Origin of the sequence: Methylosinus sp. LW3, assembly GCF_000527115.1 — a bacterium.
Classification (GTDB): Bacteria; Pseudomonadota; Alphaproteobacteria; order Rhizobiales; family Beijerinckiaceae; genus Methylosinus.
Window position 1 is genome coordinate 1,692,591 of the sequence record NZ_AZUO01000001.1, and the last position, 441,338, is coordinate 2,133,928.

Annotated in this window: 431 protein-coding genes, 12 tRNA genes, 2 rRNA genes, 2 pseudogenes and 3 riboswitches (2 of these 450 cut by a window edge); of the genes and pseudogenes, 249 read left to right on the forward strand and 198 right to left on the reverse strand. The window is 65.2% G+C overall.

Features of this window, described 5'->3' with window-relative positions:
• The 3 genes from METLW3_RS0108520 to METLW3_RS0108530 form a co-directional block, all read left to right on the forward strand.
• Positions 1-1,421: ribosomal RNA gene (locus tag METLW3_RS0108520) — 23S ribosomal RNA — on the forward strand (it extends 1,433 nt beyond the left edge of the window).
• A gap of 84 nt (positions 1,422-1,505) precedes the next feature.
• A 5S ribosomal RNA gene (gene rrf / locus METLW3_RS0108525) occupies positions 1,506-1,620 on the forward strand.
• A gap of 140 nt (positions 1,621-1,760) precedes the next feature.
• Positions 1,761-1,837 (forward strand) — tRNA-Met (locus tag METLW3_RS0108530).
• 346 nt (positions 1,838-2,183) lie between these two features.
• Here METLW3_RS0108530 and METLW3_RS28770 read toward each other — a convergent pair.
• The gene (locus tag METLW3_RS28770; protein WP_245267264.1) at positions 2,184-2,351 is read right to left on the reverse strand and encodes a hypothetical protein; all 168 of its coding nucleotides are present in this window, start codon (positions 2,349-2,351) and stop codon (positions 2,184-2,186) included.
• A 105-nt stretch (positions 2,352-2,456) separates the two neighbouring features.
• Between METLW3_RS28770 and METLW3_RS0108540 the strand changes: the two genes are divergently transcribed.
• The 4 genes from METLW3_RS0108540 (at position 2,457) to METLW3_RS0108555 (ending at position 5,078) form a co-directional block, all read left to right on the forward strand.
• Positions 2,457-2,819 (forward strand): transposase, encoded by a 363-nt coding sequence (locus METLW3_RS0108540; protein ID WP_051465372.1) that lies wholly within the window; start codon positions 2,457-2,459, stop codon positions 2,817-2,819.
• Positions 2,816-3,163: an IS66 family insertion sequence element accessory protein TnpB gene (gene tnpB, locus METLW3_RS0108545; protein ID WP_024878662.1), complete on the forward strand. Its 348-nt coding sequence runs from the start codon at positions 2,816-2,818 to the stop codon at positions 3,161-3,163. Before METLW3_RS0108540 ends, tnpB begins: the two co-directional genes overlap by 4 nt.
• 68 nt (positions 3,164-3,231) lie before the next feature.
• Positions 3,232-4,842, forward strand: a complete 1,611-nt coding sequence (locus METLW3_RS0108550) for an IS66 family transposase (protein WP_024879523.1) — start codon at positions 3,232-3,234, stop codon at positions 4,840-4,842.
• A 2-nt stretch (positions 4,843-4,844) separates the two neighbouring features.
• Positions 4,845-5,078: a hypothetical protein gene (locus tag METLW3_RS0108555; protein WP_024878660.1), complete on the forward strand. Its 234-nt coding sequence runs from the start codon at positions 4,845-4,847 to the stop codon at positions 5,076-5,078.
• Between the two features lie 34 nt (positions 5,079-5,112).
• On the opposite strand, the gene METLW3_RS25360 is transcribed toward METLW3_RS0108555, so the two are convergent.
• The 3 genes from METLW3_RS25360 to METLW3_RS0108575 all read right to left on the reverse strand — a co-directional run bounded on the left by METLW3_RS25360 (position 5,113) and on the right by METLW3_RS0108575 (position 7,177).
• On the reverse strand, positions 5,113-5,907 hold the full coding sequence (locus METLW3_RS25360; protein ID WP_036308609.1) for a HEAT repeat domain-containing protein: 795 nt from the start codon (positions 5,905-5,907) through the stop codon (positions 5,113-5,115).
• A gap of 223 nt (positions 5,908-6,130) precedes the next feature.
• Positions 6,131-6,418, reverse strand: coding sequence for a DoxX family protein (locus METLW3_RS0108570; protein ID WP_024879524.1), 288 nt, complete (start codon positions 6,416-6,418; stop codon positions 6,131-6,133).
• A 60-nt stretch (positions 6,419-6,478) separates the two neighbouring features.
• Positions 6,479-7,177, reverse strand: coding sequence for a pirin family protein (locus METLW3_RS0108575; RefSeq protein WP_024879525.1), 699 nt, complete (start codon positions 7,175-7,177; stop codon positions 6,479-6,481).
• 111 nt (positions 7,178-7,288) lie between these two features.
• On the opposite strand from METLW3_RS0108575, the gene METLW3_RS0108580 reads away from it, so the two are divergent.
• A complete protein-coding gene (locus tag METLW3_RS0108580) occupies positions 7,289-8,218 on the forward strand; it encodes a LysR family transcriptional regulator (protein ID WP_024879526.1) in 930 nt (309 codons plus the stop codon).
• A 28-nt stretch (positions 8,219-8,246) separates the two neighbouring features.
• Here the strand turns inward: METLW3_RS0108580 and METLW3_RS25365 are convergent, their stop codons facing one another.
• The 9 genes from METLW3_RS25365 to METLW3_RS0108625 all read right to left on the reverse strand — a co-directional run bounded on the left by METLW3_RS25365 (position 8,247) and on the right by METLW3_RS0108625 (position 18,102).
• On the reverse strand, positions 8,247-10,292 hold the full coding sequence (locus METLW3_RS25365; RefSeq protein ID WP_024879527.1) for an amidohydrolase family protein: 2,046 nt from the start codon (positions 10,290-10,292) through the stop codon (positions 8,247-8,249).
• A 53-nt stretch (positions 10,293-10,345) separates the two neighbouring features.
• Complete coding sequence (locus METLW3_RS0108590; RefSeq protein WP_024879528.1) at positions 10,346-10,594, reverse strand: XapX domain-containing protein; 249 nt, start codon at positions 10,592-10,594, stop codon at positions 10,346-10,348.
• Positions 10,591-11,808: an MFS transporter gene (locus tag METLW3_RS0108595; protein ID WP_024879529.1), complete on the reverse strand. Its 1,218-nt coding sequence runs from the start codon at positions 11,806-11,808 to the stop codon at positions 10,591-10,593. The genes METLW3_RS0108590 and METLW3_RS0108595 overlap by 4 nt, the downstream gene beginning before the upstream one ends.
• 1 nt (position 11,809) lies before the next feature.
• Positions 11,810-12,490 carry a hydrolase gene (locus tag METLW3_RS0108600; protein WP_024879530.1) on the reverse strand — a complete coding sequence of 227 codons (681 nt, stop codon included), beginning with the start codon at positions 12,488-12,490 and terminating at the stop codon, positions 11,810-11,812.
• A 46-nt stretch (positions 12,491-12,536) separates the two neighbouring features.
• The gene (locus METLW3_RS0108605) at positions 12,537-13,358 is read right to left on the reverse strand and encodes an alpha/beta hydrolase (RefSeq protein ID WP_024879531.1); all 822 of its coding nucleotides are present in this window, start codon (positions 13,356-13,358) and stop codon (positions 12,537-12,539) included.
• A gap of 303 nt (positions 13,359-13,661) precedes the next feature.
• Entirely contained in the window at positions 13,662-14,969 is a 1,308-nt protein-coding gene (locus METLW3_RS0108610) for a PepSY-associated TM helix domain-containing protein (protein WP_024879532.1), read from the reverse strand.
• A 17-nt stretch (positions 14,970-14,986) separates the two neighbouring features.
• Positions 14,987-15,283 (reverse strand): TonB-dependent receptor, encoded by a 297-nt coding sequence (locus METLW3_RS0108615; RefSeq protein ID WP_198022756.1) that lies wholly within the window; start codon positions 15,281-15,283, stop codon positions 14,987-14,989.
• Positions 15,284-15,383: 100 nt separating this feature from the next.
• Positions 15,384-17,636 carry a TonB-dependent receptor gene (locus METLW3_RS0108620; RefSeq protein WP_024879534.1) on the reverse strand — a complete coding sequence of 751 codons (2,253 nt, stop codon included), beginning with the start codon at positions 17,634-17,636 and terminating at the stop codon, positions 15,384-15,386.
• Between the two features lie 73 nt (positions 17,637-17,709).
• Positions 17,710-18,102 (reverse strand): hypothetical protein, encoded by a 393-nt coding sequence (locus tag METLW3_RS0108625; protein ID WP_024879535.1) that lies wholly within the window; start codon positions 18,100-18,102, stop codon positions 17,710-17,712.
• 310 nt (positions 18,103-18,412) lie between these two features.
• Between METLW3_RS0108625 and METLW3_RS0108630 the strand changes: the two genes are divergently transcribed.
• Both METLW3_RS0108630 and METLW3_RS0108635 read left to right on the forward strand, forming a co-directional pair.
• Positions 18,413-19,090 carry a response regulator transcription factor gene (locus METLW3_RS0108630; protein WP_024879536.1) on the forward strand — a complete coding sequence of 226 codons (678 nt, stop codon included), beginning with the start codon at positions 18,413-18,415 and terminating at the stop codon, positions 19,088-19,090.
• Positions 19,087-20,457, forward strand: a complete 1,371-nt coding sequence (locus METLW3_RS0108635) for a HAMP domain-containing sensor histidine kinase (protein ID WP_024879537.1) — start codon at positions 19,087-19,089, stop codon at positions 20,455-20,457. Before METLW3_RS0108630 ends, METLW3_RS0108635 begins: the two co-directional genes overlap by 4 nt.
• 99 nt (positions 20,458-20,556) lie before the next feature.
• Here the strand turns inward: METLW3_RS0108635 and METLW3_RS26800 are convergent, their stop codons facing one another.
• Entirely contained in the window at positions 20,557-20,772 is a 216-nt protein-coding gene (locus tag METLW3_RS26800; RefSeq protein ID WP_024879538.1) for a hypothetical protein, read from the reverse strand.
• A 125-nt stretch (positions 20,773-20,897) separates the two neighbouring features.
• Here METLW3_RS26800 and METLW3_RS29065 point away from each other — a divergent pair.
• From METLW3_RS29065 to METLW3_RS0108650, 3 genes and pseudogenes are all read left to right on the forward strand, one after another.
• Positions 20,898-21,116 (forward strand): annotated as a pseudogene (locus METLW3_RS29065) (hypothetical protein); the annotation flags it as partial.
• The gene (locus METLW3_RS0108645) at positions 21,017-21,697 is read left to right on the forward strand and encodes a terminase TerL endonuclease subunit (RefSeq protein ID WP_051465395.1); all 681 of its coding nucleotides are present in this window, start codon (positions 21,017-21,019) and stop codon (positions 21,695-21,697) included. The pseudogene METLW3_RS29065 and the gene METLW3_RS0108645, both read left to right, overlap by 100 nt.
• Before the next feature lie 73 nt (positions 21,698-21,770).
• On the forward strand, positions 21,771-21,977 hold the full coding sequence (locus METLW3_RS0108650) for a hypothetical protein (protein WP_024879540.1): 207 nt from the start codon (positions 21,771-21,773) through the stop codon (positions 21,975-21,977).
• 153 nt (positions 21,978-22,130) lie between these two features.
• On the opposite strand, the gene METLW3_RS0108655 is transcribed toward METLW3_RS0108650, so the two are convergent.
• Both METLW3_RS0108655 and METLW3_RS0108660 read right to left on the reverse strand, forming a co-directional pair.
• A tRNA-Arg gene (locus tag METLW3_RS0108655) sits at positions 22,131-22,207 on the reverse strand.
• Between the two features lie 106 nt (positions 22,208-22,313).
• Positions 22,314-22,925, reverse strand: coding sequence for a PilZ domain-containing protein (locus METLW3_RS0108660; RefSeq protein WP_245267266.1), 612 nt, complete (start codon positions 22,923-22,925; stop codon positions 22,314-22,316).
• A gap of 244 nt (positions 22,926-23,169) precedes the next feature.
• Here METLW3_RS0108660 and crcB point away from each other — a divergent pair, with 244 nt between their 5' ends.
• The 24 genes from crcB (at position 23,170) to METLW3_RS0108780 (ending at position 44,295) form a co-directional block, all read left to right on the forward strand.
• The gene (gene crcB / locus METLW3_RS0108665; RefSeq protein WP_024879542.1) at positions 23,170-23,553 is read left to right on the forward strand and encodes a fluoride efflux transporter CrcB; all 384 of its coding nucleotides are present in this window, start codon (positions 23,170-23,172) and stop codon (positions 23,551-23,553) included.
• Complete coding sequence (locus METLW3_RS0108670; RefSeq protein WP_024879543.1) at positions 23,550-24,647, forward strand: RluA family pseudouridine synthase; 1,098 nt, start codon at positions 23,550-23,552, stop codon at positions 24,645-24,647. Before crcB ends, METLW3_RS0108670 begins: the two co-directional genes overlap by 4 nt.
• A 30-nt stretch (positions 24,648-24,677) precedes the next feature.
• Entirely contained in the window at positions 24,678-25,499 is an 822-nt protein-coding gene (locus METLW3_RS0108675; protein WP_024879544.1) for an ATP12 family protein, read from the forward strand.
• Positions 25,500-25,694: 195 nt separating this feature from the next.
• Positions 25,695-26,060, forward strand: coding sequence for an NADH-quinone oxidoreductase subunit A (locus METLW3_RS0108680; protein WP_018265968.1), 366 nt, complete (start codon positions 25,695-25,697; stop codon positions 26,058-26,060).
• A complete protein-coding gene (locus METLW3_RS0108685; RefSeq protein ID WP_018265967.1) occupies positions 26,051-26,635 on the forward strand; it encodes an NADH-quinone oxidoreductase subunit B in 585 nt (194 codons plus the stop codon). Before METLW3_RS0108680 ends, METLW3_RS0108685 begins: the two co-directional genes overlap by 10 nt.
• Positions 26,636-26,732: 97 nt before the next feature.
• Positions 26,733-27,335, forward strand: a complete 603-nt coding sequence (locus METLW3_RS0108690) for an NADH-quinone oxidoreductase subunit C (protein ID WP_024879545.1) — start codon at positions 26,733-26,735, stop codon at positions 27,333-27,335.
• A 49-nt stretch (positions 27,336-27,384) separates the two neighbouring features.
• Positions 27,385-27,774, forward strand: a complete 390-nt coding sequence (locus METLW3_RS0108695; protein ID WP_036308769.1) for a four helix bundle protein — start codon at positions 27,385-27,387, stop codon at positions 27,772-27,774.
• Positions 27,775-27,829: 55 nt separating this feature from the next.
• Positions 27,830-29,020: an NADH-quinone oxidoreductase subunit D gene (locus tag METLW3_RS0108700; protein ID WP_024879547.1), complete on the forward strand. Its 1,191-nt coding sequence runs from the start codon at positions 27,830-27,832 to the stop codon at positions 29,018-29,020.
• Positions 29,017-29,370 (forward strand): hypothetical protein, encoded by a 354-nt coding sequence (locus METLW3_RS0108705; protein ID WP_024879548.1) that lies wholly within the window; start codon positions 29,017-29,019, stop codon positions 29,368-29,370. The genes METLW3_RS0108700 and METLW3_RS0108705 overlap by 4 nt, the downstream gene beginning before the upstream one ends.
• A 4-nt stretch (positions 29,371-29,374) precedes the next feature.
• Positions 29,375-30,001 carry an NADH-quinone oxidoreductase subunit NuoE gene (nuoE, locus tag METLW3_RS0108710; RefSeq protein ID WP_024879549.1) on the forward strand — a complete coding sequence of 209 codons (627 nt, stop codon included), beginning with the start codon at positions 29,375-29,377 and terminating at the stop codon, positions 29,999-30,001.
• 7 nt (positions 30,002-30,008) lie between these two features.
• On the forward strand, positions 30,009-31,313 hold the full coding sequence (gene nuoF / locus METLW3_RS0108715) for an NADH-quinone oxidoreductase subunit NuoF (protein WP_024879550.1): 1,305 nt from the start codon (positions 30,009-30,011) through the stop codon (positions 31,311-31,313).
• A 9-nt stretch (positions 31,314-31,322) separates the two neighbouring features.
• Positions 31,323-33,386: an NADH-quinone oxidoreductase subunit NuoG gene (nuoG, locus tag METLW3_RS0108720; protein WP_024879551.1), complete on the forward strand. Its 2,064-nt coding sequence runs from the start codon at positions 31,323-31,325 to the stop codon at positions 33,384-33,386.
• 10 nt (positions 33,387-33,396) lie between these two features.
• Positions 33,397-34,416, forward strand: a complete 1,020-nt coding sequence (nuoH, locus tag METLW3_RS0108725) for an NADH-quinone oxidoreductase subunit NuoH (protein WP_024879552.1) — start codon at positions 33,397-33,399, stop codon at positions 34,414-34,416.
• A 12-nt stretch (positions 34,417-34,428) separates the two neighbouring features.
• The gene (nuoI, locus tag METLW3_RS0108730; protein ID WP_024879553.1) at positions 34,429-34,917 is read left to right on the forward strand and encodes an NADH-quinone oxidoreductase subunit NuoI; all 489 of its coding nucleotides are present in this window, start codon (positions 34,429-34,431) and stop codon (positions 34,915-34,917) included.
• Between the two features lie 49 nt (positions 34,918-34,966).
• Entirely contained in the window at positions 34,967-35,569 is a 603-nt protein-coding gene (locus METLW3_RS0108735) for an NADH-quinone oxidoreductase subunit J (protein ID WP_024879554.1), read from the forward strand.
• Positions 35,570-35,582: 13 nt separating this feature from the next.
• The gene (gene nuoK, locus METLW3_RS0108740) at positions 35,583-35,891 is read left to right on the forward strand and encodes an NADH-quinone oxidoreductase subunit NuoK (RefSeq protein ID WP_018265958.1); all 309 of its coding nucleotides are present in this window, start codon (positions 35,583-35,585) and stop codon (positions 35,889-35,891) included.
• A gap of 6 nt (positions 35,892-35,897) precedes the next feature.
• Positions 35,898-37,943 carry an NADH-quinone oxidoreductase subunit L gene (gene nuoL, locus METLW3_RS0108745; RefSeq protein WP_024879555.1) on the forward strand — a complete coding sequence of 682 codons (2,046 nt, stop codon included), beginning with the start codon at positions 35,898-35,900 and terminating at the stop codon, positions 37,941-37,943.
• Positions 37,943-39,454: an NADH-quinone oxidoreductase subunit M gene (locus tag METLW3_RS0108750; RefSeq protein WP_024879556.1), complete on the forward strand. Its 1,512-nt coding sequence runs from the start codon at positions 37,943-37,945 to the stop codon at positions 39,452-39,454. The genes nuoL and METLW3_RS0108750 overlap by 1 nt, the downstream gene beginning before the upstream one ends.
• Before the next feature lie 13 nt (positions 39,455-39,467).
• A complete protein-coding gene (gene nuoN / locus METLW3_RS0108755; protein WP_024879557.1) occupies positions 39,468-40,901 on the forward strand; it encodes an NADH-quinone oxidoreductase subunit NuoN in 1,434 nt (477 codons plus the stop codon).
• 5 nt (positions 40,902-40,906) lie between these two features.
• On the forward strand, positions 40,907-41,710 hold the full coding sequence (locus METLW3_RS0108760) for a biotin--[acetyl-CoA-carboxylase] ligase (RefSeq protein ID WP_024879558.1): 804 nt from the start codon (positions 40,907-40,909) through the stop codon (positions 41,708-41,710).
• Positions 41,707-43,377: a ribonuclease J gene (locus METLW3_RS0108765; protein ID WP_024879559.1), complete on the forward strand. Its 1,671-nt coding sequence runs from the start codon at positions 41,707-41,709 to the stop codon at positions 43,375-43,377. Before METLW3_RS0108760 ends, METLW3_RS0108765 begins: the two co-directional genes overlap by 4 nt.
• A gap of 40 nt (positions 43,378-43,417) precedes the next feature.
• On the forward strand, positions 43,418-43,822 hold the full coding sequence (gene mce, locus METLW3_RS0108770) for a methylmalonyl-CoA epimerase (protein ID WP_024879560.1): 405 nt from the start codon (positions 43,418-43,420) through the stop codon (positions 43,820-43,822).
• A gap of 47 nt (positions 43,823-43,869) precedes the next feature.
• A complete protein-coding gene (locus METLW3_RS0108775; protein WP_024879561.1) occupies positions 43,870-44,103 on the forward strand; it encodes a DUF1467 family protein in 234 nt (77 codons plus the stop codon).
• A gap of 116 nt (positions 44,104-44,219) precedes the next feature.
• A tRNA-Lys gene (locus METLW3_RS0108780) sits at positions 44,220-44,295 on the forward strand.
• A 126-nt stretch (positions 44,296-44,421) separates the two neighbouring features.
• On the opposite strand, the gene METLW3_RS28775 is transcribed toward METLW3_RS0108780, so the two are convergent.
• The 3 genes from METLW3_RS28775 to METLW3_RS0108795 form a co-directional block, all read right to left on the reverse strand.
• Complete coding sequence (locus tag METLW3_RS28775; RefSeq protein ID WP_024879562.1) at positions 44,422-44,673, reverse strand: hypothetical protein; 252 nt, start codon at positions 44,671-44,673, stop codon at positions 44,422-44,424.
• An 87-nt stretch (positions 44,674-44,760) separates the two neighbouring features.
• Positions 44,761-45,108 (reverse strand): hypothetical protein, encoded by a 348-nt coding sequence (locus tag METLW3_RS0108790; protein ID WP_024879563.1) that lies wholly within the window; start codon positions 45,106-45,108, stop codon positions 44,761-44,763.
• Between the two features lie 129 nt (positions 45,109-45,237).
• Positions 45,238-47,490 (reverse strand): hypothetical protein, encoded by a 2,253-nt coding sequence (locus METLW3_RS0108795; RefSeq protein ID WP_198022757.1) that lies wholly within the window; start codon positions 47,488-47,490, stop codon positions 45,238-45,240.
• 120 nt (positions 47,491-47,610) lie between these two features.
• Here METLW3_RS0108795 and METLW3_RS28780 point away from each other — a divergent pair, with 120 nt between their 5' ends.
• Positions 47,611-47,970 carry a hypothetical protein gene (locus tag METLW3_RS28780; RefSeq protein ID WP_198022758.1) on the forward strand — a complete coding sequence of 120 codons (360 nt, stop codon included), beginning with the start codon at positions 47,611-47,613 and terminating at the stop codon, positions 47,968-47,970.
• Positions 47,971-48,272: 302 nt separating this feature from the next.
• On the opposite strand, the gene METLW3_RS28180 is transcribed toward METLW3_RS28780, so the two are convergent.
• The 4 genes from METLW3_RS28180 to METLW3_RS0108825 form a co-directional block, all read right to left on the reverse strand.
• Complete coding sequence (locus METLW3_RS28180; protein WP_157516544.1) at positions 48,273-48,593, reverse strand: hypothetical protein; 321 nt, start codon at positions 48,591-48,593, stop codon at positions 48,273-48,275.
• A gap of 174 nt (positions 48,594-48,767) precedes the next feature.
• A complete protein-coding gene (locus METLW3_RS0108815; RefSeq protein WP_157516545.1) occupies positions 48,768-49,136 on the reverse strand; it encodes a hypothetical protein in 369 nt (122 codons plus the stop codon).
• 86 nt (positions 49,137-49,222) lie between these two features.
• Entirely contained in the window at positions 49,223-49,879 is a 657-nt protein-coding gene (locus METLW3_RS28185; RefSeq protein ID WP_157516546.1) for a hypothetical protein, read from the reverse strand.
• Positions 49,880-49,881: 2 nt separating this feature from the next.
• Positions 49,882-50,385, reverse strand: coding sequence for a hypothetical protein (locus tag METLW3_RS0108825; protein WP_024879570.1), 504 nt, complete (start codon positions 50,383-50,385; stop codon positions 49,882-49,884).
• A gap of 136 nt (positions 50,386-50,521) precedes the next feature.
• On the opposite strand from METLW3_RS0108825, the gene METLW3_RS0108830 reads away from it, so the two are divergent.
• The 3 genes from METLW3_RS0108830 to METLW3_RS0108840 are packed head-to-tail and all read left to right on the forward strand — an operon-like array spanning position 50,522 to position 51,458.
• On the forward strand, positions 50,522-50,971 hold the full coding sequence (locus METLW3_RS0108830; protein WP_157516547.1) for a hypothetical protein: 450 nt from the start codon (positions 50,522-50,524) through the stop codon (positions 50,969-50,971).
• The gene (locus METLW3_RS0108835) at positions 50,968-51,228 is read left to right on the forward strand and encodes a hypothetical protein (RefSeq protein WP_024879572.1); all 261 of its coding nucleotides are present in this window, start codon (positions 50,968-50,970) and stop codon (positions 51,226-51,228) included. The genes METLW3_RS0108830 and METLW3_RS0108835 overlap by 4 nt, the downstream gene beginning before the upstream one ends.
• Positions 51,225-51,458: a hypothetical protein gene (locus tag METLW3_RS0108840; RefSeq protein WP_024879573.1), complete on the forward strand. Its 234-nt coding sequence runs from the start codon at positions 51,225-51,227 to the stop codon at positions 51,456-51,458. Before METLW3_RS0108835 ends, METLW3_RS0108840 begins: the two co-directional genes overlap by 4 nt.
• Positions 51,459-52,135: 677 nt before the next feature.
• On the opposite strand, the gene METLW3_RS0108845 is transcribed toward METLW3_RS0108840, so the two are convergent.
• From METLW3_RS0108845 to METLW3_RS0108855, 3 genes are all read right to left on the reverse strand, one after another.
• Complete coding sequence (locus METLW3_RS0108845; protein ID WP_157516548.1) at positions 52,136-55,255, reverse strand: hypothetical protein; 3,120 nt, start codon at positions 55,253-55,255, stop codon at positions 52,136-52,138.
• On the reverse strand, positions 55,252-55,476 hold the full coding sequence (locus tag METLW3_RS0108850; protein ID WP_024879575.1) for a helix-turn-helix domain-containing protein: 225 nt from the start codon (positions 55,474-55,476) through the stop codon (positions 55,252-55,254). The genes METLW3_RS0108845 and METLW3_RS0108850 overlap by 4 nt, the downstream gene beginning before the upstream one ends.
• 173 nt (positions 55,477-55,649) lie before the next feature.
• Positions 55,650-56,909, reverse strand: a complete 1,260-nt coding sequence (locus tag METLW3_RS0108855; RefSeq protein WP_024879576.1) for a site-specific integrase — start codon at positions 56,907-56,909, stop codon at positions 55,650-55,652.
• Positions 56,910-58,027: 1,118 nt separating this feature from the next.
• On the opposite strand from METLW3_RS0108855, the gene METLW3_RS26805 reads away from it, so the two are divergent.
• The 4 genes from METLW3_RS26805 (at position 58,028) to ssb (ending at position 63,274) form a co-directional block, all read left to right on the forward strand.
• Positions 58,028-60,229, forward strand: coding sequence for an outer membrane beta-barrel protein (locus tag METLW3_RS26805; protein WP_024879578.1), 2,202 nt, complete (start codon positions 58,028-58,030; stop codon positions 60,227-60,229).
• Positions 60,230-60,491: 262 nt separating this feature from the next.
• Positions 60,492-61,226, forward strand: a complete 735-nt coding sequence (locus tag METLW3_RS0108885; RefSeq protein WP_024879579.1) for a class I SAM-dependent methyltransferase — start codon at positions 60,492-60,494, stop codon at positions 61,224-61,226.
• The gene (locus tag METLW3_RS0108890; protein WP_024879580.1) at positions 61,226-62,566 is read left to right on the forward strand and encodes an amino acid permease; all 1,341 of its coding nucleotides are present in this window, start codon (positions 61,226-61,228) and stop codon (positions 62,564-62,566) included. The genes METLW3_RS0108885 and METLW3_RS0108890 overlap by 1 nt, the downstream gene beginning before the upstream one ends.
• A gap of 180 nt (positions 62,567-62,746) precedes the next feature.
• Positions 62,747-63,274, forward strand: a complete 528-nt coding sequence (ssb, locus tag METLW3_RS0108895; protein ID WP_024879581.1) for a single-stranded DNA-binding protein — start codon at positions 62,747-62,749, stop codon at positions 63,272-63,274.
• Positions 63,275-63,368: 94 nt separating this feature from the next.
• On the opposite strand, the gene METLW3_RS0108900 is transcribed toward ssb, so the two are convergent.
• From METLW3_RS0108900 to METLW3_RS0108920, 5 genes and pseudogenes are all read right to left on the reverse strand, one after another.
• Positions 63,369-65,426 (reverse strand): YgiQ family radical SAM protein, encoded by a 2,058-nt coding sequence (locus tag METLW3_RS0108900; RefSeq protein WP_024879582.1) that lies wholly within the window; start codon positions 65,424-65,426, stop codon positions 63,369-63,371.
• 63 nt (positions 65,427-65,489) lie between these two features.
• A pseudogene (locus tag METLW3_RS25380) lies at positions 65,490-65,787 on the reverse strand (type II toxin-antitoxin system RelE/ParE family toxin).
• A gap of 17 nt (positions 65,788-65,804) precedes the next feature.
• Entirely contained in the window at positions 65,805-66,086 is a 282-nt protein-coding gene (locus METLW3_RS0108910; protein ID WP_024879583.1) for a type II toxin-antitoxin system ParD family antitoxin, read from the reverse strand.
• Between the two features lie 79 nt (positions 66,087-66,165).
• The gene (locus tag METLW3_RS0108915) at positions 66,166-66,564 is read right to left on the reverse strand and encodes a metalloregulator ArsR/SmtB family transcription factor (protein ID WP_024879584.1); all 399 of its coding nucleotides are present in this window, start codon (positions 66,562-66,564) and stop codon (positions 66,166-66,168) included.
• Positions 66,561-67,220: a peroxiredoxin gene (locus tag METLW3_RS0108920; protein ID WP_024879585.1), complete on the reverse strand. Its 660-nt coding sequence runs from the start codon at positions 67,218-67,220 to the stop codon at positions 66,561-66,563. Before METLW3_RS0108920 ends, METLW3_RS0108915 begins: the two co-directional genes overlap by 4 nt.
• A 90-nt stretch (positions 67,221-67,310) precedes the next feature.
• On the opposite strand from METLW3_RS0108920, the gene METLW3_RS0108925 reads away from it, so the two are divergent.
• From METLW3_RS0108925 to METLW3_RS0108945, 5 genes are read left to right on the forward strand one after another with little or no spacing between them, the layout of a single operon-like run.
• Positions 67,311-68,231, forward strand: a complete 921-nt coding sequence (locus tag METLW3_RS0108925; protein ID WP_024879586.1) for an MBL fold metallo-hydrolase — start codon at positions 67,311-67,313, stop codon at positions 68,229-68,231.
• Positions 68,231-68,662 (forward strand): YeeE/YedE thiosulfate transporter family protein, encoded by a 432-nt coding sequence (locus METLW3_RS0108930; RefSeq protein WP_024879587.1) that lies wholly within the window; start codon positions 68,231-68,233, stop codon positions 68,660-68,662. The genes METLW3_RS0108925 and METLW3_RS0108930 overlap by 1 nt, the downstream gene beginning before the upstream one ends.
• The gene (locus METLW3_RS0108935) at positions 68,656-69,114 is read left to right on the forward strand and encodes a YeeE/YedE family protein (protein WP_024879588.1); all 459 of its coding nucleotides are present in this window, start codon (positions 68,656-68,658) and stop codon (positions 69,112-69,114) included. Before METLW3_RS0108930 ends, METLW3_RS0108935 begins: the two co-directional genes overlap by 7 nt.
• On the forward strand, positions 69,111-71,084 hold the full coding sequence (locus tag METLW3_RS0108940) for a TIGR01244 family sulfur transferase (protein ID WP_084484815.1): 1,974 nt from the start codon (positions 69,111-69,113) through the stop codon (positions 71,082-71,084). Before METLW3_RS0108935 ends, METLW3_RS0108940 begins: the two co-directional genes overlap by 4 nt.
• 10 nt (positions 71,085-71,094) lie before the next feature.
• A complete protein-coding gene (locus tag METLW3_RS0108945; RefSeq protein WP_024879590.1) occupies positions 71,095-71,880 on the forward strand; it encodes a sulfite exporter TauE/SafE family protein in 786 nt (261 codons plus the stop codon).
• A 60-nt stretch (positions 71,881-71,940) separates the two neighbouring features.
• Here METLW3_RS0108945 and METLW3_RS0108950 read toward each other — a convergent pair whose 3' ends face one another.
• The 4 genes from METLW3_RS0108950 to ribA all read right to left on the reverse strand — a co-directional run bounded on the left by METLW3_RS0108950 (position 71,941) and on the right by ribA (position 80,750).
• Positions 71,941-75,144, reverse strand: a complete 3,204-nt coding sequence (locus tag METLW3_RS0108950) for an efflux RND transporter permease subunit (RefSeq protein WP_024879591.1) — start codon at positions 75,142-75,144, stop codon at positions 71,941-71,943.
• A complete protein-coding gene (locus METLW3_RS0108955; protein ID WP_024879592.1) occupies positions 75,141-78,239 on the reverse strand; it encodes an efflux RND transporter permease subunit in 3,099 nt (1,032 codons plus the stop codon). The genes METLW3_RS0108950 and METLW3_RS0108955 overlap by 4 nt, the downstream gene beginning before the upstream one ends.
• A gap of 10 nt (positions 78,240-78,249) precedes the next feature.
• Positions 78,250-79,503: an efflux RND transporter periplasmic adaptor subunit gene (locus METLW3_RS0108960; RefSeq protein ID WP_024879593.1), complete on the reverse strand. Its 1,254-nt coding sequence runs from the start codon at positions 79,501-79,503 to the stop codon at positions 78,250-78,252.
• Positions 79,504-79,643: 140 nt separating this feature from the next.
• Positions 79,644-80,750, reverse strand: coding sequence for a GTP cyclohydrolase II RibA (gene ribA, locus METLW3_RS0108965; protein ID WP_024879594.1), 1,107 nt, complete (start codon positions 80,748-80,750; stop codon positions 79,644-79,646).
• Positions 80,751-81,098: 348 nt separating this feature from the next.
• On the opposite strand from ribA, the gene METLW3_RS0108975 reads away from it, so the two are divergent.
• The 3 genes from METLW3_RS0108975 (at position 81,099) to METLW3_RS0108985 (ending at position 84,387) form a co-directional block, all read left to right on the forward strand.
• A complete protein-coding gene (locus METLW3_RS0108975) occupies positions 81,099-82,454 on the forward strand; it encodes an aryl-sulfate sulfotransferase (protein WP_036308774.1) in 1,356 nt (451 codons plus the stop codon).
• Between the two features lie 26 nt (positions 82,455-82,480).
• A complete protein-coding gene (locus METLW3_RS0108980) occupies positions 82,481-82,795 on the forward strand; it encodes an acylphosphatase (protein WP_036309437.1) in 315 nt (104 codons plus the stop codon).
• Between the two features lie 119 nt (positions 82,796-82,914).
• Entirely contained in the window at positions 82,915-84,387 is a 1,473-nt protein-coding gene (locus METLW3_RS0108985) for an MBL fold metallo-hydrolase (protein WP_024879597.1), read from the forward strand.
• Between the two features lie 95 nt (positions 84,388-84,482).
• Here the strand turns inward: METLW3_RS0108985 and METLW3_RS0108990 are convergent, their stop codons facing one another.
• The gene (locus METLW3_RS0108990) at positions 84,483-84,803 is read right to left on the reverse strand and encodes a hypothetical protein (RefSeq protein ID WP_024879598.1); all 321 of its coding nucleotides are present in this window, start codon (positions 84,801-84,803) and stop codon (positions 84,483-84,485) included.
• Positions 84,804-85,088: 285 nt separating this feature from the next.
• A complete protein-coding gene (locus METLW3_RS0108995; protein WP_036308775.1) occupies positions 85,089-85,961 on the reverse strand; it encodes a LysR family transcriptional regulator in 873 nt (290 codons plus the stop codon).
• Between the two features lie 122 nt (positions 85,962-86,083).
• On the opposite strand from METLW3_RS0108995, the gene METLW3_RS0109000 reads away from it, so the two are divergent.
• From METLW3_RS0109000 to METLW3_RS0109025, 6 genes are all read left to right on the forward strand, one after another.
• On the forward strand, positions 86,084-87,271 hold the full coding sequence (locus METLW3_RS0109000; protein WP_024879600.1) for a cupin domain-containing protein: 1,188 nt from the start codon (positions 86,084-86,086) through the stop codon (positions 87,269-87,271).
• A gap of 70 nt (positions 87,272-87,341) precedes the next feature.
• Positions 87,342-88,505, forward strand: coding sequence for a cupin domain-containing protein (locus tag METLW3_RS0109005; protein WP_024879601.1), 1,164 nt, complete (start codon positions 87,342-87,344; stop codon positions 88,503-88,505).
• Between the two features lie 81 nt (positions 88,506-88,586).
• Positions 88,587-89,435 (forward strand): bifunctional 5,10-methylenetetrahydrofolate dehydrogenase/5,10-methenyltetrahydrofolate cyclohydrolase, encoded by an 849-nt coding sequence (locus METLW3_RS0109010; RefSeq protein ID WP_024879602.1) that lies wholly within the window; start codon positions 88,587-88,589, stop codon positions 89,433-89,435.
• Between the two features lie 208 nt (positions 89,436-89,643).
• Complete coding sequence (locus tag METLW3_RS0109015; RefSeq protein WP_024879603.1) at positions 89,644-89,982, forward strand: Rieske 2Fe-2S domain-containing protein; 339 nt, start codon at positions 89,644-89,646, stop codon at positions 89,980-89,982.
• A 60-nt stretch (positions 89,983-90,042) separates the two neighbouring features.
• On the forward strand, positions 90,043-90,504 hold the full coding sequence (locus tag METLW3_RS0109020) for an SRPBCC domain-containing protein (protein WP_024879604.1): 462 nt from the start codon (positions 90,043-90,045) through the stop codon (positions 90,502-90,504).
• Between the two features lie 240 nt (positions 90,505-90,744).
• Complete coding sequence (locus METLW3_RS0109025) at positions 90,745-91,158, forward strand: hypothetical protein (protein ID WP_024879605.1); 414 nt, start codon at positions 90,745-90,747, stop codon at positions 91,156-91,158.
• Here METLW3_RS0109025 and METLW3_RS0109030 read toward each other — a convergent pair.
• On the reverse strand, positions 91,109-91,603 hold the full coding sequence (locus tag METLW3_RS0109030) for a hypothetical protein (RefSeq protein WP_024879606.1): 495 nt from the start codon (positions 91,601-91,603) through the stop codon (positions 91,109-91,111). The two genes, METLW3_RS0109025 and METLW3_RS0109030, sit on opposite strands and share 50 nt — an antisense overlap.
• Before the next feature lie 160 nt (positions 91,604-91,763).
• Between METLW3_RS0109030 and METLW3_RS0109035 the strand changes: the two genes are divergently transcribed.
• Complete coding sequence (locus METLW3_RS0109035) at positions 91,764-94,373, forward strand: HWE histidine kinase domain-containing protein (RefSeq protein ID WP_024879607.1); 2,610 nt, start codon at positions 91,764-91,766, stop codon at positions 94,371-94,373.
• A complete protein-coding gene (locus tag METLW3_RS26810; RefSeq protein WP_024879608.1) occupies positions 94,370-94,960 on the forward strand; it encodes a biliverdin-producing heme oxygenase in 591 nt (196 codons plus the stop codon). The genes METLW3_RS0109035 and METLW3_RS26810 overlap by 4 nt, the downstream gene beginning before the upstream one ends.
• A 7-nt stretch (positions 94,961-94,967) precedes the next feature.
• Here the strand turns inward: METLW3_RS26810 and METLW3_RS0109045 are convergent, their stop codons facing one another.
• Together METLW3_RS0109045 and METLW3_RS0109050 are read right to left on the reverse strand one after the other, a co-directional pair.
• A complete protein-coding gene (locus METLW3_RS0109045; protein ID WP_024879609.1) occupies positions 94,968-95,774 on the reverse strand; it encodes a cyclase family protein in 807 nt (268 codons plus the stop codon).
• Between the two features lie 83 nt (positions 95,775-95,857).
• Positions 95,858-96,556, reverse strand: a complete 699-nt coding sequence (locus METLW3_RS0109050) for an aquaporin (protein ID WP_024879610.1) — start codon at positions 96,554-96,556, stop codon at positions 95,858-95,860.
• A gap of 130 nt (positions 96,557-96,686) precedes the next feature.
• On the opposite strand from METLW3_RS0109050, the gene METLW3_RS0109055 reads away from it, so the two are divergent.
• The gene (locus METLW3_RS0109055) at positions 96,687-97,853 is read left to right on the forward strand and encodes an amidase (RefSeq protein WP_024879611.1); all 1,167 of its coding nucleotides are present in this window, start codon (positions 96,687-96,689) and stop codon (positions 97,851-97,853) included.
• Here the strand turns inward: METLW3_RS0109055 and METLW3_RS27495 are convergent.
• On the reverse strand, positions 97,738-98,184 hold the full coding sequence (locus METLW3_RS27495) for a helix-turn-helix domain-containing protein (RefSeq protein ID WP_134188239.1): 447 nt from the start codon (positions 98,182-98,184) through the stop codon (positions 97,738-97,740). The genes METLW3_RS0109055 and METLW3_RS27495 overlap by 116 nt on opposite strands.
• 128 nt (positions 98,185-98,312) lie before the next feature.
• On the opposite strand from METLW3_RS27495, the gene METLW3_RS0109065 reads away from it, so the two are divergent.
• A complete protein-coding gene (locus METLW3_RS0109065; protein WP_051465397.1) occupies positions 98,313-98,723 on the forward strand; it encodes an MAPEG family protein in 411 nt (136 codons plus the stop codon).
• Between the two features lie 99 nt (positions 98,724-98,822).
• On the opposite strand, the gene METLW3_RS0109070 is transcribed toward METLW3_RS0109065, so the two are convergent.
• The 7 genes from METLW3_RS0109070 to glmM all read right to left on the reverse strand — a co-directional run bounded on the left by METLW3_RS0109070 (position 98,823) and on the right by glmM (position 105,794).
• Positions 98,823-99,281: an arsenate reductase ArsC gene (locus METLW3_RS0109070; RefSeq protein WP_024879614.1), complete on the reverse strand. Its 459-nt coding sequence runs from the start codon at positions 99,279-99,281 to the stop codon at positions 98,823-98,825.
• 4 nt (positions 99,282-99,285) lie between these two features.
• Entirely contained in the window at positions 99,286-99,765 is a 480-nt protein-coding gene (locus METLW3_RS0109075) for a UPF0262 family protein (protein ID WP_024879615.1), read from the reverse strand.
• A 1-nt stretch (position 99,766) separates the two neighbouring features.
• On the reverse strand, positions 99,767-101,068 hold the full coding sequence (gene hisD, locus METLW3_RS0109080) for a histidinol dehydrogenase (RefSeq protein WP_024879616.1): 1,302 nt from the start codon (positions 101,066-101,068) through the stop codon (positions 99,767-99,769).
• A gap of 28 nt (positions 101,069-101,096) precedes the next feature.
• Positions 101,097-101,576, reverse strand: a complete 480-nt coding sequence (locus METLW3_RS0109085; protein ID WP_024879617.1) for a DUF2948 family protein — start codon at positions 101,574-101,576, stop codon at positions 101,097-101,099.
• Between the two features lie 101 nt (positions 101,577-101,677).
• Positions 101,678-103,252, reverse strand: coding sequence for an exodeoxyribonuclease VII large subunit (gene xseA, locus METLW3_RS0109090; protein WP_024879618.1), 1,575 nt, complete (start codon positions 103,250-103,252; stop codon positions 101,678-101,680).
• A gap of 142 nt (positions 103,253-103,394) precedes the next feature.
• Positions 103,395-104,252 (reverse strand): outer membrane beta-barrel protein, encoded by an 858-nt coding sequence (locus tag METLW3_RS0109095; protein WP_024879619.1) that lies wholly within the window; start codon positions 104,250-104,252, stop codon positions 103,395-103,397.
• Between the two features lie 192 nt (positions 104,253-104,444).
• On the reverse strand, positions 104,445-105,794 hold the full coding sequence (gene glmM / locus METLW3_RS0109100) for a phosphoglucosamine mutase (protein ID WP_024879620.1): 1,350 nt from the start codon (positions 105,792-105,794) through the stop codon (positions 104,445-104,447).
• A 297-nt stretch (positions 105,795-106,091) separates the two neighbouring features.
• Here glmM and arsC point away from each other — a divergent pair, with 297 nt between their 5' ends.
• The 3 genes from arsC to METLW3_RS28790 all read left to right on the forward strand — a co-directional run bounded on the left by arsC (position 106,092) and on the right by METLW3_RS28790 (position 107,039).
• Positions 106,092-106,442, forward strand: coding sequence for an arsenate reductase (glutaredoxin) (arsC, locus tag METLW3_RS0109105; RefSeq protein WP_024879621.1), 351 nt, complete (start codon positions 106,092-106,094; stop codon positions 106,440-106,442).
• A gap of 8 nt (positions 106,443-106,450) precedes the next feature.
• A complete protein-coding gene (locus METLW3_RS0109110) occupies positions 106,451-106,783 on the forward strand; it encodes a YnfA family protein (protein ID WP_026598430.1) in 333 nt (110 codons plus the stop codon).
• 109 nt (positions 106,784-106,892) lie between these two features.
• Entirely contained in the window at positions 106,893-107,039 is a 147-nt protein-coding gene (locus METLW3_RS28790) for a hypothetical protein (protein ID WP_157096409.1), read from the forward strand.
• Positions 107,040-107,109: 70 nt separating this feature from the next.
• Here the strand turns inward: METLW3_RS28790 and ftsH are convergent, their stop codons facing one another.
• The 3 genes from ftsH to ybgF form a co-directional block, all read right to left on the reverse strand.
• The gene (gene ftsH / locus METLW3_RS0109120; RefSeq protein WP_024879623.1) at positions 107,110-109,035 is read right to left on the reverse strand and encodes an ATP-dependent zinc metalloprotease FtsH; all 1,926 of its coding nucleotides are present in this window, start codon (positions 109,033-109,035) and stop codon (positions 107,110-107,112) included.
• A gap of 205 nt (positions 109,036-109,240) precedes the next feature.
• A complete protein-coding gene (gene tilS, locus METLW3_RS0109125; protein ID WP_024879624.1) occupies positions 109,241-110,251 on the reverse strand; it encodes a tRNA lysidine(34) synthetase TilS in 1,011 nt (336 codons plus the stop codon).
• Positions 110,252-110,260: 9 nt separating this feature from the next.
• Positions 110,261-111,376, reverse strand: a complete 1,116-nt coding sequence (gene ybgF / locus METLW3_RS25390) for a tol-pal system protein YbgF (RefSeq protein WP_157096390.1) — start codon at positions 111,374-111,376, stop codon at positions 110,261-110,263.
• Between the two features lie 199 nt (positions 111,377-111,575).
• On the opposite strand from ybgF, the gene METLW3_RS0109135 reads away from it, so the two are divergent.
• From METLW3_RS0109135 to METLW3_RS0109145, 3 genes are all read left to right on the forward strand, one after another.
• The gene (locus tag METLW3_RS0109135; protein ID WP_245267270.1) at positions 111,576-112,433 is read left to right on the forward strand and encodes a nuclease (SNase); all 858 of its coding nucleotides are present in this window, start codon (positions 111,576-111,578) and stop codon (positions 112,431-112,433) included.
• The gene (locus METLW3_RS0109140) at positions 112,378-113,916 is read left to right on the forward strand and encodes a M48 family metalloprotease (RefSeq protein WP_024879627.1); all 1,539 of its coding nucleotides are present in this window, start codon (positions 112,378-112,380) and stop codon (positions 113,914-113,916) included. Before METLW3_RS0109135 ends, METLW3_RS0109140 begins: the two co-directional genes overlap by 56 nt.
• A 199-nt stretch (positions 113,917-114,115) precedes the next feature.
• Positions 114,116-114,991 (forward strand): RNA polymerase factor sigma-32, encoded by an 876-nt coding sequence (locus METLW3_RS0109145; protein ID WP_024879628.1) that lies wholly within the window; start codon positions 114,116-114,118, stop codon positions 114,989-114,991.
• Between the two features lie 90 nt (positions 114,992-115,081).
• Here METLW3_RS0109145 and METLW3_RS0109150 read toward each other — a convergent pair whose 3' ends face one another.
• Positions 115,082-115,867 (reverse strand): CarD family transcriptional regulator, encoded by a 786-nt coding sequence (locus tag METLW3_RS0109150; protein WP_245267272.1) that lies wholly within the window; start codon positions 115,865-115,867, stop codon positions 115,082-115,084.
• 331 nt (positions 115,868-116,198) lie between these two features.
• Between METLW3_RS0109150 and METLW3_RS0109160 the strand changes: the two genes are divergently transcribed.
• Positions 116,199-116,783 (forward strand): hypothetical protein, encoded by a 585-nt coding sequence (locus METLW3_RS0109160; protein ID WP_024879631.1) that lies wholly within the window; start codon positions 116,199-116,201, stop codon positions 116,781-116,783.
• Between the two features lie 346 nt (positions 116,784-117,129).
• Here METLW3_RS0109160 and fdxA read toward each other — a convergent pair whose 3' ends face one another.
• On the reverse strand, positions 117,130-117,468 hold the full coding sequence (gene fdxA, locus METLW3_RS0109165) for a ferredoxin FdxA (RefSeq protein WP_018265898.1): 339 nt from the start codon (positions 117,466-117,468) through the stop codon (positions 117,130-117,132).
• Positions 117,469-117,581: 113 nt separating this feature from the next.
• Here fdxA and METLW3_RS0109170 point away from each other — a divergent pair, with 113 nt between their 5' ends.
• Positions 117,582-118,415: an RMD1 family protein gene (locus METLW3_RS0109170; RefSeq protein WP_018265897.1), complete on the forward strand. Its 834-nt coding sequence runs from the start codon at positions 117,582-117,584 to the stop codon at positions 118,413-118,415.
• 25 nt (positions 118,416-118,440) lie between these two features.
• Entirely contained in the window at positions 118,441-119,604 is a 1,164-nt protein-coding gene (locus METLW3_RS0109175) for an MFS transporter (protein WP_024879632.1), read from the forward strand.
• On the opposite strand, the gene miaA is transcribed toward METLW3_RS0109175, so the two are convergent.
• Entirely contained in the window at positions 119,591-120,514 is a 924-nt protein-coding gene (miaA, locus tag METLW3_RS0109180) for a tRNA (adenosine(37)-N6)-dimethylallyltransferase MiaA (RefSeq protein WP_024879633.1), read from the reverse strand. The genes METLW3_RS0109175 and miaA overlap by 14 nt on opposite strands.
• 29 nt (positions 120,515-120,543) lie before the next feature.
• Between miaA and serB the strand changes: the two genes are divergently transcribed.
• Positions 120,544-121,449 (forward strand): phosphoserine phosphatase SerB, encoded by a 906-nt coding sequence (gene serB, locus METLW3_RS0109185; protein ID WP_024879634.1) that lies wholly within the window; start codon positions 120,544-120,546, stop codon positions 121,447-121,449.
• Positions 121,450-121,453: 4 nt separating this feature from the next.
• Here serB and METLW3_RS0109190 read toward each other — a convergent pair whose 3' ends face one another.
• The 6 genes from METLW3_RS0109190 to METLW3_RS0109215 form a co-directional block, all read right to left on the reverse strand.
• Positions 121,454-122,614, reverse strand: coding sequence for a DUF3611 family protein (locus tag METLW3_RS0109190; RefSeq protein WP_024879635.1), 1,161 nt, complete (start codon positions 122,612-122,614; stop codon positions 121,454-121,456).
• 105 nt (positions 122,615-122,719) lie between these two features.
• The gene (locus METLW3_RS0109195; protein WP_024879636.1) at positions 122,720-124,225 is read right to left on the reverse strand and encodes a Do family serine endopeptidase; all 1,506 of its coding nucleotides are present in this window, start codon (positions 124,223-124,225) and stop codon (positions 122,720-122,722) included.
• 187 nt (positions 124,226-124,412) lie between these two features.
• Positions 124,413-125,333 carry a protease modulator HflC gene (hflC, locus tag METLW3_RS0109200; RefSeq protein ID WP_024879637.1) on the reverse strand — a complete coding sequence of 307 codons (921 nt, stop codon included), beginning with the start codon at positions 125,331-125,333 and terminating at the stop codon, positions 124,413-124,415.
• A complete protein-coding gene (gene hflK / locus METLW3_RS0109205; protein ID WP_024879638.1) occupies positions 125,330-126,451 on the reverse strand; it encodes an FtsH protease activity modulator HflK in 1,122 nt (373 codons plus the stop codon). Before hflK ends, hflC begins: the two co-directional genes overlap by 4 nt.
• 144 nt (positions 126,452-126,595) lie before the next feature.
• Positions 126,596-127,315: a FecR family protein gene (locus METLW3_RS25400; RefSeq protein WP_024879639.1), complete on the reverse strand. Its 720-nt coding sequence runs from the start codon at positions 127,313-127,315 to the stop codon at positions 126,596-126,598.
• A gap of 131 nt (positions 127,316-127,446) precedes the next feature.
• Positions 127,447-127,540 (reverse strand) — tRNA-Ser (locus tag METLW3_RS0109215).
• Between the two features lie 352 nt (positions 127,541-127,892).
• Between METLW3_RS0109215 and METLW3_RS0109220 the strand changes: the two genes are divergently transcribed.
• The gene (locus METLW3_RS0109220) at positions 127,893-128,744 is read left to right on the forward strand and encodes an outer membrane beta-barrel protein (RefSeq protein ID WP_024879640.1); all 852 of its coding nucleotides are present in this window, start codon (positions 127,893-127,895) and stop codon (positions 128,742-128,744) included.
• Positions 128,745-128,994: 250 nt separating this feature from the next.
• Here the strand turns inward: METLW3_RS0109220 and METLW3_RS0109225 are convergent, their stop codons facing one another.
• Together METLW3_RS0109225 and METLW3_RS0109230 are read right to left on the reverse strand one after the other, a co-directional pair.
• Entirely contained in the window at positions 128,995-130,248 is a 1,254-nt protein-coding gene (locus METLW3_RS0109225) for a glycosyltransferase family 1 protein (protein ID WP_024879641.1), read from the reverse strand.
• Between the two features lie 21 nt (positions 130,249-130,269).
• Positions 130,270-132,168, reverse strand: a complete 1,899-nt coding sequence (locus tag METLW3_RS0109230) for a glycosyltransferase family 2 protein (protein ID WP_024879642.1) — start codon at positions 132,166-132,168, stop codon at positions 130,270-130,272.
• A gap of 281 nt (positions 132,169-132,449) precedes the next feature.
• Between METLW3_RS0109230 and METLW3_RS0109235 the strand changes: the two genes are divergently transcribed.
• Positions 132,450-134,993, forward strand: coding sequence for a plasma-membrane proton-efflux P-type ATPase (locus tag METLW3_RS0109235; RefSeq protein ID WP_051465509.1), 2,544 nt, complete (start codon positions 132,450-132,452; stop codon positions 134,991-134,993).
• A 13-nt stretch (positions 134,994-135,006) separates the two neighbouring features.
• Positions 135,007-135,870, forward strand: a complete 864-nt coding sequence (locus METLW3_RS0109240) for a polyphosphate kinase 2 family protein (protein ID WP_024879644.1) — start codon at positions 135,007-135,009, stop codon at positions 135,868-135,870.
• An 18-nt stretch (positions 135,871-135,888) separates the two neighbouring features.
• On the opposite strand, the gene METLW3_RS0109245 is transcribed toward METLW3_RS0109240, so the two are convergent.
• Positions 135,889-136,167, reverse strand: a complete 279-nt coding sequence (locus tag METLW3_RS0109245) for a hypothetical protein (RefSeq protein WP_024879645.1) — start codon at positions 136,165-136,167, stop codon at positions 135,889-135,891.
• Positions 136,168-136,282: 115 nt separating this feature from the next.
• Complete coding sequence (locus METLW3_RS0109250; RefSeq protein ID WP_024879646.1) at positions 136,283-136,963, reverse strand: hypothetical protein; 681 nt, start codon at positions 136,961-136,963, stop codon at positions 136,283-136,285.
• A 348-nt stretch (positions 136,964-137,311) separates the two neighbouring features.
• Here METLW3_RS0109250 and METLW3_RS0109255 point away from each other — a divergent pair, with 348 nt between their 5' ends.
• From METLW3_RS0109255 to METLW3_RS0109315, 12 genes are all read left to right on the forward strand, one after another.
• Entirely contained in the window at positions 137,312-137,551 is a 240-nt protein-coding gene (locus tag METLW3_RS0109255) for a hypothetical protein (RefSeq protein ID WP_018265882.1), read from the forward strand.
• Positions 137,548-137,718 carry a hypothetical protein gene (locus METLW3_RS28190; RefSeq protein WP_157096101.1) on the forward strand — a complete coding sequence of 57 codons (171 nt, stop codon included), beginning with the start codon at positions 137,548-137,550 and terminating at the stop codon, positions 137,716-137,718. Before METLW3_RS0109255 ends, METLW3_RS28190 begins: the two co-directional genes overlap by 4 nt.
• Before the next feature lie 135 nt (positions 137,719-137,853).
• A complete protein-coding gene (locus tag METLW3_RS0109265; protein WP_198022759.1) occupies positions 137,854-139,065 on the forward strand; it encodes a tyrosine-type recombinase/integrase in 1,212 nt (403 codons plus the stop codon).
• Positions 139,065-139,454 carry a hypothetical protein gene (locus tag METLW3_RS0109270; protein WP_024879648.1) on the forward strand — a complete coding sequence of 130 codons (390 nt, stop codon included), beginning with the start codon at positions 139,065-139,067 and terminating at the stop codon, positions 139,452-139,454. Before METLW3_RS0109265 ends, METLW3_RS0109270 begins: the two co-directional genes overlap by 1 nt.
• Before the next feature lie 91 nt (positions 139,455-139,545).
• Positions 139,546-139,782 (forward strand): hypothetical protein, encoded by a 237-nt coding sequence (locus tag METLW3_RS0109275; protein WP_024879649.1) that lies wholly within the window; start codon positions 139,546-139,548, stop codon positions 139,780-139,782.
• Between the two features lie 260 nt (positions 139,783-140,042).
• Complete coding sequence (locus tag METLW3_RS0109285) at positions 140,043-140,477, forward strand: VRR-NUC domain-containing protein (protein WP_024879651.1); 435 nt, start codon at positions 140,043-140,045, stop codon at positions 140,475-140,477.
• A complete protein-coding gene (locus METLW3_RS0109290) occupies positions 140,474-141,589 on the forward strand; it encodes an AAA family ATPase (protein ID WP_024879652.1) in 1,116 nt (371 codons plus the stop codon). The genes METLW3_RS0109285 and METLW3_RS0109290 overlap by 4 nt, the downstream gene beginning before the upstream one ends.
• A gap of 462 nt (positions 141,590-142,051) precedes the next feature.
• On the forward strand, positions 142,052-142,450 hold the full coding sequence (locus METLW3_RS28195; protein WP_157096102.1) for a hypothetical protein: 399 nt from the start codon (positions 142,052-142,054) through the stop codon (positions 142,448-142,450).
• A gap of 16 nt (positions 142,451-142,466) precedes the next feature.
• A complete protein-coding gene (locus METLW3_RS0109300; protein WP_036308780.1) occupies positions 142,467-143,531 on the forward strand; it encodes a phage major capsid protein in 1,065 nt (354 codons plus the stop codon).
• Positions 143,528-143,893 carry a hypothetical protein gene (locus METLW3_RS0109305; RefSeq protein WP_024879654.1) on the forward strand — a complete coding sequence of 122 codons (366 nt, stop codon included), beginning with the start codon at positions 143,528-143,530 and terminating at the stop codon, positions 143,891-143,893. Before METLW3_RS0109300 ends, METLW3_RS0109305 begins: the two co-directional genes overlap by 4 nt.
• Positions 143,880-144,083, forward strand: coding sequence for a hypothetical protein (locus METLW3_RS28200; protein ID WP_157096104.1), 204 nt, complete (start codon positions 143,880-143,882; stop codon positions 144,081-144,083). The genes METLW3_RS0109305 and METLW3_RS28200 overlap by 14 nt, the downstream gene beginning before the upstream one ends.
• A gap of 483 nt (positions 144,084-144,566) precedes the next feature.
• Positions 144,567-146,693, forward strand: a complete 2,127-nt coding sequence (locus METLW3_RS0109315; RefSeq protein WP_157516549.1) for a hypothetical protein — start codon at positions 144,567-144,569, stop codon at positions 146,691-146,693.
• 78 nt (positions 146,694-146,771) lie between these two features.
• On the opposite strand, the gene METLW3_RS27500 is transcribed toward METLW3_RS0109315, so the two are convergent.
• Positions 146,772-146,972: a ribbon-helix-helix protein, CopG family gene (locus METLW3_RS27500; RefSeq protein WP_083967123.1), complete on the reverse strand. Its 201-nt coding sequence runs from the start codon at positions 146,970-146,972 to the stop codon at positions 146,772-146,774.
• A 109-nt stretch (positions 146,973-147,081) separates the two neighbouring features.
• On the opposite strand from METLW3_RS27500, the gene METLW3_RS0109325 reads away from it, so the two are divergent.
• Together METLW3_RS0109325 and METLW3_RS0109330 are read left to right on the forward strand one after the other, a co-directional pair.
• Positions 147,082-147,840 (forward strand): hypothetical protein, encoded by a 759-nt coding sequence (locus tag METLW3_RS0109325; RefSeq protein ID WP_024879657.1) that lies wholly within the window; start codon positions 147,082-147,084, stop codon positions 147,838-147,840.
• Positions 147,837-148,106 (forward strand): hypothetical protein, encoded by a 270-nt coding sequence (locus METLW3_RS0109330; RefSeq protein WP_024879658.1) that lies wholly within the window; start codon positions 147,837-147,839, stop codon positions 148,104-148,106. The genes METLW3_RS0109325 and METLW3_RS0109330 overlap by 4 nt, the downstream gene beginning before the upstream one ends.
• A gap of 238 nt (positions 148,107-148,344) precedes the next feature.
• Here METLW3_RS0109330 and METLW3_RS0109335 read toward each other — a convergent pair.
• Positions 148,345-148,420, reverse strand: a tRNA-Ala gene (locus tag METLW3_RS0109335).
• 237 nt (positions 148,421-148,657) lie between these two features.
• Between METLW3_RS0109335 and METLW3_RS0109340 the strand changes: the two genes are divergently transcribed.
• The 3 genes from METLW3_RS0109340 to METLW3_RS0109350 are packed head-to-tail and all read left to right on the forward strand — an operon-like array spanning position 148,658 to position 150,335.
• Positions 148,658-148,948 (forward strand): YggT family protein, encoded by a 291-nt coding sequence (locus METLW3_RS0109340; RefSeq protein ID WP_024879659.1) that lies wholly within the window; start codon positions 148,658-148,660, stop codon positions 148,946-148,948.
• A 1-nt stretch (position 148,949) separates the two neighbouring features.
• On the forward strand, positions 148,950-149,279 hold the full coding sequence (locus METLW3_RS0109345; protein ID WP_024879660.1) for a DUF167 family protein: 330 nt from the start codon (positions 148,950-148,952) through the stop codon (positions 149,277-149,279).
• A 3-nt stretch (positions 149,280-149,282) separates the two neighbouring features.
• Complete coding sequence (locus METLW3_RS0109350; protein WP_024879661.1) at positions 149,283-150,335, forward strand: MaoC family dehydratase; 1,053 nt, start codon at positions 149,283-149,285, stop codon at positions 150,333-150,335.
• Between the two features lie 73 nt (positions 150,336-150,408).
• On the opposite strand, the gene METLW3_RS0109355 is transcribed toward METLW3_RS0109350, so the two are convergent.
• Positions 150,409-150,609 (reverse strand): CsbD family protein, encoded by a 201-nt coding sequence (locus tag METLW3_RS0109355; RefSeq protein ID WP_024879662.1) that lies wholly within the window; start codon positions 150,607-150,609, stop codon positions 150,409-150,411.
• Between the two features lie 147 nt (positions 150,610-150,756).
• Here METLW3_RS0109355 and METLW3_RS0109360 point away from each other — a divergent pair, with 147 nt between their 5' ends.
• The 9 genes from METLW3_RS0109360 (at position 150,757) to METLW3_RS0109400 (ending at position 160,942) form a co-directional block, all read left to right on the forward strand.
• Positions 150,757-152,256 carry a peptidase S10 gene (locus tag METLW3_RS0109360; protein WP_024879663.1) on the forward strand — a complete coding sequence of 500 codons (1,500 nt, stop codon included), beginning with the start codon at positions 150,757-150,759 and terminating at the stop codon, positions 152,254-152,256.
• A 378-nt stretch (positions 152,257-152,634) separates the two neighbouring features.
• Entirely contained in the window at positions 152,635-155,139 is a 2,505-nt protein-coding gene (locus METLW3_RS0109365) for a TonB-dependent receptor (RefSeq protein ID WP_024879664.1), read from the forward strand.
• Between the two features lie 94 nt (positions 155,140-155,233).
• Positions 155,234-155,917 carry a Fe2+-dependent dioxygenase gene (locus tag METLW3_RS0109370; protein WP_024879665.1) on the forward strand — a complete coding sequence of 228 codons (684 nt, stop codon included), beginning with the start codon at positions 155,234-155,236 and terminating at the stop codon, positions 155,915-155,917.
• Positions 155,918-155,927: 10 nt separating this feature from the next.
• On the forward strand, positions 155,928-156,611 hold the full coding sequence (locus tag METLW3_RS0109375) for a Fe2+-dependent dioxygenase (RefSeq protein WP_024879666.1): 684 nt from the start codon (positions 155,928-155,930) through the stop codon (positions 156,609-156,611).
• Positions 156,608-157,402: a tonB-system energizer ExbB gene (exbB, locus tag METLW3_RS25405; RefSeq protein WP_064032330.1), complete on the forward strand. Its 795-nt coding sequence runs from the start codon at positions 156,608-156,610 to the stop codon at positions 157,400-157,402. Before METLW3_RS0109375 ends, exbB begins: the two co-directional genes overlap by 4 nt.
• 5 nt (positions 157,403-157,407) lie before the next feature.
• Positions 157,408-157,854 carry a TonB system transport protein ExbD gene (exbD, locus tag METLW3_RS0109385; RefSeq protein ID WP_024879668.1) on the forward strand — a complete coding sequence of 149 codons (447 nt, stop codon included), beginning with the start codon at positions 157,408-157,410 and terminating at the stop codon, positions 157,852-157,854.
• Positions 157,851-158,642, forward strand: coding sequence for a TonB family protein (locus METLW3_RS0109390; protein WP_024879669.1), 792 nt, complete (start codon positions 157,851-157,853; stop codon positions 158,640-158,642). The genes exbD and METLW3_RS0109390 overlap by 4 nt, the downstream gene beginning before the upstream one ends.
• Positions 158,643-158,705: 63 nt before the next feature.
• The gene (locus METLW3_RS0109395) at positions 158,706-160,166 is read left to right on the forward strand and encodes an amino acid permease (protein ID WP_051465398.1); all 1,461 of its coding nucleotides are present in this window, start codon (positions 158,706-158,708) and stop codon (positions 160,164-160,166) included.
• A 92-nt stretch (positions 160,167-160,258) separates the two neighbouring features.
• Entirely contained in the window at positions 160,259-160,942 is a 684-nt protein-coding gene (locus METLW3_RS0109400) for a sensor histidine kinase (protein WP_024879671.1), read from the forward strand.
• Positions 160,943-161,004: 62 nt separating this feature from the next.
• Here the strand turns inward: METLW3_RS0109400 and METLW3_RS0109405 are convergent, their stop codons facing one another.
• Genes METLW3_RS0109405 through METLW3_RS0109425 form a run of 5 tightly spaced genes read right to left on the reverse strand, consistent with a single transcriptional unit; the run spans position 161,005 to position 166,742 of the window.
• Complete coding sequence (locus METLW3_RS0109405) at positions 161,005-163,455, reverse strand: hypothetical protein (protein WP_051465399.1); 2,451 nt, start codon at positions 163,453-163,455, stop codon at positions 161,005-161,007.
• Positions 163,456-163,460: 5 nt separating this feature from the next.
• Positions 163,461-164,468: a DUF1839 family protein gene (locus METLW3_RS0109410; RefSeq protein WP_036308783.1), complete on the reverse strand. Its 1,008-nt coding sequence runs from the start codon at positions 164,466-164,468 to the stop codon at positions 163,461-163,463.
• The gene (locus tag METLW3_RS0109415) at positions 164,428-165,339 is read right to left on the reverse strand and encodes an amino acid--[acyl-carrier-protein] ligase (protein ID WP_024879674.1); all 912 of its coding nucleotides are present in this window, start codon (positions 165,337-165,339) and stop codon (positions 164,428-164,430) included. The genes METLW3_RS0109410 and METLW3_RS0109415 overlap by 41 nt, the downstream gene beginning before the upstream one ends.
• A gap of 3 nt (positions 165,340-165,342) precedes the next feature.
• Positions 165,343-166,500 (reverse strand): acyl-CoA dehydrogenase family protein, encoded by a 1,158-nt coding sequence (locus METLW3_RS0109420; protein ID WP_024879675.1) that lies wholly within the window; start codon positions 166,498-166,500, stop codon positions 165,343-165,345.
• On the reverse strand, positions 166,500-166,742 hold the full coding sequence (locus METLW3_RS0109425; RefSeq protein WP_024879676.1) for an acyl carrier protein: 243 nt from the start codon (positions 166,740-166,742) through the stop codon (positions 166,500-166,502). The genes METLW3_RS0109420 and METLW3_RS0109425 overlap by 1 nt, the downstream gene beginning before the upstream one ends.
• A gap of 451 nt (positions 166,743-167,193) precedes the next feature.
• Between METLW3_RS0109425 and METLW3_RS0109430 the strand changes: the two genes are divergently transcribed.
• Positions 167,194-169,305 carry a GumC family protein gene (locus METLW3_RS0109430; protein ID WP_064032331.1) on the forward strand — a complete coding sequence of 704 codons (2,112 nt, stop codon included), beginning with the start codon at positions 167,194-167,196 and terminating at the stop codon, positions 169,303-169,305.
• A 16-nt stretch (positions 169,306-169,321) separates the two neighbouring features.
• Here METLW3_RS0109430 and METLW3_RS0109435 read toward each other — a convergent pair whose 3' ends face one another.
• A complete protein-coding gene (locus tag METLW3_RS0109435) occupies positions 169,322-170,452 on the reverse strand; it encodes a glycosyltransferase (protein WP_024879678.1) in 1,131 nt (376 codons plus the stop codon).
• A gap of 78 nt (positions 170,453-170,530) precedes the next feature.
• On the reverse strand, positions 170,531-171,613 hold the full coding sequence (locus METLW3_RS0109440) for a polyamine ABC transporter substrate-binding protein (RefSeq protein WP_024879679.1): 1,083 nt from the start codon (positions 171,611-171,613) through the stop codon (positions 170,531-170,533).
• A gap of 112 nt (positions 171,614-171,725) precedes the next feature.
• On the opposite strand from METLW3_RS0109440, the gene METLW3_RS0109445 reads away from it, so the two are divergent.
• A complete protein-coding gene (locus METLW3_RS0109445) occupies positions 171,726-172,181 on the forward strand; it encodes an MmcB family DNA repair protein (protein ID WP_024879680.1) in 456 nt (151 codons plus the stop codon).
• A gap of 30 nt (positions 172,182-172,211) precedes the next feature.
• On the opposite strand, the gene METLW3_RS0109450 is transcribed toward METLW3_RS0109445, so the two are convergent.
• The 7 genes from METLW3_RS0109450 to yajC all read right to left on the reverse strand — a co-directional run bounded on the left by METLW3_RS0109450 (position 172,212) and on the right by yajC (position 178,556).
• Complete coding sequence (locus METLW3_RS0109450; RefSeq protein WP_024879681.1) at positions 172,212-172,811, reverse strand: ActR/PrrA/RegA family redox response regulator transcription factor; 600 nt, start codon at positions 172,809-172,811, stop codon at positions 172,212-172,214.
• A 37-nt stretch (positions 172,812-172,848) separates the two neighbouring features.
• Positions 172,849-174,228 carry an ActS/PrrB/RegB family redox-sensitive histidine kinase gene (locus METLW3_RS0109455; RefSeq protein WP_024879682.1) on the reverse strand — a complete coding sequence of 460 codons (1,380 nt, stop codon included), beginning with the start codon at positions 174,226-174,228 and terminating at the stop codon, positions 172,849-172,851.
• A 97-nt stretch (positions 174,229-174,325) separates the two neighbouring features.
• Complete coding sequence (locus METLW3_RS0109460; protein WP_024879683.1) at positions 174,326-175,204, reverse strand: squalene/phytoene synthase family protein; 879 nt, start codon at positions 175,202-175,204, stop codon at positions 174,326-174,328.
• 17 nt (positions 175,205-175,221) lie between these two features.
• A complete protein-coding gene (locus tag METLW3_RS0109465) occupies positions 175,222-175,602 on the reverse strand; it encodes an MTH938/NDUFAF3 family protein (RefSeq protein ID WP_024879684.1) in 381 nt (126 codons plus the stop codon).
• Complete coding sequence (secF, locus tag METLW3_RS0109470) at positions 175,602-176,576, reverse strand: protein translocase subunit SecF (RefSeq protein WP_024879685.1); 975 nt, start codon at positions 176,574-176,576, stop codon at positions 175,602-175,604. The genes METLW3_RS0109465 and secF overlap by 1 nt, the downstream gene beginning before the upstream one ends.
• An 11-nt stretch (positions 176,577-176,587) precedes the next feature.
• Entirely contained in the window at positions 176,588-178,177 is a 1,590-nt protein-coding gene (secD, locus tag METLW3_RS0109475; protein ID WP_024879686.1) for a protein translocase subunit SecD, read from the reverse strand.
• 88 nt (positions 178,178-178,265) lie between these two features.
• Complete coding sequence (yajC, locus tag METLW3_RS0109480; RefSeq protein ID WP_036290817.1) at positions 178,266-178,556, reverse strand: preprotein translocase subunit YajC; 291 nt, start codon at positions 178,554-178,556, stop codon at positions 178,266-178,268.
• Between the two features lie 433 nt (positions 178,557-178,989).
• Here yajC and METLW3_RS27505 point away from each other — a divergent pair, with 433 nt between their 5' ends.
• Entirely contained in the window at positions 178,990-179,394 is a 405-nt protein-coding gene (locus tag METLW3_RS27505; RefSeq protein WP_198022760.1) for a hypothetical protein, read from the forward strand.
• A 24-nt stretch (positions 179,395-179,418) separates the two neighbouring features.
• Here METLW3_RS27505 and argE read toward each other — a convergent pair whose 3' ends face one another.
• On the reverse strand, positions 179,419-180,591 hold the full coding sequence (argE, locus tag METLW3_RS0109490) for an acetylornithine deacetylase (protein ID WP_036308788.1): 1,173 nt from the start codon (positions 180,589-180,591) through the stop codon (positions 179,419-179,421).
• Between the two features lie 9 nt (positions 180,592-180,600).
• Positions 180,601-180,993 (reverse strand): Co2+/Mg2+ efflux protein ApaG, encoded by a 393-nt coding sequence (gene apaG, locus METLW3_RS0109495; RefSeq protein ID WP_024879690.1) that lies wholly within the window; start codon positions 180,991-180,993, stop codon positions 180,601-180,603.
• Between the two features lie 223 nt (positions 180,994-181,216).
• Between apaG and METLW3_RS0109500 the strand changes: the two genes are divergently transcribed.
• From METLW3_RS0109500 to METLW3_RS0109515, 4 genes are all read left to right on the forward strand, one after another.
• Positions 181,217-181,582, forward strand: coding sequence for a hypothetical protein (locus METLW3_RS0109500; RefSeq protein WP_157198934.1), 366 nt, complete (start codon positions 181,217-181,219; stop codon positions 181,580-181,582).
• A gap of 188 nt (positions 181,583-181,770) precedes the next feature.
• Positions 181,771-184,221 (forward strand): TonB-dependent receptor, encoded by a 2,451-nt coding sequence (locus METLW3_RS0109505; RefSeq protein WP_051465511.1) that lies wholly within the window; start codon positions 181,771-181,773, stop codon positions 184,219-184,221.
• 149 nt (positions 184,222-184,370) lie between these two features.
• On the forward strand, positions 184,371-184,766 hold the full coding sequence (locus tag METLW3_RS26815; protein ID WP_157516550.1) for a hypothetical protein: 396 nt from the start codon (positions 184,371-184,373) through the stop codon (positions 184,764-184,766).
• A 94-nt stretch (positions 184,767-184,860) separates the two neighbouring features.
• Positions 184,861-185,103: a hypothetical protein gene (locus tag METLW3_RS0109515; protein ID WP_157516551.1), complete on the forward strand. Its 243-nt coding sequence runs from the start codon at positions 184,861-184,863 to the stop codon at positions 185,101-185,103.
• A gap of 6 nt (positions 185,104-185,109) precedes the next feature.
• On the opposite strand, the gene METLW3_RS0109520 is transcribed toward METLW3_RS0109515, so the two are convergent.
• Positions 185,110-186,303 carry an O-succinylhomoserine sulfhydrylase gene (locus METLW3_RS0109520; protein ID WP_024879695.1) on the reverse strand — a complete coding sequence of 398 codons (1,194 nt, stop codon included), beginning with the start codon at positions 186,301-186,303 and terminating at the stop codon, positions 185,110-185,112.
• Positions 186,304-186,356: 53 nt separating this feature from the next.
• Positions 186,357-186,435, reverse strand: a riboswitch (SAM riboswitch).
• A gap of 158 nt (positions 186,436-186,593) precedes the next feature.
• On the opposite strand from METLW3_RS0109520, the gene METLW3_RS0109525 reads away from it, so the two are divergent.
• The 10 genes from METLW3_RS0109525 (at position 186,594) to METLW3_RS26820 (ending at position 194,613) form a co-directional block, all read left to right on the forward strand.
• A complete protein-coding gene (locus METLW3_RS0109525) occupies positions 186,594-187,694 on the forward strand; it encodes a 2'-deoxycytidine 5'-triphosphate deaminase (RefSeq protein ID WP_024879696.1) in 1,101 nt (366 codons plus the stop codon).
• Between the two features lie 32 nt (positions 187,695-187,726).
• Positions 187,727-188,083 carry a DUF3592 domain-containing protein gene (locus tag METLW3_RS0109530; RefSeq protein ID WP_024879697.1) on the forward strand — a complete coding sequence of 119 codons (357 nt, stop codon included), beginning with the start codon at positions 187,727-187,729 and terminating at the stop codon, positions 188,081-188,083.
• A 165-nt stretch (positions 188,084-188,248) separates the two neighbouring features.
• Positions 188,249-189,373: a 4Fe-4S dicluster domain-containing protein gene (locus METLW3_RS0109540; protein WP_036309458.1), complete on the forward strand. Its 1,125-nt coding sequence runs from the start codon at positions 188,249-188,251 to the stop codon at positions 189,371-189,373.
• On the forward strand, positions 189,370-189,834 hold the full coding sequence (locus tag METLW3_RS0109545) for a cyclic nucleotide-binding domain-containing protein (protein WP_198022761.1): 465 nt from the start codon (positions 189,370-189,372) through the stop codon (positions 189,832-189,834). Before METLW3_RS0109540 ends, METLW3_RS0109545 begins: the two co-directional genes overlap by 4 nt.
• Positions 189,818-190,669 (forward strand): FAD/NAD(P)-binding protein, encoded by an 852-nt coding sequence (locus tag METLW3_RS0109550; protein ID WP_024879700.1) that lies wholly within the window; start codon positions 189,818-189,820, stop codon positions 190,667-190,669. Before METLW3_RS0109545 ends, METLW3_RS0109550 begins: the two co-directional genes overlap by 17 nt.
• A 2-nt stretch (positions 190,670-190,671) precedes the next feature.
• Positions 190,672-191,466 (forward strand): oxidoreductase, encoded by a 795-nt coding sequence (locus tag METLW3_RS0109555; RefSeq protein ID WP_024879701.1) that lies wholly within the window; start codon positions 190,672-190,674, stop codon positions 191,464-191,466.
• Positions 191,456-192,748, forward strand: coding sequence for a Ni/Fe hydrogenase subunit alpha (locus METLW3_RS0109560; protein ID WP_024879702.1), 1,293 nt, complete (start codon positions 191,456-191,458; stop codon positions 192,746-192,748). Before METLW3_RS0109555 ends, METLW3_RS0109560 begins: the two co-directional genes overlap by 11 nt.
• 2 nt (positions 192,749-192,750) lie before the next feature.
• Positions 192,751-193,239, forward strand: coding sequence for a hydrogenase maturation protease (locus tag METLW3_RS0109565; protein ID WP_024879703.1), 489 nt, complete (start codon positions 192,751-192,753; stop codon positions 193,237-193,239).
• Between the two features lie 62 nt (positions 193,240-193,301).
• Positions 193,302-193,376: transfer RNA gene (locus tag METLW3_RS0109570), tRNA-Gly, on the forward strand.
• A 109-nt stretch (positions 193,377-193,485) separates the two neighbouring features.
• On the forward strand, positions 193,486-194,613 hold the full coding sequence (locus METLW3_RS26820) for a GGDEF domain-containing protein (protein ID WP_064032347.1): 1,128 nt from the start codon (positions 193,486-193,488) through the stop codon (positions 194,611-194,613).
• Between the two features lie 12 nt (positions 194,614-194,625).
• On the opposite strand, the gene ureG is transcribed toward METLW3_RS26820, so the two are convergent.
• The 13 genes from ureG to METLW3_RS0109640 form a co-directional block, all read right to left on the reverse strand.
• Positions 194,626-195,264 carry an urease accessory protein UreG gene (gene ureG / locus METLW3_RS0109580; protein WP_024879705.1) on the reverse strand — a complete coding sequence of 213 codons (639 nt, stop codon included), beginning with the start codon at positions 195,262-195,264 and terminating at the stop codon, positions 194,626-194,628.
• On the reverse strand, positions 195,261-196,004 hold the full coding sequence (locus METLW3_RS0109585; RefSeq protein WP_245267274.1) for an urease accessory UreF family protein: 744 nt from the start codon (positions 196,002-196,004) through the stop codon (positions 195,261-195,263). Before METLW3_RS0109585 ends, ureG begins: the two co-directional genes overlap by 4 nt.
• Positions 195,934-196,422 carry an urease accessory protein UreE gene (locus METLW3_RS0109590; protein ID WP_024879707.1) on the reverse strand — a complete coding sequence of 163 codons (489 nt, stop codon included), beginning with the start codon at positions 196,420-196,422 and terminating at the stop codon, positions 195,934-195,936. The genes METLW3_RS0109585 and METLW3_RS0109590 overlap by 71 nt, the downstream gene beginning before the upstream one ends.
• 10 nt (positions 196,423-196,432) lie before the next feature.
• Positions 196,433-198,145: an urease subunit alpha gene (gene ureC / locus METLW3_RS0109595; RefSeq protein ID WP_024879708.1), complete on the reverse strand. Its 1,713-nt coding sequence runs from the start codon at positions 198,143-198,145 to the stop codon at positions 196,433-196,435.
• A complete protein-coding gene (locus METLW3_RS0109600) occupies positions 198,135-198,458 on the reverse strand; it encodes an urease subunit beta (RefSeq protein WP_024879709.1) in 324 nt (107 codons plus the stop codon). Before METLW3_RS0109600 ends, ureC begins: the two co-directional genes overlap by 11 nt.
• Entirely contained in the window at positions 198,455-198,757 is a 303-nt protein-coding gene (locus tag METLW3_RS0109605) for an urease subunit gamma (protein WP_018265822.1), read from the reverse strand. The genes METLW3_RS0109600 and METLW3_RS0109605 overlap by 4 nt, the downstream gene beginning before the upstream one ends.
• A 107-nt stretch (positions 198,758-198,864) precedes the next feature.
• The gene (locus METLW3_RS0109610) at positions 198,865-199,608 is read right to left on the reverse strand and encodes an urease accessory protein UreD (RefSeq protein ID WP_024879710.1); all 744 of its coding nucleotides are present in this window, start codon (positions 199,606-199,608) and stop codon (positions 198,865-198,867) included.
• Between the two features lie 65 nt (positions 199,609-199,673).
• A complete protein-coding gene (gene urtE, locus METLW3_RS0109615) occupies positions 199,674-200,372 on the reverse strand; it encodes an urea ABC transporter ATP-binding subunit UrtE (RefSeq protein WP_024879711.1) in 699 nt (232 codons plus the stop codon).
• Positions 200,373-200,376: 4 nt separating this feature from the next.
• Positions 200,377-201,138 carry an urea ABC transporter ATP-binding protein UrtD gene (gene urtD / locus METLW3_RS0109620; RefSeq protein ID WP_024879712.1) on the reverse strand — a complete coding sequence of 254 codons (762 nt, stop codon included), beginning with the start codon at positions 201,136-201,138 and terminating at the stop codon, positions 200,377-200,379.
• Positions 201,135-202,256 (reverse strand): urea ABC transporter permease subunit UrtC, encoded by a 1,122-nt coding sequence (gene urtC / locus METLW3_RS0109625; protein WP_024879713.1) that lies wholly within the window; start codon positions 202,254-202,256, stop codon positions 201,135-201,137. Before urtC ends, urtD begins: the two co-directional genes overlap by 4 nt.
• Before the next feature lie 9 nt (positions 202,257-202,265).
• Positions 202,266-203,837, reverse strand: coding sequence for an urea ABC transporter permease subunit UrtB (urtB, locus tag METLW3_RS0109630; RefSeq protein WP_024879714.1), 1,572 nt, complete (start codon positions 203,835-203,837; stop codon positions 202,266-202,268).
• A 70-nt stretch (positions 203,838-203,907) separates the two neighbouring features.
• The gene (gene urtA / locus METLW3_RS0109635) at positions 203,908-205,182 is read right to left on the reverse strand and encodes an urea ABC transporter substrate-binding protein (protein WP_024879715.1); all 1,275 of its coding nucleotides are present in this window, start codon (positions 205,180-205,182) and stop codon (positions 203,908-203,910) included.
• Between the two features lie 36 nt (positions 205,183-205,218).
• Complete coding sequence (locus METLW3_RS0109640) at positions 205,219-206,412, reverse strand: hypothetical protein (protein WP_024879716.1); 1,194 nt, start codon at positions 206,410-206,412, stop codon at positions 205,219-205,221.
• Positions 206,413-206,588: 176 nt separating this feature from the next.
• On the opposite strand from METLW3_RS0109640, the gene METLW3_RS0109645 reads away from it, so the two are divergent.
• The 4 genes from METLW3_RS0109645 to METLW3_RS0109660 all read left to right on the forward strand — a co-directional run bounded on the left by METLW3_RS0109645 (position 206,589) and on the right by METLW3_RS0109660 (position 211,567).
• A complete protein-coding gene (locus METLW3_RS0109645; protein WP_024879717.1) occupies positions 206,589-206,930 on the forward strand; it encodes a hypothetical protein in 342 nt (113 codons plus the stop codon).
• Positions 206,931-206,959: 29 nt separating this feature from the next.
• Positions 206,960-210,331, forward strand: coding sequence for an ATP-binding protein (locus tag METLW3_RS0109650; protein ID WP_024879718.1), 3,372 nt, complete (start codon positions 206,960-206,962; stop codon positions 210,329-210,331).
• Complete coding sequence (locus METLW3_RS0109655; RefSeq protein WP_024879719.1) at positions 210,321-211,238, forward strand: DNA-binding response regulator; 918 nt, start codon at positions 210,321-210,323, stop codon at positions 211,236-211,238. The genes METLW3_RS0109650 and METLW3_RS0109655 overlap by 11 nt, the downstream gene beginning before the upstream one ends.
• Positions 211,239-211,354: 116 nt before the next feature.
• Positions 211,355-211,567, forward strand: coding sequence for a SlyX family protein (locus tag METLW3_RS0109660; protein ID WP_024879720.1), 213 nt, complete (start codon positions 211,355-211,357; stop codon positions 211,565-211,567).
• A gap of 40 nt (positions 211,568-211,607) precedes the next feature.
• Here METLW3_RS0109660 and METLW3_RS0109665 read toward each other — a convergent pair.
• Positions 211,608-211,692, reverse strand: a tRNA-Leu gene (locus tag METLW3_RS0109665).
• Between the two features lie 161 nt (positions 211,693-211,853).
• Between METLW3_RS0109665 and METLW3_RS0109670 the strand changes: the two genes are divergently transcribed.
• From METLW3_RS0109670 to METLW3_RS0109680, 3 genes are read left to right on the forward strand one after another with little or no spacing between them, the layout of a single operon-like run.
• Positions 211,854-212,435 carry a YqaA family protein gene (locus METLW3_RS0109670; protein WP_024879721.1) on the forward strand — a complete coding sequence of 194 codons (582 nt, stop codon included), beginning with the start codon at positions 211,854-211,856 and terminating at the stop codon, positions 212,433-212,435.
• Complete coding sequence (locus tag METLW3_RS0109675) at positions 212,432-212,929, forward strand: disulfide bond formation protein B (RefSeq protein WP_024879722.1); 498 nt, start codon at positions 212,432-212,434, stop codon at positions 212,927-212,929. The genes METLW3_RS0109670 and METLW3_RS0109675 overlap by 4 nt, the downstream gene beginning before the upstream one ends.
• Positions 212,930-212,988: 59 nt before the next feature.
• Complete coding sequence (locus METLW3_RS0109680) at positions 212,989-213,282, forward strand: hypothetical protein (RefSeq protein ID WP_024879723.1); 294 nt, start codon at positions 212,989-212,991, stop codon at positions 213,280-213,282.
• A 15-nt stretch (positions 213,283-213,297) separates the two neighbouring features.
• Here the strand turns inward: METLW3_RS0109680 and rlmN are convergent, their stop codons facing one another.
• Positions 213,298-214,464 (reverse strand): 23S rRNA (adenine(2503)-C(2))-methyltransferase RlmN, encoded by a 1,167-nt coding sequence (rlmN, locus tag METLW3_RS0109685; RefSeq protein WP_024879724.1) that lies wholly within the window; start codon positions 214,462-214,464, stop codon positions 213,298-213,300.
• An 83-nt stretch (positions 214,465-214,547) separates the two neighbouring features.
• Between rlmN and METLW3_RS0109690 the strand changes: the two genes are divergently transcribed.
• Both METLW3_RS0109690 and METLW3_RS25420 read left to right on the forward strand, forming a co-directional pair.
• Positions 214,548-215,864, forward strand: coding sequence for a glycosyltransferase (locus tag METLW3_RS0109690; RefSeq protein ID WP_024879725.1), 1,317 nt, complete (start codon positions 214,548-214,550; stop codon positions 215,862-215,864).
• A gap of 2 nt (positions 215,865-215,866) precedes the next feature.
• Positions 215,867-216,238 carry a protease inhibitor I42 family protein gene (locus METLW3_RS25420; RefSeq protein WP_024879726.1) on the forward strand — a complete coding sequence of 124 codons (372 nt, stop codon included), beginning with the start codon at positions 215,867-215,869 and terminating at the stop codon, positions 216,236-216,238.
• Here the strand turns inward: METLW3_RS25420 and METLW3_RS0109700 are convergent.
• Positions 216,235-217,104, reverse strand: a complete 870-nt coding sequence (locus METLW3_RS0109700; RefSeq protein ID WP_024879727.1) for a methyltransferase domain-containing protein — start codon at positions 217,102-217,104, stop codon at positions 216,235-216,237. The two genes, METLW3_RS25420 and METLW3_RS0109700, sit on opposite strands and share 4 nt — an antisense overlap.
• 235 nt (positions 217,105-217,339) lie before the next feature.
• Between METLW3_RS0109700 and METLW3_RS0109705 the strand changes: the two genes are divergently transcribed.
• From METLW3_RS0109705 to METLW3_RS0109720, 4 genes are all read left to right on the forward strand, one after another.
• Positions 217,340-217,873 carry a L,D-transpeptidase gene (locus tag METLW3_RS0109705; protein ID WP_024879728.1) on the forward strand — a complete coding sequence of 178 codons (534 nt, stop codon included), beginning with the start codon at positions 217,340-217,342 and terminating at the stop codon, positions 217,871-217,873.
• Positions 217,874-218,326: 453 nt separating this feature from the next.
• Complete coding sequence (locus METLW3_RS0109710; protein WP_024879729.1) at positions 218,327-218,830, forward strand: YbjN domain-containing protein; 504 nt, start codon at positions 218,327-218,329, stop codon at positions 218,828-218,830.
• 5 nt (positions 218,831-218,835) lie between these two features.
• Positions 218,836-219,660, forward strand: coding sequence for a pyrroline-5-carboxylate reductase (gene proC / locus METLW3_RS0109715; protein WP_024879730.1), 825 nt, complete (start codon positions 218,836-218,838; stop codon positions 219,658-219,660).
• A 98-nt stretch (positions 219,661-219,758) separates the two neighbouring features.
• Positions 219,759-220,583 carry a TetR family transcriptional regulator gene (locus tag METLW3_RS0109720; protein WP_024879731.1) on the forward strand — a complete coding sequence of 275 codons (825 nt, stop codon included), beginning with the start codon at positions 219,759-219,761 and terminating at the stop codon, positions 220,581-220,583.
• A 22-nt stretch (positions 220,584-220,605) separates the two neighbouring features.
• On the opposite strand, the gene METLW3_RS26825 is transcribed toward METLW3_RS0109720, so the two are convergent.
• The 3 genes from METLW3_RS26825 to METLW3_RS0109735 form a co-directional block, all read right to left on the reverse strand.
• Positions 220,606-223,101, reverse strand: coding sequence for an esterase-like activity of phytase family protein (locus METLW3_RS26825; RefSeq protein WP_198022762.1), 2,496 nt, complete (start codon positions 223,099-223,101; stop codon positions 220,606-220,608).
• A 131-nt stretch (positions 223,102-223,232) separates the two neighbouring features.
• Complete coding sequence (locus tag METLW3_RS0109730; protein WP_024879733.1) at positions 223,233-223,547, reverse strand: hypothetical protein; 315 nt, start codon at positions 223,545-223,547, stop codon at positions 223,233-223,235.
• 112 nt (positions 223,548-223,659) lie between these two features.
• Entirely contained in the window at positions 223,660-223,851 is a 192-nt protein-coding gene (locus tag METLW3_RS0109735) for a hypothetical protein (protein ID WP_024879734.1), read from the reverse strand.
• A 168-nt stretch (positions 223,852-224,019) separates the two neighbouring features.
• Between METLW3_RS0109735 and METLW3_RS0109740 the strand changes: the two genes are divergently transcribed.
• Together METLW3_RS0109740 and METLW3_RS0109745 are read left to right on the forward strand one after the other, a co-directional pair.
• Positions 224,020-224,709, forward strand: a complete 690-nt coding sequence (locus METLW3_RS0109740) for a dienelactone hydrolase family protein (RefSeq protein WP_024879735.1) — start codon at positions 224,020-224,022, stop codon at positions 224,707-224,709.
• 57 nt (positions 224,710-224,766) lie between these two features.
• On the forward strand, positions 224,767-224,979 hold the full coding sequence (locus METLW3_RS0109745; protein ID WP_018265794.1) for a hypothetical protein: 213 nt from the start codon (positions 224,767-224,769) through the stop codon (positions 224,977-224,979).
• Positions 224,980-224,982: 3 nt separating this feature from the next.
• On the opposite strand, the gene METLW3_RS0109750 is transcribed toward METLW3_RS0109745, so the two are convergent.
• The 3 genes from METLW3_RS0109750 to METLW3_RS0109760 are packed head-to-tail and all read right to left on the reverse strand — an operon-like array spanning position 224,983 to position 227,689.
• Positions 224,983-226,350, reverse strand: coding sequence for an ATP-binding protein (locus METLW3_RS0109750; RefSeq protein ID WP_024879736.1), 1,368 nt, complete (start codon positions 226,348-226,350; stop codon positions 224,983-224,985).
• Positions 226,347-227,126: a response regulator gene (locus tag METLW3_RS0109755; RefSeq protein WP_024879737.1), complete on the reverse strand. Its 780-nt coding sequence runs from the start codon at positions 227,124-227,126 to the stop codon at positions 226,347-226,349. Before METLW3_RS0109755 ends, METLW3_RS0109750 begins: the two co-directional genes overlap by 4 nt.
• Positions 227,123-227,689 (reverse strand): MarR family transcriptional regulator, encoded by a 567-nt coding sequence (locus METLW3_RS0109760; protein ID WP_024879738.1) that lies wholly within the window; start codon positions 227,687-227,689, stop codon positions 227,123-227,125. Before METLW3_RS0109760 ends, METLW3_RS0109755 begins: the two co-directional genes overlap by 4 nt.
• Before the next feature lie 255 nt (positions 227,690-227,944).
• On the opposite strand from METLW3_RS0109760, the gene METLW3_RS0109765 reads away from it, so the two are divergent.
• From METLW3_RS0109765 to METLW3_RS0109775, 3 genes are all read left to right on the forward strand, one after another.
• Positions 227,945-228,832: a branched-chain amino acid aminotransferase gene (locus METLW3_RS0109765; RefSeq protein ID WP_024879739.1), complete on the forward strand. Its 888-nt coding sequence runs from the start codon at positions 227,945-227,947 to the stop codon at positions 228,830-228,832.
• Between the two features lie 160 nt (positions 228,833-228,992).
• Positions 228,993-230,411, forward strand: a complete 1,419-nt coding sequence (locus METLW3_RS0109770) for a glutamate synthase subunit beta (protein ID WP_024879740.1) — start codon at positions 228,993-228,995, stop codon at positions 230,409-230,411.
• Positions 230,412-230,418: 7 nt separating this feature from the next.
• Positions 230,419-230,610, forward strand: coding sequence for a hypothetical protein (locus METLW3_RS0109775; protein WP_024879741.1), 192 nt, complete (start codon positions 230,419-230,421; stop codon positions 230,608-230,610).
• 62 nt (positions 230,611-230,672) lie between these two features.
• On the opposite strand, the gene METLW3_RS0109780 is transcribed toward METLW3_RS0109775, so the two are convergent.
• The 3 genes from METLW3_RS0109780 to METLW3_RS0109795 form a co-directional block, all read right to left on the reverse strand.
• Complete coding sequence (locus tag METLW3_RS0109780; protein ID WP_024879742.1) at positions 230,673-231,287, reverse strand: L,D-transpeptidase; 615 nt, start codon at positions 231,285-231,287, stop codon at positions 230,673-230,675.
• A gap of 159 nt (positions 231,288-231,446) precedes the next feature.
• Positions 231,447-232,838, reverse strand: a complete 1,392-nt coding sequence (locus tag METLW3_RS0109790) for an SGNH family hydrolase (RefSeq protein ID WP_024879743.1) — start codon at positions 232,836-232,838, stop codon at positions 231,447-231,449.
• Positions 232,839-232,906: 68 nt separating this feature from the next.
• Positions 232,907-233,476: a hypothetical protein gene (locus METLW3_RS0109795; RefSeq protein WP_348625814.1), complete on the reverse strand. Its 570-nt coding sequence runs from the start codon at positions 233,474-233,476 to the stop codon at positions 232,907-232,909.
• A gap of 145 nt (positions 233,477-233,621) precedes the next feature.
• On the opposite strand from METLW3_RS0109795, the gene METLW3_RS0109800 reads away from it, so the two are divergent.
• Positions 233,622-234,311, forward strand: coding sequence for a ribonuclease T2 (locus tag METLW3_RS0109800; protein WP_024879745.1), 690 nt, complete (start codon positions 233,622-233,624; stop codon positions 234,309-234,311).
• A gap of 3 nt (positions 234,312-234,314) precedes the next feature.
• Positions 234,315-235,166, forward strand: a complete 852-nt coding sequence (rlmJ, locus tag METLW3_RS0109805) for a 23S rRNA (adenine(2030)-N(6))-methyltransferase RlmJ (protein WP_024879746.1) — start codon at positions 234,315-234,317, stop codon at positions 235,164-235,166.
• 61 nt (positions 235,167-235,227) lie between these two features.
• Here the strand turns inward: rlmJ and METLW3_RS0109810 are convergent, their stop codons facing one another.
• A complete protein-coding gene (locus METLW3_RS0109810) occupies positions 235,228-235,776 on the reverse strand; it encodes a hypothetical protein (RefSeq protein ID WP_024879747.1) in 549 nt (182 codons plus the stop codon).
• A 34-nt stretch (positions 235,777-235,810) separates the two neighbouring features.
• The gene (ilvD, locus tag METLW3_RS0109815) at positions 235,811-237,655 is read right to left on the reverse strand and encodes a dihydroxy-acid dehydratase (RefSeq protein ID WP_024879748.1); all 1,845 of its coding nucleotides are present in this window, start codon (positions 237,653-237,655) and stop codon (positions 235,811-235,813) included.
• 125 nt (positions 237,656-237,780) lie between these two features.
• Between ilvD and METLW3_RS0109820 the strand changes: the two genes are divergently transcribed.
• Together METLW3_RS0109820 and METLW3_RS0109825 are read left to right on the forward strand one after the other, a co-directional pair.
• Positions 237,781-238,875 (forward strand): NAD(P)/FAD-dependent oxidoreductase, encoded by a 1,095-nt coding sequence (locus METLW3_RS0109820; protein WP_024879749.1) that lies wholly within the window; start codon positions 237,781-237,783, stop codon positions 238,873-238,875.
• A 124-nt stretch (positions 238,876-238,999) separates the two neighbouring features.
• Complete coding sequence (locus METLW3_RS0109825) at positions 239,000-240,397, forward strand: exopolysaccharide biosynthesis polyprenyl glycosylphosphotransferase (RefSeq protein ID WP_245267276.1); 1,398 nt, start codon at positions 239,000-239,002, stop codon at positions 240,395-240,397.
• 110 nt (positions 240,398-240,507) lie between these two features.
• Here the strand turns inward: METLW3_RS0109825 and METLW3_RS0109830 are convergent, their stop codons facing one another.
• The gene (locus METLW3_RS0109830) at positions 240,508-240,780 is read right to left on the reverse strand and encodes a hypothetical protein (protein ID WP_024879751.1); all 273 of its coding nucleotides are present in this window, start codon (positions 240,778-240,780) and stop codon (positions 240,508-240,510) included.
• A 382-nt stretch (positions 240,781-241,162) separates the two neighbouring features.
• Here METLW3_RS0109830 and METLW3_RS0109835 point away from each other — a divergent pair, with 382 nt between their 5' ends.
• Together METLW3_RS0109835 and METLW3_RS0109840 are read left to right on the forward strand one after the other, a co-directional pair.
• Positions 241,163-242,368, forward strand: coding sequence for a cyclopropane-fatty-acyl-phospholipid synthase family protein (locus tag METLW3_RS0109835; protein ID WP_024879752.1), 1,206 nt, complete (start codon positions 241,163-241,165; stop codon positions 242,366-242,368).
• Positions 242,369-242,378: 10 nt separating this feature from the next.
• Positions 242,379-242,948: a hypothetical protein gene (locus tag METLW3_RS0109840; RefSeq protein ID WP_024879753.1), complete on the forward strand. Its 570-nt coding sequence runs from the start codon at positions 242,379-242,381 to the stop codon at positions 242,946-242,948.
• A 102-nt stretch (positions 242,949-243,050) separates the two neighbouring features.
• On the opposite strand, the gene METLW3_RS0109845 is transcribed toward METLW3_RS0109840, so the two are convergent.
• Positions 243,051-246,680, reverse strand: coding sequence for a vitamin B12-dependent ribonucleotide reductase (locus METLW3_RS0109845; protein WP_024879754.1), 3,630 nt, complete (start codon positions 246,678-246,680; stop codon positions 243,051-243,053).
• A gap of 603 nt (positions 246,681-247,283) precedes the next feature.
• Here METLW3_RS0109845 and METLW3_RS0109850 point away from each other — a divergent pair.
• Together METLW3_RS0109850 and METLW3_RS0109855 are read left to right on the forward strand one after the other, a co-directional pair.
• The gene (locus METLW3_RS0109850; protein WP_024879755.1) at positions 247,284-247,829 is read left to right on the forward strand and encodes an SRPBCC family protein; all 546 of its coding nucleotides are present in this window, start codon (positions 247,284-247,286) and stop codon (positions 247,827-247,829) included.
• A complete protein-coding gene (locus METLW3_RS0109855) occupies positions 247,826-248,782 on the forward strand; it encodes a hypothetical protein (protein WP_024879756.1) in 957 nt (318 codons plus the stop codon). Before METLW3_RS0109850 ends, METLW3_RS0109855 begins: the two co-directional genes overlap by 4 nt.
• On the opposite strand, the gene METLW3_RS0109860 is transcribed toward METLW3_RS0109855, so the two are convergent.
• Both METLW3_RS0109860 and pstS read right to left on the reverse strand, forming a co-directional pair.
• Entirely contained in the window at positions 248,763-249,980 is a 1,218-nt protein-coding gene (locus METLW3_RS0109860; protein ID WP_024879757.1) for an FAD-dependent oxidoreductase, read from the reverse strand. The two genes, METLW3_RS0109855 and METLW3_RS0109860, sit on opposite strands and share 20 nt — an antisense overlap.
• A gap of 51 nt (positions 249,981-250,031) precedes the next feature.
• Positions 250,032-251,078, reverse strand: a complete 1,047-nt coding sequence (pstS, locus tag METLW3_RS0109865) for a phosphate ABC transporter substrate-binding protein PstS (protein ID WP_024879758.1) — start codon at positions 251,076-251,078, stop codon at positions 250,032-250,034.
• A 241-nt stretch (positions 251,079-251,319) separates the two neighbouring features.
• Here pstS and METLW3_RS0109870 point away from each other — a divergent pair, with 241 nt between their 5' ends.
• Together METLW3_RS0109870 and METLW3_RS26830 are read left to right on the forward strand one after the other, a co-directional pair.
• Complete coding sequence (locus tag METLW3_RS0109870; protein ID WP_024879759.1) at positions 251,320-251,727, forward strand: NADH:ubiquinone oxidoreductase subunit NDUFA12; 408 nt, start codon at positions 251,320-251,322, stop codon at positions 251,725-251,727.
• Between the two features lie 117 nt (positions 251,728-251,844).
• Positions 251,845-252,519: a DUF2155 domain-containing protein gene (locus METLW3_RS26830; protein ID WP_024879760.1), complete on the forward strand. Its 675-nt coding sequence runs from the start codon at positions 251,845-251,847 to the stop codon at positions 252,517-252,519.
• Here the strand turns inward: METLW3_RS26830 and aat are convergent.
• Together aat and METLW3_RS0109885 are read right to left on the reverse strand one after the other, a co-directional pair.
• Complete coding sequence (gene aat / locus METLW3_RS0109880; RefSeq protein WP_024879761.1) at positions 252,491-253,198, reverse strand: leucyl/phenylalanyl-tRNA--protein transferase; 708 nt, start codon at positions 253,196-253,198, stop codon at positions 252,491-252,493. The two genes, METLW3_RS26830 and aat, sit on opposite strands and share 29 nt — an antisense overlap.
• Before the next feature lie 234 nt (positions 253,199-253,432).
• On the reverse strand, positions 253,433-255,382 hold the full coding sequence (locus tag METLW3_RS0109885; protein ID WP_024879762.1) for a malonate decarboxylase subunit alpha: 1,950 nt from the start codon (positions 255,380-255,382) through the stop codon (positions 253,433-253,435).
• A gap of 349 nt (positions 255,383-255,731) precedes the next feature.
• On the opposite strand from METLW3_RS0109885, the gene METLW3_RS0109890 reads away from it, so the two are divergent.
• On the forward strand, positions 255,732-256,220 hold the full coding sequence (locus tag METLW3_RS0109890; RefSeq protein ID WP_024879763.1) for a cupin domain-containing protein: 489 nt from the start codon (positions 255,732-255,734) through the stop codon (positions 256,218-256,220).
• On the opposite strand, the gene METLW3_RS0109895 is transcribed toward METLW3_RS0109890, so the two are convergent.
• Positions 256,199-256,504, reverse strand: a complete 306-nt coding sequence (locus tag METLW3_RS0109895; RefSeq protein ID WP_024879764.1) for a hypothetical protein — start codon at positions 256,502-256,504, stop codon at positions 256,199-256,201. The genes METLW3_RS0109890 and METLW3_RS0109895 overlap by 22 nt on opposite strands.
• 26 nt (positions 256,505-256,530) lie before the next feature.
• Entirely contained in the window at positions 256,531-258,330 is a 1,800-nt protein-coding gene (mdoH, locus tag METLW3_RS0109900; protein WP_024879765.1) for a glucans biosynthesis glucosyltransferase MdoH, read from the reverse strand.
• Positions 258,331-258,457: 127 nt separating this feature from the next.
• Between mdoH and METLW3_RS0109905 the strand changes: the two genes are divergently transcribed.
• The 5 genes from METLW3_RS0109905 (at position 258,458) to METLW3_RS0109925 (ending at position 262,625) form a co-directional block, all read left to right on the forward strand.
• Positions 258,458-259,429, forward strand: coding sequence for a zinc-binding alcohol dehydrogenase (locus tag METLW3_RS0109905; protein ID WP_024879766.1), 972 nt, complete (start codon positions 258,458-258,460; stop codon positions 259,427-259,429).
• A 12-nt stretch (positions 259,430-259,441) separates the two neighbouring features.
• A complete protein-coding gene (locus METLW3_RS0109910; RefSeq protein WP_024879767.1) occupies positions 259,442-259,840 on the forward strand; it encodes a 6-carboxytetrahydropterin synthase in 399 nt (132 codons plus the stop codon).
• On the forward strand, positions 259,837-260,883 hold the full coding sequence (locus METLW3_RS0109915; RefSeq protein WP_024879768.1) for a glycosyltransferase family 4 protein: 1,047 nt from the start codon (positions 259,837-259,839) through the stop codon (positions 260,881-260,883). The genes METLW3_RS0109910 and METLW3_RS0109915 overlap by 4 nt, the downstream gene beginning before the upstream one ends.
• Complete coding sequence (locus METLW3_RS0109920; protein ID WP_024879769.1) at positions 260,880-261,722, forward strand: methyltransferase domain-containing protein; 843 nt, start codon at positions 260,880-260,882, stop codon at positions 261,720-261,722. The genes METLW3_RS0109915 and METLW3_RS0109920 overlap by 4 nt, the downstream gene beginning before the upstream one ends.
• Before the next feature lie 129 nt (positions 261,723-261,851).
• Complete coding sequence (locus METLW3_RS0109925) at positions 261,852-262,625, forward strand: DUF4261 domain-containing protein (protein WP_024879770.1); 774 nt, start codon at positions 261,852-261,854, stop codon at positions 262,623-262,625.
• A gap of 44 nt (positions 262,626-262,669) precedes the next feature.
• Here the strand turns inward: METLW3_RS0109925 and METLW3_RS0109930 are convergent, their stop codons facing one another.
• Positions 262,670-263,209, reverse strand: coding sequence for a cytochrome b (locus METLW3_RS0109930; RefSeq protein WP_024879771.1), 540 nt, complete (start codon positions 263,207-263,209; stop codon positions 262,670-262,672).
• A 625-nt stretch (positions 263,210-263,834) separates the two neighbouring features.
• On the opposite strand from METLW3_RS0109930, the gene METLW3_RS0109940 reads away from it, so the two are divergent.
• Positions 263,835-265,334 (forward strand): phosphomannomutase/phosphoglucomutase, encoded by a 1,500-nt coding sequence (locus tag METLW3_RS0109940; RefSeq protein WP_024879772.1) that lies wholly within the window; start codon positions 263,835-263,837, stop codon positions 265,332-265,334.
• 4 nt (positions 265,335-265,338) lie between these two features.
• On the opposite strand, the gene METLW3_RS0109945 is transcribed toward METLW3_RS0109940, so the two are convergent.
• From METLW3_RS0109945 to METLW3_RS0109955, 3 genes are all read right to left on the reverse strand, one after another.
• On the reverse strand, positions 265,339-266,094 hold the full coding sequence (locus tag METLW3_RS0109945; RefSeq protein ID WP_024879773.1) for a TadE/TadG family type IV pilus assembly protein: 756 nt from the start codon (positions 266,092-266,094) through the stop codon (positions 265,339-265,341).
• Positions 266,091-266,711 (reverse strand): TadE/TadG family type IV pilus assembly protein, encoded by a 621-nt coding sequence (locus METLW3_RS0109950; protein ID WP_024879774.1) that lies wholly within the window; start codon positions 266,709-266,711, stop codon positions 266,091-266,093. The genes METLW3_RS0109945 and METLW3_RS0109950 overlap by 4 nt, the downstream gene beginning before the upstream one ends.
• Before the next feature lie 88 nt (positions 266,712-266,799).
• Entirely contained in the window at positions 266,800-267,267 is a 468-nt protein-coding gene (locus METLW3_RS0109955) for a pilus assembly protein N-terminal domain-containing protein (RefSeq protein WP_024879775.1), read from the reverse strand.
• Between the two features lie 234 nt (positions 267,268-267,501).
• Here METLW3_RS0109955 and METLW3_RS0109960 point away from each other — a divergent pair, with 234 nt between their 5' ends.
• The 10 genes from METLW3_RS0109960 (at position 267,502) to METLW3_RS0110005 (ending at position 276,526) form a co-directional block, all read left to right on the forward strand.
• Positions 267,502-267,666 (forward strand): Flp family type IVb pilin, encoded by a 165-nt coding sequence (locus METLW3_RS0109960; protein ID WP_024879776.1) that lies wholly within the window; start codon positions 267,502-267,504, stop codon positions 267,664-267,666.
• Between the two features lie 142 nt (positions 267,667-267,808).
• Positions 267,809-267,973 (forward strand): Flp family type IVb pilin, encoded by a 165-nt coding sequence (locus METLW3_RS0109965; protein ID WP_024879777.1) that lies wholly within the window; start codon positions 267,809-267,811, stop codon positions 267,971-267,973.
• A 139-nt stretch (positions 267,974-268,112) separates the two neighbouring features.
• Positions 268,113-268,619: a prepilin peptidase gene (locus METLW3_RS0109970; protein WP_024879778.1), complete on the forward strand. Its 507-nt coding sequence runs from the start codon at positions 268,113-268,115 to the stop codon at positions 268,617-268,619.
• Positions 268,620-268,755: 136 nt separating this feature from the next.
• The gene (cpaB, locus tag METLW3_RS0109975; protein WP_024879779.1) at positions 268,756-269,544 is read left to right on the forward strand and encodes a Flp pilus assembly protein CpaB; all 789 of its coding nucleotides are present in this window, start codon (positions 268,756-268,758) and stop codon (positions 269,542-269,544) included.
• A gap of 31 nt (positions 269,545-269,575) precedes the next feature.
• Complete coding sequence (locus METLW3_RS0109980; protein WP_245267277.1) at positions 269,576-271,057, forward strand: type II and III secretion system protein family protein; 1,482 nt, start codon at positions 269,576-269,578, stop codon at positions 271,055-271,057.
• Between the two features lie 21 nt (positions 271,058-271,078).
• The gene (locus METLW3_RS0109985; protein ID WP_024879781.1) at positions 271,079-271,804 is read left to right on the forward strand and encodes a CpaD family pilus assembly protein; all 726 of its coding nucleotides are present in this window, start codon (positions 271,079-271,081) and stop codon (positions 271,802-271,804) included.
• Positions 271,804-273,057, forward strand: coding sequence for a hypothetical protein (locus METLW3_RS0109990; RefSeq protein WP_024879782.1), 1,254 nt, complete (start codon positions 271,804-271,806; stop codon positions 273,055-273,057). The genes METLW3_RS0109985 and METLW3_RS0109990 overlap by 1 nt, the downstream gene beginning before the upstream one ends.
• A gap of 32 nt (positions 273,058-273,089) precedes the next feature.
• Positions 273,090-274,529, forward strand: a complete 1,440-nt coding sequence (locus tag METLW3_RS0109995) for a CpaF family protein (RefSeq protein ID WP_024879783.1) — start codon at positions 273,090-273,092, stop codon at positions 274,527-274,529.
• A 16-nt stretch (positions 274,530-274,545) separates the two neighbouring features.
• On the forward strand, positions 274,546-275,517 hold the full coding sequence (locus METLW3_RS0110000; protein WP_024879784.1) for a type II secretion system F family protein: 972 nt from the start codon (positions 274,546-274,548) through the stop codon (positions 275,515-275,517).
• 37 nt (positions 275,518-275,554) lie between these two features.
• The gene (locus METLW3_RS0110005; protein ID WP_024879785.1) at positions 275,555-276,526 is read left to right on the forward strand and encodes a type II secretion system F family protein; all 972 of its coding nucleotides are present in this window, start codon (positions 275,555-275,557) and stop codon (positions 276,524-276,526) included.
• Here METLW3_RS0110005 and METLW3_RS0110010 read toward each other — a convergent pair.
• Both METLW3_RS0110010 and METLW3_RS0110015 read right to left on the reverse strand, forming a co-directional pair.
• Entirely contained in the window at positions 276,498-277,382 is an 885-nt protein-coding gene (locus METLW3_RS0110010; RefSeq protein ID WP_024879786.1) for a tetratricopeptide repeat protein, read from the reverse strand. The genes METLW3_RS0110005 and METLW3_RS0110010 overlap by 29 nt on opposite strands.
• A gap of 67 nt (positions 277,383-277,449) precedes the next feature.
• Positions 277,450-278,517, reverse strand: a complete 1,068-nt coding sequence (locus tag METLW3_RS0110015) for an FUSC family protein (protein WP_024879787.1) — start codon at positions 278,515-278,517, stop codon at positions 277,450-277,452.
• 87 nt (positions 278,518-278,604) lie between these two features.
• Between METLW3_RS0110015 and METLW3_RS0110020 the strand changes: the two genes are divergently transcribed.
• From METLW3_RS0110020 to METLW3_RS0110030, 3 genes are read left to right on the forward strand one after another with little or no spacing between them, the layout of a single operon-like run.
• Positions 278,605-279,999, forward strand: coding sequence for a leucyl aminopeptidase family protein (locus METLW3_RS0110020; protein WP_024879788.1), 1,395 nt, complete (start codon positions 278,605-278,607; stop codon positions 279,997-279,999).
• Positions 279,996-280,844, forward strand: a complete 849-nt coding sequence (locus tag METLW3_RS0110025; protein ID WP_024879789.1) for a C40 family peptidase — start codon at positions 279,996-279,998, stop codon at positions 280,842-280,844. Before METLW3_RS0110020 ends, METLW3_RS0110025 begins: the two co-directional genes overlap by 4 nt.
• Positions 280,841-281,302, forward strand: coding sequence for a MaoC family dehydratase (locus tag METLW3_RS0110030; RefSeq protein ID WP_024879790.1), 462 nt, complete (start codon positions 280,841-280,843; stop codon positions 281,300-281,302). Before METLW3_RS0110025 ends, METLW3_RS0110030 begins: the two co-directional genes overlap by 4 nt.
• Positions 281,303-281,327: 25 nt before the next feature.
• Here METLW3_RS0110030 and METLW3_RS0110035 read toward each other — a convergent pair whose 3' ends face one another.
• From METLW3_RS0110035 to METLW3_RS0110055, 5 genes are all read right to left on the reverse strand, one after another.
• The gene (locus tag METLW3_RS0110035; protein ID WP_024879791.1) at positions 281,328-282,110 is read right to left on the reverse strand and encodes a purine-nucleoside phosphorylase; all 783 of its coding nucleotides are present in this window, start codon (positions 282,108-282,110) and stop codon (positions 281,328-281,330) included.
• Between the two features lie 102 nt (positions 282,111-282,212).
• Complete coding sequence (locus tag METLW3_RS0110040; RefSeq protein WP_024879792.1) at positions 282,213-283,835, reverse strand: ABC transporter ATP-binding protein; 1,623 nt, start codon at positions 283,833-283,835, stop codon at positions 282,213-282,215.
• An 8-nt stretch (positions 283,836-283,843) separates the two neighbouring features.
• Positions 283,844-285,016 carry an ABC transporter permease gene (locus METLW3_RS0110045; protein WP_024879793.1) on the reverse strand — a complete coding sequence of 391 codons (1,173 nt, stop codon included), beginning with the start codon at positions 285,014-285,016 and terminating at the stop codon, positions 283,844-283,846.
• Between the two features lie 3 nt (positions 285,017-285,019).
• On the reverse strand, positions 285,020-286,129 hold the full coding sequence (locus tag METLW3_RS0110050; protein ID WP_024879794.1) for a microcin C ABC transporter permease YejB: 1,110 nt from the start codon (positions 286,127-286,129) through the stop codon (positions 285,020-285,022).
• Between the two features lie 6 nt (positions 286,130-286,135).
• The gene (locus METLW3_RS0110055) at positions 286,136-288,025 is read right to left on the reverse strand and encodes an extracellular solute-binding protein (RefSeq protein WP_245267283.1); all 1,890 of its coding nucleotides are present in this window, start codon (positions 288,023-288,025) and stop codon (positions 286,136-286,138) included.
• A gap of 309 nt (positions 288,026-288,334) precedes the next feature.
• Between METLW3_RS0110055 and METLW3_RS0110060 the strand changes: the two genes are divergently transcribed.
• Complete coding sequence (locus tag METLW3_RS0110060; protein ID WP_024879796.1) at positions 288,335-289,786, forward strand: NAD-dependent succinate-semialdehyde dehydrogenase; 1,452 nt, start codon at positions 288,335-288,337, stop codon at positions 289,784-289,786.
• Positions 289,787-289,791: 5 nt separating this feature from the next.
• On the opposite strand, the gene METLW3_RS0110065 is transcribed toward METLW3_RS0110060, so the two are convergent.
• A complete protein-coding gene (locus tag METLW3_RS0110065; protein ID WP_024879797.1) occupies positions 289,792-290,223 on the reverse strand; it encodes a cupin domain-containing protein in 432 nt (143 codons plus the stop codon).
• 137 nt (positions 290,224-290,360) lie between these two features.
• A riboswitch (cobalamin riboswitch) is annotated at positions 290,361-290,565 on the forward strand.
• Positions 290,566-290,675: 110 nt separating this feature from the next.
• Here METLW3_RS0110065 and METLW3_RS0110070 point away from each other — a divergent pair.
• The 3 genes from METLW3_RS0110070 to METLW3_RS0110080 are packed head-to-tail and all read left to right on the forward strand — an operon-like array spanning position 290,676 to position 293,875.
• Positions 290,676-292,700: a TonB-dependent receptor gene (locus METLW3_RS0110070; protein WP_024879798.1), complete on the forward strand. Its 2,025-nt coding sequence runs from the start codon at positions 290,676-290,678 to the stop codon at positions 292,698-292,700.
• 24 nt (positions 292,701-292,724) lie between these two features.
• Positions 292,725-293,288 (forward strand): hypothetical protein, encoded by a 564-nt coding sequence (locus METLW3_RS0110075; RefSeq protein WP_024879799.1) that lies wholly within the window; start codon positions 292,725-292,727, stop codon positions 293,286-293,288.
• 50 nt (positions 293,289-293,338) lie between these two features.
• A complete protein-coding gene (locus METLW3_RS0110080; protein WP_024879800.1) occupies positions 293,339-293,875 on the forward strand; it encodes a hypothetical protein in 537 nt (178 codons plus the stop codon).
• 74 nt (positions 293,876-293,949) lie between these two features.
• Here METLW3_RS0110080 and METLW3_RS0110085 read toward each other — a convergent pair whose 3' ends face one another.
• The 9 genes from METLW3_RS0110085 to METLW3_RS0110125 all read right to left on the reverse strand — a co-directional run bounded on the left by METLW3_RS0110085 (position 293,950) and on the right by METLW3_RS0110125 (position 301,124).
• Complete coding sequence (locus METLW3_RS0110085) at positions 293,950-294,903, reverse strand: hemolysin family protein (RefSeq protein WP_024879801.1); 954 nt, start codon at positions 294,901-294,903, stop codon at positions 293,950-293,952.
• Entirely contained in the window at positions 294,896-295,414 is a 519-nt protein-coding gene (gene ybeY / locus METLW3_RS0110090) for an rRNA maturation RNase YbeY (RefSeq protein WP_024879802.1), read from the reverse strand. Before ybeY ends, METLW3_RS0110085 begins: the two co-directional genes overlap by 8 nt.
• Entirely contained in the window at positions 295,411-296,457 is a 1,047-nt protein-coding gene (locus tag METLW3_RS0110095; RefSeq protein WP_024879803.1) for a PhoH family protein, read from the reverse strand. The genes ybeY and METLW3_RS0110095 overlap by 4 nt, the downstream gene beginning before the upstream one ends.
• Positions 296,454-297,836, reverse strand: a complete 1,383-nt coding sequence (gene miaB / locus METLW3_RS0110100; RefSeq protein WP_036308799.1) for a tRNA (N6-isopentenyl adenosine(37)-C2)-methylthiotransferase MiaB — start codon at positions 297,834-297,836, stop codon at positions 296,454-296,456. The genes METLW3_RS0110095 and miaB overlap by 4 nt, the downstream gene beginning before the upstream one ends.
• A 72-nt stretch (positions 297,837-297,908) precedes the next feature.
• Entirely contained in the window at positions 297,909-298,724 is an 816-nt protein-coding gene (locus METLW3_RS0110105) for a lysophospholipid acyltransferase family protein (protein WP_024879805.1), read from the reverse strand.
• 63 nt (positions 298,725-298,787) lie between these two features.
• Positions 298,788-299,279, reverse strand: a complete 492-nt coding sequence (locus tag METLW3_RS0110110) for a GNAT family N-acetyltransferase (RefSeq protein ID WP_024879806.1) — start codon at positions 299,277-299,279, stop codon at positions 298,788-298,790.
• Between the two features lie 11 nt (positions 299,280-299,290).
• A complete protein-coding gene (tsaB, locus tag METLW3_RS0110115) occupies positions 299,291-299,998 on the reverse strand; it encodes a tRNA (adenosine(37)-N6)-threonylcarbamoyltransferase complex dimerization subunit type 1 TsaB (protein ID WP_024879807.1) in 708 nt (235 codons plus the stop codon).
• A gap of 46 nt (positions 299,999-300,044) precedes the next feature.
• Positions 300,045-300,596: a NifU family protein gene (locus METLW3_RS0110120; protein ID WP_024879808.1), complete on the reverse strand. Its 552-nt coding sequence runs from the start codon at positions 300,594-300,596 to the stop codon at positions 300,045-300,047.
• A 90-nt stretch (positions 300,597-300,686) separates the two neighbouring features.
• Positions 300,687-301,124 carry a hypothetical protein gene (locus METLW3_RS0110125; protein ID WP_024879809.1) on the reverse strand — a complete coding sequence of 146 codons (438 nt, stop codon included), beginning with the start codon at positions 301,122-301,124 and terminating at the stop codon, positions 300,687-300,689.
• A gap of 317 nt (positions 301,125-301,441) precedes the next feature.
• Here METLW3_RS0110125 and fixJ point away from each other — a divergent pair, with 317 nt between their 5' ends.
• From fixJ to lpxB, 17 genes are all read left to right on the forward strand, one after another.
• Positions 301,442-302,140 (forward strand): response regulator FixJ, encoded by a 699-nt coding sequence (fixJ, locus tag METLW3_RS0110130; protein WP_024879810.1) that lies wholly within the window; start codon positions 301,442-301,444, stop codon positions 302,138-302,140.
• A gap of 324 nt (positions 302,141-302,464) precedes the next feature.
• The gene (locus METLW3_RS0110135) at positions 302,465-303,538 is read left to right on the forward strand and encodes a polysaccharide biosynthesis/export family protein (RefSeq protein ID WP_348625815.1); all 1,074 of its coding nucleotides are present in this window, start codon (positions 302,465-302,467) and stop codon (positions 303,536-303,538) included.
• 196 nt (positions 303,539-303,734) lie between these two features.
• A complete protein-coding gene (locus METLW3_RS0110140) occupies positions 303,735-304,487 on the forward strand; it encodes a CDP-alcohol phosphatidyltransferase family protein (RefSeq protein WP_036290830.1) in 753 nt (250 codons plus the stop codon).
• Between the two features lie 209 nt (positions 304,488-304,696).
• Positions 304,697-305,737 (forward strand): hopanoid-associated sugar epimerase, encoded by a 1,041-nt coding sequence (hpnA, locus tag METLW3_RS0110145; protein WP_348625816.1) that lies wholly within the window; start codon positions 304,697-304,699, stop codon positions 305,735-305,737.
• A 66-nt stretch (positions 305,738-305,803) separates the two neighbouring features.
• The gene (locus tag METLW3_RS0110150; RefSeq protein ID WP_024879814.1) at positions 305,804-306,142 is read left to right on the forward strand and encodes a hypothetical protein; all 339 of its coding nucleotides are present in this window, start codon (positions 305,804-305,806) and stop codon (positions 306,140-306,142) included.
• On the forward strand, positions 306,139-307,422 hold the full coding sequence (locus METLW3_RS0110155; protein ID WP_024879815.1) for a glycosyltransferase: 1,284 nt from the start codon (positions 306,139-306,141) through the stop codon (positions 307,420-307,422). The genes METLW3_RS0110150 and METLW3_RS0110155 overlap by 4 nt, the downstream gene beginning before the upstream one ends.
• A 95-nt stretch (positions 307,423-307,517) precedes the next feature.
• Positions 307,518-308,246 (forward strand): UMP kinase, encoded by a 729-nt coding sequence (pyrH, locus tag METLW3_RS0110160; protein ID WP_024879816.1) that lies wholly within the window; start codon positions 307,518-307,520, stop codon positions 308,244-308,246.
• 133 nt (positions 308,247-308,379) lie between these two features.
• On the forward strand, positions 308,380-308,940 hold the full coding sequence (gene frr / locus METLW3_RS0110165; protein ID WP_024879817.1) for a ribosome recycling factor: 561 nt from the start codon (positions 308,380-308,382) through the stop codon (positions 308,938-308,940).
• Between the two features lie 73 nt (positions 308,941-309,013).
• Positions 309,014-309,793, forward strand: coding sequence for an isoprenyl transferase (locus METLW3_RS0110170; protein WP_024879818.1), 780 nt, complete (start codon positions 309,014-309,016; stop codon positions 309,791-309,793).
• The gene (locus METLW3_RS0110175; RefSeq protein ID WP_024879819.1) at positions 309,790-310,656 is read left to right on the forward strand and encodes a CDP-archaeol synthase; all 867 of its coding nucleotides are present in this window, start codon (positions 309,790-309,792) and stop codon (positions 310,654-310,656) included. The genes METLW3_RS0110170 and METLW3_RS0110175 overlap by 4 nt, the downstream gene beginning before the upstream one ends.
• 10 nt (positions 310,657-310,666) lie before the next feature.
• Positions 310,667-311,911, forward strand: a complete 1,245-nt coding sequence (dxr, locus tag METLW3_RS0110180; protein WP_024879820.1) for a 1-deoxy-D-xylulose-5-phosphate reductoisomerase — start codon at positions 310,667-310,669, stop codon at positions 311,909-311,911.
• Positions 311,912-311,986: 75 nt separating this feature from the next.
• The gene (gene rseP / locus METLW3_RS0110185; RefSeq protein ID WP_024879821.1) at positions 311,987-313,129 is read left to right on the forward strand and encodes an RIP metalloprotease RseP; all 1,143 of its coding nucleotides are present in this window, start codon (positions 311,987-311,989) and stop codon (positions 313,127-313,129) included.
• A 351-nt stretch (positions 313,130-313,480) separates the two neighbouring features.
• The gene (gene bamA, locus METLW3_RS0110190; RefSeq protein WP_024879822.1) at positions 313,481-315,970 is read left to right on the forward strand and encodes an outer membrane protein assembly factor BamA; all 2,490 of its coding nucleotides are present in this window, start codon (positions 313,481-313,483) and stop codon (positions 315,968-315,970) included.
• Between the two features lie 177 nt (positions 315,971-316,147).
• Positions 316,148-317,191, forward strand: coding sequence for a UDP-3-O-(3-hydroxymyristoyl)glucosamine N-acyltransferase (lpxD, locus tag METLW3_RS0110195; protein WP_024879823.1), 1,044 nt, complete (start codon positions 316,148-316,150; stop codon positions 317,189-317,191).
• A gap of 77 nt (positions 317,192-317,268) precedes the next feature.
• Positions 317,269-317,730: a 3-hydroxyacyl-ACP dehydratase FabZ gene (gene fabZ, locus METLW3_RS0110200; RefSeq protein WP_024879824.1), complete on the forward strand. Its 462-nt coding sequence runs from the start codon at positions 317,269-317,271 to the stop codon at positions 317,728-317,730.
• A gap of 28 nt (positions 317,731-317,758) precedes the next feature.
• Positions 317,759-318,574 (forward strand): acyl-ACP--UDP-N-acetylglucosamine O-acyltransferase, encoded by an 816-nt coding sequence (gene lpxA, locus METLW3_RS0110205; RefSeq protein ID WP_024879825.1) that lies wholly within the window; start codon positions 317,759-317,761, stop codon positions 318,572-318,574.
• A gap of 22 nt (positions 318,575-318,596) precedes the next feature.
• Entirely contained in the window at positions 318,597-319,739 is a 1,143-nt protein-coding gene (gene lpxB, locus METLW3_RS0110210) for a lipid-A-disaccharide synthase (RefSeq protein ID WP_084484888.1), read from the forward strand.
• A gap of 213 nt (positions 319,740-319,952) precedes the next feature.
• On the opposite strand, the gene METLW3_RS0110215 is transcribed toward lpxB, so the two are convergent.
• From METLW3_RS0110215 to gltX, 5 genes are all read right to left on the reverse strand, one after another.
• Entirely contained in the window at positions 319,953-321,470 is a 1,518-nt protein-coding gene (locus tag METLW3_RS0110215) for a PAN domain-containing protein (protein WP_024879827.1), read from the reverse strand.
• A gap of 199 nt (positions 321,471-321,669) precedes the next feature.
• Positions 321,670-321,813, reverse strand: coding sequence for a hypothetical protein (locus METLW3_RS28795; protein WP_157096318.1), 144 nt, complete (start codon positions 321,811-321,813; stop codon positions 321,670-321,672).
• A gap of 67 nt (positions 321,814-321,880) precedes the next feature.
• The gene (locus METLW3_RS0110225; RefSeq protein WP_024879828.1) at positions 321,881-322,525 is read right to left on the reverse strand and encodes a hypothetical protein; all 645 of its coding nucleotides are present in this window, start codon (positions 322,523-322,525) and stop codon (positions 321,881-321,883) included.
• Between the two features lie 119 nt (positions 322,526-322,644).
• The gene (gltA, locus tag METLW3_RS0110230; RefSeq protein ID WP_024879829.1) at positions 322,645-323,931 is read right to left on the reverse strand and encodes a citrate synthase; all 1,287 of its coding nucleotides are present in this window, start codon (positions 323,929-323,931) and stop codon (positions 322,645-322,647) included.
• 350 nt (positions 323,932-324,281) lie between these two features.
• The gene (gene gltX, locus METLW3_RS0110235; RefSeq protein WP_024879830.1) at positions 324,282-325,700 is read right to left on the reverse strand and encodes a glutamate--tRNA ligase; all 1,419 of its coding nucleotides are present in this window, start codon (positions 325,698-325,700) and stop codon (positions 324,282-324,284) included.
• 353 nt (positions 325,701-326,053) lie between these two features.
• On the opposite strand from gltX, the gene METLW3_RS0110245 reads away from it, so the two are divergent.
• The 4 genes from METLW3_RS0110245 to METLW3_RS0110260 all read left to right on the forward strand — a co-directional run bounded on the left by METLW3_RS0110245 (position 326,054) and on the right by METLW3_RS0110260 (position 331,605).
• The gene (locus METLW3_RS0110245) at positions 326,054-328,051 is read left to right on the forward strand and encodes an SPFH domain-containing protein (RefSeq protein ID WP_024879832.1); all 1,998 of its coding nucleotides are present in this window, start codon (positions 326,054-326,056) and stop codon (positions 328,049-328,051) included.
• Positions 328,052-328,158: 107 nt separating this feature from the next.
• Positions 328,159-328,542 (forward strand): thioredoxin family protein, encoded by a 384-nt coding sequence (locus METLW3_RS0110250; RefSeq protein WP_024879833.1) that lies wholly within the window; start codon positions 328,159-328,161, stop codon positions 328,540-328,542.
• Positions 328,542-329,270: a cytochrome c biogenesis protein CcdA gene (locus tag METLW3_RS0110255; protein ID WP_024879834.1), complete on the forward strand. Its 729-nt coding sequence runs from the start codon at positions 328,542-328,544 to the stop codon at positions 329,268-329,270. Before METLW3_RS0110250 ends, METLW3_RS0110255 begins: the two co-directional genes overlap by 1 nt.
• A gap of 40 nt (positions 329,271-329,310) precedes the next feature.
• Positions 329,311-331,605, forward strand: coding sequence for a ComEC/Rec2 family competence protein (locus tag METLW3_RS0110260; RefSeq protein ID WP_245267284.1), 2,295 nt, complete (start codon positions 329,311-329,313; stop codon positions 331,603-331,605).
• Position 331,606: 1 nt separating this feature from the next.
• On the opposite strand, the gene METLW3_RS0110265 is transcribed toward METLW3_RS0110260, so the two are convergent.
• From METLW3_RS0110265 to METLW3_RS0110300, 8 genes are all read right to left on the reverse strand, one after another.
• Positions 331,607-332,488 (reverse strand): WcbI family polysaccharide biosynthesis putative acetyltransferase, encoded by an 882-nt coding sequence (locus METLW3_RS0110265; RefSeq protein WP_024879836.1) that lies wholly within the window; start codon positions 332,486-332,488, stop codon positions 331,607-331,609.
• Position 332,489: 1 nt separating this feature from the next.
• Positions 332,490-333,536 carry a GSCFA domain-containing protein gene (locus METLW3_RS0110270; RefSeq protein ID WP_024879837.1) on the reverse strand — a complete coding sequence of 349 codons (1,047 nt, stop codon included), beginning with the start codon at positions 333,534-333,536 and terminating at the stop codon, positions 332,490-332,492.
• 208 nt (positions 333,537-333,744) lie between these two features.
• The gene (locus METLW3_RS0110275) at positions 333,745-334,578 is read right to left on the reverse strand and encodes a DUF2865 domain-containing protein (protein WP_024879838.1); all 834 of its coding nucleotides are present in this window, start codon (positions 334,576-334,578) and stop codon (positions 333,745-333,747) included.
• Between the two features lie 171 nt (positions 334,579-334,749).
• Entirely contained in the window at positions 334,750-335,142 is a 393-nt protein-coding gene (locus tag METLW3_RS0110280) for a response regulator (RefSeq protein ID WP_245267285.1), read from the reverse strand.
• A 77-nt stretch (positions 335,143-335,219) separates the two neighbouring features.
• A complete protein-coding gene (locus METLW3_RS0110285) occupies positions 335,220-335,594 on the reverse strand; it encodes a DUF423 domain-containing protein (RefSeq protein WP_024879840.1) in 375 nt (124 codons plus the stop codon).
• 219 nt (positions 335,595-335,813) lie between these two features.
• The gene (locus METLW3_RS0110290) at positions 335,814-337,331 is read right to left on the reverse strand and encodes an undecaprenyl-phosphate glucose phosphotransferase (protein ID WP_024879841.1); all 1,518 of its coding nucleotides are present in this window, start codon (positions 337,329-337,331) and stop codon (positions 335,814-335,816) included.
• A gap of 16 nt (positions 337,332-337,347) precedes the next feature.
• On the reverse strand, positions 337,348-338,577 hold the full coding sequence (locus METLW3_RS0110295; RefSeq protein ID WP_024879842.1) for a glycosyltransferase family 4 protein: 1,230 nt from the start codon (positions 338,575-338,577) through the stop codon (positions 337,348-337,350).
• Between the two features lie 8 nt (positions 338,578-338,585).
• Complete coding sequence (locus METLW3_RS0110300; protein ID WP_024879843.1) at positions 338,586-339,155, reverse strand: polysaccharide biosynthesis/export family protein; 570 nt, start codon at positions 339,153-339,155, stop codon at positions 338,586-338,588.
• A gap of 249 nt (positions 339,156-339,404) precedes the next feature.
• Between METLW3_RS0110300 and METLW3_RS0110305 the strand changes: the two genes are divergently transcribed.
• The gene (locus METLW3_RS0110305; RefSeq protein WP_024879844.1) at positions 339,405-341,612 is read left to right on the forward strand and encodes an exopolysaccharide transport family protein; all 2,208 of its coding nucleotides are present in this window, start codon (positions 339,405-339,407) and stop codon (positions 341,610-341,612) included.
• A gap of 2 nt (positions 341,613-341,614) precedes the next feature.
• Here the strand turns inward: METLW3_RS0110305 and METLW3_RS0110310 are convergent, their stop codons facing one another.
• Complete coding sequence (locus tag METLW3_RS0110310; RefSeq protein ID WP_024879845.1) at positions 341,615-342,739, reverse strand: GNAT family N-acetyltransferase; 1,125 nt, start codon at positions 342,737-342,739, stop codon at positions 341,615-341,617.
• Positions 342,740-342,894: 155 nt separating this feature from the next.
• Between METLW3_RS0110310 and METLW3_RS0110320 the strand changes: the two genes are divergently transcribed.
• Entirely contained in the window at positions 342,895-343,950 is a 1,056-nt protein-coding gene (locus tag METLW3_RS0110320; protein WP_245267293.1) for a polysaccharide deacetylase family protein, read from the forward strand.
• A 27-nt stretch (positions 343,951-343,977) separates the two neighbouring features.
• Here METLW3_RS0110320 and METLW3_RS0110325 read toward each other — a convergent pair whose 3' ends face one another.
• Positions 343,978-344,424: a hypothetical protein gene (locus METLW3_RS0110325; protein WP_245267295.1), complete on the reverse strand. Its 447-nt coding sequence runs from the start codon at positions 344,422-344,424 to the stop codon at positions 343,978-343,980.
• Positions 344,425-344,641: 217 nt separating this feature from the next.
• On the opposite strand from METLW3_RS0110325, the gene METLW3_RS0110335 reads away from it, so the two are divergent.
• The gene (locus tag METLW3_RS0110335) at positions 344,642-345,340 is read left to right on the forward strand and encodes a hypothetical protein (RefSeq protein WP_024879849.1); all 699 of its coding nucleotides are present in this window, start codon (positions 344,642-344,644) and stop codon (positions 345,338-345,340) included.
• 76 nt (positions 345,341-345,416) lie between these two features.
• Here METLW3_RS0110335 and METLW3_RS0110340 read toward each other — a convergent pair whose 3' ends face one another.
• Positions 345,417-345,893, reverse strand: a complete 477-nt coding sequence (locus METLW3_RS0110340; RefSeq protein WP_024879850.1) for a helix-turn-helix domain-containing protein — start codon at positions 345,891-345,893, stop codon at positions 345,417-345,419.
• Between the two features lie 245 nt (positions 345,894-346,138).
• Between METLW3_RS0110340 and METLW3_RS0110345 the strand changes: the two genes are divergently transcribed.
• The 3 genes from METLW3_RS0110345 (at position 346,139) to METLW3_RS0110365 (ending at position 349,180) form a co-directional block, all read left to right on the forward strand.
• Entirely contained in the window at positions 346,139-346,702 is a 564-nt protein-coding gene (locus tag METLW3_RS0110345) for a hypothetical protein (RefSeq protein WP_024879851.1), read from the forward strand.
• A 68-nt stretch (positions 346,703-346,770) separates the two neighbouring features.
• Positions 346,771-347,382 carry a copper chaperone PCu(A)C gene (locus tag METLW3_RS0110350; protein WP_024879852.1) on the forward strand — a complete coding sequence of 204 codons (612 nt, stop codon included), beginning with the start codon at positions 346,771-346,773 and terminating at the stop codon, positions 347,380-347,382.
• Between the two features lie 415 nt (positions 347,383-347,797).
• Entirely contained in the window at positions 347,798-349,180 is a 1,383-nt protein-coding gene (locus METLW3_RS0110365; protein ID WP_024879853.1) for a glycosyltransferase family 1 protein, read from the forward strand.
• 5 nt (positions 349,181-349,185) lie between these two features.
• Here the strand turns inward: METLW3_RS0110365 and METLW3_RS0110370 are convergent, their stop codons facing one another.
• Both METLW3_RS0110370 and METLW3_RS0110375 read right to left on the reverse strand, forming a co-directional pair.
• On the reverse strand, positions 349,186-350,766 hold the full coding sequence (locus tag METLW3_RS0110370; RefSeq protein WP_024879854.1) for a glucan biosynthesis protein D: 1,581 nt from the start codon (positions 350,764-350,766) through the stop codon (positions 349,186-349,188).
• Between the two features lie 54 nt (positions 350,767-350,820).
• Positions 350,821-351,051, reverse strand: coding sequence for a hypothetical protein (locus METLW3_RS0110375; protein WP_024879855.1), 231 nt, complete (start codon positions 351,049-351,051; stop codon positions 350,821-350,823).
• A 205-nt stretch (positions 351,052-351,256) separates the two neighbouring features.
• On the opposite strand from METLW3_RS0110375, the gene METLW3_RS0110380 reads away from it, so the two are divergent.
• From METLW3_RS0110380 to METLW3_RS0110390, 3 genes are read left to right on the forward strand one after another with little or no spacing between them, the layout of a single operon-like run.
• Entirely contained in the window at positions 351,257-353,065 is a 1,809-nt protein-coding gene (locus METLW3_RS0110380; protein ID WP_024879856.1) for a trypsin-like peptidase domain-containing protein, read from the forward strand.
• A gap of 15 nt (positions 353,066-353,080) precedes the next feature.
• A complete protein-coding gene (locus METLW3_RS0110385; RefSeq protein WP_024879857.1) occupies positions 353,081-353,950 on the forward strand; it encodes a PP2C family serine/threonine-protein phosphatase in 870 nt (289 codons plus the stop codon).
• Positions 353,951-353,962: 12 nt separating this feature from the next.
• Positions 353,963-355,777 (forward strand): serine/threonine-protein kinase, encoded by a 1,815-nt coding sequence (locus tag METLW3_RS0110390; protein WP_024879858.1) that lies wholly within the window; start codon positions 353,963-353,965, stop codon positions 355,775-355,777.
• A 16-nt stretch (positions 355,778-355,793) separates the two neighbouring features.
• Here the strand turns inward: METLW3_RS0110390 and METLW3_RS0110395 are convergent, their stop codons facing one another.
• Both METLW3_RS0110395 and METLW3_RS0110400 read right to left on the reverse strand, forming a co-directional pair.
• The gene (locus tag METLW3_RS0110395) at positions 355,794-356,177 is read right to left on the reverse strand and encodes a hypothetical protein (protein ID WP_024879859.1); all 384 of its coding nucleotides are present in this window, start codon (positions 356,175-356,177) and stop codon (positions 355,794-355,796) included.
• 117 nt (positions 356,178-356,294) lie between these two features.
• The gene (locus tag METLW3_RS0110400) at positions 356,295-356,657 is read right to left on the reverse strand and encodes a hypothetical protein (protein ID WP_036308808.1); all 363 of its coding nucleotides are present in this window, start codon (positions 356,655-356,657) and stop codon (positions 356,295-356,297) included.
• Positions 356,658-356,934: 277 nt separating this feature from the next.
• Between METLW3_RS0110400 and METLW3_RS28800 the strand changes: the two genes are divergently transcribed.
• Positions 356,935-357,078 carry a hypothetical protein gene (locus METLW3_RS28800; protein ID WP_198022764.1) on the forward strand — a complete coding sequence of 48 codons (144 nt, stop codon included), beginning with the start codon at positions 356,935-356,937 and terminating at the stop codon, positions 357,076-357,078.
• Positions 357,079-357,137: 59 nt separating this feature from the next.
• Here the strand turns inward: METLW3_RS28800 and METLW3_RS0110415 are convergent, their stop codons facing one another.
• Positions 357,138-357,821 carry an outer membrane beta-barrel protein gene (locus tag METLW3_RS0110415; protein ID WP_245267298.1) on the reverse strand — a complete coding sequence of 228 codons (684 nt, stop codon included), beginning with the start codon at positions 357,819-357,821 and terminating at the stop codon, positions 357,138-357,140.
• Between the two features lie 390 nt (positions 357,822-358,211).
• Here METLW3_RS0110415 and METLW3_RS0110420 point away from each other — a divergent pair, with 390 nt between their 5' ends.
• The 3 genes from METLW3_RS0110420 to METLW3_RS29280 all read left to right on the forward strand — a co-directional run bounded on the left by METLW3_RS0110420 (position 358,212) and on the right by METLW3_RS29280 (position 361,399).
• On the forward strand, positions 358,212-358,985 hold the full coding sequence (locus METLW3_RS0110420) for an SDR family oxidoreductase (RefSeq protein WP_024879863.1): 774 nt from the start codon (positions 358,212-358,214) through the stop codon (positions 358,983-358,985).
• Between the two features lie 65 nt (positions 358,986-359,050).
• A complete protein-coding gene (recG, locus tag METLW3_RS0110425) occupies positions 359,051-361,153 on the forward strand; it encodes an ATP-dependent DNA helicase RecG (RefSeq protein WP_024879864.1) in 2,103 nt (700 codons plus the stop codon).
• Positions 361,154-361,264: 111 nt separating this feature from the next.
• A complete protein-coding gene (locus METLW3_RS29280; RefSeq protein WP_256388647.1) occupies positions 361,265-361,399 on the forward strand; it encodes a hypothetical protein in 135 nt (44 codons plus the stop codon).
• Positions 361,400-361,405: 6 nt separating this feature from the next.
• On the opposite strand, the gene METLW3_RS0110435 is transcribed toward METLW3_RS29280, so the two are convergent.
• Entirely contained in the window at positions 361,406-362,113 is a 708-nt protein-coding gene (locus tag METLW3_RS0110435) for a glutathione binding-like protein (RefSeq protein ID WP_024879865.1), read from the reverse strand.
• 29 nt (positions 362,114-362,142) lie between these two features.
• Positions 362,143-363,258 (reverse strand): PAS domain-containing sensor histidine kinase, encoded by a 1,116-nt coding sequence (locus METLW3_RS0110440; RefSeq protein ID WP_024879866.1) that lies wholly within the window; start codon positions 363,256-363,258, stop codon positions 362,143-362,145.
• 120 nt (positions 363,259-363,378) lie between these two features.
• Between METLW3_RS0110440 and METLW3_RS0110445 the strand changes: the two genes are divergently transcribed.
• Entirely contained in the window at positions 363,379-363,840 is a 462-nt protein-coding gene (locus tag METLW3_RS0110445) for a response regulator (RefSeq protein WP_018265133.1), read from the forward strand.
• Here METLW3_RS0110445 and METLW3_RS0110450 read toward each other — a convergent pair.
• On the reverse strand, positions 363,834-364,196 hold the full coding sequence (locus METLW3_RS0110450; protein ID WP_024879867.1) for a hypothetical protein: 363 nt from the start codon (positions 364,194-364,196) through the stop codon (positions 363,834-363,836). The two genes, METLW3_RS0110445 and METLW3_RS0110450, sit on opposite strands and share 7 nt — an antisense overlap.
• A 217-nt stretch (positions 364,197-364,413) precedes the next feature.
• Here METLW3_RS0110450 and METLW3_RS0110455 point away from each other — a divergent pair, with 217 nt between their 5' ends.
• Complete coding sequence (locus METLW3_RS0110455; protein ID WP_024879868.1) at positions 364,414-364,716, forward strand: DUF1153 domain-containing protein; 303 nt, start codon at positions 364,414-364,416, stop codon at positions 364,714-364,716.
• 4 nt (positions 364,717-364,720) lie between these two features.
• Here METLW3_RS0110455 and METLW3_RS0110460 read toward each other — a convergent pair whose 3' ends face one another.
• The 4 genes from METLW3_RS0110460 to erpA form a co-directional block, all read right to left on the reverse strand.
• Positions 364,721-365,047 carry a polyhydroxyalkanoic acid system family protein gene (locus METLW3_RS0110460; protein ID WP_024879869.1) on the reverse strand — a complete coding sequence of 109 codons (327 nt, stop codon included), beginning with the start codon at positions 365,045-365,047 and terminating at the stop codon, positions 364,721-364,723.
• A 65-nt stretch (positions 365,048-365,112) separates the two neighbouring features.
• A tRNA-Asn gene (locus METLW3_RS0110465) sits at positions 365,113-365,188 on the reverse strand.
• A 90-nt stretch (positions 365,189-365,278) separates the two neighbouring features.
• On the reverse strand, positions 365,279-366,175 hold the full coding sequence (locus METLW3_RS0110470; RefSeq protein ID WP_024879870.1) for a sugar kinase: 897 nt from the start codon (positions 366,173-366,175) through the stop codon (positions 365,279-365,281).
• A 39-nt stretch (positions 366,176-366,214) separates the two neighbouring features.
• Positions 366,215-366,559: an iron-sulfur cluster insertion protein ErpA gene (gene erpA, locus METLW3_RS0110475; protein WP_024879871.1), complete on the reverse strand. Its 345-nt coding sequence runs from the start codon at positions 366,557-366,559 to the stop codon at positions 366,215-366,217.
• 127 nt (positions 366,560-366,686) lie between these two features.
• On the opposite strand from erpA, the gene METLW3_RS0110480 reads away from it, so the two are divergent.
• The 17 genes from METLW3_RS0110480 to METLW3_RS0110560 all read left to right on the forward strand — a co-directional run bounded on the left by METLW3_RS0110480 (position 366,687) and on the right by METLW3_RS0110560 (position 383,195).
• Entirely contained in the window at positions 366,687-367,880 is a 1,194-nt protein-coding gene (locus METLW3_RS0110480) for a deoxyguanosinetriphosphate triphosphohydrolase (protein WP_024879872.1), read from the forward strand.
• Positions 367,881-368,142: 262 nt separating this feature from the next.
• A complete protein-coding gene (locus tag METLW3_RS0110485) occupies positions 368,143-368,364 on the forward strand; it encodes a hypothetical protein (protein ID WP_018265144.1) in 222 nt (73 codons plus the stop codon).
• A gap of 413 nt (positions 368,365-368,777) precedes the next feature.
• On the forward strand, positions 368,778-369,428 hold the full coding sequence (locus METLW3_RS26835; RefSeq protein WP_024879873.1) for a DUF1629 domain-containing protein: 651 nt from the start codon (positions 368,778-368,780) through the stop codon (positions 369,426-369,428).
• Between the two features lie 28 nt (positions 369,429-369,456).
• Positions 369,457-370,104 carry a DUF1629 domain-containing protein gene (locus METLW3_RS25440; RefSeq protein ID WP_024879874.1) on the forward strand — a complete coding sequence of 216 codons (648 nt, stop codon included), beginning with the start codon at positions 369,457-369,459 and terminating at the stop codon, positions 370,102-370,104.
• Positions 370,105-370,252: 148 nt separating this feature from the next.
• Complete coding sequence (argS, locus tag METLW3_RS0110500) at positions 370,253-372,031, forward strand: arginine--tRNA ligase (protein WP_024879875.1); 1,779 nt, start codon at positions 370,253-370,255, stop codon at positions 372,029-372,031.
• Between the two features lie 91 nt (positions 372,032-372,122).
• Complete coding sequence (locus METLW3_RS0110505; RefSeq protein WP_024879876.1) at positions 372,123-373,514, forward strand: SPOR domain-containing protein; 1,392 nt, start codon at positions 372,123-372,125, stop codon at positions 373,512-373,514.
• A gap of 16 nt (positions 373,515-373,530) precedes the next feature.
• Positions 373,531-374,538, forward strand: a complete 1,008-nt coding sequence (nagZ, locus tag METLW3_RS0110510; RefSeq protein WP_024879877.1) for a beta-N-acetylhexosaminidase — start codon at positions 373,531-373,533, stop codon at positions 374,536-374,538.
• Between the two features lie 59 nt (positions 374,539-374,597).
• Positions 374,598-375,431 carry a ScpA family protein gene (locus tag METLW3_RS0110515; RefSeq protein WP_024879878.1) on the forward strand — a complete coding sequence of 278 codons (834 nt, stop codon included), beginning with the start codon at positions 374,598-374,600 and terminating at the stop codon, positions 375,429-375,431.
• Between the two features lie 38 nt (positions 375,432-375,469).
• Positions 375,470-376,210, forward strand: coding sequence for an SMC-Scp complex subunit ScpB (gene scpB / locus METLW3_RS0110520; protein ID WP_024879879.1), 741 nt, complete (start codon positions 375,470-375,472; stop codon positions 376,208-376,210).
• Positions 376,211-376,380: 170 nt separating this feature from the next.
• Positions 376,381-376,629, forward strand: coding sequence for a twin-arginine translocase TatA/TatE family subunit (locus tag METLW3_RS0110525; RefSeq protein WP_024879880.1), 249 nt, complete (start codon positions 376,381-376,383; stop codon positions 376,627-376,629).
• Positions 376,630-376,674: 45 nt separating this feature from the next.
• On the forward strand, positions 376,675-377,103 hold the full coding sequence (locus METLW3_RS0110530; RefSeq protein WP_024879881.1) for a protein translocase TatA: 429 nt from the start codon (positions 376,675-376,677) through the stop codon (positions 377,101-377,103).
• Positions 377,100-377,882, forward strand: coding sequence for a twin-arginine translocase subunit TatC (gene tatC, locus METLW3_RS0110535; RefSeq protein WP_024879882.1), 783 nt, complete (start codon positions 377,100-377,102; stop codon positions 377,880-377,882). The genes METLW3_RS0110530 and tatC overlap by 4 nt, the downstream gene beginning before the upstream one ends.
• A 191-nt stretch (positions 377,883-378,073) precedes the next feature.
• The gene (gene serS / locus METLW3_RS0110540) at positions 378,074-379,393 is read left to right on the forward strand and encodes a serine--tRNA ligase (protein WP_024879883.1); all 1,320 of its coding nucleotides are present in this window, start codon (positions 378,074-378,076) and stop codon (positions 379,391-379,393) included.
• 204 nt (positions 379,394-379,597) lie between these two features.
• Complete coding sequence (gene surE / locus METLW3_RS0110545; protein ID WP_024879884.1) at positions 379,598-380,362, forward strand: 5'/3'-nucleotidase SurE; 765 nt, start codon at positions 379,598-379,600, stop codon at positions 380,360-380,362.
• A 7-nt stretch (positions 380,363-380,369) separates the two neighbouring features.
• Positions 380,370-381,056: a methyltransferase domain-containing protein gene (locus tag METLW3_RS0110550; RefSeq protein WP_024879885.1), complete on the forward strand. Its 687-nt coding sequence runs from the start codon at positions 380,370-380,372 to the stop codon at positions 381,054-381,056.
• 171 nt (positions 381,057-381,227) lie between these two features.
• Positions 381,228-382,760: a peptidoglycan DD-metalloendopeptidase family protein gene (locus METLW3_RS0110555; protein WP_051465514.1), complete on the forward strand. Its 1,533-nt coding sequence runs from the start codon at positions 381,228-381,230 to the stop codon at positions 382,758-382,760.
• A gap of 141 nt (positions 382,761-382,901) precedes the next feature.
• On the forward strand, positions 382,902-383,195 hold the full coding sequence (locus tag METLW3_RS0110560; RefSeq protein WP_024879887.1) for a hypothetical protein: 294 nt from the start codon (positions 382,902-382,904) through the stop codon (positions 383,193-383,195).
• Between the two features lie 8 nt (positions 383,196-383,203).
• Here METLW3_RS0110560 and METLW3_RS0110565 read toward each other — a convergent pair whose 3' ends face one another.
• Complete coding sequence (locus METLW3_RS0110565) at positions 383,204-384,307, reverse strand: peptidoglycan-binding domain-containing protein (protein ID WP_024879888.1); 1,104 nt, start codon at positions 384,305-384,307, stop codon at positions 383,204-383,206.
• Between the two features lie 188 nt (positions 384,308-384,495).
• Between METLW3_RS0110565 and METLW3_RS0110570 the strand changes: the two genes are divergently transcribed.
• The 5 genes from METLW3_RS0110570 (at position 384,496) to ppx (ending at position 390,712) form a co-directional block, all read left to right on the forward strand.
• Positions 384,496-385,065 carry a CDP-alcohol phosphatidyltransferase family protein gene (locus METLW3_RS0110570; protein ID WP_083967416.1) on the forward strand — a complete coding sequence of 190 codons (570 nt, stop codon included), beginning with the start codon at positions 384,496-384,498 and terminating at the stop codon, positions 385,063-385,065.
• Positions 385,052-386,197, forward strand: coding sequence for an AI-2E family transporter (locus METLW3_RS0110575; RefSeq protein WP_024879890.1), 1,146 nt, complete (start codon positions 385,052-385,054; stop codon positions 386,195-386,197). The genes METLW3_RS0110570 and METLW3_RS0110575 overlap by 14 nt, the downstream gene beginning before the upstream one ends.
• Before the next feature lie 4 nt (positions 386,198-386,201).
• A complete protein-coding gene (locus METLW3_RS0110580; RefSeq protein ID WP_024879891.1) occupies positions 386,202-386,894 on the forward strand; it encodes a DnaA/Hda family protein in 693 nt (230 codons plus the stop codon).
• 61 nt (positions 386,895-386,955) lie between these two features.
• Positions 386,956-389,187, forward strand: coding sequence for an RNA degradosome polyphosphate kinase (locus METLW3_RS0110585; RefSeq protein WP_024879892.1), 2,232 nt, complete (start codon positions 386,956-386,958; stop codon positions 389,185-389,187).
• Complete coding sequence (gene ppx / locus METLW3_RS0110590) at positions 389,177-390,712, forward strand: exopolyphosphatase (RefSeq protein ID WP_024879893.1); 1,536 nt, start codon at positions 389,177-389,179, stop codon at positions 390,710-390,712. Before METLW3_RS0110585 ends, ppx begins: the two co-directional genes overlap by 11 nt.
• A gap of 21 nt (positions 390,713-390,733) precedes the next feature.
• On the opposite strand, the gene METLW3_RS0110595 is transcribed toward ppx, so the two are convergent.
• Positions 390,734-391,138, reverse strand: a complete 405-nt coding sequence (locus tag METLW3_RS0110595) for a hypothetical protein (RefSeq protein ID WP_024879894.1) — start codon at positions 391,136-391,138, stop codon at positions 390,734-390,736.
• Positions 391,139-391,477: 339 nt separating this feature from the next.
• Positions 391,478-392,650: a ribonuclease D gene (gene rnd / locus METLW3_RS0110605; RefSeq protein WP_024879895.1), complete on the reverse strand. Its 1,173-nt coding sequence runs from the start codon at positions 392,648-392,650 to the stop codon at positions 391,478-391,480.
• A gap of 344 nt (positions 392,651-392,994) precedes the next feature.
• On the opposite strand from rnd, the gene METLW3_RS0110620 reads away from it, so the two are divergent.
• On the forward strand, positions 392,995-393,981 hold the full coding sequence (locus METLW3_RS0110620) for a tetratricopeptide repeat protein (protein ID WP_024879896.1): 987 nt from the start codon (positions 392,995-392,997) through the stop codon (positions 393,979-393,981).
• A 21-nt stretch (positions 393,982-394,002) separates the two neighbouring features.
• Here METLW3_RS0110620 and METLW3_RS0110625 read toward each other — a convergent pair whose 3' ends face one another.
• Positions 394,003-394,608: a DUF1826 domain-containing protein gene (locus tag METLW3_RS0110625; protein WP_024879897.1), complete on the reverse strand. Its 606-nt coding sequence runs from the start codon at positions 394,606-394,608 to the stop codon at positions 394,003-394,005.
• Positions 394,598-395,824, reverse strand: coding sequence for a zinc metallochaperone GTPase ZigA (zigA, locus tag METLW3_RS0110630; protein WP_024879898.1), 1,227 nt, complete (start codon positions 395,822-395,824; stop codon positions 394,598-394,600). Before zigA ends, METLW3_RS0110625 begins: the two co-directional genes overlap by 11 nt.
• 163 nt (positions 395,825-395,987) lie before the next feature.
• Between zigA and METLW3_RS0110635 the strand changes: the two genes are divergently transcribed.
• A complete protein-coding gene (locus tag METLW3_RS0110635) occupies positions 395,988-396,515 on the forward strand; it encodes a hypothetical protein (RefSeq protein ID WP_134188054.1) in 528 nt (175 codons plus the stop codon).
• Between the two features lie 229 nt (positions 396,516-396,744).
• Here METLW3_RS0110635 and METLW3_RS0110640 read toward each other — a convergent pair whose 3' ends face one another.
• Positions 396,745-397,230, reverse strand: coding sequence for a peroxiredoxin (locus METLW3_RS0110640; protein WP_245267299.1), 486 nt, complete (start codon positions 397,228-397,230; stop codon positions 396,745-396,747).
• A gap of 160 nt (positions 397,231-397,390) precedes the next feature.
• Between METLW3_RS0110640 and METLW3_RS0110645 the strand changes: the two genes are divergently transcribed.
• On the forward strand, positions 397,391-400,927 hold the full coding sequence (locus METLW3_RS0110645; RefSeq protein ID WP_245267300.1) for a DUF3971 domain-containing protein: 3,537 nt from the start codon (positions 397,391-397,393) through the stop codon (positions 400,925-400,927).
• Positions 400,928-401,207: 280 nt separating this feature from the next.
• On the opposite strand, the gene METLW3_RS0110655 is transcribed toward METLW3_RS0110645, so the two are convergent.
• Positions 401,208-401,444, reverse strand: coding sequence for a hypothetical protein (locus METLW3_RS0110655; protein WP_024879902.1), 237 nt, complete (start codon positions 401,442-401,444; stop codon positions 401,208-401,210).
• 32 nt (positions 401,445-401,476) lie between these two features.
• Positions 401,477-403,918 (reverse strand): TonB-dependent receptor, encoded by a 2,442-nt coding sequence (locus METLW3_RS0110660; protein WP_245267302.1) that lies wholly within the window; start codon positions 403,916-403,918, stop codon positions 401,477-401,479.
• 559 nt (positions 403,919-404,477) lie between these two features.
• Here METLW3_RS0110660 and METLW3_RS0110665 point away from each other — a divergent pair.
• On the forward strand, positions 404,478-404,789 hold the full coding sequence (locus METLW3_RS0110665; RefSeq protein ID WP_157516552.1) for a hypothetical protein: 312 nt from the start codon (positions 404,478-404,480) through the stop codon (positions 404,787-404,789).
• Positions 404,790-404,917: 128 nt separating this feature from the next.
• On the opposite strand, the gene tyrS is transcribed toward METLW3_RS0110665, so the two are convergent.
• Positions 404,918-406,195: a tyrosine--tRNA ligase gene (gene tyrS / locus METLW3_RS0110670; RefSeq protein ID WP_024879905.1), complete on the reverse strand. Its 1,278-nt coding sequence runs from the start codon at positions 406,193-406,195 to the stop codon at positions 404,918-404,920.
• A gap of 186 nt (positions 406,196-406,381) precedes the next feature.
• Between tyrS and METLW3_RS0110680 the strand changes: the two genes are divergently transcribed.
• Positions 406,382-407,116, forward strand: coding sequence for a hypothetical protein (locus tag METLW3_RS0110680; RefSeq protein ID WP_036308821.1), 735 nt, complete (start codon positions 406,382-406,384; stop codon positions 407,114-407,116).
• Here the strand turns inward: METLW3_RS0110680 and METLW3_RS28205 are convergent.
• The 3 genes from METLW3_RS28205 to proB all read right to left on the reverse strand — a co-directional run bounded on the left by METLW3_RS28205 (position 407,092) and on the right by proB (position 409,490).
• On the reverse strand, positions 407,092-407,430 hold the full coding sequence (locus METLW3_RS28205; protein ID WP_157096378.1) for a hypothetical protein: 339 nt from the start codon (positions 407,428-407,430) through the stop codon (positions 407,092-407,094). The genes METLW3_RS0110680 and METLW3_RS28205 overlap by 25 nt on opposite strands.
• Positions 407,431-407,441: 11 nt before the next feature.
• Positions 407,442-408,236 carry a DUF2076 domain-containing protein gene (locus tag METLW3_RS0110685; RefSeq protein WP_024879907.1) on the reverse strand — a complete coding sequence of 265 codons (795 nt, stop codon included), beginning with the start codon at positions 408,234-408,236 and terminating at the stop codon, positions 407,442-407,444.
• A 114-nt stretch (positions 408,237-408,350) separates the two neighbouring features.
• Positions 408,351-409,490, reverse strand: a complete 1,140-nt coding sequence (gene proB / locus METLW3_RS0110690) for a glutamate 5-kinase (protein WP_036308823.1) — start codon at positions 409,488-409,490, stop codon at positions 408,351-408,353.
• 174 nt (positions 409,491-409,664) lie between these two features.
• Here proB and METLW3_RS0110695 point away from each other — a divergent pair, with 174 nt between their 5' ends.
• Positions 409,665-410,501 (forward strand): hypothetical protein, encoded by an 837-nt coding sequence (locus METLW3_RS0110695; protein WP_024879909.1) that lies wholly within the window; start codon positions 409,665-409,667, stop codon positions 410,499-410,501.
• Positions 410,502-410,510: 9 nt separating this feature from the next.
• On the opposite strand, the gene METLW3_RS0110700 is transcribed toward METLW3_RS0110695, so the two are convergent.
• The 4 genes from METLW3_RS0110700 to pal form a co-directional block, all read right to left on the reverse strand.
• Entirely contained in the window at positions 410,511-411,176 is a 666-nt protein-coding gene (locus METLW3_RS0110700; RefSeq protein WP_245267304.1) for a DUF3142 domain-containing protein, read from the reverse strand.
• 53 nt (positions 411,177-411,229) lie between these two features.
• On the reverse strand, positions 411,230-413,338 hold the full coding sequence (locus tag METLW3_RS0110705) for a hypothetical protein (RefSeq protein WP_024879911.1): 2,109 nt from the start codon (positions 413,336-413,338) through the stop codon (positions 411,230-411,232).
• Positions 413,339-413,424: 86 nt separating this feature from the next.
• Positions 413,425-413,501, reverse strand: a tRNA-Trp gene (locus METLW3_RS0110710).
• 88 nt (positions 413,502-413,589) lie between these two features.
• Positions 413,590-414,108: a peptidoglycan-associated lipoprotein Pal gene (gene pal / locus METLW3_RS0110715; RefSeq protein WP_024879912.1), complete on the reverse strand. Its 519-nt coding sequence runs from the start codon at positions 414,106-414,108 to the stop codon at positions 413,590-413,592.
• A gap of 294 nt (positions 414,109-414,402) precedes the next feature.
• Here pal and METLW3_RS0110720 point away from each other — a divergent pair, with 294 nt between their 5' ends.
• On the forward strand, positions 414,403-415,059 hold the full coding sequence (locus METLW3_RS0110720; protein WP_024879913.1) for a hypothetical protein: 657 nt from the start codon (positions 414,403-414,405) through the stop codon (positions 415,057-415,059).
• On the opposite strand, the gene chrA is transcribed toward METLW3_RS0110720, so the two are convergent.
• Positions 415,052-416,293, reverse strand: coding sequence for a chromate efflux transporter (chrA, locus tag METLW3_RS0110725; RefSeq protein ID WP_024879914.1), 1,242 nt, complete (start codon positions 416,291-416,293; stop codon positions 415,052-415,054). The genes METLW3_RS0110720 and chrA overlap by 8 nt on opposite strands.
• A gap of 146 nt (positions 416,294-416,439) precedes the next feature.
• A riboswitch (Fluoride riboswitch) is annotated at positions 416,440-416,502 on the forward strand.
• Between the two features lie 226 nt (positions 416,503-416,728).
• Here chrA and METLW3_RS29070 point away from each other — a divergent pair.
• Together METLW3_RS29070 and METLW3_RS0110735 are read left to right on the forward strand one after the other, a co-directional pair.
• The gene (locus tag METLW3_RS29070; RefSeq protein WP_245267306.1) at positions 416,729-417,010 is read left to right on the forward strand and encodes a hypothetical protein; all 282 of its coding nucleotides are present in this window, start codon (positions 416,729-416,731) and stop codon (positions 417,008-417,010) included.
• 133 nt (positions 417,011-417,143) lie between these two features.
• Entirely contained in the window at positions 417,144-417,593 is a 450-nt protein-coding gene (locus tag METLW3_RS0110735; protein ID WP_024879915.1) for a hypothetical protein, read from the forward strand.
• Between the two features lie 12 nt (positions 417,594-417,605).
• Here METLW3_RS0110735 and METLW3_RS0110740 read toward each other — a convergent pair whose 3' ends face one another.
• From METLW3_RS0110740 to METLW3_RS0110760, 5 genes are all read right to left on the reverse strand, one after another.
• Positions 417,606-418,571, reverse strand: a complete 966-nt coding sequence (locus METLW3_RS0110740) for an alpha/beta hydrolase (protein WP_024879916.1) — start codon at positions 418,569-418,571, stop codon at positions 417,606-417,608.
• 95 nt (positions 418,572-418,666) lie between these two features.
• Positions 418,667-421,177 (reverse strand): TonB-dependent receptor, encoded by a 2,511-nt coding sequence (locus tag METLW3_RS25450; protein WP_245267307.1) that lies wholly within the window; start codon positions 421,175-421,177, stop codon positions 418,667-418,669.
• A 159-nt stretch (positions 421,178-421,336) separates the two neighbouring features.
• Positions 421,337-422,272, reverse strand: a complete 936-nt coding sequence (locus tag METLW3_RS0110750) for a FecR domain-containing protein (protein WP_024879918.1) — start codon at positions 422,270-422,272, stop codon at positions 421,337-421,339.
• Positions 422,273-422,344: 72 nt separating this feature from the next.
• Positions 422,345-422,845 carry an RNA polymerase sigma factor gene (locus METLW3_RS0110755; protein ID WP_024879919.1) on the reverse strand — a complete coding sequence of 167 codons (501 nt, stop codon included), beginning with the start codon at positions 422,843-422,845 and terminating at the stop codon, positions 422,345-422,347.
• Positions 422,846-422,941: 96 nt separating this feature from the next.
• On the reverse strand, positions 422,942-423,337 hold the full coding sequence (locus METLW3_RS0110760) for a hypothetical protein (protein WP_024879920.1): 396 nt from the start codon (positions 423,335-423,337) through the stop codon (positions 422,942-422,944).
• Positions 423,338-423,571: 234 nt separating this feature from the next.
• Between METLW3_RS0110760 and METLW3_RS0110765 the strand changes: the two genes are divergently transcribed.
• A complete protein-coding gene (locus METLW3_RS0110765) occupies positions 423,572-424,039 on the forward strand; it encodes an Hsp20 family protein (protein WP_024879921.1) in 468 nt (155 codons plus the stop codon).
• A gap of 67 nt (positions 424,040-424,106) precedes the next feature.
• On the opposite strand, the gene METLW3_RS0110770 is transcribed toward METLW3_RS0110765, so the two are convergent.
• Entirely contained in the window at positions 424,107-425,108 is a 1,002-nt protein-coding gene (locus METLW3_RS0110770; RefSeq protein WP_157516553.1) for a hypothetical protein, read from the reverse strand.
• A gap of 324 nt (positions 425,109-425,432) precedes the next feature.
• On the opposite strand from METLW3_RS0110770, the gene gltB reads away from it, so the two are divergent.
• The gene (gene gltB / locus METLW3_RS0110775; protein WP_024879923.1) at positions 425,433-430,094 is read left to right on the forward strand and encodes a glutamate synthase large subunit; all 4,662 of its coding nucleotides are present in this window, start codon (positions 425,433-425,435) and stop codon (positions 430,092-430,094) included.
• An 18-nt stretch (positions 430,095-430,112) separates the two neighbouring features.
• Here the strand turns inward: gltB and METLW3_RS0110780 are convergent, their stop codons facing one another.
• The 3 genes from METLW3_RS0110780 to METLW3_RS0110795 all read right to left on the reverse strand — a co-directional run bounded on the left by METLW3_RS0110780 (position 430,113) and on the right by METLW3_RS0110795 (position 433,417).
• A complete protein-coding gene (locus tag METLW3_RS0110780) occupies positions 430,113-431,015 on the reverse strand; it encodes a metallophosphoesterase (protein WP_024879924.1) in 903 nt (300 codons plus the stop codon).
• A 90-nt stretch (positions 431,016-431,105) separates the two neighbouring features.
• Positions 431,106-431,846, reverse strand: a complete 741-nt coding sequence (locus tag METLW3_RS0110785) for a hypothetical protein (protein ID WP_036308827.1) — start codon at positions 431,844-431,846, stop codon at positions 431,106-431,108.
• A 131-nt stretch (positions 431,847-431,977) separates the two neighbouring features.
• Positions 431,978-433,417 carry an aspartate aminotransferase family protein gene (locus tag METLW3_RS0110795; RefSeq protein WP_024879926.1) on the reverse strand — a complete coding sequence of 480 codons (1,440 nt, stop codon included), beginning with the start codon at positions 433,415-433,417 and terminating at the stop codon, positions 431,978-431,980.
• 553 nt (positions 433,418-433,970) lie between these two features.
• Here METLW3_RS0110795 and METLW3_RS0110805 point away from each other — a divergent pair.
• The 6 genes from METLW3_RS0110805 (at position 433,971) to METLW3_RS0110830 (ending at position 436,001) form a co-directional block, all read left to right on the forward strand.
• Positions 433,971-434,528, forward strand: coding sequence for a cold-shock protein (locus tag METLW3_RS0110805; RefSeq protein WP_036287755.1), 558 nt, complete (start codon positions 433,971-433,973; stop codon positions 434,526-434,528).
• Between the two features lie 58 nt (positions 434,529-434,586).
• Complete coding sequence (locus tag METLW3_RS0110810) at positions 434,587-435,162, forward strand: DUF192 domain-containing protein (protein WP_245267308.1); 576 nt, start codon at positions 434,587-434,589, stop codon at positions 435,160-435,162.
• Positions 435,163-435,255: 93 nt separating this feature from the next.
• Positions 435,256-435,332: transfer RNA gene (locus METLW3_RS0110815), tRNA-Pro, on the forward strand.
• Positions 435,333-435,407: 75 nt separating this feature from the next.
• Positions 435,408-435,719 (forward strand): ETC complex I subunit, encoded by a 312-nt coding sequence (locus METLW3_RS0110820; protein ID WP_024879930.1) that lies wholly within the window; start codon positions 435,408-435,410, stop codon positions 435,717-435,719.
• Positions 435,720-435,738: 19 nt separating this feature from the next.
• Positions 435,739-435,815 (forward strand) — tRNA-Arg (locus METLW3_RS0110825).
• Positions 435,816-435,924: 109 nt separating this feature from the next.
• A tRNA-Arg gene (locus METLW3_RS0110830) sits at positions 435,925-436,001 on the forward strand.
• A gap of 17 nt (positions 436,002-436,018) precedes the next feature.
• Here the strand turns inward: METLW3_RS0110830 and METLW3_RS0110835 are convergent.
• The 3 genes from METLW3_RS0110835 to METLW3_RS0110845 all read right to left on the reverse strand — a co-directional run bounded on the left by METLW3_RS0110835 (position 436,019) and on the right by METLW3_RS0110845 (position 439,302).
• Positions 436,019-437,503: an outer membrane beta-barrel protein gene (locus METLW3_RS0110835; protein WP_024879931.1), complete on the reverse strand. Its 1,485-nt coding sequence runs from the start codon at positions 437,501-437,503 to the stop codon at positions 436,019-436,021.
• Positions 437,504-437,642: 139 nt separating this feature from the next.
• Entirely contained in the window at positions 437,643-438,782 is a 1,140-nt protein-coding gene (gene zapE / locus METLW3_RS0110840; RefSeq protein ID WP_024879932.1) for a cell division protein ZapE, read from the reverse strand.
• A 22-nt stretch (positions 438,783-438,804) separates the two neighbouring features.
• A complete protein-coding gene (locus METLW3_RS0110845) occupies positions 438,805-439,302 on the reverse strand; it encodes an N-acetyltransferase (RefSeq protein ID WP_024879933.1) in 498 nt (165 codons plus the stop codon).
• 71 nt (positions 439,303-439,373) lie between these two features.
• On the opposite strand from METLW3_RS0110845, the gene METLW3_RS0110850 reads away from it, so the two are divergent.
• Together METLW3_RS0110850 and METLW3_RS0110855 are read left to right on the forward strand one after the other, a co-directional pair.
• Positions 439,374-439,934 carry a GNAT family N-acetyltransferase gene (locus METLW3_RS0110850; RefSeq protein WP_024879934.1) on the forward strand — a complete coding sequence of 187 codons (561 nt, stop codon included), beginning with the start codon at positions 439,374-439,376 and terminating at the stop codon, positions 439,932-439,934.
• A gap of 21 nt (positions 439,935-439,955) precedes the next feature.
• Positions 439,956-440,492 carry a GNAT family N-acetyltransferase gene (locus tag METLW3_RS0110855; RefSeq protein WP_024879935.1) on the forward strand — a complete coding sequence of 179 codons (537 nt, stop codon included), beginning with the start codon at positions 439,956-439,958 and terminating at the stop codon, positions 440,490-440,492.
• Here the strand turns inward: METLW3_RS0110855 and METLW3_RS0110860 are convergent.
• A complete protein-coding gene (locus tag METLW3_RS0110860) occupies positions 440,483-440,956 on the reverse strand; it encodes an NUDIX domain-containing protein (RefSeq protein ID WP_024879936.1) in 474 nt (157 codons plus the stop codon). The genes METLW3_RS0110855 and METLW3_RS0110860 overlap by 10 nt on opposite strands.
• A gap of 143 nt (positions 440,957-441,099) precedes the next feature.
• Here METLW3_RS0110860 and mbfA point away from each other — a divergent pair, with 143 nt between their 5' ends.
• Positions 441,100-441,338: the 5' end (the start) of an iron exporter MbfA gene (mbfA, locus tag METLW3_RS0110865; RefSeq protein WP_024879937.1), read on the forward strand. The gene runs 733 nt beyond the window's last position; the window shows 239 of its 972 coding nt (coding positions 1-239); it begins with the start codon at positions 441,100-441,102; its stop codon lies off the right edge, out of view.

A 441,338-nucleotide genomic window follows, 5' to 3' on the forward strand; every position in this document is an offset into this window, starting at 1 on the left:
GGGTTAGCCGGCCCCTAAGGCGAGGCCGAAAGGCGTAGTCGATGGGAACCACGTTAATAATCGTGGGCCAGCAGGTGGTGACGCGTGGGGTAAATCGTTCGGACTTACTGGATTGTCCGGGCGGTGAACCCGCGCCAGGAAATAGCCCCTGCATCAGACCGTACCCGAAACCGACACAGGTGGACAGGTAGAGTATACCAAGGCGCTTGAGAGAATGACGCTGAAGGAACTCGGCAATTTACCTCCGTAACTTCGGAATAAGGAGGCCTTCCGTTCGCGCAAGCGGGCGGGAGGGGCACAGACCAGGGGGTGGCAACTGTTTACCAAAAACACAGGGCTCTGCGAAATCGCAAGATGACGTATAGGGTCTGACGCCTGCCCGGTGCCGGAAGGTTAAGAGGAGGAGTGCAAGCTCTGAATTGAAGCCCCGGTAAACGGCGGCCGTAAATATAACGGTCCTAAGGTAGCGAAATTCCTTGTCGGGTAAGTTCCGACCTGCACGAATGGCGTAATGACTTCCCCGCTGTCTCCAGCGTCAGCTCAGTGAAATTGAATTCCCCGTGAAGATGCGGGGTTCCTGCGGTCAGACGGAAAGACCCCGTGCACCTTTACTGTAACTTTGCACTGGCATTCGTGTCGGCATGTGTAGGATAGGTGGTAGGCGTTGAAGCATGGGCGCCAGCTCGTGTGGAGCCACCCTTGAAATACCACCCTTATCGTCATGGATGTCTAACCGCGCTCCGTCATCCGGGGCCGGGACAGTGCATGGTAGGCAGTTTGACTGGGGCGGTCGCCTCCCAAAGAGTAACGGAGGCGCGCGATGGTGGGCTCAGAGCGGTCGGAAATCGCTCGTCGAGTGCAATGGCATAAGCCTGCCTGACTGCGAGACAGACAAGTCGAGCAGAGACGAAAGTCGGTCATAGTGATCCGGTGGTCCCTCGTGGAAGGGCCATCGCTCAACGGATAAAAGGTACGCCGGGGATAACAGGCTGATAACCCCCAAGAGTCCATATCGACGGGGTTGTTTGGCACCTCGATGTCGGCTCATCACATCCTGGGGCTGGAGAAGGTCCCAAGGGTTCGGCTGTTCGCCGATTAAAGTGGTACGTGAGCTGGGTTCAGAACGTCGTGAGACAGTTCGGTCCCTATCTGCCGTGGGTGTCGGAGAATTGAGAGGATTTGTCCCTAGTACGAGAGGACCGGGATGAACATACCTCTGGTGGACCTGTTGTGGCGCCAGCCGCAGTGCAGGGTAGCTATGTATGGACGGGATAACCGCTGAATGCATCTAAGCGGGAAACCCACCTCAAAACGAGTTCTCCCTCGAGAGCCGTGGAAGACGACCACGTCGATAGGCCGGGTGTGGAAGCGCGGCGACGCGCGGAGCTTACCGGTACTAATAGCTCGATCGGCTTGATCGTTCTCATTAATCCATGCCCATCTCCCCAAAGATGGCGCGATCGAAAGGCCAATCACAGTTTGCTTCAAAACTTGCCCTTTGCCGGCCTGGTGGCCTCGGCGGAGCGATCAGACCCGATCCCATCCCGAACTCGGCCGTCAAACGCTTCAGCGCCAATGGTACTATGTCTCAAGACCTGGGAGAGTAGGTCGTCGCCAGGCCTGCAAAGGGCAAAAAGTTTCCTTATCTACGATGTGCGAACGGGGAGTAGCGAAGAGCGAGTAGACGGTTTCTATTCGCCTTTCGCTACTCCCCTTTCTCGTCTTCGAGCCCTCTCCCACAAGAGGGCCGCCGTCCTTGGCGCGGGGTGGAGCAGCCCGGTAGCTCGTCAGGCTCATAACCTGAAGGTCACAGGTTCAAATCCTGTCCCCGCAACCAAGAACTCCTAAATAAGCAAAGCCGAACACGCCTTCCCGAGCGCGCCGCCGAATGCTGCGGCGCTCGATGTGGCCATGAGGCGTCCTCCCTCTCGTCTGCCGACGATCGCGTCCTCCCCTCCTCTTTCTCTGTCCGAATAGGTCGCTGCGCTCGCGAGTGCAGCAGCGTCGCGCTTGCCACGTGTTTCAAGGACAGGGCCGCTTTGGATGCGTGACTTTGGGCTCCAGCGCGACGCTGGTCGTCGAGGGTGATTGGGCGAAGGGTCAGTGTGCGCGCAGGGTAAATAGAGCGTTGATGAGCGCTTTATTTACCCTGCGTGATCTTCGTCGCGGGACGATTCGTTGCTTCAGCCTCGCGTGGCGCTCCCGAGCGCCTGTCCTTGTGCGGTAGGGAGCCTGACGGCGAATGCGCCGGGTCCGAGCAGAGCCTGCACGATCAAGAGCGCCGACCACAGCGCTGGAAACTCCCATCCGCCATTCGCATTGGAGAACAGCCAGCCATTGGGCAGATGCACGGTATCCCTACGCCGTGGGCCGCCTTTTCAAAATCGAGGGAATAGAGCGAAGCTGCGCAGCTAAGTCGGCTTTATGAGCGAGGCAAGCTGCACAGCATGGGTCGGATGACATTGATCACGGGCCGCGAGCGGCGGCGCCGATGGAGAGACGAGGACCGGACGCGGATATTGGCGGCGATCGCCGAGCCGGGCGCGGTGGTCGCCGATGTGGCGCGCCGTGAGGACGTTTGCACGAGCCTCGTCTACAAATGGCGGCGCGCAGCGCAGCGGGAGCAAAGCGCCGCTTTATGCGGATTTTCGCCGGTGATCATCGAGCCCGCGCCGCGAGTGGCGGCGTCACAGGAACACCCGCCGCAAGACGCCGCGGCCGGCGTCGTCGAGGTCGAGCTGAAGGACGTGCGTGTGAAGATCAGCGCCACGGCGCCGTCTTCCGTGATCGCCGCGACNTTGAAGGCGCTACGCTCATGATTCCATTGCCAGCTGGTTGCCGGGTCTGGATCGCGACCGGCCATACGGATATGCGACGCGGCATGCAGGGCTTGGCGCTTCAGGTTCAAGAGCAGTTGCAACGGGACCCTCACGCCGGCGACCTCTACATCTTCCGAGGACGCCGAGGCGATCTCGCGAAAATCCTTTGGCATGACGGGATCGGCCTGTCGCTCTACGCCAAGCGGCTCGACCGCGGAAAGTTCATCTGGCCCTCGGCGAGCGCGGGCGCCGTGTCGATTTCGGCTGCCCAGATGGCCTATATGCTCGAGGGAATTGATTGGCGAAATCCGCAATCGACATGGCGTCCAGCAAGCGCGGGATGAGCGAAAAAGCTGGGGTCGGACGCATTTTGGGGCGCCACAAATCGAAAGATTTGTGATTCACTCGCTATATGGACGCCGTCGGCAAAGCCCTGTTGGACGAAAACGCCGCACTGAGAGCCGAGCTCGCCGTCGCGCGCGCGAAGGCGTCGGAAGACATGGCGCTGATCGCCGCGCAAAAGCTTCAGATCGCCAAGCTGGAGCGCCAGATATACGGGCAGAAATCGGAGCGGTCGGCGCGTCTTCTCGAGCAATTGGCGCTCATGTTCGAAGAGCTGGAAGCGAGCGCGACGGAAGACGAGATCGCCGCGGAACAGGCGGTCGCGAAAACGACGACGGTCGCCGGCTTCACGCGCAAACGGCCGGATCGCAATACATTCCCGGAACATCTACCGCGCGAGCGCGTCATGATCGAGACGCCGACGAGCTGCGCCTGCTGTGGCGGCCAGCGCCTGCGCAAGCTCGGCGAAGACGTGACGCAGACATTGGAAACGACGCCGCGTCAGTGGAAAGTGATCGAGACCGTGCGGGAGAAGTTCTCCTGCCGGGACTGCGAGAAGATCACGCAGCCGCCCGCGCCATTCCATGTCGTTCCGCGCGGCTGGGCGGGGCCGAGCCTTTTGGCGATGATCGCTTTCGAGAAGTTCGGCCAGCATCAGCCTTTGAACCGTCAGGCGGAGCGTTATGCGCTCGAAGGTGCGCCGATCGCTTTGTCGACCATGGCTGATGCGATCGGCTCCATTTGCGCCGCGCTCGAGCCTCTGCGCCTTCTCATAGAAGAGCATGTTCTCTCTGCCGAGCGCCTGCATGGCGACGATACGATCGTGCCCGTGCTGGCGAAGGGCAAAACCGACACCGGCCGCTGCTGGGTCTATGTGCGCGACGATGCGCCCTTCGGCGGCGCCGGACCGCCCGCTGCGATTTTCTATTACTCGCGTGATCGCAAAGGCGAACATCCGCAGACCCATTTGGCGAACTACTTCGGCATTCTGCAAGCGGACGCCTATGACGGCTACAACAAGCTGTATGCAGCGGAGCGCAAGCCTGGTCCGATTCTCGAAGCGGCGTGTTGGGCGCACGCGCGGCGCCCGTTCTTCGTCATGGCCGATATCGATGCGAACGTTCGTCGTAAGGCGGCGGGAAAAAAGGAGATTCCACTGTCGCCGATCGCCATGGAGATCGTGCGCCGCATCGACGCGCTGTTCGAGATCGAGAGGTCGATCAACAGCAAGAGCGCGCAAGAACGCCTCGCCGTTCGCCGGGCGTCGAGCCGACCTCTCGTCGACGCGCTGGAAAGCTATATGCGCGAACAGCTCGCCAAGCTCTCGCGTGGACATGACCTCGCCAAAGCGATGCAATATATGCTGAAGCGATGGCCGGCCTTCACGCTGTTCCTCGACGACGGGCGCGTTTGCGTGTCGAACAATGCCGCCGAGCGTGGACTGCGCGGAATTGCTCTGGGACGAAAATCATGGCTGTTCTGCGGGTCTGATCGCGGAGGCGAGCGCGCCGCCGCCATGTATGGGCTCATCGTCACAGCGAAGATGAACGGCCTCGATCCGCAGGCCTGGCTCGCCGACGTCCTCGCGCGCATCGCCGCGCATCCGGCGCATCGGCTCGATGAATTGCTGCCGTGGAACTGGAGCCAGAAGGATAAAGCCGCGCCGGCGCTGGCGGCCTGACCATGCACGTCAACAAGGTCTCTCACGTCACGACCATCGATCGCATCGCTGCGCAGCTCGGCGAAAGTGTCGACTTCCTCCATGACGTCGCCAATGAAATGGAGCCCGAGGATGGCGTGATCTGGGTCTATGGCCTCGGCGACCTCGAGATCCTGGCCTTCACCGACTTCGGTGTCGAGAACCTCGTCGAGCTCATCAAAATCCACAAAGAGATGAAGTCGCACCGAGAGCGCTGACGCGAGGATCCTGCGTCCACGATGAGCGCTTGCTTTACGATTGCCTGTTCGGCAATTGCAGCAATCTCGCGAGCGCCTCGGAATCCATGTCGGGATCGACGCTGAAGCCGAGATATGATTTGGCGGCGTCCACGAAGAGTCCTTCGTGCTCGCCCGCCGCCGAGATTTCGGCGACCAAGTAAGGCACGACGCGGTCGTCGCGCCTGCGAGCCAAGCCATGGAGCGCCTCGGCTCTTACGAAGACGTCAGCGTCATTTACCCGTCGCAGCAGCGCATCCCGAATCTCGGGGCCGTCAATCGAAACGGTCTGGCCGATACTTGTGGCGGCCCAATCTCGCGCCCTTTCATATGGATCGTCCATCAACTCCAGCAGAGCGCCTACCGCCGCATCCGAAGTCGCACCACAGAGGGAGAACGCCACGCCGTGGCGGACGTCGTCGTCAGAATGGTTGCGCAGCCCGATCAGAGCACCCTCGCAACGACGGTTTCCGAGATGGCCAAAGGCGAACACAGTCGCTATCAAGACATCTCTGTCCTGTTCGCGGTGAATAATCTCGAGGAGGGCGTCGCAGCATTCCTCTGGAAAGGTGCGCGCGGGTGAGCCCAACTGGCCTAGAATGGTAACCCCGAGCCTTCGTGACTTCGGATCCCGCGCGCCAGACAGTGCGATCGCGGCGTCGACGACCTCTCTTGTCACCCGAGCTTCCAACACTGCTAAGGGATTACAAGTAGCACTCTTCCCGTCCTCATCATCGATCTGCGCCAATGAAGCCGCTATCAACTCTGCCGTTGAGCGACCGTCTCGCTTCATCTCCTCGAGCGTGCTCAAGAGCGCTGACCCCTTCAAAACCGTTCGAGTCTGCTAACTTACGACTTGGAGAACTGTCGCCCCGGGAAGCTTTGCTTGCGACGTCCTTGCGAAGTTGCCGCAAAACGCATTAACGAACTTCTGTCCTGGAGCAGGGAAGGCGCATTTTATACCGCCGCCAATGCAGCGTAAATGGCCCGCGCTGGCCGCTCCGCCGTCAGCGTCGAATACGTCGTCCTGCGGCCTACGGCGAATGCTTACGATGCACGATCAGCGCGCCGATCATCAGCGGAATGAGCGAGAGGGACACGAAGCGCGTGAAAACGCCGAAGATCAATGCGAGGCCTCCGCCGATTTCCGCGGCCACGACCACATAGGCGAGCAGCGATGGGTAGCCGAGCGATTCGAAGAATCGCGCCGTTCCAGGCAGAGTGAACACGAAAATTTTGAGAAGCCCATGCGCGAGAAACAGCGCGCCGAGGCTCACACGCAGCAGCAGAGCGGCGTAATCGGCGTTACGAACATTGGTCATTGTCTCGATCCTTTTGGTCATGTTTGCGATCGCGGCCGGCGCGCCGGCGCCGGCCTATGGTCATGCGGAGTCGACGAGAACGATCTCGCTGTCCTCCAGCGCTGTGACGCGTAGGATGTCGACATCGCTGATGGCGGCGCCGTCACGGGCGTTGACGCGCACATCGTCGATCCGCACGGCGCCGCTCGCCGGCACGAGATAGGCTTTGTGGTCGCGGCCGAGCGCATATTCCGCCGTCTCGCCGGTCCGGAGAGTCGCGCCGACGACGCGCGCCTCGGCGCGGATTGGCAGCGCGTCGCCGTCATTGTCGAAGCCGGAAGCGAGAGTGACGAAACGGCCCGAGCGCTCGCCCTTGGGAAAGGGGCGAGATCCCCAATCCGGCGCACCGCCGCGCGTCGTCGGCAAGATCCAGATCTGAAAGATCCGGGTGGTCTCATTATCGAGATTATATTCGGAATGGGCGATCCCTGAGCCCGCGCTCATCACCTGCACGTCGCCGGCCGCGGTGCGGCCCTTATTGCCGAGACTATCCTGATGCGTGATCGCGCCCTCGCGGACATAGGTTACGATTTCCATGTCGCGATGCGGATGCGTCGGAAAGCCGGAGTGCGGCGCGATCGTGTCGTCGTTCCAGACGCGCAGATTGCCCCAATGCATCCGCTCGGGATCGTGATAGCCGGCGAATGAGAAATGATGCTTGGCGTCGAGCCAGCCGTGATCGGCGCCGCCGAGGCTGTCGAAAGGTCTCAGTTCGATCATTGCAAATCTCCCGTCGCGTGATCGGTCGCTGTCGATGGAGCGGATTTAAGGGTTGCGCGCCTTTCTGTTCAGTCAGATAATTTTTGTCGAACTGTTCGAGAAAGTTGAAAAGTGAGCAATCCGGGCGCGCCCAGCCTCGACCAGCTGACCATCTTCCTGGCCATTGTCGACGCCGGCAGCTTCGCCGGCGCGGCGCGGCGGCTGAACCGCGCCGTCTCGGTGATCAGCTATGGAATCGCCAATCTCGAGGCGCAGCTCGGCATAGAGCTGTTCGAGCGCGAGGGAACGCGCAAGCCGCGGCTCACCGTGGCCGGGCGCGCGCTGCTGGCGGAGGCGCGGGCGATCTCGCGCGGCGTCGAGGATTTGCGCGCCAAGGTCAAGGGCCTGCTCGAGGGGCTGGAGGCGGAGGTCGATCTCGCCGTCGATGTGATGCTGCCGACGGAGCGGGTGGGAGCCGTGCTGCGGGAATTCGCGCAGCAATTTCCGACGGTGGCGCTGCAGCTGCATGTGGAGGCGCTCGGCGCGGTCACGGCGATGGTGCTGGACGGCGCGGCGATGATCGGCGTATCGGGTCCGCTCTCGCTCGGCGTCGAGGGGATAGAGAGCATCGCGGCCGGATCGATTGCGCTGATCCCGGTCACGGGTCCCGATCATCCGCTGGGGCGCATGGCGCGCATCCCGCCCGGCGCCGCACGCGAGCATACGCAGCTCGTGCTCACGGATCGCTCGCGCTTCACCGAGGGACGCGATTTCTCTGTGATCAGCCCGCGCAGCTGGCGGCTCGCCGATCTCGGCGCCAAGCACGCTTTGCTGCGCGAGGGCGTCGGCTGGGGCAACATGCCTTTGCATATGATCGCGAGCGATCTGGCGTCGGGCGCGCTGGTGCGGCTCGCCATGCCGGATCATCCGGGCGGCCTCTATCGCTTTTCGTGCATTTGGCGGCGTGAGGCTCCGCCGGGGCCGGCCGCCTCCTGGCTGGTCGATCGCTTCGTCGCGCTGGGCGCGGTCGATTCGCCGGTCGAAGGGCTGAGCGACGTTTGATCGGGATCTCATTCTCGAGAAAACCTCGTCAACCCTTTGCCGGCTCGCTCGATGCGGGATGAAGCGCGCAGAGGATGGTTCCAAGCAGGATCAGCGCTCCGGCCAGGAACAGCGGCGCCGCGAGACCGCTATGGACGACGAGAAACGCGCCGATTCCCGCGCCGAGAAAGATTGCCGCGACACTGCCCAGGCGCCGCGGCCAATTGGCGTTGGCGCCGCCGGCGAGCGGCGAATCCGCGGCGAGGCCGGTCAGCGTCAAGGTCAGAACGGTCGTGGTCAGATCGGGAATCTTCAGCTGCCGAATGGTCGCGTTGCGAAAACCCATGGCGACGGCGGTGAATGCGATGATCGCGTAAATCATTATCGTCGAGCGCGGGCTCGTGGCTTCCACGCCGAAGGCCATGACCGCGCTCGCCCAGATCAGTAATGCCTCGATGATCGCGGCCGCAGTCAGCCAGCGACGCAGCGGCAGGCCGGCGTGCGCGCGACCGATGCGTCCGGCGCCGAGCGCGCCTAGAAGAAAGGCGGAGAGGGCAACGAGATAGGGCGTGACCTCGAAGCCTGGCGCCCCCGTCGCGGCTAGGCCGAGGAAGACGATATTGCCGGTCATATTCGCGGTGAAGACCTTGCCGAGGCCGAGCACGCTGATCGCATCGACGAGGCCGGTCGTGACCTTGCGCGCGGGATAGAGCGTGAGGCCGCCGAGCGTCCTGCCGGTGACGAGCCAGGAGAGCGAAACCCATGGATTATAGCTTGCGACGCGCGTCGCATCGGTGCCCGCGCCGACCTTCAGGCCGGCGGCCATCATGCGTGTAATCGGCGGCGTCGCCTCCGCGGCTTTGGCGCCATAGCGCTCGACGAAATATTCGCCCTGAAACGCCATGCGATGCTGAACGGCGACGCCGCCGCCCAGAGCCGCTATGCGGTCGATGTTGCGCTCGCCGACTGTCTCGGCATGGTCGAAAAACCAATTCAAGCCCGCGAGCGGAATATCTTTGTCGACCTTCTCGAATACATCGAGCGCGCGGCCGATCGTCTCGTCATAGGTCGCATGGAGCCGCCAGGGCCATTTGCGTTCGGCGAGCAGGCGCACGACCGGCTCGAGATCGGCTTCCATGCTCGCCGGCATGTCGGGACGCTCGACGCGGAAGTCTTCGAAATCGGCCGCGGAATAGACCAGCATCTCGCCGGCGCCATTGTGGCGATAGAGATCGTCGCCATCGCCGGGCTTCACCTTCGTCGACCAATTCGCAAAATCGGCGAGTTCCTCCCTCGGCTTTTGCGTGAAGAGATTATAGGCGATGCGCAGCGTCAGCTCGCCGTCTCGATGCAGCGTCTCGATGATCTGGTAGTCGTCAGGATAATTCTGGAATCCGCCGCCGGCGTCGATGACGCTGGTGACGCCGAGCGAATTCAGCTCGCGCATGAAATGCCGGGTGGAATTCAGCTGATAATCATGCGGCAGCTTCGGACCCTTGGCCAGCGTCGAATAGAGAATCATGGCGTTGGGCCGAGCGAGCAGCAGTCCGGTCGGATTGCCGGTGGCGTCACGAACGATCTCGCCGCCCGGCGGATTCGGCGTGTCCTTCGTGTAGCCGACGACGCGCAGCGCCGCCGCGTTCAGCAAGGCCCGGTCATAGAGATGCAGAATGAACACCGGCGTCTCGGGCGCCGCGGCGTTGATCTCGTCCAGAGTCGGCAGGCGCTTCTCCGCGAATTGATGCTCGGTGAAGCCGCCGCCGACGCGCACCCATTGCGGCGGCGGCGTGTTCTCCGCCTGCTTTTTCAGCATCGCCATCGCATCGGCGAGAGTCGGCACGCCGTCCCAGCGCAGCTCCATATTATAGTTGAGCCCGCCGCGGATCACATGAATATGGCTGTCGATGAGGCCGGGCACGAGCCGCCTGCCGCCGGCGTCGATCACATCCGCGTCGGGCGCCGCCGCGCGTATCTCCGCCTCAGAGCCGACGGCCAGAAACTTGCCGTCGCGAATTGCGACGGCGCGGGCGACGGGATTGGCGCGATCGAGCGTCGTCACCTCGGCGTCGACGATGATGAGATCTTTGGCTTTCATTTCGAGCCTCCGGTGGCGCTAGCCTGTCATTGATGGATATCGACGCGTCCGCGTCAGCCGTCGCGGTCCCTATTCCTGGGGAGCGGCCCCAGAACATGCTGCGAGCAATCAAGGCGAATGAAGCTGGTGAGCTCGGCTCGATCGGCGGTCCGTTTGGCGATCGGAACGATCTGCTCGCCGAGCAATATTCCGGCGAGCCCGACGAGCGCGACGACTGGCGGCGCAGGGGAACGGACGCCGAGCAGGCTGTAGACGACGCCGATCAAAAGTCCGGCGCCGAGGGATAGGAGATAAGAGCTCATCGCGTTGGGCTTCCTGCTTCTCGAGAGAGTGACGGGCGCGGCGGGGCGCGAAGCTGAATAGCGAGCGCCGCGGCGCTGAACGCAGCTCCCAAGACGGCGACGGCCGGCCATTCGCCGAGCCGCCAAGCGATCATCGCGCTGAACGAGCCCCCCGCGCCGCCGAGGAACATGGTCGTCATGAACAGAGTGTTGAGCCGTCCGCGCGCTTCGGCGCGCAGCGCGTAGATCACATGCTGATTGGACACGAGCGCCGCCTGCATCGCGAAATCGAGCGCCATTACGCCAGCGATGAGTCCTGCAAGACCGCTCCAGAAGGCCATCGCCGCCCAGGAGGCCAGCGCCAGCGCGGCTCCCAGTCGAACGATCGTGGACGGTCCGCGCGCGTCGGCTATGCGTCCGGCGAGCGGCGCGGCGATGACGCCGATCGTTCCGACCACGCCGAACAAGCCCGCATCGGCGGCGCCGAGCCCGAGAGGCGGCGCCGCGAGCCGTAGCGCCAACACTGTCCAGAAGACGGAAAAAGCGGCAAACAGGAAAGCTTGCGTGAATGCTGCGCGCCGCAGCGCCGGCAGGTCGCGCCAGAGATGCCGCAGAGAGCCCATCAGCTCTGGATAAGCGAGGCGTAGCTCGCCACGCACATCCGGGAGAATCGCTTGGAGGGCGAGCGCCACCAGCAGCATCGCCGGAGACGCGGCGAGGAACATGGAGCGCCAGCCGAATTGTGCGGCGACGAATCCGGCGAGCGTGCGGCTCAGCAGCACGCCGAGCAGCAGTCCCGACATCACTGCGCCGATGGCGGCGCCCCGCCGCTGTGGGTGCGCGAGTTCCGCAGTGAGTGGAACGAGCTGCTGCGCGACACTCGCAGCGAAACCGACGAGCGCCGACGCGATGGCCAGCGTGAGCGCATCGGGCGCCGCGCCAGCCAAGACCAGCGCGATCGCAAGAAGCACGAATTCAGCGACGATCAGCCGCTTGCGCCGCGTGACGTCGCCGAGCGGCGTGAGCAGGAACAATCCCGACGCATAGCCGAGCTGCGTCAGCACCGGAACGCTCGTCGCCGCGCCAGGGCCCAGCGACGCCTCGATCAGGCCGAGCATCGGCTGGTTGTAATAAATATTGGCGACCGCGAGCCCGGTGGCCGCGGCGAGCGTGAGCAGCAAGCCGCGGCCGAGACGCTCTGCCGCGAACTCGTCAGAGCCGCCGAGCGCACCCATGCTAGATCGCCGGGACGGGCGCGAGAGTGAGGCCGTGCGAGACACGCTCCGGCGCCTTGTGCACCATCGTATAGGCGTAATCGACGCCCATGCCGTAAGCGCCGGAATGCTCCTTCACGATCGACATGACGGCGTCATAGGTTTCGCGCCGCGCCCAGTCGCGCTGCCATTCGAGCAGGACCTGCTGCCAGGTCACGGGCACGACGCCCGCCTGAATCATGCGCTGCATGGCGTAGTCATGCGCTTCCTTCGACGTGCCTCCGGAGGCGTCGGCGACCATGTAGATTTCATAGCCGCCTTCCAGCATGGCGCAGAGGGCGAAAGAATTGTTGCAGACCTCGGTCCACAGGCCCGAGACAACGACCTTCTTACGTCCATTCGCGGCCAGCGCGTCGCGGACCTTCTTATCGTCCCAGGAATTCATCGAGGTGCGCTCGAGGATCGGCGCCTCGGGGAAAACGGCGAGCAGCTCTGGATAGGTATGGCCGGAGAAGCTCTCCGTCTCGACGGTGGTGATCGTCGTCGGAATCGCGAACACCTTCGCCGATTTGGCGAGGGCTACCGCATTGTTCTTGAGCGCCTGCCGATCGATCGACTGAACCCCAAAGGCCATTTGCGGCTGGTGGTCGATGAAGATCAGCTGGCTGTTCTGCGGCGTCAGCAATTCGAGCTTAGCGGTCATGTCGTTCTCCAATTGTGGATTGCGGATTTGGGCGGCGCCTCGCGCGTCAGCGCTTGATGAACGCGAGCACGTCGTGATTGAATTTCTCTGGGTCGGTTTGGGCGAGGCCGTGCGATCCGCCTGGGTAGACGAGAAGCGCACCCTGCGGCGTCAATCGAACTGCTTTCTGCGCCGAAGCGACGAGCGGGACGATCTGATCGTCATCGCCGTGGATGAACAATGTGGGGATCGTCATCTTCGCGAGATCGGCCGAATAGTCGAGCTCGGAAAACTCGCGGATGCAATCATAGAGCCCCTTCAGCCCGCCCTCCATTCCTTGCAACCAGAAGGCGTCCTCGAGCCCGGCGCTGCGCTTCGCGCCATCTCGGTTATGGCCATAGAAAGGAACGGCGAGATCTTTGAAGAATTGCGATCGATTGCTCGCGACGCCGGCGCGGGTGCTGTCGAACACGTCCAACGGCAGACCTTCTGGATTGGAAGGCGAGGCGAGCATGATCGGCGGCACGGCGCCGACGAGCACGGCCTTTGCGACGGGGCCGACGCCATGGCGTCCGATGTAACGTGCGACCTCGCCGCCGCCGGTGGAATGCCCGACGAGAATGGCGTCGCGCAGCTCGAGGAGCTCGAGCAGCTCGGCGAGATCGTCCGCGTAGCGGTCCATCGTATTGCCGTCCCAGACCTGCTGGGAGCGGCCATGGCTGCGACGGTCGTGCGCCACGACGCGATAGCCGCGCATGCCGAAGAACAGCATTTGCCCTTCCCATGCGTCGGCCGTCAGCGGCCATCCATGCGAGAACACGATCGGCTGGCCGTCGCCGAAGCTCTTGTAAAAAATTTCTACGCCGTCGGATGCGGTGAAGTAGCTCATGCTCTCGGCTCCTCGGCTGCCGTGATCGGAGGCGCATTGCGGCTCATCGTGCGCCTCATTCAGAGAAATGCACGAGCCGTTCTGGCGATGCTTTCCTGGTCGCCTGCTTGAAAGACTAAGTCCGGCCGGCGCCTTGGTCTTGAACATTCGGCGTGGACTTATAACGATCGTGCTCGGCAGCTCGGCACGATCCCGACGTTCAGGTGCAGGCGGCGGTGCGATTACTCTTCGACGCTTTCAAGGCGATACGCGTTAGCGCGCAGCGGCGTCGGGGGCGCGCGATCGGAGGTCGAGCGCCCGCCGCTACGGCTTGCCCGGGCAGGGCTTGCGCCGGCCGGACGGCGCCGATTTGGCCGCTCTCTTCTTCCACCAGATATACACTCCCGTCACGGAGAGCATGGCGATGACCAGCCCCAGGATGCAGACGAAGATGCGATAGGGTAGGCCGAAGACGCGCGCCATATGCAGGGCGGTGAGCCAATTGGTGACGGTGTCGCCGCTGCGCAGCCCCGACGGCAGGCTCAGCGTCACCAGCTCGCCCGTATAGGCGTCGAAGAGAACGGAAGTCGTCGCAGTACGCTCGCCGATATCCCGGCTCGACCGTACGCGATATTGGATGAGGCCCTTGGCCGGCTTGTAGTAGAGCGCATCGGCGCGCTCGATGGAAAAGCCGCGCTCGCGCGCCTCATCGGCCATCAGCCGCTGGCCGACGGCCTGCGCCTCCTCCCATTCCAGCATTTTGCGCGCGTCCGTGCGCGGTGGCTGCGCGGGCCATTCCCAGGGCGGGGGCGAGTAGTCGAAGACGAGCTTGGTCACACCGGCATAGACGCTGTTCAGATTGAAGAAGACGCTGGACCAGGCGAACACGAGCAGCATCGCCCACAGCCACAATCCGCCGGCGCGATGCAGATCGAAATTGATGCGATAGAAGGAGCCGGAGAGCTTGACGAGAAAAGCCGGCTTCCAGCGCGTGAGATAGCTGCGCGAATTGCCGGGGCTCGCGCGCGGCAGCGTCAGATAGAAGGCGACGAAGCAATCGATCGTCCATAAGAGCGCGACGATTCCGAGAATCCAGGCGCCGGTGGAGCCCGTCGCCAATTGGTAGTGCAGGCTATAGACGAAAGGCATGATGTCGGCGGCGCGGCTGGGCAGCGCGCCGGGACTGCCGCGGCGGCCGAGATCTTCGCCTGTCACGGCGTCGAGCGTCACAGCGCCGAAGCCGAGCGGCTCGGCGCCCGGCGCCGCCTGCATCGTGACGCGGGCCGCGCCGGATTCGCCGCCGAGATAGACGGCGACCGCGCGCCCCTGCGGAACGAGGCTCTCGGCGTGGCGCGCGAGGGCGGCGGGCGGGAGCGTCTCGCCATGCGGCCCCGGATAGGCCTCCGGGGCGATCCAATGGCTCAGTTCCCCATAGAAGGCGAGCAGCGCCCCGGTCAGCCCGACCAGGATCAGGAAGCCCGCCGTGACGAGGCCGACCCAGCGGTGGAGCCAAACGAAGCGGCGACGCGCGTCGGCGCGCGTCCGTGTGTCGGCGGCGCTTCGCGCCGAAGTGGCCGGCGCGTCGACCGCGCCGGAAGAAAGGGGCTGTAGCCCGGTCGTGATTTGCCGCATCTCTTCCTCTCGTATTTCTAGAACTCCGCCCGCATCGAGGAAATGAACGTCCGAGGCGCGCCGGGTATGATGGCGTTGCGACAGGTCGCGCCCGTATAATAGGTCTCGTCGAGCAAATTGCGCACGTTCAATTGAAAGCTCGGATTTTTCACCACGGGCAGATGCGCCGGCTGGAAGCGATACATCGCCATTGCATAGCCGGGCAGCCGGAAGCTGCTGTTGTTGTCGCCCTGCCGCGCGACCGCCTGAACGCCCGCGCCGAGGCTCGGCCCACGGAAATCGCCATCGGCGTCGTATTTTACCCAGAGACTCATGATCAATATCGCCGGCAAGACTCGGCGGTGAGCTCTGATGCGAGCTTCCATAGCCCACCGCCTTTCCGTGTTCTGTTCTCCCGCGGTCGCAACCCGGACTTCAGAATTTCATCGTGAGCCCGAAAGTCACGCTGCGCGGCGCGCCCAATATCACCTCGCTGGGATAGGACACTTCCGCCCAGTTCACATAGGTCTTGTCGAAGAGATTATTGACGCGGAAGGTCGCGTCGACGCCGGGCGTGACATGATAGGTGAGGCCGATATCGGCGAGCACATAGCCTTCGAGAAAAAGCGTATTGGCGTTGTTGCCGGCGCGCGAGTCGACGAAGCGCAGGCCGAATCCGGCGTCGAAGGGAAGATCGGCGATGTTGGCATAGGAGGTCCAGAGATTGGCGGTCCAGGTCGGCACGTTCGGCGGCCGATTGCCCGTGCCGATCACCAGCGTCGCCGGATCGACGAAGAAGCCATAGCGCGCATAGGTGTAGGCGGCGTTGGCCGAGACTTTCCACTGCGGCGTGACCAGAAAACTCACTGACGCCTCGACGCCGCGTGACATTTGGCTGCCGATGCTGCTCGCCGAATTCTGCGTCGTCTGCGTCAGAATATTGGCGCGGTGAATCTCATAGAGCGCGAGCGTCGCCTCGCCCTTGCCGTCCTGGAACGACGCCTTGGCGCCGAGCTCATATTGGCGCGAGCTGCTCAGATTGAAATTCTGCGCGGCGTTGACGACGTATATCGCCGAGCCGATCGGGTCTTTCGCGGTCGTATATTGCCCATAGAGCGAGATATCCTTCGTCACGTCATAGATCATGCCGACGCGAAAATTGAAGGGATGGAAATTGCGCCGGAAGCTCGTCGTGCTGGAGAATGTGCCGTTCTGATTGTAGTTGACGCGGTCCAATCGCTCGAACTCATAGCGCGCGCCCGTCACGAGCTTCAGGTCGGGACGCAGAGTGAGCACATCCTCGAAGAGCGCGGCGTAATCGTCTATGCGCGTCGGCGAGCGGCGGATCGGCCATTCGCCGGCATAGAGGCCCCATACGCCCTGGTTCGGATTCCAAGCATCGACATAATCGGCGATCGAAGCGCTCGGAAAGCCGCGGTCGCGGACGAAATGCGTCGAATTGACGTCGGCGCCGAGCAGGAATTTATTGTCGAAGCCGAGGATCGGGCGATCGACCGTCATCGTCAGCGTGTTCCCGAGCTTGTGCTGATCGTGATAGACGTAGAAGCGATCACGGGCGATCGTCCCGGCGGGAATGGGATTGCCGAGAGCGTCCGTTCTACCATTGTTCGGGCCGAGGAATGTGTAGGTCTCGGCGTTCTGCCATTTGCGATCGGCGAAGAAATAATAGGCGTCGTCGGTGAAGGTGACCTCGCTCGTCGGCTTATAGACGACATGTGCGGTCGGCATGAATTGCGTGGTCGCCAGCAGCGCGTCGCCGACATTGTAATTGTTGAAGCGCATCGCTTGATCGAGCGCGAGGCCCGTCGACGAGGAGATGGCTCCCGTCATGGGCGAGCGCGCATAGGCGAGCGGGACGAGGGGCGTGCCGTAATAGGGCGACATATTATCGTCGAGAAAATCCATGCCCAGCTTGACGCTGAAATTCTCCTGCGGCTTCCACAATAGGCTCGCGGTGAGATTGAGCGAGTCGGAGGGCGCATTCTTCACGAAGCCCGATGAGCGGCTGCGGCTGACGTCGAGCCGCGCCGCAATGTCGTCGGAAAGCTGCGCGCCGACGCCGACGCCCAGATTGACCGTCCCGAAGCTGCCGCCATTCACGAAGGCGTCGAAGCGCGTCGGGCCGAAGCTCGGCTCCTTGGTGCGAATATCGACGACGCCGCCGATCGCGCCTTGTCCATGCAGCAGCGAGGCGGCGCCCTTCAGCACTTCGACGCTCTCGACATTGAAGCTGTTGGCGGGGCGATTGATGAAATTGGCCGGGCCGAGATAGACGCCGTCGCGCAGCACGGTGATCTGATTGCCCGTGAAGCCGCGCATGGAATAGCTCGTCGGGCTGATCGGATTATTGCCGACGACGACGCCGGGAAAAGCGGCGACGGCGTCCTGCGCCTGATCGAATCCGCGCTCGCGCATCTCGTCGCTCGTCATCACATGGACGGAGGCGGGCGTCTGTCGCGGCGTCAGATCGAGGCGGCTCGCCGCCGGCGCCACAGTGTCGAGCGGCGCGCGGGGCTCGGCGCGTCTCGGCGCGCGATCGCCAGCCCCTGTTCCGGCGGAGCCGATATCGATCATGGGCAGGGATTCCTGAGAAAAGGCGGCGGACGCATCGATGACGAATAGGAGCGCGACGGCGGAAGCGCCGCGCGAAAGGCTATTGCGAAACATGAAAATTCTCCTGACGCGGCCATTGGCGCGTGCTGGTGACGAGTTCTGCTAGAGCGAGCGACGCTCGATCGGTTCAGGAGAAGGAAAGCGGAGGCGCGCGGGAGGACCAGGATCGTCCAAAATTGTCGGTCCGTCGCGCGCCTCTGCGCAGCAGCGGCGCGTCAGCGACGATGATCGCCGGCGCGGCGCGCGCTTCGACGAGGCCGACTCCTATGGGGGCAAAGCCGCCGCATGCGATCGCGCAGCCGAGCGCGCAGGCGAGGCCATGCCGCTGGCTCGGCGCGGCGGGATCGGCGGCGCCGCGCGCCGGCCGTGCGCAGTCGGTGGAGGAGGAGAGGCCCGTCGCGAGCGGGGAGGCGTCGGCCGTATGCCGTCCCTCCGTCGCCGGGCGATGCGCGCAGAGCGGATTAGCGGCGAACAGCAGCATGAGAGCGAGCGCGACCAGGGAGCGCGCCGTCGAAATCATGCGCCGAGCGCCGTCCCGGCCTCCGTCTCTTTGTGACATTCGCCTTCCGCTCGAACGCGGGGCGCAGCGAGATTCGCTCGCATCCCGGCTTCGGCACACCGCCGCATCGAGCTCTGTCTTAGGCGCGCAACCTGTCGAGTGTCTGGCGAGGGGCGCGCGGCGGGCGAATTCGTGGAACTGTGTCCGCTGCGCCACACCTTCGGCGGGGCGAAGCGCGATGAAAGCAGCGAGCCGCTTGATTCGACAATCGATCTGCGCCACCAATCGCGACGCACGGTTCACCTCCGCCACGATGAGGGAGCGTCGTTTGATGCGGATATTGCTCATCGAGGACGAGCGGGAGATGGCGCGCCTCATCGCGTCGCTCGTTTCTCATGCCGGCTTCATCGTCGATAAGGCGTCGACTCTGGCCGATGCGCTCGCGGCCTTGCGCGTGCATGCATATGATCTCCTGCTGCTGGACCGCCGCTTGCCGGACGGAGACGGCATATCGCTGTTGTCCCGCGCGCGCGCCATGCGTCCCGGCATAAGAGTGATGATGATCACGGCGCTGGATGCGCTCGGCGATAAGATTTCGGGTCTCGAGGCGGGCGCGGATGACTATCTCACCAAGCCGTTCCAAGGAGAGGAGCTGATCGCCCGCATTCGCGCCTGCATGCGTCGTCCCGGAGGAAACGTGTTGCCGCCGATCGTCGTGGGCGCCGTCGCCTTCGATCTCGAAAACAATGAAGTCATGGTGGGCGGCGCGCCGGTCGTGCTCAATCGGCGCGAGATGATGCTGTTGCGCTCCTTGATGCAGCGCGCGAGCCGAGTCGCCGCGCGAGAGATTCTCATTCAGGAAATCTATGGCCTCGACGAGGAGGTTCAGGCGAATGCGCTGGACACGGTCGTCTCGCGACTCCGCCGCCAGCTCGCCACGCTGGATGCGCAGATCGAGATTCACACGGTGAAAGGGCGGGGATATCTGCTGACGGAGCAGGCCCATTGATCACCAAATCGCTGGCGCATCGCATCGTCCTCTATCTCGTCATCGCGCAGCTCGCCGCCTTTCTGCTCGGCTGGGTCTTTACCCTGGGGCTCGGCATGGCCGGCGTCGAGCTCTTCGCGACGACTTGGGACGAGCTCGCCAAGGCGCGCGCCGAAAAGCAGGTCGTCGCCTCTGTCGCCATCGGAGCGGACGGCGTCGCGGTCCTGGCGCCGACCGCGGAATTGCAGGCGGAGCTCGATCGCGCGCCAAACATGAAGATCGCCGCTTTCGACTTGCAGCGGCGGCCGCTCGCCGGCTCGTCGCCGGAGCTGGTCGAGGTGCTCCGCAATCTGATCGGCGTCAGTCCGACTCATACGCACTTCATTTTGCCGGGCGACGAGGGGTCGGCGCCTCTCGGCCTGATGGAGCAGAAATGGACGCCCTATGGGCGATTTCACATCGCCGTCTATGGCCAGAAGTTTCGGTGGGACGACCTTTTCGACGCCTGGCAGCGGGAGTTTCGCTGGCTCAACATCTATGTCGTGATGGCTGTGTCGCTTTCGACGGCGACCGCATGGTTCGCGATGCGGCGCGGGCTGCGGCCATTGCGGGCCGTCGCGGAGGAGGCGGCGCGCGTGGATATGGATTCGCTCGATCAGCGGCTGACCTCCAGCATCGTGCCGACCGAAATCGTGCCGCTCGTCGGCGCGATGAATGAGGCGCTCGAACGGCTGGACCGTGGAACGCAGCGCCAGCGTCGATTTACGGCGAATGCGGCGCATGAGCTGCGCACGCCCATTGCGGTGCTCGCCGCCAGGCTCGACGCGCCGGAAGAGTCGAGCTTCAAGATCGATCTGAAGCGCGACGCCTATCGCATCAAATATATCGTCGAGCAATTGCTGGCGACGCTTCGGGCCGGCGAGCAGCCGACGCTGCTCGAAGAGACCGTCGATCTCGGCGCGGTGACGCGCGCCGTTGTCGACGACGCCGCGATGCTCGCCATTCGCGATCGCCGGCATATAGAATTTGTCGGTCCTTCCGTCGTTGTCGACGTGCGCGGCAATGGCGCGGCGATCACGGCGGTCATCGGCAATCTCATCGACAATGCGCTCCGCGCTGAGCCGGAGGGCGGCGAGATCACCGTGTGCGTCGATGATGAGGCGATTATCTCGATCATCGATCATGGTCCGGGCGTGCCGGAGGATGAGCGGGAAATGATCTTCGAGCCGTTCTGGCGAAAGAGCGAAGCGACGCCCGGCGCCGGCCTCGGTCTCGCTATCGCCAAGGATCTCATCGCCAAGCTCAACGGCCGTATCTGGCTGGAGGAGACGCCGGGCGGCGGCGCGACGTTCAAATTATCGTTCGGTCGGCTCGGCGCCGCCGCGTGACGCATCGCTGATTGCAGGGCGAGGCGCCGAGCCTTCGGCGAAGGCCGCGAGAGGACGAAGGCGCTTCGCTGGATCGTCTCGGCGAAATCGCCTGCTGCTTCACGTCCCTTCGACGCTGCAATGCGGCTCGAATTCGCGTCCGGCGGCGACGCCGGCTTCATAGTCGTCGAGCGTCACCTTGCGTCGACGCCCTTGCGGCGTCGCATGAAAAGAGAGTCCGAGCTTCGCCAATTCTTCCTCTATGACATTGTGCTTGATCGGCACGAGTTCGCGGGCGCCGGAGGCCCGGTTCGTGGCGTCGCGCTCCGTCTTCACCGCGTGGAGCTTGTGACGAATGCCATGCGCCAGCCCGATCTGAAACGAGCGAACGGATGCGCCCGGCTCGCGCTTCTTGTAGGCGGCGGTTCGCCGAGCCGGCTGTCTTCGGCTTCACCGCGAAGGCGCAGGATATGTTCCGCCTTTGGATGACCGAGCTTCAGACGGAAGCGCGATCCGGCAAGCTCCCGTCCGCCATCGAAAGCCACTTGCTCAAAACGCCGAAGACCGTCGCGTCGTCGATATGGCGATCTATGACGAGGGCGCGGAACCGCTCGACCTGGAGGCGCTTGCCGGCGAGCCCTGTTACATTGGCGTCGACCTTTCCAGCAATTCGGATTTGACCGTCGTCGTGGCGCTCTGGCGCGTTGGCGACGGCTACGCCGTGCTGCCGCACTTCTTTTGCCCTGGCGACAATCTCAGGGGCCGGCAGGATCGGGACGCGGTCCCCTACGTCCGATGGGCAGGCGAAGGCCATATTGAGCCGACGCAGGGAAACGTCGTCGACTTCCGGGCCGTCGAGGATTGCGTCCGCGATCTCTGCGGCCGGTTCGATGTTCGCGAGATCGGGCTCGACCCCCACCTTGCGCGCTCGACCTTGAACAACCTTCAAGAGGATGGATTCCCCGCCGTCGAGGTTCGGCAGGGCTGGGTGACGATGGCGCCGGCGATCAAAGAACTCGAGCGGGCAATCGTCGGCCGGCAATTCCAGCATGGCGGCCATCCGGTTCTCAGGTGGTGTTTCGATAATGTCGTCGTCGAGACCGATCGCGCCGGCAATCGGCTCTTCACCAAGGGGAAGGCTCGGGAGCGAATCGACGGCGCCGTCGCCTGCGCTATCGCTGTTTCGGTTGCCTCAAACGACGACGCAGGGCCGAGCGTCTATGAGACCGGCGAGCGGCCGGACGGGTTTCTCTTCGTATGAACGCCGATACGACCGAGCCGTCGTCACCGTCCAATTCATCGATCGTGTCGCCGACTCTGACAAGCTGGTCGCGATGGCCGTCGTCGAGATCGAAGTCGCGGGCGTCGTCATCCTCCTACAGGGCGTCAAGGTGGTGAAGCGGCCGGGCGGCGGGCTGGCGTGTGAGGCGCCATGCTTCAGGGCTCCCGATGGCCGATGGCTTCCCGCGGCCGTTCTCCCGCCGGACCTCGCCGAAGGGCTCGCGGCTGAAGTCTTCGCCGCGCTGGCGCGGGACGGCTGAAGGGGTTTCGTCAGTTTTGTCAGTTCGGCAAACTGGCGTTTCGAGAAATTTTTCTGCGGTCACGGACCGCCCGTGACCTTCCTCGCCGTGGTGACCCTGTGGTGACCGGATTTGCCGGCCTCGCTGCGCTGTCGTCGTAAGTGCTTGATTTGCTGGCGCGCCCGAAGGGATTCGAACCCCTGACCTCTGCCTTCGGAGGGCAGCGCTCTATCCAGCTGAGCTACGGGCGCGTTGAGGCTTCTGCGTCTTCACTATCGCATGCGGGCGGGGCCTGCAATCGGGCCGGAAGGCATTTTCGGGTCGCTTTCGGCGTTTTCGCGCGTTTTGGGCGGTGATTCACAGGTCTATATCTTCATCGAATATCTCGAGCGGCAAAAGACGGCGGAAGCGGACCGCGAAACCGTCCTCGGTCTGGCGAATGACCTCGGCCTGCGTCCTCTTGCCGATCGTGATCTTCTCGCCCGGAGGGACCTGCACCTCCGTTCTCAGCGAGGCGCCGCTGCGCGAGAGATCCATGATCTCGCAGGGCAGGGTCACTTGCGCCACGGTGAAGGTGGTGAACCGGCGCTTTGGCCGCAGGCGTTCGTGATCGCGGCAGTGCGGGGCGTTCGGCGCGGCGTGCCGCGTCAGCCAGGCGAATTGCATCGCCACATGGGCGCGCGGCTGGTCCGCGATCTCAAGGTCCACGGTGAAGCCGCCCTCGAAGAGACGAATCACCGCGCCGTCGAAACGGCCCCAGCGGTCGAGATCGAGCGCGATCCGATCGCCGACCGCGGGCCGGAAGTCGCTGCGCAAGGCGACGACGTCTGCCGACATGTCGATGGTGCGGCAGGCGTAACGGCGCTGGTCGGGCGGCACGCTGAAGCGGCCGTCGAAGCGAGGCTCGGCGATCGTCTCGGCGGCGCGCTGCTCCGCCCCGATTTTGGGGCGCAAATCTGGTCGTCTCACGGCCGTCGCTCCACATGCGCGGCGCTCGCCAGTCGCGCATGGACTGGGGCGCTGACGAGTTGCGGCCGCATAACGACCGGAGAATATTATTTAGTCTCAATAGTTTCTGCGTGACGGCGGCGCAGCCGTCGGGAGTAGATTAAACACTATGGCGCCAATACGTAAATCGGGCTTGAATCGAAGCCGTGCAATTGACTGCGTCCGGCTCCCGTGACGCCGCCGCCCGCTTGCGCTAGAAGGCGGCATGCGCGCGCTTCTTCTCATCTTTCTCGGGTCCGGATTGGGCGGGACTCTGAGACATATCGTCAATTCCTCGTGCCAGCGCTGGCTCGGCGCGCAACTGCCCTGGGGCGTTTTCCTCATAAACGTCAGCGGGTCCTTCATCATGGGCCTGGCAGCCGGCTATTTCGCCTTCAAGGCGGGGGCCGGCTGGTCGCAGTCGATGCGGCTCTTCGTGACCACCGGCGTGCTCGGCGGCTATACGACCTTCTCCGCCTTCTCGCTGGATGCGGTCACTCTGATCGAGCGCGGCGACACGCTCGCCGCTGGGCTCTATGTGGGCGGCTCGGTGGGGCTGTCGATCATAGGCCTGTTCCTCGGACTTTATCTGGTGAGGGCTTTGACATGACCGGGGAAGCGGCGCAGGCGCCGCAATCGACGCCCGTGCAGACGCTGATCGTCGACGAGGACGAGGCGGGGCTGCGGCTCGACCGCTGGTTCAAGCGGCGCTTTCCGGCGCTGGCCCTGTCGCATCTCGCCAAAATCTGCCGCAAGGGCGAGGTGCGCGTCGACGGCAAGCGCGTCGACACTTCCACTCGGCTCGAGCAGAATCAGAAGATTCGCGTTCCGCCGCTCAAGCTGGAGACCGTCGCGGCGCCGGCGGTGATGCGGGCGCGGCCGGAGGACGCCCGCGCGCTCGCCGAGATGACCTTGTTCGAGGACGCGCATCTCCTCGTGCTGAACAAGCCCTATGGCCTCGCCGTGCAGGGCGGCTCGGGCATGAAGCGGCATATAGACGGAATGCTCGAATCGCTGGCGGTGGGCGACAAGCGGCCGGTGCTGGTGCATCGGCTCGATCGCGACACCTCCGGCGTGCTGCTGATCGCCAAGAACAGGCGCACCGCCGCCGATCTCGGGGAAATTTTCCGCTCGCGGCAGGCGCATAAAATCTACTGGGCGCTGGTCGAGGGCGTGCCGAAGCCGTCGCAGGGGCGGGTCTCGCTCTATCTCGCCAAGGGCGCGGATATGGTCGATGAGCGCTCCCGCCGCAGCGGCGAGCGGCGCGCGGCCGAGCCTGCCGACGCAAGGGAGAAGATGCGCGTCGCCCGCCATGGGGATGAGGGGGCGCAGCATTCGCTGACCTATTACGCCATCGTCGACAAGGCGGCGCCGCGCTGCGCCTGGCTGTCAATGAAGCCCTTGACCGGCCGCACGCATCAGCTCCGCGCCCATGCGGAGGCGATCGGCTGCCCGATCGTCGGCGATCCCAAATATGGCCACAGGCCGGAGGACGAGGTGCGCCGCCGTGATCCGATGCACGCCGTGCCCTCCGAGCTCGAGCCCAAGCTGCATCTTTTGGCGCGGCGGCTGATTCTGCCGCATCCCAAGGGCGGGACCCTCGACGTCACCGCGCCGCTGCCGCCGCATATGAAGAATAGCTGGGCGTTTTTCGGCTTCGATGTGGGGCAGGACGATCCCATATTGTCCGCGCCGGACGCGTGAGCCCACGAGACACGCCCGAGGAGAGACCCCATGTCCCATGAAAGCGCAAATCTCGCCGACGGCCTGTTCGTGCCCGATGAGGAGCGCAATCCGCTGCGCAATGCGGTGCAGAGGGGCGCCCGGCCGGAGCTGCCGAAGCGATTCTACCAATCGGCCAGCGTCGGCGAGGCCGAGGGCGGCTATGCCGTCCTGCTCGACGGAAGGACGGTCAAGACGCCGGCGCGGCGCATTTTGACGACTCCGTCCTCGTCTTTGACCACGGCGCTGGCCGAGGAATGGGGGACGCAGGGCGACAGGCTCAATCCGACCTCCATGCCTTTGACAAGGCTGGTAAACTCGGCGATCGACGGGGTCGCCGACCGGCTCGAGGAGGTCGCCGCCGACGTCGCCAAATATGCGGGCTCCGATCTCGTGAGCTATCGCGCCGAGGAGCCGGCCGGCCTCGTCGCGGCGCAGGCGGAGGCGTGGGACCCGCTGCTCGCCTTCGCCAAGGAGCGGCTCGGCGCCGAGCTCGCCGTGACCTCTGGCGTGATGTTCGTCTCTCAGACGCCGGAGGCGACGGCGGCGGTGGCGGAGGCTGTGCGCGCCTATGCGGGGCAGGGGGCTGAGGCGCATTTCCGTCTCGCGGCGCTTCACGCCATGACGACGCTCACCGGCTCCTGCCTCATCGCGCTCGCCGTGGCGCTGGGCGAGATGGACGCGGAGGCGGCCTGGGCGGCGGCTCATGTCGATGAGGACCATCAGATCGAGGCCTGGGGCGCCGACGACGAGGCCATGGAAAGGCGGGCGCGGCGATTCGCGGAGATGAAGGCCGCCGCGCGGATCATCGAATTCTTCAGCGGCGCCGCCTGATCGACAGGCGCCGACGGGTATTTTTCCGCCGGGGGCGGGCGGGCGTAAGGTCCGCGCGCCCAATCCCTTCGGTAAAGACGCGCTCGGCTCTTGCTTTGACCTATACGCTGGGTTACGGAACGCGCGGTCAGACGGCGCCCGGGGCTCCCGCCCCGCGTCACATCGCCGCCCCCGCCGCAAACGTCGGACATCGCCATGCCGAGCCTGCTCGAACAATATTTGCCGCTCGTGATCTTCATCGCCCTCGCGGCGATCATCGCCGGCGCTCTGCTCGTTCTCCCCTTCCTGGTCGCCTTCAAGGCGCCGGATCCGGAGAAGCTCTCCGCCTATGAGTGCGGCTTCAATCCTTTCGGCGACGCGCGCATGAAATTCGACGTGCGCTTCTATCTCGTCGCTCTGCTCTTCATCGTCTTCGACCTCGAGGTCGCTTTTCTCTTTCCCTGGGCGGTGGCCTTCAAGGAGGCGGGAAGCTTCGGCTTCTGGTCGATGATGTTCTTCCTCGGCGTGCTGACCGTCGGCTTCGTCTATGAATGGCGCAAGGGAGCGCTCGAATGGGATTGATCACTCGCCAGAGCCCGACTCTCGTCGCGCCGTCCGCCAAGGGTCTCGTCGATCCGCGCACCGGCAAGCCGGTGGGCGCGGACGATCCCTTCTACCTCGGCCTCAATGACGAGCTCGCCGACAAGGGCTTTCTCGTCACCGCCACCGATGATCTCATCAATTGGGCGCGCACCGGCTCGCTGATGTGGATGACTTTCGGTCTGGCCTGCTGCGCGGTCGAGATGATCCAGGCGGCCATGCCGCGCTATGATCTCGAGCGCTTTGGCTTCGCGCCGCGCGCCAGCCCGCGCCAGTCGGACGTCATCATCATCGCCGGCACGCTGACCAACAAAATGGCCCCGGCGCTGCGCAAGGTCTACGACCAGATGCCGGAGCCGCGCTACGTCATCTCCATGGGCTCCTGCGCCAATGGCGGCGGCTATTACCACTATTCCTATTCGGTGGTGCGCGGCTGCGATCGAATCATTCCGGTCGACATCTATGTCCCCGGCTGCCCGCCTTCGGCCGAGGCGCTCGTCTATGGCGTTCTGCTTCTGCAGAAGAAGATCCGCCGCAGCGGCACGATCGAACGGTGACATTTCGCGCCTCCTCGGGAGCGCGCGCAAAAACGAAGAGTGCGATGCGAGCCGACGCGCCATGCGCGGTCGGTTTCTCATGACGCGAGGGTGAGAGATGAGCGCGGAACTCGAAAAGCTCGGCGAGAAGGTCGCCGCGGCCCTGCCGGGCGTGGTGAAGGGCCTCAAGATCGCCTATGGCGAGCTCACCGTGGAAGTGGAGCGCTCGCGCTGGCTCGACGCCGCGCGCGTGCTGCGCGACGATCCCGAGTTCCTCTTCGTCAGCTTCACCGACATCACCGCGGCCGATTATCCGGAGCGCGATCTGCGTTTCGATGTGGTGCTGCACCTCCTCTCGCCCAAGCATAATCAGCGCATCCGCGTGAAGACGCAGACCGACGAGAGCACGCCCGTCGCCTCGCTGACCAGCCTCTATCCCGGCGCCGACTGGTTCGAGCGCGAGACCTATGATCTCTTCGGCGTGCTGTTCGATGGCCATCCCGACCTTCGCCGCATCATGACCGACTACGGCTTCGACGGTCATCCGCTGCGCAAGGATTTCCCGATGTCCGGCTATGTCGAGGTGCGCTACGACGACGAGCGCAAGCGGGTCGTCTATGAGCCCCTGAACCTCACCCAAGAATATCGGAAGTTCGATTTCCTCTCGCCTTGGGAGGGCGTGCAATACGATCTTCCCGGCGACGAGAAGGCGAGCAAGTGAGAGGGCGAGTAGCGAATAGGGAGTAGCGAATAGAGGACGAGAGTCGATCATGGACGGACCTCGATCTCAATCGTATCGAGATCTCAAGGTCTGGCAGGAAGCGATGAACCTCGCTGTCGATTGCTACGAACTCACAGGAAGGTTTCCGAGGGAAGAAATGTACGGGATGACCTCGCAAATTCGTCGTGCGGCCGCGTCGGTGGCCGCGAATATCGCGGAAGGCCATGGCCGCGAGACAACGGGGTCGTTCGTCCAATTCTTGAGAAACGCCCAGGGATCGCTCAAAGAGCTGGAAACGCACTTGATGCTCGCCGACAGAGTCGGGCTTGCGTCCGCGAGCGCCGTGACGCCTTTGTTGGCGCGCGGCGACGAGATAGGCCGAATGCTGCGTGCGCTGACCCGCTCGCTTCAACGAAAGACAGGAGTGGCGACGACATGACCCACTACTCGCTACTCGCTATTCGCTATTCGCTCTCCCCGCTGGGACTGTCACGATGAACGACCAGAGCCTGCGAAACTTCAACCTCAACTTCGGCCCGCAGCATCCGGCGGCGCATGGCGTGCTGCGCCTGATCCTCGAGCTCGACGGCGAGGTGGTCGAGCGCTGCGATCCGCATGTCGGCTTCCTGCATCGCGGCACAGAGAAGCTGATGGAGGCACGGACCTATCTGCAGAATGTGCCCTATTTCGACCGGCTCGACTATTGCGCGCCGATGAATCAGGAGCACGCCTTCTGTCTCGGCATAGAGCAGCTGCTCGACGTCGAGGTTCCGCGCCGCGGCCAGCTCATCCGCGTGCTCTATGCCGAGATCGGCCGTCTGCTCTCGCATCTGCTCAACGTCACCGCGCAAGCCATGGACGTCGGCGCGCTGACGCCGCCGCTCTGGGGCTATGAGGAGCGCGAGAAGCTCATGGTCTTCTATGAGCGGGCGAGCGGCGCGCGCATGCACGCCAATTACTTCCGTCCGGGCGGCGTCGCCCGCGACCTGCCGGATCGGCTGGTCGAGGATATCGGCGCTTTCTGCGATCCGTTCCTCAAGGTCCTCGACGATCTCGACGAGCTCTTCATCGGCAACCGCATCTTCAAGCAGCGCAACGCCGACATCGGCGTCATCTCGCTCGAGGACGCCTGGAAATTCGGCTTCTCCGGCGTGATGGTGCGCGGCTCCGGCGCGCCCTGGGATCTGCGCAAGGCGCGTCCTTATGATTGCTATGAGGAGATGGAGTTCGACATTCCCGTCGGCAAGAATGGCGATTGCTACGACCGTGCGGTCATCCGCATGGAGGAGATGCGCCAGTCGACCTCCATTATGAAGCAATGCGTCGATAAGCTGCTGAAGGCCGAGAATCGCGGTCCGGTGGCGACGGTGAACAACAAGATTTGCTCGCCGCCCCGCGCGGAGATGAAGCGCTCGATGGAAGCGCTCATCCATCACTTCAAGCTCTATACGGAAGGCTTCAAGGTGCCGGCCGGCGAGGTCTATGCCGCGGTCGAGGCCCCCAAGGGCGAGTTCGGCGTCTATCTCGTGTCCGACGGCACCGACAAGCCCTATCGCTGCAAGCTGCGCGCGCCGGGCTTCGCGCATCTGCAAGCCATGGATTTTCTCTGCAAGGACCATCTGCTCGCCGACGTCTCGGCGATCCTTGGTTCGCTCGATATCGTCTTCGGGGAGGTCGATCGGTGATCGGCGCCGCGATGATGGCTACGTATCTGTCGCTCGGAGCGACTGCGCAGGCAATCGCGAGTCGCGGCTCGTGTCGGCGTTTCGAACGGCTCGGCGACCTGCCGAAGTCATTCGTCTACGACGGCAACGCCATGGGCGACGACCCGGAGTCGGGCGGGCAATGGGAAGTTTCCTGGTATACGAACGGAAGCTGCATGTGTTCGTCGTTGTCGGGGGGCGGCCCGCAGTCGGCGAAGCTGCGGAGCGAGCATCCCGAGCGCGACTTCGCAAAAACCGATTGGTTCTGCGAAACAACTCGTGAATTCAATGCGCGGTGGCGTTCCGGCGCCCCGACAAAGAAACGGAACTGACACTATGTCCGTGCGTCGTCTCGCCGAAGAGCAGCCCGCGAGCTTCGAGTTCACGCCCGAGAACAAGGCGTGGCTCGAGGCGCAGATCGCCAAATATCCGGACGGCCGTCAGGCCTCCATGGTCGTGCCGGCCCTGTGGCAGGCGCAGAAGCAGAACGACTATTGGTTGCCGCAAAAGGCGATCGAGAAAGTCGCGGACACGCTCGGCATGCCCTATATTCGCGTGCTCGAGATCGCGACCTTCTACACGATGTTCAATCTCGAGCCGGTGGGCAAATTCTACGTCCAGCTCTGCGGCACCACGCCTTGCATGCTGCGCGGCTCCGACGAGCTGATCGCCGTGCTCGAGCGCCGGGTCGGCCCGCAGCGCCATGTGAGCGCCGATGGGCTGTTCTCCTGGCTCGAGGTCGAGTGCCTCGGCGCCTGCTGCAATGCGCCGATGGTGCAGATCAACGACGACTATTACGAAGATTTGACGGCTGAGAATTTCGAGAAGCTGCTCGACGATCTCGCCGCCGGCCGGCCGGTGAAGATCGGTTCGCAGACGGGCCGCGTCTCCTCGGAGCCGGAAGGCGCGCTGACGAGCCTCACTTCTTTCTACGGCGACGGCGCCAAAGCGCAGGCGGAGTGAACGACCAATGCTCGCCGATAAGGACCGCATCTTCACAAATCTCTACGGCATAGGCGACAAGAGCCTCGCCGGAGCCCGCTCGCGCGGCGCCTGGGACAACACCAAGGCGCTGCTGGAGCTCGGCCGCGACAAGATCATTCAGGAAATGAAGGATTCGGGGCTGCGCGGACGCGGCGGCGCCGGCTTCTCCACCGGCCTGAAATGGTCCTTCATGCCGAAGACGCCGGACCCCTTGCGTCCCTCCTATCTCGTCATCAACGCCGACGAGTCGGAGCCGGGCACCTGCAAGGACCGCGAGATCATGCGCAATGATCCGCAGACGCTGATCGAGGGCGCGCTGATCGCCTCCTTCGCCATGGGCGCGCACGCCTCCTACATCTATGTGCGCGGCGAGTTCATCGCCGAGCGCATCGCGCTGCAGAAGGCGATCGACGAGGCCTATGACGCCAAGCTCATCGGCAAGGACAATATTCACGGCTATCCCTTCGATCTCTACGTCCATCACGGCGCCGGCGCCTATATCTGCGGCGAGGAGACGGCGCTGATCGAGAGCCTCGAAGGCAAGAAGGGCATGCCGCGGCTGAAGCCGCCGTTCCCGGCCAATGTCGGCCTCTACGGCTGCCCGACGACGGTCAATAATGTCGAATCCATCGCCGTCGCGCCGACGATTCTACGCCGCGGCGCGAGCTGGTTCGCCGGCATCGGCAAGCCCAACAACACGGGCACCAAGCTCTTTTCCATCTCCGGCCATGTGAACAAGCCGTGCAATGTGGAAGAGGCCATGTCCATTCCCTTCCGCGAGCTGATCGACCGCCATTGCGGCGGCGTGCGCGGCGGCTCGGACAATCTGCTCGCCGTCATTCCTGGCGGTTCTTCCGTGCGGCTCGTGCCGGCCGATCAGATCATCGACTGTCCGATGGATTTCGACAGCCTCGTCAAGCTCGGCTCCGGCCTCGGCACGGCGGCGGTCATCGTCATGGACAAGTCGACCGACATCATCCGCGCCATCGCCCGCATCTCTTATTTCTACAAGCATGAGAGCTGCGGCCAGTGCACGCCCTGCCGCGAAGGCACGGGCTGGATGTGGCGCGTCGTCACCCGCATGGCGGAAGGCCGCGCTCACAAGCGCGAGATCGACATGCTGTTCGACGTGTCGAAGCAGATCGAAGGCCATACGATCTGCGCGCTCGGCGACGCGGCGGCCTGGCCGATCCAGGGTCTCATCAATCATTTCCGTGGCGAAATCGAGAAGCGCATCGATCGTTATGCGGCCAATCCGCATCCCGATCCGGTGCGCGTGGCGGCGGAGTAAGGCATTCCAATGACCAGAATTCTCGTCGATGGCGTCGAGGTCGATGTTCCGGCCGAATATACGCTGCTGCAGGCCTGCGAGGAGGCCGGCGCCGAGGTGCCGCGCTTCTGCTTTCACGAGCGTCTGTCGATCGCCGGCAATTGCCGCATGTGCCTCGTCGAGGTGAAAGGCGGCCCGCCGAAGCCGCAGGCCTCCTGCGCCGTCGCCGTGAAGGATTTGCGTCCGGGACCGGACGGCGCGCCGCCGGAAGTCTTCACCAAGACTCCGATGGTGAAGAAGGCGCGCGAAGGCGTGATGGAGTTCCTGCTCGTCAATCATCCGCTCGACTGTCCGATCTGCGATCAGGGCGGCGAATGTGATTTGCAGGATCAGGCGCTCGCCTTCGGCGGCGACAGCTCGCGCTATGCCGAGAATAAGCGCGCGGTCGAGGACAAATATATCGGCCCGCTCGTCAAGACGGCGATGACCCGCTGCATCCATTGCACCCGCTGCGTGCGTTTCACGGCGGAGATCGCCGGCACCAGCGACATGGGCGCGATCGGCCGCGGCGAGGATATGGAGATCACCACCTATCTGCAGACGGCGATGACGTCGGAGCTGCAGGGCAATGTGACCGATCTCTGTCCCGTAGGCGCGCTTCTGCCCAAGCCGCAGAATTTCCGCGCCCGCCCATGGGAGTATCAGAAGACCGAGACCATCGACGTGCAGGATGCGCTGGGTTCGGCGATCCGCGTCGACGCTCGCGGCCGCGAGGTGATCCGCATTCTGCCGCGCCTCAATGAGGCGGTGAATGAGGAGTGGATCTCCGACAAGACGCGACAGGTCGTCGATGGGCTGAAGGCGCAGCGCCTCGACCGTCCCTATATTCGCGAGAATGGACGCCTGCGTCCCGCCAGCTGGCAGGAGGCGCTCGCCGCCGTCGCCGCCAAGACCAAGGCGACGAAAGCCGAGAAGATCGGCGCCCTTGTCGGCGATCTCGCGGCGCTCGAGGAAATCTTCGCGCTGAAGCTTCTCGTCGAGGGGCTGGGAAGCGCCAATCTCGACGCGCGCCAGGACGGGACCAAGCTCGATCCACGCTTCGGTCGCGCCTCCTATCTCTTCAACGCCACCATTGCCGGCGTCGACGAGGCGGATTCGCTGCTGATCGTCGGCTCCAATCCGCGCAAGGAAGCGCCCGTGCTCAATGCGCGCATCCGCAAGCGCTGGCTGAAGGGCCATTTCCCTATCTCGGTGATCGGCGAACAGGCCGATCTGACCTATGATTATGATTATCTCGGCGCCGGTCCCGACGCTCTGGCGCGCTTCGTCGAAAGCGCGCCGACGGGCTCCGCCAAGCGCCTCGTGCTGATCGGTCAGGGCGCGCTGGCGCGTCCCGACGGCCGCGCCATTCTGGCGCTCGCCGCTCAGGCCGCCAAGAAGCACGGCGGTTTGTCCGATGCTTGGAACGGCTTCAGCGTGCTGCATACGGCGGCGTCGCGCGTCGGCGCGCTCGATCTCGGCTTCACGCCGGGGCAGGGCGGCCTCGATGCGGCGGACATAGCGAAGGCCGGCGCGCTCGATCTCGTCTTCAATCTCGGCGCCGATGAGATCGCCATCGAGCCCGGCGCTTTCGTCGTCTATATCGGCACGCATGGCGACAAGGGCGCGCATCGCGCCGACGTCATTCTCCCGGGTGCGGCCTATACGGAGAAGTTCGGCCTCTATGTGAACACGGAAGGCCGTGTGCAGGAGGCGCTGCGCGCGACTTTCCCGCCGGGCGACGCCCGCGAGGATTGGGCGATTCTGCGCGCGCTCTCCGGCGCTCTCGGCGCGCCGCTGCCCTTCGATTCGCAAAAGCAGCTGCGCGCCAAGCTCGGCGAGGCGCATCCGCATCTTCTGCGGCTCGATCAGATCGGCTCCGCTTCGGCGGCCGATCTCGAGGCGGTGGCGCTGCAGCCGGCGACCGCGTGGAAGGACGATTTCGCGCCTGCGATCACGGATTTCTATCTCACCAATCCGATCGCGCGCGCCTCGGCCACAATGGCGGAATGTTCGGCGCTGGCGCTGGATCGACTGAAGCAAGCGGCGGAATAGGAGCAAGGACGTGATCGACGGCTGGCTGCTGAACCTTCTCCTGATCATCGTGAAGAGCGTCGTTCTGACGGTCGTTCTGCTGGTCTATCTCGCCTATGCGATCTACATCGACCGCAAGGTCTGGGCCGCCGTGCAGCTGCGCCGCGGACCCAATGTCGTCGGACCCTGGGGCTTGCTCCAGAGCTTCGCCGACATGCTCAAATTCGTGCTCAAGGAGCCGGTGATCCCGGACACGGCCAATAAGGGCGTGTTCCTGCTCGCGCCTTTCGTCACGGCCATGCTCGCCGTCGCCGCCTGGGCGGTCATCCCGGTCAATGACGGCTGGGCGGTCGCCGATCTCAATGTCGGCATTCTCTATATTTTCGCCATCTCCTCGCTCGGCGTCTATGGCATCATCATGGCCGGCTGGGCGTCGAACTCCAAATATCCCTTCCTGTCGGCGCTGCGCTCGGCCGCGCAAATGGTGTCCTACGAAGTCTCGATCGGCTTCGTCATCATCACCGTTCTGCTCTGCGCCGGCTCGCTCAATCTCACCGAGATCGTGCGCGCGCAGGATTCGCAATACGGCATTCTCGGCTGGTATTGGCTGCGCCTTCTGCCGATGTTCATCATCTTCTTCATCTCGGCGCTGGCCGAGACGAACCGCCCGCCCTTCGACCTCGTGGAAGCCGAGTCGGAGCTGGTGGCGGGCTTCATGATCGAATATTCGGCGACGCCCTACATGCTGTTCATGCTCGGCGAATATGTGGCGATCCTGACCATGTGCGCCTTGCTGACGATCCTCTTCTTCGGCGGCTGGCTGCCGCCGGTGAATATCGCGCCCTTCACCCTGATCCCGGGCGTGATCTGGTTCGTCCTCAAGGTCACATTCTTCTTCTTCTTCTTCGCCATGGTGAAGGCCTTCGTGCCGCGTTATCGCTACGACCAGCTCATGCGGCTCGGCTGGAAGGTTTTTCTGCCCATCTCGCTCGTCATGGTCATCGTCGTCGCCGGCATTCTGCAATTCGCCGGCTCGGCGGGCGCGAACTAAGGGAGTGACGTCATGAAGCTCGATCAAGCGGCCAAGTCGCTCTTCCTCACCGAGTTCATCGCGGCCTTCTTTTTGTCGATGCGCTACTTCTTCAAGCCGAAGGCGACGCTCAACTATCCGCATGAGAAGAACCCGATCTCGCCGCGCTTTCGCGGCGAGCATGCGCTGCGCCGCTATCCCAATGGCGAGGAGCGTTGCATCGCCTGCAAGCTCTGCGAGGCGATCTGCCCCGCGCAGGCCATCACCATCGAGGCGGGTCCGCGCCGCAATGACGGCACCCGCCGCACGACGCGCTACGACATCGACATGGTGAAATGCATCTATTGCGGCTTCTGCCAGGAGGCCTGCCCGGTGGACGCCATCGTCGAGGGGCCGAACCAGGAGTTCGCCGTCGAGACGCGCGAGGAACTCTACTACAATAAGGAGCGCCTGCTCGAGAATGGCGCCCGCTGGGAGCGCGAGATCGCGCGCAACATCGCGCTCGACGCCCCTTATCGCTGAAAAGGCGCGAGAGCCGGACGCAACGAGACGCTCGAGAGAGGACGACAAAGTGGCTGTGGCATTCTTCTATCTTTTCTCGGCGGTGCTGATCGCATCGGCTTTCGCGGTGATCGTCTCGCGCAATCCGGTTCATTCGGTGCTCTTTCTCATCCTCGCCTTCGTCAATGGCGCGGGGCTCTTCCTGCTCGCCGGGGCCGAATTCCTCGCCATGATCCTCGTCGTCGTCTATGTCGGCGCGGTCGCTGTGCTGTTCCTCTTCGTGGTGATGATGCTGGACGTCGATTTCGCCGAGCTGCGCCAGGGCTTCAGCAAGCATCTGCCGGTCGGGGCCGCCGTCGGGGCCGTGGTGCTCGGCGAGCTCGGCCTCGTCGCGCTCGGCTGGCAGAGCGCGCCCGGCGCGAAAGAGGCCGCCGCAGCGCCGATCATCGCTGGCGTGTCCAACACGGCGGCGCTCGGCCAAGTGCTCTACACGAAATATTTCCTGTTCTTCCAGGCTTCGGCGCTGGTGCTGCTCACCGCCATGATCGGCGCGATCGTGCTGACGCTGCATCACCGTCCCGGCGTCAAGCGTCAGAAGATCGAGGAGCAGAACGCGCGCACGCGCGACAATGTCATCGAGATCAAGAAAGTGCCCTCGCGGGCGGGCGTCTGAGGGGATCGCAGCAATGGTCGTCGACCTCACCCATTATCTCGTCGTCTCGGCGATCGTGTTCACGCTCGGCGTCGCCGGCATCATCCTCAACCGCAAGAACATCATCATCATCTTGATGTCGGTCGAGCTGATCCTCCTCGCAGTGAACATCAACCTCGTGGCCTTCTCGGCCTCGCTCGGCGATCTGACCGGCCAGGTCTTCGCTCTGTTCATCCTCACGGTGGCGGCGGCGGAGGCGGCCATCGGCCTCGCCATTCTCGTCACCTATTTCCGCAACCGCGGCACGATCGCGGTCGAGGACATCAACTCTCTGAAGGGCTGAGCGCCGATGATCCAAGCAATCGTCTTTCTGCCGCTCATCGGCTTTCTCATCGCGGGCATTTTCGGACGGCGCATCGGCGCGCGCGCGTCCGAGCTCGTGACGACGACGCTGCTGTTCATCGCCTGCGGCTTTTCCTGGATCGAGTTTTTCGATGTCGCGCTCGGCCATGGCCATGCGAGCGCGCCGGTGCTCGCCAATTGGTTCACCTCGGGCAAGCTCAGCGTCGATTGGGCCTTGCGCGTCGACTCGCTGACCGCGGTGATGCTCGTCGTCGTCACCAGCGTCTCCGCTCTCGTGCATTTCTACTCGATCGGATACATGCACGAAGATCCGGATCGTCCGCGCTTCTTCGCCTATCTGTCGCTCTTCACCTTCGCCATGCTGTCGCTGGTGACGGCCGATAATCTCGTGCAGATGTTCTTCGGCTGGGAGGGCGTCGGTCTCGCCTCCTACCTCCTCATCGGCTTCTGGTATCAGAAGCCTTCGGCCAACGCCGCGGCCATCAAGGCCTTCGTCGTCAACCGCGTCGGCGATTTCGGCTTCGCGCTCGGCATTTTCCTCATCTTCCAGCTCACGCAATCCTTGAGCTTCGAGCAGGTGTTCGCCGCGGTTCCCGGCATAGCGGGCCATAAGATTCATGTGTTCGGCGCCGATTTCGACGCGCTGACGCTGGCGACCTTCCTGCTCTTCATCGGCGCGATGGGCAAATCCGCGCAATTCCTGCTGCACACCTGGCTGCCGGACGCGATGGAAGGCCCGACCCCGGTCTCCGCGCTCATCCATGCCGCGACAATGGTGACCGCGGGCGTGTTCATGGTCGCGCGCCTGTCGCCGATCTTCGAATATGCGCCGGACACGCTCGCTTTCGTCACGCTGATCGGCGCGATCACCGCCTTTTTCGCAGCGACGATCGGCCTCGTGCAGAACGACATCAAGCGCGTCATCGCCTATTCGACCTGCTCGCAGCTCGGCTATATGTTCGTGGCGGAAGGCGTCGGCGCCTATTCGCTCGGCGTGTTCCATCTCTTCACCCACGCCTTCTTCAAGGCGCTGCTGTTCCTGGGCGCCGGCTCGGTCATCCATGCGATGCATCACGAGCAGGACATGCGGAACATGGGTGGGCTGTGGAACAAGATTCCCTTCACCTTCGCCATGATGACGATCGGCACTCTGGCGCTGACCGGCGTCGGCATTCCGGGGACGGAGTTCGGCTTCGCCGGCTTCTTCTCCAAGGACGCCATCATCGAGGCGGCCTTCGCCGCCGGCGAGCATCGCAGCGTCGCTTATCTCGCCTTCGTCTCGACGGTGGTCGCGGCGGGCCTCACCTCCTTCTATTCCTGGCGTCTCGTCTTCATGACCTTCTTCGGCAAAGCGAAGGAGTCGCATGCGGACGCTCATGCCGCGCATGGCCACGACGATCACGCGCATGCGGACGCCCATGGCCACGACGATCATGCCCATGACGATCATGGCCACGGCCATCATGCGCCGCACGAGTCGCCGATCGTCATGCTGGTCCCGCTCGCTGTTCTGGCGGTGGGCGCGGTGGCGGCGGGCGCCGTGTTCATGGGCGATTTCGCCGGCCATGGCTATGACGAGTTCTGGAAGGGCGCGCTCTATACCGGCCACGACAATCACATTCTCCATGCCATGCATGAGATCCCGCATTGGGTGTCCTATGCCGCGACGGTGATGATGATCCTCGGCTTCCTCGGCGCTTTCTTCGTCTATCAGCTGGCGCCGGGCACGGCGCAGAAGATCGCGCACGCCTTCCCGCGGCTCTACCGCTTCCTGCTCAACAAATGGTATTTCGACGAGCTCTATGACGCGATCTTCGTGCGTCCCGCCTTCGCGCTCGGTCGGCTACTGTGGAAGGGCGGCGACGGCCGCATCATCGACGGGCTCGGCCCCGACGGCATTGCGGCGCGCGTCGTCGACGGCGCTCGCCTCGCGGTGAAGCTGCAGACCGGCTATGTCTATCACTACGCCTTCGCCATGCTGATCGGCGTCGCGGCGGTCGTCACCTGGTTCGTCGCAGGAGGTCTGCGCTGATGTTCGGCTTCGGCATTCTCACCGGCCTCACTTTTCTGCCGCTGGTCGGCGCGGCCTTCATCCTCACGCTGAAGGGCGAGAGCGAGGCGACGCTTCGCAACGCCAAATGGGCGGCGCTGCTGACGACGATCGTCGTCTTCCTGCTTTCGCTCGTCGTCTGGGGGCGTTTCGACACGGCGAGCGCCGCTTTCCAACTCGTCGAGGAGAGGGCCTGGTTCGGCGCCGGCCTCACCTATAAAATGGGCGTGGACGGCTTCTCCATTCCCTTCGTGCTGCTGACGACCTTCCTGACGCCCTTCGCCATTCTCGCCTCCTGGGAGTCGGTGAAGTTTCGGCTGAAGGAATATCTCGTCGCCTTCCTCGTCCTGGAGACGTTGATGATCGGCGTGTTCTGCGCGCTCGATCTCGTGCTCTTCTATCTCTTCTTCGAGGGCGGCCTCATTCCGATGTTCCTCATCATCGGCATTTGGGGCGGCAAGCGGCGCGTCTATGCGAGCTTCAAATTCTTCCTCTACACGCTCGCCGGCTCGCTGCTGATGCTCATCGCCATTCTGGCGATCTACGGCAAGACGGGCACGACGGACATCGCCATTCTGCTCGAGACGAAATTCCCGCCGTCGATGCAGATCTGGCTGTGGCTCGCCTTCTTCGCCTCTTTCGCGGTGAAGATGCCGATGTGGCCGGTCCACACTTGGCTACCGGACGCCCACGTCGAGGCGCCGACCGCGGGCTCGGTGATCCTGGCGGCGATCCTTCTGAAAATGGGCGGCTATGGCTTCATCCGCTTTTCGCTGCCCATGTTCCCGGACGCGTCGGCCTATTTCGCGCCGCTCGTCTATGCGCTGTCGGTGATCGCGGTCATCTACACCTCGCTGGTCGCGCTGGTGCAGGAGGACATAAAGAAGCTCATCGCCTATTCGTCGATAGCGCATATGGGCTTCGTCACAATGGGCCTGTTCACGCTGACGACGCAGGGCGTGCAGGGCGCCATGTTCCTGATGATCTCGCATGGCTTCGTCTCCGGCGCGCTCTTCCTCTGCGTCGGCGTCATCTATGACCGCATGCATACGCGCGAGATCGCGGCCTATGGCGGCCTCGTCAATCGCATGCCGCTCTACGCCGTGACCTTCATGATCTTCACCATGGCGAATGTCGGCCTGCCGGGCACGTCCGGCTTCGTCGGCGAGTTTCTGACGCTCACCGGGGCGTTCGTCGCCAATAGCTGGGTGGCGTTGTTCGCGACCTCGGGCGTCGTGCTGTCGGCGGCTTACGCGCTGTATCTCTACCGTCGCGTGGTCTTCGGCGCGCTCGAGAAGCCGTCGCTGCAGACGATCAGCGATCTCTCGGCGCGAGAGCTCGTCCTGTTCGTGCCGCTGATCGCGCTCACCCTCTATTACGGCGTGCGGCCGCAGCCGATCATCGACGCCTCGGCGGCCGCCGTCGCCAATCTCCTGCAATCTCACACGGCCCTGGCCAATGCGGCGCATGTCGTCGCCCAGGCCGCTCAATGATCGGTCGCTGACGATGTCGTTCTCAACCGCCCTCGCGCATCACTTCCTGCCGGAAACCATCCTCGCCCTCGGCGTATTGGCGCTGATCCTCATCGGCGCCTGGCGCGGGACGCGCGCCTTCGGCCTCGTCAACGAGCTCGCGGCGGGGCTGCTCGGCCTCGCCATTCTGGCGCTGTTCTTCGGCCAGACCTCGGAAGCCTCGCTCTTCGAGGGCGCCTTCGTCGATGACGCTTTCGCGCGCTTCGTCAAAGTGCTGACGCTGGTCGGCTCGCTCGTCACCATATTGATGTCGCGCGATTATCTGCAGCGCGCCAAGCTCGGCAATTTCGAGTTTCCGGTGCTGGTGGTGCTGTCGACGATCGGCATGCTGCTGCTCGTCTCGGCGGATAATCTCATCGCGCTCTATCTCGGCATAGAGCTGATGTCGCTGGCGCTCTATGTCGTCGCCGCCTTCGATCGCGACGACGCCCGCGCCTCGGAAGCCGGCCTCAAATATTTCGTGCTCGGCGCTCTCTCCTCCGGCATGCTGCTCTATGGCGCCTCGCTGCTCTACGGCTTCTCGGGGACCATCTCCTTCGACGGCATCGCCAAGGCGATCACTGGCGCGCCGCCGCTCGGCGTGATCTTCGGCCTCGTCTTCGTGCTGGCCGGCCTCGCCTTCAAAATGTCCGCCGCGCCTTTCCATATGTGGACGCCGGACGTCTATGAGGGCGCGCCGACGCCGGTCACCGCCTTCTTCGCCTCGGCTCCGAAAATGGCCGCCGTGGCGATCACCGCGCGCATCATCTTCACGGCCTTTCCGGGCATTGTCGGGCAGTGGCAGCAGATCGTGATCTTCCTCGCCATCGCCTCCATGCTGCTCGGCTCCTTTGCGGCGATCGGCCAGACCAGCATCAAGCGCCTCATGGCCTATTCCTCGATCGGCCATATGGGCTTCGCCCTGGTCGGCCTCGCCGCGGGCAATGAGGCGGGCGTGCGCGGCGTCGCCATCTATCTCGCCATTTATCTGGTGATGACGCTCGGCGCCTTCGCCGCCATTTTGCAGATGCGCGTCGAGGGTCGTCCGGTCGAGAAGATCAGCGATCTCTCGGGCCTCTCCCGCAATAATGGGACGGCGGCCTTCTTCCTCGCCATGCTGATGTTCTCGCTCGCGGGCGTGCCGCCGCTCGCCGGCTTCTTCGCGAAATATTACGTGCTGCTGGCGGCGGTGGACGCCGGGCTCTATCCGCTCGCCATCGTCGGCGTGCTGGCGAGCGCGATCTCCGCCTTCTATTATCTGCGCGTCGTCAAGGTGATCTATTTCGACGAGCCGGCTCCGGCCTTCGACCAATCGCCTCTGTCGCTGCGCGCGGTGCTCGCGGTTTCGACCGTGTTCCTGCTCGGCTTCTGGGTCTATCCGGCCCCCGTGGTGGAGGCCGCGACGGCTGCCGCCAAGTCGTTGTTCTGAGCCCGATGGAGGGCGCGAGGCTCGGCGACCACGCGCTCTCGCGCGGGGTCCGTCTCGAGATTTACGACGAAATCGACTCGACCAATGACGAAGCCAAGCGTCGCGCCGAGGCGGGCGACGCCGGTCCCTTGTGGATCGTCGCCGCGCGCCAGACCAAGGGCCGCGGCCGCCTCGGCCGCAGCTGGAGCTCGATGAGCGGAAATCTCCATGCGAGCCTGCTCGTCTCCGGCTTTGGGCCGGCGGCGCTCGCGCCGCAGCTCGGCTTCGCGGCCGGGCTCGCGACGATCGGCGCATTGATCGAGGCGACTGGCGCGGTCGATCGGCTCGCGTTGAAATGGCCGAATGACGTTCTGCTCGACGGCGAAAAGCTGGCGGGCATTCTTCTTGAGGGCGTCCAGCCTGCGGGGCAGGGGGCGCCCTTCGGCTGCGTCATCGGCATAGGGGTCAATTGCGTCGCCGCGCCGGCCGATCTGCCTTATCCGGCGAGCGATTTGTCGCGTTTGGGCGGCCCTGCGGCCGGCGCGCTCTTTGCTTTGCTCTCCGATAAAATGGTGGAGGCGCTCGCTCTCTGGGCGGGCGGCTCCGGCTTCGCCGCGCTTCGCGAGCGCTGGCTCGGCCATGCGGCGGGATTGGGCGGGGAGATCGAGGCGCGTCTTCCACGCGAGACGGTCTCCGGACTATTCGAGACCATAGACGCCGACGGACGCCTGATTATTTCCACCCGCAGCGGCCGTCGCGCCATAGAAGCGGGAGATATCTTCTTGCCGGCCCTCGCGGCGGCCCGGCCCGAGCCGGAGCGTGGCCGATGAACGAGGAAGTGAGCGAATTCGTCTTTGCCCCTTTGGGCGGTCTCGGCGAGATCGGCATGAACGCCGCTCTCTATGGTTTCGGCCCGCCCAAGACGCGCAAATGGCTGATGGTCGATTGCGGCCTCGCCTTTCCCGGCCCGGAGCTGCCGGGCGTCGATCTGCTGATGCCGGACGTCACTTTCGTCGAGAAGATCCGCCGCGATCTCGTCGGGCTGGTGATCACCCACGCCCATGAGGACCACATCGGAGCGCTCTCCTTCCTCTGGCCCAAGCTCGGCTGCACCGTCTATGCGACGCGTTTCGCCGCGAGCCTGCTGGAGGCGCGCCGTCTGCAGGAGGCGGGCGCGCCCAATATCAAGGTCGTCACCGTGGCGACGGGCCAGCGTCTCGATATCGGTCCCTTCGACGTCGAATTCGTCGCCGTCGCGCATTCGATCCCGGAGGCCAATGCGCTCGCGATCCGCACGCCGCTCGGCCTCGCCATTCATACGGGCGACTGGAAGATCGACCCCGAGCCCGGCGTCGGCCATCGCATCGACACGGCGCGGCTGACCGCTCTCGGCGACGAGGGCGTCGATGCGCTCATCTGCGATTCCACCAATATTCTGCGCGAGGGCGACAGCTTCTCGGAAAGCGACGTGGCGCAGACGCTGCGCAAGCTCATCGGCGACGCCAAGGAGCGCGTGCTGGTGACGACCTTCGCCTCCAATGTCGCGCGCATTCGCGCCGTGGCGGAGGCGGCGCAGGCGGCCGGCCGCAGCGTCGTCGTCGCCGGCCGCGCCATGGAGCGCGTCATTCAGGTCTCGCGCGAATGCGGCTTTCTCGACGGCCTGCCGCCATTTCTCTCGCTCGACATGTTCACGGCCCTGCCGCGCGACAAAATCGTGGTGCTGGCGACCGGCAGTCAGGGCGAGCCGCGCGCCGCCATGGCCCGCGTCGCCGAGAAAGAGCATCCGGTCATCAAGCTCGTCTCCGGCGATACGGTCATCTTTTCCTCGCGCGCCATTCCGGGCAACACGCGCGAGGTGCATCGCGTCGTCAACAAGCTCTGCGACCAGGGCGTCGAGGTCATCACCGATCACGACCATCTCGTCCATTGCTCCGGCCATCCGCGTCGCGGCGAGGTCGCCCAGCTCTATGATTGGGTGCGGCCGCGCATATCGGTGCCGGCGCATGGCGAGGGGCATCATCTTTCCGTCCATGCGGCATTCGCCAAGGCGCGCGGGGTGGAGCGCACCATCGGCGCCCGCAATGGCGACATTGTGCGGCTGTTTCCGGGGGAGCCCGGCGTGGTCGGCAAGGCGCCGACGGGGCGCCTGCTCAAGGACGGCGACGTGCTCGTCTCGGAGGATGACGGCGCCGTGCGCGAGCGCGCGCGGCTGAGCTTCTCCGGCGTGGTGTCGCTGGCGCTCGCCATCGACAAGCGCGGCGATCTCGTCGGCGATCCCGATGTGCTGATCTCCGGCCTGCCCAAGAAGGGCCGCGACGGCGTGGATATGGGCGAGGTGGTGGATGACGCCATCTTCCGCACCTTCGACAATCTGCCACGGCCGAAGCGGCGGGATTTCGACGCCGCGGCGACGGCGGTCGAGCGCGCCGTGCGAGCCAGCGTCAATGCGGTGTGGGGCAAGAAACCGCAAGTGCATGTATTGATCATCGAGGCGTGATGACGCATTTAGGTCTCTGGAGAAATTTCAGGGAAACGTCATGATCGGACGCTTGAATCATGTGGCCATCGCCGTCTCGGACCTCGCGGCGGCGACGGCGACATATAAAAATACGCTCGGCGCCAAGGTCTCCGAGCCGGAGTCTCTTCCCGAGCACGGCGTCACGGTCGTCTTCGTCGAGCTGCCCAACACCAAGATCGAGCTGCTGCAGCCGCTCGGCGAAGGATCGCCGATCGCCGGCTTCGTCGCCAAAAATCCGGCCGGCGGAATTCATCATCTCTGCTATGAGGTGGATGATATTCTAACGGCGCGCGACCAGCTGAAAGCCTCCGGCGCGCGCGTGCTGGGCGATGGCGAGCCGAAGATCGGCGCCCATGGCAAGCCGGTGCTCTTCCTGCATCCGAAGGATTTCAACGGGGCCTTGGTCGAGCTCGAGCAGGCCTGAATGAGCGAGGGCCAACAGGCCCGGCGCGAGGTCGAGGAGCGCGGATTTTGCCATTTACGACGCCGCTCGCCGTAGCGATCTACCTCACGATATGGTGGATCGTGCTGTTCGCGATCCTTCCTTTCGGCGTCCGCTCCTCGGAAGAGGAGGACGACACGCCGACGGGAGGGGATCCGGGCGCGCCCGTGGCCCCCAAGCTGTGGATCAAGGCTGTTGTGACGACGATCGTCTCGGCGATCTTGTTCTGGCTCTTCGTGCTCTATGTGAAATGGATGGCCTGAGGAGCGATCCGCTCGAGCCGGGGTTGACCGGCCCCTCGCCAACAGGTAGGGGTCGAGCCGCCGGGGTCACGACGAACCGCGCGGGCTCGCCCTGCGATTCGAAGCGGCATTCCAGCGAGCGCGTAGCTCAGTCGGTAGAGCATCTGACTTTTAATCAGAGGGTCATGGGTTCGAGTCCCATCGCGCTCACCAAATCAAATCAATGACTTGGTGGAATGGTTCGGCGGCTCCAGCAAGGGCGTGTAGAACCCACATAGAACCGGAAAGGTGATGTCGTCGAGGAAGGGCAACTCGCCTTTCTCGCATCGACACGGACTCCTATTTGCCGAGAATCGCAGGCACCCGCTCGAGCGCGACCTGTCGGAATCTCCCGCACTCGCGCTCGTAGGCTTCCCGCGTCCGAGCCTCGAGCGGCCCGGGGAGCGGCGCGCCCAATTCCATGCCTCGGAGCGTGAATCCACAAAAGAAGGCCCGAGACACCTGGTCCTCGTCCCGAATGCGCGGCGTTGCTCCGATGACGCCGCCGGCGACAAACGCGACCGAAACCAGTCCTAAAATTTTCCACAACATGCTTCGTTCCTAAATTTATGGCGGGCGCTTAGCGCCATGCCGCGCATCTCTTGCCCGACTGGCAACAACCTAGCGCGATGGCGGCCCCTAAAACGAAAAGGAGTCCGGACTGCGACGGGCTTCCCGTCGATTTTTGCGCGGGAACGGAATGATGACCGGGTTAAGCACGATGTCGTCGACATCGCCCACTTCGATGACTTCGACCTCAGGGTCGTCGAATGGATCGAAGTCGCCAAGCGGGTCGAATGGATCGAAGTGGGCGACGACGACTTCGCGCTCGGGCCGGACGCCACCTCGCCACATGCCGGCGCTCGCACGTAATAGGCTGTGCGGCCTAGGCCGCCCGAACCGACCAGCATCGGGGAGCGGCGTAGCGCTCGCGGTCATCTTGCCGGGGTTAAAAAAATCCGGAATCAAGTAAATGATGTCGGCCATGGTGCTTCCCCCTATGCGGTCGAAGCATCATGGCGTAACAAAGCTTACTGTCAAGCTAAAAATGCAACCAAAAGATGTAGTTAGCCGTGACTACGTAGTCACTATGTAGTCACGGCGCGTAGTCAAAACTTACGGACTGCGCCGCTCTGCCTCGGATTGGCGCTTGTTGTTACCGGCGATAGCCTCGCGTATTACGACGTGAACATAATCCTTCGTGACCTCGGGCTTAATCACGAGTCCGGGCGCATAATTGTGGACAGTCACCGGCGGCGCTTCGACTTTCGTCTCCGGCGCGCTCATTTGCAGGATTGTCGGCTGTGCGTTCGCCACGGCAGCCGGCGCGGCGAGCGTCATACTCGCCAGTCCTCCGAGACCGGCCCCGACGCCCTTCAGCGCCGCCCGCAACTGGCCAGCCGGCCCGGCCGGGACTACCATTTCGCCGGGGTGGACCAGCGCTGGAAAACCGCCTTTCCCGTCGACGTTGGCGCTCTTGCCGACTTCCCAAGCGCCGACGTCGAAGGAAGGAAGCGCGCCGCCGAGGCTGGAGCCGATACCGCCGAGCCCTCGGAAAATCGACGCGATGAACGAGCTGGCCGACGAAAGGAACGATTTCAAAAGCCCTCCCATTGCGTCGAGCACGCTCGAGAACATCGATTTGACGCCTTCGAAAGCCTGCCCCATCGTGCCCTGCAGGCCGTTCGCGACACCTTCGGTCGGCTTCGTCAGCCCGTCGGCTATCTCCTTGCCGACCGCTTGTGATTTCGTGGCCGCTCCGGTCAGAAAACTTTCAAACGAGGTCGCTTGCGTCGCCGCCCATTCGGCGGCGCGCTTTGTGACACCGTTCAGGACCGTTTGCTCGATCGATTGGAGCGCGGCCCGCAAGACGTCATGCAGCTTTTGCGTGCCCTGAATCACTCCCACGAGAGACGAGGAAACCGATTGCGTGATTTGCTGAAAAACCGACTCCCACTTCGCTTGCGTCGCCTCGGCGGCATGGAATTCCGTCTGTTGCACAGTCGCCGCATGGTGGGTTTCGAGCGCCTGAATCTTGTTCAAGATTTGCTGCCGCTGCGCCGGCTTCTGGCCCTCTATATCCAGCTCCTTTTGGAGAAGCGCGCGCTCGGCCTCATACTCTTCGTCGATCGCCTTGCGGATGAACGCGGTCTTCTCCTCTTCGGAGATTTGCTTCATTCTCGCTTCGTGCTCGAAAAGCGCCTTCTTTTGCTCGAGACCGCCACGGAGCGCTTCGATCTCGCCTTGCACGCGCGCACGCTCTGCCGCTGCGGCTTCAGCCGCCCCACGGCTACCGCCTTTCCCGCCGGCTCCGCTAGACGACTCGTCGTAACCCTCATATCGCTTGCGAGACGTGCCGGCCGCGCCGCTGCCCAGCGCCGACGGCGGCATTGGCGGGCCTTCTTCCTCGGTTCCGATTTTCGCATGACGATACCGGCCGAATACGTCTTCGAACGGCTTGCCGCCTGCCTCATGCGCCATGCCGAGCGACGATTTCATTAACGCGATCGTGCCCGCCAATTGGCTCGCGGCCTTTTCGAAGACGGCCGAAAGTTCGCTCGCCTTCACGATCGCGTCAGACAATACCCCGACGATGGAATACCATCCGAGCTTGATTTGGGCGATAGGGTCTTCCATCGCCTGCATCGCATTCAAGAATTTGCCGTTTGCGATCTCGGCGGCCTGCTCTATCGCCTGGCGTAGTTCCTGTGCATGTTTGGCCGCCCCGTCCTGAATCGCGACGCCAGCCTCTTTCGCCGCGTCGCGAAAGGCGGCCATCTCGGTTTGGCCTCGCATGATAGGTTCGAACAGCTTCTGGCCGGTATCGTCGCCGAAGAGCGCCTTGGCGAGGTCGAGTCCTTCTTCGCGAGGCAGGGCGCGAATCTTTTGCGAAATGATATCGATGAACTCGCCCGCGCTCTTTGCACGATCGGCGACTTTCAAAAACCCCTCGTCGAATTTCTCGAGCGCGTCTTTCACGGCGCCGGCGTTGCGGCGATATTGCGCAAATTGCTCCGCGCCATTCTTCAGAGCCTCGGTCGAGTGGGCAGCGTCGACGCCGAATTTGGCGAAGGTGATTTGGGCGCCCTTCAGCTCATTGACGCTGACTCCAATGCGATCGGTCGCCTCGGCGAACTCGGCGAGTTGCGTTTGCGCGACGTGCGCCAGATACGCGCCGAGACCGGCGGTCGCAAGCGACGCCGCGGCGAGGGTTGCCGGAAGGACGCCAATCGTTCCGACCAGATATTTCAGCGGATTCACGACACGATCGATATTCGGCCCGCTCAGACTCGTATTGTCCCAAAGAAAGCCCGCGACGTTATCGAGTTGCCGATTTACGCGAACCGCCTCGGATTCGATAGCGCGCAATCCGCCGGTCGCAGTGCCGACATTGGCGAGGTGGCCCGTCGCTTTCTCCGCGCCATTGGCGATAGACTGAAATGTCCGCCCCAGGTCTTCGCCAGCGCGCGACGACTTCGAAAATTCGCTTTGCAGCGTATCGGAGAAGCCGGCGACTCGATTTCGCGCTTTCTCCAGCGCCGCATCGAGATCGCCAGTACCGGCGCTGATATTTATGAGCAGATCGGGAGAAGACGCAGTGGTCATGTGCCGGCCCTCCTAGTTTTTCGTTTGCCCTTTGGCGTCGAGCATCGCCCGCGCCAGTTCCATGACGTGAGCGGCCGCTCGAGCAGCGCCGACCGGATGACTTCCCGCGAACGTAACTTCAAGGAGCGACTGCTCGAGTCGTTCCGCATATGCGGGGTCGGGAAAATCGAACAAGGCCTGCGCCGTCATCTCGACGACTCGAGCGCAATTCGCCTCCACATATTCCTCGGGCGACAGCATTAGACGGCCACCCCCGTTCCCGAGTGGAGCCAATTTCCGGCGCCGTCGCTGACGATCTCGACTCCCAAAGTCGAATCGAAAATCCTTTGGCTCGACAGCGCATGCAGTGGACGCTCGGCCGTCGGATGTCCGTTTCGAGCGAGTGCGACCCACCCATAACCGGACACCAGAACCTCAGCATCGAAGTCGGGAATATCGATGAAAGAGCCGGCCGCGCACGAGTATCTTCGGCCGCGAATGGTCGCGGGATTGACCTTGGTCTGTCCAGGGGCGATACGCCAGGTTGAGTAAGTCATGTGGACTCCTTACGCGGGCGCGCCAGTCGTTTTCACGACCCACTGGCCCGGCTGCCCATTGACGCCGCGATTGAAAATAATGATGTGTCCGATCGTCGAATCATAAACGGTTCGGCCGAATTCCGGATTCACCGGGCGCTTGTCGGATGTGACGACTTCCTTCGCCAGCACGATCCATCGATATCCCGACACGAGAATCTCAGCGTCGGAATACAAGACGTTTATCGACTGCCCTTCTGGACAGGCGTAAAGTCGCCCACGAACGTGGACGGGATTGAACTTCGAATTAAGTCCGGGCGACACGCGCCAAAGCCCGTATTGCATGCTCAACCCCTCTCGTTCAGAAACCGTTCGATGGCAGCTTGCGCATCGGGCGCTATCTTTCGGTCACGCAGCAGAATGCGAGTCGCTTCGCCTCGTTTCAGTGCTCGAGCGCGTGCATTGCGCGTCGCCATGCGGCCGGCTTTCGTCGCTGCTTCGCAGCGCTGCCGCTGCCATCCGTTCTCAGCCATTGCCGCCTCGCAGTTTCTGCAGTGCGGCTTTGCGCACGTCATCGACTGCGGACACGTACGGCTTCGTGTCATGGTCCGTCCCGGCGCCGAAAACAGCGTTGTTCGCAGCGTCGCAGATTTTCTCGACGATCATCGCCGCAGCGTCGGCGGGCGAGATTTCGAAAACGGTTGCGTGCTTGCGCAAGCCGGTCGAAGTCGGACCGTACAGAGCCCCGCGGAGCAGGCCGTCGACGACGACCGCCAATCTGGCCGGCGATCTTTCTGCGATCGATCTCGTCGCTTCGGCCTTCAGTCGCGGCATGGCTTCGATTGCCGCTCCCATTGCTGCTTTTTGCAGTTCTCTCTTTGTGACTGTCCGCATTTTTCCTCCCCGTACCATGGGCGCCACAGGGACTCGTAGGTCGCGGTTACATCCGCCGTCGACCTACGAGTCCCCGCCGCCATCGATCACGCGCGCAACTGAGCGACCGTGGTTTCGAGTTCCGTTCGGAGAGCATGCCGCTGGCGATCGTCGTGCGGGATATCGCGCCGCACCTGAACAGCGTCGATTATGACGTTCGCCCGCTGCGCCAATGCCGGCTTTCGCTGGCTGACGAACTGGTCGCGAAGCTGGCCGAGTGCATCCCGCCAAGCATCGAGTCGGGCCATTGCCGCAACAGCCGCGTCATGCGCTGCGATTGCTGCGGCGAAGTCGGCCTCGGCGCGCCCGGCGAGGATATCGAGCGCGACGCGATCGATCTCATGACTCAAGCCGCCATAGATTCGGCTGTACTCTTCGGCGGCGGCCGCCAATGCGGCGCTCGCGGCCCGCTGCTCCTCGATGAGATCGCCTACGTCGGCCAACTCCGCACGCAGCGCTTTGCGCCGATCGCGATCCGGCTGCGGAGGAGGAGCCGAGCGCTCGCCGCGGACCCACTCCTGAACGGCCGCCGCTTCGGCCTCGGCGAGCGCCGCCAGTTCGCGCTCGATTCGTGCCTTTTTCGTCAAGCCGTCTTCTCCGGCCGGCCGAAGCGCCTGGTGTAGCTCCGCAGATTCGGCCGAAAGGGCGCGGCGCTTCGCCTTCAATTCGGCCAAAGCGTCCTCGGCTTTGAGTTCGGTGGTCATGCTTAGTCCTTCCGGTATTTGTCGATGATCGTCAGAAATCTCGGGTTTCGCAGAATGGCCGCGCGGCGGAGCTGCGCAATTCTCGGCGAAAGGTCATCGCCGATCGGAAGCGCTCGCAATTTCGCGAGTGCTTTTTCGAAGCCGGCCGGATCGTTGGAATCGACTGCCTCCAGCGCCTCGGTCGTATAGAGGTCCGCTCGGACGTCGGCAGAGAGGTCTTTCCGCATGCTATCGCGGGCTTCCGCGATAGCCGCGCCCCACTTCTGCAGGCTATCGCGGGCTTCCGCGATCCGCCGTCCATTTTCTTCGATGCGCGCGCGGGTCTTATGAACGCTCTCTTTGAGATCGGCGAGCTCTTGCGCGACCTTCTCCAAGTCCTCATTGAACTTTTTGGCGTGGTCGAACGGCTCCGGCATTTTGTAGACCGCGCCTTTGCTCAAACCATCGCCGGCGATCGGGCAAATGGTCTCCCCTCGGTCGATTTTGATCGGATCTTTTTGGCCCATGTTGCGCGCTCATAGTCTAGGTAGACAGGCTGCAAGTTACAGCCAAGTCAATCCGTCTTGCTTACTTTTTGAGATTGGCATACTATTTACGGAACGTCTAACGTAGCTGTACAGTAAATACGCGAGGAATACGGAGATGTCCGATTCAGCTTCAGAGCCAAAGTGGATGATCGGACAGGGCCGGCCTCCCGGCGCGCGAAATAAGCGTGCGCGGACGCTGGAGCGGCTTATCGATGACAACCTCGAGGATGTCCTCGAGAGCATGATCGCTGCGGCCAAGGGCGGCGATAGCGCCGCGGCGAAGTTGGTCGTCGGCCTTCGAAGGCCGCCGGCACGTGACCGCACACTGGCGTTGAAGCTTCACACGCTCGGGTCGCCGGCCGACGCGACCAGAACGGCCATCGAGATCGGGCAGGCCATGCTCGCGGGCCGTTGCACGCCGAAAGAGGCTGACGACGCCGTTGCAGTCCTCGAGCGCATTACCCGCGTTGCCGCCGCCGGCGAAATTGAAGAGCGGCTGGCGACGCTCGAGCGTCTGGCGTTGAAGAGCGCCGCGGCCGGCAAACTTAGCTGGAATGATTTATGAGCTCGGTCGCGCTGCGCAGGCGGTTGGCCGCCCTAGAGGCCGTATTGGGTGATCAGGCGGGGCGCCAGGCGGCTTCCGCGGAATATGACGCCTTGGTTGCCGAACTTAACGCGGCCGTCCAGGGGGCGAAGCAGCGCGCCGAGGCCGACGACAAGGCTCGGCGTGAGGCAGGCGAGCCGCGGTCGATTGCGAGCCTGGTCGAGCGCGACGCCGAGTTTGGATTCGAGCTTGGCCGTATCGCATGGAGGATTTTATGAGCAACCAACGTCGAAGACTGCTCCGGGACGTTCGCGCGCTGCGAAACGAAGTCGCGGAGATCGGTGCGCAGCGCGACCTGCAGGCCGAAGTCAGCCGCTTGCGGGCGCGGATGGCCCGCACTATCGGCGCCGACGAAGAGGCGCGAAGGTGGCAGGATCCGGCTTGGCAGGCCAAGGCCTTCGGCCAAGCGGAATGGAATATCGAGAATCGGGCGGCGCGGACGGCCTAGAGATCGGGCCGGCGATCCGAACCCACGCCAGGCTTGATAGCCCGCCTCGGACGCGCATCCGAGGCGGGCTTTTTCATACCCAAATTGTCAAGTTGGTTCCATATTGGTTCTACGTGCCGGGGTGAAACTGTGGAAGCGGTTCGGCTTGCCATTGTTTCAACATGTGAAATCGGCGTGGTTCGGACGGTCGACTCTCTGATAGGAGATCAGAGTCCCGGCCAAATGGTCGAGCGCGCCGGGGGGCTACACCCCAAAGCCGAACCAGCCCTAACTATGGCGCGGCCGCTGTGGTTTCGCGGGGTATGTGCGGGGAATGTGCGGGGAATGCCAAATTGATTCCCCGCATTCCACAGCATTGAAAATAGTCATGTTTTAATAGGTCTGCGGGGAATGCGGGGAATCTTTGTGTATGTACGCGACCCTCTTGTTACACAGCTTGACCATACGAACCGTAGAGTCGGAACTCGAATTAATCCGTACGGTCTAGTTGTGCAGAGTGGGGGGGGGTGCTCAGACACAAAGATTCCCCGCATTCCCTGCTCTTGTCTTAAAACATGCGTGCTTTCAATGTCTTGGTTTGCGGGGAATCAATTTGGCGTTCCCCGCACATTCCCCGCAAACCAAAACGGCCGCGCCATGGGTGGGGCGCGGCCGTGCAGACAAGCGGACGCTTTGGTTTAGCCGACCTCCTCGACTTTCCATACCGCGACCGCCTTCGCGTGCTTATCCTCGCCTGCCTTCACGATGCGGTAGCGAACCTCGCCTTCAGTCCAATTGTCCCGCCGTTTGCGGAGGAAAAGCCCGAGGCGATGACTAACGTCGCGAATCTCTCGGCCTGAGAAGGTATCGACGATGGTTTGCGCCGCGCCCTTACGCTCCGGAGTCGCTGCCCCCTGCGCGGCGAGATCGTCGCCCGTCGCCTCTCGAGCGCTGCGCGTTAGGCTCCACACCTTCGCCGCGACCTCGCCGGCCTTGAACTCTTCCCCGCCACAGATCAGGCGCAGTGCCTTGGCGACGTTCGCGTGCTCTTGCGCGGAAGGGTCGTCACGCTTCAGTTGGTCTGACGTTGCAGCCGGATCTGCTCCGACGGCGAACATGACCGCCTCGCGAACCACGCGGCTCCAATTGACATAGTTCTCGGTCGGCTTCAGGTCGCCGTGCGGCCTGTGGAGCGCATTCGCGCGCAGGAGCGTAAGGACCGCCGATAGAAGCCGCCCGCGAGCCTCCACTGAGCGCAGGACCGCCGCGACGGTCGCCGCCGCCTCCGCCTGCTTCCAGCAGCGCTTCTCAGCAGCATATCGGTCCAGGCGCCCCACAAGGCAGCGCCGCACCATATCGGCTGCAACCTGTACGTTGTTCCCCGTCGCCGCCCAGATGAAAGCCGTCGGGTCTACCTCGACGTCATCGCCGAGCCTGCCGAACGGGCGCAGCCGAACCGACGTCGAGTTGGTCGTCAGCGTGCGAAAATCCTCGGGGTTCGGCATGTTTCCACCAGGCACGTCGTCGAGCATGACCGCGCCGGCGCCGCCGCCAATGGCGAGTGAATTGATGCGCTTGCCGATTTCGCTATCTGCGTCGCGCCGATCACCTGCAGTACCGCAAGGTAGGACATGTGGGTTGATTCCGGACCCGATGCGAGCAAGCGCCGCTACAGCATAGCTCTTTCCTGTTCCGTAGGCTGGCGCATCGATTATGTGAACCGGCGCCAATCCGAAGGCCGGTTTCGCGACCGTCGAGAAAAGCCAACTCGTCAAGACGGCCTCTCCGGCCGCGTCTGCGTAGGGGAACGCGGCGATAAAGTTATGCACGATCTTTTTGGCTTCGGCGACGACTGGCCCGTCGACGCTCAACTCTTCGTCGGGCGGAATTTCGACGAATGGTTCCAATTCGCCGAGATCGATAAACGTCGCGGCGCTTGCGTGGTAGCCGTTCTCTGCCAGGACCGCCCCGCCCCGAGATAGGGACGGCGACGACATGCAGTTGCGCAGATTTTGCAGCACTGCGTCCTGGTACCCGCCGCAGATTTCAGACTCGGCGATTAGCAACGCAGTGTGCGGAAATTTCACCTGCTTCCATCCGCACTGGTCGTGACGTGTATCGAACTCCGCAGCGTTCACCCCATTGGCGCGCATCCATTTCGTAGTCTTCAGCTTATCGACACGCCCGCGTGCCCCGGCCGTGACCGAGATTTCCAGCCCGTCGGGAGAAAGCGTCCCGCCGTCATGGCCGCCTTCTATTTCGACGCGCTCCCACACATGAACCACCTCGCGGATCATTGCATGTAGCGCATGTTGGTCGAGCGCAGCGGGTCGGACGCCCTCACCCCCGGCGAGTGAACTCGCGTCGAATCCGCCGACGTCGGCGGATTCGGGAAGCGGCTCCACACCCCCCGCCGCACGTAGGGCAACGACGGCGCCGGAACGTCGAAACAGCGCGCCGTCGTTTGCACGACAGAAAAGTCTGGCCGCAAGCGTTCCGAGACGACGCTCGGCCATATCGCCGTCGAGCGCGATATGATTGACGTCCCGCTTCGCGTCCCACGCCATGCGCGCCATTGTCGCCGCCTTTCTTCCCTTTCCCGGCGCGAATGCGCGGCTCAACTTTCCGTCGACAGGTGCGTTGAGGCTGTAGCCTTCGGCGGGAACTGCGGCCTTCGCCAGCAACGCCTCGCTGCGAACGATCTTCAACAACCATCCGGCCTCACCACGGCCCGTGCGGACGCCGTTCGGGAATGAGTGGTAAGCGGCGTTCCAATCGTCTGTCACCGCGAAGACTCTGTCGCAGGCTTCTTGCAGGTCGAGTAGGCCGAGCTTGAAGACCTTGTCCGTTCGCAGGCCGGCCAAATAGCTGTCATCGCCGCGCCCCGTCCCGCCCGGCCGGTCGAGTTCCTTCACTGCTCGCTCGAATTCCGCGCAGCCGCCTTGGCGCACTGCCTCGAGTTTCTCCGCCGACAAGGTAGCGAGATCGAAGTGGCCGACTCCAGGGATATCGATGGTCGTCGTCGTCGTTTCTAGCGGTTCGACCTCGGCCCGCTCGCGTGCGGCGCGTCGCTCGAAACCGAATCGCTTCATCACTGAATCGACGCGCACGACAAGCGCGTCGGGATCGATAAGCGGAAGGTCAGCGAGCGCCACGTCGCGTAAGTCGCGGCCATCCCATTGATAGTGTCGTCCTGTTTTTTCATGAACGCCGAGCGCGACGAACTGCTTTCCGGCTCCGAGCAGCTGGACGATATGTTTCTGGCCCGCTGCGTTCTCGTATCGAAGATCGCGGCTCGCGAGCGGCTTCGCTGTCCGAATTGGTGCGAGCCATTTCGGCGGCTGTCCGACTCTGACGAGCCAATCAGCCCCGACTAGCTCCCACTGCAGGGCGCCGGAAATCGTCTCGTCCGTGACGTCCGCGTCGAGCCCGAGGAGGTAGCCGGCACCTTCCGCGCCGGCCCCGCACTGGACGCCTAGGGCGTCGCCGCAGAAGGCGTTCCATCGCCGAGCGCCGATCGAGAGTTTCTGCCATCCGCCGCCGTTGTGCGCGGGGTTCTTTCCGCGGCAAGAGATCGGCGTGTAGCCGTTCGCCGCGAGCGTGTCGAAGCTGCCGAGGCGCCCGAGCGTTTCGAACGCGATATCAGCAGTCGAGAATCGCGCCACTGCGTGAATTGCAGCTAAGCTGGCGGCAAAGGCCGATTTATCAGCTTGTCGATGCTGCGTCGTTTGGATATTTTCCATGGCGCACCCTGAACAAAGATATGGAAACCCCGCCGGTTCGCCCCCGGCGGGGTTTTCGTTTTGTGTGAGGATCATTCTGCGGCGACCGCCTGCGAAGTCGACGCGACGACGCGCGAGTTCATCCACTTCAGCAGGGCTTCGCGGGGATAGCGGATCGATCGGCCGAATTTTGCATAGGCCGGCCCGCCGCCTTTGACTCTCCAAGCCGCGAGCGTGATCTTCGAGACGCCGAGAAGAGCGCCAGCGTCATCGGGTGTCAGCCACTCGGACGCCAGGGCGGAAATGTCGTGAGTCATTGCAACCTCGGATCAAAAAGCCCGAGGCGCGCATAAGCGTTACCTAAGCATCTCGATTTCGCGGAAAGTCCCTGCAATTGCAGCATAATTCGCGTCACCGAGTCCCTTTGGCGCTAAAGAGCGCGCCGAAGAGCGACGATCGAAGGCTACCGCCTTTTCGGCGTTGCGCAATATCATTCGATATCGATTGCGGAATTTTTCTCGTCCTGCCGCATTCCAAGACGCTCCGCGACAGTGCTCGACACAAGTTCCGCAGCTTTTCGTAGTGGATCGTCGGCCAAGTGCGCGTAACGCTGCGTCGTCGCACTCTGAGAGTGCCCGAGCAACTTTCCAATGATCGGGAGGGCGAGACCGGCTCCCGCTCCCGCGCTGGCGAAAGAGTGGCGAAGATCGTGAATGCGGACGTCTTCGAGGCCTGCGGCCTTGCGCACGCGCGCCCACGGGCGTTTTAGATCGGCCCGAGGCGTGTCGTCTTTGGCGCCGGCGATGACGTAGGCGCCGACGCGCGGAAGCGACTCCAGCACCCGCAGGGCAGGGGCGCCGACGGCGACGGCCTTCTTTCCGGTCTTGCTATCCGCGAGAAACAGAATCCCGCGTTCGAAGTCGACGTGCGACCATTGCAGGTTCAATATTTCGCCGAGCCGGCAGCCGGTCAACAGCAAGAGCCGAATCGCGCCGGCTGCGAAAGGGTCGAGCTTTTCCCTGCGGTTCTCAGGCTTCGGGGCGTTTTTCGCCTTCGCCTTTGTCTCGTCTATTCCCCAGGGCAGGCCGATCGTCTCGCCTTCGGCCAGCACTGCGCCGAGCTTTTCCAGCTCGGCGACCGACAGGAACCGCTCGCGACCTTCTTCCCGATTTCTGGCGACCTCACTCCCTGCCGCGGGATTGAAGCCTTTCGGTGCGTGTCCGTGTTTCGCCGCCCAAGCGAACAGCGCCGACAAAGTCGCCAGGACGCGATTTGCGGTCGTCTTGCGGTCGCCGAGCGCGCGAACGATCTTCGCCACGTCGGACGTCGACAGGTCGGCGACGCCGATCTTTCCAAACTTGGGCAAGACGTAGGAATTGAGCAGCCGCTCGTATTCCGCATGGCTCTTCGGCTTCAGCGTGCGTTTCGCGTCTTTAAGGTACTCCTTCGACGCCTCGGCGAGCGACAGAGCCTCTCGTTTCGCCGCGCGGGCCTTTGCCGGGTCTTCGCCTCTTTGGACGGCTGCAATCACCTGTCGGGCTTCCTCACGCAGCTCGTCAGGTGTCCGAGCCCCGACGCGCCCGATCGTCACCGTACGCGACGTCCCGCGCGTCTTGTACTTTATGACGAAGCTCTTGCCCGTCGGTCGCACCTGCAGGTAGAGGCCGCGCAATTCGCCGTCGGCAATCCATTTCTCGCCCCGCTCGGGCGCGGCGACGCTATCGACAAAGCGCTTCGTGAGCTTGGGCATTTTGTAGAACCGTTGTAGAACCGACGAAAACGATTGGCCGATTTCGACTAGGATCATAAATTACAAAAATGCAATGTCAACAGTATCTTAGATAGTGATAGATATCGGCGCATATTCAACGATATGCTGTTACATCTGACTTTTAATCAGAGGGTCATGGGTTCGAGTCCCATCGCGCTCACCACAATAGCAAAGACATAGAGATCCGCCCCGCTGGGGCGTCGCCGCTATTCTCGGCTAGCCTCGTCGAAGCGTCCCAGACGAGGGGAGGATCGGCGGCCGCCGTAGCAGCGAAATGGCCATCCCCCGAATCGCTTCGGCTCGAGGCCGTCACATCCCTTCGGCGAGCGTGACTCTCGCCTTTCGCGTCTGCTGCCGATGAGACATCGCCTCTCCTGCAATCGGACAAGGGTATGGAAGTCGGCGTCCCGCTTCACTTGGACCGAGTGTTTCGGCTCTGATGGCGTTGATTTTCAACAAGGTGGTCCGGGCTCGCGCTGATTGACGCGCTTCTGTCGGGTCGTGATGATGTCTGAGACGACATTATTACGGATTCTCAGATGGCTTTACTGCGGACAGGACGACGATGGCGCGCTCGCGGAACATTCGCGGGCTCGATCGTCTGCCTGTTCGTGATCAAAAGCTTGTTTCTTGCCCTTTCTCCTGCATTCGTCATGCATGTCGTCGGCGGCGACCAGCTCGGCGCGTCATCGCCGCCGATCGTCGCGGCTTGCGGGACGCAGAGCGCCGACAAAGCCCCGACCGACGAGCGCGGAGATCATTCGGTCTGCTGCATTCTCTGCAACGCCGGAGCGCGTGACGCGACGGCCGACGCCATCCCCGACACGGGGGCCATGCTTCGATTCATCCCGGCGGATTCCACCGCGTCGATGGTCTTTTTCCTGGCTCGCGTCACTTCAGAGCGACCATCGGGTTGGATTACATCCTGGTCGTCGCGAGCGCCGCCGCGCATCTGATCTTCAGACGATTCACAGCCTGCTGAAGATGACGCGCCGACGCGTGTCTGTCCTCCGAACGATTTCGACGGTCGGCTCGATTTCATCGTGCCTGTCCGATTCATACGAGAATTCGACTTTTTTTATTCGAGGCATGAAACAATGAGATTGCTTTTTCTTTTGTCGACGAGCGCTTCGGCGTTCGCGGTCGGCGCCGCGCTCGCGGCCGATCTTCCATTGCGTGAGGTCACGCCAATTCTCCCGCTTCCGAAATGGGAGGGCTTCTATGGAGGCCTCGATATAGGGGGCGTCGCGATGAGCGCCGGTCCGATCGTCTATACGACCGCTCCGGCGGTCACAGGAAAATTCCTCACCGATCCGGCTATGTGGCAGGCGCGCGCGCCATTCTGGGCGACGCAGAATGGGGCGTTGGCCGGTGGCGACGAAGGCGGCTTCCTCGGCGGTTTTCAGATCGGCTACAATTATCGAAGCGAATATCTCGGCCGGATCATCGCCGGCGTCGAAGCCGATTTCCAGGGGCTCGCCGTCGGAGGCCGCAGCGGCAGCCTCGCGACCTTCTCGCGCAACTTGCTCGCCAATGGCGACAGCCTCGTCAATTCCGCGAGCGGATCGTCTTCGTTGCAATATCTCGGCACGGTTCGCGCGCGTCTCGGCTATCTCACGGATCCGACCTTATTCGTCTACGCCACGGGCGGCTTCGCTTTCGGAGGAGTCGAGAACAAGCTCGCATTGTCGTCTCTCTACGCCAATGCTGCTGGCCTCCCCATACAGAATGCGATCGGCAATCTCGCCAATCTGACTCCGCAAACCGGCTGGACTGCCGGCGCCGGCGTCGAATGGATGTTCATGCCCGATTGGAGCCTCAAGGCGGAATATCTCTATTTCTCCCTGGGTGGCGGAAAAGTCCGCACCGCGTCGGAAGCCTATCCACTCCTCGCGAATGCGTTCGGCGGCGCCAATGGGGTCCCCGCGGACTGGACCAGTTCGGTCGTCTCATCGCCGCGCATGAGTGGAAGCATCGCCCGCATCGGCATCAACTACCATTTCGTTTCGAATGTCGCCGCCGCCGGACATGGAGGCGGCGACGCGGGCGGAGCGCATGACGCAACGGGCGACGGCGACGCCTCCGATGCGCGCGACGGCGATACCGAAGGAATGCAGAAAGGCGGCGAGAGTCATGCGGGCGCCGGCGCTCGTTCGGGACATCATGGCGCGGGCGGCATGCATGGCGGAAAAAGCAAAGGCGCGAGCCATGTCGCCGGCGCCTCGGCCGGCGGACACAAAGGGGCTGGCGGCGCGAAGGAGGGACATGGCGGGGAGCATAAGGGCAATGTCCATACGGTCGTGCCGGCGGGCGTTTACGGCGCGCATATGGTCGGCGCCGGAGAGGCGCGCTTCGCCTATACGCCGAGCTATTCCGTCATGCGGGATGATTACATCGGAACCACGAAGATCGCGCCCTATCAGGTGACGCAGATTCCCTGGGTTCCCAATAGCGTCTTCGCTTTGCCGAATTTCTTCGCGGCCAATCCGACGCGAACGCTACGAAACGCTCCCGACAATATGAAAATGCAGATGCATATGTTCCATGGAATGTTCGGAGTGACGGACTGGTTCAATGTCATGATCATGGGATCTCTGTCCGACAGAAACATGAGCATGACAGTTTTCAAGGGACCGAATGGATCGATTCCACTCGGCCCGACCAATTCCGCCACCCAGGGCTGGGGCGACACGATGGTCCAGGGACTCGTCCGCCTCTACCAGGACGACATTCACCATCTACATGTGAACCTCGGCCTAAGCCTGCCGACCGGAAGCATTTCCGAGGAGATCATTCATATGCATCCCTCGGGAGTGTTCTTCCAGAAGCGCGCCTATTACGGATTGCAGCTCGGAACGGGAACCTATGACGGATTGTTCGGCTTCACCTACAGGGGAAAGCTCGACGCTTGGTCATGGGGCCTCGTCTATCGGGGACGCGCCGCGCTCGGCGAAAATCAGTCCGGCTATCTCAGGGGATTGTCGAACGAGATCTCGGCGTGGGGCGCTTACGACATCGTGCAGGGTCTCGCAGCGACGGGCCGCGTCGCCGCCGCGGTATGGGACCGCATCTATGGTCACGATGTGCTGATCTGGGGCGCGCAGCAAGGAACCGTTCCCGACTATCAGGGCGGCGAGCGCGTCAAGCTTCTCGGAGGCTTCGAATATCTCCTGAAGTCGGAAGGCATGAAGCCGGTCCGGATCGCGGTCGAGGCGGGCGCTCCCGTCTATCAACGATTGAACGGCCCACAGATCGGGCAACAATGGGAGCTCAACACGGCGTTGAATTTCGGTTTTTGACGAAACACGGCGTGAGCTCGACGTCGCCAGGCGGCGGCGAGCATGAGTTCGGCGAGGGATCGAAGGGCGCGACGACCGGCCTGACGGAAATGCAGCGTCGCCGCTTCCACGAGACAAAATGACGCTGCGTGTCCCGCGAGCGGGCGACATCTATGCAGGTGCTAGGTCGAGGATCGCTCTGCGCGGCCTCGCCTAACGCGCGCAACTCATCGCTCCTCGTTCTGTTGCAACCAGACGACCCATGATCTCAAAGGGAACAAAAATGAAAAAGCCCATTCGAGCGGCGGTCGCCGCTCTCACGCTGATCCTCTTCGGCTCTGTCGGGCATTTCTCGCTCGCGCAGACCGCCGCGCCCATGGAGCATGACGGCAAGGGCGGCGGCCATCACGGCGACCACGCCGGCCCCTCGTCCGACGGGGCGTTTCACAAGCGCTTCGACGATGCGGCCAAATGGGCGAAAAAATTCGACGATCCAGAGCGCGACGCCTGGCAGAAGCCGGAGAAGGTCGTCGACGCGCTGCATCTCGACCGCGCCGCGCGCGTGGCGGATATCGGAGCCGGCACCGGCTATTTCAGCGTCAGAATCGCCAAGCGCATTCCGAACGGCAAGCTCTATTCCGCCGATGTCGAGCCCGATATGGTGACCTATCTCGGCGAGCGGGCCAAGCGCGAGCGCCTCGCCAATCTCACGCCCGTACAATCGAGTGCGGACAAGGCCAATCTTCCCGAGCCCGTCGATCTCGCTCTCGTCGTCGACACCTATCATCACATTGGAAATCGCACGCAATATTTCTCTGCGCTCAAATCGTCGCTGCGGCCGAAGGGACGACTGGCGATCGTCGACTTCAAGGCCGACTCGCCGGACGGCCCGCCCGTGGAACACCGAATACCGCCCGAGCAAGTGACGAAGGAACTGGAAGCCGCCGGCTATTCTCTGGTCGAGAAGCACGATTTCCTGCCGCGGCAATATTTCCTCGTCTATCAGAAGCGCGACTGATGGGCGCGCCTTTCGAGCCCGCCGCCGAGGGCCGCGCGCCCGGCGGCGAGCGGGGACGGCCGGAGCGCAAGCTGCTGGGCTTTTCCGGCGCGGTCGCGCTGGTCATCGCCAACACTGTCGGAACGGGGGTCTTCACGACCTCCGGCTTCGCTCTGGCGGATCTCGGAGAGCCGGCTTTCGTCATGCTCTCCTGGCTGATGGGCGGCGTCTATGCGCTCGCCGGCGTCGTGGTCTACTCCGATCTCGCCGCCAAATATCCCGAGTCGGGCGGCGAATACGTCTTCCTGCGAAATACTCTGCATCCTGCGCTGGGCTCTGTGGCGGGATGGATTTCCCTCGTCGCGGGATTCACCACGCCGATCGCCGCGGCCGCTCTCGGCGCGCAGCTCTATCTGGCGCGCGCCGGCGGTCCCGGCGCGGCGACGCCATGGGTCGCCACGCTCATCGTGATCTGCCTCGGCCTGCTCCACGCCGGCGCGCCCGCCAAGGGCGTCGCATTGCAAAATTTCGCGGTCCTGATCAAGGTCGGCGCGATCGTCGCGTTCATCGCTTTCGGCGCCCCCACGGCGGGCGCGGCGATCGCGGCCGCGCCGCCGCTTTCGCTCGAAGCCTTTCAGCCCCTGGCCTTCGCCGGATCGCTCGTGTGGATATCCTATGCCTATTCGGGCTGGAACGCCGCGGTCTATGTCACGGGAGATATCGCCGGCGGCGGCCGCACGGTGGAACGCGCGCTCTATTCGGGGACGCTTCTCGTCATCGGACTCTACCTCGGCGTGAGCGCGGTGATCCTCTATGGCGCGCCTCCGGGACAAATCCGCGGCGTCGCCGAATCCGGCGCGCTCGCGGCGTTGGCGATCGGCGGTCCGCGCGCGGAGCAGGCTTTGAGCGCGCTCATCGCGCTCGCGCTCGTCACCTCGGCGTCGTCCATGCTGCTGAGCGGACCGCGCGTCTATGCGAGAATGGCGCGGGACGGCGCGCTTCCGGCCGCATTCGGCCGACTGCATGGCGATCATCCGCGCTTTGCCATACTGGCGCAGACGGCGTTCAGCCTCATCGTCATTTGGAGCGCAGGACTTCGCGATCTCCTGGAATTCGCCGGCGTCACGCTGAGTCTTTCGGCAGGAGCTGTCGTCATCGGATGGCTTCGACAAGCGATGCGTCATGGCCTCGCGCCGGGGAAGCTTCCCGAGCTATGCGCCGCCATCGTGTTTCTGACGACGACGACAGGCATCATGATCTCCGCTCTGATGATGCGGCCGGCCTCGGCGATTGCCGCCGCCGTGCTGATCGGCGTCGGCCTTTTGGCTTATGCGCTGAGCCGTCCGAGGACGGCGAATTAGCCTGGGCGTGTTCTTCGCTGCGGTGAAGACGACAGGAGGCGGGGGGCGTTGCGCGTCACGGCGGGAGGTGCTAGAACAAAAAAAGAACATCGCGTGAATTGTGGACAAGGCGGCGGAACGTCTTCGCGCTCGCGCGTTTCGGACTAAGGTGCCGCGAGCATCATCAAGGCGGAGAGGATCATGGCGGGCAGCGTCAACAAGGTCATATTGGTCGGCAATCTCGGGCGTGACCCTGAAGTGCGCACGCTGCCCTCGGGCGACCGCGTCGTCTCTTTCTCCGTGGCGACGACGGAATCCTGGCGCGACCGCAACACAGGCGAGCGCAAGGACCGCACGGAGTGGCACAATGTGTCGATCTTCAACGAGAATTTGGGGAAGATCGCCGAGCAATATTGCCGCAAGGGCTCCAAGATCTATCTCGAGGGCCAGCTGCAGACGCGCGAATATCAGGACAAGGACGGCATTCAGCGCCGCGCGACCGATGTGGTGCTGCAGCGTTTCCGCGGCGAGCTGACTCTGCTCGACAGCAAGGGCGGCGGCCGCGGCGAGGGCGATTATGAAGGCGGCGGCGGCTCCTATCAGTCGAGCGGCGGCGGCTCCAGCTTCGGCCGCTCCTCGCCGATGGAACGCCCGCCCGCCGAGCGCTCCCCGGCGCCGGCCGGCGGCGGACGTTTGTCGGAGCAGCTCGACGACGATATTCCGTTCTGAGTCCGGAGGGAGATCGCGAGCCCTCGATGAAGGGCGGGGTCTGTTCCCTCCCCCGCGAAGCGGGGGAGGGCCGGGGAGGGGGCGCTCGAAATCTCTATGAGCTCCGCGAGCGCAGCCCATTCGTCCGGAACTCCCGCGACTGCGTCCGCGCGCCCTTCTGGCCTATGCGGCGGCCTTCGCCGCCCTTGCCGGTTCCAACCGGTTGCCAGCCCGGCACGAGATGATGCTTGCCGGGGCCGATGAGATCGGCGCGGCCCATGGCTTTCAGCGCCTCGCGCAGCACAGGCCAATTCTCGGGATCGTGATAGCGCAGAAAGGCCTTGTGCAGGCGGCGCTGGCGCAGGCCCTTCACGGCGTCGACCTTTTCCGACGCGCCGCGGCGCACCGGCTTCAGCGGATTGAAGCCCGAATGATACATGGCCGTCGACAGCGCCATGGGCGATGGCAGATAGGTCTGCACCTGATCGGCGCGATAGCCGTTCTTTTTCAGCCACAGCGCCAGATTCAACATATCCTCGTCGCTCGTGCCCGGATGCGCGGCGATGAAATAGGGGATGAGGAAATATTGCTTCTTGGCCGCCTGCGCCGCCGCGTCGAACAGACGCTTGAAGCGGTCGTATGAGCCAATGCCGGGCTTCATCATCTTGGAGAGCGGGCCGCTCTCCGTATGTTCGGGCGCGATTTTGAGATAGCCGCCGACATGATGCTCGACCAGCTCGCGCACATAGGCCGGGCTCTTCACCGCGAGATCATAGCGCACGCCCGAGGCCACCATCACTTTCTTGACGCCGGGAATTGCGCGCGCCTTACGATAGAGCTGGATCAGCGAGTCGTGGCTGGTCTCGAGATTCTTGCAAATATCCGGATAGACGCAGGAGGGCCGCCGGCACAGCGCCTCGGTCTCGCGATCCTTGCAGGCGAGGCGATACATATTCGCCGTCGGCCCGCCAATGTCGGAGATGATGCCGGTGAAACCTTCGGTCTTGTCGCGGATCGTCTCGATCTCTTTGAGGATCGAGCCTTCCGAGCGCGATTGAATGATGCGCCCCTCATGCTCGGTGATGGAGCAGAAGGAGCAGCCGCCGAAGCAGCCGCGCATGATCGTCACCGAATGACGGATCATCTCCCATGCAGGGATAGGCTGCGTGTAGGACGGATGCGGCGCGCGCGCAAAGGGCAGATCATAGACGCCATCCATCTCCGCCATGGTCAGCGGAATGGGCGGCGCGGTGAGCCAAATATCGCGCGTTCCATGACGCTGCGTCAGCGGCCGCGCATTGCCCGGATTGCTCTCCCGATGCAGCACGCGCGAGGCGCGGGCGTAGGATTCGGGGTCATTGGCGACCTGCTCGAAAGCGGGCAGGCGTATGACGACAGTCTCGCTCTGCGCGTCCTTGCGCATGCGGCCTTCGTCGGGCTCGTCAATGTCCTCGGCCGAGGCCTCGATCCAGTCCTCGGGCGTCGCGTCGCGCGTGAAGGCGACGCCGCGGATATCGGAGAAATCCTGCGCCATGCCGCGCTTGGCGATGCGATGCGCGACCTCGACCAGCGCGCGCTCGGCATTGCCATAGAGCAGCAGATCGGCCTTGGCGTCGAAGAGAATGGAGCGGCGGACCTTGTCGGACCAATAGTCGTAATGGGCGATGCGCCGCAGCGACGCCTCTATGCCGCCGAGCAATATAGGCGCATCGGGGAAAGCCTCGCGGCAACGCTGGGCGTAGACGATGACGGCGCGATCCGGCCTTTTGCCGCCTTCGCCGCCGGGCGTGTAGGAATCATTGTGCCGCAGCCGCCGGTCGGAGGTGTAGCGGTTCACCATCGAATCCATATTGCCGCTGGTGACGCCGAAGAAGAGATTGGGCTTGCCGAGCGCGCGGAAGGCGGAGGCGTCGCGCCAATCCGGCTGCGCGATAATGCCGACGCGAAAGCCCTGCGCCTCCAAGAGGCGGCCGATGATGGCCATGCCGAAGCTCGGATGGTCGATATAGGCGTCGCCGGTGACGAGGATGATGTCGCAGCTGTCCCAGCCGAGCGTCTCCATTTCGGCGCGCGACATGGGCAGAAATGGCGCGACGCCGAAGCGATGCGCCCAATGCTTGCGATAGGAGAACAGCGGCTTGGCCGCGCCTCGGGTTTCGGCGGCTTTCGTCATGGTCTCGTGAATATCATGGAAGGCGGGCCGGATGCGAGGATGCGCTGCGGCAGGATTCGCCTTTCATTCGTCGGCGATCGACAGCGAAGCTTCGAAATCCTGTCCGCCGTAAAAAACGCCGACGATTGTCACGACTTCGGCTTCGACGGCAAAAGCGATCGTCACGCGCCGACGAAAGCCGATCGTCCGCAGGCCCGGCCGTAAATCGTCACGACATGTCCCGCGCTCGGGGAAGCTGCGGAGATTTTCGCAATAATCGACGAATCGCGCCGGTGAAACGCTCGGCCGCCGACGGCGTCGCCCGCTCGGCGATCCAGCGATAGATGGCGAGGAGCTGCGCCTCGGCTTCGGGCGAGAAAATGACGTTATAGGACCCCGTCACCGGGTCGTCTTCGTCGCCCGCTCATGCTCGGCCGCCAGCGCCGCGCGAACATCGGCGGGAGATCGTCCGCGCGATGGGTCAGTCTTCATCCTGTCATAGGCCGGCGCGACCTCCTGCGCCAGCCAATTCTCGACCGCGCGGTCGCGCGCCAGCAGGGCGCGAAGGCCGTCGCGAATGACCTCGCTTTCGCTGGCGTATTCTCCAGACGACACCTTCGCCTTGACCATTTGCGCCATTTCGGTCGGCAGCGTCACGCTGAATTGCTGGGTGCTCCGCATTGGCTTCCCCTGATAATGTTCAATAGGATTTAACACCATCAGCGGCCGCGCGTCGAGGGGGAGGCGGCCCCGGCATCGGCTATACGATCTTCGCGAACGCCGCCGCTCCGGCCTTGCCGGGCGGCTCGCGCTCGGTCTGCGGCGCGCGCAGCGCCTCGGCGAGCGCGCCTTGCGGATCGGCGGCGCCTTCGAAGATCGCCTCGACGCATTTGACGCAGAGCGTCACCTTCGCATCGGCTAGGCGGTAGAAGACCTGCTTGGCGGCGCGGCGCGTCTCCACCAGCTCGGCGCGGCGCAGCTCGGCGAGCTGCTGGCTCAGCGCCGGCTGCTGAATCGCCGTCGCGGCCTCGATCTCGCCGACGGTGTGCTCGCCGGCGAGGAGATAGGACAGGATCATCAGCCGCTGCGGCTGCGCGAAAATCTTCAGCCTTTCGGCGGCCTCATTGGCGCGCTCGCGCGATTCGTAGAGTGCGGTCATTTGCCTGAATCTTTGCAAGTCCGATAGAACCAGCCGTTGGTCGCGTCTGGCGCGAGCGCCTCTTGCGCGACGCTGGTCGGCGGCAGCAGAAGATCGCCGCCGGGCGTCCAGCCCTCCGGCGTCATCACCTCGCCGGAGGCGGCCTTTTTCAGCGCAGTGACGAGGCGCAGCATCTCCTCCACCGAACGGCCGACCGTCAGCGGATACCAGGTGAGCGCCCGCACGATTCCCTCCGGGTCGATGTAATAGGTCGCGCGCATCGCAGAGGAATCTCGGGCGGTCTCGTCCAACATTCCATAGGCGCGACCAATGGTCATCGTCGGATCCTCGACGATGGGGAAGGGGACGGTGACGCCGAAAAGGTCGCGGATCGCCCGCACCCAGGCGAGATGCGAATAGAGGCTGTCGACCGAAAGCCCCAGCAGCGCGCAGCCCACCTCCTCGAATCGCGGCGCGGCGCGGGCGAGCGCCACGAATTCGCTGGTGCAGACCGGCGTGAAATCCGCCGGATGCGAGAAGAAGATCAGCCAGCGGCCGCGGAACTGATCGAGACGAATGTCGCCGCCAGTGGAGCGCGCCTGAAAAACCGGCGCGAGATCGCCGACGCGCAGCGCCCGCGCGGCCGTCGTCGGAGCCGAAGTCGGTTCTTTTTCCATGGCTTTCAAATGCCCCCATTCCTCGCTTGACACAAGCAGACTATACGATTACATAAATCATGTAATCATGAAATTAAATGGGAGGTTGCCATGACGGATGCAGCGCTCGAGCGGGCCAGGGAGCAGATCCTCGCCGCCGCGAAACGGCCGTCGATTCAGGTCGAGACCTTCTTCGACGAGCCGACTTTTACAGCGTCTCACGTCGTCTACGATCCAGCGACGCGCCATGCCGCGATCGTCGACAGCGTGCTGAATTTCGATGCGGCGTCCGGCCGCACCTCGACCAAGGGCGCAGACCAGATCATTACTTACGTAAATCATGAAAGTCTGATGATCGACTGGCTGCTGGAAACCCACGCCCATGCCGATCATCTCTCGGCGGCTCCCTATCTCCAGACCAAGCTCGGCGGCAGGCTGGCCATCGGCCGCGAGATCACCACGGTTCAAAACGTCTTCGGCAAGGTCTTCAACTTCGGGACGGAGTTCGCCCGCGACGGCTCGCAGTTCGATCATTTGTTCGACGACGGCGAGACTTTCGCGATCGGCGAGATTCCGGCGATCACGCTGCATGTGCCCGGCCATACGCCGGCCGATGTCGCCTATGTGATCGGCGATGCGGCCTTTGTCGGCGACACGCTGTTCATGCCCGACTATGGCACGGCGCGCGCCGATTTTCCGGGCGGCGACGCCCGCGCGCTCTATCGCTCCATCCGCCGGCTGATGGCGCTGCCTGACGAGACGCGGCTGTTCCTCTGCCACGACTACAAAGCGCCGAACCGCGACGCTTACGCCTGGGAGACGACGGTCGGCGCCGAGCGCAAGGGCAATGTCCATGTGCATGACGGAATCGGCGAGGATGAATTCGTCGAGATGCGCACGCATCGCGATGCGACGCTCGATCTGCCGCATCTGATCCTGCCGTCTGTGCAAGTGAATGTGCGCGGCGGTCGCCTTCCGCCGGCCGAGGACAATGGCGCGCGCTATCTGAAGCTCCCCTTGGACGTCTTCTGATGACGCTCGCCGCTTCCATGGCGCAGGGCCTCGCCGGCGGGCTGATAATCGGCGCGAGCGCGTCGATCATGCTGCTCGCCGCGGGGCGCATCGCCGGCGTCAGTGGCCTCTTCGCCCGCACGATCGGCCTCACCAAGGCCTGCGGGCCGGATGGTCTGGCGGCGGGCTTCGTTGTCGGCCTGCCGCTCGGCGCGGGGGCGCTCGTTCTTCTAACGGGGCCGATCGAGATGCGCTTTCCGCCGCTGGCGATGTTGCTAATCGGCGGGCTTCTCGTCGGCTATGGCGCGCGGCTCGGCTCCGGCTGCACCAGCGGCCATGGCGTCTGCGGCCTGTCGCGACTCTCGAAGCGCTCGCTCGTCGCGACGGGAGTGTTCATGAGCGTCGCGGCGGCGACTGTGGCGGCGATGAATGCGGCGGGGCTCGCATGGTGAAAAGCTCCACTCTCCTCGGCCTTCTCAGCGGCGTCATCTTCGGCCTCGGCCTAGCGGTCTCCGGCATGGCGAATCCGGCGCGCGTGCGCGGCTTTCTCGATGTCTTCGGCGCTTTCGATCCGACGCTCGCTTTCGTGATGATCGGCGCGCTCATATCAATGGCGATCGCTTGGCGCGTCATGCGCCGGCTGGAGCGCCCGCTCGCCGCAGATAGCTTCGATCTGCCGCCGACCTCGCCGATCGACGCGCGCCTCGTTACGGGCGCGGCGATCTTCGGTCTCGGATGGGGCGTCGCCGGCCTTTGTCCTGGTCCAGCGCTCGCTGATCTCGCCCTCGCGCCGCTCGCTGTCGCGCCCTTCGTCGCGGCCATGGCGCTCGGAATGGTTCTGCAGCGCGTCACCGCGCAAAAAATGCGAAAGCCCAAGCGCTCGAACGAAAGGCACGAGTCATGACCAGGAATGTCGGAACATTAGACCGCATTTTCCGTCTCGCCATCGTCGCCGCCATTGCATTGGCCTATTGGATCGGCGCGCTCTCTGGCGGCCTCGCCATCGCGCTCGGCGTCGTCGCGATCATCGCCTTTGCGACCAGCCTCGTCTCCTTCTGCCCCGCCTATCGTCTCTTTGGAATCTCGACCTGCAAGCGCGTCCGAACCGACGCGCTCCGCCGGCCGAAGCTTCTCCCCGACACACACCTAAAAAAGCGAACAAAAAAAGAGGAACGCGCCGTCATGAGCTTCACGAAATTATCGTCCGTTTTCTCCGCTTCGCCGCAGATTTCCGAAGCCGATGTCGAGCGCGCCGCGAGCGACGGGTTTCGTCTCATCGTCGATTGTCGTCCCGACAATGAGGAGCAGGGCCAGCCCAATTTCCGCGACGTCGCCGAATGGGCGGCAAAGCATGGTCTTTCGGCGAAGCATGTTCCGGTGACGCCCTCGAACATAGACGACGCTTCCGTCGCCGATTTCGCCGACGCGCTCGCGACTGCGGGCGGTCCTGCGCTCGGCTATTGCAAGAGCGGCAGGCGCGCGAGCGCATTATGGGCGCTGTCTCAGGCCATGCCGCTCGGCGCCGAGACGGTGCTTTCCGCGGCGAAAGAGGTCGGCGTCGATCTCGAGCCGTGGAAGACGCGCATTATCGCGCGTGGCGGCGCGCCGGCCGGCGATCGTGGTCCTGGCTCCTATGATGTGGTGATCGTCGGCGGCGGCAGCGGCGGCGTCGCCGCGGCGGCGAGCCTTTTGAAGCGTCGGCCTTCGCTCTCCATCGCCATCGTCGAGCCGGCCGAGTTTCACTATTATCAGCCCGGCTTCACCCTCGTCGGCGCCGGCGTGTTCAAGCCGGAAGTGACGAAGCGTCCGATGGCCTCGGTCATCCCCGACAAGGCCGTCTGGATCAAGAAATCCGTCGCCGAATTCGCGCCCGATTCCGATGAGGTCGTTCTCGACGACGGCTCGCGGCTGCGCTATCGCGCGCTCGTCGCCTCGCCCGGCATAAAGCTCGATTGGGACGCCATTCCCGGTCTCGTCGAAACGCTCGGCCGCAATGGCGTCACCTCCAATTATCGCGCCGATCTCGCGCCCTACACGCATTTCCTCGCGCAGACTCTGCGCGGCGGACGCGCATTGTTCACGCAGCCGCCGATTCCGATCAAATGCGCGGGCGCGCCGCAAAAGGCGATGTATCTCTCCTGCGACGCATGGCGCCGCGCCGGCGCGCTCTCCAACATCGAGGTCGAGTTCCACAATGCCGGCGCCGTGCTGTTCGGCGTGCCGGCCTATGTGCCGGCGCTGATGGAATATGTGAAGCGTTACGGCATCGATCTGCGCCTCGAATCCAAGCTCGTCGCCGTCGACGGCCCCGCCAAGATCGCGACCTTCGAGGAGAAGGACGCCAATGGCGCGATCATTCGCGTCGAGCGCGAATTCGCCATGATGCACGCCGTGCCGCCGCAGCGCGCGCCTGATTTCGTCGCCAAAAGTCCGCTGGCCGCGGAGAGCGGCTTCATCGCCGTCGATCCAGAGTCGCTGCGCCATACGCGCTACGGCAATGTCTTCGCGCTCGGCGACGCCATAGCGACGACCAACGCCAAGACGGCGGCCGCCGCGCGCAAGCAGGCGCCGGTCGTCGCCATCAATGTGCTCTCGGTTCTCGACGGCAAGGCGCCGCATGTCGGCTATGACGGCTATGGCTCCTGCCCGCTCACAGTGGAGCGCGGCAAGATCGTGCTCGCCGAGTTCGGCTATGGCGGCAAGCTGCTGCCGAGCTTCCCCAAATGGCTGATCGACGGCGCGCGTCCGTCGCGCGCGGCGTGGTTCCTGAAGGAGCGGCTGCTGCCGCCGATCTATTGGCGCGCGATGCTCAAGGGCCAGGAATGGCTCTGCGCGCCGCATATGATCGAAAACGGCGAGCAGCCCGCAGAATGACGAGGCCGATGTGCAGCTAGAGCTCATTCAATATGTGATCGGCGCCGGCTGCGGCGCCGCCATCGGCTTCACGCTCGGCCTCATCGGCGGCGGCGGCTCGGTGCTCGCCGTGCCGCTGCTGGTCTATGTGGTCGGCGTGAAGGATCCGCATGTGGCGATCGGCACCAGCGCATTCGCCGTCGCCGTCAATGCGGCCTTCAGCCTGTGGAACCATGCGCGCTCCGGCTCGGTGAAATGGCGCTGCGGCGGCATATACGCCGCGGCCGGAATGTTAGGGGCCGTCGTCGGCTCGACGATCGGCAAGAGCTTCGACGGACAGCGACTGCTGTTTCTTTTCGCTCTGGCGATGATCATGACCGGCGTGATGATGCTGCGCGGCCGCGGCGCCGCGGGCGACGCCGCTGTCGAATGCACGGTGGAGCGCGCGCCGCGCGTCGCCTCCTTCGGACTCGTCACGGGATTGTTCTCGGGCTTTTTCGGCATAGGCGGCGGCGTTCTCGTCGTGCCCGGCCTCGTCGGCTCGACGGGAATGCCCATGATCAACGCCGTCGGCACGTCGCTCGTCGCCGTCACCGTCTTCGGCATGACGACGGCGGCGACCTATGCATTCTCCGGCCTCATCGATTGGCTGCTCGCCATCGTCATCATCTGCAGCGGCGCGATGGGAACGCTGATGGGCGCGGCATTGGCGCGGCGCCTGTCCAAGAACACCGGACAGCTCACCATCGCCTTCGCGATCGTCGTTTTCGCCGTCGCCGCATACACGCTGTTCAACTCGCCGATCATGACGCGCTAGAGCGCTTTCGAGCGAAGTAGAACCCGGTTCGCGTGAAGAAAGCGCGACCAACCAGGAGCGCTAGAGCGGCGCGTGGGCCTCGGTCTCTCGCGCGGGCCTTCGGCGAAAGCCGCTCCAGCGAAATGCGCCTGCGCCGATGCGTGATCGCAGCGTATCTATGTAGAGAAACACCACTGGCGTCGTGTAGAGCGTCAAGACTTGGCTCACCAGCAGGCCGCCGACGATGGCGATGCCGAGCGGGCGACGCATCTCCGCGCCTTCTCCCGTGCCGAGCGCCAGCGGCAGCGCGCCGAACAAGGCGACGAGCGTGGTGATGAGAATGGGGCGGAAGCGCGCGACGCAGGCCTCGCGGATCGCTTCCCTCGACGAAAGCCCGCGCCGCGTGGCCTCGAGCGCGAAATCGACGAGAATAATGGCGTTTTTCTTCACGACGCCGATGAGCAGCAGCACGCCGATCATGGCGATGATGCTGAGCTCCGCGCCGCAGCCGAGCAGAGCGAGAAAGGCGCCGACGCCAGCCGAGGGCAGGGTGGAGAGTATGGTCAGCGGATGCAGGAAGCTCTCGTAGAGAATGCCGAGAACGATATAGACCGCGGCCAGCGCGGCGGCGATCATGATCGGCTGATTGGCGAGCGCTTCCTGATAGCCGGCGGCGGTTCCGGCGAAGACGCCTTGCAGCGTCGCCGGCGCGCCGGCTTTCGCCATGGCTTCCTTGATCGTCTCGGCGGCGTCGCGCAGCGATTTTCCTGGCCCCAGATTGAAGGAGATGGTGATCGCGGCGAAATGGCCTTGATGATTGACCTGCAGCGGCGTCACGCCTTCGGCGAAATTCGAGAAGGATGAGAAGGGAACCATGGGCTGCGTCGCCATATTGACTGCGCTGCTCGGGCTGCCGAGATCGCGCGCCGAGAATATGCGGCTCGCCGCGCGCGGATTGGCGCCGATATAGAGATTGTCGAGCGCCGCCAGCGTGTCGCGAAATCGCGGCGCCGATTCCATCACGACGTGATATTGATTGAGCGGCTCGAAGATCGTCGACACCTGCCTCTGGCCGAAAGCGTCGTAGAGCGTGTTGTCGATGGCGCTCGCGGTGAGGCCGAGGCGCGCCGCCTTGGCGCGGTCGATGAGCACGTCGCTGCGCAGGCCTTTGTCCTGCTGATCCGAGCTCACGTCGAGCAGCGCGCCGCTGCGGCGCAGAATTTCGACGATGCGCGGCGCATAGAGGCGCAGATCCTCGAGCCGGTCGGCGAGCAGCGTATATTGGAACATTGCGTTGCTGGGCCTGCCGCCCATGCGTATGTCCTGCGCCGATTGCAGGAACATGCTCGCCCCGCTGATGCGCGCGAGCTTTGGCCGCAGCCGCGCGATGATCGCATCGGCCGAGACCTTGCGCTCGGCGAGCGGCTTCAAGGTGACGAGCAATTCGGCGACATTGATCGCGCCGCCGGGGCTGAAGCCGCCGCCTATGCTGGCCGTCGCCGAAGATATGCCTGGATCGGAGGTGAGAATGGCGACGAATTGCTCGAGCTTCTCCTTCATCACAGGGAAGGACACGCTCTGGTCCGCGACGATCGCGCCGCGCATGCGTCCCGAATCCTGGATGGGGAAAAAACCCTTCGGCACGCAATCGAAGAGATAGAAATTGAGCGCCATGGTCGCCAGCAGCACGCCGAGCGTCACGCGCGGAAAGCGCAACGCGATATCCAGCGTGCGCACATAGGAGCGATGCAGCGCCGTAAAGGCGCTTTCGCTCCAGCGCAGCAGGAAGAAGCGCGGCGGGCCGGCGTGATCTTGCAGCACGCGCGAGCACAGCATGGGCGTCGCCGTCACCGATAGGATGAGCGACACGAGAATGGCGACCGACAAGGTCATGGCGAATTCGCGCATCAGCCGGCCGACGATGCCGCCCATGAACAGAATCGGCAGAAACACAGCCAGCAGCGACAGGCTCATGGAGACGAGCGTCGGAACCACCTCGCGCGCGCCCTCCAGCGCCGCGGCGCGCGCCGGCTGGCCCGCCTCTATGCGGCGCATGACGTTCTCGACGACGACAATGGCGTCATCGACGATGAATCCCGTGGCGATGGTGAGCGCCATCAGCGAGAGATTGTTGATGCTGTAGTCGAGGAGATACATGGCGCCGAATGCGCCGATCAGCGACACGGGCACGCAGACGCTGGGCGCGATGGTCGCGCGGGCGTTCTTCAGCGACAGATAGACGATGAAGATGGCGAGAAATACGGTGACGATCAGCGTCAGGCCGATCTCGTGCAGCGAGGTGCGGATGGTCAGCGTGCGATCTTGCACGAGGCGCATCTCGACATCGGCGGGGAGCGCCGCGGCGAGCGGCGGCATCAGCCCCTTGATGCGATCGAGCACATTGACGAAATTCGCGCCCGGCTGACGGAAAATCTGCACCTGCACGGCGGTGCGGCCGTTGCTCATGCCGAAATTGCGCAGATCCTCCACCGAATCCACGACCTCGGCGATATCGTGCAGCCGCACCGTCGCGCCATTGCGATAGGCGATGACGAGGCTCTGATAATCGGCGGCGCGCCGCGATTGATCATTGGCGTAGAGGGTGAGACGACCGTCGCCGACCTCTATCGCGCCTTTGGGGCTGTTGTAATTGGCCGAGGCGAGCGCCGCGCGCACATCCTCGAGCGACACGCCATGCTCGAACAGCGCCGGCGGATTGAGCTCCACGCGCACCGCGGGCAAGGAGGAGCCGCCGACCGTCACCTGTCCGACGCCGTCGAGCTGCGCGAATTTCTGCTGCAGCACATTGGCGGCGATCTCATAGAGCTGGCCGGAGCTCATCCGCTCCGAGAAGAGCGCGATGATCGCCACCGGCACTTCCGAAGGATTGGAGGTGCGGAAGGTCGGATTATTGCGCAAGGCCGCTGGCAGATCGGCGCGCGCCGCGGCGATCGCCGCCTGTATGTCGCGCTGCGCCCCGTCTATGTTGCGGTCGAGATCGAATTGCAGCGAGATGCGTGTCGAGCCGAGCGAGCTCGAGGAGGTCATCTCGGTGACGCCGGCGATTTGGCCGAGCTTCTTCTCGAGCGGCGTCGCCACCGAGGCCGCCATCGTCTCCGGACTTGCGCCGGGCATTGAGGCGGAAACGGAGATGACCGGAAAATCGATATTGGGAACCGGCGCCGTCGGCAGCAGGAAGAATGCGGAAACGCCGGCGAGCACCACGCCCAGCATCAGCAGGCTCGTCGCGACCGGCCGCGCGATCGCCGCGGCGGTGAGATTCATGCGGCCTCCCGAGCCGGGACGGGCGCTGGATGCGGGCGCAGCGATTTCGCCCAGCCGTCGAAGGCGAGATAGATCACCGGCGTCGTGTAGAGCGTGAGAATCTGGCTGAAGATCAGGCCGCCGACGATGGCGACGCCGAGCGGCTGGCGCAGCTCCGCGCCTTCGCCGGAGCCGAGCATCAAGGGCAGCGCGCCGAGCAGCGCGGCCATGGTCGTCATCAATATGGGGCGAAAGCGCAATATGCAGGCTTTGTAGATGGCGTCGCGCGGCGCGAGCCCGTCGTCGCGCTCGGCTTGCAGCGCGAAGTCGATCATCATGATCGCGTTCTTCTTGACGATGCCGATGAGCAGAATGACGCCGATGACGCCGATGACGGAGAAATCATCGCCCGCGAGCATCAAGGCGAGCAGCGCGCCTATGCCGGCGGAGGGCAGGGTCGAGAGGATCGTCACCGGATGAATGTAGCTCTCATAGAGCACGCCGAGCACGATATAGACGGTGACGATGGCCGCGAGGATCAGCAGCAGCGTGCTCACCGATGAGGCGTTGAAGGCCTGCGTCGCGCCCTGGAACACGGTGATGACGCTCGCCGGCGTTTGAATTTCCGTCTGAGCGAGAGAAAGCGCCTCCATCGCCGCGCCGAGCGAGGCGCCGGGCGCGAGATTGAAGGAGATCGTCGTCGAGGGGAATTGCGCGAGATGATCAATGGAGAGCGGAGCGGTTATCTCTTTGATCTTCACGATGGAGGCGAGCGGCGTCTCCTGTCCGCCATTGGCGGGAATGCGCAGGCCGGCGAGCGTGTCGAGGCCGGAGGCCGCGCGCTTCGTCGTCTCCAATATCACGCGATATTGATTGGTCTGCGTGAACAGAGTCGAGACGATGCGCTGGCCGAAGGCGTCATAGAGAATATTGTCGATCGTCGCGACGGAGATGCCGTAGCGGGCGGCGGCGTCGCGGTCGATCTCGACGAAGAGCGCGCGGCCGCCGTCCTGCGCGCTGGAGGATACGTCGCGAAATTGCGGCAGCAGGGAGAGCTTGTCGACGAGACGGCGGGAATAGTCGGAGAGCTCGGCCGGATTGGCGTCCTGCAGAGCGAAATGATATTCGCCGCGCGAGACGCCGGCGTCTATGGAGAGGTCCTGCGCCGGCTGCAGGAAGAGCGAGCCGATCGCATGAGCGCGCGCGGCGTCCTGCAGACGGCGCGTGACGGCGGAAATGGAGCCGCGCTCGGATTTCGGCTTCAGCTCGATGAGCAGGCGGGCGCTGTTGAGCGTGCGATTGACGCCGTCCACGCCGAGATAGGAGGAGACGCGCGCCACTGCGGGATCGGCGAGCAGAAGCTCGACGAGATCGAGCTGCTTGCGCGTCATCGCCTCATAGTTCAGCGATTGGCCGCCTTCGAAAAAGCCTTGCACCAGTCCCGTGTCCTGCACGGGAAAGAAGCCCTTGCCGATGGCGGCGTAGAGCGCGCCGGTGAGCGCGAGCGTGGCGAGGAAGCTGACGAGCGTCGCGCGCGAATGGGCGAGCACGAAACGCAAGGTCGCGCCATAGGCGTCGATCAGCCGATCGAACCAGCCGCCGGCCGAAGGCCCGTCATGCGAATGCAGGTCATTGGCGCGCAGCAGCTTGGCGCTGAGCATGGGCGCGAGCGTCAGCGACACCACCGCCGAGATCATTATGGTGACGGCGAGCGTCACCGCGAATTCGCGGAACAGCCGGCCGACGACATCGCTCATGAACAGCAGCGGGATGAGCACGGCGATGAGCGAGATCGTCAGCGAGACGATGGTGAAGCCGATCTCGCGCGCGCCGATGAGCGCGGCGGCGAGCGGCGTCTCGCCCTTCTCTATGTAGCGGGAGATGTTCTCGATCATCACGATTGCATCGTCGACGACGAAGCCGGTCGCGATGGTGAGCGCCATCAGCGTGAGGTTGTTGAGGCTGTAGCCGAGCAGATACATCGCCGCCAGCGCGCCGATGAGCGACAAAGGCACGGCGATGCTCGGAATGATCGTCGCGCGCGGGCTGCGCAGGAAGAGGAAGATGACCGCGACGACGAGCGCGATGGAGAAGAGCAGCTCGATCTCGACATCGTGGATGGAGGCGCGGATCGCCGTGGTGCGGTCGGTGAGTATGGCGAGATCGATGGCCGCGGGCAGGGAGGCCGAGAGCGCCGGCAGCAGCGTCTTGATCTGATCGACGACGGCGATGACATTGGCGCCGGGCTGGCGCTGCACGTTGACGATGATCGCCGGCTCGAGATCGGTCCAGGCGCCGAGCTCGCGATTCTCGGCGCCCGGCGTCACCTCGGCGACATCGGCCAGCCGCACCGGTCCGCCATTGCGATAGGCGACGACGAGGCCTTCATAATCCTTGGCGTTGCGGATCTGGTCATTGGCGTCGATCGCGAATTGCTGCGTGCGGCCGTCTATATTGCCCTTGGGAAGATTGACATTGGCGTTGGAGATGACGGAGCGCAAATCCTCGAGCGACAATGCATGGGCGGCGAGCTTTGAGGGATTGGCGCGCACCACCACCGCGGGGCGATTGCCGCCGGAGACGCTGACGAGGCCGACGCCGGAGAGCTGCGAGATCTTCTGCGCGATGCGGCTGTCGGCGAGATCTTGCACCTCGGTCAGCGGCAGCGTCTTGGAGCGCAGCGCGAGAGTGAGAACTGGCGCGTCGGCGGGATTGATCTTGGCGTAGATCGGCGGCGCCGGCAGATCGGTCGGCAGAAAGCTCTGCGCGGCGTTGATCGCCGCCTGCACCTGCTGCTCGGCGAAATCCAGCGAGAGCTTCAAGCTGAATTGCAGCGTGATGATCGAAGCGCCGCCGGAGCTCGTCGAGGCGATCTGCGTGAGGCCGGGCATTTGCCCGAGCTGGCGCTCGAGCGGCGCGGTGATGGTCGCCGCCATCACCTCCGGGCTGGCGCCGGGATAGAAGGTGCGCACCTCGATCGTCGGATAGTCGATCTGCGGCAGCGCCGAGACGGGCAGGAGGCGAAAGCCGATCGCGCCAGCGAGGAAGATCGCCGCCATCAGCAGAGTGGTGGCGACGGGGCGCTCGATGAAGGGGCGGGAAATATCGACGCTCATCGGCGGGCGCTCACGGCGCGGGGGCTTTTTCTGGACGACGTCCCTCGGCGGGCGGGGATTTCTTCTCCGCGCCCGGTCCGGCGGCGAGCGTCACCTTGGCGCCGTCGCGCAGCTTGTCCACGCCTTCCACCACCACGCGCTGTCCGGGCGCGAGGTCGCCTTCGATCACCGCGCGCTCGCCGTCGCTCGGGCCGATCCGCACCGGCTTCACGGAGACCTTGTCGTCGCTCTCCAGCACATAGACGAAAGGCCCTTTGGCGCCGCGCTGAATCGCCGGCGCCGGGGCGAGCGCGACATTGAGCAGCGTCTCCACCGTCAATTCGGCGTTGACGAATTGATTGGGGTAGAGCTTCTCGTCCTCATTGGAGAATTCGGCGCGCAGCTTCACCGTGCCGGAGGTCGCGTCGATCTGATTGTCGATCGCATAGAGAACGCCATGCGCGAGCGCCTGCGAATGCTCGTGATCATAGGCGACGACGGCGAGCGCCTCGCCGGAGCGAAAACGCTTCAGCACGCTCTGCAGCCTCACCTCCGGCAGAGTGAAGATCACCGTGATCGGCGAGAGCCGGGTCACCACGGCTATGCCGTTCTGATCATTGGTCTGCACGATATTGCCGGGGTCGACGAGACGCAGGCCGATGCGGCCGTCGATGGGCGCCGCGATATTGGCGTAGCTGAGATTCAATTTCGCCTGCCCGACCTGCGCGCGATCCATCTCGACGGCGGCGCGATATTGGCCGATGAGGGCGCGCTGCGTATCGAGCTGCTGGCCGGAGACGGCGTCCTTCACCTTCGTGCGCAGCAGCTCATAGCGGGCGAGATCGCGCTCGGCGTTCTGCAGCAGCGCCTCGTCCTTCTGCAGCTGAGCCTGCGCCTGCGCCACGGCGAGATCGAAAGGCCGCGGGTCTATGCGCGCGAGAATGTCGCCGGCTTTGACGATCTGGCCCTCCTTGTAGCGAACCTCCACCAGCGGGCCGGAGACCTGCGCCTTCACCACCGATGTCGCGGAGGCGGTCACTGTGCCGAGACCCGAGAAGACGACCGGAAAGTCCCCGCGCGTGATCTCCGCGACGGCGACGGCGATGGCCGGTCCGCGGCCTGGCGTGGGAGCGGCTGGCGTTTCGGCGGCCCGATAGCGCCATGCGCCTATCGCGACAGCGCCGACGAGCCCCACGACGATCCAGCGGGTGAGGTTCCGACGCGGCAGGAAGCGTCTCGCCGCTCCGATGAAAGGAGGGGCGGCTTCAGTCAGATCGGAACTCATTGCGTCGAAACCCCGCGAGAATCGCATTGTGCGTCGGCGCGCGCCCAATGTTATCGTCGTCGCGCCGATGATCCATTTAAAGCATATATGGAATATAGGAATAATCAATATATTCGGCGGCGCGGTCCCCGCCATTTGCGTCAGGCGGGGGCGCGGTCGAGGTCGATGAGATGTCCAGCCTTGTCGCGCTTGGCGGCCAGATAGCGGAGATTATGGGTGTTTCGGCGCCCCATTATGCGCTGGTCGGCGACCACCTCGAGCCCCGCTTGCGTGAGCGCGTCGATCTTCTCTGGATTATTGGTGAGCACCTGCACGCGGCGCGCGCCGAGCAGCTTCAGCATTTCCGCGGCGAAGGCGAAACGGCGCTGGTCTTTGTCGAAGCCGAGCGTCTCGTCGGCGTCATAGGTGTCGAAGCCGCGCGCTTGCAGATCATAGGCGCGAATCTTGTTGGCGAGCCCGTTGCCGCGGCCTTCCTGATCGAGATAGAGCAGCACGCCGCCGCCATTCTCCGCCATGTAGCGCGCCGTATAGCGCAATTGATCGCCGCAATCGCATTTCAGGCTGCCGAAGAGATCGCCGGTGAGGCAGGCCGAGTGCAGGCGCACATTCACGGGGAGCGCGAAATTCGGCTCGCCGATGACGATCGCCACCTGATCGCGCAATCCTTCGCCGCCGCGAAAGACGATGAACTCGCTGTCTGGCGCGCCCTCGAGCGGCACGCGCGCGCGAGATACGATGCGCAGAGCCGCGAGGCGTGTGGACTGGTAGGCGGCGACATTGGCGCGGGCGACCTCGAGCGGGCGGGCGAAGTCGGCCTCGGCGCCCTCCGCGCCGGCGATGATCGCCGCCGGAAGCACTTGCGCGAGACGCATCAGATCCAAGGCGCGCTCCTCCAGCGCGGAGAGAGCGGCGGCCGGCGCATCGAGGCGCGCGTCGGAATCGAAAGCGAGGGCATGCGCCCGCGGGACGTCGAGCACGGGCATTGCGACGGCGCCGGCCTCGCGGCGTTGCGCGCCGAGGCGGCGCAAGCGCGGCCCCGAGAGGGCGAGGCGCGCGTCGGCGCGGCCGAGACGTTCGAAGCTCTCGCAATAGAAGGAGTCGAGCGCTTCGGCGGCGAGAGCGAGGATGCGTTCTCCATTCTCATGCAGAATGATCGGCCGTCCGGCGCGGATTTCGGCGATGGCGCGCTCGACTTCGATTTCGCCCGGGGCGTTGCGGAAACCCGGTCGAGAGGATGAGATGGTCACAATGCCTCCGGCGCTTTCTACATAAGCTCGACAGATATAGTTTTTCTTATCCATCCAACAAGTGCAATTTTTCGAGCAGAGCGGCGCCGGAGCGCCATTCGCCGGAGCGGCGCGAAAGCGCGACGCGCATATAGAAAAACACTTTAGAGCATGTCGTTCTGCGAGGCGGCGAGTCTCTCTCGGCGATGCGGGAGGCAAATTCCTTCTTATGTGTAGAACTCGAGCATTTTGCTATTTATCATAGCTGATAAGTGTGAATATAATGGCGGCATCACAGCAAGACGGGAGCGTCCGATGGCCCGCGGCAGGCATCGCTTTTCAATCGAAACCCTTTTCGGAGCGTGGTTTTTGCGCAGCGCCTGCGTGGGCGCTCTCGCGGCGGCGGCGGCCGGCGCCTCGGCGGAGCCCAGCGTCTATCCGACGGGCGCGACCATCTACGATCCTGCGCGCGCCTATAATTCTTATGTTCTCTTCGCCGGCGGCGATGATGTGACGAGGCTCGTCGATCTCACCGGCAAGGTCGTGCGCGAGTGGAAATATACGGGCCAGCCCGTCTCCTTCATCGATCCGGCGCTCGTTGAGGGCGCGCGGGGGCATATATTCGTCACGCTGGAGAGCGAGGAGGGCAGGGGAACCGATCTCACGCCCGGCCGCGCCCAGACGCGCGTGCGCAAAACGGTCGGCGAGGTCGATTGGGACGGCAAGCCCGTGTGGAGCTTCGGCTCCGCGGCGCCGGGCGGCGTCGCGCGCCAGCATCACGACATAACGCGCCTGCCCAATGGCAACACGCTGCTGCTCGCCAATATCTCCTATCCGCTTCCCGGCTTCGCCGCGCCGCAAGTTCTCGACGATGTCGCTTACGAGGCGAATCCCGATGGCGATATCGTGTGGACCTGGGCGGCTTCGGATCATCTCGACGAGATCGGCTTCACGGCCGATGAGCTGAAGCTAATAAAGGGCTCGAAGAATCCGGACTATCTTCATGTCAATGATCTGAAGCCCGTCGGCCCCAATCATTGGCATGACGAGGGCGATGCGCGCTTTGCGCCGGACAATCTCATCTTCGACTCGCGCAACGGCAATTTCATCGCCATCGTCGATCGCAAGACGCGCAAGATCGTCTGGACGCTGGGGCCGCATTTCCCGCCGGTGTCGGAGGATGGAACGACGACATCGCGCAAGGTTCCGCGGCCCGTCGATCAAATCTCCGGCCAGCATGACGCGCAGATCATTCCCAAGGGCCTGCCCGGCGCCGGCAATCTTCTCGTCTTCGACAATCAGGGCGAGGCCGGCTATCCGCGCGCTTCCGTCACCTACACGGGCGGTTCGCGCGTGCTGGAGATCGATCCGGTCACCAAGCAGATCGTCTGGCAATATACGGGCGCGAGCTCCGGCAATCCCGGCTGGACCTTCCGCAGCACGCATATCAGCAATGCGCGGCGCCTACCCAATGGCAATACTTTCATCGACGAAGGTCAGATCGGGCGCTTCTTCCAGGTGACGCCCGAGGGCGAGATCGTCTGGGAATATCTCAACCCCTATCCGCGGCGCGGCAAGGATGCGGAAACCGGCCGCCCGACGCTCAATTACAGCGTCTATCGTGCGCAGCCCGTGCCTTACGACTGGGCGCCGGAGGGGACGCCGCATGCGGAGACGGCCATCGCGCCGCCGGAGAACGCAGGCTTTCGCGTGACGTCCAAATGAGACCGCGCATCATCTGGGAGAATCCCGTGACGTCGCCGCAAAGCGAGAGGCGCATCGCCCGCATCATCGTCGAAGGGCATGTGCAGAATGTCGGTTATCGCGTCTTTGTCGCTCGCGAGGCGGGGCGGCTGCATCTCGCCGGCTGGGTCCGCAATCGCGCTGACGGTTCGGTGGAGACGCTGATCGCCGGTTCGGCTGCGGTGGTCGATGAGTTTCTCGCTCTCGCGGCGAGAGGGCCGGCGACAGCGCGCATCGATTCCTATCGTGTCGACGAGGCCGACGCTCACGCGCTCGCGGAAGGCGGCGGCGAGAGCGGTTTCGTCGCCGCGCCGGCGGCCTGACGCGCACTTCAGGCCCCGACGAGAGTCCGCGAGCAGAAGACGCGGCCATTTCCCCCGCATCGGCGCGTCACGACGCGCCGATGAAAATCTGCGCCCCCGAGGAAGAGAGAGAGGTTCTCATGTCGATACGCAGTTTCAAGACGCTCGCCGGATTAGGACTGACGGCGTCGGTCTTTGCGGGAGCGGCGCATGCCGCCTCGCTGCAGGAGGCGGCGACGCTCGCCTCCGCCGCCAGCGTCAAGACGCTGGAATTCGCCGGCGCTGGCCATTGGCGTCAGTTCGGCCAGGCCCCGATTCCCGGCGGCGATTGGCCGAAGTTCGACGTCTCCGCCTATAGCGCGGCGATCGACTTCGACAAGGCGGCCGAGCGCGTGCTCATCACCCGCTCGCAGACGCCCGACGGCCGCGCCCGTCCGGCCCCGGTCGAGCAGAAGCTCGAATGGTTCGTCGTCGGCGACAAGGCCTGGAATGTCGCGCCGCCGCAGGGCGCGGCTCCGGGCGCCGCTCCGGTGGCGACGCCGGCTCCGGCCGCCGTGGACGAGCGCGTCGCCGAAATCTGGGCGACGCCGCAGGGCTTTCTGAAAGCCGCGCTCGCCAATAACGCGAAATCGGAAACCGTCGGCTCCGGCGTCGAGGTCTCCTTCGCCATTGGCGCGCGCCGCTTCGTCGGCGCGATCGGCGCCGATAATCATGTGTCGGCGATCAAGACCTGGATCGACACGCCGGTGCTGGGCGACACGCTGATCGAGACGCATTTCTCGGGCTATAAGGATTTCGGCGGGCTGCATTTCCCGGCCGAGATTCATCGTAGCGAAGGCGGCCACGAGATTCTGCATGTCAATGTCGCCTCGGCCAAGGCCAATGGCGCGGTCGACATTGCGGTTCCCGCCAATGTCGCGAGCGCGCTCGCGCCTGTCGTTGCCGTGGCGTCCGAGAAGCTCGCCGATGGCGTCTTCTATCTCACTGGCGGCACGCATCACAGCCTCGCCGTGGAAGAGAAGGACCATGTCGTGCTGATCGAGGCGCCGCTGAGCGAGGAGCGCTCGATCGCGCTGATCCAGAAGATCGGCGAGGTCATTCCCGGCAAGCCGGTGAAATATGTGGTCAACAGCCATGTGCATTTCGACCATTCGGGCGGTCTGCGCACTTTCGTCGACGCCGGCGCGACCATTGTGACGCAGGACATCAGCAAGGCCTATTACGAGAAGGCCTGGGCCGCGCCGCATACGCTGCGTCCCGATCGTCTCGCGGCCTCGAAGAAGGCGGCGAAGTTCGAGACCTATGAGCACAAGCACGCGCTCGGCGACCTGCATGCGATCGAGATTCATCACATCGCCGGCAGCGGCCATTCGGATGATCTCGCGCTCGTCTTTCTGCCGAAGGAGAAGCTCGTGATCGAGGCCGACGCCTATACGCCGGCCGCGGTCGGCGCGCCGCCGCCGGCGACGCCCAATCCGTTCTCGGTCAATCTCTACGACAATATTCAGAAGCTCCGTCTCGATGTCGAGCGTATCGCCGGCCTGCATGGGCGCGTCGCGACCATCGATGAGCTGCGCGTGGCGATCGGCCTGAAGAAAGCCGCCGCCAATTGAGAAAAAGCCCCGGCGGCGCGCTGGCGCGGTCGGGGCTCGCGGTCATTCCGAGCAGGAAGACGCCGGGCCTATAGGCCCGGCGTCTTTCGTTTTGTTCAGCCCATTCCGGCGGTCTTCAATATCGTTCGCGCATCGACGAGGGCGGCTTCGACGCCCTCGTTTCTGTCGAGCGCTTCGACGAGCTGCTTGAGGCAGTCGATCGCCGTCGGCTCGAAGAGGCGCTTGGTCGTCAGATTCTGCTCGCGTGATTCTTCGACGGCGCGCAGGATCGCACGGACATGGCGGAGCTTATCCGCCAGCGGCTCGCTGCTCGGCTGCTTCGCGGCCTCGTTTTCGGAATGGGAAGGGAGCGGACGCCGTCGGGCGGGCTCCTGCTTTGGATCATAATTGATCGATGGATCGTTTTTCTTGTTCATCGTCTATTTCACTGTGTCATTTTGGCGCGGTGATCGAGAGCTCCACAACGCAAGCCTCTCAAGGTGTTGAAGATACTAAATATTTTTACAGGGATGGAGAGTTTGTCGATTTCAAAATGAAACGTGCGCTCTATCCCGTTAACCTTAACGCAAGCGCTATGCCTCCAAATCCCACAAATGGAGGAAATATCGAAAATTACGCGAAATCAAAGACGCGAGGCGTCCCGAGCGACTGCGCCGTTTTGCGACATGCGCGAATAAAATACAATCTATAGTTGTGTAGCATCAGTATTTGCGCGAGGCGCCGGCGGCTTTTCGATCGATCGCCTGCGACAGCTCGGCGAGCAATTTGCGGTCCCCGGCCTTGCGCTCGATCTGGATGAAATCGACCGATCCCAATGGCGGCAGTCGCGCGTCCTCCTCGCAGGCGGCCAGCCCGCGCGGGATCAGCGTGCTGGCGTGCGCCATCATGCCGAGGCCTATGCCGGTCGCGGTGGCGAGGCCGTTGAGATCGCCGCTGGTGCAGGCGATGCGCCAGGGAACGGCGGCCTTCTCCAGCGCCGTCAGCGCCATGAAGCGCGTGATGCTCGGCGGCGGATAGAGCACGAGCTGCGCCTCGTCGTGACGAAACACCGGCTCCGTCGTCGCCGCTGTCCAGACGATGCGGTCGCTGAACACGAGCCGTCCCCGATCGCCATCCGGCCATCGCTTGCACAGCACGAGATCGAGCCGGCCTTCGTCGAAGGCCGTCAGCAGATGATTGCTGAGCGCGATGGTGAAATCGAGATCGACGTCCGGATGCGCCTCCATGAAGGGCCGGATGATGTCGCCGAGCCAGCCGATGGCGAGATCCTCGCAAGCGCCGAAACGCAGCGCGCGCCGCTTGGAGGATTGCCCGAAATGCCGTTTGGCGCGCGCGTTGGTCTCGAGGATGGAGCGCGCGAATTCCAGCATGGCGCGGCCATGCTCGGTCAGCGCGTTGGAATGCGTGTCGCGCTCGAACAGCTTCTGCCCGGCGAATTGCTCGAGCCGCTTCACATGCTCGCTGACGCTCGATTGCGAGAGGCCGAGCTGACGTCCCGCCTCGGAGAAGCTCCTCACCTCGGTGATCGCGACGAAAGTGCGCAGATGGATCGGATCGAGCATTGGCGCAGCCATCGGAATTTTCGATAGCTGTTATCTAATCATCGGCCATTCCGATTTGCAACGCTTCTGCGGATACTTGGTTTTGTAGAAAAATTTTCGCTTCGCCCTCGAAGGCGAGGCAGGAGGAGGAAACAATGTTCAAGAGCCGCCGTGATTTCCTGGGTTCCGCTGCTCTGGCGAGCGGGCTGGTGACATTCTCCAGCGTCGCCGAGGCGACCGACAAATATCTCGCCAAGGCCGGCGACGGCGGCTTCGGCCGTCAGGCGGTGGGACTGCCGCCGGGCGACGCCGTCGCCTATCACGATCCCAAAGAAGTCGCGGCCATGCCGGACTTCAAATTCTCGCTCGATGGCAATAAGCCGAAGGTCACTTCCGGCGGCTGGGCCAAGGAGGCGACGGTTCATCAATTCCCGATCAGCAAGGGCATCGCCGGCGTTCACATGTATCTCGAGCCCGGCGCCTCGCGCGAATTGCATTGGCACGCAATCGCGGCGGAATGGGCCTTCGTCATAGAGGGGCGCTGCCAGACCGTCGTGATCGAGCCGAGCGGCGCCAGCGAGATCAATAATTTCGAGCCCGGCGATCTCTGGTATTTCGCCAAGGGCCATGGCCATTCGATCCAGACGGTCGGCGACAAGCCCTGTCACTTCATCCTGTCCTTCGACAATGGCGCCTTCTCCGAGCACGGCACATTCTCCATCACCGATTGGATCGATGTGACGCCGAAGGAAATGCTCGGCCTCGAATTCGGCCTGCCGAAAGACCTGTTCGACGCTTTTCCCAAGGGCGAGGCCTATATTCAGTCCGGCCCGATATTGAAGGCCTCGGATGCGCTGGAGGCGCCCTGGCCGAAGGAGTCGACGCATAAGTTCCGCCTGCTGCGCGATCCGAAAGCCGCGCGTGATTTCGACGGCGGCAGCTTCCGCCTCGCGACGATCGACGAGTTCCCGGCGCAAAAGACCATGTCCGGCGGAATAATGACGCTGCCGCGCAACGGGCTGCGCAAGCTGCATTGGAACGTGAACGCCAATGAATGGCACTATTATCTGAAGGGCAGGGGACAGGTCGCGATCTTCGGCTCCGGCGGGCGCGGCAAGGTCGCCGAATTCGGACCCGGCGACGTCGCCTATATTCCGCAGGGCTTCGGCCATGCGATCCGCAACATAGGCGATGAGGATCTGGAGATCATCCAGACCTGGGACAATCCGAAATTCGAGGAGATCGACCTCGACAAATGGGTGCAGTCGAGCCCGCGCTATTTGCTCGGCAATAATTTCACCGGCGTGCCGGAGGCGACCATCTCGCAATTGAAGCGCGGCTGATCCTTCGACGAGACGGCGAGCCGTGCGCGGCTCGCCGCTTCGCCATTTTTGCGAATGGAATGGATGGCCCATGCTCGCCCATAGACGCAATTTTCTCGAGATCGCCGCCTGGGGAGCGGTCCATTTCTCGACTCTCGCCGTCGCCGTCTCGGCTGAGCGGCTGACCGTCAAATCCGCTCACGCCGCGGAGGCTCATGCGGCCCATGCGGCGACCGCCCCCGGCGCGACGATGGAGTTTCGCTTTCCGCTCGACGCCGGCCGTCCGCGCGTCGCCTCCGGCGGCTGGGCGAAGGAAGTCTCGGTGCGCGAGTTTCCGATCGCGCATAGCATGGCCGGCGTGCACGCCTTTCTGGACGCCGGCGGCTCGCGCGAACTGCATTGGCACGCCACCGCGGCGGAATGGGCGCTGGTGCTCGGCGGGCGTTGCCAGACCGTTGTCATCGATCCGAGCGGCGCGAGCGAGATCAATAATTTCGAGCCCGGCGATCTCTGGTATTTCGCCAAGGGCCATGGCCATGCGATCCAGACCATAGGCGACGCGCCCTGCAACATTTTGCTGGTCTTCGACGACGGCCGCTTCACGCCCGACGCCAGCGCTTTCTCCCTCACCGATTGGATCGATCTGACGCCCAAGGATCTCCTCGCGCAGGAATTCGGCGTTCCGAAGGATATTTTCGACGCTTTCCCGAAAGGCGAGACCTTCATTCAAGCAGGTCCGATCCTGCGTCCGGAAGATGCGCTCGAGGCGCCATGGCCGAAAGAGTCGACCCACAGATTCCGTCTGACCCGCGAGACGAAAGCCGCGCGCGATTTCGACGGCGGGAGCTTACGGCTGGCGACGGCGAAGGAGTTTCCGGCCTCGACGACAATGTCCGGCGGGATCATGACGCTGGAGCCCGGCGCGATGCGCAAGCTGCATTGGAACGTCAATGCCGACGAATGGCATTATTATTTGCGCGGCAAAGGCCAGGTCGCGATCTTCGGCTCCGGCGGACGTGGCAAGGTCGCGGAATTTCGGCCCGGCGACGTCGCCTATATTCCGCAGGGCTTCGGCCACGCCATTCGCAACATAGGCGACGAGCCGCTGGAGATCGTCCAGACCTGGAACAGCGGCGCCTTCGAGGAGATCGACCTCGATCAATTCGCGCGCGCTGCGCCGCGCCATCTGGTCGCCAATAATTTCTCCGGCGTGCCTGGCGCGACGATCGACGCGATGCGGAGACCACGCTCATGACAGCGTCGAAAGGCCGCGCATAGATTATGTCGCTTTCGGAGTATAGCGGAGCCGGGCCGGGCGCTGTGAAAGGCGTGTCCTATGCAGAAAATCTACAGCAAGGAGATCGTCGCCGCCCGCAAGGCGGCGCTCACGGAGGCGATCGTCGCGCTGAAGGCGCGCGGCGTCACGCCCAAGCTCGCCGCCGTGGTCTGCTCGTCCGATCCGGCGGCGCTGAGCTATGTCGCCGTCAAGCGCAAGCACGCTGAGGAAGTCGGCGCCGCTTTCGAGGGCGTCGATCTCTCGCATGCCGGCTCCTATGCGGATATAGCCGCGCATATGCGCGATCTCTGCGCGCGCCCCGATATTCACGGCGTCATCGTGGTGATGTCGTCCAAGCCCGAATTCGATGAGATCGACGTGACCAATCTCATTCCGGCGAATAAGGACGCGGATGGGCTTTCGGTCGGCAATCTCGGCGCGCTGCTGCAGAACGGGCCGCATCAGCGCTTCATCGCGCCGGCGACGCCGCGCGCCTGTATCGCCATGGCGGAGACGGAGGGGAAGCTCGCCGGCAAGACCGTCGCCGTCATCGGCCGCGGCCGCACGGTGGGCAAGCCGCTCGCCAATATGCTGGTCAACGCCGGCGCCACAGTGACGATCTGCCATTCGGCGACGCCGGACATTCCGAAATTCTCGCGCGCGGCGGATATCGTCTTTGTCGCGACCGGGCGTCCGCATTTCTTCGGGCGCGACTATTTCTCGGAAGGCCAGCTCGTCGTCGACGCCGGCGTCGGCTTCATCGACGGCAAGCTCGCGGGGGATGTGGAAGCGGCGGCGCTCGAGGATCTCGACATTCGCCTCACGGCGGTTCCTGGCGGCGTCGGACCTCTCACCTCGGTTCTCATATTGGAGAATCTTCTGCTGCTGATCGCGCATGCCGGAGAATGATTGCGACAATCGGTCCGATGCATTTACAGAAATTCGGCGCCACATTGATATGCATGGCGCCGGCCCTGCGATCCCGCCCGGGAGCTTACGGTAACATTCCGAGGCTCGAAGGTGCGCATCCGGGAGAGCAGGGGGCGTCGCCGAGAACGTCTTTGGTCCGCAACTTGCGTGTCGTGGCGGGAAGCTTCTTGAAACGAGGGGGATCCCGATGGCGTTCACCTTTATCTGCAACACCAGCGCCGTGAACGAAGGGGCGATGGGCCTCTTTCAGGCCGGCCGCAAGAGCGTCCTGCTGGTCTGGCCGGCCGGCGGCGAACTGAAGGCTTTTCGCGGCCGTTGTCCACATGCCGACATGCCGCTCGACGAAGCGAGCTTCGACGGCAAGACCGTGCTCTGCAATTATCACAATTGGGGCTTCGACAGCGTCAACGGCAAATGCGTGACGCATCTCGTCCGCAACGCCCTGCATCCTTATGAGCTGAAGATCGAGGGCGACGAAATCCAGGTCGATCTCGGCCCGGCCAAGGTTGCGCGCGCGCCAGCGTGAGCCGCCGCCCGGCATTTTGGCAGGGTTGTTGCTTCAAATTCTGAAACAGGAGCGACAGCCGTGCCCGAGACGCGAAACATCACGACCGAGAAAGATTTCGAGCATCCGGTCGACGCAGTCTGGCGCGCCATGACGGATTCGGAATGGCTCGCCGTCTGGTTTTTCCCCAATGATATCCGGCCCGAGGTCGGACATTCCTTCACCATTTGGAGCCGCCCGATCGAGCGTTGGGATGGCGAGTTCCAATGCAAGGTGCTTGAGGTCGTCCCCGGCGAGAAGCTCAGCTTCCGCTGGAAGGGCGGTCATGAGGAGCTCAAGGGATTCGGTCACTATATGGATGTGACCGTCACCTGGACGATCTCCGCTCTGCCGAATGGCGGCACGCATTTCCACTTCGTCCAGGAGGGGATCTCCACCGACCCGACCTCCGACGCGCTCTATGACATCATGCTCAAAGGCGCGGACAGCGTGATGCGTAGCCTCGCCAAGCGCATTCCCGATCTGCTCGAGCACGAGCCCTGATCTTCAAGGCGGCCTCGGACACGCCGGCTCGGCGTCCGCCGGCTGGCGGCCGTGTTCCCTCAGGCCCGGTTGAATGTGACTGCGTGATCGCGGCGCTCTGGACGATGTGGCGCCGCCGGGGCTAAGGCTCCGGCGGCGTCGTCGTCTGTCGATGACTTGCGCGCCGCTATGGCGCGGCGCTGCGTCAAAGCTTAAAAAGCCGGGCGCTCGTCTCGCGCACATCGCCGAACCGGAGGGCAAATGGAGGAGATCGCCGCATCCATCGGCAATTACGTCGGCATTTCGGCGCCGACCGCCCGCCTCGCGATCGGTCATATTTTCGCGTTTCTGGAGAAGCGCGACGCCGCCATCGGCGCGGAGCTGATCGCGCGTGTTCCCGACGGCCGCGAGACGGTCGAGGCGGCGCTCGCCGCGCCGCGCCGCGGCCTGCTCGGGCTGGCGCTCGGCGGCCTCGGGGCTCTGGTCGGGAAAAATCAGAAAGACGTGGTCGAGCTGACATCACGGCTGACCAGCATGGGCCTCTCCGCCGCGCAGCTGCAGAAGCTCGCCAAAGCGGTCTTCGTGCTCGCCGAGCAGGCGGTCGGCCGCCCCAAGCTGCAGACCATTACCGATACGATTCCGGGCTTCTCGAAATTTCTCTGGCCGAACGGCTGACGGAGCCGCTCGCCGCCCGTCGCGTCTTGGCGGGCGCAGGCGCAGCGGCCGCAGAGGCGGTGGGCGCAGCCTCCTGTCGGGGCGGCGTCGAGCCGGTGGCCATCAGATCGATTTCCGCGCGCTCCGCCTTTTGCAGAGGCGGAGCCGGATGCGATTCCACCGGCTGCAATTCCACCTGCCGAATCGTCGGCCTGGTCTCCTCGGCGGCGATCGCGGCCGGCTCGGTTCGCGTCGCGTCGAGATAGGCGCGTCCGGCGAAGAGCGGCGCGGCGAGCGTCGCTGTGACGAGAACGGCGCGCGCGAACGGCGATTTGCGCGGCGCGGCGGGCTCGCCGGCGCGCGCGGCCGATCGCGCCGCCAGAACGAGATCGCTGGCGGTTTGCGGCGAGGCCTTACGGAATCTCTCTCCGTCCGCGCGATAATTGCGGCCGACATGAAAGCGCATGGAAATTCAGTCCTGTTTGGTCTGGCAATGGTTGCGGAGCTTAAGGGACCAATGGTTAATTTTGATTCACCGTGAGACGCGCCGCCGGCGCCCCTACAGGCCGAGGCGTCCGGCCTTATATGACCGCCCATCGCAAACATGACGCTGGAGCGGCGACGCGATGACAGGAGACGTCCCGCAGAGCGTCGAACTATCGATTTGCGATCGGGAGCCGATCCATACGCCGGGTGCGATCCAGCCGCATGGCGTGCTTCTGGCCCTCGATCCGGACGATATGCGCATCGACCAGATCGCGGGCGACACGCAGGCGCTGCTCGGCGCCTCGCATAGCGCTCTGCTCGGCCAGAATGTGGAGGCGCGGCTCGGCGCGGTGGCGGCGACGCGGCTGACGCGCATCCTCGCCGACGAGGGGCCGCGCTCCTGCTTCGCCTTCGAGACGGAGGCGAGCGACGGTGCGGTCGCGCTCGAGGGCGTCGTCCATATAGGCGATGGCGTCATCCTCATCGAGCTGGAGCCGCGCCGCGCCGACGTCGAGCGCGATCCGCTCGGGCTCGTGCAAAAAATGCTCGCCGCGACGGCGTGCGCCGAGACCATAGAGGCCTATGCCGAGGCCATTGCGCGGGAGACGGCGAAGGCGACCGGCTTCGACCATGTGATGGTCTATCGCTTTCTGCCGGACGACTCGGGGAGCGTCATCGCCGAGACGGCGGCGGAGGGCTGCGATTCCTATCTCGGCCTGCGCTTTCCGGCCTCCGACATTCCGCAGCAGGCGCGCAAGCTCTATGTGACCAATTGGCTGCGTCTCATACCGGACGCGCGCTACACGCCGGCGCCGATAGAGCCGGCGCTCTCGCCTTCGACCGGCCGTCCGCTCGATCTCAGCTGCAGCATTTTGCGCAGCGTCTCGCCCGTGCATTTGCGCTATCTCGCCAATATGGGCGTGCGCGCCTCCATGTCCGTGTCGATCGTCGTCGGCGGCGAGCTGTTCGGTCTCGTCGCCTGTCACCATCGCACGCCGCATTTCCTCGATCTGCGCCGCCGCGCCGCCTGCGAGCTGTTCGCGCAGATGATCTCGCTCGAGTTTCAGAGCCGTCTCGAGGGTGAGACGTCAAAGCGGCGCATGCGCGCGGGCGAGGTGCAGAGCCGTCTCGTCGGCGCCATGTCCGGCCGCGGCGACCTCGCCGGCGCGCTGCTCGGCGGACAGCCCAATCTGCTCGATCTGATCGAGGCGGACGGCTGCGCGGTCTGCATCGATGGCGAATGCGTGACGCTCGGCCGCGCGCCTTCCGCCGCGCAGATTGGCGCGCTGGTCGGCTGGATTCACGAGCATGCGCAGCAGGGCGTGCTCGCGACCGACCGCCTGCCGCTCTCCTATGCGCCGGCGGAAGCCTATTGCGACGTCGCCTCCGGCGTGCTCGCCATCGCCGTCTCGCGCGCGCCGAAGGACTATGTGCTGTTCTTCCGCGGCGAGCTGCGGCAGGTCGTGCGCTGGGCTGGCAATCCGGCCAAGGCGGTGGAGGCGGATGGCGAGACGCTGACGCCGCGCGCCTCCTTCGAGGCCTGGGAGGAGACGGCGCGTCTGCAATCGCGCGCCTGGAGCGACACGGAAATCGAGATCGCGCGTTCGCTGCGCTCGTCGATCCTCGAGGTCTTCGTCCATGCGCTCGATCTCGCCCTGCGCGAGCGGCAGACGGCGCAGGCGCGTCAGGATTTTCTGATGGCCGAGCTCGAGCATCGCGTGAAGAACACGCTCTCGGTGATTCAGTCGCTGGTGCGCTTCACGGCGCGCTCCTCCGCTTCGCTCGAGGAGTTCAACGCGACATTGCAGAGCCGGCTGCTGATGATGGCGCGCGTGCAAAATCTGCTCACGCAGAGCCGATGGGAAGGCCTGTCGATCCGCGCCATCGTCGAGGACGAGCTCGCGCCCTTTCGCCAGGCGGCGGAGAACGCCTGCCATATCAGCGGCGAGCCGATCGCCTTGAAGCCCAAGGCGGCGCTCGCCGTCAGCATGGCGATCCACGAGCTCGCCACCAACGCCGCCAAATATGGCGCGCTCTCCACGCCGGGCGGCATGGTGCGCATCGATTGGCGCCGTCGCCGCGAGAAGGGCGCGGAGAACGTCGAGCTGAGCTGGAAGGAGAGCAAAGGCCCGAAGGTCGCGCCGCCGGAGCGCTCCGGCTTCGGGCGCATGCTGATCGAGCGCACGCTGGCGATCGATCTCGGCGGCGCGGCGGAGCTGAGCTTCGCCGCGAGCGGCGTCCAATGCCGCTTGCGCATTCCTGTCTCGCAGATCGCCTTCGCCAAGGGGCCGCGCGAGAGGGAGAAGCAGTCGCAAGGCGGAAGCGCCTGCGAGCCGCCCCCGCGAGCCCTGTCGCATCGCCGCGTTCTGCTGGTCGAGGACGCCGCGCTCGTCGCGCTCTCCGTCCGCGAGCTGCTGGAGGAATGGGGTATGGAGATCACGCATAGCTGCGCCACTGTCTGGGACGGCCTGCGCGCGGCGCTGCGGCCCGATTTCGACGTCGCTCTGCTCGACATAGATCTGGACGGCGAGCCGGTATGGCCGGTCGCCGATGCGCTGGCCCAGGCGCATGTCCCTTTCGTCTTCACCACGGGCTTCGAGAGCCGCATCGTGACGCCCGCGCGCTTCGCCGGCCGTCCCGTCGTCACCAAGCCCTATGCGCCGGAGAAGCTGGTGGGCGCTCTCTCGCGCGCAATGACGCAAGAGGCCTCGACACGCGCGGCCTCGCGGCGGCAGGCGTCGCGCGCGTGAGCGCCGCGGGCGAGATCGTCTCGCCGGCGCGAGCGGCGCTGCGCAACGCGACACGGGCGGCGCATCTGCGGCTGCATGCGCATCCCACGCTGGCGGCGCTCGCCGCGGGACGGATCGCGTCGTCGCAATATATGCGTTTGCTGGCGCGGCTCTACGGATTTCATCTGCCGTTCGAGCGCGCCCTGATCGAGGCCGCGCTCGGACATGGCGTCGATCTGCGCATCGACGCCCGCGCGCATCTCCTCACGCGCGATCTTTTCGATCTCGGCGCGAGCGGCGAATTCATCGCGCATCTGCCCCTGGCCGAAGCGCCGGCGCTCGGCGGGCCGGGCGAGTGGCTCGGCGCGCTCTATGTGCGCGAAGGATCGAGCCTCGGCGCGGCCTTTCTCGCCGCCGCGCTCGATCCGCTGCTCGGCGCAGGGTGCGCGCGCGGCCGACGCTTCCTCTCCGGCGGCGAGACGGAGGATTGGCGCCTCTGCTGCGCGGCGCTGGAGGCGGGCGCGGCGCGCGGCCTGCTGCCGGCGATGATCGACGGCGCGCAGGCGAGCTTTCACGCGCTCGAGCATTGGCTCGCCGATCAGGAATAGACGCGGTTCATTGCGCCACGACGGCGACGATGCGCGCCGGCCCGCCTGTGCCGCCGGAAATCTTCATCGGCAGAGCGAAGACAATGGCGCCGGTCGCCGGCAATTTGTCGAGATTGTCGAGATTCTCGAGCCCGGCGGCGTCGGCGCCGGCGACGATTCGATGCACCAGAAAATCCTGCGACGGCCCATTATCGACGCTCGCCGTATCTATGCCGATGAGCTTGGCGCGGCGATCGACGACGAGCAGCGCCGCCGCCTGCGCGCCATAGCCGGGGAAATGCAGATGCGTGGCGTCGCCGGGCGTATCATCGCCGAGATAGGCCTTGCGGTCGCTCCAGCGCGCGCTCCAGCCGGTGCGCAGCAGCACGATCGTGCCTTGCGGAATGCGCCCATGCGCTCCCTCCCATTCGGCGATGTCTTCCGGCGTCAGCGTGTAATCTGGATCGGCGGCGGCCTTGGCGCTCACATCGATGACGAAGGCCGGCCCGACGAAGCGATCGACGGGAATTTCGGCGCTGGTCCAATGGCCTCGAGCGAAATGCAATGGCGCGTCGAGATGCGTGCCGCCATGCTCGGGCGAGCAGAAGCTGTTCGCCGCATAGAAATAGCCGCGCTCGGTGAGGCCGTTGTGCAGCGATTTGAGCTCGAAGCCCGAGGGCGAGGTCGGCCAATAAATGGTTTTGGCGTCGAAGGAATGGGTGAGATCGACGATGGTCGATTTGGAGAGATCGAGGCTCTGGCCGAAGGCCGGCGCCGCGATCAGGGTTGAGAAAACGGCGGCCAGGACCAAGCCGCGGATCGGGTGATGCGCCATCGATCGATCTCCTCGCGAAAGAGGAGCGATCCTGCCATGCGCGAAAGCTCCGGCTCAATCGTGTGGAGGCCGGAGCGATCCCGTCAGGGCTCGAGGCTGCGCCAGCGGAACAGCAGGCCGGCCGTCAGCCCGCCGAGCAGCGGCGCCGCGAAGAACAGCCAGAGCTGTTCCAGCGCCTTGCCGCCGACGAACACCGCCGGGCCGAGCGAGCGCGCCGGATTGACGGAGGTGCCCGTCACGCGAATGAGCGCGATATGGATGACGACGAGCGCGAGGCCGATGGCCACGCCCGCCGAGGCGGTGCCGCCATTGGTCGAGGTCGCGCCAAGGATGACGACCAGAAACAGGAATGTGCCGACGAATTCCGCCAGAAAGGCCGAGGTCGTCGAAATATTGCTCCATCCATTCTGACCGAGGCCGGCGACGGCGACGTCATATCCGCCTTCGCGGCCTTTCAATATCGCGTAGAGGATCGCCGCGCCCGCGATGGCTCCGAGACATTGCGCGATGATGTAGCCGATCAGATTGAGCGTCGAGAGCCGCCCCGCGGACCAGACGCCGATCGAGACCGCCGGATTGATGTGGCAGCCCGAGACCGGCCCTATGCCATAAGCGAAGGCCGTCACTGTGAGGCCGAAGGCGAAGGCGATGGGCAGCACGGCGAGCGGGCCGATCCCTTGCGTCGAGCTCAGCACGCCGCCGAGCTCGCCGAGCGTCACCGAGCCGCATCCGAGCAGCACCAGAGCGCCTGCGCCGATCGCCTCGGCGACATATTTCTTCATTGTCATTCCGCACCTGTCATTTCGTGAAAATCTAATCCGCATCTTGTAAAAGTCGGATCGTCGTCGAAAATCAGCATCGCCGATGAACTGGAAATGAATAATCGCGCGGCGCTCGATGGGAGGAAACGGAATGTCGGGCTCTTCTTCCGCTCTGACGCATTCGCTCGATGTTTCGGCGTCGGCGCAGGGGCCGCTTTCGGGCGCGCGCTTCGTCGTCAAGGAGAACATCGACGTCGAGGGCCTCGTCTCCGCCAATGGTCAGCCGACATGGGCGGCGACTCATGCGCCCGCCGCGATGAACGCGCCCGTCGTCGATCGGCTGCTCGCTTGCGGCGCGCGGCTGGTCGGCAAGGCGCATATGGACGAGATGGCCTATAGCCTGCTCGGCGCCAACGCCCATTACGGGACGCCCGTAAATCCCGCCGCGCCGGATCGCCATCCGGGCGGCTCCTCCTCCGGCTCGGCGGCGGCTGTCGCGGCGGGCCTCGCCGATTTCGCGCTGGGCACGGATACGGCCGGCTCCTGCCGCGCGCCGGCGGCCTTTTGCGGAATTTACGGATTTCGCTCCTCGCATGGCGCGATTTGCGTGAATGGCGTCGTTCCGCTCGCCGCCTCGCTCGACGTCATCGGCTGGTTCGCGCGCGATATCGATCTCATGGCGCGGGTCGGCGACGCGCTGCTGCCGCGCGATCTCACGCAAGGCGCATTCGACGAGGCTGTCTTCCTCGACGAGACTTTCGCGCAATGCGACGCCGAGACCGCCGCCGCCATGGCGCCGGCGCGCGCCATCGTCGCGCAAGGATTTTCCGAGCGAGACGCGGCGCTGGGCGAGGAATTCTGGGCCGAGTCGCTGCGTCATTTCCGCAATCTCCAGGCCTATGAGGCCTGGGACGCGCATGGCGCCTGGATCGCGGCCGCGCGGCCGCAATTCGGTCCCGGCATTGCAGAGCGTTTCGACATGGCGTCGAGAGTGACGCCTGCCGCCAAAGCCGAGGCCGACGCTTTTCGTCGCGATGGGCGCGCGCGTGTCGCGGCCATGTTCGGCGAGAACAGCCTCATCGTCGTTCCGACGACGCCTTTCGTCTCGCCGCGGCTGGGCGAGAGCGAGGAAGCGCTCGACGCCAAGCGCTATCAGATGTTCCGCACCTTTCTCTTCGCCAGCTTCTTCGGCCTGCCGCAGATCAGCGTTCCGCTTTCGCGGCCCGCGGGCGCGCCGCCGCTCGCGATTTCGTTGATCGGCCCGCGCTGGTCGGACCGTCGGCTGATCGCCGCGGCGCGGGGACTTTCGGGGCTGTAGCCTTTTCCGCCAGCACATTGTCGACGCCCCAGCGGAACAAGAGCGCCAGCACCGGCTCCAGCGAGCGGCCGCGCTCGGTGAGGCTGTATTCCACGCGCGGCGGCACTTCTGCATAGACGTGGCGCGAGATCATGCGATCGCGCTCGAGATCGCGCAATTGCTGCGTGAGCGTGCGCTGCGTGATCGTTTTCAGCAGCCGCTGCAATTCGGAAAAGCGCTTGGTTCCATCGGCGAGACGGAACAGGATCGACGGCTTCCATTTGCCGCCGATGATATCCATCGCGCCCTCGATCGGGCATTCGTCATATTCTACGTGGCGCTGCTTGCGCATGGGTTGGTATCCAATATTGCTGTATGGGCGGCATATGTCAGTATATGCGAAATTTCTGCGTACTTCACCAATGAAAAGCGTTCCGCTACCTTCGCGTCGTCTTTGATCCTAGAGGAGCGCGACACGCTATGACCAACGCAATTTCTCCCGAACTCTATTGGACCGTGCTGACCGCCGGCCTCGCCTCGGTCTTGTGGATTCCCTATATTCTACAGCGCATTTTGCAGCTGGGACCGATCGAGGCCTTCCGCGATCCGTTGCATGACGTCGCCACCAAGGCGCCCTGGGCGCAGCGCGCCAAGAGCGCCCATACGAATATGATCGAAAATCTCGTCGTCTTCGCCGTGCTCGCATTGACGATTCAGATCATCGGCGGCGGCACGTCGGCGACGGCGCTCGCTGCGCTCTTGTTCTTCGCCTCGCGCGCGGCGCATTATGTCGTCTACACGCTGGGCCTGCCGTGGGTGCGCACGCCGATGTTCCTCATCGGCTTCTTCTGTCAGCTCACGCTGCTCTTCGCTGTTCTGGCGCGTGGGTGACATTTCCCGTCATTGCGAGCGGAGCGAAGCAATCCAGAGTCGTCGGGCGGCCCCTGGATCGCTTCGCTTCGCTCGCGATGACCGCTTTTTTTGGCGGCCTCAATCCGATCCATGCTCCACCGACAGCAGCTTCAAAATGCGTTTCGACAGCGAATCCCGCACGGCGCGATAGGACTCCATGATCGTCTCGCGCGAGCCGCTGGTCGCGGTGGCGTCGAGCGTCGGCCAATAGACGACATCGACCGCCATAGCGCGCGTGAATTCCAGCGCCTTGTGATGCGATTCCGGCGACAAAGTGACGATGAGATCGAAGTTGGAATCTTCCAAATCCTCGAAAGTGTGCGGCTTGTGGCGGGAGATGTCGACGCCGATCTCGTCCATCGCGGCTATGGCGAAAGGGTCGCTCTCGCCGCGCTTCAGCCCTGCGGAGGCGAAATAGATCTCGCGGCCGAAATAGTGACGCCCCAGCGCCTCCGCCATGGGCGAGCGAACGGCGTTCTGCGTGCAGGCGAACAGCACGGCGCTCGGCCGCGATAGGGGTCCGCCTCCCTCCGGCATGGGCTCAGCCCTTCCAATGCAGGGCCGTGACCAGCGTGAAGAGGCGGCGCGCGGTGTCCGAGTCGCAGTCGATCTTGCCCTTCAGCCGTTCGGCGAGCAGGGCCGCGCCTTCATTGTGCAGCCCGCGCCGGCCCATGTCGATCGCCTCGATCCGGCTCGGCGTCGCGGTGCGGATCGCGGCGTAATAGGTCTCGCAAACGAGAAAATAGTCTTTCAGCAGGCGCTTGAAGGGCGTCAGCGATAAAATATGCGTGACGACGGTGGCGCCGGCCTCGTCGCGGACGTCGAAGACGAGCTTGGCGTCATGCAGGGCGATGACGAGGGCGTAAGGCCCGCCGTCATGCCCTTCCAGCGCGAAGCTGTTGTCCTCGATGAGATCATAGATGGCGATGGCGCGCTCATGCTCCTGATCCGCCGTGCCGCGCCCGATGGATGCTTCATCGAGCGTGACGGAGATCAGCCGCTTGGTCGCGCTTGTCGACACCTCACGCCCCGCGCTGATCGAGGCGCACGGCCACAGAGCGCGCATGCGCTTGCAGCCGCTCGGCGTCGCCGAGAGCGACGGCGGCGGGGCCGATCTCCTTCAGCGAGGCGGCGTCGCATTTCAAAATCGACGTGCGCTTCACGAAATCCAGCACGCTGAGGCCCGACGAGAAGCGCGCCGAGCGCGCCGTCGGCAGAACGTGATTGGAGCCGCCGACATAATCGCCGATCGCCTCCGGCGTATAGGCGCCGATGAAGATGGCGCCAGCGTTGCGCACCTTCGCCGCCAATTCCTCGGCGTCTTCCGAGACGATCTCCAAATGCTCGGCGGCGATGCGGTCGGCGAGCGGAATGGAGTCGGCGAGGCTCTTGGTCACAATGATCGCGCCATAGTCGCGCCAGCTCTTGGAGGCGATCTCGAAGCGCGACAGCGTCGCCAGCTGGCGCTCCACGGCGGCGGCGGTCGCCTCGGCGAAGGAAGGATCGTCGGTGATGAGGATCGACTGTGCCGATTCGTCGTGCTCCGCCTGGGCGAGCAGATCGATCGCCACCCAATCGGGATTGGCGGTCTTATCGGCGAGCACGAGAATTTCCGAGGGGCCGGCGATCATGTCGATGCCGACGAGGCCGAAGACGCGGCGCTTGGCGGCCGCAACCCAGGCGTTGCCGGGGCCGACGATCTTGGCCACGGGGCGAATGGTCTTGGTGCCATAGGCCAGCGCAGCGACGGCCTGCGCGCCGCCGACGCGATAGACCTCGTCGACGCCGGCGCGCTTGGCGGCGGCCAACACCAGCGGGTCGATCACCCCATGCGGGGCTGGAACCACCATCACCAGACGATCGACGCCCGCCACCTTGGCCGGCACGGCGTTCATCAGCACGGAGGAGGGGTAGGAGGCGGTGCCGCCCGGCACATAGAGGCCGACCGATTCGAGCGCGCTCCAGCGCCAGCCGAGCTCGACGCCGGCCTCGTCCTTATAGCGCAGGTCCTGCGGCCGCTGGCGCTCGTGGAAGGCTTTGATGCGGGCGTGGGCGAGATCGAGGGCGGCCAGCGTCTCCTTCGGCACCTTGGCCTCGGCTGCGTCGATTTCCGCTTTCGTCAGCGCGATGCCGGTTTCGGCGAGGTCGATATGGTCGAAGCGCTTGGAATAATCGATCAGCGCCGCATCGCCGCGGGCGGCCACATCCTCGATAATGCCGCGGACGGTGTCGTCGACGTCCTGGGCGGCCTCGCGCTTCGTCGCCAGCAGCGCGGTGAAGCGCTCCTCGAAATCCGCCGCCGACGCATCCAATCGCCAAGTCATGTTCTTCTCCAACCGGTATTTCCGGTTGTCATGACCCTCCCTCGCCGTCTTCGTCAAGCTCATGTGACGGACAGGCCTTCGCGGCCCAGCGCGGTCCGAGGTCCTGAAGGCGGGCCTCGACGCATTCCACATCGAGCGAAATCGCCGCCCCGCCGGCGAAAACCAGTGTGACGACGCCCCCCGGCGGCTCGACGGCGGGCTCGAAAGTGACGGCGAGAAGATCCAAAATCGCTTCGGGCTCGGCGCGCGGGATTTTGAGCTGGCGCACCCGCCGCACCCCGTCGAAATGGACGCCGGAATGGCAGCGCTCGCGTTTGCCCTGCTCGGCGGCGGCCCAATCATAGCGGCAGCCGAGAAAGGCGAAGCGCCGCTGCTCGGGCAGAAAGGCGATGTCGCCGACGCGGACCAGCGCGTCCTGAAGCAAAGCGGAGAGGCAGGAGAGGTCCTCGGCGTCCATTGCCTGGAGCCTCAGACCATCGGACTGTGGCGATGACGAGCGCTTGAACATGGAGTGGGCCTCCTGTTCGAGCATATGGCGAGCGCCGTTTCGCTGCGCAACCGCGCCGCTGAGGCGATGGCGGACGCCGAGTGGAAGTTTGCCGCGTGGTTTCAAAAGAGTGACCCCTGGTCGCCGCCGCCCTTGTCTTTTCCGCGCTTCGGCCGTGCGGCAGGGGCCGGAGCGGGAGGCGGCGCATCCCCATCCGCCTGCGCGGCGACATGGCCGTCGGAAAATTGCACATCCAGCCTCTGGCCCGGCGCGATGTCCGCCGCCTGCCGCAGCAGCGCGCCCGTCTCGTCGCGCACCAGAGCGAAGCCGCGCGCCAGCACCTGCTCATAGCCGAGCGTCTTGCGTAGCTGATCGAGCCGCTCGAGCCGCGCCTGCCGCTCGTCCAATATGCGGATGAAGGCCGAGCGCAGCCGCTGCTCGGCATGGTCGAGGCGCCTTTGCGCGCCTTCGGCCTCCCGGCGGGAGAGGGCGAGCCGGGCGGCGAGGCCCTGGCGCAGGCGCGCCTGGAGGCCCTTCAGCCGCTCGGAGGCGCGCGCCAGCTCCGCCTGCGGCGAATGGCGGGCCAGCACATGGGAGACGCGTGAGAGCGCGAGCCGCCTGCCGTCCAGCGCGCGGCGCAGATTGCCGCGCAGCCGCTCGCCGGCGCGATCGGCGCGCTGGGCGGGCGCGAGCAGCAATTGCGCCCCCGCCGGCAGCACGCGCTGCAGAGAGGCGAGCTGCCGGCGATTGGCGTCCAGAAGCCGCCGCTCCGCCCCGGCGAGGCGGCGGGCGAGCGTCGCCGTATGCTCCACCAGCTCGGCGCGCACGGGCACGCATTTTTCTGCGGCGCCTGTGGGAGTGGGGGCGCGCAGATCGGCGACGAAATCGATGAGCGTGGTGTCGGTCTCATGGCCGATGGCCGAGACCAGCGGAATGGCGCTGGCCGCGGCCGCGCGCACCACGATCTCCTCATTGAAGCCGAACAAATCCTCGAGCGAGCCGCCGCCGCGCGCGACGATCAGCACATCCGGCCGCGGAATAGGCCCTCCGGGGGGCAGAGCGTTGAAGCCGTCTATGGCGGCGGCCACCTCGGCTGCGCAGGTCTCCCCCTGAACGCGCACCGGCCAGACCAGCACGCGGCGCGGGAAGCGATCCAGCAGCCGATGCAGAATATCGCGAATCACCGCGCCGGTCGGCGAGGTGACGACGCCCACGACGAGGGGCAGAAAGGGCAGGGGCTTTTTGCGCTCGGCGTCGAACAGCCCCTCGGCGGCGAGGCGCTTGCGCCGCTCATCCAGCAGCGCCATCAGCGCGCCGGCGCCGGCCGGCTCCAGCGTCTCGATGACGATCTGATAGGAGGATTTGCCCGGAAACGTGCTGATCTTGCCGGTGGCGACGACCTCGAGCCCCTCCTGCGGCTTCACGCGCAGGCGCAGGAAGGTCATCTTCCAGATCACGGCGTCGAGGCGGGCGTTCTGGTCCTTGAGGCTGAAATAGACATGGCCGGAGGAATGCGGTCCCCGATAATTGGTGATCTCGCCGCGCACGCGCACATGGCCGAAGCGATCCTCCACCGTGCGCTTCAGGGCATTGGCGAGCTCGGAGACGGAGAGCTCCGGCACATTCGGCCCGGCGGCGATCGGCGGGGCGGGATCGTCGGCCTCTGGGGCGGGGGATTTGGCGGGACGCTTGGCCATGGGAGGAGATATGGCCGATTTTGCGCCGTCTCGCGAGGGGGCCTCGGCCCTCGTCCAGAGGATTGCGCGGGCTTCCGCAAAAAGAAAAGGCGCGAGGCTCTCGCGAGCCGCGCGCCCTAAGGCTTCGGAGAAGCGCTTCCGATCAGTATTTGCGGACCAGCGGGCCAGGAGGCGCCATCAGCATCGGCGGCGGCGCCATCAGCGCGTAGCGGAAGCCGAGGCGAATGTCGTGCGAGGAGACGTCGAAATACTGGCGCTCGCCCGCGCAGCCGGCGGCGGCGCAGCCGATCACATTGGTCTGGAACCTGCCCATGTCGAGATAGCGATAGCCGAGCTCGACCTTGAAATTGGGCGTGACGCTATAGGCGAGGCCCGCGCCGACGGCCCAGGCGAAATTGGCGCGGCTCGAATCCCGGGCGGCGCCATAGCCGCCGGTCTGGGGTCCGTAATCGGTGAGATTGTCGAGCCAGTTCACGGCGACGCCGACGCCGCCGCCGACATAGGGCGTTATGCCCCACCAGGTTCCGAGATCGACATAGCCATTGGCGAGAAAGACGGCCGCGCGATGCTGCGCATTGTAGATATCCTGGCAGCGCGCGCCGACGAATCCGCAATTGGCGGTCCAAATGTCGGTGTAGCTTTGCGTCGAGCGATAATTGGAGGCGGTGCGATATTCGCCGGTTACATCGGCGCGAAACCAGCTGTTGAACTGATAGCCGACGCCGGCGCCGATGAAGGCGCTGTCGCCGATCGAACGCTGCTCGAATTGCGGGGCGATCACCGTCACGGTCGGACTGAAGGTCGAGCGCAGATCGGAAATCTGATTGATGCCGACGCCGACGTCGCCGCGCAGATACCAGCCGCCGAAATCGGCGGGCGGCGGCGGCTCCACGATCGGCGGAGGCGGCGGCAGCAGCAGATCGGCGGCGAATGCGCCCGTGGTCATTGTCATGGCGGAAGCGAACGCGGCCGCTATGAAGAGGGCTCTCGTCTTGCCCATTTATGTCTTCCCTTCACGATAGAGGACCGCGGCGCGGACCCTTGGCGCTACGCCAATGTGAAGGAAGATTGAGCGAGAACGCTTAAAGTGGAGTTAACCTTACTGGCGATGTACCTACGTGAGCTGCAGGTGGCGAATAGCGAGTAGCGAATAGCAAATCGGCTACTCCCTACTCGCTACTCGCTCGAAACGTCACGCCGCCTCCGCCCGCGTGAGCGCGTCGCAAATATCGTCCACGACGCTGCCGACGATCTCCGGATCGTCGCCTTCGCCCATCACGCGAATGACCGGCTCTGTGCCCGAGGGGCGGATGACGAGACGGCCCGAGCCCTCGAGGCGGCGGCGGCCCGCCTCGATCGCCGCGACGACGGGCGCCTGCTCCAGCGAACGCGCGCCGCGCGCCCGCACATTTTTGAGCACTTGCGGCAGCGGCTCGAAGCAGCGGCACACTTCGCTCACATTGCGATTCAGCTTCTTCACCGCGGCGAGCGCCTGCATGGCGGTGACGAGGCCGTCGCCGGTGGTGCCGTAATCGGAGAGGATCACATGGCCCGATTGCTCGCCGCCGAGATTGTAACCGAGCTCGCGCATGCGCTCGATCACATAGCGGTCTCCGACGGCGGTGCGCTCGAGATTCAAGCCGAGCCCCTGCAAATGGCGCTCGAAGCCGAGATTGGACATGATGGTCGCGACGACGCCGGGCTTGGCGAGCAGCCCCTCGTCGCGCCAGCTGCGCGCGACCACCGCCATCAGCTGATCGCCGTCGATCACATGGCCGAGCTCGTCGACCATGATGACGCGATCGGCGTCGCCGTCGAGCGCTATGCCGACATCGGCGCGCATCTCGCGCACCTTGTCGCGTAGCGCTTGCGGGGCGGTCGAGCCGACGTCGCGATTGATGTTGAAGCCGTCTGGCTGGTCGCCGATGGTGATGACCTCGGCGCCGAGCTCCCACAGCGCTTCCGGCGCGACCTTATAGGCGGCGCCATTGGCGCAATCGAGCACGACGCGCATCCCCTCGAAGCTCATGTTCCGCGGCAGCGTGCGCTTGGCGTATTCGATATAGCGGGCGCGCACATCCTCGACGCGCTTGGCGCGGCCGAGCTCGTGCGGCCCGGCGAGCCGGCTGGTCAGATCGCGGTCGAGCAGCTTCTCGATCTCCGCCTCGGTCTCATCGGAGAGCTTATAGGCGTCCGGGCCGAACAGCTTGATGCCATTGTCCTCGTAGAGATTGTGCGAGGCCGAGATCATCACGCCGAGATCGGCGCGCATGGAGCGCGTCAGCATGGCGACGGCCGGCGTCGGCATGGGGCCGAGCAGCAGCACCTCCATGCCGACGGAGGTGAAGCCGGCGACCAGCGCATATTCGATCATATAGCCGGAGAGCCGCGTGTCCTTGCCGATGACGACGCGGTGGCGCCTCTCGCTGTCACGATTGAAGACGAGGCCGGCGGCCTGGCCGACCTTGAGGGCGAGCTCGGGCGTGATCTTCTGATTGGCGCGTCCGCGAATGCCGTCGGTGCCGAAATAGCTGCGCGTCATTGCTTGTCGTTCTCCGGGAAACGGCGGGGCGGCGACGCCCGAAAGGCGCGAGAGTCGCCGCCGCGCCAACTCGACCTCGAGATTGTGGGCGTTTTCGGTCCAAACGCCGACCCTGCGGGCATGATCGGAAAAGGATATGAAGAAATATCGTCATCCATACTGGCCGCTTCCATCGCCTTTCGCGTCCTGTGGTTAATGCGTATTCCCGAACGCGGCCCGGAACGCGCCGCGCCGCCGCTTCGCTCTGCGAGCGGACGGGGCTATGTTCGTGCAAGCTAACATGATCCGGGGGGCTCGATGAAGGTCGTCATCTATCATAATCCCGCCTGCGGCACGTCTCGCAAGGTGCTGGCGCGGCTGAAGGAGGCCGGGCTCGAGCCCGAGATCGTGCAATATCTGAAAACGCCGCCGGACCGAAAGACGCTGAAGGCGGTGCTGAAGCAGATGGGCAAGGGCGTGAGGGACATACTGCGCAAGCGCGGCACGCCCTATGAGGAGCTCGGCCTCGGCGATCCTTCGGTGAAGGACGAGGCGATTTTCGACGCGATCGAGAAGAATCCGATTTTGATCGAGCGGCCGATCGTCGTCATCGGCGACAAGGCCGTGCTGTGCCGCCCGCCGGAGGCGGTCGAAGCGCTGCTCGCGTGAGCGGTCCGATCGGCGCGGCGACGTTCCTCGCCTATATCGGCGCCGCCTTCGCCGAGATCGGCGGCTGCTTCGCCTTCTGGGCCTGGGCGCGGCTCGGCAAATCGCCGCTCTGGCTCGCGCCGGGCGCGCTGTCGCTCTTTGCTTTCGCGTTTTTGCTCACGCGCGTCGAGGCGGAGGCGGCCGGCCGCGCCTATGCCGCCTATGGCGGCGTCTATATCGCCGCCTCGCTGCTCTGGCTGTGGACCGTGGAAGGCGTGTGGCCGGATCGCTGGGACGTCGCCGGCGCGGCGTTCTGCCTCGCGGGGGCGGCGTTGATCCTCCTCGGCCCGCGTGCTGGATAGTATGAGACGCTATCTCATTGATTGCGCGGAATCACGATGATGAACTCCCGGTTGCCGGCAGTTAGAGTCCGCCTCGTGATTCGTTCGCGTGCGTAGCGGAGACGCCATCATGGATTTGTTCGTGGTACTTGTTTCGATCGGCTGCGGCTTCTGGGCGGGCTACACTTTCCGGGAGCATATTTCGAGACGGCGCAGAATGCGTTGGCAGGCCGAGCAGCGTCTGGGGGCGAGGGCCTTCTATAGCGCCGTGTTCTGAAAAACATGGCCGTCGACAAAAAAGCCCGGCCCTTTTGGGGCCGGGCTTTTCCAATTCGAACCCGCTTCGATCACACCGGATGCGGCTCCAGACCGCCCGCGTCCGGCTCCGGCGAAGGCCGGGTGCGGCCCGTCGACGGCACCGGCGAGGGGCGGGCCGGCGGCGCGGCCGGCGGCAGATCCTCGCGCACGGGGCGCTTCCCTTGCAGCAGGCCGATCAGCTCCTCGCCGGTCAGCGTCTCGAACTCCAGCAGGCCATTGGCCAGCACGTCGAGGTCGGCGCGCTTCTCGGTGAGGATGCGCTTGGCGTCGTCATAGCCTTCCTGCACCAGACGCCGCACCTCCGAGTCGATCGTCTGCTGCGTCGCCTCGGAGAGCGTCTGCGTGCGGCCCATCGAATAGCCGAGGAACTGCTCCTGCTGCGGCTCGGCATAGGCCACTGTGCCGAGCTTGTCGGAGAATCCGAGCTGCGTCACCATCGCCCGCGCGATGCGCGTGCATTGCTGAATGTCGCTCGCCGCGCCCGACGTCACCTTGTCGTGGCCGAACACCAGCTCTTCCGCCACGCGCCCGCCCATCGCCAATGCGAGCATGGCGATGAGCTGCTCATAGCTCTGCGAGATCTGGTCGCGCTCCGGCAGGCCCTGCACCATGCCCAGCGCGCGGCCGCGCGGGATGATCGTCGCCTTATGGATCGGGATAGAGCCCGGCATGTTGAGCTGCACCAGCGCATGGCCGCCCTCGTGGAAGGCGGTGAGGCGCTTCTCCTCCTCCGTCATCACCAGAGTGCGACGCTCGGCGCCCATCATGATCTTGTCGCGGGAGTCCTCGAACTCCTGCCGCGTGACGATGCGCTTGCTGCGTCTTGCAGCCAGCAGCGCCGCCTCATTGACGAGATTCATCAAATCGGCGCCCGAGAAGCCCGGCGTGCCGCGCGCGACGACCTTCAGATCCACATCCGGCGCCAGCGGCACCTTGCGGGCGTGAACCTTGAGGATCTTCTCGCGGCCGATGAAGTCGGGGTTCGGCACATTGATCTGACGATCGAAGCGGCCCGGACGCATCAGCGCCGGATCGAGCACGTCGGGGCGGTTGGTCGCGGCGATGAGGATGATGCCCTCATTGGCCTCGAAGCCGTCCATCTCGACGAGCAGCTGATTGAGCGTCTGCTCGCGCTCGTCATTGCCGCCGCCGAGACCGGCGCCGCGGTGACGACCCACAGCGTCGATCTCATCGACGAAGATGATGCAGGGCGCGTTCTTCTTCGCCTGCTCGAACATGTCGCGCACGCGGGAAGCGCCGACGCCGACGAACATTTCGACGAAGTCCGAGCCCGAGATGGTGAAGAAGGGCACATTGGCCTCGCCGGCGATGGCGCGGGCGAGCAGAGTTTTACCCGTGCCGGGCGGTCCGACGAGCAGCACGCCGCGCGGAATGCGTCCGCCGAGGCGCTGGAATTTCTGCGGATCGCGCAGAAACTCGACGATCTCCTGAAGGTCTTCCTTGGCCTCGTCGACGCCGGCGACATCCTCGAAGGTGACGCGGCCCTGCGTCTCGGTGAGCAGCTTGGCCTTGGACTTGCCGAAGCCCATGGCGCGCCCGGCGCCGCCCTGCATCTGGCGCGACAGGAAGATCCACACACCGAGGAAGGCGATGAGCGGCAGGCCGTTGATGAGCAGAGTCATCAGCCAGCTGTTGCCGTCGGCCGGCGGACGCGCGCTGATGGCGACATTCTTCGCGGTCAGGTGCTGCACGAGCGACGGATCATTGGGCGCATAGGTCGAGAACGGCCGATTGTCGGAGAAGTGCCCGGTGATCTCATTGCCGGCGATCGTCACATCGTGGACGCGGCCCTGATCGATCTGCGTGAGCAATTCGCTGAAGGTGATATCGCGGATCGGAGTCCGCTGACCCGGCTGCTGGAACAGCATGACGAGCGCCACGACGAGGAGCCCGATGATCGCCCAGAGAGCGATGTTCCTGAAGTTTGCGTTCATGTCGAACCTTGCGAATGACGATTCCGCCGGGGCCATCCCGGAAAACAGAAGTCGTTTCTTGTAATCTAGGCGCGTCGGGCGCGATTGCCAAGAGATTGCCCTCGCCGCAACGTTCTCGCCGTCTCGCGATGCGCGCGTCGCGTGCGTTTCGCAGCGCGAAGAGGCGTGTCGCCGAGGATCATACGATCGAAGCGGAGTGGCTTTTTTACGGCCGTGGCGTGATTTCGGCGCGCCGCCGCGGCGGCTCGGGCGTAATGGCGAGTGCGCCGCCGGCCAATGTCAGGCACGCCCCGCCCAATGTGGTCTTGAAGCGCCCTTCGGCCGCCAGCGCCTCCGCCAGCCTTTGGCCGGCGCGCTCGAGCCGCTCGAGCCGCGGCTCGCCGCCGCCGATGCGGGCGATCTCGGCCGCCAGCAGGCGCAGCAGCAGCTCGCGCGGCAGCGCGCGCAGAGCCCCGGCCTCGGCGCGAAACAGCCCCGGGCCGCGCTCGGCCGCAAGCTCCAGCGCAGCGCGCGCGGCGGACCAGGCGAGCGCCTCCTCGGCGCGGGCGGCGCGGGCCGAAAGGCGCAGCAGCGCTTCGGCGTCGAGCCCCTCCGCCGCAAGGGTGTGGGCCAGACGGCGCAGCCGCACGCGCGCATAGGCGGGGTTCTCATTGGAGGGATCGCGGATGAAAGCATGCTCCGCGGCGGCGCAGAGACGCTCCAGCTCCGTCTTGCGAAAATGAAGCAGCGGCCGCAGCAGCGCCAGCCCGTCCACGCGCGACTCCATGGCCATAGCCGCGAGTCCGGCGACGCCGCTACCGCGCGTCAGCCGAAACAGCGCCGTCTCGGCCTGATCGTCGGCGTGATGGGCGGTGACGATGGCGCTCGCGCCGATCTCCCGCGCGCGCTCGCAGAGCAGGCGATAGCGCGCCTCGCGAGCGCGCTCCTGAATGCGGGTGGCGGGCTTTTCGCCTTCCCACCGCAAAATATGATGAACAAATCCCAAAGCGCGCGCCCATTTGCCGACCTGCGCCGCCTCCTGCGCCGCTTCGGCGCGCAACCCATGGTCGACAGTGGCGATCTCGACGCGCTTCCGCGCGCGCAATTTCCAGCGTGCGGCGAGCAGAGTGAGAGCAATGGAGTCCGGCCCGCCGGAGACGGCGAGCAGCAGCGCGTCATGGGCCGCGAGCGGCGCCAGCGCATGGTCGGGATCGGGAAGCGGCGGCTCAACGGGCATTTGCGCCCGTCAGCATCGCACCTTCTTGCTTTCTTGCTGAGCGATTTCTTTCACTCGCGCCGACGCGCCCGGATATTTCACCGCGATCTCGCCGAAGGAGGCGCAGGCCTGCTCGTTTGCGCCGATCTCATGCAGCGACTGGCCGAGCCGCAGCATGGCCTCAGGCCCCTGCGGCGAGGCCGAATGCTTGGCGGTGATCTCGAGATATTTTTCCGCCGCCTCGCGATAGCGCTTCCGCAAGAAGTAGCTCTCGCCCAAGTTGAAGATCGCTTGCGGCGCCAGCCGGCTCTTCGGGTTTCGGGTGAGAAAGCCGGCGAAACCCACTTCAGCGGCTTCATATTCGCCTTGACGCAATTTGGCGACGGCGAGGTCGAACTCGTCCCTCGGCGTCTGGGGAGCTGTGGGCGTCGGCGAGAGCACGGCGGAAGGACCGGGCGTCGGCGGAGCGGCCGGCGGGGGCGCTGGAGCGTCGAGCCGCCCATGGACGAGATCGAGCGGAGCGCCCGGCGAGCGCAGATCGGAGCCGCCGCTTGCCGATGCGGCCGCTGGCAGCGGCGCGCTCGGGGGCGTCGAGCCGAGAGGACGCGGCGCGCCCGGCGCATTGGGGTTGGAGCCGGCGTCGAAAGCGTCATTGTGGCGCGTTCCGGCGGAGGCGCTCGGCCCTGGGCCGGGATCGAGAGCGTCGTTGCGCCGCGGCCCGACCGGGGAGATGGTGCTCGGGCCGGGGAGGGACGTCTCCGGCGTCGCGGCCACGCGCGGCGCTTGTGTCGGAGGGGCGGAGGCCGCGCCCTCCTGAGCGCGCCGCAGCTGCTCCTCGAGCCGCCGCACATTGTGCTGCAGCTCCTCGACCTGGCCGTTGAGGGCGCGAATCTGGTTCTCGAGCCGATCGATGCGCACGCTCGAGGCGCTCGCCTCGCGGCTGGCGGCGTCCTCCTCGGGATCGCGATGGCCGAAGAGCTGCGTCACATCGAGACGGCGGCCGATATTCTGGCCGATGTTCTGTATGCCCTGGCCGAGCTTGTCGAGGCGAGAGCCATTATCGGATTCGGCGGCGAGCGCCGCGCCTGCGGCCATCATGGCGCCGAGGGCGGCGCCGGCGAAAATGGAGCGTGACGAAAGGGTCATGGGGGAATCGATCGCGAGAGCAGTGCGGGACGAGGCGTAGCATAAGCCGGCTTTCGGCCAAAATTTGACGAAGCCGCGGCGAGCGTCGCGCGAGATGTGGCGAAGACAAGTCTTCTCGCTGGTGATCTGCATGGTATCGAGAGCGAGCCTTCAGGCTCGCTCTTGCGCTCTCGCGACAGTTTCGCTCGCAATGTTTGGAATGATGAAGCTTCGCCACGCCGCTCGCCTCTTCGTCTGCGTGGGCGCCTTTCATGCGCCCTGCCTCGGCTCGGCGCAGGAGGCGGCGGGCGTCTGCGCGCTCGAATCCGCTGTTCCGGTCGAGATCGCGGCGCCGGGCTTCGATCTCGAGCTTTGGACGATGGACGGCCGCCGCCTGACCCTTTCGGGGCTCGAATTGCCGCCGGGCGCGGCCGCGCGCGAAAGCTTGCAGCGCTTCCTCGCCGAGCGTCTGCGCGCCGGTAGGCTGGTCTTTCTCGCGTCTCCGACGGCGACGCCGGACCGCTGGGGAGCGGCTGCGGCGGGGCTCTTCGTCGAAGGGGAGGGGAGCGACGCGCCTCTCGTCTCGCTGGCGGAAGCGGCGATCGCCGCAGGGCTCGCGCGCTTTCGCCCCGATCCGGCCGCATTCGCCTGCCGCAATGGGCTGCTCGCCGCGGAGGAGCAGGCGCGCAGACGAAAGCTTGGACTTTGGACCTCGGGCGAGTATCACATCCTCGACGCCGGTCGGCCCGAAACGCTCTTCGGGAAGAAGGGCATGGTTCTGGTGGAGGGCGTCGTCGGCGCGATCGGCGAGGCGGGGGGCTCCCTCTATCTGAATTTCGGGCCGCGCCGCGGAGATTTCGCTGTCGTGATCTGGAAACGCAATCTCGAGACATTCGTGCGGGCCGGAACGTCGCCCAGAATGCTCACGGGGCGGCGAGTGCGCGTGCGAGGATTGATTGACACAGCTTTTGGACCGCGCATGGAGCTCGTCTCTCCGGCGCAGATCGAGCTCCTCGGCGAACGTGTCGGAGACGAACGGGTCGGAGGCGAACGCCTGGGCTCGTCCGGCCGGCGGTGACGTGCGGCCGGCGGTCGGCGCGCGTCTCGCCGCTCTCGCGGTCTTTGTCCTCCTCGGCCTTTCCGGCTGCGCCCAGCTCGAGCAGCAGGGCGAGCTGCTCAATGGCGCCGCCGCGCAGCGCGGGCGCCTGCCCCCGACCGTGCCGCGCACAGTGGGCGGCGAGCAGCCTTCCACCGCCGAGCACAAGGAGCTGGTCTCGCAATTCGGCGGCGAATATCGCTTCCCTGTGGCGGAGCGCTATCTCGACGAAATATTGGTCAAGCTCGCGCAGGCGAGCGACACGCCCGGCCAGGCCGCCTATCGCGTGACGATCCTCAACACGCCGGTGGTCAACGCTTTCGCTCTGCCGAGCGGCAATCTCTATGTCACGCGCGGCCTGCTCGCGCTCGCCGGCGACGCCTCCGAGGCGGCGGCGGTGATGGCGCATGAGATCGCCCATGTGAGCGCGCGCCACAGCGCGCTGCGCGCCGAGCGCGAGCGTGAGGCGGAGGTCATCAGCCAGGCCGCCGCCGTTATCCAGAGCAAGCAGAAGGGCGATGACGTGCGCGCCTCGCAGCGGCTCTCCTTCGCGAGCTTCTCGCGGCTGCAGGAGCTGGAGGCCGACGCCATCGGCGTGCGCGTGGTGGCCCGCGCGGGCTTCGATCCGTACGGCGCGTCGCGCTTCCTCGCCGCGCTCGGCAAATCGGCGGAGCTGCGCGCCGTTCTCTACGGCAAGAAGAAAACGCCCGACCTCGACATATTGGCGACGCATCCCTCGACGCCCGATCGCATCGCCAAGGCGGTCGCGGCGGCGCGCCAGATCAGCGCGCCCGGCGTCGGCTCGCGTGATCGCGAGGGCTATCTCGCCGCGATCAACGGCCTCGCTTATGGCGACGATCCCAATGACGGCTTCGTGCGCGGCCGCAAGTTCGCGCATCCGCGACTGCGCTTCTCCTTCGTCGCGCCGGAGGGTTTTCTGCTCGAGAATTCGAGCGAGGCGGTCTTCGGCGTGAAGGAGGGCGACGACGAGGCGCTGCGGCTCGACCGCGTTCGCGCGCCGGTCGGCAAGACGCTCGAGGCCTATGTCGAATCGGGCTGGGTCGACGGGCTCCTGCGCTCGTCGATGAAGCGCATCGACGTCAACGGATTGCCGGCAGTGGTCGCCAGCGCGCGCGCCGGAGAATGGAATTTCAAGCTCGCCGTCATACAGATCGACGACGAGCTCTATCGGCTGATTTTCGCCGTGCGCGCGCTCGACGACGCGGCGGAGCGACGTTTTGCCGCCTCTGTCGCGACATTCCGACGCTCGAGCTGGGAAGAGTCGCTGGACGTGCGTCCGCTGCATCTCTTCATCGTGAGCGCGGGCGCGGACGATACGGCGGAATCCATGGCGCAGCGCATGGTCGTTCCCAATCGTCCGCTCGAATATTTTCAATTGCTGAACGGCCTCGAGCATGGAGGCCGCCTCACGCCGGGCGAGAGATACAAGCTCGTCGTCGAGTGAGAAACGCTCACGGCTGATGGAACCGTCGCGCTCCGAAAATGTTGTAAGCCTTAGAATTCCCGGGGGGGCGGACGGCGGCGCCGGTTGCGTGACCGCTCGGGGATTCTCCTCAATCGAGGCATCGTCGTAGCGCTTTTTACTCGATCGATCCCTTCGATCGAAAGCCTTTCGCGCGCGACTGCCACCCCGGAGAGCGAGAATGGCTTATTTGCCCGGAGTTGGACGCGAGCTCGTGAAAGCGGCGATGGATGCGCCCTTTCTCGAACGCGAGGAAGAGAAACGTCTGGCGGTCGCCTGGAAAGACCATAAGGACACGGATGCGTTGGACAAGCTCGCCTCCGCGCATATGCGGCTGGTGATCGCGCTCGCCGTGCGCTTTCGCCATTACGGCCTGCCCGTCGCCGATCTGGTGCAGGAAGGACATGTCGGCTTGCTCGAGGCGGCCGCGCGTTTCGCGCCGGAGCGCGACGTGCGCTTCTCCACCTATGCGACATGGTGGATTCGCGCCTCGATCCAGGACTATGTGCTGCGCAATTGGTCGATCGTGCGCGGCGGCACCAGCTCCTCGCAAAAGGCGCTGTTCTTCAATCTTCGCCGGCTTCGCGCCAAGCTCGCGCATGCGCCGCAGTCGGAGGCGGGCGACGCCTTTCAGGCCATCGCCGGCGCCATTGGCGTCTCGCGCGCCGATGTCGAGCTGATGAACTCGCGTCTCGCGGGCTCCGACGTCTCGCTCAACAGCCAATTGGTGGAGGATGATTCCTCTACTTCCGCCGAGCGCATGGATTTCCTCGTCGACGATCGGCCGCTGCCGGACGAGGTCGTCGAGGATCGCGTCGATTCCGGTCGCCGCGCGCGCTGGCTCGCCGATGCGCTGAAGCTATTGTCCGAGCGCGAGCTGCGCATCGTGCAGGAGCGGCGGCTCAGCGAGAGCCTGGTGACGCTGGAATCGCTCGGCGATCGTCTCGGCATATCGAAGGAGCGCGTACGCCAGATCGAGAATCGCGCGCTGTGCAAGCTGCGCAAGGCGCTGACCAAAGCCCAGGAGACGCCAGAGACGACTGCCGCCGCCGAGTGAGGGGCGGCGCAGATCGCTCCTCGCCGAGGCAAAAAAAACGCGGCCCCGACGGGCCGCGTTTTTTCGTCAAATCGAAAGAGGGGCGCGACGTCAGGCGGCGCGCTCTTCGACGTCGTCCTCTTCGCCCTCGTCGTCGCTCGCATCGTCGCTGGCGTCCGCTTCGGAGTCGCCCTTCGGACCGCCGCGGCGCGGACCCTTCTGCAGGAAGGACTCGATCAGCTTGAGCGATTCCGAATCGAGCAGCTTGCGCACGGCCGCGACCTCGCGCGCCATGCGATCGAGCGCCGCCTCATAGAGCTGGCGCTCCGAATAGGACTGCTCCGGCTGCGTGTCGGACCGGTAGAGATCGCGCACCACCTCGGCGATGGTGACGAGATCGCCGGAATTGATCTTGGCCTCATATTCCTGCGCGCGGCGCGACCACATGGTGCGCTTGACGCGGGCGCGGCCGCTCAGCGTCGAGAGCGCCTTGTCGACGACCTCGGTCTCGGCCAGCTTGCGCATGCCGACGGTGGCGACCTTGCTGGTCGGCACCTTCAGCGTCATCTTGTCCTTGATGAAGCTGACGACGAACAGCTCGAGGCTGAAGCCGGCCACTTCCTGCGTCTCGATCGCGATGATCTGTCCGACGCCATGCGCCGGATAGACGACGAACTCGTTCGTCTTGAACCCGAGCTTCTGCGCCGAGGTCTTCGCCTTCACGGCGACGGCGGGGCTCGGCTTGATGGGGGCCGCAGCCGCGGTGCGCGCGGCGACAATGGCCTTGGGCGAAAGGGCCGAGCCCGTCGCGGCGCTCGTGGGAGCGGCGGGGACGGGGGCTCTGGGCGCCGGCGAAGATTTGGCGTTGATCGCCTTTCCTTGTGTCGATTTTGGCACTGGAATGGTTTCGCTCGAAGCTGGAGTTGAAACGGGCGCCGTCGCATTCGGCTCGCTCGCCCCCGCATCGGGGACGTGCGCGGAGGCGGCGACGTCGGAGTGCTCGATATCGGTTTTGATCGCGCTCTGGCGCAAGGGCGTTGTAATTCTCGTCTCCCCAGTTACGCCGGCCGCAACGGCGGTTGAAGTCTCATGTGAAGTTCCCTGCGGAGCCGCTTTCGAGGCCTGCGGGCGGGTGGCCTCGACCGGCGCCTCGATGCTCGGCGCAGCGATGCTTTTCGCGTGAGGCGGAGCCTCGGCGTTTTTCGTCGGCGCGGCGCTCGCGCTGCGCTTGGCGTCGCTGGTATGGGCGGCGCTGGCGCGGGCTCTGGCCTTGCCACTCGCGGCCTTTGGCGCCGCGACGCCTTTTGCGGCGGCAGCCTTGCCGCTTCTCGAGGCAGCCGATTGCGAGGCGCCCGAGCGGGCCGCGCTCGCCTTTGCCGCCGTCTTGGCGGCGGCGCGCGTTCTGGCGGCGGCTCCCGTCTTGGTCCCGGCCTTGCTAGCCGTTGTTCTCGAAGCAGTCTTGCTCGAAGCGGTCGTTCTCGCGGCCGTCTTCCCGGCGGCGGATTTCGCGCTTTTGGCCGAAGCCGGGGCCTTGGCGGAAGCTGCGCTCTTCGATGAAACGGAGGTTTTGGCGGAAGCGGAGGTTTTGGTCGCCGGGGTCTTGCTGGTCTTGCCGGCGGCGCTCGCGCTCGCGGGCTTTTTGGTCGAAGGCTCCGCCGCGGCGGCCGAGGTCCGCGCCGTCCTGCTTTCCGCGCCGCGTCGCGCTCCGGCGACGGACGCCTTGCGGTTCTTTGCGGTCTTCTTGCTGGACGAGGGCATACGCGGATACTCCTTCTGTTGCCCCGCTGTGGAGACGGGACGGGAAGCCTCGTGACCGAATGGGCTCATCGCGCCCCGGCCAGGACAGCGCCAATGACCGCGCATGCTTTGGCTGGCGAAAGTCCGACGCTTCTACAATATAGAGCCGACGTTGGCGGCGAACGCCGCCTTCTTCGCCCGTTCTCGATGTTGGCGGCTGGCCGCTATTTCCGGCTGTGGAAATCGCGACGCTTGCGCCCCTCGCGCCCGAAAGCTAATTCTTAATGTTCCGTATATCATGTGGTACGGGAAAAATCAAAGGAAAGGCGCCGGCGCCTTTCCGCATGGTTACGAGCGGCCGCGCTGGCGCCGTTGAATCTCTTAACGATTTCGCGAGCGCGTCCGCTGTGGACGGCGAGGCGTCAGTCGCCTTCGCCCGGCTCCGGCGAGAAATGCGCCTCCAGCTTGCCGGGCTTGCCGTCCCATTCCTTGGCGTCGGCCGGCGGGTCGCGCTTGACCGTCACATTGGGCCAAGTCTGAGCGTATTCCGCGTTCAGCGCCATCCACTTCTCGAGGTCCGGCTCGGTGTCGGGCTTGATCGCCTCGGCCGGGCATTCAGGCTCGCACACGCCGCAGTCGATACATTCGTCCGGATGGATCACCAACATGTTGGCGCCTTCGTAGAAGCAGTCCACAGGACAGACTTCGACGCAATCCATATATTTGCACTTGATACAGTTTTCCGTGACGACGTAAGGCATGGGGCGTCCTCGATCCGCGGGCTTGCTAGCGTTTTTGAGAATGGGTTGCAAGCGGCCTCCCGGCCCGCGCGGCGCGCATGATATCCTGCGAGGGGTTGGAAGGGAATCGGTCTATGGCGGAAATCGAATCGGCCTCGCAGGGCGTCTCGGCGCTGCCGGCGGCGCGTTGCGTGACGGCGCGGGCCTTGCTGCTCGGTGAGCGAATCGATACGGGCGGGCTCGAGCGCGCCGATCTCGTCTCCACATCGCCGCTCGCCTTTCCGGCGGGGCAGTCGGGCTTTGTCGTGCTCTACCGATTCGGCGTCGCCGTGCTGTTCGGCCTGTCGCCGCTCGAGGAGGACGAGATTCTGGCCAAGGTGGGCGCCCGCGTCGCCGGCGCCGCCGCGCGCCGCGACGACGAGACCCTGGTGCTCGAGATCACGCCCGAGGGCGACGACAAGACGCTGGCCAATGGCCGCCTCGCGATCAAGGACGCCTCCGGCGAGCGGCTTCTGGTGGTCGCCGACGCGCTGGCCAAGAGCGTGGCGCTCGCCCGCGACGAGCGGCGGGTCAACGCCGTCTTCGATACGATCGAGCCTTTCGCCGCCGAGCTCGCCAGCAAGGGGCGGCCGCCCTTCCGGCGTCGCGCCATGCTGGAGCTCATCGGCCAGACGCTGCTGGTGCAGCATCGCGTTTCCGGCCGTGTGGCCGTGGAGGACAAGCCGGACGTGCTCTGGGACCGGCCCGATCTCGAGCGCCTCTATTCGAGGCTCGAGGATGAATATGAGCTGGAGGCGCGCGGCCAGACGCTGAAAGCCAAGGTCGATGTCATCGGCGAGACGGCGCGGGCGCTGACCGAAATCATCGACGTCGACCGCTCCGTGCGGCTGGAGGCGACCGTCGTCGTGCTGATTCTCGCGGAAATTCTGCTGACCTTGTTCCAGATCTTCGTGCAGCGGGCGCATTGAGGGCATTGATGCCGGACGTGCGCGCGTGACCCTCGGCCAGCTCTCCATTCTGGCCGCGGCTCTGTTTCTGGTCGGCTCGGCGGAGGTCGTCGCCGGGCCGCTGATGACCGCAATGGCGCCGGATTTCGGCGTGCCGCCGGCGGCCATCGCCTATCTGCCGGCGGCCTATGGCCTCGCCTATGCCGGCTTCGCCATCATCGCCGGGCCTTTGTCCGACCGATTCGGCCGCAAGCGTCCGTTGCAGGCGGGGCTGCTCGGCTTCTCGCTGCTCAGCGCAGCGCTCGCCAACTCCTCCAATCTTTCCGTGGCCATAGCGCTCAGCGGCCTGGCGGGCCTCTGCGGGGCTTTCGTCCAACCCAATTCCCTGTCCTTCGTCGCCGATTCCTCGTCGCCCGAGGAGGTGGATATTCGCACGGCGCGCGTTTTCGTCGGGCTGATGTCGGCTTTCGTCATCACGCCCTCCATCGCCGGATGGATCGCAGACCGTTTCGGCTGGCGCTACGCCTATTATCTTCTGGCGCTGCTGGCGGCGCTCGCCTTTGTGGCGGTCTCGGCGGCGTTCCGGCCCGGCCGCGCGCATGGCGGCGGCGTGGTCTCCTTCGTCGCCACCCATAGAGGCGCGCTGGCGACGCCGGGCGTCCTGCGACGTCTGGCGGCGAGCTATTTCTGGCTGGGCTCGGTGGCGGGCTTCGGCGTGGTGGTCGCGGATGTCGCGGCGCGCAAGCTGTCGCTCTCGCCCACGGACGCCGGCCTATTGGCGGGCTTCTTCGGCCTCGTCACCATCGCCGGCAATCTCGCCGGACCCTTCGTGCGCAGCCTGCTCTCCTATAGGGCGTTGCCCATCGCCTGCGTTTCGGCCTCGGCCGGCGTTTTCGCCTTTGCCCTGCCGGCCGGCTCGGTCGCGCAGCTCGCGCTCGTCGGATTGCCCTGGGCCTTCGGCTATGGCTGCGGCGGCCCGCTGCATCATGCGCGGCTCAGCGGAATGTCGGCGCAGTTTCGCGGCACGATCAATTCCTATCACGCGAGCCTGCTCAACCTCGGCATTTTCTCGACGTCCTTCCTGTTCGGCGCGCTGGCGCCGAACAGTCTTGCGCTCTTCTTCGCGCTAATTGGCGGAATATCGCTGATCGGCGCGACACTGCTCGCCTTCGCCAATCTCACCGAGCGGCGCGCGCCTACCGGCCGATGAAACGCGCCGCCTCTTCGACGACCGCGTCTGTCTCTCCGGGCGCGATCCAGCGGAATGATGGCAGCTGGTGGCGCGCAAAGGTGAATTGCCGCTTCGAATAATGGCGCGTGTCGAGCTTGCCCTGCAGGGCGGCCGCCTCGAGCGCCAGCTCGCCGCGCAAATAGCGCAGAAGATGCGGCGCCCCATGCGCGCGCATCGCCGGCAGCGCGGGGTCGAGACCGCGCGCGCCCATCGCCTCCACCTCCTCGAGCGCCCCTTTGCGGAGCATTTCGTCGAAACGCGCGTCTATGCGCGCATAGAGCTCGTCGCGCGGCGGCGCGAGGAAGAAGGCGAGGCATTCGGATTGGTCGAGCAGCGAGGCCATGCGCGCGCCCTGGAAGGAGGCGAGCGGTTTTCCCGTCGCCTCGAGCACTTCCAGCGCGCGCAGGATGCGTTGCGGATCGGAGGGCCGAAGCTTCGCCGCCGTCTCGGGATCGCGCTCTGACAGCTGCGCATGCAAATATTCCGGCGTGCGGCCTTCCGCCTCGGCGCGGATTTTCTCGCGAATCTCGGGCGGGACTTGCGGAATATCCGAGAGGCCGTAGAGCGCGGCCTTGTAATACATGCCCGTTCCGCCGGCGACGACGGGTGTGACGCCCTCCTGGGCGAGCTTGTCGAGCAGCAGGCGAAAATCCTCGAGCCAGCGGCCGACGGAAAAATTCACGGCGGCGTCGACATGGCCGAACAGCTCATGGCGGATGCTGCGCTCTTCCTCCAAGGTCGGGCGCGCGGTCAAAATGCGCAGGTCGCGATAGACCTGCATCGAATCGGCGTTGACCACGGCGCCGCCGATGCGCCGCGCCACGCCGAGCGCGAGAGCGGACTTGCCGCTCGCCGTCGGTCCTGCGATGAGAATAGCGCGTCTCGTCATCGGCCCTTCGCAACGACAAAACGAGCGAAATGTCAAAAGCGCTTGTCGAACATGTCGCGACTTTCATCGCCGGCGCCAGCGGCCCGCCGCTGACGGTCGAGGCTGTGCGGGCCATTGCGCCGGCCAGCGCGCTGGACTGGCTGCAGCCGGGCGTCGCCGCCGATGTTTCGTTCGAGCTCGCGCCGGAGGCGCTGCCGGAGCTGCGTCTCTCGCTTCAGGCGGCCGCGCGCGAGGCCGGCGCCGATGTGATCGTTCAGCCGAAGGCCGGGCGGCGCAAGCGTCTCCTCGTCGCGGATATGGATTCGACCATGATCGGCCAGGAATGCGTCGATGAGCTGGCCGAATTCGCAGGCATTCGCGCGCGCATCGCGAAAATCACCGAGCGCGCCATGCGCGGCGAGCTGGAGTTCGAGCCGGCGCTGCGCGAGCGCGTCGCTCTGCTCGCCGGCCTGCCGGTCTCTATCGTCGAGACCATATTGGCTGAGCGCATCAGCTTCACGCCCGGCGCGCGGCGGCTGATCGCGACCATGCGCGCCAATGGCGCGTATACGGCGCTCGTCTCGGGCGGCTTCACCCTTTTCGCCGAGCGCATCGCCGCCGGCCTCGGCTTTAATGAGGCGCGCGCCAATCGGCTGGAGACGCGCGAGGGGCGCATCACCGGCATCGTCTTGCCCCCGATCTCGGGCTCCGCCGCCAAGCGCGAGGCGCTCGAGGAATTGCGCGCTCGGCTCGCGCTGCCCATGGAGGCGACGCTCGCGGTCGGCGACGGCGCCAATGATCTCGACATGCTCGCGGCGGCCGGGCTAGGCGTCGCCTATCACGCCAAGCCGAAAGTGGCGGAGGCTGCGGGCGCCCGCGTCGATCGCGCTGATCTCACCGCTCTGCTCTTCGCGCAGGGCTATCGGCGGGCGGATATCGTCGAGGCCGAGGATTGACGGCTCAGGCGCGGCTCTCCTGCGGCGGTTCCGCTATTCTGAAGCGAAAGCGGGCGCGGGTCGCCTCCGAGGTCAGAAAGACGGCGATGCTGACGCCGATGAAATGCGCCAGCAGCAGCGCGAAATTCACCAGCAGCACGAAGACGTCCAGCGCGCGAATGATCTTATTGGGATCGGTGATGGCGATGCCCGGCGGCTGCGACACGGTCTTGGCCACCAGCAGAGAGACGCTGAGCGACAGGCCGACGAAGGAGACGATCACGCCGATGAGGCCGATCGCCAGGCCGAGCGTGAGAAACCAGAAAGCCGTGAGCTTGTGGACGCCGAGATAGTCGGCCTGCGCCACGGAAGGGGCCGCGCGCGTGTAGAAGAAGGCAAGCGCCGTCGCCGCGCAGAGCAGCAGAAAAGCGAAGAGGCTCCAATAGATGGCGTCGCCATAGCCGGTCTGGCTCGGGCTGAAGGCGCGCCCGGATGTGGAAAATTGCAGCAGCACGGCGCTGGCCAGCGCAATGGCGAGCTGCGGCCAGAATTGCAGCCAGCCGAACAGGCGCAGGCGTGAGGAGAGTCTCGAGGTCGGCGAGGGCTCGATCAGCGCCGGCGCGCGCTTCGTCGATTCGGGCGGCGGAGCCTGAGGCGAGAAGCGAGAAAAGCCGCCCAGCGCGAGATAGAGCGCGGTCGAGCCGGCGAGCGCATAGGCGAGCAGCCGATGCGCCGCCAGCAGCGCTTCCGAGGCGGTCGCGCCGCCGAGGCCGAGCGGCTGCGCCCAGGCCTGTCCCAGAATATCGGCGAGCCTGGGGTCGGCGGCGGGCGAAACGGGTAGGGGGTGGCCGAAGACCTCCAGCGGCGCGCCGCCGAAATAGCCCCAGAGCGCGCCGGTCGCGACCAGCAGCGCGAGCGAGAGATAAACGAGAAATTCGCAGAGGGCGGTCGTCGCGCGGCGCCCATTGGACCAGCGCGCCGGCAGGGCCGGCGGCGGAACCGCGAAACGCAGCACGAGCTGCGCGAGCAGCAAGGCGCCGGCGAGGACGCCGAGCGCGACATGCAGCGCGAAAGAAGGGCTGGTGAGCGGCCGCTCCGAATGAGCGGCGAGCCATCCGAGCGCCAGCACGATGACGCCGATGAGGACGACTGAGAGGAAATTGGCGCGGGCGATGGTCGAGCGCATGGGAAAGTCTGTCCGGCAAACGAAAACGCCCGCGTCGATCTCCGACGCGGGCGATCTTTTCGCCAGATAGGGCGCTCTCGCGAAGGCGAAAGCCTGGGGCTGTCGTCAGTCCAGCGTCAGAGCGACGAAATGCGTGTCGCCCTGGGCGTTGGCGACGATCAGCAGCGCCGATTTCTTGCCGCCGTCCTTCAGCGCCTTCACCTTCTTCACCGCATCGGCGGGATCGGCGACCGGCTCCTGATTGATCTCGAGAAGAATCTCGCCCGCCTGCAGACGCTTATCGGCCGCATCGGAGCGCGGATCGACGCCGGTGATGATGACGCCGTTCTTCACATTCTCCTTGATCTGGAAGCGGTTGCGCAGCTCGTCGGAGAGCGAGGAGAGCTCGAGGCCGAGCGCCTTCTGCGCGGCGGTCTTCTCGATATTCTCGCTCTTGGGCGTTTCGGTGGAGGCGAGCTTCTCGCCATCCTCGAGGCGGCCGAGCTTGATCGACTTCGTCTGCTCCTTGCCGTTGCGGACGATGAGGACCTCGACCTCCTTGCCGACCGGCGTCGCGGCGACGAGCTTGGGCAGATCGCGCGATTCCTTGATGGCCTTGCCGTCGAATTTGACGATCACGTCGCCGGCCTTCAGCCCGGCGGTCTTGGAAGGGCCTTTGTCGTCGACGCCCGCGACCAGCGCGCCGCGCGTGGCGCCGAGGCCGAGATTTTCGGCGATGGTGTCATCGACATTCTGAATCCGTACGCCGAGCCAGCCGCGCCGGGTCTCGCCGAACTTCTGCAGCTGCTCGATGACCGGCTGCACCGTATTGGCCGGCGTCGCGAAGCCGATGCCGACGGAGCCGCCCGAGGGGGACAGGATCGCGGTGTTGATGCCGATCACCTCGCCGTCGAGATTGAACAGCGGGCCGCCGGAATTGCCCTTGTTTATCGAGGCGTCGGTCTGGATGTAATTGTCGTAGGGACCGCTGTCGATATTGCGGTTGCGTGCCGAGACGATGCCGGCCGTCACCGAGCCGCCGAGGCCGAAAGGATTGCCGACCGCGAGCACCCAATCGCCGACGCGAGCCTTGTCGCTATCGGCGAATTTCACCGCCTTCAGCGGCTTCTCGGGCTTCACCTTCAGCACCGCCACGTCGACCTTCTGGTCCTTGCCGATCACCTCGGCCTTGAGCTTCTGCCCATCGGTGAAGATGACCGTCACCTCATTGGCGTCGGCGATGACGTGATTATTGGTGATGACGATGCCGGAGGCGTCGATGACGAAGCCCGAGCCGAGCGAGGCGGATTTGCGCTGGCGCGGCAGCTCCGGGCCGCCCTGGCCCTGCTGCTGACGACGCTTGAGGAATTCCTCGAACAATTCGTCGAAGGGCGTCGAGGGCTGGCCGTTCGGAGCGGCCTCCTTGGAGGAGCGCTTCGGGTCGACGGTCTGAGTGGCGGAGATGTTGACCACCGCGTCCTGCACCGACGCGGCCAGATCGGCCAGCGAATCGGGTCCCTTGGCGCGCGCCGGCGTCGCCGCCAGCGGGAGGGAGACGAGCGCGCCGACGAGCCCCGCGGCGAGGGCGCGCCTCAGCGCCGTGAAAAGCGAAACGGACGCGGCAGATGTCATACTATTGCTCTCCTGAGACCGGGCGGCGCCTCGAGCGGCGGCGAAGGCGCGATTTGCGTCTCGCGCGATTCGACGGGCTGCGTAGACTGTCGAATGACTGCGCTCGCACTCTGCCAGCAAAGCGGCGAGAGTTGGGCGTTCGCTTAAATCCTACCTTCTGTACCTTATTTTGATCGCCTTCGCGACTCTATTTCTTTTGCGGCGTCGGGGGCGTCGGCTCCTCGACGGGCTTGCCGGCCGAGGGCGTGCCGAAAAACTTGAAGAAATCCGAGCGCGGGCTGACCAGGAAGCGCGTATCGCCCGCCTTGAAGGCGGCCTCATAGGCCTGCATCGAGCGGTAGAAGGAGAAGAAATCCGGGTCCCTGCCGAAGGCCTCGGCGAAAATGCGGTTGCGCTCGGCGTCGCCTTCGCCCTTCAGCTGATCGGCCCGTCGCTGCGCCTCGGCCTTCAGCACGATAACGTCGCGATCGGCCTTGGCGGTGATCTTCTGCGCCTGCTCGGAGCCTTGCGCGCGATATTCCGCCGCCTCGCGGGCGCGCTCGGTCTGCATGCGGCCGTAGACTTTCTCGGAAATCTGCTGCGGGAGATCGACGCGGCGGATGCGGGCGTCGACGACGTCGACACCGAACTTGCGCGCCTCGAGATTGGCCTGCTGACGAATCTTCACCATCAGCCCTGCGCGCTCGTCGCGCACGATCTGCTGCTGATTGGCCTCGCTCAGCACGCGGCGGACGGCCGAGTTCAGCACGGAGGCGAGCTGATTATTGGCGCCGGCTATGCCGCCCACCGATTGGTAGAAGCGCAGCGGATCGACGATTCGGTAGCGGATGAAGCTGTCGACCTCGAGCCGCTGATTATCGGAGGCGAGCACCTCGAGATTGGGGCTCTCGACATCGAGAATGCGATTGTCGAGGAAGATCACATTCTCGATGAAGGGAATCTTGAAATGCAGGCCGGGCTCGGTGATGAGGCCGCGGCCGGCGACCGGCTCGCCGAATCGCAGCACCAGCGCCTGCTCCGTCTGGGTGACGGTGAACAGCGCGCCGCCCGCCGCGATCAGCGCCACGAGGGCGAGGAGAACGCCGGAGAGAGCCAGAGAACTCTTCACTTGCGGCCTCCTTGCGCCGAGGAGAAGCCGGGCAGCGGAAGATAGGGAACGACCGAGCCACCCCCCGGCGCCTCGTCGATGATGACCTTCTCGGCGCCGCCGAGCACGCGCTCCATCGTCTCGAGATAGAGGCGCTGGCGCGTCACCGAGGGCGCTTTCTTATACTGGTCGTAGATTTGATCGAAGCGGGACGCTTGGCCCTGCGCCTCGGCGACGATCTGCTCGCGATAGGCTTCGGCCTCCTGCAAAATGCGGGCGGAGGCGCCGCGCGCCTCTGGCACGACGCGATTCGCATAGGCCTCGGCCTCATTGCCGAGCCGCTGCAGATCCTGCTGCGCGGAGGTCACGTCGCGGAAGGCGGCGATGACCGAGGCGGGCGGATCGACAGAGAGCAGCAGCACCTGCAGCACCAGAACGCCGCTGTGATAATCGTCCAGCACCTTCTGCATCAGCTGCTGGCTGGCCGGCTCGATGAGCTTGCGGTCGGCGGTCAGAATCTTCTGAATCTGCGACTGGCCGACGATCTCGCGCATCGCGCTCTCGGCGATCGCCTTCACCGTCGCCGGCGGATTGGCGACATTGAAGGCGAAATCCTCCGGATGGGCCGGATCGATCTGCCAGAAGACGCGGAATTTGACGTCGGCGATATTCTCGTCGCCGGTGAGCATGAGGCTCTCTTCCGGCGCCTCGGGCGCCAGCGGGCCGCGGCGCGAGGCGGCCGGCTGCTCGCGAAAGCCGATGTCGACGGCGTTGCGGTCGGTGACGGCGAGCTTGATCACCGTCCCGATCGGCGAGGGGAGGTTGTAGTTGAGGCCGGCCTGCGTCTTGCCGCGATATTTGCCGAAGATCAGATTGAGCCCGACCTCATTCGGCCCGACCGTGTAGAAGCCGCTGGCGAGCCAGGCGAGCACAGTCAGCAGAGCGAGAATTGCGATTCCGCGTCCGCCGAGGCCGGACGGCAGCATCTGGCGCAGGCCGTCCTGGCCGCGGCGCAGCAGCTCCTCGAGATCGGGCGGAGAGCCGCCGCCGGGCGGACCGCCGCTCCCCCAGGGGCCTTGGCCCCAAGGGCCATTGTCGTTCGGCTTGCGAGGGCCGCCGCCTTGACTGCTCCAGGGCATATCGTCTCTTTTTGAAAAGGGTCGCGCGCCCGAGGGCGGAACGCCGCTGATTTATAGGCGTTGCCGGGCGCATCGGCAATGAGCCGCCCGCCGCCGCCCCACGAAAAAAGTCCGCATCCTTTAAAAGGCGCGGACGAGAAATGATCAGTTCGGGCTGACGAGAGGGTGTCCGACGCCCCCGCCGCCGCCCGAGGCGAGGCCGCCGGCCCCAGGATAGAAGACCGGCCCGGCGCGATAGGTCCGCGCGGCGCGCTGGCCGGCGCCGCCGCAGCTGTCGTCGAAGCTCCAATCTTCGCGGCCGAGCGGCTGCGGCGGAGTGACGAAATCGCCGGTGACGGTGACGAAGGTGCAGGCGGAGGCGAGCGTCCGGCACAGACCGCCGAGAATCGAGCAGACCTCGACGGCGCCGTCGTAGAGAACCACATCGGTGCGGCCGAAGACGACGCGGACGCCGAAAGCGGTGCCGCGCACGCCGATCGTCGCATTGGGCGTGCGCACGACATAGTCCTTGTGCCCGGCCGGCGCGCTGACGAAGCGGAAAACGCCCTTGGCGGCGTTGAAGGTCACGCCATTCTCGCCGGAATAGACGAAATTATCGAGCTTGACGCGGGAGGAGGGGCCGAGCTGCAGATCGGTGCGGTCCTGGAAGACGAATTTTCCGCGACTCTCGGTTCCTGTCAGCAGAACCTCCTGCGCGAAAATCTCGTCGCCGACGGCGAGCTTGGCGGCGGCGCGCTCGGCGATCTCGCCGCGCACGTCCTTCTCGATGGTGGCGGCCGAGCCGATCGCCGGCTCCGCCATCGCGGGCGAGGCGGGGGACGCGAGCGCGGCCGAAACCGCGAGCGCCGCGGAAAGTCTACGCATGGGCGGTCCAACCTGTGATTCGAAAAGCAATGGCGCGCCTATGGGCCGCAATCGGGCCAATCTAGCCCCAGCGCGAAGCGGAGCGCAACCGTCGGCGGGATAGGATGCGGGGGACGAGGGCGCCGAGGCGCTGGCGGAGACGGAGGGATTCGAACCCTCGATAGGGCTTTACAACCCTATAACGGTTTAGCAAACCGCCGCCTTCAGCCTCTCGGCCACGTCTCCGCAGGCGCTCGATGCGCTGACGCCGAAGCTTCCGAATCTCGGCGCTCCGGCGAACGCGAGTTGAGATATGCCAAAGCGGCAAATTATTGGCAAGCGCGGTGTTGCTCGGGAATTATTTTTGTAAGACGGCCCGCACTGTTGCGCAATTGACACAGGCTTCGACAAAATCCCCGAATTGGACCTCCAACGGCTCCGCCTTTGTTGACGACTATCGTAATGATCCGTAGCTATTCACCACAGACGGCGCACCTCTGGTGGCCGGTTGTCGCGGTCGGCGATCGATCGTTGGGCGCCCTGGGGGGCTCCGGCGGCGGCGGATCGAAGACCCATAAATCTAACTGAGGGCCGTATGATGAAAAAGTCTTTGCTCGCCGCCACCGCGCTCGCGCTGGCCGTTTCCGCGGGCTCGGCGTTGGCTGCCGACCTGCCGTCGAAGAAGGCCGCGCCCTTGCTGCCGCCCCCCCCGCCGCCGGCGGCTCTGTGGACCGGCTTCTACGTCGGCTTGAACGCGGGCTACACCTGGGATGAGAGCAGCTCGGTGACGGTGGCTTCCGGCTCGCTGGCCCCCTTCAACCCGATCGTCGGCATCGCCGGCTCGGGCGTGCTCGGCACGAGCGTCGACGGCTTCATCGGTGGTGGCCAGATCGGCTACAACTATCAGTTCGCTAACGCCTTCGTCGCCGGCATCGAGGCCGACATCCAGGGCGTCGCCGGCAGCAACACCAGCGTGTCCTCGGTTGCGGCTTTCGGCCCGCTGACCTCGACGATCAGCGCTTCGAAGTCGATCGACTACCTCGGCACCGTCCGCGGCCGTCTCGGCTATCTGGTCACCCCCTCGCTGCTCATCTACGGCACGGGCGGTCTCGCCTATGGCCAGACCAATCTGAGCAGCAGCGTCTTCCAGGCGGTCGGCGGCCTCGTCGGCACCTCGTCGAGCGCCTTCTCCGACACCCGCGTGGGCTGGACGGCCGGCGGCGGCGTCGAGTGGCTGTTCCTGCCGAAGTGGAGCGCCAAGGTCGAATATCTCTATTACGATCTCGGCACTGTCTCGACCTCGGGCGTGATCGGCTTCACGGGCATCGCCGCTCCGGTCGCCACCACCGCCTCCTCGGCTCGCTTCAACGGCCATGTCGTTCGCGCCGGCGTGAACTACCACTTCAACCTGTTCAGCCCGGCCGCTGCTCCGGTCGTCGCCAAATACTGATTTGGCGGTCGCCCGATAAGGGCGAGCGAATAGAAACGAAAAGCCCGGCGCATGCGCCGGGCTTTTTGCATTTCTCGGCGTCTATCGCCGTCACGATGCGGGGCGGTCGAATTTCTCGCCGGATGGCATGGCGGCTCGGGCGCTAGAGTGTTTTCGAGCGAAGCGGGAACCGGTTTGCGTGAAGAAAACACGATAAAACAACGAGCTGTAAAGCCTTCTCGGTTCAATCTGAACCGGGAAGGCTCTAAGATCAGAGCCTGTCGAGAAAAGTTTCGATACTTTCGAAATAGCGCGTCCAATTCGGCGCCTCGAATCGGCGTGCGGCGTCTATGGCGGCGAGACGGCGGGGCGAATCCGCCGTGGAGAAGTCCTCGATCGCGCGCTTCCAGCCGAGCCCGTCTATGGGCGACAGAAACAGCGCGCGCTCCTGCGCGATCTCGTGAAACACGGGAATGTCGGAGACGATCGCCGGCGTTCCGAGCGAGAGCGCCTCGACCACCGGCAGGCCATAGCCCTCCGCGAAGCTCGGCATCAGCAAGGCATTGGCGTTGGAAAGCAGACGGCGCAGCTGCGCCGCGGGCAGGCCGGTCGCCCAGCGCACGCAGGGACGGATCGCCTCGCAGCGATTCAGCATGCCGACGATCTGCTCATTCTCCCAGCCGCGTCCGCCGACGAGGACGAGCTTTGGCGCCGGTTGCGGGCCAGCGGCCAGCGCGCGCCAGACATTGAGCAGCATCAGGTGATTCTTGCGCGGCTCCAGCGTGGAGAGGAGCACGAAGTAGTCGCGCCGAGCGAGCTCTTCGTCGCGTGCGGATTCCGTTATGTCCTCGAGCGTCGATGGCGGCGGCTCGGAATGGATCGGAACGCGCGTGGCGCTGCGCGCCATTTCGCGCTCGAGGCGCTCGGCGACGATTTCTGTTGTCGTCAGCAGCGCGTGGGCGTGACGCAGAATCGTATCGATTCGCCTGCGAAACAGCGCCTCATAGCCGCGCCGAAAGAATTCGGGCCGGTCGAGCGGCAGGAGATCATGCACGAAGAAGACGGCGCGCATGTCCGGCCGCCGCTCCAACCATCGAAACAGCAGGGGAAACTCGCAGGCGTGCTGCGCTATGTTCAAATAGAGCGCGCCGGGCGGCAGTGCGCGCGGCCTGTCATTGGCCAGACGCAGCGGCGCGCGCCAGAGAAATTGGCCGAGAGCGCTGCGCGACGCAGGGGCCGAGGCGAATGGCGCGGCCTCCTCGCCGAGCAGCCAGCCGCGGAGCCGCGTCCATTCCGCCGAATCGTCTGGCGCGGAGGCGGCTCCGACATCGGCGACGATTCGGGAGAGGCGGGACGGCGCGAGCGCATGCGGGCCGCGCGCGCCGTAATGCGCGCCGCAGGCAAGGCGTGGATGCGCGGCGAAATGGCGCGCGAAAGCGAGGTCGAGGCGGCCGATGCCGGCCGCGCCCGACGCCGTTCCGAGCGAGACGAGATGTGTCGCGTCATAGACGATCCGGCGCGTCATCTTCACTTCTTCGGGGAGAGGCTACCAGAGCGCCGGATGGCGCGCATAGAGCGACATAGCGGGGTGATAATAGGGGTCATCGCGAATGACCTCGCGCCAGCGGTCGCGGAAATAGTCGCGCTCCTTCGCATAGACGCTCATCGGACGAAACCGCGCCGAGCCGCGTGACGCCGATTCATAATGTAGCAGCCGCGCGGCCGGCTCATAGAGCGACGTCCAGCCGCGCTCTGCGAGGCGCAGGCAGAGATCGGTGTCGTTGAACTCGATCGGCAGATTGATCTCGTCGAAACCGGCGACCGCGTCGAACTTGCGGCGCTCCACCGCCATGCAGGCGGCGGTGACGGCGGAGCACTCATGCGGGAGGCCGGCGCGGCCGAGCCATGAGGCCGGCGCGACCAGCGCGCCGAAATGGCCGGCGTCCTGGCCGAGCCCGATGGTGACGCCCGCATGCTGTATGCGGCCGTCGGGATAGAGCAGCAGCGCGCCGACGGCGCCCGTCTGCGGCGCCATGGCCCGGCGAGCCAGCGTCTCCAGCCAATCCGGGCTGACGACGACCGTGTCATTGTTGAGGAAGAGGACGACCTCGCCGCGCGAGGCGCGGACGGCGTCATTGTTGAGGCGCGCGAAGTTGAATGGCTCCGGGCGCGACAGCACGCGCACGCGTGGGTCTTTCTTCGCCTTGTCGAAAATGGCGAAGGTCTCCGGCTTGCGGCTGCCATTGTCGACGATGACGAGCTCGAAGGACGGATGCGTCGAGAGGCGCTGGATGCTTTCGACGCAAGGGCCGAGGAGATCGGCGCGGTCGCGCGTCAGCACGATGATGGAGACGCTCGGCGCCGGCTCTGCGGGCGCCGGCGCCGCGACGACCGGCGGCGGCTCCGATTCTTCGTCGCGCGTGAGCAGCCAGCGGCGCAGATGCGCGATCTCCTCGCGGGCGAGGCGGAAGGGCGCTGCGCGCATCGCCGCATCGATCGATTCTGCGGCGAGCGTCGCGGCTGCATAGAAGACGCAGCGGCCGAAATAGGGGCGCGCCGTCGCCAGCGTCGGGCTCCAATCGGGCGCAAAGCGCGGGCGCAACCCGTGCGCTGTGCGCAGCAGCTCGTCGGCATAGATCAGCTTCGTCTGCGGAGCGCGCGCGATCTGCGCGGCGAGCGCGGCGAAGGCGTGATCGGCCAATTCATCGCCCGCGCGCAATTGCGCGACGAAATCCGCCTCCGCGAGAAGGGGAAGGAGCTCGGCCTCGCTGCGCGCGAGGCGTGCGGGTGACGGATAGGATTGCCGTTCGATAGAGGCGAGCGTGCGCGCCCATTGCTCTGGCGTCGCCTCCGCGCCGGAGAGGAGAATGGCGAAGCGCGGCTCGCTGCCCGGCGCGCCGCGCGGCGCGTCCAGGCCCGCGGGCTCGAAGGGACGGGCGCGGCGCGCGCGCCAATTCTCGAATGCGTCGAGCGGCTCGAAATTGCTCGCCCAATCGATCGCGCTCTCCGCCTCCGCTCGATAGCCGAAGAGCGTCGGCAGGAAATAGGACCAGAGCTTCGCGGGCTTGCGGCGCCAAACGCGGACGAGCGCCTCGACGAGGCCGACCGGCCGCACGCTCTCGATCGCGAAGCCGAAAGCGCCGGGCCTGTTGGTGGGGCTGATGAGAATCGCGCGCGCGCCACGGGGCAGGGCGCCGATCCAGACGCCCGCGCCGGCCACCGGGCCGGGGAGAATGCGATCGATGACGCGATCTTTCGTCACGAAGCGCAGCACCGGACGCACGGGATCGTCGAGCAGGCTCGCGCGAAAGACGATCTCGACGAAAGGACGCGCGCCGAAATCGCCCTCCACGCGCAGCCAGGGCTCCTTCGAGAGGGCGAAGAAGCGGCCATTCTCTATGGCGACGTCCTTTTGCGGAAGGAGCGCGATTGCCTGCTTCGTCAAATGCGATCCAATTCTCGATTTGCGGCCCCCGCCGGCGATCGTCCTCTTGGGCGAGGGGCGCCGGCTTGTCAATGTCATGGTGAATGGAGCGCCTCCGCGCGATTCATCATGAAGGGGAGACTATTTCCTGGCGCGCACGGCTCTATGTCAGCAGAGCGCTCGTCGTCGCGGGCGCGCCCTCGAGAGGCAATCCGAACAAGAGACACGCCATGTCGCTGACGACCAGGACGCGCCCGACGCATGCCGCAGATGTTCCGCCGGCGGCCGCGGATTACGGGAAAATGCCGTTGGATGAAGTCCTCACGCGGCTCGGCGTCGATCCCAAGCGCGGGCTTTCGCCGGAGGAGGCGCGCCGACGGCTGAAAGCCTATGGTCCCAATGCGCTCCCCGAGAAGCGAATTCCCTTGTGGCGCAAGGTCGTCGGCTATTTCGCGGGACCCATGGCCTATATGATCGAGGCGGCGGCGATCGTCTCCGCGCTGATCGGCCATTGGAATGATTTCGCCATTATTCTGGCTCTGCTGCTGTTCAATGCCGGGCTCGAGTTCTGGCAGGACCGCAAAGCCTCCAACGCATTGGCGGCGCTGAAGAAAGGCCTCGCCCCCGAGGCCACGGTGCTGCGCGACGGCGATTGGAGCGCCAAGCCCGCGGCCGAGCTGGCGCCCGGCGACATTGTGAAGATAAGGCTCGGCGTGGTCGTTCCCGCCGATCTGCGGCTCGTCGCCGGCGATTACGCCTCGATCGACCAGGCGGCGCTGACGGGCGAATCTCTGCCGATCGGCAAGAAGATCGGCGATGTGGCCTATTCCGGCAGCATAGTGAAGCAGGGCGAGATGATCGGCGTCGTCACGGCGACGGGCGGCAACACGTTTTTCGGCCGCACGGCCAGCCTCGTCGCCGGCGCGGGCGCCGTGAGCCATGCGCAAAAGGCCATGTTCGAGATCGGCGATTTTCTCATCGTCGTCGCCGTCGCGCTCGCGGTGGTGCTGGTTGCGGTAAAGGTCTATCGCGATCTCGTCGTCGCCGATGACTGGAGCATGAAGGACGCGCTCTCCATTCTGCAATTCGTGCTGGTGCTGATGGTCGCCTCCATTCCGGTGGCTATGCCGGCGGTGTTCTCGGTGACAATGGCGCTCGGCGCGCTCGCGCTTTCCAAGGAGAAGGCGATCGTCTCCAAGCTCTCGGCGATAGAGGAGATGGCGGGCGTCGATATTCTGTGCTCCGACAAGACCGGCACGCTCACCAAGAATCAGCTGACATTGAGCGAGCCCATCCTCTTCGATTCCAAAGATCCGCAGGATTGCATTCTCGCCGCCGCGCTCGCCTCCAAGCTCGAGGATCGCGACGCCATAGACACCGCCTGCATCGACGCGCTGAAGGACAAGGACGCGCTCAAAGCCTATTCGATGACGAAATTCACGCCCTTCGATCCGGTGAGCAAGCGCACGCAGGCGATGGTCACGGATGCGCAGGGCAAATCGATCATCGTCTCCAAAGGCGCGCCGCAGGCGATCGTCGATCTCGTCCATCCCGACGCCAGCGTGGCGCAGCGCGTGAAGAGCATCGTCGCCGAGCTCGCGGAGAAGGGCTCGCGCTCGCTGGCGGTGGCGCGCTCGGAGGATGATGGCGCGAGCTTCCGGCTGCTCGGCGTCCTGCCCATGTTCGATCCGCCGCGCGCTGATTCCAAGGCGACGATCGCCGCCGCGCGCGCCAAGGGCGTGGTGGTGAAGATGGTGACGGGCGACGATACGGCGATCGCCATAGAGACGGCGCGCCAGCTCGGCCTCGGCGATCACATCGTCGCGGCCGCCGATATCTTCCCGAAAGATCTCGATCCCAATCATCTCTCCGTCGATGTCGTCGACGCGATCGAACGGGCGGACGGCTTCGCGCGCGTGTTTCCCGAGCATAAATACGCGATCGTGAAGGCCTTGCAGCAGCGCGGCCATCTCGTCGCCATGACCGGCGACGGCGTCAATGACGCGCCGGCGCTGAAGCAGGCCGATTGCGGCATCGCCGTCTCCGGCGCCACTGACGCCGCCCGCGGCGCCGCGGCGCTGATTCTCACCGCGCCGGGCCTGTCCGTCATCTCCAGCGCCATAGACGAGGCGCGGCGCATCTTCGGACGCATAGAGAGCTACACCACCTATCGTGTCGCTCTGACCATCGACATCATGTTCGTCGTCGTGCTGTCGAGCGTTTTCCTCGGCTTCACGCCGCTCACCGCGGCGATGATCGTCGTCATGTCGCTGCTCGACGACGCGCCGATCATGACCATCGCCTATGACAACACGCCGGTGGAGCCGCGGCCCATACGCTGGCGCATGCCGCGGCTTCTCGCCATAGCGACCATGCTCGGCCTCGTCTGCGTCATCGAATCATTCGGCTTGTTGCTCATCGGCGTTCGGGCTCTGGCGCATGAGCCGCTGAAAGAGGCCATGCAGCTGTTCACGCCGCAGCAATTGCAGACGATGATGTTCCTGCAGCTGGTCGTCGGCGGCCATCTGCTGCTGCTGGTCGCGCGCACGCGGCGCTGGTTCTTCATGCCGCCTTTTCCAGCGTGGAAGCTTCTCTTCGCGATCGTGGCGACGCAGATTCTCGCCGCGGCCATGTGCTATTTCGGCTGGCTCGTGCCGCCGATCTCGCTGCGGCTCATCGGCATCGTCTGGGCCTATTGCATCGCCTTCATGTTCGTCCTCGGCCTGGTGCGCAAGATCGTGGCGCGCGTCGTGGACCATCGCATGAAACGGCAGGAGAAGAGCATCGCCACCGTCGAGCGGCCGCTCGCCGGCGGGCTCGCGCTCGCGGCCCAAAAGTCCAATTGAGAGGAAAGAGCCGATGGATTGGCGTGAGAAATATGGGGTCGAGCCGGGCGGAAAGCTCCGCCTCTCCAATTACGACCCCTCGGACACGGGCAAGCACAAGTCCCATGAGGAGGCGCTGCCCAAGATCAAGGACCATGTCGAGCGCATGGCCAAGCTGCAATATCTGCTCTACGCCGACGGCTCGCAGGCGCTGCTCATCGTGCTGCAGGGGCTGGACGCCGCCGGCAAGGACGGCACCATCCGCCATTTGTTCTCCGGCATGAATCCGCAAGGCGTTTCCGTCGCCTGCTTCAAGCAGCCGACGCCGATCGAGCACGAGCATGATTTTCTCTGGCGCATCCACGCCCATGCGCCGTCCAAGGGCGGCGTCGTCATCTTCAACCGCTCGCATTACGAGGATGTTCTCGTCGTGCGCGTTCACAAGCTCGTCCCGCGGGACGTCTGGTCGAAACGCTATGACGAGATCAACGAATTCGAGCATCTGCTGACGCGCGACGGCAATGTGAAGATTTTGAAGTTCTATCTGCACATCAGCCCGGAGGAGCAGCTCGCGCGCTTCAAGCAGCGGCTCGACGATCCGGCGCGCAATTGGAAGATCAGCGAGAGCGATTACACGGAGCGCGAATATTGGCCGCAATATGTGGAGGCCTATGAGGAGGCGCTGTCGCGCACCAGCACGAAGCAGGCGCCCTGGTTCGTGGTTCCGTCGAATCACAAATGGTTTCGCGATCTCGTCATCTCGCGCATCGTCGTCGACACGCTGGACGAGATGGGGCTGAAGCTGCCGCCGACGCGCGTCGATCTGACGCAGATCAAGAAAAAATATCACGCGGCCGTGGCCGATGTGAAAAACGGAACCTTCGGGAAGGGGAAATAGGGCCGAGGCGGCCGCGCCTCAGTCGGCCTTGCGCTGCGAGGCGCCGTCGCTCTCGTCGCGGCGGCGGAAGCGCAGCACTGCGCCGGGCGCGCGATTGCGGGCGCTGATGCGGCTGCGGCCAGTGCCGGTAAGCACATAGCGGCCGCGACTATCGTCCCAACGCATGAGATCGGCCGCTATGGCGCGCTGGCGCAGCGCCATGGTCATGGGATCCTGCACATGCGGCGGCGCTATGTCGCCATGCGCATCGACCTTCTTCAAGGCCTCGATCAGCGTGGTTTCTTGAGCGTCCGTCATCGCTCTCCGTATATGACGCCGATCGGCCCGAGGAGCAAGGATTTTGAGCGAATGGCGCAGGCGAAGGTTAGCGCCGTCTTGCCGGCTATCGTGCCGAAAGACGGCGCTGAGGGAGTCAGCGGGCGGCCTCGGGAAGGCGCCGTTTCCAGCGTTCGCCGGCGCGCAGCTCCTTATTCAGGACCCAGCGCAGCTGAATGGGGCGGCGGATGCGTCGGCCGTTCGTCTCGCTCTCCACGGCGACCGGGATGGCGGAGACTGGAATGGCGATCGGCGCCTGCGGCTGCGCGACAATGGCTGTCGGCGTGGGCGTGGGAGCGCGCCGCGGCTTGGGCGCCGGAGTCGCTTCCACCGCCTTGCGCGGACGGCCGGGGCGAGCCCGCGCCGGGGCCGGGGCCAGCGCTTCGATCTCGGCCTCGATCTTCGGTTCGACGGCTTTCTTCACGCCGCGCGGGCGGCCGGGACCGCGGCGGACCGGCTCTTCCGGCTCGGGCTGCGGCGCGACGATCTCTATGAGGCTGGGAAGCACGCGGCCGGTCGTCGTCGCGCCGGGCGCGGCTTCCGCCGTCACGGGCTCGGCCTTCTTGCCGAAGACGAGATCGGCCGCCTTCATCGCGGCTTCATAGCTGTCGTCATGCTGCGCCTCGCGCTCCACGACTCGCGGCGCGAAGGTCGCGAGATCGAGAAAAGCGGGTTTGGACTCGGGCGGGGCTTCGTCGAGCGGGCCGAGGCGACCCGCCGCCGCCTTGGCGGAGCGAGATTTGAATTCCTTGACGAAAGGGCGGACGATGCGGCGCATGGGTCTCCGGCGTCGATGGGGGCGAAACGACTTCCGTCGGACGATTGTTCGTCCGAATCGGTCAGCCGGCTCCGAGTTTTCCCAGGATGAACGGAAATTCCGAACACGGGTAGAGTGGGCGAATACTTAGCCGATGTCGAGCGAAAATGCCGCCGCGGTAACAAATTTGTTACTCTACCGCACGCGACGATAGACGCCGCGCCGCATATCTCTACTTTTTCGTGCGAATCACTTCGCGGGCGCGGCTCCGCCCAGACGTCCACGCCGCAGCGCAACCAAGTGTGGGATTGAAGTCGTCCGCAGCGCCGCTAATTGCATAGCGATATACGCAAAATCGGGAGCCGTATCATGGAGTCCTGCGAACAGCCGCTGGCGTCGATGACATTCTGCGAGGCGGTGAGCTGCGTATGGGCGAAGGGTGAAACCGCGCTCAACTCGGTGCTGCAGACGCCCGCCACCGCGAGCATAGGCGATTGGGCGCTGACGCTGCTCGTCGGGCTCGTCCTGCTCAATCTCGTGATAATGCTGTTCAGGGCGGCTTTCCCACGTCGCCGTTTCGACGAGCGCGTCCCGACCTCTCGGGCGTGACGATCGAGGTCGTGGGTAGAGGCGAGCGGGCGGCCGAATTCGGCCTGGTGGAGCTGCGGGGAATCGAACCCCGGACCTCTGCAGTGCGATTGCAGTTTTTTGGCTTTGGCGCGGTTTGGCGGGATTTGATGGAAGTTGGAAAGTCACTGAAAAACAGCATGTTTTGAATTGCACGTCACGGTTTCGGTTTGCGGGCGCTTGCGATCTCGTGGTAGCTACAGCGCGAGGCGCTCATGATTACGCTCAAAGACATTGCCATCCTGCCGGCCGGGTCGACGATATGGGACGAGGGCAGGGGAGCCGTGCCGGGCTTCGGCGCTCGGCGCCAGAAGGATCGGGCCTCCTACGTTCTAAAATATCGGACACTCGACGGCCGCCAGCGTTGGCACACGATCGGCCGGCACGGCGCCCCATGGACGCCCGACCTCGCCCGAGCCGAGGCGAGGCGGTTGCTCGGGGAAATCGTCTCGGGAGGCGATCCGGCTGCAGATAGGCAAGAGGGCCGCAAGGCTGCAACCGTCGCCGAGCTGGCAGACCTCTATCTCGCCGACGCGACGTCCGGAAAAATCTTGCGGCGCGGCAAGGCGAAGAAGGCCTCGACCCTGGCGACCGACAAAGGCCGAGTCGAGCGGCACATCAAGCCTCAGCTCGGGAGTCTGAAGGTCAAGGCCGTGACGCGGCTGGACGTGGAGCGGTTCTATAACGCCGTGGCCAGCGGCGAGACGGCTGCGACCGTGAAGACGGGGAAGCACGGGCTCGCGCGTGTGACCGGGGGCCGTGGCACTGCGACCAGGACACTGGCCCTTGTGGGCGTCATCTTCTCTTACGCCGTTCGGCTCGGGCTGCGGCCGGACAATCCTACCCACGGAGTAGAAAAACACGGCTATGAGCAGCGGGAGCGGCGGGCCTCAGACGCGGAATACGCCGCGCTCGGCGCAGCGCTCCATGCGACCTCAAACCAGATTGTGCCTGTCGCCCGCGAGGGCGTGCGTTTTCTCGCGCTCACGGGCTGGCGCCGCGGGGAAATGCTCGCGCTCAAATGGGCCGAGGTGGATCTCGCCGCTCGGACCGCGCGACTGAGCGATACGAAGACCGGGGCGTCGTCGCGGCCTCTCTCTCGCGCCGCGTGCGCCGTCCTTAAGGCGCTCCCGCGATCCGGGACTCTTGTTTTTCCGTCGCCCAAAGACAGCGAAAAGCCGATGGGCGGATTTCACAAAATTTGGTTGCGTCTCGCCGAGGCGGCGGACCTGCCCTCGGACGTAACCCCCCATGTGCTGCGGCATAGCTTCGCCTCGGTCGCCGCCGATCTCGGCCTCTCGGAACTGACGATCGGGGCGCTGATCGGGCACAAGGGCAGATCGATCACAAGCCGCTACATCCACTCTGCCGACGCGGTCCTACTCGCCGCGGCCGATCTCGCCGCCGATCGGATTGTCGAGCTGATGGAGGCCAAGGCATCCTTTCGTTCGACCATCAAGCGCAGGAATGCGGTCGCGATCGGAAAGGGCGGCTGATGATTAGCGCAGACGGCCTTCGCCATTTGCTCGAGGATTTCATGAAAAAGACGGCGGGCGGCGCGTCGATTGCTGCGCCTTCTTGGTGGGGAGAGGGCAACGCGGACGAGAGGCGCGTGCGTGATGATTTAGAGTCTGGGCGGCTGCATCTTCGATCCGCTTATCGCTCTGCGAAGCGCGGACTGGAACTCGTCGACCAAGGCGACATTGAGTCGGCGCGGACGCTCTATGAGACCGCCAAGAGCTATTACATCGATGCTCTCGAGGCGCAGCTTCGCCCGAGCGATCTTGCGAATTTGGGACGCTCGGCCGCGACGCGGGGGCGGCCAAGAAAGGAGGGGGTGGCGCCAGCACCGAAAAAAAAGCGCGGTCGACCGAGAAAAAAATAGGAAGAAATCTCCGCGGCATTTTTCTCTGATTTTTTTGTGCATATTGGTGCTGTCACCTCAAACGCGCTCCGAGCGCAGCAAATGGTGACTAATGCCAGTCCACAACCCCGACGATCTCCTTTCCCGCAAGGACGTCGCCGCCGCGCTCACTGCGGCCGGCTATCCCGTCTCTCCGCACACGTTGTCCACTTACGCGACCCGCGGCGGCGGGCCGATCTATCGCCTGTTCGGAAAGAAGCCCCTCTACCGCTGGGGCGATGCGATGGAATGGGCGCAGTCCCGCCTTTCGAAGCCGATCCGCACGACATCCGAGCTGGAGGCCGCTTGAATCATGGCCTCAAAAACATCGAACCCCGCCGCGGGGCGCGCGGACGGGGCTCGGAAATCGTTCAGCTTGGCGGCGAACGGTTCCGAAAATATCGCCCCCACGCTCGAACCGCAATCGAAAATCCCGTCTCGCGCCGTGCTGGCGCGACGATGGCCGCGACTTCGCCTCAACAGATATTCCGGTCATTGGCTCGACGAGGCCTCCGGCCGCCGCGGTGACGATCTCGCGTCGCTTGCGCGCTATCTTGAGGGGGCGCCGCGATGACGATTCCGCCTCTCCTCATGCTCGCCGAGGGCCGCAAGCCGCGGCTCCGCAAAGCCCCAGTGGAGCGCCCGAAAGAGATCGCGTTGCATATGTCGGTCGCGAAGCTCTTGCGCGACTACGCCCGTCCCGAATGGCAATGGACACATATTCCGAGCGGCGAGCTGCGTGACGTGCGCACGGCCTCGAAATTGAAGCAAATGGGCGTCAAGCGCGGATGGCCGGACTTCGTTCTCGTATCGCCGCGCGGCGTGCTGCATTGCCTCGAGTTGAAGCGGCTCGGCGAGACGCTGTCGGACGACCAGGAAGAGTTCCGCGCGTGGTGTATCTCGCACGGCGCGCCGCATGTCGTCGCTTGGACATTCGATGAATCGCTTACCGCTCTTCGAGAATGGGGCGTGCTGCGCATCGATATTGCTGCGGGGGGCGAATGAGCCGATCATTCGCACAAGAAGACAATGCGGCGCCGATCCCGCAAGGCTTTCGCCTGTCCAAGCCTGCGGCGCGCGCCGATGGACGGCGCAGTCCCCGCGGCGAAGAAACCGGCCCGCCGATATCGTTTCGGACGGCGGGCGTCTTCGTGCGAGAATACGTTCCGCTCAAATATGTCATCGAACCGATGTTGCGCAGCGCGTCGCTCTACGCGCTCACAGCAAAGACAGGCGCAGGCAAAACCGCCTTCAACGTCGTGGCGGCGCTCGCCGTCGCCACTGGACGCGCCGACATTCTCGGCCGAGAGGTCGCGCAAGGCCGCGTCGCCTATCTCGCCTGCGAAAATCCCGATGATATTCGAATGCGGCTGACAATCGCCGCATGGCTTCTCAATATCGACATCGAAGCCCTCGGCGACGAGATCATGATTCTCGAAGTGCGCGCGAAGCCCGAGGCCGTTCACGCCGAACTGGTCCGCCTCGCAAAGCAAAAGCCGTTCGCGCTCGTCATCGTCGACACGCTTGCTGCTTTCTTCGACGGCGACAATATCAACGATGCTGTGCAGGGCGGACAGTTCATGCGCCGGCTGCGGCCTATCACGCAAATCGCCGGGATTCCGACCGTTCTCGTCGCCGCGCATCCGGTGAAGAATGCAGGCGAGGAAGCCCTCGTTCCCTACGGCTCGGGCGCGATCCTGAACGAGATCGACGGCAATCTGACGCTGTGGAAAAAGCCCGAGACCGGCCTCGTCTCTCTCCACTGGCAAGGCAAGCTCCGCGGCCTCGAATTCGAGCCGGTTCATTTCCGCTTCGAAATCTCTGGCTGTCCCGACCTCCGCGACGCCAAAGGACGCGACGTGCTTTTGCCGACGCTGCGGCCCGCTTCCGAGCAATCCGCCGACGATCGGCAACAGGCCGAGGCCGACACCGATCGGACGCTCCTACGCGCCATGATCGAACGGCCTGGCCTCACCATCCGCGAGTATGCAGATGCGACCAAGATTCATCGCTCCAGCGTCTCTCGAAAGCTCCAGCGCTTGGCGAAGGCAAGCCTCGCCGAGCAAACTTTGGACAAATGGCGCGCGACCGCGAAGGGGCGAAAAGCCCTCGAATGACGCCCGAAAATCTTGTCTCGCCCCCCGAGACAAAACCCCCTTTTTGTCTCGCCTTGTCTCGCGAGACATGGGCCGAGACAAGATCGCATGTAAGGCATTGAAAAAACGCTGTCTCACCCGAGACAAGACCCGAGACAAAAGCCTTTCTTGTCTCGCTGTCTCGCCCTTTCCCTTCCTAAGGGAAGGGCAGACGAGACAAGGCCGAGACAACCTGGATGGAAAAGCCCTCCACAGGTTCAATCCATGGGTGGCGCATCGCCTCGACCGGACCGGACGGCGCGCTCGATACCCACTCGCTAATTCGCGGAGTTGCGCGCAGACCACCCATGCCGGTTACTCGCCCCTTCGCGCTCCGAAACGAGACGCGCCCCCCCTGATGCGCTCGGACAGGGGGGGGAGGTCGAGAACCTGGGCGCAGGGGCGCCGCGACCGGCATGGGGGTCGATTTTTCGACCGTGCGAAATGAAAGAAAAAAGCATCCGCATTCAACCCGAAGGGGACATCGAGGATTCCTCGGCGGCGGGAGGATTCAACCGGCATGGGTGCCACGCAGAGGTTTTTTCGGCTGGGGCAGAAATCCAACGGATCGCCGAAACGGCCGAGAAAATACAGAAATCAAAGGGGCGGGCAATGAAATCACCTCGGCCTTGCATTGGCTCGGCGGCACGGATGCGACGCACGCGCGCTCGGCGCGCTGCAGGCAGGCGCGTATTCCAAATCGAGGCGGACGAGGTGGCGCTAGAACAGCTGCTCGCCGATCTCGGCGATCTGCCGCCCGCTCTCGCCGAGGATCCGAATGCAGTAGATGACGCGCTCGGCCGGCTGCTCGAACGATTGATCGCCCTGCATTCCCGCGCGTGACGCGCAACGCCACGGCTTGTTCAGATATGCGAATCTGATCACGCATCAGGAGGCATTGATGGCGAGAGAACTTTTTCAGGCACTACGGGCGCCGGGCGCCGAGAAACCGAACCCATTGGCCCGCGCGGCGTGGGCGAAATTTCTGAGAGCTGCAGGACGGCGAGACGAGGCCGAGCGAATCGAGGCGGCCGATCCGATCGTGCAGCGCTTGGCGAACCCCATCGTCACCAGGGCGGACCAGACCATCGGCGCCACGGCGAACCACGCCGCGCTGGCGCAAGCCGGCGTCGCCGATTATTTCTCGAACCTTCCCAGCGCCGGCGCTCGGTTGATCGCGCAGGCGACGAGCATTCCGCTCGAATCGAGATCGTCGATTTCGTTTCCTCGCTCGTCTTCGACGCCGGTGGCGGCCGAATGGGTGGCGGAGGGCGAGCCTATCCCCGTCGGCGGCGGCACGCTCTCCCATGACACCCTCGGCCCCCAGAAAAAATTCGCGTCGATCGTGGCATTTTCGGCCGAGCTGGCGAAGCGCTCCGGCGGCCAAGCTATTTTCGAGACGATTCTCAAAGAGAAAGCGGCGGCGGCGCTCGACGCCGCGCTCTTCAGCGACACGGCAGGGTCCGCCTCCGCGCACGCTGGTCTACGCTACGGCCTCACACCGCTGTCGACCTCTGGCTACCCGGACGGCGACGTCGAGAAAGTCGCCGCAGCCGTGGCCGACGCCGGCGGCTCGACAGTCGTAATCGTCGCGGCACCATCGCAGGCGATGGCGATTCGCGTCAGATTTCCATTGCAACCGTTCGAAGTTTTAGCTTCCACAGCGCTACCCGCGGGAACCTTGCTCGGCCTCGACCCCGCCGCGCTCGCGGTTTCGTTCGGAAGCGTCGACATCTATCCGACGACGGAAGCTCTCTTGCATATGAGCGACGATCCTCTCGAAATAGTCGACGCGGCTGGAACGATAAGTGATCCGGCCCGCAGTCTCTGGCAAACGAACTCCGTCGCGCTGCGGCTCATCGTCGATGTTGCTTTCGCGATGCGCGGCGGCCGAATCGCCGCCGTCGCGGGAACGTGGCCATGAGCGGCGCCCGCGACCGCGCCGCAGCGGCGAAGGCACTGGCCCTCGAGACGATCGAGCGCGCAAATGCCACGCTCGCCGAGCCCCGCCCGTGCGATGGCGCCGCAGATCACTATCAGGCGCTCGTCCGTGAGGCGACGAGCACCCCCTGGCCCTCGCCGGCGCGCGCTGCGGCGAAAGCGCCCGCCCCGGCGCCGACGCCCCCGCCGATCTCACGCGCCGAAGTAGACCGGCGCGAAAATGATCTCATAGAGGCGATGGGCCGCGCGCTGCGCCGCCACGACGAGGCATGGCGCGCGCGCTTCGATCGCCTCGCCATGCGCGTCGCGCTCATCGAGAAAGGAACGGGCAATGACGAATCGTGATGAACTAATCCGGCGCTGCCGCGCCTCGGGCATGGAAGCCGACGAGGCCGAGGACTTCGCCGACGAGATGTTGCTCGACGAGCTGTCGCGCGAGCTGGAAATCGAGGCGGAGGCCGAGCAAATCTATCGTCGGATCATGAATCGCGCAAACGGCGCGGCGCCGATCGATCGCGCGATGCGAGGAGCGTAAGACATGGCCGAAGCCGTAAAAAGCCGCATCGATATTCAAGTTACCTCAGACGCCGATAAGGCGATTGAGTCGCTCGAAAAACTCATCGCGGCCGAAGGGAAAGCGCAGCATCAGACGGAGGGCCTTACGGTTGCATCCGACAAGCAAACAAAGATTCGCGAGCGTAGCGAGGCTGCGGTCGACCGGCTAGCGAAGCGATACGACCAAGAATATCGAGCCGTCGAGCGGCTGCGCACGGATCAAGAATCGTTGAACCGAGCTTACAACGCGGGGCTCGGCGGGACGCGCGCCTATGAGCTTGCGCTCGCCGGCATTCATCGCCAACAGTCCGAACTCTCTCGCTCTGCGAACGACAATTCCCGAATCGACCCGTTCCATCATGCGACGGAAGGCGCGAATCGGTTCAATTCCGCGGTTGATCGCGTGCAGTCATTCGCGTGGAACAATTCGAGTTTCAGTGGAAACGAAATCGATCGCGTAGTCATGCCGATTCGATTGCTCGGCGCGACGCTCGGCGGGCTTCCCGCCATCGCGATCACCGCGGGCGCCGCGGCCGAGGGCGCACTCGCGCTGATAGGCAATCGATCGCAGGAAGCGCTCCGCGATCTTCAGGAAGTCTCCCGTCAGTCCGGCCTTGGCGTCAATCAGATCGCCGGCGCGCAAATCGTCGGCGCGCGCTCTGGCCTCACCCAGGACCAAACGCGCGGCGCCCTCAACAACGCCGGCCGCGAATTCGACGCCTATCGTCGCAATGATGGGGGCGTGAAGAGCGCGCTCGAGAATATCGACGAGGGCTTCCTTAAAGTCGCCGATCGCGCGCGTAATGCGGGCGAATTCGTCGACACCATCGGCGAGAAAATCCGCGCTCTGCCTCGAGAGGAAGGTCTCGACCTATCCCGTAAGCTCTTTGGAGAAGACGCTGGCGCGCGGCTGTTCGACAACATCCGTAGCGGAGCGCTGAGCATGCGCGCACTCGGCGACGAGGCCACCCGGGCCGGTGGCATAAACGACGAACTCGCGCGGAAGGCGGAAGACGTTCAGCGTCAAATCGACGAGGCTGCCGAGGTCGCGCGGACGAAGCTTTTAGTAGCATTTCAGGATCTCGGAAGCCCGATCGATAACCTAAAACTCGGTTGGTGGGGTGTCGTCGGTTCGATCGGGGATGCGATCTCGCGTAGCGAAGAACTGCGGCAGGTGATGCAGGGCTTGATGCATCCTATCGACACGCTCGCGAATGCGCCGCACGTAGTCGGCAAGCTGTTCGAGCAACAGCCGCCGCGGCCGTTCGGCCGGCTGATCGACATGAGCACGCAGAACGATTTCGATCGCATGAAGGGCGATTTCTTCGCACGCGGCCCGAAGTTGACGCAGATCACGGCCAGCGATACGCGCGCTCGATATGCAGCGCGGGAGGAGTCGGACGCGAGCGGCGGAAAGGCGTCGAGCGGACGCAGCGCACTTTCCGCCGCGGATCGCGCCGAAGAGAAATATACGAGCATCACACGCCAGCTTCAGAATCAAATATCGCTCCTCGTATCGCAAGGTGCCGAACATGATCGGATCGCGCTTCAGATCGAAACCGAGCGACGCCTCGTCGAGCTTGGAGTCGGCGCGACGCAGGCGCAAAAAGATGGCGTCTCCGCCCTCGTCACCAAGCTCGACGAGGCAAAGAAGGCGCAAGAGCGCCTCAACGAAGAGGCCAAGAAGTTCAACGAGGCCTATTCGTCGGCGAGCAGCACGATCTCCGGCGCGCTGAAAGACATTCTCAACGGCGGCAAGCCAGGCGACGCTCTGCAAAAGGCCCTGCAATCCATGCAGGGCCAGCTCCTCGACGCGTCGCTTACGGGCGGCGGCCCCTACGCGAAGCTGTTCGGCCTCAATGGCAAGGATGGCGCGGTCGGCGGCCTATTCGGCGGGCTCGGCGATGTGCTCGGCCTCGGGCCGAAGTCAGTCGGCGCGATGAACGTGCAAGCCGCGAACGTCAATATCAATGGCGGCGTCGGCGGCCTCATCGGTGGCGGCACCGGCGGCGGTCTCCTCGGAAGTCTCTTCGGCGGCGGCTCCAATTTCGCTGGCCAGCCGGCCGGCGCGATGGGGCCGTTTCAGCAAAGCGGCGGCTTCCTTAGCACTCTCATTTCAGGGATCGGCTCACTATTCGCCTTCGCCGATGGTGGCGTGATGACCTCGCATGGCCCGCTGCCGCTGCGGCGGTATGCGGATGGCGGAATTGCTTCCTCTCCGCAGCTCGCCATGTATGGCGAGGGCTCCGGCCCCGAGGCCTTTGTCCCGCTGAAGAGCGGCGGGATTCCGGTCAATCTCAATCTGCCGCGCGGAGCCAGCGTCACGCCGAATGCGCAGAGCCTCGCCTATGCGCGGTCTCTCGCGTCAGGCGCCGGCAACGCCAATTCTTCAGCACAGCCGGCGCCGAAAACTGAGGTTCATGTCCACAACGCGCCCGCCGGCACACAGACCAGGGAAACGACAGATTCGCGCGGAAATAGACGTGTGGAGGTCGTCATCGGAGAAACCGTTGCGGCCGGTCTGCGATCGACGGCGGGGCTGGCGACGCTACGCGGCTTCGGTCTCCGACCTTCGGTCGCGAGGCGGTAGGCGATGACCGACGATGAAGTCCGCGACCAGGCCGAGCGCGACGGGATTGAGCTCGACGACGACGAGAAGGGTATCAGCTCAATTGATCCCGCATTGGCCGAGCGCCTTCTCAAGAAGCCGCCGAATTGCCTCCGAGCGCGATGGCGCGTCGTCCTGTTTCGCCGCCCATTTATCGACGCGCTCCACCAGGGCGGGCGGCGCGCGGAAGTTCAGCATCGGGTCTTTCCCCGTTGCCGGACGGCCGCGCTTTTTAGGTAAGACCTCTATTGACTTCGCCATAAATAGGTCTTACACAAAATAAGCAAGCAGAGCAAGGACAGATGCGCCAACCACGCCGGACATTCCCGTCCCGGCGAGCGCTCCCGGCTTGCCTGCAGGAGAAGATCACATGCCGATTGATACGAAGTCCCTATTCGCCGACCAAGATGCGCTGGTGGCGACGCTCTACCGCTTGGAAGGCCTCGCCGATGCGATTTTCGCCGTAGCCGAGACCGGCGCAACCGAGGTGATTGCCGAAGGCGCCATGTTCGGAATTCAATCCGCTCTCAAGCGCGATCTCACGGATCTGCGCGAGGCGGCCTCGGGCTGGGATATCGTCGTGGCCGCGCCGGCGCCTGTCGCCGCCGCGCCGGCGGCCTCGACCCTCGGAGACATCGGCGACGAACTGGCGAAGCTACGCGCTCGGGCGGCGGTGCTCGAGACGATGCTCGTCGATCTCGACGGCGAGGCTCTTGCGCGCGCCCACGATGGGCTCAATCAGCAGGCCAACGACGTGGCCAGCGGGCTCGACGCGCTGATCCGCCGGATCGATGGCGGAGAGCGCAGCTTTTCCAGCCCGGAAAAGGTCGGCCCCGCTGAGGCGACCGCCGAGGCCGTTCAGCAGGAAGCGGCAGCGGACTGCGCCTTCGAATACAGCGATTTGGAGTCGGATATCTCCGATTTGCGAGATATGTCCGACCTCGCGAATTCGTTTATCGAAGAATGTCTAGGCAGACCACTTACACGCGTCGAGATCGGCGATCAAAAAATGAGAGCTGTAACTGAACGTGAGGCCGACATCATTTTGTTTTCAGTCTATCGAGTCGGGGCAATGACGAAGGAACTCAGTGAGAAGTTCTATGCGATACGTGAAAGGAAACCGTCGTGAGGTTCCTTCGTCTCGTCGCCGCCCGCGCGCTCTTGGCGCTCGCCGGTCTCGCCGATGGCGCGCTCGCTATGGCCGAGCCGACCGTCCTGCGCACGATGCTCGCCCGGCTGGCGCTCCGGGGCGCGCGCCTCTTCGCCGGCCTCGCCGTTTGGATCGCCCCTTGGATTCGCGCCGACCAAGCGCAGCCGCTGGCGCCCGGCGGTTCCTCGCCCACTTACGGGACTATTCCCGAATCCGGGCATTCACGCCAAAACTTGCGCCACTGATTCGCCTCGCCTAATTTGTGATCAAGATCGACCGGCCGAACATTCGGCCCGTTGCCTGAAACGCCGCGAGCCCGGATGAACGGCCGCGGCGTTTTTGCGTCTGTCGCTCTTGGCGGCGCGATTCGGCGAGGCGGTCAAATTGGCCAAATAGGGACGGTGATTCGAGCCGTATGGTAGCTACTTGGTAGCTACCACCTTCACGGGTTTTCAAAATCAGCTTCTAACTCGCTGATTTCCTTGGTGGAGCTGCGGGGAATCGAACCCCGGACCTCTGCAGTGCGATTGCAGCGCTCTCCCATCTGAGCTACAGCCCCGTTCCGAGGCGCTGGATACTTCGGCGCCTATCCGGCTGTCAATCCGCTCCGCGTCGAAATCGTTCCCCATTCCGAAATGGTCTTCGTCCGATGGCCGAGCCGGAGCTTTCCGCGCGGGGCAGGCTCGGGGCCTCGAGGCCGAGCGCGTCACGGCCGCGCCGGAGGCGCTCGGGGATTGCGGCGGCGGAGCAGGAAGGATAGAGAATTCTCACGAATTCGACCGTTGGAAGCGCAACGATGCAATATGCCGTGGCCAATCTTATCTTCACGATCATCGATCTCTATTGGTGGGTCGTCATCGCAATGGCGGTCATGTCCTGGCTCATCGCCTTTGATGTGGTGAACACCAGATCGCGCGTCGTCTACTCGCTGTGGAACGCGCTGAACGCGCTGACCGAGCCGGTGCTGCGGCCGATTCGCAGCGTGCTGCCGAGCTTGGGCGGAATGGACATCTCGCCCATCATCCTGCTGCTCGCGCTGCAATTCCTGCGCAATCTCGTCGCCGGCCAGCTCGGCGGCATCGGCTGACATGGCGGAGGCTGCGGCCTGGAGCGCGGAGGGCGACGGCGTCGCTCTCTGGGTTCGGCTGACGCCCAAGGGCGGCCGCGACGCTGTGGAAGGCGTCGAGCGTCTCGCCGACGGCCGGGCGGTGCTCAAGGCCAGGGTGCGGGCGGCGCCGGAGGATGGGCGCGCCAATGACGCGCTGGTCGAATTGGTCGCCGACACGCTCGGCGCGCCGCGCAGAACCGTGTCGATCGTCTCCGGTCACACGGCGCGGCTGAAAAAGCTCTTCATCGCGGGCGATCCCGCACGGCTCCTCGCAGCGCTGGAGAAAACCGGCGCGACAAAAAATGGTTGAGGCATGAGCAAGTCGAAGGTCGGAAATTTTTTCGAGGATTTCTCGCTGGGTCAGGTGATCCGCCACGCCGCGCCGCGCACGGTGACGGTGGGTGACGTCGCGCTCTACACGGCGCTCTATCTGCCGCGCTTCGCCGTCCAGTCCTCGGCGGCCTTCGCCCAGGCGATCGGCTATAGAGAAGCGCCGATCGACGATATTCTCGTTTTCCATTTCGTGCTCGGCAAGACCGTGCCGGACGTCTCGCTCAACGCCATCGCCAATCTCGGCTATGCCGATTTCAAATTTCTCGCGCCCGTCTATCCGGGCGACACGCTGACGGCAAGCTCCGAGGTCATCGGCCTCAAGGAGAACTCCAATAAGGAGACCGGCGTCGTCTATGTGCGCTCCACCGGCAAGAATCAGCGCGGCGAGACGGTGCTCGACTACGCCCGCTGGGTGATGGTGAAGAAGCGCGACAAGGACGCCCCCGTGGGGCCGGAAGTCGTGCCGACGCTGCCGAAATCCGTCGCCCCCGCCGATCTCGGCAAAGCCGTGCCGGCGATAAACGTCGCCGCCTATGACAAGGATTTGGCCGGCTCGCCCTATTTCTGGGGCGATTATGAAGTGGGCGAGAAGATCGACCATATCGACGGAATGACCGTGGAGGAGGCCGAGCATCAGATCGCGACGCGCCTCTACCAGAACAATTCCAAGGTCCATTTCAACCAATATTACGAGGCGCAGGGGCGTTTCGGAAAGCGCATCATCTATGGCGGGCATGTGATCTCGCTCGCCCGCGCGCTCTCTTTCAACGGTCTCGAGAACGCCTTCCACATCGCCGCGGTGAATGGCGGGCGCCATGTCAATCCGCTGTTCGCCGGCGGCACCGTCTTCGCCTGGTCGGAAGTGCTCGACAAGGCCGAGATTCCCGGCCGCTCGGACATTGGCGCGCTGCGCCTGCGGCTCGTCGCCGCCAAGGACCACCCGCCGGCGGATTTCCCGCTGACGACGGCCGAGGGCAAGCCGCATCCAGACGTGCTGCTCGACCTCGACTATTGGGCGGTTCTGCCGCGCTGACCAGAGCCGCGGCGGCCGGGAGAACCGGCCGCCGCTTTGTCTCTCCCCTGGGAGCGCAGTGGAGAGGCGTCGCTCAGTGGAGCGTCTTCAGCCATTCATCCACGTCTTTTTGAACGGCTTCCTTGCTTTTCCCATAGCGTTTCTGCAATTCGCCTTCGAATTGGTCGCGCTTGCCCTGGATTCTGGTCAGATCGTCATCGGTCAAGTCGCCCCATTTCTCTTTGATCTTGCCCGTAGCCTGCTTCCAATTGCCTTGGATCTGGTTCCATTCCATCTTTCTTCTCCTCTGCTCGGGCGCGTCTATTTGCGAGCGCCGCAGGATCGGATGACAATTCTTGCCGATGGAGATGGTTCCATCGCCCTTCGCCGCGCTCGAGCGCGGCGCTATCTGTTCTCACATCGTGGAATGAAAGGTCGTGACATGATTTCCAAAGCCTGGATTGCGCTCGCGCTGGCTCTTTGTCTCGCCGGCTCCTCGAGCCTCGCCGCGCCGCCCGCGGCGCAGAAAAAGGAGAGCGAGGAGGCGGCGGACCCATCGCAAGGTCTTCCGACCGAGGTCACGACCACGCATTCCATGTCGATTCGCGGCGAGAAGCTGGCCTTCCTCTCCCGCGCCGGCGCGGTGCGGCTGCGCGACGCCCAGAGCGGCGCGCCGCGCGTCGATGTGGCTTTCGTCTCCTATGAGCGCTCCGACGTCGATGCGCTGGCCCGGCCCATCGCCTTCGTCTTCAATGGCGGGCCGGGCGCGGCTTCCGCCTGGCTCGGCCTCGGCGGCATCTCGCCCTGGCGCCTGTCGCTGGGCGCGGGGCCGCTGTCGCCCTCCGCGCCGCCCGTCGTCGTGGACAATGCCGAGAGCTGGCTACCCTTCGTCGATCTCGTCTTCATCGATCCGCCGGGCACGGGCTACAGCAAATTCCTCACCGATAATGAGGAGACGCGAAAGCATTTCCTCTCGGCGCAGGGCGACGCCGAGGCGCTCGCGGTCGTGGTGCGCAAATGGTTGGCGACGCATCGGCGCATCGCCTCGCCGAAGTTTCTGGTCGGCGAGAGCTATGGCGGCTTTCGCGCTGTCGAGCTCGCCCATGCGCTGCGCGAGCGCGAGAGCATCGGCGTCGAAGGGCTGGTGCTGATCTCGCCGGCGCTGGATTTCGCCTGGCTGGACAGCCCGCGCAATCTCTTGTCGCTGGCGGGCCGCCTGCCATCCTATGCGGCGGTGGCGCGCGACGCCAAGCAGCGCGCCGAGCTCGCCGATGTCGAGGCTTACGCCTCCGGCGAATTTCTCGTCGATCTGCTCAAAGGCCCGCGCGACAAGGAGGCGCTGGAGCGGCTCGACGCCAATGTCACGCGCTTCACCGGGCTCGAATCGCGGATCGTGACGGAGGAGGGCGGCCGCGTTGCGCTGAAGACCTTTCTGCGCGATCGTCTGCGCGCCTCGCATCTCGTCTCCAGCGCCTATGACGGCGCGGTGACGGGCTTCGATCCGCGGCCCTTCTCGCGCGAGAGCGATTGGTCCGATCCGGTGCTCGACGCGCTCGCCGCGCCGCTCGGCGCCGCCATGACGCGGGTGACGATCGAGAAGCTGCAATGGCCGATCGGCGACGCGCGCTATGAGATTCTCAATCACAAGGTCGCGCGCGATTGGGACTTCGGCCGCGGCGGCCGCGCCAATGCGGAGGCGGTCTCGACGCTGCGCGACGAGCTCGCGCTCGATGCGCGCTTGAAGGTGCTCGTCGCCCATGGGCTCGCCGATCTGGTGACGCCCTATTATGCGAGCAAGCTGCTCATTGATCAGCTGCCCGCCTTCGGCGACCCGACCCGCGTGCGGCTCGTGACGGTCCCCGGCGGACACATGTCCTATATCCGCGACGATTCCCGCCGTCTGCTGCGCGACGAGGCGCGCAAGACGATCGAAGGAAAATAAGCGCTTCCCGAGTTGGACGGGCGGCGCCGTGGCGCGCCGTCCAGAGCCTTTGTTCCACCGTGTTTTCTTCACGCGAACCGGTTCCCACGTCGCTCGAAAACACTCGAAGAGCGCGACAATAGGCTCGCTGCGCGCGAGAGCGGCATGAGACGAGCGAGATAAACCCATCCAATTCCAAAATGGAAATATTCCAATCAGCGCCTTTCGAACAATGTTCGAAAGGCGACAGAGGATTTTGTCTCGAGCATTCCAAGAATAGCGTTCTTGCAAGATTTCCAAGCTACGCATCCTTCGATTGACCCTGCTCCTAGCTAAAAATACTCATAGTGGAAGACCTTACCGGCTTTGCCGGATATGATTCCACGGGGGCAGGACAGAATGAACAACATCAAAGCGCCGTTTTCACTGCGCAGCCTTCGGCGCGGCTCATCCGCATCGGTCGCGCGCATCGACGGCCCGTCCGTGAAAGTATTGGGGGCGGCGGCGCTGCTTGCGGCCGGCGTCGGAGTCGCGGCAGCGCAGGAGGCCACGCAGCCTCTGCCGGCGGTCCGTGTCGATGCTCCGAAGGAGAAGCCCAAGCCGGTCGTCCATGCGGCGCCCGCCGCGCATCACGCCGCCAAGCCGCGCCGCGCCGCGCATGCGCCGTCGCAGCAGCCCGCCGCCCCGCAGCAGGGCGCGCAAGGAGCCCAGAGCGCGCAGGCCGGGGCAGGGGGCGGCGCCGCGCCCGCCGACGCCAATCCTTACGCCGATCCCAAGGCCCCCTATAAAGCCGATCGCCTGTCCTCCAACAAATTCACGCAGCCGCTGCTCAACACGCCGCGCACCGTCACCGTCCTCACCAAGGAAGTGCTCGAGGACAAGAATGCGACCACGCTGAAGGAGATCGCGCGCAGCACGGCCGGCGTCACGCTGGGCTCGGGCGAGGGCGGCAACGCCTTCGGCGATCGCTTCTTCATTCGCGGCTTCGACGCCCGCAACGATATTTTCGTCGATGGCGTGCGTGATCCGGGCGTCAGCCTGCGCGAGAATTTCTATACCGAGCAGGTCGAGATATTGCGCGGTCCGGGCTCCAGCTTCGCCGGCCGCGGCACCGCTGGCGGCGCGCTCAACATCGTCACCAAGACGGCCAAGGAGCAGGACTTCTACGATATGAAGTTCACCGGCGGCCCGTCGGATAATTCCAAGCGCGTGCAGATCGACGTGAACAAGGCGATCAGCCCCATTCTCGCCGTGCGCCTCAACGGCCTGTTCCAGGACGCCAATGTCGCCGGGCGCAATTACGTCACCGACGACCGCAATGGCGTCTCGGGCTCCGTCGTCTTCAAGCCGATCGACAACTTCACGCTCACGGCGAATTACACCCATTCCTATCAGAACGGCCTGCCGGACTTCGGCATTCCCTATAATCGCACCACCAATCGGCCTTACGCGGAAGGCGTCACCTCGCGCAGCACCTGGTATGGGCTGCTCAATCGCGACTACCAAAAATATCGCCAGGATTTCGGCACTTTCACCGGCGAGTATCGCGTCAATGACGATCTGAAGATCACTAGCCGGCTGCGGCAGGAGCGATCCGTCATCGATTACATCGGCACGCTGACGCAGAGCGCCAGCTGGGCTGCTGGAACAGTGAACATTGGCGCGCAGAGCCGCTATCAAGTGACCAATGTCCTCGCGAACCAGACGGACATCAATTACAAATTCGCCACCGGCCCGGTGAAGCACGAGGTGGTGCTCGGCGCGGAATACAGCCGCGAAGGCGTGACGAGAACCAATTACACCAATCTCTCGTCGGAGCTGAACGGAGGCTCGACCGGCTCAGCGCTGGTCTGCAATCTCTATCTGCCGTGCAATTCTCTGCCTTTCCTCAACACGCCGACGCGCAATCAGAATGTGACGCGCGTCGCCGTGGACACCAAGGCGGGCTATCTGATCGAGACGGCCAATTTCGATGACATCGTCATCGCCAACGCCGGCGTGCGCTTCGACGATTACACGATCACCAACCGCAACGAGGCCTATACGACCTTCGCGGCCAATCACACCAGCCTCGTCAATTACAATTTCGGCCTGGTGCTGAAGCCGCTGCCGGAAGTCAGCCTCTACGCCGCTTATGCGACCTCCGCCAATCCTGTCGGCGCGGAGCTCGACGGCGGCGCGGCCAATTACGGCGGTCTCACCACGGCCGTGCAGATCTTCCCGCCGCAGCGCAATTACGCCAAGGAAATCGGCTTGAAGTGGGAGCTGTTCGATCGCCATCTCCTCGCGACCGCGGCGCTGTTCCGCACCGATGTGAATGGCGCGCGCGAGGTGAACGGCTCGGTGACGACGGGCAACGCCGCCTATTACGTCCAGGGCGCGGATCTCGAGGTGGCCGGCAATATCACCGACAAATGGAGCGTGACCGGCGGCATCGTCATCATGGAGTCGAAGGTCACGCAATCGCAGATCGTCACCAATGTCGGCCTGCCGCTCGCCAATATCGCGCATGAATCCTTCAGCTTGCTGAGCAAATACGAGTTCGGCGACTTCTTCGGCCTCGAGGCGGATCGTCTGGAGTTCGGCGGACAGGCGGTCTATCGCTCGAAGATCTACGGCGGCAACAACATCATCGCCAATGGCGCGACGGCGGTGAACGGCACGACGGGGTGGCCGGCGCCGACGGCGGCCAATCCCTTCGTGAATGTGCCGACCGTCCTGCCCTCTTATTGGCGCTTCGACGCCTTCCTCGAGGGCAAGGTGACAGAGAATATCACGCTCAAGGTCTCGGTCATGAACCTCTTCGACCGTACCTATTATGACGCCTTCTATCAGACGGCGACGCCCTTCACCCAGGTGGCGCCGGGCCGCACCGTGCTGTTCGAGGCGCGCGCCAAATTCTGAAGACAAATCGTCGCAGGCGCCGGCTCCCTTGGAAAAGTTTCAAACAAGGAGCCGGCGCCTTTTCATTGCGCCGCAAAAAATGGAATGTGCGGAAATGCTGATCTGCGTGCCGGACGTTCTGAGCAAGGAGACGGTCGCTCAATTCCGCAGCGTCATGGACGCGGCGGAATGGGAGGACGGCGCTTCCACCGCCGGCGCGCAGCCGCCCTCGGTGAAGAGCAATGAGCAGCTGCCGCCCAATGGCGAATTGTCGCGGCGCCTCGGCGAGCGCCTTCTGCAGGCGATCGTCTCGCATCCGGGCTTTGTCGCCGCGGCGATTCCGCTGCGCATCTATCCGCCCATGTTCAATCGCTATCGTGTCGGACATCGCTTCGGCGTGCATGTCGACAACGCCGTGCGCGGCGATCCGCTGACCGGCATGCGCATTCGCGCCGATCTCGCCGTCACCGTCTTTCTCTCGGAGCCAGAGGAATATGACGGCGGCGAGCTGGTCGTCGACGACGCCTATGATTCTCATCAGGTCAAGCTTCCGGCGGGCGCGCTCGCCGTCTATCCGGCGAGCGATCTGCACATGATTTCGCCGGTCACGCGCGGAGCGCGCGTCGCCTCCTTCTTTTGGGTGCAGAGCATGATCCGCCAGGAGAGCGTGCGCGATGTGATCTATGATCTCGACGCGGCGATTCAGCAGCTCGCGCCGCGCCTCGGCGGAGACGACGAGGATGTGATGAAGCTCGGCGGCGTCTATCACAATCTCATACGCCATTGGAGCGAGGTATGAGGGTCGCGTCATGCTGATCTGCATACCCGATGTGCTCGATGCGCGGCAGATCGCCTATTTTCGCGACGTGATGTCGCAGACCGTGTGGGAAGACGGCCGCTCGACCGCCGGCTCGCAATCGAGCCTGGTGAAGAATAATTTGCAGCTGCCGCAAGACGGCGCCGCCGCCCGCGAATTGGGCGATCTTGTGCTCGATGCGCTCGCAGCCTGTCCGACTTTCGTCTCTGCCGCTCTGCCGCTGCGGATTTTCCCGCCGCTGTTCAATCGTTATGGCGCGGGCCATGATTTCGGGCTGCATGTCGACAACGCCATTCGCGGCGTGCCGCGCACTTCGGTGCGCATTCGCACCGATCTCTCCGTCACGCTTTTTCTCGCCGATCCAGACGAATACGACGGCGGCGAATTGGTCATCGAGGATCATTATGGCGCGCAGGAAGTGAAGCTGCCCGCCGGTCATCTGGTGCTCTATCCATCGACCAGCCTGCATCTCGTGCGAGAAGTGACGCGCGGTGAGCGCGTCGCATCCTTCTTCTGGCTTCAAAGCATGATTCGCGACAACGTGGTACGTTCGTTGCTTTTTGATTTGGACCAGACGATTCAAGGTCTCACGGAACGGCTCGGCGCGGGCGATCCGGCCTGCGTCAAGCTGACAGGCGTCTATCACAATCTCATTCGCATATGGGCGGAAGCATGAAACGATCATATCAGACGCTAGCGATCGCGGCCTCGTCTCTCCTCCTCTCGACGTCTCTCTGTCTGGCCGAAGGGCGCGCGGACATCATCAATCGTCCGCATGATCTCTCCGTGTCGAGCATGTTCCTCAACGCCGACATCGTCGTAAAGATCGTCATGCTGGGCCTCGTCAGCGCCTCCATCGGCACATGGACGGTGCTCATCGCCAAGACGATCGAATTGCGGCGCGCGCGCGCGCGCATTCGCAGCTCGATCGAGCGTCTGCAGGAGGCGCGCGGCCTCGCGGAAGCGCGTCTCGCGCTCGGCGGCGACGATCCTCTGGCGAGCGCTCTGATCGCCGAGGCGCTGCGCGAGTTCCGCCTCTCTTCCGATCTTTCCTCCGCCGGCGGATTGAAGGAGCGCGTCGCTTCGAGCTTCGCCGAGATCGAGCGCGCCGAGAGCCTCTCCATTCGTCGCGGCACGGGCCTGCTCGCTTCGGTCGGCTCCACCGGTCCCTTCATCGGCCTGTTCGGCACTGTGTGGGGCATTATGAACAGCTTCATCGGCATATCGAAAGCGCAGACGACCAATCTCGCCGTCGTCGCGCCCGGCATCGCCGAGGCGCTGCTCGCCACCGCCATCGGCCTCATCGCCGCCATTCCCGCCGTGCTGATCTATAATCATCTCGCGCGGCAGACGAGCGCCTATCTCGAGCTCGTCTCCAATCTCTCCGGCGAGCTGCTGCGCATCGTCTCGCGTGATCTCGATCGCGGCGTCCAGCAGGCGCCCGCCGCTCTGCGCGCCGCGGAGTAACGATCATGGCCGGCAATATCGGAGGATCGTCGCGCGGCGCGCTCGAAGAGACTCACGAGATCAATGTCACGCCCTTCATCGACGTGATGCTCGTGCTGCTGATTATCTTCATGGTGGCGGCGCCGCTCGCCACTGTCGATCTTCCCGTCGATCTGCCGGCCGCGAGCGCGGCGACGCATACGAAGCCCGACAAGCCGATCTATCTCACCATTCAGGCCGATCTCGCTTTGGCTCTGGGCGAGACGCCGGTGAAGCGCAATGATCTCATCGCCTCGCTGGATTCGCTCGCCGGCGGCGACAAGGAGAAGCGCGTCTTCCTGCGCGCCGACACGGCGGTGCCCTATGGCGAGATGATGGCCATTCTCGAGCGCTTGCGCTCCGGCGGCTACGCCAAGATTTCTCTCGTCGCGCTCGACGGGGGTGGGGCGGCGACGGGCGGAGCTGCGAAATGAGCATCGCCGCCGATCTCGACACGGGCCGGAACAATCGCATCTGGACCGGCGCGGCGCTGGCCGCGCTGGCCGCGCATCTTCTGGCGCTCGCCGCTATTTTCGTCGTCTTCGAGATCGAGACGGACGACGACGCCAGCGGCGCCCCGGCGATCGAGATCGGCCTCGCGCCGGCAGCGCCTCATGTCGAGGATTCGCCCGACGCTCCCCCCGGCCCGCAGGCCGATGAAGCCGCCGCCGCCGCGCCGGCCGTCGCCGCCTCGCAGACCAAGGAAAACGACGATCCCAAAATCTCGCGCGTCGAGGCCGAGGACGCCGATTACACGACCGCCGAAAAGCATGAGAAGCCGGTCGAGGATCCGACCAAACGTCAGGCGACGCCAGTGATCTCGGCCGAGTCCGCCGCTTCCGAGGCGGCCGCGCCGCCCAAGACCGATGCGCTCGCCGAGGCGCCGCGCGCCGTCGCTCCCGTCCAAGGCGCCGACAAGGTCGCGCGTGCGGCCAAGCTCACCTGGCTGAAGGCGCTGATGGCGCATATCAACCGCGCCAAGCGCTATCCGAGCGGGGCGGGGCGGCGCGCCGGCGAGGTCGCCGTCGCCTTCACGCTCGATCGGCTCGGCCATGTGGTGAGCGCCAGCGTCAGGCGCTCGGCTGGCGACCGCATCTTCGACGACGCCGCTCTCGCCATGATGAAGCGCGCCGATCCCGTGCCGCCACCGCCTCCCGCAGTGGCGGACGAGGGCCTCACCTTTGAGGTGCCGGTTCAGTTTCGCGCGGCGGATAAGCACTGAAGACCATCCGCCGCTTCGGCGGACATGCTAGACTTCGGCAGAGACTCCAACCGAAGGGACGGCATGACCGAGAGACGCTTCTCCCTGCATGATCTCCTGTCCCTGCATGATCTCCTGCGCGTGAAGCCGCTGGAGACGCTCGCGGCGGAGTCCGGCACGCCGAGCGAGCTGCGCCGCGTGCTGGGCCTTTGGCAGCTCACCAGCATCGGCCTCGGCGGCCTGATCGGCGTCGGCATATTCGTCCTGACCGGCGTGGTCGCGGCGACCCAGGCCGGGCCTGCGGTCTCGCTCTCCTTTCTCATCGCCGGCGTCGCCAGCGCGGCGGCGGCGCTCTGCTACGCCGAATTCGCCGGAATGATTCCGGCGGCGGGCAGCGCCTATACTTATGCCTATGCCGTGCTCGGCGAGCTCGCGGCCTGGATCATCGGCTGGGACCTGCTGCTCGAATATGCGCTCGTCGTCGCCGTGGTCTCCATCGGCTGGTCGGGCTATCTGCAGGCGCTGCTCGGGCAGCTCGGCCTCGCTCTGCCGGTCTGGGCCTCGGGCGCGGCCGGAACCGGCGAGGGCAGGGTCGTCGATCTTGCGGCCATATTGGGCGCGCTCTTCGTCGCCGGCGTGCTGGTGCTGCGCATCGAATGGGGCGCGCGCTTCAACGCCGTCATGGTGGTGGTCAAGACCGCGGCGGTTCTGCTCGTGGTGGCGGCGGGCCTTCCCTATGTGCGCCTCGAGAATTGGACGCCCTTCATGCCCTATGGCTTTGGCGGCGTCGTCGAGGGCGCGGCGGTCGTGTTCTTCGCCGTCTTTGGCTATGACACGCTGACCACAGCGGCCGAGGAGGCGAAAGACCCTCAGCGCCAATTGCCGCGCGCTGTGCTGCTCTCGCTCGCCGTCGCGCTGACGCTCTATGTGGCAGTGTCGCTCGTGCTCACCGGCATGGTGCGCTACGACACGCTGAACAATCCGGCGCCGGTGGCAGCGGCCTTCACCGCCGTCGGCTTGCCATGGGCGACCTTCGTCGTCTCCGTCGCCGCGGTCGCCGGCATCATCAGCGTCATGCTGGCGTTTCTGCTCGGCTGCGCGCGCATCTGCTTCGCCATGAGCCGCGACGGTCTGCTGCCCGCCTGGTTCTCCCATGCGCATCCGCGCTTCCATACGCCGCATCGCCCGACGCTCGTCATCGGCGGGCTGACGGCCATCGTCGCCGGGCTCTATCCGATCCGCGAGGTCGCCGAGCTCGTCAATATCGGAACCCTGTCCGCCTTCGTCGTCATCTGCCTTTCCATCATCGTCATGCGACGCACGCGGCCGGATGCGCCGCGCAGCTTTCGCACGCCGCTCGTGCCTTATGTTCCGCTCGCCGGCGTCGGCTTCTCCCTATGGCTGCTCTCCAAGCTGCCCGCCGCGGCCTGGGAGCGCTTCGCCATATGGATGGCTCTGGGGCTGATTTTCTATTTTTCTTATGGCCATAAGCGCAGCAAGCTCGCGCGCGCGACGCGCGCCGGCGCACAATCGGCCGAAGTGTAGCTTGAAAATTCGGGACGCGCGCTTCAGATAAATGAAAACAGGTCCGTGCGACCGGCTGTCGTCTCCGGCGTCGCTCGGAGGGATCGGGCTGAATGAGCGAAGTCGCTGGCGTATCCTCGGTTGTCGGGGGCAAGAACAAAATTGCCGAGCTCGAGGCTGAGCTCGCGAGCGTTCATGTCGAGCTGCGCGCCGAGAAGGAGCGTTATCGCGAGCTTCGTCATCGCGTCCGCAATGATCTGCAGGCTTTGGCGACATTGATCTCGGCGCAGTCGCGGCGGCTCGAGAAGCCCGAGGGCTGCAGCAATTGCGCCATGCGCCTGCGCAGCGCCGTCGAGCTGCATAATGCGCTGGACGAGGACGATGACGCCGAGATCTGCATGTCCTCCTATCTTTGGGCGCTTTCCGAGGCCCGCCGCAAAGCATTCGACGATCGCATCGTCGGAGAGACGCTCGCAGACGACGATATTTTTCTCGATTATCGCCGCGCGCAATGCGTCGGCCTCGTCTATGTCGAGGCCGTCACCAATGTGATGAAGCACGCCTTTCCCGGCGGCGCGCATGGCGAGGTGCATGCGCGCCTGCGCCGCATCGGCGACAGGCTCGAGCTGACAGTCTCCGACAATGGCTGCGGCTTCGATCTGGCGAATGTCGTGCGTGGCGATGGGCTACAGCTGATGCGGGGCCTAGCGCGCCAGCTCAAAGGCGAGGCTTTCTTCGAGCGCTTGCCACCACATGGCACGCTGGTGCGGCTCGAATTCCCCGAGCATGTTGGCTAGAGTGATTCCTTGTTCGGTCGTGTTTTCTTCACGCGAACCGGTTCCCACTTCGCTCGAAAACTCTAGCCGTAGCGGATCGCTTCCCCATTCAGCGCTCTCGCGACGCCCTTGGGGCGTTTCCCATCGGCCGATCGCGCGACGAGGCGAATGCGCCGCGTCGCGCCCGGAGCGAGATGCAGCCAATTTTCGCGAGGCAGAAAGAATTCATCCTCGATCGCCACCGATTGCGCGGCGATAGTCGTCGATAGAGCGAGAGTGAATCCGCTATCGTCTTCCTCTATCTCCGCCGTCAATCCGAGCTGCGATTTCGCGGCGCTGCGACCGAGCGGAAAATGGAAGGCCTCGCGCTCGACGCCATTCGCGCCGATGAAGCGCGCGACGGTCAAATCATGCGACGGCGGCCCGAAATTATAGGCGAGCGCCGTATCGAAAAACCCGCCCCAGAATTCCGCATCGCGCAATGTTGCGACGTCATGCGGCTCGACGGCGACGTTGCGGCTCGCCTTCATCACCGGCACATGGCCGTCGCGATAGCAGGCCAGCGAAATCTCGCCCTCGATGCGTTGCGGTCCGTCATTGCGCAAATGCGCGAAAAGCCCGTTGACGCCTTCGTCGGTGAGCATGAGCGACAGCGGACGAAAGGCGCGCGCCAAAGCGTGATAGGCGGATTTCGGCTCGCCGTGCGCATCGAGAACGCCCCAGCCGGCGCCGGGCCAAAGATCCTCGAGGAACCAGACGATGGCGCCATGAGTCGTGGAGCCGCCGCGTCGCCATTCGCCGATCGTCGCTTCCATCGTCTCGGCCACTGCGGCGCGCGCTATGTCGAGATAGAGCTGCGGATCGCTCTCGCGCAGCGTCGCCGGATCACAGCGATAGAGCAGGCGCATGTAATGTTCGGTGACGTCGCCGAAAGTCTGCGTCGCGCCCATGTCGCGCGCGATGCGTTCGGCGAAGAGCTTCGAGCCGAGCGGGTCGTCGCCGAAGTCGCGGCGCAGCGCGGCGTCATCCGCAATATTGGCGAAGCCGAGACATTCGGAAGCGAAGCGCACATTGGCGCGGCGCGCATCGTCCAGGCCGCGGCGATAGGCGCCGACGCCATAGTAATGCGAGACGCCGACATCGGCATGGAAGGGCAGGGGGCCGCCGGAGGGCGAGTTCTCGACATAAATGGTGTCGGGACGCTCCGCTTCGATGAGCTTCGGCAGAGTCTCGTCGAAGAAAGGCGAGCGCCATTTGGCCTCGGCGAGGCCCAGCATCGACGCTTGCTGATAGACCTCGCTGCCGCCGCAGAGCACGGCGAGCGAAGGCGAAGATCGCGTGCGCGCCAGAAATTCCGCCGCCTCGCGCTCGACGCTGGCGCGGAAGGCCGCATCCTGAAACGGATAATCGAAATTGGCGAAGGCGAAATCCTGCCAAACCAAGAGTCCGAGCTCGTCGCAGAGCGCGTAGAAATCATCGCTCTCATAGAGAGTGACGCCGGGGACGCGAACCATATTCATGCCGGCGTCGCGCATCGCGCGCAGCAGCGGCGCGCAATCCTCTCTGCCGCCGGCGAGCGACACGGCGTCCGCCGTCGTCCAGCAGGCGCCGCGGCAGAACAGCGGAATATCGTTCACCTGTAGCGCGAAGCCGACGCCATCCGCGCCGCGATCGACGCGAATATCACGAAAGCCGGTGCGGCCGAGATCGATGCGATGCGCGCCGATTGTCGCCGAGACATCATAGAGATGCGGCTCGCCATGCGTATGTGGCGTCCACAGCCGCGCGTCGGGCGGCGACAGCTCGGCGATGATGCGATTATCCGCAACGCGCGTGAAGGGCGCTTCCGCTCCGCCGCAAAAGAGCTGCGCGGACGAATCCGTGAGGCCGGAAATTTCGAGGGCGACGTGCAGGCTGGCGCGACCATCGCGGACGGTGGCGCGCATATGCACATTGCGCAGGCGCAGCGCGCCATGCTCGATCAGCTCGATCTCGCGCCAGGGACCGACGGGCGGCGTCGGCGGCGCGAAGCCGGGAAGGCGGCCGAGCGCCGTCGTGCGTATGTGGCGCAGGCCCGCCGGCGTTATCATGCGCGGCCGCCAGCGCGCGCGACCGCTCTTCGTCGCGATCTCGCGCTCGACGGAGCGGAAGCGAATATGAAGATCATGCGCGCCGGGCGTCGCGACCTCTATTGCATGCGCGTCGAACATATTGTCCGAGCGCAGCGCGAGCCGTCCGTCGAGATAGACGTCCGCGAGCGTGGCGAGGCCGTGCAGGCGCAATTCGGCCGGCGTCGAATTGACGAAGGAGGTCTTGTACCAGACGTCGATGGCGTCGAGCGGCGGCAGCTCGTCGAAGCGCGCGCCTTCATCGATCAGCGCCTGCGCCAGCGTGCCGGGAACGCGCGCGGCGCGCCAAGACGCGGCGCCGGGAATGGTGGAGGGCTCCGTCCATTCGCCGGCCTCGTCGATCGCGAAAGTCCAAGCGGCGGCGAGGCGCTGGCGCTTTTCTCCTTCGACGCGCGCACGCATCATCGGCCTCAGCGCAGCTTCGCCGAGAGACCTCCGAACAAGCCGTCATAGACGCCGGCGAGCTCGTCGAGCGTCTCGCGCGGATCATAGACGCGCTTGCGCGCAGAGGCGCGCGCCGCCTGGAACTGCATCGCCTTGGCGCCGGCCGAAATGCGTCGGCAGGCGTTCGCCTCGGCGGCGAGATCGCCATCCGGCCGCAGCCAATCGAGATGGCTGCCGAGCAGCTCGAAATTGGCGCCGAGCTGGCGAAACGTGTTGAAGGCGAGGCTGTGGAAGAAGCACGGCGGGCGCGCTTCCAGCACATTCCACAGCGCGGGGAAGCGCGCGGCGAAGGCGCGGATCGGATTGTCGCTGGGGCGGCGCGCGAAATGCTCGCTCGCCAGCTCTTCCGCCGCTCCGCGCAAATCCGCATGTGTGCGCTCGCGGTCGAAGCGCACGAATTCGGCGTAAGGAAACAGAGCGGCGAGATCGCGCGCCTCGCCGGCGCGGCCGAAGATCGCGTCGAAGTCCTCGCCGTCGAGCGCGAAATAGCCGTCATTGTGGAAATAGTCGATCCGCCGCGCGGAAAGATCGATTTCCGTGACGCCGATCGTCGTCTTGGAGTGATCGATGCGATAGGTGACGCCGCGCGTGTCCGGCAGATGATAGCCGTCCACCTCCACCATCACCACGCGGCCGCGCGTGGTCTGGCGCGCGATGTGATCGTCCAGTCGATCATAGAGCGCCAGCTCCTCGACGCGCAGGCCGTAGAGACGCTCGAGATCGGCGAGGCGGGGCTTGAAGAAGGTGAACTGATCTTCTTCGTAATCCTGCGCCAGCGTGAAGCCGAGCATGGCCTCCGGCTCGAAGCCGCGCATGGCGACGAGCTCGATCATGAGATCGACATAGCAATTGGTCTGCGGCCAATCACGCTCTGCATGATGCAGCGCGTGACGGAAATGCGGCTTCGCCGGCTTCGGCGGCGAAAGCTCTGCGTCAGAGAGAGAGAGCAGCGCGGACTGAGGTCGGCCAGCCATTGGTGTCGATCCCGTGATGTTTGAACAAGGCGAGGGCGAGGCGCTCCATGCCGAAGCCGACGCATGCGGTATGCGCCGTCTCGCCCGAAGCGGTCTTGATGCCCCAGAGCTCGCCGAAGTGGTCCTGATGATAGTTGAAGCTCTGGCACGCGGTCGGATTTTCCGTGCTCTCGATCGGCACCAAAAGCTCGAATTTCAGCGCCTGCTCGCGCTGGCTCGAGGCCATCATGCGTCCGGCGCGGCCAAAGAATGGATCATTCGCCACATCGATATGATGCGGCAGCTCGAGCGTCTCGGCGAAGCCGCGGGCGCGCTCCAGCCAGGATTCGCGGAAGCTCGCGGCCTGCTCCGGCAGGCCGATGCGAACGAACTCGCGCATGCGGAACATTTGCATGCGCGCCGGATCCTTCGACGGCTCGTGACGGAAGCAATAGGATTGAATGTCGAAAAGGCCGCCCTCGGGCGCGAGCTGGCCGCGGCGCGCGACGATCGGATAGAGCGGATAGCAGGCGGCGGGCGTGAGCACGATGTCGGTCGCGCCCTGACCGCCGGTCCAGTCGCCGCCGTTGTGAATATTGTCGAGAAGGGCGAGATGGTCCTTCTCGCTTCCGGCGAAGCTGTGCACCGTGCCGGCGAGCTGCGGGAAATTCTTCATATAGCCGCTCTTCTCGAAGAGCGCGCGATTCATGCCGGGCGGAAAGCGGATGACCTCGGCGTGATCGCCTTCGGCGAGGCGCGTGATCAGCCGATCCATTCCCTCTATGACCGCCTCGAAGGCCTGCCCACGGCCATAGAGTCCGTCGACGCCGGTCTCATGCAGAACGCCCTTGGCGAAGAGGCGATCGAGGAAGCTGTCGCAGGCCTGGCACATGGGTCAGTCTCCCAGCCGCTGGTCGATGCGCTGCGCGAGCAGCATGGTGGACAGATTGGTGAAGATGCGATCATTGGAGATCATCACCTGCGCCGAGAGCGCGTCGCGCATATGGCGGCCGACGCTGAAGGGCGTGTCGTTCTTGTAGCCGGCGATGCCGGCGATCAGCAGCGCATGATTGATGATCTCGATCGAGAGCTGCGACGAGCCGATCTTGATGTTGTTCATCGCGACGGCGAAGCTCATCGAATTGAGATCATCCTCGTTCTTCTGCGCCTTGGCGAAGCGCTTCAGCCCTTGGACGATATTGGAGCGCATGAGTTGTAGCTTGGCCGTCGCCTCGGCGAGGCGCAGCGCGCCGGGAGCCGGGCCATTGGGATGACGACGTGCGTCCTTGCGCACGAAGGATTGCGCGCGCGAGAGCGCGTCAGAGGCGACGCCGTACCAAACCGCGCTCCACAGGAGATGCGCGGTCGCGAGCATGGACTCGGAGGCGATCTCGGCGAAGTCATGGGTGAATATTTGCTCGACGGGGGCCTCGCCGCTGAAGGTGAAGCCTTCGCTGCAAGTGCCGCGCATGCCGAGCGCATCCCAGCCGCCGGTACGATCGAGCCGATATTGGCTTTTCTCGAGCACGGCCATCAGCTGATCGGAGGGCGGAGCGTCTGCCGAGCGGCGCGCGGTGACGAGGATCGCGTCCGAATAGGCGCCGTAGGAAATCAGCGCGCCTTCCTTGGCGATGCGGAATGTCGCGCCGTCACGCTCGAAGGCGCAAATGCTGTTGCGCATATTGCCGCCGACGCCGCCTTCCGTCGTCGCAGAGCCGAGCAGCAGCTGCTCGTCGGCGACGCGGCGCATGAAGCTCTCGTGCCAGGCGCTGCCGCGGCCATGCGCGATGAGGCTCGACACTTTGATCTGATGCATGGCGAAGACCATCGCGGTCGAGGCGCAATGCTGGCCGAGCGACGTGCAGAGCTCCGCGACATCCGCGAGCGAGGCTCCGCCGCCGCCGAATTCGATCGGGATCTGCAGCGAGAGCAGGCGTGCGTCCTTGAGGGCCTGAAACGCTTCGATCGGGAAGCGGCCTTTGCGATCGACATCGTCGGCGTGGCGGGCGGCCGTCGCAACGACATTCGCTCCGCGATCGAGTGGCGCATTCATCAGGCGGCTTCCTTGAGCTCGTGCAGGCAGCCGGCGATCGAGGCGATCGAGGAGAAGCTGCGACGGTTGAGCATGCGGTCGGGGAATTCGACGTCGAAGGTCTCTTCGAGCGCCAGCATCAGCTGGACCGCGGCGAAAGATGTGAGGCCCGTGGCGTAGAGATCGGCGTTGTCGCCGATCGCTTCGGCGGCCACGGCCAAGCGACCTTGTTCGTCGACGAGTCGTCTAATCGTATCGAGCATCATTATCTCCATCGACCAAGCTCGAGGTTCATCGTCACCATACGCGCTCGCGCAGCATTTTCAGCTAAATTGCCGCTCGTTGGTGAACAGTTTGCGGATTTGATCATTGCCAAATTCGTTCCATAAAATTTGACCCGTTCAGGCAAGAAATACGCGGCCATTTGCGTGAAAATGATACGCGGCTATGATGCTCTGGACATGGCTGAGACACTCGAGGCGTCTCGAATTCTGTCATGACCGTGAAACGTGGCGAATCGTCTCCGCGGACCCTATTTTCGACATGAAGAGGATGAATGAGAGAGAGGAGTTTAAGAAACGTTAACCATGAAATGGAACATTCGCCTTCAACGCGAATGCGGGACTGTGCTCGCTTGTTCGACGTCGGAACGGAACTCGCGTGATGTTGGATTATGAATCCGGGTCGAAAAGTCTCGCAGAAAGCCAGCGGCCCATGGCCGCGGAGCCTCCGCGCGCGCGCTCCTCGCTGACGCCGGGACGCTTGATCTCGCTCGCGCTTCGCAACAAGCTTTTCATCCTGTCCGTCGCGCTCGCCTGCGCGGTCGGCGGCTATGCGCTCACCAAGCTGCTGACGCCGCGCTATGTCGCGGCCGCGCAGATCTATCTCGATCCGCGCGGGCTTCCCGGTCTCGAGGGCGACGCCAATCAGGGCCAGGATTCGACCGGCTTCATCAATTTCGTCGAGACGCAGACGCGCATCTTGACCTCGCAGGTCGTGCTCGAGCGCGTCGTGGAGGCGGAGAAGCTCACCGACGATCCCGAGTTCGGCGCATCGACGTCCTTGTTCGGCAAGTTGTTCGGCCGCTTCGGCCGCGCGCCGACGAAGGAGGAGATCGTCGACGGCGCCGTGCGCGCTCTCGGCACGAAAGTCATGGTGCGCCGTCCCGAGCGCACCTTTATCATCGACATCGCCGCCTCGAGCGACAATGCGCAGAAATCGGCGCGCATCGCCAATGCTGTGGCGCAGGCCTATATCGATGTGCGCTCGACGATGCATAAGGACGCCGCGCAGCAGGCGGCGACCTCCTTCACCGGGCGTCTCGACGGGCTGCGCGAGCGTCTGCTCGCCGCGGAAAAATCCGTCGAGGCCTATAAGGCGGAGAACGGCTTCGTCGGCACGCGCGATTCCTACATAGACGAGCAGCGGCTGAAAGAGCTCAATCAGCAGCTCACCTTCGCCCGCACCCGGCTCGAGGACACGCGCTCGCGCTTCGAGCAGGTGCAGCGCGCGGCGCATTCGGACACGGAGCTCGCGGCCATCGCCGCCAATATGAATTTGATGACGTTGAACGCGCTGCGCGGCCAGCAGGCGGAGGCGGCGCAAAAGCTCGCCGATCTCTCCGCCGAGCTCGGGCCGCAGCATCCGGTCGTCAAAAATGCGACGGCGCGGCTCGCCGAGACCAAGCGCCTCGTCAATACCGAGCTGGCGCGCGTCGCCGTTTCGTTGCGCAAGGATTATGAGCGCGCGCGCAGCACCGAGGAGGCGCTGAACCGCGAGATGCAGAAGCTCGAGGGCAAGGCCGTCGTCTCGGCGCAAGCTTCGGTCAAGCTTCGCGATCTCGAGCGCGAGGTCGAGGTCAGCCGCACGATCTACGAATCCTTCCTCACGCGCTCGCGTCAGACCGGCGAGGCGCGGCAGCTCGACGCCGCCAGCACGCATATCATCACAATGGCGACGCCGCCGATCGCGCGCAGCTTTCCGCCCGGCGCCGGGCTGATGACGGGCGCGGGCTTCGTCGCCGGCCTCACTCTGGGTCTCGGCCTCGCTTTTCTGCGTGAGCGCGGATTTGGCGGCGCGCCCGAGTCTGGTCCGCGTCGCGATGTCGAGACCGAGCCGGTGCGCGTCGCTGTGACCGATGCGACGAAATTCACCGTGCGCGGGCCGACGGCGGGGCCGGAGAGGCTCGAGCTGACGCGGCTCGGCATTCCTTTCGTGCGGCCTTTCGCCGATCGCCGCGAGCTCGAGGCGGTGGTGTCGCGCTTCGGCGCGCTGGTCGCCGAGAGCGCGCATCGGCCGCTCGTCATCGGGCTGGTCGGCGATGCGCCCGGCTCCATTCGCACGGTGATGGCCGTCAATATCGCTCTGGCGCTGCGGCTGCAGCATCTCGAGGTGGCGCTCGTCGATGCGGACCGCGATCATGCGGCGCTCACCGTTCTCATAGAGGACGGGCTCGAGGCGTTCGGCGACGCCGACGATCCTTTTGTGCGCACCGGCGACAGTGTGCTGCTGGCGCTGCCGGCGATCGATCGACGCTCGCGCGCGGCGGGCGCCGTGGAACGCATCGTCGATGGCTTCCGCGACGGCATTCCGGCGGAGGTCGACATTGTGCTCTGCGATGGCGTCGGCTCGGACGAGAGCATGTTCGAGCGGCTCGACTTTGTGGCGCCGGTGCTCGGCCGCGATCAGGATGAAGAGACAGCGATCGCCGAGCTTCCCGCGGCGCTGCGCGCCAAGATCGCGGTGATTTTGCGAGTCGATCATAGCGATCCCTGGCTGCCGCGCCGCGATGCGCGCCGTCGCGCGGAGACGCGCAAGACCGCCTGAGCGGCCGACCTTTTCTTCACTCGGCGGGAAACGGCGCGGCGCTCATGGGCTCGACGTCGAGCGTGGCGGCGATCGCGGCGGCCGCGTCGCGCCAGCACTGATCGTAGAGCGGCGAGAGCGAGCGTGACGGCAGGCTTTCCGTGCGCGCGAGGCAGTCCGCATAAGCGCGCGCATCGGCGTCATTGGCGAGCAGCTTCAGCGAGCCGTCGGCGATGGCGCGGCGATAGGCGCGATGATGGTCGAATTCGCCCGCCTCGCGCGGCGCATTGACGATCACCGGCTTGCCGGATTGCAGGCAGGCGAGCACGCTGCCGCGGCGCGAGGTGAGCCCTTCGGGAAAGCGATAGAGGAAGCAGTCGACCTCGGCAAAGAGCGCATGCAGATCGCGATGGCCGTCGACATAGCCGGTCACGAGGCAATCCTCGGCGAGGCCGAGCGCCTGCGTCTTGGCGCGGAAATCCTCCTCGATGCGATCGACGCCTTTGACGAAGCCGCCGATGAAGAGGCAGAGGACCGGCCGGCCGGAGTCGCGCAGCCTCGCTGCGACATCGAGCACGAAGTCGGATTGCTTCTTGGGATAGATCGAGCCGAAATGGCCGATGACGATGCGCCCCTCGGCGCGCGCGGCGCCAATGCGTTCGGCGAGCGGGGAGGGGCCATCCGGCGCGGTCGGCGGAATATTGGAGGGGATGGGCGCGATGGCGCTGCGGGCGGCCAGAAAGCGCGTGACGGCGCCTTTGGCGAAGCCCTCGCGCACGAAGGGCGAGGAGAAGACGAAACGCTGCGCGAAGAGGGCGTAGACGGAGACGATGAGACGGCGGCGCCAGTCGAGATCGGCCCATTCATGCAGGACGAGGACACGGCCGCGCCCGCGCAGCAGCGCGAGGATGAGCGCGACGAGCGGCGTAAGCACGACCTTTTTCCAGGCCACGACCGGCAGATTGATCGCAATGGCGTCGACCTCGCCGAGCGCGCGCCAGATCGCCGCCCAATCGCCGAGCTTGCCGGAGACGGCGAGCCGTTGCGCCTCGAGGCCGAGCTCGCCCCAGCGCGCCGCCACATGGCGGGCGAAGGATTCGACGCCGCAAGGCTGTGTGGCCGTCGAGACCAGGAACAGCGTCTTCTTGCGTTCGGTCGCGCGGATCATCGATGGCTCCGTCCTGTTTCAGAATGAGACGGCGGCGGCGCCGCCATCCCACTCGGAGCAAGAGGCGAACCGTTTTTCTCAGCGGCCGGTCTTCACCCGCGTCCATTCGCGGGTGACGATCTTCTGGATCGGCTGATCCGGCGCCGTGACGGTGAAGAGGCGCTTCATCGTCGCCGCATCGGGATAGATGGCCGGATTGTCGGCGATCTCCTTGTCCACCAGCGGCCGCGAGGCGCCGACGCCATTGGCGAAATTGGTGATCTTGGTGTTGCGGGCGGCGACCTCCGGCCGCAGCAGATAATCGATGAAGAGATGCGCCTCGTCCGGGTGCGGCGCGTCCTTGGGGATGGCGAGGCTGTCGAGCGACATCAACGTCCCTTCCTGCGGGATCACATAAGCGATCTCGACGCCATTGGCGGCCTCGCGCGCGCGATTGCGCGCCTGGAAGCTGTCGCCGGCCCAGCCGATGGCGAGGCAAATGTCGCCATTGGCGAGCGCATTGATATATTCCGAGGAGTGGAATTTCTTTATGTGCCGCCGCAGGCCGGAGAGCAGATCGGCGGCGCGCCGAATGTCGCCCGGATCCTTGGAATTGGGATCGAGCTTCAGATAATTGAGCGTGACCGAGAAGAGATCTTCGGGACTATCGAGCACATAGACGCCGCAATCGGCGAATTTGCGCAGATTTTCCGGCTTCAGCACCTGGTCCCAGGAGGTGATCGGCTTGTCGCCGATGCGCTCTTTGATCTTTGCGACATTATAAGCGACGCCGGTGGTGAACCACATATAGCTCACGGCATGGGCGTTGCCCGGATCATAGCGCGAGAGACGCTGCGCGATCTCCGGCCAGACATTGTCGATATTCTTCAGCCGGCTCTTGTCGAGCGGGCGATAGACGCCGGCCTTGATCTGCCTTTGCAGAAAGGTCGCCGAGGGAACGACGACATCATAGCCGGCGGCGCCGGCGAGCAGGCGCGTCTCCAATATCTCGTTGGAATCATAGGTGTCGTAGACGACCTTGACGCCCGTCTCGCGGGTGAAATCCTCGAGCACGCGCGGGTCGATATAATCGCTCCAATTGAAGATGTTGACGACCCGCTCGGCGCCCTGCGCGCCCATGGCGCCCCCGAGCGCGAACAGACATGCGGCGAGGATTCTCATTCGGACCTGCTCTCCCTCAACGCCCGGCGATTTGCTTCGACGCTTGCGCGGCGCGTCGCCTCATGGGCACAATGGCCGACCTCTCGCTCTCCCGCCATTCCGAGATTATGCGATGGAGTCCGCCTCTCCGCTGGAAAGTCTGCGCGAGCAAAACGCCCGTCTCGTGACGCGCGGCGCGCGCCGCTATTTGCGCGCGGCGGGTTTTTCCGTCCTCGCGGAGCTGCCGCTGCCGGGCGGGCGGCGGGCCGATCTCGTCGCTCTCGCGCCGGATGGCGCATTGCGCATCATCGAGGTGAAGAGCTCGCTCGCCGATTTCCGCGCCGATCGCAAATGGATGGAGTATCGCCTCCATTGTGATCGCTTTTATTTCGCCATTCCCTGCGATCTTTCCGAGGAGGCCTTTCCCGCGGACGCCGGCCTCATCGTCGCCGACGCGCATGGCGCCATGCTGACGCGCGAGGCGCCGGTCCATAAGCTCGCTCCGGCCAGCCGCAAGGCCATGCTGCTGCGCTTCGCCGGCGCGGCGGCGGAGCGGCTCCATTACGCCCTGCATCGCGACGAATTCTGACCCGCGCCGCCGTGCGTCATCGCGGCGCGCTCATCTCGGCGCACGCTTGGCCAATATGCGCTGCAGGGTGCGGCGATGCATGTTGAGGCGGCGCGCCGTCTCCGACACATTGCGGTCGCAGCTCTCATAGACGCGCTGAATATGCTCCCAGCGCACGCGATCCGCCGACATGGGATTGTCGACCGCGTCGGGCTTGTCGATCTTCGTCGCCATCAGCGCATGATAGATTTCGTCGGCGTCGGCGGGCTTGGCCAGATAGTCGAAGGCGCCGAGCTTCACCGCCGTCACCGCCGTGGCGATATTGCCATAGCCGGTGAGGATGATGCCGCGCGCGTCCGGCCGCTTCACCTTGAGCGAGGAGATGACGTCGAGGCCATTGCCGTCGCCGAGCCGCATGTCGATGATGGCGAAGGCGGGCGGGGCGGCTTCGACGGCTGCCAGTCCGTCGGCGACGCTCTCGACCGCGGTGACGAGAAGTCCGCGCGCCTCCATCGCGCGCGTGAGTCGGCTGAGGAAGGGCTTGTCGTCCTCCACGATCAGCAGCGAGCGCTCCTGCGGGAGCTCCCCGAGCGCGGCCTCCACGGCCGCATCGAAATCGGTGTGTTCGGCTGCGCCAGCGTCGTCGATCATGCGTCGTCGTCCTGGTTTGGGATTATTCAATATAGCATCACGCCGCGTCGGACGAAGGCGTTTGTTGGTCTAAGCCACGCTCGCGCCCGCCTCCCTCGGCGGCGCCGACGGAGCGCTCCAGCGCCGTGCGGGGCCAGGAGATCGTCACCTTGGCGCCTGTCTGCGGGGATTGCACATTGGCCGTCGTCACGGTCGCGCCGGAGCGTTCGAGCAGCGTCTTGGCGATGAAGAGGCCGAGGCCGAGGCCGGAGCCGGGCTCGTTCTTGGTGCGCCGATCGGTCGGACGTCCGCTGACATAAGGATCGCCGAGGCGATTGAGAATCGCCTGCGAGAAGCCGGGGCCGTCATCCTCTATGACGATGACGACGAGCTCCTTGGACCACAAGGCCTCTATGCGCACGCGCGAGAGGGCGAAATCGACGGCGTTCTCGACGAGATTGCCGAGGCCGTAGACGATGCCGGGATTGCGCGAGAAGCTCGGCTCGGCGGGCGGGCCGCGCCGCGTCAGCTCTATGTCCACGCCGAAGGCGCGATGCGGCTCGATCACTTCCTCGAGCATGGTCTCGAGCGTCTGCATGTCGAGCAGGCCGCCCGTATCGGCTTGGCCGAGCGAGACGAGCTTGCGCAGAATGTCTCGGCAGCGCCGCGCCTCCTGCGCGAGCAGAGCGAGATCGTCGGCGAGCGCCGGCGCTGTCGCGGGCGCGGATTTCTGCAGCTCCTTCGTCACCACGGCGATGGTCGCGAGCGGCGTGCCCAGCTCATGCGCGGCGGCGGCCGCGAGGCCGTCCAGCTGCGAGAGATGCTGCTCGCGCTCCAGCACCAGCTCGGTCGCCGCCAGCGCCGTCGACAATTGCCGCGCCTCGTCCGAAACGCGCGCGGCGTAGAGGCCGACGAAGGCCGCGCTCAGCACCAGCGCGGTCCAGACGCCGGTGCGATAGAGCAGCGGGAAATGCAGCTCGACGCCCTCGTACCACGGCAAAGGCTGAAACTCGACGGTCAGTATCGTCGCCGAGGCGATCATCAGCACGCCGAGCAGAATGGTCAGCTTGCGCGGCAGCGACACGGCCGAGATCATCACCGGCGCCAGAAACAGCATGGCGAAAGGATTGGCGACGCCGCCGGTGAGATAGAGCAGGGCCGAGAGCTGCAATATGTCATAGGACAAGAGCAGCGCCGCCTCGCCGTCGTCGAGGCGGAAGGTGCGCGTCGTCGCCAGGCGCAGCGCGGCGTTGAGGCAGGCCGAGGTCGCGATGGCGATGAAGCTCAGCCCGATCGGAAAATCGAACTGAAAATAGAAGAAGGTGACGAGCGTCGCGAAGGTCTGGCCGGCGATCGCCAGCCAGCGCAGGATGATGAGCGTGTCGACGCGAAGCTGGCGGGCCTGATGGCCGAAATCGGCGTCGGCGGTGTTTGTCATGAGGCGGCTTCGTCTCGAAAATTGCAGCAGCGCGAGACGCGCGGCTCTGCGATTTGTAGCGCGTTTCGCCCGTGCTCCGCAGCGATTTTCCGCAGGACTATATGCCGCGCCCCCTTGCCGCGCGCCATAGCCGCCATTGCCGCCGCCATTGCGCCGGCTCGGCGATCATATGGAGCGGATCGAACCCTTTGCGCTCCATCGCGCCGAGATAGAGCGGAATCAATGCTGCGGGCAGCAGCGCCGCGCGCGCTGCGCCATCGCCGCGCACGGCTTTGCGCGCCTTTTCGAAATTATTGCGCGCCTTGCCGCGCAGCTCCGCCAGAGCGGCGGCGAGCGCTGGCGTGAGCTTCGCCTCGACGAAATCGCTCTCGGCGCGATGGCGCGCGAGAAGATCGAGCGGCAAGAATCGCTGACCCTGCGCCAAATGGCGGGGAAGAGCGCGCAGAATCGCCGTGAGGCCATAGGCGCGCCCGGCGAAGCGCAGCGCCTCCTCCTGCCGTGCGGCGTCCTCGGCGTCGATGACGCGGGCGCGCCAGCGCAGAGGCGCGCCGAAAACGCGGTCGCTATAGGTCTCCAGCGCCGCGAGGCTCTCCATCTGCTCGTCATAGAGATCGAAGCTATGAGCCTCGAGCAGCTCGACGACCTCCTCGCTGGGGATGGCGCAGCGGTTGAGCGTATCGAAAAGAGCGTCGGCGATCGGATGGGCGCGGGCGCCCTCGCTATCGGCCGGCGCCTCCAGCGAATCGTACCACCAGCGCAGCCGCATCTCGCCTAGAATCGGCTGCGAGACGCGCGCCCGCACGCTGGAAATCTCCGCGCAGAAAGCGCCGATCGCATGGAGATGCGGCCGCGCCTGCGCCGGCGCGAACAGGCAGGCGAGCCAGAGGTCGAGATCCTGCTCGCGCAGCGCGGCCTCGCAATGGCGGTAATGGTCGGCGAGCTCCGTCTCGCGCTCGGTCGTCGCGGCCTCGTCCATGGGCGAAAAACCTCGGCTCACACCACGATCAGCACGGCGGCGACGCGGCGGTCCTCGTCGAGCAGCATATTATATGTGCGAACGGCTGCGCCGGTGGCCATGGCCTCGACCATGATTCCCGCCTGCTTCAGCCGCGCGCGCAAGGCGGCGGAGGGCGGTCGCAAATTCTCGCCTGAGCCGAAGATCAGCAGCTCGACCGCGCCGGCGCTCTCGTCGAAGAGCGGCGCGAGCGTGGCCTCGTCGATCTCCGCCGCGGCGACGGCCTCCAGCGCATGAATCCCCGAGGGCAGGGCGAGCAGCGATCCGCGATGCGACATTTCCGCGAAGCGAAAGCCGCCGCCGCCATAGGTCTCGATCCTGTAGCGGCCCGGAACGAAGCCTCGACCCAGCTCGGCCATCAGGCCGCTTTGGGCTTGGCGCGCGTCGTCGCCTTGGCGGAGCCCTTGCTCGGCGCCGCCTCCGGCGCCTTGTCGGCATCCTCATTGCGCAGGCCGAGATAGATCAGCATGGGCGAGCAGATGAAGACCGAGGAATAGGTGGCGACGAAAATGCCCCAGATCATCGCGAGCGAGAAGGAGCGGATCACATGGCCGCCGAAGATCGCCAGCGAGAAAAGCGCCAGAAACACGGTCGTCGCCGTCATGATCGTGCGCGGCAGCACGGCGTTGATCGAGAGATCGATCATTTGATCTGTCGGCATCTTCTTGTATTTGCGCATCATCTCGCGGATACGGTCGAGCACGACGACAGTCTCGTTCAGCGAATAGCCGACGATGGTCAGGATCGCCGCGATCGACGTCGTATTGAATTCGAGATGCGTGAGCGAGAAGAAGCCGACTGTGAGCAGGAGATCGTGCATCGTCGCGATCACGGCGCCGATGGCGAACTGCCACTCGAAGCGGAACCACAAATAGGTCAGCACGGCGATGATCGACAGCACGACGCCGAGCGTTCCCGATTGCACCAGCTCGCCGGAGACGCGCGGGCCGACCACCTCGACGCGGCGCAGCTCATAATCCGAGCCGACCGAGCTGCGGACCTTTTCGACCGCCGCCTGCTGGGCGGAATCGCCGCCCTTCTGCGGTCCGAAGCGGACGGTCGCATCGGATTGATTGCCGAAGGATTGCACCTCGACGTCGCCGAGCTCGAGCTTCTCGATCGTTTGGCGCAGGGTCGCGATCTCGGCCTGGCCGGCTTTGGCGCGCAATTCGATGACCGTGCCGCCTGCGAAGTCGATGCCGAAATTCATGCCGCTAAAGATGAACAGCAGAATCGAGCATATCGAGAGCACGGCCGAGAAGGGGTAGCTCACGCGGCGGAACCGCATGAAGGGGAACTTGGTGTTCTCCGGGGCGAGACGCAGCAGCTTCATCTGTTTCACCCTCAGATCGGCAGGCGCGTCGGGCGCGCGTAATGATACCAGACCGCGATCATCATCCGCGTCATGGTGACGGCGGTGACGATGGTCGTCAGAATGCCGAGCGCGAGCGACACGGCGAAGCCGCGCACCGGGCCGGAGCCCAGGAAGTAGAGGATCGCTGCGGCGACGAACATTGTGACATTGGAGTCGACGATGGTCGCGAAGGCGCGGTTGAAGCCCGCGTCCAGCGCGGCGAGGATCGAGCGGCCGGCATGCTGCTCCTCGCGAATACGCTCATAGATCAGCACATTGGAGTCGACCGCCATGCCGATCGTCAGCACGATGCCGGCGATGCCCGGCAGCGTCAGCGTCGAGCCGAGCAGCACCAGACCGGCGAAGATGAAGGCGATATGGACGAACAGCGCCAGATTGGCGAAGATTCCGAACACGCCATAGGTGATGAGCATATAGACGACGACGAGGCCGGCGCCGACATAGGCGGCGCGCTTGCCGGCGTCGATCGAATCCTGGCCGAGGCCGGGGCCGACGGTGCGCTCCTCAATGATGTCGAGCTTGGCGGGCAGGGCGCCGGCGCGCAGCAAGATCGACAGGTTGTTGGCCTGCTCGACGGTGAAATGGCCGGAAATCTGGCCGGAGCCGCCGGTGATCGGCTGCAGGATGCGCGGCGCCGATATCACCTTATTGTCGAGCACGATGGCGAAGAGCCGGCCGACATTCTTGGAGGTGACCTCACCGAATTTCTGTGCGCCGCGAATGTTGAAGCGGAAATTGACCACCGGCTCGCCGCCGCGCTGCTGGTCGAAGCCGGGCTGGGCGTCGGTCAAATCCTCGCCCTGCACCATGATCTGCTTCTCGATGGCGATCTTGCCCGGCTGGTCGACCTGGTCGAGCTCCTCGAGCTCGGACTGGCTCTGGCCCGGCTCGGCGACGAGGCGGAACTCCAGCTTGGCGGTCTGTCCGAGAATGGTCTTGAGCTGTTCCGGGTCCTGCAGGCCGGGCACTTGGACGATGATGCGATCGTCGCCCTCGCGCTGAATGCTGGCCTCGCGCGTGCCGAGCGCGTCGACTCGGCGGCGGATGACCTCGATCGACTGATCGACCGCGTGGCGGACCTTGTCGGTCACGCCGGAATCGGTGACGACGATTTGCACTAGGCCGTCGCCCGAATCGCGCACCTCCAGCGGCGGCGCGCCGCCGATTTTCGCGCCGAAGCCCTGCGCCAGATTGCGGAACTTCGGCAGCACTTTGGCGCGCTCGGCGGCGTCGGGGATGCGCAGCTGCACGCCGCGCGTCTGCGCGCCTATGCCGCCGGTGATGGCGATCTTCTCCTCGCGCAGGATGCGGCGCACGTCGTCGCGCAGATTGGTCACCTGCGTGTGCAGCACCGAGGCTTTGTCTACCTCCAGCATCACATAGGAGCCCCCTTGCAGATCGAGGCCGAGCACGATGGTGCGCGGCTGCGCCCAGGAGGGCAGGGCGTTTTCGAGCGCCTTGACGCTCGCCGGCGCGAGCATGCTGGGGACGACGACGAGAACGGCGGCGAGCGTCAGCGCCAGAATGGCGATGATCTTCCAGGTGGCGAAGCGCAGCATGGATCGTCGGTCCTGTGAGGCGGTCCTAAAAGAAAGGTCCCGGCGCCGGGAGGCGGCCGGGATGGATGCGTCGCGTTCTGAAAGAAGGCTAGCGCGAGGCCGCCTGATCCTTCACCGGCTCGCCCTTGGCGCGCACCTCGGTGACGGCCGAGCGCAGCACGCGCACGCGGATGTTCTGGGCGATCTCGACCTCGACCTCGGCGTCGTCGATGGTCTTGGTGACCTTGCCGATCAGCCCGCCGCTGGTGACGACCGTATCGCCACGGCGCACATTCTTCAGCGATTCCTTCTGCTCCTTCGTACGGCGCGCCTGCGGACGCAGCACGATGAAATAGACGATCATGGTGACGAGCAGCAGCGGAACGAGCTGCGTGATCATGTCGGGAGCCGGAGCCGCCGGAGGAGCGCCCACATCCGGCGCCGTCTGCACCGTCGTGCTGGGCGGGACGGGCGGCGCCGAGGGAGCCGCCGGAACGGGGGGAGCAGCCGGGGCGGGCGGAGCGGGAGGCGCCGCGGGTGCGTCGGTCTGAGCTTGGGCGGTCTGGATCAATTTCATGTTCGATCTCTTAGAAGCGGCGCGCGCGCCTTCGTGCCGGCAGGAAGCCGCCTTGCAACGGGCGCGGACTATAGCCGGCCCTATCCCGAAATCAATGGCGGCCGGCGCCGCGCTGCGGCGCCTTCGGCGATAGGAATTCGGCGAGGTCTGTGCGACAACTCACAGTCGGCGGCCTCGGCGGGGGAATATGTCGCCTCTCGGAAGCATCGGGGCGGAGGGGCTCCGCGCGCTTCGAAGCGAAGTGAGGAGAATTCCGATGTTCAAGAAATTATCGCTCGTCGCCGCGCTGGGCGCCGCGCTCGCGCTGCCGTCGGAAGCGTTTGCTCAGCATTACGGCGGCGGTGGCGGCGGTCATGGTGGTGGCCATGGCGGTGGCGGCTGGCACGGTGGCGGTCACGGCGGCGGCGGCGGTTGGCACGGTGGCGGTCACGGCGGCGGCGGTGGCGGCGGGTGGCACGGTGGCGGTCACGGCGGTGGCGGCTGGCACGGTGGCGGCCATGGCGGCGGCTACGGCGGCGGCTGGCATGGCGGCCCCGGCTGGCGCGGAGGACCCGCCTATGGCCACGGCGGACGAGGCCGCTATTGGCATGGGCGCTGGTATAATTATGGCGTCGGGCCGTGCTGGCGTTGGGCCGGCTATTGGGTCTGGGCCTGCTACTAAAGGCTCGCGCCCGGCTCGGCGCTCTCAGGCGCCGAGCTCTCGGGCGAGGCCGCGCATGAAGTCCACGCAGGCCGCGAGCTCGCCCACTTCTATATATTCGTCCGGCTGATGCGCCTCGTCTATGCGGCCGGGGCCGCAGATCACGCTGGGAATGCCGGTCTGCTGGAAGTGCCCGGCCTCGGAGGCGTAGGGTACGGCGATGGTGCGATTGGCGCGGGCGAGCCGTAGCGCCAGAGTCTCCGCCGGCGAGCCCGGCTGCGGCGCGAGGCCCGGAACCGCAACCTCCATTCGCGTCTCGATGCCGGTTCCGGGGAAGGGCGCGAAGTAACGCTGCATAAGCTCCGCCGAATAGGCGGAAAGCCTCTCCTCGACGATTCGGGCCGCGTCGGTTCCCGGCACGCCGCGCACCTCCCAATGGAAGACGCAGTCCTTGGCGACGATATTGCGCGCCGTGCCGCCCTCTATCACGCCGATATGCAGAGTGGAGTAGGGCGGGTCGAAGCGCCCGGTGGGGTCGCCCGCCGCGGCCAGCTCCTCGCCGATTCGCAGCAGCTCCGCGCCGAGAAGCAAGGCGACATGCACGGCGCTGACGCCGCGATGCAGATTCGCGGAATGAATCTCATAGCCGCGGACCCGCGTGACGAAGGTCGTCACGCTCTTATGCGCGTCGGCGACTTGCATGGAAGTCGGCTCGCCGATCACAGCGGCGGCCGGCCGCGGCAGATCGTAGCCGAGGCGCCCCAGGAGATCGAGCGGGCCGAGGCAGGTCGTCTCCTCGTCATAGCTGAGGAAGATGTGGATCGGCCGCGTGAGCCCCGCCGCCTTGAACTCGGGAATCATGGCGAGGCAGACGGCGCAGAAGCCCTTCATGTCGACGGCGCCGCGGCCCAGCAGCCGGTCGCCTTCGCGACGCAGGGTGAAGGGATCGGCGGTCCAGCTCTGGCCCGTGACCGGCACCACATCCGTATGGCCGGAAAGCACGACGCCCCCCGCGATCGGCGGGCCGATCGTCGCGAAGATCGCCGCCTTGTCGCCCGTCGCGTTGGGCGCGCGAATGCAGGGCACATCCTGCGCGCGCAAATAGGATTCGACGAAATCGATGAGCGCCAGATTGGACTTGGAGCTCTCCGTGTCGAAAGAGACGAGCCGTCCGGTCAGCTCGATCGCGCGCTCGATCGTCGAAATGTCGCCTGACATGCGCCTGGCTCAGTTCAGCGTCGGCTTGGAAAGCGGGCTGTCCAGCGAGAAGGCCGGCACCTCTATGTCGAAGGTCTCGCCGTGGGGGGTGATCATCGTATAGCTTCCCTTCATCAGTCCGGAGGGCGTCGTGAGCGGACAGCCCGAGGCGTAGCGGAACGTCTCGCCGGGCTCGAGCACCGGCTGCTCGCCGACGACTCCCGGTCCCTTCACCTCTTCCTTGCGCCCATAAGCGTCGATGATGATCCAGTGACGTGACAGGAGTTGGACGCGCTCCTTGCCGAGATTGGCGATCTCGATCGTGTAGGACCAGACGAAGCGATCGTTGGCGGGGTCCGACTGCTCGTGGAGAAAGTCCGGCAGAGCAGTGACCTGAATGTCTCTTGTGATGGATATATACATGGGACCTACTCTAGGACGCATCGCGCCGAAGGGAAATGTGGAATGCGTCGCCGCCCACTGTGAAAGCCGGCGCCGAGCCATCTCCGCGTAGCAAAATCTGTGACATAATTGACACGGGTCAAGGAAAAGCTCCTCGGCGGCGTATCGGCTCGATTGCCCACGCCTTCGGCTGCGCGTAGCTTCGGCCGCAGGAAATAATCTTTCCCGACGGCGACAGGTGGCGATGCGTCGATTTTCTCTCCGCGGCTTATTGGCGGCTGTCGCTCTGGCGCTTCAGGCGCTGAGCGTGGTCTATGCGCTCGGCGCTCCGCCGGCGGCCGCGCATGGCCGCGGGGACGCCTATTGCGCCGCGATCGACGGAACCGCCGATCGCCGCGCGCCGATCGGCGGCCACAGGGACGCCGGCGCCTGCATCGCCTGCCAGAGCTGCCTCGCCGGCTTCTCGCCTTTCCTTCTCTTTTCCGTCGCGGGCCATGCGCTCGACCGGCGCAGCGTCGCCGAGGCGGATTGGACATTCGGCGCGAGCATCGGGCTCGGCTTCGGTCTCCCCCAGGCGCAGCGCGCCCGCGCGCCCCCCGGCATCTCCTGAAGCGATAACGCTGCGGCCGCTCGGCCGGCGGCGTGAGCCCGTGAGACGTTTCGCTAAAGCGCATGGCGCTTTGCTGGAACGCGCGCCATCAGCATTCCCGTCATCGTCGAGACTGCGCGCGCCGGCCCTCGAGAGGCCGCGGCCGCGACAGGTCCGAAAGCGCCCGTCCGAAGGCGCAGGAGGAAAAAATGAACCATCGTCATCTGCTGCGCGGCGTCTCCGCCTGCGCGCTGGCTTTCTCGCTCGCCGCTGCGGCGCAGGCGCAGGAGGCGCTTCCCGGCATCGATATCGCCGGCGCCCAGAATGGCTCCGAGGGACAAGCGCCGGCTCCGGCGGCGGTCCCGGTCCGCCGCGCCATACCCGAGAACATCCCCGCCGTGGTGGAGAGCGTCACCCGCGCCGACATCGACCGCACGGTCAATGTAATGACCACGGCCGAGACGATGAAATATCTGCCGAGCGTGCTGGTGCGCGAGCGCTTCATCGGCGACCGCAACGGCATTTTGCAGACGCGCGTGAACTCGCCCATCGCCGGCGCGCAGAACCTCGTCTACGCCGACAATATTCTGCTTTCCAATCTGCTCGGCAATTCCTTCAACACGGCGCCGCGCTGGGGCATGGTGTCGCCGGGCGAGATCGACCGCATCGACCTCGTCTACGGGCCTTTCTCGGCCCTCTATCCGGGCAATTCCATGGGCGGCGTGATGGCGATCACGACGCGTATGCCGGAGAATTTCGAGTTTCACTTCTCCGGCAACGCCGGCCTGCAGCCCTATTCGCTCTATGGCTCCAAGGAGACCAATCTCGCCGGCGACATGAATATTCTCGTCGGCGACAAGATCAATGATTTCTCTTTCTGGGCCAGCTATGACCGGCTCGACGCGCAGGGGCAGTCGCAGACCTTCCCGGGCGGCAATGTCAAATCCGGCTCCGGCGCGCGCATTCTCGGCGGCTACGCGGACATCGACCAGGCGGGCAATCCGCGATTCGTGGGCGGCGCCAATCAGGCCGACCATTCAGAGCAGCACATGGGCAAGATCAAGCTCGACTATGAGCTCGCGCCCAAGATCCACGCCGCCTACCAGCTCGGCTTCTGGTCGCTCGTCGACAATACCCGCCCGACGACCTACATCCGCGACGCGAATGGCGTTCCGATCTACAACACCCAGAACGGCAATGTGCAGGTCGGCAGCGCCGTCTTCCCGTTCACCGTCAATCCCAGCCATGGCAACGCCTCGCATCTGATGCAGGCGCTCTCGTTCAAGTCGGACACCAGAGGCGTCTTCGACTTCGACTTCTCGGGAACGTCCTATAATTTCCTGCGCGACTACAACAACACCGCCAAGGCCTATGGTCTCCTGCCCAATGCGGCCGGAACCGCCTATTCGATCGATCCTCGGGGCTCCAACACCAATCAGACCGGCACCTTCTGGCGCACCTTCGACGCGCGCGGAATCTGGCGCCCGGAATGGACCGATCTCGGCAAGCACGAGGTTTCGATCGGCGCGCATTGGGACCTCTACTCGCTCTCGCAGACGCTGACCAACACCAATGTCTTCACCGATAATTACTACTACTCCATCCAGGCGATAAACTACGGAAAAACGGAGACGAAAGCCGTCTATCTGCAAGACGTCTGGGAGTTCGCGCCGAAATGGAAGCTGACCTTCGGCGGTCGCGAGGAGTTCTGGAGCGCCTTTGGCGGCGTCAACAACACGCTCGGCCAAAAATACACGCCCGGTTTCGCCGGCTGGCCGCCGTCGCTGGTCACGCCGCCCTATCTGCCGTCTGTCGCCAAGCCGACCTTCTCGCCGAAGGCGGCGATCGAATATCAAGTCTTTCCAGACCTCAATCTGCGCGGCTCGTTGGGGCGCTACTATCGCTTCCCGACGGTGCTGGAGCTGTTCCAGAATATCGCTGGTCCCAATTCCATCTCGATCAGCAACCCGGACTTGCAGCCGGAAAGCGGCACCTCCTATGACCTGACTGGCGAATATGTCACGACCAATGTGTTCGACGGCCTCATCGGCGAGGCGCGGCCGCGCGTCTCGCTGTTCATGGACCATCGTTGGAACGCAATCGTCTCGCAGACGGATTTCTCCACCGGCGTCGGCGTGACGCAGAACTCCAATGTCGGAAAGGCGATCTTCCGCGGCGTCGAAGGCGCCGTCGTGCTGAAGGACGTTGTTTGGAAGGGCCTCGACTTCAATGGCAGCGTGACCTTTACCGACGCCAAGGTCGTGTCCGACTATCAGCAGCCCTGGGTGCAGGGGATGCAATATCCGCGCATTCCGCGCATCCGCATCCGCGCCGTCGCCTCCTATGCGCCGACCGACGAGTTCTCCATCTCGGCGGGCATGCGCTATGCGACGGGCGCCTTCGTCAGCCTCAACAACTCAGACTTCAACCATAATAATTATGGCAGCGTGGACAGCGAATATCTCGTCTTCGACGCCAAGGCGACCTATAAGATCACCAGGGAATGGACGCTGAACGCTGGCATAGACAACATTGGCCGGTGGAAATATTACGTCAATCCGAACCCCTATCCGCAGCGGACCTATTTCCTCGGTCTGAAATACGACTTCGGCGGTCCGGCTTCGGGCATGTTCTCTGATGTGAAGCTCGGCGCGAAGTAAGGGCCTTCCGCTCGAACGGAATTTCGAGCGGCGCCAAAAACGGAGGCGGGGAGGGGATGCTGCGGCGCATCACATTCCCCGTCGCTCGCTCTCTTGCCCCGCGGGGTGATTTGCGACAGACTCTGTCCCCGTCGCAGGCAGGAGCTTTCATGCGTCGGAATTTGGCTGGCATATTGCTGTTTTCGTTGGCGCTGGCCGTTCAGGCCCTCGCGTCCGCGACGGCAGGGCTCGCCCATTCCGCGCTCGGCCAGGGGCAGATTTGCGCGACTCTCGCCGACCAAACCTCTCTCACTGAAGCCTCCCTCACCCAAGCCTCTGACGCGACCTCGGCCGCTCCAATCGGCCACGCCGATATCGGCCCCGGACTTTGCGACCTCTGCGCTCTATGTTGTGGCGGCGCGGGGCCGTTTGCGGCGCGGCCGGAGGTCTCCGGCGTCCTCTCGTCCGACTGGGCCGCGGCGCAATGGCGGGCGCCGGTCGCGCGCGCCGTGGTCTTTGCGGCGGATCATGCGCGGCGCGCACGGGCGCCGCCTCTCTCCATCTGACTTTCCAACCGAATTCGACCGCCCGCGCGAGCGGGCGCCGATCATCGCTTCGAAAAGACGATGCGTCGCCAAAGCGGCGCGGGGAGGGGAAACAGTGTTTCGACTTTCAATGAGCAATCGCGCCGGAGTCGGCGCATTCTTTCGTGAGTTTCTGCGCACGCTCGCCGGCGAGCGCCGCGCCTTCGGCGTGTTCGAGACGCGCGGGGCGATCGTCGTCCCGGTCGCGATCCCGCAAGCCGAGCAGGAGCCCGAGCCATCGCCGGCGCCCGTGATCGCTGCGCGGCGCAGCGGCCGCCTCATCGACCTCGAGCGCCGCGCGAAATTCGGTCAGTTCTGACCGCGCTCAGCCGCGCGCGGCGGCGAGGCCGCGCGCCAGATCGTCGAGGAGATCATCCGTATCCTCGAGCCCGACCGAGAGACGCAGCAGCCCATCGCCGACGCCGATCAGCGCCCGCGCCTGTGGCGTCAGCCGCTGATGCGTCGTCGTCGCCGGATGGGTAATAAGGCTCTTGGCGTCGCCGAGATTATTGGAAATCTTGACGATTTTCAGCGCGTTGGCGAGGCGGAAGGCCGCCGCCTTGCCGCCCGCCACGTCGAAGGTCACCAGCGTGCCGCCGCCCGTCATCTGCCGCCGCGCCAGCTCCGCCTGCGGGTGATCGGCGCGGAAAGGATAGAGAACGCGGGCGATCTCCTTCTGCTCGGCGAGGAAATCGGCGATCCGCGCCGCGCTCGCCGTCTGCTGCGCGATGCGCAGCGGCAGAGTCTCCAGCGCCTTCAGCATGGTCCAGGCGTTGAAGGGCGACAGAGCCGGCCCGGTCTGGCGCAGGAAATTATGGATGTTCTCCTCGATCAGCGCCTGCGACGCCAAAATGACGCCGCCGAGGCAGCGGCCCTGGCCGTCTATGTGCTTGGTCGCCGAATAGACGACGACATCGGCGCCCAATTCGAAGGGCTTTTGCAGCAGAGGCGTGGCGAAGACATTGTCGACCACGAGCCGCGCGCCCGCCTCATGGGCGATGTCGGCGATGGCGCGAATGTCATAGACCTCGAGGCCGGGATTGGTCGGGCTCTCGAGGAAGAAGAGCTTGGTCTCCTTGCGGACGGCGGCCTTCCATTGCGAAAGATCGGCCCCATCGACCAAGGTCGAGGCGACGCCGAATCGCGGCAGCAGATCCTCCACCACATAGAGACAGGAGCCGAACAGCGCCTGCGCCGCGACGATATGATCGCCGGCGCGAAGCTGCGCCAGCAGCGCGGCGGTGACGGCGGCCATTCCGCTCGCCGTGGCGCGCGCCGCCTCGGCGCCCTCGAGCAGGCACATGCGCTGCTCGAACATCGCGACGGTCGGATTGGAGAAGCGCGAATAGATGAAGCCCGGGTCCTCGCCCTTGAAGCGCGCCTCGGCGGCCTCCATCGTCGGATAGGCGAAGCTCTGCGTGAGGAACATCGCCTCGGACAGCTCGCCGAATTGCGAGCGCAGCCCCCCGCCATGCACGAGCTGTGTCGCGGGGCGCAGTTTCTTCTCGTCGTCGCTCAACTTTGGTCTCCCCTGCGGCGCGCGGGGCGCGCCACGGCGACAAAAAGCGGATTTCACGAGGAAACCCGGCCTTTTAGCGCCTTGTTTTACGTGGCGGCAAGCCGGCCGGCTCAAAGAACCACGCGTTCTTTTAACAGAATGAACCGAAGGACGCGGCCAAGTCAACACTCTGCCGCATGCTTGCGGCTCACCGATTTTATCGCCACTAGAACACGGTGGCGTCGGGCGTGTAAGGTCCCATGACGACTGAACCGTTGTAAGACGACCGAACCGTTGTAATAGGAGTTTCGATGGCGTCCGCCGTCCATGGCGTGCTCTCCTGCGAGCAGATCCGAGAATTGGCCGCCGCCGGCGTGATCGCCGCGACGCAGCCGATCGAGGACGGCCAGCATCAGCCGGCGAGCCTCGATCTGCGCCTCGGCCCGACGGCCTATCGCGTGCGCGCCAGCTTTCTGCCCGGCAAGCGCCGCAGCGTCGAGGCGCTGCTCGCCGAGCTGACCTATGACGAGATCGATCTGCGCGGCGCCGGCGCGGTGCTCGAGCGCGGCTGCGTCTATGTGATTCCGCTGCTCGAGAGCCTGCATCTGCCGGAGGATGTTTCCGGCGTCGCCAATCCCAAGAGCTCGACCGGGCGGCTCGATATATTCACCCGCCTCATCACCGACGACACCGAGATTTTCGATCATGTCGCGGCCGGCTATCGCGGGCGGCTCTATGCGGAGGTCTCGCCGCGCAGCTTCAGCGTGCGCGCGCGGCAGGGCTCGCGGCTCGATCAGCTGCGCCTGCGCCGGCGCGCGGCCGCCGGCGAAGCGACGCTCTCTGACGCCGCGCTCGCGGCCGAGCATTCGCGCGCGCCGCTCGCCGATGGCGAGCTGACGCTGCGCGACGGCTTGATCCTGCGCGTCGCGCTGGACGGGCTCGGCGATGTCGTGGGTTATCGCGCGCAAAAGCATACGGATGTGATCGATGTCGATCGCGTCGATCATTACGCCATTGAGGATTATTGGGAGCGCCTCGCGCCGCGTCGCGGCAAGCTCATCCTCGATCCGAACGAGTTCTACATTCTCGCCTCGCGCGAGCGCATCCGCATTCCCTCGCATCTTTCGGCCGAGATGATGGCGATCGACCCCGCTATGGGCGAGTTCCGCGTGCATTATGCCGGCTTTTTCGATCCCGGCTTCGGCTATGGCGCACAGGGCCTCCCGGGCAGCCGCGCCGTGCTGGAAGTGCGCAGCCATGACGTGCCTTTTATCTTGGAGGATGGACAGGTCATCGGCCGGCTCGTCTATGAGCAAATGGCCGCCGAGCCGAAGATTCTCTACGGTCAGGGCGGCGTCTCCAATTACCAGGGGCAGGAGCTGAAGCTCTCCAAGCATTTCAAGGCCCCGTGAGCGCGTCCGAGAGCGGCTGATCGGAGACGGAGATGTTGTCCCAGAGCGTTCATCACATTTTTGTGATCCCGGGATGTCTGCTGCTGGTCCTGGCGGCATTCAATCTCCTCCGCTACAGACGTTGGGGGCGTGTGACGGGAACGATTGTGGAACGTCAGACGCTGCCTGGTGAGTTCATAGGAGATAAGATCGAGGTCGCGTACGTCATATCCGATCGCCGATATGTTTCCGACGTCCAGCAAACCTTCGGTCAAGTACGTATTGGCGCCGAAGCGAACGACGAAGTCGAAGTAAGCTATGATCCGCTGAACCCGAGCCGATGCATGGCTTATGCGCCGACTGAAAATATCTTCACAATCGCCATTGCGATCGTCATGATTCTCATCTGAAGTGGCGCGACAGCGCGTCGCCTCGCTTTTTGTCGGGAAACTGCAATAATTCGATGAGATCAAAAGCGGCGGCGCCGCAATTATGATCCGCGACGCTCGCACGCCGCTCGTCACGCTGCCGCCGCACGCATTTCGAACGCTAGATTCGAGACAATGGACAAAGGCATGGCCGAGGCCCGTTCCATCGTCGACGCCGCCGGCCTCGAGGCTCTGCTCGAGGCTCTGCGCGGGCAGGGCTATGCGCTCATTGGCCCGACCGTGCGCGACGAGGCGATCGTCTATGACGAGATCGCCACGCTGGACGATCTGCCGCGCGGAATCGGCGATGAGCAGGACGGCGGCCATTATCGGCTGACGCGCCGCAATGACGAAGCTTTGTTCGGCTATGTCGTCGGCCCGCAATCCTGGAAAAAGCTGCTGCACCCGCCCGTGCTGCGCCTGTGGCGCGCGCGACGCGAGGGCGACGAGCTGCGCGTCGAGGCCGAGCCGGCTCGCGCCGAGAAATTCGCCTTCATCGGCGCGCGCTCCTGCGAGCTGCACGCGATCGCCATTCAAGACCGCGTGTTCCTCGGCGGCGCTTACGCCGATCCGCATTATCGCGCGCGCCGCGAGAATGTCTTCATCGTCGCGGTGAATTGCGGCGTCGCCGGCGGCGCCTGCTTCTGCGTCTCGATGGATACGGGGCCGAAGGCGACCATGGGCTTCGACATAGCGCTCACCGAAATCGTCGCCGGAAGCTCCTTTCTCGTCGAGATCGGCACAGAGGCGGGGAGGGCGCTTCTCGACTCTCTGCCGCGTCGCGCGGCGAGCGCGAGCGAGACAGAGGAGGCGGAGGCTATTCTCGCGCATACGGCCGAGAATATGGGCCGCAGTCTCGAGGCCGGCGATGTGCGGGACTTGCTCGCGCGCAATCTCGAGCATCCGCGCTGGGATGATGTCGCCGCGCGCTGCCTCGCCTGCACCAATTGCACAATGGTCTGCCCCACCTGCTTTTGCACCAGCGTCGAGGATGCGAGCGATCTCGCGGGCATCGAGAGCGAGCGCTCGCGGCGCTGGGATTCCTGCTTCACGCTGGATTTTTCCTATATCCATGGCGGCAGCGTCCGGCAGAGCGTCAAATCGCGCTATCGCCAATGGATGACGCATAAGCTCTCCACTTGGCATGACCAATTCGGAAGCTCCGGCTGCGTCGGCTGCGGACGCTGCATTGTCTGGTGTCCCGTCGGCATAGATTTGACCGAGGAAGCGCGGGCCATTCGCGAGAGCGAAGCGCAGAAAGGCGCGACATGATCGAGAGCATCGAGCATATCGTCAAAGAGCATCGCTTTTTTGCCGGCATGGATGAAGGATTCGTTGCGCTCGTCTCCGGCTGCGCCAAGAATATGCGCTTCGATCCGGGCCAATATCTTTTTCATGAAGGCGACAGCGCCGATTGGTTCTTTCTGCTGCGCAATGGAAGCGTCGCCATAGAGCTGCGCGATCCGGCGCGCGGCGCCGTCACCGTGCAGACGCTGCATGAGGGCGATCTCTGCGGCCTTTCTTGGCTCGTGCCGCCCTATCGCTGGACATATGATGCGCGCGCGATCGATCTCGTCCGCGCCATCGCCGTCGACGCCGCCTGCCTGCGCCGCAAGAGCGAGGCCGATCCACGGCTCGGCTATGACATGATGAAGCGCTTCATGCCGCCGCTGGTCGAGCGATTGCAGGCCGCGCGAATGCAGATGATCGACATTTATGGCGCCCATGACTGATGCATTTTCCGCGGCGAGCGTCGCCGATCCCATGATTCCGCGTGTCGCGCGCGTCGTGAGGCGAAAGCGCGAAATCGCGGATGTCGTGACTCTCGAGATAGATGGCGGCGCTTTCGATTTCGCGCCGGGGCAATTCAACATGCTCACCGCTTTCGGCGTCGGCGAGGCGGCGATCAGCGTCAGCGGCGATCCGGACAATAGCGCGCGGCTCGTTCATACGATCCGCGCCGTCGGCGCCGTCTCGCGCGCGCTCACAGAGCTGCATGTGGGCGAGCCGATCGGCCTGCGCGGCCCCTTCGGACGCGGCTGGCCGATGGTGGAGGCGGAGGGTCGCGATGTGATCGTCGTCGCCGGCGGGCTCGGTCTCGCGCCGCTGCGGCCGGCGCTCTATCGGCTCTTCGCCGAGCGCGAGAAATACGGCCGTATTCTTCTTTTGTTCGGCGCGCGCAGCCCGGCGGATATTCTCTTTCGCGATGAGCTGGAGGCCTGGCGCGGGCGGCTCGATATGGAGGTGGAGGCGACGGTCGATCATGCGCGCGGCGATTGGCGCGGCAATGTCGGCGTGGTGACGACTCTGCTGTCGCGCGCGCAATTCGACGCCGCCAGTGCGCTCGCCATGCTCTGCGGACCGGAGATCATGATGCGCTTCGTCGCCAATGCGCTGCTCGAGCGAGGCGTCGCGCAAGAGCGCGTCTATCTCTCCATGGAGCGCAATATGAAATGCGCGATCGGCTGGTGCGGCCATTGCCAATTCGGGCCGGTCTTCATCTGCCGCGACGGGCCAGTGTTTCCCTATTCGCAATTGCGCGGCCTCATCGCGAAGAAGGAAATCTGAGCATGAGCGGGCAAGGACATCGGACGCCGCCTGCACCGCGGCTCGCGGTATGGAAATTCGCCTCTTGCGATGGCTGTCAGCTCAGCCTGCTCGATTGCGAGGACGAGCTGCTCGCCGTCGCTCAGGCGCTCGACATCGCCTATTTTCCAGAGGCGACGCGCGCGCCGATCCGCGGCACTTACGACCTCTCGCTCGTCGAGGGCTCGATCACCACGCCGCATGACGCCGAGCGCATACAGGATGTGCGGCGCCGCTCGCGCGCGCTGATCACCATCGGCGCTTGCGCGACATCGGGCGGCATACAGGCGCTGCGCAATTTCGCCGACGTGCGCGAATATGCGTCGATCGTCTATGCGCGGCCGGATTATATCCATGCGCTCGCGACATCGACGCCGATCAGCGATCATGTGAAGGTCGATTTCGAGCTGCGCGGCTGTCCGATCGACAAGGGCCAGCTGATCGATGTGATCTCGAGCTTTCTCGCCGGCCGCAAGCCGGCGACCCCGTCACATAGCGTCTGTCTGCAGTGCAAGCTGAAGGGCAATGTCTGCGTGATGGTCGCGCAGGGGACGCCCTGTCTCGGCCCTGTCACCCATGCGGGCTGCGGTGCGTTGTGTCCTTCGTATGATCGCGGCTGCTACGGCTGCTTCGGTCCCGCCGAGACGCCCAATGCGCCATCGTTGAGCGCGCAGCTCGCGGCGCTCGGCATGGATGAGGAAGCGTTGCGGCGCGTCTATCGCACATTCAACGCGCAGGCGGAGGCCTTCCGCGAGGAGAGCGAGCGCCATGACGAGTAGAACCATCTCGGTCGGCGCGCTGGCGCGGGTGGAAGGCGAGGGCGGGCTCGAGATCGTGCTGCGCGACGGCGAGGTGAAGAGCGCGGCGCTGAATATTTTCGAGCCGCCGCGCTTTTTCGAGGCGCTGATGCGCGGGCGCGCCTTCACCGAGGCGCCGGACATTGCCGCGCGTATTTGCGGCATTTGTCCCGTCGCCTATCAGATGAGCGCCGTGCATGCGATGGAGGATGCGCTCGGCGTCGCCGTCACGGGTCCGCTGCGCGATCTGCGGCGCTTGCTCTACTGCGGCGAATGGATCGAGAGCCACATGCTGCATGTGCATATGCTGCATATGCCGGACTTTCTGGGTTACGCCGGCGGCGTCGATATGGCGCGCGACCATGGCGATATCGTGCGGCGCGGGCTCGCGATCAAAAAGGTCGGCAATGAGATCATGACGCTGGTCGGCGGGCGCGAGATTCATCCGATCAATGTGCGCGTCGGCGGCTTTTATCGCGCGCCGCGCAAGCGCGAGCTGCGCACGTTGGCGGAGCGGTTGGAGCGCGCGCTGGAACAGGCGCTTCAGGTCGCGCGCTTCGTCGCCGGATTCGACTTTCCCGATTGCGCGCGCGATTACGTCTTCGTGTCGCTGCGGCATCCAGATGAATATCCCTTCAACGAAGGTCGCATCGTGTCGAGCCGCGGGCTCGACATCGCCGCGCGCGATTTCGAGACGCATTTCGAGGAGTTCCACGTCCAGCGCTCGACCGCGCTGCATGCGCGCATGCGCCATTGCGACGAGCCCTATCTCGTCGGCCCGCTCGCCCGCTATGCGCTCAACGCCGATATGCTGTCGCCGCTGGCGAAGGAGGCTGCGCGCGAGGCGGGCCTCGAGGCCGCCTGCGTCAATCCCTATCGCAGCATCATCGTGCGTGCGGTCGAGACCATTTATGCGCTGGACGAGGCGCTGCGCATCATCGCGCGCTATGAGGAGCCCGACGCCTCCTGCGTCGCGATCGAGCCGCGCGCCGGCGTCGGCCATGCGGCGACCGAGGCGCCGCGCGGCATGCTCTATCACCGCTATCGGCTCGAGGCGGATGGAACGATCGCCGATGCGATCATCACCCCTCCGACCTCGCAGAATCAAGCGATGATCGAGGAGGATCTGAAGCGCCTCACCGGCGCCTTCCTGCATCTGCCGGAGGACGAGCTTCGTCATCGCTGCGAGCAGACGGTTCGCAATCACGATCCCTGCATCTCCTGCTCGACGCATTTTCTGCGGCTCGACATCGATCGGGGCTGAAGATGCGGCGTCGCATCCTTCTGTGCGTCGGCAATCCGGATCGCGGCGACGACGGCGCCGGCCCCCGCGTCGGCGCGCTGCTGCGGGAATCGGCTGCGCTCGATATCGTCGAATGCCGCGGCGAGGCGAGCGCCATTCTCGAGGCGCTGGAACGCGCCGGGGAGGCGATCATTGTCGATGCAGCCGTTTCCGGCGCGCCGGCCGGCACGGTGCGGCGCTTCGACCTCGGCGGGGAGGGGGCGCCGTTGCCGCTCGATCTCGGCTGGTCGAGCCATGGCTTCGGCCTCGCCGAGGCGATCGGCCTCGCGCGCGCGCTCGGCGCGCTTCCGCCTGTTTGCGTTCTGTTCACGATCGAGGGCGAGGGCTTCGCTCCGGGCGCGCCCCTATCGGCGGCGGCGCAGGCCGGCGCCTCAGCGGCGGCGGCGCGGATTCTCGCCGAGTTCGCGGCGAAAGAGCGCTCGGACGGCGCTTCTTTTTTCACCGCGGGATAAATTGTCCGACCTTGCCCACAGAGCAGAAAAACCCTATAGGAATAACTGTCTTCAGGCGGTACGCGGGCGTAGTTCAGTGGTAGAACGACAGCTTCCCAAGCTGTATGTCGTGGGTTCGATTCCCATCGCCCGCTCCATTTTGCGCAGTCTGTTTCAACAGCGCTCGCTTTTCGGCCGCCTCGCTCATATGCGTTTTCCATTCGCATGGCGGAGCCGGTCGGAAAGTCTCATCCGGATCGTGTGACTATGGCGGATTGTCTCCCGACCTTGCTGCTGATGAATTCTGCCGTATTCGCGGTTCTCGGCGCCTTTCTCTATCTCGTCTGGCGCGAGGATCCCGAGGCGGTGGAATATCGCTGGTGGTGCGCGGCGCAGCTCACGATCAGCCTGGGCGTCGCTCTGCTGTCCCTGCGTGAATCCTATCCGCTGCTCGCGATCGGCCTCGGCAATGCGCTCACTCTGTGGGGCGTCGGCCTCGTCTGGGGCGGGTCGCGGGTTTTCATCGGCCGTCCCGTGGACATGCGTCTGGCGCTCGCCGGCGGCGCGATCTGGCTGCTCTTCTTCTCCCTGAGCGTCGATTCGGTCCGTATCGTCGACCGCTGCGCTATATCGGCGGTCTATGCTTTTCTGCTCGCCGACGAATTCTCCTCGGTGCGTCGGCACAGGACGCGCACGCAGCAGGCGACGATCGCGCTCGCCGCCGCGCATGCCTGCTTCGGGGCGGTGGTCGCGGTCATCGTCGTCATGCTGATGGCGCGCGGCGCTCCTTTCGATCCGAAGCCCTTCGTCGTCTCCGTCGCGCTGGAATCCGTGAGCTATGGTCTGCTGATGGGCTTTGCTCTGCTGGCCGTGACCAAGGAGCGGGCCGTCGCGCGGCAAAAATTCATGGCGGCGACCGATCCGCTGACCGGCCTCTCCAATCGGCGCAGCTTCGATCATAATGCCGATGCGGTGATCCGCAGCTCGCGCGGCCAGGGCGATTCGGCGCTGCTCATCTTCGATCTCGATCGGCTGAAGGCGATCAATGACAGCTTCGGCCATTCGATGGGCGACCGCGCGCTGACCACTTTCGGCGAAGTGGCGGCCAAGAGCATTCGCAACGAGGATTTTCTGGCGCGCATCGGCGGCGATGAATTCGCGCTGCTGCTGACGCGGGTCGATAGCGCGCGGGCGGTCGCCGTGGCCGAACGCATTCGTTCGGCCTATGTTTCCGCGGCGGCGGCGCTCGGCGACGGATTGTCATCCGTCAGCGTCGGCATCGCGCTTTCCGACCAGGAGACGAGCGATCTCTCCGCGCTGAAGGAGGCCGCCGACAAGGCGCTCTACGCCGCGAAATCCGGCGGCCGCAATCAGGTCTTCGTGGCGCAGGCGTGAGATCGAGCGGCCTCAGCGCGCCTCGGCGCGGGTAAGTCCGCCCATGCGCTCGATAAAGCCGGCGATTGTATCGAGCCCGATATTCTCCTTCAGATTGGCGAAAACGAAGGGCCGGCCGCCGCGCATTCGGCGGGCGTCGCGATCCATCACCTCGAGCGAGGCGCCGACCAGAGGCGCGAGGTCGATCTTGTTGATGACGAGAAGGTCCGAGCGCGTGATGCCGGGGCCGCCTTTGCGCGGAATCTTGTCGCCGGCCGAGACGTCGATGACATAGATGGTGATATCGGCGAGCTCGGGGCTGAAAGTGGCGGCGAGATTGTCGCCGCCGCTCTCGATGAGGATGAGATCGAGATCGGGGAATTTGCGGTTCATCTCGGCGACGGCGGCCAAATTGGCGGAAGCGTCCTCGCGGATCGCCGTATGCGGGCAACCGCCCGTCTCGACGCCGATGATGCGCTCGGGCGCGAGCGCGCCGGAGCGGGTGAGGAATTCCGCGTCCTCTTTCGTGTAAATGTCATTGGTGATGGCGGCGAGGCGATATTTGTCGCGCAGCGCTTTGCACAGCCGGTCCATCAGCGCCGTCTTGCCGGAGCCGACCGGGCCGCCGACGCCGACGCGCAGCGGACCGTGAGGAGAATGGGGCGCGGTCATGAGCGGAACAGCCTCGTATATTGCGTTTCATGGCGCATGGACGCGATGTCTATGCGCAGGGCGGAGGTAGTGAGCGTGTCGAGCGGCGTCGTCTCGGCGGCGCGCGCGGCGCGCATGATGATGGGCGTGAGCGCGGCGAGCGCCAGCAGCCCATCGGTCTGGCCGAGCGGAATGAGCCGCACGCCGGCCGAGACGAGATTGGCGGCGAAGGCGTGAGCAAAGGCGCATAGAGCGGCGTCGAGCGGCGCGTTCACGGCCGCTGCGCCGACAGCGACGGGAAAGGCGATCTCGCCGGCGCGCCGCGCGGCGAGCGCGTCGAGCGGCGAACCAGGAAAAGCGGCGCATGTCGCGCGCGCGAAGGCCGCGCCCTGATGGCGCGACTCCAGCGCAGTCTCCGCGCTCGAGCGCCAGGCGGCGGCAAGATCGGCTGTCACGTCTAGCCCATCCACGTCATTGGCGCGGGCGGCGCGCCAAGCGGCGGCGAGAAAGACGAGATCACACCAGCCGCCGCCCTTTTCCAGCGCTGCGCCGATATAGGCTTGGAGGCCGCCGCGGTCGCTGACGTCGCCCGTTTCCACGGCCCACTCCAATCCGTGGCTGAAGGCGAAGCCGCCGACGGGATAGGCCGGCGACATGAATGTCAGCAGCGACAGCAGCCAGTCGCGTGGCTCAACCATGTCCGTGGTCATGATGACCGTGCGCGTGATGATGATCGTGACTATGCGATGAATGGCCGCCATAGGCGCCATTCTCCGGATCGAACGGCAGATCGCGCCGCGTGACGATCCCGCCCAATCCTTCGACCATGTCGGCGATGACGGAATCGTCTCGAATGACGAGTCGATCGGGAAAAATCTGAATGGCGAGATGGCGATTGCCGAGATGATAGGCGAGGCGTGGCAGGCCCGCCGTTCCCGCTTCTATCACCAGAACCGGCTCCGGTTTTGCGACGACGCGGATTACCGAGCCGTCCTCGAGCGCGAGCCCGTCGCCCTCGCCGAGCCGCGCGGCTTCGGCGAGATCGAGCAGGAACGCCTCGCCCTGATCGCTGATCAGGCTGCGGCGCCGACGATGGCGCTCGTCCCAATCCAGCGTCGCCGTCCCGCGCTCTCGCCCTTTGTCCCAGCTTCCCGCGGGAAGCCTATGCGCCGCACGCATCTTCGCCCTCTCAAAACAGGAAATAGCGCTGCGCCATTGGCAGCACGGTGGCCGGCTCGCAGGTCAGCAGCTCGCCATCGGCCCGCACTTCGTAAGTCTGGGCGTCGACCTCGATCTTCGGCGTCGCGTCATTGAGGATCATGCTGCGCTTGGAAATCCCGCCGCGCGTGTTGGTCACGACATGCAGCGGCCGCTCGAGCCCATATTTCTGCGCGACAGACGCCTCCCGCGCGGCGCGGCTGACGAAGGTGACGCAGCTCTGCGTGAGGCTGCGGCCGAAGCCCGCGAACATCGACCGATAATGCACGGGCTGCGGCGTCGGTATGGAGGCGTTGGGATCGCCCATCGCCGCCATCGCAATGCTGCCGCCCTTCAATATGAGATCCGGCTTAACGCCGAAGAAAGCCGGCGACCACAGCACGAGATCGGCGAGCTTGCCCGGCTCGATCGAGCCGACGAGATCGGCGATCCCATGCGCTATGGCGGGGTTGATCGTATATTTCGCCACATAGCGGCGGGCGCGGAAATTATCGTTGCCGGCGCCGTCGCCGGCGAGCTTGCCGCGCTGTCGGCGCATTTTATCCGCCGTCTGCCAGCAGCGAATGATCACCTCGCCGACGCGGCCCATCGCCTGGCTGTCGGAGGAATACATCGACAGCGCGCCGAGGTCGTGGAGAATATCCTCCGCCGCGATCGTCTCCTTGCGAATGCGGCTCTCGGCGAAGGCGATGTCCTCTGGAATCTTCGGGTCGAGATGATGGCAGACGAGCAGCATGTCGAGATGCTCGTCGAGCGTGTTGATCGTGTACGGGCGCGTCGGATTGGTGGAGGAGGGGAGCACATTGGGCTCGCCCGCCACTTTGATGATGTCCGGCGCATGGCCGCCGCCGGCGCCTTCCGTATGAAAGGCGTGAATGGTGCGGCCCTTGAAGGCGGCGATCGTCGCCTCGACGAAGCCGCTCTCGTTCAGCGTGTCGCTGTGCAGCGTGACCTGCACGTCATATTCGTCGGCGACGGTCAGCGCGCAATCGATCGCCGCCGGGCTCGAGCCCCAATCCTCATGCAGCTTGAGGCCGATCGCGCCGGCCTCGATCATCTCGACCAGCGCGCGCTTCTGGCTGGCGTTGCCCTTGCCGAAGAATCCGAGATTGACCGGCAATCCTTCCGCCGCCTGCAGCATGCGCTTCAAATGCCAGGGGCCGGGCGTGCACGTCGTCGCCTTCGTCCCTTCGGCCGGGCCTGTGCCGCCGCCGAGCATTGTGGTGACGCCGCTCGCCAGCGCCTCCTCGCATTGCTGCGGGCAGATGAAATGAATATGCGTGTCTATGCCGCCGGCGGTGACGATGCGGCCTTCGCCGGCGATGATCTCCGTGCCCGGTCCGATGATGATATCGACGCCGGGCTGAACATCGGGATTTCCCGCCTTGCCGATGCGTGCGATGCGCCCATTGACGATGCCGATATCGGCTTTGACGATTCCCCAATGATCGAGGATCACGGCGTTGGTGATGACGGTGTCGGCAGCGCCTTCCGCATTGGAGCGTTGACTCTGGCCCATGCCGTCGCGAATGACCTTGCCGCCGCCGAATTTCACCTCTTCGCCATAGATGGTGCAGTCGCGCTCGATCTCGATCAGCAGCTCCGTATCGGCGAGGCGAATGCGGTCGCCGACCGTCGGTCCGAACATTCCGGCATAGGCGCGCCGAGAAATCTTATTCGCCATCTCGCGCCCCCAGAGGTCCCATCACCGCGCCATTGAATCCATAGACCGCGCGCTCTCCGGCATAAGGAACGAGCGTGACGATGCGCGTCTGTCCCGGCTCGAAGCGCACGGCCGAGCCGGCGGGAATGTCGAGCCGCATGCCGCGCGCCTTGGCGCGATCGAATTGCAGCGCGCTATTGGTCTCGCCGAAATGATAATGCGAGCCGACCTGAATCGGCCGATCGCCCGTGTTGGCGACGGCGAGCGAAATGGTGGCGCGGCCTTCGTTGAGGGTGATCTCGCCCTCGGCGGGAATGATCTCGCCCGGTATCATCGGATCGGCTCGTGAACGGTGACGAGCTTCACGCCATCCGGGAAGGTCGCCTCGACCTGCACCGCCTCGATCATCTCGGCCACTCCCTCCATTACCTGCTCGCGCGTCAGCACGCTCGCGCCCTGCGTGCGCAGCTCCGCCACCGAACGTCCGTCGCGCGCGCCTTCGACGACGAAATCGGTGATGAGCGCGACCGCCTCCGGATAGTTGAGCTTGGCGCCGCGCTCGAGGCGCCGGCGCGCCACCATCGCCGCCACGGCGACGAGCAGCTTGTCTTTTTCGCGCGGCGTCAGATGCATTCCGCGTCCTCCCACTTGCTTATCTAAAGAGCGAGTCTGAAGGCTCGCGGTCCAAGGACCCGCGCCCGGACCGCGAGCCTTCAGGCTCGCACCCCCGGCGCAGCTATTCAATTCATCCACAGACGCGGCGCGCCGCCTCGCCCGCCCGTCGCGAGCGGCCGTAGAGCCGCCAGCGCCTCGACGAGCATGAGGCGCAGCCGCGACGCATCATCCTCGAGGAAGCGCAGCAGCAGGACTCCATTGACGAGGCTCGCGGCGCCGGCCGCGCAATCGCGCGCCAGCGGCAACAAATCTGCGACCATCGGCGCGGCGACGACGATCGTCGCATAGCCCGCGGCGTCTCCAATTCCGAAAGGCGCGTCACGATGCGCGGCGATATCACCCTCGAGGCCGATGGCGTCGGCCCAGACCAGCTTGCCGTCGATGCGCAGCATCCAGGCGTCGCGCAAGGCGCCATGGCTCAGCCATTCGCCGCTCGCGCGGCGGCCGAAGAGAATGGTTTCGACGCCGAGAAATCGCGCGCTCGGCGCGAGCTCTATGTCGATGCGTCGGCGCAGCCGCGCGCCGTCGAAGAGGATGGTCTCCTGCGGCAGCCATTCGAGCCGCGCATCCGCGCCGCAACGAAGATGCGTGACGATCTCGGCGTCCTCGCCGGCGGAGCGATAGATTTTCTCGGCCGCTGGCGTGGTGATCGTCAGCGCCGCGTCGGCCTCGACCTCTATGTCCAGCGCATAGTGATCGCCGCCGACGACTCCGCCGCCGGTGTTGACGATCGCCGCCTCGGGCGCCTCATGAGACTCGACGGCGGGAAACAGCGCCCTGAGCGGCGCCTCCTGCGCCAGATGTCGCAACCGGCTCGCTCCCTGAACTTGCGCATAGCGCAATTCTATTCGGCCCCTCGCGCGTTGAGGACCGTTCACAACGCCACGAAATCCCTGATATTGTCCTTGTCCATATCTGCTCCGAGGCCTCGCTTGACGATCTGCCCGCGCGACATGACCAAGTAATGATCCGCCAGCTCGCGGCCGAAGTCATAATATTGCTCGACGAGCAGAATGGCGAGATCGCCGCGCTTGCTCAAGCCCTTTATCACCTCGCCGATGAGCTTGATGATGGAGGGCTGGATGCCTTCCGTCGGCTCGTCGAGAATGATGAGCTTGGGATCGGAAACCAGCGCGCGGGCGATGGCGAGCTGCTGCTGCTGGCCGCCGGAGAGATCGCCGCCGCGGCGGCGTAGCATCTCCTTCAGCACCGGGAACATCTCATAGATTTCGCTCGGCACAATAGAGGCTTTGCGGGCGGGCTTCACCGCCATGCCCATCAGCAGATTTTCTTCCACTGTGAGACGGGAGAAAATCTCGCGGCCCTGCGGCACATAGGCGACGCCGCGCACGGCGCGCTGATTGGGGGAGAGCGTCGAGATATCCTCGCCATCGAATCTTATGGCGCCGCTGCGGATCGGCGTGACGCCCATTATGCTGCGCAGCAGCGTCGTCTTGCCGACGCCATTGCGCCCGAGCAGCACGGTGCAGGCGCCTTTGGGCGCGGTGAAGGAGACATCGCGCAGAATATGGCTGCTGCCGTAATATTGATGCAGGCCGCTGATTTCGAGCATGGTCCTAGCGCCCCAGATAGACTTCGATGACGCGCTCGTCGCTCTGCACCTCGCTGAGCGGGCCTTCTGCGAGCACGGCGCCTTCATGTAGCACCGTCACCTTGCGCGCTATGGCGCCGACGAACTCCATATCGTGCTCCACGACCATGATCGAATGTTTGCCCGCGAGCGACAGCAGCAGCTCGGCCGTGCGCTTCGTCTCGTGATCGGTCATGCCGGCGACCGGCTCGTCGAGCAGCAGCAGCAGCGGGCGCTGCGCGAGCAGCATGCCGATCTCCAGCCATTGCTTTTGCCCATGCGAGAGCAGGCCGGCGCGCTCTTTGGCCTTGTCGGCGAGCTCCACCGTCTCCAGCAATTCACTGACGCGGTCGATCTGCTCCCCGGTGAGGCGACGAAACAGCGAGGCGTGCACGCTCTTGTCGGCCTTTATCGCGAGCTCGAGATTCTCGAACACGGTCAAATGCTCGAACACGGTCGGCTTCTGGAACTTGCGGCCGATGCCGGCGGCGGCGATCTGCGGCTCGTTCATCTTGGTGAGATCGAGCGTGCGGCCGAAATAGACGGTTCCCACATCTGGCCGCGTCTTGCCGGTGATGACGTCCATCATCGTCGTCTTGCCGGCGCCATTGGGGCCGATGATGCAACGCAGCTCGCCCGTGTCGATCGACAGAGAGAGGCCGCGCAGCGCGCGGAAGCCGTCGAAAGTGACCTGCACATCGTCGAGATAGAGCGCGACGCCGCTGGAGATATCCGGCTCGCCGATCATCGCGCGCGCTCCTTGCGGAAGGAGGCCAGCGTGTCGAAGAGGCCGATGACGCCCTTGGGCAGCAGCAGAGTGACGAGCACGAAGAGGAGCCCTAAGAAGAACAGCCAATATTCGGGAATGGCGGCGGTGAAGAAGCTCTTCGCGCCATTGACGAGAAAGGCGCCGATGAGCGGACCGATCAGCGTGCCGCGGCCGCCGACCGCCGCCCATATGGCGATCTCGATCGAGGCGGCCGGCGACATTTCGCTGGGATTGATGATGCCGACCTGCGGCACATAGAGCGCGCCGGCCAGTCCGCAGATCGCGGCCGAGAAGGTCCAGATCGCGAGCTTGTAGGAGAGCGTGTCATAGCCGCAGAACATCACGCGGCTCTCCGCCTCGCGGATCGCCGTGAGCACGCGGCCGAATTTGCTGGAGACGAGAAAGCGCGAGACGAGAATGAGCGCGAGAAGAAAGGCCCCGGTCAGCGTGAAGAGGATCATGCGCATTCCCGGCGTCGCCAGCGGATAGTCCAATATGCGCTTGAAATCGGTGAAGCCGTTATTGCCGCCGAAGCCGGTCTCGTTGCGGAAGAACAGCAGCATCATCGCATAGGTGAGCGCCTGGGTGATGATGGAGAAATAGACGCCTTTGATGCGCGAGCGAAAGGCGAAATAGCCGAAGACGAAGGCGAGCGTCGCCGGCGCGAGAATGGCGAGCGCGGCGGAATAGGCGAAATGATCGGTGAAGCTCCAGAACCAGGGATGGGCTTTCCAATCGAGGAAGACCATGAAGTCCGGCAGATCGGAATGATAGCTGCCGTCTCGGCCGATCTGGCGCATCAGATACATGCCGAAGGCGTAGCCGCCCAGCGCGAAGAATATGCCATGGCCGAGGCTGAGAATTCCGGCATAGCCCCAGACGAGATCCATGGCGAGCGCCAGCATGGCGTAGCAGAAGAGCTTGCCGATGAGCGCGACCGAGGCGTCGGAGAGGTGGAGGAAGGAGCCCTCCGGCGCGACGAGATTGGCGAGCGGCGCGGCGATGAATATCGTCAGCGCCGCGGCAAGGAAGGCGAGCCAGCCGCGCAAGCCGAACAGCCGCGTGGCGAGTGATGGGGCAGGGGGGATGTAGAGCATGTTGCTAACTCAATCGGCCTGCCGGCCGCCGAGCGCGAACAGGCCCTGCGGACGCTTTTGTATGAAGACGACGATGAAGATCAGCAGTGCGATCTCCGCGAGCACGGCGCCCGCCATATTCTCGAGGATCTTGCCGGCGACGCCCAATCCGAGCGCGGCATAGACGGCGCCCGCGAGCTGGCCGACGCCGCCGAGCACCACCACCATGAAGCTGTCGACGATATAGTGTTGGCCGAGATCCGGCCCCACATTGCCGACTTGCGATAGCGCGACGCCCGCGAGGCCGGCGAGCCCGGAGCCGAGCGCGAATGCCATTGTGTCGATGCGCGAGGAATCGACGCCGACGCAGCGCGCCATGCCGCGGTTCTGCGTGACGGCGCGCACGAAGAGGCCGAGGCGCGTTCGCGCCAGCAGGAAGGAGACGAGCAGCAGCACGCCGACCGAGAAGATCAGTATGACGATGCGATTATAGGGAAGCTCGAGATTGTCGGTGACGAAGACACGGCCGGACATCCAGGCGGGGTTCTCCACCTGCACATTCTGCGCGCCGAACAGGCTGCGCACCGCCTGCATCAATATGAGGCTGACGCCCCAGGTGGCGAGCAGCGTCTCCAGCGCGCGGCCATAGAGAAAGCGGATCACCGTGCGCTCTATGGCGACGCCGACGAGAGCGGCGACGAGGAAGGCGACCGGCGCGGCGGCGGCGAGATACCATTGGAAATGATCGGGCAGATGCGCGCGGAAGAGATTTTGAACGATATAGGTCGCATAGGCGCCGATCATCATCATCTCGCCATGCGCCATGTTGATGACGCCCATCAGCCCGTAAGTGATGGCGAGGCCGAGCGCGGCGAGCAGCAATATGCTGCCGAGGCTCAGCCCCGAGAAGACGACGCCGAGATTCTCGCCGATGGCGAGGCTCGATTCGACATTGCGCAGCGAGCGCGTCAGCGCGACGCGCACTTCGCCGTCGTCCTCGGTGGCGAGGCGCGTCTTCAACGCCTCGCGGACGCGGCCGGATATGGTGGTGCGCAGCGCCTGCGCGGCGGAGAGGCGCTGCACGCGATCGGCGCTCTGCAGCTCGCCGAGCGCGCGCATCTGGCGCAGCACGTCGCGGACGCTGGCGTCGCGCTCCTTCTGCTCGGCTTTCGCCAGCAAGGCGACGCGGCTCTCGTCGAGCTCGGCGCTCTGCAGCCGCTTCACCGCTTCGAGCCGGGCGGCGCGATCGGGCGAAGCAAGCTCGATCAGCGCGATCGTCTCCTCGATCGCGAGACGCAGGCTATTGCTGGTCGAGGCGTCCTCGGCGTCGGCGGGAAGCTCGGCAGGCGTGCGTTCCAGCGCGTCCACGACCTTGTCGCCATCGACGATGAACGCCTTGTCGCCGGCGAGCTTAACGCGGTCGGCGAGGAGATCGCGTAGAAAAGGGATGGCGGAGAGATCGCCGCGCGCGGCGGCGGCGCCCAGCGCTCTATGCTGCTCGTCGGGATCGCCGCCGGTCAGCTGGGCGATCGTCTCGCGGTCGAGCGCCATGGCCGGCGCGACGGACATAGCCAGCAGCAGGCCGACGATCAGTCTGAGCATACGCAAGTTTCAACGCTCCATTTCAAAGCCGCATCGGGCGGCCCGATCGCCGGGCCGCCCGCCAGTCTCGTCAATGCGTGTCCGGCTCGTCCTTTTTCTTGTCATTGCCGGGAATGAAGGGGCTCCAGGGCTGCGCGCGCACGGGGCCGGGCGTCTTCCACACGACATTGAACTGGCCGTCCGCCTTCACTTCGCCGATGAACACCGGCTTGTGGAGATGGTGGTTCTTCGCATCCATCTCGGCGGTGAAGCCCGACGGCGCCTCGAGCTTCTGACCGCCGACGGCGGCGATCACCTTGTCGACATCGGTGGTCTTGGCCTTCTCGACCGCCTGCTTCCAGAGATTGACGCCGATGTAAGTTGCCTCCATCGGATCATTGGTCAGCGGCTTGTCGGCGTTGGCGACGCCATGCGCCTTGGCGTAGGCGGCCCATTTCTTCTTGAACTCCGTATTGGCGGGGTTCTTCAGCGACATGAAGTAATTCCACGCCGCCAGATGGCCGACGAGCGGCTTGGCGTCGACGCCGCGCAGCTCCTCCTCGCCGACCGAGAAGGCGACGACCGGAACTTCCGTCGCCTTGAGCCCGGCATTGCCCAGCTCCTTGTAGAAGGGCACGTTGGAGTCGCCATTGATCGTCGAGACGACCGCCGTCTTGCCGCCGGAGGCGAATTTCTTGATGTTGGCGACGATGGTCTGATAATCGCTATGACCGAAGGGCGTGTATTCCTCCATTATGTCGGCGTCGGCGACGCCCTTGGAATGGAGGAAGGCGCGCAGGATCTTATTGGTCGTGCGCGGATAGACGTAATCGGTGCCGAGCAGCACGAAGCGCTTGGCGCCGCCGCCGGCCTTGCTCATCAGATATTCGACGGCGGGAATGGCCTGCTGGTTCGGCGCCGCGCCCGTGTAGAAGACGTTCTTCTCAAGCTCCTCGCCCTCATATTGCACCGGATAGAACAAGAGGCCGTTCAGCTCCTTGAACACCGGCAGCACGGATTTGCGCGACACCGAGGTCCAGCAGCCGAAGACGACGGCGACCTTGTCGGTGGCGAGCAGCTGGCGCGCTTTTTCGGCGAAGAGCGGCCAGTTGGAGGCGGGATCGATGACGACGGGCTCGAGCTTGCGCCCGAGCACGCCGCCCTTGGCGTTGATCTCCTCGATCGCCATCAGCGCCGTGTCCTTCAGCACGGTCTCGCTGATGGCCATGGTGCCGGAGAGAGAATGCAGAATGCCGACCTTGATCGGCCCCTTTTCCTCCGCGTGCGCCGGAACGAGCGCGGTCGACGCGAGCAACGCGCCTGCGGCGAGCATGCCGAGACTCTTCACCATAACTCTACGTTTCATTCGTCTCTCTCCCAGGTCGGATAGGTCGCGCCGCGCTCAGAATTGGATCTGAACGCCGAGGATGAACTTGTCGATGTCCTTGCGCGCGGTGAATTGGTTGATCGCGTAATTGGCCGTGATGCGCAGATTGTGTCCGTCGATCACATAGGAGACGCCCATGTCGTATTGGCGCTCCCATGTCGCGGCGAGCGTGTCGCGGAAGGATTGATAGCGGAAGTAAGGCTGGAAACGGCCCCATCCGATCACGTAAGGAATGAGATAGCCGGCGCCGACCATATAGGCTTCGCCGGGCCGTATGCCGCCGACGAGATCGGTCGAGCGGGCGTTGTTGAAATTGGTGGCGACGTCGTTCACGCCATGGGTGTAATAGCGGTAATAGGCGCCCTCGAAGGTCGCGGCGCCGAATTCGCCGAGCTTCTTCTCGAAGAGAACGTCGACGTTCCAGGCGGTGAAGTCGGCGCGCTGCAGCTGATTGCCGACGCCGTCCTGCTGATATTGCGCCGCGACGCCGATCGCCAGCACATCTGCGCCGCCGAAATAGGTGCTGCTGGTGTAATAGGCGGGATCGGGATCGGGATCGAGCAGATTGAGATTGAGGCGGCCGGCGAACAGCGGATTGCCGGATTGGTTCGACGCGCCGATGATTTGATTGTGGCCGTCATAGACGCCGAATGAATAGGTGAGGCGCTTTTCGAACAGCTTGCCCCAGACCGTGCCGCCGTCCATGCGGCCGGAGACCTTGCCGGGATAGCGCGAGACGACGCCGGGATAAGACCAGCCGAGCAGATAATAGGGACCGTCGAGATTGGCGCGGTCGCTCGGCGGCAGCATGCGGCCGCCCCAGACGTTGATCTCGTCCAGCGGCTCGAACTGGCCATAGCCGTCGAGCACCTGAATCGTATTGTTGCTGGAGACTTCCGTGTTGAAGGTCGCCTTCAGATATTGATTGAAGGACGCCGAGGAGAAGATGCGGAAGCTCTCGAGGTCGACGCGATCGGGATTGGTCCCGGGCGTGTGATTGCGCGTGACGTCGCTGAAGAAGGGACGCAGGCCGAATCCGACGCTGACCCATTGATCGTCGCCGAACGGAACCACCACACGGGCCTGCGCCGCCTGATCCCCAATCAGGCAGCAGACCGCCAAGGCGAGCGCCGGCGCGGCCTTGGCCGCGAGCTTGGACCGACGGCGCGTTGTTTCTTGCGCCGCAAGTGCTTCGTGGGATTGGTTCATCTGTCCCCCTCGTGTCGTCCCCCCGGCGATTCGCGCCGGTTTCGTCACGTCAAGGACTAGTCGTGCGAGCCCCTAGGTAGGAATACGCTGAAATGCGTATTGCTCCGTTCGCGCCTTTTCGTCGAATAGGGCATGAGAGCCGACGCAGATTCGTCGGCGCTGGGGGAGAGACGCGCATGCGCAGATCGACGGCACTGGATATTTTCGGATTGACTGCGGGAACGCTCGCGCTCGTCTTTGCGGTGGGGCAGGCGAACGCATCGTCGAAGAGCCATAAGGGGACGAAGCCGGCCGCTTCGGTCGCCGCGCCACGCTACGCCGTGGACATGTGGTGGAACATCGGCGGCGATATGGGCGGCCTGAAGAAAGCCACAGACGCCTGCGTCAAGAAGCTCGGCGAGGCCGAGCGGCCGACGCTGGTGTCGCCGCCGCCTTCGACGACGATCCTGACCAAGCCCATGCTAGACTGTCTCGAGGCGCAGGGCTGGCGACCGGCGGGCGAGCCTCGGCCGGTCTGACGCGGGCGACGCCCCAACGTAAAGAGAGCATGCGCGAGCAGCAGCGAATTTTCCCGGTCCGTCGGACCTATAACAAGTTCGTCGCGGACCAGACGCTCGAGGATTATTCGCTGCGCTACACGGCGGAAGCGGCGCGCCGCTTCACGCCTTGGCGCGTCGCCAACACAGCGCTCGGGGCGATTTCCTTTCTCGCCTGCGAGGCGCTGGGCGGCGGCGTGACGCTGATGTTCGGCTTCACCAACGCCATGGCGGCGATCCTCGCCGTCGGCGCGCTGATCTTTCTCGCCAGCCTGCCGATCGGCCATTACGCGGCCAAATATGGCGTCGACATGGATCTGCTGACGCGCGGCGCCGGCTTCGGCTACATCGGCTCCACCGTCACCTCGCTGATCTACGCCTGCTTCACCTTCATCCTCTTCGCCATAGAGGCGACGATCATGGCCGATGCGCTGCAAATGTGCCTCGGCGTGCCGCTCGGCCTCGCTTACGCTATTTCTTCGCTCGCGATATTGCCCATTGCAGCGCTGGGCATTCGCTTCATCAGCCGCTATCAGCTATGGACGCAGCCGATCTGGCTCGTGCTGCAGACCGCGCCGCTCGTCTATCTCATCGCCGTCGGTGGGCCGGCCGTCTCCGGCTGGATGTCGTTCGCCGGCGCTTCGGGCGCGCTGAACGGCTCTTTCGATCTGAAGCTCTTCGGGCTTTCCGCCTCGATCCTGCTGTCGCTGCTGCCGCAAATCGGCGAGCAGGTCGATTATCTGCGCTTTCTGCCGACGACGGCGCGCATCGGCGCGCGCAGCTGGCGTTTCGCGCTCTTCGCGGCCGGGCCGGGCTGGATATTGATCGGCGTCGCCAAGCTCGCCGCCGGCTCCTTTCTCGCCTATCAGGCATTGTCGCTCGGCGTTCCGGCCGAGCGGGCGGCGCAGCCGAGCGAGATTTATTATCTCGCCTTCTCGAGCCTCGTTCATTCGCCCGGCCTCGCGCTGGCGCTCACCGGTCTCTTCGTCGTCGTCTGTCAGACGAAGATCAATGTCACCAACGCCTATGCCGGCTCCATCGCCTGGTCCAACTTCTTCTCGCGCATCACGCACAACCATCCCGGCCGCGTCGTCTGGCTGGTGTTCAATGTCACTCTGGCGCTATTGCTGATGGAATTCGGCGTCAGCCATGTCATAGACAGCATTCTGACCTTCTACTCGAATTTCGCCGTCGCCTGGATCGGCGCGCTGACCGCAGATCTCGTCGTCGACAAGCCGCTCGGATTGAGCCCGCCACAGATCGAGTTTCGCCGCGCCTATCTCTATGACGTCAATCCGGTCGGCTGTGGGGCGATGCTCGGCTCGCTCATCGTCTCGACGGCGGCGCTCTATGGCCTGCTCGGCGACACGCTGCAGCCGCTTTCGGCGATCGTCGGCTTTATTGTCGCCTTCTCGCTCGCGCCGCTCATCGCCTACGCCACCGGCGGGCGCTATTATATCGCGCGCCCGCAGGCTGTCTTCCGCGAGCCCATGCGCTGCATGATCTGCGAGAACGAGTTCGAGCCCAGCGATATGGCGTCCTGCCCGGCCTATGGCGCGGCGATCTGCTCGCTCTGCTGCTCGCTGGATATGCGCTGCAAGGACGCCTGCAAGCCGGAGGCGCGGCTCGCCTCGCAGGCGCGCGCGCTCTTCTCCGCTCTTCTGCCGAGATTCTCGCTGCCCTTCTTCTCGACGCGCGCTGGCCGATTTCTCGTTGTGCTCGGTCTGCTCGCGGTGACGAGCGCGGCGATCCTCGGCGCGATCTATTTCCAATATGCCGCCGTCGTCGGCCCGGTGCAGAGGCCGATCATTCGCACGACGCTGGAGATCGTTTTCGTCGGCCTGCTGCTCGTCATGGGCGTCGCCGCCTGGACATTGGTGCTCGCGCAGGAGAGCCGCCGCGTCGCGGAGGAGGAGACCCGCCGGCAGACCGAGATTCTGCACGAGGAGATCGCGGCTCACGAGCGCACCGACGCCGAGCTGCAACGCGCCAAGGAGGCGGCGGAGGCGGCCAATATCGCTAAGACGCGCTTCATAGCGGGGCTCAATCACGAGATTCGCACGCCGCTCAACGCCATCAACGGCTATGCGCAATTGCTGGAGCGCGACGCCACCGATCGTCCGCAGGACGCGGTGCGCGTCATCCGCCGCAGCACGGAGCACATCACCAATCTCATCGACGGATTGCTGGACGTCGCCAAGATTGAGACCGGCTCGCTCGATGTCGCGCGCGATATTTTCCGCATCGACGAGACGCTGGACCAGCTCGTCGATATGTTCCGCCTGCAGGCGGCGGCCAAGGGCGTCGCCTTTCGCTATGAGCGCAGCCCCGATCTGCCGCGCTATGTGCGCACCGACAGGAAGCGCCTGCGGCAAATCCTCATCAATCTCGTCTCCAACGCCGTGAAATTCACCGAGCGCGGCCATGCGGGGCTGAAGGTCTCCTATCGCAACGACATTGCGGAGTTCATCGTCGAGGACACGGGGATCGGCATCATGCCGGAGGATATGCAGCGCATTTTCGCGCCCTTCGAGCGCGGCCGCATGGCGGCTGTCTCCGCCATTCCCGGCACCGGCCTCGGCCTCACCATCACCAAGCTGCTGACGCAGATCATCGGCGGCGAGATGCGCGTCGAGAGCGAGGTCGGTCGCGGTAGCCGCTTTGTCGTGCGCCTCTATCTCACCGCCGCGACCTCGCCGGAGGAGGGGCAGAAGCCGCCACAGATTCGCGGCTATGCCGGGGCGCGCAAGACCATTCTCGTCACCGACGACACGGCGACGCACATCGATGTGATGCGCCAATCGCTGGGCGGGCTCGGCTTCGACGTGCTGACGGCTTCCAATGGCTCCGATTGCGTCGCGCTCGCCATCGAGCGCAATCCCGATCTCGTCATGCTCGATATCGCAATGCCCGGCATGGACGGCTGGGAAGCGGCGCGGCGATTGCGCGACGCGCTCGGGCCGGAGACGCCGATCATGATGGTCTCGGCCAACGCCCATGAGCTGATGGAGCGTCGCGGCCCCGATTCGCCGCATGATGATTTTCTGGTGAAGCCGATCGAATTTTCCGAAATGCTGGACCGCATCGGCAATCTTCTCGGGCTCGACTGGTTCTATGTGACGGCGCGCTCGATCGCCCGCGAGGAGCCTTTCGCGCCCGCCGCGCTCGCTTTGCCGCGCGAGAGCGTCGAGAAGCTGCTGCGGCTCTGCCGCGTCGGCCATAGCCGCGGCATCGAGACGGCGCTGCGCGAGATCGAGGCCGCTGCGCCGGAGCGTTCCGCGGCGATCGCGCAATTGCGCGCCATGGCGCAGAATTTCGAATTCGAGGAGCTGGCGCAGACGCTCGAGGCCGCATTGACGCAGGAGGCCGAGCATGTCGGCTGATCTGCGCCAACGCGACACGGCGCTCGTCGTCGATGACAATCGCGACGAGCTGAGCCTGCTCGTCGAGGCGCTGGAGCGCGCCGATTTCACCGCGCTCGCCGCCACCAATGGCGAGGCGGCGCTGGCTCTGCTCGAGCGCGTGACGCCGAATGTCGTCGTGCTCGACGCGGTGATGTCCGGCCTCGACGGTTTTGCGACCTGCCGGCGCATAAAGCAGAATCCGCGCTTCGCACATCTGCCGGTGATCTTCCTCACGGGGCTCAAGGACACGAGCCATGTGCTCATGGGCCTCGAGGCCGGCGGCGTCGATTATGTGGTGAAGCCAGTCATCATAGAGGAGCTCGTCGCCCGCATCCGCATTCACGTCTCCAACGCCAAGGCCGCCTTTGGCGCACGCGTCGCGCTGGACGCCACGGGCCGCCATCTCCTGGCCACCGATCGCGACGGACGCCTGCTCTGGTGCACGCCGCAGGCGGCCGATCTTCTCGCGGCGCGACTCGGCCCCTTCGAGATCTTGCGCTCGCAGCCGCCGGAGGCTTTTGCGGCGTTGCTGCGCGAAGCGGCCGAGCGCCGCGACCATGATGCCTCCGCGGCGGCGGGGCCGGTCGCCATCTCCTTTCTCTGCGAGATCGGCGGCGACGAGCTGCTGTTTCGCCTGACCGAGCCGCAGAGCGTCAGCGACGAGGCGTTTCTGGCCCAGAAATTCGCGCTGACGCTGCGCGAGGCGGAGGTGCTGAGCTGGCTCGCGCGCGGCAAGTCGAATCACGACATCGCCGAGATTCTCTGCATCTCACCGCGCACGGTGCATAAGCATTTGGAGCGCATTTTCGTGAAGCTCGGCGTCGACAGCCGCTCCTCCGCGACCTCCGTGGCGCTGCAGACGCTGAAGGCGTTGGCGGCGGATTGACGGGGCGACACACGCTCCGGCCGGGCGGAGCCGGAGCGGAAGCTCTTGTCTTTCCGCGCGATCGAAGCTTGGATGCGCGCGCCGGCCGATGGAATGCGCGGCGCAATGGAGCCCTCATGAGCGGTGAGCTTTCGGATTTGTCCTCTCGTCTCGTCGCCCTGGAGACGGCGCTCGCGCATCAGGACAAGACCGTCGCCGATCTGAACGACGTCATCGCCTCGCAATGGCGACGGATCGACGCGCTGGAACGGCAGATCGCTCGCCTGCGCGAGGAGTTCCAGACGCTCGGCCACCGCGACGCGCCGGAGCGACCGCCGCCGCATTATTGAGATGCGGGCGCGGTTCTATCTACTTGAATTATTAGGCTATTGGTGCCCCTGGCCGGAGTCGAACCAGCACTCCTTGCGGAACTCGATTTTGAGTCGAGCGCGTCTACCAATTCCGCCACAGGGGCGCGGGCCGGCGGGGCCGGCGTCGCGGCGCGGATATTAGCCGGGCCGAAGCCTCCGTCAAGGCGAGCTTGCGCGTTTCGCACGGCCGATGCGCGGCCAGCCTCGCCTCCGGCGCCGCGAGATGGTAAGCGAGGGGCGCTTCGCCCTTAGAACCGGTTGGAAAATGATCAAAAAGCTCTACGACTGGACCATGTCGCTCGCCGGCAGCCGGCATGCGCCGTTCGCGCTCGGCGCCATAGCTTTTGCGGAAAGCTCCTTCTTCCCGGTTCCGCCGGATGTGATTCTCCTGCCTATGTCGCTGGCCGAGCCCAAGCGTTCCTGGTTCTATGCCGGCATCTGCACCGTGGCCTCTGTGGCCGGCGGCGCGCTCGGCTACGCCATAGGCGCGCTGTTCTACGACACGATCGGCCTGTGGCTCATCGATCTCTATGGCTACGCCGCCAAAATGGAGGCGCTGCGGGCGTTCTATGCCCATTGGGGCGCTCTCTTCATTCTGGTGAAAGGGCTGACGCCCATTCCCTTCAAGCTCGTCACCATCGTCTCCGGGCTGATGGATTATAATTTCGGCCTGTTTCTCGCGCTCTCGCTGGTGACGCGCGGCCTGCGCTTCTTCATCCTCGCCGCCGCCATCAATCATTTCGGCGATTTTCTGCGCGACAAGCTCGAGGCGCATTTCGGCCTGTTCATCGGCGGGATGGCGGCGATCGTTGTCGTCGGCTTCGTCGTGGCGGCGAAATTCCTGTGATCGCGGCGCTGCTCTCCACGCGACAACGCGCGGCGCTGGCCGTTCTCGTCGTCGCCGTCGCCACCATAGGCGGCGCCTGGATCATCGAGGCGATGGGCTTCGCCCCCTGTGAGCTGTGCCTGAAGCAGCGCATTCCCTATTACGCCGGCATTCCGCTCGCCGCCTTTGCGGCCATAGCGCTGCAGCGGGGCGGGGAGGGCGCCGCGCGCGTCGCTCTGGCGCTGCTCGGGCTTCTGTTCGCGGCGGGAACGGCGCTGGCGCTGTATCATTCCGGCGTCGAGCTGAAGCTCTTTCCCGGCCCCTCCGAATGCACGGGCGCTCTGCGCAAGGCCGGCTCCTTCGACGATTTCCGCTCCTCGCTCGACAAGATGAAAGTGGTGAGCTGCGATCGTCCGGCGCTGCGCATCTTCGCGCTCACGCTCAGCAATTGGAATGTGCTGATCTCCGCCGCTCTCGCCGCCATCGCCTTTCGCGCCGCGCGCGGCGGCCGCTGAAATTCTCCGAACGGCCTTGTCGCAGGGCCGGCTCGCGCCATCCTCTGCCCGATAGAGATGTGACCATTCCTCTCGGCGGCGACCAATCGGAGAATTCGATGCGAGTCTTCCAGCAATACGACATGCAGACGCAGGGCGTTCAGACCAGCCCGGACGGCTCGCCCAACACGCGGGCGCTCGGCCGGCATCTCATCCTATTGGAGAATCGTTTCAACGAATTGGCGAATGACGTCAATCTGATGCAGGACAAGCTGACGAAAATCCTCATCACGCTCGACAAGCTCGCCAATAAGGGCGCGCCGGCCAATGGCGCCGTCACCAGCGCGGAGGCGCTGCGCCGGCTGCTGGGCTGACTGTTCCGGCCTGGCTCACTCCACCGCGAGCCGCGCCCTTGCGCGCAGCTTCTCGGTCTCGCTCTTCAGTTGTCCGCAGGCCGCGAGAATGTCGCGGCCGCGCGGCGTGCGCACCGGGCTCGCATAGCCGGCGTTGAAGACGATGTCGGAGAAGCGCTCGATCGTCTCCCAATCGGAGCACTCATAGGGCGCGCCCGGCCAGGGGTTGAAGGGGATCAGATTGATCTTGGCCGGAATGCCCTTCAGCAGCCGCACCAATTCGCGCGCTTCCGCCGGGCTGTCGTTGACGCCCTTCAGCATCACATATTCGAAAGTGATGCGCCGCGCATTGGAGGCGCCTGGATAGTCGCGACAGGCGTCGAGCAATTCGCGGATCGGATATTTCTTGTTGAGCGGCACCAGCTCATTGCGCAGCGGATCGCGCACGGCGTGCAGCGAGATCGCGAGCATAGGCCCGCATTCGGCGCCGAGCTTCTCGATCTGCGGCACGACGCCGGATGTCGAGACGGTGATGCGCCGCTTCGACAGCGACAGCCCGTCGCCATCGGACATGATCTCGATCGCATCCTCGACCTGCTCGAGATTATAGAGCGGCTCGCCCATGCCCATGAAGACGATGTTGGAGACGGCGCGCACGTCCGGCCCCGATGGCACGAGCCCATCTGTGGGCGGCTCGAGGCCGGGGAAATCGCCGAGCCGCGTGCGCGCGACGAGAAGCTGCGCGACGATCTCGCGCGTCGTCAGATTGCGCACCAGCTTTTGCGTGCCGGTGTGGCAAAAGCTGCAATTGAGCGTGCAGCCCACTTGGCTGGAGACGCATAAGGTGCCGCGGTCGCTCTCGGGAATATAGACGCATTCGATCTCCGCGCCCTTGTCGTTGGCGTCGACAGGGTCGAGCCGCAGCAGCCATTTGCGCGTGCCGTCGGTGGAGACCTGCTCGGCGGCGATCTCCGGCAGTGCAAGCGTGAAGCGCTCGGCGAGCTTTGCGCGCACGACTTTCGAGATGTTGAGCATCTCGGAAAACTCGCGCGCGCCGCGGAAATAGATCCAATGCCACAGCTGCGAGACCCGCATTTTGATCTCGCGCTCCGGAATCTCTATGGCGCGCAGCGCATCGGCCAGCTCGGCGCGCGTGGCGCCAGCGAGCGACGGCATTGGATCGGAAGCGGAAGCGGCGGTCATCTAAGTCCTCTTTCTCACGAGGAAAGCAGTATAACATGCGCCGCGGCGGGTTCCACGGCCGGCGAGGAGGCATTGGGACGCGAATGACGGATGGGCAGAAAATCGTCATAGCGACCTTCGGCTCGCTCGGCGACCTCAATCCTTATGTGGCGCTCGCTCATGCCTTGAAACGCCTCGGCTTTCGCCCGGTGATCGTCGCCAGCGCCTTTTATCGGGAGTGGATCGAGAGCGAGGGGCTCGGCTTCGCCGCCATGCGGCCGGATATCGACGCGCTCGCCGCGCGGCTCGGCATGGATATCGGCGGGCTCGCCGATCGCGTCGCGCGCGAGGACGGCTTCATGTTCCGCGAGCTGATCTTTCCTTATCTGCGCGAGAGCTATGAGGATGTCGCCGCGGCCAGCGAGGGCGCGGCGGCGATCGTCGCGCATAGCATATGTTTCTCAGCCAAGCTCGCGGCGGAGCGGCTCGGCGTTCCGCTCTTCGACGGCGTGGTGTCGCCGCTCTTTCTGCTCTCCGCCTATGATCCGCCGCTCGGCCCGCGCTCGCGCTTTCTGGCGCAGCCGCGCTCGGGTCTCGCGCTCGCCTATAATAAGGCGCTCGGCTTTGCGCTGACGCATTTTCTGGCCTTTCAGGGGCGGCCGATCGCGCGGCTGCGGCGCGCGCTCGGCCTGCCGCATCGGCGCGGGCGCGCGCTCTTGACCGGAGGTCCCTATGCGCGGGGGACGCTCGGCCTGCTCAGCCCGCTGCTGGCGCCGTCGCAGCCCGATCATCCGGCCGATCTCTTTGTCGCCGGCCATACTTTCCACGATCGCTTCGCCGATACGGCCGAGGCCTTGCCGGCGGGGCTGGCGGAATTTCTCGCCGCGGGCGAGCCGCCGATCGTCGTGACGCTGGGCAGTTTCGTCGTCCACGCCCGCTCGGACTTCTACCGCGCCGCCGGCCGCGCGGCGTTGAGCCTCGGGCGCCGCGCGGTGCTGCTGGTCGCCGATGAGGAGCGCGAGGCGCTGGCCGAGGGATTGCCGCCGCAGCTTTTCGTCGCCGGCCATGTCCGCCATTCGCTGATCTTCCCGCGCGCCGCCGCCATCGTTCATCACGGCGGCTCGGGAACTTGCGGGCAGGCGCTGCGCGCCGGGAGGCCGCAGCTCGTCGTCCCCGTCTTCGGCGATCAGCACGACAATGCCGCGCGCGTGGCGCGTCTCGGCGTCGGGCGGCTGCTGTCCTATGAGCGCTGCTCCGCCGAGCGCCTGACGAAGGAGCTGGGCGCGCTGCTCGCCGACGCGCGTCATGCGCAGAAGGCCCGCGAGGCGGCCGATCGCATCGGCCGAGAGGACGGCGCGGCGGCCGCCGCGGCGAAGATCGCCGAGTTGATCGGATGCGCTGCAATTGCGGTCGAGGCTTAAGGATGACAAAGCCGATTCTTGTCGCGATAGCGATGATTTTGCTCGAATTATCTGCGGTTCGGGCCGGGGAGGGGCGTCTTTCTCTGGCCAAGGGCGAGACGCGGACGATCGAATTCGTCGAGAATCCGTCCACCGGCTATGTCTGGCGCTTCGATCGCGAGGCGAGCGAAAATCCGGCGATCGTGCGGGTCGGCGACGGCGGCTTCACGCCCGCGGGCGACGCGCCGGATCGGGCGCTGGTGGGCGCGCCGGGTCGGCGTTTCTTCCGCATAGAGGCCGTCACCGCGGGGAGGGCGCGCCTTGTTTTCGTCGAGGAGCGGCCCTGGGAGAAGCGCGCCGTTCAGCGGCGGACGATCGAAATTCAGGCGCGCTAGCCGTCCTTCGGCTTCAGCGCATCGGCGAGCCGCATTTGCGCGGAGCCCGGCTGCAGCGGCTTCTGCTGGCTCTCATGCGGCGCCCAGCCGGAGAGCCAGACCAGCTCCATCGTCGCCCGCACGCGGCCGTCGGCGTCTGAAAAGCGTGTCGCGTAGATTTCCGCCGCGCGCAGCAGAATGGCGCGCCGCAGCGGCTTGCGGGAGCGCTCCGTCAGCACATTGGCCGCGCCCATGGCCCGCAGCTCGGCGCAGAGCGCGAACATGGAATCATAGCGCAGCGTGAAGGAATCGACGTCCGTCACCGGCAGAGCGAAGCCCGCCCGCTGCAACAGCCCGCCGAGATCGCGCAGATCGACGAAAGGCGAGACGCGCGGGCTGGCGCCGCCGGAAATCTCGTCCTCCGCCTGGGCGAGCGCGGCGCGCAGCTCTATGAGGCTCGCGCCGCCCGGAAAGCAGGCCAGAAACAGCCCATCCGGCGCCAGCATGCGCCGCGCCTGGGCGAGCGCGCCGGGCAGATCGTCCACCCATTGCAGCGCAAAGCCGGAGACGATGAGATCGAAAGCCTCCGCCGCGAAGGGCAGCGCCTCCTCCTCGGCGACGAGATGGACGCCGGGCTCGTAGAAACGCCCGGCCCGCAGCGGCGCGGGTCGCCCGCCGGCGACGACGGTCTGCGCGAAATGCGCTGCCGGGGTGCAGAGATCGAGCGAGCGCGGGAAGGGGCGCTTTATGCCCGCCAGCCGGTCGGCGAGATCATCGGCGGCGCGCGCCAATAGAAAATCCGGCGCGCCGCGCGCCGCGGCCCGCGCCAGCCGGCGACGCAGCAGAGCGCGATCGAAGATCGCCGGCGCGGACTGTCCTCTCTCCATGCCCCGTCATGCCCCGAACGCGCGCCTCGCGCAACCGCCGCCCGGCGCGCCGGAAATGGGGCGGCGGAAATTAGGCGGGGATTTCTCGGCATTTGTCGCGCTTTAGCGAGACAGGTAAGGAAATCTTAGTGTTAAACCGTAACCGCAACTATGGGATGGCTGGCGCGGAATGTGGCCGAAGCTAGAATGCGCGACATGTTCGAATGCGACGCCGGCCATTCGGAGAAGGTGAGCCATGTGCATTTCGTTTCGTCAGCGTATTTCGAGTTTCACGGCCGCGGCGGCGCTCGCGGGCGGCCTCGCTCTGCCGGGGGCGGCGAGCGCGGCGCATAATGTCGTCTCCTACAGCGCCCCGGTTCAGGCGGGCACTGTGGTCATCAGCGCCCGCCAGCGCAGCCTGTTCCTGGTCAATGGGGACGGCACCGCCATTCGCTATCCGGTCGCCGTGCCCAAGGCCGGCAAGGAATGGTCCGGCTACGCCCATATCGACGGGAAATATGTGAATCCCGATTGGGTCCCGCCGGCGGTGGTCAAGCATGACCATCCGGAGCTGCCCAATTTCATCCATGGCGGCTCGCCGCATAATCCGATGGGCGTCCGCGCCCTGACGCTCGACCGCAATCAGGTGGCGATCCACGGCACCACCAATAAGATGCGCGCCTCGGTCGGCACGGCCGCCTCCTATGGCTGCATTCGCATGCTGAACGAGGATGTTGTGGACCTCTATGAGCGCGTCGGCGTGGGCACGCCGGTGGTCATGACGCCCTGATCACGCTTTTCGATCGATCAGAACTCATGCCCCCAATAGAGAATAGAGTGCGTCGTCCGATCGGATCGGAGGGATGACGCGCTCGAAAGACGAAAGCGGAACAGCTCCAAGGCCGTCGCGCAGCTTCGCGCAAGCCGAGCGGCGGAGACTTGTCCCATGGTTTTTCGCTCCGCGAATGCTTCAGCTTGTGGACGTCGGCCCGCCGCCTGTAGACCGGCCGGAACGAATCCACCACTGTGCGACAAATCGACGAACGCACTTGAGGTTCGCGCCCACGAAGAGTTGAGTCGGCGGCATTTCAATCGTTTCGAGTATAGTGAACGAGCAGGACGATTCGTTTCGTCGGCGGTTCCCGAACAACGGGAACGCGAGGCTCGCAGTCAGCGTATGCGTCTCTGAAGAGAGAAGCGTCCGTCGCCCTCGTCTGGCCGACCCTCACATTAGGTTTCGCTCATGCTGATCGCACCTGACAAAGACTTCGACCGTCCCCTGCATCCCGTCGACATCGTCGAGCAATTGGCGGCCACCAATGACTGGAGCTTCGATCGTGACGCCGAAGACGAGATTTCCATCTCGGTCGCCGGCGGCTGGACGGACTATCATGTGGCCTTCACCTGGCTGGCGGAGCTCGAGACGCTCCATGTGAGCTGCGCCTTCGATCTGCGGGTGCCCGAGCGCCGCCGCACCGAGGCGCAGGCGCTGATCCGCACCATCAACGAGCAGCTCTGGGTCGGCCATTTCGATCTTTGGCCGACCGAGGGGGTGGTCATGCATCGCCAGGGCCTGCTGCTGACCGGCGGCGCCCAGCCCTCCGGCCCGCAATGCGCCGCTCTGCTGGACCATGCGCTGGAGACCTGCGAGCGTTATTATCAGGCGTTCCAATTCGTGCTCTGGGCCGGCAAGGGCGCTAAGGAAGCGCTCGAGACCGCGACCTTCGAGACCAAGGGAGAAGCGTGATCCAAATGGCCGAAGCGGCCGAGCTGCCCCGCTCGATCACTCTGGTCGGGGCCGGAAAAATGGGTTTCGCCCTGCTGCAGGGCTGGGCGGCTCGCGGGCTTTCTGGCGCGGGTGTGACCATTGTCGAGCCGCAGCCTTCGCCGGCGCTCGTCTCGCTCGCGCAGGAGCGCGGCTTTCGCCTCAACCCCGAAAATCGCGAGGCCCCGCGCGCGCTTCTGCTCGCCGTGAAGCCGCAGGCGCTGGATCAAGTCGCGCCGACGATCGCGGTAGAAGCCGGCGCCGATACGCTCATCGTCTCCATTCTCGCCGGCAAGCGCGTCGCCGATCTTTCCGCGCGGCTGCCGCAGGCGCGGCTTTTCGTACGCGCAATGCCCAACACGCCGGCCGCCATCGGCCGCGGAATCACCGGCGCCTTCGCCGCGCCCGCCGTCGATGCGGAGAATCACGCGCTGGCGGAGACTCTGCTCGCCGCCGTCGGCGAGGTGGTGTGGGTCGAGAGCGAGCCGCTGGTCGACGCCGTGACTTCCGTATCCGGCTCCGGTCCGGCCTATGTCTTCTATTTCGTCGAATGCCTGACCAGGGCGGGCGTCGAGGCCGGCCTGCCGGAGGAGACTGCGGCGCGGCTGGCCCGCGCAACCGTTTCCGGCGCCGGCGAGTTATTGCGTCAGAGCGCCGATACGACGCCGGCGACGCTTCGTCAGAACGTCACCTCGCCCGGCGGCACGACCGCGGCGGCGCTCGATGTCCTGATGGCGGGCGACGGCCTCGCGCCGCTGCTGGAGCGCGCGGTCGCCGCGGCGAAGCGCCGGGCGGGGGAATTGTCCGGCTGAGCGGCGCAAAGTGCTTCCGATCCGGCAAAAACGCCCTAAATTAGCTTGCCTAAATTGACTTGGAAGCGGCTGGCTTCGAGCGATGTGAGGAGGCGGCGATGGCGACGAGCGGCAAGACCAACGAAACAGGCAATGGAAGCGGCTCGGTCCGCGACCGTATCGTCGAATCCTTGATGCGGCTGGCGGCGCGCCGCGCCTTCGAGGATATCGCGATTTCCGACATCGCCCAGGACGCGGATGTCTCGCTCGCGGATTTCCGCGACTGCTTTCCGTCCAAGGGTGCAGTGCTGGCGGCTTTCTCGCGCAAGATCGACCGGCAGGTGCTGGAGGATTTTGCCGGCCGCTACGCCTCGGAGCCCGCCAAGGAGCGGCTCTATGAGGTGCTGCTGCGCCGTCTCGAGGCGCTCGAGCCCTATCGCAATGCGCTGGAATCGATCTCGCAATGGGCTTCGACCGATCCGCTGGCGGCGGCCGCGCTCAACCGCGAGACGGTCAATTCCATGCGTTTCATGCTGGAGGCCGCCGACATAGACAGCGAAGGCGCGCTCGGCGCGTTGAAGCTGCAGGGCCTCTCCATCGCCTGGTGGCGCGTGCTCGGAACATGGTTCGACGATCGCGACGTCGATCTGTGTCGCACCAAGGCCGCGCTCGACCGTGAGCTCTCACGTAGCGAGGCGGTGATCGAGCGGATCGAGGATGTGAGCCGCTTGACCTCGCCGCTGCGTGGTCTGGCGCGGGCGGTGTTCCGCGGAATGACCGGCCGCCGTCGCCACCGCCATCATGCGCGCGACCGCGACGATGAGTTCGAGGAAGATTATGAGGAGGCGCGTCGGCGTCATCACCACGCCGAAGATCATCCTCACGCCGATGGACATCACCACGGCGAAGGCCATCGCCGGCATCCGGACGACGCCACCGCTTGACGGCGGCGTCGTCCCGCTTTCATCAAAAGCCGATGCGCACGGCCGTCGTCACCGAATGGGCGACGGCCCCGTTGCGAGTCGCGACATCGGCGTCATAGCCGATGCGCCAGCCGATATTCGGCGCGAGATCGCCCTGCGCGCCGACGCCGACCGTGACGGAATTGCGATCATAGGTCGGAATGAGGATCGTCTGCGTCGCCATTTGGCTGAGCACGCCGGCGAGACTGACGTTCACACGCCTGGGATCGCGGTCGAGCATCTCATTATAGGCGACCCGCACCCAAGGATTGACGCCGAGGAAAGAGGCCGAGACCTCGCCGCCAAAGCGCAGCGTCGTCGCATAGGTCGAGTGCTCCGGATAGACGACATTGCCGCCGGCCGCCCCGCTCTCCGTATAGCCGCGAATGGTCGCATGGGTCTGCGTCACGCCGAAGAAGGGCGTGAATTGGAAGGCGTCGAGCTTCAGCTTGGCGCCGATCTCGCCGCCGAACGCGTAAGAATCGACGCTGGTGCGGCCGACGCCGGTGAGCCCATAGGCGCCGAGGCGGCGAATGTCGGAGAAGCCGACGTCCGGCGAGAAGGTCGCCGTTCCGTGCAGATAGAAGAGATCGCCGAAATAGCCGGCGTAGAGGCTCGGCGAGACGGTCGGCGAAATGTCGAAATAGCCGAGCGCGCCGCCGCCATATTGGCCTGCGCGCACCGTCGCCGCGACGCCCACGCGAATCTCCTTCCAGCCATAATCGACGCCGAAGGAGCCGCCATAGAGCGTGCGGTCGCCGTCGAGCCCGGGCCGCGACGCAGTGGGGCCGAAATCGACATTGCCGCCGAGCCAGGTCGAGAGGCCCTGCGCCGCGAAGACGCCGCTCTGCGCGCGTCGAATCGATTGCAGCTGCGCGATGACCGGCGCGGCGGCGCTCGAGGCGAGGCCGAGAGCGCCGGCGTCGATGCGTCCGAGCACCTGGGGCGTCGTATCGCGCATGGATTTGAGGAACAGCGGATCGACGGCGGTCGGCAGGGTGAGCTTATAGACGAGGACCATATTGTCGTTGTTCTGGCCGGAGTTATAGCTCTGGCCCTGCATCACGCCATTGGTCGTGGTGAAATCATTGTCGTTGGAGACGAAGAGGTAGAAGTCGTTCGGCCGGCCCTCGACGAGCGTCGGGACGAGCGCCATGCCCTCCCATTTCTCCGCCAGAGTGAGCTGCGACTGCGCCGACTGGCCGGGCGCGCCATTGTTCAGATTGAGGCCGAAGCGGGCGAGCTGCGTCGTGTTGAGCATGTTCACGAGCTCGACCGACTGCGCCGGCGTGATCGCCGGATTCAGCACGCCATTGGGCGCGACCTGGCCGCCCGCCGTCGTATCGGCGGCCGTGCCGGCGATATTGGTCGCATTGCCGATGTCGACGAGATAGATGGATTTGACCATGATCGGATTGCCGCCCGCCGGACCCTGGCCGGTTCCGTCGCGCGCCAGCACGAGGAACTGCTTGTCGTTGAGCGCCACCATCTCGCTCTGCGCCGCGGTGCGATTGGCGCTGCCGCCATCGCCGTTCAGCCTGTAGGTCGGCAGCTGCAGCACATAGGTCTCGATCGGCGCCGCCGGCGTCGGATTGAGCGAAATATCATAGACCAGGATGCGCGTATTGTTGCGCGTCTGCTGTCCAGAGGCCTGATCCTGCATCGTCGCGCTCTGCAGGATCGCGAACAGCCGGTTGCCGTCCGGGCTGACCGAGACCGCCTCGAGCCCCTGATTGTTGCGGCGTCCAGTCGTCGGCGCGACTGTCGAATTGAAGTCGATCGCGCCATTGGTCCGCGGCAGCAGCGCCGAGGGAATTCCGACCGAGCCGACGAGATTGCCATTGGCGTCGAAATAAAAGATCGACGGGCCGTATTCGTCGCTGACGTAGAAGCTGCGGTCGGTCTTGAAGGCCAGCCCCTCGGCGTCGAGCGATAGCTTGCCGGCGCCGATCGAGCCAGCGGAAGGGCTCGGCGTGAGGCGGCCGAAGAGATTGACGGCTCCCGACCCAGAATCGGCGCCGGTGAATGTCTTGCCCTGATTGTCGCGCAGCAGGACGCCGCCGTCGGGCGTCATCTGCACCTGATTCTGCGAGCTGGTGGAGGCGGGGAGATTCGCGCCCGAATAGGGCGAGAAGGCGATGTTGAAGCGCAGCAGCCGTCCCGCATAATCGGAGAAGACGCCATTGGCGGGATCGTTGAGGCCGCGGTCGGGCAGGGCGAGCATGGTCGCGACGAAAGTCGAGCCGCTGCGCCGCCAGGAATAAGGGTCGATGGCGAGGCTCGAGAAGGAGCCGAGCGTGTCGCCGAGGAAGTCGATCGTCCCCGCCGGAAGACGTCCGGTTCCGACGAGACCTTGATTGGTGAAGGTCACGCCACCCAGGCCGACGGAGGCGGCGCCGTCATTGGCGACGATATTGGGCGTACGATAGGTCTGCGCCATTGCGGCGCCGTGAAGCGCGAGCGTCGAGATGGACGCGAGCAACCAGTAACGAAAAGGCATTTTATCCCCCGGCTTTAGCTTGGCCGGAGGTCTATGGCCGCCTGTTAACGATTCGGTGACAGTCTGGCCACGATCGTTAACAGAGCGGAAACATTTTCACGCTGTGGCCTTTGCGCCACGATGCGCGAGCGTCACAAGGACACGTAGACGAATTTGAGGCCCTTGAGTGTCGGGTAGTTCTCGCGCAGCGCCTTGGCGACCTTGCCGACGAGATCCTTGTCGCCGGCGGCCGAAGGGCCGACGAAATCCGTTCCCTGCATCCATGTCTCGAGGAAGCAGTGGAGCGTGTTGTCATAGGCGTCGTCGGTCGGATGCGCCGTCTTGTCGACGAGCGAGGCGATTCCGTCGGTGCTGACCTCGAGCCGCCAGTCGCGGTCGTCGACGACCGAGCCGATGAGCTTCGCAATGTCGGCGTCGGTCCAATCGCCCTTCAAATCAACGGCCATTTTTTTCGCTCCTTGGTGCGCGCGGCTTCGGCGGCGCGGGACAAAATGGACGAAGGGCCGGGAACGCCTGTCGGATATCCGACAGGCGCGCGTCGCGGCCCTTACCGCTCGCTCACTTCTTGGTGAGCTTGGCCACCGCCATATCGATCGCCGTCGTCGCCTCGCCGACGGTCAGCCAGGCGTCCGCGCGGTCCTCGCTCTTGAACGACTTGCCGAGATTATACGGCTCCTCACCCGGCACGTGCAGGAAACAGGCCCATTTTCCGTCGGCCTGCTCCTCGACCGTCACTTTGTAGTCCGCCACGCGGTCCTCCTCCTGTTGCTTTGTGTTGGGTCTCACGGTGCGCCGGTCCGTCTCCGGCGCGGCGACGATGAAGCAGATTGGGCGCCATATGCCGAGACATGCGGCGGCACGCTTATTGAACCTCCCTTTTTGGCCGGCGGGGGCGCCGGCGCACGGAGGACGCACCCCATGACCGACATTGTGGAAGGGCCGGCGCTGGCCGCTCTCTCCTGCGGCAAGCCCGCTTTTCTCGTCGTGATGCTGCATGGGGAGGGCGCCGACGGCCAAACCATGGTCGATCATGCGCTCAATTGGGCGCCGACCATGCCAAAGGCCGAGTTTCTCTCCGCCGAGGCGCCCGCCGGCGCCGATGGCGTGAAGCGCTGGTTCGACGCCGCTGATCCAGAGGGGCTCGCTAAAGGGCTGGCGGCGCTCGAGCGCTTTCTCGAGGCGGCGCTGGCCAAGCGCCGGCTGCCCGCCTCGCATCTGGCGCTGGTCGGCTTCTCGCAAGGAGCGACCCTCTCGCTGCTCGCCGGCGTCGCGCGGCCGGGGCCGGCGGCGGCGGTGGTCGCCTTTGCCGGCGGTCCCTATGGCGCGGCGCCGTCCATCGGCCCTGATGGCGCGCCGCCCGTGCTGCTGATCCATGGCGACGCCGACGCCATCGCGCCGCTCGCCGCCGTGCGCGAGACTAAGGCCGCTCTCACAGGGCAGGGCGCCAAGGTCCTGTCGATGACGCGCAAGGGTCTCGAGCATGCGATGGACGATGACGGGGTGATCGCCGCGGGCGATTTCCTCACCGAGCATGTCGTGCACAAGAAGAGCGCGGCGCATGAGGACGATCACGATCATGACCACGACGATCACGATCACGCGCATTGAGGCTCGGCACGGCTCTTGCGGGACGAGGTCAGGCACATTGCGAAAGGAGATCAGAACATGGCCCTGACCGCCGAGGACATAAAAGAAGGCAAATGCTATGCGACCCGCGGACCGGAGCGATACAAGGTGATCGCCATCAATCCGCGCGGGATCGTCACCTTCCTGACCTGGGAAGGCAATCAGAAGCCGAGCCCCCTGCGCGCCAATTGCGGCATGAAGGCCTTTCTGGAAGGCGTGACGAAGGAAATCCCCTGTCCGGCGGAGGGCTGACCGTCACACCGGCAAGGTGACGGTCGCGCGCAAGCCGCCGAGCGGCGAGCCATCGAGCGTCACCTCGCCGCCATGCGAGCGCATGATGTCGCGCGCAATGGCGAGGCCGAGGCCCGAATGGCTCTCGTCCTGATTGCGCGACTCGTCCAGCCGGTAGAAGGGCCGAAAGGCGTCTTCTCGCCGCTCGACCGGAATGCCCGGGCCGTCGTCGTCTATGTGGATGGTCAGCATATGGCCGTCATTGACGGCTGTGAGCGATATGTTTTTCGCATAGCGCTGGGCGTTGCCGACGAGATTGGCGAGGCAGCGGCGGAAGGCGGCCGGGCGCACGGCGACCTGCCTGCGGCCGGCGAAGGTCGTCTCGGCCCGAAGGCCGCGCCGCTCCGTGTCGGTTTTCAGCTCGTCCAGAATGGCGGAGACGTCGGTCTCCGCCGTCGCCTCGCCGCCGTCGCCGCGCGCGAAGGCGAGATAGGCCTCGACCATGCGCTCCATCTCGTCGACGTCTTTCTTCAGCTCATTGGTCTCCGCCGTCTCGCCGATGAGGGCGAGCGAGAGCTTGAAGCGCGTGATGATGGTGCGCAGATCATGCGACACGCCATTGAGCATGGTGGTGCGCTGCTCCATGGCGCGCTCGACGCGGCGCTTCATCTCCAAAAAGGCGGCGCCGGCCTGCCGCACCTCGCGCGCGCCGCGTGGGCTGAAGGCGACCTCGCGGCCCTTGCCGAACTCCTCCGCCGCGCGGGCGAGGCGCAGAATCGGACGGATCTGATTGCGCAGGAAGGAGGTGGCGATGGCGATGATGACCAGAGACGCGATCACCGTCCAGATAAAGAAGATTTCCGAGTTGGACGCATAGGCCTGGGTACGATGCGCGAGCAGGCGCATCACCGAATCGTCGAGCGCGACTCTGATTTCCACGATGTTGGAGCGCCCCACCGTGTCGATCCAGAAGGGGCGCTGCAGGCGCAGCGACAATTCCCGCGACAGCGTATGGTCGAGCAGCGAGAAGAAGGGCTTGGCGGCGGGCGGCGGCAGCGGCTCCTTGGGCAGGAAATGAACGTCTATGCTCAAATCCTCGCCGGCGATGCGCTGGATGATGTCGCGATGCTCATCCTTAGGAAAGGCTTCGTAGAAATCGATCAGCGCGGCGACGTCGCGCGCCACGGCGGCGGAAAGGCGCGACGTCACCGCCTGCCAATGCCGCTCCATGAAGAAATAGGCGACCGCCGATTGCAGCAGCACGATCGGTAGAATCACGATCAGCAGCGAGCGTGCGTAGAGGCCTTTGGGCATGCGCTCGTGCAGCCAGCCGGCGAAGCGCCGCCAGAGCTGGCGCGGGGCGTCGAGCGCGGCGGGGAGGGCTGATGTCATTGCGCTTTTCCGTATTCCTCGTCCGGTCCGATGACGGCGTCCGCCCACAGCCTGTATCCGCGGCCGCGGATCGTCTGCAAATGGCGCGGGCCTTGCGCGTCGCTCTCGAGCTTGCGGCGCAGCCGCGCCACCTCGACATCGACGCTGCGTTCGCCGGCGCTTTCGACTTTGCCATTGACGAGGCGCTGCGCCAACCTCTGCCGTGACACGATCTCGCCCGCATTCGTCGCCAGCACGCGCAGAATCTCCTCTTCGCGAGTCGTCAAATGGACGATTCGATCATGCTCGCGCAATCGGCCCTTTTCGAGATCGAAGCCAAAGGCGCCGAAACGCACGCTCGCGGCCGCCGGGGCAGGGCGGGCGGCGTGGCCGGCGCGGCGCAGAATGCTGGCGATGCGCAGCGACAGTTCGCGCGGCTCGAAGGGCTTGGCGAGATAATCATCGACGCCGGCCTCCAGCCCGGCCACGCGATCGGCCGTCTCGCCGCGCGCGGTCAGCATGAGAATGGGGGAGGAGCGCAGCGGCTCCGCCTCGCTACGCAATTTGCGCGCGAATTCCGGTCCGCTCTCGCCGGGCATCATCACATCGAGGACGATGAGGTCGAAGGTCATGTCCGCGAGCCGCGCGCGCGCCTGGGCGGCGTCGCCGGCGGCGCTGACCAGATAGCCCTGCGCGGCGAGATAGCGCGACAGCAGCGAGCGTATGCGCCTGTCGTCGTCGACCACGAGAATATGTGGGCCGGGCTCGGCCGCGGTCTGCGGCGCCGGCGCGCTCATGCGGCGTCGTCTTCGGTGAGCTGCCGCCGGCGCCGGCGCGGCGGCAGATGGGCGCGCACTTTCTCGCGGTCCGGCGCGCTGACCATGGCCAGCAGAAAATCGACGGTCGTCTCGCGCGCCTCCGGCGGCAGCTCGCCGAAGACGCGGCGGAAGCGCTCCGATTGCAGCGTCGCCAGCTCCTGGGCGAGACGCGCGCCCTTGGCTGTCGGGAAGAGGAGGCGCTGGCGACGGTCGGTCGCGCCCTCGCGCGCCTCGACGAATCCGGCGTCGAGCAATTGCTTGAGCACGCGGTTGAGGCTCTGCTTGGTGATTTTCAGAATATCGAGCAGGGCGGCGATGGCGAGGCCGGGGCGGCGATAGACGAAATGCAGCACGCGGTGATGGGCGCGGCCGAACTCATAATTCTCGAGCAGCCGGTCGGCGTCGCCGACGAAATCGCGATAGGCGAAGAAGAACAGCTCGATGAGATCGAACATGGGTTCGCTCTCGGGCGCAGGCTCGCGTCCGACGAGCGCCTGCGTCGAGGTCGGGCGCAATGGCTTGCGTTCAATGGATGCTTTCACGTCGGGAACCGCTATATGTCGGTGGAAGCGAAAAAGCCGTGAACCATGCCCTGGACAGGGCGCTCGGAAGCCCGCCCTCTGAATGGGAGGGTGAAACGCTCCCTCCGGCGCCGCTCGATCGTCCTGAACTTATACGTCAGCTATATTGACATATTTCTGACCGATGGCTAGTGGTTTGGAGAAGGCCGGCTCGAGACCGGCCGCCGCACGGGACGGCTCCCTTCTTTTTCGCCCTTGACCTCATCGGAGTGTCGGATGTCGGTTTTGCCTTTCGACCAGCGCGACGGCTACATCTGGTTCAATGGCGCGCTCATCCCCTGGCGCGACGCCAAGCTCCATGTTCTCTCGCACGGGCTGCACTACGGCTCCAGCGTGTTCGAGGGCGAGCGCGCCTATGGCGGCGCGATCTTCAAATCGACCGAGCATTCCGAGCGCTTCAAGCGTTCCGCGCAAATCCTCGACTTCGAGATTCCCTATAGCGTCGCCGAGCTCGACGCTGCCAAGGCCGCGGTGGTGAAGGCCAATGGCTTCGACAGCTGCTATGTGCGGCCGGTGGCCTGGCGCGGCAGCGAGATGATGGCCGTCGCCGCGCAGAATTCGACGATCAATGTCGCGATCGCCGTGTGGGACTGGCCGAGCATGTTCGACGTGGCCACCAAGATGAAGGGCATTCGCCTCGACGTCGCCGATTATCGCCGGCCCGATCCGCAGACTGCGCCCTCGCTGGCCAAGGCGGCCGGCCTCTATATGATCTGCACCATCTCCAAGCATCGCGCCGAGCGCCGCGGCTACGCTGACGCTCTGATGCTCGACTGGCAGGGCCGCGTCGCCGAATGCACCGGCGCCAATATCTTCTTCGTGAAGGACGGCGTGCTGCACACCCCCATCGCCGATTGCTTCCTCGACGGCATCACGCGCCGCACGGTCATCGATCTCGCCCGCCGCCGCGGGATTGAGGTGGTCGAGCGCCGCATCATGCCGGACGAGCTGCCGGAGTTCAGCGAGTGCTTCATCTGCGGCACGGGCGCCGAGGTCACGCCGGTCGCGGAGGCCGGTCCCTATCGCTTCACGCCGAGCGCGATCTCGCGCACGCTGATCGAAGACTACACGCGCGAAGTCGATCCGAAAGCGGCCGCCGCCTGAGCTTCGCCGCGTAAAAGCGCGCGCGGAGAGACATTCGCGAGCCGGCGGACGAGTCGGGAAAGCGATATCCGAGACGATTTGCTTCGTGTCCTACGCGTCTTCGTGGTAAAAAATCCCTCGAAGGCGCCATTGATACGACGGGCCGAGGGGTTGGCGAGGCATGGGAAAGGTCACGGGGTTTCTGGAAGTCGACCGGCAGGACCGCAAATATAAGCCGGCCGCCGACCGTATCCGCCATTATGACGAATTCGTCATCGCCCTCTCCGAGGAGGCGACCCGCAATCAGGCGGCGCGCTGCATGGATTGCGGCATTCCGTTCTGCCACAATGGCTGTCCGGTCAATAATCAGATCCCCGACTGGAACGACCTCGTCTATCACGGCGACTGGCGCCGCGCGCTGGCCAATCTCCACTCGACCAACAACTTCCCGGAATTCACCGGCCGCGTCTGCCCCGCGCCCTGCGAGGCCTCCTGCACGCTGAATCTCGTCGACCAGCCGGTCACGATCAAGACGATCGAATGCGCGATCGTCGACCGCGGCTTCGAGGCGGGCTGGATCGTGGCCGAGCCGCCGAAGACCAAGACTGGCAAGCGCATCGCCGTCGTCGGAGCCGGCCCGGCCGGGCTCGCCGCCGCGCAGCAGCTGGCGCGCGTCGGCCATGACGTGCATGTCTATGAGAAGTTCGCCAAGGCCGGCGGCCTGCTGCGCTACGGCATTCCCGACTTCAAGATGGAGAAGCATCTCATCGACCGCCGTGTGGCGCAGCTCGAGGCGGAAGGCGTGGCCTTCCACTATAATGTGCATGTCGGCGTCGATCTCGAGGCGGAGAAGCTCGTCGCCGAGCATGACGCCGTGATCCTCTCCGGCGGCTCCGAGCAGCCGCGCGATCTTTCCATTCCGGGGCGCGATCTGCGCGGCGTGCATTTCGCCATGGATTTCCTGCCGCAGCAGAACCGCCGCGTCTCAGGCGAGCCGCTCGTCACCAATGAGCCGATCCTCGCCTCCGGCAAGCATGTCGTCGTCATCGGCGGCGGCGACACGGGCTCGGACTGCATCGGCACATCGGTGCGCCAGGGCGCGCTTTCGGTGACGCAGCTCGAGATCATGCCGCGCCCGCCGGAGAAGGAAGCCAAGCTCGTCACCTGGCCGGACTGGCCGCTGAAGCTGCGCACCTCCTCTTCCCATGACGAGGGGTCGACCCGCGAATTCGCGGTGATGACGCGCGAGTTCATCGGCGCCGACGGAGCTGTCACCGGCCTGCGCTGCGAGCGCGTCGATGGCAAGCTGGCCGCCATTCCTGGCAGCGAGTTCACGCTGAAGGCCGATCTCGTGCTGCTGGCCATGGGCTTCGTCTCGCCGGTCCGCGAGGGCCTGCTGGAAAAGCTCGCGGTCACGCTGGACCCGCGCGGCAATGTGGCCGCCGACGTCAAATCCTATCGATCGTCACGCGAAAAAGTCTTCGCGTGCGGAGACATGCGGCGCGGGCAATCGCTTGTCGTATGGGCGATCCGCGAGGGCCGGCAGTGCGCCGCCTCGGTGGACGCCTTCCTGATGGGCGAAACAAATCTACCGAGGTGAGGAAAACATGCCCACGGCCTTGTGGTTCTGCGAGAATATCGGAAATTCGGCTCTGCCCTATGCGCTGCTCGCCATGCCGATCGGCGGCGCCTATCTCTATGGGCAGAAGAAAACGCGTATCGCCTGGATTTTGATCGGCGTCTGGGTCGTCGCGCAGGTCATCATCTCCGGCCTGACCAACGCCAATTGCGTCGGCTGACGCGACCGAGCCGAAAATAAGACGCCGGCGCTCATCGCGAGACGAGCCGCCGGCGTTTCTCGTCAGAGAACGTGGACCTGCGTGCCGACCTTCACGCGGCTATAGAGGTCGCTGACGTCGCCGTTCAGCATGCGGATGCAGCCGGAAGAGACGCCATGGCCGATCGTCCAGGGCTCGTTCGAGCCATGGATGCGGAACATGGTGTCGCGGCCGCCCGAATAGAGATACATGGCGCGCGCGCCGAGCGGATTATTGGCTCCGCCGCTCATATGGCGCGGCAGATCTGGGCGGCGGTGCAGCATGGCGGAAGGCGGCGTCCAAGCCGGCCAGGCCTCCTTGCGGCCGATATGCGTATGGCCGCGCCAGGTGAAGCCCGGACGGCCGACGCCGACGCCATAGCGCATCGCCTGGCCATCGTTCATCGACAGATAGAGAACGCGATTCTGCGTGTCGACGGTGACCGTTCCCGGCCGCTGGCGGGTCGGATCGGCGACGACCGAGCGCGTCGAGGAATATTCGCCGGAGAGCTGGCCCTCGGAAGAGGACGGGGCGCTAGCCGCCGCCGAGCGTCCGCTGAATAGAAAGGCGAACGGGTTTTCGAAAGCCTGCGCGGCGGGCGCAGCGCAGCCGAAGCCCAGCGCGAGTGCGACAGAAAGAGACGAACGACGAAAATACATGATGGATACTCCCTTCGAGGCCCTCGGGCCTTTCGAGCGGGAGAAAAATGCGCCGCCGGCGCGCCTGTTCCCTCGAGGCCGCTTCGCCAGCGCGCTTCATTCGAGACGAATTGAATGCGGAATTGACGGTTTCCGCGCGTTTTGAGCGAACCGTCCCGCTCAGCGCGTCTCGGCGGCGGAGGGGGCGACGGCGGGCTCCGGGGTCGAAGCCTGCGCAGGCGTCGGCGCGGAGACCGGCGTGACCTTGGCGCCGCCTCGCGGCCAGGAGAAATCATCGGCGCGGCCGGGCTGGCTCGGCTGCTCGCCGCCCTCGACGAAAATATGATCGACGAGCGCGCGCGCCGCGGCGGCTTGGGCCTCTCCCGTCGTGGAGGGGGATTTCACGCGCCGCGCCAGCTCGCCGTCCGCCGCGACGGCGGCGCTCGTCAGCGACTGCGTCTGGCCGATCGCCGGCCGATCCGCCGGCAGAGTGGGCGCGACCGCGGGAGCCGGGCCGCTCGGCGCGATGATCTGGACCGGCGGGGCGACGACGGCGGCCTCTGCGGGCGGCGTTTCCTCGGCCGGGGGCAGGGCGGCTTCCGCCGGCGCGGCGTCGGGCGTCGGATGGCGCGCGTCGAAGAGCCGCTTGATCTCGCCCTCGACGAAATGGGCGAGCTTTCGCGCGCCGACATCGGTGAAATGGACGCCGTCCGCCGACCGCAGCTTGACGATGCGCCCGTTTATATCCGGGCCGAAGGCCTGGTATTGGTTGCGCTCATCGGCGAAGGCCTCCCAAATATCGATGAAAGCCGCGCTGTCCTGCGCCGCCGCCTGGCGGTAGATGTCGTTGAGCTTCGCCATATCGGCGGCGAAATGCTCGCTCTTGGTGACGGGCAGAGAGACCCAAACCAGCGGAATCTTCTTCTCGCGAAACGCCGCGCGCACAGTCTCCACCCGTTGGGCGTAGCGCTCGCGCCAGCGCGGCGACAAGGTCTCGATCGTCTCCGCGCCCTCGTGAATGGCCTGACGATCATTGGAGCCGATCATGATGACGGCCATGTCGATCTTGTCGCCGCCGGCGAGCAGCTCGCGCGCGGCCTTCGGCCAATCGAAATAATCCTCGCGCACCAGGCCCGTGCTGTCCTTCGCCCGGTGCAGGATGCGAATGTCGGCGCGGTCCGAATAGGCCTCGTCCAAGCCGTCGGCCAGCATTTGGCCCAGGCTGTCGCCGATCACCGCCACCTGGAAGGGCGGCGGGGCGTTGGGGTCCTCGGGCTTTTGCGTCTTGTCCTTCTTGGCCGCCTTGCTCTGGCCGTGCCAATAGGCGGGCGCGCTATATTCGCGATGCGGCACCAGCCGGCGCATGCGGCCGGTCTCGCGCGCAGCCGGGCGGGCCTCCGAATGGGCGCGTGGGCGGCCGCCGAACAGCCCTTGAAAGAAATCCCCGACCGGGTCCTGCGCCCGCGCGCTGTCCACACCGCTAAAGAGCAGCGCGAGGAAAAGAATCGCGAAAAGGCCGAGGGTGCGGGAGAGGCTGCGCATATCGCCAATATAGCGCGGCCCCGGCGTCAAAGCGATCCGGCGCCGCGCTGAGACGCGCGGGGCGGATCGCTTCGCCGTTAGCGGCTGCGCTCGCGCTATTATCGTAAATGCGCGGGCGCTTGCGGATTATGCGCCGGATCGGTGTCGTGCTTGGAAAGCTTCTCCACGACGCCGCCGCCGACGAAGGGCGTGAGATCGGCTTCGAGCGCGTCCGCAGCGGCCTTCGGATAGACCTCCTCGCCTTCGACATAAAGGGAGAAGGATTTGACGTGCTTGGCTTTCTTGACCGGGTCTTCGATCGTCGCCTTGGTCCATTTGTAGAGCGGAAAATGTTCGACGCCCTGTTTCTCCGCCTCGGCGACATAATGGGCGAAAGCGTCGAATTGATTGCTCAGCGCGGCGTGATGCTTGGCCAAAATCGCGGCGATCGGCGCGAGAGCGGCGTTCTGCGGATCGGTGCGGGCGAGCTCGGCGTAGTCGTCGCTGATGTTCAGCCGGATCTGATAGCGCAATTCTTCGCTCATCTTGATGCTCCTGATGTCGGGACGCCCGGACGCCGCGCCGTCTTGGCCGTCGATCGTCGCGGCGCGCGCCGGCTCGGTCCGCGCCGCTTCGGCGAGCCCGAGCAGCGCCATTGCGGCGAAGAGCGTGCGAATTGCGCTCGGCACGTGGCGTTTCTCCGTGACGTCGTCCCATTATCCTAGTGAATAAGTAGGTTACGTCAACGCCCGTCGGCTTTCGCCGAACCGCCGCTTGACGCGACGCCTCACGCTCCGGCATCAATCCGCATCCGGGCTTTTTCGGAGCGGGCGCATGTTCAAGCAAACGACCCTCGTCGGCGCCGTCCTGGTGCTCCTGTCGCTTTTCGCGCCGATCGGCGTCATGGCGGACCCGGAGCGGAGCGCGGCGATCGATCCGGCGGAGGCGCGTGGCGCCGGCGGCTTCGACTTCTATGTGCTGACGCTCTCCTGGTCGCCAGCCTTCTGCGAGAGCGGCGGCGGCCGCGAGTATCGCGCGCAATGCGAGCCCGGCCTCGGCAAAGGCTTCGTCACTCATGGCCTGTGGCCGCAATATGAGCATGGCTTTCCGAGCGATTGCGACGGCGCCGCGACGCCCTCGCGCATGGCGCTAGAGCATGTCGCCGGCGTCTACCCCGATGAAGGCCTGGCGCGGCACGAATGGCGCAAGCATGGCCGTTGCTCGGGCAAGAGCCCGACCGATTATTTCCTCGACGTGCGCCGCGCGACGCAGAGCGTGACCATACCGGCGCCGCTCGAGCGGCCGCGGCAGGCGCAGAGCTTTGCGCCGCTCGATATTCAGCGCGCCTTCATCGCCGCCAATCCGCGGCTGCGGCCGGGCATGCTCGCCGTCACCTGCCGCAAGGGCGCGCTGCAGGATGTGCGCATCTGCTTCTCGCGCGATCTGCGCGAGTTCCGTCCCTGTCCCGAGATCGCGCGCGGCGCTTGCCGCTCCGGCGAAATCTCCGTGCCGGCGCCCTTGTAGACGATGAATTATCGCCATGGGTTTCATGCCGGCAATTTCGCCGATGTGCTCAAGCATGCGCTGCTGGCGCGGCTTCTCCTCTATCTCACGCGCAAGGAGACGCCGTTTCGCGTCATCGACACGCATGCGGGGGAGGGCGCCTATGATCTTTCCGCCGATGCGGCCGAGCGCACGGGCGAGTGGCGCGGCGGCATAGGCCGGCTCGCTGATCTCTCCGGCGCCGATGCGCGGCTGCGCGATCTGCTCGCGCCCTATCTCGATATCGTCGGCCCGCTCGGCGCCGAGGGGCGGCCGGCGCTCTATCCCGGCTCGCCGCTGATCGCGATGCGCTTCATGCGCCCGCAGGATCGCGCCGTCTTCTGCGAATTGCGGCCGGACGCTTTCGACGCGCTGCAGACGCGCTTTGCGCGCGACAAGCGCGTGAAGGCCATTCATCTCGACGGCTATGTCGGTCTCTCCGCCTTCGTGCCGCCGAAGGAGCGGCGCGGGCTCGTGCTCATCGATCCGCCCTTCGAGCAGCGCGACGAGACCGAGCGCATGCTGAAGACCTTTCTCGACGCGCATCGCAAATGGCCGACGGGGATTTATGCGCTGTGGCGGCCGATCAAGGATGCGGCGGAGCAGCGCTGGCTGATCGGCGCCTTGCGCTCCAGCGGCGTGAAGAAGATTTTGCGTCTCGATCTGTGCGTCGGCGGCGCCGAGGCGGACACCAAGCTGCGCAGCACCGGCCTTCTCGTCGTCAATCCGCCCTTCACTTTCGAGGAGGAGGCGCGGGCGATCTCGGCCTTTCTCGCGGAGCGCCTGGCGCAGGGGCCGGGCGCCGGATGCGAGATCGAATGGGTGAGCGGGGAGTGACGCGGCAAGAGCGAGCCGCTTCATGAAACGTTACGGGCCAAAAGCGATATTTTCTGCGCGCCTATCTTGGGTATGACGGAATCATGCCGCGTGCCTCGGAATGTGTGATGACGCGGTCGAAATTTCTCGATCTGCTGTCGCGGAGTGTTTCATCTCCGCAAAATAGGATGGCTATCCAATCGTCATGGGCATTCAGCGACGGGCGTTGCGAATGAGTCTTAGTAAAACATGCGGCCCTGAGCGGGTAGCCTTCCGGCTGGCCAGGACGGAACGGTTCGTTCGGATGCTTATACTCGACGTGCAGAGCCAAGGTATGGCCGAGAGTATTTCGAAAAAAGAAGATGGCATCCGATTCCAAAGATCTGCTCCCGGCGATGCGACATGTGCAACGGTCGTCCTTTCCGCAATGATAGTTGGCCCAGAATGGCTGTATCGTCGGCTTTTTGCGCCACCGAACCGCGCGCTGCTCGTCGATTAAAACGGGAGCGCCTGCGTAATGCGCTTGCGCTCGCGTTCCTCGGATGAGCCAATCGCGAACGGTGATCGAATTGAAGACCGCATCTGCGATCGCATCGAGAAATGGCTGCGCCTTTTCCGAATATGCCGCCATGTCTCATCTCATGAGAGAAGTCTGTCGAACTCATTCACTCCCCTGGAACCTCGCGCACGGCGCCGCGCGCGGCGCTGGTCGTCATCGCCGCATAGGCGCGCAGAGCCTTCGAGACCTTGCGGGCGCGCTTGGCCGGCTTCCAGCCGTCCTTGCCGCGCGCGTCTTCCGCCGCGCGGCGCTTCGCCAGCTCGTCTTCGGAAACGGCGAGGCGGATGGAGCGCGCCGGAATGTCGATCTCGATCTTGTCGCCTTCCTTCACCAGGCCGATGAGGCCGCCCTCGGCCGCCTCCGGCGAGACATGGCCGATGGAGAGGCCCGATGTGCCGCCGGAGAAACGCCCGTCGGTGATGAGCGCGCAGGCTTTGCCGAGGCCCTTGGATTTCAGATAGCTCGTCGGATAGAGCATCTCCTGCATGCCGGGGCCGCCGCGCGGACCTTCATAACGGATCACCACTACATCGCCGGCGACGATCTTGCCATTCAATATCGCATCGACCGCGGCGTCCTGGCTCTCGAAGACGCGCGCCGGGCCGGCGAATTTCAGGATGGAATCGTCGACGCCCGCCGTCTTCACGATGCAGCCGTCGAGCGCCAGATTGCCGGTGAGAACCGCGAGACCGCCATCCTTGGAGAAGGCGTGGGCGGCGTCGCGCACGGCGCCTTTCTCGCGGTCGAGATCGAGCGCGTCGAAGCGGCGGCTCTGGCTGAAGGCCACTTGCGTCGGCACGCCGCCCGGCGCGGCGCGGTAGAAAGTCGCGACGCTCTCGCTATTAGAGACGCGCACGTCCCAACGCGCGAGCGCCTCGCCGAGCGTCGTCGCATGCACGGTCGGCAGATCGGTATGCAGCAGGCCGGCGCGCGCCAGCTCGCCGAGAATGGCGTAAATGCCGCCGGCGCGATGCACATCCTCGAGGTGAATGTCCGGCACGCTGGGCGCGACCTTGCACAGGACCGGCACGCGCCGCGACAGGCGGTCGATGTCCGCCATCGTAAAGGGGACTTCCGCCTCATAGGCGGCGGCGAGAATATGCAGCACCGTATTGGTGGAGCCGCCCATGGCGATGTCGAGCGTCATGGCGTTCTCGAAAGCTTCGAACTTTGCGATGGAGCGCGGCAGAACGCTGGCGTCATCTTGCTCGTACCAGCGGCGGGCGAGATCGACGATGAGATGGCCGGCCTCGACGAAGAGGCGCTCGCGATCGGAATGGGTCGCCAGCACAGTGCCATTGCCGGGCAGAGCGAGGCCGAGCGCCTCGGCGAGGCAATTCATCGAATTGGCCGTGAACATGCCGGAGCAGGAGCCGCAAGTGGGGCAGGCCGACCGCTCTATGACGGCGACGTCGGCGTCGCTCACTTTGTCGTCGCCGGCCGCGACCATGGCGTCGACGAGATCGAGCGCGTGGCTTTCGCCATGCAGCGTGACCTTGCCGGCCTCCATCGGCCCGCCGGAGACGAAGATGGTGGGGATGTTCAGCCGCAGCGCGGCCATCAGCATGCCGGGGGTGATCTTGTCGCAATTGGAGATGCAGACGAGAGCGTCGGCGCAATGGGCGTTGCACATATATTCGACGCTGTCGGCGATGATCTCGCGCGAGGGCAGGGAATAGAGCATTCCGTCATGGCCCATGGCGATGCCGTCATCGACCGCGATCGTGTCGAACTCCTTGGCGACGCCGCCGGCCTTCTCGATCTCGCGCGCGACGAGCTGGCCCAAGTCCTTCAGATGTACATGGCCGGGCACGAATTGCGTGAAGGAATTGGCGACGGCGATGATCGGCTTGCCGAAATCATCATCCTTCATGCCGGTGGCGCGCCACAGGCCGCGCGCGCCCGCCATATTGCGTCCATGAGTGGTGGTGCGGGAGCGGAACGGCGGCATGGGCGGCTCTCTTCTTCTTTCAAAAAGCGTGTCGCAGATGCACTATCCCAAGGAGCCAGGCCCCGCAACCGGGCGAAGCCGGCGGAGCGTGAGCGTCGGCCTCGCTGTTCTTCGAAAGGAAGCCCATGGCGCGCGCATTGATCGTCGGCGCCGGCGTGGTCGGGCTCGCGGTCGCCCGCAGCCTCGCGTCGCAGGGCCATGAGGTCATTGTCGCCGAGGCCGGCCCCGTCATCGGCGGCGGCGTCTCCTCCCGCAATAGCGGGGTGATCCACGCCGGGCTCTATTATCCGACCGGCAGCCTGCGCCATCGGCTCTGCGTCGAAGGGCGGCGCGCGCTCTATGCTTTCGCGCAGAGCCATGGCGTCGCGCATCGCCGGCTCGGCAAGCTGATCGTCGCGACGGAGCCGGGCGAGGAGGAAAAGCTCGACGCTCTGCTGGCGAATGGGCGCGCCAATGGCGTCGAAGGCCTCGCCGCCTGTAGCGCTGCCGAGGCGCGACGGCTGGAGCCGGCGCTCTCTTGCGCAGCGGCGCTGCTCAGCGCCGAGACCGGCGTCATAGACGCGCCCGGGCTGATGCTGGCGCTTCGCGGCGAGATCGAGGATCACGGCGGCGCGATCGCTCTGGCGACGCCGGTTCCGGGAGCCGAGCGGATCGGCGACCTCTGGCGCATTCGCTTCGGCGGCGTCGATGCGGGCGTGGTGGAGGCCGAGCTTCTCGTCGTGGCCGCGGGGCTGCGCGCTCAGGCGGTCGCCGCCGCCATAGCGGGCTTCGATCCGGCGGCTATACCGCCGCTCATCCTCGCCAAGGGCAGCTATTTTGCCTTTTCCGGCCGCGCGCCCTTCACGCGGCTGATCTATCCCGCTCCCATCGATGGCGGGCTCGGCGTCCATGTCACATTGGATCTCGCCGGCCGCATGCGTTTCGGACCGGATGTGGAATGGATCGACGCCGAAGATTATCGCGTCTCGGCCGCGCGCCGCGCCGATTTCGCGGCGCGCATTCGTCGCTATTGGCCGCGGCTGCCGGCCGAGAGGCTCGTTCCCGATTATGCCGGAATAAGGCCCAAGCTGACCGGGCCGGGCGCGCCCGTGGCGGATTTTCGCATTCTCGGCCCGGCCGATCACGGCCTCGCGGGGCTGGTCTGCCTGTTCGGCATAGAGAGCCCGGGACTCACCTCGGCGTTGGCGCTCGGCGATCATGTCGCCGCCTTGCTGGACTGAACGCATCTGTCTCGAAACAGAGCATATGCGCGACTTGCATTGACAGAAAATTAAGCTACATTACTTCCGAATATTTTCGGGGTTGACTAGTATGTGGTTGGATTTCTGCGACTCGCGGGACGTCGTGTGGTCCCGCAGATCGACTCGCAAGTCGAAACGAATTTCGCTCCATAATTTTTCTGCCGGATTTGCCGCCTTCGACATTTTCACTCTGATCGTCGCGGGCTTCGCATGCGTTGGGCTTCCCGGCGGATCGGCAGGGGCGTCGCCGCAGGAGTGGCAAATCTGGGCGATTTTCTTCGCCGCCTCCCTGCAGTTCGGATTGGCGCATATTTTCGAGGTCTATCGGACCTCGAGCGTGCTCGATCGCCGACATGTGCTGCGGCGCGCGACGCTTTCCTTTCTCGCCACTTTCGCCTTGATGATCTGCATCGCCGCGGCGACGAAATCGGCGGAGAGCTATTCGCGCCTCTGGTTCTTCTCTTGGGCCGGGTCGAGCACGGCGATCGCGGTCGCCGCGCGCGCCTTGATCTTGAGGCGCATCCGCGAGGCGCTGGCGGAAAGCGCCTTCGTCCATCGCGCGCTCTCGGTCGGCGTGCTCTGCGACCCGCTGCATCCGCGCGAGATCGAGGGTGAGACCCGCAATGAGGAGGTCGTGGTCGGCTACGCCAAATACGCCGATCTCGCCGAGCTCGCGGATTTGTCGGATCGCATCGTCCAGGACGAGATCGACCATGTCTATCTCGCAGCGCCCTGGGCCGAGATACCGAATGTTCTGCGCAATCTCGACATGCTGCGGCATCTCTCCACGCGCGTGTTCGTCCTGCCTGCGGATCGGCGCGTGCTGGCGGATGTCGTCGGCGTCGCGAAATTCGGCGACCGCATCTCCTTTTGTGGAATTGAGGAGCCGATTCACGGCTGGAGCCTCTGGTTCAAGCGCCTCGAGGACATTGCTCTCGCCTCATGCGCTCTCATTCTGCTGGCGCCGCTGATGGCGGCGACCGCGCTGGCGATCAGGATCGACTCCCCTGGTCCGATCTTCTTTCGACAGCAGCGCGTCGGCTTCAACGGCCGCATTTTCGAATTGTGGAAATTTCGTTCCATGTTCGCCGAGAAGACCGATGCGCACGCCACCGTTCAGACCAGTCGCGGCGATCCGCGCGTGACGCGCATAGGGCGTCTCATCCGGCGCTCGAGCATCGACGAGCTGCCACAATTGATCAATGTGATCCTCGGGGATATGTCGATCGTCGGCCCGCGTCCGCATGCGCTGGCCACCAAGACCGACGGGCGCAATCTCGAGGAGCTGGTCGAATATTACGCCGTGCGCCACAGGGTGAAGCCGGGCATGACCGGCTGGGCGCAAGTCGAAGGGTTCCGCGGCGAGCTGGACACGCTGGATAAGCTGCGCAACCGCGTGGACTGCGACCTCTATTACATCGACAATTGGACGCTTCTACTCGACGTCGGCATCATATTCCGCACCATGATGATGGTGCTGCGCGATTCGCGCGCTTATTGAGAGAGGCGGCGCGGCGTCTGATCGCCGAGCCTAGGGCTGCTGCGACGAGGGCCGCGCCACGGCCGGCCCTCGGAAAATTCCGCGCGCTTCGTTAATTCGCTGCGCTTCCCTCACCACTCCCGATTTGCGTCATTGATGATGACGACGCCGATCGCCTTATCGGCGTCCATGCCGCTCGACAGCCTGTGCGGGCCGAGATGGTCCTTGCTGTCGGGGTATCGATTGAGCATCACCAGCTCGATCATGGGCGCGCCGCAGTCATAGAGGCTGTCGTCCTCGCCATGGACCAAGACGCGCGCGGCCGCGGGCAGTTTCTGCAAGGCCTCGATCAGCTCGCCGACCGTCTTGGGGCGCTCGCGGGTGAATTTCGGTTCCTCGGCCAAGTCGATCTCCTCTTACGCATCAGCCCTCGCCTGCGGCGCAGGGTCGTCCATGCAGAGACGCCCATGCAAGAAACGGCGCGCAGGGCCGGCCGGGCTTCATCCCGCCGCCGGCGCAAAAAAAAGCCGCCCCGCGATGGGGCGGCTCGAAAAAGGCTCAGGAGAAGGTCGAGAGGAGGAATTCCACACTCTGCCGCTGTGGCTGGTCTGAGAGACCGGGGCCGGTGAGCGACCTGCTCACAATGGCCCGCGCCGGATCGCGGCGATGTGCGTGAACGCACGGGCCGGCGGCGCGGCGGCGTGGCCATGCCCGCATATTGAAGCATGGGCGCACGGCGATATCTGAGGTTTCGGCGCTTTGCCGAACTCCAGCCGGACGTCGCAAATGACAGCGCTGTTTTCGCTCGAACGGCTCTTGACGAGAACCATCGCAGCGGGCTCGCTGACGCTCGTCGGGCCGGACGCCGGCGTGCGCCGCTTCGGGCGCGGCGCGCCGGAGGTGACGGTCGAGATCAAGGATCGCAATCTCGCGCAAAAGCTGGCGCTAGCGCCCGATATCGCTCTCGGCGAAGCCTATATGGACGGCTCCTTCGTCATAGGGAGCGGCGATATTTACGACTTCTTCGACTTGTGCTTCGCCAATTTCGGCCGAGGCTACGGCCATTGGCTGTGGCGCGCCGGCGCCATGGCGCGAGGCATGCAGAAGCGCCTCGCGCAAAGCAATTCGCTGAACGCCGCGCCGGACGAGATTCGCGCGCATTACGATCTCTGCGACGAGCTCTATGCGCTGTTTCTCGATTCCGGGCGTCAATATTCCTGCGCCAATTATCTGACGCGGGAGGACGCGCTCGAGCAGGCGCAGGAGCAGAAGCTCGCCCATCTCGCCGCCAAGCTGCTGCTGCGGCGCGGCCAGCGCGTGCTCGATATCGGATGCGGCTGGGGCGGGCTCGCGCTCTATCTGGCGCGCGTCGCCGATGTCGAGGTGACGGGCCTCACCCTCTCGCAGGCGCAATGCGACTATGCGCAAAAACGCGCGCGCGAGACGGGCCTCGACAATCGCGTTCGGTTCGCCGTGCAGGACTATCGCGAGGAGACCGAACATTATGACCGGATCATATCGGTCGGCATGTTCGAGCATGTCGGATATGACCGTTATTGCGAATATTTCGAGAAGCTGCGCGCGCTTCTCGTCGAGGACGGCGTCGCGCTGGTCGACACCACCGGCAGCGCCGCCGGGCCGGGCGCCGGCAGCCCATGGATCGAGAAATATATTTTTCCCGGCGGCCAAGTCCCCGCTCTTTCGGAGATCAGCTCGGCGATCGAGCGCGCCGGCCTCTATGCGACCGACGTCGAGATTCTTCGGCTCCATTATGCCGACACGCTGCGCATGTGGCGACGACGCTTCAAGGACAATTGGTCGCGCTTAGCGGAGACCTACGACGATCGCTTCTGCCGCATGTGGGAGTTCTATCTCGCGAGCTGCGAGGCGGGGTTCCGGCATTCCGGGCTCGTCGACTTCCACATTCAGCTGGCGAGGCGCATCGACGCCGTGCCGCTCACCCGCGACTTTCTGTATCGCACGAGCATATGAGGAGACAGTCATGGCGTCCGGCGAGGAGACCAGCCAGGTTCGCGAAGCTGTCGGCGTGTTCGACACGGCCGACGCGCTTCAGGAGGCGATCGACGAATTGCAGACATCGGGCTTCGATCGCGCCGACATCAGCCTGATGGCCGGCGAGCAGACGGTCGACGCGACGCTCGGCCACGCCTATAGGAAGGCGACGGATGTGGCGGACGACGCCGATGTTCCGCGCGGCGCCTATATCTCGCCCGAGTCGATCGGCGAGGCGCAAGGCGCGCTGGTCGGCGGCCTCGGCTATATCGGCGCCATAGGCGCGGCGGGGCTGATATTCGCGAGCGGCGGAACCATGGCGGCCGCGCTCGCAGCGGCGGCCATCGCCGGCGGCGGCGGTGGGCTGGTCGGAGCGCTCTTCGCCAAGCTGATCGGCGAGCATCACGCGCAATATCTGCAAGAGCAGCTGGATCGCGGCGGCATATTGCTATGGGTGCGCACGCGCGACGCCGCGCATGAGAAAAGCGCCGTCGACATTCTCAACAAGCACTCGGGCCGCGACGTCCATGTGCATGGCGTGCCAGACGCGCCTTTGTGAGCGGCGCGTGGTCGTCCTCTTCTCGGCGGCGAATGAGACAATTCGCCGCCGAGCCGTATTTCGAAAATCAGCGCGACTCAGCAGACGACGACGCCGTTGCGCTCAGCTGCAGCCTGTGGTGCTGCCGCAGGTCTCGCATTTCAGGCATGTCCCATTGCGCACGAGCGTGAAATTCGCGCATTCGGGGCAGGCTTCGCCGACATAGCCTTTCATCCGCGCTTCGGCGCGCTTGTCGGCGACGCTCTCCACCGGGCGCGTCGGCGCGGTCCAGCCGAGCTCGGACAAAGGCTGCTCCGCCTCTTCCGTGACATTCTCGCGCAGCGCCGTCGCGCCGCCGCGCACCAGCATCAGCCGATCCGTCTTGGAGCGCAGCAGTCCTTTCGAGACGACCGACGATGCGCTCTCTGGCGCCTTGCCCTCATGCTCGCCCTTGCCGAGCACGTCATGGCCGATATCCTCCGGCGACACATGGGCGAGGTCGTTGCGCCCGAGATAGGAGATCGCCAGCTCGCGGAACACATAGTCCAGAATGGACGTTGCGTTCTTGATCGCGTCATTGCCCTGCACGAAGCCCGCGGGCTCGAAGCGCGTGAAGGTGAAGGCGTCGACATATTCCTCGAGCGGCACGCCATATTGCAGGCCGAGCGAGATGGCGATGGCGAAATTATTCATCAAGCTGCGGAAGGCGGCGCCTTCCTTGTGCATGTCGATGAAGATCTCGCCGAGGCGCCCGTCCACATATTCGCCCGTGCGCAGATAGACCTTATGGCCGCCGACGGCCGCCTTCTGCGTGTAGCCCTTGCGCCGATCCGGCAGCTTCTCGCGCTCGCGCACCACTTGATGCACCACGCGCTCGACGATGCGTTCGGCGATCGCCGCCGCGCGCGCCGGCGCATTGGCGGAGAGGATCTCCTCGGCGACTTCCTCCGCCTCGTCGTCCGCGTCGGAGACGAGCTGCGAGGAGAGCGGCTGCGACAGCTTGGAGCCGTCGCGATAGAGGGCGTTGGCCTTCAGCGCCAGCTTCCAGGACAGGAGATAGGCCGCCTCGCAATCCTCGACGGTCGCATCATTGGGCATGTTGATCGTCTTGGAGATCGCGCCCGAGATGAAGGGCTGCGCCGCCGCCATCATGCGAATGTGGCTCTCCACCGAGAGATAGCGCTTGCCGGTGCGCCCGCAGGGATTGGCGCAATCGAACACGGGATAGTGCTCCGCCTTCAAATGCGGCGCGCCTTCCAGAGTCATCGCGCCGCAAATGTGGACATTGGCGGCCTCGATGTCCTGGCGCGAGAAGCCGAGATGGGTGAGCAGATCGAAGCTCGCATCCTCGAGCGCGGCCGGCGGAACCTTCAGCGCGCCAGTGAGGAAATCCGCGCCGAGCGTCCATTTGTTGAAGACGAATTTGATGTCGAAGGCGGAGGCGAGCGCCTTTTCCACCGTCTCGATCTTCTCGTCGGTGAAGCCGCGCGCGCGCAGCGAGGTCGTGTTGATCGCTGGGGCGTTGGAGAGCGAGGCGTGGCCGACAGCGTAAGCCTCGATCTCGGCGATTTCCGCTTCCCGATAGCCGAGAGCGCGCAAGGCTTCCGGCGCGGCGCGATTGACGATCTTCAAATAGCCGCCGCCGGCGAGCTTCTTGAATTTCACCAGAGCGAAATCCGGCTCTATGCCGGTGGTGTCGCAATCCATGACGAGGCCGATCGTGCCGGTCGGCGCGACGACGGAGACTTGCGCATTGCGATAGCCATGCTCCTCGCCGAGCGCGAGCGCCTCGTCCCAGGCGCGGGTCGCGCGGGCGATGAGCGCCGCATCGGGGCAGGCGGCGTGGTCGAGCGGCACGGGCGCGGTCGCGAGTCCTTCATAGCCGGCGCGCTGGCCATGGGCGGCGCGGCGGTGATTGCGAATGACGCGCAGCATGGCTTCGCGATTGGCCTCGAAGCCCGAGAAGGGGCCGCGCTCCTTGGCCATTTCCGCCGAGGCGCGATAGGCGACGCCGGTCATGATCGCGGAAAGCGCGCCGCAGATCGCGCGGCCGGCCTCACTGTCATAGGCGATGCCGGAGGACATCAGCAGGCCGCCGACATTGGCGTAGCCGAGGCCGAGCGTGCGATATTCGTAAGACAGCTGCGCGATCTCTCGCGAAGGGAATTGCGCCATCAGCACCGAGATTTCCAGCACGACGGTCCATAGCCGCACGGCGTGCTCATAAGAGTCGACGTCGATACGCTTCGTCTGCGGATCGCGGAACTGCAGCAGGTTCAGCGAGGCGAGATTGCAGGCGGTGTCGTCGAGGAACATATATTCCGAGCACGGATTGGAGGCGCGTATGGCGCCGCCGGCCGGGCAGGTGTGCCAGTCGTTGATCGTCGTGTGGAACTGAATGCCGGGATCGGCCGAGGCCCAGGCGGCATAGCCGATCTTCTCCCACAATTCGCGGGCTTTCAGCGTCTTGGACGGCTTGCCGTCGAGACGGCGCGTCAGCGTCCAATCGCCATCCGTCTCCACCGACTTCAGGAATTCGTCGGTGACGCGCACGGTGTTGTTGGAGTTTTGGCCGGAGACGGTGAGATAGGCCTCGCTGTCCCAATCGGTATCATAGGTGTCGAAGGAAATGTCCTTATAGCCCTGACGCGCGAATTGAATGACGCGCTTGATGTAATTGTCCGGCACCTCGGCGCGGCGCGCGGCTCTGATCTCGCGCTTCAATGCGGGGTTCTTCTCGGGGTCGAAGCAGTCGAAGCCCGGCCCCTCGCAATTGACGCAGGCGCGCAGCACGGCTTTCAGATGCTTCTTGACGATCTTGGAGCCGGCGACGAGCGAGGCGACCTTCTCCTCCTCCTTCACCTTCCAGTCGATGAAGGCCTCGATATCGGGATGGTCGACATCGACCACCACCATTTTCGCGGCGCGGCGCGTGGTGCCGCCGGATTTGATCGCGCCCGCCGCGCGGTCGCCGATCTTGAGGAAGGACATGAGGCCGGAGGAGGAGCCGCCGCCGGAGAGCTTCTCCTTCTCGCCGCGCAGCTTGGAGAAATTGGAGCCGGTGCCGGAGCCATATTTGAACAGGCGCGCCTCGCGCACCCAAAGGTCCATTATGCCGCCGTCATTGACGAGATCGTCCTCCACCGACTGGATGAAGCAGGCGTGCGGCTGCGGATGCTCATAGGCGGTCTTGGACTTGGTCAGCTTGCCGGTCTGGTAGTCGACATAGAAATGACCCTGGCTGGGGCCGTCAACGCCATAGGCCCAATGCAGGCCGGTGTTGAACCATTGCGGCGAATTGGGCGCCGCCATCTGGCGCGCCAGCATGTAGCGCAGCTCGTCCTGAAAGGCGGAGGCGTCCTCCTCCGTGTCGAAATAGCCGCCCTTCCAGCCCCAATAGGCCCAGGCGCCGGCGAGACGGTCGAACACCTCGCGCGCCGAGGTCTCGGAGGAATAGCGCTCCGCCTTGGGCAGAAGGGCGAGCGCCTCGGAGTCGGGAACAGAGCGCCACAGGAAGCTCGGAACCTCATGCTCCTCGACGCGCTTCAGCCGCGCCGGCACGCCGGCCTTGCGGAAATATTTCTGCGCCAGCACATCGACGGCGACCTGGCTCCAATCGGCAGGCGCGTCGATATTCTCGAGCGAGAACACCACCGAGCCGTCAGGATTGCGGATCTCGCTGCGCGCGGCGCGAAATTCGATATCCGCATAGGGAGACTGGCCGGTGGTCGTGTGGCGTCGCTCGATCTTCATCGTATTTCGATCCTCGAAAATTGCGCGCGGTGAATCGATCGCGGCCGATGAGTCGGTCGCGACAAGCTCGTTTTGGCAGGGACTCTACGTCGGCTGGAAACGCAGATACGGGGGTCGGGCCGCAGCGCGGCGGATAGCCGCGGCGACGAGGCGCAGCTTAGGCTGCCGAAAAGCGTCGCGCCGCCCGCTCGGGGCGCGCGAGAACCAGCTTTTTCGATCATCCGCCGCTGCGTCATTAGACCCCGGCACAGTGCGTCACTCTTCCATGGGCGTCAAGATGTAGTGTGAGGAATAAATAATCAGACAATATCTTGCAAAATTCCGTGGATAATGGGGAAAGCCGAGTCGCGCTCTGGACAACGGGCTCGACGTGAGCCGAGCTTTACGTAAGGGGGATCGGAGCGCGATTCTCGAGCAGGCCGGCGGGCGGCGCCTTATTCCTCGCCGAAAGCTTTGTCGCCTCTCCAGGAGCTTTGTCGGCATATGGCGGGATTTTCCGCCCGCCGAGATCGGGAGTCTTGACGCCGCAGGGCGCGGAGGAGTTAGTTGCGCGCCGGCGGCGCCGGGGCAATAGGCGCCTAAAAAGCCCTGCAGGAGGTAGTCATGTCATTCGTCGTCGCGCGCCGGGGTTTCCTGGCCGCCTTGTCGCTCGCGGCTCTGGCTTCGTCGGCCGCGCTCGCCCACGGCCCCTCGCGCCAGAAGGTGACGGAGACGATCGAGATCGCGGCTCCGGCCGAGAAGATCTGGGCCATCGTCGGCAATTTCCAGGATTTGAGCTGGCTGCCCCCCGTCGCCAAGACGGAAGGAACGGGCGACAACACGCCCGACAAGGCCACGCGCCATATCACGCTGAAGAATGGCGGCGAGATCGACGAGCTGCTCACCAAATATGACGCCAAGGACTTCTCGCTCGCCTATCGCATCGAGAAGGTGGATGTGAAGATCCTGCCGGTGAACAATTACTCCTCGACGATCACGATAAAGCCGCAGGGCGACAAGAGCGTCGTCGAATGGCGCGGCGCCTTCTACCGCGGCTTCCCGAACAACGATCCGCCGCCGGAGCTCTCCGACGAGGCCGCGCTGAAGGCGGTGGGCGATCTCTACAAGGCCGGCCTCGCCTCGCTGAAGGCCAAGGTCGAAGGCAAATGATCTCTGCATCCTGGGGCAGGGCGGCGCGCGCCGCCCTTCTCGGGCTCGCTCTCGCCTCGCCCGCGGGAGCGGACGAGGCTTTCGTCACCAATCAGGGCAGCGGCGATCTCACCATCGTCGATCTTTCGACCATGGCGCCCGTCGCGACTCTGGCGATCGGCGGCAAGCCGGCCGGCGTCGCCGTCTCGGCGGATGGGGCGCGCGCCTATGTGACGAGCCCGGAGGGCAAATATCTCTCCGTCGTCGACACGCGCGAGCGTCGCGTCCTGCGCAAGATTCCGCTGGAGGGCGGTCCGCTCGGCCTCGCCGTCGCGCCGGACGGCAAGCGCGTCTATGTCGCCGACATGTATGAGCAGCGGCTCTTTGCGGTCGATCCGGAAGCGGGCGTCGTCGCCACGGCGAAAGTCGGCGTCACGCCCTCCGGCGTCGCGGTGACGCCGGACGGCAAGACGATCCTCGTGGCGATTCGCGACGCCAATAAAATCGCCTTCGTCGATGCGGCGTCCTTCGAGAAGCTCGGCGAGCTCGATGTCGGCCGTCATCCCTTCGGCGTCACCATCGACGCCAAGGGCGAGCGCGCCTACACCGCCAATGTCGAATCGGATGATGTCAGCGTCGTCGATCTTTCGAGCCGGCGCGTCATCGCCACGGTGAAGGTCGGCAAGCGGCCCTATTGCGTGGCGCTGGCGCAGGGCAGGGGCTTCGTCACCGATCAATATGCCGAATCGGTCAGCGTCTTCGATCTCTCGACATTCGCGTCGGTGTCGCAGGTGAAGGTCGGCGAATATCCGGAAGGCATAGGGGCGAGCCGCGACGGCAAGACGATCTATGTCGCCAATTGGTTCACCAATGAGTTCTGGTCGATCGCCGCCGATAGCCTGAAGGTGATCGCCAAGGCCAAGACCGGCGACGGCCCGCGCGCCTTCGGCGCTTTTATCCGCGCGATGAATTGATGTGCTCCGGCCGGACGCCGAGGCCGATCAGCCGCGCCGGCAATTGCCGTAGCGCCGGGAAAATATCCAAAAGCCGCAAGGCCAGCGGCGGCTCGAAGGGCCGGTCCGCGGCGAGCACGTTACGGATCACGCGATTCTGAATGAAGAGCTGCAGCCGTTGCGTCATCCGCGCCGGAAGCTCGCGGCGCTTCTGCACGGCCCCGACATCCGCGTCGCGCAGCGTCCCCTCGCGCAGCTTTTCGGCGAGGAGATTGGCGGTCGCCACGGCGTCCTGAATCGCGAGATTGATGCCGACGCCGCCGATCGGCGACATCGCATGGGCCGCGTCGCCGATGCAGAGCAGGCCCGGCCGGCTCCAATTCTTCAGCCGATCGACCTGCACGGTCAGCAGATTCACATCCTCCCAATCCCGCAAATCCTCGACTCGATCCTCGAGAAAGGGAACGCTGTCGGCCAGGGCGCGGCGAAACTCGCCGATCGGCCGGCTCCTCAGCGCTAGCGCGCCGCCTTTTGGAATCACATAGCCGATCTGCCAATAGGAGCCGCGCTCGATCATCGCCACCATGCGGCCCGGCGCAACGCGGCCGAAGGTCTCGTCGGGGTCATCCGCCTTGCGCCGCAGCTCCAGCCACAGCACATCCATGGGCGCGCCGAAATCCTCGACCGCGAGGCCCGCCGATTCGCGCATTCGCGAGGTCCGCCCATCCGCGGCGATGGTGAGATCGGCTCTGATCTCGAGCGGCCCCTCCGGCCCCTCGGCGCGCAGGCCGACGATACGGCCACCCTCCTCGAGCAGGCTCTCTGCGGAAGTCTTCATCGACAGGCGGAAATTCGGCAGCTTCTTCGCCTCGCCGGCGATGAAGTCGAGAAAATCCCATTGCGGCATGAAGGCGACGAATTTGCACAAGGTCGGCAGGCCGCGGAAGTCGGCGACGACGAATTTACGGTCTCCCAAAACCGCGGAGAGCTGAAACGCCTTGCGATGGGGCAGTTTCAGAAAATCCTCGAGCAGGCCGAGCTCGAACATCAGCTGAAGCGTGGAGGGATGAATCGTGTCGCCGCGGAAATCGCGCAGGAAATCGGCGTGCTTCTCGAGGACGATCGTCTCGACGCCGGCGCGGGCGAGCAGAAAGCCCGCCATCAGCCCCGCCGGGCCGCCGCCGACCACGCAGCATCTCGTGGAGATCGTCTGCGTCATCGGCCGCTCCTGTGCGAATAGGCCGCGCGCGGCCGCTGCCGACCTTTATGGTCAGTTCAGCAGCGGTTTTCCATTCGCATCCTTCACATTGGCCGCCCAGCTCTTGCGAATCAGCGTCACCACGGAGGCTGGCATGGGCTCGAAATCCAGCTCCTCGGCCGCCGCGGCGCCCTTGGAGAAAGCCCAGTCGAAGAATTTCAGCGCTTCCAGCGCCGCGGCCGCATCCTGCGGCTGCTTCGGCAGCAGAATGAAGGTCGCCGCCGCGATCGGCCAGGAGCCCGCGCCCGGCTGCTCGGTCAGCAGATGGAAAAAGCCCGGCGCGCCGGCCCAATCGGCATTGGCGGCGGCGGCCTCGAAGCTCTCCTTGCCCGGCGCGACGATCTTGCCGTCGCGATTCACCAGGCTGACGGCGGCGAGCTTATTCTGCTTGGCGTAGGCGAATTCGACATAGCCGATCGCGCCTTTGGCGGTGGCGACATTATTGGCGACGCCCTCATTGCCCTTGGCGCCGAGGCCGAGCGGCCATTCCACAGCCACGTTCTCGCCCACCTTCGCCTTCCAATCGGCGGAGACGCGGGAGAGATAGTGGGTGAAGCAGAAAGTCGTGCCCGATCCGTCCGAGCGGTGCACGACGACGATCGACGTCGCCGGCAGAGCGATCTTCGGGTTCAGCGCGTGGATCGCCGGATCGTTCCAGAGCTTGATTTCGCCGATAAAAATGCGCGCGAGCGTGGTCCCGTCGAGGACCAGCTCATTGGAGCCGACCCCGTCCAGATTGACGACGGGGGTGATGCCGCCCACCACTTGCGGCCATTGGATGAGCCCGGCTGCGTCGAGCTCCTTGGCGCTCAGCGGCTGGTCCGAGGCGCCGAAAGTGACTGTCCGCGCCTTGATCTGGCGGATGCCGCCGCCCGAGCCGATCGATTGATAATTGACGCGATTGCCGGTTTCTTTCGAATAGCTCTGCGCCCATTTGGCGTAGATGGGCAGGGGAAAAGTCGCGCCGGCGCCGGAAATATCGAGGGCGCGCGCGCTCCCCACTGAAAGGATCGCCGCCAGAGCGGCGTGAAGAATGAGCCTCGAGGCTTTGGAAATCATGCGGCCGTCCCTTGGAATTTCGACGCGTGGCTCTTGTCCACGAGAGCTGGAAGCCAATGGTTTCAGCTCTCTGCGGCGCGCCTTGGCGGCGCGACGGCTGTCGTCTTTCTGTCACATGCCTCCTTTTCTACGACTTCGCGCCAAAAGCAAAGCCCACGCAGCGGAAGTGGCGCGCCCGACTGGACATTGCGCTGTCTTGACGCAATAAGGGGCCACGCAAACATTCTTGGACGCTTCCGACATGTCCTACATCATTCGCTTCTTCACTTGGTGGAACCGGGCGACGCTCAGCACGGGCCTGTGGACGCTGCTCTATGGCGAGCGCGTCGGGACGGATGAGTTCGGCAATGTCTATTACCGCCGCCGCGGCGGCAAGAAGGACAAGGCGCTCGGCTTCGAGCGCCGCTGGGTCATCTATAAGGGCTATGCCGAGGGCTCGGCGACGCCGCCCGGCTGGTACGGCTGGCTGCACCACACGGTCGACACGCCGCCGACGCAGGAGAAATACGAGCCGAAGGAATGGGAGCTGACCTATCGCCCCAATCTGACCGGCACCTCCGCCGCCTATCATCCGCCGGGCTCGATCCTGGCCGAGGGCCGCCGCGCTCCCGCCGGCGGCGACTATCAGGCCTGGACCCCCGAGGCTTGAGGCGAGACGGTCGCGGCCCTGTCCGCGACCATCGATCCGCCACGCTCTTCCTATTCAACGACGGCGCATGAGGCGCGGGCGGCTGGCCCGAGCCAGAGATCGGAAACGAGAGCCGATATGATCTCCCGCTGCTTCCGCCTGCGTTTCGCTCTTTCGGGAGCCGCCTTCCTCGTCGGCCTCGGCGCGGCGGCCGCGGATCCCATACGCAATCCCACCGCCATTTTCGCCGGGCTCGACAAGACGACAGGCCGGATCATCAATTTCGACGTCGCCATAGACGAGACCGTGCAATTCGGCTCGCTTCAGGTGACGCCGCGCGTCTGCAACACGCGTCCGCAGACCGAGGCTCCGCAGACCACGAGCTTCGTCGAGGTCGACGAGCAGGACACGGGGAAGAACGACGCCAAGCGGATTTTCTCCGGCTGGATGTTCGCAGCGAGCCCAGGCCTGCATGGCGTCGAGCACCCGGTCTATGACGTTTGGCTGGTCGATTGCCGCGGCGGCAAGGAGATCGTTCAGGCGCCGGCGGCCGATCCTGCGGCGGCGGCCACTGCCGTCCCTGCGCCGGAGAAGAAGCGCTCCCGCTCTCGCAAGGTCGAGCCGGTCGCGCCCGTTCCGGTCGAGGCCGCGCCGATCGGCCCGCGCGATTCGGTTCCGCCAGAGGCCGCGAAGGCCCCGGAGAGCGCCGAGCCAGCGGCCGCGGCTCCGGCCGAAAAGCCCAAGAAGAAGAAAAAGAAGCAGCCCGCGCAGGAGCCGGCGCCCGCTACGGCGCCTTCGCCTTTTCCGTTCTGAGCTGTGGCTCCGGCCGCAGAATCGCGACGATCTCGCGGCCGGGAACGGGCGCGTCGTCCGGCCAGGCGGCGAAACGGGCAGGGACCGACAAAGACTGCTCCAGCAGAGCATGATAGGCGTCGCGGCTGACCTCTATCGCGCCGAGCGAGGCGAGATGCGTGGTCATGAATTGCGTGTCGAGCAGGCGGAAGCCGCCTTTGACGAGCCGCGCGACGAGGTGCGCCAGCGCCACTTTGGAGGCGTCGGTCTCGAGGTGGAACATGCTCTCGCCGAAAAAGGCGGCGCGCATAGAGACGCCATAGAGGCCGCCGACCAGTCTTCCATCCCGCCAGCATTCGACCGTATGGGCGAAGCCCATGTCGAACAGCTTGCGATAGAGCCGCTTGATCTCGGAATTGATCCAAGTGTTCTCGCGCTTGGGCGCGGAGGCCGCGCAAGCCGCGATCACGGCGTCGAAATCCGTATCGACCCGCACCTCGAAACGATCCGATCGGATCGTCTTGGCGAGCGAATGTGAGACCTTGAACGCATCCAGCGGGAAAATGGCGCGCTCCTGGGGGTCGACCCAGAAGAGCTGCTCCTCTTCGGCGCTTTCCGCCATTGGGAAAAGGCCGATCGAATAGGCCCGCAGCAAAATCTGCGGCGTGATGGCGTAATCTGCGGAGGAAGGGCGCGACATTTCGCAGATTGTAGCGCAATGCGCGCCGGAATCGAGAGCGTTCGTCGCCCGGGCGTGGCTCGAGCCGCCGAAAGGGTGAACGGGGCGGGGCGCGCCGAGCGAGACTAGGTGGAAACACGTTCTACAGAGCGCCTTCGGCGCTCGGGAGGGGAGAGCAGCTCCTCGCGTCTCACCCCACCCCGGCTCGATATCGCCGGCCGACCCTCCCCCTGAAGGGGAGGGTAGAATGGCCGCTCAGCCTTCGCCGATCACCTCGAGGAAGCTATGCGCGTCCTCCTTGCGCTCGAAGACATGCGGGGCGATGCCGCGCTTGCTCAGCGCTTCCTTGAGCTTCAAGCGCAGGAAGGCGCTGGTCGTGTAGCGCGTCGTCGTCACATAATAATTCTCGAGCATATATTGGATCATCTCCGCATAGTAATCGTAGAGATGCTCGCTGATGCGGAAGTTGTCGAGATTGACGACCTGATTGACGCGCTTGCCGATCTTCTGGCAGGCGTCGATCAGCATCTTGCGCAGATCGTCGATGTCGCGCTTGGAGCGCGCGCTCCAGCCCTCGAGATTGAGGAACTGAATATTGCGATCGGCGTCATAGCTCACGCGATCCTGCAGGTCGAGATTGAGCAGATCGGAGATCAACCCCATCGGCTCGTCGACGAAGATGCGCTTGTCCATCAATATCGGATGCTTGACGATGGGCTTGAAGTCCATATGCGGAAGAATATCCCGCTCAATGTCTATGCCCGGCGCGATCTCGATCAGCTCGAGGCCTTCCTTCGTCAGCTGGAAGACGCAGCGCTCGGTGACATAGATCACCGGCTGCTCGCGCTTTTGCGCATATTTGCCGCTGAACGTCACCTGCTCGACGAATTTCAGGAATTTTCGCGCGCGGCCCTCTTTGAGGATTTTCACCTCGCCGTCCTGAATCGCAATGTCGAGCCCGCCGGCGGTGAATGTGCCGGCGAAGACGACGCTGCGCGCGTTCTGGCTGATGTTGATGAAGCCGCCGCAGCCGTTGAGGCGTCCGCCGAAGCGGCTGGTGTTCACATTGCCCTGCTCGTCGCATTCGGCCATGCCGAGGCAGGTCATATCGAGACCGCCGCCGTCATAGAAGTCGAATTGCGTGTTCTGATCGATGATCGAATCGGCGTTGGTGGCGGAGCCGAAGGAGGAGCCCGAGGCGAGCACGCCGCCTATGGCGCCGGCTTCTGTCGTCAGTGTGATGAAGGGCGTGAGCTTCTCTTCATTGGCGACGGCGGCTATGCCCTCCGGCGCGCCGACGCCGAGATTGACGACGCCATTGGGCGGCAGCTCGAAGGCGGCGCGGCGCGCGATGATCTTGCGCGCGTCGAGCGGCATTTTCGCCATGCTCTCGACCGGAACGCGAATCTCGCCGGCCAGCGCCGGATTATACATGATCCCGTAATTCATACGGTGCAGCTCGGGCTGATCGGCGACGACCACGCAATCGACCAGAATGCCCGGAACCTTCACGTCCTTGGGACGAATCGAGCCGGCCTCGACGATGCGCTCGACCTGCGCGATGACGATGCCGCCATTATTATGCGCGGCCATCGCCTGGGCGAGCACGTCGAGCGTCAGCGCCTCCTTCTCCATGCTGATATTGCCGGAAGGGTCGGCGCTGGTGCCGCGGATGAAGGCCACGTCGATCTTCGTCGCGGTGTAGAACAGCCATTCCTCTTCGTCGATGACGACATGCTTGACGATCTCTTCTGTCGTCACTTCGTTGACGCGGCCGCCGCCGAAGCGCGGATCGACATAAGTATAGAGGCCGACCTTGGAGAAGAGGCCGGGCTGGCCGGCGGCGCAGGCGCGATAGAGCTGCGAGATGACGCCTTGCGGAAGATTATAGCCGAGAATCTTGTTTTCCGCGGCGGCCTGAGCGACCTTGGGCATGCGGCCGAAATTGCCGGCGATGACCCGGCGCAGCAGGCCTTCATGATGCAGGCGGCCGGTGCCGAGCCCTTTGCTGTCGCCGGCGCCGGCGGTCATGATGAGCGTGAGGCCGCTCGGTCCGCCGGTCTCGACGAAGCGCTTCTCCAGCGCGGCGTGCAACGCCTCGGGAATGCAGCTCTGGACGAAGCCGGTGGTGGTCAGAACGTCATTTTCGCTGATGAGCGCAATCGCTTCGTCTGCTGTAATGACCTTGTTGTTCTTGTTGTTCATTTCCCTCGAGTTTCCTCCTCGCCGCCCGGCAGGGCGAAGGCTGCGGGCGTTGTCATTCCCGCGTTCCGCAATAGAAGGGCGCCGGGTTCGAACTGCCCTCGACACTAGAGTTTGCGACAGGGTTTCGCAATAGCGCCAGGAAATCGCCGCAGAGCCGCGAAGGCGCAAAACGCCTCGTTCGGCTGCGGCTCCGCGTCGCAGCTCGGCGAGCGCGCTGCGGCGCCGCGAGGGCGAGAGTCGGCGTCAAAGTGCATATTTATCTTATAGGCTTTAGCGACTATGCTGCGCTCATGGTCGGCGAGACGCGGCCGAACTGCGACATTTTCCGACGGCGTCCATAGAGCAAACCATGACCAAGCTCAGATTTCTCCTCGCGGGCGCCGCAGCGGCGGCGGTTCTCGGCCAGACCCCGCCCATTGGCGCGGAGCCGGAAAAGAGTTTCGTCTACAAGCCCGCCGACGAGGTTCAATTCAAGAGCCCGCTCGGCATCGGCCCCGCCCAGGCGGTGCTGTTCGGCGATCCGTCGAAGCCCGGCGTCTATGTGGTGCGCGTGCGCTTCCCGCCTGGACATCATTCCAACCCGCACTTCCATTCGCGGGATCGCCATGCGGTGGTGGTCTCGGGCACATGGTGGAACGGCGTCGGCGAGGAGCTGGATTTCAAGAAGGCGCGGCCGGTGACGGCGGGCTCCTATGTGCTTCATCCGGCCGGCGGCGTTCACTGGGACGGCGCCGGCGAGGAGGAGGTCGTCATTCAGATCACCGGCGAAGGGCCGGTGGAAACGACCCCGGTCGGGGCGCCGGGCGCGCCGCAGGGCTATTGGCCGAAGCCGAAGTGAGAGCGGCCCATCTCCAGTGACGCGATGGCGCGCGGCTCCATCGCGCCCATGGCGTGGGCGGCCGCGTCCGAGAGCGCCGCGACCGCCATCAGCAGAGCCCCGGCGAGCGCGGCCGATGCGAGAAAGCGTTGCGCCGGGGGCAGCGGCTCGTCGGCGGCCGGCCGCGGGGCCACGACAACGAGCCGGCGCGGCGCCATTATGCGCGGCGCGGCGGCGTCCGCGCTCTCCGATCGCAGCACGCGCAGCGAGGCGCGGAGTTCTTCCCGGCGCGTTTCGTCTCTCATGCGAGCGTCCGATCCCATCTGATCCCTCACGCGGAAATGCGTTCGTCCGATGAAGCGATCGCCCGAGGCTCGGGCGTCGCCTCCCGCCGCTGGGGCGCGCGCAGCCGGGCGAAGATCGGCGGCGGCGCGAATTCCTCGGGGACGCCGCAGAGCCCTGCTTGCGTGAACCAGGCGCCGAGATGCGGCCAGGCGCTGGCGAGCGCAAAGGGAAATGCGGCGACATAGCCGAAGGTCAGCGGCGCCGACCACAAGGCCAGAGAAGGCGCGGAAAATCCGGCGATGGCGAGAACCAGAGCGCCGAAAGCGAATGCCGGCCAGAGCGCGCGCGCCGTCTCCCATGCGCCGAGGCCATGCGCGTCGCGGCTCTGTCCGCTCCAGCCCGCCTCGCCCTCGAAGGGAAGGCGCGCGAGCAGCACAGTGACGCCGAATGTCGTGACGGCGCCGATGATGAAGGAGAAGACGATCTCGAGCGCCGCGCCGAGCAGCAGGCGGACGGCGCCGCCATAGCGGCGCACGCCGCCCGGCGTCAGCGCAATATCCGCATAGCCGGCGAGCTTGGGCGCGAGATAAAAGCCGAGAAACAGAAGATAGAGCGCCGCCGCCGAGCCAGACGGAAAGCGCGACACATCCTCGACCAGCGGCAGCAGCGCGCCGAGCAATATGATCGCTGTCCAGGCCGGCGCGCCGATGAACATGCTGATCGCCCAGATGAGCTGAAAGCGGCTCATCGGCAGCAGTCCCGGCAGAGAGAGCAACTCCCAATATTGCATGTTGCCGCGGCACCAGCGCAGGTCGCGGCGCATGAATTCCAGCAGCGTCGGCGGATTTTCCTCATAGCTTCCGCTCTCCACCGGCAGCACGCGCACCTCATAGCCCGCGCGCCGCATCAGCGCCGCCTCGATCTGATCATGCGAGAGAATATGTCTCTCGCCGGAAAGACGCGGTAGATCGCAATATGCCGCGAAAGGCGCGATGCGCACCAGCGCATTGTGTCCCCAGAAGGGGCCGCAATCGGCGCCCCACCAGGCCGCGCCCATCGTGTAGCTGCGCATTCCGGCGCGCATGCCGAATTGAAAGGCGCGCGCGAAGGCCGAGCGCGATGGCGCGCCGACCACGAGGCTCTGAATAATGCCGATGCGCGGATAGGCTTCGCCGATGCGCACCAGGCGCAGAATCGTCTCGCCGTCCATCAGGCTGTCGGCGTCGAGCGGAATCATGAATTCATAGGCGCCGCCGAAGCGCTCGCAGAAATCGCGAATATTGCCGGCCTTGTATCCGATATTGTCGGAGCGTCGGCGGTAATGCAGCCGCGTCGCCTCGGCGCCTTCGGCCGCGCGCCAGCGGGCGAATTCGGTCTCTTCCTGCGCGGAGATGCGCGGATCGGTGGTGTCGCTCAGCACGAACCAATCGAAGAGGGCGCCTTCGCCGGTCGCGTCGAGATCGGCCTTCATGGCGGCAAGCCGCGTCAGCACGCGGGCGGCGTCCTCATTGCGGATCGTCAGCGTGACGGCCGTGCGCGTGCGGATGCGGCGTCGCGTGTCGCCGGCGCGGGCGAAAGGCGCGACGCTGTCGAGCGGGCGCGGATGGAAATGCAAGAGCCAGAAGCCGAGAATGGCGTTGCTGACGCCGAGCACGCTCCAGGGCGCGGCAATGGCGAAGCAAAGGAGAATCGCGGCGTCGATGACGCTCCAGCCGTCTTGCCCCAGAATATCGGCGAGCCAGATCAGCAGGGCGACATAAACGGCGGCGTCGATCGCGGCGACCAGCAGGCGTCGCCGGAAGAGTTCGGATCGGTTCTGGAGACCGGCGGGGGCGGCGGCGGACATTCGCGTCGTCGTTTCCTATGCGGAACCGGGAAAATCGGCTGGCGCGCATCGCCGCCGTGTTCTAGCAATAGCCGCGAAGCATGAGGTTTGTAAATTGGCCGAGTCGAATAAATCCTACTTTAATGGTATGAAAGAGGCGCGGTCGCTGTGGGTCGAGGCGCCGCGTGACGCCGCCTTGCGCGTCGCCTCTCTCGCGACCCCGGGGCCGGAAGAGGCGCTGGTGCGGACGCTGTGGAGCGCGGTCAGCCGCGGCACGGAGCGGCTCGTCTTCGAAGGCCGCGCGCCGCGTTCGGAATGGGAGCGCATGCGCGCGCCGTTTCAGGAGGGCGCTTTCTCCTTTCCGGTGAAATACGGCTATTGCGCCGTCGGCCGCGTCGAGGAAGGGCCGGCCGAGCTTCTCGGCCGCGACGTGTTCTGTCTCCATCCGCATCAGGATTTTTTCGTCGCGCCCGTCGCCATGCTGCGGCCAATTCCGCAGGAGACGCCGGCCCGCCGCGCGCCGCTCGCCGCCAATATGGAAACGGCGCTGAACGGGCTTTGGGATTCGGGAGCCGGGCCGGGCGACCGCATCGTCGTCATCGGCGCCGGCGTTCTCGGCCTGCTGGTCACAGCTCTCGCAGCGCGCCTTCCGGGCGCCGAGGTGCTGATTCATGATCGCGAGGACTCCCGCGCGCAGATCGCCGAGAGTCTCGGCGCGCGATTCGTCGGCGCCGACGCGCTGGAGGGGCGGGGCGCGGATGTCGTCTTCCACGCCACCGCCTCCTCCGAGGGGCTGGCGCTGGCGCTCGCCGCGGCCGGGCTGGAGGCGACGATCGTCGAATTGAGCTGGTATGGGGAGGGGCAGGTCTCCGCGCCGCTCGGCGGCGGCTTTCACGCCAATCGGCTGCGGCTCGTCTCCTCGCAAGTTGGGCAGGTGGCGCCCTCGCGGCGGCCGCGCTGGAGCTACGCCCGTCGGCTGGACAAGGCGCTGGAGCTGTTGGCCGATCCGCGGCTCGATGCGCTCATCACCGAGGAAATTCCCTTCGCCGACGCGCCGCGGGAGCTGCCGCGCGTCCTCGCGCCGGGGGCGAGCGGCCTCGCCACATTGTTTCGCTATTGAACGGAGAAGAAAATGTACGCAGTCGAAGTCCGCGACCACATCATGATCGCCCATAGCTTCAAGGGCGAGCTGTTCGGCCCGGCGCAGCGCATGCACGGCGCGACTTTCGTCGTCGATGTGGCGTTTTTCCGCGAGACGCTGACCGTCGACGAGGTGGTCGTCGACATCGGCCGCGCCCATGACGCGCTGAAAGCGACGCTGGCGCCGCTGAACTACCAGAATCTCGATGAGATCGAGCAGTTCAAGGGCCGGCAGACGACGACCGAATTCCTCTCGCGGCATATTTTCGACGCGATGGCCGCCGCAGCTCGCACCGGCGCGCTCGGGCCGGGCGGCGAAGGGATCTCGCGCATTCGCGTGACGCTGCACGAATCCCATGTCGCCCGCGCCTGGTTCGAGGGCGCCGTGTGAGGCGCATCGTCTTCGCCATTCCCGGAGACATAGAGGCGAGGACCGGCGGTTATGGCTATGACCGCCGCGTGCTCGCGGAATTGGCGGGGCAGGGCGTTGCGGCGCTCCATCTCGCGCTGCCGGGCGGTTTGCCGCATCCGACGGCCGAGGAGGAGCGCGCCGTCGCCGCGGTTCTCGATCGTGAATTGACGGCGGATGATGTCGCGCTCATCGACGGCCTCGCCTATGGCGCGTTGTCCGAGACGGTGATCGCATCCATTGCGGCGCCGATCGTGGCGCTCTGCCATCATCCGCTCTGTCTCGAGGCGGGGCTCGCGCCGGAGCGTGCGGCGGCGCTGCGCGAGAGCGAACGCCGGGCGCTGGCCCGCGCCGCTCATGTGATCGCCACCAGTGCGCATACGGGCGAGACGTTGATCTGCGATTTCGGCGTGCCGGAGCGCAAGCTGACCATCGCTCCGCCGGGAACCGATCCGGCCGAGCGCGCAAGAGGCTCGGGCGGCGCGCCGTTGCTGCTCGCCGTCGGCTCCATCATTCCGCGCAAGGCGTTTCATCTTCTGGTCGAGGCGCTGAGCGGCCTTTCCGATCTCGACTGGCGCCTCGCCATTGTTGGCGGCGCCCAACATTCTCCCCAGACGGCGGCCGATCTCGCGCAGCTCATAGAGGCGAAAGGTCTCGGCGGACGCATCGTTCTGCGCGGCGAGCTTTCCGGCGAGGCGCTGGACACGGCCTATCACGGCGCGGATGTCTTCGTCTCCGCATCGCTTCATGAGGGCTATGGCATGGCGCTCGCCGAGGCGCTGGCGCGCGGGCTGCCCATCGTCGCGACGACGGGAGGCGCTGCGGGCGACACAATCCCCGATAGCGCCGCGCTGAAAATCCCGCCGGGGGATGTGGCCGCGCTGCGCGATTCTCTGCGCGCGATCATTGCGGATTCGGCCTTGCGGGCGCGGCTCGCCGAGGCCTCCTGGCGCACCGGTCGGGCGCTGCCGCGCTGGGAAGAGACGGCGCGCATCATCGCCAATGTGACGAGGGGGCTGGCATGAGCGGTTTCTCGGCCGAATGGCTCGATCTGCGCGAGAGCGCCGATCGCGCCGCGCGCAATCCCGCCTTGCGCGAGACCGTCGCGCGCGCCTTCGCGGATCGCGAGTCTCTGACCATCGTCGATCTCGCCTGCGGGGCCGGCTCCAATTTGCGTGGCCTCGCCGAATATCTGCCGGCGCGCCAGAAATGGCTTCTCATCGATCATGATCCGGCGCTGCTCGCCGCCGCGAGAGCGCGTCTCATCGCCTGGGCGGATGTCGCGGAGGAGGGCGAGACGCTGATCCTCTCCAAGGTCGCGCGGCGCCTCGATGTCGAGTTTCGGACCGCCGATCTTTCCGGCGGCGCGGGGGCGGCGCTCGAGGGAAAGATCGACCTCGTGACTTCGGCGGCTTTTTTCGATCTCGTCTCGGCGCAATGGCTCGAGGCCTTCGCGGAGCAGATCGCGGCGCGCCGCCTGCCGCTCTATGCGATATTGAGCTATTCCGGCGAGGAGCGCTGGACGCCGCCGCATGCCGACGATGCGGGAATGCTCGCCGCCTTCCACCGCCATCAGGCGCGCGACAAGGGTTTTGGACCCGCCGCCGGGCCGCGCGCGGCGGAACTGCTGGCGCGCGCGCTGGAGAGGCTCGGCTATAGCGTCGAGACGGCGCCGAGTCCCTGGCGGCTCGGCGCGGCGGAAACGGCGCTGATCGCCGCTCTGGCCGAGGGCTCGGCGGCGGCCGTGGCCGAGACCGGGGAGGTTTCGGCTAGAATCGTCGAGGATTGGCGTCGCGCCCGCCTGGCGGCCGAGGGATGCGAGATCGGGCATTCGGACCTGTTCGCGCGGCCGAAGGGCGGATGAGGCCGGGCGGTCGGCACCGCCATGGCGCCATCTGTGCTAGAAGCAAAATGGTTCCCGACATGGGGCAATCGGGCGGAGAGTCCGCTTCGGTCTCTCGCGTCAACTCTCACCTTTCACCCGGAGCCCAGTATGGCCGCCCCCAATGAAACAATGCTCGCGCTCGTTCTCTCGAAGGATGGGCGGCTTCCCGAGGGGGAGGCGCTCGGCTCCGCGATCCGCCGGCATTTGCCGCAGGCGCAGACGCCCGACAAGGAGGTCCCGGGCGGAACCAGCGTGTTTCTCGTCGATGGCGGCATGGTGGCCATCGGCGGCGTGACGGCGCCGGCGCCCATAGCCCAGGACGACCCTTGCGTCGCCTATGCCTGGCATTGGAAGGATGTCTGGTCGGTGATCGAAGGCCATGCGGGCCATGTGGTGGTGGCCGTGACCGGCGGCGCCGACGCCAAAGCCAGAGCGCGTCTGCTCGGGCGCGCGATCACGGCGGTCATAGAGGCGACGCCCTCCGCTTGCGCCGTGCATTTCGCCGGCTCCGACGCTCTTTGGCCGGCCGCGCTCGTCGCCGAGGCGGTGTCGAAGGGCGGCGACGAGCCCCCGGTTCCCTTCTGCGTCGCCGTCGCGCTCGGCCGCGATCCAGATGGCGGCGTTTCGGCGATCACCAAAGGTCTCGACGCTTTCGGCCTGATGGAGATAGAGACGCGCGGCTATCTCGAGGATCCGAGCCAGCTCAGCGGCTTTCTGCTCGATCTCGCCGCCTATCTGATCGACGCCGGCGACGTTCTGAGCGACGGCGACACGATCGGCCCGGACGCCGACACCAAGATCATCGTGCGGCGCGAGGCCTCGGTCGTGGCGCCGGGGCAGAATGTCTACCGGCTATATTTCCCGACTCAGGGCCACGCCTGACGGCGACCGGCGGGGGCGCATCGGCCGCCCCCGCCCGGGCCTCGCTATTTGCGCCAAGACTGCGGAAGCATCCGCCAGACCACCTCGTCGCCGGCGATACGGTGGCGGATGACGCCCGCCACATGCAGCGCGATCAGCGCCAGCATGGCCCAGCCGAGAATTTCATGCAGCTCGAAGAGCTGTTTCGATAGCGGCTCGTCCTTGCCGAGGAGGGCCGGGAGATGGCCGAGCCAGAAGAAGCTCGGCCCGAGGCCATAGGCCGACAACGCAAGCCAGCCGACGATCGGCGTCGCGATCAGCAGCAGATAGAGCCCGCGATGCGTCGCTTTCGAGACGAGACGCTCGGCCGGCGTCAGATCGGCGCTTGCGCCCGGCCGATGGCGCAGTCGCGCGAGAAGGCGGGGAACCATCAGGGCCAGCACGATGACGCCGATCGATTCGTGCAGCACGAAGAGATTGTCCTGCAACGGCCCTTTATCGAGATCGGCCATCACCACGCCGGTCGGCAGGGAGGTCAGCGCCAGAGCGGCGATGATCCAATGCAGCGCCTTGGCGAGAGGCGTATAGGGCTGTCGCTCGACCATGCGAATCCTCCATGCCGTTGCGGCGGCGATGATCGCCCAGCCGTCTCGAATGCGCAATCGGCCTCCGAGACAGTATTTAAATCCTATAGGAATAATTGACTATAACGGCGTCCGGGCCTATAGCTGAACCGCGCTCAGATCTCCCCGAAAAGGGCTTTGACTCTCGCGAGTCATCGAGAGCTAGCCGGGCGCATCCCCCATGTGCGCGCCGGCGGTCGGCGCGGCGAACCACGTTGGTTCGCCGCGCTTTTTTCGTCGGAGCCGCCTCGGTCGCGTTGTCGCGCGATCGGCGCCGCCGAAGACGAATAGCGGCGACAAAGAATATTTTCGATATTTTTCCCCTCGCCGACGTAAAACCGTCACATGTCGACGTACGCTTTTTCATCCACATGAAAATCCGTAGAATTCGTCGTCGGCCATTGCTCGGCCGATGCCCCACATCTGTGCGCCTCGACCGATTCTTCGGGTCCCAAAGGACCGGAAACCGGCGTAAAGCATCCGATATCTCGATCGATCCGCCGGCGCCGGACGGCGGATCGCGGGGAGGGGGACGTCCTGTGGTTTGGCGCGGCGGCGTTTTTCCCTTATGTCCTTGCCAACCGAGGTTCGTCCTTTAGGAGATGCGATGTTTCCGACCCCCGTTTCCGATCTCGCCCCGAACACTTACGCCTATGAGACGACGCCGCTCGTGAAGCCGACGGGGTTTCGCGAATATGACGCGCGCTGGCTGTTCGAGAAGGAGCTCAACCTCATGGGGGTGCAGGCGCTCGGCCTCGGATTGGGCACGCTGCTCCATGAGATGGGCGTGCCGCTCGAGCTCGCCACCGGCCATGACTATCGCGCCTATTCCGCCTCCATAAAGCTGGCGCTGATCACCGGCCTGATGGCGGCCGGCGTGCGCGTGCACGATATCGGCCTCGCGCTCTCGCCCATGGCCTATTTCGCGCAATTCGCGCTCGACGTTCCCGCCGTCGCCATGGTCACGGCTTCGCACAATGACAATGGCTGGACCGGCGTGAAGATGGGCGCGCAGCGTCCCGTCACTTTCGGCCCCGTGGAGATGGGCCGGCTGAAGGAGATCGTGCTCGCCGGCGTTTTCCGCTTCGCCGAGGGTGGCTCCTATCGCTATGTCGATAATTTCGGCGCCCGTTATCTCGACGATCTCGCCTCGGGTATAAAGCTCACCCGCAAGCTGAAGGTCGTCGCCGCCTGCGGCAATGGCACGGCGGGCGCCTTCGCGCCCCAGCTGCTGGAGCGCATCGGCTGCGAGGTCGTGCCGCTCGACACCGAGCTCGATTATAATTTCCCGCATTACAATCCCAACCCCGAAGATCTGCATATGCTGCACGCCATGGCCGACAAGGTGCGCGAGAGCGGCGCCGATGTCGGTCTCGGCTTCGATGGCGACGGCGATCGCTGCGGCGTCGTCGACAATACGGGCGAGGAGATTTTCGCCGATAAGATCGGCGTGATGCTGGCGCGCGATCTCTCCAAGCTGCATCCGGGCGCGACCTTCGTCGTCGATGTGAAGTCGACGGGATTGTTCGCGACCGATCCGGAGCTGCTCTCGCGCAATGTGAAGGCCGATTATTGGAAGACCGGCCATTCCTACATCAAGCGCCGCGTGACGGAGCTCAAAGCGCTCGCCGGTTTCGAGAAATCCGGCCACTTCTTCTTCAACGCGCCGGTCGGCCGCGGCTATGACGACGGCCTGCTGACGGCGGTGCATGTGCTGCAGATGCTCGATCGCAATCCGGACAAGTCCATGTCCGATCTCTACGCCGCGCTGCCCAAGACCTGGGGCTCGCCGACCATGTCGCCGCATTGCGCCGACGAGACGAAATATGGCGTCGTCGACAAGGTGATCGCGCGCTTCCAGAAGATGGAGGCCGATGGCGTCGCCTTCACGGGGCAGAAGATTCGCGATCTCGTCACCGTCAATGGCGTGCGCGTGACGACCGCCGACGGCACATGGGGCCTGGTGCGCGCCTCATCGAACAAGCCGGAGCTGGTCGTCGTCGTCGAGAGCCCGGTGTCGGAGGCGCGCATGCGCGAGATGTTCCACGCGGTGGATGCGGTGCTGCGCGAGAATCCGGAAGTCGGCGCCTATAATCAGACGATCTGATCGTTCAGGGCGTCCCAGGCGTGCAGTTGGTTCCGCTCGTCATGTAATATTGCACATGATTGGGGCTGTAGGTGTTGCGCACCGGCGAATAGCTGGTGCGCGACATCTGCGGCGCCGCGGTCTTCATCCAGGTGATCGTGCGGCTGAAGGAGGGCTGATAGCTGTAGATCACATCGGCGACGATGATCGAGCCGACGGTCGGCGTCACGCTGGTCGTCGTCGTGCCGCCGCCGGCGTTGGACAGCGTCACCGATTTCGCGCTCGTATAGCTCGTCGGCATGGAATTGGGATCGACGGGAGCGACATCGGCCGCGTTGAGCTTGGCGACATTATTGATCTTGCAAGGGCGCAGCGTGCCGGAGTTCTTGGCGATGGTCCAATTCACGCTCGCCTTAAAGCCGCTCGTCTGCGTCGCATCGGCGCTGACCGTGACCTCTGAGATCGTCATTTTGAGATTAGTGGTCGGCAGTGGCGACATCAGCGTCGTCGCGGCGGAGAAGATCGCCTGAATCGTCGTCTCGTCCATTCCGGCCTGGCCGGAAAAGGAGCCGCCGGTCAATTGCTGCGCGGTGAGATCGGAGAGCGTATGCGCGACCAGATCGAGCCTCTGGCTCGCGCGCTGCCCGAGCGCCAGCTCCGCGAGGCCGAGATAGATCACGAGCACCAGCGGCAGCATGAGCGCGAATTCGACCGCCGCGAAGGCGCGCTCCTCGCGCAGCAAGGCGCGCGCATCTCGGAGCTGGGCCGGCGACGCGCTCATGTCGGCTCCACGCGAAAGGCCGCGACGCCGAACAGCAGATGTGTCCAGCGACTATTGTAGGTCACCTCTCCGCCCGTCGTTTTGCCGAGCGTTATGCCGGTCAAAATGCCGCCGGTGAGAATGGCGGTCACGGCCGGCATCGGATAGACGATGCGCACCACGGCGACATGGCCGGAGGCAGGCATAGAGATCGTCGAGCTCGCCGCCGGAGGAGTCGAATAGAAGGAATTGGAGGTCGAGGCTTTCGACCAGTCCGCGACCTCGGCGATATCGACGAGAATCTTCGAGCAGTCGAAGGATTTGCTCAGCGTGCCTGAGGCGACGACGCCGCTGGCCTGCCATGTGCAGACATATTTATCGATGAAATTCTGATAGGTCATGTTGGCGAGGCTGTGCGTCAGCACGGCGCGGCTCGCATGAATGGTGGTCACCTGCAGCTGCTGGCTCTTGAAATAGACGATGCCGGTCTCGAAAATCGCGCCGAGCAGGCCCAGCATCGGAACGAGCACCATGGCGAATTCGACGGCGAGCGCCGCGCTCTGGTCGCGCCGGAAGCGAATTACGCTCGCAGCGAAACGGCGCGTCGGCTGTCGCGACAAAATCTCTTCTCCGCTCATTTCTCGAACCCATGGTCCGAAAGGGCGTCTCGCGTCCGCCGCTTTTGATCCCCCATGCGCGCTCCGTTGCGTCCCTGGGCGACGTCCTTCAACGCTTGGGCGAGGATGAACCCTCATGCTGCTTCACCGCGTCGAGAACCCGCGCCGTATAGTCCTTGTCGTCGCCGAGATCGACGGCCGGCGCGCAATCGGGCGAGCAAGCGTAGGATTCGCGGCGCGAGCCGCGCAGCACGACCAGCTTGTCCATCGGCTGGGTGACGGTGATGATCTCCTCGCCGACCTGATTGCCGGTGGGATCGAGCAGGATGAGATTGGTCGATCCGAAGCTTTTTCCGGTAACGACCATGAGGCGATTGGTCTTCAGCATCGTCACATCGGCGATGAGCGGATTGCCGATGATGAGCGTCTGCGCGCCTTCTGGCATGCGCACCACGCGAGCGCGGTCTATATCCACGAAAACACCGCGTCTTTCGCCCTCGCGCGCCATAGCGACGCCGGCGGTGACGGTCGCGCCGACCAATAATGCCAAATATCCATGGAAACGGGACGAGCGCATCACGCACCTCTGAACAATCATCGCCTTTGCGAGGCTTCGCGTCGAACAAAACCACGTAATAGTGAATCATTGCTGAAAATGAGAAAGCGTCGCGCCTCGCGTCCTGAATTTCATAGGTCGATGATGCGATTAACGCGTTTGCAAGAAGTTCTACGTAGGGTCTCGTCCTGTCCGGCGAACGGGCTCGATCGAGCGACGCCGCCGAACTCAGTCAATAGAGCGAGGAGCACGAGTATGAAGAGCTTGATTTCGCGGTTCGTTAAGGACGAGTCCGGCGCGACCGCCATCGAATACGGCCTGATCGGCGCGCTGATCTCCGTCATCATCATCACCGCAGTGAAGCTCGTCGGCAGCAACCTGTCGCAGACCTTCAACAAGATCGCTCAGAATCTGAGCTGAGGTCTGGCGGGCGCTGATCTCGCCGCCCCCGCGTCGAGATCATTTCAGCGCACGCATTCCCGCCGAAGGCCGGCTCGTGAACGGGGCCGGCCGGCTCGGCGCATGGGCGGCGAATCGTGCCGCCCTACATTAGGAGAAGGCGATGAAATCGTCGGTTATGAAATTTTTGGACAATGAGTCCGGCGCCACGGCTATCGAATACGGCCTCATCGGCGCTTTGATTTCTGTCATTATTATTACCGCTGTGAAGCTCGTCGGCAGCAATCTGTCAGAGACTTTCAACAAGATCGCTCAGAACCTCAGCTGAACGATCGCCCGACTCGTGCGCGCGCGTCGGCTCCTCGCCGCGCGACGCGCGAATCGCGCGCTCATCCGAGCGCGCCGAAACGACTTCGAGAGGCGCCTTTGTCGCAAAAGAGAGAGGCGCGGCGACAGGAACGACACTGATGATCGCAGCCGCCGCCGCGCTAATCCTCTTTCCGGCCTTGATGGCGTTTTCGGCCTTCGCCGATCTTCTCACCATGACGATTCCCAATCGCGTCTCCTTGGCGCTTATCGCCTTGTTCGCGATTTTCGCCGCATGGCTCGGCATGCCGCTCGACAGCGTCGCGTCGCATGTGGCCTGCGGGGCGGCCGTGCTCGCCGCGACCTTCCTCATGTTCAATCGCGGCTGGATGGGCGGCGGCGACGCCAAGCTCGCCTCTGCGACGGCGCTGTGGCTCGGCTTCGAGCAACTCGCCGATTACGCGCTCGTCGCCTCTCTGGCGGGCGGCGCGTTGACTCTCGCTATTCTCGCGTTGCGGCGCTTCGAGCCGCGCTTCGTCGCCAAATCGCCGCGCCTCGCGCATCTTTGCGACGCCACTGAGGGCGTGCCTTACGGCATAGCGCTCGCGATCGCCGGAATCGCCGTCTATCCCAATTCCCAGCTCTGGGCGCTGCTCACCGCCGCATGACGGCGGCGCTGCGAGATCCTTTCGCTTCGCAATGCGAAAGAGCCTGCTGTCTTACCGGCGATTAACCATAATTTGACGTTTTTCCGCTTTCATCCGGAATGCTCCGCTCTAGGTGGAGCGACCGGACTGGAAGCAAATGAACAAGGCGCAGATCGTGGTTCTCGGCGTCGCCGTCGTGGCGGGCGGCGGAGCCTTCCTGATGATGAACGGATCGCCGCCCGAGGCGCCGAAGATCGTTCAGATGATTCCCGCGCAGCCGCAGACCGACAAGGTTCTCGTGGCGACGCGCGATCTCTCTTATGGAACCGCGCTCACGGAGCCGGACACCAATTGGATCGATTGGCCGATCGGCGCCGTGCCCCAGGGCGTGCTGCGCAAGAGCGAGACGCCGAACGGCAAGGAAGATCTGCAGGGCTCCTATGTCCGCAACCCGATCTCCAATGGCGAGCCGGTGCGGCGCGAGCGTCTGGTCAAAGGCCCGACCGCGGGGCTGATGTCGACGCTGCTTCCCGCCGGCCATCGCGCGGTCGCGATCGACATCTCGCCCAACACGACGGCGGGCGGCTTCATTCTTCCAAACGACCATGTCGATGTGATGCGCACCTATCGCGACTCCGATCGCGGCCGTGAAGGCGGCTCCGCCGACCTCTCCTCGGAAGTCATTCTCACCAATGTGCGCGTGATGGCGATCGGTCCGATCGTCGAGACGAAGAACGGCGAATCCGTCGTGACCGGCGCGACCGCCACGCTCGATCTCGAGCCGCGGCAGGCCGAGCTCGTCATTCTCGCGCAGCGTACCGGCCAATTGGCGCTCATGCTGCGCTCGATGGCGGATGCGCATGACGACGACAAGCGCGCTTCGGCGGCGGACGATTCATTGACGGTCGTGCGCTTCGGCTTCCCATCAACCATGCGCACGCGCTGAGGCGATGCGGCTCATCGAAGGACGGCGCCACATGGCGAAAATCGAACGCGGAACGACGGATATGGGCAGGTCGGCGCGTCGGCTATCGGGGGCGGCGGCGCTCGCGATCCTCGCGCTCGCCGGCGTCTCGCTCGGAGCCATTCCAGCGTCCGGCCAGGAAAAATGGGGCGTCCAGTCGAGCGCGGAGGCGATGATGTCTCGACGCATCGCCATGGGCGTCGGCAAGTCGATCATCGTCGATCTTCCGGCCGAGGCGTCGGAGATCGTGGTCGGCAATCCAAAGGTCGCCAATGCGGTCGTCCGCTCGGCGCGCAAGCTCTACATAATGGGCGCGGAAACGGGCCAGACGACGATTTTCGCGCTCGATCGCGCCGGGCGGCAGATCGCCAATCTCGAGATCAGCATCGGCCGCGACGTCGGCGAGCTCGGGCCGCTGTTGCGCGCCGCCCTACCCAAATCGAACATCACCGCACGCACGGTCAATGACACGATCATTCTGACCGGCACGGTCGAATCCGCGTCCGAGGCGCAGCGCGCCGTCGACATCGCCAAGGGCTTCGCCGCGCGCTCGTCCTCCGCCCAGGGCAATGGCGCCGGCGGCGAAGGCCTCGTCGTCAACGCGCTCACCATCAGCACGCAGGATCAGGTGATGCTGAAGGTCACGGTCGCCGAGGTGCAGCGGCGCGTGATCAAGCAGCTGGGCGTCTCGGCCAAATCCGGCGGCGAGGCGATTTTGTCCGGCGGTTGGGGCAAGCTCGTTCAGGAGAATCCCTTCGCCATCAATTCCGCCCTCACTTCCAGCGCATTGAGCCTCAATGGCCCCAACAGCACATCCGCGACGCTGCAGGCCTATGAGCGCTACGGCGTCTCGCGCATTCTCGCCGAGCCGACCGTCACTGCGGTTTCCGGCGAGTCGGCAAAATTCACCGTCGGCGGCGAGGTCGCGGTGCCGGGCAATGGCAATTGTATCAGCGGCTCGATCCTCTGCACCGTCGGCATCACGTTCAAGCAATATGGCGTGTCGTTGAACTTCACGCCTGTGGTGCTCGCCGAAGGCCGCATTCTCCTGCATCTCGCCACAGAGGTGACGGAGGTCGATTATCAGGGCGCGCAGACCTATAATGGCGTGACTGTTCCCGGCTTCAAGACTCGTAAGAATGAGACGAGCGTCGAGCTGCCGTCCGGCGGCTCCATCGCCACGGCGGGCCTGCTGCAGCAGAAATCCGATCAGGCCATCAACGGCCTGCCGGGCCTCATCAATCTGCCGGTGCTCGGAACGCTGTTCCGCTCGCGCGATTATCTGCGCAACGAGACCGAGTTGCTCATCATCGTCACGCCCTTCATTGCGCGCTCGATCCAGGCGCGCGATGTGTCGCGGCCCGACGACGGCTTCGCGGACGCCAGCGACCCGCAGGCCTGGTTGCTCGGCCGCGTCAATCGGCTCTACGCCAATCCCCAACATCCGCAAGCGGTTCCACGCCTGAAGGGCCGCGTCGGCTTCATTCAGGACTGAGCGCGCGAGGAGCGGCTAAAGATGTCTATCCGACTGAACAGCGCGAAACTCAAAGCCTTCGGAACGAGGCTCGCTTGCCTCGCCGCGATGGCGCCTCTCGCCGGCTGCGGCGTGAACAGAACGCTGCCGGCGCCCGCCGTCGCGCAAGACTATCGCGACCGTCATCCGGTCGTGCTCGCGGACGCCAGCACCTCCATCGACGTGTTGCCGTCGCAGCGCCTCGACTATGCGACCACGGGGCGCATTCATGATTTCGTGCTGCGCTATCGCCGCTTCGGCCATGGCCAGATCACGCTTCTCGCGCCGACGGGAACGAAAGATCAGCTCGCCGTGCGCGGCGGCGTCGATGCGGTGAAACGCATATTGGCGGAGAGCGGCGTCTCCAGCGCCGTCTATGTCGCCTCCTATCCGGTGACAGATCCAAATCTGGCCGCGCCTGTGCGTCTGTCCTTCCAGGGCGTTCGCGCGAAGGTCGCGGGACGGTGCGGCCAATGGCCCGCCGATCTCGCTTCTGCGAGCTCGCTGGAAGGGTGGGACAACACCACCTATTGGAATTTCGGCTGCGCGAGCCAGACGACATTGGCGGCGCAGATCGACGATCCGCGCGATCTCGTCACGCCGCGCGGCGAGACGCCGGCCGACATCGAATCGCGCATGCGCGCGATCGGCAATGTGCGCAAGGGCGCCGATCCGGCGACGAATTGGAACGTCAAAGGCACGAATATCAGCTCGGTTGGAGGCGGTTGATGAAAGAGCAGTCGGCAGTGGCGGAGAGCGACGCGGCGGCGCAGATCGCTCCCTTGCCGCGCATTTCCGTGCAGGCGTTCTGCGAAACGCCGGACGCCGTGGCGGTGGTGAATTCCGCCGCCGTGGACCGTCGCATGGACAAGGCGCATGTCAAGGTTCACATGGGCGGCGTCGCGGCCGCGATCGAGGCGTTCCGATCGGCGCCGACGCCGAATCTGATCGTGCTCGAGGCGATCGGCGAGCGTGAGACGCTCATCGGTCAGCTGGAGACGCTGGCGGAGTCCTGCGACTCCGGCACCAAGGTCGTCGTGCTCGGCCATGTCAACGACATATCGCTCTATCGTGCGCTCATGGCGCGTGGCGTCAGCGATTACATTGTCGCGCCGATCGATGTGCTCGGCTTCATCGCCCGCATCTCCGATCTCTATAATAACAGCGCCGAGGCGCTGGGGCGCATCGTCGCCGTGGCCGGCGCCAAGGGCGGCGTCGGCTCCTCCTGCATTGCGCATAATCTCGCCTGGTCGATCGCGCGCGCGCTGCAGATGCAGACGGTCGTCGCCGATCTCGATCTCCCCTTCGGCACTGCGGGGCTGGATTTCAACCAGGACCCGCCGCAAGGCGTCGCGGAAGCTGTCTTTGCGCCGGATCGCGTCGATGCCAATCTCATCGACCGTCTGCTCTCCAAATGCAGCGAGCAGCTCAGCCTGCTCGCCGCGCCCGCGACGGTCGATCGTCTCTATGATCTGCCGGAGACCGCTTTCGACGCGATCGTGGACACGCTGCGCGCCACCGCGCCCTGCACCGTGCTCGACGTTCCGCATCAATGGTCGGCCTGGACGAAGCGCATGCTGATCGGCGCCGATGAGGTGGCGATCGTGGCGGCGCCCGATCTCGCCAATCTGCGCAACGCCAAGACGCTCATCGATCAGCTGCGCGTCGCGCGTCAGAACGACTCGCCGCCCAAGCTCGTCTTGAATTTCGTCGGCGTGCCGAAGCGCCCGGAGATAGCCGTGGCGGATTTCGCCAGGGCGATCGAAATGGAGCCGTCGGCGATCATTCCCTTCGATCCGAAGCTGTTCGGCGCCGCCTCCAACAATGGTCAGATGATCGCCGAGGTCGACCCCGGCGCCAAGATCATCGAGCAATTCGACGCGCTCGGCCGCGAGGTGACGGGGCGCGCGGTGAGCCGCAAGGTCAAGAGCGGATTATTCGCGCCGCTGCTCGATCGTTTGTCACGAAAGCTGGCCGGCTGACGAGCGGCGACTGAGCGTAACGAGGAGATCGCATGTTCGGAAAGCGTACGAACGTCGGAACGGCGCAGACAGCGACAGCGCGGTCGACACAGCAGGCGGCGCCGGTGATCAAGGCTCCGACGCCGAATGCTGCGCCCGAGCCCGCGAGCGCGATGGCGGCGGCTCCTCCCGAGCAGAAGCGCTCGGAACAATATTACGTGACGAAGAGCATGATCTTCGGCGCGCTCATCGAGGCGATCGATCTCGCCCAGCTCTCCAAGCTCGAGCCGGAGAGCGCGCGCGACGAGATCAGAGATATCGTCAATGAGATCGTCGCGATCAAGAATGTCGTGATGTCGATCGCCGAGCAGGAAGAGCTGCTCGACGACATCTGCAACGACGTGCTCGGCTATGGTCCGCTGGAGCCGCTGCTCATTCGCGACGATATCGCCGACATAATGGTGAATGGCGCCGCCAAGACCTACATAGAGGTGGGCGGCAAGATTCAGCTTACCAACATCCACTTCCGCGACAATGCGCAGCTGATGAATATTTGTCAGCGCATCGTCAGCCAGGTCGGCCGCCGTGTCGACGAATCCTCGCCGATCTGCGACGCGCGCCTGCTCGACGGTTCTCGCGTCAACGTCATCGCGCCGCCGCTGGCGATCGATGGTCCTGCGCTCACCATTCGTAAGTTCCGCAAGGACAAGCTCACTCTCGATCAGCTCATACGCTACGCATCCATCTCGCCCGAAGGCGGCGAGGTGCTGAAGATCATCGGCCGCGTGCGCTGCAATGTGCTGATCTCCGGCGGCACGGGTTCCGGCAAGACGACGCTGCTCAACTGCCTCACCAATTCCATCGACACCGACGAGCGCGTGATCACCTGCGAGGACGCGGCGGAATTGCAGCTTCAGCAGCCGCATGTCGTGCGCCTGGAGACGCGCCCGCCAAATCTCGAGGGGCAGGGCGCGGTGACGATGCGCGATCTCGTCAAGAACTGCCTGCGTATGCGTCCCGAGCGCATCATCGTCGGCGAGGTTCGCGGACCGGAGGCTTTCGATCTTCTGCAGGCGATGAACACGGGCCATGACGGGTCGATGGGCACGCTGCACGCCAACTCGCCGCGCGAGGCGCTCGGCCGTCTCGAATCCATGATCACCATGGGCGGCTTCTCGCTGCCGGCGAAGACGATCCGCGACATGATCGTCTCGTCGATCGACATTATCGTGCAGGCGGCGCGCCTGCGCGACGGTTCGCGCCGCATCACGCATATCACCGAGGTGCTCGGCCAGGAGGCGGATGTCGTCACGCTGCAGGATCTCTTCGTCTATGAGATCATCGGCGAGGACGCCAATGGCCGCATCATCGGCCGGCATCGCTCCACCGGCGTCGGTCGGCCGCGCTTCTGGGAGCGTGCGCGCTACTACGGCGAGGAGAATCGGCTCGCCGCGGCGCTCGACGCCGCCACTGTCATCGACGACGAAAATTAGTTTCGAGGGCCAGAAAATGGATCGTCAATCGCTCCTTTCCGCGCTTCTCGTCACCTTCGCCGTCGGCGGAGTGATGTACGCTTTCGTCTATCCCTATCTCTCCGGCGAGATTCAGGCGCAGAAGCGGACGGCGGCGCTCATGTCCTCCACCGAGCGTCGTCGCGACGCGCGGAGCGGCGATCCGAACAAGCGGCGTAAGCTGATTCAGGAGAGCCTCAAGGACGTCGAGACGAAGAAGAAAGCCAAGGTGACGCTCGAGCAGCGCATCGCGCAGGCGGGGCTGACGACGACGCGTACGATATTTCTCATCGCTTCGGCGGCTTTCGGCCTGCTGGTGGCTTTCCTCGTCTTCGTCTTCAACTCTGATCCGCTGGTCGCGGTCGGGGCGGGCGTCGTCGCCGGCGTCGGCGCGCCGCATTGGCTGCTGGGCTTTTTGGCGCGGCGGCGCATCGCGAAATTCATCGCCGAATTTCCCGGCGCCGTCGATATCATCATTCGCGGCGTGAAGGCCGGCCTGCCGGTCGCCGACTGCTTTCGCATGATCGCGGGCGAGGCTGCGGAGCCCGTGCGCGGCGAATTTCGCCAGATCGTCGAATCGCAGACGATAGGACTGTCCATCGCCGAGGCGACGGAGCGTTTCGCCGATCGCGTGCCGGTGGCGGAGGCGTCGTTTTTCTCGATCGTCATCAGCCTTCAGCAAAAGGCAGGCGGCAATCTCTCCGAGGCGCTCACCAATCTCGCCGGCGTGCTGCGCGAGCGAAAGAAGATGAAGGCGAAGGTGAGAGCCATGTCCGCGGAGGCCAAGGCCTCGGCGGGCATCATCGGCAGCCTGCCGTTTCTCGTCGGCCTCGTCGTCTGGTTCACCAATCCGGCCTATATCGCCGTGCTGTTCAATACGACGGTCGGAAACATCATCATCGGAGCGAGCCTGCTCTGGATGGCGATCGGCGTCTTCATCATGCAGAAGATGATCGACTTCGAAATTTGAGCAGTCGTGTCGCGTCGAGCGAGGGGTCACTAAAGTCATGGAGCAGATCGTCAAGCTAGCGACCAATGGACGGCTGGTGTTCAGCGTCGTCGTCGCAATGGCGGTCATCGCCACCATATGGTCGCTCGGAGCGACCTTCTTGCAGAGCGACGCATTGGCCAAGCGCATGAAGAGCGTCGCCAATGAGCGCGAGCGCATCAGAGCGCGCGAGCGCGCGACGGCCAAGGCGGATGGCGGCGGCCTGCGCTATCAGCCCAAGCAATATATGAAGAATGTCGTCGATCGCTTCTCCTTGTCGACATGGCTCAACACGGATGACGCCAAGCTGCGCCTCGCCTCGGCCGGATATCGGGGGCCGCAGGCGGAAGTGACCTTTCTGTTCTTCCGGCTGGTGACGCCGATCGCATTCGCGCTCTTCGCCGTCTTCTATCTCGTCGTGCTCGACGATTCCGATTGGCCCATGCTCACCAAGGCGGGCATCGTGATCTTCGCGACATATCTCGGCGTCAAGACGCCGGAGCTGTTCATCAGCAACACGATCGCCAAGCGGCAGCAGAGCATGCGCATCGCTTTTCCCGATGCGCTAGATCTCATGCTGATCTGCGTCGAATCTGGCATGTCGGTCGATCACGCCTTTCGCAAGGTGGGGCAGGAGATCGGCGTGCGCTCGGCGGCGCTCGCCGAGGAATTCGCGCTGGCGACGGCGGAGCTCTCCTATCTGCCGGATCGTCGTCAGGCCTATCAGAATCTGACGGCGCGCACCGGCCTCGACAGCGTGAAGCAGATTTCGACCGTGCTCATTCAGGCGGAGAAATACGGCACGCCGCTCGGCCGCGCGCTGCGCGTCACGGCGCAGGAGAGCCGCGACATGCGCATGGCGGAGGCCGAGCGCAAGGCGGCCGCGCTGCCGCCCAAGCTCACCGTGCCGATGATCGTCTTCTTTCTGCCGGTGCTGATGGTCGTCGTGATGGCGCCGGCGATTATTCAGGTGATGGCGCAGAGCTGGTGAGCGCGCCGAGCTTTGCGCGCGGCGCGGGCGCTTCGGCGCTCTTCTTTTGCTTCGTCTTCTCGCTGTAGCTCTGGATCTCGCGCCAGCTGTTGGATTGCGCGATCATCTGGCGGATCGAGGCGACATTGGCCGCGGCGTCGATCGGCGAGAGATCATGGCGCGACCAGTTCTCCGCTTCGTCGAACTTGCCCTGCAGCGCAAGCACGAGCGCGAGATTCTGACGTACCCGCATGTCCGCCGTCGGCTGCGACGCGGCGGTCAGCAATGTGCTCTCGGCCTGCGGCAGCTGCTTGGAGAGCGCGTAGGAGAGCCCGAGATTGGAGAGAACCTTCGGGTCATTGGGCTTGATCTTCAACGCGGTCTGATAATAGTCGCGCGCTTCGTCGTGATTGCCGAGCTGATCGGCGATCGAGCCTTGCGCGGAGAGCACAGTCCAATCGGGTCGCTCCGGCGTATGGGCGCGCGACAAGACATCGGCGGCGTCGCGCAGACGTCCGGCGTCGGCGAGCGACTTGCCATAGGCGCCGAGCACGGAGAGATCATCCGGATAGCGAATGGCGAGGCCTTGCAGCACGGCGACGGCCTGCGCGTTGCGATCCAGCGCATGCAGCGCCTTCGCATAGGTGAGCGCGACCGATTTGTTCTTGGGGTCGGCGTCGAAGCGACGACCCCATTCGTCGGCGAATCGGCGTAGCTCGGCATCGTCGCTCGGCAGCTCGGCGCGTCGCGTCGCGCCGATCGAGCCGGTGACGTCGGTGAGCGGCTGCGCGCAGCCGCCGAGCGCGAGCAGCGCGCAAATCATGAGCGCGCTCGGCGCGCTTTTGCGGCGCGTCGCGACGAAATGGGACGGGAACATCGGGCGACCCCTCTCTTGCGGTTGAACCGTCAGGGTCGAGCAATAAATCGTTAACCTTGCCGCTTCCTTAACGAGCGCGCTCGGCGATCCGGCGCTCGAGCTCGTCGAGATCGCCGCGCCATTGCTCGAGCGCGAAGCCGAGCGCGAAGACATGCTCGACCTGCTCCACCGGCAGGCCGCGGAGGATTCCTTCTTCTCGGAGCGCCGTGATCTCTCGCGAATAAGCGTCGAAGGCGGCGTCCAATGTCTTGCTCACGACGGGCGCGCGCGCGTTCGTCAGCGCGGCGCCGTTCTCGAGAAGCTGGGCGGCGGCGGCGTCCGCGATGCGCGCGAGTAGCGTCTCGAGGCGCGGGCGCAGCCGCTCCGGCAAGGGCGTGACCGCGGCGCGGCCGATCATCACCAGATCATGCCGCATGCGCAGCAGCGCGCGCAGCAGCGGCGCGAGATCAGGCTCGGCCTCGAGGAAGACGATGCGTTCATGACGCGCCTCCTGCTCCATCTTGTCGAGACGGGCGAAGGCGTCGCCGACGCCGCGCTGCAGATCGCGAATCGCTTCCGGGTCCTGCGGCCGGGCGAAGCCCGAGAACAGCGGAGCCAGCGCCTCGGCCATCACGGCGAGCATTTCGGCGCCGGCCTCGAGCGCGAGAATGCGGGCGCGCGCCGGAAAGACGAGATGCGACACGACGAGCGCGACGGCGCCGCCGAGCGCCACCTCGAGCACGCGATCATAGGCCGAATGGAAGGCGGTCGCATGTGTGATCGTCGGCGCGAGCACGACGATGACGCCAGTCGCCGGCGCGACGGAAAAGCGCGGCGTCAAAGCCGAGAGCAGAGCGAGCGGCGCTATGGCGAGGCCGAGCAGAAGCAGCAGCGCCAGCTCATGCGCGCCGGGAACGTAATTGGAGACGAGGCCGGCGTAGATCGCGCCGCCCAGCGTGCCGAAGGAATAGTCGATCGTCGCCTTGACCGAGCGGCCGACGCTCATTTGCGTGAGGATGACGGCCGTCAGCACGGCCCATAAGATCATCGGCGTGCCGAGGAGATGGCCGATTCCGAGCGTCGCAACAGCGGCGATCGTGATCCTTGCGCCGAGCGCGAGCTGGGCGCGATAGCGGGAGAGGGGACCGATTTCCATGGGCCAAGTCCTATAACGTCTTCGTGTCCTTCGTGTCTTGGTGCTAAAAAACGACAAAGACAGGAACGAACTCGAAAAGAGGGCGATATGAGCCGATTGGAGGAGTGGACGGCGGAGGCGACGCCGATCGATTTCGTCGATAAGGAGAGCTGGCCGATTCTCGCCGAGACCTTGCCGCCGCCGATCGCCGCCTTTGCGCGCGCTTGCGGCTTCGATGGCAAGGTCGGCGCGTATTTGCTCGCGCCGGGGCCGGAGGGCGCGCCGGCTTTGGCGCTGTTCGGCGTGGAGGCGGCGGGGGTGCGCCATCGCGATCCTTTCCTTCCCGGCAAGCTCGCGGCCTTGCTGCCGCCGGGCCTCTATCGTCTGCGCGAAGGCGTATCCGATTCCTATTCGGCGGCGCTCGCCTTTTTGCTCGGCGGCTATTCTTTCTCGCGCTATGTCGCACCCAAGAAGGAGCGTCCGCGCCTCTGCGCGCCGCAGGACGCCGATCGCGCGCGCATAGAGCGCGTCGCCGCCGCGCTCTGCTTCGGGCGCGATCTCGTCAACACACCCGCCAATGATCTGGGGCCGGAGGCTCTGGCGGAGGCGGCGCTGGCGCTCGCCGCGCGGCATGGAGCGCAGGCGCGCGTCATCGCCGGCGATGCGCTGCTTTCGGAGAATTTCCCGCTCGTCCATGCGGTCGGCCGCGCGGCGGCGCAGGCGCCGCGGCTCGTCGACATCACCTTCGGGCCGGAAGAGGCGATGAAGGTGACGCTGGTGGGGAAGGGCGTCTGCTTCGACAGCGGCGGCCTCGACATCAAGCCGAGCAGCGCCATGCTGCTGATGAAGAAGGACATGGGCGGCGCCGCCACGGCGCTGGCGCTGGCCGATATTCTGATGGGCTCCGGCGCGCGCCTGCGCCTGCGGGTGCTGCTGCCCATCGTCGAGAACGCCATTTCCGCCGACGCCATGCGGCCGGGCGACATTTATCCGAGCCGCAAGGGTCTCTCGGTGGAGATCGGCAATACGGACGCCGAAGGGCGGCTCATTCTCGCTGACGCTCTGGCGCTCGCCGCCGAGGAGGACCCCGATCTCTTGCTCGATTTCGCCACGCTGACGGGCGCGGCGCGTGTCGCGCTCGGCCCGGAGCTGCCGGCCTTTTACACGGGAGACGATTCTCTGGCGCTGGAGATCGAGACCTATGGCCGCAAGCTCGGCGATCCGGTGTGGCGGCTGCCATTGTGGGAGCCCTATGATTCGCAGCTCGACGGCAAGGCGTCCAACATCGTGAATGTGTCGTCGAGCGGACATGCGGGCTCGATCACCGCAGCGCTGTTTCTGCGCCGCTTCGTGACCAAGCCCGAGAAATGGGCGCATTTCGATCTCTTCGCCTGGACTCCTTCCGCCAAGCCGGGCCGGCCGGAGGGCGGCGAGATTCAGACTGCGCGGCTCCTCGCCGAGCTGATCGAGGAGCGCGCCGCCCGTTGGAGCGTGAAGACATGAGCGAGAGCTTCGACAAAAGGCTGACGCCGGCGCGGCCCGATCTCGCCGCGCGGCGCCTCGAGGGCAAGGTCGAGGCGGCGCGCTTCGTCGATGGGCGCCGCATGCAGGTGAAGGAAGGCGTCGCCGATCTGAAGCGCGAGCCGCGGCCAGATGCGCGGCTCGACACGCAGGCGCTCTATGGCGAGACGGTCGTCGTCTATGACGATGAGGAGGGCTGGTCCTGGGTGCAGCTCGAGCGCGACTCCTATGTGGGCTGGATCGCCGCCAATGTGCTCTGGAGCCGCATAGAGACGCCGACGCATCGCGTCAGCGTTCCCCGCACCTTTATTTTCCCGCGAGCTGAGATCAAGGACCCGCCCTTGCTCGCTCTGCCGCTCGGAGCCGAAGTGGAGATCGTCGGCGAGCGCGACAAATTTCTCATCGAAGCCGGCGGCGGCTTCATCTATCGAACGCATCTGACGCCGCGCGCGTCGCGCGTCGCGGATTTCGTCGCTGTGGCGGAGAGCCTCATCGGCGCGCCCTATCTTTGGGGCGGCAAGAGCTGGCTCGGCGTCGACTGCTCCGGCTTGGTGCAGAGCTCGCTCGCTCTGGCCGGGGTAGAGGCGCCGCGCGATACGGATTTGCAGGAGACATCGCTCGGCCGCGCGCTCGCCGAAGGCGAGTCGATGCGGCGCGGCGATCTCGTTTTTTGGAAAGGCCATGTCGGCATAATGCAGGACGCGGAGCGCCTGCTGCACGCCAACGCCTTTCATCTGCAGGTCGCCAGCGAGCCCTTCGCGCCGGCGCGGGAGCGGATTTTGGCCTCCGGCTCCGCGGTGACGAGCGTGCGGCGAATCCTCGAATGACGACAATGCCAGAGCCGCTCTACCTCGAAGACCTCTTCGTCGATCAGCGCTTTCGCGGCGGGCCGGTCGAGGTCACGACGGAGGAGATCAAAGCCTTCGCGGCCAAATTCGACCCGCAGCCCTTTCATCTCGACGAGACGGCGGCGAAGGACAGTCTGTTCGGCGGTCTGGTGGCCAGCGGCTGGCACACGGCCTCGCTCACCATGCGGCTGCTGACGCAATGCGCGTCTTTTTCTGGAGGGCTGATCGGCGTCGGCGGCAAGGTCGAGTGGCTGAGGCCTGTGCTGCCGGGCGATCTACTGAGCGTCGAGGCGACGATCCTGCGTATCTTGCCCTCGAAATCACGCGACGATCGCGGAATGGTGAAGATGCGCGTCGTGACGTCCAATCAGCGCGGCGAAACCGTGCAACTGCTGGACGCCAATGTGCTCGCCTTCCGGCGGCCGGCGGGGCCGTGACGCCGCGCTCGGATATGTGCGGCCGCTATTTTACTTTTTGATAGGCGCGCAGCAGGCGCCGCAGGGCGATGACGCCGGAGGCGCGGCTCGGATCATAGGTCGGATTGCCGCCGGCAAAGCCCGTCGCATAATCCGAGATGACCGCCATGGCCGTGAAAGGCAGAGCGAAGCGCTTGGCGAGTATCGCTTCTGGCGCAATCGACACGCCGAGCGCGTCGGCGCCGAGCATGCGGGCCATCTTGGCTTCCGCTGGCGTCTCATAGCTCGGGCCGGAGAACCACATGAAGACGCCTTCATGCAGCGTCACCCCGGCGCCGGCGCTCGCCTGCTTGAGGCGTCGCAGCAGCCTTTTGTCATAGGCGCCGTTCATATTCACGAAATTCTGGCCCGCGGCGCCGATGAGCGGGTTGAGGCCGCTGAAATTGATGTGATCGGTCACGGAAAGAATGGAGGAGGGCTGAAAATCGGCGTTGGCGGAGGTGGCGAGGCCGGTGGAGAGCAGAGCCCGCACATTCAAAAGCGTCAATGTCTCGATCGGCGAGGACATCAGGCTGGGATCGCCGCTGTCGTAGAATTCCGAGCGGCCCTTGAGGAACAGCATGGGCGCGCCTTCGACGAGGCCGATCACGACCTCGCCGCCCTCGATATCAGGAAAGCCCGGCAGCTCGGAATAGGCAATGGCGACCGCCTGCTCGCCAATATCGGCGGCGGCGAGAAATTCGCGTCCGAGCACGACCGCGGTTTCGATTGGCCCCAGAGGATTGCGCGCGCCGATGATATCGGCGGCGTCCCTTGCGCGCGTGCTCATGAATAGCCTCGAAAGAATTCGAATCGTCGCTGCCGAGTGTGACGAAGCGGCGGCTTCGCCGCAAGTGCGCGCAGGGCTTTTGCGTGCGACGCTCTCATCGGCTCAATCGCCCTGATGCGGCTCGGCCTCTATGCGGAAGGCGGCGGCGAAGAGAGCGCGGGTATAGTCGCTCTTGGGCGCCGCGAAGACGTCCACCGCCGGGCCTTCCTCCACCACCCTGCCGTGGCGCATCACGATGAGATGCGCGGCGAGCGACTTCACCACTTTGAGATCATGGCTGATGAAGAGATAGGCGAGGCTGTGCTTGGCCTGCAATTCGCGCAGCAGATCGACGATTTGCGCCTGCACGGACATGTCGAGCGCCGAGGTCGGCTCGTCGAGCACGATGAATTTCGGCTTGAGCACAATGGCGCGCGCGATGGCGACGCGCTGGCGCTGACCGCCCGAGAATTCATGCGGATAGCGATCCATCATGGCGGGGTCGAGCCCCGTCTCGGCCAGCGCCTTGGCGACGATCTCGCGCGTCTCCTCGAAGGAGAGGCCCTTCATCTGCACGCTGAGGCCCTCGGCGACGATCTCGGCGACCGACATGCGCGGCGACAGCGAGCCATAAGGGTCCTGGAAGACGATCTGCATGTCGCGGCGCAGCGGGCGCATTTCTGCGACCGACTTCGCGTCTATGCGCTCGCCGAGATAGAGGATCGGCCCCTCCGAGCGGATGAGTCGCAAGAGCGCGAGGCCGAGCGTCGTCTTGCCGGAGCCCGATTCGCCGACGACGCCGACCGTCGAGCCGCGGCGCACCGCGAGGGTGACGCCGTCCACCGCCTTGATATGCCCGACCGTGCGGCGCAGGAAGCCGCGCTTGATCGGAAACCAGACCTTGAGATCATTGGCGGCGACGAGAACGGGCTCGTTCTCATCCTCCACCGGCGGCGCGCCTTTGGGCTCGGCGGCGAGCAACGCCTTGGTGTACGGGTGCTCGGGCGCGGAGAAGACTTTCTCGACATCGCCCTTCTCGACGATACGGCCGTGCTGCATCACGCAGACATCGTCGGCGAAGCGCCGCACCAGGCCGAGATCATGGGTGATGAAGAGCATGGCCATGCCATAGGTCTTCTGCACGCGCTCCAGCAGAGCGAGAATCTGCGCCTGCACGGTCACGTCGAGCGCCGTCGTCGGCTCGTCGGCGATGAGCAGGTCCGGCCGATTGGCGAGCGCCATGGCGATCATTACGCGCTGGCGCTGGCCGCCCGATAATTGATGCGGAAAAGCGGTGAGACGCTCGGACGGATTCGGAATGCCGACCTCGCCGAGCAGCTCCACGACGCGGGCGCGGATTTTTTCCGCGCCGCGCGCGCCATGCAGCTCGAGGATTTCGCCGATCTGCTGCTCGATCGTCTGCAGCGGATTGAGCGAGGTCATCGGCTCCTGGAAGACCATGGTGATCTTCGCGCCGCGAATGGCGCGCAGCTTGGCGTCCGAGAGCTTCAGAATATCCTCGCCGGAAAAGTCGATGCTTCCCGACGGATGAATCGCCGACGGCGGCAGCAGCCGCACGATGGAGAGCGCGGTGATGGATTTGCCGGAGCCCGACTCGCCGACGAGCGCCAGCGTGCGCCCGCGCTCGACCGAGAAGGAGACTTTGTCGACCGCGAGCGTCTCCTTGCCGCCTTGCGAGAAGGCGATGGAGAGGTCGCGGACGTCGAGGAGGGGAGAGGAGCCCATGCGATCGTTCACCGGAAGGTCTTTCGCGGGTCGAAGGCGTCGCGCACCGCTTCGCCGATGAACACCAGAAGCGAGAGCATCAGCGCGATGATGACGAAGCCGGTGAGGCCGAGCCAGGGCGCCTGGAGGTTGGATTTGCCTTGCAGCAGCAATTCGCCGAGCGATGGCGAGCCCGGCGGCAGGCCAAACCCTAAGAAGTCCAGCGAGGTCAGCGTCGTGATCGAGGAATTGAGCACGAAGGGCAGGAAGGTCAAGGTCGCGACCGTGGCGTTGGGCAGGAGATGGCGCGTGATGATGCGAAAATTGGAGAGGCCGAGCGCGCGCGCCGCATTCACATATTCGAAATTGCGCGCGCGCAGAAATTCCGCGCGCACCACATGCACGAGCGACACCCAGGAGAACAGCAGCAATATGCCGAGCAGCACGAAGAAGCCCGGCGCGAGAAAGGAGGAGACGATGATGAGCAGATAGAGTTGCGGCAGCGACGACCACACCTCGATGAAGCGCTGGAAGACGAGATCGACCCACCCTCCGAAAAAGCCCTGCACAGCGCCTGCGGCGACGCCGACGATCGAGGAGATGCTCGCCAGAATGAGGCCGAACAGCACCGATAGTCGGAAACCATAGAGCAGACGCGCGACGACGTCGCGGCCTTGATCGTCGGTGCCCAGCCAGTTCCATTCGATCGCCGAGCAGCCGAGATGCGCTTTGTCCGGCCCGAGCTTCTTGGCCGCGGCGGCCTCGCATTGCGCCTTGGAGAGCAGCCAGGTCGGCGGCGAAGGCGCGGGCGTCGGCAGATCGAGATTATGCGTGTCGTAGGAGTAGCGAACAGGCGGCCAGATCATCCAGCCATTGGCCTCGATCTCTTTCTCGATCGTCGGATCGCGATAATCTGTACGCGCGAGAAAGCCGCCGAATTTCTCTTCCGGATAATCCTTGAAGATGGGGAAGAGCGGCTCGCCCTTGTAATAGGCGAGGACGGGCTTGTCATTGGCGATGACATTCGACGCCAGCGAAAGCAGAAACAGGGTCATGAACAGCCAGAAGGACCAATAGCCTCTGGAATTGGCCTTGAAATTCTGCAGCCGGCGGCGATCGATCGGCCGCAGGTGAAACAGCCCGCCGCCGGGAATTTCCGGCGCGAGCTTCATCGTCGGGGCAGGGATGCTGGTCTCGTTCATCGGTCAGACCTCGCGCGTCTCGAAATCGATGCGCGGATCGATCCATGTGTAGGTGAGGTCGGAGAGGAGATTCACCACGAGGCCCAGCAGCGCGAAAATATAGAGATTGGCGAACACCACCGGATAATCGCGATTGACGATGGATTCGTAGGAGAGATAGCCGAGCCCGTCGAGCGAGAAGATGGTCTCGATCAGCACGGAGCCGGTCAAGAAGGCGTGCACGAAGGCGCCCGGAAAGCCGGAGACGACGATGAGCATGGCGTTGCGGAACACATGACCATAGAGCACGCGATTCTCGGTGAGGCCCTTCATCCGCGCCGTCTGCACATATTGCTTGCGGATCTCGTCGAGGAAGGAATTCTTAGTCAAAAAGGTCTGCGTCGCGAAGGCGCCGAGCGTCATGGCGAGCACCGGCAGGCAGATGTGCCATAGATAATCGCCTGCCTTGCCGATGAGCGACAGCTCCGAGAAGTTCTCCGACACAAGGCCGCGTAGCGGGAATATCTGCCAGAAGGAGCCGCCGGCGAAAAGCACGATGAGCAGCATTGCGAAGAGGAAGCTCGGGATCGCATAGCCGATGATGACGAGATTGGAGGTCCAGGAGTCGAAGCGCTCGCCGTCGCGCACCGCTTTGGCGATGCCGAGCGGAATGGAGACGGAATAGGAGATGAGCGTCATCCATAGGCCGAGCGACATTGAGACGGGCAGCTTCTCTCCGATGAGCTTCAGCACGCTCTCGTCACGGAAATAGCTGCGGCCGAAGTCGAAGACGGCGTAATTCTTCACCATCAGCAGGAAGCGTTCCCAGGCCGGCTTGTCGAAGCCGAACTGCTTTTCCAGCTCTGCGATGAATTTGGGATCGAGCCCCTGCGCGCCGCGATATTTGGAGGCGCCTTCCGCGCCGGCGCCCGGCGTCGCCGCGCCGCCCCGGCCGACATCGCCGCCGCCGCCGGAGAAGCGCGAGGTCGCGCCCATGTCGTAGCCCTGCAGCTGCGCGATGACGCGCTCGACAGGGCCGCCCGGCGCGAATTGCACAATGGCGAAGGAGATGAGCATGATGCCGAGGATCGTCGGGATCATCAGCAGCAGGCGTCGTAGAATATAGGCTGCCATATTGGTTCAGCGCCCCGCATAGTTGATCTTGCGCGCCTTGGCGTCGTCCCACCACCATGTCGCGGCTATGCCCGTGTCGAAGCGCGGATAGCGCTCCGGGCGGCCGAACACGTCCCAATGGGCGATCCAATGCGTCGGCTTGTAGTAATGCGGAATCCAATATTGGCCGGCGATCAGCACGCGATCGAGCGCGCGGCAGATGGCGGCCAGCTCCTCGCGCGAGGTGGCGACCAGCGCCTTCTCGATCAGAGCGTCGACGACCGGATCGGCGACGCCGATGACATTTTGCGAGCCCTTGGTGCGCGCCGCCTCGGAGCTGAACATGATGCGCAACTCCTCGCCCGGCGAATAGGCGATGCGCACGCGCTCCATGATGACGTCATAGTCGTGATCGTCGAGGCGCGACTTGTATTGCGCGGCGTCCACGATGCGCATGCGGGCGTTGACGCCGATCAGCTTCAAATTCTTGATGAAGGGCTGCGTGTGCCGCTCGAACATGCTGGTATTGTAGAGAAACTCGAATTCGAGCGGCTTGCCGTCGGGCAGGCGCAGCAGGCCGTCCTTGCGCGTGCAGCCGGCCTCGGTCAAGAGATCGACGGCCTTGCGCAGCAGATTACGATCCTGTCCAGAGCCGTCCGACACCGGCGGCTGAAACGGCGCCTCGAAGACTTCCCTGGGCAGGCGATCGCGGAACGGTTCCAGCAGAGCGAGCTCGGCCGGCGTCGGAACGCCGACGGCCTCGAGATCGGAATTCTCGAAATAGGAGCTCGTACGCTTATACGAGTCGTACATGAGATTATGGTTGGTCCATTCGTAATCGAATGCATAGCCGAGCGCCTTGCGCACGCGCGGATCGCTGAACACCGGCCGGCGGATGTTCATGAACCAGCCCTGCGTTCCCGATATGTTGTAATCGGGAATTTCCTCGCGCTTCACGCGGCCGTCGCGAAAGGCGGGGAAATCATAGCCCGTCGCCCAGATGGCCGAGGTGAATTCCTCATGCACGGTGAAGGCGCCGGCCTTGAAAGCCTCGAAAGCGACATTGCGGTCGCCGTAATAATCGAAGCGTATCGCGTCGAAATTGGCTTGGCCGACATTGACCGGCAAATCCTTCGCCCAATAGTCCGGCACGCGCTGGAATGCGATGAAGCGGCCCGGGTCGACCGCGCCGATCTTATAGGAGGAGGAGCCGAGCGGAGGCTCGAGCGTCGTCTCGTTGAACTTGTGCTTGGTGTAATAGGCCTTGGAGAAAATCGGCTGACTGGCGACGATGATCGGCAGATCGCGCGCGCGGCCGGGCGCGAATTTCACCACCAGCACGTCATCCGCCTCGGCCTTGGCGCTGACGAGATCGCGCATCGATTGCGCGATCATCGGATGGCCTTCCGCCTTCAGAATGTCGAGCGAGAAGGCGACGTCATGGGCGGTGAGCGGCGAGCCGTCGTGAAATCGCGCCTCCTTGCGCAGGAAGAACGTATAGGTGAGCTTGTCGGCGGAGATGCGCACCTTTTTCGCGACGAGCCCATAGAGCGCGTCGCGCTCGTCCAGGCTGCCGGCCATCAGCGTGTCATAGATGAGCCCGACGCCCGCGGCCGGATTGCCGCGCAAAATATACGGGTTGAGCGAATCATAGCTGTTCTTCTCGGGCGGCGGCGGCTCCATCACCAGCGTTCCGCCCTTGGGCGCCTTGGGGTTCACATAGGCGAAATGCGGAAAATCCGCCGGCTCGGCGAGCTCGCCGAAAATGGAGAGCCCATGGCTCTCGGTCTCGCCCGGCGCAGCTTCGGCGAGGGCGGGGCGCACAGCCCATCCCGGCAGGGCCAGCCCTGCGAGGCTCGAGAGGGCGGCGAGCGCCCGGCGGCGCGTCACGGGAAGAAAATTGCGTGTTTCAGCCAAGGTGATCTCGCTTTCGGGGCGTCATGACTGGCGCGAGCGCGGCGGCTTACGCGAATCCCGCGATTATGTCGGATTTTCGGGATGAAGCCATATGAGATTGCAGTTGCTTCCCATATGACGCGCGAGCCGGGGCTGCGGTTCCGCCTTTCGCGGCAGCGCGCCGGATAGGCCCGGAAAGCGCCGCTTTTCAGGCAGCGGGACCGCGGGCGGGCCTCTCCCGCGCGATTTGCGGAAGCTAAATGTTGTGTCCGCTGGCCAAGGCGCCGTATTCGATGGCCCCTTTCGTATCGCGTCGGGAGCGCAGCCGAGATGACCAGAGAGCCCCGCCCGTTCCGCCACCAGGCCTTCATCGACGGCGCCTTCGTCGCCGCCGACAATGGCGCGACCTTCGCCGTTCGCGATCCGGCTACGGGCGCGGTATTGGCCGAGGTCCCGGACATGGGCGCGGCCGAGACGCGCCGAGCGATCGAGGCCGCCGAGCGCGCGCTGCCCGGCTGGCGCGGCAAGCTCGCCAAGGAGCGCGCGCAAATATTGCGGCGCCTGCATGATTTGCTGCTCGCCGATCAGGAGCGCCTCGCGCAGATCATCACCGCGGAGCAGGGCAAGCCGATCGCCGAGGCGCGCGGCGAGATCGCTTATGCCGCCGCCTATTTCGACTGGTTCGCGGAGGAGGGGCGCCGCGTCTATGGCGATGTGATTCCACAGCAGGCGCGCGAGAAGCGCATTCTCGTGTTCAAGCAGGCGATCGGCGTCACCGCCGCGATCACGCCCTGGAACTTCCCTTCCGCCATGATCGCGCGCAAGGCTGGCGCGGCGCTCGCCGCCGGCTGCACCATGGTGGTGAAGCCTGCCGAGCTGACGCCGCTCTCGGCCATAGCGCTCGCCGAGATCGCCCAGCGCGCCGGCGTGCCGGACGGCGTGCTCAATGTGGTGACGACGAATGACCCCGCCAGCGTCGGCGTGGAGCTGACCTCCAATCCGACCGTGCGCAAGATCACCTTCACCGGCTCGACAGAAGTGGGGAAAATTCTTCTGCGCCAGGCGGCGGAGAATGTGCAGAAATGCTCGATGGAGCTCGGCGGCAACGCGCCTTTCATCGTGTTCGAGGACGCCGATGTCGATCTCGCGGTGAAGGGCGCGCTCGCGACCAAATATCGCAACAGCGGCCAGACCTGCGTCTGCGCCAATCGCTTCCTCGTGCATAGGGATGTGGCGGAGACCTTCGCCGCCAAGCTCGCCGAGGCGGCCTCGAAGCTGAAGGTCGGGCGCGGCGTCGAGCCCGGCGTCGTCATCGGCCCGCTGATCGAGGAAGCGGCGGTCGAGAAGGTCGAGCGTCTCGTCGCCGACGCCCGCGCGCGCGGCGCGAAAGTGCTGACCGGCGGCGGGCGCCATGAGCTCGGCGGCAATTTCTATGCGCCGACCGTGCTCGTCGACGCGAGGCAGGACATGCAAATTTTCCAGGAGGAGATTTTCGGCCCTGTCGCCGCCGTCACCCCCTTCGAGGATGAAGCGGAGGCGATCCGCCTCGCCAATTCGACGCATTACGGCCTCGCCGCTTATTTCTACAGCCGCGACATAGCGCGCGTGTTCCGCGTCGCAGAGTCGCTCGAATTCGGCATGGTCGGCGTCAACGAGTCGCTGATGTCGAGCGAGGCGGCGCCTTTCGGCGGCGTGAAACAGTCGGGCATGGGACGCGAGGGCTCCAAATACGGCATAGAGAGCTATCTCGAGATCAAATATGTCTGTCTCGGCAATATGTGAGGCGCTCAGCCTGCGCGATTCGGCGTGCCCAGCACATGCACGTCGGGCGCGATCATCACATTGTCGAAACGCTGCGTGAACATCGGCGCCGCGAAGAAGGCGACGGCGCGCAGCGTTTCCTCACCCGTGTTGACGAGATCATGCCGCAGCGGCGTCGGAATGACGAAGACGTCGCCCGGCCGCACATGATGGGTGACGCCGCCCTCGGCGCGCAACTCGCCGGAGCCGCCGAGAATATATTGCGTCTCCTCGGTGGCGTCGGTGTGCCAGCCGAGCCGTCCGCCGGGCTCGATCTCATAGACGATGGTCGAGGATTGCGTCGCGCCATGCTCGCCGCAGGAGGCGAAGGCTCCCGCCCAGCGCACGCTCGGATCGTCCACGCCGCCGACTTTGGCGCGCGGCAGGTCATTGGTGGCGACGAGGTGAATGGCGCTCATTTATCTTCTCCGAAATTCGAATCGAATTTTCCATGGGGCGAGAGACCCGGGACGAGACCCGCCGCCGCAGTCCCAACGCGCCGCGCGAGGCTTCGTTCCGAACATGCGGACGGGCGCTTGACAGGGCGGCGCTGCGCGGCTCTATTGAAAGGGATGGTTCCCTTCCGAGGGATCAAAAGGGAATGCGGTGAGCGCCGGCGACGGCGCGAAGCCGCGGCTGCCCCCGCAACTGTGAGCGGCGAGCCGAGGATCAAACGAGCCACTGGAGCAGACGCTCCGGGAAGGCGATCCGAAGGCGCTGACCCGCGAGCCAGGAGACCTGCCATCAGTCGTGGTCACGCGCGATAGCGTCGGGCGGGGTGCACCGAGGCGGCCGAGACCCTTTTCGCATAGCGCGAGAGGGCCGCGACCTTTCGCAGTGACGGCCCACGTCTGCTGCGAGTCTTCCGGCAATGTCCTCCCTGTCCCATCGGGCCGCCCTTGCGGGCGCCGTTTCTCATATTGCGCTCGTTTTCGTCTCACTTCTCCTTCCCGCTTCCGCAGCTGGGCAGGAGGCGCTGCCCACGGTCGAGATCGGCGCGGCGACCATCGTCTCTGCCGATCGCGTCGAGGAGCGCGTCGACAAATCCTCCTCCGCCGTCACTGTGATCCCGTCCGCGCAGATCGAGAAGCGCGGCGCGACCGGCCTCACCGAGGCGCTGCGCGGCGCGCCGGGCCTCGATCTCTATGAGACCGGCGGCCCCGGCGCGCAGACCTCCGTCTTTCTGCGTGGCGCGACGCCAGGCCAGACGCTCGTCCTCGTCGATGGCGTGCGCATCGGCGATCCGTCCTCCACCGATGGCTCCGTCGATCTCGGCGGCCTCGTCGCCTCCGACATAGAACGCATAGAGGTGCTGCGCGGCCCGCAATCGGCGCTCTATGGCTCCGACGCGATGGGCGGCGTCATTCACATCGTCACCCGCAAAGGCGAGGGGCTGCCGCGCGCGTCTCTCTCCCTGGAAGGCGGCTCCTATGGAACCGGACATTTGCGCGCGCGCGTCTCGGGAAGCGAGGATCGCTTGTGGTACGCATTCGCGATCGATGCGCTGACGATCGACGGCCATCCGCGCTATGGCTATCGCATCACGCGGCCGCTGACGATCGGCGACGGCAAGACGCCTCTGCCGCCTCTGCCGCCCAATGATCCGACCAGAAAAGGCGGCGCCAGCGCGCGTCTCGGTTATCGCGTGAATGAGGATGTCTCGGTCGAAGCCGGCTTCTACGGCTATGACAGCGCGATCCGCTTCGACAATCCCTATTCTTTCTCCGCCGTGGATGTTTTCGATCCGCAGAACCATCAGCATGCGACATTCGCGCAGGGCTTTGCGCGCATCGACGCCGATATGTTCGATCGCGCTCTGCACAATCGCTTCACCCTCTTCGCCAATGCGACGAGCAGAGACGTGTGGCAGGCGCGCTCCTGCTATGACGGCAGCTATAATTCCTACAATTGCCGGCGTGGCTATCGCGGCGCGCGGCGCGGCTTCGAATATCAGGGCGATCTCACGCTCGGCGGCTTCGGCCTGCTGACCTTCGGCGCGCGCAATGAGACGGAGTCCGTGCGCACGTCGCAGGACCCGGTTCCGCCGACCACATTCACGCCGATCGAAGCTGCGCAGACGACGCATTCGGGCTTCGCGCAGCATAAGCTCACCTTGCTCGAGCGCTTTGATGTGAGCTATGGCGGCCGCATCGACGCTGTGGATCAGAACCGCACATTCGCGACATGGCGCGCCACCGCCGCTTATCGCCTCGAGGAGACTGGAACGAAATTACGCGGCAGCGCTGGAACGGGCGCGCGCGTCGCCTCGCTCTATCAGCGCTTCAGCCAATATGGCGATCCGACGCTCGCGCCGGAAACGAGCGTCGGCTATGACGTCGGCGTCGATCAATCCTTGTTCGGCGAGCGTCTCTACGCGTCTCTGTCGCTGTTCGAAAATCGCTTTCGCGATCTCATCGAATTCGGCCGCGCGCCGAGCTGCGCTGCGACACAGGCTTTCGGCTGCTATTACAACGTCGGTCGCGCGCGCACGAAAGGCGTCGAATTTTCCGGCGAGGCGATTGTCGTTCCCGGCGAATGGCGTTTGCGCGCGAGCTACACGCATCTCGCCGCGGAAAATCTGACGACGCAGCGCAGCCTGTTCCGCCGGCCGCGCGACAAGGCGACGGGCTCCCTCATCTACACGGGAATCGCAGGGCTTGAGCTCGAGGCGCGCCTCACCGTCGTGGGGCCGAACCCCGATTACGACTATATTTTCTCGCAGCGCGTGATGCTCGCGCCTTACGCAAAGCTCGATCTCTTCGCCGATTACAAGATCGACGAGCGCATGTCTGTGTTCGCGCGGATCGAGAACGTCAACGATGCGCGCTATGAGGAAGTCTATGATTACGGAACGGCGGGACGCTCCATTTATGGCGGCGTGAAGTTCAGCTGGTGACGAGGCTTCAGGGAGAATGAACCAATGACGGATGCGACGCCGCAACGGCGCATGGAGCCGGATGGAACGCCGGTCGATGTATTCGCTCTGCCGACCGACGCGCAGAGCCTGGAAGCGCTCTTGCGTGATCTCTTCGACAATCATTGGCGCGAGATCGTGTTCGGGCCGATCATTCAAGGCGCGGCATTCGAGATACATGTCGATCATGCGCCGACGCGCATTGGTTTGCTCGATGGCTATCTCACCATCGCTTTCGGGCAGACGCATTTTCACATCTGCATCGGCGAGACGAAAGGACCGCGCAGCCGGCCGACGTCGCCAGAGCTCGCGCAGCACAGGCGCACGGCGCGCGCGGAGCTGCATCGGCGCTTCTCGGGGACATGCGTTCCAATGTCCTGGAGCCTGCAATTGTTCAATGGCGCGGATGAGCAGCAGCTCGCCGTGCTCTTGCCCAATCCGTTTCTGCATCCAGAGACGGAGAAAATCCTGCGTGAGCCCGATTGGTCGCGGCTCGCATTGTGGGATGCGCTGCGGGCGCGCTGGCTCGGTCTCGTCGAGCCCGATCCGCTCGATCGGCCCGCGCATTGATCTTCGGCAGAGCAGGGCGTCTGGCCCGGCTCGTTAAAAAGGAGCATCGTATGACAAGGCTTTCACTTCCCATCATCGATGAGCGCAATCTGCTCTGGAGCGGCGCGCTCATTCTCGTCGGCGCCTTCTTCTCGCTGGCTTTCGCTTGCGCGGCGCCGCTCGCGGGCTTCGCCGCCATTGCGGCGCTCACCAGCGCGCGGCGCAATGCGCTGGCGCTGACAGCGGCGATCTGGTTCGCCAATCAGCTCGTCGGCTTCACCATGCTGCATTATCCATTGGACTTCGAGACGCTCGCCTGGGGCGGCGCGCTCGGAATCATCGCGCTCATCTGCTGCGAGACCGCGCGTTTCGCCGCGCGCTTTGCTGTCGGCGCCGGCGCGCCCTTCGCCGCGCTCGCCGCGAGCTTTCTCGTTTATGAGGGCGCGCTCTTCGCCATCACCCGCGCTGTGGGCGGCGATGTCTCGCATTATGCGCTCGCCAGCGTCGCGCGCATCTTCACCATCAACGCCTGCGCCTTCTTCGGCCTCTGGGCCGCGGCGCTGGTCTGCTCGACGATCGTCGCGTTGCGTCCTGCGCGCCACGCCTGACGCGCGTCACAGAAGCCTAGAATGCGAACGCTATCCGATCCAAACGGATCGGGTAGCGTTTTCGCGGGAGAAGCCTATTTCGGCGCATGCACCAGCAGCCGCGCGACGCGGCGTGGATCGGCTTCGACGATCTCGAACTCCCAGCCTTCCACCGGAGCGGGCACGATCTCGCCGCGCATGGGCACATGGCCGGCGAGCGAGGCGACGAGGCCGCCGAGCGTCGTCACTTCGGCGCCGTCGTCTTCGGGCGTGAAATCGACGCCGAGCCGCTGCGACACTTCCTCGAGATCGGCCTTGGCGTCGATGAGAAACACGCCGTCGGATACGGTCTCTATGCGCGGCTCCTCATCGACGTCATGCTCGTCCTCTATGTCGCCGACGATCATCTCGACGATGTCCTCCATCGTCACCAGCCCATGCGTGCCGCCATATTCGTCGATGACGAGCGCGAGATGCGTCCGCGTCGCCTGCATCTTCACCAGGAGATCGAGCGCCGGCATGGAGGGCGGCACATAGAGCACCGGCTTCAGCACGGTGACGGTGGAGAGTTCCGCGGAAAAATCGATCGCGGCGAGGGAGACGGTCGGCGCATGCTCGCTCGGCGCCGGCGCTTCCGCCGTCACAGGCTCGGCGCGCTCGGCGAGCGAGGCGAGATAATCGACGAAATCGCGAATATGGATCATGCCGCGCGGATCATCGAGCGTGTCGCCATAGACGGGCAGGCGGGAATGGCCGGCGTTGCGGAACAGCGCAAGCGTCTCGCCGAGAGTCGCGTCCTGCGCGACGGCGACGATATCGGCGCGCGGGATCATCGCGTCGGCGACGCGCAGATCATGCAGGGCCAGCACATTCTTCAGCAGCACGCGCTCATGCGGCGTCACATCGCCGGCGGCGCCTTCCAGCGCCTCCTCTATGTCCTCGCGCACCGAGGGCGAGCCCAGCCCGATGAGCGCGCGCAGCCGATCGACGATGCCGCTTCGCTGCTCGCGCCTCGTGGCCGCGTGCTCGCCATTATCCGTCCTAGACATCGCCGTTCGATTTTCCTTTGGATGAAGCTTCCGCCACGGGCTCGGAGCCTTCGTAAGGATCATTGAGGCCGAGCGCCGCCGCTATGCGGCGCTCCAGCGCCTCCATCTCTTCGGCCTCCCGTGGAGTTTGATGGTCGTAGCCGATCAGATGCAGAAATCCATGAATGAGCAAATGCGTGAGATGCGCCTCGAAGCTCTTGTCCTGCTCCGTCGCCTCGCGCGCGACCGTCTCATGCGCGATGACGATATCGCCGAGCGCCATGCGGCGCGCGAGCGGGCCGGGCGTCTCGAAGGAGAGCACATTGGTGGGCTTGTCGATGCCGCGCCATTGCGCGTTCAATTCGCGGATGGTGGCGTCATCGGTGAAGTTGACGCTCAGCTCGCAGTCCGGCGCGAGCGGCGCCGCCGTCTGGGCGACGCACTCGCGCACGGTACTCTGCGTCAGCTCGTCGAGGCCGGCCTGCTGATCCCAGCAGGGCGCAGTGACGATAATGTCGATCGCGACGCTCATGATTCTCGAGGCTTCGCCTTCTCCCGCCCGGCAGCCTCATAGGCGCCGACGATTTGCCGCACGAGGTCGTGGCGCACCACATCGCCCTCGGCGAATTTCACCCTTCCGACGCCCTCTATATTGGAAAGCAGCGCGATCGCCTCGCTCAATCCGGATTTTTGGCCGGGCGGGAGATCGGTCTGCGACGGGTCGCCATTGACGATCATACGCGATCCGTCGCCGAGACGGGTGAGAAACATTTTCATCTGCATGGAGGTGGCGTTCTGCGCTTCGTCGAGCAAGACGCATGCCTTGGTGAGCGTGCGTCCGCGCATGAAGGCGAGCGGGGCCACTTCTATCATGCCGGTCTGAATGCCGCGCTCCACCATGCGCGGGTCCATGAAATCATGAAGGCCGTCATAGATGGGTCTGAGATAGGGATCGACCTTCTCGCGCATGTCGCCGGGCAGGAAGCCCAAGCGCTCGCCGGCCTCCACCGCCGGGCGCGAGAGGATGATGCGCTCGACCGCGCCCTGCTCGAGCAGCGAGACCGCATGGCCGACGGCGAGCCAAGTCTTGCCCGTGCCGGCCGGCCCTTCGGCGAAGACCAGCTCATGGCGCTTCAGCGCCCGCAGATAGAGATCCTGGGCGAGGTTTCGCGCCCGCACCGGACCACGCCGGCGCGTCGAAATCTGCTCGAAGACGGCGCGGCCGGGCTCCGCCTCAGGAAAGAGGCTGCCCTGGCGGGCGGATTCCTGTATCGCGCCATCCACGTCGCCGAGGCCCACTTTCTGGCCGAGCTGCACGCGGCCGTAGAGAATTTCGAGCACGCGGCGGGCCTGCTCGCAGCCCTCGGGTCGGCCCTTGAGCGTGACATGATTGCCATTGGCGAAGCAGGAGACGGCGAGGCGCCGCTCGATCTTGGCGAGATGCTGGTCATAGAGGCCGAAAACCAGCGAGGCGTAACGATTATCCTCGAAGGCGAGCGTGATCTCCGCCTCCGGCTCGCCCGAACGCGGCGCGTCCGGCTGTTCGAAGACCCGTCTCTCGCGGTCGAGCGTCACAGGGCGGCCTCCCTCGCTGCTTCAAGGCTCGTTCGGCCGACGATGCCGCCGGCCAGCGAATTGGAGCCGGCGGCGACGATCGTCACCGGCAGAGTCTTTCCGATGAGCTCCAGGCCGCCCATCGCATGGACGGGCTGCATATAGGGGCTCTTGCCGGCGATCTGACCCTCGTGCCGGCCGGCTTTCTCGAACAACACCTCGACCGTGCGGCCCACAGTGGCGGCGTTGAACGCCTGCCGCTGCTCCTCGACCAGCGCCTGGAGAATGGCGAGCCGCTCGGATTTGACGCTCTCGTCGATCTGATCCTCGCGCTCGGCGCCGGGCGTGCCGGGGCGCGGCGAATATTTGAACGAAAAAGTGGACGCGAATCCGACGGCGCGAATGAGCTCCATCGTCGCCTCGAAATCCGCGTCGGTCTCGCCGGGAAAGCCGACAATGAAATCGGAAGACAGCGCAATATCCGGCCGCGCCACGCGCAGCCGCGCGACGATGTCCAGATAGAAGCTCGCGTCATGGCGTCGGTTCATCGCCTTCAAAATGCGATTCGAGCCGGATTGCACGGGAAGATGCACGAAGGGCGCCAGCGTCGGCAACTCGGCATGGGCGTCGATCAGCTCCTGCGTCATGTCGATCGGATGGCTCGTGGTGTAGCGCAGCCGCGTGACGCCTTCGATACACTCCAGCCGCGCCAGCAGGCGGGGCAGGGACCAGGGCGCGCCATTCTCGTCCAAGCCGCTATAGGCGTTGACGTTCTGGCCGATGACGGTCAGCTCGCGCACGCCGGCCGCGGCCAGCGCCTCCGCCTCCTCGATGATCTCCGAGGGGCGGCGCGACATTTCCGCGCCGCGCGTGTACGGCACCACGCAGAAGGAGCAGAATTTGTCGCATCCTTCCTGCGCCGTGATGAAGGCGGTGACGTCGCGCACACGCTTGCCCGCGGCCGCAGCGCGGCGCAGCGCCTCGAACTTGTCGGCGACGGCGAAATCCGTCTCGGCGACGCGCTCGCCGGCCTCGGCGCGGGTCAAAAGATCGGAAAGGCGGTGATAGCTCTGCGGCCCGACGACGAGATCGACCGCGCGCTGGCGGCGCAGCACCTCCTCGCCCTCCGCCTGGGCGACGCAGCCGGCGACGACGATTCGATAGTCCCGGCCTTCGGCGCTGCGCTCGCTCTTCACCCGGGCGAGGCGGCCGAGCTCGGAATAGACCTTTTCCGTCGCCTTCTCGCGAATATGGCAGGTGTTCAGCACGACGAGATCGGCGTCGTCCTCATCGGCGGCCTCCGCATAGCCGCGCGCCGCGAGCAGATCGGCCATGCGCGTCGCGTCATAGACGTTCATCTGACAGCCATATGATTTCACATAGGCTTTCGCGGTTCCCAGGGCTCCCGGCGCTTGCTCGAGGGATGAGGCGGGCGCGGGCTTCGATGCGGCGTCGGAAATCTCGGTTTCTCCTCAACGGGCGGCGTGGTCTCGCGCCGGGGCGATATTACTCTCGCTTTCCCGGCCCGCAACGTCCGTCGCCAGAAGTTCTCGCACGCGCGCCTCTGTGGCGGCGGCGAGAGCCTTGCGGTCGCCGGAGCCGGGGTCCACCGCCTCGCCCCACAATATATAGCATTTGGCGCCGCCGCGCTTCATCAGACTCCATAAATGTGGGAGGAAAGTCATATCCCCGTACCAGCCCACATCGAGCCTGTCGCCCAGCCCGCTGTTTCGCTCCGTGTAGAGAATGGCGGCCGGGGCGAGCATGGGCGCGGCCGCGTTCGTGGCCGCGAGCTCGCTCAGCATGGCGAAATGCGAGGCGTTGAATTTCAGCACGCCGGCGCCGTCGCTCGACGTGCCTTCCGCAAAGACGACGATATCGTCACCCTGTCGCAGCCGCTCCGCCAGAGCCGCATTGACGATGGGGATGGCCCGTCGATTGCCGCGCTCGACGAAGACGGTGCCCTGCAGCCGCGCCAGAAAGCCGAGCACCGGCCAGGCGGAGACCTCGGACTTCGCCAGAAAGACCAGTGGATAGCGGCTGGCGAGGGCGATGATGTCGGTCCAGGAGACGTGATTGGCGACGACGAATCGCGGACTCGCTCCCGCGAGCCGGCCCTGCTCGCGCACATCTATGCCGATGATCGCGCACATCACCCGGCAAAAGCCGGTCTGAATATTATGACGCAGCTCCCAGCGCCGTCTCCGCGCCAGCCATTGGATGGGGACGAAGATGACGAAGGCCCCGGTCATCGCCAGGACGAAAGCGAGCGCGCGCAGATAAGGCATGGCCCTGTCTCTAACGCGCGAACGACAGTTTCGTGACAGCGTCGGCGCGCTATTGGCCGGATATCACAGCTCGCAGCGCATCGTCAGCGCGGCCTGACGCTCGCCATTGGGCCGCTGATAGTAATTCTCGCGCCGGCCGATCGTCTTGAAGCCCAGCTTCTCATAGACCTTCAGCGCGGCGGCGTTGTCCTCGCCCACCTCGAGGAAGACGAGGCGCGCCCCGCCGCGCTCGAGATTGCCGAGATGCGCCGCGAGCAGCGCCCGTCCGAGTCCGGCGCCGCGGCGGGCCGGATCGACGGCGAAGGTCAGAATCTCGGCGTCCGGCGGCAGCAGGCGGGACAGCGCCATGCCGCCCATCTCGTCCTTGAGCAGGCGCTCGTTCATCGCGCCGTCGGCGAGCACGATGCGGTCGGTCAAAAGGCTCTCGAAATCGATCTTCGACCAGGGGAAGGCGAAGGAGCCCGCGTGAATCTTGGCGCAATCATAGGCGTGATCGGCGCCGATGGGGCGGATCACATAATGCGGCTTGGGGAAGAAGGTCGAAAACAGGCTCATGACGCGGGAGCTCATGCGCCGGCCGGGGCGTCTTGCAGCGGTCGCTCTTGTGGCGGGCGCTCCAGAGGCTTGGCGTCGGGAGCCTTCAAATAGAGCGGGCGAGCCGGCGCGGTCGCCGGATCGGCGACGAGGCCGAGCCGGGCGACAAAGGCGATATCGGGCGCCGGCGCGCGGCTGGCGACCTCCGCCTCGAGGCCGGCGAGGCGGGCCTCCTCGGCCAGCAGCGGCGCGCCGGAGCCGATCAGCCGCAGCGGGCCGGAGCCGAGCGCGCGCAGCGCCTCATGGGCGCCGACGCGGCGCGGCGACAAAAGAGTGCGGCCGTCCGGCCCATAGGCGGTCACATAGACCTGGCCATGGCGCGCGTCGATCGCCGCCGCCACCACGCCGTCGAAGGGGAGCAGAACATAAGGCGCGGCCAGCGCCGCCAGAGTGGAGACGCCAACGATGGGCGCCTTCACGGCGAGGGCGATGGCCTGTCCGGCCGCGAGCCCGATTCGGATGCCGGTGAAGGAGCCCGGCCCGACCGTGACCGCCACCCGTCCGATGGAGCCGAAGCCGCCGCCCGCCGCGGCGACGACGCGCTCGATGAGCGGCAGCAATTCCTCGGCGTGGCCGCGCTCCATCGGCGCCGTCTCGATGGCGAGTGGGTCGGCGGCGCCCAGATCGAGCACGCAGGCGGAGACGGCGGGAAGCGCCGTGTCGATGGCGAGGATTCTCATTGCCGGCGGATTATGACGGGTTTCGCGCGGCTTTCAAAGCGGCCTCTCAAACCTGCTGCACGGACGTGACCTGGGGCACGAAATGGCGCAGCATATTTTCTATGCCGTTCTTGAGCGTCGCAGTGGAGGAGGGGCAGCCGGAGCAGGACCCCTTCATCGCCACATAGACGGTTCCGTCGCGAAAGCCGCGGAAAGTGATGTCGCCGCCGTCATTGGCGACCGCTGGACGCACCCGCGTCACGATCAGCTCCTTGATCTGCGCCACCGTCTCGGCGTCGGCAGGATCGAAGAATTCCGCGGGAGCAACCTCGGCGCCCTCGATGACGATCGGCTGGCCGGAGCTGAAATGCTCCATGATCGTGCCGAGAATGGCCGGCTTCAGATGCGCCCATTCGGCGTCGGTCTTGGTGACGGAAACGAAATCCGGGCCGAACATCACCGCCTCGACGCCGTCGATGGAGAGCAGCGCGCCGGCGAGCGGCGAGGCGGCGGCGGCCTCCGGCGTGCGGAACTCGCGCGCGCCTTCGGCGAGGACGGGGCGGCCGGGCAGGAATTTCAGCGTGGAGGGATTGGGCGTGGATTCGGTCTGAATGAACATTGGTCTTCTCCGCGGCGTCCGGTTCAAGGCCGGCGTGGCGATGTTACGGAGCTTATGTAGCACGAAATCCGCCGCGCCGCAGCAATCGCCTCAACCGCCGCGACGGCCGGCGCGGGCGTGGGCGCGCAAAATGTCGAGCAGCGTCGCGGCATGGTCCGAGCGCCGCGCGCGCGCTTCGCCGATGGGCTCGAAATCGGAGAGATCGGGAAAAAATTTGCGGGAGCCTTTGAACATCAGCAAGCCCGTCGCCGTGACCAGAATGTCGCCGCGCCGCAATGTCGGATCGTCGAGACGCGCGTCCTCGCGTTCCGCGCGAGCCTCCGCGATGCGATCGAGATCGGCGACGACGCGCGACGCGAAAGAGTCATAGCGCTCGCGCGCTTCGTCGATCTGCCGCAGCCATTGCGCGCGTGTGTCATCGTCTGCGCGCGAGTCCTCTTGGTCTGTGCGCGCGATCTCTTGCGCGCAGGCTCCGTGAAGCGTCGCCATCAGCAGGCATGCATGGAAGAAGCCTCTCGTCGTCGCCATGGCGCGCCGAAAAACCGCACCGCGCCGCGCTGCGTGAATAATGTTCGAACATGCGTTCGTGATTCGCACCTGCGCGTTTCCCGAGTACGTGTATTCCCCAGTTTGTCAATCTCTGTAGCGCCCGAATAATGATTATAGCGCGGGTCACGCCGATCGAAAGTCGGCGCATGGGTCGAGCACAGAGCTTTTCCGCGGTTGGTTATTCCGAGGTTCTTGATGATGATCTGTCCGCCGCCACGCGATGCGCAGCAATGCTTCGCGTTTCATGCTCCGGCGCGCGAATGCGCCGCCTTTTTCTCTCGAGACGAGCGATGCACATGGTCCAGCCGCCGCTGACGAGTCCGCTCGTCGACGATATGTCTCGGCGGATGTGCTCTATTCCGCAGGAGAGGACGAGTCGAGACGCCACGATCCATATCGTCGATGATGACGACGCCGTTCGTGATTCCCTCAGCCTTCTGCTGTCGACGGACGGCTTTCGGGTCCGCTCGCATGAGAGCGCCAGCCATCTTCTGGCGTCGGTGGAGCCGGGCGACACAGGCTGCGTGGTGACGGATGCGCGCATGCCGGAGATGACCGGCATAGAGCTGCTGGAGGCGATGAAGGCGCGGCGCTTGTCACTGCCGGTCGTCGTCATCACCGCCTATGCCGATGTGTCGCTCGCCGTGCAGGCGATGAAGCAGGGCGCCTTCGACTTTCTGGAGAAGCCCTTCGACAATGAGGCGCTGCTCGCCTGCGTGCGTCTCGCGCTCGCCTATGAGCGCGAGGAGCAGTTCCGCGCAGCGGAGACGCAGACCATAGAGGCGCGGCTGCAGACTCTCACCGCGCGCGAGAGCGAGGTGCTCGAGCGCCTGCTGCACGGCATGCCCAATAAGGTCATCGGCCGCGAGCTCGGCATCAGCGTCCGCACGGTGGAGGTCCATCGCGCCAATGTGATGCTGAAGATGAACGCCGGCAGCCTCTCGGAGCTGGTGCGCATGTCGCTCGCCGCCGAGCAGGCGCGCGGCAAGGGCTGACGAGCCGGCGCGCAGTCGTCTGCGCTTCTCACCAAGACGCTTCTCACAGGACGCTCCGGACGCCGGAGCGTCCTTTTTGTTAACCATAGGCTGTAGCGAACCGGTCACAGCCGGGCGATAAAGAGCCGGCGCGGCGCGTGAGGCCTTGTCTTCGCCAAAGAGACGGGGTCATTTGGGCGCGCGGCGAAGCTCCGGGAGCGGCTCGGAGCATTGGTCGGGGGCGGCGTGGTTTTGAAGACGCTTCGTATTTTCGGGGTTTTTGCGGCTGCTTCGCTTTCGGGCTGCAGCCTGCTTCCGGGCAGCGGCCCTTCGGGCGATGCGGTGATGACCGCGGGCGTGCCGAGCGAATCGCAGCCGGAGACGGCCTTCGCCCTCGTCGAGATCGACGGCCAGGTAGTGGCGGCGCTGGCCAAGCATGGCGCGCCCGGCCTGCGCGGCTCCTTCGGCGACTATCGTCCGCCGGCCTCGCAGCCGATCGGCGTCGGCGACACGCTGCAGATCACTCTTTGGGAGGCGGCCTCGGGCGGCCTGTTCTCCTCGCCGGCGACGGATCGAACCAGTCCGGGCTCGCGCTCGGCGGCGATTCCGGACCAGACGGTCGGGCGCGACGGCTCCGTGACCGTTCCTTACGCCGGGCGCATTCAGGTCGCCGGCCGCACCCAGCAGGAGGTGGAGGCGGTCATCATCGATCGGCTGCGCGGCAAGGCGATCGAGCCGCAGGCGCTGGTCAATGTGTCGCGCAACATCAGCAATACGGCGACGGTGACGGGCGAGGTGACGCAGGGCGCGCGCGTGCCGCTGACCTTGCGCGGCGACCGCGTGATGGACGTCATCGCCCAGGCCGGCGGCTTCCGCTCGCCGGTGCATGAGACCTTCATCAGCCTGACGCGCGGCGACCGCACTGCGCGCGCGCCGATCCAGGCGCTGCTCGCCAATCCGCGCGAGAATATTTTCGTGCGTCCGGGCGATGTGCTGACGGTGGAGCGCACGCCGCAGACCTTCACTGTGGCTGGCGCGACGGGGGCGAACGCCGTGGTGCCTTTCGACGCGCGGGGAATCACTCTGGAGGAGGCGATCGGCAAGGCCGGCGGCCTCGCCGATCAGCGCGCCGATCCGAGCGGCTTGTTCGTGCTGCGTTACGAGCCGACGGCGGTGATCGCCGATTACCCGACCGTGTCGCCGCTGCTGGCCTCGCAACGGCTGATTCCGGTCGCCTATCATCTCGACATGCGCAATCCGGCCTCCTTGTTCACGGCGCGGCGATTCGCGATGCGGGACAAGGACATATTGTATGTGTCCAATGCGCCTGTGACCGAGATCGCCAAGGCGTTCCAGCTCGTTTCCATGCTGACGCAGCCGGCGATTCAGGGCGCGGCGGTCGGCGCTGCGGTGAAGTGACCACTTACGCGCGAAGCCATTACTGGACCGTCTGAAATTCGGCCCGAGGCGCGGTGATAGCGATTGACGCGAAGGCCCGCCGCGGGCAAGCTGACGGTTGACGATATTGCGATGCAATAAGACGCGCGGCCCCGGGTGAGACTGTGTCACCGGCGCTATGGGCTGCGAGGGCGGGCTTGGTTTTCGAGGGGGTTTCTTGGCGAACCGATTGAACACGAGCCTTTTGGCGAGGGGCGAGCGCCACGTGCTGCAGGCGCTGGCGCCGCGACTCCCCGCCTGGACCACGCCGGATCATCTGACGGCGGCCGGGCTGGTCGGCGCGGCGATGACTGCGGCGGGCTTCGCGCTCACCCATTGGTCGGCCGGTTTCCTCATACTGGTGGTGGCCGGCCTGTTCCTGAACTGGTTCGGCGATTCGCTCGACGGCACTCTGGCCCGCTACCGCGGGATCGAGCGTCCGCGCTATGGCTTCCTGCTCGATCATTCGAGCGATCTGATCGCGCAGAGCCTGATCGTGGTCGGCCTTGGCGTCTCACCCTATTTCACGCTTCCGTCGGCGCTGTTCGTGCTCTCGCTCTATCTGCTGATGAGCTCCTACACCTATCTGCGCGTGGCGACGGCCGGCGTGCATCGCCTGTCCTATGGCGGCATGGGCGCGACGGAGTTTCGTATTCTGGTCGCGGCCTGGAGCATCTTCGCCTGCTGGCTCGGCCCGCAGGTGGTGGAGGCGCAGCTGTGGCGCTTCTCCGTCCTCGACGTGACCATCGGAACGATGTCGGCCATCGCTTTTGCGCTCTTCGTCCTGATGGTGCGTCAGGATCTGTCGCGAATGGACCGCGACGACGACCATGAATCGGCGACCATCCACCGCCTGCCGACGCGCCGCTCCGCGGCCGAGCCGGCTGCGGCCGAGCCCGCGCGCGAGCTTCCCAGCGCCTCGGCCGGCTAAAGGCGACGGAACAGGACGGCAGGCTCGGTTTTGACGGCGCATCAGATTTTCCAAGGCGACGACCTTTGCCGGGGTGACGACCTGCGGCGCGAGCGAGAGCTTGCGGCGGGGCTTGCTTTGGCGGACTCGCGCCCCAAATGCGTCGTGAGAGCGGCGCCTCCGGCGCCGGCGCAATGGAGCCTATCGACGTTTTGGCTATGACGAGCGACATGCGTGATATCGCCCTCGTCACCGGCGCGAGCGGTTTCATCGGAGGGGCCGTCGCCGCCCTGCTGCACGAGCAGGGCTTTCGCGTGCGCGCTTTCGTCCGGCCGACCAGCCCGCGCGCCAATCTCCGCCCGCAATATGAGATTTTCGAAGGCGATGTGACCGACCGCGAGAGCCTGCGCGCCGCGCTCACGGGCGTGCGCTATCTCTTCCATGTCGCCGCCGACTATCGCCTCTGGGCGCCCGATCCCCGCGTCGTCATGCGCACCAATCTCGACGGAACGCGCATCGTCATGGAGGAGGCTCTGCGCGCCGGCGTCGAGCGAATCGTTCATACGAGCAGCGTCGCGACGCTCGCGCCCGACGCCTCCGGCCTCTGCGACGAGACGCGTCGGCTCGCGGTCTGCGACCGGCTCGGCGCTTATAAGCGCAGCAAGCTCCTATCTGAGCGGCTCGTCGAGGATATGGTGGAGCGGCTGCAGCTGCCGGCCATTATAGTAAATCCCTCCGCGCCGCTCGGCCCAGGCGACGTCCGCCCGACGCCGACCGGCCGCATCGTCCTCGAGGCGATGCGCGGCAATATGCCGGCCTATGTCGACACCGGCCTCGCCGTGGTGCATGTCGCCGATGTCGCCGTCGGCCATCTCGCCGCTCTGCGCCAGGGGCGAATCGGCGAGCGCTATATTCTCGGCGGCGAGAATGTGGAGCTCTCCGAGCTGCTCGCCGAGGTGGCGACTCTTATCGGCGGCCGTCCGCCGCGCATGCGTCTGCCGCGCTGGCCGCTGCTGCCGCTCGCTCACGCCAATGAGGCGTTGGCGCGCCTCACAGGCCGTGAGCCTTTCCTCAATGTCGAGAGCCTGCGCCTCTCGGCGACGACCATGTTCTTCGACGATTCGAAGGCGCGCCGCGAGCTCGGCTATCGTTCGCGTCCCTATCGCCATGCGCTCGCCGATGCGGTCGAATGGTTCGGCGCGCGCGCCGCCGAGACGCGCGAGGCGCCGTCCGGCGCCCGCCGCGCGCCGGGTGGAGCGCCCGGCGAATAGGCGCTTGCGCGCGGCCGCGCGACGGGGCAATTCTCCGCGCGTGGCAGTTTTCATGACGAGCGTCGGATGATCATCGATCGGCGTCCGCCCGCGCGCGGAGCGGGACGGCGCGTGCTGTTCCTCATGCGTCTCGCTGCATCGGCGGCGGCGCTCTTATTTCCCGAGGCGGCTTTCCCGCAGGCGGCTCCTGGCTTCAATCTCTGCGTGCAGCCGGGGTCGCCCCCCTGCGTCTTCATGTCCGGCCAGCCGGCCGAAGCCTGCGGGGCAGAGGTCCAGGCCTATATCGCCTCGGTGTTCCATTATCGCGAATGTCTCGCCAAGGAGAGCGAGCGCGTGATTCGGGAATCCAACGACATTATCGACCATTGGCGATGCCGCGAGCGGGGCGAGCGGTGCCGCAAATGACGCGGCCCGTGGTCTATGACGTCACGCGACTCGTCACGCGCGCGCTCAATCCGACGCCCAATGGGATAGATCGGGTCGATTTCGCGCTGGCGCGGCATTTTCTCGCCGCCGGCGACAGCGTTGCGCTGGCCACTGCGGCGCTGGGGCCGCGGCTCGCCTCCGCGAAAGAGGCGCTGCAGACGCTCACCGACATAGAGACCTATTGGAACGAGTTTCTCGATCCGCGCGAGGACGCGGTGTTCGAGCGGCTCGTCGCGGCGCTCGGCGAAGCGCCTTCCGGCCAGCTCGGTGCGGCGCGGATTCGGCGGCGCGGATGGGGCGTCGTCCCGGAAAACTGGCGCGCCATGCGCCGCTGGGCCTTTCGCCTTGGCCGGCCCCCCTCCGAAGCGCCGAGGGACGCCATCTATGTGAACGCCAGCCAGTTCCCGGTCGACAAGAATTGGCATTTGCGCTGGCTCGAGTCCCGGCCGGACGTGAAGCCCGTGTTCTTCGTGCATGATCTGCTGCCGCTCGAGGCGCCGGAGCTTTTTCGCCCGGCGGAGCGCGACAAGCATCGCGTCGCCATGGGCAATATCTCGCGGCTTGCGGCGGGCGTCGTCGTCGGCTCGCAGGCGGTCGGGCGCCGCGTCGCCGATTTCGCACGCGGCCAGGGCAGGGCCGATCTGCCGATCTGCCTCGCCGGACTGCCGGTCGCTCCCGCCTTCGAGACGAAGGCGGCCGTCGATTCGCGCCTCGCTGATAAGACTTATTTCGTGCTCTGCGGGACGATCGAGCCGCGCAAGAATCACATGCTGCTGCTCAATGTCTGGCGCGAGCTCGCCGAGCGCGACGGGGAGGCGACGCCCAAGCTCGTCCTCGTCGGCAAGCGCGGCTGGCACAATGAGAATGTGCTCGACATGCTGGAGCGCTGCACGGCGCTGCGGCCGCATGTGATCGAGGTCTCAGGCCTGTCGACGCCGGCGTTGCGGGCTCTGCTCGCCGGCGCGAGGGCCGCGCTCGCGCCCTCTTTCGCGGAAGGATTCGGCCTGCCCATCGCCGAGGCCGCCGCTTGCGGCGCGCCGATCATCGCCTCTGACATAGAGACGTTTCGCGAGATCGCCGACGATACGCTCGATTATATCGATCCGCTCGACGGTCTCGGCTGGCGCGACGCCATTCTCGACTATAGCGCCCCCGATTCTCCGCGCCGCGCCGCGGCCTCGCGTCGAATCAAGGGATTCCCGCGCCGCGATGCGGCTTCTTTTTTCGAGACGATCGACGAATTCCTCCGCGCTTTGTGAGCGCCGCCGCTCCCGCGGCGCGGCGCGCCTTGCCGGAGCGGCGGCGGTTTCCTATTAAGGTCGAACAAAGGCCCACCAGCGAAAGAGAGGCGTCGATGACGGACCCTTCGAGCCCGCCGAAATGGAAGCGGGTCGTCGTCAAGCTCTCGGGCGAGGCGCTGATGGGCGACGCCCCGCACGGGCTGCATGCGCCGACATTGGAGCGCATCGCCAAGGATCTCGCCGCTTCCGCCGCGCTCGGCGCGCAGATCGCGGTCGTCGTCGGCGGCGGGAATTTCTTTCGCGGCATTCAAGGCGCCGACAAGGGCATAGAGCGCGCCCGCGCCGATTCGATCGGCATGCTGGCGACGGTGATGAACGGGCTCGCGCTCGAGCAGGCGATAGAGGCGCAGGGCCGCCAGGCGCGCGCGCTCTCGGCCGTGCCCATGCCCTCGCTCCTCGAATCCTATTCGCGGCGCGCGGCGCTGCATCATCTCGCCAAGGGCCGCGTCGTCATCGCCGCCGGCGGCACGGGCCTGCCTTTCTTCACCACCGACACCCCCGCCGTGGTGCGCGCCGCAGAGCTCTCGGCCGACGCCGTGCTGAAGGCGACTCAGGTCGATGGCGTCTACACCGCCGATCCCAAGCGCGACCCTTCGGCGCGGCGCTATGAGCAGCTGACCCATGACGAGGCCATCGCCAAAAACCTCGCCGTGATGGACACCGCCGCCTTCGCTCTTGCTCGCGAGAACAAGATTCCCATAATCGTCTTCTCCATCGCCGAGGCGGGCGCGATCCGCGCGGTGCTGGAAGGACGAGGGCGGGCCACCCATGTCGTTCCTTAGAGGACGACGCGCTCGGAATGCGGCCGGTGATTTCCGCCTCGGCGGATTATGTTCTATGAAACGCTCTGACCCCTGAGCCGGCGCGGCCCGCTCGTTCGAACCGACAGAACTTCACGAATAGGCAAAGTTTCCTATGGCTCAGACTTTCGATCTGCCCGAACTGAAACGCCGCATGCAGGGCGCGCTGGCGACCCTCAAGCACGAGCTCGGCGGGCTTCGCACCGGACGCGCTTCGGCGAGCCTGCTGGAGCCGATTCACGTCGAGGCCTATGGCCAGGCGACGCCGCTCAACCAAGTGGCGACGATCAGCGTGCCGGAATCGCGCATGCTGGCCGTGCAGGTGTGGGACAAGGGCCTCGTCGGCGCCGTCGACAAGGCGATTCGCGATTCGAATCTCGGCCTCTCGCCGACGATCGAGGGTCAGGTGCTGCGCATTCGCACGCCCGAGCTCAACGAGCAGCGCCGCAAGGAGCTGGTCAAGATCGCGCATAAATATGCCGAGGATGCGCGCGTCTCCGTCCGGCATGTGCGCCGCGACGGCCTCGACACATTGAAGAAGCTGCTGAAAGACCACGCTCTGCCCGAGGATGACGCCAAGCGTCACGAGGCCGAGGCGCAGAAGGCGACCGACGAGTCGGTGCGCGAGATCGACACCATTCTCGCGCAAAAAGAAAAAGAGATCATGCAAGTTTGATTTGTCTTTTCGATTTTCACGAGACGCCGGCCGGTCCGGTTCGAGCTCTCGAGTATGGCGCGGAACAAAAAAAATGGGAGACGGTGGAATATTGGAGCTGGGAGCGCCGGCCTTGGCGCCGAGATCCGCGCCGCGTCATGTCGCTTTGATCATGGACGGCAACGGTCGCTGGGCGGCCGCGCGAGGCCTGCCGCGATTCGAGGGTCACAGGCGTGGCGTCGACGCCCTGCGCAAGACAGTGCGCGCGGCGATCGAGCTCGGAGTGGATTATCTGACGGTCTATTCCTTTTCTGTGGAAAATTGGTCGCGTCCGCCCGAGGAGGTGCAGAGCCTGCTCGCGCTGCTGCATCGATTCATCCGCAATGATCTCGCCGAGCTGCAGGGCAATAATGTCCGCGTGAAGGTCATCGGCGCGCGCGAGGATCTCGCGGCCGAGATCGCCGCGCTCTTGCGCGAGGCCGAGCAGACGACCGCCGCCAACACCGGCCTCACCCTCGTCGTCGCCTTCAATTATGGCGCGCGGCAGGAGATCGCCGCGGCGGCGCGCGCGCTCGCCGAGGAGGTCGCCGCCGGTCGGCTGCGCCCGCAGGACGTAGACGCCGAGGCGATCGCCCGGCGCCTCGACACAGCGGACATGCCCGATCCGGACCTCATCATCCGCACCAGCGGCGAGCAGCGCCTGTCCAATTTCATGCTGTGGCAGGCCGCCTATGCGGAATTGCTGTTCGTGCCTGTCCATTGGCCGGACTTCAGCCGGGCGGATTTCGAGGCTGCGATCGACGAATATGCGCAGCGTGATCGGCGGTTCGGTGGCCTTGCGCCGGTCGATCGCAGAGCGAAGACCGCTTCATGAGCGAGCCTTCCGAGCCGCCCGCCGCCAAAGCCGGCGCGAAGGGCGGGCAATTCTCCGATCTCGGCCCCCGCATCGGCTCGGCGGCGGCGCTGATCGCGACCGCGGTTGTCGCGCTCTATGTCGGCGGCGACGCCTTCGCGCTGTTCTGGCTGCTCGCCGGCTTCGCCGTCTCCTGGGAGTGGCAGAGCATCGTCGGCGGCAAGATGGCGCTCGCGCGCTTCGCGCTCGGCGGCGCCTCGCTCGCCGGAGCGACGGCCTTCGCCGCCCATGGAGCCGGCCCGGCCGCGCTGGCCTCGCTCGTCTTCTTCTCGGCGATTCTCTCGATGCTGGCGGGGCCAGGGCGCAGGCTGTGGGCTCCGGCCGGGCTCCTCTACGCGGGCTCGCTGATCGTTTCCACCAATGTGCTGCGCCATTCTCCGGATTTCGGCGCCATCTCCATCGCCTGGCTGTTCGCCGTCGTCTGGGGCACCGATGTGATGGCCTATTTCGGCGGAAGGCTGATCGGCGGGCCGAAGCTGTGGCCGCGCGTCTCGCCCGGCAAGACCTGGTCGGGAACGCTGGTCGGCCTCGCCAGCGGCGCGCTCGCCGGAGTCGGCGTCGTCTATCTCAGCCGCTGGAGCGCGGCGGCGACCCTGCCGTTGTTTTTCGTCGGCATTGTCGCGGCGGCGCTGGCGCAGGCGGGGGATCTCTTCGAATCCTGGATCAAGCGCCGTTTCGGCGTGAAGGATTCGAGCCGGCTCATCCCCGGCCATGGCGGCGTGATGGATCGCGTCGACGGCTTCATCTTCGCCAGCGCCTTCGCGGCCATGCTCGGCGGTTTGCGCGGTCAGGAGTCCCTGGCCGCCGGCATTTTCATCTGGTAGGCGGCGTCACATGACGACAGGGACAGGATCGGAGCAGCTCGGGACACGGTCGCGCGGGCGGCCGCCGAAGCGAATCGCGCTGCTCGGCGCGACCGGGTCGATCGGGCGCTCCACCGTCGATCTGCTGATGCGCGACCCGGAAGGCTATTCCGTCGCGGCGATCGCCGGCGGGCGCGACCATGCCGCCCTGGCGCGGACCGCGCTGGCGTTGAAGGCCGAATTCGTCGCCATCCGCGACGAGGACGCCTATGCGGCGCTGAAAGAGGCGCTCTCCGGCACCAATATTCAGGTCGCCGCCGGACGCGAGGCCGTGATCGAGGCCGCGACGCGCGAGGCCGATCTCGTGGTCTCGGCCATCGTCGGCGCCGCCGGCGTCGAGCCGACCCATGCGGCGCTCACGCTCGGCCGCGTCGTCGCCCTCGCCAATAAGGAGTGCCTCGTTTGCGCCGGCGCGCCCTTCATGCGCACGGCGCATGACAAAAAGGCCAGGCTGCTGCCCATCGACAGCGAGCACAACGCCATTTTCCAGGCGCTCGGCGGCGAGGACGTCTCGCGAATCGAGAAAATGACCATCACCGCCTCCGGCGGCCCGTTCCGCACCTGGACCAGGGAAGCGATCGAGGCCGCGACGGTGGAGCAGGCGCTCAATCATCCCAATTGGGCGATGGGGCCGAAGAACACGATCGATTCGGCGAGCCTGATGAACAAAGGCCTCGAGCTGATCGAGGCGCATCATATTTTCGCCGTGCCGGCGGAAAAGCTCGACGTCATCGTGCATCCGCAATCCATCGTGCATGGGCTCGTCAGCTTTTCCGACGGCTCGGTCACGGCCGGGCTCGCCCGCCCGGACATGCGCGTGCCGATCGCTCATTGCCTCGCCTATCCCGAGCGAATCGAGACGCCTGCGCCGCGGCTCGATCTCGTCGCCCTCGGCGCGCTCACTTTCGAGAAGCCCGATCTCGGGCGTTTTCCGGCGCTCGCCCTCGCGCTCGACGCGCTGCGCGAGGGCGGGGGCCTGCCCACGGTGCTCAACGCCGCCAATGAGATCGCTGTCGAGGCGTTCCTTTCCGGCCGCATCGGCTTCTCCGGAATCGCCCGTGAGGTCGAGAAAGCTTTGGAGGCCGCGCTCAAGGACGGCACGGCGCGTGAGCCCTCCACCGTTGAGGACGCCCTCGATATTGACCATATTGTGAGAGAAAGATCGCGCGGCGCCTTGGCGATGAACCAGGCTTCGGGCATGTTAACGCTTCAGTAACCAAGAGGGCGAGGCCGCGTGGCGGACTCTTGGTGAGTAGCGTTTGCCAGGAGTATCGCTTTGCTGGACTTGCTCATGACGATCCTCATCTATGTCGTCCCCTTCGTCTTTGTGCTGACGATGGTGGTCTTCTTCCACGAGCTCGGCCATTTCCTCGTCGGCCGCTGGTGCGGGGTCAAGATCGACGCTTTCTCGATCGGCTTCGGGCCAGAGCTCTGGGCCTTCCACGATCGCTATGGCACGCGCTGGCGCGTGGCGGCGATTCCGCTCGGCGGCTATGTGAAGTTCCACGGCGACGCCAATGGCGCCAGCGTGCCCGATCCCGAGCGCATCGAAGCGATGCCGGAGGAGGAGCGCAAGGTCACTTTCTTCGGCCAGCCGGTGTGGAAACGCGCCGCGATCGTGGTGGCCGGGCCGCTCGCCAATTTCGTGCTGGCGATCGTCATCTTCACGCTTCTCTACGCCTCCTTCGGCCGCAATGTCCTGCTGCCCAAGGTCGCCGCCGTCCAGGCGGGCGGCGCCGCCGAGCAGGCCGGCTTCCAGAAGGGCGATCTCGTCCTCACCATAGACGGCGAGCCGATCGACAGTTTCGGCAAGATGCAGGAGATCGTCTCCGCCTCCACCGGCAAGCCGCTCAGCATCGTCGTCCGCCGCGCCGGCGAGGATGTGTCGCTGCAGGCGACCCCGCAATTGCGGGAGATCGAGACCGCGCTCGGCAAGACCAAGATCGGCATGATCGGCCTGCAGGCGAGCTCGGACCCCGCCGACCAGCGCGAGGAGCGCTTCGACGTCGGCCAGTCCTTCGTCCTCGCGGTCAATGAGACCTGGACGATCATCGGGCGGACCGCCTCCTATCTCGGCGGCCTCGTCGTCGGCCGCGAGGCGACCGACCAATTGTCCGGCCCGATCGGCATTGCGCAGGTCTCCGGCCAAATGGCCAAGGCGATCGACAAAGTGGGCGTCGGCCCGCTGTTCAATCTCATCGCGATCCTGTCGATCTCGATCGGCCTGCTCAATCTTGCGCCGGTGCCGCTCCTCGACGGCGGACATCTGCTCTTTTATCTGATCGAGGCCGCGCGCGGCCGCGCGCTCGCGGAACGTACGCAAGAATACGCGTTCCGAGTCGGGCTCGCCATGGTGTGCACCTTGATGGTGTTCTCCACCTATAATGACCTCGCCAGGTTGCTGCGCCGCTTCACCGGCGCAGGGGTCGACTGACCAGCTTCGTGTCTCGTCCTTTTCTCCCCACTGAAATTCGGGGCGAATTGGTCGAGACCGGCGGTTATGACCGCTTTTCGCCATCATTCTGGGGAGGATCGCTCATGGGACTCGCGGCCTGCGCCGCGGGTTCCCGACGTTAACGCGACGCTGACCATAAAAAGTGGCTTCGCGGCAACGGGCCGGGCAAAACGGGGAAACTCGTGGCGTTCGGCATTTGCAGTAAACGGTAAACCTTGTAGAAGGTGAACATCGGATCGGACGGCGTGCGGTAGCGTGCGTGCGTTGTCCCAGTTCGTGAGCCGCGCCGCTTTCGGCGGGCGACGGCGCGACGAGGACTTAGGATTGACAATGCGGTCCATCGAGGCTTTTCGGAATCGTTCCTATCTCTTGGCAGCCGTGGTATCGGCGGTCCTCGGCTTCTCTCTTCCTTCTTTTGCTCAGGATATCGTCGTCGTCGGCAACGCCCGCGGCGATTCCGACGTGATCCGCTCCTATTTCTCCGGCACCAGCCCGGAGGAGGTCGAGAAGGGGCTCGAAGCGCTGCGCAACAGCGGCCGCTTCGCCAATGTGAGCGCCACCCACGAGAAGGGACGCGTGGTCATCCACGTGTCGGAGACCAATCTCATCAATCGCGTCGTCTTCGAGGGCAACAGCAAGGTCAAGACCGACACGCTGACCTCGGAAGTGCGCACGCGCGCGCATGGCTCCTTCAATCAGACCGTCGTGCAGCAGGACATTGCGCGCCTGCTTGAGATCTACAAGCGCTCGGGCCGCGCCGCCGCCAAGATCACCTATCGCACCGTGCAGCTGCCCAATGGCCGCATCGATGTGGTGTTCACGGTGGAGGAGGGCGACAAGACCGGCGTCAAGGACATCAAATTCGTCGGCAACACCGTCTACTCGACCGGGCGGCTCGTCGATCTGATGGAAACGACGGAGATGAACTTCCTGTCGTTCATCAAGACGAGCGACGTCTACGACCCCGACCGCATCGCCTCCGACCTCGAATTGGTGCGCCGCTTCTATCTGAAGAATGGTTACGCCGACTTCCATGTCGTCAGCTCCGACGCCGTGTTCGATCCGGCCCAGGGCGGCTATGTCATCACGGTCGTCGTCGAGGAGGGGCCGCAGTATCGCGTCTCCAATGTCGACGTCGAATCGCATCTGCCCGATATCGATCCGGCTTCTCTGCAGCCCTATCTGCGTCTCTCGCCCGGCGACGTCTATAATGGCGACGCGGTGGAGAAGACGGTCGAATCGCTGACGCGCGAGATCGCCAAGAAGGGCTACGCCTTCTCGCAGGCGCGCCCGCGCGGCGAGCGCAATCCCGCCGCTCAGACGGTGGCGATCCGCTTCGTCGTCGACGAGGGTCCGCGCGTCTATATCGAGCGCATCAATATTCGCGGCAACACGCGCACGCGCGATTACGTCATTCGCCGCGAGTTCGAGATCGGCGAGGGCGACGCCTATAATCGCGTGCTGATCGATCGCGCCGAACGTCGTCTCAACGGCCTCGGCTTCTTCAAGAAGGTCCGCGTCACCAACGAGCCGGGCTCGGCTGCCGATCGCGTTGTCGTGAATGTGGACGTCGAGGATCAGGCGACCGGCAATTTCGGCGTGTCGGGCGGCTATTCGACGACGGAAGGCTTCATCGGCGAAGTTTCCGTGTCGGAGAGCAACTTCCTCGGCCGCGGCCAGGCGACGCGCCTCTCGGTGCAGGCCGGCCAGCGCGCCCGCGGCGTGTCCTTCAGCTTCACCGAGCCTTACTTCCTCGATCAGCGATTCTCGGCGGGCTTCGATCTCTTCGCAAAGAAGTCGGACGCCTATAATTACTCCTACTACAGCACGACCTCGATCGGCGGCACGCTGCGCTTCGGCATTCCGATCACCGACGAGGTCAGCCTTTCGCCGCGCTATTCGATCTACACCACGACCATCTCCATCCCCAACGACAGCAACCGGCCCTACAACGACTGTCAGGTGCCGCTGCCGGGCTATACGCCGGGATATGGGTATATCTACGCGCCGACGCAGGCCGATCTCAGCATTCTCTACAATTGTCAGTCCAATGGCGAGGCCTCGCTGGCCATCAAGGAATCGGTTGGAACACGTCTGACCTCGCTCGTCGGCTACACGCTGGCCTATAATTCGCTGGATAACTTCCGTAATCCGAAGAACGGCATCCACTCGCAGCTGTCGCAGGACATCGCCGGCCTCGGCGGGGACAGCCGCTACGTGCGCACGACGGGCGATCTGCGCTATTTCCACGAGATTCCTTTCGTGGACGATGTGGTCGGCATCGCGCGCGTGCAGGGCGGCAATATGTTCGCGCTCGGCGACTATAAGATGCGAGTGATGGACAATTTCAATCTCGGCCCGACGTTGGTGCGCGGCTTCGCGCCCGGCGGCCTCGGCCCGCGCGATATTTCCAATTGGACCAGCTCGCGCGGCAACTCGCTCGGCGGCAGCAATTATATCGGCGGCTCGCTCGAGGTGCAGTTCCCGATCTGGGGGCTGCCGAAGGACATCGGCCTGCGCGGCGCGCTGTTCGCCGACGCCGGCACGCTGTGGGGCTACAAAGGCCAGACCAACTTCAGCGATTCTTTGTATGGCGTCGCCAACCTGCCCTGCGTCTATCCCTACACTGCCCCCACCTATGGCCAGGGCTCTTGCATCACCGTCTCGGGTGACAAGGCGCAGATCCGCTCCTCGGTCGGCGCCTCGGCGCTGTGGCAGTCGCCGCTCGGGCCGATCCGCTTCGACTATGCGGTCGTGCTGTCCAAGGCCTATGGCGACATTACGCAGCGCTTCCGCTTCTCCGGCGGCACTAATTTCTAAACGCGTCGCGCTGGCGCGCGACCGACACAGCGACTAGAATTTGCGATCCCCGAGCGGCGAGACCCGCCGCTCGGGGATCGTTTTCGTCGAGGACGCCGGAATGGCCTCGGGCCGGCCGGCGTTCTCCTTGCGTTTTTCGTCCCGGCCGCGGCCGGGCGCGACGGGGAGGAGCGAGGCATGGGCGCCGCCGGGTTTTTCCGCCTCGACCGGCCGCTGACGCCGGCGGAGGTCGCCGAGATCGCCGGCGCGCGCCTTCACGAGGCCGGATCGGGCGTGCAGGAAATCATCGTCGGCGTCGCGCCGCTCGATCTGGCGCGGCCGGGCGAGCTCGCCTTCTATGATCGCAGACGCTATGCGTCGGCGCTGCGTCTCTGCCGCGCCACCGCCTGCCTGTTGCGCGCGCGCGATCTCGACTCGCTGCCGAGCCGCGTCATTCCGCTGGTGACGTCCGAGCCGCACAAAGCCATGGCGAGAGTCATGGCGCGGCTGTTTCCAGATTCGCTGCGGCCGCAGTCGCTATTCTCGGCGAGCGGCGTCTCGCCCGGCGCGATCATCCACCCGACGGCGCGGCTGGAGCCGGGCGTCTCGGTCGACCCCGGCGCCGTCATCGGCCCGCGCGCGGAGATCGGCTCGGGCAGCGTGATCGGCCCGCAGGCGGTGATCGGCCCGGATGTGCGCATCGGGCGCGACTGCTCCATCGGCGCCAATGTCAGCGTCATTTGCGCGCTCATCGGCGACCGCGTCATCCTTCATCCGGGGGCGCGGCTCGGCCAGGATGGCTTCGGCTTCGCGCTTTCGCCGGAGGGCCATGTGAAGGCGCCGCAGATCGGCCGCGTCATCGTGCAGGACGATGTGGAGATCGGCGCCAATACGACGATCGACCGGGGCGCGACGCGCGACACCATCATCGGGGAAGGGACGAAGATCGACAATCTGGTCCAGATCGGCCACAACGTGGTGATCGGCCGCGACTGCGTCATCGTCGCGCAATCGGGACTTGCCGGCTCCTGCGAGCTCGGCGACTTCGTCGCCCTGGGCGGCCAATCGGCGATCGGCGGCCATATCACCATCGGCGAGGGCGCGCAGATCGCCGCCAAATCCGGCGTGACCCGCGACGTGCCGGCCGGCGCGCGCTGGAGCGGCGCGCCGGCGCGTCCCGTGCGGCGCCATTTGCGTGGCGAGCTTCTGCTCGATCGTCAATCCCGCCGCGAGGCGAGGTAAACCGGCGCCAGACGCCGGAGGAATGAGAGACGGGCCGGCGGGAGAGAGACGCCCGGACCCGGAGGGGAGAAAAGAAAATGAGTGAAGAAACAACGGCCGACGCGCCGGAAACCCTCGGCGTCCATCAGATTTTGGAGCTGCTGCCGCACCGTTATCCGTTTCTGCTCGTCGATCGCATCATCGATATTCGCGGCGACGAGAGCGGCGTCGGCCTGAAGAACGTCACTTTCAACGAGCCTCAGTTTCAGGGCCATTTCCCCGAGAATCCGGTGTTTCCGGGCGTGCTGATGGTGGAGGCCATGGCGCAGACGGCGGGCGCCATCGCTGCTCGCATGCAGCCGAAGGGCTCGACTCGCAAGGTCTTCTTCACGACGATCGACAAAGCGAAATTTCGCCGTCCGGTGACGCCCGGCGACCGTCTCGAGTTCCATGTCGTCAAAAAGGCCCGCAAGCGCAACATTTATTGGTACGCCTGCCGGGCGCTGGTGGATGGCGCGCTGGTCTGCGAGGCGGAGCTGAGCGTGATGATCGGCGCCTGAGCGCCGCCGCATCGCCCGGATGGGCCTCATGACATCGAGCGCGCGCATCCATCCTTCCGCTGTCGTCGAGGCCGGCGCGCGCCTCGGCGAGGGCGTCGTCATCGGGCCATTCTGCCATATCGGCGGCGAGGTCGAGCTCGGCGCCGGGGCGCGCCTCCTCTCGCATGTGGTTTTGGCTGGGCGCACGCGCATCGGCCCGGATGCGGAAATCCACCCTTTCGCCGCGCTCGGCGCCGCCGCGCAGGATTTGAAATCCCGCGGCCTGCCGGGGGCGCTCGTCATCGGCCGCGGCTGCCTCGCGCGCGAGGGCGTCACCATCAACGCCGGAACGCCAGCGGGCGGCGGCGAGACGCGCATCGGCGACGATTGCGCCTTTCTCGCCTATTCCCATGTCGGCCATGATTGCGCGATCGGCGATGGCGTCGCGCTCTCCAATAATGTGCTGCTCGGCGGCCATGTCCGCATCGGCGATCATGCGGCGATCGGCGGCGCGACGGTCGTGCATCAGCGCGTGCGCATCGGCGCGCATAGTTTCGTCGCCGGCCTCTCGGGCCTCGAGGGCGATCTTATTCCCTTCGGCCTCGCGGGCGGCAATCGCGCGCATTTGTTCGGCCTCAATCTCGTCGGCCTGCGCCGGCGCGGCTTTTCCGACGCCCGCCTCGCTCTTCTGCGCCAGGCGTTTCGCCGTTTGTTCCCGCAGGAGACGGGCGCGGAGGTGCTGGCCGAGCGCGTCGAAACCGTCGCTCGGGATTTTGCCGGCGCCGAGGATGTCGAGTCGCTGATCGCCTTTCTGCGCGCCGAGCGGGAGCGGCCGCTCTGCGCGCCGCGCCCGGCGCGGGGCTAGGGCGGTGGCAAGGCCCGGCCATGTGTTTCTCATTGCCGGGGAAGCCTCCGGCGATCTCCTCGGCGCGCTGCTGATGCGCGCGCTGCGCGCCGAGCAGCCGGATATTCGCTTTTCCGGCCTCGGCGGCGAGGCGATGGCGCGCGAAGGGCTCGCGAGCCTGTTTCCCATTGGCGATATCGCCGTCATGGGCCTGGTTCCCGTGCTGCGCCTCCTGCCGAGGCTGCTGGAGCGCATAGACCGAACGGCGCGGGCGGTCGTGGAGGCGCAGCCCGATTGCCTCGTGCTGATCGATGCGCCGGACTTCACGCATCGCGTCGCGCGGCGGGTGCGGCGCGCGCGGCCGGAACTGCCGATCCTCGATTATGTGAGCCCGACGGTCTGGGCCTGGCGGCCGGGACGGGCGCGGGCGATGCGCGCCTATATCGACGAGGTGCTGGCCGTGCTGCCCTTCGAGCCGGCGGCGCATCTGCGGCTCGGCGGCCCGGCCTGCGTCCATGTCGGTCATCCGCTGCTCGATTGTCTCGACGCGCTGACGCCATCCGCCGCCGAGCTGGCGGCGCGGGAGGAGGAGAGGCCGCTGCTGCTCGTCCTGCCGGGCTCGCGCCGCGCCGAGGTCGCGCGGCTCATGCCGGCTTTCGGCGAAACATTGGCGATGCTCGCCGCGCGTTGTGGGCCGCTGGACGTCGGCCTGCCCGTCGTGCCGCATGTCGCGGAAGAAATCGAAGCGCGCCTCGCCGGCTGGCCGCTGCGGCCGCGGCTCCTTTCGCAGGAGGAGAAGCCGGCGGCTTTCCGCCGGGCGCGCGCGGCGCTGGTCGCCTCGGGCGCGGCGACCTTGGAGCTGGCGCTCGCCGGCGTTCCCATGGTCGTCGCCTATAAGGTCGCGCCGATCGAATGGCCGCTGCGCGTGCTCATCAGCGTCGACAGCATCGTGCTGCCCAATCTGGTGCTCGGCGAGCGGCTCATTCCCGAATTTCTGCAGCAAGGCGCGGAGCCCATGGCGCTCGCGGCGGCGCTGGAGCCGCTTCTGCGCGGCGGCGCCGAGCGCGCGGCGCAATCGAGCGGTCTTGCACGCGTGCGCGAGCGTATGCTGGCGGATGGGCGCAGCCCGAGCGCGCGCGCCGCTGAGCGCGTGCTCGCATGGATGGACGGACGGGCGCACGGCTGAGCGGCGCAAATAAAATAGGGGAGGCCGCGCTTCCGGACGCGTGACCTCCCCGCAATATGTAAAACGTATCGACCAGCAACAACGCTCGAGCATTAGCTCCGCTCCGCCGCCGCTGCATCCCCCATTTGGGATAGATCGCGCAAAGTTCGCGAGTAGAGCCTCGTCGTAACCGTCTCGTCCTGCTCTTTCGGGAGCGAATAACGCCGTCTCGAGCTATTCCTGACGCTTGCCGCCGCTGTCGGCCAGCTCATTGGAAAAATACTCTCCCGTCGACGTGAACAAATGACAGGCGCTCTCGTCGAGACGGAAAGTGAAAGCGACGCAGGCGTCTTCTTCGCGGCAGGCGGCCTCGCAGGCCTCGGGACCTTCGACGGACGCCGTCTTATAGCCGGCGCCGGGGAAGGCCTTGGAGGGGTAGCGCTCCATGGCGAGCGCGCCGGAGGGCGCGCGCGGGACGCGGATATCCTCGCGCAAGCTGCTGGTCATGCGCGGATTGAGCGTGAAAGCGACGGCCGCGGATTTGAGGCGGCAGATGCGATTCCAGCGATCGAAGGAATAGGCCCGGCAATCGGCGCGGCCGCGGCAGGCGGCGACGCAGGCGGGCTGATCGAGCTTGCGCAAAGTGGCGAGCGTCGGCCCCACGAGGTCGCGATTGTCGAAGCCGCGAAAAGCGGCGGGCTTTTGCAGGCCGATGACGGCGGACGGAAGCCGCTCGGGCTCCTCCTCCGGCGTGAGCGCTGCGGCTTCCGAGACTTCGGCTTGCGGCGCATTTTGCGGCAAAGCGGCGATCGGCTCTTTCGCCGGCGGCTCAGATGGCGATCGCGCGACAGGCGCCGGGCTGCTCGGCGCGAGAGAACCATCCGATCCAGCGGGATCGGATGGTTCTCTCGCATTCTTTCGTTGGAGCGAATTCTGATCGATCGAACGATTCCGTTCGATCGGAAAGCGCTCGACCGCGTCGATCTTGGCGCGCGCGAGCTCAGGATCGGCGGCGATCGCATGCGCGATCACATAGGTTTTGTCTTCTCGGAGAAGCGCCGCGAGCGCCTCCTCGCGCGCCCGGCTCGCTGCGAGATCGCCGAGCGCCGCGCGGGCGCGCATTTCCAGCTCGCTCGCGGAGGCGTCCAGATGCGCGAGCGCCGCGCGCAGCTCGGGCGGCGTCGCCGCCGATCGCCGCGCCCATTGCGCCGCGCCGATGATGGCGGCGAAAAGGACGAGCGCTGTGACGAGAAGGGCGCGCCCGCGGCGGCGTGGCGCCGGAGGCGCGGCGGCGAGAGCGGCCGCCGTCTCCGCCGCCCTTTGCGCGGCGCGTCGTTGAGCCTCGGCGAGGCGCTGCTCCAATTCCTGGATATGGCGGGCGCCTTCGTCGAGGCGCTGCTCCAGCTCCTGCGATCGCGCATCGGCTTCGGAGCTTTCGCTCGGCGGGCTCGGCGGCTCCAGCCGCCGCGCGCCGCGCTCCAGCCAGATCTCGAACAGTGTGGAGAGGTTCGGCTTGGGCGTGGAAATTCCGCGCCTCTCGCGATCGAGCCAGGCGTCGAAATCGCGGGCGAAAGCGGCGAGCACATTGTCGATCGTCGTCTGCTCACGCGCGGCGCGCTGCTCGTAATGCCGGCGCGCGTCGCGCAGCATCGTCGCGCATTCCTCGCGATATTGCGCCTCGACCTCGTCCCATGAACGTCGCGCGTCGGGGGCGCTCGCCTCGCGCCGCGCCAAATCGTTCACAGCCCCCATCGTCGTCTCCCGCTTCGTGCTCTCGGCCGCTGCGCGGTCGTTCGATCACGTTCGGTTTCTAATACGGATTTGCAGCGCTCGTCCAAATCATGCGCCGTCGTCGCGGCGGCGACGACGGAGTTCACGGCCGGTCCCTTGGGACACGGGGGATTTTGCCGCGCGCGGGGCGGGGGCGTTTCGCTCATGACGAATGATCCGATCATGGCGAATCGCGCAAGATGCGATTCTGCGATTCGCCGGGGCTGAAATCGATGATTGAAACGCAGTGACCAAAAGCACGCGCAGGGCGAAAAATGATTGCGTGAATCGAGAGGCGAACGTCGCCATTGGCGGCGACGAACATGTCAATTTCGAGTCGCGCGCTCGCTCCCGTGCAACTTACGGAAAAGCCGAGGCTGGCAGATCGATGATCACGCGCGCAGGACGGCGCGGCCGGAGCGAATGGCGGAGACGATGCGAACGACGACCTCCGAGCCCGCGCGGCTGCGCGCATCGAATTCCGTCGCCGCCTCCGGCGTCAATATGTCGAGATAGGACTCGGCGACGCGCAGCTTCTCGCTCATCGTGGGATCGACATAGCCGAGCGCGAAGGAGCGCGCGGGCGTGCGCCCGGCGACGACGGTCGCATGATCGTCGGTGACGAGATGGCTCGCATAGAGGGAGCCGCCGATCTCGCAGCGGCCGGCGCTCGAGCTGTTGAAGACCGCGCCTTCCACGCGCAGATCGCCGCGCACCACCACCTCGGCGCCGCCGAGCGTGACCGTGCGCGCTCTGAGATTGCCGCGCGCCAGCACGAAGGCCGCCGAGCCGTCGAAGGAATTATCCATGAGATCGCCGTCGATCGTCATATCGCCATCGACGACGAGCCCCGCGATCTTGTCGCACCACATCCATTGATAGAGTTCTATGTCGCCGACATAGGCGAAATCGCCCGCGCAATAGGCGATGCGGAAAGTGGAGAGATCGAAGAGGCCGAGGCTGATCTCGCGATCGAAGCGCAGCTTCTGGCGCGCCTCCTCGAAAGAGAGCAATTCATAAGACCCCGTCTCGATCATTTCCGCCTCCTCGTTTGGTGAGGAGACAATGGCGGGAGCGGAGCCGGAAAGCTGTGCGTGAGCGCACAAGACGTTTCGGCCTTCGCATCCTGGACGCGAAGGCCGCGGAGTAGATGATATCAGCGCTTGGACATGGGCAGATAGTCGCGCTGCTTCTCGCCCGTGTAGAGCTGGCGCGGACGGCCGATCTTGGAGCCCGGATCCTCGATCATCTCTTTCCACTGCGCGATCCAGCCGACCGTGCGCGCCACCGCGAAGAGCACGGTGAACATTGTGGTCGGCAGGCCCATCGCCTTCAGCGTGATGCCGGAATAGAAGTCGATGTTCGGATAGAGCTTCTTCTCGATGAAATATTCGTCGTGCAGAGCGATGCGCTCCAGCTCGATCGCCACATCGAGCAGATCGTCCTTCACGCCGAGCTCGGCCAGCACCTCGCGCGTCGTGCGCTGCATGATCTTGGCGCGCGGATCGTAGTTCTTGTAGACGCGATGGCCGAAGCCCATCAGGCGGAACGGGTCGTTCTTGTCCTTCGCCTTGGCGATATAGATCGGAATGCGGTCCGGCGTGCCGATCTCGGCGAGCATCTTCAGCACCGCCTCGTTGGCGCCGCCATGCGCCGGACCCCACAGCGAGGCGATGCCGGCCGCGACGCAAGCGAAAGGATTGGCGCCGGACGAGCCGGCGAGACGCACGGTGGAGGTGGAGGCGTTCTGCTCGTGATCGGCATGCAGCATGAAGAAGCGGTCGAGCGCCCGCGACATCACCGGATTGACCTTATATTCCTCGCAAGGAACGGCGAAGCACATACGCAGGAAGTTCGACGTATAGTCGAGGTCGTTCTTCGGATAGACGAAAGGCTGGCCGATCGAATATTTATAGGCCATGGCCGCGAGCGTCGGCAGCTTCGCGATCATGCGCGTCGAGGCGACCATGCGCTCGACCGGATCGGCGATATTCGTCGAGTCGTGATAGAACGCCGAGAGCGCGCCCACCGACGCCACCATCACCGCCATCGGATGCGCGTCGCGGCGGAAGCCCTGGAAGAAGCGCGCCATCTGCTCATGCACCATTGTGTGGCGCGTGATGCGATAGTCGAAATCGGCCTTTTGCGTCGCCGTCGGCAGCTCGCCATAGAGCAGCAGATAGCAGGTCTCGAGAAAGTCTCCGTGCTCGGCGAGCTGGTCGATCGGATAGCCGCGATAGAGGAGAACGCCCTCATCGCCGTCGATATAAGTAATCTTCGACTCGCAGCTCGCCGTGGAGGTGAAGCCCGGGTCATAGGTGAACATGCCCGTATCGCCGTAGAGCTTGCGAATATCGGCGACGCTGGGGCCGATCGTGCCCTCCATGATCGGCAGGCTCACGGTTTTCTCGCCGGTGTGAAAGGACGCTTCTTTTTTCGTCATGGCCCCACCTTCTCGCGTTATCCGTGTAATTTCGCGGCGCTTCGGCGAAGCGCCGCAGCATTTTTTACGCCACGCCCGAGCCGCGCTTTCCCCCGCGGCTCGACCTCGCCAGCGAAAACGTCCGAGCGCGGACGCTCCTGCGCCCATGGGCCGCCGCGCCCGCTCGATCAAACGTAAATCGCTTTAAATTCAAACCCTCCTGCGAATGGGCGGCGGAATTGCGTCGGTCGCCGCGCCGTTGCGGCGCATGCGCAGCGGGCGGGGAGAGGCAATGCGGCGCATATGGTCGAGCAGAGGAGCTCTTGTGCGTTGCACAAACTATAGCATCCCGCGCCTGCGGTTCAAGCGAGTTACGCCGCCTGGTCGCGCAGTCGGCCGAGGCTCTCCTCCTTGCCGAGGATGGCCAGCACGTCGAAAATGCCGGGCGAGGTGGTGCGCCCGGTGAGCGCGGCGCGAAGCGGCTGCGCCAGATCGCCGAGCTTGACGCCCTGCGCCGCGGCCGTCTCGCGCACGATATTCTCGGTCGCAGCGGCGCTCCATTCCTCCAGCGCGGCGAGCTTTTCCGTCAGCGCGGCGAGATGCGCCTTCGCCGCCGGCGACAGCAGCGCGGCGGCCTTGGCGTCCAGCGTCAGCGGCCGCTCGGCGAAGAGGAAGCCCGATCCGTCGACCAGCTCATTGAGCGTCTTGGCGCGCGCCTTGAGGCCGGGCATGGCCGCGGCGAGCTGCGCCTTGCGCTTGCCGTCGAGCTTGGCGGCGAGCGCCGCGCCGCCCTCGAGATAGGGCAGAGTGGCGATCAGCGCCTCGAGCAGCTCGGAATCCTCGCTGCTGCGCAGATAATGGCCGTTCATATTTTCGAGCTTTACGAAATCGAAGCGCGCCGGCGAGCGATGAATGCTCTCGAGATCGAAAGCCTCGATCATCTCCTGCGTCGAGAAGAACTCGCGGTCGCCCTGGCTCCAGCCGAGGCGCAGGAGATAGTTCCGCAGCGCAGTCGGCAGATAGCCCATGCCGCGATAGGCGTCGACGCCGAGCGCGCCATGGCGCTTGGAGAGCTTGGCGCCGTCCGGCCCATGGATGAGCGGAATATGGGCGAGCTTGGGCGCCTCCCATCCCAGCGCCTCATAGATGTGCTTTTGCCGCGCGGCGTTGGTGAGGTGATCGTCGCCGCGGATGATCTGCGTGACGCCCATGTCGTGATCGTCGACGACGACGGCGAGCATATAGGTCGGCGCGCCATCCGAGCGCAGCAGCACGAAATCGTCGATATCCTTGTTCGGAAACACGACGCGGCCCTGCACGGCGTCCTCTATGACCGTCTCGCCGTCCTGCGGAGTCTTCAGCCGAATGACCGGCGCGACGCCCGCCGGCGCCTCGGACGGATCACGATCACGCCAGCGTCCGTCATAGCGCGGCGGACGACCCTCGGCGCGCGCCCTCTCGCGCATCTCCTCCAGCTCCTGCGCGCTGGCGTAGCAGCGATAGGCCTTGCCCTTGGCGAGCAGCTCCTCGGCGATCTCGCGATGGCGCGGCGCGCGCGCGAATTGATAGGTGACGTCGCCGTCCCAATCGAGGCCCAGCCAGCGCATGCCGTCGAGAATGGCGTCTATGGCGCCCTGGGTGGAGCGCTCGCGGTCGGTGTCTTCAATGCGCAGCAGGAAGCGCCCGCCGTGACGCTTGGCGTAGAGCCAATTGAACAGCGCCGTGCGCGCGCCGCCGATATGGAGGAAGCCGGTGGGAGAGGGGGCGAAGCGCGTGACGACCTGAGACATGAGCGCGGCTGACGATTCCTGAGAATTTAGAGTGGAGGCCCGTCTAGCACGGTGCGGGCCAGGGGGGAACTGCGGGGGGACGGAGGCTCCCTGGCCTCGGCGTCCGACTGATGGCGCAATGGGCTCGCAAGATGGCGATGTCGATTTTTATCTTCGGCTATATCAAATATTTGAGAGCGCCTTCACCTGTCGGCGACCTTCAATGCTCCTTGCAACTCTTCCGCCCGCGCCCCACATCTCGCGCCGCATGATCCGCGGCTGCGCCGAAGGCGCGGCGCCGCATGCTCCCGGCGGAATGCGCCTGGGAGAAAAGGCTTTGAACCGCGCATTCCGCTCAACCATGAGCAAATGAGATGTTTCCCCTCGATTATCCTCTGACGCCGTTCTGGCAGACGAGCCTTCTCGTCGCCGGAGCGGTCGGATTTCTGCTGCTTCTCGCGCTCGTCGGCGGCGCCGTTCGCTATATTCCGAACGATCGGCTCGGCGTTTTGGAGAAGCTGTGGAGCTTTCGCGGCTCGGTCAGCGAAGGCTTCATCGCGCTCAAAGGCGAGGCGGGCTTTCAGCCCGATGCGTTGCGCGGCGGCTTTCATTTCTTCGTGCCCTTCCAATATCGCGTGCATCGCGTGCCGCTGGTCTCCATTCCGCAGGGACAGATCGGCTATGTCTATGCGCGCGACGGCGCCGCGCTCGCGCCGGAGCAGACGCTTGCGTCGAATGAAAAAGCCTCCGATTTCGAGGATGTGCGCGGCTTTCTCGTGCAGGGCGGGCAGAAGGGGCCGCAGCGCAAGATTTTGCGCGAGGGCGTCTACGCCATCAATCTCGCGCAATTCGTCGTGCTGACGGCGGCGCGCAATTACGCGGTGGCGCTGTCGCCCAATGACAATGAGCTGTTCGCGCGCACGGCGGCGATCATCGGCGCGCGCCACGGCTTCGAGCCTATCGTCATCAAGGACGAGCAGGACGTGCTCGGCGTCGTCACCGTGCATGACGGTCCGGCGCTGCGCGAGGGCGAGATCATCGCGCCTTCCGTCGGCGGCGAGGCCTCCGATCCGTGCTTTCACAATAATTTCCAGAATCCTGAAGCCTTTTTGCGCGCCGGCGGCTTTCGCGGGCGTCAGCATCAGGTGCTCGTCGACGGCAGCTATTACGTCAATCGCCTGTTCGCGACGGTGGAACTGGTTTCGAAGACGATCGTCGACGTCGGCACGGTCGGCGTCGTCGTGTCCTATACGGGCGCGAGCGGCGTCGATATTTCGGGCGACGATTATCGCCATGGCGAATTGGTCGCGCCAGGCTGTCGTGGCGTGTGGAGCAAGCCGCTGCTGCCCGGCAAATACGCCTTCAACACTTACGCCGGAAAAGTCATCGCCGTGCCGACGACGAATTTCGTCCTGAAATGGACGGCCGAATCGACCGGCCCGCATCGTCTCGACGAAAATCTCTCGGAGATCGCGCTCATCACCAAGGACGCTTTCGAGCCTTTGATGCCGCTCTCCGTCGTCGTCCATATCGACTATATGAAAGCGCCGCTGGTGGTGCAGCGCTTCGGCGACGTCAAGCGGCTCGTCGAGCAGACGCTCGATCCGATGGTCTCGGCCTATTTCAAAAATATAGGCCAGACCAAGACGCTCATCCAATTGCTGCAGGAGCGCAGCGACATTCAGAGCCGCTCCAGCGAGGAGATGCGCGCCAAATTCGCCGCCTATAGTCTCGATCTGCAGGAGGTGCTGATCGGCACGCCGCGCGCCGACAAGGAGCGCGGATCGTCGGCGATCGAGTCGATATTGGCGCAGCTGCGCGAGCGGCAGATCGCGGTCGAGAAGGTGGAGACCTATCGGCTGCAGGAGGCCGCCGCGGCGCAGGAGCGCAGCCTGCGCGAGAAGCAGGCGCTCGCCGAGCAGCAGGCCAATATCACGGCGTCGTCGCTCGCCATTCAATTGCGCGAGAACGAAGGCAAGGCGCGCCTCGCGCAGACGCGGCAGGAGGCGGAGACGATCCAGGTGACGGCGAAAGCCAACGCCGAGCGCGCCCGCGTCGAAGGGCAGGGCGAGGCGGATCGCATTCGCGCCATCGGCTTTGCCGACGCCGAGAAGATCAAGGCCGTCGGCCTCGCCCAAGCGGAGGCGACGGAAAAGCAGGTCGCCGCCTATGGCGGGCCAGAGTATCAGCTCAACTCGACCGTGCTGCTGCGCTTCGCCGAGGCGATCGAGAATGGCAAGCTGCCGCTCGTTCCCGGCATTGTCGTCGGCGGCGGCGACGGCCGGGCCAATGGCGGCGGGCTCGTCGAAATGCTGCTCGCCATGCTGGTCGCCGAGAAGGGAGAGGCGCGAAAGGGGCTTCCCCCGGCGTAACATCGGGGAATGCGCTCGCGTATAGACCGTGAGCGGGCGGCGGCCGTGGCGTCGCCGCCCGTTTCTCCCGGGCCTTCGCGGACCCTGAACAACAGAGGATTTCACCCATGAAACTGCGCTTCGCCGCCGCGTTTTGTTCCGTCGCGCTTCTCGCCACGCCGCTTTTCGCCGCCGAGAAGCACGCTTTCACGCCGCAAGGCTTCGAGGCGGCGCAAACGGCCGGCAAGCCGATCCTCGTCGAGATTCACGCGCCCTGGTGTCCCACCTGCAAGGCGCAGCAGCCGATCCTCGAGAAGCTCGGCAAAGATCCCAAATTCGGAACGCTGCAGGTGTTCGAGGTCGATTTCGACAGCCAGAAGGACGCGCTGCGCAGCTTCCGCGCGACGACGCAGAGCACGCTCATCGTCTTCAAGGGGAAGAGCGAGACCGGCCGCTCGGTCGGCGACACCAGCGCCTCTTCGATTGGAGCGCTGCTCGACAAGGCGCTGTGATGACGGTCGATCTCGCGGGAGCGAGCCTCGCCTTTCTGGCGGGGCTGTTTTCCACGCTCTCGCCCTGCGTGCTGCCGCTGCTGCCGATCATTCTCGGCGCCGCGGCCTCCGAGCACAAGCTCGGGCCGGCGGCGCTGGCGCTCGGCGTCGCCTCCTCATTCGTCGCCATCGGCCTGTTTCTCGCGCTCATCGGCTTCGGGGCGGGGATAGACGGCGATAGTCTGCGCTTCGGCGCGGCGCTGCTGATGGTGGCGCTGGGCGTGCTGCTGGCGGCGCCGGCGCTGCAAGTCAGGATCGCCGCCGCCGGCGGGCCGCTCGCCGATTGGATCGAGCGGCGCTTCTCCGGCTTCTCGACCCATGGGCTGCGCGGCCAATTGGCGCTCGGCCTGCTGCTCGGCGCGGTGTGGAGCCCCTGCGCCGGGCCGACTCTGGGCGCCGCCTCGCTGCTCGCGGCGCAGGGCCAAAACCTCGGCCAGGTCGGGCTGGTGATGGCGTTCTTCGGGCTCGGCGCCGGCCTGCCTCTGGTCGCGCTCGGCTCCGTCTCGCGGGGGCTGACCATGCGGTTGCGGAATTCGCTGCTCGTCGGCGGCAAATGGGGCAAGGGCGCGCTCGGCGCAACGCTCGCCTCCATCGGCCTCATGATCGCCACCGGGCTCGACAAGCCGCTGGAGGCGGCCCTCGTCGCCGCCTCGCCGGAATGGCTGACCGGCCTGACGACGCGTTTTTGATCGTCGCGGCGCTCGCGCGCTCGGTGGTTTCGGATATAGCATGAGCTGGACCTTGCTCGAGCTGCGATATCCGGGGCCTTTGGTGAGTTGGAGCGCGAAAGCCGTCGCCGGCGCGGCCGATCGGGCGAGAGGCGTCATACGCCCCGCCTTTTCGGCCGCTTTCGCGTCGCTCGCCGACGCCGCCCGCGCTGCGCTGGAAGAAGAGATCGCGCTGCGGCGGCCATTTCTGTGGCTGCCGGTGGCGTCCGGCGCCGGCGTCCTGCTCTATTTCGTGGCCGATCGCGAGCCCTCGCTCGCCTTCTCTGCGGCGGGCCTCGCCATTCTGGCGGCGCTCGCCGTCCTTCTGCGCGCGCATAGGGCGGGCGCTCTGCTTCTGCTGCTCGTCTGCCTCTCGGGCGGCTTCTTCGCCGCCGTCTGGCGCGCCGCGCGCGTCGATGCGCCCATCGTCTCACGCGCCGGCGTCGGCTTTCTCACCGGCTTCGTCGAGGAGCTGGACCCGCGCCCCAATGGCGCGCGCTTCATTCTGCGCCTCGCCAGCGCGGAAGGATTGCCCAATGACGTCGCGCCGTTTCGCGTGCGGCTGACCACGCGGGGCGAGACGAAATTTTCGGCCGGCGATTTCATCGCGCTGAAGGCGCGCGTGCTGCCGCCGGCCCACGCCGCTCTGCCGGGCGGCTATGATTTCTCGCGCGACGCTTATTTCGCCGGGCTGGGCGGCGTCGGCAATGCGCTCGGCCGCATCGACATCATGCCGGCGCCCGATCCCGCGCCAATGTCGCTGCGCTTCTTCGCCGCCGTCGATCGGCTGCGCAATGCGCTCGCGGCGCGGGTCTATCGCGCGCTCGGCGGCGACACCGGCGCCATCGCCGCCGCAATGGTGACGGGCAAGCGCGATTTTCTGAGCGAGGAGGCGAAAGAGCTGATCCGCCGCGCCGGCATATTCCACATCATCACAATATCCGGCGTGCAGATGACATTGGTCGCCGGCATTTTTTTCGTCGGGCTGCGGCGGCTGCTGGCGCTCTCGCGCACGCTGGCGCTGAATTATCCCATAAAGAAATGGGCGGCCGGCGTCGCCATCATCGGCGCCGTTCTCTACGACATAGGGACGGGCTCGCGCGTCGGCACGGAGCGCGCGCTCATCATGACGACGATTATGCTGATCGCCGTGCTCTTCGATCGGCCGTCGCTGTCCATGCGCAATCTGGCGCTGGCAGTTTTCTTCATCGTCGCCTTCCAGCCGGAGGCGCTGCTCGGAGCGAGCTTTCAGCTCTCCTTCGCAGCAGTGGCGGCGCTGGTCGCCGTCTATGAGGCGCGCGGCGCGCTCATCGAGCGTCGGCGCGAGCCGCCCGCCTTCGGACGAACGCCCTCCCGTTTCGCGCGCTGGCGCGAGAATCTGGGCGAATTATTGTTGCGCGGGCCGGCGGCGCCGATCTTCGCGACGCTCTGCGCCACATCGGCGACCGCCTCCTTCATGGCCGGTGATTTTCACGAATTGAGCCCCTATGTGCTGATCGGCAATCCGCTGACGCTCGCCATCATCGAATTCTTCGCCGTGCCGGGGGCGCTGCTAGGCGCCTTTCTCTATCCTTTCGGCCTCGACGGCCCGGTCTGGCGCTATGTCGGCTTTGGCATCGATCTCGTCACCGCCATAGCGCGGCTCATCGGCGCCGCGCCCGGCGCCAGCCTGCCGGTGAAGAGCTTCGCGCCTTTCGCGATTATTTTCCTGTCTCTCGCGGTTCTGTCGCTCGTGCTGTGGCGGACATGGCTGTTCCGGGCGATGGCCATTCCCTTCGCAATGCTCGGCCTGTTCGGCGCCGCCAGCGGGGAGGGCTTCGATCTCGCCGTCGCGCCCGGCGGCGACGCCGCGGCGCTGCGCCTGCCCTCCGGCGAGCTGGCGCTGCTTGGCCGCGGAAAGCTCTCCTTCGTCGGCGAGCAATGGCTGCGCGCCGACGCCGACACAAGAGCGCCGGCCGACGCCCGTGGCGGCGTCTCCTGCGACGATCTCGGCTGCGTGGCCAAGGCGATCGACGGCCGCGCCGTCGCGCTGGTGACGGATCGCAAGGCGCTGATCGAAGATTGCGCCCGCGCGGCGATCGTCATCGCGCCCTTCTACGCGCCCGAAGGCTGCGGCGCGCCTATCCTTCTCGATCGCCGCAAGCTCGCTGAGACCGGCGCGGCGACCCTGCGCTTCGTTGGCGAGCGAGTAGAATGGCGAACCGCCCGCTCCCCGGGTGAGGACCGGCCTTGGTCGCGCGCGCCGAAGCAGAGGGCGGCGAGCGCATCGCCTCCCGGCGCCGAGCCGCTCCTCGGGGAGGAGGAGCGGCTGAACTGAGTTAGACTCTCTCGAGCGTCTTGGCGCATTCGGCGATGAAGGGCACGGACTTCCAGGCGTCGTCCATTCTGCCGAGGGATTCGAAGATGATGTCGATCACGCGGGACAGAGACATTTCGCGGGGCGAGCAATTGGGGAATCTCGACCAGGTGAGGCTCCCCTCGAAGCCAAAACGCCGGGCGATCTCGGGATAAACCGGCCAAATTTCGGTTCCGGCGCTGAGCTTGTCGGGCTGCGTGCGGCGAATGGATTCGGAGCGCGCGTAGGCGTCGGCATCGAGAAAGCGCCCGGCGAGGGCGTTGCGAACGATGTCGACGAGAACGAAGCTGCGCGGATGATGGCAGACGTAGAAGAAGTCGTTCTGCGTCTCCCAAAAATCGAACGCCTCCTCCAGCCGAATGCCATATTTGCCGAAGTCCGCGACGAGGCGGCTTCTCTCGGTCTTGTACAGATCGAAATAGCCGAGCTTCTCATAGACGTCTTCGCGGAAGAGCACCTGTGTCTCCTCCGCCGTCTTGCCGATCGCCTTCGCGCCGAGCGCGATCAGAGAGGTCTGTGTGTGCGGCGCGCCCTCGCTGAAAGGACCCCAGAAGCCGTCCAGCATGGCGACGTCGGGATGCAGGCCGCGGAAATAGAGCTCCGGAATGATCACACGCTCGGCGCTGGGGTTGAGCACGTTCGCCAAGCGGAGCCCGTCGAGCGGCCAGCCGATATAGAGGTCGCACTCTTTGAGATAATTCTCGAACTCGGGCTTCTCGCCGGTCTCGATCCATCGTTCCGCTTCGTTGAATCCAGCGGCCTTGATTGTCCAATCGGGGAACAGCGTCAGAACCACCTCGTAATAGGTGGATGTCGCGCAGTTCGAAACAACGATGACCTTCATCTCAGAACCCTATGTTCGTGCCGTATTTCTCTTCGTCGCAGATGATGCGTCCCGCATAGGACTGGTTCAGCACGCTGCTTTCTGTGGCCGGCTTCGGGGGCGAGGCGACGGGCTCCGACGTCTGGCCGAAATAGGCGGTCTTGAAGACGCGCATGACGTGGGAGACGCCGATTTCGGGCACGGTGCGCTTATTGCTGTCGTAATATTTCCCATCGTTGAAATGGCTGGAAATAATCTCGTAGGACGGGAAATAATAGGCGTTTTCGACAGAGCTCTCGACGCTGCCGCAGACGGCGCGCAGCACTGACTTGCTGTAGACGGTCGCCGACAGCACGTGCTCGTCGGTGTAGGTCGCCGTGAGCGGCACGGGCGAGACCGTCAGAATGACGCGCGCGCCCGGATTGATCTTGCGCAGCCCGGCCAGGAACTCTTCGAGATCGGCCTTCACCTCCTCATAGGAATAGCGATGGAAGAGGGCGGCGGCGGCCTGCGGATCATCCGTCGTGACGCCGGGGTGGATTGGCAGAACGAACTGGCCGTCCGGCGTCGTCCAGCCCTCGATGAGCCCCAGCGTGAAGACGAACACGGTGCAGTCGGTGAACACACGGCGCACCGCCTCGAGATGCGCGCGCCGCGCGGCGGCGACATCCTCGGGGCTCGCAAAGCCTTCCGTATAGGTCGTCGGACGAAAAGCGTCGACCAAGCGGCCGTCGGGACGCGGCAGGACGAGCGGCGGCAGGCTCAGCTGGCCGGTGGCCTCGAGCAGCAGCTGGCGCAGCTGGGCGACCGTGTAGATATTGCCATAGCGCGCCGAGAACACCGGCTGATCGGCGGGGCTCGCCTCGGTCTGCAGGAAGCGGACGCCCGGCATCGCCTCAATGTAGCGGGACACATGCTGCGCGAAGCAGCTGCCCGCGGTCGCTATGCGGTCTTCCGCGCCGATGAGGAATTTTTTGTGCGGGATCGGGCTGACATCCTCGGGAGCGAGGTCGGCGACAGCCGTGCGCCAGAATTGGGAAGGCCCCTTCGTCGCATATGGATTGCCCATCGGATCACCTCATGAAAGTCGTGGCGACCCGGTCGTCTCTCGGCGCCGCAATGGCCGACGTTCGAAAGAGATGATAGCAAGGGCCGCCGCTGCGCATCGTCCCGACTTGTGCGGTGCGTTGGGCATATCGACACCGGAGGACGATGGCAAGCCCGCAATCGGGCTCGCCTTTTTTATCCGGATTGTCGCTGGTCGGCCGGGGGAAGGGTCAGTCGCGCGGCTCGCGCCCGCCCGACTGGCTGCGGCGCTCGCTCACCGGCCGCGCAGCGCGGCGCTCGAGGCTCGGCCGGCCTTGCTTGCTGGCGCGCTCCAACGCCGCGAGGCGGCGGCGGATCGGCTCGTCGAGATCGGGGGAGCGGGCGAGGGGGCGGAAGTCGCTCTTCGAATAAGGATAGCGGCTGGCCCCGTGGAAGATTTCGACTCCATGGGTCGTCATCACGGCGTCGCCGCGCCGCAGCGTCGGGTCGAGATAGATCGCCTCGATCGAGCTCTCATTGGTCTGGCCGGCGTGGCAGGAGCATTCCTTGTCCTTCTCGCCCTCGGCCTTGCCCTCGTTCTTGCGCTGCAGGGTGGCCATCAGCCGCGCATAGGTCGCGCCGCCGCGCGCCGCCACCGCGTCCTCCATCTTGTCGGTGCCGCCGCGCATCACATAGAGCGTCGTGCGCGCGCCGGGGCAGAGGCGCCCGCAGGCGCGCTGATGGCTCGCCGTGTCATTGGCGCTCGAATAGAGGCCGACGGGGAAGAAATAGCCGTCGCATTCGCGCACGCAGTAGGAGCGTCCGCCGGCCGCGGTCTCCGTATAGACGGAGCGCTCCGGCTCGCCGCCGCGGGAGGCTCTGGGCTGCTCGCCCCGGCGGTCTCGCGGGACATAGGCGCGGCGCTCCTGCTGGGCGACGCCATGGCGCCGGGCGTGGCCGTGGCGGCGATAGCTCTGATAGCCGCCCGCGCCGCCATAATCCGAATAGCCGCCGCCTCCGCCGCCGAACAATTGCTGGAAGAAATCCTGGGCCAATGCGGAAGAAGGCTCGAGCGTCGCGATCATCAGGCCCAAGACCAAGCCGCCGAGAGCGGCGAGGCGACGTCGGGAGCATCCCCGATCGCCGCTTTTACGCGAAGACATGACGCGGCACCCGTTTTGAGGCAACTCCCCCTTACATGGAGCGTGATCGCAAGAGACAAGCCGTCCGGTCCTCGGTATCTCGCCGTCTCTGCCTCAGGCGTCTTGCGCGGCGCGTCGCGACGCCGCGACCAGGGCCGCGATCAGCGCCTCGGTGCGGAAGGGTTTTTCGACGATCGGGCGCGTGGCGTGGGCCGAGGGCAGAGCCGAGCGGCCATAGCCGGTCGTGAAGACGAAAGGAACGCCCATTGCGGCGAGGCGGTCGGCGACCGGCTCGACGCTCTCGGCGCCGATGCACAGGTCCAGCAGAGCGACGTCGAATTGCGCGCTGGCGATGTTCCGCAATGCGACGGCGACGGTCTGGGCCGAGGCCACGACGCGGAAGCCATGCTCGGCGAGCGTCTCCTCGAGCGCGAGCGCGATCAGCGGCTCATCCTCGACGACGAGCACGCGTCGACCGAGCGCCGCCTCCGCGCTCCATTGTTCCATCTTCCCCATCTCGCCCCCACGCTCGCGAGGGTGAGGTCGATTCCGGCCTCCTGTCCAGAGCGGGAAAGCGCGGGCTGCTACCTCGCCCGCAGCGCGGCGAGCGCCCAGACCGCCAGCGCCAGCCAGCTTCCGATCGTCAGCGAGCCGCCGATGGGCGCCGCATAAGGAAACAGCCGATCGCCGGTGAAGCTGCGGGCGGCGAGGTCGCCGGAAAACAGCGCGACGCCCGCGATGAGGGCGAAGCTCGCGCCGCCGAGCCAGCGCGCGAGCGGCAGCTTTGCCGCCAGCAGCGCGCCGAGGCCGAGCGCAGCCGCCGCGTGGATCATCAGGAAACGGCTCGCCGTCTCGAGATTGGCGGCGTTGGAAATATGCGCGCTCGCGGCCGCGAGCGCGACGCCCGCCGCGCCCGAGAGCGCAGCGAGAAAGACGATGAGAAGGCTCGGGCGCTGCATAAACTTCTCGATATAAATGCAAGCAGAATAACGATAATTCTGCTCATGTTGATGTGATGGATGAGGTGGCTGCGTTGGTCCTCGCGACCAAATGCGAAGGTCAGGATAGGCCTTTGCGCGGGACGGATCAACGCGCCGGCTCATGGATGAGGGCGAGCCTTCAGGCTCGGATTTCGGGGCGGGGAGATGAGCGACAGCCTCGCGCGGCGAGGCTCGCCGTCAATAAGCGTTCTCGGTCTTCAGCAGCGCGATCGGCGTGAGCGCGAGAATGTACATATCCAGCAGGATCGACCAGTTCTCTATGTAATAGAGATCGCATTCGACGCGCTTCTGGATCTTTTCCGGCGTGTCGGTCTCGCCGCGCCAGCCATTGATCTGCGCCCAGCCGGTGAGGCCGGGCTTGACGCGATGGCGGGCGAAATAGCCATCGACCACCTCGTCATAGAGATGCTCGGCGGCGCGCGCATGCATGGCGTGGGGGCGGGGGCCGACCAGAGACAGACTGCCCTGGAACACGACATTGAAGAGCTGCGGCAGCTCGTCCAGCGAGGTTTTGCGGATGAAGCGGCCGACGCGGGTCACGCGCGGATCGCCCTTGGTGACGAGCTTGGCCGCGGCGGGATCGAGCTTGTCCGCATACATGGAGCGGAATTTATAGACCTCGATCTTCTCATTGTTGAAGCCGTAGCGGGTCTGGCGGAACAGCACCGGGCCGCGCGAGTCGAGCTTGATCGCCAGCGCCACCGCCGCCATCACGGGCGCGAAGAGAAGGAGGCACAGCGCGCCGACGATCTTGTCGAAGGCGGATTTGATCAGCACGTCCCAATCGGCGATCGGCTTGTCGAAGACGTCGAGAACCGGAACATTGCCGATGTAGGAATAGGAGCGCGGGCGAAAGCGCAGCTTATTGGTGTGCGCGGCGAGCCGAATGTCGATCGGCAGCACCCAGAGCTTGCGCAGCATTTGCAGAAGGCGCGTCTCGGCCGAGATCGGCAGGGTGAAGATCACCAGATCGAGCCGCGTGTGGCGCGCGAATTCGACGAGATCGTCGATCGTGCCGAGCTTGGGATAGCCGGCGACGACATCCGGCGAGCGGTCGTCGCGGCGATCGTCGAACACCCCCAATATGCGCAGATCGCTGTCCTGCTGCGAGGCGGCGAGCGCGCGCAGCACGGGCTCGGCCGCCGGGCCGCCGCCCACGACGACAGTGCGACGGTCGAGCTTGCCCTGCTGCGTCAGCGAGCGCACCACCGCGGCGACGGCGAAGCGCTCCGCCGCCAGCACGCCGAGCCCGCCGGCGTACCAGCCGAGCAGCCAGACGCGCGACAGGGCGTTGTCCAGCTTCAGGAAGAAGATCGCCGCGAGCGCCGCGAGAAAGACCAAAGTCCAGCCGCCGGCCAGCTTGAGCCCATGGCCGATGGGCGTGCGAAAGGCGGCGGGCGTGTAGAGATCGAGAGCCTGCCAGGCGACGACCGCGAGCAGCGCCATTCCTGGTATGACGATGAAATATTCGACGCCATAGCCATAGCCGGGCGCGACATGCAGCCGATGCACAGCGAAGCCGGCCGCCGTTATCAGCGCGAATTCGAGGATACGGACGAGGCCCGCCAGCACGACCGGCGAATAGGCGGGAATCGGCCGCGCATCGGCGGAGATTTCCGCCAGCCGCGAGGCGACGCGACTATCGTCATTGGCCGGCGCGGCCGCTTTGATGTCGCGTAGGGCGAAAGCACACATGACGTTACTCCACTCATCAGGCTCGCTGCGGCAGAACGGCCTCCGCGGCGCGGCGATGTCCGGCGGCCTCCAGCGCATCGCGATATCCACGCAGCACGGCCTCGACCATTGCAGTCAAAGAGAAATTTTCTGCTACTCGTTCAGCGAGCTGGCCGGCGGCGCGGCGCCGCGCCTCCTCATCCATGCCGCTGGCGGCGATCATCGCGCGCGCGAGCGCCGCCGGATCGTCGCTTTCGACGAGACGATTCGCGTGCTCGCCGAAAATCTCTGGAATGCCGCCGACATTGGTGGCGATGAGCGGCATGCGCGCGGCGATGGCCTCGAGCACGATATACGGAAGTGACTCGGCCCGGCTCGGCACCACCAATATGCGCCCCAGTCGCAGCGCCTCGCGCGCCGGCATGGGCGGCGCGAAAGAGAGACGCTCGCTCATCCCGAGCCTTTCGGCGCAAGCGCGCAGAGCCGCTTCGTCCGGCCCGGAGCCGACGAGCGCGAGCCGCGGCGCTTCGCCGGTCGCGTCGCGAATGAGCGACAGCGCCTCGATCAGCGTGTCCACGCCTTTGAAGCGGCGCCATTCGCCGACATAGAGAAAATCGGCGGCGTCGGGGATCGGCGTGAGCGGCTCGAACTCCTCTGGCCGCAGCCCATTGGGCACGACGCGCGTCACAGAGCCGGAGAAGCCGATCGCTCTGGCGAAGCGCTCTTGCGCATAGGCGCTCTCGAAGGGGATGAAATCGGTCACGCGCTCCAGCGCTTTCTCCACCGAGAGATAGAGACGATTGACGAGCGCGTCCGGATCGTAATGGAGGCTGCCGCCATGCGGCGTGTAGACGCGAACATGCGGATGCGGCAGCGTCGGAAACATCGGCAGCAGCGCCGGCAGGCGCGCATAGAGCCCGCCCTTGGCGCCATGGCCGTGCACGACATCGGGCGAGAGCCGCTTCAGCGCCGTGGCGATGCGAAAGGCGACGATCGGATCGCTCCAGCTCGGCAGTCGGCGCATGCACAAGCGCGTGACGCCGAGCTCCAGCGAAGGCTCGAGCATGCGCAGCGTCGCCTCCGCGCGCTCGCCGCCGGTGGAGGAATCGGCGATGAGGCCGACGGCATGTCCGCGCGCCGCCTGGGCGCAGGCGAGATCGACGACATGACGAAAGAGTCCGCCGATCGGCGCGCGCATCACATGCACGATGCGCAGCCGTCCGGGGCTCTCGTCGTCGCTCGTCTGGCTCTGCCGATTCTCGCGCATCTTTCTTCTTAGAAAATCCGTTCGCGAACGGTGATCGTGTCTCCCGGCCGGACCGCCTGCAGCAAAGGCACGCGGCCGGTGACCGGAACGCCGCCGCCGTAGTCGCGCGTCAGATCGACCTCGCCTTGATAGCCGCGCGGGCTGAAGCCGCCGGCTATGGCGATCGCCTTCTGCACGGTGAGACCCTCGACGAACGGATATTGTCCGGCGCTCATCACTTCTCCGAGCACGAAGAAGGGACGATACGCCTCGACTTCCACCGAGACGCGAGGATCGCGGACGAATCCGTTGCGCAAACGTGCGGCGATTTCATGTTGCAGCGCCTGGGTCGTGAGGCCGGCCGCCGGAACGATGCCGATGAGCGGCATCGAAATATGGCCGGAGCCGTCGACCGTGTAGCTGTTGGAGATCGCGTCCTGGCCGAAGACGATCACGCGCAGCCGATCGCCGGCCGCGAGCGTGTAGGGCTCCTCGGTCGAGGAGGTCAAAAGCTCTGGAATATAGGCGCCCGGCAGGGCGCATCCCGACAATGTCGCGCACATCATCAGCCAGAACAGGAGAAAGCCATATCTCGGCATTTAGAATCTCGGGCTCGAGGAACAGCTTAAGAACGTGTCCCGGCGGAAATTTTTAACGGCTCATGGTTAACAAAGCCTGATCGTCGCGGGTCGCGGCGTCGCCTCTTCAACGGCGCCGTCTCGCCGCGGTTAACCCCGCGGAAACCATAATCTCGGTACAAGGTCCATGCGCCAAATGGAGTTCGCGAGATGAGTTTCGGCCACCCTCACGATGACGCGGGGAGCCCCCGGGGCGAGATGGGACGTGAGATGTCGCGCGAGATTTCGCATGGGGATGTCTCGACCGGCGAGATCGATCTCGGGCAGATCGCCGGCGCCTTGTCGCGGCGTCGACGCATCGTCATTGGCGTGACGCTCGCCGCTTTTCTCGGCGCTCTGGCTTTCGTCAATATCGTCAAGCCGCGCTACACGGCCGAGGCGCGCGTGCTGCTCGAGAATCAAGAGAGCTATCTGACGCGCGCCGATAAGGAGCGCGCCGACCCCGCCGCAGCGCCCGACGCCGAGGCCGTGCAGAGCCAGATTCAAATGCTCACCTCGCGCGATCTCGCGCGGCGCGTGCTGAAATCGCTCGATCTGCAGGGCAATTCCGAATTCGATCCGATCGCCAATGGCCTCGGGCTCGGCACGAAGATCGGCGTGATGCTGGGGCTGACGCGCGATCCCTCCAAGCTCGCGCCGGAAGAGCGCATGCTGGACGCCTATTTCGACAAGCTGCTCGTGCTCTCGCCGACGAAAACGCGCGTGCTGCAGATCGAATTCTCCGCGCGCGATCCCGATCTCGCGGCGCGCGCCGCCAACGCCATCGCCTCCTTCTATATCGACATTCAGCGTGAGGCGAAGCGCGAGAACGCCCGCGACGCCGCGCAATCGCTGAGCCCGTTGGTCGCCGATCTGCGCGAGCGGCTCGCGAGGGCGGAGGCCAAGGTGGAGGCGTTCCGCTCGCGCTCCGGCCTCTTCGCCGGCACGAATAATATGACGATCGCCACGCAGCAGCTCGGCGATCTCGCCAATCAGCTCTCCATCTCGCGCACCGCGCAGGCCGATGCCGAGGCCAAGGCCAGGCTGGTGCGCGACATGCTGCGGCAAAATCGCGTCGGCGAGATTCCCGACGTCGCCAATAATGAGATGATCCGCCGAATCGGCGAGCAGCGCGTGTCGCTGCGCGCCCAGCTCGCGCTCGAATCGCGCACGCTGCTGCCCGGCCATCCGCGCATAAAGGAGCTGCAGGCGCAGCTCGCCGATCTCGAAGCCGATTGGCGCCGCGCCGCCGAGCGCACGGCGCGCACATTGGAGAATGAGGCGCATATCGCCTCCGCCCGCGTCGAAAATCTCGCGCGTGCGATGGATGAGCAGAAGCGCGTCGCCGGCGCCGCGGGCGCGGATGAGGTGCAGCTGCGCGAGCTCGAGCGCGCCGCGCGCGTGCTCAAGGATCAGCTCGAGGCGGATTCGGCCAAATATCAGGAGGCGCTGGCGCGCGACGGGCCGAAGGCCTCGCCAGCCGACGCCCGCGTCATTCAGCGCGCCGTCGCGCCGCCGATTCCTTCCTTCCCGAAAAAGGTTCCGATTACCGCCTTTGCGACGATCGCCGCTTTCGTTCTTTCCGCCGGATCGATCATCGCGATCGAGCTGCTGAGCGGCCGCGCGCGCGTGCGCGGCACGGCGCCGCTTCCGGCTCCGCGCCTCGAGGAACGCGAGGAAGAGGAGCTGGAGACGCCGCCGAAGGCTCGCATCGCCGCCGCCAATCGGCGCGAGCCGATCTTCGTGGAGCCTGAAGACGAAGAGGAGGAGGCGCCGCCTCCGCCGATGGCGAGCCTCGCCGCCGAGTCGCGGACGCGTCTGTCGCCGGCGCGCACGCCCAAGCTCGAGAGCAGATCGACGACGCGCGCCTATCGATCCAGCGTTGTCGGAAAGATCGATGCAGCGCGCATGGCGACGCTCTCGGTAAAGGTTCTGATGGTCGGCTGCGCCGACGCCGAGCATAGTTTCGACAGCGCGGTGACATTGTCGCGCGCGCTCGCGCGGCGTGGTCTCGCCATCATTGTCGCTGCCGATGCGCAGGAGCGCGGCGAGCTCTATGATCGCCTGATCCCCGATGTGGATCGCGCCCGGCCGCTCGGCCTCGCGGATCTCTCGAGCGGCGCCGCGACCTTCGCCGAGGCCATTCATCGCGACGCGGATTCGCGTCTGCATGTGATGCCGGGCGGCCGCGCCGCGGCGGAATATGATCAGGACGCCGAGCCTGTGTTGGAAGCGTTGGCGCAGACCTATGATTTCATCGTCTTCGCCACGCGCGATTATGATCGCGCCATGTTCCTCGCGCCATCCTTCGATATCGTTCTGGTGAGCGGCTCCGAGCGCGCGGCCGAGGCGGTCATAGACGAGCTGGCGCAGGCCGGCGTGCGTGACGCCTTCCTGCTCGAGGATGAGACGGCTCCCGCCGACGCTTCCGCCGCGTAAAATCAGCGCGCGAGGCGGCGCAGCTCGGTGAGCGTGGCGAGGAGACGCGGGTTCTGCTTCACCGCGCGCTTGGCGCGCGTGAGCGCGGAAAGCACGGGTGCCGCGAGCGCGCCGAGCGGCGTCGCCGGAACGAGCGTGTCGACGAGCGCGATCGTCTCGTCACAGACAGCGTTCTTATAGCGCGCCTCGCCGACGCCGAGATCGAAGCGCGCGACGCCGCGCGTGAGCAGATCGCGCAGAAGAGAATGCAGCAGCAGATCGCCGGGCGAGGAGCGCGCGATCTCTTCCTCCGCCACAAAGGAGTTGAGCATCGCCGAAAAGCGTCCACGATGGGTGAAGCCCGCATAGGTCGCGATGATGCGTCCATCCAGCGTCAGCGCATGGACCTCGAGCGCGCCGCCACACAGGCCGAGCACGAAATCGCGCATGGCGCCGCTCGCAAAGGAGGGATCTTGCAAGCGTTCGGCCTTTTGCGCGAGCAGCGCCTCGAGAATTTCTCTCGCCCGCGCGCCCGTCGCGCAATGCTCGAAGACGAGCGCGCCCATCTTCTCGAGCCGCGCCTGCTTCTTGCGCAGCTTCTTGCGCGCGTCGGCGGAGAAGCGCGCATCGAGCTCGCTCGCCGTCGCGGGAAGGCTCGTTCCATAGGCGAAGCTCGGGCTCGCGCTCGAGCCGGGCAGGGCGAGCGGATTGGCGACGCCTTCGAAAGCCTGCGGCTGATTGGCGAGACGATAGAGATCGACGCCGCCGGCGCGCGCGGCGCGGCGCAGCAGCGTGCGAAGCGCGGCGGCGTCGAGACGCGCATCCGCGGCGAAGAGGCCGAGATTGAAATTGCTCTCCTTGCCACCGAGAAATTGCGCGATCCGCAAAGGGCCGAGACGCGACGTCGCCAGCGCGAGCAGCGCGAGAGGGCGTGCGCCCTCGCCATGACGCGCGACAATGATCATCGGCGTGAGGCCGCGCGCGCGTCCGAATGTCGCGTACCAATCGCGCGCGAAGCCGAAAGATTGATAGGCGCTCGCCGGCGCATTGGCGAACAGAACCTCCCAATCCGCGCGCGCCGCCTCGAAGGAGGAGAAGACGTCGAGCGAGATTTCATCCACGGAGGTCTCCGGTCGCGACAGCTCCATGAGGCTTTCTTCTCTGAAATTCTCTGTTCTTGCGTTAACCATATCGTCGCCGCATTGCTGATGTTTTCGCTTCTTCGCGACACTAGCAAGGAAAGGTCAACGAGACCTCGAGATGGTGCGGCAGAAAAAGAAATGCGCGGGGAGGCGCGGCGGCTGTGACGAAATGGCGTCGAATGGCCATAGAGGCGGGCATGGAGTTCTTCCGCGCGAGCGGCGTGCACCGCCTCGCCGAGCCCTACACGCGCGGGCTGGGCGCGATATTGATGTTCCATCGCGTGCGGCCACGGCTCGAGCAGGCTTTCGAGCCCAATCAGCCGCTGGAGATCACGCCGGAATTTTTGAACGCGCTGATCGCGCGGCTGCGTCAGCGCGGCGTCGAGATCGTCTCGCTGGAGACGGCGCTCGCGCGGCTGCGCGCCGGCGAGGCGGGAGCGCCCTTCGCCGTTCTCACCTTCGACGACGGCTATCGCGATTTTGTCGAGCATGCGCTGCCGGTGCTGGAGCGCCATAATGCGCCATTCACGCTCTATCTCACCGCGGGCTATGCCGACGCTTCCGCGCGGCTGTGGTGGGTTGAGCTGGAGGAGGCGATCCGACGCCTCGATCGTCTCGACGTCATCGCCGGCGGCAAGCGTATCTGTTGCGCGGCGGCGACGGCGGCGCAGAAGCGCCTCGCCTTCGCCGAGGTCTATGCGCAGCTGCGCGCCGGCGACGAGGCGGAGCTGCTGCGCGTCGTCACCGCTCTCTCCGCCGAGGCGCGGATCGAGCCTCACGCGCTCACGCGGCGTCTGTGCCTCGGATGGAACGAGCTGCGCGCGCTGTCCGCTCATGCGCTGGCGACGATCGGCGCGCATTCGGTGACGCATGCGCGATTGGCCAAGGTGGATTGCGCGGCCGCGATCTATGAGATGGCGGAGAGCCGGCTGCGGATAGAGTCCGAGCTGCAACGGCCGGTCCCGCATTTCTGCTATCCGGTCGGCGATCCGACCTCGGCGGCGCGACGAGAATTCGAGCTGGCGGCGCGGCTCGGCTTCGCCAGCGCTGTGACGACGCGTCCGGGCATGATTTTTCCGGAGCATCGCGAGCATCTCATGGCGTTGCCGCGGCTCTCGGTGAATGGACGGCATCAGTCGCTCGCCGCGCTGGACATTCTCCTGTCCGGCGCGCCATTCGTTTTGATGAACGCAGGCCGCCGCGTGACGGCGGCCTGATTTGCGCTTACCTCACGCTGTCCCTCGTCAGGCCAGGCCGAGACGCTGCGTGAAGCTGCGCCATAACTCGCCCAGCGACTTCTTCTCCGCGACGGAACGTGCGCGAGCGGCGACGGCGCCGGGCGTGATCGCGCCGGAATAATTGCAATCGCAGAAAATGTGATGCGCCTCGCGCATGGAGAGCTGGAAAAAGTCGATCGCATCGCCGAGCTTGTCGCCTTTCAAGCCGTCCTCGCGAAAGGCGGCGTCGCGAAAGGCGATCGACAAGGGCGACTCGTCCTGGCGAAGCTTCACGCGCTCCTTCACGGGCACATATTCCATCATCGAGAAGAGGCGGATGCGTCCGACATGCGCTTCGATGAGAGTGGCGAGCCGCTCCAAGCGCGCGCGACGCAGCGACGCCTGCTCACGCTTCGCCTCGACAGGCTCGACGCCTGCAAGTTTCGTTATTTCTTCGAGAGTTCTGTATTTCATCACGCCCTCCGTCGCCAATGGGGCCTTTCGCCCGACAAAACAAATCCCCGACTCGACTGAACACATTCGACGAAGATTGGTTCCTGCGGCTTTCCGCTGTCGGCGCCGATATGGCGACGCTCGCGTCGACGGGCGCGATCGTCGCTCTTGCCGGCTCGGACAGCGCGACTAGATGCTTCGCGGGGTTGCAGGACGGGCTGCAGGAACGGAGATCCTCATGTCCATGACCTTCCGAGAGGCGACAGCGCAAGAAAACGCCGCAGTCTATGGCGGCCTCGTCGATGCGGTGGGAGGCATCGCAACGATTGTCCTCGCCGTGTGTGGGCTCGCCGGAGTCAATCCGCCGCTCATGGCCGGCATAGCGACGATCGTGTTCGGCGTCGCTCTGCTCATTCAAGGCGGCGCGATGCTGTCGGAATATGCGCAGATCATTTTCCCAGCGGGCGCGAAGACTGCGAATTTCGAGCATTTCGGAGGCGGCAGCCTCTCGGCCGTCTTCCTCGTGGGAGCGGCGGGAATTGTGCTCGGCGTTCTCTCATTGCTCGGCATCAATTCCGGCGTGCTGACTCCGATCGCGACGATTGCTTTCGGCACGGCGCTCGTGCTCAGCAGCAACGCCGTGTGGCATCTCTACACGCTGCGTCATGCGCAGGCGAAGAGCGAGGCCGTGCAGTCGCAGAATGTCGGCGGTGAGTTTCTGGCGAGCGAGATGGCCTCTGGCTCGGCGGGCATTCAGGCGCTGGCCGGTTTGGCCGCGATCGTGCTGGGCGTTCTCGCGGTCGCAGGAAACACCAATGATCTCGTGCTCAATCTCGTGGCTCTGCTGGCGCTCGGCGCGACGGTCGTGCTCACCGGCAGCACGCTGAGCGCGACGGTGCTGAGCTTCATGCGTCCGTGGTCGTCGTCGCAGTCCTGATCCGGCCGCTCGTCTCTCGGAGCCGTGACGAAGCACGGCTCCGGGGGTCGTCGTGGGCATGACGAAGCGCGCTGCGTCAGCGCGTCGGTGGATCCTGCGACAGGCTGTCCGCCTGCGTGTCGAAGAGATGCAGAAAGGCGTTCTTGTCGGCGCGCAGCTTGCGCAAATGCACGAAAGCGAGCTGCGCCAGCCGGCGGTCGCCGAGCATTGTCAGCACGATGAGCGAGCGGCGCCGATCGAGAGGATCGCTCTTACGCTTGACGAGCTTGGCTTGCTCGAGACGCGAGACCAGCTCCGCGGCGCTGTGATCGCGGATCAGCAATTGCTCGGCGAGCTCGCCGACGCTGATATGCGCCCCCTCGCGAAACGTCTTGATGGCGAGCAGCGCCTGATAGCGCTGCATGGTGAGGCCGACATCCGCGGCCGCCTGCTCGCTGAAGGCGAGAAATTGCCGCAGCGCATAGCGGAAATCGGCGAGCGCGCGAAGCTCCTCCTCGGAGGGGCGGCCGTCGTCATCGGCTTCCTGAGGGCGGCTCTCGAGCGCCGTCGACATTTTTCTCATTCTCCTCGGATTCGCTGCCCGCGATCTTCGGCCAAGCGCCCATGATGGCCTTCGCCCCGCGCGGGGTCAAGGCGTTCCGCCCGGGACCGTCGCGGCCAGGCGGCGCAGCGGGCGCGCGCGCTTGCATTTATATCGCTATACGATCTATATTCATCGTGTCACGATGAGCAGCCGATGCGGCGGCGGCGCTCGGGGAAAAGCGCGCCCCTTTAAAGACGCGCGATCGGGAGAGAGACATGATCGTTCGATTTTTTGCCGCCGCGATTTTCGTCGGCATGGCGACGCAGGCGCAGGCGCATGGCGGCGTCAGCATCGACGAAGGCCAATGCAAGATGAAGATCGGACCCGATCAGATGAATTTCACTGGCTATCAGCCGCTGAAATCGCGCGAGCAATTCTGCGACGACATTCCCGATGTCGGCCCGACCATCATCGTGCTCGACGCTGTGCAGGATGAGCTGCGCGACATGAATTTGGAGATCCGCATTCTGCGCGACGTCGGTCAGGCGAGCGACGACGAGAACCTCGAGAAGAACACAGAGACCTATGTGCCGGCGAAGAAATATCGCACCGGCACGCTCAACTTCGAATACGACTTCAAGAACAAGGGAAAGTTCATCGGCCTGGTGAAGGCGAAGACCGACGACGGGACGAAAGAATATGTCTCGCGCTTTCCCTTCTCCGTCGGCGAGACCGAGAGCCGCAACATCACCATCGCGACATTTTTTGCGGCGCTGGGACTGGTCGGATTCGGACTCTGGTACAAAAACTCTTTCAAGGCGAAGCCGCCGCGAGCGTGATCGCGGCGGCTTCTTTCGTCATTGTGCGCGACGCCGCGATCCTGCGGCGCGCCGAAAGGGAGGCGGGCATGTCTATCGATCGACGGCGCGTTCTGTTTTTGACCGGAGGCGCTGCGCTGGCTGCGAGCGGCCTCTCTCGCGCGAGCGCGCATGAATATGAAAAAGGCGGCATCAAGGTCGAGCATCCTTGGCTGCGCGCGCCACGCGACGGCGAGAGCGACGCCAATCTGTTCATGGTCGTCTATAATCGCGGCGACGCCGCCGATCGTCTCATCGGGGTGAAATCTTCCGAGATCGGCGGCTTCGATCTGCATGTCGCTCCGCAATTCGCGGTCGCGGCAGATGCGATCTTCTTTCCCAATGGTTCGAAGGTGACGCTCGCACCCGGCGGCTCCTTCGTCCATCTCTCGGGCATAAAGAAAATCAACCCCGTCGGCTGGGGCTTCGAGCTCACTCTGGTGTTCGAGAAGGCCGGTGATTTGCTCATCGACGCGGCGATCGACGCGCCGGACGCCGCGCATGCGCATGATGCGGAAGCAATGGAGAGATGGGAGAAGGCGCATGAGACGCCACAGGCCGGCGAAGCGCCGGCCGAGGACCATCGTTCGGGCCATGAGGAGCCCAAGGGCCGGGGTGAGGCGCAGCCGGGCGTCGGCGAGCCGCAGCCGGCGCAGCAGTAAGCCCTTTTCCCGACGCTGCTCGAAAAATTAACTTGCGCGCGACGCAATATGTCGCCATTCGATAGGTCAAGCTGCGACCCCTGACGCCTCTGCACGCAGCCAATTCGAAACAACGAGCGGCGGCGTACCAATGGAGAAGAAAATGGCTCTGCAGACCTCTGGGAAGGACATCGTCAAGTCTCTGGCGTGGTTCATCGGCGCGATCGCGCTGATCATCACCTTGGTTCATTTCGCCCCCATCATTTCCCACGGGGGCTGAGCGGGACACTCTCGCTGGCGCTACGCCGGTCGCGATCCGTCAGCGATCACGGCCGGCGTCCTCGCATTCGGCGGCCCACGCGCGCCGAATGCGCATTTGGATTAGCTCGATCGTGCCGCTATTGTCCGCGACCATCACAGGCGAGGTCGCGAGCATATGGTCGAAAGAACGTCGGGCGATGGCCGTATAGAGGCCTTTCTTCTGCATGAGATGAAGGCGGAGATCGACGAGCTCGCGCGCAGCGAGGTCGACGACGTCACCAAGTTCGTCTATGCACGCGCCCGCGAGCTTTATTGGACGGTGACGCGCCTGCTCGGCCTCGGCCGCCTGCATGACGGCGTATGGCGAAAGCCGAGCGACGATAAGGCGAGCGCGTGGCGCACAGCGCTCGTCGGTGATATTCCGCCGCCTGCGATGCAGGCGCGGCTGCTCGTCGATATGACGGCGACACATCGCACCATAGGCCGCACCGGCATTCAGCGCGTCGTTCGTGAGATCGCGCGCGCGATGGTCGAGAGCGGCGCCGGAATTCCCGTCTTCATGGAGGATGGGCGGCTCTTTTCCCATTTCACACATGACAATCTTCCAGACGAGGTGACGCCGGCCGCCGGCGATAAATTTCTGCTGCTCGACGCCGGCTGGCATCTCACGGCGGAATATTCGCGAATGATCGAAATTGTCGCGCAGGCCGGCGGCGAGACGATCGGCTGCCTCTACGATCTCATTCCGATCCTCTATCCCTCCGTGGTGACGAATTCCGCGCATCGGGCCTTTGTGGAATGGTTCGATCTCCTCATTCGCGAGAGTGACGCGATCGTCGGCATCTCCAAGGCGGTCATCGATGATTTCCAGGCCTATGCGCGGGAGCGTGGGCTGCCATGCAAGCGCGGCTTGCGGCTCGGCTGGTGGCCGCTCGGCGCGGATTTTCGCGCGCCCGGCGACGAGACGCCGTCACCGCATGCCGTCGAGGCCGCGGCGGGAGGACAGCCGCTTTTTCTCAGCGTCGGCACGCTGGAGCCGCGCAAAGGCCATGCGGTCGCGCTCGGCGCCTTCGATCGCTGGTGGGAGCAGGGCGCCGATGTCCGCTATGTCATCGTCGGCTCGAAAGGCTGGAATGTGCGCGCGCTCGAGCGGCGCATTCTTGAGCATCCTGAATTCGGCCGTCGCCTGTTCTGGCTGCGCGGCGCGAGCGACGCCGATCTGCGCTATCTCTACGAGCGCACGCATGCGCTCGTGTTTCCCTCCATCGCCGAAGGCTTCGGCCTGCCGCTCGTCGAGGCGGCGCATTTCGGCGCGCGCGCCATAGCGAGCGATATTCCCGTGTTTCGCGAGGTCGGCGGCGACTGGGCGTCCTATTTCGATCCGGGCGACAGCGACGCTCTGCTCGCCCGGTTGAAGGAGGCGCTCACCTCTCCGCCCGCTGCGCCTGCCTGCGACATATTGTCCTGGCGCCGCTCCGCGGAGGCGCTGGCGCGCATTCTGCGCGAGGGGGACTATCCCGCGCGGCTCGCGGAAAACGTCGCCGTGGAGGCGCGCTGAGGCCCTCAGAACGGGTGATATTGGAAGAGCCAGTTCTCCGATAGCACTTCGTTCTTATGCGTGAGGAAGAGCCGCATCTCGACGGGATCATGTCCATCGACGGTGAGATCGAATTGCGCGCGCCAATGTCCCGGCACGCCGTCGAACACAGCTTCCGTGTAGATGTAGGAGAAGCTTCCGCGCGAGGACCAGAGCACCGGCTCCGGCTTCACGCCGAAGGGTAGGCGCGCGAGCGGTCCGCCGAGAAACTCCACCATGAATTTGCGCACGCCTTTGGGGCGCGGCTTGCCGGGCTGGCCGCCATTGCCGAGCCGCGTCGCCACGCAGCGCGCGAGCGGCGTCGGATCGGGCTCGTCGGCGAGCCAATGCAGGCGATATGAGAAGTCGAAAGACGAGCCGGGAACGGCGGGCTTCGCAGGAACCCACATGGCGACGATATTGTCGTGGATCTCGTCGTCGGTCGGAATCTCGACGAGCTGAATCGTTCCCTTGCCCCAATCGCCTTTGGGCTCGATCCACACGCTCGGGCGGCGGTCATAGAAAACGCCGTCGAGATAATGATCGAAATTGCGGTCGCGCTGCAGCAGGCCGAAGCCTTTCGGATTTTCGTCGCCGAAGGCCGAAGCCATCACGCGATCGGGATTGTTGAGCGGGCGCCACAGACGCTCGCCGCGGCCGGTCCACATTGCGAGGCCGTCGGAATCATGCACCTCCGGCCGCCAGTCGACGGCGGTGGGCTTTTTGGTCTCGGAGAACCAATACATGGAGGTGAGCGGCGCTATGCCGAAACGCTCGAAGGAGCCGCGCAAATGCAGCGAGCAATCGACGTCCATCGTAACGCCCTTGCCGCGCTTCGCCAGGATGCGAAACGCGCCGACGATGGAGGGGCCTTCGAGCAGGAGATGCAGCGGCAGCCCGTCTTCTGTCTCCGTGCCGATATAGACATTGGTGAAATCGGGAAACTCCTCCGGCCGGCCGGAGACCCAAGTGTCGAGCGCGACGCCGCGCGCCGACAACCCGTATTGGCGCAATTCGCCGATGGCGCGGAAATAGGACGCGCCGAGAAAAGCGACCCAATCATTCTTGCGCCAGTCGAGCGGGCCGTCCTTGGGCTCTTGAATGCGAAAGCCCGCAAAGCCCGCGCCCGGCGGCAGACGACGGGCGATCGAATCCTCCGGCATGTCGAAATATTTGGGGTTGTAGAGCACCTCGCGCGCTTCGCCGCCTTCCACCGCATAGAAGCGCACGGCCTTTTTGAAGAACATGCCGAGGTGGAAGAATTCGACCGGGAAGCGGCCGGCGCCCGTGGTGAGCGCGTAATTCGTGTCGTAGCTGATCTTGCCCCAGGCCTCGTAGTCGATCTTGGAGGTGATCTCCGGATCGGGCTGGCTCGGCGGCCGGAAGGGCTCCGCTACGCGGCGGCGCGCGGTCTCCTTCAGACGCTCGAAGGAGAAGGGTTCCGCCGGCCCGAGATCGAGACGGCCGGGAATGGGCTGGGCTTCGGCCTCGTCGGCGCCCAATGCGCCGAGCGCGCCTGTAGCCGCCGCAGCCTTGAGAAAGGAGCGGCGATCGGTGTCGTCGATCATGCGGGGAACCTCGCTGGGCGGGGAAGCGCTTGTCGTCGGCCTAGGGTCGAAAAATCAGCGGATAGGCTCGTGGCGGACGGCGGTGCGCATGAAGAAATACAGGCCGACCAAGCCGGCCAGCGCGAAGACGATCTCGAAAATGCGGCTGACGGCCGGATCGAGCTGAAACAGGCCGCCGAGCGCCCAGCCGGCCGCCCAGGAGGTCGCGACCAGCTCCGTGCCGACCAGGATCGCGACTGCGACCAGCGTCGACAAATGCACCAGGTTCAACGGTTTCTTGCTCATCGGGCGAGGGACTCCGGGCTCATCGTCCAGCGGAACCTGCTATACGATCGGCCCGCCCGGCGCAAGTCGGCGCTCGAGCGGCGGCCGAACGCCCCTTGCGATGCGCCGTGCGCCGCTGGTATCCTGTAAATGGGGGCGACGCAGGCGCTTTTTTTGTTTTTTTCGCGCGCTGAAGCAAAGTCGCTGTTATTTCAGGGGCGGTACTATGGGCGGAGTCGTCGAGCGCGTCGTCATTCGACATTTGTCGGGGTCGAAGGCCAATCAGATCGAGCAGCTTCCGATCGGCGATCTGAAAGAGATCACCATCGGCCGCGATCCGACATCGAAAATCGCTTTCGACCCCACCATAGACGGCGTCGTCAGCCGGCAGCACGCCGTCATCCGCATCGAGGGCGAAGGCGACGATCTGAAGTTCGAGCTGATCGACCTCAATTCCAGCAATGGCACTTTCCTCAACGGCCAGCGCATCTCGCAGAACGCGGAGCTGCTGCCCGAGGACAAGATCGAGCTCGGCGGCGCCAAGGGGCCGAAATTCACCTTCGATCTGCAGCCGCGGCCGGCCAGCTTCGCGGCGCGCACGCGCGTCATCGGCATAGATGATTCCGCCGCGACCCGGCTGATCGAGACGGCGCAGACGGCGGCCTCCACCGCCGTCGCCCAGATAAGCTCGACATCGACCCAGGCGCACCCGCACAAGGCCGGCGTCGGCCAGGAGACGGTGCAGCGGCTGATCGTCGAGGAGCGTCGCTCGGTGAGCCGCACCTGGGGCGCCGTGGCGGCGGGACTGCTCGCCTTCATCGCGCTCGGCGGCGGCGCCGTCTATTGGAAGCAGATCAAGGACGACGAGCGCCATCAGGCCGATCTCGCCGATGTGAAGGCCGACGCCAAGCACGCCGATCAGCGTAGCGCCGCGCTGCAGGGCGAGGTGAAGACCAATCTCATCGGCATGACGCCGCTCGACATCTACAACAAATATTCCAACGCCACCGCGCGCGTCGATCTGCGCTGGCGCCTCTTCGACACACAGACGGGCAAGCCGATCTTCCATCAGACCTTCCGGTTCGGAAAGGACACGCTGCCCGCCTATGTGCGCTTGCCCAATGGCAAGGTCGTGCGCTGGCTGACGCTCGAGGACGATCAGCGCTCCAATCTGCAGATCGCCGGCGCCGGGCGGGGCTCCGGCTTCGTCATCAGCGAGCAGGGCTATCTGCTCACCAATAAGCATGTCGCCGCTGGCTGGAAGGTGACCTACGATTCGCCGCGCCTCGGCTATGTGTTCGATCTCGGCGGCGGTCCGGGCGCCAAGAACGCGAAGCTGCGGAAGCCTATCGGGGTCATCGATCTCGAATCCGAGGATTACGCCGATCTCAACATGTGGGTGCCGGAAGCGGGCGGAGTCATTTTCCCGTCGAGCGTCGCCATTCCGATCGGCCGCAACAATATTCCCGACATGACGCGCAATGAGCAGCGCACTTTCGAGGGCCGCAATGAGCAGCTCGAGGTGCGTTTCCCCGGCGCTCGCCTCGGCGTCAACGCCGCGCTGGTGCGCGCTTCGGCGGATTCCGACGCGGCGCTCATCAAGATCGACTCGCCGCAGCTCCTCGAGAAGGTCGAGCTCGCCGACGACGATCAGGTGACGATCGGCGAGAAGGTCATCGTGCTCGGCTATCCCGGCATTTCGGTGGAGAATGTCCAGCGTCAGGTGACGGTGGAGAACGGCCTGACGCGCGTTCAGAACGAGGTCATTCCCGAGGCGACGGTGACGGATGGCATCGTCTCCAAGCTCTCCACCGGCTATAAGGAGAAGGACGGCGTCACGCTGACCAGCGCCGGCGAGCGCATTCAGCTCAGCGTGCTGGCCACCGGCTCCGGCAATAGCGGCGGGCCGGTGTTCAACGCCAATGGCAAGGTCATCGGCCTGTTCACCTACAGCCGCAGCCGCGGCGACGCGCGCGTGACGCTCGCCGTGCCGATCAAATTCGGGCGCGACCTGCTGCGCGCGCAGCGCAACTGATCGAAGGTCGAGAAAATGGCGACGGGGCGCGAGGCTCCATTGGGCGCTTTCCGCGTCGTCGGCGCGATGCGGACGGACGTCGGCCGCGTGCGCTCCTCCAATGAGGATAGCGTCGCCTTTGTCGCGCCCGCGCCGGGCGCGCCGGAGGCGAGACAGGGCTATCTCGCCATCGTCGCTGACGGCATGGGCGGCCACGCCGCCGGCGAGGTGGCGAGCGCGCTCGCGACGGAAGTCGTGCGGCGCGTGTTCTACTCGCTCGACGTCGAGCCGCCGCGCGCGTTGAAGGCGGCCTTCGAGGCCGCCAATCGCGCCATCTTCGAGCAGAGCGCGCGCGAGCCCGAATGCAAGGGCATGGGCACGACCTGCACAGCTGTCGTCATTCGCGACGGAAGACTGTGGCTCGCCCATGTCGGCGACAGCCGCGCCTATATGCTGCGCGGCCGTGAGGTGACGCAGCTCTCCGACGATCAGACGCTCCACGCGCAATTGGTGCGCGAGGGTGTGATGACGCAGGAGGAGGCCGAGCGCAGCCCCGGCGGCAATGTCATTCTGCAGGCGGTGGGAACGCGCAAGGAGGTCGCGCCGACCATATGGTCCGAGGGTCTGCCGCTCGCGATCGGCGACGCGATCATTCTGTGCTCGGACGGCCTCTCCAATCTCGTTTCCGAGGCGGAGCTCGCCGCCGTCGTTCCCGATCGCGCGCCGCAGGACTCCTGCCATTTGCTGGTGGAGGCCGCCCTCGCGGCGGGCGGGCACGACAATATTTCCGTCGGCGTGTTTCAGATCGTCGCGCCGCCGCCGGGGGCGCGCGATCAGGCTGCGACGCAGAAGATTCCCGTCGTCGCGGACGGCGCGCCGCCGACGCGCGTCATCGTCGTTCGATAGAGGCACAGCGTCATGAGCGACCAGAGAATGATCGGCCATTACCGGATCGTCGAGCTGCTCGGAACCGGCGCGATGGGCAAGGTGCATGTCGCCTTCGACACTTTCATCGATCGCGAGGTGGCGATCAAATCGCTGCGCCCCGAGCTGACGCAGGATCCCGAATTCGTCGGGCGCTTCAAGGCCGAGGCGCAGAGCCTCGCGCGCCTCAACCATCCCAATATCACCACGCTCTATTCGCTGCTGCCCGAGGGCAGCGAGCTCTATATGGTGATGGAGCTGGTGCGCGGCCGCGCGCTCGACGATGTGCTGCGCGAGCGCGGCGGACCGCTCGGCGTGAAGGAATGTCTCGCCATCATCTCGCAGGCGGCCGATGGCGTCGCCTATGCGCATCAGATGGGCGTGATCCATCGCGACATAAAGCCGTCCAATCTGATGATCGGCAATGACGGCCGCGTGAAGATCATGGATTTCGGCATCGCCCGCGTGCAAGGCAGCGTGCGCATGACGCGCGCCGGCACGGCGATCGGCACGCCGCTCTATATGGCTCCCGAGCAGCGTCGCGGCAGCGAGGGCGATGAGCGCAGCGATCTCTATGCGCTCGCCGTCGTTCTCTATGAGATTCTCTCCGGCGCAGCGCCCTTCGCCGGGTTCGACGAGGTGGAGCTGCTGCAAGCGCAGATCGGCAGAGATCCGCCGCCGCTGGTGCCGCGCATTCCTGGCGTGACGCCGGAGCTGGAAGCCGCGCTCATGAAGGCGCTCGCCAAACGGCCGGAGCAGCGCTATCCGTCGATCCGCGCCTTCAGCGACGCCATTGGCGCGACCGTCTTGCGCGTCGACGCCACATCCATTGTGCAGAGCCCGGCTCATCTTCTCGATAGGGCGACGCAGACGAGCGCGAGCGCCGGCTCCGCCGCCTCTCTGCCGTCCGTCGCTCTGGCCGTCGCCAAGAGCCGTTCGAGCTCGCTGGTGCGACGCTTCAAATCGCTGCATCCGGCGCTGCAGGGCGTGTCCGTGGCGGTTCTTGCGTTCGCGGCCGTCGCGCCTCTGCTGTTCAGCGGCGACGGCGGCGAGGGCCTCAACAGGAGGCGCGAGTTCGAGAAGGCCGAGCGCGAGCGCCGCACGACCGCGGAGCTCGAGAGCGAGCGTCGCCAGACGGCAAAGACTCTGGATTTCGGCCAGACCGGCGAGATCAAGCCGGTGCGAAACGAGATCGAGCGTCTGGCCGCGCCGACGAATGATGCGCCGCCAGCCAAGCCCAAATGCAATGAAGGCTTCAGCATCGCCGATTGCCAGCCCTCGACAGTGCCCGGCCAGAAGACCGCGGCCGTCGAGCAGGCGTCCCTGGGCGCGTCTTCGACGATCGCCGATCTACGCAGAGCGGTGAAGGAGAAAGAGTTCGACCGCGCTTCGTCGATCGGCGAGTCTCTCGCCGCTTCAGGCGAGCGCGAGGCGCAATTCATCATCGGCATGATTGCGCTGAAAGGGCAGGGGCGGCCGCAACATCTTCCGACAGCCTTCAAATGGATCAAGAAAGCCGCCGACAAAGACTTCCCCGAGGCGCAGGCGGTGCTCGGCAATATGTATCAGAACGGCGACGCCGACGGCGGCGAGAATGTCGAGGAGGCCCTGCGCTGGTATAAGAAAGCGGCGGACCAGAATAATCCGCGCGGCCAATTCTGGCTGGGCAAGGCCTTTGAGAAGGGCGTGCCCAATGTGCTGAAGAAAGACGCGAAAAAGGCGGGCGATCTGTTTCGCCTCGCCAAGACCCAGGATTTTCCGGGCGCTGCGGAGGCGCTCGAGGCGCTCCGCAAATCTGGCAAATATTGACGCTGCGCTTGGCAGATCAGTAATCCGCCTTGCCGAGCCCGGTCGCGCCTTTGGTGGATGTTCCGCCGCCATTATCGCCGCCGCCTCCGCCTCCGCCGCCATGACGGCCGCGCCGTGAGGCGTGACGCGCGTCGCCGCCGCCGCTTTGATGGTGCCCGACATGGCGCGCGGGTCTGCGCGGGCGATAGCTGCCTCCGCCTCCGCCGCCATAACCGCCGCCTGTCGGCCCGAGATGCAGCCGGAAGGGGCCGAAGCCGATATATTGCGCATTGGCGGAACCGGCGTCGAGCGCGGCGATGGGCAGCGCGAGGAGCCCCGTCAGCAGCCCACGGCGGGAGAGTTTCGGCAAATCCTTCGATGAGGATTCGTAATGCTGTTCGCCACTATTTTCGTCGATCATCTTCGCCAGCCTGAAAAATTCCCCGCTTGAACTATCAGGTGCGGCCTCGACATTGTCAAACGCGCTCTGCCTCGCTCGCGGCGCGACAATTCGGGTCGCGCCGCGGCTCAGCCAAATCTACCAGCCCCAGCCCCAGCCGCTGAAGCTCGCGCCGATGAGGCCATAGCCGGCGCCGTAGCCTCCTCCGTAGCCGCTATAGCCGTACGGGTAGCCATAGCCGTAGGAGTAGGCAGGATAAGCGATCACCGGCGTCGCCACCACCTCAGGCTGGGCCACATAGACCGTCCGGCGCTCGACGATGCGGCGCACATAGCTCGTCCTGTGCTCGCAAGTCGGCTGCTCATATTGCGGCTCGTACTCGGTTCTGTCCTCGCAAACTTGCCGACAGCGCTTCTCCTTGGCGACGGCGGCGTCGGCGCCGAGCGCGCCGATGACGAGCGCCGAGGCGCAGATCAACGACAATCTGACGACTGTGCTCATGATGCGGTTCTCCTTCGTCTGCGCTTGGAACGAATGTGCGCGAACGCGGTTGAACCTATGTCGCCGATCCGCAGCGGCGAGTGCGTTTCTTTCGATGCGACGCAGCGATGAGTCTTTTGACGAAAATCAAATTCGTAGCGTTTTGTCTGAGATTTTCGTGATTGCGGTCGATTGACGCTGCGGCCACGCGCGCGCTCGTCGCGCGCCGCCGAAGGCCTAATGTCTCATGCAAGCTTGGCGTCTCGAAATATCGCACAGGCGACTGGAGGAATCGGCAATGTCCATTTACGGAGCCAATGATCCGATCGTTTTCACCTTGCTCGCGGAAGCCGTGGTGATCGCTGTCGCCGCCGTGTCGATCGTCGGCTATCTGCTGTTCAAAGCCGGCGCTAGCGCCTTGAGCAGGCCGCACGCGCATTGAGCGCCGAAAGCTGAGCGAGCCGACCCCGCCCTTCGGCGGGATCGGCGCTGCCGTTTCGACTAGAAGTGATAGTTGAGGCCGCCGCGGATCGTCGATGTGTCGATATTCGTCTGCAGCGAATTGGCCGAGAAATCGAAATAGCGATCGCCGCCGACCGAGGTGAAGAGATATTCAGCCTTGGCGGAGAGATTGGGCGCGAGGCCGAATTCTATGCCGGCGCCGAGCGCCCAGCCGGCGAGGAATTTCGACTGCTGGCCGTAGAAGCCCTGGAAGGCGTTGTTCACGCTCGCCGTCGTGTTGCTGCCGGCGAAGCCGCCGGTGACGAACAGCAGTGCGCGATCGACAGTGACGCCGGCGCGCGCGCGAATGGTGAGCGTGTTGTCGACGGAGCCATTGCCGGAGACGCCGGCGAAAGGCGAGCGCCCGTCCTTCGAGCTGTTGAAATCGAAGTCGCCTTCGACGCCGACGAGGAAGTTGGGCGCGAAGGTGAGATTATAGCCGGCCGTGCCGCCGACGACCCACCCGTTCGGCTGGCCGAGCAGATTGCTGCTTCCGTTCTGGAACGAGCCCAGCGCATAGCCGCCGTTGATGCCGATGTAGAAGCCCTGCCAGGTGAAGGCGGGCGGCGGGCTGTAATAATCAGTGGCGGGGGCGGAGCGCCGCGGCAGATCGGCGGCGAGGGCGGAGGCGCCGGCGCAGAGCAGGGCGGGCGCCAGCAGCGCGGGAAGCAGCATAGGTCTCATCGAACTCGACTCCACATTCGCGCGCCTTTAAGGGCCTTCGGCTCGCGGTCACAAAACTCGGCGCGGGCGAGGGGCAAGGCCCAGCCAGAGCTCAGTCGAATTAAAATCGTTCACGTTAACGGAACCTTTCCTCGCCCGAGCCCGCGCTCGCGGCGAAGCAAAACCACAGCTCGCTGTAAGGTATTGATTGTGTCGAAACCATGTTATATTTAGAATTAACCGAGCCATTCTGGCCATTATCCATTTTCTCTCGATCATCACGTCGCATAGTGCCGTTGAGATTGCCTAATAATTCGTAAAATCGTCCGCGGTTACGTCTCGGCGGCGCATTGACCGCGCCGGCGCGGCGTGAGAATTGCCTTGCACGGCGGCAAGATGGGGATTCGGGCGATGAGCGCTGGCGGCGCAGGCGGTTCGGGGCCGGTTCTGGTGACGGGCGCGGCGCGGCGGATCGGCTTGGCGATCGCCGCGCGGCTGGCACATTGCGGGCGCCCGGTGGTGCTGCATGCCTCGCATCGCTCCTTAGAGGAGGCGGAGCTCGCCGCCACGGCGATCCGCGCCAAGGGCGGCCGCGCGGCGGTGGTCGGCGCCGATCTCTCCGACGCGCGCGAGACAGAGGCGCTGATGGGGCTCGCCGCGCGCGCTTTCGGGCCGGTGACGCTGCTCGTCAACAACGCCTCTGTGTTCGAGCTCGACGCCGCGCAGGATTTCTCGGTCGAAGTGTTCGATCGGCAATTCGCCGTCGATCTGCGCGCACCGCTGCTGCTGGCGCGGGACATGGCCGCGCAATTGCCGGAGGAGGCGGAAGGGGCGATCGTCAATATCGTCGATCAGCGCGTGTTTCGGCTAACGCCGCGCTACTTCACCTATACGCTGGCGAAGTCCGCTCTGTGGACGGCGACGCGCACCATGGCGCAGGCTTTCGCGCCGCGCATTCGCGTCAACGCCGTGGGGCCGGGGCCGGTGTTTCCCAACGCCGTGCATGGGCAAAAAGGTTTCGAGACGGAGGCGCGCGGCGTGCCGCTGCGCCGTCCGGCGGATGTATCCAGCGTCGTCGACGCGGTGGTGTTTCTCGCTGAGGCGCGCAGCGTCACCGGGCAGATGATCGCCGTGGACGGCGGCCAGCATCTCGCCTGGGAAACGCCCGACGTGCTGCCAGATTAGCGCGTCGCCGGGCAATTAGCGTCACCGGGCATGACAAAGCCTTCGCGATAGGGGAAAAGGCGCGAATGCGTCCCTCGATCCTCGATCCGCTGTTCGGCCGCGCCGCCGCCCTTCCGGGCATAGGCCCCAAGACGGCCAAGCATTTCGACCGGCTGCTCGCCCGGCCGGGCAAGGAGACGCGTCTTATCGACGTGCTGTTTCATCTGCCGATCAATCTCGTCGACCGCAGCCTGCGCCCCACCATCGCCGAAGCGCCGACGGATCGCGTCGTCGTGCTGAAAGTGCGCGTCACCGAGCATCGTAAGCCACAGGGGCGCTACGCGAAGGCGCCGTTCAAAGTTCATGTCGAGGACGACACCGGCGACGCGGAGCTGGTCTTCTTCCTCTCCAACGCCGAATGGATCGAGCGCAGCCTGCCCATAGGCGCGACGCGCTGGGTCTCCGGCAAGATCGAGCTCTATGACGGGCGCCGGCAGATCGTGCATCCGGATCGCGTGCTGGACGAGGCCGGCCTCGCCAAGCTGCCGCCGGCGGAGGCGGTGCATGGCCTCACAGAAGGCCTGCAAGAGCGTTTCGTGCAGCGCGCCGTCGCCGGAGCGCTCGAGCGGCTGCCCAAGCTGCCGGAGTGGCAGGACGCCTCCGTGCTGGCGGCCAATGGACTTCCCGATTTCGCGACAGCGCTCGCCGCGGCCCAAAACCCCAAGTCGCCGGCCGATATCGAGCCCGCCGGCAAGGCGCGCCAGCGTCTCGCACTGGACGAGTTGCTGTCGCAGCAATTGGCGCTGCGGCTCATCCGCTCGAAGATGCGGCGCGAGCCGGGCCGCGAGAACGCCGGCGACGGACGCATCACGCGCGTCATAGAGGCGGCGTTGCCCTATGCGCTCACCGGCGCGCAGCAGCGCGCGCTCGTCGAGATACGCGAGGATCTCGCCTCCTCGCGGCGCATGCTGCGGCTGCTGCAAGGCGATGTCGGCGCCGGCAAGACCATTGTCGCTCTGCTCGCAATGGCCAGCGTCGTCGAATGTGGCCGCCAGGCGGCGCTGATGGCGCCGACGGAAATTCTCGCGCGCCAACATTACGAGCGCCTGCTGCCGCTCGCCGAAGCCGCCGGCCTGCGCCTTTGCCTGCTCACCGGCAGAGCCAAGCCCTCCGAGCGCGCACGAATCTACGAGACCATAGCGGCGGGCGCCGTCGATATCGTCATCGGCACTCATGCTCTGGTGCAGAGCGAGCTCGCCTTCGCCGATCTCGGCCTCGCCGTCGTCGACGAGCAGCATCGTTTCGGCGTGCAGCAGCGTTTGGCGCTCGGCTCCAAGGGCGAGAGCGTCGATGTTCTGGTGATGACGGCGACGCCCATTCCGCGCTCGTTGGCGCTCACCTATTTCGGCGATATGGACAGTTCCATCCTCGACGAGAAGCCGCCCGGCCGCTCGCCCATCGACACGCGCGCGCTGCCGGTGTCACGCATCGGCGATGTGGTGGAGGGCGTGCGCCGCGCTCTCGCCTCCGGCGCGCGCGTCTATTGGGTGTGCCCGCTGGTGGAGGAGAATGAGGACCTCGATCTCGCCGCTGCGCAGGATCGTCACGAGGATCTGACGCGCATTTTCGGCGAGATCGTCGGCCTCGTTCACGGCCGCATGAAAGCCCCGGAGCGCGACGCCGCAATGGAAGCGTTCAAGCAGGGCGTAACGCGCATTCTCGTCGCCACCACGGTCATAGAGGTCGGCGTCGATGTGCCGGAGGCGACGGTCATGGTGATCGAGCACGCCGAGCGTTTCGGCCTCGCGCAATTGCATCAGCTGCGCGGGCGCGTCGGCCGCGGCTCGGGCAAATCCTCCTGCCTGCTGCTCTACAAAGGCCCGCTCGGCGAGACGGCCAAGGCGCGGCTGGTGATGCTGCGCCAGACCGAGGACGGATTCCGCATAGCGGAGGAGGATTTGCGCCTGCGCGGGGAGGGGGAAATTCTCGGCGCGCGGCAATCCGGCCTGCCGGGCTTCCGCCTGGCCGATCTCACAGCCCATGCGCGGCTGCTGGCCATAGCGCGCGACGACGTCGAGCTGACCCTGCGCCGTGACCCGGACCTCTCCAGCCCGCGGGGCGAGGCGCTGAGGGTTCTGCTCTATCTCTTCGAGCGCGACGAGGCGGTGAAGCTGCTGCGGGCGGGATGAGCGCGCCGGGCCTTTATCGGGAGCGCCATTGCGCGTAAATTCCGAACCTGCGCCGCTAAAGCGGCGAAAATGAAAAAAACGGGCGGCGAGCGCCCGTAAAGGGAGAGCGAATTGTCCTATCTGCACACGATCTGGAGCCAATTGTCGTGGAGCGACAAATGGGTCCTCGCCATCAACGTCTTTCTCGCGGTCATCTTCTTCGCGTCCTGGCGGAACAAGAAGCGCCGCCAGAAGCAGGGCGAGTGAACGCGCTCAGACGGCGCCGCGCAGGTTCGCCGCCGTCTGGCCGAAGAGGATTTTGCGCTCCTCTTCCGTGAAGCCGTCGCGCGGGCGGGAGAGGGCTTCGCTTTTCGCATAGGCGCGCTCGACCGCCGGCCGCGCGCGCATCGCCTCGAACCAGCGCCGCACATTGGGAAAGTCGTCGAGAGACTGTCCCTGCCGCTCATAAGGAACGATCCAGGGATAAGCGGCCATATCGGCGATGGAGTAATCATCGGCGATGTAGTCTCGTCCAGCGAGGCGCTTGTCCAGCACGCCATAGAGGCGATTGGTCTCGTTCACATAGCGATCGATTGCGTAGGGAATCTTCTCCGGCGCGTAATTGCGGAAATGATGGTTCTGCCCCGCCATGGGGCCGAGCCCGCCGACCTGCCAGAACAGCCATTCGAGCACGCGCGCGCGGCCGCGCAGATCGCTCGGCAGAAAGCGCCCCGTCTTCTCGGCGAGATAGACGAGGATCGCGCCGGATTCGAACAGCGAGACCGCGGCGCCGCCGTCGGCCGGCGCATGGTCGACGATGGCCGGTATGCGATTATTCGGCGAGATGGCGAGAAAGGCGGGAGAAAATTGCTCGCCCTTCGATATGTCGACGGGGATGATTTTATAGGCGAGCCCCGCCTCCTCGAGAAAGATCGTGATCTTGTGGCCATTGGGCGTGGGCCAAAAATGGAGGTCGATCATATGAGGTCTCCGTGTCGTGCGAGGACGGGCTACTCGCTATTCGCTCGTCCCAACGGAATCGTGACATAGAAAGTCGATCCTTGTCCCGGCTGCGATGTCACCGACAGCCGCCAGCCATGGCGATCGGCGATGGATCTGCAGATCGCGAGGCCTATGCCGGTGCCGGGATATTTGCCCTTGGGATGCAGCCGCTTGAACGGCTCGAAAACGAGCTGCGCATATTTGCTCTCGAAGCCTATGCCATTATCGACGAAGGCGACGACGATCTCGCGCTCGTTCTGCGTCGCCTGAATGACGATCTCCGGCGCGCAATCTTGCTTGCGATATTTGAGCGCGTTGGAGACGATATTATGCGTCAGCCGCGCGAATTGCGAGCGGTCGGCGCGAAAGGCGACATGCGGCGCCTCTATGCGCATGCGTGCGCCGCTCTCCGCGATCGCCTCGGAGAGGTCGTCGACAGCGAGGTCTATTTCGTCGCGCAGATCGAGCTCCTGCACATTCTGCGCATCGTTGATCGCGCGCGAATAGGTGAGGAGATCGTCGACCAGCTCGCGCGCGCGCAGCGCCGAGGAGCGCATCACGCTATTGGCGTAGCTCATGTCGTTCTCATTGGCGCTGGAGATCGCCTGCTCGAGAATATCCGCGAATGCGGCGATCTTGCGCAGCGGCTCCTGCAGATCATGCGAGGCGACATAGGCGAATTGCGCCAGACGCTCATTGGCGCGCTCCAGCTCCGCCGCGCGCTGCGACAGCGCATTCTCCGCTTCGCGCCGCGCGGTGATGTCGAGCACGGTCGCCAGCACGATCGCGCCGGTCTCGCTCTCGATCGGCGTCAGCCCGATCTCGACTGGAAACTCGCTGCCGTCGCGCCGCGTCGCCTTCAGATCGCGGCCGGCTCCCATCGGGCGCTTGCTCGGATGCGCGAGGAAGCTCTGGCGCAAGGAGGAATGCGCCGCCCGCATGCGCGCGGGGACGAGAATATCGATGGACTTTCCAACCAGTTCGTCGCTACGATAACCGAACATACGCTCGGTCTCCGCGTTGACGAATTGGATGAGTCCATCGGCGCTGCTGACGATCATGGCGGCAGGCGCCGACTCTACCGCGAGGCGAAAATGATCGTCGCCTATGCTGTCGAAGCTCATCCTCGCACCCCTCGTCGCGCGCATTTGGTAGCGCTCGTTGCTGCGCGCGGGGCGACCGCATCCTATTTATAGGAAACAGCGTCTGAGAAACGAGCGCAAGTCGAGAAGATGGGGATTGTGATGTCCGCTGTCGAGACGAAGAATCGGGCCTGCCGCGTATTGATCATCGAGGACGATCAGGACGACGTCTTCCTGTTCAAGCGAGCCCTCGATTCCGTGCGCTCCTTGCTGGAGCGCGACATCGAATGCGAGCAGGTCGACAATGGGCTGGACGCGATCTTTCTCGTGTCGCGCGAGGAGATCACGGACAAGCTTCCGGATGTGCTGGTGCTGGACCTCAACATGCCGCGGCTCGATGGCGTGAAGTTCTTGAAGTCGCTGCGCCGCTCGCTTCTGCTGAAGGAGCTGCCGGTTTTCGTGCTGACAACCTCCACCGCGCCGTCGATCCATGAGGAGGCGATGCGGGCCGGCGCCGACAAGGTGTTCGTCAAGCCCAATGACGCTGAGGCGCTGCTCGCCATCGCGCTGGAGATCGTGAGCTCGGCGTTGGAGCGGCGCGGCGAGCCGGCGACGCGTCAGTAATACCAGAGGCCGTCGTGCAGCCCGCGCGGCGATGGCGGCGGCGCCTGGCGCGGCGGCGGATTGACGTAATCGCCGCCGCCATAACCGCCGCCGTAAGGCGCGCCATAGCCGTAAGGCGCCGGGCCGCCGGCGTTCTGGCCCGAGGGAGGGGCGTATCTCTGCCGCTCGCGCTGAAGCCGGCGCTGCTCGCGCGCCCGCTCGCGCGCCTCCCATAGATCGCGTCGCTGCTCGGCGGCCTGCGCGCGCGAAGGCCCCGCGCCGCCCTCGCGGTCCCGCGCGAATGGCTCTGCGAGCGCCGAGGTCGCGATTGCGACGCCTGCGAAGACGATCGATGCGACGAGCAGGGCTTTCGACATGGGACGCCTCCGATTGCGAATGGAAGCCTAGTCTAGACCATGGCGCGGCCGCTGGCCGGCGGCGCAAACGGATGTGGTTAAGCTCCTCTCTCTCGCTTGCGCGCGCCGCAACGCTTTTTTCAGCCTTTGCTGGAAGTGTCACAGATCTCGCCGCCCGACGCGGCGGCGGCTTGTTTTTCGCGATGTGATGCGAAAATTCCTTTTGTGGAGCGGCGCCATGATGACGCTTGATCCGACGACGTTCGATCCCGCCGGCGACGACGCCGCGAATCGAATCGCCTGCGCCTGTCTGCCGCCGCCGACGACGCGCTGGGTGGTGCGCCGCAAGGCCGAGGTGGTGGCGGCGGTGCGCAGTGGCGTCGTCTCGCTCGACGAGGTCTGTCGGCGCTATTCGTTGACGCCGGACGAGTTCAATGCCTGGGCGAGCTTCATCGACCGCCATGGCGTGGACAGCTTGCGCACGACTCGTCTGCAATATTATCGCCGCCGCGCGGCGCGGCTCGCCGCCGGCAAGCGTTGACCTGTCAGCCCTGCGGCTTGCTCTCGATTCGCAGAGCCTCGCCGGCGTGTTGGGCGAGCGCGGTCTGAATCGGTCCCGCCAGCGCCGCCAGCAGCCAGGGCAGCCAGACCTCTATGTGCAGCGAATCGGCGAGCACCTCTATGCGCGCCTGCATATTGTGGCCGAAGGCGCCGACCTTCAGATCGGCGGCGTTCCCGGTCCAGACGACCTCGGAATGCGCGAGCTTGTCCACATAGTCCCGCCGCAGCTGCTCGAGCCCAGCGGCGACGCGCGCCCGCGCGGTCTCGACGCCGAGATCATGGCTAACGCTGATGACGATGGATTTTTGCATAGTGAGGCTCCCGTGCCGCCAATCTAGGCGTCGAGAGGCGGATTTCACAGGGGCGGAATGATTACTGGCTCCCCGAGCAGGACTCGAACCTGCGACCCAGCGATTAACAGTCGCTTGCTCTACCGGCTGAGCTATCGGGGAACGGTGCCGGGCATATAGCAAGCTCTAAGCACTCTTGCCAAGCCCTGTTCTCCGCCTTTCTCGATTTCTTTCGGGCTTCCCACAAGCCATTCAATCGGCAGGGGGAAAAAGCGCGAGTGTCGCTACTATGTCATTCTGCGACGGCAGGCCCGCCTCATTGCCCAGGTGCTGAATCTTATATCCCGAGGCCGCGCGGGCGAAGTGGAAGTGCTCGCGCCAGGGCGCTTCCGGCCGCTGGAGATAGGACGCCATATAGGCGCCGTGGAACACATCGCCCGCGCCGGATGTGTCGACGATGCGCTCCGCCGGCACGGGGAGCGAGGGCAGGCGCTGCACCTCGCCATTCTCGTCGTACCAGAGCATGCCGCGCTCGCCATTGGTGACGCCGCCGATGCGGCAGCCCTTGCTCTTCAAAAAGGCCAGCATGTCGGCCTCCGAGAGCGTCATCTGCTCGCAGAGCCGCTCGGCGACGATGGCGACGTCGATGAATTCCAGCAGATCGGTGATTCCCGACCGCAGCGCGCCGCCGTCAAGCGAGGTCAACGCGCCCGATTCGCGGCAGGCGCGCGCGTAATGGAGAGCCGCGTCGGCGATATGCCCGTCGCTGTGCAGGGCGCGGACTCCGGTCAGATCGAGACGCGGGAAGTCCTCGAGGAAATTATTGTCGCGGGCGCGCAGAATCGCGCGCTTGCCGTCCTTGGGCAGCACGAAGGACAGGGACGAGCGGCGCACCCGGCGCGGATGCACGCGCAGCCCATAGGTCGCGGCCATATCCATGAACATATGGCCGAGCCAGTCGGGCGCGAGCTGCGTCAGCAGATCGACGCCGTCGCCGACCAGCTTGGAGCAGGCGAAGGCGGCGGTCACGGCGTTGCCGCCGAAGGAGACGGCGTAATCCTCCGCCACATCCTTCTCGTCGCCCTTGGGCATGACCTGCGTGCGCATGGTCACGTCGATATAGGAATGGCCGATGAACAGAGACTGCAATCGAGGACTCCGAAAGGAGGAGCGGAGGAGGGGGCGCCGTCAGACCGAGAAGCTGGAGCCGCAGCCGCAGGAGGCGGTGGCGTTGGGATTCTCGACGCGGAAGGATTGGCCCATCAGATCCTCGACATAATCGACGCGCGCGCCGGCTATATAGGCAGCAGAAATCGAATCGATGACGAGCTTCGCCCCATCGCGCTCGACGACGATATCGTCCAGCTTGGGCTCGGTCTCGACCGTATAGGCGTATTGCAGGCCGGAGCACCCGCCGCCATCGACGGAGAGCCGCAGCGCCGTCGCATCGGCCTCGCCGGCGAGAATGGCCTCGATGCGCTTGGCGGCGCGCTCGCTCATCTCGATCTTCGCAATCGTCGCCGTGTCGGTCATTTGGGCGCGCCTTCCTCTTTTTTGGCTTTTGTCCCCCGGCCAGCTCGCTTGCGCTCCCTGGGTCGGGCGGGATATGCGAAGCGAAAATATGGCCGCCCGCGTGACCTTGCAATGACAGGAGAGACGATTGGCGATCGAAGATCCCGCCGTCCGCGTCCGCGCCCCCTACGCCAGCGATCCTGCGGCCTCGCGCGGGCGCCTCTTTCCCGAATCGGCCTCGCCGACGCGCAGCGAGTTCCAGCGCGACCGCGACCGCATCATCCATTCGACGGCCTTTCGCCGCCTCGCGCATAAGACTCAGGTCTTCGTGCCGCTGGACGGCGATCATTTCCGCACGCGGCTGACCCATACGATAGAGGTGGGGCAGATCGCCCGCGCGCTCGCCCGCGCTCTGGCGCTGGACGAGGATCTCGCCGAGGCGGTGGCGCTCGCCCATGATCTCGGCCATACGCCCTTCGGCCATGCCGGCGAACATGCGCTGCAGCGCTGCATGGAGGCCTATGGCGGCTTCGATCACAACGCGCAGGCTTTGCGCGTCGTCACTCTGCTCGAGCGCCGCTACGCTCGCTATGACGGGCTGGACCTCACCTTCGAGACGCTGGAAGGCCTCGTCAAGCACAATGGCCCTTTGCGCGGCTCGCGCGCCAATCGCGCGCTCGACCCCTATGTGGCGGAGTTCGACGCGCTGTTTCCGCTGGAGCTGGACACATTCGCCGGGCCGGAGGCGCAGGCGGCGGCGCTCGCCGACGATATCGCCTATGACGCCCATGACATAGACGACGGGCTGCGCGCCGGCCTGTTTTCGCTCGAGGATATCGAGGCCGTCCCCTTCATCGGCGTGATGCTGGACGAGATTCGCGCCGTCTATGGCGCGCTGGAGCGCACGCGCGTCATTCACGAGCTTGGCCGGCGCGTCATCACCCGCTTTGTCGAGGACGCCATCATCCAATCGGAGAAGCGCCTGCGCCTCGTCGGGGCGAAAAGCGTCGAGGATGTGCGCCGCGCTGGCGTGGCGACGATCGCCTTCTCGCCGCCCATGGCCGAGGCCGATCGCTCGATCAAGGCCTTCCTCTTCCCCAAAATGTATCGGCACGAGAAAGTCGTGGGCGTCTGGGACCGCGCCGAGCAGGTGATCTCACGGCTTTTCCCGGTCTATTTCGACGATCCGGCGCAAATGCCGCCGGAATGGGCCGAGCTCGCCCGCGCCGAGGAGAGCGCCGCCCGCGCCCGCCATGTCGCCGATTACATCGCCGGAATGACCGACCGCTATGCGCTCGGCGAATATCGCAAGCTGTTCGGGGAGAAAATGTCCCTGGGCTGAACAGTCGGTCCCGTTCACCCTCCCCTTTAGGGGGAGGGTCGGCCGGCGTTAGCCGGACGGGGTGGGGTTCAACAGCAAAAACTCGGGGCGTCACCCCCTCCCGATCGCCTTCGGCGCTCGACCTCCCCCCTCGAGGGGGAGGTGGAAACGCCCTTTCGAGCGACGCCGCTCATTTCCCCCATCGCCCTGAGGGCGGACCGCAGCGCGCCTTGACGGAGCCCCTCGCGCGCCCGACCTCCTGGTTCTGACCCGGGAGGCTCCCATGCTCGTCATCGAATTCGTCGGCGTCGCTCCAGAGGGAATGACCGCGCAGGTCATCGATCGGATGAACACCGACATCAGCGACGTGCGCAAGGCGGTAACACACGCTAAGTCGCTGTTCTCGAATGTGATCGTCCAGCGCAAGCATAAGCCGCTGCCGCATGGCTTCCGCATATTGGACGGCGACGGGCGGGAGGTCGCGAGCTGGAGCATAGACGAGTGAGCGGCGTCATGGGCTGAATGATTCGGCGTGGTCTCCGTCTCCCTGCTCGCGCCGTCATGGCCGGGCTTGTGCCTGCCATCCACGCCAAGCATCTGAAAAACCAAAGAAAAGCTTCAGTCGTCGACGGATTCTTCCTGCGGCGGGCGCCGCCGTAGCGTCGGCGTCACGCCATATGTCTGAGACGCCTCGGCGTCCTGGCGTGGATGGCCGGAAGGAGCCCGGCCGTGACGTCGCGGAGGCGAGGAGTATGCGTGCATTCGTCTTCGCTTGCGGGGAGAAGGAATGCGGCGAGCCACGCGAACCAATCAGCTAGAAATCATGAGAATTGCGCGACGCCGATATCCGTCTCGATCGCTTCCTGTCGGAAAATCAGCTAGAGAAAGATCGAACGGCCCTCGCAGCGCAAGACGAGCATGACTCGCCCGATCTATTACGAAATGACTCCCGGCGATTGGGGCGGCGGCGAGCATTGCGGTCTCGTGGTCGAGCCGACCTCGAAAGCGCGCGCATCTTTATGGTGCGGGCGTGGCGTCAGCCCCCAAGAGAGGTGGCCGGATGGCTACGCAAAACTGCCGAGACATCCCTATCAGTTCAGCGACGCCTATGAGACGCCGCGCCTGCTGATCCTGCCGCGCAAGAGCGGCAAGGCGCCGAACGACTGTTTTTTTTACAGCGGCCTCTGGTTCATCTCGCGACGTTTCAAGGAGGCGATCGAGGAGATCGACCCCGGCGCGTGCGACATTCGGCCGGCCGAGACGATCATGCCCGACGGCGCGCCGGGACCCGAATATTATATTTGCAGCGTCACGCGGATGCTGGAGGCCAAAAATGTCGTCGATGTGGAAAGAAGCGAAGGCTTGCAGATCGTTCAGCGTCCAACGGGATCGCTCGACTATCGAATGCCGTCGTTCAGCGATATAGAGTTCAAAGCGCTGCCGAACGCCTTTCGATTTTTTCGAGTAGCCGAATTCGGGCAAAGAGTATTTTGCGATTTCGACACAAAGAAGCGCTTGCAAGCCGAGAAGTTCAAGGGCGTCCATTATTCGAGAATGGGCAAGCGCTGATGCTATATAATAGAGAGGACGATCGAGAATGAGCCGCCCGATCTACTACGAAATGGCTCCCGGCGATTGGGGCGGCGGCGAGCATTGCGGTCTCGTGGTCGAGCCGGCCTCGGAAGCGCGCGCATCTTTGTGGTGCGGGCGCGGAGTCGGCCCCGAGTCCTGGCCGGACGGTTTCGGAAAATTGCCGAGACATCCCTATCAGTTCGGCGACGCCTATGAGACGCCGCGCCTGCTGATCCTGCCGCGCAAGAGCGGCAAGGCGCCGAACGACTGTTTTTTTTACAGCCGCCTCTGGTTCATCTCGCGGCGTTTCAAGGAGGCGATCGAGGAGATCGACCCCGGCGCTTGCGACATTCGGCCGGCCGAGACGATCATGCCTGACGGCGCGCCGGGACCGGAACATTATATTTGCAGCGTCACGCGGATGCTGGAGGCCAAAAATGTCGTCGATGTGGAAAGAAGCGTAGGCTTGCAGATCGTTCAGCGTCCAACTGGATCGTTCGACTATCGAATGCCGTCGTTCAGCGATATCGAGTTCAAAGAGCTGCCGAATAAAATTCATTTTTTTCGGGTAGCTGAATTCGGTGGCGATGTCTTTTGCGACGCCGATGCAAAAAAGCGCTTGCAAGCCGAGAAGTTCAAGGGAGTCCGTTATTCGAGAATGGGCAAGCGCTGAAAAGCGGCCGATTGTCCGCGCGGCCGAGCCGCTGCGCCGGGGATCGCGCGATTGCGACGGCTCCGCTGAGGGCCCGCCGCGCCGGGATGCGTTCGCCGCGCCAGTCTGCTAAACCGCCGGCCACGAACCCCTTCGGCCCGGACATTCGATGAACATCTTCTCCGACTTCCACGTCGCCATCGCCGCCATTCTCGATTCGATCAAGGCCTCCGGCCGCCTGCCGGAGACGCTGGATCATGCGCGTTTCGTCGTGGAGCCGCCCAAGGACGCCGCCCATGGCGATCTCGCCACCAACGCCGCCATGGTCTTCGCCAAGGAGGCCAAGGCCAATTTCGCCAATCCGCGCCAGCTCGCGGTGGAGATCGCCGCCGCGCTCGCCGATCTGCCCGATGTGGCCGAGGCCGAGGTCGCCGGGCCGGGCTTCATCAACATCCGCCTGAAGCCAAGCCTCTACGCCGATGTGCTGCGCGCAGTGCTGACCGATTGCGAGGCCTATGGAAGGCCTCAGGGCAGGGGGGCGCTCACGGGCAAGATCAATGTCGAATATGTCTCGGCCAATCCGACTGGGCCGATGCATGTCGGCCATGGCCGCGGCGCCGTGTTCGGCGATGCGCTGGCCAATCTCCTCGCCTTCGCGGGCGCCGAGGTGACGCGCGAATATTACATCAATGACGCCGGCGCGCAGGTCGATGTTCTCGCCCGCTCCGCCTTTCTGCGCTATCGCGAGGCGCTCGGCGAAACGATCACGATCCCCGAAGGCCTTTATCCCGGCGACTATCTGAAGGCCGCCGGCGAAGCCCTGGCGAAGCAATATGCCCGCGAGCTTTTGGACAAGAGCGAGAGCGAATGGCTGGAGCCGGTCAAGCGCGCCGCGATCGACGCCATGATGGCGATGATCCGCGACGATCTCGCCGCTCTCGACATTCGCCATGAGGTGTTCTTCTCCGAGCGCTCGCTGCATGAGAAGATCAACGGCCTTTCGGAGATCGACAAGGAGATAAACGAGCTGCGCGCGCGCGGCCTCGTCTATGACGGCCGCTTGCCGCCCCCCAAGGGCCAATTGCCGGATGATTGGGAGGATCGCGAGCAGACCTTGTTCCGCTCCACCGATTTCGGCGACGACGTCGATCGTCCTTTGAAGAAATCCGACGGCTCCAATACCTATTTCGCGGCCGATATCGCCTATCACAAATCCAAGATCGATCGCGGCTTCACGACTCTGGTCGACGTCTGGGGCGCCGATCACGGCGGCTATGTGAAGCGCATGACCGCCGCCGTCGCGGCGCTCTCCGACAATAAGGTCACGCTCGACGTGAAGCTCTGCCAGCTCGTGAAGTTGATGCGCAATGGCGAGCCGGTGAAAATGTCGAAACGCGCCGGCGATTTCGTCACCTTGCGCGAGGTGGTGGACGAAGTGGGCGTCGACGCCGTGCGTTTCATGATGCTCTATCGCAAGAATGACGCGCCGCTCGAATTCGATCTCGCCAAGGTCATCGAGCAGTCGAAGGACAATGCCGTCTTCTATGTGCAATACGCCCATGCGCGCGCCAAATCGGCGATCCGGCAGGCGCTCGGCGCTTTTCCCGATCTCGATCTGACGCCCAAGGCGCTCGCCGCTGCGCCGCTCGATCTGCTGCAGGACGAAGGCGAGATCGCGCTCGCCAAAGCCATTGCGCAATATCCGAGGTTGATCGAATCGGCCGCCACGGCGCATGAGCCGCACAGAATCGCCTTCTATCTCTACGATCTCGCCAGCGTCTTTCATTCGCATTGGAACAAAGGCAAAGATCGGCCACAATTACGCTTTGTTAATGCAGATGATAGAAATTCGACCTATGCGCGGATGGCGTTGGTCGTTTCTTTGACTTGCGTCCTGGCGTCGGGTTCGAGACTCCTAGGCGTGAGCGCCCCCGACGAGATGCGGTGATCGCGGCCGGCGCTTTGCAAGAGCGCGGCGCGCGCTCGCATCCGGGAATGGCGACGTCGCGTCCGTCGGGTAGTGAGCAGGAAGGTGCATCATGCGCGAGGCGACGGCCCGAGGGCCTTCCATCGACATCAGCGAGTTCGAGCGGCGCCTGCGTGGCGGCGAGCCGCAAGAGAATCAGGCGGGCAGGAGCGAGGCGAAGAGCGATCCGCTCGCCGAGCTGGCGCGGCTGCTGCACGGCGACGAGACGGCCGGCGCGGCCGATCCTTATGGTAGAGTCTTCGCCGACCAGCAGCGTCGGGAGCCGGCCGTGAGCCAGAGAGACAGAGACGTTTTCGATACGGCCGAGCTGCGCGGGGCTCTGCCGCCGGTCTCGCCGTCGCCCTTATCGCCGCCGCCGCTTTCGCCGGCGGCGCAGCAGCAATCGCAGTCCGACGACTATTACGCCGTGCGCTCGCCCGGCGAGGGTCAGTGGGCGCATCAGGATCAGCAGGACTATCTCGACTATGGCGTCGAGGACGAGCCCTATGACGAACCACGCGAGCGCAGAGGCTTTTTCGGCGCTTTGCGCGATCGGCTGCGGCCGTGGCATGCGGTCGTCGCTCTCGCCGGCGTCGGCGCGGTGAGCGTCGGCCTGGCCTTGGGCCATCGCGGCGGCATCGTGGCCCCGCAGGAGCTGGCCACCATAAAGGCGCCGGAAGGGCCGGCCAAGGTGCAGCCCTCCACCGTCGCCGAGGCCGCCGCGCCCCAACGCGGCGCCGCCGTGCTCGATCGCAATCAGACCGCTCCGGTCAAGAAGGTCGTCTCCAAGCAGGAGCAGCCCGTCGATCCGGCGGCGGCGGTGCGCGTCGTCAAGCTCGGCGACGGGCCGGTCGACGCGCCGCACGAGGCCGCCCCGGCCGGCGGCCCCAATAATCCCTATGGCGCCGAGCCGCGGCGGGTGAAGACCGTCTCGGTGCGGCCCGACGGCACCGTCATCGATCACGACGCGCCGACGCCGGCGATCGCCCGTCCCGTCAATGTCGCTCCCCCGGCGCGGCCGCCGTCCCTCGCCGCCCGTCCGAGCGCCGTCGACGCCGCGGCCGAGCCGCCGACCGCGACGCCCAAGGGTCCGGCCAAGCCGGCGACGACCCCCAAGGTCGCGCAGCCGCCGCGTCCCAAGCCCGCCACCCCGACGGCCGCCGCTCCCGAGCAGACCGCCGCCCTCGAATCGGCGCAGCCGGAGGCCGCGACTGGCGGCAATGGCGGCTTCGCCGTGCAATTCGGCGCCGCCGGCTCGGAGGACGAGGCCCGCCGGCTGATGCAGACGGTGAATTCCAAATACAGCGCCCAGCTCGGCGGCAAGCGGCTCGGCTTCCGCCTCGCCAAGGTCGGCGAGAAGAGCGTCTATCGCGTCCGCGCCGCCGGCATGAGCCGCGAGGCTGCTGTCGGCGTCTGCGAGAAGGTCAAGGCCTCCGGCGGCTCCTGCTTCGTCGCCGCCAATTGATGGAGACAGCGGCTCCGTGACGCGCGCTTTCATCTGCGGCTGCGCCGGCCTCGCCCTCTCGCAGGAGGAGAAATCCTTCCTGCGCGAGGCGCAGCCCTGGGGCGCGATCCTGTTCAAGCGCAATGTCGCCTCGCGCGAGCAGCTTTCCGCCCTCACTGCGGAAATCCGCGAGGCGCTGGGGACCGACGCCCCCATTCTCGTCGATCAGGAGGGCGGGCGCGTCCAGCGTCTCGGCCCGCCGGTCTGGCGCGCCTATCCCGCCGCCGCCGCCTTCGAGAGGCTGGGGCTTCCGCCCGAGGAGACGGCTGCGCTCGTCCGGCTCGGCGCGCGACTGATCGCCCATGATCTGCGCGAGGTCGGCATCGACGTCGATTGCCTGCCGGTTCTCGACACGCCGGTGGACGGCTCCCACAATATCATCGGCGACCGCGCCTATAGCCGCGTTCCCACCGAGATCGCGCGGCTCGGCCGCGCCGCGGCGGAGGGGCTGCTCGATGGCGGCGTGCTGCCGGTCATCAAGCATATCCCCGGCCATGGACGGGCGCGGGCGGACAGCCATCTCGAGCTGCCCGTCGTCGACGCCTCCCGCGCCGAGCTGGAGGCGCAGGATTTCATTCCCTTCTGCGCCGACGCCGATCTGCCGCTCGGCATGACCGCCCATGTCGTCTATCGGGCCATCGATCCCGAGCTTCCGGGCACGCTCTCCAAAGCCGTGATCGAAGGGATTATTCGTTCCCTCATCGGTTTCGACGGCCTGCTGATGACCGACGATCTCTCGATGAAGGCGCTCTCGGGCGGCTTTCGCGCGCGCGCCGAGGGCGCGATCGCCGCCGGCTGCGATGTGGTCCTGCATTGCAACGGCGATCTCGCCGAGGCCCGCGCCGTGGCGGAAGGGGCTGGCGATCTCGCCGGCCGGGCGCTGGAGCGGGCGCGTGCGGCGAAAGCGAGAATCGCCGCGCCGAAGGAATTCGATCCTGTGGACGGCGCCCGCCAGCTCGACGCGGCTCTTGCGGCCGGCGTCTGATCGGCCCAATCTCTCGCCTTCCCGATGGGCGGAGGCGTGAGACGACGCCGTGAGGCGAGATGGCGCAGGATTTGGCTTTCGACATCGCCGGAGAACATGAGCGCGCGGAGGCGGAGCCCGCCTTCCTCGTCGATGTGGACGGTTTCGAAGGCCCGCTCGACCTGCTGCTCGAGCTCGCCCGCCGCCAGAAGGTCGATCTCGCCCGCATTTCCATTTTGGCGCTGGCCGAGCAATATCTCGCCTTCGTCGAGGAGGCGCGGCGCGTCCGGCTGGAGCTGGCCGCCGATTATCTGGTGATGGCCGCCTGGCTCGCCTATCTGAAATCGCGCCTGCTGCTGCCGGAGCAGCCAAAGACGGGCGAGGAGCCCTCCGCCGCAGAGCTGGCCGCGGCGCTCGCCGATCGCTTGCGCCGGCTGGAGGCGATCCGCGCGGCGTCGGACAAGCTTCAGGAGCGCGCGCGGCTCGGCCGCGACATGTTTCTGCGCGGCGGGCCGGAGGGCATAGAGACCAAGACGAACTCGACCTTCACGGCCAGTCTCTATGATCTTCTTTCGGCCTACGCCCGCCAAAGGCAGAAGCAGGCGATCTCCAAGGTCACGCTACGCCAGCGCAATGTCTGGTCGCTGGCGGAGGCGCGCGAGACGCTGGAGCGGCTCGCCGGAATCGCGGCCCAATGGACCGCGCTCGACGATTATCTTTTGGCTTTTTGTGTGGATATTCAAACGGCGCGCACCGTCCGCGCCTCGTCTTTTTCCGCTTCGCTGGAAATGGTGCGGGAAGGGCGGTTCGACATTCGCCAGGACCGCGCCTTCGCGCCGATCTGGCTGCGGCGGCGGGAAACGGAACTGGACCGCGAGCCTTCGGACTCGCCAAGCGAAGCCTCGGAGGCGTGAGCCATAGGGCTCCGATCCAAAGGCCAGGGAGAAGAAATTTGGCGCGAGCCTTGCGACCCGTCGAACTGTTCGAAGACGATGTGACCCTCGATCAAGAGGCGGCGGCGCTGCGCGAGGCTTCCCGCATCGCCGAGGCGCTGCTTTTTGCGGCCAGCGAGCCGCTCGACGAGACGGAGATCGCCCGCCGGCTGCCGGACGGAACCAATGTCGAGGCCGTGCTGGCGCGGCTGAAGCAGGATTACGCCGAGCGCGGCGTGACGCTGACCCGCGCCGGCCACAAATGGTTTTTCCGCACCGCGGCCGATCTCGGCTGGGTGCTGGCGCGCGAGCAGGTGGAGCAGAAGAAGCTGTCCCGCGCCGCGCTGGAGACGCTCGCCATCGTCGCCTATCACCAGCCGGTGACGCGCGCCGAGATCGAGGACATAAGAGGCGTCGCCGTGGCCAAGGGCACGCTGGACGTGCTGCTGGAAACCGGGTGGATTCGCCTGCGCGGCCGTCGCCGCGCGCCGGGGCGTCCGCTCACCTATGGCACGACCGACGCGTTCCTCATGCAGTTCGGCCTGGAGCAGATCGGCGATCTGCCCGGCCTCGACGAGCTGAAAGGCGCCGGCCTCTTCGATGGCCGCCTGCCCAAGGGCTTCGATGTGCCGCAGCCGACCGACGACGCCACGCTCAAGGAGGACGAGGATCCGTTGGAGGGCGACGCCGAGGCGGCGCTCGAGATGGATTTTCTGCAAGAGCCAGACGCGCCGGAGGAGCCCGAACCGATCGAGGAATAGAGCGCTTTCGCCCCGTCTCGCCCGGGTCAAATCGAAATCCTACCTAAAGCGTCGGAGAATTCGACGCAGGGCGCCTCATCCAACTTGTTTTTGCGCGTCCGGCGTCCTAGGTTCCGAGAAGTTTCGGCCGGCCTCGCCGGTCCACGAAAGACGAGTGGGAGGTTCGCGCCATGGGCGGTCTGTCGATCTGGCATTGGATTATCGTCGGCGGCGTGGCCTTCATCCTGTTCGGCGGCCGCTTCAAGATTTCCGACGTCATGGGCGACGTCGCCAAGGGCATCAAGGCCTTCAAGAAGGGCCTCGCCGAAGACGACACCGAGGCGAAGGCCGAGGAGCCGGCGAAATCGCTGGAGCATCAGCCGCTCGCGAGCCAGACGACGCTTCACGCCGATAAGACGGCCGAAGCGAAAAAGGCCTGACGCCACCCTTGTTTCGCCTGCCGCGGGCAGGCTCTCGAGAAGACCATGTTCGATCTCGATCCCGGAAAGCTGATCGTCATCGGCATCGTCGCGCTCGTCGCGATTCCGACCAAGGACCTGCCGCGCGTATTGCGCCAGATCGGCCAGATCACCGGGCGCATGCGGCGCATGGCGGCCGATTTCCAAGGCCAGTTCATGGATGCGATGCGCGAGGCCGATCTCGCCGACGTGCATAAGGATTTGAAGAGCGAGGTCGATTCGGCCTTCGCCGGCGTCGGCGACGTCGCCTTCGATCCGCTCAAGCAAGCGCGCGAGCAGATCGTCGGCGCGATCGAAGGCCCGCCCGCCCCGCCGCAAGGCGATAAGAGCACAGCCGCTGAGCCGGCCCTCGAAGCGCAGGCCGAGCCTCACGCTGCGAGCGAGCCTGCGCCGACGAGCGAGGCCGAGACGCCGCCCGAAAGCCAGCCGAAATGACCGACGCCGACATCGACGCCACCAAGGCGCCGCTCCTTGAGCATTTGATGGAGCTGCGCGAGCGGCTGATCCGAGCGCTGCTGGCGTTTTTCGGCGCCTTCATCCTGGCCTTCTTCTTCGCCAAGGACATCTACAATCTCCTGGTCGTGCCCTATACGATGGCGGCGGGGCCGGAGGCCAAGCTCATCTACACGGCGCCGCAGGAATATTTCTTCACGCAGATCAAAGTGGCGATGTTCGCCGCGGCCTTCATCTCCTGCCCGATCGTCATCGGACAGCTCTACGCCTTCGTCGCGCCCGGCCTCTATCGGCACGAGCGGCAGGCGTTTCGTCCCTATCTCGTCGCCACGCCGGTCTTTTTCGCGCTGGGCGCGATCGTCGTCTATTTTCTGGTCATGCCCAATCTGCTGCATTTCTTCATTTCGATGCAGCAGGCCAATGAGCCGGGGAAGGCGCAGATCGAGCTATTGCCGCGCGTGTCAGAATATTTGTCGCTCATCATGACGCTGGTGCTCGCTTTCGGCGTCGTCTTCCAGCTGCCGGTGGCGCTGACGCTGCTCGGCCAGATCGGCATCGTCTCGTCGAAATTTTTGTCCGAGAAGCGTCGCTATGCGATCGTCCTCGTCTTCATCGTGGCGGCGGTGCTGACGCCGCCCGACGTGTTCAGCCAGCTGGCGCTCGCCATACCTGGCCTGCTGCTCTACGAGGCGTCGATCATTTCCGTGCGCTGGATCGAGAAGAAGCGGGCGGCGGCCGAGGAACAGCAAGCCGCGGGTTGACCCTTCGTTCTGCTCGAGGGACAAGGACCCTCATCCGACCCTCGCTGACGCGAGGGCCACCTTCTCCCACGAGTGGGAGAAGGATTCGCGCCCCTCAACGTCGGCCGCTGCCTTCTCCCACTTGCGGGAGAAGGCAGCCCGGCGCAGCCGGGTCGGACGAGGGCCTCGCACCAGTCGGCGGATCGATTCTCATGCACGACATCAAATTTATTCGCGATAATGCGGAAGCTTTCGACAATGGCCGCCGCCGCCGCAATCTCCCGCCTCTGGCGGAAAGCCTCTTCGCGCTCGATGACGTACGCCGTACGGCCATCGCGGCTTTGCAGGCGGCGCAGGAGCGACGCAACGCCGCCTCGAAAGAGATCGGCCTCGCCATGCGCGAGAAGGACGCCGCCCGCGCCGAGGCGCTGAAGGCGGAAGTCGCGAAGCTGAAGGAGGACTTCCCGCAGCTCGAGCAGAAGGAGCGCGAGGCGAGCGCTGCGCTGGACAAGGCGCTGTCGGAGATTCCCAACACGCCGCTCGAGCAAGTGCCGGAAGGCAAGGACGAGCACGACAATGTCGAGGTTCTGCTCTGGGGCGAGCCGCGTAAATTCAACTATCCGCCGAAAGAGCATTTCGACATCGGCGAAGGCCTGAAGCTCATGGATTTCGAGAGCGCCTCCAAGCTGTCCGGCGCGCGCTTCGTCGTGAACAAGGGCGGAATCGCGCGGCTGGAGCGCGCGCTCGCGCAATTCATGCTCGATCTGCATACGGGCGAGCACGGCTATACGGAAGTGGCTCCGCCGCTGCTGGTGCGTGACGACGCGATGTTCGGCACGGCGCAACTGCCGAAGTTCCGCGACGATCAGTTCTCCGTGACGGCAGGTCGCGGCGATGGACAGTCGGAGGAGCCGGCGAGCGAATATTGGCTCGTGCCGACGGCCGAGGTCCCGCTCACCAATCTCGTGCGCGAATCGATCCTCGACGAATCGCAGCTCCCTCTGCGCTTCACCGCCGGCACTTATTGCTTCCGCGCCGAGGCGGGCGCTGCGGGGCGCGACACGCGCGGCATGATCCGTCAGCATCAGTTCTATAAGGTCGAGCTCGTCTCCATCACCACGCCCGAGCAATCGCTCGAGGAGCATGAGCGCATGACCGGCTGCGCGGAGAAAGTGCTGCAGCTGCTCGAGCTGCCCTATCGCAAGGTGACGCTCTGCACCGGCGATATGGGCTTCGCCTCGCAGAAGACCTACGACCTCGAGGTGTGGCTGCCGGGGCAGGGGAAATATCGCGAGATTTCCTCCTGCTCGGTCTGCGGCGATTTCCAGGCGCGGCGCATGAACGCCCGCTTCCGTCCCGCCGAGGGCAAGGCGACGCGCTTCGTGCATACGCTCAACGGCTCCGGCGTCGCCGTGGGTCGCGCGTTGGTCGCGGTTCTGGAGAATTATCAGGAGGCCGACGGCTCCGTCACAGTGCCGACGGTGCTGCGCCCCTATATGGGCGGGCTGGAGCGAATCGCCGCGGCGCGGTAGCCCTTAGCGAAATCTATGTGCGCGCTTCCTTCTCCCGCCTGCGGGAGAAGGTGGCCCCGCTAAGCGGGGGCGGATGAGGGTCCTTCGCGTGAGGCGAAGACTCGTGTCGAGCTCGACGAGCCCTCATCCGACCCTCGCTGACGCGAGGGCCACCTTCTCCCACGAGTGGGAGAAGGAGCGCCAACGATCAGCGTTTGTGAGCCTATGCGCATCCTCATCACCAATGACGACGGAATCCATGGCGCCGGCCTCGCGCTGGCCGAGCGCGTCGCGCGCAGCCTCACCGACGATGTCTTCGTCGTCGCGCCGGAGAGCGAGCAATCGGGCGTCGCGCATTCGCTCTCCATCAATGATCCGCTGCGTCTGCGCGAAATCTCCTCGCGGCATTTCGCCGTCAAAGGCACGCCGACTGATTGCGTCATCATGGGCGTGCGCAAGCTGCTCGCCGACAAGCCGCCGGATCTCATTCTCTCCGGCGTCAATTCGGGCCAGAATCTCGCCGAGGACGTCAGCTATTCCGGCACCATCGCCGGCGCCATAGAGGGCACGCTGCTCGGCATACCCTCCATCGCGCTCTCGCAGGTCTATGATTTCTTCGCCGGACGCCGGCACATCCACTGGGATTGCGCGGAGACCCATGCGGCGGACGTCATTCGCAAGCTGGTCGCGGCGGGCATTCCGCCGGGCGTGCTGATGAATGTCAATTTTCCCAACTGCACGCCGCAAGAGGTGAAGGGCGTCGCCGTCACCATGCAGGGCCAGCGCTCCAATGATCTGATGCATATAGAGGATCGCAAGGACGGTCGCGGCATTCCCTATTATTGGATATGCTTCCGGCGCGGCAATTTCACGCCGGGGCCGGGCACCGACCTCGAGGCGGTGGAGGCGAATAAGATTTCGGTGACGCCCCTACGCCTCGACTTCACCGACCATCCGACCTTGACGCGGCTCTCCGCCGCTTTCGAATAGGAGTCAAATGGAGGACCGCGCCGACGAGGGACAATCGATCGAGGCTCGCGCGGCGCTTCTCCTGCAATTGCGGCGCGCCGGCGTGCGCGACCTCTCCATCATGCGCGCCTTCGAGACGATTCCGCGCGAGCTGTTCGCGCCGCATCGCTTCCGCGATCTCGCCGCTCGCGATATGTCGCTGCCGATCGGCTGCGGACAGACAATGCCGGCCGCCGCCGATCTCGCGCGCAGGCTCGAGGCGCTGCGAATCGAGCCGCATCATCGCGTGCTGGAAGTGGGGACGGGCTCCGGCTTCGGCGCGGCGGTGCTGTCGCGGCTCGCGCGCGAGGTGGTGACGATCGAGCGTTACGAGACTTTGGCGATAGAGGCGCGCCAACGTCTCGCCGAGCTCGGCTGCGCCAATGTCGAGGCGCTGTTCGGCGACGGCCTCGCAGCGGACGAGACGCGCGGATATTTCGACCGCATCATTCTCCATATGTCATTTCACGAGCCGCCGCCGCATGCGGTCATGGCCGCGCTCGCGCCGGACGGGGCGGCGATCTTCGGACGCCATGCGCCGCCGGATTCCGAGGATGCGCGGCCGTTGGAGCGGCTGTCGCTCTCGCATCGCGACGGCGAGGCGCTGTGGACGACGAGCGATCTCGGCCCGTGCCGCCTGGGCGCAGCGCTGACAGGACGCGCGAAAGCTCTGTGAACGCCCGGAATTTACCTAAATTCGTCGAGGCGCCGCTGAACCCGCATTCATCTTAAACGCTCCCTTAACCGGGCTGTGACTAAATGAGCACAGTGAGGATAGCGTTCGAGTGTAGGTCGCGTCATGGCAATTGAGCGTCGTGTTTTTCTGTCGCGGGTCGCAAAGCGGCTCATGTTCGCCGCCGGCGCCGCCGGCCTTCTCGCCGGCTGTTCCGACGCCTCCCGTTTCACCGATCCTTTCACCAATCCGTTCCAGGATTCCGCGCCGGCGGGCCGCGTCGATCGCGTGCCGACCGGCACGATCTCGCAGCCCGTGCGCCGTAGCGTCGTCGAGCGTCATCCGCTCGCGCCGCAGCAGGCCGTGAGCCAGGCTGCGCCCGCTCCCGTCGCCGCTGCGCCTGCGCCGGCGCAAGCTCCCACTCGCATGGCCGGCGCCTATAATCATTGGAGCGCCGAGGGCGGCACGCCCGTGGTCGTCGCCGACGGCGAATCGGCCGGCGTGATCGCGACGCGCTATGGCGTGCCGCTCGACGCGCTGCTGCGCGTCAATGGCTATGGCAAGCCGGCCGAGGTGCATTCCGGCTCGCGGCTGGTGATTCCGATCTATCGCGCTTCCGCCGCTCCGGCTGCGCCCGTCGCTGCAGCGCCGGCTCCGGCTCCCGTCCATGTCGCCCAGCCGAAGGCATTGCCGCAGCCTGTGGTCAAGACGGTGGATGTGCGCGATCGCAAGACCGAGAAGAAAGCGGTCGCTCCCGTCGAGCCGAAGCGGAAAACCTCGAGCGTCGAGCCCGAGCAGGAGCCCGCTCCGGCGCGCGCCGTCGTGGCCGAGCGCCCGCGCGCCGCGCCCGTCCGGCAGGCGCAGGTCGAGGCGAAGCCGGCGAAGCCCGCGCCGATCAAGCAGGCCGAGGCGCAGCCTGTGAGGCCCGCGCCAAAGCAGATCGTCGCTCAGGCGCCCGTGCAGCCGAAGCCGGCTCCCGCGCTGAAGCCGCAGGCCGAGGCGCATCCGGCCCGCGCGCAGCTCGCGCAGCGGACCAAGGAGCCCGAGCCGGCGAAGGCGAAGCAAGAGCCGCAGCGCAAGCTCGCTCAGGCCGAGCCCGCGCGCAAGCCGGAGCCAGAGGTCCGCGCCAAGAAGAAACCCGAGCCGGCTCCCGCGATCGCGCGCGCGCCGCAGGCCGAGAAGCCGCAGCGTTTCGCCGAAGCCGCGCCGGCCCCGCAGCCGCAGCCGCAGGCTCAGCGTAGCATCGACAAGACGCCGACCGCCTCGATCCCGCCGCAGGCGCAGGCGGCCGAGGAGAAGTCCGCCCCTGCGGCTTCCGCCCCGGCTTCCGCCGACGCTCGGCCGGAGTTCCGCTGGCCGGCGCGCGGCCGCATCATCCAGGGCTTCAACACCGGCGGCAACGACGGCATCAACATCTCCGTGCCGGAAGGCACGCAGGTGAAGGCGGCCGAGGGCGGCGTCGTCGCCTATGCCGGCAGCGAGCTCAAGGGCTATGGCAATCTGGTGCTGATCCGCCATCCCAATGGCTTCGTCTCCGCCTATGCCCATAATGGCGAGCTCGATGTGAAGCGCGGCGATCAGGTGAAGCGCGGCCAGACGATCGCCAAATCCGGCCAGTCGGGCAATGTCGGCTCGCCGCAGCTGCATTTCGAGCTGCGCAAAGGCTCGACCCCGGTCGATCCGACCGGCTATCTCGCCGGGCTGTGAGCTTAAGGAATCTCGGGCGTTCGCGAGACACTTGCGCCGGAGTGGGGCGACGGGCGGCACGACGCGCCCGTCGCCCGTTTTCTTTTCCGGCGGGAGCCTCTATAGGGACGTCCGGGTTGGGCGATAGGGGAAAATTCGGCAGTGAAACGTCTCATCTCTCTCGCGGCGGCTGTTCTTTTCGTCACGCCGGCGCTCGCTATCGATCCCACCGGAATTCCAGTCTGCGACACATTCTTGAAGCGCTATGAGGAATGCTCGGTCGAGCTGCCGCGCGCCAATGTCCACGCCGCGCAGAAGGAGCTGCTCGAGGGCGCGATGAGCCTGCGCGCCAACGCCTCCAATCCCGAGCTGCGCCCGACATTGGAGAAGTTCTGCGCCGACACATTCGAGGCGATGAAGGCCTCGAGCGACATCAAGGCCTGCATGTCGAAGTGAGCCGCCGCTCAATGGATCGGTATGGTGATCGCGTTGCGCAATGCGGATTCTGCGGCGAAATAGCCGTAGCATTCCGCTGTGTGCAGGGCGGTCCAATTGTTGACGGTGAGGAAATTCGCCTTGGTGTCGTAGGTGTGGTCGCCGATGCGATCCGGGCTTTTCACCCCGGGGCCGACGAAATGCGCCAGCTCGTGAATGATCGTCTCGAGCATGAAATTATCGGTCTTCGTCAATAGCTGCCCGACCGGAAAGAAAATCGTGTCTTCGCGCAGATTCTTGGCGCCTTTGTAATTGTCGTCGCCGGAGAGGCGCGGCCTGCCGTCCGGGCGGCGGGCCTGCCAGCCGCCGTAGAAAGTGTAGGCGACATAATCGAGCGCGGCGAGCGTGCCATCCGCGGGATCGGGCTGGAAATAGCCGACGCCCCAGCCGAACATCGGCGCCTGCAGCAGCGAATGGGTGATGACGGTGGTCATCGAATCATAGAGCCGCTTGGCGCGTTGCAATTGCGCCAGCTTCGTCGTCGTCGGCTCCTTGTGTGTATGGAAATATTTGTCGAACAGAGCGAGCTGCCCTCTGCCGATGTCGTGCAGGGAGGGGAAGGGATCGTTGCGCCCCGCCGGCGAGCGACGCAAATATTCCGAGGCCATGTCGATATTGAGCTGCGCCATGGAAATCCAATGGCGCGCGCGCGGCAGCAGCGAGCCGATGCGCTCGACGAATTGCGCGTTTTGCTGCGCCGTGGCCTTGGGCGGCGGCGCCTTGGGGCCGGCCTTGGCGGGGGCGGCCTGTCCGCCGCTCTGGCCGCTCAGCGCGTGAATGGTCGGCCCGTCGGGATCGACTCTTCCGTCCGACCAGCCGAGCTGGCGCTTCTGATATTTCTCGATCGCCGCGATGGTGATCGGCCCGACGATTCCATCGACGTCGAGCTTCAAGATCGGCCCGCCATCCGCCGGGCAGACGCCGTTGAGCGCGGCTTGGATCGTCCGCACGTCTTCGGGCAGGTTGCGGCCGCCGCGGCCGACGGAGCCGCCGATCGAAAAGCCGGGCGCCGGCGGCGGATCGCAGCTGGAGCAGCCGCCATTCGATAATTTCATGAGAATTTGCTGGGCCATGAGTCAATTCCCTGGAGGAGCGCTGGACCGAAATCGCGAGCGACGCCGCGGCGACGCCTCACATTAGCGCGCCCGCTTTTCGCGTGTGTGCGCGCGCTCACAGTCGCGACGACGGCGCCATTCGCGCGACGCGCCTGCGGACATCTGCGGATACGCCCTAGCGCCGAGCCCTCGGCGCGCCAGATATGATGATCATGCGTTCTCTCTGCCTGCGCTGGCTGCCGAATTTCATCACCATCGGGCGTCTCGTGCTGACGCCGGCCGCGATCGACATGATCGTCGGCGATCATTGGCGCGCCGCCTTCGCGATCTTCGCTCTCGCCGGAGCGTCGGACGCGCTGGACGGCTGGCTGGCCAAGACCTTCGATCTGCGCACCGAGCTCGGCGCCGTGCTCGACCCCATCGCCGACAAGGCGCTGATCGTCTCCATTTATGCGACCCTGGCGTTCAAGGGCGTGCTGCCGCCCTGGCTCGCTCTGCTGGTGATCTCGCGCGATGTGATGATCGTCGGAGCGGTGTTCGTCTCCTGGCTGCTGGCGCGTTCGATAGATCTCAGCCCCTTGCCGGTCTCCAAGGCCACGACGGCGGCGCAGCTGCTGCTCGCGGCCATTGTGCTCGCGGGCGAGGCCTTCGCCATTCCGCTCCACGGCGTGGACAGCCTCGTCATGGCTACGGTCGCGGCATTGACCGTCGCTTCCGCCAGCGTCTATCTCTGGCGCTGGGTCAAGCTCATGGGACCAGACGATGTCGGAGCGTGAGATGGAGGAGGCGCGCGTCCCGAACGGGCTCGACCGGCGGCTCGCCTTTTGGACGGCGGCGATTCTTCTCGTTTTCGCGCTGTTCTATTTTCTGAGCCCGGTTCTCGCGCCGTTTCTGGCGGGGCTCGCGCTCGGCTATCTGCTCGATCCGGTCGCCGATCGGCTGCAGACGCTCGGCCTCTCGCGCCTCGGCGCCTCTTTTGTCATTTTGACCGTGTTCGTCGTGCTGGCGGCGGCGATCGTGCTGCTGGTCGCGCCCGTGCTCACGCGGCAATTCAGCGAGTTCATCGAGAGCCTGCCCGGCTATCTCACCACTCTGCAGGGGCTGCTCACGCGCGTCAGCCGCGAGGCCACCGGCGACTTCATGCGCAGCGTCTATGAGAAGCTCGGCCTGCCGGTCTCCGACGCCTCGCTCGACACGCAGAAATATGTGAACGACCTCGCCAGCGAGGCGGCGCGCATGGGCGGCGCCTTCCTGAAATCGCTGGTCTCCGGCGGCGCGGCGCTCGTCAACATGGTCTCGCTGGTGGTGATCACGCCGGTCGTCGCCTTCTACATTTTGCTCGACTGGGACGATATGGTCGCGACGCTCGATCAGCTGACGCCGCCGCGCTATCGCGACGATGTGCGCGCCATCGCCCGCGACATAGACAGAGCGCTGGCCGGCTTTCTGCGCGGGCAGGCGCTGGTCTGCCTGTTCCTGGGCCTGTGGTACAGCATCGGCCTGTCGCTCATCGGCCTGAATTTCGGCTTTCTCATCGGCGTCAGCGCCGGCGTGCTCAGCTTCGTGCCCTATGTCGGCTCGATCACGGCTTTCGTCCTGTCGATCATCGTCGCGCTGGTGCAGGGCTGGCCGGATTGGCGCTTGCTGGCCATGGCGGTGGCGGTCGTCTCCACGGGCCTCTTCCTCGACGGCAATGTGCTGTCGCCGCGCCTCGTCGGCGGCTCCATCGGCGTGCATCCCGTGTGGCTGATGTTCGCTCTGCTCGCGGCGGGATCGTTGTTCGGCTTCACCGGCCTGCTGCTGGCGGCGCCGGTTGCGGCGGCGCTCGGCGTCATTCTGCGCTTCGCCGTGCGGCGCTATCGGCAGAGCGCGCTGTTTCTCGGCCCGGCCGCGCCGGGGGAGAGCTGAGCCCATGCCGGAAGGCGACGCTCGCCGCGGCCCCGCCCAGCTCTTTTTCGATCTGGCCGGCGAGCCGCGCTATGGCGAAGCGGATTTTCTGATCTCGCCCGCCAATCGCGCGGCCTATGAGATGATCTCGCGCTGGCCGGATTGGCCGGACAGCGCGCTGCTGCTCGTCGGGCCGCCGGGATCGGGCAAGACCCATCTCGGGGCCATTTTCGCGCGTCGCAATGGCGCCGTTCTCGTCTCTCCGACCGAGATTCCGGAGCCCGGCCGGCTCGCCGGCGCCGTTGCGCTGCTCGATGGGCTGGAGGCGGTGACAGACGAAACCGCTCTGTTTCATTTGATGAATTTCATTCGCGAGAGCGGCGGAACGCTGCTCGTCACCTCGCAGCGGCCGCCGTCGGCGTTGAAAATCGCGCTTCCCGACCTATTGTCGCGTTTACGTCGTGCGCCGGTCGTAGAAATCGGCGCGCCGGACGATTCTCTGATTCGCGCCGTGCTGGAAAAGCTGTTCCGCGACCGTCAGCTGGCGGTCGAGGCGACGCTCGTCGACTATGTCGCGCTTCGGCTCGAGCGCTCGCTCGAGGCGGCTCGCGCCTTTGTGCGCATGCTCGACGAGGAGGCCCTCGCGCGCGGCCGTCCGGTCACGCGCGCGCTCGCGGGCGAGCTTTTGCAGCTTCTCGACGCCTCACGCGGCGCGTGAGGGGTTTCGGTCGGCGGAAAATCTGTCAGAATCGCGCCGGCGGGCGAGAGGTGGAAAAAGCATGACGAAGCATATCCAGGACAATCTCGAGGCCGAGCGCACCGGAGCCGATATTCCCGTCATGGACAAGCCGGGCGATCTCTTGGAGCGCCCGCAAGAGCTGGCCGCTCTGCCGCAGCGCTTCATCAATCGCGAATTGTCCTGGCTCGAGTTCAACCGCCGCGTTCTCGAGGAGGCGTCCAACCGCAATCATCCGCTGCTCGAGCAGCTGCGCTTCCTGTCCATCTCCGCCAATAATCTTGATGAATTCTTCATGGTGCGCGTCGCCGGCCTACGCGGCCAGGTTCGCACCGGCGTCGCTACTCTGTCGCAGGACGGGCTGACGCCCGCCGAGCAGCTGGTGAAGATCAACGAGCGGGTGGCGCTGCTCACCACGGCGCAGACGCGGCGCTGGCGCGAATTGCGCCGTGAGATCGAGGATGTCGGCATCGTCATCGTCGAGCCGGGGCATCTCTCCAAGGGCGACCGCGAATGGCTGGAAGAGCATTTCATGTCGCGCATCTTCCCGGTGCTGACGCCGCTCGCCATCGACCCGGCGCATCCTTTCCCCTTCATTCCCAATCTCGGCTTCACTCTGGCGCTGGAGCTGGTGCGTCCGGGCGATCGCAAGACCTTGCATGCGCTGGTGCGTCTGCCGTCCAAGATCGAGCGTTTCGTGCGACTGCCGAGCGCGGGAGGCGCGGGGCAGGGGCGCGAGCGCTTCATGCTGCTGGAGACGCTGATCGCCATCAATGCGCAAAAGCTCTTCCCCGGCTATCAGCTCAAGGGGCAGGGCATTTTCCGCCTCATTCGCGATAGCGATCTCGAGGTGGAGGAGGAGGCCGAAGATCTGGTCCGCCTGTTCGAGACGGCGTTGAAGCGTCGCCGCCGCGGCTCGGTCATTCGCCTCGAGGTCGCCTCGGACATGCCCGAGGCGCTGCGCGCCCTCGTCGCCGAGGAGCTCGATGTCGGTGGGGACGAGATTTTCGTGCTCGACGGAATGTTGGCGCTGAACGATCTCTCGGAGGTGGTCGGGCTCGATCGGCCCGATCTCAAGTTCAAGCCCTACACGCCGCGCTTTCCCGAGCGCGTGCGCGACAATGGCGGCGACTGCTTTCTCGCCATCAAGCAGAAGGACCTCGCGGTCCATCACCCTTACGAGTCTTTCGACGTCGTCGTGCAATTCCTGCAGCAGGCGGCGCGCGATCCCAATGTGGTCGCGATCAAGCAGACGCTCTATCGCACCTCCTCCAACAGCCCCATCGTGCGCGCACTGGTGGAGGCGGCGGAGGCCGGCAAATCGGTGACGGCGCTGGTCGAGCTGAAGGCGCGCTTCGACGAGGAGGCCAATATCCGCTGGGCGCGCGATCTCGAGCGCGCCGGCGCGCAGGTCGTGTTCGGCTTCATCGAGCTGAAGACGCATGGCAAATTGTCGATGGTGGTGCGCCGCGAGGGCGGCAGCATCGTCACCTATTGCCATGTCGGCACCGGCAATTATCATCCGGTGACGGCGCGCATCTATACGGACATCTCGCTCTTCACCGCCGATCCGGCGATCGGCCGCGACGTGTCGCGCATCTTCAATTTCATCACCGGCTATGCGGAGCCCGCCGGGCTCGAGCGCATGGCGGTCTCGCCCATCTCGCTCAAGACGCGGCTGCTCGAGCATATCGAGCAGGAGATCGGCTTCGCCAAGGCCGGCAAGCCGGCGGCGATCTGGGGCAAATGCAACGCTCTTGTCGATCCGGAGATCATCGACGCGCTCTATCACGCCTCGCAAGCGGGCGTGTCGATCGAGTTCGTCGTGCGCGGCATCTGCTGCCTGCGGCCGGGGGTGCCGGGCCTTTCGGACAATATCCGCGTGAAATCGATCGTCGGGCGCTTCCTCGAGCATGCGCGCGTCTATTGCTTCGGCGGCGGCCATGCGTTGCCGCACGCCAAGGCCCATGTCTATATCTCCTCGGCCGATCTCATGCCGCGCAACCTCGACCGCCGCGTCGAGGTGCTGATGCCCATCACCAATCCGACGGTGCATCAGCAGATTCTCGATCAGATCATGCTGGCCAATCTCATCGACAATGAACAGAGCTATCGCGTCTTGCCGGATGGCTCGTCCTTACGCATAACTCCCCCTGAGGGCGAAGAGCGGTTCAACGCCCATAAATACTTCATGACCAACCCGAGTCTCTCTGGCCGTGGCAAGTCTCTCAAGGAATGGCGCCCGCGTTCGCTCCTCAAGCCGCGTGAGGAATGACGCGGCGGAGGTCGAGGCCGCGGCGCATGCGGAAGCAGCGCAGCGGCCGGTCGCAATCGTCGACATCGGCTCCAATTCGGTGCGCCTCGTCGCCTATTCGGCGTTGCGGCGGGCGCTGACGCCGATCTTCAACGAAAAGGCCATGTGCGGGCTCGGGCGCGGCGTCGTCACGACGGGCCGGCTGCCCGATGACGCGATTCGCAAAGCGCTCGCGGCGCTGCGGCGCTTTCGCTCGCTCTGCGAGATCATGGAGATAAGCGACATAGAGGTGATCGCGACCGCGGCCGCGCGCGACGCCGTCAATGGCGCCGCCTTCCTCGCCGCCGCCCAGGAGGCGATCGGCCGCGAGATTTCGCTGCTGTCGGGCCGCCGCGAGGCGGAGCTTTCGGCGCTCGGCGTCATCTCCGCCATACATGAGCCGGATGGCGTCGTCGGCGATCTCGGCGGCGGCTCGCTCGAGCTCATCGACCTGCAAGATGGCGAGATGGGCGAGGGGGTCACGCTGCCGCTCGGCGGTCTCGCGCTGATGGACGCCGCCAGCCGCTCGACCCGCCAGGCGGCGCGCATCGCCCGCAAGGCGATCGACGAGGCGCTGCCTCTGCAGCGGCTCAAGGGGCGGACCTTCTACGCCGTCGGCGGCACATGGCGCGCCTTGGCGCGGCTGCACATGCGTCAGCGCAATTATCCGCTCGACATGATGCATAATTACCGCATTCCGACCAGCGACGCGGCCGAATTCGCCAGCCTGTTGGAGCGCGTCGACAGCGAGGCGCTGGCCGATATCGCCGCGGTCTCGACGGCGCGCCGTCCGCTGCTCGCCTATGGCGCGATCGTGCTCGACGAGGTGATTCGCAAGGCGCGGCCCAAGGAGATCGTCATCTCCGCCGCCGGCGTGCGCGAGGGCCTGCTCTATGAGCGCCTCGCTCCACAGCAGCGCGCGGCCGATCCGCTGGTCGCCGCCGCGCGCGAATTGGAGGGCGCCATGGCGCGCGCGCCCGGCTATGGCGATGAACTCATCGCCTGGACCGACGCGCTCTTTTCCTCCTCCGGCCTGCCGGAGACGGAAGATGAGGCGCGGCTGCGCCATACCGCCTGCTTTTTGTCGGATGTCAGCTGGCGCGCCCATCCGGACTACCGCGCCAATCAGGCGATGAATGTGATCGCCAATTCCGCCTTCGTGGCCGTCGATCATCCGGGCCGCGCCTTTTTGGCGTTGGTGGCGGTGCTGCGCCACGCCGGGCCGGACAGTGAGGGCGCTCTTCCGGTGCGTGGCCTGCTGTCGCCGCGCCTGCTGGAGCGCGCCCGCGTGCTCTCGGCGGCGCTGCGGGTCGCTTATCTGCTGACGGCGGCCATGCCCGGCGTATTGCCGCGCACGCCGCTCGTCACTCATGAGGGGAAGCTGGTTCTGTCGCTGCCGCCGGAATTCGCCGATCTCGTCAGCGAGCGGCTGGCCAGCCGCTCCAAAGCGCTCGGCCGACTCATCGGTGCCGAGGCGATTATAGAGGCCGCCGCCCCCGTGCTCTGACGGAGGCGGCGCCCTTCATTTTTAGTAGGCCGCGCGGGGCGCGACGCGCTCGCTCGTGCTCACCGTGACGGCGCCGGCGTCGGCAGAGCAGGAGAAGCGCAGCGTCTTGGCGACGGCGGTGTCGAGATTGGCGGAAGAACCGCTGGAAATCGGCACGATGAAGCGTGTCGTCGCCGTGGTCGTGCCGGCCGCCTCGAGCGTGGGCGCGTCGAAGACGATCACCGTCAGCCGGCAAGCGCCGGAACCGCCCACGAAATAGCTCAGCACATGTTTCTGGCCCGCGTCGAAGCTGGCCGCGGCGAGCGGCTTCAGCGTCACGGGCGCAGCCGCCGGGCCGTAGGGCTCGGCGTGCAGGGCCACGCCCGCCGTGAGGCTCAGCACAGCGGCGAGGGCCAGAGCGAAGATGCGTTTGCCTGCAGTCATCATGGTCTATCCTTCCTCGAATTCAGCGACGGCGCCGGAAAGCGCCTCCTGCGACCACCGCTCCTCGAAGCGCCGAAGCCGCGTCGAGCTCGCGTTGCGTCGCAACATGACTGTATGTTGCAGCGCAGCAGCTCGATTTCAAGGCGCGGTTTGTCGCAGGGCTGTCTCTATAGAACTATTCGATTTCACAATGAATTCAGATCGAAAGATGAGTTGTGCGTCGCAAAATGGATAGGTTCGTGCGGGCTGGATGGGTCGGCAAAGAGCCACCCATCCCTATCCATGAGGATAGGGATGGGAATGGGTGAAAGAATGGGGAGCCTGCCTACCCGGAGGCTGACTTCAGCGCGCGGCGCTCTCGTCCAGTTCTTGCCAGTCGAGGGTGACGACCCTGCCTTTTTCGACCGCCAGGGCGAGCCGTCCAGCCTTTAGCTGCAGAGCTTTGTCGCCGAAGATCGCCCGCCGCCAGCCGGACAGGGCAGGGACATCCGCCCCATCGTCGGCGGCTATGGCCTCGAGGTCTTCGACGGTGGCGATCATCTTGGTGGCGACGCCCGTCTCTTCGGCGACCTGCCGCAGCAGCACCTTGAGCAGCTCGACCGTGGCGCCGCTGGAGCTGCCGCGCTTCTCGCGCTCTATGCGCGGCAGGGTGGCGGGATCGCGCTCCAGCGCTCTTTCCACGGCGGCGACGATTTCCGCCCCCGAGCGCGAGCGCTCGAGCCCGCGCGGGAAGGCGCGCAAATTGCCGAGCGCCTCCTGCGTGCGCGGGGCGGCGAGGGCGATCTCGATCAGCATATCGTCCTTGAGCACGCGCGAGCGCGGCACATCGCGACCCTGCGCCTCGGCCTCGCGCCAGGCGGCGAGCTCCATCAGCACGGCGAGGTCGCGCGGCTTGCGCACGCGATGACGCAGCCGCTCCCAGGCGTTCTCCGGGCTCTGCTCATAGGTCTCGGGCGTCGTCAGCGTGCGCATCTCGTCGACGAGCCAGTCGAGCCGATTGGAGCGCTCGAGCCGCGTGCGCAAATGCGTGTAGATCTGACGCAAATGGGTGACGTCGGCGATGGCGTAGTCGATCTGCGCCGTGGACAAGGGCCGCTTCGACCAATCGGTGAAGCGCGAGGATTTGTCGAGGCTCTCCTTGGAGATGGCTTTCACCAGCTCGACATAGGAGACCTGATCGCCGAAGCCGCAGACCATGGCCGCGACCTGAGTGTCGAACAAGGGCGCCGGAATCAGCCGCGCCAGCCGCCAGACGATCTCGAGATCCTGGCGGGCGGCGTGGAAGACCTTGACCACGCGCTCATTGGCCATCAGCTCAAAAAAGGGCGTGAGGTCGAGCCCTTCGGACAGGGTGTCGACGGCGAAGGCCTCCTCGGGCGAGGCCAGCTGGATGACGCAGACCTTGGGCCAGAAAGTCGTTTCCCTCAAAAACTCCGTGTCCACGGTGACGAAGGGATGACTGGCGAGACGGGCGCAGGCGGCGGCGAGATCTTCGGTAGAGGTCAAGAGGCTCATCGACATGCAGTCTTAGAGTACTTTTTTGTGGTCCTGAAGGGCTTGCGTGCATGTTTTCGCATTCTTGCCGCATGTTTTCGACTGATTTTCCCGGCGGACCGCCCGAGCTGGCGCTTCTCGCGGCGGCTCGCGGGGCGCGCGCGATAGCGGCCAATCTGTTGAGCCGTTTTGGAAAATGATCTATCCGAGAGGGGATGAGGACGTCTCCTCCTCCCATTCTATGCGCCCGGCCCGAGCGGCGGTCCGGCGCGGCGCGCGTCTCGATGCGCAGTTTTTCCGATTGCTCTCGATGCGGCGAAATGAAATCATAGTGAAATAGTCAACTATATGGAGCCCTCGGCCACATGGCGCCCCACGCTTTCGCCTCCACCTCGTTTCAGTCTCCGCTTCGTCTCGCGCTGGCGGCGGCTTTTTCCCTCGTTTGCGTCGCAGCCGAGGCCAAGGGCGACGCCTGGGCGTCCTGTCGCGCCGCCGATCCGGACAAGCGCATAGAGGGATGTGGCGAGGTCATCGCCCGTGGCGACAAGGAGACCAAGCCGAACCGCGTGGCCGCCTATGTCAATCGCGGCGGCGCCTATCACACCAAGGGCAATTTCGACCGTGCGCTCGCCGATTACGACAAGGCGCTGGAGATCGATCCGGCCTCTTCCGTCGCTCTCGCCGATCGCGCCGCCGCCTATCGCGCCAAGAGTGATTTCGACCACGCCATCGCCGATTACGACAAGCTCGTCGCCGCGCAGCCCAAGGCGGCGGCCTATCTCGGCCGTGGCGGCGCCTATCAGAGCAAAGGCGAACTCGACAAGGCGATTGCCGATTACGACAAGGCGCTGGAGCTGGACAAGAAATCCGCCGCTGCTCTGGCCAATCGCGGCCGCGCCTGGCGCGCCAAGGGCGATCTCGACCGCGCGCTCGCCGATTTCGACGCGGCGATCAAGCTCGAGCCCAAATCCGCGCAGGCCTATCTCAACCGTGCCGCGCTCTATCAGGGCAAGGGCGATCTCGACCATGCGCTGGCCGATTACGACAAGGCGATCGCCAGCGACGGCAAGCTCGCCATCGCCTATAATAATCGTGGGCTGACGCTGCACGCCAAGGGCGAATTCGACCGCGCTATCGACGATTTCAGCAAGGCGGTGGCGATCGACGTCAAATATGCGCGCGCCTATCTCAATCGCGCCAACGCCTATCGCGGCAAGCGCGAGCTCGATCGCGCCAAGGCCGACCTCGAGCAGGCGCTGGCGCTCGATCCCAATCTCGCCTCGGCGAAGAAGGGGCTGGACGAGGTGACGAAGCAGCTCGCCGCCCGCGCCGCGGCTGCGCCGGCGCAATAATCCCGCGATGCGCTCGCGCCGTCAGCGCGACGGCGTGGGCGCTTCGTCTATGGCGAGGAAGAGCCGCTCGATTCCCGTTCCGGCGATCGGCGGCGATCGATGGGGAAGGGCGGGGATGTCGGCGCTCGCCGCCTTTTCGCCGCGCAAAATCGCGACCCAGCCGCGTTCGAGCTGCTGAATCGAATTTTCCGCGAGCGGATCGGCTTCCGGTCCCGGCGCGATCCATTGCGTGCCCGGGCCGCGATAGGTGGTCACGAGACGAAAGCGCACGAAATCGACATGGAATAGCCGGCAGGCGTCGTCGGCGATCGTCTCCAGCCTGACTCGCAATTCGCCCGCCCGAGTCGCCTCGCGATAGAGGCGCGCGAGGCGAATGACGTCATTCGCCAACCATTCGGCGAGCCACTTCGGCCCGAGGGCGGCCTCGTCGAGAGCGTCGATGAGCGCGCGGGGCAGCGCCTCCTCGGCGCCGGTCACGCGCAACCTCAGAGGCTGTGCGAGACTCATCGCATCCAGCGTTTCCGCGATCCGCGGCTCCAGCGTGCGCGGCAACAGGCAGATGGAGCGGGATTGCATCAGTCGGCGAGAGGAGTTCGACGGCGGCGTGGCCGCCTCGTCACGCAGCATCGGCGCTCTCCCAAGCGGGGAAGGGATCGACGAGCGAGCGATAGGCGGAGGCGTCGAAGCGTTTCGGCTTTTGCGGCCCGACGAGGCAGGCGTCGAGCGCGGCGCGAATCGCGGCCTCGTCCATGCCGATTCCGATGAACACGAGCTCCTGCCGGCGATCGCCCCAGACCTCGTCCCAATTGCGCTCGAAATGGCGCTTCCAATCGGGATGATCGGGCCAATGCTGCTTCGGCACGGCGATCCACCAATAGCCCATGGCCGTCACGCGGGCGATCGCGCCGGCGATCGAGAATTCGCCGACCCATTTCGGCCGGGTGGCGAGCCAGAAATGCCCCTTGGCGCGCACCAGTCCGGGCCAGGTCGCATTGATGAAAGCGTTGAATTTTTCCGGGTGGAACGGACGCCGCGCCCGATAGACGAAGCTCTCTATTCCATATTGTTCCGACTCCGGCACGTGCTCTTCCGGGCTGTAGAGCGCCTTGTGCCATAGCGGATGGCGCTCCGCCTTCTCCTCATCGAAGAGGCCGGTGTCGAGAATGGCGTCCATCGGCGCCGCGCCGAAATCGGTCTCGACGATGCGCGCGTCGGCGTTCAGCGACTTCACCACTTTGCGCACCAGCGCCAGCCGCTCCTCCGACACCGCCGAGGCCTTGTTGAGGACGATGACGTCGGCGAATTCGATCTGCTCGACGAGGAGATCGACGAGGGTGCGATCGTCATCCTCGCCGGCGACCTCGCCGCGGTCGCGCAGAAAGTCGTTCGAGCCATAGTCCTGCAGCAGGCTGGCGGCGTCGACGACGGTGACCATCGTGTCGAGCCGCGCGAGATCGGAGAGGCTGGCGCCATTCTCGTCGCGAAAGGAGAAGGTGCTGGCGACCGGCAGCGGCTCGGCGATGCCCGTGCTCTCGATCAGCAGATAATCGAAGCGGCCTTCCTCGCCGAGGCGCCGCACTTCCGCGAGCAGATCGTCGCGCAAGGTGCAGCAGATGCAGCCATTGGTCATTTCGACGAGCTTCTCGTCGGTGCGCGACAGCTCTGCGCCGCCGTCGCGGATGAGGTCGGCGTCGATATTCACCTCGCTCATATCGTTCACGATGACGGCGACGCGCCGGCCCTCGCGATTATTGAGGACATGATTGAGCAGCGTCGTCTTTCCGGCCCCGAGAAAGCCGGAGAGGACGGTGACGGGGAGGCGAGGGTCGGGAGTCTGGGCCATGGCGCGCCATATGTTATGTTATAACATATATAGGCGTAGCCGAGCGGGATAGCGGCGTCAAGCGAAGGCGAGGGTGGGCCGTGGATTCGCTCAAGTTTGATCTATGCGCACCCATCGATGCATGTTATATAGATATATTAACATGTGATAGCAGGAGATTTGCATGGAAAGTAAGCTACTTGACATGTTTGACGAGGGATACCGAGAAGCCGGCATATCTCCTTCCGTTCGCGCCGAGGCTTTCGACGATTTCCTGACGATGAAGTCGATTGCCGCAAAGCGGACATGGACCTTCGGGAATGGTCTGGGCGCGAACGCCGGAGCCGTTTGTATGGGAGGCCATTCCAAGGAGCTGGTTCGCAATTTGTGCGTCCGCATCGACGCCCTCACCCTCGCGCAACTCGATGCAGTCACAGACGTGATGGAGTGCTCGAAGCAAGAGTTCGTCTTGGAAGCCGTGTCGAGCGCAATAGCAAAGGCTACGACTAATTTGCGCGCGCAAGGCCTCTCTCAGCCATTGGAGCAATCGCTGCGGACTCAATTAGAGAAAGCCGAGTTGAGCTACGAATATTCCGACGACGCCAAAGGTGGAGCACTGCGCTATCGTGGCGAAGTTATTCTCAATCGTGATTCTCGAAAGCATGAAAATACGGTCAATGCGGTCAGAAATCTGATCGCGAACGGCGAATAAGTCGCGCCAATTCGCTAGAGCATTATCCGATCCGATCGGATAATGCTCTAGGTATCTCTCTTTTGGAGCGAATTCTGATCGATCGAACGATACCGTTCGATCGGAACGCGCTCTAGCAGGCGTAGTCCGCGTCCTGGCAGAGAGCTGACTACGCTGAACGTTCGAGCCCGGCTCGTCGTGGAAGTCTCGAACCGGCTAGACTTTAGGCGCCAAGTGGTGGGCGAGGGCTCTACTTCCCCTTGGCCGCCGCCAGCACCTCGGCCGCATGGCCGGGCACTTTCACCTTGCGCCATACCTTCTCGATCTTCCCATCCGGGCCGATCAGAAAGGTCGAGCGCTCCACGCCCATATATTTGCGGCCGTACATGCTCTTCTCGACCCAGACGCCATAGGCGGAGAGCATTTCCTTGGTCTCGTCGGAGGCGAGCGGGAAGGTCAGCTCATATTTGGCGCGGAATTTGTCGTGCTTGGCCGGCGAATCGGGCGAGACGCCGACCAGCGCGGTCTTGGCCTTGCCGAAATCGGCCTTCAAAGCGTTGAATTCGATCGCCTCCTTGGTGCAGCCGGAGGTGTCGTCCTTGGGGTAGAAGTAGAGCACCAGCTTCTTGCCGGAAAAGCCGGAAAGAGAGAGGGTCTCGCCGCCGGCGCCGGGCAGCTCGAAAGAGGGGGCGGCGTCGCCTTCGCGCAAGCCTGTGGATTTCTTCGCCTCGGTCACTGCGCCTTCCTTTCGTCTCATCCGCCGTTACAATCGGCAGCATGCAGAGGATGGCGCGCTCCGCAAGGGATTCTGGTGAAAATCCCCAGTTGCGCGCCATTCGAGTTGTGATCTTCTCGCCGCCGTGCAGATTCGGCGCCGGCGCGCGCGGAGCGGCGCGGTGGAACCGAAGGGCTGGCGCTTGACGCAGAGGATAGACGAAGGTCCGGCGGTCGGAGCGCGGGCGCCGCGCTTTTTATTGGGATTTTTCCAGCGCGGCTCCACCGCAGTCCGGCTGCGCGGCTTTTGCGTGGTGCGTTGCCTTTCCATCTTGGCGGTGACGGCGCTGCTCGTCATCGTGCTCACTGTCGGCGCTTTTTTCGCCGCGCTCGCCCGCGGTCCCATCGCCTCCGACTGGCTCGCTCCCAAGATCGTCGAGGCGCTCGACGATCTCTATGTGCATCGCTACCAATTCGGGATCAGCTCGGTCGCGATCGCCAGCACGGATCACGGCCTCACCTTCACCGTGAACGGCCTCGCCGTGAAGAGCGGCGAGCGCACGATCCTCGCCGCGCCGCGCGCGCAATTGTCGGTGGACCCACGGGCGCTGCTCATCGGCCGGCTGACGCCGCGCCGGCTCGACGTTCTGGACCTGGAGCTGAGGCTGGAGTTGCTGCCCGACGGCGTGGTGGCGATTTCCGCGCCGGGCGCCGATCCGGTCGCCATACCGCTCGACGCTCCGTCGCCTGCGGAGCCCGCCGCCGAGGCGCAAGCGGCTCCTGTCATCCCATCGCTGCGGCAGGCGGCCGGCGCCTTGCGCGCGGTGATGAATTTCATCGTCGATCCAGAGAGCCCGGTCGCCGCCATCGACAAGATCGGCGTCTCCAACGCCCGTCTCGTGATCGACGATCGCACGCTGGACAAGACGATCGTCTACGATGATCTGACGCTGAGCTTCGACAAGATCGCCGGCGCGCGGCGACTGCGCCTCGGCGCCACCGGCTCCACCGGCCATGTCGGCGCCGAGGTGGAGGCCAAGGGCGGCCTGGGCGAGCGGCGCACGCTGGACGCGCGCTTGCACAGCCTCTCCATGGAGGAGATCGCGCTGGCGGCGGGGGCGCGCACTCTGCCCTTCGACACAGACGCGCCTCTGTCGCTCGATCTGCATTTCGCGCTGGCGGGCGACGGCCGCGTCGTCGAGGCGAGCGGGAAATTCTCTGTCGGCGAGGGCTTCTTCCGCCTCGAGGAGCCGGACGCCGAGCCTTTCATGCTGCAGGAGCTGTCCATCTCCGGCCGCTGGGACATAGAGCGCCGGCTGCTCGCCATAGAGCCGGTCGAGATCCGCACCAGCGTCGCGCGGCTGAGCTTCAAAGGCGCGCTGACGCCGCCAGCGGAAGGGACCGGCGTTGTCGCGCTCTCCTTCGATCTCGCACGGCCGGGCGCCTTTCTGCCGACGCGCCATGGCGAGGCGCCGCTCGTCGTCGAGAACGCCGGCCTCACCGCGACGCTCGATCTCCTCGCCAAGAAATACAAGGTCGAGCGCGTCTTTCTCGACGGGCCGGAGGTGCACGCCACGGCTTCCCTCGATGTGGATGGCGCGCAGCCGGATGGGACGCATCTCAAATATGCGATCCACGCGACGCAGACGCCGCTCCGCTCCGTGCTTCGCATCTGGCCGACGCAGGTCGCCGCGCCGACGCGCATGTGGATGGACGAGCATATCACCGCCGGCGTCATGCGCAGCGGAACGCTCACGGCCGATCTCGACCAGCAGGCGATGACCGCCGGGCGCTATGAGCGGCCGCCGCCGGACGCCGCGCTGCGCGGCGATTTCGATCTCGACAATGCGACGCTCATCGACGCCGTTCCCGGCTTATGGCCGATCAACGGCATGAACGGCCATATCGCGCTCACCGGCCGCACCGTCTCCTTCGTCGCCACATCAGGCGTGATGGAGAGCGCGCCGGGCCGCAGGCTCGCGATAACGGAAGGCGTGTTTCGCGCGCCCTCGCTCGGCTTCGATCCGGCGCCCGCCTGGATCGAATTGAAGCTCGCCGGTGGCGTGGAGGCGGTCGCCGATATTCTCTCGCTGAAGAGCGTCGCTCCGGCCGCGAGCCTGCCCATGGACGCCAATCAGCTCAAAGGGCAGATCGAGGGCAAGCTGCGCATCGATTTCGAGCTCGGCCTGGCGGCCAAGGAAGAGCATACGCGCATCGCCGTCGACGCCGAGACGAGCAATCTCACCATGGAGCGCTTCATCGGCAAGGAGCGGCTGGAGGGCGCGGCGCTGCGGCTCGTCTCGGATCGCGAGGGGCTGCGCGTCACCGGCGCCGGCCGCGTCTTCGGCGCGCCGGTGACGCTCGATCTGCGCCGCGCCGCCGGCGAGAAGGGGCAGGCGCAGGCGCAATTGTCGCTTTCGCTCGACGACGCCGCGCGCGTGCGCGCAGGCTATGGATTTACCGGCGTCTCCGGCGTCGTCGGCGTGCAGGTGCAGACCAGGCTGCCGATCGAGGATTCCGAGTCGCAATTCGAGATCGATTTCTCGAAAGCCGCGCTCGATCATCCCTTGCCCGGCGTGACCAAGCCGCTGGGCAAGCCGGGCCGCGCCAGCTTCACTCTGGTGAAGCGGCCGGACGGCTCGGCGCTCGAGCAATTGCAGGCGGAGGCGGGGCCGCAGCAGTTTTCCGGCGTTGTGGAGCTCGGCCGCGACGGCGTGCTGCGCTCGGCCAAGCTCTCGCAGGCGAAGCTCTCGCCCGGCGACGATATGCGTCTCGAGGTGACGCGTGGCGGCGATGCGCTGAAGCTCGTCGTGCGCGGCGCCAATATAGATGCGCGTCCGCTGCTGCGTTTTCTCTCGCAGCCGGCGGCCGAGCAGAGCGCCGCCGCGGTCGCCGGCAAGCCGCCCAACTCCGACGATTTCGATCTCGATCTCAAATCGCCGATCGTCACCGGACACGGCAAGCAGATCCTCTCCAATGTCGATCTGCGCTTCGAGCGGCGCGGCGGCAAGCCGCGGCAATTGTCGCTGACCGGCAATTTCGGCCGCGAGCCCTTCGCTGCGACGCTGACGCGCCATCCGAGCGGCGCGCCGCAGATCGATCTTTCGACCAGCGACGGCGGCGCCTTTCTCTCCTTCCTCGATCTCTATCATCGCATGGAGAGCGGCGCGCTGTCGGCGACGCTATTGCTCAATCCGGGCCGTTCCGACGGCACGATGCGCATTCAGGATTTCTATCTGCAGAACGAGCCGGCCATACGTCAGCTCGTCATGCAGGGCGCCGCGCGCACGGATGACAAGGGCGCCGCGCATTTCGATCCCGATTCGGTGAAATTCGCGCGCGTGCAATCCGCCTTCACCTGGGCGAACGGCCGGCTCACAATGCGCGACGCGGTGATGTCGGGGACGGAGATCGGCCTGACGGTGGACGGCTATATCGACTTGGCGCGCGATCGCATCGACGTGTCGGGCTCTTTCGTGCCGGCCTATGGGCTCAATAATCTCGTGTCGAATATTCCGGTCATCGGCTTCATGCTGGCCGGCGGCCAGCATGAGGGCGTCTTCGCGGTGAGCTTTCGCGTGAGCGGCGCCTTCAGCGCGCCGGTGCTGACCGTCAATCCGCTGTCGGTGATCGCGCCCGGCCTATTGCGCAAAGTGTTCGGCGTCATCGACGGCACCGGCACAGGGCGCCTGCCGGAGAGCGCGCCGGCGCCGCGGTAGAGGGCGGCGCAATCGCGGCGTCATCTCGCCCGGCGGCAGATCGGGCCGCCGGGCTCCGTGGCGTCTCGCAGCGTCGCCATCAATGCCGAGGCGCCGCCGCAGGCGAGGAGCAGGAGAAGCGCGAGCCATGCTAGGGCGGCTCGCGCGTGGAAGGGCGGGGCGCGCCACATGCCCGCGCTTAGAGCGCGTTCCGATCGAACGGTATCGTTCGATCGATCAGAATTCGCTCCAAAAGAGAGATACCTAGAGCATTATCCGATCCGATCGGATCGGATAATGCTCAGTGGTGATGGCCGCCGCCACCGCCCGCCGCGCCCTCCGCCTCGTCGTCTGACGGCAGCTGGCCGACGCGCTTGAGAAACGCCGCATGCTGCTCGGGCGTATGGTTGGCATGAATGCCGCCGAGCTTCTTATAGTCCTCGTTGGCGGCGACGGCGGGTTTTGGCGAATTCGTCGAATTGCAGGCGGCGAGCATGAGCGCGCCGCCGATAGCGACGATAGAGAGTGACGCCTTCATCGTTTCTTTTCTCCGGTAATGATTTCGTAGACTCAGAATGTGATCGATGAGGTGACGCCGAATGTGCGCGGCCCCTGCGTCGAAATTCCGACAGTCGTCGGCGCCGAGGAGGCGCCGGGCGACCAGCTCGACCAGGGTCGGTTGTCGAAGAGATTCTTCGACCAGAGGGTGAGGCTGTATTTGCGATCGTCGGTGCGCAGTCCAACGCCGGCGTCCAGCATCACATAGGCTGGTTGCCAATATTGGACCAGCGAGAAGGGGTTCGTATATTGCGCCTTGTTGAACCATGACGCGTTCGAATAAACGAAGCCGGTGACCGGCTGATTGCTCCAGTCGCCGAGGCCCGCGAGCGCATTGCCGAGTCTGTGCTCATAATTGAACCCGCCATTGACCTGCCACCAGGGTATGCCGGTGATCCTCGTACCATTCATCGGAATGGTCGCCGGTCCGCCGGTGATGCCCCAATCCGCGGGCGCCGGTCCATCCTTGTAGTCGATATAGCGGGCCTCGGTATAAGCGCCCGAGGCATTCAGCGTCAGCCCTTCGAAGGGAATCCAGCGCTCAACGAATTCGACGCCGCGCAGGCGCACATGTGGCGCGTTGCCGAGATAGGAGACATTGGCGGTGACGCCGGCGCTGCTCGTCTGCACCTTGGTCTGGGTGATCTGGAAGTCGTAGAGATCGTTCCAATAGAGGTTGACGTTGGAGATCAGCGCGCCGTCGAACCAATTGGTCTTCGCGCCGATCTCATAATCCCATGAGGTTTCGGGCCGGGAGAAGGCCGTCTTGAACCCTTGCGCAACGCCGCCGATGTAGGTCGGCGTGTTTTGCGTGTTCACCGATTGCGGCTTGTCGCCGCGTCCGACCAGGCCATAGATCAGGACGTTCTCATCGACCTGATATTGCGGGTTGAAGACCGCCACGACGCCATTGTGATATTTCGTCTCGCCGCCCGAGTCGGCCCATCCGTAGCCGCCGCCGGCGATGATGGCGGCGTTCTGCTGCCAAACGGTGTAGGGCACGCCGTAATAGAAGTTCGGCCGAAACTTATTCGCGCTATAGCGGATCTCATAGCTGTCGCGCAGACCGATGGTGAGGGCGAGCTTCTCGTCGAAGTGATAGGTTCCCTGGCCATAGGCGGCGAAGGAAATGTCGCCGGTCTTATTGAGCCACCAAGGCGTCAGATCGGGCAGAGCGGCGGCGTTGTTGAGCCATTTCGCCGTGTCGACGCCATATTGGTAATGGTGCATGCGGTCTTCGCCATATTCCAGATAGCCGTAGAGACCGGTCGTCCATTCGAACTCCTGGTCTTTGGGCGAGGACAGCCGCAGCTCCTGCGAGGTCTGCATGAGATAGGTGTCCATGCTGCCCGAGCCGAGACCGAGCTGCAGCAGCTGATTGTCCGAATATCCCAAGTTACGGAACGATCCATAGCCGATCGCGGAAATGGCGGTCAGCATATTGTCGCCGATCTGATAGTTGAACTCGTTCGACAGCATGAAGACATGCGTCGGATCGCGACCGCCGCGCGCGAGATAGGGCGTGTTGGGATCGATCGTCCAAATCGGCTTGCCGAGCTTGTTGATGACATTCTGGAAGAAGGTCGTCGATGGACGCGTTCCATTGACATAGACGAGGCTGGTGTCGCCGATCGTGCCGGTGAGATAGTCATTGTGCTCATTGGACGCGTTGTAGATGAAGCTGAAGCGGTCGCTCCATCCATCGCCGACGCCCAGAAGCTGGAGGTGCAATCCGAGGCGATTGGTGTCCTGATAGGTCGAGCCCGTGGACGGATCCTTGATCCAGCCGTCGCCGCGGTCGAGATAGCCGGCGAAGCGATAGGCGAGGGAGTCTTCGATCAGCGTGCCGGTCGTGTTGATCGTCTGCTTGAAGTGATTGTAGTTGCCGAAGGTGGATTTCACCGTCGTCTTGGGCTCGAAGGACGGCGCCTGCGTATGCAGGATGATCGAGCCGACATTGGTGTTCTTGCCGCCGGCCGTGCCGGTCGGGCCGAGAGCGAGCTCTACCGAGCTCAGATCGATGAGATCGCCCCATTGGAAGCCGGCGAAGCTCCAATAGACGTTATCGACGATATATCCGGTGTCCGACGGAGAGCCAGTGCCGCCGCCCGCTGCGACGCCGACGCCTCTGATTGCATTGCGGGACTGTCTCGGCGTCGAAATGTTCGGACGATAGCCCGGCACGCGGCGCGAAATATCGGTGACGGAATCGATCTGCTGATCCTCGAGGGTGCGCTGCGTCACCACGTTTCCCGCCCGAGGAGTCTTGGTCAGCACCTGCTCCAGCAGCTTCTCGCCGACGGCCTCCGTGCCGCCGGTCACCTGCACATCCTGAATCTGTGCGGAAACGGTCCCCTCACTCTGCGTCGCCGCCGATGGCGCGGGCGCCGCGGTCTGAGCGAGCGCCGCGCCGCCCGAAGCGCTCACCGAGAGCCCCAACAAGATGGACGCCACTGACACGCTCGAAGACAGACGCCTATTCGAATTAGCTTCCCCGACCTCTACCATTCGATCGATCCCTCACCGTTCGACCCGTAATGGTCCCCCCGGACCATGCCGCCTCGCCGCTCCTGATGAGCGGCTGCGTGTAGCGCCTACGAAGTCTCGCTTAGTGTAGGGAAAATACACAGTATGTCTACAAATTTAATGTGATTATGATGTAGCGGTGCGTCTCCATAGATTCTATATCATATTGAATTATATTGAGTTATTGTGAAGCGCAGAATGCGGAAGGGCGCCGATTCCATGGATTTACCCTATAATTCTACACTGCTGTAGCATTTATGGCTACCTTTGCCGGGGTCGGAGAGACGCGCATCTCGGCTCGGCTCCTGCAGGACGAGACGGCGCTTCCTGGTCCGTGGACGCGGAATCGTCGAGGCGCATGCCGCCGACGGCGGCCGCTCTCGAACCGGCCGTGAGACATGTCATCCGCTGTTCAGATTCGTACAGCTAACTTCACGCTCGCGCTCACCATTTCGAGACGGGCGCCGAAGTTCTCATGGAGATAGACGTGAAGCATTCCTGGAAGCGAAATATAGCCGCTCTCGCCCTCGCCATATCGACCGGGCTCGTCGCCGGTTCCGCCAATGCGGCGGGCGCCTGCAACGGCCTCAGCGGCTATTATGGCAATGTCACCGCCATTGTCGTCGGGCAGGACGGCAAGACGGTCAATGTCACGCTCGCCGGCGGCCGGCCCAATGCTTACGGCTCCTGCAGCGGCAATCAGCTCACCGTCAATTTCACTGACGACAAGACGATCAAGGGCGTGTTCGACGGCAAGACGATCAGCTGGGACAATGGGACGAAGTGGACCAAGCAGTGAGCGGCTCGGGCGCGCTTCGCCATTGCCAGTGAACGGCACGACATGACAACAGCGCCACCGAGCAAGTCTCGGTGGCGATCTCGTCAGGGCGGGAGGACGCCGACGCTCGCCAGCCTCGGCGCTTCGCATCAAGCGCCATCGGCGTCTTCCTTGCGCTCCAGCAGCACATGCTTTTTCTTGCCGAGCGATAATTTGGCGACGCCCTCGACGAAATCCGTCTCGCCGAGCACGGCCTTCTCGTCGCTCACCACGGCGTCGTTCAAGCGCAATCCGCCGGCCTTGATCTGCCGCCGCGCTTCGCCCGTCGAGGCGACGAGACCCGCCTTCACAAAGGCGGTGAGCACGCCGATGCCCGCCGCGACCTCGCTCGCCGCCACAGAGACCTTGGGCAGAGACAGGGCGAGCGCGCCTTCCTCGAAAGTGCGGCGCGCCGTCTCGGCGGCGAGCTCGGCCGCCTCGCGCCCATGCAGCAGCGCGGTCGCCTCTGTGGCGAGAATCTTCTTCGCCTCGTTGATCTCGGCGCCGCCGAGCGCGGCGAGCTTCTCGATCTCGTCCAAAGGCAGGAAGGTGAACAGCTTCAGGAAGCGGACGACGTCCGCATCCTCCGTATTGCGCCAATATTGCCAATAATCGTAGGGCGCGAGCATAGATTCGTCGAGCCAGATGGCGCCCGCCGCCGTCTTGCCCATTTTTGCGCCGGAAGAGGTGGTGAGCAGCGGCGCGGTCAGCGCATAGAGCTGATGCGTCCCGAGCCGGCGGCCGAGATCGACGCCCATGACGATATTGCCCCATTGATCGGAGCCGCCCATCTGCAGGCTCGCGCCATAGCGCTTGGCGATCTCGACGAAATCATAGGACTGCAGGCACATATAGTTGAATTCGATGAAGGACAGCTCCTGCTCGCGATCGAGCCGCAGCTTCACCGAATCCATCGACAGCATGCGATTGACCGAGAAATGCCGGCCGACATCGCGCAGAAAGTCGATGTAATTGAGCTTGGTCAGCCATTCGGCGTTGTCGAGCAGGATCGCATCGGTCTTGCCCGCGCCGAAGGAGAGGAATTTCGCGAAGGTCTTCTGGATCGCCGCCTTATTGGAGTCGATCGTCTCGATCGAGAGAAGCTTGCGGCTCTCGTCCTTGCCGGAAGGGTCGCCGACGCGCGTGGTGCCGCCGCCGACCAGCGGCAGCGGCTTGCCGCCCGTGCGTTGGAGCCAGGAGAGCAGCATGATCGACAGAAGATTGCCAATATGCAGCGAGGCCGCCGTGCAGTCGAAGCCGACATAGGCGGTGAGCTCGCCGGAGCGCGCCTTTTCATCCAGCCCCGCGAAATCGGAGCATTGATGGACGAAGCCGCGCGCGATGAGCGTCGCGAGGAATTCGGATTTGGGGCGGAATGCGTCGGACATGGGGGCAGGGTGTTACGGGGAAAGGGGACGGGGCGCAAGGGAGGGGCGCCGCTCGGCGACGGCAAGGAAATCGCCCGCCGTCTTTTAGCTGTCGCATAGCCGAAATCGACGATACCGATCGTTGATCGCTGGGCGCGTTCTGGTGTATCGGAGCTAGTTGTCAGCCACTTTCCAAAAGGCGTCTCCATGCATCAGATGCTCATCGATCATAATGACATTGGCTATAGTGAATTGATTGCGCATCTGGTCAAGGCGCGCGCGGCGCGAACCTATTTCGAAATCGGCGTTTGTCATGGACAAAACCTCGCGTCCATATCCTGTGACGTCGCGATCGCCGTCGATCCTTTCTTTCTGATCAACCACAATGTCGCGATGGGAAAAAAGGAGCTCTATCTCTTTCAATATCCGAGCGACTCTTTCTTCGAGCGCGGCATTTTGAAAAATATCGCGCCCAATGGCGTAAACTTTGCCTTTCTCGACGGAATGCATGTTTTCGAATTTCTTCTGCGAGATTTCTATAAGACCGAGCGCCATAGCTGCAAAAACTCGCTTATCGCCCTGCATGACTGTTTGCCGGTGAATGCCGAAATGGCAGAACGGGTCCACAAGCCCGAAGCGAGGCAGGACTTGCCGCATGCCGGGTGGTGGACGGGAGATGTTTGGAAGTTGATCCCTATATTGAAAAAATACAGGCCTGATCTTTCGATCAAGGCAACCAGATCTCCGCCGACAGGCCTGCTTTTCGTGACCAATCTTGATCCGAATTCCGATGTGCTCGAAAAAAACTATCTGCAGATCATTTCGGAGTTCAAAGACATAGAAAACAGCAGCGAGAATATTCGAGCGGCGATCGACCAGGTCGAGTTCATCGATTCGCAGGCGTTGCTGGGGCTGGATCACACGTTGTACTTCAGCTTATAGCGCCCACTGGCGCGGCATTCATCATCCTCTTGGAAAGTTTCCGTTTCTTTGGGGTTGTAGCGAGACAGAAACCGCGCTGTACCGACGTGTCCTTCAGCAGCGCGCCCAGGGTACGCCGCTGTTCTCATTTCAGTATCGCGGCGGTAGAAAATCGGGAGCAGCGCGTCGCCTGTCGGAAGCGGGCGACGCGCGCTATCGCTGGACTTCATCCAGTCATCGCATCCCAATCGGGGATCGCGACCCAGCCGTCGCCCGAAATCGATCGAGATAATAAGACGGCGCGCCTGACAGGCGCGCCGCGCGTCGAATTTCAACTCGGCCCCACTCACACGTCGAAGCCGCCATCCCCGCCGCCGTCGTCGAAGCCGCCGGTATCCGTATCGTAATCGGCGCTCTGCACGTCGGGCGCGCCCGGATCGGGGCTGTCATAGCCGGCGTCGGGGTAGGGCTGGCTATTGCCGCCCTGGTCGCCGTAGTAATTATTGATGATCGTGTCGCCGCCGCCGGCGTTGGCGTGCTCATAGCCCGAGCCTATGCCGAGATTGCTCCCGGCTCCGCCGGCGCCGCCATGGAACAGGCCGCGGATCGAATCGGCGAGCAGCACGCCGCCGGCGACGCCCGCCGCCGCGCCCAGCGCGCCCTTCAGAAAGCCGCCGCCGGGAGCCGCCGCAGCCTGCTGAGGCGGATAGCCCTGCGGGGCGTAGCCGGGAGGCGGGGGCGGGGCATAGGCGGGGCCGCCGGCCGGGGGCGCGCCCCAAGGGCCGCCCTGCTGCTGCGGATAGCCGGGCTGCTGGCCATAGCCCGGAGGCGGGGCCGGACGCGGCGGGGGCGGGGCCTGGCGCTGAGCGCCGCCGAACAAGCCGCCCAAAAATCCGCCGGACTGCTGAGGACGGCTCTCCAACTCATGCACGCGGCTGTCCAGCTCCTGCAGACGTTGATTGGCCGCCTGCAGCGCCTGATCCTGCACCAGAACCGTCTGCGCCAGCAGATAGGGCGCGCCCGGCTGCGACTTCAGCTGCTCGGCGATGAAACTCTCCGCCTCCTGATCGCGCTGAGCGCCGGCGGCGCTGCGCGTACGCTCGAACAAACCGGCGAGCAGTTGGCGTTCTTCGGGTGACATAGGTCTCTCCCAGTTGGAACCAGCCCTCTTCGCGGGCGTGGCGCCAGAAATATGGGAGCGCTTTTTCGCTCTCACAAGGGCTGTGGTCGCGGTCGAGCTGGCGATTTCGCCGGCTCAGTCGCCGGCGAGCGCCATGTCGTCGCGGTGGATGATCTCGTCCGGGCCTTTGAAGCCGAGCAGCCCCTCTATGTCGCGCGACGATCGGCCGATGATGCGGGCAGCGTCCAGCGCGTCGTAAGTCACGAGGCCGCGGCCGATTTCGCCGCCCGAAGCATTGCGGATCACGACGCAGTCGCCGCGCGCGAAGCCGCCTTCCAGAGCGGTGACGCCGGCCGGCAGCAGGCTCTTGCCGGAGAACAGCGCGCGCGCCGCGCCTTCGTCCACATGCACGACGCCCTTGGGCTCGAGCGAGCCGGCGATCCATTTTTTCCGCGCCGTCACCGGCGAGGAGGGGGTGAGGAACCAGCTGCAAGGCCCGCCCGCGGCGATTCGCGAGAGCGGCGCCTCCACGCGGCCGTCGGCGATGACCATATGGGCGCCGCCCGTGGTCGCGATCTTGGCCGCCTCGATCTTGGTGCGCATTCCGCCGCGGGAGAATTGCGAGGCGGCGCCGCCGGCCATCGCTTCCACCTCCGCCGTGACGCGCGGCACCACCTCGAGCAGCTTGGCGTTCGGATCGCTCGCCGGCGGAGCGGTGTAGAGGCCGTCCACATCGGAGAGCAGCACCAGCAGATCGGCGCTGGCCATTGTGGCGACGCGAGCGGCGAGGCGATCATTGTCGCCATAGCGAATCTCGGAAGTGGCGACAGTGTCGTTCTCGTTGATGACCGGCACGGCGCGTAGCGCCAGCAGCCGGGTCAGGCATTCGCGGGCGTAGAGATAGCGGCGGCGCTCCTCCGTATCGCCGAAGGTAACGAGAATCTGCCCGGCGGTGATGCCGAGATCGCCCAATGTCTCCGCCCATATGCGCGCGAGGGCGATCTGCCCGACGGCGGCGGCGGCCTGGCTGTCCTCCAGCGGCAGCGCGCCGGAGGGAAGGCCGAGCACGCTGCGTCCCAACGCCACCGCGCCCGAGGAGACGACGAGAACATCGGCGCCGCGGCGATGCAAAGCGGCGATGTCCGCGGCGAGCCGCGCGAGCCACTCGCGCTTCACCTTCGCCTCGCGCGGATCGACGAGCAGCGAGGAGCCGACCTTGACGACGATGCGGCGGAAGGATTCGAGGGAGGGACGTTTCACGGGCGATCGGCTCATTCGAGATGCGGGACGGCGGGACTTATAGCCCGTCTGCGCGGAAAGCCCACCCCGCGCCGCGCCGCGCCGCGCCGCGACGAGAAACGGGACGGAAACGAGAGAGAGACTTTCCGCCGCGCATCCGACACCGGGCCGCTTCATCCTGCATGCGCTGACGAAGACCAAGGAAATTCCATGCGTGACAAAATTGCTTTGACGCGACGCGGCCTCGTGGCCGTTGCGCTGGCCGGCTCGGCGACTGCGGTCCTGCCGGAACCGGCCGCTCCCGAGCCGGCCCCCGGACCGCTGACGGCGCCGGCGGAAGAGGGGCCTTTCTATCTCGATCTCGATCTCGATCTCGATCTCCAGCGAGCGGACATAGCCGAAGGGCTCGCCGGCGTGCCGTTGGACATCGTCTTCGCTGTCCAGGACGAGACCGGCGCGCCGCTGCCCGGCGCCCGAATCGATGTTTGGCATTGCGACGCGCAGGGGCGCTATTCCGGCTTCCCCGGCCAGGGCGAGGATGGGCGGCTCGATCTCTCCGGCAAGACCTTTTTGCGCGGAAGCCAGATCGCGGGAGCGGATGGACGCGCGCGCTTTTCCAGCGTCTATCCGGGCTGGTATCCCGGCCGCACCACCCATATTCATTTCAAGATCATCGACGGCGGAACGGCGCGTCTCACCTCGCAGATTTTCCTGCCGGACGCGCTGAGCGAGTTCCTCTACGCCAATCTCGGCGATTATGCGCGCGGGCGGCTGCGCGACACGCTCAACTCGACCGACGGCATAGCGCTCGCCGCGGGCGAGACGACTCGTGGCGAGCTGCGCGAGGCGGCCGGCCGTTATGTCGTGTTCTTGCGCGCGCGGATCGACCGCAAGACGGTGCGCGCCGTGCCGCCTCCACCCTTCCTGCAGCCACGCGGCGATCGTTTCGCCGGACCGCCGCCGGGGGGATTCCCGCCGGGAGGTCCACCGCGCCGTCCGGCGCTGGAGGGGGCGGAGCGTCTGCGCGGACTGCTTCCCAAGGCGTGAGCCGACCGCTCATGGCGTGGCGCGATTGCGCAAGAACACCACATAGCCGAGAAAATTCGGCCGCTCCGCCAGAGCGGCCGGAGGCGCCCAACGAGACCCTTCGGCAAGGCCGAGACGGAAGGGAATGCGAAGCCGCGCCAGCCGCGCCAGATAGGCGTCGATATTCGCGACCGTCTGCGCGCCTTTGTAGGTCTGGAAGACCAGCTCGTCGACGCTTCCCGAAAGCGCGTTCAAATCCTCGGGCGAGGCCTGAGACGCCCAATCCATGAGGCCGGTCACGCCCAGCGCGCAGCCTTGAGGCAGCTCCCGCCGCAGCGTGCGCAGGAAGGTGGCGTAAGTCTGCAAGCCGCGCGTCGCCGCGTCGAAATCGATCTGCACGCCGACAACGCCGCCCGGCTGCGCGCGCCAGGCGTCCAGACGGCGGCGAATCTGGGCGACGATCTCCGGCGGCCAATCGAGGCTGCGGATGCGATAGGCGAGCCAGAGAGCGGCCTTGTGCGGGCCGGGCTCTACGCCGCCTTGCGCCTTCATGCGGACAAAGCCGTCGCGATCCGGCCCGATCTCGCCCGAATGGAGATAGATGGTTTTCGCCGCGGCGAGCTCGGCGCGTCCTTTGACGCCGGCCCACAGCCAGAAAGCGTCATGATCCGCCGCCCGCACGAGAGGCTCGGCCATTGCCGGAGACGCACAGAGCAGCGCGCAGAGCGCGAGGAGAAGAACCCGCGATCTCACCAGTAATATTGCAGCCCGCGCGCCCATTGCGTCGCGCCATAGCGTGACTTCAGCGTTTGGAACCAGGCTTTTCGCTGCGCCTTGTCGACATCCTTGCCGCCGCAATCATTGCTGCCCGCCGGCGCATAGCAGTTGATCGCGCGGTAGAGCGCATAGGCTCTGTCGGCGTCCTTGGTCGCCGGATCGGCGATCAGCCGCTGATAGACATCGCCCCGCGAGAAAGGCTCGCCGGGGAAAATCGCCTTGGCGCCGCCCAGCTCGTCCGCCGCCGGACGCCAGGCGTCGAAACGGGCGAAGCCCGAGTGGCGGACGAAATCGCCGAGGCAGAGCAGGCCATGCGCGGAGCGTGGATCGGCGGCGAGTTCCGCGACCACGGCCTTGGGCGCCGGACATTTATAGGGCTCGTTGGCGGGCGAGGACAAAAAGATCGCCGATTTGGGAAGGTCCGAGACCTCCGGCGCCGCGGCGTCGTCCTGCGCGAGGCCTTCAGCCGAGAAATCGCGCAGGAAATTCGCATATTGGCCGCGCGTCGCCTCCTTATAGAGGAGGAGGAAGCGGGCGAGCTTGCGCTCCTCCGCGCTCGCCTGCGGATCGGCCACGGCCATGCGCAGCAGGATCGGCCCGGCCGTGTGGCGCAGCAGGATCGCGCGAATGCGTGGCGAGGAGAGCCGCGTCTCCGGCAGGAAAACCTTGTTCGCCATGCCGGCGCGCTCATAGCTCAGCGCGAGGCCCAGCTCGACCGCCTCTTTCCACAAGGGATTGGAGACGGTTCCGCGCAGCTTGGTCCAATGCTCGATCGCCTGTGGATATTGTCCCGAGGCCATCAGAGCCTGACCGCGCAAAGTCTCGCGGCTGAAAGCGAGATAGGAGCGCGGCGCTGCGATGGGCGCTCCGAGCGCTTGCAGCGTCGCCGCAAAATCGGCGTCGGCGTAATAGGCGCGCGCGGCTTTCAGAAAGCCGAAGAGATCCTCGTGTCCGGCGAAGGCCTTTGCCTGCGCGTCCAGCTCCGCGGCGGCAAGATGCGTCTCCTTGCCGTCGGAGCGCAGCTTCATCAGATCCTGCGTCGCCAGCAGAATCGGCTCGCGGCTCGCATGGTCTTTGGCGGCGGACAAATATTTGGCGTCGATCTCCTGCGCCAGATCGACATCGTCGAGACCGACCTTGGCGCCGCTCCCTTGCGCGATCTGCCGGCCATATTCGGCGGCGAGGCGCTCATCATCCGCCGCGAGCCAATAGACGCGCCGCAACAGTCCCTGCGCCGAGGCCGCGTAGCGCCCCGTGGGATAGGATTTCAGATAGGTCTGAAAGGCGGCCTGCGCCGCGGTGAGCGTGGCGCGATCGGTGACATTGGGCGTCGCGGTTCCGTCGAAATCGGCGAAGGCGCCGATCTGCGCCTTGTTCAGCAGCGCGCGGGCGGTCATGTAGCGCGCCGCCTCGCGCAGCCAGGCGTTGCGCGCCGAGTCGAGCTTGCCGAAGCGCTCCAGCGCGCGATCGAAATCGCCTTCGTAGAAGGCGTCGGCGCCGATGAGATAGGAAGCGAACTCCTGCCCGGCGGCGGAGGGCGCGATTTGCGCGAGCGCTTGCGCAGCCGCGTCGGCTTTCTCATTGCGGCAGGAGGGAGCGATCTTCTCCCGCGCCGCCGTCAACGCCCGCCGCTCTTCGACGGAAAGCGCGGGCTCCGCCTCGACCGCGGCCGTAAAGGCGGCCCGGCCCGACTCTATCGAGACGCAGCGCGTTCCCTCACCATCGGCGAAAGCGCTCGCGGTTTCGTCCTTGCGGTCGCGCGCCGCCGCGGCTTTCCGGCAGGCGTCGGTGAAATCGGGCCGCGAGAACAGCACCGAGGAGTAGAAGTCGAGCTTCTCCTCGCCCTTTGAAATCGCATCGTCCTTCGGCCGCAGTGCCGGATCGGCGTCGAACATCAGAAAGAGGAGATTGAGACGGCTGTCATTGCCCGGATCGAGGAAAGGCATGCCGTTCTGCTCGGCGTAGCTCCTCTGATCGAGCGACCAGCGTCCGGGCGTCGGATCGCCGCCGCCACAAGCGCGCGCCGTCCCGGCGGAAATCAGAAAAGCGATAATGGCGGCGCCGGCGAGCATGGAACGCATCGAAACATCCCGATCACGAAATGCGCTTCGCGCTTCGCCGAAAGCCCGGCCGCGCGATCTTTGTTGGGCTGAATTTTGGGAGGAGCTGGCAGGAGTGGAGGGACTCGAACCCCCAACCCCCGGTTTTGGAGACCGGTGCTCTAGCCGATTGAGCTACACTCCTGCGGTGACGGCGCGCCGTCGGGGCTCTCAATGCCGCATCGCGGCCGAGGATGCAAGCGCCGGGGAGGGGCCTCGGCGCATTTTGCGGGTCAAGAATTGCCGCCCGACAGCACGGTGACGGCGCGGCGGTTCTGCGACCAGCAGGAAATATCGTCGCAGACCGCGACCGGGCGCTCCTTGCCATAGCTGATCGTGCGGATGCGCCCGGCGGAGAGGCCGCGCGAGGCCAGATAATTTTTCACCACCTCGGCGCGGCGGGCGCCGAGCGCGAAATTATATTCGCGCGTGCCGCGCTCGTCCGCATGGCCCTCCACGGTGAAGGAATAGCGGCCGTAGCGCTGCAGCCAGTCGGACTGCTTGTCGAGCGTCGCCTGCGCGGTGGGCGTCAGCTCGCTCGAATCGGTCTCGAAATAGACGCGGTCGCCGACATTTACGACGAAATCCTGCGGGCTTCCGGGGGCGGCGTAGCCGCCGCGGCCATTGGCGCCGGCGCCGCCGGCGAGCGCGGCGTTCTCATCCTCGGCGTTTTTGGCGCAGGCGCCGAGCGAGACGGCCGCCAGAATGGCGACGGCGAAGCGCAGGGCGCGCGTGGCGGAAAGCAATGCCATTTCCTCTAAGCTCCTCTGACGACGGGTCTCTACTGTCGCCAGTCCTATCCGCGCAGGGGTTAAGCGAAGGTTCCGTCAACCTTGACGAAAGCTTTGCGCGTCCCGATGCGGCGCGCGAAAGCGCAGTAAGGTTAACGTGAGCTTGATCGTCGATGCGGTCCGTGGCGGCAGTGAGGCGAAAAGGCGGCGCGAAAGGAGATGCGCCTTGTCCCACAGGGAATTGCGTATGGGGAATGCGGGGGCTGGACCGCCGCCCGGATCATTGTTAGCACTTTCTTCACCATGAGGCGGAGGGTGCTGGAGACGATGCGCGATCTGAAACGCTCCAGCCGTCGCTTTTGCGGGCCGTTCTGCGCGGCGATCGGCGCGTTGACGCTCGCCGGCTGCGTCGATACAGCGGTCGAGATCGGCCATCCGCGGCCCGAGCAGCTCGCGCAGCGGCAGCGTCTGACGCCGCGGCCCGGCGTCAGCCCGCGCGGCGCGCCTGTGGCGCTCATCAGCCTGGAAGGTGCGCCAGAGGATGCGCTGGCGCGCTTCCGCCCAGCCTTCGCCCGCGCGACGGAGAGCCGCGACATAGCCGCCGCCGAAGAGCCGGCGGCCGCCTATCGTCTGCGCGGCTATCTCACCGCCTATGTGAGCCCCGAAGGGGCGACGCGCTTCGCCTATGTCTTCGATATTTTCGACCGCAACGGACGACGCGCCCGCCGGCTCACCGACGAGGTGGCCGTGACCGGCGCCGGCGATCCCTGGACGCTGCTCGACGATCGGGCGCTGGCCGCGGTCGCGGCGCGGGGCGCCGATGAGCTCGCCGCCTTTCTCTCCGATACGCCCGAGGCCGTCGCCGCGGCGGCGGGCGCAGAATCGGGCGTGACGATCGCCGCGGCGACACGGGGCGAGCCGGCCTCCGCGCCGAGCGACGCCAAGCCATTGGGCTTCGCCGAGATCAAGTGAGCGATCGGCCGAAGGAGTCGATCGCGACTGCGCCGAGCGCTCCGAAGAGGACGACGAGCCAGGCCGGCGCCCGCCAGAAGACCAGCAGCAGATAGGCCGTCGCCGCGAGGCAGAAATCCGCAGCCGAGAAGACCGCGCTGGTCCAGACCGGCGTGTAGAGCGCGCCCGTGAGAATGCCGACCACGGCCGCATTGACGCCGGCGAGCGCCGAACGCATGGCCGAGCGGCCGCGCACCGCATCCCAGAATGGCAGCACGCCGAGCAGCAGCAGCAAGGACGGCAGATAGATGGCGACGAGGCACAGGATCGCGCCCGCCCAGCCGTTGGGCGGCTCGCGCATCGCCGCGCCGAGAAACGCCGCGAAGGTGAAGAGGGGGCCGGGCACGGCCTGGGCGGCGGCGTAGCCTGCGAGGAAGGCGTCCGAGCCGATCCAGCCCGGCGGCGTCACCGCCTGCTGCAGCAGCGGCAGCACCACATGGCCGCCGCCGAACACCAGAGCGCCGGAACGAAAGAAAGCCGCGAAAATGGCGAGCCAATGCGCGCCGGTGGTAGCGGCGAGAATCGGCGCGCCGATCAGCACGAGGACGAAGAGAGCGAGCGAGGCGAGGCCGGCGCGCCGACCGATGAAGCCGGCGGAGATCGGCGCCGACGCCGGCGCCGATCTCTGTGGGAGCAGCAGCCATCCGATGAGGCCGCCGCCGACAATGGCGCCGATCTGGCCCGCGGCCGAGGGAAGCGCCAGAGTGAGGATCATTGCCGCGAGCGCGATCGTGGCGCGCTCGCGATCCGGGCAGAGGCTCCGCGCCATGCCCCAGACCGCCTGTGCGACGACGGCCACGGCGACAATCGCGAGGCCGTGCAGCCAGGAAAGATGCGCGACATCGCCGAGCTGTGAGACGCCATAGGCGAAAAGGACGAGGGCGACGGCCGAGGGCAAGGTGAAGCCGAGCCAGGCCGAGAAGCCGCCGAGCAGGCCGGCGCGCGACATGCCGAGAATGAAGCCGAGCTGGCTGCTGGCCGGTCCAGGCAGAAATTGGCAGAGCGCGACGAAATCGGCAAAGGCCGTCTCGCTCAGCCATTTGCGGCGCTCGACGAATTCGGCCCGGAAGTAGCCGATATGGGCGATCGGTCCGCCGAAGCTGGTCAGTCCCAGCTGCAAAAAGGCGAGAAGAGCCTCGAGAGCCGGATGCCGCGGAGGTCGGGAGCCGACGATGTCGTCTATGTCGTTGCGCATGAGCGTTTCGCCTTGTCCTCTCGGCGGCTCATACGCTCGCGCGCGGGATCGCGGAAGGCGTCCGCCACGCGCCGCCCGCCTGCGCATTGACGACCCGGCAGGCTTTATGTATCGAATTAGCTACATAAGGTCGCGCGGCGATAGCCGGCGCGCCAGGGGATGGGGTGCCCCCTACAACCGCCGAAGAGGCTGATGACTCCTGCTCAATGCCGATGATCGGAAGATCATCGAACAAGGGCGCTTGCGCGCTCGCAATGCAGGAGGAAGCAGATGAATCAGGATCTCTCGGTTTTCGTCACCCCTTTCGCTCTCGTCATCGGATGAGCGCTGATCGCCGCTGGCGGGCTCTACTTCATCGAGATTCAATTTCTGAAGTCGCGCGTCCAGGCGATCGCCGCGCTCGTCGCGGGCTCCATCGTTCTCGCCGCGCTCGAGGTGGTGCTCGCCGGCAGCAGCGTCTCATTCTTCAAGGCGCAGCAGGTGCAGACTTCCGCCTGCGAGCTCGAGGGCGAGTCCGCGCATCCGGAGGCGCGTCTCGGCGTGGACGTCAATGTCATCCACAAGCACATTCTCGGCTGCATGCAGGAGGCCGGCTATGAATGGGCTCCCGCGCATCGCAATTGCAAGGATGCGCCGGTCGCCACCAATGCCTATTGCTATCTGCCGGCCACCGGCTTCGAGCGCGCGATCACCGCGTTTCAGCTGAGATTCGAATAGCCCGATCGCGGCGGCGAGCCTAAGCTCGCCGCTCGCCCCTGCAGGGCGCTTGCCGGTTGGAGGACATGCTCCATTTGACCTCGAGACTGAGGGGAAGGCGGCGCCCCGTCGGGAACAGACGGGAGATGTGCCGATGAATGAGGATATCGCCGCCTTCGTGGCTCCGCTGACGCTCATGCTCGGCGGCGGATTGCTGGCGCTCGGCGGGCTGTCCTTCATCGGCATCGACTACTTCGACAGCAAGTTCAAGGCGCGCGTCGCCTTCGCCGTCGGCCTCGCCTTCATCGTCGCCACAGAGTTCGTCTTCGTCACCGGCAGCAGCAGCGGACGCTATTTCGCCGGGCTGAAGATAGACGTCACCGATTGCGAGCTCGACAGCGAGAGCAAGCTCCCCCAGGAGCGGCACAAGAACAGCCGCGTGTTGCATGATCATATCGTCGCCTGCATGGAGCGGCTCGGCTATGAGTGGAACGCCGAGCACGAGCACTGCAAGGAGGCGAAAATCGCCACCAACTCCTTCTGCTATCTGCCGACGCGGCCGGTGGCGCGGGCGATCGTGCGCTTTCAGACCGCCTTCGAGTGATCGGAAGAGCGCTCAGGCGCGATCCACCGCCTCGCCAGGGACGAAAGCGTCGAACGCCGCCCAGAACTGCTCGCGCAATTCGTCGCGCTCCATCAGCAATTCGTGACGCGCGCCGGGAACCTCTATGAGGCTCGCGACCGGCAGCCTTTGAGCGAAGCGCTCGATCGCGCGCGAGGAGACGATGCGGTCGCGACCGCAGAGAAACGCCATTACCGGCGTGCGCACGGCGCGGGCGTATTCGGGCGCGCTGAGCTGCTTCATCAGCCGGAAGGCGGCGTTGACCCAGCCGACGGTCGGATCGCCGATGGCGAGATGCGGCGCGGCGCGCACCACATTGGCGTTGCGGGAAAAGCGCGCGGGATCGGAGGTCAGCCGATTGCCCTCGAAGGGCAGCTCCTCCAGCGATTTCGGTCCGCCGCCCGGCACATACATGGCGCCGAGGCCGAACATATCGAGCGTGTCGGCGATGGCGCGCGCGCCGATCGGAAAGCGTAGTCCCTCGAAGTCGACCATCGGCGCGGCGACGATGACGCGATCGAAAGGCGAGCGCGCCGAATGGACGCGATCGAGCAAAATGGCGCCGCCCATGGAATGCGCCAGCGCATGCCAGGGGGAGGGGCATTCGAGCGCCAGAACATCGGTGATGAAAGCGTCGAGATCGCGCTGATAGAGCGCGAAATCATCGACATGGCCCTTGCGCGGATCGGAAAGATCGCGCTCCGAGCCGCCCTGTCCGCGCCAATCCAGCGTCACCACATGGAGGTCGCGGGCGAGCAGATCATTGATCGTCTCGAAATATTTCTCGATGAACTCGGCCCGGCCCTGAAACAGCGCCACTGTGCCGATCGCCCCACGCGGCGGCGCGAAGCTCGCCGCGCGCAAGCTGCGTCCATCCGCCGTGCGAATGGCGAAGACCTTCGCATTGGGCGGTACGGGATTGTCGGGCGTACCGATGAGCTGCGATTCGGTGAGCGGCATGTCGGGCGATCCTGCTGCGGCCGGAACGAAAGGCGCTGCCTGCGCCTCTCGCCCCGTCTATCGCATGTCTCGCCGGACCGCGCAAAAGGCGAAGCTCAGAACTTCATCGTCAGTCCCGCGTAATAGGAGCGGCCTTGTCCCGGCACGGCGCCGAAGACGCTCGTCTTCTTGTAATTCGTGTAATCGAAGCCGCCGAGCGGCGAATAATAGCGAACGTCGGCGACATTGGTGATGCCGAGATCGATGCGGAACGCGTCCCATTCATAGGCGGTGCGCAGATTGACGAGTCCGTAGGAGGGCGTCTTCAATTCATTGCGCGCCGTGCTCACATGCGTCTTGCTGTCGACCAGCTGCAGCTCGACGGCGCTGCTCCAGCCTCCGAGCTTGTGCTCGAGAGCGAAGCGCGCATTGAGCGGCATGATGTGATAGAGCCCGTCGCCGCGATCGAGATTTTCGCCATAGACATAGCCGATGACGCCCGAGAGCGTGAAGCTGCCGACATCGGGCGCCTCATAGAGCTTGCCGCGGCCGGAGAGATCGAAGCCATAGAGCTCCGCCTTGTGATTGCGGAACTGCAGAATGGGGAACCAGCGCCCATTCTTGTCGGTGAAGCCGCCGATGCGATCCGCGTCGATGAAATTTTCGACATAGCTGAAATAGGGCGTCGCCTTCACCTCCCAATCATGGGCGACGGGATCGCGCCACGCGGCCGTGAAGCTCACCGTATGCGCGACCTCGGGCTTAAGATCGAGATTGCCGACATAGCCATTGGCGTCGCCGAACCAGCCGATCATGCTGCTCGCCATGCCGCCGACGCCGAAGGCATAGCGCTCGTAGAGATTGGGCGAACGCGTCTTGCGCGAATAGCCGAGCTCATATGTGCTCGTCTCGTCGGCCTGGTAGCGCACGAGCGCCGTCATGTCGAAATTGACGTCGGTGCGCGCATGGCTGCGGGCGTTGAAGAAACGCGCCGCCGTCGCGTCCGGATTGGCCATGCCCATCATGCCCATGGGGATGGGGTTGCGTGGATCATAGGCGCTGGCGTCGCCCGTGCTCATCCACACAATGTCATTGCGTACGCCGAGCGATGTCGTCCATTGCGGCGACCATTTCGCTTCCCATTCCGCGAATGTGCCGATGCGGTCGCGCTGGCCGCCATTGATATTCCAATAAGTCCCCGGACCCATCATCATGCTGCCGACGATCGGCGGCCACCAATCGTTCAGATGATTGCCGTGGAATTCGTTGCCGACGCGCAGAAGATTGGAGGGGTCGAGCGGAATTTCCGCCTTCAGCGAATAGCCGTAATCCGTTCCCGACGTATTCATCGGCATATTGGCGGGCTGTTTGTCGTAGAGAAAGCCCATCTCATGCGCGGTATGCTGCCAGAAGGCGCGCGCCTCGAGCCTTCCCCATTCGAACGCGCCCTTATAGCCGGCGTCGACGGAATAGGCGCGATTGGCGGTCATATCCATGCGCTGATTGACGAAGCCCTGATAGGGAATGTTCTGATAGCCGCCCTTCAGCGTAAAGAGATGTCCATCGTTCTGATAGGCGAGCGTCGCCGAATGATTTTCGGAGATGAAGCCGGTGGAGAGAACCTTCGGTCCGTTGTCGCCCGCGTGATAATCGGAGCCGCGCGTGTAGCCGCCATTATAGAGCAGGCTGAAATGCTCTGTGGCGACATTCGCCGTTCCCGAGACGCCGAAGCTGCTGTTGGAGCTGCGGAAGAAGCCCGAGATCGATCCCGAGGCGAGAACGCCGGGCGCGATGGACGGAACGAGGCCGGGCGTGGAAGCGACGCGCGGATTGGCGAAGATCGGCGGCTTGGGCTCCACCGATATCGTGCCCGCGATCGAATCGCCGCCCTTGCTCACCGGCGTCACGCCGGAGAGCACCTCGATCTTTCCGACATTGTTCGGATCGATATAGGAGAGCGGCGGATTCATATGATTGGCGCAGGCCGAGGTGATCTCGACTCCGCCGAGCAGAATCTTGATGCGATCGTCGGCGAGGCCGCGAAGCGTCGGCAGGCGCGACACGCCGCCCGCCTCATAGAGATCGACGCCCGGCGCCGAATAGAGCAGCTGCGCCGTGTCGCTGGCGTTCGCGCGCCGCGCATCCAGCGCTTCGCCGCTGATCTCTGTCGCGCCGATCGGCGTGAAGGGGCCGTCGGCGCGACGCGCCGCCGCACGCAGCGCGCGCTCGCGCTCCCCGGCTACGTCGATCGGCGGCAGCGCGACTGCGCCGGCGTCGTTGCGCGTGGTCTCGTTCTGCGCGAGCACGATGGCGACGCTGCGTCCGTCGCGCGTGAGGCGATAGCCTATGCCCGTGCCGGCGAGCAGACGATCGAGCGCGTCTTCCAGCGTGAAGGCGCCGGAGAGTCCGCGTGTCGTGAGATCGCGCGTCAGCCGCGATTTATAGACGAGCTGCGCGCCGGTGGCGTCGGCGAGGCGATTGAGCGCGGCGGCGACGGAGCCGGCCGGAATCTCATAGCTGCGCACTGCGGCGGCGAGCTCCGCCTCCGGCATTGCGACATGCGCGATGGCCGGCTCTTGTCCGAAGACGAGAGCGCTCAGTGCCGTCGCTATCGCCGTCGCGCCCATGTTTCTATTCTCGAGACGAAAAAATCGCCGCTGCATCCGCCCTTCTCCGAGTTCTTATCGGGAACGAAAACGTCCCTCTATGAACTCTGACGAATGGAGCGCGCGAACACGCACGTCCGTGCGACGAAAAAATGCAGGCGCATGATGCGGCGTTCTGTCTCATCCGCGTAGCGCCACGAGATAATCGCCGATGTGAATCGCATCGAGTGCGAGCGAAGCCTCGATCGCGCGCAAGGCGCCGATCGGATCGGCGGCGTCGAACACGCCGGTGACGCGCAGCCGGCGCGTGGAGTCGCTCGCCACGATGATGTAGCCGCGGTGATAGCGTGAGAGAATATCGACGACTTCGCCGAGCGGACGATCGACGAAGATGAGCTTGCCGCGTCGCCAGGCGGTGGCGTCCGGCACGGCGACGGGGACGGGCGCGCTCGTCGGCGCCGCCGGACCAAAGTCGCATTGACGTCCTTCCTCGACGATCGTCTTCTCGCCATGGCTCGCGACGGCGACCTTATGCTCGGCGACCGTCACGCGGGCGCCGTCATTCTCGAGCGCGATATCGAAAGAGGTGCCGAGCGCCGTTACCGATCCGCCCGCCGCCGTGACGACGAAGGGCCGCGCGACGTCCGGCGCGACATCGAAAAACGCCTCGCCTTCGAGCAAAGTGAGCGCGCGCTCGCCGGCGGCGTAATGCACGGCGATGGCCGATCTTCCGCCGAGCTGGATCTTGGAGCCGTCCGAGAGCGTGACCATGCGCGTCTCGCCGGCGGCGGTGCGGAAATCGGCGCTCCAGAGCAGGCGCAGCGAATCGAAGCTCGCCACGGCCGCCAGAGTGGCGGCCAGCGCGGCGGCGTAGGCCATGCGTCGCCGCCGCCGAGCCGCGAGGGCGTCGACGCGGCGCGGCTTCAAAGCCTTCACCTCGCCGCAGAGCGCGCAAATATAGGCGAAGGCCGCGGCGTTGGCCGGATCGGCGATCCAGGCCTCGAAGGCGGCGATCTCGGCGCTCGACATGTCGCCGGCGTCGCGCCGCACCCACCAGGCGACGGCGGAGTCCTGCGAGGCGCTCTCCTGCGGCGCGGGATGTTTGTGGGCGGCCATAGATCGAAACTCGCTCCTCACACATACAGACGAACGACGGCCGGAATCGCGGATGCCTCGCCGGGAATTTTTCTACTGCACCGCGCTTCGGCAGCGCTTTATGGCGATGCGCAAATGCCGGTCCACCATATTGCGGGAAATGCCGAGACGCCGCGCGATCTCGTCCTGCGGGACGTCGTGATGCATGCGCAGGACGAAGACCTCGCGGCATTTGGGCGGCAGCGTCTCGATCGCCGCGGTAAGAATCCGCGCGCGGCGGTCCGCTTCCAGAGTCTCGTCGGCGGAGGGCTCGTCCGAGGGCGCGTCACAGCTCTCCGGATCGGCGACGAAGAGCTTGCTCTCGAGCTTGCGCCGGCGCGAAAAATCCATCGCCAGATTGACGGCGGTGCGGCGCAGATAGGCCGGCGGATCGGATATTTCTTCGGTCATGTCGCGATGCATGACGCGCAGAAACGCCTCCTGCACGATGTCCGGCGCGTGATCGGGACCGACCCGCCGCGTCAGCAGGCGCGTCAGATCGCGTTGCGTGCGCGCGAAGAGCTCGCGCAAAATCGAAAATCTCGTGTTGGGCATCGGCGCCATCCGTCGCAGCGTCGCCCGGGCGCGGGGGCGTCCGGTGCGTCGATCGGCGTATCGAAACGGCGGCCGCGATCGCGGCGCGCCGCGCGATCAGGCGAGGGGAGGGGCGCGGGACGACCAGGAGCTGGCCCAGCCGGCGGGTCCGCGCTGCGGCGGCGCTGTCGAGGCATAGGCGACGAAGGCGAAAGCGACCGGCGCGAGGGTCGGCTCCGCGGACGGTGGCTCGGCGAGGCTCGGCAGATCGCGGCTGGCGACGCAGAGAATGCAGCAGGGCGCATGATCGCGCTCCGCCGGCGGCGCGCCGTCTCTGTGCGGCTCGCAATAGGCGGAGGCCGAGACGCCGCCCGCCAAAGGCGCATCATGCGCTCGGACCAGCGAGGCGGCGACGAGGGCCTGCAGCGCGAAAAGGCAAAGCGCCAGCGCCGAGACGAGCGCGCGCCTCGCCGTGGAGACGTCCGACCAGCGCCGTGACCTCAGCTTCGCCATGCGCGAAACTAGCGCCCGGAAATTTCCGCGGTCAATGCGATCGTCGCGCTCGCGGCGAAAAGTCGGGGCCTGTCACAAAATTGCGACACCCGCGCCGGCGCCTCTTGCAGGTCGCAAAAAGCGCTCCCACATGGAATTCAGCGCGGGCCGTAGCGGACGCGCTTTCATCCCCGGCGCGAGCGGGGACGAACATCCCGATCGCGCTTCCACTGTCGCTTCTAGGAGGACAATGACATGCGTCCCTTCGATCTTTCCCCCCTCTATCGCTCGACCGTCGGCTTCGATCGTCTCTTCTCCCTGCTCGACCAGGGTCCGGGCGCGGAGGCGGCTCCGACCTATCCGCCTTATAATATCGAGCGCACCGGCGAGAACGACTATCGCGTGACCTTGGCCGTGGCCGGCTTTGCGCGTGAGGATTTCTCCATCGAGACGCGCGAGAACACGCTGACCATCAAGGGCGCGAAAGACCCGCAGCCCGAGACCGGCGGCGTCAAGCGCGAGATGCTGCATCAAGGCATCGCCGCGCGCGCCTTCGAGCGCCGCTTCCAGCTCGCCGATCATGTCGTCGTGACTGGGGCGACCCTCGCCAATGGCTTGCTGCATGTCGATCTGGTCCGCCAGATTCCCGAGGCGCAGAAGCCGCGCCGCATCGAGATCGGCGGCGGCGTTCCGGCGCAGACGATCGACGCCAAAGCCGCCTGATCTCAGGCCGCATCCCTCCTCGGCAAAAAAAATCGAGGCGTCCCGCGAGGGACGCCTCTTTTTTCGCTCAGCCGCCGGGCGTCGGCTTGGGCGGCTCGCCCGCGGGCGGCGCCTTGGATTGCTCCGCCGAGACCGGATTGGCGGGAGCCGCAGCGGCGGGCGTCGGCGTGGCGGGCGTCGCTGGAACGATGGTCTGTGGCGCCGGCGCCGCCTGCTGATGGCCGACGGCGGCGGGTTCCGGAGCGGCCGCATGCGGCGGCTCGGGAGCGGCTTGGATCGGCTGGGCAGGGGCGGCGGCAGGAGAAGGAGAAGGAGAAGGAGAAGGAGAAGGAGAAGGAGCGGACGCGGGCGCCGAGGCCGCGCCTTGCGGCGGGGTCGGACCAGAGTGCTGTTGCGCCGGCGCCTTGCGCTCGGCCGGCTTCGCGGCGGCGGGCTTGGGAGCCGTCGGCCTGTCTTGCGGAGCGGCGGCGCGCGCCGGCGGCTTGGTCGCCTCGGAGGGCGGCGAATGGGGCGGGCGCTGCGTCTCGGCGTTCTCCTGCCTGATGGCGGCATGGGCGCGCGCCGGCGTCTCCGCGCGACGAGCGGGAGCGGCCGATTGCGGCGCGGGGCGACGCGGCTCGCCGCCGAGGCCGGGCACGACCAGAGGATCTTCCGCGGCGCTGGCTCGAGGCCCGTCATAGGACTCCGGCCCAGGCCCGCCACGATAGGCGGCGGGCGGCGCTTCGACGAAGCCCGGCCCGCCCTCCGGCCCAATGCGCCAGGAGCGCAAAATCTCGCCCTCATAGGGGTCGATCAGAAAGCGCCGATAATGGCTGCGGCGGTCCACGCCTGTCGCCACCACCTGATCGCCGCGTCGGCCGAGCCCGCCGACGAGGCGAAATCCCTCCTCGCTCAAAATCCCGGCGATCGCTTGCGGCGTAGCGTTGGGCGCGGGCTCCGGAATCGGCTGGTGAAAGGCGTAGCCGAAGGGGCGAAAGAAGAAATCCGCCGCGGCCGGCGTCGGCGCCGCCATCGGCGCGAGGCTCGCGATCGCGAGCAAGAGCTTCGGCCGCAGTCTCGATAGCGTCATGAACCGCTCCACATCCATCTGGTCGTCTGGCCCCGTCTCGATTGCCGAGCTTGGGCGACCATTGCGGCGAGCTTTGGACGCAGCCGGCGCGCGCCGGCGGTGGAATGCGCCAGGAATTCGGTTTTGTAGCGGCAGATTGCTTGTGCGAGGGACGCAAATCTGGCAACAATATTTCCCGCCGATATGTCAGCCATGCTGACCATTCTGCGCCAATGACGCTCGCGCGACCCTGCGAGCGAAGCTATGATTTCGACGACAGAGGACGGGGACGCGGGCGCGGCGATCGGGCCGAGCCGCCTCCGGACTCGCCCGGGAGACGCCGCCATGACCGCGATCGACGCCAGAGACCCCCTCCTGCCGCAGGCTCAGGGCCTCTACGATCCGTCCAAAGAGCATGATTCCTGCGGCGTCGGCTTCGTCGCCAATCTGCACAACGCCAAGAGCCACGAGATCGTCGAGATGGGTCTGCAGATCCTGCTCAATCTCGATCATCGCGGCGCCGTGGGCGCGGACCCCAAGCTCGGCGACGGCTGCGGCATTCTCGTGCAGATCCCGCACCAGTTCTTCGCGGAAGAATGCGCCAAGCTCGGCTTCGCCCTGCCGGAGCCCGGCCATTACGCCATCGGCCAATTCTTCCTCTCGCGCGACGAGGCGGAGCGCGCCAAGGCGAAGGAATTCATCGAAGCCGCCGCCGCGAGCCAGGACCTCGTCGTGCTCGGCTGGCGCGACACGCCGGTCGATTCGAGCGATCTCGGCGAGGCGGTGAAGGCGGTCGAGCCGGTGCATGGGCAGGTCTTCATCGGCCGCGGCCCCTTAGTGACCGACGATGTCGATTTCGAGCGCCGCCTCTATCTCGCGCGCAAGACCGCCTCCAACGAGATTTACGCGCGTGGGCCGGCGGCTCGCGAGCATTATTCGGTTTCAGTGTCCTCGCAGACCATCGTCTACAAGGGCATGGTGCTGGTCTCGCAGCTCGGCGAATATTTCCTCGATCTGAAAGACCCGCGCTTCATCAGCGCCATCGCGCTCGTGCATCAGCGCTTCGCGACGAACACTTTCCCGTCCTGGCGCCTCGCGCACCCTTACCGCTTCGTCGCGCATAATGGCGAGATCAACACGCTGCGCGGCAATCTCAACTGGATGGCCGCGCGGCAGGCTTCCGTCGCCTCGCCGCTATTCGGCAACGACATAGAGAAGCTGTGGCCGATCTCCTATGAGGGCCAGTCGGACACCGCCTGTTTCGACAATGCGCTCGAGTTTCTCGTGCAGGGCGGCTATTCGCTCGCTCATGCGGTGATGATGCTGATCCCCGAGGCTTGGTCCGGCAATCCGCTGATGGATGGCGACCGTAAGGCCTTTTATGAATATCACGCCGCGCTGATGGAGCCCTGGGACGGTCCCGCCGCCATGGCCTTCACGGACGGCCGCCAGATCGGCGCGACGCTGGACCGCAACGGCCTGCGTCCGGCGCGCTATCTCGTGACCGAGGACGGACTCGTCGTCATGGCGTCGGAGATGGGCGTGCTGCCGATCCCCCAAGACAAGATCGTGCAGAAGTGGCGCCTGCAGCCGGGCAAGATGCTGCTCGTCGATCTCGAGCAGGGACGCATCGTCTCCGACGACGAGATCAAGAAGGAGCTCGCCTCCTCGCATCCCTATAAGCAATGGCTCGAGCGCACGCAGATCGTGCTCGAGGATCTGAAGCCCGTCGAGCCGCGCGCCTCACGCGCCGATGTGTCATTGCTCAATCGTCAGCAGGCCTTCGGCTATTCGCAGGAGGAGCTCGATCTGCTGCTCTTCCCCATGGCCGTCACCGGCCAGGAGGCGGTCGGCTCCATGGGCACGGATACGCCGATCTCGGCGCTCTCCGACAAGCCCAAGCTGATCTACACCTATTTCAAGCAGAACTTCGCGCAGGTCACCAATCCGCCGATCGATCCGATCCGCGAGGAATTGGTGATGAGCCTCGTCTCCTTCATCGGCCCGCGCCCGAATATTCTCGATCACGAGGGTTCGGCGAAGCGCAAGCGGCTCGAGGTGCGTCAGCCCATCCTCACCAATGAGGACCTCGAGAAGATCCGCTGTATCGGCCATATCGAAGACAGCTTCGACACCAAGACGCTGGACATCACCTATGACGCCGCGACCGGCGCCGCCGGCCTGCGCGAGGCGCTGAACCGGCTCGGCGAGCGCGCCGAGAAGGCGGTGAACGGAGGCTATAACATCATCATCCTCTCCGACCGCATGGTGGGGCCGGATCGCATTCCGATTCCGGCGCTGCTGGCCACGGCGGCCGTGCATCATCATCTCATTCGTCGCGGCCTGCGCACCTCGGTCGGCCTCGTCGTCGAGACGGGCGAAGCGCGCGAGGTGCATCATTTCGCGCTGCTCGCGGGCTATGGCGCGGAGGCGATCAACCCCTATCTCGCCTTCGAGACGCTCGAGGCTTCGACCGAGGAATTCCCCTCCGACGTCGATGGGCAGACGGCGATCAAGCGTTTCATCAAGGCGGTCGACAAGGGCCTGCTGAAGGTCATGTCCAAAATGGGCATCTCGACCTATCAGTCCTATTGCGGCGGGCAGATTTTCGACGCCGTCGGCCTCGCGCAGAGCTTCATCGACGAATTCTTCCGCGGCACGACAACGCGCGTCGAGGGCGTCGGCCTCGACGAGATCGCGGCCGAGACGGTGCGCCGTCACAAGGACGCTTTCGGCGATGTGGCCATCTATCGCGACGCGCTGGACGTCGGCGGCGATTACGCTTTCCGCATTCGCGGTGAGGCGCATAGCTGGACGCCGCATACGGTGTCGCTGCTGCAGCACGCCGTGCGCGCCAATGCGCAGGACAAATATCGCGCCTTCGCGCAGCATTTGAACGAGCAGGACGACAAGCTGCTCAATCTGCGCGGTCTGTTCCGCGTCAAGACGGCGGAGGAAGATGGACGCGCGCCCGTGCCGCTCGACGAGGTCGAGCCGGCGAGCGAACTCGTCAAGCGCTTCTCCACCGGCGCCATGTCCTTCGGCTCCATCTCGCGCGAGGCGCACACGACTCTCGCCATTGCGATGAACCGCATCGGCGGCAAGTCCAACACGGGCGAGGGCGGCGAGGAGCCGGAGCGCTTCAAGCCGCTGCCCAATGGCGACAGCGCGCGCTCGGCGATCAAGCAGGTGGCCTCTGGGCGTTTCGGCGTGACGGCGGAATATCTCGTCAACTCCGACATGATCCAGATCAAGATGGCGCAGGGCGCGAAGCCCGGCGAAGGCGGACAATTGCCGGGCGACAAGGTCGATGCGGTGATCGCCAAAGTGCGCCATTCGACGCCGGGCGTCGGCCTCATCTCGCCGCCGCCGCATCACGACATTTATTCGATCGAGGATTTGGCGCAGCTGATCTTCGATTTGAAGAATGTGAATCCGCGCGCCGATGTGTCGGTGAAGCTCGTCTCCGAGGTCGGCGTCGGCACGGTCGCCGCCGGAGTCTCCAAGGGCCGCGCCGATCATGTGACGATCTCCGGCTATGACGGCGGCACGGGCGCCTCGCCGCTCACCTCCATCAAGCACGCGGGTAGCCCGTGGGAGATCGGCCTCGCCGAGACGCATCAGACCTTGGTGCTGAACAATCTGCGCGCGCGCATCGCCGTGCAGGTCGACGGCGGCCTGCGCACGGGCCGCGACGTCATCGTCGGCGCGCTGCTCGGCGCGGACGAGTTCGGCTTCGCGACCGCGCCGCTGATCGCGGCAGGCTGCGTGATGATGCGCAAATGCCATCTCAACACTTGCCCCGTGGGCGTCGCGACGCAGGACCCTGTGCTGCGCAAGCGCTTCGTCGGCCAGCCCGAGCATGTCATCAACTTCTTCTTCTTCGTCGCCGAAGAGGTTCGCGAGCTGATGGCGCAAATGGGCTATCGCCGCTTCGACGAGCTGATCGGCCAGATGCAGATGCTCGACAAGGAGAAGGCGCTCGCCCATTGGAAGGCGAAGGGACTCGATTTCTCCAAGCTGTTCCACAAGCCGGCGGGCGAGGGCGCCGCGATCCGTCACAGCCTCACGCAGGATCACGGCCTCGACAAGGTTCTCGACAACAAGCTCATCGAGGCGGCGCGCGCCTCGATCGACCGCGGCGCGAAGACCTCCATCGAGACGGCGATCCGCAATGTCGATCGCTCGACCGGCGCCATGCTGTCAGGCGAGGTCGCACGCGTCTATGGCCTCACCGGCCTGCCGGAGGACACGATCGATATTCGCGCCGCCGGCACGGCGGGGCAGAGCTTCGGCGCCTTTCTCGCGCGCGGCGTGACGCTGCGTCTCGAGGGCGAGGCGAACGACTATGTCGGCAAGGGACTCTCGGGCGGCAAGGTCATCGTCTATCCCTCGCGCGAGGCCAAGCAGATCGTGCCGGAGAAGTCGATCATCGTCGGCAACACCGTGCTCTATGGCGCCGTGGGCGGCGAGGCCTATCTGCGCGGCGTCGCGGGCGAGCGTTTCGCCGTGCGCAACTCCGGCGCCTATGCGGTCGTCGAGGGCGTCGGCGACCATGGCTGCGAATATATGACCGGCGGCGTCGTCGTCGTGCTCGGCCCGACGGGCCGCAATTTCGCGGCCGGCATGTCGGGCGGCGTGGCCTATGTGCTGGATGAGGACGGCGGCTTCGCCGAGCGCTGCAATCTGTCGATGGTCGATCTCGAGCCGGTGCGCGACGAGGAGACCGCGATGACGCAGGCCTATCATCAGAGCGGCGACCTAGAGCAGCATGGCCGCGTCGATGTGATGACCGATATGACGCGCTTCGACGCCGAGCGTCTGAAGCATCTCATCTCCAATCATCTGCGCTACACGGGCTCGACGCGCGCGCGCGCGATCCTCGACGATTGGGAGAGCTATAAGCCGAAGTTCCGCAAGGTGATGCCGGTCGAATATCGCCGCGCGCTCACCGAGCTTCTGGCGCGCAGCCAGAGCGGCGAGAAGCTGAAAGCGGCCGGCGAGTGAGGCGGCCGCCGGCGCGCGTCACGCCGCCGGCGCCTCGACCCGAATGTGAAGGACTTCCGGGGGCGCGCCGAAGCGCACCGGAAGCGCCGTGCATCCCAATCCGCCGGAGACGACGAGATGCTTGTCGTCCTCGACGATATGTCCATGGACATAGCGATTGCCATAGAAGGACGGCACGATGGGCGCCCAGCCGAAGAGGCGCACCTGGCCGCCATGCGTATGTCCGCAGAGCGTCAGCGCGACGCGCTCGGGCACGCGCGGAAAAATGTCGGGCTCATGCGCCAATAGGATCACCGGATCGTCGGTCGTGACCTCGGCGAGCGTCCCCGGCAGATCGTCCAGCCCATTCCATCGGCGCCGACCGGTCGGTATCGCGAATTGGTCGGCCAGACCTGCGAGCCAGAAGGGGCGCGCGCCGCGGGTCAGACACACGGCCGCATTCTCATAGACCGGAATGCCATTGGCCTCGAGCGCCGCTCGCGCGATCGTCTCGTGGCGGCCGCGATGCTGCGCGGTCTCGTCGTCCCACATGTCGTGATTGCCGAGGATCGCATGGACGCCGAGCGGAGCCGATAGGCGGGACAGAGCGCGCGCCCATTGCGGCGCCGGAATCGGCGTCGCGAAACGATGCAATCCGGCGACATAGTCGCCGAGCAGCACGATGACGTCCGGCCGCAGCGCATTCATGCGATCGACGATCGCGTCTATGCGCTCGAGCGACATCCACGGGTCGCAGGCGTGCAGATCCGAGAGCGCCGCGATCTCGAGCGCGAAACCCTTCGGCCAGACGCGCGGCGCAATGTGATAGCGGGCGACGCGCGGCTCCATCAGCGGCTCATAGCCGAAGGCGTAGGCCGCTCCCGCGAAAGCGGAAGCCGCCCCCGCTATCGCGCCTCTGAGAAAGGCGCGCCGAGTCAGCATGAGCATGGCGATTCCCTCACGAGCAGTTGCACGACATTCAAGCCGACGAATGCGTCGGTTTCGAGTCGCGCTGCTCTGGCGCCGATCAGTTCATCGCGTAGGGAAGGGGCCTTCGTCGAGAAAATAGCCATAGACGGGCGGCGAGCGCTGCGGAATAGGATCGACCGCGGTATAGGCGCCGGGCCGATAGGCGCGATCATAGGGATTGCCGGCGTGTGAATAATAGGCCTGCCCAACATAGGGAGCGGCAGCAGTTTCACTGCGATAGCGAATTGGCCGCCGCCATTGCGCCGCCTCTTCCGTGGCCACGCGATAGCGCTGCGGCGCAATTGCCGCGCCTGCGTAACCCTCATGCGGATAATAGGCCGGCTCGGCATAAGGGATGGAAGCTGCTTCGCTGGCGCGATGGCGAATGGGCTGCCGCCCTTGCGTCACATCTTCCGTTGGAACACGATAGCGCGGCGGCGCGACGGCCGCGCGGGCGTAATCCTCGTGCGAATAATCGGCCGGCTCCGCATAGGGGACGGGAGCTGTTTCGCTGGCGCGATAACGGATCGGCTGCCGCCATGACGTCGCTTCTTCCGCCGCGACGCGATAGCGACGGGGCGCGATGGCGTCGCGGGCATAGCTCGGCTCCTCCTCGCGCCAATGGCGCGCCGGACGAGCGGCGGGATGGAACGGCTGAAAATTCGCGGTCGCCCGCGGCGCGAAATCATTGGGGCCGAGCCCGCGAATGACGACCGGTCCGCGCGCGCCGGCGTAGGAGGACGCGGGAACGCCCGCGAGCGCGGCCAGCATGGCCGCAGACAGAATCGTCGCACTGATACGCATAATCGACGCCTTTCGTCTCGAAGCGGAGCGCGACAGGATGGAAATATGCGCCGACGTCTCAAATCGGCGCGGCTTCCCGTCGCGCGCCTCATCGGAGCAAGGCGCGTTCCCAATTCATTAACCTTGGCGTGTCAGCCGAGCTTGGCTTTCAGCGCATGGCTCGCGAGCGTCTTGCCGAGCGACCACACCGCCCCCGGAGCGTGATGCGCGTCGGCGATGACCTTGTCGAAGGAGCGCTCGATCCAATCGCAATCGAAATCATCGATGGTGAGCGGCGGCAGCAGCTTGATCGTGTGATTGCCATGGCCGGCGACCTGCGTCAGCACCTTGTGCTGCTCGAACAAAGGTATGCTGATGAGCTGGCAGAACAGGCCGGAGTTGACGGTCTCCAGCAGGTTCCATGCGGCTTTCAGCTTCAGCGAGCGCGGCTCGCCGAACTCGATTCCGATCATCAAGCCTTTGCCGCGCACATCGGCGACGAGCTCGTAGCGCTCGGCCATGACGCGGAAGGCTGCGAGCAGACGCTCGCCCTTGGCGGCGGAATTCTCGACGAGCTTCTCGCTCGCCATGACCTCGAGAGTCGCGAGGCCGGCGGCCATTGCGAGATCGTTCTTGCCGAAGGTGGAGCCATGCACGACCGCGCGATCCATGCGGTCGAACATTTTGTCGAAGATCCATTTGCGCGTCAGCACCGCGCCGACCGGCACATGGCCGCCCGACAGCGCCTTGGCGACGAGCAGGAGATCGGGCTCGACGCCATAATGCTCCACGGCGAAAAATTTTCCCGTGCGGCCGAGGCCGGTCTGAATCTCGTCGGCGACGAGCAAGGTTCCGTATTTGCGGCAGAGCGCCGCAGCCTGCGCGAGATAATCCTGCGCAGGCATGTTCACGCCCTTGCCCTGAATGGGCTCGACGAAGAAGGCCGCGACGTCGCGATGGCGCAGCGCCTCCTCGAGCGCGGCGAGATCGTCGAAGGGAATCTCACGCGTATCGGGGAGCAGCGGGCCGAAGCCCTTCTTGAAAATCTCGTCGCCATTGAGCGACAACGCGCCATAAGTGAGGCCGTGGAAGGAATGCGCGCAATGGAGAACCCCCGCACGGCCCGTCGCCGCGCGCGAAAACTTGATCGCCGCCTCGACCGCCTCCGTGCCGGAATTGGCGAAAAAAACTTTCTCCATATAAGGCGCGAAGCCGAGCAGCCGTTCGGCGAGCAGCGCGGCGGGGACCGACACGTCGAGCTGCACGAGATTGGGAAGCTCGGCGCCGAGCACGCTCATCAACGCCTCACGCAGCGCGGGATGATTGCGGCCGATCGCGAACACGCCCCAGCCGCTCAGCAGGTCGAGATAGCGCGCGCCCTTGCGGTCGTAGAGATATTGGCCGACGCCGCGCACGAATCCGACGTCATAGCCTATGGTCTTCAGCACGCGCACCCACATCTCGTTGAGATGCTGCGAGTGCAATGCGAAACGCTCGTTCTCCCGCTCGGCATAGAGAGAGGCGAGATCGAAATTCGGGGCGCCGTCACGTTGCGCCAATTCACGATCGTCTCGCGGTGTGATGAAGCTCATTCGTTCGAAGTCCGTGCTTTCAAGGGCTGCGTGCGATCTTCTCGCGGGAATTGCGGCTCGTCGGCTGCGCCACCATCGGGCGGCGACGCACTATGTCGCGGCTTCGCGACGGCCGCAACATATGGACGAGCATATTGTTTCGCGCCGCTCTGTCCAGCGCCGCGCGCGCCCTGAGGGGCCGAGCCGCTCGCAAATGCGGCCGAAAGCCGCTCTGGCGCCCAATCACGCCGCTTTGATGGCGAAGATCGAAGCCGAAACATGCGCGCGAGGAGCCCCAAAGAGCCGTGATCGCGCATTGGCGACGCTCGTACGGTATTTCGCGTAACCTGCGCCGAGGTCGCGGAACGCCAAGCATTTTCGGGCTTTGTATCCACAGCGAAGGCGCACGAAACAAAAAAGTCGGTTGGAGGAAAGCGTGGCGATGATATCTTAACCACAGTGATTCACGGGCGAGCGTCGCGATTCGAGTCTTCGAAGGCGAGCGGAGCGCATTCGTTCCGAATCGGCAGGGGGAGTTGGTCTGTTGGGCGCAAAAATTTCATTCCAGAATGAGTTGAGCGCGTCGACCATCAATGTCGAAAATGGTGAAGCCGGACTCGATCTCGTCGAAGTGTCCGGAACCATCAAGTGGTTCGACGTTTCGAAGGGATACGGATTTGTCGTTCCCGATGATGGCGGCGCAGATATTCTCTTGCATGTGACCATCCTACGTCGTTCCGGATTCCAGTCCGCCTATGAGGGCGCGCGCGTCGTCTGCGAGGCGCAGAAGCGCGTGAAGGGCATGCAGGTGTTTCGCGTCGTCGGCATGGACGAGTCGACGGCCGTTCATCCTTCGCAGAACGGCGCCGTCCGCACCCATGTCCAAGTGACGCCGTCGAGCGGCTATGAGATCGCCATAGTCAAATGGTTCAACCGGGTGAAAGGCTTCGGCTTCCTGACCCGCGGCGAGGGCACCGACGATATCTTCCTGCACATGGAGACGGTGCGCCGCTATGGACTCGCCGAGCTGAAGCCCGGGGACAGTGTTCTGGTGCGCTATGGCGACGGCCCCAAGGGCCTCATGGCGACCGAAGTGCGGCCGCTCGAATCGGCGCTGCCGGCCTCTCATTAGAGGCCGAGCGACAGGCGCGTTTCCGGGCCGCTTTTTATTTCCCGACCGCAATGGCAGAATGACCGTCGAAGCGCTGGCGTTTCGACGGTGTCTCGATGCGCTCGGCGGCCTGGATGCGGCGAGGGTGAGCATGTCTGGTGAGGTGTCGCGGAGCGTTTTCGGCGTCATAGCCGCGTTTTTCGTCCTTCTCTTTTGCGCGGCCGTTCCCGGCCATGCGAAGGAGCCGGGATCCTCGCCGCCGCCCGCGGTCAAAATGGCCATAGAGCCGATAGAGATCGTCACCGCCTCCGGCGCGCATCGGCTGCGCGTCGAGGTGGCGCGCACGCCCGACCAGCGCGAGAAAGGCCTGATGTTCCGCGCCTCGCTCCCCGCGGACGGCGGCATGCTGTTCGATTTCCACGAGGAGCGGCCGGTCGCAATGTGGATGAAGAACACGCCGCTCTCGCTCGACATGGTCTTCGTCTCGCGCGCCGGAAAGGTCGTCTCCCTGGCGCTCGCCGCGGAGCCCTATTCGGAGCGCGTGATCTCCTCCGGCGGGCCGGCGCTCGCGGTCATCGAGCTGGCCGCCGGCGCGGCGCAGCGCCTGTCGATCGCGGTCGGCGACACGGTCAAACATCCGATTTTCGCGAGGTAGCACGGTCGGCGCGCTCGCTCGCGCTTGTGAGCGACGCGCCCTCGTGCTAGCGAGGCGTTCGGCGGAAATGGGCTCCGCGGCCTATACGCGAGACGGGGTATGGCGCAGCCTGGTAGCGCGGAAGTTTTGGGTACTTCAGGTCGCAGGTTCGAATCCTGCTGCCCCGACCATTGGCGCGGAGCCCCGCCACAGCGCCGATTTTTCGTTTCCGGCCGGCTCGCGAGCCGGCTCTTGCCGAGGCCGATATGACCGCACGCATTCACCGCCCGTCCCCCAGCGCGACGCAATCCGGTCCCGGACCGGCCAAGCCCTGGGTCCTCGAATATGAGAACGAGACCCCGCGCGAGCTCGATCCGCTGATGGGGTGGACCGGCACGTCGGACGCAAAGGCTCAGATCAGGCTGCGCTTCGGCACCAAGGAGGAGGCGATCGCCTATGCCGAGCGCAAGGCGCTCGTCTATCGCGTCGAGGAGCCCAAGCCCGGCGCTCCTTCGCGCCGCATCATTTCCTACGCCGATAATTTCAAGACGCAGCGCGTCGGCCAGTGGACGCACTGACTGCCGCAGCCTCCGCCACGGCCCCGTAGCTCAGCCGGATAGAGCAACCGCCTTCTAAGCGGTAGGTCGCTGGTTCGAATCCAGCCGGGGTCGCCAAGGAAGCAAGTATTGCGGTCGACGGCCGCCGGATCATTGGCGGCGGGAAGGGCGCAACGACCACAGCGCCCGAGACGTCGCCGGCCGAACATGCTAATTTGCGAGCGCCGACTCCGTAGCTCAGCTGGATAGAGCAACTGCCTTCGAAGCAGTAGGTCGTAGGTTCGAATCCTACCGGGGTCGCCAGCGGCTTTTGCCCGCCGTCACTTCAGCGTGAACGGCACGATCACATCCATCGCGAACATGCCGGTCGAGCGTCGATAGCCGCTCGCGCCGAAGAAGGGCGCCGCGCCGGTCAGCGATGCGTCGTAGCGCAGCTCCGGCCGCAGGGACAGGCGGGTGATCGGCAGACCTTTGGGGATTTCCGGCGTGATCGTCAGCCCGGCGGTGATCCCGAAATAGCTGGTTCCGCGCCCCTCGGGCTGGAAGATCGCCGAGGGCGTGTAGAAGCCATGCTCTATGTTCGTGTAATCGAAATAGCCGGGATAGGCGCCGACGAAGAAATTGCTATGGTCGCGCCAAAATTCCACGCGGCCGTTTAGCTGCAGCACATCGTCGATCTTGTAAGAAACATATTGCGCGACGCCATAGCCGTTGACGCCGCGCGGGCGACGCGGAATGAGCTTGGCGTCGAAGCCGTAGATATCGGCGAGCCGGCGCAGCGCGCCTTCGGACAGTCCCGTCACCGAGAGCGCGTTCCATCCATCGTCGCGAATATAGTTTATGTCTGTGCTAAGAGTGAGCCGATCCGTCGCTTTCCAGGTGAGCGTCACATCATTGCTGTAGGACAGCGCCCGATTGGGATCGCAGGCGCATTCATACGGAATGTTCGGCCAACCGACGCCGAGCGGATCGAGCTGCATCGGATCTTCCGGCCCGATGTGAGTCGTCCCCAGAATGGTCAGCCTGTCGTCGAAGGCCTTTATGCGCAGGCCGGCCTGGAATGAGGCGGCGCTGTTGTTGTCGCCGGGCCAGCCGAGGCTGGCGCTATCGCCCGACATCACGCTCGCATGGACAAAAAGCCAGGAGGCGAGATCGGAGGAGATCATCACGCCGGTCTGCTTGAGCGGAATGCCGAAATTGAAAATATAGGAATGGCTGTAGAAAATGCTGTCGACCAGCTCGGCGCCCTCGAGCGTGACGAATTGGCCGATCTTCACATCGAATCCATTGTCCGTGATCCACGGCAGATGCACGGTCGCGAAAGCCTGCAGAATGTCGAGCTGCGTGCGGTCGCGCATCGCATAATCGAGCTCCCCCATAAAATGCGTGTAGCGCGCGTCGGAGCCGACCATCGTCTGAATCTTGAAGCCGAAGTCGAAGTCCTTCCTCGCCTTTGGATCCGGCAGGCGCTGCATGGTGAGCACGCCGGCGTTGAATTGCGGCTGATTGGCGCGATCGGTGAACAGATGGCCCCAATTGAGCTTGTTGAACGGATTGTCGAAATTGAAGGTGGAGCCGGCCTCGACGAAGCCCGTCACCGTCAATGCGTCGAGCCAGGACGGCGGCGACTTGGCTTTGCTGTTGGATTTCTTGTCCGAGCCAGATGACGCAGGCGCGCGCGAGGCGGGCGATGCAGGCCATCCGAGCAGCGCGCTGGAATCGTCCTCTTGCGCCGATGCGGGGACGACGGCGAGCATCACCGCGACGCCGCCGGCCGTGAGAGCGGCCGCGAGCGCGCGCCGCAATGTCGCGACCAGGAGCAGGAAAGCCTCTTTTTCGAAAACATAGATTGAAACGAGACGACGAAAAGCACTTTCGACCGCGCCGAAAAAATCTGGCTGCGAATGCGAGGCCTATCCGATTCCGCCAGAACGCGGGAGTCGGTTATTCCACGGCGCCGGCATGCGGCGCGGCGAGATAATCGCGCGAGCGCATCTCGATCAGCCGCGACACTGTGCGCGCGAATTCCTGCGCCTCATGTCCCGTCGGCGCGTGATAGAGATCCAGCGCCTCGCTCTCGGCGGAGAGAATCAGCCGCGTTTTCTTCTCATAGAGAATGTCGATGAACGTGATGAATCGCTTGGCCTCGTTGCGGCGTTCGAAATTCATCTTGGGAACCGCGTCGATGAATATCGTGTCGAAGGCTTCCGCGAGCGCCATGTAATCGGCGGCGCCGGTCGGCCGCGCGCACAGCTCCTCGAAAGAGAAGCGCGCGACGCGCCCCGCGGCCTGCGGAACGGCGATGTCGCGGCGCGCGACGCGCAGCGTCCTCGGCGCGCCAATGGCGACGCCGCTCAGCTGCAGAAACAGCGCATCCATCGCCGCGCGGGCGCGTGCGTCGGCGGGCGTGAAGAAGGTCTCGTCGAGCAGCGTCTTCTCGAGACGAAAATCGGCGCGCGCGTCGAGACGCAGCTGATCGAGCCTGTCCTCGATCAGCGCGATGAAGGGCAGGAAGAGATCGCGATTGCGGCCGCCTTCGTAGAGGCGGCGCGGCTCGACATTGGAGGTCGCCACCATGATGACGCCGTCCTCGAGCAGCCGTGTGAACAGACGCGCGAGAATGGTCGCGTCGGCGATGTCGGTCACGGCGAATTCATCGAAGCAGAGCACGCGCGTCTCGCGCGCGATCTCCTGCGCCACATGCGCCAGCGGATCGGGCGCGGCGCTGCGGCGCGCGGCGAGCAGACGCGCGTGAACCTGCGCCATGAAATCGTGAAAATGCGCGCGGCGCTTGGCGGCGAGCGGAAGCTCGGCGAAGAAGAGATCCATCAGCGTCGTCTTGCCGCGCCCGACGAGGCCGTGAATGTAGAGTCCGCGCGGAGCGCCGCAGGCTGCGCGCCGTCCGAGCAGCCCGCGTAGCCGCGCGGCGAGGCCGTTGGGCGAAGGGGCGGCGGGGCGGCGCGTCAGCTCGCGCGCCAGCGTTTCCAGCCGCTGGAGCGCAGCGAGCTGCGCGGGATCGCGCTCCAGCGCGCCGCTGGCGACCAGCTTCTCATAACGGGCGAGGAGGGGGCGCGGCGCTGTCATGCGCGGCGCCTCGTCGGAGAGGTCACAGCCGCCGCATCCTGCCATTGGCCGCGTCGAAGGCGCCCTCGCGCAGCTCGCAATAGAGCAGGCGGCGGGCGTCCACCGGCCCCGGCATGACGATCTTGCCATGCGGCACGCGGGCGAAGCCGAGGCGGGCGTAATAGTCGATGTCGCCGACCAGCAGCACCAGCCCGTGACCGGCGTCGCGGGCGGCGTCCAGCGATTTCTTGACCAGCGCTTCGCCGAGCCCCTGCGAGCGAAAGGCCGGCTCGACCGTCAGCGGGCCGAGCAGCAGGGCCGGGGCCTCGTCGATGAGGATGGACGTCATGCGATTGGCGCCGACCAGCAGCGTGCCGACATGGGCGACGAAGGAGAGGGAGAGATCGGCTCCGACGCCCTCACGCAGCCGATAGGCCGTGCGCGCATATCGCCCCGGACCGAAAGCCCGCTCCTCGAGCTTTTCGATTTGGGGCGCATCGGCCGGCGTCTGCGGCGAGAAGCGGATGACGAGATCGATCATGGCTGCGCATAACATGGGCCGCCCGGTCGGCAAAGACCGCGACCGGCCCGAGTCTTGCTGAAAACGCGCGCATGGATGCGATCGAGATCAGACCAGCGACGCCGGCGGACGCAGAGACGATCGCCGCCCTCCATGTCGCCTGCTGGGCGGAGACCTATACGCCTCTGGCGCCGGCGGAAATTCTCGCGGAATACACGCTCGAGACGCGCCTCGCGCAATGGGGTGAGACCTTGGGCGGCGGCGGGCCGCAACAGCCGCCGCCGAGCGTGTTTTTGGCGCTGAAGGACGGCGCCGCCATCGGCTTTGCGGCCAGCGGCGCGCAGCAGAGCGCTATTCTCGGCGAGCGCGGCTATGCCGGCGAATTCCAGGCGATCTATCTGCTGAAGGAGGCGCAGCGCCTCGGCGCCGGCCGCTGTCTCATGCGCGTCATGGCGCAGGCGCTGCGCGAGCGCGGGATCGAATGGGGGAGCCTCTGGGTGCTGCGGCATAATTTCACGGCGCGGAAATTCTACGAGAAGCTCGGCGGTCGCAAGATCGGCGTCGAAGGCGCTTGGCGCGGCGTGCCGGAGGTCGCCTATGGCTGGCGCGATCTCGGCCTGCTCATCGATCCGCCGCCGGCCAAGCCTTGGTGAGCAAGTCTTGGTGAGGGAGCCTTGGTAAGCGAATTCTCGTCACGCGCGGCGACGGAAGCGGATGCGCAAACGCTCGCCGCGCTCAATCTCGCCTGCTGGCGCGAGACCTATGAGAGCCTGCTGCCGGCGGAGACCTTCGCCGCCCTCTCGCTAGAGGAGCGCCTCGATCATTGGCGCGGGGTTTTTCAGACGCAGGGAGGCCGCGTCACTCTGGCGATGGACGCCGCCGGAGAGGCGGCGGGTTTCGCCCATTGGCGCGCGCATGAGCTCGCGCTCGGCGGGCGGCTCGGCCGCGGCGGCGAGATTTGCGCCATCTATCTGCGCCGCTCCGCGCTGAGACGCGGGCTCGGCGGCGCGCTGCTGCGCCTGATGGCGGAGGAGATGCGCGCTAGCGGCCTCAAATGGGCGAGCCTCGTGGTGCTGCGCGAAAATCTCCCCGCTCGCCGCTTCTATGAGGCGCTGGGCGGGCGCCGCTTCGGTCGCGAGCTCTCCTGGCGCGGCGTTCCGCAGGTCGCCTATGGTTGGCGGGATGTGGAGAGGCTGGCTGCTCACCAATAGGGCGAGACTGTCGCGCCGCCGAACACCTCCGCTATGCGCGCCCGCGTCGCCGGAGTCGCGCCTTCGGGCAGGGCGTCGAGCGGGAAGAAGCCCGCCTCGGCGATCTCATGGTCGGGCGGGCGCGGCGCGGTCTGACGAAAGGCGCGCGCGACGAAAAACGCCACATGGTCGCGCTTGGAGATGCGGCGGTTGAGATAGACGCCGCGCAGTTCCGCCGGCGCCTCCAGCTCTATATTGCCTTCCTCGGCCAGCTCGCGGGCGAGCGCCTGCTCGAGCGTCTCGCCCGGCTCGACGCCGCCGCCGGGCAGATAATAGCCCGAGATATAGGTGTGCCGCACCAGCAGCACGCGCCGGTCCGCGTCGACGACGAGGCCGCGGACGCCGAGCGTCATCGGCCGTATCACCGTCGCCGCGAGCACGACGAGCCGCGTCGTCAGCAGCGTTCGCCAGCCGGACTCGCTCATCGACCCGGCGCCTGTGCGGCGGCCGTCGGTTCAAATTTCTGGCGTTCCATGTTTCGACACTCTAGAACCGCTCCAAATCGTCGCCGGCGCGACGCCGAGAGCTAACTAGCGCCGCCGTTCCGCCCTGCGCAAGGAGCGCCAGATTGAAATCCTTTTGCGACCTCACGGAACGTGAAATTCTCGCCGTCGCCATCGCCTCCGAGGAAGAGGACGGCCGCATCTACCAGAGCTTCGCCGAAGACCTCTCCGAGCGCTATCCCTCTTCGGCCAGTGTCTTCGAGGAAATGGCCGAGCAGGAGGCCGCCCATCGCCACGCGCTGCTCAACCTGTATCAAAAGCGTTTCGGCCCCAATCTGCCGCCCATTCGGCGCGAGGATGTGAA

What these genes read in the sequence shown, in the direction of transcription:
- tnpB (WP_024878662.1), top strand. Translation starts at nt 2,816, where the DNA reads ATGATTCCATTGCCAGCTGGTTGCCGGGTCTGGATCGCGACCGGCCAT.
- METLW3_RS0108550 (WP_024879523.1), top strand. Translation starts at nt 3,232, where the DNA reads ATGGACGCCGTCGGCAAAGCCCTGTTGGACGAAAACGCCGCACTGAGA.
- METLW3_RS0108555 (WP_024878660.1), top strand. Translation starts at nt 4,845, where the DNA reads ATGCACGTCAACAAGGTCTCTCACGTCACGACCATCGATCGCATCGCT.
- METLW3_RS0108570 (WP_024879524.1), bottom strand. Translation starts at nt 6,418, where the DNA reads ATGACCAATGTTCGTAACGCCGATTACGCCGCTCTGCTGCTGCGTGTG.
- METLW3_RS0108575 (WP_024879525.1), bottom strand. Translation starts at nt 7,177, where the DNA reads ATGATCGAACTGAGACCTTTCGACAGCCTCGGCGGCGCCGATCACGGC.
- METLW3_RS25365 (WP_024879527.1), bottom strand. Translation starts at nt 10,292, where the DNA reads ATGAAAGCCAAAGATCTCATCATCGTCGACGCCGAGGTGACGACGCTC.
- METLW3_RS0108590 (WP_024879528.1), bottom strand. Translation starts at nt 10,594, where the DNA reads ATGAGCTCTTATCTCCTATCCCTCGGCGCCGGACTTTTGATCGGCGTC.
- METLW3_RS0108595 (WP_024879529.1), bottom strand. Translation starts at nt 11,808, where the DNA reads ATGGGTGCGCTCGGCGGCTCTGACGAGTTCGCGGCAGAGCGTCTCGGC.
- METLW3_RS0108600 (WP_024879530.1), bottom strand. Translation starts at nt 12,490, where the DNA reads ATGACCGCTAAGCTCGAATTGCTGACGCCGCAGAACAGCCAGCTGATC.
- METLW3_RS0108605 (WP_024879531.1), bottom strand. Translation starts at nt 13,358, where the DNA reads ATGAGCTACTTCACCGCATCCGACGGCGTAGAAATTTTTTACAAGAGC.
- METLW3_RS0108610 (WP_024879532.1), bottom strand. Translation starts at nt 14,969, where the DNA reads ATGCGGCAAATCACGACCGGGCTACAGCCCCTTTCTTCCGGCGCGGTC.
- METLW3_RS0108615 (WP_198022756.1), bottom strand. Translation starts at nt 15,283, where the DNA reads ATGAGTCTCTGGGTAAAATACGACGCCGATGGCGATTTCCGTGGGCCG.
- METLW3_RS0108620 (WP_024879534.1), bottom strand. Translation starts at nt 17,636, where the DNA reads ATGTTTCGCAATAGCCTTTCGCGCGGCGCTTCCGCCGTCGCGCTCCTA.
- METLW3_RS0108625 (WP_024879535.1), bottom strand. Translation starts at nt 18,102, where the DNA reads ATGATTTCGACGGCGCGCTCCCTGGTCGCGCTCGCTCTCATGCTGCTG.
- METLW3_RS0108630 (WP_024879536.1), top strand. Translation starts at nt 18,413, where the DNA reads ATGCGGATATTGCTCATCGAGGACGAGCGGGAGATGGCGCGCCTCATC.
- METLW3_RS0108645 (WP_051465395.1), top strand. Translation starts at nt 21,017, where the DNA reads ATGGCGATCTATGACGAGGGCGCGGAACCGCTCGACCTGGAGGCGCTT.
- METLW3_RS0108650 (WP_024879540.1), top strand. Translation starts at nt 21,771, where the DNA reads ATGGCCGTCGTCGAGATCGAAGTCGCGGGCGTCGTCATCCTCCTACAG.
- crcB (WP_024879542.1), top strand. Translation starts at nt 23,170, where the DNA reads ATGCGCGCGCTTCTTCTCATCTTTCTCGGGTCCGGATTGGGCGGGACT.
- METLW3_RS0108670 (WP_024879543.1), top strand. Translation starts at nt 23,550, where the DNA reads ATGACCGGGGAAGCGGCGCAGGCGCCGCAATCGACGCCCGTGCAGACG.
- METLW3_RS0108675 (WP_024879544.1), top strand. Translation starts at nt 24,678, where the DNA reads ATGTCCCATGAAAGCGCAAATCTCGCCGACGGCCTGTTCGTGCCCGAT.
- METLW3_RS0108680 (WP_018265968.1), top strand. Translation starts at nt 25,695, where the DNA reads ATGCCGAGCCTGCTCGAACAATATTTGCCGCTCGTGATCTTCATCGCC.
- METLW3_RS0108685 (WP_018265967.1), top strand. Translation starts at nt 26,051, where the DNA reads ATGGGATTGATCACTCGCCAGAGCCCGACTCTCGTCGCGCCGTCCGCC.
- METLW3_RS0108690 (WP_024879545.1), top strand. Translation starts at nt 26,733, where the DNA reads ATGAGCGCGGAACTCGAAAAGCTCGGCGAGAAGGTCGCCGCGGCCCTG.
- METLW3_RS0108695 (WP_036308769.1), top strand. Translation starts at nt 27,385, where the DNA reads ATGGACGGACCTCGATCTCAATCGTATCGAGATCTCAAGGTCTGGCAG.
- METLW3_RS0108700 (WP_024879547.1), top strand. Translation starts at nt 27,830, where the DNA reads ATGAACGACCAGAGCCTGCGAAACTTCAACCTCAACTTCGGCCCGCAG.
- nuoE (WP_024879549.1), top strand. Translation starts at nt 29,375, where the DNA reads ATGTCCGTGCGTCGTCTCGCCGAAGAGCAGCCCGCGAGCTTCGAGTTC.
- nuoF (WP_024879550.1), top strand. Translation starts at nt 30,009, where the DNA reads ATGCTCGCCGATAAGGACCGCATCTTCACAAATCTCTACGGCATAGGC.
- nuoG (WP_024879551.1), top strand. Translation starts at nt 31,323, where the DNA reads ATGACCAGAATTCTCGTCGATGGCGTCGAGGTCGATGTTCCGGCCGAA.
- nuoI (WP_024879553.1), top strand. Translation starts at nt 34,429, where the DNA reads ATGAAGCTCGATCAAGCGGCCAAGTCGCTCTTCCTCACCGAGTTCATC.
- nuoK (WP_018265958.1), top strand. Translation starts at nt 35,583, where the DNA reads ATGGTCGTCGACCTCACCCATTATCTCGTCGTCTCGGCGATCGTGTTC.
- nuoL (WP_024879555.1), top strand. Translation starts at nt 35,898, where the DNA reads ATGATCCAAGCAATCGTCTTTCTGCCGCTCATCGGCTTTCTCATCGCG.
- METLW3_RS0108750 (WP_024879556.1), top strand. Translation starts at nt 37,943, where the DNA reads ATGTTCGGCTTCGGCATTCTCACCGGCCTCACTTTTCTGCCGCTGGTC.
- nuoN (WP_024879557.1), top strand. Translation starts at nt 39,468, where the DNA reads ATGTCGTTCTCAACCGCCCTCGCGCATCACTTCCTGCCGGAAACCATC.
- METLW3_RS0108760 (WP_024879558.1), top strand. Translation starts at nt 40,907, where the DNA reads ATGGAGGGCGCGAGGCTCGGCGACCACGCGCTCTCGCGCGGGGTCCGT.
- METLW3_RS0108765 (WP_024879559.1), top strand. Translation starts at nt 41,707, where the DNA reads ATGAACGAGGAAGTGAGCGAATTCGTCTTTGCCCCTTTGGGCGGTCTC.
- mce (WP_024879560.1), top strand. Translation starts at nt 43,418, where the DNA reads ATGATCGGACGCTTGAATCATGTGGCCATCGCCGTCTCGGACCTCGCG.
- METLW3_RS28775 (WP_024879562.1), bottom strand. Translation starts at nt 44,673, where the DNA reads ATGTTGTGGAAAATTTTAGGACTGGTTTCGGTCGCGTTTGTCGCCGGC.
- METLW3_RS0108790 (WP_024879563.1), bottom strand. Translation starts at nt 45,108, where the DNA reads ATGGCCGACATCATTTACTTGATTCCGGATTTTTTTAACCCCGGCAAG.
- METLW3_RS0108815 (WP_157516545.1), bottom strand. Translation starts at nt 49,136, where the DNA reads ATGCGGACAGTCACAAAGAGAGAACTGCAAAAAGCAGCAATGGGAGCG.
- METLW3_RS28185 (WP_157516546.1), bottom strand. Translation starts at nt 49,879, where the DNA reads ATGACCACCGAACTCAAAGCCGAGGACGCTTTGGCCGAATTGAAGGCG.
- METLW3_RS0108825 (WP_024879570.1), bottom strand. Translation starts at nt 50,385, where the DNA reads ATGGGCCAAAAAGATCCGATCAAAATCGACCGAGGGGAGACCATTTGC.
- METLW3_RS0108830 (WP_157516547.1), top strand. Translation starts at nt 50,522, where the DNA reads ATGTCCGATTCAGCTTCAGAGCCAAAGTGGATGATCGGACAGGGCCGG.
- METLW3_RS0108835 (WP_024879572.1), top strand. Translation starts at nt 50,968, where the DNA reads ATGAGCTCGGTCGCGCTGCGCAGGCGGTTGGCCGCCCTAGAGGCCGTA.
- METLW3_RS0108840 (WP_024879573.1), top strand. Translation starts at nt 51,225, where the DNA reads ATGAGCAACCAACGTCGAAGACTGCTCCGGGACGTTCGCGCGCTGCGA.
- METLW3_RS0108845 (WP_157516548.1), bottom strand. Translation starts at nt 55,255, where the DNA reads ATGATCCTCACACAAAACGAAAACCCCGCCGGGGGCGAACCGGCGGGG.
- METLW3_RS0108850 (WP_024879575.1), bottom strand. Translation starts at nt 55,476, where the DNA reads ATGACTCACGACATTTCCGCCCTGGCGTCCGAGTGGCTGACACCCGAT.
- METLW3_RS0108855 (WP_024879576.1), bottom strand. Translation starts at nt 56,909, where the DNA reads ATGCCCAAGCTCACGAAGCGCTTTGTCGATAGCGTCGCCGCGCCCGAG.
- METLW3_RS26805 (WP_024879578.1), top strand. Translation starts at nt 58,028, where the DNA reads ATGAGATTGCTTTTTCTTTTGTCGACGAGCGCTTCGGCGTTCGCGGTC.
- METLW3_RS0108885 (WP_024879579.1), top strand. Translation starts at nt 60,492, where the DNA reads ATGAAAAAGCCCATTCGAGCGGCGGTCGCCGCTCTCACGCTGATCCTC.
- METLW3_RS0108890 (WP_024879580.1), top strand. Translation starts at nt 61,226, where the DNA reads ATGGGCGCGCCTTTCGAGCCCGCCGCCGAGGGCCGCGCGCCCGGCGGC.
- ssb (WP_024879581.1), top strand. Translation starts at nt 62,747, where the DNA reads ATGGCGGGCAGCGTCAACAAGGTCATATTGGTCGGCAATCTCGGGCGT.
- METLW3_RS0108900 (WP_024879582.1), bottom strand. Translation starts at nt 65,426, where the DNA reads ATGACGAAAGCCGCCGAAACCCGAGGCGCGGCCAAGCCGCTGTTCTCC.
- METLW3_RS0108910 (WP_024879583.1), bottom strand. Translation starts at nt 66,086, where the DNA reads ATGCGGAGCACCCAGCAATTCAGCGTGACGCTGCCGACCGAAATGGCG.
- METLW3_RS0108915 (WP_024879584.1), bottom strand. Translation starts at nt 66,564, where the DNA reads ATGACCGCACTCTACGAATCGCGCGAGCGCGCCAATGAGGCCGCCGAA.
- METLW3_RS0108920 (WP_024879585.1), bottom strand. Translation starts at nt 67,220, where the DNA reads ATGGAAAAAGAACCGACTTCGGCTCCGACGACGGCCGCGCGGGCGCTG.
- METLW3_RS0108925 (WP_024879586.1), top strand. Translation starts at nt 67,311, where the DNA reads ATGACGGATGCAGCGCTCGAGCGGGCCAGGGAGCAGATCCTCGCCGCC.
- METLW3_RS0108930 (WP_024879587.1), top strand. Translation starts at nt 68,231, where the DNA reads ATGACGCTCGCCGCTTCCATGGCGCAGGGCCTCGCCGGCGGGCTGATA.
- METLW3_RS0108935 (WP_024879588.1), top strand. Translation starts at nt 68,656, where the DNA reads ATGGTGAAAAGCTCCACTCTCCTCGGCCTTCTCAGCGGCGTCATCTTC.
- METLW3_RS0108940 (WP_084484815.1), top strand. Translation starts at nt 69,111, where the DNA reads ATGACCAGGAATGTCGGAACATTAGACCGCATTTTCCGTCTCGCCATC.
- METLW3_RS0108950 (WP_024879591.1), bottom strand. Translation starts at nt 75,144, where the DNA reads ATGAATCTCACCGCCGCGGCGATCGCGCGGCCGGTCGCGACGAGCCTG.
- METLW3_RS0108955 (WP_024879592.1), bottom strand. Translation starts at nt 78,239, where the DNA reads ATGAGCGTCGATATTTCCCGCCCCTTCATCGAGCGCCCCGTCGCCACC.
- METLW3_RS0108960 (WP_024879593.1), bottom strand. Translation starts at nt 79,503, where the DNA reads ATGAGTTCCGATCTGACTGAAGCCGCCCCTCCTTTCATCGGAGCGGCG.
- METLW3_RS0108985 (WP_024879597.1), top strand. Translation starts at nt 82,915, where the DNA reads ATGTCGATACGCAGTTTCAAGACGCTCGCCGGATTAGGACTGACGGCG.
- METLW3_RS0108990 (WP_024879598.1), bottom strand. Translation starts at nt 84,803, where the DNA reads ATGAACAAGAAAAACGATCCATCGATCAATTATGATCCAAAGCAGGAG.
- METLW3_RS0108995 (WP_036308775.1), bottom strand. Translation starts at nt 85,961, where the DNA reads ATGGCTGCGCCAATGCTCGATCCGATCCATCTGCGCACTTTCGTCGCG.
- METLW3_RS0109000 (WP_024879600.1), top strand. Translation starts at nt 86,084, where the DNA reads ATGTTCAAGAGCCGCCGTGATTTCCTGGGTTCCGCTGCTCTGGCGAGC.
- METLW3_RS0109005 (WP_024879601.1), top strand. Translation starts at nt 87,342, where the DNA reads ATGCTCGCCCATAGACGCAATTTTCTCGAGATCGCCGCCTGGGGAGCG.
- METLW3_RS0109010 (WP_024879602.1), top strand. Translation starts at nt 88,587, where the DNA reads ATGCAGAAAATCTACAGCAAGGAGATCGTCGCCGCCCGCAAGGCGGCG.
- METLW3_RS0109015 (WP_024879603.1), top strand. Translation starts at nt 89,644, where the DNA reads ATGGCGTTCACCTTTATCTGCAACACCAGCGCCGTGAACGAAGGGGCG.
- METLW3_RS0109025 (WP_024879605.1), top strand. Translation starts at nt 90,745, where the DNA reads ATGGAGGAGATCGCCGCATCCATCGGCAATTACGTCGGCATTTCGGCG.
- METLW3_RS0109030 (WP_024879606.1), bottom strand. Translation starts at nt 91,603, where the DNA reads ATGCGCTTTCATGTCGGCCGCAATTATCGCGCGGACGGAGAGAGATTC.
- METLW3_RS0109035 (WP_024879607.1), top strand. Translation starts at nt 91,764, where the DNA reads ATGACAGGAGACGTCCCGCAGAGCGTCGAACTATCGATTTGCGATCGG.
- METLW3_RS0109045 (WP_024879609.1), bottom strand. Translation starts at nt 95,774, where the DNA reads ATGGCGCATCACCCGATCCGCGGCTTGGTCCTGGCCGCCGTTTTCTCA.
- METLW3_RS0109050 (WP_024879610.1), bottom strand. Translation starts at nt 96,556, where the DNA reads ATGAAGAAATATGTCGCCGAGGCGATCGGCGCAGGCGCTCTGGTGCTG.
- METLW3_RS0109055 (WP_024879611.1), top strand. Translation starts at nt 96,687, where the DNA reads ATGTCGGGCTCTTCTTCCGCTCTGACGCATTCGCTCGATGTTTCGGCG.
- METLW3_RS27495 (WP_134188239.1), bottom strand. Translation starts at nt 98,184, where the DNA reads ATGCGCAAGCAGCGCCACGTAGAATATGACGAATGCCCGATCGAGGGC.
- METLW3_RS0109065 (WP_051465397.1), top strand. Translation starts at nt 98,313, where the DNA reads ATGACCAACGCAATTTCTCCCGAACTCTATTGGACCGTGCTGACCGCC.
- METLW3_RS0109070 (WP_024879614.1), bottom strand. Translation starts at nt 99,281, where the DNA reads ATGCCGGAGGGAGGCGGACCCCTATCGCGGCCGAGCGCCGTGCTGTTC.
- hisD (WP_024879616.1), bottom strand. Translation starts at nt 101,068, where the DNA reads ATGACTTGGCGATTGGATGCGTCGGCGGCGGATTTCGAGGAGCGCTTC.
- METLW3_RS0109085 (WP_024879617.1), bottom strand. Translation starts at nt 101,576, where the DNA reads ATGTTCAAGCGCTCGTCATCGCCACAGTCCGATGGTCTGAGGCTCCAG.
- xseA (WP_024879618.1), bottom strand. Translation starts at nt 103,252, where the DNA reads ATGGCCAAGCGTCCCGCCAAATCCCCCGCCCCAGAGGCCGACGATCCC.
- METLW3_RS0109095 (WP_024879619.1), bottom strand. Translation starts at nt 104,252, where the DNA reads ATGGGCAAGACGAGAGCCCTCTTCATAGCGGCCGCGTTCGCTTCCGCC.
- glmM (WP_024879620.1), bottom strand. Translation starts at nt 105,794, where the DNA reads ATGACGCGCAGCTATTTCGGCACCGACGGCATTCGCGGACGCGCCAAT.
- arsC (WP_024879621.1), top strand. Translation starts at nt 106,092, where the DNA reads ATGAAGGTCGTCATCTATCATAATCCCGCCTGCGGCACGTCTCGCAAG.
- METLW3_RS28790 (WP_157096409.1), top strand. Translation starts at nt 106,893, where the DNA reads ATGGATTTGTTCGTGGTACTTGTTTCGATCGGCTGCGGCTTCTGGGCG.
- ftsH (WP_024879623.1), bottom strand. Translation starts at nt 109,035, where the DNA reads ATGAACGCAAACTTCAGGAACATCGCTCTCTGGGCGATCATCGGGCTC.
- tilS (WP_024879624.1), bottom strand. Translation starts at nt 110,251, where the DNA reads ATGCCCGTTGAGCCGCCGCTTCCCGATCCCGACCATGCGCTGGCGCCG.
- ybgF (WP_157096390.1), bottom strand. Translation starts at nt 111,376, where the DNA reads ATGACCCTTTCGTCACGCTCCATTTTCGCCGGCGCCGCCCTCGGCGCC.
- METLW3_RS0109135 (WP_245267270.1), top strand. Translation starts at nt 111,576, where the DNA reads ATGATGAAGCTTCGCCACGCCGCTCGCCTCTTCGTCTGCGTGGGCGCC.
- METLW3_RS0109145 (WP_024879628.1), top strand. Translation starts at nt 114,116, where the DNA reads ATGGCTTATTTGCCCGGAGTTGGACGCGAGCTCGTGAAAGCGGCGATG.
- fdxA (WP_018265898.1), bottom strand. Translation starts at nt 117,468, where the DNA reads ATGCCTTACGTCGTCACGGAAAACTGTATCAAGTGCAAATATATGGAT.
- METLW3_RS0109170 (WP_018265897.1), top strand. Translation starts at nt 117,582, where the DNA reads ATGGCGGAAATCGAATCGGCCTCGCAGGGCGTCTCGGCGCTGCCGGCG.
- miaA (WP_024879633.1), bottom strand. Translation starts at nt 120,514, where the DNA reads ATGACGAGACGCGCTATTCTCATCGCAGGACCGACGGCGAGCGGCAAG.
- serB (WP_024879634.1), top strand. Translation starts at nt 120,544, where the DNA reads ATGTCAAAAGCGCTTGTCGAACATGTCGCGACTTTCATCGCCGGCGCC.
- METLW3_RS0109190 (WP_024879635.1), bottom strand. Translation starts at nt 122,614, where the DNA reads ATGCGCTCGACCATCGCCCGCGCCAATTTCCTCTCAGTCGTCCTCATC.
- METLW3_RS0109195 (WP_024879636.1), bottom strand. Translation starts at nt 124,225, where the DNA reads ATGACATCTGCCGCGTCCGTTTCGCTTTTCACGGCGCTGAGGCGCGCC.
- hflK (WP_024879638.1), bottom strand. Translation starts at nt 126,451, where the DNA reads ATGCCCTGGAGCAGTCAAGGCGGCGGCCCTCGCAAGCCGAACGACAAT.
- METLW3_RS25400 (WP_024879639.1), bottom strand. Translation starts at nt 127,315, where the DNA reads ATGCGTAGACTTTCCGCGGCGCTCGCGGTTTCGGCCGCGCTCGCGTCC.
- METLW3_RS0109220 (WP_024879640.1), top strand. Translation starts at nt 127,893, where the DNA reads ATGAAAAAGTCTTTGCTCGCCGCCACCGCGCTCGCGCTGGCCGTTTCC.
- METLW3_RS0109225 (WP_024879641.1), bottom strand. Translation starts at nt 130,248, where the DNA reads ATGACGCGCCGGATCGTCTATGACGCGACACATCTCGTCTCGCTCGGA.
- METLW3_RS0109235 (WP_051465509.1), top strand. Translation starts at nt 132,450, where the DNA reads ATGCCGTTGGATGAAGTCCTCACGCGGCTCGGCGTCGATCCCAAGCGC.
- METLW3_RS0109240 (WP_024879644.1), top strand. Translation starts at nt 135,007, where the DNA reads ATGGATTGGCGTGAGAAATATGGGGTCGAGCCGGGCGGAAAGCTCCGC.
- METLW3_RS0109245 (WP_024879645.1), bottom strand. Translation starts at nt 136,167, where the DNA reads ATGACGGACGCTCAAGAAACCACGCTGATCGAGGCCTTGAAGAAGGTC.
- METLW3_RS0109250 (WP_024879646.1), bottom strand. Translation starts at nt 136,963, where the DNA reads ATGCGCCGCATCGTCCGCCCTTTCGTCAAGGAATTCAAATCTCGCTCC.
- METLW3_RS0109255 (WP_018265882.1), top strand. Translation starts at nt 137,312, where the DNA reads ATGGAGTCCTGCGAACAGCCGCTGGCGTCGATGACATTCTGCGAGGCG.
- METLW3_RS0109270 (WP_024879648.1), top strand. Translation starts at nt 139,065, where the DNA reads ATGATTAGCGCAGACGGCCTTCGCCATTTGCTCGAGGATTTCATGAAA.
- METLW3_RS0109275 (WP_024879649.1), top strand. Translation starts at nt 139,546, where the DNA reads ATGCCAGTCCACAACCCCGACGATCTCCTTTCCCGCAAGGACGTCGCC.
- METLW3_RS0109285 (WP_024879651.1), top strand. Translation starts at nt 140,043, where the DNA reads ATGACGATTCCGCCTCTCCTCATGCTCGCCGAGGGCCGCAAGCCGCGG.
- METLW3_RS0109290 (WP_024879652.1), top strand. Translation starts at nt 140,474, where the DNA reads ATGAGCCGATCATTCGCACAAGAAGACAATGCGGCGCCGATCCCGCAA.
- METLW3_RS28195 (WP_157096102.1), top strand. Translation starts at nt 142,052, where the DNA reads ATGAAAGAAAAAAGCATCCGCATTCAACCCGAAGGGGACATCGAGGAT.
- METLW3_RS0109305 (WP_024879654.1), top strand. Translation starts at nt 143,528, where the DNA reads ATGAGCGGCGCCCGCGACCGCGCCGCAGCGGCGAAGGCACTGGCCCTC.
- METLW3_RS28200 (WP_157096104.1), top strand. Translation starts at nt 143,880, where the DNA reads ATGACGAATCGTGATGAACTAATCCGGCGCTGCCGCGCCTCGGGCATG.
- METLW3_RS0109315 (WP_157516549.1), top strand. Translation starts at nt 144,567, where the DNA reads ATGCCGATTCGATTGCTCGGCGCGACGCTCGGCGGGCTTCCCGCCATC.
- METLW3_RS27500 (WP_083967123.1), bottom strand. Translation starts at nt 146,972, where the DNA reads ATGGCGAAGTCAATAGAGGTCTTACCTAAAAAGCGCGGCCGTCCGGCA.
- METLW3_RS0109325 (WP_024879657.1), top strand. Translation starts at nt 147,082, where the DNA reads ATGCCGATTGATACGAAGTCCCTATTCGCCGACCAAGATGCGCTGGTG.
- METLW3_RS0109340 (WP_024879659.1), top strand. Translation starts at nt 148,658, where the DNA reads ATGCAATATGCCGTGGCCAATCTTATCTTCACGATCATCGATCTCTAT.
- METLW3_RS0109345 (WP_024879660.1), top strand. Translation starts at nt 148,950, where the DNA reads ATGGCGGAGGCTGCGGCCTGGAGCGCGGAGGGCGACGGCGTCGCTCTC.
- METLW3_RS0109350 (WP_024879661.1), top strand. Translation starts at nt 149,283, where the DNA reads ATGAGCAAGTCGAAGGTCGGAAATTTTTTCGAGGATTTCTCGCTGGGT.
- METLW3_RS0109355 (WP_024879662.1), bottom strand. Translation starts at nt 150,609, where the DNA reads ATGGAATGGAACCAGATCCAAGGCAATTGGAAGCAGGCTACGGGCAAG.
- METLW3_RS0109360 (WP_024879663.1), top strand. Translation starts at nt 150,757, where the DNA reads ATGATTTCCAAAGCCTGGATTGCGCTCGCGCTGGCTCTTTGTCTCGCC.
- METLW3_RS0109365 (WP_024879664.1), top strand. Translation starts at nt 152,635, where the DNA reads ATGAACAACATCAAAGCGCCGTTTTCACTGCGCAGCCTTCGGCGCGGC.
- METLW3_RS0109370 (WP_024879665.1), top strand. Translation starts at nt 155,234, where the DNA reads ATGCTGATCTGCGTGCCGGACGTTCTGAGCAAGGAGACGGTCGCTCAA.
- METLW3_RS0109375 (WP_024879666.1), top strand. Translation starts at nt 155,928, where the DNA reads ATGCTGATCTGCATACCCGATGTGCTCGATGCGCGGCAGATCGCCTAT.
- exbB (WP_064032330.1), top strand. Translation starts at nt 156,608, where the DNA reads ATGAAACGATCATATCAGACGCTAGCGATCGCGGCCTCGTCTCTCCTC.
- exbD (WP_024879668.1), top strand. Translation starts at nt 157,408, where the DNA reads ATGGCCGGCAATATCGGAGGATCGTCGCGCGGCGCGCTCGAAGAGACT.
- METLW3_RS0109390 (WP_024879669.1), top strand. Translation starts at nt 157,851, where the DNA reads ATGAGCATCGCCGCCGATCTCGACACGGGCCGGAACAATCGCATCTGG.
- METLW3_RS0109395 (WP_051465398.1), top strand. Translation starts at nt 158,706, where the DNA reads ATGACCGAGAGACGCTTCTCCCTGCATGATCTCCTGTCCCTGCATGAT.
- METLW3_RS0109400 (WP_024879671.1), top strand. Translation starts at nt 160,259, where the DNA reads ATGAGCGAAGTCGCTGGCGTATCCTCGGTTGTCGGGGGCAAGAACAAA.
- METLW3_RS0109405 (WP_051465399.1), bottom strand. Translation starts at nt 163,455, where the DNA reads ATGATGCGTGCGCGCGTCGAAGGAGAAAAGCGCCAGCGCCTCGCCGCC.
- METLW3_RS0109410 (WP_036308783.1), bottom strand. Translation starts at nt 164,468, where the DNA reads ATGGCTGGCCGACCTCAGTCCGCGCTGCTCTCTCTCTCTGACGCAGAG.
- METLW3_RS0109415 (WP_024879674.1), bottom strand. Translation starts at nt 165,339, where the DNA reads ATGTGCCAGGCCTGCGACAGCTTCCTCGATCGCCTCTTCGCCAAGGGC.
- METLW3_RS0109420 (WP_024879675.1), bottom strand. Translation starts at nt 166,500, where the DNA reads ATGAATGCGCCACTCGATCGCGGAGCGAATGTCGTTGCGACGGCCGCC.
- METLW3_RS0109425 (WP_024879676.1), bottom strand. Translation starts at nt 166,742, where the DNA reads ATGCTCGATACGATTAGACGACTCGTCGACGAACAAGGTCGCTTGGCC.
- METLW3_RS0109430 (WP_064032331.1), top strand. Translation starts at nt 167,194, where the DNA reads ATGGCCGCGGAGCCTCCGCGCGCGCGCTCCTCGCTGACGCCGGGACGC.
- METLW3_RS0109435 (WP_024879678.1), bottom strand. Translation starts at nt 170,452, where the DNA reads ATGATCCGCGCGACCGAACGCAAGAAGACGCTGTTCCTGGTCTCGACG.
- METLW3_RS0109440 (WP_024879679.1), bottom strand. Translation starts at nt 171,613, where the DNA reads ATGAGAATCCTCGCCGCATGTCTGTTCGCGCTCGGGGGCGCCATGGGC.
- METLW3_RS0109445 (WP_024879680.1), top strand. Translation starts at nt 171,726, where the DNA reads ATGGAGTCCGCCTCTCCGCTGGAAAGTCTGCGCGAGCAAAACGCCCGT.
- METLW3_RS0109450 (WP_024879681.1), bottom strand. Translation starts at nt 172,811, where the DNA reads ATGATCGACGACGCTGGCGCAGCCGAACACACCGATTTCGATGCGGCC.
- METLW3_RS0109455 (WP_024879682.1), bottom strand. Translation starts at nt 174,228, where the DNA reads ATGACAAACACCGCCGACGCCGATTTCGGCCATCAGGCCCGCCAGCTT.
- METLW3_RS0109460 (WP_024879683.1), bottom strand. Translation starts at nt 175,204, where the DNA reads ATGGACGAGGCCGCGACGACCGAGCGCGAGACGGAGCTCGCCGACCAT.
- METLW3_RS0109465 (WP_024879684.1), bottom strand. Translation starts at nt 175,602, where the DNA reads ATGGCCGAGCTGGGTCGAGGCTTCGTTCCGGGCCGCTACAGGATCGAG.
- secF (WP_024879685.1), bottom strand. Translation starts at nt 176,576, where the DNA reads ATGAAGCTGCTGCGTCTCGCCCCGGAGAACACCAAGTTCCCCTTCATG.
- secD (WP_024879686.1), bottom strand. Translation starts at nt 178,177, where the DNA reads ATGCTGCGCTTCGCCACCTGGAAGATCATCGCCATTCTGGCGCTGACG.
- yajC (WP_036290817.1), bottom strand. Translation starts at nt 178,556, where the DNA reads ATGATCACGCAGCTCGTTCCGCTGCTGCTCGTCACCATGATCGTCTAT.
- METLW3_RS27505 (WP_198022760.1), top strand. Translation starts at nt 178,990, where the DNA reads ATGTTCAAGAAATTATCGCTCGTCGCCGCGCTGGGCGCCGCGCTCGCG.
- argE (WP_036308788.1), bottom strand. Translation starts at nt 180,591, where the DNA reads ATGTCAGGCGACATTTCGACGATCGAGCGCGCGATCGAGCTGACCGGA.
- apaG (WP_024879690.1), bottom strand. Translation starts at nt 180,993, where the DNA reads ATGTATATATCCATCACAAGAGACATTCAGGTCACTGCTCTGCCGGAC.
- METLW3_RS0109500 (WP_157198934.1), top strand. Translation starts at nt 181,217, where the DNA reads ATGCGTCGATTTTCTCTCCGCGGCTTATTGGCGGCTGTCGCTCTGGCG.
- METLW3_RS0109505 (WP_051465511.1), top strand. Translation starts at nt 181,771, where the DNA reads ATGAACCATCGTCATCTGCTGCGCGGCGTCTCCGCCTGCGCGCTGGCT.
- METLW3_RS26815 (WP_157516550.1), top strand. Translation starts at nt 184,371, where the DNA reads ATGCGTCGGAATTTGGCTGGCATATTGCTGTTTTCGTTGGCGCTGGCC.
- METLW3_RS0109525 (WP_024879696.1), top strand. Translation starts at nt 186,594, where the DNA reads ATGGCGTCCGCCGTCCATGGCGTGCTCTCCTGCGAGCAGATCCGAGAA.
- METLW3_RS0109530 (WP_024879697.1), top strand. Translation starts at nt 187,727, where the DNA reads ATGTTGTCCCAGAGCGTTCATCACATTTTTGTGATCCCGGGATGTCTG.
- METLW3_RS0109540 (WP_036309458.1), top strand. Translation starts at nt 188,249, where the DNA reads ATGGCCGAGGCCCGTTCCATCGTCGACGCCGCCGGCCTCGAGGCTCTG.
- METLW3_RS0109545 (WP_198022761.1), top strand. Translation starts at nt 189,370, where the DNA reads ATGATCGAGAGCATCGAGCATATCGTCAAAGAGCATCGCTTTTTTGCC.
- METLW3_RS0109550 (WP_024879700.1), top strand. Translation starts at nt 189,818, where the DNA reads ATGGCGCCCATGACTGATGCATTTTCCGCGGCGAGCGTCGCCGATCCC.
- METLW3_RS0109555 (WP_024879701.1), top strand. Translation starts at nt 190,672, where the DNA reads ATGAGCGGGCAAGGACATCGGACGCCGCCTGCACCGCGGCTCGCGGTA.
- METLW3_RS0109560 (WP_024879702.1), top strand. Translation starts at nt 191,456, where the DNA reads ATGACGAGTAGAACCATCTCGGTCGGCGCGCTGGCGCGGGTGGAAGGC.
- METLW3_RS0109565 (WP_024879703.1), top strand. Translation starts at nt 192,751, where the DNA reads ATGCGGCGTCGCATCCTTCTGTGCGTCGGCAATCCGGATCGCGGCGAC.
- METLW3_RS26820 (WP_064032347.1), top strand. Translation starts at nt 193,486, where the DNA reads ATGGCGGATTGTCTCCCGACCTTGCTGCTGATGAATTCTGCCGTATTC.
- ureG (WP_024879705.1), bottom strand. Translation starts at nt 195,264, where the DNA reads ATGACCGCGCCCCATTCTCCTCACGGTCCGCTGCGCGTCGGCGTCGGC.
- METLW3_RS0109585 (WP_245267274.1), bottom strand. Translation starts at nt 196,004, where the DNA reads ATGGCGGCCATTCATCGCATAGTCACGATCATCATCACGCGCACGGTC.
- METLW3_RS0109590 (WP_024879707.1), bottom strand. Translation starts at nt 196,422, where the DNA reads ATGCGTGCGGCGCATAGGCTTCCCGCGGGAAGCTGGGACAAAGGGCGA.
- ureC (WP_024879708.1), bottom strand. Translation starts at nt 198,145, where the DNA reads ATGGCGAATAAGATTTCTCGGCGCGCCTATGCCGGAATGTTCGGACCG.
- METLW3_RS0109600 (WP_024879709.1), bottom strand. Translation starts at nt 198,458, where the DNA reads ATGATACCGGGCGAGATCATTCCCGCCGAGGGCGAGATCACCCTCAAC.
- METLW3_RS0109605 (WP_018265822.1), bottom strand. Translation starts at nt 198,757, where the DNA reads ATGCATCTGACGCCGCGCGAAAAAGACAAGCTGCTCGTCGCCGTGGCG.
- urtE (WP_024879711.1), bottom strand. Translation starts at nt 200,372, where the DNA reads ATGCTCGAAATCAGCGGCCTGCATCAATATTACGGCAGCAGCCATATT.
- urtD (WP_024879712.1), bottom strand. Translation starts at nt 201,138, where the DNA reads ATGATCGGCGAGCCGGATATCTCCAGCGGCGTCGCGCTCTATCTCGAC.
- urtC (WP_024879713.1), bottom strand. Translation starts at nt 202,256, where the DNA reads ATGCTCTACATCCCCCCTGCCCCATCACTCGCCACGCGGCTGTTCGGC.
- urtB (WP_024879714.1), bottom strand. Translation starts at nt 203,837, where the DNA reads ATGCTCAGACTGATCGTCGGCCTGCTGCTGGCTATGTCCGTCGCGCCG.
- urtA (WP_024879715.1), bottom strand. Translation starts at nt 205,182, where the DNA reads ATGAAACGTAGAGTTATGGTGAAGAGTCTCGGCATGCTCGCCGCAGGC.
- METLW3_RS0109640 (WP_024879716.1), bottom strand. Translation starts at nt 206,412, where the DNA reads ATGAACCAATCCCACGAAGCACTTGCGGCGCAAGAAACAACGCGCCGT.
- METLW3_RS0109645 (WP_024879717.1), top strand. Translation starts at nt 206,589, where the DNA reads ATGCGCAGATCGACGGCACTGGATATTTTCGGATTGACTGCGGGAACG.
- METLW3_RS0109650 (WP_024879718.1), top strand. Translation starts at nt 206,960, where the DNA reads ATGCGCGAGCAGCAGCGAATTTTCCCGGTCCGTCGGACCTATAACAAG.
- METLW3_RS0109655 (WP_024879719.1), top strand. Translation starts at nt 210,321, where the DNA reads ATGTCGGCTGATCTGCGCCAACGCGACACGGCGCTCGTCGTCGATGAC.
- METLW3_RS0109660 (WP_024879720.1), top strand. Translation starts at nt 211,355, where the DNA reads ATGAGCGGTGAGCTTTCGGATTTGTCCTCTCGTCTCGTCGCCCTGGAG.
- METLW3_RS0109670 (WP_024879721.1), top strand. Translation starts at nt 211,854, where the DNA reads ATGATCAAAAAGCTCTACGACTGGACCATGTCGCTCGCCGGCAGCCGG.
- rlmN (WP_024879724.1), bottom strand. Translation starts at nt 214,464, where the DNA reads ATGACCGCCGCTTCCGCTTCCGATCCAATGCCGTCGCTCGCTGGCGCC.
- METLW3_RS0109690 (WP_024879725.1), top strand. Translation starts at nt 214,548, where the DNA reads ATGACGGATGGGCAGAAAATCGTCATAGCGACCTTCGGCTCGCTCGGC.
- METLW3_RS25420 (WP_024879726.1), top strand. Translation starts at nt 215,867, where the DNA reads ATGACAAAGCCGATTCTTGTCGCGATAGCGATGATTTTGCTCGAATTA.
- METLW3_RS0109700 (WP_024879727.1), bottom strand. Translation starts at nt 217,104, where the DNA reads ATGGAGAGAGGACAGTCCGCGCCGGCGATCTTCGATCGCGCTCTGCTG.
- METLW3_RS0109705 (WP_024879728.1), top strand. Translation starts at nt 217,340, where the DNA reads ATGTGCATTTCGTTTCGTCAGCGTATTTCGAGTTTCACGGCCGCGGCG.
- METLW3_RS0109710 (WP_024879729.1), top strand. Translation starts at nt 218,327, where the DNA reads ATGCTGATCGCACCTGACAAAGACTTCGACCGTCCCCTGCATCCCGTC.
- proC (WP_024879730.1), top strand. Translation starts at nt 218,836, where the DNA reads ATGGCCGAAGCGGCCGAGCTGCCCCGCTCGATCACTCTGGTCGGGGCC.
- METLW3_RS0109720 (WP_024879731.1), top strand. Translation starts at nt 219,759, where the DNA reads ATGGCGACGAGCGGCAAGACCAACGAAACAGGCAATGGAAGCGGCTCG.
- METLW3_RS26825 (WP_198022762.1), bottom strand. Translation starts at nt 223,101, where the DNA reads ATGCCTTTTCGTTACTGGTTGCTCGCGTCCATCTCGACGCTCGCGCTT.
- METLW3_RS0109730 (WP_024879733.1), bottom strand. Translation starts at nt 223,547, where the DNA reads ATGGCCGTTGATTTGAAGGGCGATTGGACCGACGCCGACATTGCGAAG.
- METLW3_RS0109740 (WP_024879735.1), top strand. Translation starts at nt 224,020, where the DNA reads ATGACCGACATTGTGGAAGGGCCGGCGCTGGCCGCTCTCTCCTGCGGC.
- METLW3_RS0109745 (WP_018265794.1), top strand. Translation starts at nt 224,767, where the DNA reads ATGGCCCTGACCGCCGAGGACATAAAAGAAGGCAAATGCTATGCGACC.
- METLW3_RS0109750 (WP_024879736.1), bottom strand. Translation starts at nt 226,350, where the DNA reads ATGACATCAGCCCTCCCCGCCGCGCTCGACGCCCCGCGCCAGCTCTGG.
- METLW3_RS0109755 (WP_024879737.1), bottom strand. Translation starts at nt 227,126, where the DNA reads ATGAGCGCGCCGGCGCCGCAGACCGCGGCCGAGCCCGGCCCACATATT.
- METLW3_RS0109765 (WP_024879739.1), top strand. Translation starts at nt 227,945, where the DNA reads ATGTCGGTTTTGCCTTTCGACCAGCGCGACGGCTACATCTGGTTCAAT.
- METLW3_RS0109770 (WP_024879740.1), top strand. Translation starts at nt 228,993, where the DNA reads ATGGGAAAGGTCACGGGGTTTCTGGAAGTCGACCGGCAGGACCGCAAA.
- METLW3_RS0109775 (WP_024879741.1), top strand. Translation starts at nt 230,419, where the DNA reads ATGCCCACGGCCTTGTGGTTCTGCGAGAATATCGGAAATTCGGCTCTG.
- METLW3_RS0109780 (WP_024879742.1), bottom strand. Translation starts at nt 231,287, where the DNA reads ATGTATTTTCGTCGTTCGTCTCTTTCTGTCGCACTCGCGCTGGGCTTC.
- METLW3_RS0109800 (WP_024879745.1), top strand. Translation starts at nt 233,622, where the DNA reads ATGTTCAAGCAAACGACCCTCGTCGGCGCCGTCCTGGTGCTCCTGTCG.
- rlmJ (WP_024879746.1), top strand. Translation starts at nt 234,315, where the DNA reads ATGAATTATCGCCATGGGTTTCATGCCGGCAATTTCGCCGATGTGCTC.
- METLW3_RS0109810 (WP_024879747.1), bottom strand. Translation starts at nt 235,776, where the DNA reads ATGGCGGCATATTCGGAAAAGGCGCAGCCATTTCTCGATGCGATCGCA.
- ilvD (WP_024879748.1), bottom strand. Translation starts at nt 237,655, where the DNA reads ATGCCGCCGTTCCGCTCCCGCACCACCACTCATGGACGCAATATGGCG.
- METLW3_RS0109820 (WP_024879749.1), top strand. Translation starts at nt 237,781, where the DNA reads ATGGCGCGCGCATTGATCGTCGGCGCCGGCGTGGTCGGGCTCGCGGTC.
- METLW3_RS0109835 (WP_024879752.1), top strand. Translation starts at nt 241,163, where the DNA reads ATGACAGCGCTGTTTTCGCTCGAACGGCTCTTGACGAGAACCATCGCA.
- METLW3_RS0109840 (WP_024879753.1), top strand. Translation starts at nt 242,379, where the DNA reads ATGGCGTCCGGCGAGGAGACCAGCCAGGTTCGCGAAGCTGTCGGCGTG.
- METLW3_RS0109845 (WP_024879754.1), bottom strand. Translation starts at nt 246,680, where the DNA reads ATGAAGATCGAGCGACGCCACACGACCACCGGCCAGTCTCCCTATGCG.
- METLW3_RS0109850 (WP_024879755.1), top strand. Translation starts at nt 247,284, where the DNA reads ATGTCATTCGTCGTCGCGCGCCGGGGTTTCCTGGCCGCCTTGTCGCTC.
- METLW3_RS0109855 (WP_024879756.1), top strand. Translation starts at nt 247,826, where the DNA reads ATGATCTCTGCATCCTGGGGCAGGGCGGCGCGCGCCGCCCTTCTCGGG.
- METLW3_RS0109860 (WP_024879757.1), bottom strand. Translation starts at nt 249,980, where the DNA reads ATGACGCAGACGATCTCCACGAGATGCTGCGTGGTCGGCGGCGGCCCG.
- pstS (WP_024879758.1), bottom strand. Translation starts at nt 251,078, where the DNA reads ATGATTTCCAAAGCCTCGAGGCTCATTCTTCACGCCGCTCTGGCGGCG.
- METLW3_RS0109870 (WP_024879759.1), top strand. Translation starts at nt 251,320, where the DNA reads ATGTCCTACATCATTCGCTTCTTCACTTGGTGGAACCGGGCGACGCTC.
- METLW3_RS26830 (WP_024879760.1), top strand. Translation starts at nt 251,845, where the DNA reads ATGATCTCCCGCTGCTTCCGCCTGCGTTTCGCTCTTTCGGGAGCCGCC.
- aat (WP_024879761.1), bottom strand. Translation starts at nt 253,198, where the DNA reads ATGTCGCGCCCTTCCTCCGCAGATTACGCCATCACGCCGCAGATTTTG.
- METLW3_RS0109885 (WP_024879762.1), bottom strand. Translation starts at nt 255,382, where the DNA reads ATGAACAACAAGAACAACAAGGTCATTACAGCAGACGAAGCGATTGCG.
- METLW3_RS0109890 (WP_024879763.1), top strand. Translation starts at nt 255,732, where the DNA reads ATGACCAAGCTCAGATTTCTCCTCGCGGGCGCCGCAGCGGCGGCGGTT.
- METLW3_RS0109895 (WP_024879764.1), bottom strand. Translation starts at nt 256,504, where the DNA reads ATGAGAGACGAAACGCGCCGGGAAGAACTCCGCGCCTCGCTGCGCGTG.
- mdoH (WP_024879765.1), bottom strand. Translation starts at nt 258,330, where the DNA reads ATGTCCGCCGCCGCCCCCGCCGGTCTCCAGAACCGATCCGAACTCTTC.
- METLW3_RS0109905 (WP_024879766.1), top strand. Translation starts at nt 258,458, where the DNA reads ATGAAAGAGGCGCGGTCGCTGTGGGTCGAGGCGCCGCGTGACGCCGCC.
- METLW3_RS0109910 (WP_024879767.1), top strand. Translation starts at nt 259,442, where the DNA reads ATGTACGCAGTCGAAGTCCGCGACCACATCATGATCGCCCATAGCTTC.
- METLW3_RS0109920 (WP_024879769.1), top strand. Translation starts at nt 260,880, where the DNA reads ATGAGCGGTTTCTCGGCCGAATGGCTCGATCTGCGCGAGAGCGCCGAT.
- METLW3_RS0109925 (WP_024879770.1), top strand. Translation starts at nt 261,852, where the DNA reads ATGGCCGCCCCCAATGAAACAATGCTCGCGCTCGTTCTCTCGAAGGAT.
- METLW3_RS0109930 (WP_024879771.1), bottom strand. Translation starts at nt 263,209, where the DNA reads ATGGTCGAGCGACAGCCCTATACGCCTCTCGCCAAGGCGCTGCATTGG.
- METLW3_RS0109940 (WP_024879772.1), top strand. Translation starts at nt 263,835, where the DNA reads ATGTTTCCGACCCCCGTTTCCGATCTCGCCCCGAACACTTACGCCTAT.
- METLW3_RS0109945 (WP_024879773.1), bottom strand. Translation starts at nt 266,094, where the DNA reads ATGAGCGCGTCGCCGGCCCAGCTCCGAGATGCGCGCGCCTTGCTGCGC.
- METLW3_RS0109950 (WP_024879774.1), bottom strand. Translation starts at nt 266,711, where the DNA reads ATGAGCGGAGAAGAGATTTTGTCGCGACAGCCGACGCGCCGTTTCGCT.
- METLW3_RS0109955 (WP_024879775.1), bottom strand. Translation starts at nt 267,267, where the DNA reads ATGCGCTCGTCCCGTTTCCATGGATATTTGGCATTATTGGTCGGCGCG.
- METLW3_RS0109960 (WP_024879776.1), top strand. Translation starts at nt 267,502, where the DNA reads ATGAAGAGCTTGATTTCGCGGTTCGTTAAGGACGAGTCCGGCGCGACC.
- METLW3_RS0109965 (WP_024879777.1), top strand. Translation starts at nt 267,809, where the DNA reads ATGAAATCGTCGGTTATGAAATTTTTGGACAATGAGTCCGGCGCCACG.
- METLW3_RS0109970 (WP_024879778.1), top strand. Translation starts at nt 268,113, where the DNA reads ATGATCGCAGCCGCCGCCGCGCTAATCCTCTTTCCGGCCTTGATGGCG.
- cpaB (WP_024879779.1), top strand. Translation starts at nt 268,756, where the DNA reads ATGAACAAGGCGCAGATCGTGGTTCTCGGCGTCGCCGTCGTGGCGGGC.
- METLW3_RS0109980 (WP_245267277.1), top strand. Translation starts at nt 269,576, where the DNA reads ATGGCGAAAATCGAACGCGGAACGACGGATATGGGCAGGTCGGCGCGT.
- METLW3_RS0109985 (WP_024879781.1), top strand. Translation starts at nt 271,079, where the DNA reads ATGTCTATCCGACTGAACAGCGCGAAACTCAAAGCCTTCGGAACGAGG.
- METLW3_RS0109990 (WP_024879782.1), top strand. Translation starts at nt 271,804, where the DNA reads ATGAAAGAGCAGTCGGCAGTGGCGGAGAGCGACGCGGCGGCGCAGATC.
- METLW3_RS0109995 (WP_024879783.1), top strand. Translation starts at nt 273,090, where the DNA reads ATGTTCGGAAAGCGTACGAACGTCGGAACGGCGCAGACAGCGACAGCG.
- METLW3_RS0110000 (WP_024879784.1), top strand. Translation starts at nt 274,546, where the DNA reads ATGGATCGTCAATCGCTCCTTTCCGCGCTTCTCGTCACCTTCGCCGTC.
- METLW3_RS0110005 (WP_024879785.1), top strand. Translation starts at nt 275,555, where the DNA reads ATGGAGCAGATCGTCAAGCTAGCGACCAATGGACGGCTGGTGTTCAGC.
- METLW3_RS0110010 (WP_024879786.1), bottom strand. Translation starts at nt 277,382, where the DNA reads ATGTTCCCGTCCCATTTCGTCGCGACGCGCCGCAAAAGCGCGCCGAGC.
- METLW3_RS0110015 (WP_024879787.1), bottom strand. Translation starts at nt 278,517, where the DNA reads ATGGAAATCGGTCCCCTCTCCCGCTATCGCGCCCAGCTCGCGCTCGGC.
- METLW3_RS0110020 (WP_024879788.1), top strand. Translation starts at nt 278,605, where the DNA reads ATGAGCCGATTGGAGGAGTGGACGGCGGAGGCGACGCCGATCGATTTC.
- METLW3_RS0110025 (WP_024879789.1), top strand. Translation starts at nt 279,996, where the DNA reads ATGAGCGAGAGCTTCGACAAAAGGCTGACGCCGGCGCGGCCCGATCTC.
- METLW3_RS0110030 (WP_024879790.1), top strand. Translation starts at nt 280,841, where the DNA reads ATGACGACAATGCCAGAGCCGCTCTACCTCGAAGACCTCTTCGTCGAT.
- METLW3_RS0110035 (WP_024879791.1), bottom strand. Translation starts at nt 282,110, where the DNA reads ATGAGCACGCGCGCAAGGGACGCCGCCGATATCATCGGCGCGCGCAAT.
- METLW3_RS0110040 (WP_024879792.1), bottom strand. Translation starts at nt 283,835, where the DNA reads ATGGGCTCCTCTCCCCTCCTCGACGTCCGCGACCTCTCCATCGCCTTC.
- METLW3_RS0110045 (WP_024879793.1), bottom strand. Translation starts at nt 285,016, where the DNA reads ATGAACGAGACCAGCATCCCTGCCCCGACGATGAAGCTCGCGCCGGAA.
- METLW3_RS0110050 (WP_024879794.1), bottom strand. Translation starts at nt 286,129, where the DNA reads ATGGCAGCCTATATTCTACGACGCCTGCTGCTGATGATCCCGACGATC.
- METLW3_RS0110060 (WP_024879796.1), top strand. Translation starts at nt 288,335, where the DNA reads ATGACCAGAGAGCCCCGCCCGTTCCGCCACCAGGCCTTCATCGACGGC.
- METLW3_RS0110065 (WP_024879797.1), bottom strand. Translation starts at nt 290,223, where the DNA reads ATGAGCGCCATTCACCTCGTCGCCACCAATGACCTGCCGCGCGCCAAA.
- METLW3_RS0110070 (WP_024879798.1), top strand. Translation starts at nt 290,676, where the DNA reads ATGTCCTCCCTGTCCCATCGGGCCGCCCTTGCGGGCGCCGTTTCTCAT.
- METLW3_RS0110075 (WP_024879799.1), top strand. Translation starts at nt 292,725, where the DNA reads ATGACGGATGCGACGCCGCAACGGCGCATGGAGCCGGATGGAACGCCG.
- METLW3_RS0110080 (WP_024879800.1), top strand. Translation starts at nt 293,339, where the DNA reads ATGACAAGGCTTTCACTTCCCATCATCGATGAGCGCAATCTGCTCTGG.
- METLW3_RS0110085 (WP_024879801.1), bottom strand. Translation starts at nt 294,903, where the DNA reads ATGTCTAGGACGGATAATGGCGAGCACGCGGCCACGAGGCGCGAGCAG.
- ybeY (WP_024879802.1), bottom strand. Translation starts at nt 295,414, where the DNA reads ATGAGCGTCGCGATCGACATTATCGTCACTGCGCCCTGCTGGGATCAG.
- METLW3_RS0110105 (WP_024879805.1), bottom strand. Translation starts at nt 298,724, where the DNA reads ATGCCTTATCTGCGCGCGCTCGCTTTCGTCCTGGCGATGACCGGGGCC.
- METLW3_RS0110110 (WP_024879806.1), bottom strand. Translation starts at nt 299,279, where the DNA reads ATGAGCCTGTTTTCGACCTTCTTCCCCAAGCCGCATTATGTGATCCGC.
- tsaB (WP_024879807.1), bottom strand. Translation starts at nt 299,998, where the DNA reads ATGAGAATCCTCGCCATCGACACGGCGCTTCCCGCCGTCTCCGCCTGC.
- METLW3_RS0110120 (WP_024879808.1), bottom strand. Translation starts at nt 300,596, where the DNA reads ATGTTCATTCAGACCGAATCCACGCCCAATCCCTCCACGCTGAAATTC.
- METLW3_RS0110125 (WP_024879809.1), bottom strand. Translation starts at nt 301,124, where the DNA reads ATGGCGACGACGAGAGGCTTCTTCCATGCATGCCTGCTGATGGCGACG.
- fixJ (WP_024879810.1), top strand. Translation starts at nt 301,442, where the DNA reads ATGGTCCAGCCGCCGCTGACGAGTCCGCTCGTCGACGATATGTCTCGG.
- METLW3_RS0110135 (WP_348625815.1), top strand. Translation starts at nt 302,465, where the DNA reads ATGACCGCGGGCGTGCCGAGCGAATCGCAGCCGGAGACGGCCTTCGCC.
- hpnA (WP_348625816.1), top strand. Translation starts at nt 304,697, where the DNA reads ATGCGTGATATCGCCCTCGTCACCGGCGCGAGCGGTTTCATCGGAGGG.
- METLW3_RS0110150 (WP_024879814.1), top strand. Translation starts at nt 305,804, where the DNA reads ATGATCATCGATCGGCGTCCGCCCGCGCGCGGAGCGGGACGGCGCGTG.
- METLW3_RS0110155 (WP_024879815.1), top strand. Translation starts at nt 306,139, where the DNA reads ATGACGCGGCCCGTGGTCTATGACGTCACGCGACTCGTCACGCGCGCG.
- pyrH (WP_024879816.1), top strand. Translation starts at nt 307,518, where the DNA reads ATGACGGACCCTTCGAGCCCGCCGAAATGGAAGCGGGTCGTCGTCAAG.
- frr (WP_024879817.1), top strand. Translation starts at nt 308,380, where the DNA reads ATGGCTCAGACTTTCGATCTGCCCGAACTGAAACGCCGCATGCAGGGC.
- METLW3_RS0110170 (WP_024879818.1), top strand. Translation starts at nt 309,014, where the DNA reads ATGGGAGACGGTGGAATATTGGAGCTGGGAGCGCCGGCCTTGGCGCCG.
- METLW3_RS0110175 (WP_024879819.1), top strand. Translation starts at nt 309,790, where the DNA reads ATGAGCGAGCCTTCCGAGCCGCCCGCCGCCAAAGCCGGCGCGAAGGGC.
- dxr (WP_024879820.1), top strand. Translation starts at nt 310,667, where the DNA reads ATGACGACAGGGACAGGATCGGAGCAGCTCGGGACACGGTCGCGCGGG.
- rseP (WP_024879821.1), top strand. Translation starts at nt 311,987, where the DNA reads ATGACGATCCTCATCTATGTCGTCCCCTTCGTCTTTGTGCTGACGATG.
- bamA (WP_024879822.1), top strand. Translation starts at nt 313,481, where the DNA reads ATGCGGTCCATCGAGGCTTTTCGGAATCGTTCCTATCTCTTGGCAGCC.
- lpxD (WP_024879823.1), top strand. Translation starts at nt 316,148, where the DNA reads ATGGGCGCCGCCGGGTTTTTCCGCCTCGACCGGCCGCTGACGCCGGCG.
- fabZ (WP_024879824.1), top strand. Translation starts at nt 317,269, where the DNA reads ATGAGTGAAGAAACAACGGCCGACGCGCCGGAAACCCTCGGCGTCCAT.
- lpxA (WP_024879825.1), top strand. Translation starts at nt 317,759, where the DNA reads ATGACATCGAGCGCGCGCATCCATCCTTCCGCTGTCGTCGAGGCCGGC.
- METLW3_RS0110215 (WP_024879827.1), bottom strand. Translation starts at nt 321,470, where the DNA reads ATGGGGGCTGTGAACGATTTGGCGCGGCGCGAGGCGAGCGCCCCCGAC.
- METLW3_RS28795 (WP_157096318.1), bottom strand. Translation starts at nt 321,813, where the DNA reads ATGTTCGTCGCCGCCAATGGCGACGTTCGCCTCTCGATTCACGCAATC.
- METLW3_RS0110225 (WP_024879828.1), bottom strand. Translation starts at nt 322,525, where the DNA reads ATGATCGAGACGGGGTCTTATGAATTGCTCTCTTTCGAGGAGGCGCGC.
- gltA (WP_024879829.1), bottom strand. Translation starts at nt 323,931, where the DNA reads ATGACGAAAAAAGAAGCGTCCTTTCACACCGGCGAGAAAACCGTGAGC.
- gltX (WP_024879830.1), bottom strand. Translation starts at nt 325,700, where the DNA reads ATGTCTCAGGTCGTCACGCGCTTCGCCCCCTCTCCCACCGGCTTCCTC.
- METLW3_RS0110245 (WP_024879832.1), top strand. Translation starts at nt 326,054, where the DNA reads ATGTTTCCCCTCGATTATCCTCTGACGCCGTTCTGGCAGACGAGCCTT.
- METLW3_RS0110250 (WP_024879833.1), top strand. Translation starts at nt 328,159, where the DNA reads ATGAAACTGCGCTTCGCCGCCGCGTTTTGTTCCGTCGCGCTTCTCGCC.
- METLW3_RS0110255 (WP_024879834.1), top strand. Translation starts at nt 328,542, where the DNA reads ATGACGGTCGATCTCGCGGGAGCGAGCCTCGCCTTTCTGGCGGGGCTG.
- METLW3_RS0110260 (WP_245267284.1), top strand. Translation starts at nt 329,311, where the DNA reads ATGAGCTGGACCTTGCTCGAGCTGCGATATCCGGGGCCTTTGGTGAGT.
- METLW3_RS0110265 (WP_024879836.1), bottom strand. Translation starts at nt 332,488, where the DNA reads ATGAAGGTCATCGTTGTTTCGAACTGCGCGACATCCACCTATTACGAG.
- METLW3_RS0110270 (WP_024879837.1), bottom strand. Translation starts at nt 333,536, where the DNA reads ATGGGCAATCCATATGCGACGAAGGGGCCTTCCCAATTCTGGCGCACG.
- METLW3_RS0110275 (WP_024879838.1), bottom strand. Translation starts at nt 334,578, where the DNA reads ATGATCGCGACGCTCGAGCCTTCTTCCGCATTGGCCCAGGATTTCTTC.
- METLW3_RS0110280 (WP_245267285.1), bottom strand. Translation starts at nt 335,142, where the DNA reads ATGGAACAATGGAGCGCGGAGGCGGCGCTCGGTCGACGCGTGCTCGTC.
- METLW3_RS0110285 (WP_024879840.1), bottom strand. Translation starts at nt 335,594, where the DNA reads ATGCAGCGCCCGAGCCTTCTCATCGTCTTTCTCGCTGCGCTCTCGGGC.
- METLW3_RS0110290 (WP_024879841.1), bottom strand. Translation starts at nt 337,331, where the DNA reads ATGTGTGCTTTCGCCCTACGCGACATCAAAGCGGCCGCGCCGGCCAAT.
- METLW3_RS0110295 (WP_024879842.1), bottom strand. Translation starts at nt 338,577, where the DNA reads ATGCGCGAGAATCGGCAGAGCCAGACGAGCGACGACGAGAGCCCCGGA.
- METLW3_RS0110300 (WP_024879843.1), bottom strand. Translation starts at nt 339,155, where the DNA reads ATGCCGAGATATGGCTTTCTCCTGTTCTGGCTGATGATGTGCGCGACA.
- METLW3_RS0110305 (WP_024879844.1), top strand. Translation starts at nt 339,405, where the DNA reads ATGTCGCGCGAGATTTCGCATGGGGATGTCTCGACCGGCGAGATCGAT.
- METLW3_RS0110310 (WP_024879845.1), bottom strand. Translation starts at nt 342,739, where the DNA reads ATGGAGCTGTCGCGACCGGAGACCTCCGTGGATGAAATCTCGCTCGAC.
- METLW3_RS0110325 (WP_245267295.1), bottom strand. Translation starts at nt 344,424, where the DNA reads ATGAAATACAGAACTCTCGAAGAAATAACGAAACTTGCAGGCGTCGAG.
- METLW3_RS0110335 (WP_024879849.1), top strand. Translation starts at nt 344,642, where the DNA reads ATGTCCATGACCTTCCGAGAGGCGACAGCGCAAGAAAACGCCGCAGTC.
- METLW3_RS0110340 (WP_024879850.1), bottom strand. Translation starts at nt 345,893, where the DNA reads ATGTCGACGGCGCTCGAGAGCCGCCCTCAGGAAGCCGATGACGACGGC.
- METLW3_RS0110345 (WP_024879851.1), top strand. Translation starts at nt 346,139, where the DNA reads ATGATCGTTCGATTTTTTGCCGCCGCGATTTTCGTCGGCATGGCGACG.
- METLW3_RS0110350 (WP_024879852.1), top strand. Translation starts at nt 346,771, where the DNA reads ATGTCTATCGATCGACGGCGCGTTCTGTTTTTGACCGGAGGCGCTGCG.
- METLW3_RS0110365 (WP_024879853.1), top strand. Translation starts at nt 347,798, where the DNA reads ATGGTCGAAAGAACGTCGGGCGATGGCCGTATAGAGGCCTTTCTTCTG.
- METLW3_RS0110370 (WP_024879854.1), bottom strand. Translation starts at nt 350,766, where the DNA reads ATGATCGACGACACCGATCGCCGCTCCTTTCTCAAGGCTGCGGCGGCT.
- METLW3_RS0110375 (WP_024879855.1), bottom strand. Translation starts at nt 351,051, where the DNA reads ATGAGCAAGAAACCGTTGAACCTGGTGCATTTGTCGACGCTGGTCGCA.
- METLW3_RS0110380 (WP_024879856.1), top strand. Translation starts at nt 351,257, where the DNA reads ATGGGCGGAGTCGTCGAGCGCGTCGTCATTCGACATTTGTCGGGGTCG.
- METLW3_RS0110385 (WP_024879857.1), top strand. Translation starts at nt 353,081, where the DNA reads ATGGCGACGGGGCGCGAGGCTCCATTGGGCGCTTTCCGCGTCGTCGGC.
- METLW3_RS0110390 (WP_024879858.1), top strand. Translation starts at nt 353,963, where the DNA reads ATGAGCGACCAGAGAATGATCGGCCATTACCGGATCGTCGAGCTGCTC.
- METLW3_RS0110395 (WP_024879859.1), bottom strand. Translation starts at nt 356,177, where the DNA reads ATGATCGACGAAAATAGTGGCGAACAGCATTACGAATCCTCATCGAAG.
- METLW3_RS0110400 (WP_036308808.1), bottom strand. Translation starts at nt 356,657, where the DNA reads ATGAGCACAGTCGTCAGATTGTCGTTGATCTGCGCCTCGGCGCTCGTC.
- METLW3_RS28800 (WP_198022764.1), top strand. Translation starts at nt 356,935, where the DNA reads ATGTCCATTTACGGAGCCAATGATCCGATCGTTTTCACCTTGCTCGCG.
- METLW3_RS0110415 (WP_245267298.1), bottom strand. Translation starts at nt 357,821, where the DNA reads ATGAGACCTATGCTGCTTCCCGCGCTGCTGGCGCCCGCCCTGCTCTGC.
- METLW3_RS0110420 (WP_024879863.1), top strand. Translation starts at nt 358,212, where the DNA reads ATGAGCGCTGGCGGCGCAGGCGGTTCGGGGCCGGTTCTGGTGACGGGC.
- recG (WP_024879864.1), top strand. Translation starts at nt 359,051, where the DNA reads ATGCGTCCCTCGATCCTCGATCCGCTGTTCGGCCGCGCCGCCGCCCTT.
- METLW3_RS0110435 (WP_024879865.1), bottom strand. Translation starts at nt 362,113, where the DNA reads ATGATCGACCTCCATTTTTGGCCCACGCCCAATGGCCACAAGATCACG.
- METLW3_RS0110440 (WP_024879866.1), bottom strand. Translation starts at nt 363,258, where the DNA reads ATGAGCTTCGACAGCATAGGCGACGATCATTTTCGCCTCGCGGTAGAG.
- METLW3_RS0110445 (WP_018265133.1), top strand. Translation starts at nt 363,379, where the DNA reads ATGTCCGCTGTCGAGACGAAGAATCGGGCCTGCCGCGTATTGATCATC.
- METLW3_RS0110450 (WP_024879867.1), bottom strand. Translation starts at nt 364,196, where the DNA reads ATGTCGAAAGCCCTGCTCGTCGCATCGATCGTCTTCGCAGGCGTCGCA.
- METLW3_RS0110455 (WP_024879868.1), top strand. Translation starts at nt 364,414, where the DNA reads ATGATGACGCTTGATCCGACGACGTTCGATCCCGCCGGCGACGACGCC.
- METLW3_RS0110460 (WP_024879869.1), bottom strand. Translation starts at nt 365,047, where the DNA reads ATGCAAAAATCCATCGTCATCAGCGTTAGCCATGATCTCGGCGTCGAG.
- erpA (WP_024879871.1), bottom strand. Translation starts at nt 366,559, where the DNA reads ATGACCGACACGGCGACGATTGCGAAGATCGAGATGAGCGAGCGCGCC.
- METLW3_RS0110485 (WP_018265144.1), top strand. Translation starts at nt 368,143, where the DNA reads ATGCTCGTCATCGAATTCGTCGGCGTCGCTCCAGAGGGAATGACCGCG.
- METLW3_RS26835 (WP_024879873.1), top strand. Translation starts at nt 368,778, where the DNA reads ATGACTCGCCCGATCTATTACGAAATGACTCCCGGCGATTGGGGCGGC.
- METLW3_RS25440 (WP_024879874.1), top strand. Translation starts at nt 369,457, where the DNA reads ATGAGCCGCCCGATCTACTACGAAATGGCTCCCGGCGATTGGGGCGGC.
- argS (WP_024879875.1), top strand. Translation starts at nt 370,253, where the DNA reads ATGAACATCTTCTCCGACTTCCACGTCGCCATCGCCGCCATTCTCGAT.
- METLW3_RS0110505 (WP_024879876.1), top strand. Translation starts at nt 372,123, where the DNA reads ATGCGCGAGGCGACGGCCCGAGGGCCTTCCATCGACATCAGCGAGTTC.
- METLW3_RS0110515 (WP_024879878.1), top strand. Translation starts at nt 374,598, where the DNA reads ATGGCGCAGGATTTGGCTTTCGACATCGCCGGAGAACATGAGCGCGCG.
- METLW3_RS0110525 (WP_024879880.1), top strand. Translation starts at nt 376,381, where the DNA reads ATGGGCGGTCTGTCGATCTGGCATTGGATTATCGTCGGCGGCGTGGCC.
- METLW3_RS0110530 (WP_024879881.1), top strand. Translation starts at nt 376,675, where the DNA reads ATGTTCGATCTCGATCCCGGAAAGCTGATCGTCATCGGCATCGTCGCG.
- tatC (WP_024879882.1), top strand. Translation starts at nt 377,100, where the DNA reads ATGACCGACGCCGACATCGACGCCACCAAGGCGCCGCTCCTTGAGCAT.
- serS (WP_024879883.1), top strand. Translation starts at nt 378,074, where the DNA reads ATGCACGACATCAAATTTATTCGCGATAATGCGGAAGCTTTCGACAAT.
- surE (WP_024879884.1), top strand. Translation starts at nt 379,598, where the DNA reads ATGCGCATCCTCATCACCAATGACGACGGAATCCATGGCGCCGGCCTC.
- METLW3_RS0110550 (WP_024879885.1), top strand. Translation starts at nt 380,370, where the DNA reads ATGGAGGACCGCGCCGACGAGGGACAATCGATCGAGGCTCGCGCGGCG.
- METLW3_RS0110555 (WP_051465514.1), top strand. Translation starts at nt 381,228, where the DNA reads ATGTTCGCCGCCGGCGCCGCCGGCCTTCTCGCCGGCTGTTCCGACGCC.
- METLW3_RS0110565 (WP_024879888.1), bottom strand. Translation starts at nt 384,307, where the DNA reads ATGGCCCAGCAAATTCTCATGAAATTATCGAATGGCGGCTGCTCCAGC.
- METLW3_RS0110570 (WP_083967416.1), top strand. Translation starts at nt 384,496, where the DNA reads ATGATCATGCGTTCTCTCTGCCTGCGCTGGCTGCCGAATTTCATCACC.
- METLW3_RS0110575 (WP_024879890.1), top strand. Translation starts at nt 385,052, where the DNA reads ATGTCGGAGCGTGAGATGGAGGAGGCGCGCGTCCCGAACGGGCTCGAC.
- METLW3_RS0110580 (WP_024879891.1), top strand. Translation starts at nt 386,202, where the DNA reads ATGCCGGAAGGCGACGCTCGCCGCGGCCCCGCCCAGCTCTTTTTCGAT.
- METLW3_RS0110585 (WP_024879892.1), top strand. Translation starts at nt 386,956, where the DNA reads ATGACGAAGCATATCCAGGACAATCTCGAGGCCGAGCGCACCGGAGCC.
- METLW3_RS0110595 (WP_024879894.1), bottom strand. Translation starts at nt 391,138, where the DNA reads ATGATGACTGCAGGCAAACGCATCTTCGCTCTGGCCCTCGCCGCTGTG.
- rnd (WP_024879895.1), bottom strand. Translation starts at nt 392,650, where the DNA reads ATGAGCCTCTTGACCTCTACCGAAGATCTCGCCGCCGCCTGCGCCCGT.
- METLW3_RS0110620 (WP_024879896.1), top strand. Translation starts at nt 392,995, where the DNA reads ATGGCGCCCCACGCTTTCGCCTCCACCTCGTTTCAGTCTCCGCTTCGT.
- METLW3_RS0110625 (WP_024879897.1), bottom strand. Translation starts at nt 394,608, where the DNA reads ATGCTGCGTGACGAGGCGGCCACGCCGCCGTCGAACTCCTCTCGCCGA.
- zigA (WP_024879898.1), bottom strand. Translation starts at nt 395,824, where the DNA reads ATGGCCCAGACTCCCGACCCTCGCCTCCCCGTCACCGTCCTCTCCGGC.
- METLW3_RS0110635 (WP_134188054.1), top strand. Translation starts at nt 395,988, where the DNA reads ATGGAAAGTAAGCTACTTGACATGTTTGACGAGGGATACCGAGAAGCC.
- METLW3_RS0110655 (WP_024879902.1), bottom strand. Translation starts at nt 401,444, where the DNA reads ATGAAGGCGTCACTCTCTATCGTCGCTATCGGCGGCGCGCTCATGCTC.
- tyrS (WP_024879905.1), bottom strand. Translation starts at nt 406,195, where the DNA reads ATGTCCGACGCATTCCGCCCCAAATCCGAATTCCTCGCGACGCTCATC.
- METLW3_RS0110680 (WP_036308821.1), top strand. Translation starts at nt 406,382, where the DNA reads ATGCATCAGATGCTCATCGATCATAATGACATTGGCTATAGTGAATTG.
- METLW3_RS0110685 (WP_024879907.1), bottom strand. Translation starts at nt 408,236, where the DNA reads ATGTCACCCGAAGAACGCCAACTGCTCGCCGGTTTGTTCGAGCGTACG.
- proB (WP_036308823.1), bottom strand. Translation starts at nt 409,490, where the DNA reads ATGAGCCGATCGCCCGTGAAACGTCCCTCCCTCGAATCCTTCCGCCGC.
- METLW3_RS0110695 (WP_024879909.1), top strand. Translation starts at nt 409,665, where the DNA reads ATGCGTGACAAAATTGCTTTGACGCGACGCGGCCTCGTGGCCGTTGCG.
- METLW3_RS0110700 (WP_245267304.1), bottom strand. Translation starts at nt 411,176, where the DNA reads ATGGCCGAGCCTCTCGTGCGGGCGGCGGATCATGACGCTTTCTGGCTG.
- METLW3_RS0110705 (WP_024879911.1), bottom strand. Translation starts at nt 413,338, where the DNA reads ATGCGTTCCATGCTCGCCGGCGCCGCCATTATCGCTTTTCTGATTTCC.
- pal (WP_024879912.1), bottom strand. Translation starts at nt 414,108, where the DNA reads ATGGCATTGCTTTCCGCCACGCGCGCCCTGCGCTTCGCCGTCGCCATT.
- chrA (WP_024879914.1), bottom strand. Translation starts at nt 416,293, where the DNA reads ATGCGCAACGACATAGACGACATCGTCGGCTCCCGACCTCCGCGGCAT.
- METLW3_RS0110735 (WP_024879915.1), top strand. Translation starts at nt 417,144, where the DNA reads ATGAATGAGGATATCGCCGCCTTCGTGGCTCCGCTGACGCTCATGCTC.
- METLW3_RS0110740 (WP_024879916.1), bottom strand. Translation starts at nt 418,571, where the DNA reads ATGCCGCTCACCGAATCGCAGCTCATCGGTACGCCCGACAATCCCGTA.
- METLW3_RS25450 (WP_245267307.1), bottom strand. Translation starts at nt 421,177, where the DNA reads ATGGGCGCGACGGCGATAGCGACGGCACTGAGCGCTCTCGTCTTCGGA.
- METLW3_RS0110750 (WP_024879918.1), bottom strand. Translation starts at nt 422,272, where the DNA reads ATGGCCGCCCACAAACATCCCGCGCCGCAGGAGAGCGCCTCGCAGGAC.
- METLW3_RS0110755 (WP_024879919.1), bottom strand. Translation starts at nt 422,845, where the DNA reads ATGCCCAACACGAGATTTTCGATTTTGCGCGAGCTCTTCGCGCGCACG.
- METLW3_RS0110760 (WP_024879920.1), bottom strand. Translation starts at nt 423,337, where the DNA reads ATGGCGAAGCTGAGGTCACGGCGCTGGTCGGACGTCTCCACGGCGAGG.
- METLW3_RS0110765 (WP_024879921.1), top strand. Translation starts at nt 423,572, where the DNA reads ATGCGTCCCTTCGATCTTTCCCCCCTCTATCGCTCGACCGTCGGCTTC.
- METLW3_RS0110770 (WP_157516553.1), bottom strand. Translation starts at nt 425,108, where the DNA reads ATGACGCTATCGAGACTGCGGCCGAAGCTCTTGCTCGCGATCGCGAGC.
- gltB (WP_024879923.1), top strand. Translation starts at nt 425,433, where the DNA reads ATGACCGCGATCGACGCCAGAGACCCCCTCCTGCCGCAGGCTCAGGGC.
- METLW3_RS0110780 (WP_024879924.1), bottom strand. Translation starts at nt 431,015, where the DNA reads ATGCTGACTCGGCGCGCCTTTCTCAGAGGCGCGATAGCGGGGGCGGCT.
- METLW3_RS0110785 (WP_036308827.1), bottom strand. Translation starts at nt 431,846, where the DNA reads ATGCGTATCAGTGCGACGATTCTGTCTGCGGCCATGCTGGCCGCGCTC.
- METLW3_RS0110795 (WP_024879926.1), bottom strand. Translation starts at nt 433,417, where the DNA reads ATGAGCTTCATCACACCGCGAGACGATCGTGAATTGGCGCAACGTGAC.
- METLW3_RS0110810 (WP_245267308.1), top strand. Translation starts at nt 434,587, where the DNA reads ATGACCGTCGAAGCGCTGGCGTTTCGACGGTGTCTCGATGCGCTCGGC.
- METLW3_RS0110820 (WP_024879930.1), top strand. Translation starts at nt 435,408, where the DNA reads ATGACCGCACGCATTCACCGCCCGTCCCCCAGCGCGACGCAATCCGGT.
- zapE (WP_024879932.1), bottom strand. Translation starts at nt 438,782, where the DNA reads ATGACAGCGCCGCGCCCCCTCCTCGCCCGTTATGAGAAGCTGGTCGCC.
- METLW3_RS0110845 (WP_024879933.1), bottom strand. Translation starts at nt 439,302, where the DNA reads ATGATCGATCTCGTCATCCGCTTCTCGCCGCAGACGCCGGCCGATGCG.
- METLW3_RS0110850 (WP_024879934.1), top strand. Translation starts at nt 439,374, where the DNA reads ATGGATGCGATCGAGATCAGACCAGCGACGCCGGCGGACGCAGAGACG.
- METLW3_RS0110860 (WP_024879936.1), bottom strand. Translation starts at nt 440,956, where the DNA reads ATGAGCGAGTCCGGCTGGCGAACGCTGCTGACGACGCGGCTCGTCGTG.